This window comes from Streptomyces sp. MGP-BFMKR1 (assembly GCF_057766585.1).
Genome location: NZ_CM173408.1, coordinates 230,687 through 597,500, shown reverse-complemented (window position 1 = coordinate 597,500; position 366,814 = coordinate 230,687). Strand labels below are relative to the sequence as shown.

Sequence of the window (366,814 nt, the reverse complement as noted above, 5' to 3'; positions counted from 1 at the left end):
GCGCCAGTAAACGGCGGTGGTAACTATAACCATCCTAAGGTAGCGAAATTCCTTGTCGGGTAAGTTCCGACCTGCACGAATGGCGTAACGACTTCTCGACTGTCTCAACCATAGGCCCGGTGAAATTGCATTACGAGTAAAGATGCTCGTTTCGCGCAGCAGGACGGAAAGACCCCGGGACCTTTACTATAGCTTGATATTGGTGTTCGGTTCGGCTTGTGTAGGATAGGTGGGAGACTGTGAAGCATGCACGCCAGTGTGTGTGGAGTCGTTGTTGAAATACCACTCTGGTCGTGCTGGATGTCTAACCTGGGTCCGTGATCCGGATCAGGGACAGTGTCTGGTGGGTAGTTTAACTGGGGCGGTTGCCTCCTAAAGGGTAACGGAGGCGCCCAAAGGTTCCCTCAGCCTGGTTGGCAATCAGGTGTTGAGTGTAAGTGCACAAGGGAGCTTGACTGTGAGACTGACGGGTCGAGCAGGGACGAAAGTCGGGACTAGTGATCCGGCGGTGGCTTGTGGAAGCGCCGTCGCTCAACGGATAAAAGGTACCCCGGGGATAACAGGCTGATCTTCCCCAAGAGTCCATATCGACGGGATGGTTTGGCACCTCGATGTCGGCTCGTCGCATCCTGGGGCTGGAGTCGGTCCCAAGGGTTGGGCTGTTCGCCCATTAAAGCGGTACGCGAGCTGGGTTTAGAACGTCGTGAGACAGTTCGGTCCCTATCCGCTGTGCGCGTAGGAGTCTTGAGAAGGGCTGTCCCTAGTACGAGAGGACCGGGACGGACGAACCTCTGGTGTGCCAGTTGTCCTGCCAAGGGCATGGCTGGTTGGCTACGTTCGGGAGGGATAACCGCTGAAAGCATCTAAGCGGGAAGCCTGCTTCGAGATGAGGGCTCCCACCCACTTGATGGGGTAAGGCTCCCAGTAGACGACTGGGTTGATAGGCCAGATATGGAAGCCTCGTAAGGGGTGGAGTTGACTGGTACTAATAGGCCGAGGGCTTGTCCTCAGTTGCTCGCGTTCACTGTGTTGGTTCTGAAATAACGACTGTGTCATTGTCCGGTTGTTTGTTTCATAGTGTTTCGGTGGTTATTGCGTTAGGGAAACGCCCGGTTACATTCCGAACCCGGAAGCTAAGCCTTTCAGCGCCGATGGTACTGCAGGGGGGACCCTGTGGGAGAGTAGGACGCCGCCGAACTCCTTTTGAGAAGAGCCTTGTGACGGATTTCGATCCGTGACAAGGCTCTTCTGCGTTTCAGCATCTATTTCGCGTATGCCTCGCCCGTGTCACCGGAACAGCCCTGCCGCCTGAGGGAAACGCCCCAGGAGTAGGAGACGCCGGCCGGTGTGGGAAGGCGTCGCGCAGACCCCTGTGCGTGTGGTGCCTGCTGGGGCGGGTAAAGTCGGGGGGCATCATTGGCACGTATCCACAGGAGGCCCCCGGGTGGAGGTCCAGGAGACGCGCGTCCAAACCGACCGCGTGCTCACCATCCCGAACATCCTCAGCATGGCACGCCTCGTTGGCGTTCCGCTGTTCCTGTGGCTCATCCTGTTGCCCGAGTTCGGCGGCCCCAAGGCTGATGGCTGGGCGCTGCTGGTTCTCGCGTTCAGCGGCGTCAGCGACTACCTCGACGGCAAGCTCGCTCGCCGCTGGAACCAGATCAGCAGCCTCGGCCGGCTTCTCGACCCCGCCGCCGACCGGCTCTATATCCTCTCGACCCTCGTCGGCCTCACCTGGCGGGAAATCCTGCCGTTGTGGTTGACCGTCGTACTTCTGGCTCGTGAACTCGTGCTCCTGGTGATGGTCGGCATCCTGCGCCGGCACGGCTATCCGCCGCCCCAGGTGAACTTCCTCGGCAAGGCCGCCACCTTCAACCTCATGTACGCATTCCCGCTCCTCCTTCTGAGCGATGGAAGTGGCTGGCTGGCGACGTTCGCTGCTATTTTCGGATGGGCGTTCGCAGGATGGGGTACGACCCTCTACTGGTGGGCAGGAGTCCTCTATGTGGTTCAGGTCCGCCGTCTTGTCAGGGCGGACGCCGCGGCCGGCTGAGCCCGCTGATGCGCCAGCCCTGTAGGGCCGAGTTGCCCTGACGTGAACTCCAGTGGCCCCATCTGGACGGGCGAGGTCGGCCTGACCGTCGTCTCTTCAAGGAGGACGCTTCCGACATGAAGGCCGTCGTGATGGCCGGTGGCGAGGGAACTCGCCTTCGGCCGATGACTTCTAGCATGCCCAAGCCATTGCTGCCGGTGGCCAATCGGCCGATCATGGAGCATGTGCTGCGTTTGCTCAAGCGGCATGGTCTTAATGAGACCGTCGTGACCGTCCAGTTCCTCGCCTCGCTGGTGCGGAACTACTTCGGTGACGGCGAAGAACTCGGCATGGAACTCACCTATGCCAACGAAGAGAAGCCGCTCGGTACCGCGGGAAGCGTGAAGAACGCGGAAGAGGCGCTGAAGGACGATGCGTTTCTCGTCATCTCAGGCGACGCGCTCACCGATTTCGACCTGACCGAGCTGATCAACTTCCACAAGGAAAAGGGCGCACTCGTCACGGTCTGCCTCACGCGGGTCCCCAACCCGCTGGAGTTCGGCATCACCATCGTCGACGAGGACGGCCGAGTCGAACGGTTCCTGGAAAAGCCCACCTGGGGCCAGGTCTTTTCCGACACGGTGAACACCGGCATCTACGTCATGGAGCCCGAGGTCTTCGACTACGTCGAGGCCGACACCTCCGTCGACTGGTCCGGAGACGTCTTCCCGCAGCTCATGAAGGAAGGCAAGCCCATCTACGGCTACGTCGCCGAGGGCTACTGGGAGGACGTGGGCACGCACGAGAGCTATGTGAAGGCTCAGGCCGACGTTCTGGAGGGCAAGGTCGACGTCGAGGTCGACGGCTTCGAGATCTCGCCCGGCGTATGGGTCGCCGAGGGCGCCGACGTCCACCCCGACGCCGTCCTGCGCGGGCCCCTCTACATCGGCGACTACGCCAAGGTCGAGGCCGGCGCGGAGATCAGAGAACACACCGTCGTCGGGTCCAACGTCGTCGTCAAGAGCGGCGCCTTCCTGCACAAGACCGTCGTGCACGACAACGTGTACGTGGGGCAGCAGTGCAATCTGCGGGGCTGCGTCATCGGCAAGAACACCGACATCATGCGGGCCGCCCGCATAGAGGACGGGGCGGTGATCGGTGATGAGTGCCTGATCGGTGAGGAATCGATTGTCCAGGGGAACGTACGCGTCTACCCGTTCAAGACGATCGAGGCCGGCGCGTTCGTCAACACCTCGGTGATCTGGGAATCCCGCGGGCAGGCGCATCTGTTTGGTGCGCGCGGCGTCTCGGGGATCCTCAACGTGGAGATCACCCCGGAGCTGGCCGTACGGCTGGCGGGGGCGTACGCGACGACGCTCAAGAAGGGCTCCACCGTCACCACCGCGCGCGACCACTCCCGTGGCGCGCGGGCCCTCAAGCGCGCGGTCATCTCCGCGCTCCAGGCCAGCGCCATCGACGTACGCGACCTGGAGAACGTGCCGCTTCCCGTGGCACGCCAACAGACCGCCCGCGGCAGTGCCGGCGGGATCATGATCCGTACGACGCCGGGCGTGCCCGACTCGGTGGACATCATGTTCATCGACGAGCGGGGCGCGGACCTGTCGCAGGCCGCCCAGCGGAAGCTGGACCGGGTGTACGCCCGCCAGGAATACCGGCGCGCCTTCCCCGGCGAGATCGGTGACCTGCGCTTTCCCGCGAGCGTCTTCGACTCGTACACCGGATCGCTGCTGCGCGCGGTGGACACCACCGGTGTGGCCGAGGCCGGTCTGAAGGTCGTGGTCGACGCGTCCAACGGCAGCGCCGGGCTGGTCCTGCCCAGCCTCCTCGGCAAGCTCGGGGTGGACGCGCTCACCATCAACCCGGGCCTCGACGAGTCGCGCCCCACCGAGACCGCTGACGCCCGCCGGGCGGGGCTGGTACGCCTCGGCGAGATCGTCGCCTCGGCGCGCGCGGCCTTCGGTGTCCGCTTCGATCCCGTCGGTGAGCGGCTCTCGCTGGTGGACGAGCGCGGTCGCATCATCGAGGACGACCGGGCGCTCCTGGTCATGCTCGACCTGGTCGCGGCCGAGCGGCGGAGCGGCCGGGTCGCGATGCCCGTGACCACGACGCGGATCGCGGAGCAGGTCGCCGCGTACCACGGCACGCAGGTGGACTGGACGACCACCTCGCCCGACGACCTCACCCGGGTGGGGCGCGCCGAGACCACCATTTTCGGTGGTGACGGGCGTGGCGGGTACATCATTCCCGAGTTCAGCAGCGTCTTCGACGGAACGGCCGCGTTCGTGCGGCTCATCGGTCTGGTGGCACGCACTCAGTTGACGCTGAGCCAGATCGACGCCCGCATCCCGCGGGCCCATGTGCTCCGGCGTGATCTGGCCACGCCGTGGGCCGTCAAGGGGCTGGTGATGCGTACGGTCGTGGAAGCCGCCGGAGATCGTTCGGTGGACACCACGGACGGGGTGCGGGTCGTGGAGGCCGACGGGCGCTGGGTCATGGTGCTGCCCGACCCGGCCGAGGCCGTCACCCATCTGTGGGCGGAAGGCCCGGACGACGCGTCCGCCGAGGCCCTCCTCGACGAGTGGGCGCACGTCGTGGACACCGCGGGTCGCTGATCCGAGGGGCCCGCCGGGTCCGGTACGTGGCGCTCGCGCGGCGCCCGACCGGACCCGCGCGGGTCTCCTACGGCTTGCTCACGGCGGGCCGTTGGCGCCCGCGCCGCTGTCCGGCACGCCGGTGGGGCCATTGGGTGGCGGCGCTCCCGACGTGCGACGATGTGCGGCATGCCGCAGCCGCCCCCCATTCGGAGCACCGCGTCCCAGCGCCCGCGTCCCGACGCCTCCATGTCGCTGCTGACCAACGTGATGGAGCACAGCCTCGACGACGGGTACGCCGAGGCGGCGGCCCGGCGCGAGGCCGAGGGGAAGCAGGGGCTGCCGCGTACGGCGAGCGCCAAGGCGTGGCTGGCGGTCGGGCTGATCCTCACCACTGTCGTGGTGACCATCGGCGCGGCCGAGACGCGGATAGCGGCGCCCACCGTGGCCAAGGAGCGCCAGGAGCTGATCGACCGGATCGAGTCGGAGACCTCGGCCGCCGACGCCCTGGAGGACGACGTCGACGCGCTGCGCGACGACGTCGGCGAGCGGCAGCGCGAGGCGCTGAAGGAACACGGCGGGGACAGGGGCGAACTGGTGGCCCTGCTCGCCGGCGCGACCGAGGTGCGGGGCCCCGCGGTCAAGTTGGTCATCGACGACGCGAAGGGTGCCGGCGGCGGGGGTGGCGGACCGCGCGAGGGCAGCGGCTTCTCCGACACCGGACGGGTGCGGGACCGGGACATGCAGCGCGTCATCAACGGGCTGTGGCAGTCCGGGGCGGAAGCCATAGCGGTCAACGGCCAGCGGCTGACGGCCCTTTCGGCGATCAGGGCCGCGGGGGACGCCATACTGGTGGACAACAGGCCACTCGTGCCGCCGTATACGGTGCTCGCGGTGGGCGACGGAGAGCGGCTGCGCACGGCCTTCGAGGACAGCGCGGACGGCCAGTACCTCACGGTGCTGCAGGAGAACTACGACATTCGCGTGCGGACCTCCGTCCAGGACGAGGCGCGTCTTCCGGTCGCTCCGAGCCTGATCGTGCGCAGCGCGCAACCACATGCCGGTGCCGCGAACACGAACGACACCGACACAGGAAAGGGCACATCTTGATCGCCGTACTGGGCCTCGTCGTGGGAGTCGTGGTCGGACTTGTGGTCCGCCCCGTGGTACCCAACGCGGTTGAGCCCTACCTGCCGATCGCCGTCGTCGCCGCACTGGACGCGGTCTTCGGTGGCTTTCGCGCCATGCTCGACGGAATCTTCGACGACAAGGTCTTCGTCGTCTCGTTCCTGTCCAACGTCGTGGTGGCCGCCCTGATCGTCTTCCTGGGCGACAAGCTGGGCGTCGGCGCGCAGCTCTCCACCGGTGTCGTGGTGGTGCTCGGTATCCGCATCTTCTCCAACGCGGCCGCGATCCGGCGGCACATCTTCAGGGCGTGAGCGCGATGTCCAACGACGAGACCCCCGACCGGCCCGAGCCACCGCGCTCCGGCCCGGCGGACCAGGAGCCCGCGCGGCCGGCCGCCCCGAGGGGTGACGGGGCCGCGGAGCAGCCGCCGGAGAAGGCGGACCCGGGCGACGGCACGGGACACGGCTACCGCTTCGGCGGGCTGCGTCGCGAGCTGCCCGCCGAGCGCCCCGTACCCCGGGTGTCGGCGCACCGCCAGCCGCTTCCCGAACCTCCCGTGCCCGACGGATCGATGACGGGCCGTAGGCGGCTGCTGGCGAGTCTGTGGCCGCCGCGCGTGACCCGCCCGCAGCTCACCGTGGCCCTGCTGCTGTGCGTGCTCGGGCTCGGCCTGGCCATTCAGGTGCGCTCGACCAACGAGAGCAGTGTGCTGCGCGGGGCACGCCAGGAGGATCTGGTGCGCATCCTGGATGAACTCGACGACCGCACCCAACGTCTTGAGGACGAGAAGCAGCGCCTCGTCGGCCAGCGCACCGAGCTGGAGAACAGCTCGGACCAGGCCGAGGAGGCGCGTAAGCAGACCAAGGCGAAGGAGCAGCAACTGGGTGTGCTCGCGGGTACGGTTGCGGCGCAGGGTCCCGGTATCACGCTGCGCATAGACGACACGCGTGGCGCGGTGGAGGCCGACATGCTGCTCGACGCGATCCAGGAGCTGCGCGCGGCCGGCGCGGAGGCCATCCAGATCAACGAGGTGCGGGTGGTGGCCAACACGTACTTCGCCGACGGGGGCAAGGGCGTCGAGATCGACGGCCACGAGGTGAGCCAGCCCTACGAGTTCACCGTCATCGGCAAGCCCGAGGATCTTGAGCCCGCGCTCAACATTCCTGGTGGGGTGGTACAGACTCTGGAGAAGGAGCGCGCGAACGTGTCAATCAAGCGGCACGAGAAGATCGTCGTGGACGCCTTGCGATCGGCGAAGCGGCCTGACTACGCTCGGTCGTCATCGTGAGGAGCGGGGGACATATGGGGGCCCCGTGCCGCGGGCGGAAGCCAGCGGGGGGTCGGCGCACCAGATACGGGGTGCGTAAGGGAAACTGTCTGATGGTCACGGACGTTGTGAGGGTGTCCGGGTCAGCCGGTGTGTGCATCGAGGGTTTGTCCTGCCCCACGGGCGGGTCTGTTTCAGTCAAGGGGAATCGCCCGTGAAGTTGTTTGCGAAGTTGTTCGGCAAGAGTGCACGCCCGGAGGGTGGCACCGCTCGCCATCGAGGGCGCGCTGCCGAAGGAGGCGGGGCTCAGGAGGAGCGCCCGCTGTTCCGGGACCAGGTCGGTGGCCAGCCCGGTGGCCACGGCGCGTCGTCTGTTGACCCTGCCGGAGCAGGCCCCATAGGTTTCGGGGAACGATCAAGCTCGAGTACGGGCGGAGGGTCCGGGGTGCCTGTTTGCCCCAGGTGCGGGCACCAGGCCAGCGCCACGAGCAAGTTCTGCTCCAACTGCGGCACGCCGCTGCGGGCCGGAGCGACGCCCGAGCGCGCCTCGGAGACGACGTCCACCATCTCGATCTCGGGCCTTGAGGCGTACGACTCCGAGACGACCGGCCAGACGCCGCTGCCGTCGCTGACGCCGGAGGCCCAGGCCGCGGTGGACGCGCTGCCGGCGGGGTCGGCGCTGCTGGTCGTCCGGCGCGGCCCGAACTCGGGGAGCCGCTTCCTGCTGGACAGCGAGCTGACGACGGCCGGTCGTCACCCGAACAGCGACATCTTCCTCGACGACGTCACCGTCTCGCGCCGGCACGTGGAGTTCCGCCGAGGCCCGGACGGCGGCTTCTCGGTCGCCGACGTCGGCAGCCTCAACGGCACCTACGTCAACCGTGAGCGGATCGACGCCCTGGTGCTCAACAACGGCGACGAGGTGCAGATCGGTAAGTACCGGCTGGTCTTCTACGCCAGCCAGCGAGGATTCGGCATCTGAGCGACCAGGGGAGCCGAGGGAGGTTCATGCGTCACTCACCGTCGGGCGGTGCCGGACACGGCACCGCCCCCGCGGACGGCCGGCTGCTGAGCATCGGGGCCGTGCTGAACCTGCTTCGGGACGAGTTCCCCGAGGTCACGATCTCGAAGATCCGCTTTCTCGAGGCCGAGGGGCTGGTCGAGCCCCAGCGCACTCCCTCGGGCTACCGGAAGTTCTCCCGGGCGGACGTGGAGCGGCTCGCGTACGTGCTGCGCACGCAGCGCGACCACTACCTGCCGCTCAAGGTCATCCGGGAGCACCTGGACGCCCTGGAGCGCGGCGAACAGGTGCCGCTGCCCGCCCCCGCCCAGCCCCGCGACCTGCTCGACGGGGAGCCGCCGGCGGTGGACGAGCCGACGGCGACCAGGGTGGGCCGTGCGGAGCTGCTGGCCGCCGCCGAGGTGGGTGAGGCGGAACTGGCCGAGTGGGAGTCCTACGGGCTGCTCAGCCCCGCCTCGGACGGCGGATACGACGTTGGCGCGGTTGCCGTGGCCAAGCTCATCGCCGATCTCGGCAGGGCTGGTCTCGAACCGCGCCATCTTCGGGCGATCAAGGCCGCCGCCGATCGGGAGGCCGGCCTCGTCGAGCAGCTCGTCGCACCCCTGCGTCGGCATCGAAACCCGCAGACCAGAGCCCATGCGGAGGCCACCGCCCGGGAGCTCGCCGGGCTGTCCGTACGGCTGCACGCGGCGCTCGTGGAAGCCGCGCTGCGGGTCAGGTTGCACTGAGTGCCGCGGTGCCCGACTACCCAAACCGGTCGACCAGGTCCTAGGGTTGCTGTGTGAATGAGCTCGACGTCGTGGGTGTCCGGGTGGAAATGCCTTCCAACCAGCCGATCGTGCTTCTCCGTGAAGTGGGAGGCGACCGGTACCTGCCCATCTGGATTGGGCCGGGAGAGGCGACGGCCATCGCCTTCGCGCAGCAGGGCATGGCCCCCGCGCGACCGCTGACCCATGACCTTTTCAAGGACGTGCTGGAGGCGGTGGGGCAGGAACTCACCGAGGTCCGGATCACCGACCTGCGGGAGGGCGTCTTCTACGCGGAGCTGGTGTTCGCCAGCGGGGTAGAGGTCAGCGCTCGGCCGTCGGACGCCATAGCGCTGGCGCTGCGCACCGGAACGCCGATCTACGGCAGCGACGGTGTGTTGGACGACGCGGGCATCGCCATCCCGGACGAGCAGGAGGACGAGGTGGAGAAGTTCCGCGAGTTCCTCGACCAGATCTCTCCGGAAGACTTCGACACCAACAGCCAGTGAGTCGCTGACGGTGGTCGCGGTGGGCATTCGGCCAGCCGTTCCCGGCGAAGCGTCGTGGTAAACCACTCCCAGGGTGATTATCACTCGGCGTGCCGAGTGTGGCGATCGTTGACGCACCCCGAGTGACTGCCTACCGTCGAGAAGGCAGGTCAAGGACGGAGGTCGGCGTGAGAAGCACCGGCGAGGGCACGGCGGCAGGCGGTCCGTATCCGCTTCCTGGAGGCGGGGCCGGGTCGGCGCCCGGGCAGCCGGTCGCGACACGCGCCACGGCTCCCGAGGAGCCCGCGTCCGACGACGTCGGCTACCGCGGACCCACGGCGTGCGCCGCCGCGGGCATCACCTACCGACAGCTCGACTACTGGGCGCGCACCGGACTCGTGGAGCCGAGCGTGCGGCCGGCTCACGGCTCCGGCAACCAGCGCCTCTACAGCTTCCGGGACGTGGTCGTCCTCAAGATCGTCAAGCGGCTCCTCGACACCGGAGTCTCGCTCCAGAACATCCGTACCGCGGTGCGTCACCTGGGGCTGCGTGAGGTCGCCGACCTGGCGCAGATGACCCTGATGAGCGACGGGGCGACGGTGTACGAGTGCACGTCGCCGGACGAGGTCGTGGACCTGCTCCAGGGCGGCCAGGGCGTCTTCGGCATCGCCGTCGGCGTGGTGTGGCGGGACGTGGAGGCGGCGCTGTCCCAGTTGCACGGGGAGCGCGTGGACACCGGCGAGACGCTGACCCGCCACCACCCCGGGGACGAGCTGGCCAGGCGGCGCAACCGCGCGGTCTGAGCCCGATTGTCAGTGGCGTACGGCACTATCGTGGTGTGAGGGGTGCGCCAACAATCCTGCATCTGGACATGGATGCCTTCTACGCTGCGGCGGAGCAGGCAGCCAAGCCCAGCTTGCGTGGGAAACCGGTGATCGTCGGGGGGCTTGGGCCGCGCGGCGTCGTCTCCACGGCCTCGTACGAGGCGCGGGTCTTCGGGGTGCACTCGGCCATGGCCATGGCGCAGGCCCGCCGGCTGTGCCCCAACGCCGCCTACCTCACGCCGCGCTTCTCGCTGTACCGGCAGGTCAGCGACGTGGTGATGGGTCTGTTGGCAAGACTGTCGCCGCTGGTGGAGCCGCTCAGTCTGGACGAGGCGTTCGTCGATCTCGAGGCCGGCGGCGTGGAGCCCCGCTTGGAGGCGGCCCGCGCGGTGGGGGAGCGGCTGCGCCGCGACATCGCCGCCGCGACCGGGCTCTCCGGATCGGTCGGGCTCGCCGGCTCCAAGATGCTCGCCAAGATCGCCTCCGAGCAGGCCAAGCCCGACGGCCTGGTGGTGATCGAGCCGGGCACCGAGATGGCGCTGCTCGGGCCGATGTCGGTGCGGGCCATTCCCGGGGTCGGGCCGGCGACGGCCGAGGCGCTGCGGCGCGCCGGCATCCACACCGTGGCGGAGTCGGCGGAGGCCGGGGAGGCCGAGCTGGTGCGGCTGCTCGGCAAGGCCCACGGCGCCTCGCTGTTCGCGCTGGCCAGCGGGCGGGACGAGCGTCCGGTCGTCGCCGACCGGGACACCAAGTCGGTGTCCGTGGAGGACACGTTCGACGAGGACCTCACCGATCGCTCGCGGGTGCAGTTCGAGGTGGCCCGGCTCGCGGACCGGTGCGTGGAGCGGCTGCGGGAGGCGGGCAGGTCGGGGCGCACGGTCGTGGTGAAGGTCCGGCGCTACGACTTCTCGACGCTGACCCGCTCCGAGACGCTGCGCGGGCCCACGGACGACCCCTCGGTGGTGCGGGAGGCCGCGCGGCGGCTCATCGACGGCGTGGAGACGAGCGAGGGCGTGCGACTCCTCGGCGTCGGCGTCACCGGCCTGGCCGACTACACGCAGGAGGACCTCTTCGCCCAGGCCGCCATGGAGCGCGAGGCGCTGGAAGAGGCCCAGCGGGCCCAGGAGGAGGCTGCGGAAGCGCCAGACCACGGGCCGGCGCCGGGAGCGGAGAGCGCCCCACTGAGCCCCATATCCGAGCCGTCGGCCGAGCTTCCCCGACACTGGCTGCCGGGACACGACGTGGTGCACGCGGAGTACGGCCCGGGCTGGGTGCAGGGCAGCGGCGTGGGGCGGGTGACCGTGCGGTTCGAGCAGCCCTGGTCGGCGCCGGGCCGCGTGCGGACGTTCGCCGTCGACGATCCGGCCCTCACCCCTGCCGAGCCCCTGCCGTTGGTACGCCCGGAGACACCGTCCGGGGCGCCGACGGCCGGCCTCCCTGCCATGGACGTCGGGGCCGGTGGCGAGGTGGCGGCCGGCGCCGGCGGGTCAGCCGTCGTGGGCTGAGCCGCGCGGCCTCTCCTCGGCGCCGGCGATGCGTCCGAACCCGGTGTCCGGGGGAGGGGTGGGGCCGTCGCGCCGCGAGGTGTCGAGCCCGTAGTGCCGGTAGAGCTGGACCTCCTGCTCGGGCGAGAGGTGCCGGCCGACACCGAGGTCGGGGGCGCCCTTGATCAACGCGCGGTCGAACGGGATGCGCAGCGTCTCGTCGACCACCTCGCTCGGCTCCAGCGGGACGAAGACATCGCGCCCGAACAAGCCGGTGCGCACGGCTGCCCACTCGGGTTCGCCCGTCGCGTCATCGAGATAGACCTCGTCCACCGTGCCGATCTTCGTGCCGTTGCGGTCGAACGCCTTGCGGCCTATCAACTGCCGCGGGTCGGTGTCCGTGTGCACCGTCCATCACCTCCAACAAGGTCATGCCTGCCCCCATGACACCTACGTAAGGCCAGATCCCGCACATCGGCCACTTGAGGGGCTGGCCGACATCGCCGCTGGTAGGCTGGCAGACGGCTGTTGACCCCGTGCGGGAGAGCTCTCCGTCGCAAGCTGGCGGGGGCGCCGAAGGAGCAAATCCTCCCCGGAATCTCTCAGGCACACGTACCGTACGGACGAGGTCACTCTGGAAAGCAGGGCGGGTCACGGGCAACATGCCGGAGCCCTTCCTCACCGACGGTGAAAGCCGGATCGCTGCGCGAGCCGGTGAAGCTCTCAGGTTGAGATGACAGAGGGGGAGGCCGTACGGGCACCAGCGCCTTGGTGCCCCCCAAGGTCGCTTGACCAGGAGGCCCCCGTAGATGACCGCACACCGCATCTCCCTGACCGAGTTGGAACGCGGCACGCCCTTCGACGAGCGCCACATCGGGCCCGACCGCGAGGCGCAGGCCAAGATGCTCGCCCAGGTCGGCTTCGGCTCGCTCGACGAGCTGACCGAGGCAGCCGTGCCCGACGTGATCAGGAGCGCCGAGTCGTTGCGGTTGCCCGACGCCAGGACCGAGGCGGAGGTGCTCGCCGAGTTGCGCGAGCTGGCCGACCGCAACGAGGTCGTCACGCCCATGATCGGCCTCGGGTACCACGGCACGTTCACCCCGCCGGTGATCCTGCGCAACGTGATGGAGAACCCGTCCTGGTACACCGCGTACACGCCGTACCAGCCCGAGATCTCGCAGGGCCGCCTCGAGGCGCTGCTGAACTTCCAGACCGTGGTGTCCGACCTGTCCGGGCTGCCCACGGCGAGCGCCTCCCTGCTGGACGAGGGCACCGCCGCCGCCGAGGCCATGGCGCTCGCCCGCCGGGTCGGCAAGGTCAAGCAGGGCGTCTTCCTCGTTGACGCGGACTGCCTGCCGCAGACCATCGCCGTCATCCAGACCCGGGCCGAACCGACCGGCGTCGAGGTCGTCGTCGCCGACCTCTCGGACGGCATCCCGGACGAGATCGCCGAGCGCGGCGTCTTCGGCGTCCTCCTCCAGTACCCCGGAGCCTCCGGCGCCCTGCGCGACCCGCGCGCCGTCATCGAGCGGGCCCACGAGCTCGGCGCCGTCGTCACGGTCGCCGCCGACCTGCTCGCCCTCACGCTGCTGACCTCGCCCGGCGAGCTCGGCGCCGACATCGCTGTCGGCAGCACGCAGCGCTTCGGCGTGCCGCTGGGCTTCGGTGGCCCGCACGCCGGGTTCATGGCCGTCGACGACAAGTTCGCCCGTAGCCTGCCGGGCCGACTGGTCGGCGTCTCCGTGGACGCGGACGGCAACAAGGCGTACCGGCTGGCGCTGCAGACCCGTGAGCAGCACATCCGGCGCGAGAAGGCCACCAGCAACATCTGCACCGCGCAGGTCCTGCTCGCCGTGATGGCCGGCATGTACGCCGTCTACCACGGCCCCCAGGGCCTGGCCGCCATCGCGCGCCGTACGCACCGCTACGCCACCGTGCTCGCCGAGGGGCTGCGGGCCGGCGGGGTGGAGGTCGTACACGAGACGTACTTCGACACGCTGACCGCGCGGGTTCCGGGTCGGGCCGGCGAGGTCGTGGCCGCCGCGCGCGAGGCCGGCGTCAACCTGCGGCTCGTCGACGCCGACCTGGTCGGCATCGCCTGTGACGAGACCACAGGTCGCGCGCAGCTCGCCGCCGTGTGGGGCGCGTTCGGCGTCAACGCCGACGTGGAGGCGCTGGACGCCGCCGTGGCCGACGCGCTGCCGCAGTCGCTGCTGCGGACCAGCGACTACCTCACCCACCCCGTCTTCCACCAGCACCGCTCCGAGACCGCGATGCTGCGCTACCTGCGCAGGCTCGCCGACCGCGACTACGCGCTGGACCGCGGCATGATCCCGCTCGGCTCCTGCACCATGAAGCTGAACGCGACCACCGAGATGGAGCCGGTGACCTGGCCGGAGTTCGGCGGACTGCACCCGTTCGCGCCCATCGAGCAGGCGCAGGGCTACCTCACGCTGATCAGGGAGCTGGAGGACCGGCTCGCCGAGGTCACCGGCTACGACAAGGTCTCGCTCCAGCCCAACGCCGGATCACAGGGCGAGCTGGCCGGCCTGCTGGCCGTGCGCGCCTACCACCGGGCCAACGGCGACGAGCAGCGCACCGTGTGCCTCATCCCCTCCTCCGCGCACGGCACCAACGCCGCGAGCGCCGTGATGGCCGGCATGAAGGTCGTCGTCGTCAAGACCGGCGACGACGGCGAGGTCGACGCGGCGGACCTGCGCGCCAAGATCGAGAAGCACGGCGACGAGTTGGCCGTGCTCATGGTCACCTACCCGTCCACGCACGGCGTGTTCGAGGAGCACATCAGCGACATCTGCGCCGCGGTGCACGACGCCGGCGGCCAGGTGTACGTGGACGGCGCCAACCTCAACGCGCTGGTCGGCCTGGCCAAGCCGGGCCGCTTCGGCGGCGACGTCTCGCACCTGAACCTGCACAAGACGTTCTGCATCCCGCACGGCGGCGGCGGCCCCGGCGTGGGCCCGATCGGCGTGCGGGCGCACCTGGCGCCGTTCCTGCCCAACCACCCGCTCCAGCCCGAGGCCGGTCCCGAGACCGGCGTGGGCCCGGTCTCCGCCGCGCCCTGGGGTTCGGCCGGCATCCTGCCCATCTCCTGGGCGTACGTGCGCCTGATGGGTGGCGAGGGGCTGCGCCGCGCCACCCAGGTCGCGGTGCTCAGCGCCAACTACATCGCCAAGCGGCTCGAACCGCACTACCCGGTGCTGTACACCGGCCCGGCCGGGCTGGTGGCGCACGAGTGCATCATCGACCTGCGCGGGCTCACCAAGGAGACGGGCGTCACCGTGGACGACGTCGCCAAGCGGCTGATCGACTACGGCTTCCACGCGCCGACGATGTCGTTCCCGGTCGCCGGCACGCTCATGATCGAGCCGACGGAGAGCGAGGACCTGCCCGAGCTCGACCGCTTCTGTGAGGCGATGATCGCCATCCGTGCGGAGATCGCCAAGGTGGGCTCCGGCGAGTGGTCGGCCGAGGACAACCCGCTGCGCAACGCCCCGCACACGGCGGCCACGGTCGGTGGCGACTGGGACCACCCGTACAGCAGGGACGAGGCCGTGTTCCCGGCTGGCGTGGCGGCCTCGGACAAGTACTGGCCGCCGGTGCGCCGGGTGGACGGCGCGTTCGGTGACCGCAACCTGGTCTGCTCGTGCCCGCCCCCGGAGAGCTACGAGAGCTAGGCGGCCCGGCGTGGTGCGTCCGCACGACTGACGCACGACGGACATGCGAGGGGGCCGGTTCGGCGGTGACGCCGGGCCGGCCCCTGGTGTTTCGTGCTGCGTGCTTGGTGCTGTGCTCGTTCGTGCCGCGTGTGCGGTGCTCGTGCCCGCGTGGTGCTGGAGTGCGCCGCCGTACGGTCCACCGCGCGTTCGCGGCTCCTGCCGTACGGCGACGGTGTGCTCGCCTGTCGGTGCCCGCGGGGCGCGGGCGGGGTCAGGCGGCGGTGACGACGTGCTCGGTGCTCAGCGGCCGGTGCGGGTCGATGACCTGGCCGTCCGGCAGCAGCTCCCCGGTGTCCTCGAAGAGCAGGACCCCGTTGCACAGCAGGCTCCAGCCCTGTTCGGGATGGTGGGCCACGAGGTGGGCCGCCTCCCGGTCAGCGGATTCGGCTGTCGGGCACGGTGGTTGGTGCTGGCACATGGAAGGAATCTTTCGCTGTGACGTGGTAGCTGTCCTGCGGCTCGGTGCGGTATCCATTGCCGCCCCCCGTAACTGTTGGTTGGTCTCAGTCTTGTCCTGCGGGCGTGATTTCGCAGGCATTTAGCGGCAGCGCTTCTCTCTGGTGGAAGACGCGTCACCCGTCGGGATGGTTGTCGTGCGGCGCATCATCCCGACGGGTGGTTCCTGGTAGTCGGCATGCACTAGTCCTTTGGGGGGAACGCGCGTTGGCGAGCAGGATGCCGCGCGCCCCGCGACCTGGGGCGTCGCGGGGCGCAACGGGCTCGTTCCGTAGCGTCAGGCGGGCGATCCCAGCAGGGGGCCGGGGGTGATGCGGAGTGTCAGCATGGGCAACAGGTCGGAGACCCGGTGCGGCAGGTTGGGCGCGATGCCGGGCGGCGCGGGGGCGAGCGGCACCAGCAGGTCGGTCGGCTCCGGGTTGCCGGCGTCGACCGCGGCGGTCGTGTCGCGGTGCAGCCACAGGGTGAGCATGTACAACTCGGGTACGGACAGCAGTCTGGGCTGGTACGCGGCGGGCAGCGCCTCCGCGCGCCGCAGGGCGTTCTCGGTCGAGGCCACGTACGGGCCCTCGCAGAAGTGCGAGAAGGCCCAGCCGTCGGGCGTGAGCATCGCCTCGGCGGCGGCGACGGCGTGGTCCTCGCCGACGATCAGAAAACGCCAGCCGGCGAGCCGAGTGGTCGGCGCCGCCGCCCGTCCACCGCGCGGCGACACGCGGTCCAGGACGTGGAGGGGGAGCGGGTGCTCGGCGGTCAGCGGACCCGGTGCGGAGCGCAGGGCCGGGGTACGGGCCTCACGGACGGCGGTGGGGGAACCGAGGGCCGCGAGGACGCTGCGTAACGCGGGCGCCGGGGCTGGGGAGACATGCAGCGGCATAGTCGCCTCTCACTTCGAGACAGGTGCTACGGGGGGTGCGGACGGCACTGTCTGTGCGCGGGGTCGGAGGTGGGCCGGAACCGATTGCCGGGTCGCCACTCTCCGCCTCATTGGCGAGTTTATACGACAGGTGTTCCCTTTACCTTTGCCGACGCTCTCGCGGTCAACTCGGCAAGGTCATATCCGGACCTTACATTGTGGTGATTGATCCGTTTCTGTGCCGTCTATTGAGAGGCTGACCGTGGCTTTTATCCCGGAGCCGGAAGGCTGAAAGTCACCTGTCTTTTCTGCTTCGAAAAGAGGCCCGAGCTGCTAGGCCGACGTATGCCGTCCAGAGGGGTCAGCGGTATCGCTACCCGGAGCTTAGTCGTCCCAGAGCCTGGACGGGGCGTTATGGATCACACTGCCTGGGCATCATCGACCGTGACTCATCCCGGCTCCGCACCCCGAGCCGGGTTCGGGCGGCTGGCGTGGCCGTGATCCGTCGAGGAGGGACGCTTCTATGGGTGAGAAGATCGTGGCAGGCGGGTTTGACCTGTCCGATCGGCAACGGCATCGCGAAAAGCTGAGCCAATGCCTGGACGCTTTCGCCCGGCTGTTGAAAGAGAAGCGATTCGAGCGCCCAAAGAACCTCATGGGCCTGGAGATCGAGCTGAATCTCGCCGGCTCCGACGGCATGCCGCGGATGCTGAACGCCGAGGTGCTTGAGCGCATCGGGAGCGGGGATTTCCAGACGGAACTTGGCCAGTGCAACCTTGAGGTGAACATCGTCCCTCACCGCATGCACGGACGGGTCTTCGACCAGTTGTCGGAGGAGTTGCGTACCGGCCTTGCATATGCCGACAGAAAGGCCGGCGAAGTCTCCGCCGGCATCGTCATGATCGGTATTCTGCCGACCCTGGCCGCGCACGACCTGGTCTCCGCGAACCTCTCGCGAGGCGATCGGTACCGGCTGCTCAACGACGAGATGCTGGCCGCCAGGGGCGAGGACTTCACCATCGACATCGCCGGCGTCGAGCGGCTGACCTGTACGTCCGCGTCGATAGCGCCGGAGGCGGCCTGTACGTCGGTGCAACTGCACCTCCAGGTGACGCCCAACAGGTTCGCGGACGTGTGGAACGCGGCGCAGGCCGTCGCGGCGGCGCAGATAGCGGTGGGGGCGAACGCGCCGTTCCTCTTCGGGCGGGAGCTGTGGCGCGAGTCGCGACCACCGCTGTTCGTGCAGTCCACCGACACCAGGCCGCCCGAGTTCATCGAGCAGGGCGTACGGCCCCGCACGTGGTTCGGAGAGCGCTGGATCGATTCTGCACAGGATCTCTTCGAGGAGAACCTCCGCTACTTTCCGCCCCTGCTGCCCATCAGCGGGGACGAGGACCCGCTGAAGGTGCTCGACGACGGCGGCGTCCCCGAACTCGCCGAGCTGGCGCTGCACAACGGCACCATCTACCGCTGGAACCGGCCGGTGTACCAGGTGACCGACGGCGTGCCGCACCTTCGGGTGGAGAACCGGGTGCTCCCCGCGGGCCCCACGGTCACCGACGTCATAGCCAACACGGCGTTCTACTACGGCCTGGTCAGGGCGTTGGCGGACCAGCCGCGCCCGGTTTGGCGGCGGATGCCGTTCGCGGTGGCCGCGGAGAACTTCGACACGGCCTGCCGCGACGGCATCGACGCGGTGTTGCGCTGGCCCCGCCCGGGCCGGTCCGGGGCGCTGACCCGGGTGTCCGCCGTACGGCTCGTCCAGGAGGAGCTGCTGCCGTTGGCGGCGGCCGGCCTCGACGCGTGGGGCGTGGAGCCGACGGACCGGGACCGCTACCTGGGAGTGATCGCCGAACGCTGTCGCCGACGGGTCAACGGGGCGTCCTGGCAGACGGCCACCTACCACCGGGCCCTGGACGCCGGCCTGGCCAGACAGGACGCGCTGGCCGCCATGACCCGCCGCTACTGCACGCTGATGCGTACGGGGGAGCCGGTGCACACCTGGCCCGTGGGGGTGGACGACTGACGGGGCCGCGCCTACCGCATCGACCGGGTGAGCCGCATCGACCGTGTGGGCCGCGCCCGACGGCCTGAGGCCCGGCCTCCGGGCCCCTGTGTCGTCCTCCACGCGAACGTCAGGCAAGCTATGACCTTCCAGGTGAGGTGGCCCGCGAGGAGCGTGTGGCCCATCGCGCCCATCCGGTAGGTCGAGGTCTTGGAGGCAGGGCAGTGGTGCGGTCGCAGGCGCGTGAGGTGACCGGCCCCGCACCGGGCGGCGGGCTGTCGCGGCGGACGCTCGGCACGGAGACGCTGTTGGTGCTGGCGGTGTCGCTGGGGGCCAGCGGGGTGTCCGCGCTGATCGACTTTATCGGCTCGGCGACCGAACCCGGCGGGCTCAGCGACCAGACCGCCAACCTCAACACCTCGGCGGCCCCCGGGCGACCCTGGCTCGACCTCGCCTGGCAACTCTTCGGGATCACGACCGCGTTGGTGCCGGTGGCGCTGGTGGCCCACCTGCTGCTGCGCGAGGGTTCGGGGCTCCGCGCGATCGGCTTCGACCTGCGGGCCCGCCGCTTCGACCTGGGTTGGGGAGCCCTGGTCGCGGCGTGCATCGGGGGCTCGGGGCTGCTGCTGTACATCGGGGCGCGCGCCGCGGGCGCCAACCTGACCGTGGTGCCCGAGTCGCTGCCGGACGTGTGGTGGAAGTACCCGGTGCTCGTCGCCTCCGCCGTGCAGAACGCGGTGCTTGAAGAGGTGATCGTGGTGGGATACCTGCTGCGGCGGCTCGGGCAGTTGGGGTGGGGGCCGATGGCGGCGCTGGCCGCGAGCGCGGTGCTGCGCGGCTCGTACCACCTCTACCAGGGCATCGGCGGCTTCTTCGGCAACATGGTGATGGGCGTGATCTTCGTGCTGCTGTACCGGCGGTGGGGGCGGGTGGGGCCGCTCGTCGCCGCCCACGCGCTCATCGACATCGTGGCGTTCGGCGGGTACGGGCTCCTTGAGGGCAAGGTCAGTTGGCTTCCGGAGCAGTGAGCAGCTCCCCGTCGATGACGGTGACGGCCTGGCCCGTGAGGAGCGTACGGTCGCCGCGCAGGTGGACGTGGACGCGACCGCCGCGCGCCGAGACCTGGAGCCCGGTGAGTTCGGTGCGGCCGAGTCGGGGTGACCACAGCGGCGCCAGGGCGGTGTGGGCGCTGCCGGTCACCGGGTCCTCGTCGATGCCGGACGCGGGGCCGAAGAAGCGCGAGACGAAGTCGTAGTCGCCGGGCGTCCGGGCGGGGGCGGTCACGATCACTCCCCGGTGCGGGAGCCGGGCCACCGCTGCCAGGTCGGGGTTCAGCCCACGCACGGTGGCCTCGTCGGCGAGTTCCACCAGCAGGTCCCCCACCTGCGGTCCGGTGTCGTAGCAGGCCAAGGGGGTGGCGCCGAGCGCCGCGCCGGTGCCGTGGGGGGTCTCCAGCGGGGTGAGCGGCGCGGTGGGGAAGTCCAGCGTGATGGCGGTGGCACCGGAGAGTTGAGTGGTGCTGGTGGTTGGTGTGGGTGTGGGGGCGGGGGTGGCCGGGGTCGCGGTGAGGACCCCGCTGCGGGTGGCGAAGCGGATCGTGCCCGTAGCGGCCCCCGTCGCGTGCAGGACGTGGGCGGTGGCCAGTGTCGCGTGCCCGCACATCGCGACCTCGGTCGTCGGCGTGAACCAGCGCAGCGCCCAGTCCGCGTCAGGCGCATCCGGGAGCGGGTGGGCGAACGCCGTCTCCGAGAGGTTGACCTCGGCGGCGACCTGCCCGAGCCACCGGTCGCCGGGGAACGGGCCCGAGGGGAGGAGGACGACCGCGGCCGGGTTGCCGGCGAAGGGGCGGTCGGTGAAGGCGTCGACGATCCGGAGGCGCATGGGTCCGACCCTAGGCGGCTACCCGCGACGTCCGCCAAGGCCAATGCGGCGCGCGTGGCCTGTTCGAGGCCGGCCGACTCGCGCCTCGTCGGCCCGCTGGCTGCGCCGCCCCGAGGACACGCGCCCGGACGGGCGCGCGATCCGGGCGCCCTACAGTGGCGCTCGGTCCTGCTCGGGCTTCGCGGCCAGGAACGTGGCGACCGTCCGCTTCGCCCCCTGGCCGGGCTCCTGCACGAGTCGCGCGCTGACGACGAGGCCGGCCCGTGCCAGCAGATCGGCTATCCGGTCCGGCGGCACGAGGTGGGACTCGTAGGACACCGGATGTCCGCCGTACCCCTGCGTCGGACGTATGCGCTCGTCGTTTCCCACGTAGCCGGCCAGCATCAGTTGGCCGCCGGGGGCCAGCGTGCGCTGGAACTCGGAGAACACGGTCGGCAGCACGGCCGGCGGTGTGTGGTGGGCGGAGTAGTACGCCAGGGCGCCGCCGAGTTCGGCGTCCGCGATCGGCAGCGCGGTCATCGAGCCCACCGCGAAACGCACCCGGGGGTACGCCCGCTGGGCCAGGGCGACCATCCTGGGCGACAGGTCGACGCCGAACGTGGGCACACCCAACTCGGCCAGGTACGCCGTGACCTTGCCCGGCCCGCACCCCAGATCCGCGACCGGCCCGCGGTCGGCCGCCCGTACGGTCTCGGCGAAGGCCACCAGCATGGCCCGGGACAGCGGGTCCAGCTCCGCCGGGGACTTGACGCGTTCCGCGTAGTCGGCGGCGACGGTGTCGTACGACTCCCGGACCGCGGCCAGGTAGGAGGGTTCGGCCATGCGAGCGACTCTAGGGGAGGGCACTGACAATCAGGCGGGACGGGCTTCGGGGCCGCCGTTCGGCTCGCGCGGGCTGGCGCGGGTTAGTGCTTGCTGGTTCGTACGGGTTGGGGGCACGCCCTCGGAGTCGGTCCGGCTACCGGCTGTGCAGCCAGATCCGCAGCGGGCCGACCGGCTCGAAGCCATGGCGGACGGCGACCGCCAGGTCCTCACCCTGCTCGTAGCCGACCACCGGCAGAGTGGGGAACAGCTCGTGCGCGGCGTCCAGCACGCCGGGCCAGGCCGCGTCCGGGCCGCCGTCCAGCCCGAAGACGTTGGAAACCCCGACCACCTGGTCACCGCGGCTCACCACCGCGCCGGCGAGCACCCGGCCATCGGCGGACTGTCCCGCGAGCACGAAGGTGGCCGGGTCGTCGAGGAGTTCGGGGCGGAAGAGGTTCGCGTTGCCGTCCCCGCCGTCCCAGGCGAGCGCCCAGGCGCGCAGCGCGGCCGGATCGCGCACCACCTCCCAGGAGAGATCCGGCGCGCGGGCGGGCCCGCTCGCCGGACGGTGCAACCACTGCGCGCCGAACAGCACGTGGAAGCCGGCCTGCGTCAGGTCGAGGTCGGCGAAGCTGTCCTTGACGGTGGCGCCGGGGGCCGCGGTGTCGATCCGGGACACCAGCGCGGCCCGGTCGGCGCGCGGCGCAAGCGTCACCGCGTCGGGGTAGTACAGCGGTGTGCGGGCCGGAGCCGCCCAGGCGTCCGCCCCGAACTCGCCCGTCAGGCCGTGCGATCGGCTCATCGCCGCACACCATTCGGCGTTGTTGCGAGCGGCGGCCTGGACCAGGTGGTGCTGGGAAGACGTCACGAGTGCGGATCATGACGGGTCCGGCTCGGCCCGTCGAACGGTTTTCCGTTGGTCACTGCGAGAATGCTTCCCTCGAAGGCCCGGCAGTCGGCCGTTGCGCGGTGCCGGGCTCGTCGGCGCGGGCGGCTCGTCGGGGCCGGGTACGCGACGCCGCGCCGCCGGGCCTACGACCCGCGCCGGTCGCGGGTGCCTCGGGACCGCGCCGCTCCTCGACGGAGCGAGGGCGGCGGCTGCCCTGGCGGCTCGCTCGGTCTTCGCGTACCGCGCTCACCAGGTCCGTCAGGCGAAAGGTGGGCCGCGCCCGTGGGTTGCCATTCTGGAAGGAGCGCGGCGCGACCCCGCCTCGATCACGGCCGGCACGACGGGGAACGCCGACGTGGCCGCCAAGAGCACTGCGCCCCGCTGGCCGACCCGTTGGACCACGACATCGGACCGGTCCCAGGCGCACGCACCGCGGCAGCGGACGCCAGCGCGTGCCCGTCACCGGTACGCCGCACCGGGTGACGGCGACCCGACGCGAACCCTTCTTCCTCGGCGCCAGCTACCTCACCTCATCCAGGACCACGGCATCGACCCGTACTCCCTCGCTGGCCTGGGCCAGATGGCCAGATCACCTGAGACAGGGGCCAGGTGGACTTCGACGGGATGTGGCCCGTTGAGAGAAGGGGTCTTGTCGACCGATCGGTTCCGATATATCGTTGAAGCATCGCGACCGATTGGCGATGTGGCTCTGGCTTCGGCCGCGACAGGGAAGTGAACGTCAGACGCGAACAGAAGGATCAAGATCATGGGACACGAATTCGGATTCGGACACGGCCATGGGCACGGGCGCGGGCAGCGGGGGTCCGGGCACGGCTGGAGTGAGGGCGAGGAGCGGCGGGCCGCCTTCGGGGCGTTCGGGCCGCCCTTCGGGGGGCCGCCGTTCGGTGGTCGGGGGCGCGGTGGGCCGCGGGGGAGGGCACGGCGCGGCGACGTGCGGGCGTCTATCCTGGCGCTGTTGCGCGACCGGCCGATGCACGGCTACGAGATGATCCAGGAGATCGGCGAGCGCAGCGGCGGCGCCTGGCGCCCCAGCCCCGGCTCGGTCTACCCCACCCTCCAACTCCTGGAGGACGAGGGGTTGATCAGCAGCGTCAGCGAAGGCGGCAAGAAGCTGTTCACGCTGACCGAGGAGGGGCGTACCGAGGCCGAGGCCGGGCCGCGGGCTCCGTGGGAGGAAGCGGGGCGCGGCGTGGACTGGGAGGCGGCGCAGGAGATCCGGCAGGCCGGCGTCGGCGTGATGGAGGCGCTGGCCCAGGTCTGGAAGACCGGTACCAAGGAGCAGCGGGCCAAGGCGCTCGCCGTCGTCGGCGACGCGCGGAAGAAGCTGTACCTGATCCTCGCGGACGAGGACTGAGCCGCCGCCGAGCGGGGGTGGTGGGACGGCCGGCGCCGTGGCGTCATCGGTCGGTGGTGTCGTGCGGATGAGGTTCCACCGCCCGAGCCCGCGCCGGGGGAGTGCGTGGGGTGGGGCTGGCGTGCGCCGGCTCGCGGCATGGCCGCGTGGGCGTACGGATCTCATCCGCAAGGAGGAGGCCGATGGGCCGGGTGCCCACCCAGCGTGGGATGGCTAAATGATCCCCTGCGTGGATGCTTCGGGCTACCAGGGCTGATGTGGTGAGAGGGTGCAAAATCGTACTCCCCTTCCTGGCCAGGCCCGACCGGTTGCCTCGGGCGGCCTCCGTGGGGCCTTTGGTGCCGTCGGCCCGGCCGGCGCGGGCGGTGTCGATGCTGCTGCCGCGGACGTCGACGGCCTCGCCGTCGCCCTCAGCGACGAGCTCACGGCGGTGGTCGCCGCGGCCCGTCGACGTGCCTCTCGCGACGGCGACCGACACATCGACACCGCGCACCTGCTGCACACCGTGCTGGAAACCGTCCCACGCGCCGCGGCGACCTTCGAGGGCGGACCGCCGCAGGTGGCGCGGGTGCTGAGCTACCTGGCGCAGCGCACCATCGGCTACGGACTGAACTGGCACGGCACCGTGGAGGACTCCGGTGCCGTGCCAGTGGTCCACGCGGGGCGCGCCGCGTGGTCGCCGGCCGTCGCGGCGGCCGTGGCCCGGGCGGACGAGCGGGCCGCGGCGCGTGGCGCCGCGCAGGCCCAGGGGTTCGACCTCTTCGTGGCGCTTATCGACGACCGCGCGTGCCGCGCGGTGGAGGTGCTGCTCGGGGCCGGCGTGGACCTGGACACGCTGGCGCTGCGGGTGGCCGAGGAATCAGCCCGGCTGGCCAGCGAAGCTGCCAGTAGCGAACCGCGTGACGCTCCTGACTCGGGCTGACATGATGTGCCGATGCACGTGTCTCAGGGTCGGAGCGCAGGGCTCGGGCTCGCACTGGCGTCGGCGCTCACCTTCGGCAGTTCCGGCGTTGCCGCGAAGCCGCTCATCGAGGCGGGGCTCGACCCGCTCCAGGTGACCTGGCTGCGCGCGGCGGGCGCGGCCCTGTTGCTCCTGCCGGTGGCCTGGCACCACCGCTCCCTGCTGGTGCGGCGCCCGGCGCTGCTCGTCGGCTTCGGCCTGCTCGCGGTCGCGGGGGTGCAGGCGTGTTACTTCGCGGCGATCTCCCGCATCCCGGTGGGGGTCGCCCTGCTCATCGAGTACCTCGGGCCCGCCCTGTTGCTCGGCTGGGTGCGCTTCGTCCAGCGCCGCCCGGTCAGCCGTGCCGCCGCCGTCGGCGTCGCGCTGGCCGTCGGCGGGCTGGCCTGCGTGGTCGAACTCTGGGCCGGGCTCAGCTTCGACGCCCTCGGGCTGCTCCTGGGCCTGGGCGCCGCCTGTTGCCAGGTCGGCTACTTCCTGCTCTCCGACCACGGCGGCGACGACGCGGAGCCGGTCGACCCGCTGGGCGTGGTCGCGTACGGGCTGCTGATCGGGACACTCGTGCTCACCGTGATCGCCCGGCCCTGGGGGATGGACTGGTCGGTGCTCGGCGGGCGGGCGGACCTGAACGGCACGGGTGTTCCGGCCGCGCTTCTCCTGTTCTGGGTCGTGGTGGTGAGCACGGTCGTCGCCTACCTGACCGGCGTGCTGGCCGTACGACACCTCTCGCCTCCGGTGGCGGGCGTCGTCGCCTGCCTCGAAGCCGTGGTCGCGACCGTACTGGCCTGGGTGCTGCTGGGCGAACGGCTTTCGGCGCCGCAGGTGCTCGGCGGTCTGGTGGTGCTCAGTGGCGCCTTCATCGCGCAGACCTCGGCGCCCCGGCGCGCTCCCGCGGCGCCGGTCGCGGGCTCGCCACCCGCCGCTGCCGACGGTGCGCAGGAACCGGCATCGCCCGCGTGCCGGCTCGCGACTGGTGACGGTGGGCGGGCGGGCGCGGGGGCGGTCCCGGAGGGCGATACGGAGTTGTCCGAGGGCTCGCAGACCACTTAGGGTCCCGATCGTGCCCATGACTGTTCTGCCGCCTCCTGCCCGCTAGGGCGGGCGGCTCTCACCGAAGACCGAGTCCGAGGCGTGGCCCCGGACGAGTTGACGCTGCCCGCAGACGGGACGACGCGACCAACACCAGCCCGATCGGGCTGTCTTCCGTGGGAGAAACCTCGTGCTCACTCCTGTGCGCTCCGCCCTGCCCGTGGGGCGCGGGCTCGCCTACATCACCTTCGCCGCCACCACCTGGGGCACCGCCGGCGCGGCGGCCTCGCTGCTGTACGACACCAGTGGCCTCGGCCCCCTCGCCCTCACCTTCTGGCGCACGCTGGGCGGCCTCGCCCTCATGCTCCCCGTGGTGCTGCTCCGCGCCCGCCGTACGCGGACGCTCGCGCCGCGCGCCTACGCCCGCCCCTCGCGCCGCGACCGTACGACCCGGATCGTGGTCACGGGGCTGGGGCTGACCGTCTTCCAAACCGCCTACTTTCAGGCGGTCGACTCCACCGGCCTGGCCGTCGCCACCGTCGTCACGCTCGGCGCCGCGCCGGTCATGGTGGCGCTGGTCGGCCGGGTCGCCGTCGGCGAGCGCCTGGGGATCGGCGGCGCGTGCGCCGTCGCCGGAGCGGTGGTCGGCCTGTCGGTCCTGGTGCTCGGCAGCGAGGGCACCGGCGCGGTCCGCCCGGCGGGCGTCGGGCTCGCGTTGCTGTCGGGGGCCGGGTACGCCACGATCACCGTCTACACCCGCTACCTGAGCCGCGACGGCGGCGGCACGGACCCGTACGTCACCACGGTGACGTCGTTCGCCGTGTGCACCGGCTGCCTGTTGCCCTTCGCGTTGGCGGAGGGGCCGTTGCCGCAGGCGCAGCACCTGGGGCAGACGGTGGGCCTGCTGGTCTACGTCGCCGCCGTGCCGACGGCACTGGCCTACGGCCTGTACTTCACCGGCCTGGCCGTGGTGCGGGCCACCACGGTCTCCGTGATCACGTTGATCGAGCCGGTCACGGCCGCGGTCATCGCCGTCGCGCTGCTCGACGAGCGGCTGACGGTCGCGACGGTGCTGGGCACCGCCGTGTTGCTGTGCGCCGTGGTCGCCCTGGCGCTCGCCGAGGCGCGCAGCGCTCCGGCGGCGAGCGTCGACGCGGCGTCGACGGGCTGATCACCGCGCCGGAGGGACAGCGGCGGGCCGGCCGCGCGGGGTGAGCCCCCCGCGGCCGGCCCACCCGGGTCGGCCGGGCCCACCCGAGCGGGTGGCGTGGGTGGGCCCGGCCGAAGGCCGCCGGTGGCCGGCGTGGTGGCTGGCGCGGCGTGGGTGCTCAGCCCGCCGCCGCGGTCCAGGCGCCGCGGCGCACCTGGTGGGCCCGCGCCGCCGCGTCCCGGGGCGCGCCACGGGAGGCCAACGCGTCCGCCGTCCGCTGCCGGACCCGCTCCGACCGCTGGTTGGCGTACTTGAACTTGGCCCGCACGCCCACCACGTCAAGCCGCAGGCCGCGGATGCCGGCCAGCGAGCGGCCGTACGGCTCCTGGTCGGCGGCCACGGGCGCGGAGCCGCCCTCCGGCTGGAAGTGCGCGAGCTGCCTGGTGAGCAGGGCCGCCTTGGCCGCCGGATCGTCGACTATGTGTGCCGTACAACTGAGCTGCACGGCCGCGTAGAAGGTGGTGGGAACGCCGTGCTCGGGCGGTACGTCCGCGTCGGCCAGCCAGGGGCCCGGCACGAAGACGTAGTCGTCCGCGACGCTCAGCAACACCTCCGGACACGCCTCGATCGCCGACCAGATCGGGTTGGGTCGGGCCAGGTGCAGCAGGGCCTCCCGGCGCTCCTCGTCGTAGGCGAAGTGCGTGGGCTGCACGAGCGGCGGCGCGCCGGGCGGGCCGTTCGCCGCGAGGTGGCCGAAGTCGTGACGGGCCAGCCAGGACTGCCATTCGGCGTCGTCCTGGGCGGCGTCCCAGGGGTGGATCAACATCCGTGCGCTGCCTTTCGTGCGGTGCCTTGCCGTGGTGCTGTCGTGCCGTACCGCCCCGCTCCGGTCAGCGCTCGGCGAGGTAGTCGGGGAGCGGGATGGCCGGGTCGAGGTCGTCGGAGGGGATGGGTGTGCCGTAGCGCGGCGCGACGGGGAGCACCCCGGCCCAGTGCGGCAGCCCGAGGTCCTCCGGCTCGTCGTTGGGGCCGCCGTCGCGCCACTTCGCCGACACCTCCTTGAGGTCGAGGCGGAGCACGGCGGTGGCGGCCAACTCCTTGGCGTTCCCCGGCCGGCAGTCGGCGGCGCGGCCCGGCACGACGTGGTTGACCAGGGCGTCGAGGGCCACGGTGCGCTCGTGTGGGTCGGTGACCTGGTGTGCCACGCCGTGCACCACGACCGAGCGGTAGTTGATGGAGTGGTGGAAGGCGGAGCGCGCGAGGACCACGCCGTCCAGGTGGGTCACGGTCAGGCACACCGCGAGGCCGGGCCGCGACTGCCCGGCGTCCGCGGCATCGTCCGAGGCCGCCGCGCCCGGATCGGCCGCGTCGGCGCCGGCACCGTCGGTGGCCGTCGCGCCGTCGTCGCCGGCCGCCGACGGGTTGGCCGCCGCCATGCGCAGCGGGCGCGAGCCGGTGGAGCCGTGCACGTACAGCCGCTCCCCCACGCGCGCGTAGAGCGTCGGCAGGACGACCGGGGCGCCGTCCCTGACGAACCCGAGGTGGCAGACGTAGGACTGGTCGAGCAGTGAATGGACCAGTTCGCGGTCGTAGGAGGCGCGGTCGCGGTCGCGCGAGGTCACGGTGCGACTGGTCGGGCCGTACGCGGCGGGGGGTGTGCCATCGGCGGTCTTGTCAGCCTCCGGCGCAGGGGTGAGGGTGGAGGCGGATTCGACGGCGGCCATTGCCTTCTCCTTTGTATTAGTGCATACTCGTTATTGTGCTAGGAGAGTATCGGATCGAGGGGCGGCGCGCTGCTGATATTGCCGCCAGTGTGGAGCGGGCCGTCGGAGCGGGCGGTCTCGCCCCCGGCGAACTGCTGCCGCCCATGCGGGAGTTGGCGGTCTCGCTGGGTGTCAATCCCAACACCGTGGCCGCTGCCTATCGTTCGCTGCGCGATCGCGGAGTGATCGAGACGGCCGGGCGTCGGGGCAGCCGGGTGCGCTCGCGCCCCTCGACCACGGCCCGGGAGTTGATGGGCGTCGACGTCCCCGAAGGCGTTCGGGACCTGGCGATGGGAAATCCGGACCCGGCCCTGCTGCCCTCGCTCGGTGACGCCCTGGCGTCGGCCGCCGCGCGGTACGCGGAGCAGCCGGTGCTCTACGGGGCGCCGCTGGTCTCGGCCGAGCTCGCGCGGCTGGCGCGGGCGGCCCTGCGCGCCGACGGGGTGCCGGACGGGCCGATCACCGTCGTCTCGGGCGCCCTCGACGGCATAGAGCGGGTGCTCGCGGCCCATCTGCGGCCGGGCGACGTGGTGGCCGTCGAAGACCCGGGGTGGGGCAGCCTGCTCGACCTCATTCCGGCGCTCGGCCTGAGACCCGAGCCGGTGGCGCTCGACGACGACGGCCCGCTCCCCGAGCACGTCGAGCGGGCGGTGCAGCGGGGTGTCAGGGCGCTGGTGGTGACCAGCCGCGCGCAGAACCCGACGGGCGCGGCCGTCAGCGCCGAGCGCTCGCGCGAGCTGCGCGGGATACTGGCCGACCATCCGGGCCTGCTGCTGATCGAGGACGACCACGGGCACGGCATCGTCGACCTGCCCCTGCACTCACTGGCCGGGATCACCGACCACTGGGTGCTGGTCCGCTCGACGGCCAAGGCGCTCGGCCCAGACCTGCGACTGGCCACGCTCGCCGGCGACCCGGTCACGGTGGACCGCGTCGGGGGCCGCGCGCGGCTCGGCCCGGGCTGGGTCAGCCACCTGCTCCAGGACGTGGTCATACGGCTGTGGGAGACGGAGGCCGTCCAGCCGGACCGGGTCGCGCACTCCTACGGCGAGCGCCGCGACGCCCTCATCGCGGCGCTGGCTGAGCGGGGGATCGAGGCGTACGGGCGCAGCGGGATGAACGTGTGGGTGCCGGTGCCCGACGAGACCGGCGCGGTCTCCCGCATGCTGCACGCCGGTTGGGCCGTCGCCCCCGGAGCCCGCTTCCGGATGGCCTCCCCGCAGGGAATCCGGCTGACCATATCCGCGATCGGCGTCGATGACGTCGAGGAGCTCGCGGACACCGTCGCGGCGGCGGTCCGCCCGACGCTCGTGGGGCGCTACGGCTGACGTGGCGACGCGCTGGGCCGGCGTCCGGCGGCGGCGCGTCGGGGCCCGCGCTGGGTCAGGGCCGCGCCGGCGAGGACGATGACCGCTCCGACCGGGGTGTTCCACGTCAGCGCCTCGCCGAGGAGCAGCACGCCCGCCGCCGTGGCGATCACCGGGATGAAGTAGGTCACCAGCGTCGCCGTCGTCGGCCCGACCTCGGCGACCAGCCCGTACTGGAGCAGGAACGCCAGGCCCGTGCCCAGCGCGCCCAGGGCCAGCACGGACAGCAGGGGGAGCACCGGCAGGGAGTCGGGGGCGGTGGCGAAGAAGGGGGTGACCAGGCCGAGTTGCACCGTGCCCAGCAGGAGCTGACCGCCCGCCATGGAGAGGTTGGAGTGCGATGTGTGGGCCAGCGTGCGGCGCACGTAGATCCAGCCGACCGCGTAGCTGAGCGAGGCCGTCAGGGCCATCGCGGTGCCCGCCGGGTCCTGGCCGGAGAAGCCCTGCCAGGCGCCGAGCACGGTCAGTACGCCGACGAACCCGAGGCCCAGGCCGGCGATGCGGCGACGGGTGGGGCGGTCCTCGGACAGGGCGACGAGCGAGAGCAGCATGCCCCACAGCGGAGTGGTGGCGTTGCAGATCCCGGCCAGCGTGGAGGAGATGTGCAACTCCGCGTAGGCGAACAACGAGAACGGGAAGGCGTTGAGCAGGAAGGCCGCCACGGCGAGGTGGCCCCAGGTGCGGACGCCGCGCGGTAGCCGCTCCCGCTTGACGATCAGCACCGCGAGCAGGACGAGCGTGCCGAACAGCAGCCGCCCGAGCGTCACGTACAGCGGGGCGAAGCCGTCGGTGCCGACCTTGATGAGGAGGAAGCTGAAGCCCCAGATGAGGCACAGTACGGCGAACCGCAGCCGCCACCCCGGCCGGCCACGGGTGCGCTCGCGCGCGGCGGGGTGCCCAGCCGTCACGGGCGCCTCGGTCCGCGTGGTGGTGGCCGGAACCGAGGCGGGAGCGGCGGCTGGCGGGGGAGGGGCGGTGGTCGCGTGCGGGGTGTTCGCGGCTGTGCGAGGAGCGGGGGGCGTGCGCATGGGTATCACGATGGCGGTCGAATCGGATTAGAACAATCGAAATTTTGTGGCCCCCTTCACGTAGCATCGCTTACATGTTGAACCTAGACCGTCTGCGTACGCTCTACGCCGTCGCTCGCCACGGCTCCGTCAGCGCCGCGGCCGACGGGCTGCACGTCACCACCTCCGCCGTCTCCCAGCAACTGGCCAAGCTGGAGCGCGAGACGGGACAGCAACTGCTGGCCAAGAACGGCAGGGGAGTGCGGCTGACCGATGCCGGGCGGCTGCTGGCCGATCACGCGTCGCGCATCCTGTCCCAGGTCGAGCTGGCCCAGGCGGATCTGGAGGCGCAGCGCGGGCAGGCCGTCGGCGAGCTGGTGCTGGGCGCCTTCCCGACCGCGGCGCGCGGACTGTTCCCCACGGCGCTGGCCCGGCTCCGCGAGGAGCATCCCCAACTCCGTGCCCACCTACGGGAGATGGAACCCGACGAGTCGATCCCGGCGGTGGTGCGCGGGGACGTGGACCTCGCCGTGGTGCTCGACTGGTACAACAAGCCCCTCCCGGTGCCCGACGGGCTGGTCAAGGCCCCCCTGTTGGACGACGTCGCCGACGTGGCGATGCCGGCCTCGCATCCGCTCGCCGACCGGAGCGTGGTGGACCTGGAGGAGTTCGCGGGCGACGAGTGGGTCTCCTGGCCCAAGGGCGAGTTCTGCCACGACTGGCTGATGCTCACGCTGCGCGGCGCGGGCATCGAGCCCCGGATCTGTCACATGGCGGAGGAGCACCACACCCAGCTCGCCCTGATCGCCGCCGGGCTCGGCGTCGCCGTCGCCCCGCGCCTCGGCCGAGGGCCGATTCCGAGCGGGGTGCGCGTGGTGCCGGTCCGGCACACCATGCGGCGGCACATCTACGCCGCCTGGCGCGCGGACGCCGACCGCCGCCCGTCGATACGGGCGGCGGTGGAGGTGCTGCGGGCGACCGCGGTGGAACTCGGCGCGGCGGACGAAGGCGAGCCGGGCCCGTCCTGAGCGGCGCCCGCCCGCCGCGCTGACCAGCCGTGACGACCGGCCGCGCCGACCAGCCGTGACGACCGGACGCGCGAGCGGGTCAGCGCAGGGTGAGGGTGTCGCCCGAGACGGTGACCTTCGCCGCCTTGAGGGGGCGCCGGGCCGGGCCGGCCTTGACGCTGCCGTCGGCGATGGCGAACCTGCTGCCGTGGCAGTCGCAGTTGATGGTGCCGCCGGACACGCTGGCGACCGGACAGCCCTGGTGCGTGCAGATGGCGGAGAACGCCTTGTAGTCGCCGGCCGTGGGCTGGACCACGACCACCTTGTGCTTCTTGTAGACGACGCCGCCGCCCTTGGGGATGTCGGACGTCCTGCCCAGCTCGCGGGCGCCCGACGACTCCCCGTCGCCACCCCCGTCATCGCCGCACGCGGCGAGCACGGCGGACAGGCCGGCCACCCCGACGGCCGTGACCACGGTGCGGCGGCTCGCGTTCGGACTGGTCCTCGTCGGCTCCTGGGTCATGGTGTTGCCTCCCGGCTGGAGATCGCTGCGGAGGTTCCACGCGGACGTGCTGGGCCCGGCGCCGAGGAGTTGAGGGACCGGTGGAGGAAGTCGACCTGGAACCGCAGAAGGTTTTCGGTGACCGCATTGTCCACGGGGAGGTGGGTGGCGCCCGGGAGCGGCAGCACCGTGTGTGGCCGTCCGGAGGACAGCAGTTCCGCCGAGAAGCGCAGCGTGTGCGCCGCCAGCACGTTGTCGTCCGCGAGCCCGTGGACCAGCAGCAGCGGCCGACGCAGCAGGTGGCCGTGGCCGAGCAGCGACGTGTCGTCGTACGCGGCCGGCTGCTCGTCGGGGTGCCCCAGGAACCGTTCCTTCCAGTGCGTGTCGTACAGCCGCTGGTCGGCGGGGGCCGCGCCGGCGATGGCGGCGTGGAAGACGTGCGGCCGGTGCAGCACGGCCGCGGCGGCCAGGTAGCCGCCGAACGACCAGCCACGGATCGCCACCCGCCCCAGGTCCAGGCTGGGGTGCTCGGCCGCCGCCGCGTGCAGCGCCTCGACCTGGTCGTCCAGGACCGGCGTCAGCACGTCGCCGTGGACGGCCTTCTCCCAGGCCGGACCGCGCCCCGGGGTGCCCCGGCCGTCGGTGACCAGCACGGCGAACCCCTGCTCGGCCAGCCACTGCGAGACGCACGTCCACCAGCCGCGGCAGCGCCTTACGACCCGGAGCGCGGGCCCGGCGTACGGGTCGAGCAGCACGGGCAGCTTGCCGTCCCCGGGGGTGTGCCACGACGGCAGGTAGAGCGCGCTGCGTAGCGCGCGCTCACCCAGCCGCAGCAGGGTGGGGCGTGGCGTGAGGACCGGCCGCTCGGCGCGCGAGCCGATCAGCCCCACCGGCACCCCGTCCCGTACGACCGTGACCGTGTCCCCCTCGGGCGTGCGGCTGTCGATGACGACGGTGCCCCCGCCGCAGACCGCGTCGTGCACTCCCGGGCCCTGGCTCAGTTGGCGCAGGCCATCTCCCGGCGCGTACGACCACACGTGGCGTTCGGTGGGCTCCGCGCTGGCGGCGAAGAGCACCCGCTCGCCGTCGACGCCGAGCACTGCGTCCAGTTGGAGGCCCGCGGGGGTTTCGAACACCGGCCCGCCCGCGCCCGCCTCGGCCGGCCCGTCGTTCCCGTGGCCCACCGCGCCACCAGTCGTCCCGGAGCCGGCCGGGACGACGCGCAGCCCCCGCGTGTCGGCGCTCTCCCACGGCCAGACCCGTGCGCCGGAGGCGGTGCGGGCCGGGACGCCGGGCACGATCTGCACCCAGGCCGGGTCCCGCCGCTCGTGCAGGACGTGGGTCTCGCCGGTGTCCGGATCGGCGGTGAGGACCCGCAGGGTGCGCTGGTCGCGGCTCTGCACGGACAGGACGGGCCGTGGCCGTGCGCCGGCGCCCGACGCCGTGACGTGCGCCGGGGCGCCCGAGCCCATGTCCGTGTCCGTGTCCGTGTTCGCGTCCGCGCCCGTGTCCGCGCCCGCCAGGGCGTTTCCGTCCTCCCAGCCCGCGGTGACCAGGTACTCGAACGCGGCCCGGTCCCAGCGCACCTCGGTGCGCTGGCCGTCGAGGCCGACGACGTGCAGGGACACGTCCGCGTTGGCGGTGCCGGCCGACGGGTAGCGCACCGCGCGTGGCCGCCGCTCCGGATGCGCCGCGTCGCCGATGAACACGTGCCGTACGGGACTGACGTCCACCCGCGCCACGAGCAGTGACCTCCCGTCGGGAGCCCACCAGAAGCCGCGGTCGCGGCCCATCGACTCGGCGGCGACGTACTCGGGCAGCCCGTAACTGACCTCGGGGCCCTCCGGCGCGAGCAGCCGCCGGTCCGTGCCATCGCCGTGCCCGCGCCAGGCAGCGGCGGCCGGGCCCGCCGCGCCGGTTGTCCCGCCCGTCGCCGTGCCGTCCGGTGCCGTCAGCTCCACGACGTGCAACGCGCCCCCGGTGATGTAGCCGATCCGCCGCCCGTCGGGGGACAGGCGCGGGTCCACCACCGGGCCGGCGGCCGACACCGGGAACGGCGCGCCGTCGACGCGTACCGCCCACAGGGCGCCCCCGAGCGGAAAGGCGGCTATCCGCCCGCCGCGGTCTATGCTGAAGGAGACCACGCCCTCCGAGGACTCCCGGGCGCGTTCGCGGCGCAGCCTCTCCGCGGCGGGCAGCGCCCGGGGCTCGCCGGTGAGGTGCCGTGGGTCGGCGAGCACGCGTTCCTCGCCGTCCTCCCACACCCACAGCGAACTCGTCGGGTCACTGCCGCTGGCGGAACGGACGAAGAAGACGCGGCTGCCGTCGTCGGCGACGGCGAAGTGCCGGGGGACGCCGAGCGCGAAGCGGCGGGTCCTGGCGTACTGGGCGGGAAAGTTCGTCACGTCGTTCATCCCGACACTCTGACAGGACGTGAACCCGCGGCGCGTACCCCTTCAGCCCGCCGGACCCGCCCGCACCACCGAACCCGCCCGCGCCCCCCACCGGACCCATCCCGCCTCGCGGACAAGAGCGGTCGCCAGCCGCAAGCACCATCGCCCGCCGCACTCGCCGCTCCCGTCGCCCACCGCTCCCCGCGCACACCGCCGTCCGTCACGAACCAGGCTTCTCCCAGACCGAGACGTGCTGCTCGCTCTCGCTGGTGAACGGCGCCCGTGACCAGTCCTCCCAGCGATCCCGCAGCCGTAGGCCGGCGAGCTGCGCCATCAGGTCGAGTTCGGCCGGCCACACATAGCGGAACGGGATGGACCGGTGCTGGGCCCGCCCGTCCGTCACGGTGACGTGGTGCGAACTCATGGCCTGCGTGGCGACGTCGTAGGTGTCGAAGCCCCACCGGGACGTACCGATGTGGAAGGGCACCGCGTCCTGGCCCGGGGGCAGTCGGCGCAGTTCCGGCACGCCGACCTCGATCACGAAGCAGCCGCCGGGCGCGAGGTGGGCGGCGGCGTTACGGAAGCAGGCCACTTGGGCTTCCTGCGTCGTCAGGTTGTTGATGGTGTTGAAGACGAGGTAGACCACCGCGAAGCTGCCTGGCACGCGGGTGCTGGCGAAGTCGCCGATGCGCACGTCGACGGCGTCGCCACCGGGCTTGGCAGCGAGCCGGGACGCCATGGCGCGGGACATGTCGATGCCCTGTACCGGCACCCCGCGTCGGGCGAGCGGCAGTGCGATCCGACCGGTCCCCACGCCGAATTCGAGCGCCCGGCCGCCACCGGCGAGCCCGGCCAGCACGTCGACCGCGGGGTCCACCACCTCCGGCTGGAATCGCTCCGCGGTCGATGCGTCATAGGTGGCCGCCACGTCTTCACCGAAGTATCCGTCCGCTTCCCTCATGGGCGGAACGCTAGCCCTCGTGGCCCCGCCGACGCGCGCCAATTTCCGTGCGCTGTCCGTGCGTTGACCGGTCGGATGTCCGCCGCGTCGCGTCCTACCCATCCCGAACACGGCCGCGGCACGGTCTTCGTACCATCGCGGCCGTTGCGCGGGGTCGGGTGTGGTCACCGGTGCTACCGGACGTCCCAGGCGTCCCAGTCGTCGATGGCCGCCAGGCAGCGTTCGACGATCGGGAGCCGGGCGGGCCATTCGCGGCCCCGCTGCTGGATGGCCATGACGTGCAGGGCCAGGGGGGTGGCGAGGTTCCACGGCAGCGCGGCGCGCACGTCGTGCCGGCAGTGGTCGAGGTCGTAGCCGGTGACGCCGCGCGCGAGGAGTGCCCGGTGGTACTCCCGCACGAGGTCGGCCTCGATCGTTCGCCGCAGTCGCGGGGTCAGGCTGGTGGCCAGGAAGCGGGCCACGTCCAGCGGGCCGCAGCCGTGCTGGGCGAACTGGAAGTCGATGAACCGGACGTCCCGGGGCCGGTCAGCCGCGCCGAACGCGATGTTCTGGCTGTGGAAGTCGCCGTGTACGAGGGTGCGGGGCGCCGCGGCCAGCCGGGTGGCCAACCGGTCGAAGCCGGCCAGCAGCCGCTGCGGCGCGTCGCCCAGCACCGGGGGCCAGGCGGCCGGTGTGGGAGCCCAGCCAGCGCGCGCAGAACGCGGTGACCGCGGCGTCCCGGGGCACGGTGATCTCCCGGGCGCCGGCCGGCAGGTCGCGGCCCCACCACGGGGCGTGCAGCGCGGCCAGCTTGCGCACCGCGGCCAGGGCCTGCTCGGCCGAGCAGCCGTCGATCTGTCGGACGAAGCCCTGGTCGCCCAGGTCCTCAAGGAGCAGCCAGCACGGTCCGCCGCCCGCCTCGCCTCCGCTGCCCAGCACCTGGGGAACGACCGGTTCGGGCAGTCGGGGAGCGAGGTGACGGTAGAACTCCGCTTCCACCTCGGCGAGTCGCGGGCCCTCGGCGAAGGCGGCGGAGGCGGTCTTCAGCACCAGCGACGGCGGCCCCGGCGGCCCGTCCGGCGCATATGCGAGCCGCAGCCGTACGACCGCTCCCACCAGGCCGGAGCCACCCACCGGCGTCGCCCGCGCCGCCACGACCCGGCCGCCGTCGGGCAACCTGCCCGCGCGCCGCAGGAGTTCGGTCAGGCCGGCCACGTCGTCGGCGAGGGAACTGGCGGGCGACTCGGACAGGAAGCGGACGTCATGCGTCACGGAACTGCTCACCTCCACGTTCGTAAGCGACAGAGTTCGTACGAGACCGAAGCGGACCCGCGCCGAGTGGCGCGCGCGGCTCGCGGAGGTGGGTGGCGGGAGGGGCCGCGCGCGGGCGGGCTGGCGCGGACGGGAGGGGCGGCGACCGGTCGTGGTGCGCGGCGGGGAGCGGCCGGCGGGGTACGTCGCCGATGGCGGTGTCGCCGCGAGGGGCCCGTGCGTACGGGACGCTCAGGTCAGGACGACGCATCCGCGGTGCTCCAGCGCGGCCAGCAGCGGGTGGGCCGGGTCCACCTCGTTCCACCGCAGGTCCAGCTTCTCCAGCGCGGGCATCCGGGAGAGCCAGTCCGGCAGGTGGCGCAGGCGGTTGCTCCGCAGGTCGAGCTGGCGGAGCCGGGGCAGGGCGGCCAGGGCCGAGGGCAGCGCGGACAGGGCGTTCTCGCGCAGCTCCAGGTGGCGCAGCTCGTGCAGGTCGGCGACGGACGGGGGCAGGTGCGTGATCGCGTTGCCGCGGAGCCAGAGCTCGCGCAGGGCGCGGAGGCCGCCGATCTCCTCGGGCAGCGTGCTGAGCCGGTTGTGCTGGGCGCGGAGTTCGACCAGACCGGCCATGCGTCCGAGGGTCGCCGGCAGGGCGGTGAGGGCGTTCTCGCCGACGTTCAGGTAGCGCAGCCGCGTCAGGTTGCCGAGCGCGTCCGGGAGCCGGGCGAGCCGGTTGTCGTGTAGGTACAGGCAGCCGCTGAGCCCGGTGAGCTGTCCCAGCGCGTCGGGCACCGAGGCGAGCGCGTTGTGCCCGAGGTCCAGGGTGGTCAACCGGCGCAGCGCGCCGATCGCCGCCGGAAGGTCCGTGAGCCCGTTGTCCGCGAGGATCAGCACGTTCAGCTCGGCCCGCCGCCAGACGTCATCGGGCACCGTGCCGAGCCCGTGCCGCCACAGGTTCAGGGTGTTCACCACGGTCGGCCCCCTTCGCGCGTGCGTAGCGCCTCGATCGTGTGTAGCGCCTCGATTCTCGCCCGTGGGGCGCGCCCCGGCGACCACGTTTCGCGGTCCACCGTGGTCGGCCCGCGACCCGCGCCCCGGTCGGTGCGTCGCCGGGGCGCCCACGCGGGGCGCACCCCTGGGGCGCGCCCGGCGTGGGGCGGTCGCCCGGGCGGGGTCAGCCCGCCGCGTCGGGGTGGGGCGCGCCGGCCCGGCGGGCGGTGGGCAGGTCGTGCGGTCGCGTGGGCGGGTGCCCGTACTGGGCTGCCTGGCGTTGGAACATCCGCTGGTACAGGCCCCCGGGCCGGGCCATGAGCTGGTCGTGGGTGCCGTCCTCGGCGACGAGCCCGGCGTCGAGGACGTAGATGTGGTCGGCGGTGGTGGTCGCGGCGAGCCGGTGGGTGATCAGCACCACGGCCGTGCCGTCGTCGGCGAGCTGACGCAGCCGTTCGAAGGCTTCGATCTCGGCGTGTGGATCGAGCGCCGAGGTCGGCTCGTCGACCAGCAGGAACGGCGCGTCGCGGTAGCGGCTGCGAGCCGTGGCGAGCTTCTGCCACTGACCGCCCGAGAGCTGTACGCCGCGCTCGTAACCCTTGAAGACGATCGAGTCCCACCCGTGTGCCAGGCCCTCGACCAGCGAGTCCACGTCGGCCGCCCGGGCCGCGGACCTGACCTCCGCCATGTCGCGGGCCCGGTCGCCGGCGCCGACGGCGACGTTCGCCGCAGCGGTCATCTGCCACTGCGGGAAGTCCTGCGCCAACAGGCCGACGGAGCGGAAGACCTGCGCCCGGTCGGCGTCGCGTAGCTCGACCCGTTCCCCGTCGGCGCCCTCCCACCACACGGCACCCTCCGTGGGCAACACGAGCCCCGCGAGGATCTTGGCCAGCGTGGACTTGCCCGAGCCGTTCATCCCCACCAACGCGGTCACCTCTCCCGGCCGCACCCGCAGGCTCACGTCCGTGAGCGCGGGCTCGGCGGCGCCCGGGTAGGTGAACGACACCTTCTCCACCCGTACCGCCCGCACCGGCGACGGCAGCGGCGCGCCCGTGCGCGGGATGGCGTGCTCGGCCGCCAACCGCGTGGCCTCCTCGGTGTCGCTGAACTGCAACATCTCCTCGTACATGCGGTTGACCTGGCGCACCAGCGAGGTGAGCCCGGCGGTCGAGTTGCGGATGGCGACCACCGCGGTGCCTCCCACGGCAAGCGGCAGGCCGCCGCTGGTCAGCAGCCACCACAACATCCCGTAGCAGCCCAGCGACGCCAGGCCGGAGAAGGCCCCCGCGACCAACTCGGTGTGAGCCTGGGCCCGGGCAAGCCGCCGCTGCTCGGTCTCCATCAGCCGCGACATCTCCTCGTAGCCGCGCAGCAGGAGCGTGCCGGCCTCGTGCGCCCTGATCTCACCCGCGGCGTGCGGCATCGTCAGGTACTGCAACAGCGTCGCCACCGCGCGCCGGTGATCGACCCAGTGCCGTCGCGAGAGGTACTCGCGGCGCGCCGTACGGACCGCCCCCCAGCCCCTGGGCACGGCGATCGCCAGCAGCATCGGCAGCAGCGTCCAGTGCAGCGAGGCCAGCACGGCGGCCGAGGCCACCATGCTGATCAGGACGCCCGTGATGCCCACCGACAGACCGAGCATGCGGCGCGCCGAGTCCGTGCCGAACTTGCCCGCCTCCAGGTGCCGCTGGATCTCCGGTTGCTCGGTCGCCGCCACCTCCACGCGCGTGACGGCCCGGTAGTACTGGGTGGACACGGCCCGCTCGATCTGTGGTTCGAGGCGTCCGGACATGGCGGTCGACCAGGCCGCCAGCAGCGCCGTGCCGACCGACACCACCGCCAACACGATGAGCGCGGGCAACGACTGCCGCAGCTTGTCGGGGGTGGGGCCGTCCGCGAAGAGGTGGGTGAGGACCCCGTTGACCGCCACCAACCCCGTGGCGCCCGTGACGCCCTGCCCCACCTGGGCCACCACGAGCCCGACCAACGCCCGCCGGTCCGCGGCCCAGCCGGCCCGCAGCACCACGGCCATCATGCGCGGCAGCGCCGAGGCCATCTGGCCGAACCCGGTGCGCGCGAGCGCGCCTTCGTGCTCGACGTACGCGTCGTTCCAACGCAGTCGGCCGCCGAACAACTCCTGTTCCGCCGCCGAGACCCCGCCCGCGGACTCCCGCTTCCGCTTCAACCCCGCCACCCCCGGCCCCCGTCGGCCCCGGCGCTCGGGGCGTGTCCGGCCGCACGACCGCGCCTTCGTGCGCCGACCGCCGTGTCCCGGTTCCGATCCCGATCGGCGCGGAGTGCGGCGGCGCACGCGGGCCAGGGTGGCGGGGTGGTCGGTCGGAGGCGCGCGCCGGCGACGGCGGCGGCTGGCACGAGGGACGGTGCGGCGTACACGGTGGCCTCCGGATGAGGGTTCGAGGAGTACGGGCGCTCTGGCAACGTCGGCCGACGCGGGTGCGTAACGGGCCGGCCACAGGCTGGCCGCCCGCGAGCGCTTCCCGCAAGGCGGCCGAGGCCGCGTGCGCCGCGTGGGTGGGAGAGGGGCCCTGTCTTACGCAACTAGCTCGAAGTCAGCGGTAGTTGGCCTGTGTGGGAGGTCGGCGCGTGCGCGGGCGGTGGTGTGGCGGTCACCGACTTCGCCGCGGGGGTGGGCTGCCGGGGGGCGGCGCACGGGGGCGACCCGTGGGGGCGGACGTTCCATTGACAGCGTTTTGGTCTGGACCAATTATGTGGAGCATGTCGAGAATCCGTGGAACGCTCGCCGCGCTCGCGGCCCTGCTGTTGCCCCTGGGGATGGCCGCTCCGGCGGCCGACGCCGCCGGGGGCGCGGTGGCCGCGCCCGTACCCGCGCCCGTGTACACCCACGTCGACACCGAGGACCCGGTCCTCTTCATCACGATCGACGACGGCTGGGGCACGGTATCCGCGGCCGGCGCCCGGAAGTTGCTGATCGACCGGCGGGTCCCCGCCTCGCTCTTCCTGCTGCCCGGCGCCTACCAGCGGGACATGGACTACTACGGCACCCTGCTCGCCCACAGTCCGGCCCGCGTCGAGAACCACACCGTCAGCCACCGCGACATGACCACGCTGACCGCGGCCGAGCAGCGGGCGGAGATCTGTGGCGCCCGCGACGAGCAGTTGTCCGCCTTCGGCGACAGCCCACAGTTGTTCCGCCCGGCCGGCGGTCAGGACCACCAGTGGCCGTACTACAACGACGACACCCGCACCGCCGCCACCGCCTGCGGGGCCAAGGCCGTGGTGACCTGGACCCACGACCTCACGACCTGGGGCTCGTGGACGCCACCCACACCCGAGCTGAACCGTGGGGACATCGTGCTGCTGCACATGGGCCCGCAACTGGAAGGCGACCTCAAGCGGGTACTCGCGGCGGCGGACGCGGCCGGCCTCAGGCCGGCGAAGCTGCGCGAGTACGCGCACGCCGCGCGCTGAGCCGCGCGGACGCGCTCACCGGGTAGCCGGCCATAGCACCGGGCAGTCAGCCGTAGCACCGGGCGGCCGGCCCGGGGCGGCGAGACCGACCCGACCCGGCGAGACCGACCCGGCCAAGCACGGGCCGCGGGCGGCATCACGCCCGTGGTGGGTTGTGGGTTGTGGCCATCCGGTGACGGGTGACAGGGTCCGTGGCATGCCCACCTTCCCCGCACCCGACGGAGTCCCACTCGCCTACCGCGCGATCGGGGACGGCGAGCCGCTCGTGTGCCTGCCCGGAGGTCCCACAGCCGCGCGCTACCTCGGCGATCTGGGTGGCCTCTCCCAGCACCGCCAGCTCATCATGGTGGACCCGCGCGGCACCGGCGAGTCCGCGCTGCCCGAGGACGTCTCGTCCTACCGTTGCGACCGCCTGGTCGACGACGTCGAGGCGCTACGCGAACACCTCGGACTCCCGCGCTTCGACCTGCTGAGCCACTCCGCCGGCACGAACATCGCGACGCGGTACGTGGCTCGGTATCCCAAGCACGTCAACAGGCTCGTGTTGGTCGGCCCCAGCCCGCGCGCCGTGGGGCTGGCGATCACGGCGGAGACGCGACGCGAGGTGGCGCGGCTTCGCGCGCACGAACAGTGGTTTCCGCCAGCGTTCGCCGCCCTGGAGGCGATCACCGACGGTACGGGCGGCGACTGGGAGGCGATCGCTCCCTTCTTCTGGGGTCGCTGGGACGCCGCAGCGCGGCGACACCACGCCGCCAGCCAGCCCACGAACGAGGAAGCCGTCGCCCTCTTCGCCGCCGACGGCGCCTTCCAACCGGAGTCCACCCGCGCGGCGCTCGCCGACTGTCCGGTCCCGGTTCTGCTGGTCGCCGGGGAGTTCGACCTGAACAGCCCGCCGCGCTCGGCGGCCGAGTTCGCGGCGCTGTTTCCCGACGCCAGGCTCGTGGTGCAGCCGGGCGCTGGCCACTACCCCTGGCTCGACGACGCCGACCGGTTCGTGTCGAGGACCGCGGCGTTCCTGAAGGAGTAACGACATGGCCAGCACGCGGCCCCGCACGGGGACGACCGGTACGAGCGCCACCGACCTGATCATCGTCGGTGGCGGGCCGGCCGGTTGTGCCGCCGCGCGGATGGCGGCCAGCGTGGGGCTGTGCTCGGTTCTCGTCGAACCGGCCGCCGTGTGCGGCGCCCTCCACCGCATTGCCGTGCTGAACAACGTCCCCGGCGGTCACACCAGCGGCCCAGCGCTGGCTGACTCGCTGGCCGCGGAGTTGCACGCCACCGCCTCCTGCCGCGTCGAGCTCGGCCGACGGGTCACCCATCTGCGTGCCGACGACGACCAGGCCACCGTGGTGTTGGACTCCGGCGCCCGGCTATCGGCCCCGCACGCCGTCGTCGCCACCGGCGTCGGCCCGCAGCAGCCGCGCGACGTCGCCTGGCTCACGGCACCCGCTGACCTGCGGCTGCCACCGCTGTGGACGGCCGACACCGCCGACGCCGAGGGGCGCACCCTGCTCGTCCTGGGCGGCGACCGCCCCATCGGCACGTTCCTGCGGGCCCACCCGAGGGTGGGCACCCGCCTGCTCGTGGCGTACCCGGCGGGCGACGACTACAAGGTCGAGGAGATCGGCGACGACCCCCGCGTCACCCTCCTGCCGGTACGTCACCTCACCCTGCCACCTGTCGCGGGGGACGCGCCGGTGGCCCAGGTGGTGGATCGCGATGGCCGGCACCACACGGTCCCGGCGGACGCCGCCTTCCTCAGCATCGGCAGCACCCCCACCGCGCCCCTCGGCGACCTGGTGCGCGACGCGAGTGGCTACTGCCCGCCCGACGCCCAACACCCCCGCGTCAGCATCGCCGGCGACCTGCGCTCGGCTCGCTACCAGCGCGTCGCCACCGCCATCGGCTCCGGCAGTGAGGCGGCCCTGCGCGCCTACTACGCGGCGCGAGACCTGTCGGCCTAGTACCGCGTGGCCCTGCGGCGCTCCGGTTCGTCAGCGCCTGCCGCCGCACTGCCACGCGTGGACCTCGATGTGGTCGTGGTGGTCCGGGGCGAGGGTGGCGCGCGCGGTGTCCGGGTCCGGCGCCTGGACCAGCGCCGCCGTACCCAGCCAGGTGGTGCCGTCGTCGGAGAGCAGTGGCCCGTAGGCGATCAGCTCGTCGGTGTTCGGGAGAGGGGCGGCCTCGGTGGTCTGTCCGGTGCCGAGGCCGAGGACCAGGTACCGGTCGCCTCCGACCAGGCCGCCGGGGAAGTCCCACATGGTGCGTCCCAGCAGGTTCCGCCAGCGGCGCAGCAGTACGTACTGGTACACGCCGGCCTGGTAGCCGGGCTCGTCGAAGGCGAACGCGCGCGCGGCGGCCGGATTCGGCAGGTCGACTATGTGCACGCTGCCGGTGGGCGTGTCACCGTCGTCGGCGAAGGTCGGGCCGCGCGCGATCATCTCCTTCGCGTACCGGTCCATGTACGACCAGTGCTCTTCCAGCAGTTCCTCGCGCAGTGGCAGCGAGCCGGGCCGGTCACGGTGGTAGCAGAAGAACTCCATGCCGCAGTCTCTCCCGTACGGTTCCCCCTGTCAGGCGCCCATCGCCGCGGTTGTCGGACAGGCGGATGGCCGCGATGTCCTCCTCACGTGGCACGGTGTCCGGGGCGCCCGGGGTGGCATCGTGCCCCTACGGCGGACCAACGGGGCGGCGAACAGGCAGGGTTGAGCGCGCCGGCGCGTCACGGCACGGACAGCAGGCGGAGCACCGCCGTGACGGCCGCGGCGGCGATCACCACCACCAGGAACGGTGCCTTCCGACAGGCCAGCACGCCGCCCACCAGCACGCCCATCGGCCGGGCGACCCCACCGACGTGCTGGCCGGTCGTCAGCGCGGCGGTCGCCACGAGCGAGCCCAGCAACACCATCGCCGACGTGTTCAGCAGGTGCTCGGCCCGTGGCGGGAAGGTCAGGCGGGAGCGCAGCACCGGACCGGTGAAGCGGAAGACGAACGTGCCGGCGGCCAGGGCCAACAGCGCCACCAGCACCGTGGGGGAGTAGGGCACTACAGCGCCTCCTGGGGCCCCTTGGGGGCGGGGTTGAGGAACACGGCGAACAGGGCCAGCAGCACGGGCAGGCCAGCCGGCAGGAAGGGCGTCGTGGCCAGCGCGATCGCCGCCCCGGCCAGCACCGCCCTACGCATCGCGCGCTCGCGCAGGGCCGGCAACATCAGGGCCAGGATGATCGCGGGGAACATCGCGTCGAGCCCGAGCGCCTCGGTGTCGTGGATGACGTTCCCGGCCAGCGCCCCGAGCATCGCCCCGGCCGGCCAACAGATCAGCGTGCCGAGACCGCACACCCAGTAGGCGCCGCGCTGGCGCGGAACGTCGGGCTGGGCCAGGGCCAGCACCACGCTCTCGTCGTTCATCAGGTGCGAGGCCACGATCCGCCGCCACCCGGGCTGGATCACCTGGGGCGGGATCGCCAACCCGTACGGCAGGTGTCTGGCGTTGGCCAGCAACGCCACCAGGGTCGCGGCCACGGGGCTACCGCCCGCCGCGATCATCCCGACGAACAGGAACTCCGACGACGTGGCGAGCACCAGAACGGCGGCGACGGCCGGGAACCACAGCGGGAAGCCCTCGGTGACGCAGATCGCGCCGTAGGAGACGCCGATGGCGCCCACCGCGAGGCAGGCCAACACGATGCCGCGCAGGAGGTCCCGATCGAGGGTTCGCCAAATCGATCGCATGTTGAATATGATGAACACTCGGAATCGTACGGTCAACCACGACGGATGCCCATGTCGCCAGCAGATCCCCCCGCCCCGCCGCCGCAGGACGACCCGCCGCCCGGCTCGGGCCCCGTGCCCCTGATGGCGACCATCGCCCCGGCCCTGCGTCAGGAGCGTCGCCGCGCCGGCCTCTCGCTCAGTGAGGTGGCCCGCCGCGCCGGGCTGTCCAAGTCCACGCTCTCCCTGTTGGAGTCCGGGACCGGCAACCCCAGCCTGGAGACGCTGTGGTCCATCTGCGTCACGCTCGGCATCCCCTTCTCCCGGCTGCTCGACCTGCCCACGCCCCGGGTGCGGGTGGTCCGCGCCGGCCAGGGCCCGGTCTTCGCCGCCGAACACGCCGACTACCGGGCCACGTTGCTGGCGGTCGGCCCGCCGGGAGCCCGCCGCGACATCTACACCATCACCGCCGAACCCGGCAGCCAGCGCACCTCCAGCCCGCACACGCCCGGCGTGGTCGAGCACGTGGTGCTCAGCACCGGCCGGGCGCTCGTCGGCGTGGCCGCGGAGCCCGTCGAACTCCACCCCGGCGACTACATCGCGTACCCCGCCGACGTGCCGCACATCTTCCGCGCGCTGGAGCCCGGCACCACGGCGGTGCTGGTCTCCGAGACCGTCTGAGGCCCGACCCGCCGCGCCCCCGCCCGGCCCGCCGCGCCTCCGCCCGGCCCGGCGGCGCCGGCCGCGTCGCCCCGGCCGCCCGGCGCACGGCGATCAGGCCGTGCGGGCCCACGTACCCGCGAACGCACCTGCCCACGGTCTCGCGCCCCCGTCGACTCGCGCACCCCACACCGCCGCCGCGCGGGCCGCCTCACGGTCAGCCGAGGGTGACGTGGGCTGTCAGGTAGGTCTCGCCGGGGGCCGGTGGCCGGTTCCACGGCTGGGTGCGCACGGTGTGCAGACGCCCGCCGGTGAGGGCGGCTCGCGGCAGCCGCACGCCGAACTCGGCCGCGAGCGCCGCCAGAGCGCGGCGCTCGCCCAGCCGCCCGGCGTGCGGGTCGTCCGACGGGAAGAGCCGATCGGGGTGGAACGCCTCTGGCACGGGCCCACGGGTGCTGACCTCGCCGTCCCGCACGGTGAACGCGTACCGCTCCGCTCCGTCCTCCGCCACGGAGAGGTGGAACAGGCCGCGGCGGCGTCCCCGGGCCGGCTCGCTCCACACCGTCACCGCGCGGGTGCCCCGGGACGCGGCGGTGCCGGGGGAGGCGAACCGGTGCTCCGCGAACTCGCTGAGGGGCCGCGCCTCCCACGCGAAGCTCCAGTCGGGGCCGGCCGAGCCGACGGCGGCCACGGCCTCATCCCGCCACGTCACGTCGGTCCGGCGCCGGCGTCGCGCGTGCTCCAGGGGCATCGGCTCGCTCAGTTCGCTGGCGTCGGTGGCGCCGATACGGCCCGGAAGGTCGGCCGGCCGCACCGACTCCACGAGCACGAAGCGGTACGAGGCCAGCAGCCCACCCGGGTCCTCGTCCGCCAGCCAGGCCAGGCCCGGCGGGTCCGGGTCCGCCGCCGGGGCCGGAGCCTCGCCCGCCTGGCCAGCCCGCGGGGTGGCCAGCAACTCACGGCCCCGGTCCGAGGTGAGGAGGGGACCGAGGAGCGGATCGGCGCAGAGGCCGACCGGCGCGAGGTGGTCGGGCCCCAGCGGACGCCACGCCGGCAGCGCGGCGCGCAGCGTCCGCCACGCCGCCTCCGTCTCACCCCAGCGCGCCTGTTCCCGCGCCTGCTCGACGGCGCGCCCGAAGTCGCCCGTGGCGGTGTACCGGTAGGTGCCTTCCCGCGTGCGCCGCAGGATCTCGTCAGCCAGCTCGCGCACCGCCTCCGAAGCGCCGTGCAGGCGGTAGCCCCACACGGCGTCGACGTGGCCACGATCCACGTGCTCGGCCGCCAGCAACGGGAAGACCTCCGGCGCGTACACCGGATCGCGGGCGAGCGTGCCGAAGCCGACCATGGAGGTCTCCCCGAGCAGCCGGCGTATCTGGTCGCGCAGCTCCGTCGCCCGTGGCCTGCCGTACGACGCGGCCTCCGCCAGCGCCGCCTCGGCCCGCTCGTACCGACCGGCCAACGCGTCCAGCCGGGCCGCCTCGACGGACCCGTCGAGCTTCCGCGTCGTCGGGTTGACGAACTCCGCTCCGGCGCGGTCCGCCGAGCTCGCCCGCAGGTGGTGGAACTCGCGGTACATGTCCTCCATGAGCGCGCGGAACGACGCGTACCGCTCCGGTGGACTGGCACGCCACGAGGCGTAGCAGTACACGGCCCACTCGCCGTCGTCGCCCACGTCCCCCGGGTCCAGCAGGACGTACACGGCGTCCGACTCCACGTCCAGTTGCAGGGCCCGCTCCCACATCCCGGCCAGCAACACGTCCTCGGGCGTCGGGTCGTCCTCCAACTCGCCGGGGAAGAACTCGGACAGTTGCGACTCGTCCCGGTGCCACCGCACGTCGTCGGTGCCGGCGAGCAGGTAGACGAACCCACCCGCGTGCCGCCAGCCGTCGCTCACCGTCAGGAACGTCCGGTAGGAGAGTGGCAGCCGATGGCCCAGCCGCTCCTCCAGGGCGCGGACGCGCTCCTCGGAGGCGGGCGGGAACCCCAGCCAGCGCGCCCGCAGGGCCTCCTGGTCCCCGGCCGAAAGCTCTTCGCCCGCCGTGTCGTGCGCCGTGGCCCCCGCCCACTCCCGGCTCCAGCGCTCCAGGAACGGCCGCCAGTCCTCTGTCTCCGTCATGCCACCGATCCTGCCAGCCACCACTGACAACGCCGTTGGGCCGCCGAGGGGTTCGGGTGCCGCAGGCGCGGTGGCGTGGCTTCCCGAGCGGTGTGGGCGTGGCCGGATTGTGGGGGCGTGCGGGAGTGCGCTGGAGGGCGTGGGCGGTGGGGGGCGGTGCTTTCTTTGGTCTTCGCGCGCCCTGCCGGTGGAGCGGAATCATGAGAAGGATGCGCGGTGCGCCTGTGTCGTACATGGCCTTGCTCGCCCACTTTTGGTGGGTGGGCCTGTGTGGAGGGGGTTCAGGTTGTTACTTCTCATTTCGCCGGACAGTGTCGAGGAAGCCCAGGACTGTGCGGAGGCGGCGGAACACCTCGACATCGTCGACGTGAAGAAGCCCGACGAGGGCTCGCTCGGGGCGAACTTCCCCTGGGTCATCAGGGCGATCCGCGACGTGGTCCCGGCGGGCAAGCCCGTGTCGGCCACCGTGGGTGACGTGCCGTACAAGCCCGGCACGGTGGCTCAGGCGGCGCTCGGCGCCGTGGTCTCCGGAGCCACGTACATCAAGGTCGGCCTCTACGGATGCACCACGCCCGAGCAGGCCATCGAGGTCATGCGGGGGGTCGTCCGGGCCGTCAAGGACCACCGGCCCGACGCGTTGGTCGTCGCCTCGGGCTATGCCGACGCCCACCGGGTCGGCTGCGTCAACCCGCTCGCGCTGCCCGACATCGCCCGCCGCTCGGGCGCCGACGCGGCCATGCTCGACACCGCGGTGAAGGACGGGACGGGGCTGTTCGACCACGTCACGCCCGACGGCTGCGCGCACTTCGTCCGACTGGCCCACGAGGCCCGCCTGCTCGCGGCCCTGGCCGGCAGCGTCAAGGTGGGCGACATCGGCCCCCTCACCCGCATGGGCACGGACATCGTGGGGGTGCGCGGGGCGGTGTGCGAGGGGGGTGACCGGAACGCCGGCCGGATTCGACCGCACCTGGTGGCCGCCTTCCGGGCCGAGATGCGCCGGCACGCCCTGGAGCACGCGGCTGCCACCGCGGCCACGAGCTGACGGTGGGTACGCCGAGAACCGCGGCCCACCGCGGTCCCCGATCCCGGGGCGAGCACTTCGCCGTCCTCGACCCGGCGACGGGCGAAGCCTTCGCCGAGGCGCCCGACCAGCGGCCGGAGGAGTTGGACGCCGTGGTGGCCCGCGCCCACGAGGCGTGGCGTGGCTGGCGGACCGACGCCGCCGCCCGTACCGCCGCGCTGCGTGCGGCGGCCGACGCCGTGCAGCGCGCCGGTGACGACCTCGCGCCGCTGCTCACCCGCGAACAGGGAAAGCCCCTGGCGGAGTCGTACGCGGAGGTCGCCCGGGTGGCGGCCCGGCTCCGGTACTTCGCGGAGCTGGTCCCCGAGCCCCAACCGATCACCGACGGGCGGCCGGTGCGCAGCGAGGTGCGCTGGCGGTCGCTCGGGCCCGTCGCGGGGATCGTGCCGTGGAACTTCCCGCTGCAACTCGCCTCGGCGAAGTTCGCGCCCGCGCTCGCGGCCGGCAACACGGTGGTGCTCAAGCCGTCTCCGTACACCCCACTGGCCACCCGGGCACTGGGGTCCGTGCTGGCCGGCGCGCTCCCGCGCGACGTGTTGACCGTGGTCACCGGCCGCGAACCGCTCGGTGCCCGCCTCGCGGCCCACCCGGGGATCACCCACGTCACGTTCACCGGCTCGGTCGCCACCGGGCGGGCCGTGGCACGGGGCGCCGCGGCCTCGCTCGCCCGGGTCACCCTGGAGCTGGGCGGCAACGACGCCGCCATCCTGCTGGACGACGTGGAGGTGGAGCGCGTCGCGGACCGGCTGTTCTGGGCCGCGTTCCGCAACTGTGGGCAGGTCTGCATGGCGGTCAAGCGCGTCTACGCCCCGGCCCGGCTCTACTCCCAGGTGGTCGAGGCCCTCGCGCACCGGGCGCGGAACACGGTCGTCGGCGCCGGCCTCGACCCCGACACGCGCATGGGCCCGGTCAACAACGCCACCCAACTGGACCGCGTCGAGCGCTACACGACCACGGCCCTGACCGCCGGCGCCCGAGCCGCGGCCGGCGGCCGGCGGTTGGCGCGACCCGGACACTTCTTCGCCCCGACGATCCTGGCCGACGTCCCACCGGACAGCCCGGTGGCGACCGAGGAACAGTTCGGCCCGGTCCTCCCGGTGCTGCCGTACACCAGCCTTGACGAGGCCGTCGCGGCGGCCAACGGCACCGACTACGGGTTGGGTGGCTCCGTGTGGGGGACCGATCTGGACCGGGCCGAGGCGGTGGCCGACCGGTTGGAGTGCGGGACGGCCTGGGTCAACCACCACGGCGAACTCTCCCTGGCCCAACCCTTCGCGGGCACCAAGGAGAGTGGCGTGGGTGTCCCGGGCGGGCCGTGGGGGCTGTACGGGAACCTCAGACCCTTCGTCATCCACCGCCCGACGGAGGCGACGGGTTGAGGTTCGACGCCGCGGTACTGCGCTCGTACGAAAGTCCGTTCGCCGTCGAGGAGGTGGTCCTGAACGCGGGCCCGGCCAGGGACGAGGTCCTGGTCGAGATCGCGGGATGTGGGATGTGCCGGACCGATCTGGCGGTCCGGCGTTCGGCCGGCCGCTCGCCGCTGCCGGCGGTGCTCGGCCACGAAGGGGCCGGGACCGTGGTGGAGACGGGCGGCGCGGAGACGGGCCTCAGCGTCGGCGACCACGTGGTGCTGAGCTTCGACTCCTGCGGGCAGTGCCGAAGTTGCCGGGCGGCGGCCCCCGCCTACTGCGACTCCTTCGCCTCGCTCAACCTCTTCGGCGGGCGCACGGAGCACGCCACGCGGTTCACCGACACGGCCGGAACCGTGCTGGCCCCTCGCTGGTTCGGCCAGTCCTCGTTCGCGCGGTACGCGGTGGTCGCGGCCCGCAACGCCGTCCGGGTGGACCCCTCGCTGCCCATCGAACTGCTCGGCCCGCTCGGCTGCGGCTTCCTGACCGGCGCCGGAGCGGTCTTCCACTCCTTCGGCCTCTCGCCCGGCGACGCCCTCGCGGTCTTCGGCGCGGGAGCGGTGGGCCTGGCGGCGGTGATGGCGGCCACCGCCGCCGGGGCGGTCTCCGTAGCCGTGGACCGACACCCCGAACGGCTGGCGCTCGCCGAGCGACTCGGCGCGCTCCCGCTACACGCCGCGTCGGCGGACCTGCCCGCCCACATCCGGCGGTCAACCGGGGGCGGCACGCAGTACGCACTGGACACCACGGGCGACGCCCGACTGATCAACGACGCGCTGCGCGCCCTGCGGCCGACCGGCCACCTCGGCCTGGTGGCGCGGCTCCACGGCACGCTGCCGCTGGAGCCCGGGACGCTGGACCGAGGCCGGAGGATCTCCCACATCTGCGAGGGGGACGCGGTACCGGCGCTGCTGATCCCGCGACTGACCGCGCTCTGGCAGGCCGGCCGGTTCCCCTTCGACCAGCTCATCCGGACCTACCCGCTGGCCGACGTCAACGACGCCGAGGCGGACTGCGACGCGGGCCGCGTGGTCAAGCCCGTCCTGATCCCGAACAGGGGGAAGCGGTGAGCGGGGGAGACCTCCCCCACCTCCGCGACCACCCACCGCCGGGCGGCCGTCGGCCGGCCCGCTGCTGTTCCTGGTCTCTATCCGCGCCAAGGGAGGACACATGGTGGACACGGCACAACGAAACGCGGACGTGGAAGGCGTGGACGGGGGCGTCGGGCTGACCGCCCTGCTGGTCGCCGCCGCACGGGCCATCGAGACACACCGCCCCGACAGCCTGGCGCGGGACGTGTACGCCGAACACTTCGTGCTCGCCGCGCCGGCCTCCGCCCGCTGGCCGGTGCGCATGGAGCAGGTCCCGGCCGGGGACAAGGACCCGCTGTGGGGGCGGTTCGCGCGCTACTTCGGCCTGCGGACGCGCGTCCTGGACGACTTCCTCCTCCGCTCGGCGCACGCGGGGGGCGCCCGCCAGGTGGTGCTGCTCGGGGCCGGGTTGGACACGCGGGCGTTCCGACTCGGTTGGCCGGCGGGGTGCGTGGTCTTCGAGGTCGACCGGGAAGGGGTCCTGGAGTTCAAGCACCGGGTACTGGGAGGGCTGTCGGCCACGCCGAAGGCGAGACGCGTGCCGATCCCCCTCGACCTGCGCGCCGACTGGGTCGGCGCGCTCATCGACGCCGGCTTCGACCCGGCCACACCCACCGTCTGGCTGGCCGAGGGGCTGCTCTTCTACCTGCCGAGCGAGGTGGAGACCTCTCTGATCGAGGCGATGGACCGGCTGAGCCCGGCGGGAAGCGCGCTGGCCTTCGAGGCGAAGCTGGAGCGGGACCTGTGGGTGTACCGCGACAGCCCGCTCTACGCGTCGACACGGCAGCAGATCGGCATCGACCTCCTCACGTTGTTCGACGACCAGCCGCGCCCCGACTCCGTGGGCGATCTGGCGGGCAGGGGGTGGTCCACCACCGTGCGCACCCCCTTCGACTTCACCCGCGAACACGGACGCGGCCCACTGCCCGAGCCGAACGACGCGCTGGAGGGCAACCGCTGGGTGTTCGCGCGCAAGCCCGCACCCTGACGCCACCGAGGCGGCGACTCCCGGGCGAGCCCGAGCGATGGGCTCGCCGAGACCTCCCACCAGATCCAACCCGCCGTTCGTCGCCCCGCTCGCCGTGGTGCGGGGGCGGCGTTCGGTGCCCTGGCCCCTGACGTTCGCGACCAGCGACGCGTTGCCGCAGTCGTCGCGGACCCGTCCGGGGGCCAGGTACTCGGGTGCGCCGATGAGGGTGCCGGTGTGCCGGTCAGCGCGGTCATCTCGGTCAGCGCCGCGAGCCCGAAGTCCGTGAGGACCGGGCTACGACCCTCGCGCCTCGCCACGTTGGCCGGCTTGAGGCCGTGGTGCGCGATGCCCGCCGTGTGCGCGGCGGCCATCCCCGAGAGCAGACCCCGGCCCAACCGTGCGGCCTCAACGGGGGGAGTGGGGAGCGGCCAAGCCGGTCCGCGAGTGAGTCCACCCAGTACCCACCCAGTGCCCACCCCGTGACCAGTCACGGGAAGCCGCCCTCCCGACGGGTGACGACGCGGAGGACGGTCACCACGTGCGGATGCCGTAACCGCGCCCGGGCCCTGGCCTCGCGCACCACGCGCTCTCGCGGGACCGCCGCGCCGCGGCTCGCGTCCTCGACGTACCGGGGATCGGGCGGACGCACTTCCTTGAGCGCCGCCTCCCGGCGCTGCTCCGTGTCCCGCGCTCGCCAGACGAGCCCCGCCCCCGCCCCCGCCCCCGCTGCCGAGCCGTTCCAGCAGCTCGAACCGACCGTCGATGATTCGCGTCGCCGTGTCCTCGGTCGTCGTGGCGTCGGCGTACTGAGCCGCGGCCAACCGGTCCCGGGCTCGTGTCCGAGCGCGCGAGGGCCGAGTCCCGCACCGAGCCGTTCGGGAGCCGTGTCGCAGGCTGTGACGGAAGTGAATTCTGGTAATTCCCTGGGCGCTTCTTCGCGACACTTCACGCGCGGACGCTCCGACTCACTTTTGCATTCGGGTTATTGACTCCTTGCATACGGGAAAGAACTAGGAGGCCATATGCAAAGGGGTCGGATCTCCGCGTGCGAGATCCGGTCATGCGAGAGGGGTCGGGCATGGAATTCCGCAACGGCGTGGGCGCGGACGAGATCGCGGGCGTCGACTGGTTCAAGAGCAGCGCGAGCGAGGGCGTGGGCAACTGCGTCGAAGTTGCCGGACTCCCCGGCGGGGGCGTGGCGATGCGCAATTCGCGCGACGCGTCCGGGCCGGCGCTGATTTTCACCGCCGCTGAGATCCGGGCCTTCCTGGCCGGCGCGAAGGAGGGTGAGTTCGACGGCCTCTGTGGCTGAAGTCAACTAGCTGGAGAGGTAGTTCGGCGGACGTCTGGGCGGGATGCTGTAATACTGGCTCATCCCTGCTCATGACACCTGTTTGGGTCCTTGTGAGGAGCCTCCGTGTCCGCCGAATCACCTCGTGATCCGCAGCCCATAGCCCCCGTCACGCCCTTGCGGCACTCCGCCGCGGCCGAGGGCCCGGACCGGCTGCTCGGCGCCGCGCTGCGGCAGCTACGGCAGGAGCGGGGGATGACGCTGGAGGAGGTCGCGGACGCCCAGGAGATCAGCGCGTCCGTGGCCAAACTCAGCAGGTTGGAACGGGGCCAGTCACCGGTCAAGGAACGAGACCTGCGGGACCTGTTGCGGCACTATCGCGCTTCCACCGAACAGCAGGAGCGCGTCGCCGGGTTGTTCCGGGACATCCGCGAGGCACACGGCCAGGCCACCATCAGCGACCTCACCCCGAAGTGGCTGGAGCGGCTCATCCTGGTGGAGGAGAACGCCCGCTCCATCACGACCTTCGAGCGCAACGTCGTGCCCGGCTTGCTCCAGACCCCCGCGTACGCGCGGGTCCTGGTCCGCAGCGAGCTGGAGGCGGAGAAGGCCGCCCACGACGAGGTGACCGTCAACTGGCATGTCCGGCAACGACTCTGGCGCTGGGAAGCCTTCGAGCAGCGCACCGAAGGCGACCTCGAGGTCATCATCGGCGAGACGGCACTGTGTCAGGTCGTCGGCGACCACGCGGTCATGCACGAGCAGATGAAGCGCCTGCGGGAGGTGGCCGGCGGCCCCCGGGTCATCCTCCGCGTCCACCCGTTCGTCGGGGGCAGCCTGCTGGCGCCTCGCCAGCCGGTGACGCACCTGGTGTACGACGACGGCGGCCCCAGGGAACTGGTCTACTTCGAGACCATCGACAAGGCCGTGTACCTCACCTCGCAGGCACACGTCGAGGGGACGCGGGAGCGGCTGCTGCACGCCCGAGGCGGTGCGCTCACCCGCCGACAGAGCCAGAAGATGCTGGACGACTACGTCGAGAAGTACGCGATGCTGAGTGACGGGAGCGGCGCGGCCGAGGCGTAGCCGCCCACCGTTCCTCCGCGGGTCGGGGACCGTGCGCCAGGAGGGTCAGCGCACGATGCCGACGCCGCCCCACTCCTCCCAGTCCTGCGTGCGCTGGCGGGGCACGACGTCGGACACCGCGCGCCACCCGGTGACGTTCATCAGGCCGGGCTCCACGATCTCCAAGCCGAGGTGCTCGAAGTAGGAGACGACCTCCTCCTTGGTGCGTACCCGACCCCAGGTGTCGTGGGTGGCCTCCCTCATCAGGTCGGTGACCCGGTCGCGGACGTCGGCGCGGTCGCTCACCAACTGGCAGATGACGAAGAGGGAACCCGGCACCAGTCGCTGCTTGACCTGGTCGAGCAGGGGCAGCACCTCGTGGTCCTTGATGCAGTGCAGCACCGACACGAACAGGGCCGCCGTCGGCTCGTCGGGCCGGATCAGCCGCTTGACGTCGGGGTGGGCGAAGGTGGACTCGACGTCCCGCATGTCGGCGCTGAGGACGGCCGTCCGGTCGTTGCGGTCGAGCTTGGACCTGCCGTGCGCGAGCACGATGGGGTCGCTGTCGATGTAGACGACCCGGCAGCTCGGGTCGACGCGCTGGGCGACCTCGTGGACGTTGTCCATGGTGGGCAGCCCGGACCCGTGGTCGATGAACTGCCGCATGCCGTGCTCCTCGGCGAGGTACCTCACCACGCGCCGGAGGAAGTCCCGGTTGTTGAGCGCCAGCGCCTGTGAGTCGGGAACGATCTCCAACAGGTCCGCGCAGGCCACCCGGTCAGCCTCGTAGTGGTCGATGCCGCCGAGCAACCAGTCGTACATCCGCGCCACGCTGGGGGTGGCCGTGTCGATGGTGCGGAAATCGGCTTTCGCCCCGTCGCGCATACGTCCTCCGATAGCCAGTCGGCAGTGTCGCCGCGCCGCAAGTGGCCATGATACAAGCCGAGTTGGAGTCCCGCCGGAGATCACGGGGGAGCGAGGGGAGGTGCGGGGGGAAACCGGCGCGAAGCGGGGGCTATTCCGTGCGCCCGGCGCTCAGCGGACGCGCCCGGCGGATTCCCGGTCGGCTCGGGCCAGGAGCACCCGGACGCAGGCGACGGAGACCCCCATGACACTGGCTATGTCCTCCACCGGCATGCCCGCGTGCCGGTGGAGGAGGGCCGCGTCCTCGCACGCCCCCGCGAGCCATGGCTGGGACGCGGCCTCGTGGCCCGGGTAGCGGGTGACCGCGTGGCGCAGGTGGCGCCACGCGGCCTGTGGGGCGGAGGCGCTGCTCAGGGCCTGGGGCCAACAGCGGCGAATGTCGGCGAACGCCGCGTCCACCGCCGCCTGGGCCAGGGCCGGTGCGTCGAGGCGGGCCCGCGCGTAACGCAGGTAGGCGCGCGAGACCAGTTCCCGAAAGGCGAGGAAGTCCAGCGGGTCCCGCGCCGCGCGGGTCGGCCGCGCGGTCACGGCCTGGTCCAGGGGGTGGGACGCGTCCGGCGGGCCGGCAGCCCGGCGGCGGGGAAGGCGTCCCGCGTGTTGAGGAACTGGTAGTGCACCCGCTCCCAGGCCGGCCGGACCAGGCCCGGGTGGGCGTCCAGGGCGCGCGCCAGCGAGGCGGTCGCCTCCCAGGCGGGCGCCCAACTTCCGGCCAGGGCGGCGCGTATGGCGTGGGCCGGCAGGCCGGTGGCGTCCGCCAGCGCGCCTGCCGTGGGTTCCCCGGCGGACCGGTGCAGGGTGGCGAGTACCCTGCCCAGGTTCTCGACGGCGTCCTCGACGGCCAAGCTCCCGGACTCGGCCGCCGGCCTGCCGGGCCTGCCGTCGTGCGCGGTGGTTAACCGGGCCGCCTCGATGACGAGCCTGCCCGCGATCGACACCAGGCGTTCCGACCCGGCGTCCGCCTCCGCCGCGTCGGCGAGTTCCGCCACGAGCAACCGGAGCCGCTCCATCACGCTGGGCGGCGCGTCCAGATCGTGCAGCAGGGCGCGCTGCTTCGCACGGCGCCGCTGGCTCCGTCGCTGACAGGTGGTGCCGCAGTACGAGGAGGGGCGCCCGGGGCCGGTGTGCTGTGTGAACTCCGCGCCGCAGTAGGCACAACGGGGCGCCGAGGGCGACGGGGTGGACGGGGACACGCCGGGGGCTCCTTCGTCGTCGCGATGTCGTCAGGTGAGGGCTGGGATGGAGACGGAAGTGGGCGGCGGGGGAATTGAGTGGGACGGAACGGGCGCGCGTGGCGAACGCCGTGTTCCCAGGGGTTTTCCGCATCGGTCCGCGAGTCGAACGGTTGGTGACCCTAGCGCTCGGCATCACGCCCGGGGCGCCACCGCATCCCAGGCCCCGGCCTCGCGTCATGCAAGCGAACTCGCCCGTTCCGGCATGGCGTCCGATGTCAACGCGGCGCCTCGCGGGGAGCGGTGTCGCGCGGTTGACCACATGACAGAATGCGATCGTCTCGGTGCCCGCAATGACTCAGGAGAGATTGCGAACGACCGATTTGCAGAACGTCCCCGGAACTTTTGCCGTATGAAAGCCCGTCTGCCGGACGACGTCGACCTCATGTCGGACGGACAGATCATCCAAACGGGTGAATTCGGCGGCCAGAGCGGCCGATATCGGCGCGGCTCGAAGGAGCGCCGGAGGCCGCGAACGCCGTCCCGATCCGCCGTCCACGGCCACCACCGGACGAGCGGAGCCCCGGCACGTACCGCCCTTCGGCTGGCTCACCCCGCTCCGTACCCCGGGCGCGCCGACAGGGATCGACCAACGGCGCGGGCGGGGACGGTCCCCTCGCCTCGGCCCGCGGGAGATCCGTCAACGACCCGCTGCCGCGCCGCGTTCCTCGGCCTGGCGAACCTCGCGCTCGCCCACCCGGTGCCTCCGGGCCGGCCTGTGACCGTCAGAAGTCGTTGGCGCTCTTGGCCGTGAGGCCGCCGTCGCACACCAGGTGGCTGCCCGTGACGTACGAGGCGTCGTCGGAGAGCAGCCAGGTGGCGGCGCGGGCGATCTCGGCGGGGTCGGCCATCCGTCCGAGCGGGATCTGGCGCGCCGCGGCGTCGCTCAGGCGCGCGCGTTCGGCCGCCAACTCGGCGCCGTCGAGGCCGAAGTAGAGCATGGGCGTGTCGGTGGCGCCGGGGACGACGGCGTTGACGCGGATGCCGTGCGGGGCCAGGTCGATGGCGGCGGCCCGTACGAACGCGGAGACCCCGCCCTTGGACGCTCCGTACGCGCTGTTCGAGCCGCCCGCGAAGCCGACGAAGGCGGCCGGGGACGACATGCACACCAGCGAGCCCGGCCGTCCGGCGTCCCGGAGGATCTGGGCGGCCGCGCGTACGGTCAGGAAGGTGCCGGTGAGGTTCACGTCGAGCACGCGGCGCCAGGTGTCCAGGGACATCCGGGGCAGGGGCTCGTTGATCTCGATGCCGGCGCTCGCGATCACCCCGTCCACCGGGCCCAGCGCGGTGCCCGCCGCGTCGAACGCGTCGGCCAGGCTCCGTTCGTCGGTGACGTCCGACGCGGCCGACCAGGTCTCGGGGGCGCCGACGCGCCTGGCCTCGGCCGCCGCCCGCGCGGCGCGCCCGCCGTCCTGGTCGAGGACGCCGACGGTCCAGCCCCGACGGGCCGCCTCAAGGGCGGTGGCGCGACCGATGCCGCTGCCGCCGCCGGTGATCAGGATCGTCCTGGTCATTCCGCGGGGTCCTTGGTGGCTCCGAGGTGGGTGTTGATGTGCGCGGTGACGGCGCGGTCCAGTGCCTGTTCGTCGCCCGCGCGCAGGGCGTCGACGAGTTCGCGGTGTTGCTCGGCGACCACGGTGGCGTCCGCGTAGTGGCTCGCGTCGCGCCGGAAGTAGGAGCGCACGCGCGGCTGGATCGAGCGCCAGATCTGGAGGCAGTGCTGCTGCCCGGACAGGGTCACGACCGCCTCGTGGAAGCGGATGTCCTCGTCGGCGAGCGACGCGGCGTCCGCCGCCTCGGCCGCCGCCGCCATGTTGCGGACGAGCGACTCGAGGTGGGCGTAGTCGGCGTCGGTCAGCCGGGGCATCGCCTTGCGGAAGGCGAACTTCTCCAGGGAGACGCGGACCGGTACGAGGACGTTCTCGGTCTCCTCCTGGGAGACGCCCAGCACCTCCGTGCCGCGGTACGGGTAGGAGATCACCAGCCCCTCCTGCTCCAACTGGCGCAGCGCCTCGCGGACCGGCGCCCTGCTGGTGCCCAACTGCGCGGCGACCCCCGCCTCGGTGAGCTTCTGGCCCGCGGGGAGCTGGCCCACGGTGATCGCCTCGCGCAGCACGTCGGCGACGGTTTCGCGGCGGGAGGCGAGGGACGCGGAGGAGAGCGCGGGCAGCGCGGAGAGACCGGACATGGCCGGAGCGTAACAGGGGTCGTATTTTGTCGACAATCGAGCGCCCTTTTTCGGGGTCGGTGAGGGGTCGGGGCCGCTGGGTGAGGCGGTGGGGAGGTGCTTCTGGCGATCGGCGGGGTCGTGGAGTCGTTTGCTTTGTGGGCTCGTGGGCTCGTGGGCTCGTCGGCGGGGATGGTCTCGCGCAGCCCGGGTGTAGCCGGTCCCGCCAATGACGGGCGTCTCGGCAGACTGTAACCTAATGGTCGATTGTCGACAATCTCCTGCCGGGTCGGGTACGGTCCCGAAATCGGCCCCCGCCTCGTTGGCGTCCGGGGCGGCGAGCACCCACCACGAGAGGCACTCATGAGAATCACCAGGGTCGAGACATGCGGTCTGCGCGGGGCGACCCCCGAGGGCGGTTGGTCCAACGAACTGCGCCCGGACGACGTCGTGCACACGCTCGTCGCCGTGCACACCGACGCGGGCATCACCGGCGTCGGAAGCGCCTTCACCACCGAGGACCTCGTGCGGGGCGCCCTCGACCTGTTGCTTCCGCACCTCGTCGGCCAGCACCCGATCGAGGTCGAGCGCATCACCGAAACGCTGCACCAGACCGCGTTCTGGATGGGTCGGGGCGGCTCGCTCACGCACGCGACGAGCGCGATCGACATCGCGCTGTGGGACATCGCCGGCCAGGCGCTCGGCCAGCCGGTCGGCCGGCTGCTCGGCGGACGCCACCGCACCCGGGTGCGCCCCTACGCCTCGGTGCTGATGGACGAGGCCGGGCCGATGACGGACACCCTCACCGCCCTTGTCGAGCAGGGGTTCACCGCCTTCAAGATCGGCTGGTGGAGGTTCGGCCGGGTGGACGCCGCCACCGACGAGCGCACCGTCGCCGCCGCCCGCGCCGCGGTCGGCGACCGCCTCCTCGCGGTCGACGCCGGCGGCTCCGAGGCTTTCTTCCCCGGCGGCCTGGCCTGGGCGAAGCGCACCGCGCGGATGCTCGCCGACCACGACGTCGCCTGGTTCGAGGAGCCTCTCGCGCCGGACGACCTCGACGGCTTCGCCGAGCTGCGGGCCGGTTCGCCCGTGCCGATCAGCGGCGGCGAGGTCCTCACCCGCAGGCAGGGCTTCGCCCCCTACCTGCGGCGGCGCGCCTTCGACATCGTCCAGCCCGACACCACGAAGGGGGGCGGGTTGAGCGAGTCACGCCGGATCGGCTGGCAGGCCCAGGACCTCGGTATCCGACTGATCCCGCACGGCTGGAACACGGCCATCGGCCTCGCCGCTGATCTGCACCTCTCCGCCGCGCTCGCGTCCACGGACCTCGTCGAGTACAAGACCGGGTCGGCTTACGTGGACGATCTCGTCGCGGGCGGTTGGCGACTCGACGCCGACGGCTACCTCGACATCCCCGCCGGCCCCGGCCTCGGCGTGACCCTCGACCCCGAGGCGGTCGCGACGTACGGCACGCGGCCCGCGTTCGCCGACCCAACGGCGTGAGCCCGCCGGCCACACCCACCCGGCGGGCCACGCGGCCCGCCCCGTACTCCCTCGGCTGACCGGCACCGCCCCGCACTGCGGACACGCTGGGACGGAAATATCCGCTCCCCTTCAACACCGCGCGGCGGCGCCGCGTATCCCCTGGTGAACGCGGCCGACGAGCCGACAGACAGCGCGAACGTGCGGACGCGGCACGGCACTTCGCCGCGCGAACGATCAACTCAGCAGCGCTCCGAACCCACCGGGCGAGCGCCACCGTGGCCATCGCGCACGCCCGGTGGGCCGCCCGGCCCGGAACTGGAGGGCGGCGGATGCCTGACGAGTGAGACCGCGACCGACACAGGTGCCGCCATCGTGCACAGCCACGCGTGCCCACCCCACGTGGACACCGCGAACAAGGGAGACAGCCCGCATGGAGACAGCCCGCCCGAAGACAGTCCGTACGAGGAACACCAGGACCACCCTGCGCCGCACGCTGCTCGCCACCACCGCTCTCGCCGCCCTGGCGGTGCCGGTCACGCTGACCCCGGCGAGCGCGGACGGGGCGGGGGCGAGGCCCGGCGCCGTACCGGAATTCGGTGCGTACGACGGTCTCGTCGACGGGAAGCGGATGCCGTTCGACGGCACGATCAACAACAACACCATGGCGATCAGCCCCGACGAGAGGACCGCCGTGGTCACGGCCTCCGGCTTCGACCACGTGCGCGTCGTCGACCTGGCGGACGGGCACACGATCAAGCGGATCAACGGCTACGTCACCCCGCGCAACGTCCTGTTCGCCCCGGACGGCGGGAGCTTCACCGTCTCGGACAGCACGCTCGGCGTCGTGGACCGGATCGCCGTGGGCACCTTCCGGGTGACGCACCGCCTGCCGCTCGGCGCCGGCGTGTTCGGCACCGCGCAGTCCAGGGACGGCAGGCGGCTGTTCGCCAACAACCAGGCCGCGGGCACCGTCACCGAGGTCGACCAGACCACCCGCAGGGCGGTCTCGAACGGCGTCATCGGCGGGTTCGACCACCCGCGCCAGGGCGTGAAGCTGGCGCCGGCCGAGGACAGGCTGTTCGTCACCAACTACGGCGACGGCAGGACGGGCAGGATCTCGATCGTGGACGTCACGACCACCACGGACCGGCCCAAGCCGGTCGACATCACCGGTTTCGTGGGCGTGCGCGGGCTGTCCGTCAGTAAGGACGGCAAGCGGCTGTACGCGGCCAACAGCGCCGACGACTCGATCTCCTTCGTCACCCTCGGCCAGCACATCGAGCACGTGAAGCACCCGGTGGGGGAGGGGAAGACGCCCTACGGCGCCGTGCTCTCACCCGACGAGTCGGTCCTGTTCGTGGGAAACCTCCGGGACAGTACGGTGACTGCCATGGACCCGAAGACCGGCAGGGGGACGGACCTCAAGGACGAGCGGCGCCTGTTGAAGGGGCCCCGCCAGGCGATCACCTTCAGCTCCGACTCCCGGACCGCGTGGGTGCTCAACGAGGACCTGACCATCGCCGTCGTGGACGTGGCCAGCCGCACGGTGACCCACACCCTCGGCACGCCGCACGAGCCGCCCCCGTCTCCCCGCCGATGACCACCGGCCGGGGCCGGCCGCCCGGCGCCCGAACCCGTCCCCGGTCCGGTCAACACACCCGCCGCCCGCCGCGTATCCCCTTGGTGGACACGGAGTCTCCGGGAGGGCGGGCACGATGACGCCAGGGCGCGGACCGGGTGCGGGTGTGCAGGGGGATGGCAGTGTCGGTGAGCGGTAGCCCCGCACGGTGGCTGCGCGAGCGCTTCGCGTCACGCGACGCGCAGCCCGCCGGCCTGCGGACCGAGACCGAGGTGCGGGCCGCCTACGACCGCTACGGCGGCGAACTCCTCGGCTTCGCCTTCAGGGCGCTGGGCGACCGGCAACTCGCCGAGGACGTCGTACAGGAGACCTTCGTCCGGGCCTGGCGCTCCCCCCGGGGCTTCGACCCGGGCCAGGGCTCCCTGCGCACCTGGCTCTTCGCCATCGCCAGAAACGGAGTGGTGGACGCCATGCGACGGCGCCACACGCGGGAGGGCGCCGGGCACTCCTCGTGGGACGCCGTACCCGAATCCGAACGACCATCGGAGGCCGACGCCGTCGATCAGCTACTGGAACGTATCCAACTCGGTGAGGCGTTGCGGCGACTGAGCCCAGAACACCGGGAGGCGGTGGTCGAGGTGTACTTCGGCGGTCGTACCTGCGCCGAGTTGGGTGCGGAGCTGGGCGTACCGGCGTCCACCATGCGCAGCCGGCTGTACTACGGCGTACGCGCGCTCAGGCTCATCCTGGAGGAGAACGGGTGGCTGGCACCATGAACGAACCATGCCTGCCCTTCCGCCACGCGCTGACCGAGCACCTGCTCCTCGGCACACCCCTGCCGACGGACCTGGCCCGACACCTCGACCGGTGCCCGGAGTGCGCCCGTGAGCAGGCCGAAACCGACGACGTGGTCCGGACGCTGCGCCGGGCGGACCCGCGCGCGGGCTGGTCGGACGACCGGGCCCGCGCGCGGCAGGATCGGCCCGCGCGTGAACTCGGCGACCGCGTCAGCCAAGCCGTGGCGGACACCGCGCCCGCCCGGCCCGCGCGCCGCCGGCGCGTCGCGCTGGGCGTGGCCACCGCCCTGATCGCGGCGGCCGGAGCCCTCGTCCCGCTGATCGGCTTCGGGGACGAGGACCCGCCACCCACGGCGTCCGTGGCGCTGGTACGCGAGGGCAGGATGGTCAGCCACCCGTGGGGCACCGAGGTACCCGTGGCCCTGTCCGGGCTGAAGTCGGGTGAGAGCTACCGGCTGATGGCCGTCAACGCCGACGGGGCGCGCGCCTCCGGCGGCAGCGTCAACGCCACCTCGGGCGCGCGCGTGTCCACCCGCATGACGACGGCTCTGCGCAAGGAGACCATCACCGCCCTGGTCGTGGAGGACGAGGAGGGGCGCGTCGTGGCGCACGTCCCGGTGGTGCCGTACCCGACACCGTCCTCGGCCCCGTCCTCCCCGGCTTGAGGCCGGGGCCGGCCGCGTCGCGCGGGGCGTCAGCCCGCCGGCCACGGGCGGCGCGGCGCCGACCGGCACGGGAGGGCGACCACCCGGCGGCTGCGGCTGCGACTGTGGCTGCCGCGACGGGGCGTGACGGATCGGCCCGGGCCCGGCGGCTGCTAACGGGGTTGACGGCCATCGGCGTCACGACTGTCGACGGTCTGCTCCCGCAGGATGTCGTTGTGGCCGGCATGGCGAGCGAACTCCTGGATCATGAGCAGGTAGATCCAGCGCAGGCTCACGGTGCCGCAGGACGGGTGGTGTCGGGTGGCGTCCAGGTCGATGTCCGCGGCGATGGCCCGCGCGCGGTCGCTGGCGCGCTCGAACTCGGCGATGACGTCGGCGAGGGTTTCGCCGTCGCCGGCCACGAAGCTCTCCTCACCCACCATCGCCCCGTCGCACGCGGCTTCCGGCAGGCCACCGAGAATGTGTTGGAACCACTTCCGCTCCGCGAACGCGGCGTGCTTGATCAGTCCGATCGGCGTGGTCAGGGACGAGACGCGGCGCTGGCGCGCCTCCGCCTCGGAGAGGCCGCGGACCGTGTCGATCAGTTCGGCCCGTGTGTGGTCGAGGATGTACGCGAGCATCTGACGCTCGGGGCAGTCGGTGAGGCGGGTGGGCACGTTCATGCCGGGTGTTTCCCTTCGTGGTGGGTGTGCGCGTGTTGGTGGGACGCGCTCGATGGGGGCCTGTCGATGTGTCCGGCGATCGGCCCCGGTGCGACGATGACGCCGTGACCCACGGGCCAACTCGGCGGCGGCGACGCCGGCTTGCCTGTCAACGGGTGAGGCAGTGGGGCGGTTCGCTCGGCTCGTCGTCGAGGACGCACCGAGCCCGGATCGGACAGGCTGGGGCCGGAACGGACCGGGTCGGACCGGTACGGACGGGACCGGTAGGGGCCGGATGCCGACCGGGTTTCCTGGCCGAGAGTGGTGCCGTCGGCGACCATCATCCGGGTCACCGAGGCGGCGAGACCGGCAACCCCGCTGACTGCGCGTCCCGGGGTGCCGCAGAGGTCACGCTCGGCGCGACCCTACCCCACCAACGTGCTGACCGCAGCAGTGACGAAGGCCCCCACACGCACCCGCGCACCTGCCCACCCGCCCCCACCCACCCCCACGCACGCGGTCGCAGCGCGCCGCCACCGACGGACGAAGGGCGGCGCACGGCCGCCTCACGGAGCGGGGGCGTCCGGGTCGGGGATGGCGGTGTGGGGCGTGGTCGGGCCTGCCGTGCAGTCCAGGATCAGCAGGTGTGGGCGGGCGAGGTAGTCGCGCCAGTACGTGTCACCGAACCGCTGTCGCCCCTCGTCGGAGACGCGTGGCCGGACCCGTTCGACCGTGTCGAACCCGGCGCGACGCAGGGCCCGTTCGATGGTCGGCGCCGACCACCGGCGTACGTCGAGCGGGATGACGGTGTCCGCCCACCGGAGCGTCAGCCGGATCGGCGCCCCGTCGGCCGCCGCGCTGTCGGCGTCCGCGAGCGCGGAGACCTCGAACCCGTACGCGTCGTAGTACCCGGGCTCCGCGGAGATGTCCGGATCGAGCGTGGCGGCGACGAGGCGTCCGCCGGAGGGGCCGAGCGCCCGGCGTGCCGTGCGGCACATGGTGGTCAACTCCTCCTCCGTGGCCGCGTACGGCAGCGCGTACACGCTGACGACCAGCTCGAAGGCGCCGTCGAGCGCGCTGTCGACCGGGTCGTCCGCCCTGGTGGCGTCCCGCCGGAGGTAGCGCACGCCGAGTCCGTCCGCGCGCTCGCGGCGGCGGGCGATCTCCAGCATGCCCTCGGACACGTCGGTGCCGGTGACGTCCACGGCCCCGCGCTCGCGCAGCAGCCGGGTGTACACGCCAGCGCCGCAGCCCAGGTCGAGGGCCCGGGTGCCGTGTACGTCGCCGAGCGTCTCCAGCAGGGTGTGTCGTTCGACGTACGCGCGCACCGGATGCTCGGGCGCCATGCGCGCGTAGTCGGCGGCCAGACCGTCGAACTGGCTGGTCATGCGCGCTCCCTCCGGTCTTGGGCGCGGTCGTGGCGGTGCGTCCTGGACTCGTGTGCCCTCGCGGACAAGGGCATTGTGGCGCCTCGCGCCCGGGTGCGGAACCCGTCGGGCGCGGTGGTCGGCCGGGTTCGGCCGTCGGGGTTTGGTGCGTTCGAGGAGTGCCGGGACGTGGACCCGGCCGGGGGCCCGGCGACGGGTCAACGCCCGTCGCACAGGGCGGCGTCCACCGCGCCCTGGAGGTGGGCGAGCCTGGCGCCCTGGGCCGCCACGGTGGTGGTGTAGACGGTGACGGTGCCGCGGCCGTCGGTGGCGCGACCGCCGCCCACCGAGACGCCGGGAAGATCGCCGCCGTGCCCCCGGTACGTGCCGCCGCAGGAGAGCGGGATGCTCGCCACGCCGTACCCGTACCGGCTGCCCTCCGGGTACACGTCGCACCCGCCGACGTCTGTCGTGTCCTGCGTCATCTGTCACAGCGCCCAGCGCGGCAGCAGCTTGCCGCCGAACAGGCCGTCCCAGAACGCGTTCAGGTCCTTCGGCGTCGTCACCAGGTCGCCGGACGCGCCGAAGAACTCGTACGCCGGCAGCTCCGTCACGTCCGTCAGGCCCTGCTCCGGGTGGAGCGGGTGGACGCCGTGGTTGCGGGCATCCGGGCCGTGCGGGGTGAATTCGCCCGGGCCGGGCCCGCACGTGGAATCCAGGGGCCGATGCGCGAGCGGGTCGCGGCACCCCGGCCCGCACGGCGCGACCTGGCACTTCTCTCGCGCGGGCGGCCCCTGCCGCCATCACCCGTCCACCCGTGGGGAGTTCGCGGTCGGGAGGTGAGGCACCCCGGGTGAATTCACAAGCGCGCAATCTCGTAGGCTCGACAGAGCACGAGGGAGCCCGAGTGCAGCCATCCGGCGACCAACCTGCGGCTGTGGGGCTCCCTCGCGCGGAACCACCGTCGAATCGTGTGTTCACGAAAGGGGCTCCACGTGCAGTCTATGAGGCAGCGTCCAGCAGTTCGATGGCGGCGCTACGGCCGACTCGTCGCCACCAACTTCCTGCGCGGCGCGTCGTACGCGTGCGGTACCGCCGTCATCGGCCTCGCGACGTGGTGGGCGCGGGTCCGGTAGGCGAGCGGCCGGTTGGCGGGCGCGTCGACGGCTTCTCGGGGCTGTCCGAGAGGCCGTTGACCTCCTCGGGTCGGCCGGACCGCGCTCTGGCCGACCCACCCGCGCCGCCTGCCCTGCCCTGTGCCTCCCCGCTCGCCGAGGCTGACCGAGGTCAGGTGGTGGGCAGGGCGATGCTCGCGTACACGGGGTAGTGGTCGGACTGTCCGGCGTCGGGTGTGACCGTGCGGAGGTGATGCGTGCGGTGGCGGATGTGCGCGCGGTTCCTGACAGCTCCGGGGCCTGCCGGCCTCCGGCCGTACCGCCCCGGCCCGGACGCCGCCACACCCCCAAGTGCATACCGGAAAAGACGAGTTGCACCCGCCAGTCGACCTCGTCGCATACTTGTACGGCACCACCCGTCGACCGTGCCGCGAGCACGTGGGGACGGCTCGGTGGGTAGGTGTGGAGTGCGAGCATCGGATGGGCTCACATCACGGGGGCAAGGCATGAACATCCAGCTTCGGGTGCACAACCCGAGCAACGACAACGACCCTCACTCGCTGTACCAGTGGCTCGGCGACGCCGCACCGCGGTTGCGGGCCGACGGCGTTCACCTACGACGACTCGGCGCGGCGCCGAGGCCCGGCGAGATGGGTGGGGCCTTCGACGTCATCCAGTTCGTCTTCGACTCCTCGGTGCAGCTCGGGGCGCTCGCCGTGGCCATCGCCACCTGGCGTGCCGCGCACGCCACCCGTGGCGAGTCCTCTTTGACCGTCGAGCGGGACGGCAGGCGCGTCACGCTCACCGGCGTCGACGTGAGCGACCCGGACGCCGTTCGCCGGGCGTTGGACGAGCTGTTGCGCGAGGACCCGGCATGAGGGGACCGGATGCCGCGGTGGCATCGGGCGCGCAGCCGGCGCGGGACGGGCTCGCCCAGCGCATCGACCCCGCGAGATCGGCCTGCGTCCTCATCGGCGTCAGCACGTACAACGAGCGGGAACTGCCGCGGCTCGCCTCCGTGGCGCGCAACGTCGAGGCCCTGGCACGGGAGTTGCGCGACCCCGACGTGTGGGGCATCCCGCCGGAGCGGATGAAGGTGGTCTCGGACCCGGCGACCGTCGAGGACGTGACCCTGCCCATCCGCAAGGCCGCCGAACTGGCCACCGACACGCTGCTGATCTACTACGCGGGCCACGGCGTCCTGCACGGCAACAGCGAACTCCACCTCACCCACCGGGCCACCCACCGGCACTACAGCGAGACCGCGGTGCGGTACGCGACGCTCCGCGGCATCCTGCTGGAACACCGTGCGACCATCGGGCGCCGCGTCGTGATCCTCGACTGCTGCTACAGCGGCAACGCGGTCGAGGGCCTGTCCTCCCACGAGGTGGACGACCTGGTGGCCATCGAGGGTTCGTACGTCATGACCGCGACGCCGCGCAACGCCCTGGCGATGGCGCCGAGCGGGGAGCCCTACACGGCCTTCACCGGGGAGTTGCTCAACGTCATTCGGCAGGGCGTGCCGGACCGCGCCGAGCAACAACACCTCTCCCTCGACGACGTCTACGCCGCGATCAGGCGGTCGCTGGGCAAGCGCAACATGCCGCTGCCCGGCAAGCAGGACTCCCACGACGTCGGCAAGCTCCCCTTCATCCGCAACCGGCTGAGCCCGGCGGAGCCGGTGCCGCCCCACGTTCCGTACTGGAACAGGGTGCGGCTCGCCGCGGCCGGGGCGGTGCTGGCCGGTGTCGCGGCGGCCGGCGGCCTCACCGGCCACGAACTGGCCGACGACGGCCGACCGGCCCGCGCGCCCGAGGCCAAGCCCGCGCCGGTGCTGACCGGGCCCTGTGGCAAGGGCAGCAAAGCCTCGCTCCTCAGCGTCTCCGACGCGCTGAACGAGCACGACGAGTGGCAGGGCACCAAGGTGGAGGGCCTGTCGGCGCTGGCCCTCACCGGGGGCGCCGAGGCCGGGGCGATCGCGCTGCGCGACGAGGAGCCGGGGCAGTTGTTCCGTCTCCAGCTCGGCTCCCCGGAGTCGCTGCGACCGGAGGTCACGGGAGTGCTCGGGCTCTACCGGGCGGACGGGGGGAAGTTCACCGAGTTCGACGGCGAGGGCCTGGTCATCGAGAAGGGCGGGCGTACCGTGCTGGCCACCGCCGAGCGGGGGCCCGCGCTGCGCCGGTTCGACCTGGCCACCGGGCGGCAGATCGGCAGGGACTTCGCGTTGCCCGACGCGTTCTACCCGCCGCCCCGCGGCGAGGCCCCACGCTCGCGCAGCCTCGAATCCCTGACCGTCACGGAGAGCGGCACGTACCTGTACACCGGCGCCGAGGGGCCGCTGATCCGCGACGCGGACGTGCACGGGCGGCACCAGGTTCGTATCCAGCGCCTCAGGGGCAAGCCGGGCGGCGACTACGTGCCCGACAAGCAGTTCGCCTACCAGACCGAGGAGGGGCACTACCTCAGCGACCTGATCGCCGTGGACGACACGCGGCTGCTGGCGCTTGAGCGCGGCTACCTGCGCGGCCTGGGCAACGGCATCCGCGTCTACGTGGTGGACGTGGCCGACGCCGTGGACGTCGCGGACATCGACGCGTTGGACGAGGGCACGGCCGACGCCCTGCTCCACAAGCGGTCGGAACCGCTGCTCGACCTGCGGAAGTGCCCGGACGGCGGGGTGACGTCGGACGAGCCGCAGAGCAACCCGATCCTGCAGAACGTGGAGGGCATGGCCCTCGGTCCCGAGTGGACGGAAGGGAAGCACAAGGGCGCGCGCCCGCTGTACCTGGTCGCCGACAACAACGGCCGCAAGAGCCAGTCGACCCGGCTCTACTCGCTCGCGGTGGACCTGCGGCGCTGAGGAGCGGCGAGCGCCGCGCGGTGAGCGGCGACCGTCGGTCGCGCCGGAGGGCGGGGTGCCGGTCGCGACAGCAGGGCTCCAGTGATGGTGCGTGAGTCCGGTGCCGGCCCGGGGGCCGTTCCGCCACGGTCGCTGGGGAGGCGGAACGGCACACCGGCGCGGCGGTGCTACGACTCGCCGGTGATCCTGGCCGACCCGATCGTCGCCGCGGCGATCTCCCTGGCGGCGGTCCGGGTCGACGAGTTGGCGTTCAGGTTGGTCAGCGATGCCTGGTCGAGCGCGTGGACGACGAAGTCGTACGTGTTCACCGTCGAGGGTGAGCACGGTCCCTGGTAGCCGTAGAGGCTCGCGCTGCCCCGGTAGTAGACCTGCCTGGCCCCCGCCGGCGTCGAGGGCCGGTACGCGTGGTCGACGTTCTGGGGGAGCGTGGTCGTGCTCGCCGGGATGTCGTAGATGACCCAGTGAATGAGGTGGGAGTTGTCCACATCGCGCATGACGATCGCGTAGCTCTTGGCGGCGCTCGGAGCGCCCGACCAGGTCAGGGGAGGGGACTCGTTCCTCTTGCTCGGGTCGCTTCCCCCGCCACTGGTGCACTCGTGGACCTTGGGGATGACGCCGCCGTCGGCGAACGCGGCGCTGGTCAGGGTGAACGCGCTGCGGGGTGCCGAGGTCGACGAGGCGGTGGCGGGCGAGAGGCCGACAGTCCCGGTGGCGAGCAGAGCACAGAGCGCGATTCTTGCACTTTTCACTGGAGGCTCCCGAGATACCTGTGATCGCTTGGGTGTCCGTGGCGTGAGAGCGGTACGCGCGTGGTGGAGCCAGCGTAGGCATCGCGAGTTCTGACGTCATGTCACTTGTCGGGCCGGTGGCGGTACTTTTCGCCTTCGGCTCCGTCGTCTCGGACGAGGCTGTCAACCCGGCAGCCGGGACGGGGCCGGACCGCCGGCGACGAACGTCGCCCGCACCCGGGCCCCCGTTCCGCGTCGAGGCCGCGGGGCGGCGCGGCGCCGACTGGCTCGGTACGGCGTCGGTGAGCGCCCGCACCGACGCCCCCTCCAGGACGACGGCCGGGGCCGCGCCGCGCCGGAGGCTGCGGCCCCGTCGGCGGGTGCCGCGCGATGGCACCGCCGCCCGGTCCGCGCGGGCGCGGGCGTGCGCGAGCCGTACGCCGCGTACGCGCGCCCCCGCCCGCCCCGGCGCGGCATCTCCGCCGCCCTCGCGCCACGGCGTGGTGGCGCGTCGCGGCTTACGGCGGCCGGTTCCGGGTCGCGCTCAGGACTGCGGGCCCGGCGGCAGCGCCGTTTCGCGCCCCGGCGCCCCCTTGGCCGGGTCCGTGACCGGGTCCGTGGCCTCCTTCGGGGCGGCCTCGTTCGGGGCCTGGCTCGGGGCGGTCTCGCTCGGGGCGGCCCCGGTCGGCACGACCAGCATCTTCGTCACCGAGCCGTCGTCGCCCACCACGTCGCGGACGAACGTGAAGCCCAGCCGCGCGCACAGCGCCAGGCTCGCCGAGTTCTCCGCGCCCACCATGCCGTAGACCCGGTCAACCCCAAGCGTCCGCGCGGCGTAGCGGATCAGCTCTCTGACCAGTTCCGAGCCGAGCCCCTTGCCCCAACTGTCGCGGACGAAGGCGGCGATCATCTCGTAGCCGTCGACGTTGCCGGTCTTCTTGATCTCCGCGTGGCCCACGTACGCGCCGTCCAGCCACACGGCCCACAGGTCGAACCGGTGCTGCGGGTAGATCTCGTCCATGATCACCTTGAACACGGCCCGGAGGTCCGCCTCGGGAGCGCGTTCCTGGCCCATCCAGCGGCACACCTCCTCATCGCGCAGCAGTCCGACGAAGGCGTCCTCGTCCTCGGGCCGGTAGGGGGTGAGCGTCATGCGCGCGGTGCGCAGTGTCGGAGTCATATCGGGTCCTTTCCTGGATGGCGCCCGCCCTGGCGCCCGGCGGCCACCGGGCCGGAGGAGCGGAATGAGAGAGGGGAGGGGCGGGGCGCCTGGTGCCACCACGGCGCCTCGTGGCGGGCCGCGCTGACGCCGGGGCGCGGCGCGCGGCCCCGCCCCGGCGTCAGCGCGGCCGGCCGCCGCCTCCGGCCCGCCGCCGGGGGCGGCGGCCGGGAGCGGCGGAGCCGTCAGGACTCGACGCGGTCCATGCGCTCGCGCAGGCTGCGCGGGCGCATGTCCGTCCAGACCTCGTCCACGTACGCGGAGCACTCGTCCTGCGTGCCCTCCTTGCCCACGGCCTGCCAGCCGTCCGGGACCTCCAGGTCGGCCAGCCACAGCGAGTACTGGTCCTCGTCGTTGCGCAGGACCTGGTAGCGGGCGTTCTCGTCCATGTGTGTTCTCCCATCGTGGAGTCGGGGTGCGAAAGAAGCGGATCGGATGTCGGATCGGGTGGGGCGCCGCCGGGGCCCGGCCCCGGCGGCGCCCCACGGGGGGCGTGGGGCCGGGCCGGGCGGCGCTCGGACACCGGCGCCGGCGCGCGGCGCCGGGGCGGCGAGGACGCGCCCGCTCACGCGCCGGCCCTGGCGTGCCCGGCGATGTGGCGCAGCGCCTCGGTGAAGTCCGCGGCCACGGCGCGGATGGTCGCCTCGTCGTGCACGGCGGGCCGGTACCGCCAGGTGAAGGCCAGCCTGCCGGCCTGCACGGCGCCGACCACCTCCAGCAGGTGGGCGCCCGCGTCGCGGGGGTCGTGGTCCTGGCCGAAGGAGCCGTGCTCGGCGCGCACCAGCGCGCCCGCCACCTCGTCGGACCTGGCGTCCCACTGCCCCAGGTAGTTGAAGGCGAGCTGCCCCGCGCCGGGGCGCTCCAACGCGGCGCGCACCTCGTCCGGGCCGTACGTGCGCAGGGCGCCGAACCCGATGCCGTTGCCGGGCACGGCCCGCAACTGCCGCCGCACCGACTTCACCAGCGCCCGCCAGTCGCGGTCCGGCGCGAGGTGGGCGGCGTCCGGCACCCGGAGGCGGACCGGGTGGATGGTGGTGAACCAGCCGACGGTGCGGGAGAGGTCCACGTCCGCCAGCACCTCCTCCCTGCCGTGCCCCTCCAGGTCCACGCTGACCTCGTCGTCCCCGGTCCAGCGCGCCAGGGCCAGCGCGAGCGCGGCCAGCAGCACGTCGTTGATACGGGTGCGGTACGCGGCGGGCGCCGCCCGCAGCAGCGCCTCCGTGTCCTCCTCGCCCAGCGTCGCGACCACCGCGCCGGGCGTGCCGTCCGTGGCGTCCCCGTCGTGGTCCACGGGCAGCGGGGCGGGGGCCACCGCCTGCCGCCAGTAGGGCAGTTCCTCGTCCAGCGCGCCCGCCGCGACATGGGCGGCCAGCCCCCGGGCCCAGTCCCGGTAGGCGGTGGTCCGCCTGCCGAGCGCGATGCTCTCGCCCGCCACGGCCTGCCGGTAGCCGCTCTCCAGGTCGTCCAGCAGGATGCGCCAGGACACCGCGTCGACGACCAGGTGGTGCGCCACGAGCAGCAGGAAGTCCGGCCGCCCGGCGCCCCCGGTGAACAGGGCCGCGCGCAGCAGTGGGCCCCGGCCGATGTCGAAGCCGCCGTGCAGGGCGTCGGCCGCCCGCTCCATGGCCGCGTCGGCCTCCTTCTCCGACAGCCCCGCCAGGTCGTGCCGTACGAGGAGGTCCGGAACGGGGGAGGGGGCCGGGTTGTGCTGCCGCCACTGGCCGCCTTCCTCGGTGAAGCGCATGCGCAGCGCGTCGTGGTGTGCGAGCAGGGCGTCCAGCGCCGCCCGCAGCGCGACGGGGTCGGGGCGGCCCTCCAGTTCGAGCAGCGCGGACTGGTTGAAGTGGTCGCGTGCGGCACGCGGCGTGGCGAAGAACCACGCCTGGATCGGCGTCAACGGCAGGTCGCCGGTGACCGGGCCGCCGTCGTCGTCGGTGGATTCGGTCGTCACCACGGTGGCCAGCGCGGCCACCGTCTGATGGGTGAACAGGTCCTTCGTGGCCAGCCGGAGCCCGTCCCGGCGCAGCCGGGAGACGACCTGCATGCTGAGGATCGAGTCGCCGCCGAGGTCGAAGAAGTTGTCGTCGGCGCCGACGGTGTCCAGGCCCAGCACGTCGGCCCAGATCCGCGCGATCCGCCGCTCGGTCTCCGTGGCCGGCTCCCGGTGCGCGCCGGCGGACCCGGCCACGCCGGCGGCGGGGTCGGGGTCGGGCAGGGCGCGCCGGTCGAGCTTGCCGTTGGCCGTCAGCGGCAGCCGTTCCAGGGGGACGTACAGGGACGGCACCATGTGCGGGGGCAGCGCGCGGGCCAGGTGGTCGCGCAGCTCCGCGACGGGCAGCCCGTCCGGCGCCCCGTCGGCCGGTACGACGTAGGCCACCAGCCGCCCCGGGCCCGCGGAGCGCTGCCCGGCCGGGTCGGCGGACCGTACGGCGACGACCGCGTCGCGCACCAGCGGGACGCGGCGCAGGGCGCTCTCGATCTCGCCCGGCTCGATGCGGAAGCCGCGCAGCTTCACCTGCTCGTCAACCCGTCCCGCGTACCGCAGTTGGCCGTCCGCGCCCCACCGTGCCAGGTCGCCGGTGCGGTACATCCGCTCGCCGGGCTCCCCGTCGGGGCAGGCGACGAACCGGCTCGCGGTCAGCCCCGGGCGCCCCAGGTACCCGCGGGCCAGGTGCGGGCCCGCGACGTACAACTCGCCGATCACGCCGACCGGCACCGGACGCAACGCCGCGTCCAGCACCCGGGCGCGGGTGCCCGCCACCGGGCGGCCGATGGGCGGGGCGCCGCCGTCCGGTGCCAGCGCGTCCGTCCAGGTGGCCACCACGGTCGCCTCGGTCGGCCCGTAGGAGTTGACCATGCGGCGGCCGGGCGCCCAGCGCTCCACCAGGTCGGCCGGGCACGCCTCGGCGCCGACGATCAGGGTGCGCAGGCGCGGCAGGTCACCGGCGGCCTCGGGGGGCACGGTGGCCAGCGCGGCGGGCGGGATCAGCGCGTGCGTGACGCGCCGGTCGGCGAGCACCCGGGCGAGCCGGTCGCCGAGCAGCGGCCCCTCCTCGCCCGCGACGAGCGCGGCGCCGGACAGCAGCGAGACGCACAGCTCCAGGACGGAGGCGTCGAAGCTGGGCGACGCGAACTGCAGCACCCGATCGCCCGGTCGGACCTCGTAGCGCGCCGCGGCGGCCGTGGCGAAGCCGGCGATCCCGGCGTGCGTGACCACCACCGCCTTGGGGGTGCCCGTCGAGCCGGAGGTGTAGATGACGTACGCCGGGTGCCCGGTGGCCAGCGGCGCGCGGCGGTCGGCGTCGGTGGGGGCGGTGTCCGGGCCGTCCGCGCGCCACACGTGCGCCGGGTCGTCGATGACGAGGACGGCGCCGGAGTCGCGCAGCATGAACTCCCGCCGCTCGGCCGGGTACGCGGGGTCCACCGGCAGGAACGCGGCACCCGCCTTCGCCACGGCGAGCTGCGCCACCACCGTCTCCGCCGAGCGGGGCAGCGCGAGCGCCACCACGTCCTCCGGGCCCACGCCCCGGCCGGCGAGGTGGTGCGCCAACCGGTTGGCGGCGCGCTCCACCTCGGCGTACGTCCACTCGCGCGCCCCGGCGACGAGCGCCACCGCGTCGGGTGCCTGGGCCGCCCGCCGCTCGAACAACTCGGCGATCGTGGCCGGGGACACCGCGTCGCCGGCGACCTCGCCGTGCGCGGGCAGCCGCTCCAGCTCCTCGCGGGAGGCCAACGGCAGGGCGGCGACGGGGCGGTGCGGGTCCTCGGCGACGGCGGCCAGCAAGGCGACGAGCTGGCCGGCCATCCGGTCGGCGGTGGCGGCCTCGAACAGGTCGGTGCTGTACGTCAGCAGCCCGCGCAGTTCCCCGGTGTCGGTTTCGGCGAACTCCCAGGTGAGGTCGAACCCGGCGTGGTGGGTGTCCGGCTCGATGTCGCTCACCTCAAGGCCCGGCAGGTCCAGGTCCGCCCCCGGCGCGTTCTGCAGCACGACCATCGCCTGGAACAGCGGGGTGCGGCTGGTGTCGCGTACCGGCTGGACCGCGTCCACCACCTGTTCGAAGGGCACGTCCTGGTGCGCGAAGGCGTCCAGCACCGTGCGCCGCACCCCGTCCAGGACGTCGGGGAAGGACGCGTCCGGGGCGATGGCCGAGCGCAGGGTCAACGTGTTGACGAAGAAGCCGACGAGGCCCTGGGTCTCCGGGCGCTCGCGGCCGGAGGTGACCGTGCCGACGGCGATGTCCCGCTGCCCCGACAGCCGCGCGAGGTACGTCTGCACGGCCGCCACCAGCGTGGTGAACAGCGTGGTCCGCCGCTCCCTGGCGAGAGCGGTGAGCCCGCGGGCCGTGGCGGGCGGCAGCACCAGCGGGGTCGTCGCCCCGGCCCGGCCCCGCTCGGCCGGTCGCGGCCGGTCGGTGGGCAGGTCCAGCGGCTCCACGCCCGCCAGGGTCTGCCGCCAGTACCTCAGGTGCTCCTCGGCCGCCTCCCGCCCGGCGGTCCGCTGCCAGTACGCGATGTCGGCGTACCCCACCGGCAGCGGCGGCAGCGGGCCGACGTCCTCGCCCAGCGCCGCCCGGTAGAGGTGGGCCAGGTCGCCGGTGAGCACGGAGGTGGACCAGCCGTCGGTGACGATGTGGTGCAGGGTCAGGGTCAACACGTGCTCGCTCGCGCCGAGCCGCAGGAGACCGGCGCGCAGCAGCGGCCCTCGACGCAGGTCGAAGGGGCGCGTGCGCTCCGCGTCCAGCAGCTCCGCCAACCGCCGCGCGCGCTCGGCCGGGGCCAGCGGCGACAGGTCGCGCACCGGCAGCGGCACCTCGCCCGGCCCGTGCACGATCTGCACGCCCTGGTCGTCCACGGTGTCGAAGGTGGTGCGCAGCGACTCGTGCCGGGCGACCAGCCCAGCCAGCGCGGTACGCAGCGCGGCGGCGTCCAAGTGGCCGCGCAGGCGCAGCGCCAGCGGGGTGATGTACTCGGTGCCGCCGGGCGCGAACGCGTCCAGGAACCACAGGCGTTGCTGCGCGTACGACAGCGGCAGCCGGTCCCGGGCCACCGGGGCGGGCGCGATCGGGGTCCGCCCCGTGGCACGCCGCCCGGTGAGCAGCGCCGCGACGCCGGCCGGCGTCGAGTGGGTGAACACCGTCCGCGGGGTGACCTCGGTGTCGAACTCCGCCGCGAGGCGGGAGGCGAGCCGGATGCTGAGGATCGAGTCGCCGCCCAGCGCGAAGAAGTCGTCCTCCACGCCCACCGCCTCCACCCGCAGCACCTCGGCCCACACCCGCGCGGCGCGAGCCTCGGCCTCGGTGCGCGGGGCTACCGCGCCGGGCCCCGCGACGGCGGGCGCCGGCGCGGGCAGGGCCGCCCGGTCCACCTTGCCGTTGGCGCTCAGCGGCAGCGCCGCCAGCCGTACGAACGCCGAGGGCACCAGGTAGTCGGGCAGGGCGCGTTCGGCGTGGGCGCGCACGTCATCGGTGTCCAACCCCTCGTCGCCCACCAGGTAGGCGACGAGCCGCTTGGCGCCGTGGTGCTCCTCGCGGGCCACCACCGCCGCGTCCCGTACCTCGGGGTGGCTGGCGAGGACGCCCTCGACCTCGCCCGGCTCGACCCGGAAACCACGGACCTTCACCTGGTCGTCGGCCCGACCCCGGAACTCCACCGTGCCGTCGACGCGGCGGCGGGCCAGGTCGCCGGTGCGGTACATCCGCTCGCCGGGCGGGCCGAACGGGTCGGCGACGAACCGCCCCGCCGTCGCCCCCGGCCGGTCGAGGTAGCCGCGGGCCACGCCCTCCCCGGCCAGGTACAGCTCGCCGACCGTGCCAGGGGGCACCGGCCGCAGCCGCGCGTCGAGCACGTGGACGCGCAGGTCGTCCAGCGGATGCCCGATGGGCACCGGGTCCGGCACGGCGGCCGGGTCGGACATCGCGAAGGACGTGGCGAAGGTCGTGGCCTCGGTCGGCCCGTACCCGTCGACCACCACCAGACCGGGGCAGGCGGCCAGCACGCGGCGCACGGCCGCGGCCGGGACGACGTCGCCGCCGGTCCACACCTGCCGCAGCCCCGCCAGGGCGTCGGGCGCGTCCTGCGCCAGCAGCCGGAACAGGCCGGCCGTCAGCCACACCGCCGTCAGACCCCGGTCGGCGACCAGCCGTCGCAGTACGGCGGCGTCCAGCGGCCCCGGGGGAGCGACGACGACCTGGCCGCCGCCCAGGAGCGGCGCCCACACCTCGAAGGTGGTCGCGTCGAAGGCGACCGGCGAGTGCAGCAGGACCCGCTCGCACACCCCGTCAGCGAACCGGCCGTCGGTGGCCAGCGAGGCCACGTCCCGGTGCCGCACCCCCACCGGCTTGGGCAGCCCCGTGGAGCCCGAGGTGAACATCACGTACGCCAACCGGTCCGGGTCCGCGGGCGGCAGCGCCGCCGGGCCGGGAAGGGGCGCCGTCCGGGCGGCGGCCACCTCGTCGGCGGTCAGCCGGACGGACGCCCGCGCCTGCTCACGCAGGACCGCGCGGCGCCCGGCGGGCGCGCGGCCGTCCACGGGCACGTACGCGCCGCCCGCCCTGACCACCGCGAGCTGGGCCACGACGAGTTCGACCGAGCGGTCCATGAGCAGCGCGACCCGGTCCTCCACGGCCAGCCCGCCGGTCACCAGGCGTGCCGCCAGCCGGTCGGACCAGTCGGCGAGTTCGCGGTAGGTGAGCCGCCGGCCGCCGTCCTCGACCAGCGCGACCGCGTCCGGGGCGCTGCGCACCCGGGCGGCGAACAGGTCCACCGGCGAGCCGGGCCGGGTCGGGCGCGCGGTGGTGTTCCAGCCGCGCAGCACCGCGCGGTCGTCGTCGGTGAGCGGCTCCAGGTCCCCGGGCGAGCGTGTCCCGCCGCTCGCCAGTGCCTCGGCGGTGGCCGACAGCAGCGCCGCCAGGTGCGCCGTGGCCCGTTCCACCGTCGCCCGCTCGAAGAGCGCCTCGTCGTAGTCGAGGTCGAAGCCGATGCGGTCGCCGACGTAGGCCCGCAGGCACAGCGGGAAGGTGGTGGCGGTCTCGGCGCGTACGTCCACGATCGCGATGCCCGCGTCGGCCGCGGCCCGCTCGTCGAAGGGGTAGTTCTCGAAGACGACCATGCTGTCGAAGAGCGCGGTGCCCGCGGGTACGTCGCTGAGCGCCTGGATGCGCGGCAGGGCGACGAAGTCGAAGCGCCGGGCGTCGCTCTGCTCTTCCTGGAGGGCGCGCAGCCAGGACAGCACGCCGCCGGGTTCGTCGGCGCGGACCCGGGTGGGCACCGTGTTGATGAACAGACCCACCATGTCCTCCACGCCCGGCAGTTCGGCGGGCCGGCCGGAGACCGTGGTGCCGAACACCACCTCCCGGCGCCCGCCGAAGCGGGCCAGCAGCAGCGCCCAGGCGCCCTGCACCACGGTGTTGACGGTCAGCGCGCCCCGGCCGGCCGCCTCCCGCAGCCTGCCCGAGACCTCCTCGCTCAGCTCCAGGTGGACCGAGGCGGCCGACCTGGCGCGGTGCGCCTCCACCGGCGGCCGGTCGTAGGGCAGTGGCGTGGGTTCGGTGAACCCGGCCAGGGCGTCGGCCCAGTACCGCTCGGCCTCCGCCTGGTCGCGCTCGCCCAGCCAGTGCAGGAAGTCGCGGAAGGGGCGGCGGGCGGGCGGGTGCGCGGCGGACCCGGCGACGGCCGCCGCGTACCGCGCGCACACCTCCGTGAAGAGCTGCCCGGTGCTCCAGCCGTCCAGCATCAGGTGGTGCGACGACCAGACCAGCATCACCTCGTCAGCGGGGAGCGCGGCGAGCGCCAGCCGGCACAGCGGGGCCACCGTGACGTCCATGCCGGCCGCCCGGTCCTCGGCCAGCAGCCGGTCGAGCGCCGCCTCCCGGTCGGCGGGGGACAGCGACCGCCAGTCGTGACGGGTGACGGGCAGCGCGGCACGCCGCCGCACGACCTGCACCGGGTGCGGCAGGTCCCGCCAGTGGACGGCGGAGCGCAGCGCGGGGGTGCGGTCGGCCACCTCCCGCCAGGCGTCCGCGAACGCCTCCGGGTCGGCGACGCCCGCGACACGGACGACCAACTGGTCCACGTAGGCGTCCGCCGTGTCGACCAGGCCGTGGAAGAGCATGCCCGCCTGGAGCGCCGTCAGCGGCAGGACGTCCTCCACCTCGCCGCCGTTGCCCGCGACCAGGTCCACCTGCCGCTGGTCGAGCCCGGCGAGCGGGAAGTCGGAGGGGCTGCGGCCCCCCGCGCCTGGGGTCGCGCAGTGCGCGACGATCTCGCCCAGCGCCGCGACCGTCTCCTCGGCGAGCCGGCGCACCAGCGACTCGTCGTACACCGCGGGCGGGTAGGTCCAGCCCAGCTCCAGCACGCCACCCTGGACGACACCCGTCACCTCCAGCGCGTACGGGCGGGTCTCCTTGGGCGCGGTGTCCTGCCCGGCCGGCGGCAGCGCGGCCCGCAACAGGCCGTCGGCGGCCGGCTGTTCACCGGTGGCCACGTCCCACTGGCCGTGGTAGTTGAAGCCGACGCGCGGCGCGGGCGCGGCGGGCAGCGGGCTCGGTCGCCGCAGGTGACGCAGCGCGCCGTAGCTCAGGCCCCGCAGCGGCACGCCGCGCACCTGCTCCTTCACCGACAACAGGGTCCGCCGCCAGTCCGCGTCCGGCGCGACGGTCAGGGCCAGCGGGAACTCGGCGGTGAACCAGCCGACCGTGCGGGAGGTGTCCAGATCGTCGAACAGCTCCTCCCGGCCGTGGCCCTCCACGCCGATGAGCACCGTCTCCCGGCCGCACCAGCGGGCCAGCGTCCGGCCCAGGGCACTCAGCAGCACGTCGGCCACCTGGGTGCGGTACACCTCCGGCACCCGCCGCAACAGGGCCTCGGTCTCGGCCTGGCCCAGGTGGACGGTGACCGTGCGCGCCGCGCCCTGCGGGTCGGGCCCGCCGCGACCGGCGGGCAGCTCGGCCGGCGCGGCGCACACGGCGCTCCAGTACGCCGCGTCGCCGTCGAAGGCGCCGGAGTCCGCGTACCGCGCCAGGCGGTGCGCCCACTGCCCGAACCCGGTCTCCACCGGGGCGAGTTCGGCCGGCCGCCCGGCCGCCGCGTCGCGGTAGGCGCTCTCCAGGTCGCCCAGCAGGACGCGCCAGGACACCCCGTCCACCACCAGGTGGTGGACGGTGAGCACCAACTGCGGCGGTGCGTCGGCGCCCCGGTCGAAGAACAGGGCCCGCGCCACGTGGCCCACGGTCGGGTCGAGCGAGTCCCGCGCCTCGTCGGTCGCGGCGCGCACCGCCGCCTCCAGGGCGGCGCCGTCCAGCCCGCGCACGTCGTGCCGGGTGAACACCGCCTCGGGCGCGGCGGGCAGCGCCTCCTGCGACCAGGCGCCGTCGGCGTGCCGGAACCGGGTGCGCAGCCCCTCGTGCCGGGCCACCAGCGCGGCCACGGCCGCCTCCAGCGCGAAGGCGTCGGTGCCGGGGGCCAGCTCCACCCGGTTGGTCATGGTGAAGCGCAACCGGTCGCCGGGCCGGCGACCCGCCAGGTACCAGTGCTGGATCGGGGTGAGTGGCGCCGGGCCGCTCGGCGCCTTCGGCGCGCCGCCCGCCCGCAGGTCCGCCTGCCCGGCGCGCAGCGCCAGTTCGGCGACGGTCTGGTGGCGGAAGACGTCCTTGGAGGTGAGGGCCAACCCGGCGCGCCGGGCCCGGGAGACGATCTGGATGCTGAGGATGGAGTCCCCGCCCAGGGTGAAGAAGTTGTCCTCCACGCCGACCCGGGGGACGCCGAGCACCTCCGCCCAGATGCCGGCGAGCAGCGTCTCGGCATCGGTGCGTGGTGCCACGTGCGTGCCCGCCCCGTCCGGCTGGGCGGGCGGCTCGGGCAGGGCGCCGCGGTCCGTCTTGCCGCTGCTGGTCCGCGGAATCCGCGCCAGGGTGACGAACACCGAGGGCACCATGTAGTCCGGCAGGCTCCGCCGCAGCCGTACCCGCAGCTCCTCCGCGGCCGGTGGCCGTGGCCCGTCGGGCACCAGGTAGGCCACGAGCCGTGCCCGGCCCGCGTGCTCCCGGGCCACCACCACCGCGTCCCGTACCCCTCCGGCGGCCAGCAGCGCCGCCTCCACCTCGCCGGGCTCGATGCGGAACCCGCGCACCTTCACCTGCTCGTCGGCGCGCCCGAGGAACTCCAGCAGCCCCCGGTCATCCCAGCGGGCCAGGTCGCCGGTGCGGTACATGCGCGTCCCCGGCGGCCCGAACGGGTCGGCCACGAACCGGCCGGCGGTCAGGCCCGGCCGCCCCAGATAGCCGCGGGCGACCTGGGCCCCCGCCAGGTACAGCTCACCCGGCAGGCCGACCGGCACCGGCCGCAGCGCCGCGTCGAGCACATAGGCCCGCATGCCCCGGCCAGGGCGGCCGATGAGCGGGCGCCGCGGCTGCTCGGCGAACGGCCCGTACACGGCGTCGACGGTGCACTCGGTGGGCCCGTACACGTTGTACGCCGCCACGCCCTCCAGGGCGCGCAGCTCCCGCCACAGCGGGGCGCCGACCGCCTCGCCGCCCACCAGGACCAACCGGGGGCGGTGGCCGCCGGTGAACAGCCCGGCGGCCACCAGCTCCTGGAGGAAGGACGGGGTGGTGTTCACGCAGTCGATCCGGTGCTCCGCCACCAGGGCCACGAACGCCGCCGGATCGTGCCGCACGTCCTCGTCCACCAGGTGCACCCGCTGGCCTAGGGCCAGCAGCAGCGGGCCCTCCCAGGAGGTGTCGAAGGAGAACGCGGCGCTCAGCGCGAACCGCAGCCGCCCGCCGTCCCCGGTGTGCGGGGCCACCAGGCCCGCCAGGTGGTCGCGGCACAGGCTGAGCAGGTGCCGGTGCTCGACCAGCACGCCCTTGGGCCGGCCGGTGGAGCCCGAGGTGTAGTTCAGGTAGGCCGCGTGGGCGGCGCGCAGCGGCGCGATCCGGTCGGCGTCGGTGGGGTCATGGTCGGGGAGTCCCGCGAGCGGCGCCTCGCGCAGCGTGTCGGGCTCCAGCACCACGTGCGGCGCGGCGTCCTCGTACAGCAGCGCCACGCGCTCCTCGGGCAGCTCCGGGTCCACCGACAGATGGGTGCCCCCGGCCTTGAGCACGGCCAGCAGCGCCACCAGCATGTCCGAGGTGCGCGGCAGCCGCACGGCCACCAGCCGCTCGGGTCCGACGCCCCGCGCGATGAGGTGGTGGGCCAGCCGGTTGGCGCGGGCGTTGAGGGTGGCGAAGTCCAGCGTCGCGTCCCGGGCCACCAGGGCGGTGGCGCGCGGGGTGCGGGCCGCCGACTCCTGGAAGAGGTCCACCAGCGTCGCGTCCGGCGCGGGCGCGGGCAGCGGCTCGCCCTGCCACCGGGTGAGCGTGCGCCGCCGCTCGGCGTCGGTCATCAGCGGCAGCGCCCCCACCGGGCGGTCCGGGTCGTCCGCGACCGCCTCCAGGAGCAGCCGCAGCCGCTCCACCGCCCGCTCCACCGTGGCCTCGTCGAACAGGGCCGTGTCGTACTCCACGTAGCCGCTCAGCCCGTCGTCGCCCGCCACGAAGTCGAAGCTCAGGTCGAAGGTGGCGTGCCGCACGGGCGGCGTGAGCGCCTCGACGGACAGGCCCGGCAACTCCGGTTCCCGGCCGCCCAGGTTGTGCAGGGCGACCATGACCTGGAACAGCGGGGTGCGGCTGGTGTCCCGCTCCGGCCGCACCGCCTCCACCAGGCGTTCGAAGGGCACGTCCTGGTGCGCGAAGGCGTCCAGGACCGTCGCGCGCACCTCGCCCAGGAGCCGGCTGAACGGCGCGTCGGGCCGCACCCGGTTCCGCAGCACCAGGGTGTTCACGAACATGCCCACCAGGTGCTCCAGTTCGGGGCGGTCGCGCCCCGCGGTCACCGTGCCGACCGCGATGTCCTCCTGGCCCGACCAGCGGGCGAGCAGCACCTCACAGGCCGCGAGCAACGTCATGTACAAGGTGGCGTCGGCCCGGCGCCCGGCCTCCCGGAGCCGGTCGGTCAGCGCGGCGGGCAGCGAGAACTCCAGCAGTGCCCCGTCGCCCGCGCGCACGGCCGGCCGCGGCCGGTCCGTCGGCAGCTCCAGCGGGGCCACCCCGGCCAGCCGCTCCCGCCAGTGGGCGAGGGCGGCCTCGTCGGCGGCGGCGGCCCGCGCGTCCTGCCAGGCCGCGAAGTCCACGTACGCCAGGGGCAGTTCGGGAAGGCGCGGCGGGCGGCCGGTCAGGGCCGCCGCGTACAGCTCGGCCAGGTCCCGGCCGAGCACGGTCGCCGACCAGCCGTCGGTGGCGATGTGGTGCACGGCCAGCGTCACCACGTGCTCGTCGGCGGCCAGGTGGACGAGCCCGGCCCGCAGCAGCGGCCCGCGCGCCAGGTCGAAGGGGGTGCCGGCCTCGCGGGCCAGCAGCGCGTCGAGCGCGGCGGCGCGCTCGTCCGGCGGCGTGGCCGACAGGTCGGCGCGCGCCACCTCCACCGGGTGCGGCGGTCGCACGCGCTGGCGGGCCCGGCCGTCCTCGTCGGCGAACGTGGTGCGCAGCGGCTCGTGCCGGGCCACCAGCCCGTCGAGGGCCGCGCGCAGGGCGCGGACGTCGAGCGCGCCGCGCAGCCGCAGCGCCGACAGCGTCACGTACGTGGTGCCGCCGGGCTCGAAGCGGTCCAGGAACCACAGCCGCCGCTGGGCCGGTGACAGCGGCAGCGGGCCGGTGCGGTCGGCCGCCGGGATCGGGTCGGCCGCCGCGCCGGCCGACCTCGGGGCCGGCAGGGCCGCGGCCAGTTCCGCGACGGTGGGGTGGGTGAACAGCAGCCGTGGGGAGACCTCCGCGCCGAGGGCGGCGTGCAGCCGGGAGGCGACGCGGACGGCGAGGATCGAGTCACCGCCAAGCGCGAAGAAGCCGTCGTCGGCGCCGACCTCGCCCGTGCCGAGCACCTGCGACCACGCGCTGGCCACCAGCCGCTCGGCCTCGGTGCGCGGCGCGACGCGCTCGCCGGCCGCCGCGTAGCCGTCCCGGTCGGGGGCGGGCAGGGCGCGCCGGTCGAGCTTGCCGTTGACGGTCAGCGGCAGCGCCGTGAGGGCCACGTACGCGGCGGGCACCATGTGCGCGGGCAGCCGCTCCCGCAGGTGCGCGCGCAGGGTGGCGGCCGACGGCGGCGCGGCCGGGTCCACGCCCACGACGTGGGCGACCAGCCGCCGCACGCCCGGGGTGTCCTCGCGCACGCCGACCGCGGCGTCGGCGACGGCGGGGTGCGCGGTCAGCGCGGCCTCGATCTCGCCCGGTTCGATACGGAACCCGCGGATCTTCACCTGCTGGTCGGCCCGGCCCAGGTAGTCCAGGGTGCCGTCCGCCCGCCACCGCGCGCGGTCGCCGGTGCGGTACATGCGCGTCCCCGCCGGGCCGAACGGGTCGGCCACGAAGCGCGCGGCGGTGAGGCCGGGGCGGTTCAGGTAGCCGCGGGCCAGGCCCTCGCCCGCGACGTACATCTCGCCCACCGCGCCGGGCGGCACCGGCGCGAGGTCGCCGTCGAGCACGTACACCCGCAGGTCCCCGATGCCGCGGCCGATGCCGCTCGACGTGGCCCCGGTGACGGTGGCGCGATCCAGCGGCGCGTACGTGACGTGCACCGTGGTCTCGGTGATGCCGTACATGTTGACCAGCACCGGCGCGGTGTCGGGGTGCCGGTCGTACCAGTCGGTCAGCCGCCCCGGCTCCAGGGCCTCGCCGCCGAAGACCACCCGGCGCAGCGCCAGCCGGTCGCCCAGCTCCGGGTGCTCGGCGTCCGCGCGTACCAGCGGCTGGAACGCCGACGGCGTCTGGTTGAGGACCGTCACCCGCTCGTCCACCAGCAGGCGCAGGAAGTCCTTCGGCGACCTGGCCACGTCGTGCGGGACGACGACCAGCCGCCCGCCGTGCGCCAGCGCGCCCCAGATCTCCCAGACGGAGAAGTCGAACGCGTACGAGTGGAACAGCGTCCACACGTCGTGCTCGTCGAAGCCGAACCAGTCCCGGGTGCGCTCCAGCAGCCGCACCACGTTGGAGTGCGGCACCACCACGCCCTTGGGCAGCCCGGTGGAGCCCGAGGTGTAGATCACGTACGCGGGGTGACCGGGCCGCGGGCGGTGGGCGGGGCCGGGCCCGGCGGCGGGCCGGCGGGCCAGGTCGGCCCGGACGTCGGGGTCGTCCAGGAGCAGCCGGGGGCAGCCGGCGTCCCGTACCCGCTCCGCGACGGCGCCCGTCGTCACCAGCAGCGCCGGCGCCGCGTCGCCCAGCAGGTGGGCGATGCGACCGGCGGGCAGCTCCGGGTCGATCGGCACGTAGGCCGCCCCGCTCTTGACCACCGCCAGCAGCGCCACCAGCAGCTCCGTCGAGCGGGGCAGGGCGAGCGCCACGAACCGCTCGGGGCGGGCCCCGCACTCGGCGAGCCGGTGCGCCAACCGGCTGGCCGCGGCGTCGAGTTCGGCGTACGTCAGGGCGGCGTCCGGGCCGCTCACCGCCACGGCGTCCGGGGTGCGGGACGCCCGCGCCTCGAACAGGTCCACCAGGGTCCGCCCCGAGTGCCCCCGTTCGATGCCGTTCCAGTCGACCAGCACGCGGCGGCGCTCGTCGGCGGTCGTCCAGGCCAGCTCCCGCAGGGGCCGGTCGGGGCCGGCCGCCAGCTCGCCGAGCAGCAGGCACAGCCGGTCGGTGACGGTGCGCGCCGTGGCCGGGTCGAACAGCTCGGGGTCGTAGGCGAGGTCGAACCCGAGACGGTCGCTCTGGTAGGCGCGCAGCACCAGGGGGAAGTTGGTGGCGTCGCGCGAGGCCACCTCCCGGACCCGGACCCCGGCGTCGGCGGTGCGGGCGTCGTCGAACGGGTAGTTCTCGAAGGCGACCATGCTGTCGAACAGCGCGGTGCCCGTCGGCACGTCGCTGAGGGCGGTCACCCGCGCCAGCGACACGGCCTCGAAGCGGCGCGCCTCCGCCTGCGCGTCCTGCACCTGGCGCAGCCACGCCGCGGCCGGCCGGTCCCCGTCCACCCGGACCCGGGTGGGCAGCGTGTTGATGAACATGCCCACCATCGACTCCACGCCGTCCAACTCCGCCGGGCGGCCCGAGACGGTGCTGCCGAACACCACCTCGCGCTCGGCGGCGTAGCGGGACAGCAGCAGCGCCCACGCGCCCTGCACCACGGTGTTCAGGGTGAGCCCGCGGCGCTGCGCGGCCCGCGCCAGCTCCCGCGACACCTCGACGGGCAGGGCGGCGGCCACCACCTCCGCCGAGCGGGAGCGGTGGGCCTCGCGGGGCGGTCGGTCATAGGGCAGCGGCGTCGGTGTCGCGAACCCGGCCAGAGCCGTCCGCCAGAACTCCTCGGTCTCCCGCGTCCGGCCCTGCCTCCCGGCCAGCCAGCGCACGTAGTCGCCGAACGGGCGGCGGCGCGGCGGCGCGTACGAGCGGCCCGCGACGAGCGCCGCGTACTCCTCGCACACCTCGGTCAGCACCTGCGCCAGGCTCCAGCCGTCCAGGATCAGGTGGTGTGAGGTCCACACCAGGTGCAGGCCGTCGCCGGGCAGCCGGGCCAGCGACAGGCGCAGCAGCGGCGCGGTGCCCAGGTCCATGCCGCGCGCCAGGTCGCGCTCCTTCAACCGGGCGAGCGCCCGCGCGCGACCGGCCTCGTCCAACTCCCGCCAGTCGTGGTGCTCCACGGGCACCTCGGCCCGGCGGTCGACGATCTGCACCGGTTGGGGCACGTCCTCCCAGACGACGCGGCTGCGCAGCGCCGGCGTCCGGTCCACCACCCGCTGCCAGGCGCGGGCGAAGCCCTCCGGGTCCGCCACCCCGTCCAGCAGCAGGGCGGCCTGGTCGAGGTAGACGTCGTCGTCCGCGCCGTCCAGCAGGCGGTGGAAGACCATGCCCTCCTGCAACGGCGTCAGCGGCAGGATGTCCTCCACCGCGCGCCCGTCACCGGCCAGCCGGTCCACCCGCGCCTGGTCCAGGCCGGCCAGCGGGAAGTCGGACGGGGTGCGCCCGCCGGCCCCCGGCAGCGCGCAGTGGTCCACGATGGCGGCCAGCGCCCGCACCGTGGCCTCGGCCAGGTCGCGCACCGTGCCCTCGTCGTGCACCTGGTCGCTGTAGTGCCAGGTGGTCTCCAGCACGCCGTCGGCCACGACCGCCGAGACGTCGAGCAGGTGGTCGAGCCGTTCACCGGCCGCCATCTCGCCGCCCGGCACCTCGCCCGCCGGAGCGAAGTCGCCGCCCGGCGCCGCGTCCCACTGGCCGTGGTAGTTGAAGCACACCTGCGGCAGCGGCACCTCGCGCAGGGCGCGCGCCGCCCGGTGTGGCGAGTCCAGGCGAGCCAGCGCCTCGTAGCCGAAGCCGCGCCGGGGCACGGCCCGCAGCCGCTCCTTCACCGACTTCAGCACCGCGCCCCAGTCGGGCTCGGTCCCGCCCGTCCCGTCCAACGTGAAGGTCACCGGGTACTGGGCGGTGAACCAGCCGACGGAACGGGACAGGTCCACGGCGGGCGCGGCGCCCGCTTCCTCCGCCCCGTCCTCGCCCCGTCCGGTCGCCGGCCCGTCCTCGATCTCCTCCCGGCCGTGCCCCTCCAGGGCCACGGTCACCCGGTCGGAGCCGGTCCAGTCGGCGAGCGTCCGGCATACGGCGCTGAGCAGGACGTCGTCGACGCGGGTGCGGTACGCGGCGGGCACCCGGCGCAGCAGCGCCTCGGTGGCCTCGCGCGACAGCTCGGCGCGCACGGTGCGCACCGATCCGGCGAGCGGCACCCCGGGCCGGTCCACGGGCAGCGGCACGCGGGGCTGCTCGCTCTCCCGCGTCCAGTACGGCAGGTCCGCGTCGAGCCCGCCCGTGGCCACCCAGCGGGCCAGCCGCTCGGTCCAGGTGGTGTACGGCGTGGTCGCCGGCTCCAGTCGGACCTCCGCGCCGGCGGCGGCCTGGCGGTAGCCGCTCTCCAGGTCGGCCAGCAGGATGCGCCAGGAGACGCTGTCGACGGCCAGGTGGTGGGCGGTCAGCAGCAACTGCGGGCGCTCGCCGGCCTCCGGGCGCAGCAGGGCGGCGCGCAGCAGCGTGCCGTCGGCCGGGTCGAGACCGGCGCGCAACTCGTCGGCCACCGCGCGCAGGGCCGCCTCCCTGCCGGGGCCCTCGGCCCGTGGCACGTCGCGGTGGACCAGCGGGCCGGGTGCCTTCGCGCCGCCGTCGGCCATCGGGTACTGGCGCCAGGAGCCGTTCTCGCGGGCGAACCGGGTGCGCAGCGCCGGATGGTGGGCGCTCACGGCGCGCAGCGCGCGCTCCAGGGCCTCCGGGTCGGTCTCGGGTGGCAGGTCGAGCAGCATCGACATGGTGAAGTGCCGCAGCGGCCCGTGCGTGGCGAGGAACCACTCCTGGATCGGGGCCAGCGGGCCGGGCCCGGCCTCCTGCCGCGGCGCGGTGGTGACCGGCGGGGCGGCGCGCCGTTCGGCGGCGGCGGCGAGTTCGGCGACGGTCTGGTGCCGGAAGACGTCCCGCGAGGTCACGTGCAGCCCGGCGGCCCGGGCCCGGGACACCGTCTGGATGCCGAGGATCGAGTCGCCGCCCAGCTCGAAGAAGTTGTCGTCGACGCCCACGTGGGCCACGCCCAGCACGGCCGACCAGATCCCGGCCAGCTCCCGCTCCGCCGTGGTGCGCGGGGCGGTGAACTCCCGCTCGCCCGCCGCGGCGTCCGGGTCGGGGGCGGGCAGCGCGCGCCGGTCCAGCTTGCCGCTGACGGTCAGCGGCAGCGCGTCCAGCACGACGAACGCGGCGGGCACCAGGTGGCGCGGCAGGGTCAGCGACAGCGCCTGCCGCAACGCGGCGGGCACCGGCCGCCCCGCGCCGACCGCGGGCACCACGTAGCCGGCGAGCCGGGCGTGGCCGCGCTCGTCGGAGACCGCCACGACGGCGGCCTCGGCCACCTCGGGCAGCGCCGTCAGCGCCGCCTCCACTTCGCCCGGCTCCACCCGGTGGCCGCGGATCTTTACCTGGTCGTCGGCGCGGCCGAGGTAGTCCAGCCGCCCGTCCGAGGTCCACCGGGCCAGGTCGCCGGTGCGGTACATCCTGCCGCCGGGCGGGCCGAAGGGGTCGGGCACGAACCGCGCGGCGGTCAGCCCCGGCCGGCGCAGGTAGCCGCGCGCCACCTGGTCGCCCGCCAGGTACAGCTCACCGCCGACGCCGACGGGCACCGGCTGCCCCCGGCCGTCCAGTACGTAGGCGCGCACGTTGTCCAGCGGCCGGCCCACCACCGGCCGCACCGCGCCGTCCACGCGGCAGGCCAGCGCGTCGACCGTGCACTCGGTGGGCCCGTAGAAGTTGTACGCGGCCACGTCCGGCAGTCCGGCCAGCTCGCGCCACAGCGCGGGGCCGATGGCCTCGCCGCCGAGCATCAGCACCCGCGGGTGGTGGCGGGGGTCGGTGAGCAGCCCGGCGGGCAGTAACTGCCGCAGGTAGGAGGGGGTCACGTCGAGGAAGTCGACGCGGTGCTCGACGACGTACTCCACCAGGGCGGCCGGGTCGAGCCGGGTGGCCTCGTCCACCAGGTGCAGCCGGTGGCCGTCGGCCATCAACAACACGCCCTCCAGCGAGGTGTCGAAGGAGAACGACGCGGTCAGGGCCACCCGCAGCGGGCCGCCGCCGGCGTCGGCGACGAAGCCCTCGCGGTGCGCGGCGAGCAGGTTCACCAGCGAGCGGTGCTCGACGGACACGCCCTTGGGGCGGCCGGTGGAACCGGAGGTGTAGATCACGTACGCCGTGTTGTCGGGGCGCAGCGGTCCGAGCCGGTCGGCGTCGGTGGGGTCGTCCTCCCGGCCCGTGGCGGGGAGTGCGCGCAGCGTCTCCTCGTCGACCAGCAGCGCGGGTTCGGCGTCCGCCAGCAGCAGCCGGGTCCGCTCCTCGGGCAGTTCCGGGTCCACCGGCAGGTAGCCGGCGCCGGACTTCCACACGGCCAGGATCGCGACGACCATGTCGGCGGCGCGCGGCAGCCGCACCGCCACCAGCCGTTCGGGCCCGGCGCCACGGGCTATGAGGTGGTGGGCGAGGAGGTTGGCGCGGGCGTTGAGCGTGGCGTAGTCCAGCGTGGCGTCGCGGGCCACCAGCGCCGTCGCGCGGGGGGTACGGGCGGCCCGGGCCTGGAACAGCTCCGGGTAGGTGGCCGGCGGCACCGGCCGGGCCGTGGCGTTCCACTCCACCAGCAACAGCCGCCGCTCCGCCTCCGACAGCAGGTCCAACTCGCCCAGCGCCCGGTCGGGTTCGGTCGTGACCCCGTCGAGCAGGGCGACCAGTTGCCCGGCCATGCGGGCGGCGGTCGCCGCGTCGAACAGGTCGGTGCGGTACTCCAGCAGACCGGCCAGCCCGTCCCCGTCGGGTACGAACTCGACGCTGAGGTCGAAGGTGGCCGACCGGCGCGGCACGGCGACCGGCTCGGCCACCAGGCCGCGCGGGGCGGGTACGGCGGGCGGGGCGGGGTGGAGCAGGACCATGGCGTCGAACAGCGGGTTGCGCCCCGCCTCGCGGGCCGCGCCCACCGCGTCCACCAGCCGCTCGAAGGGGACGTCGTCGTGGGCGAAGGCGTCGAGCACCGTGGTGGAGGAGGCGGCGAGGAGTTCCCGGTAGGAGCGGGCGGTGTCCACCGGCGTCCTGAGCACCACCGTGTTGACGAACAGGCCCACCGCGCGCTCCAGTTCGGTGCGCCCACGGCCGGGCGTCAGCGAGCCCACGGCGATGTCGTCCTGCCCCGACCAGCGGGCGAACAGCGCCTGGCAGGCGGCGACCAGCGCGGCGAACAGCGTGGTGTGCTGCCCCGCCGCCAGCTCCCGCAGCCGGGCCGTGGTGGCCGCCGGGACGGCGAAGGGGTGCACGGCGCCGTCCCCGGCCTCCCGGCCCTCGCGCGGGCGGTCCAGCGGCAGCTCCAGCGGCTCCAGGCCGTCCAACTGCTTGGTCCAGTAGGCGAGGTGCTCCTCCAGCGCCGCGCCGGTCAGCCGCTCGCGCTGCCAGAGCGCGAAGTCCGGGTACTGGGTGGCGACCGGGGGCAGCGTCGGCTCCTCGCCGCGCGCCAGCGATTCGTACGCGGCGCACACCTCCTCCACCAGCACGCCCATCGACCAGCCGTCGGTGACGGTGTGGTGCGCGGTGACCAGCAGGACGTGCTCGGTGCCCGAGGCGCGCAGCAACACGGCCCGCAGCAGCGGACCGCCGCGCAGGTCGAACGGGCGCGCGTACTCCGCGAGCAGCGCCGCCTCCAGCACCGCCCCCGGATCCGCGTCTGGGCCCGCCGCCTCCGAGTCCGCCGCGTCCGGTCCCGCCGTCAGGTCGCGTACGGGCAGCTCCACCGGGCCCGCGGGGCGCACCCGCTGCACCGGCCGGCCGTCGTCGGTGTCGAAGGTGGTGCGCAGCGCCTCGTGGCGGGCCACGACGGTCCGCAGCGCCCCGGCGAGCGCCTCCCGGTCCAGCTCGCCGGTCAGCCGCAGCGCGACCGCGCTGTTGTAGCGGGCGTCGCCCGGTTCGAGCTGGTCGAGCAGCCACAGCCGCTGCTGGGCGAAGGACGGCGGCAGCGGCCGGGAGCGGTCCGCGCGCGGAATGCCGTCCCCGCCTCCGGCGGCCTGGCCGGCCTTGCCCGCCAGGCGCCGGCGCAGCGCCTCCTGGAGATCGCGCGGCAGGGCCGCGGCACGGTTCTGCTTCGAGTTCGAAGACGTCATGTCGTCGGCCCTCATCGTTCGTCGTGGTCGCTGTCGCCGCTCGCGGCGTCTTCCAGTTCCCGCAGCACCCGCTCCTCCACCAGCTCGGCCAAGGCGGCGACCGTGCGGGTGGTGAGCACGTCCCGTGGGGTGAGGGACAGGGCGAACGCCTCGCCGGCGCGCGCGGCGATGGCCAGCGCCCGCATCGAGTCGCCGCCCAGGGCGAAGAAGTCGTCCGTGGCGCCCACGGAGGCGTCCAGCACCTCGGCCCACACGCTGGCGACGACCTCCTCGGTGGGTGTGCGGGGCGCCACCCGCGCGGCGGCCGGTGCCGACCGCGCCCCGGGCGCGGGCAGGGCGGCGCGGTCGACCTTGCCGTTCTCGGTGAGCGGGAAGCGCTCCAGGACGGCGAAGGCGGTCGGCACCATGTGCCCGGGCAGCGTGCGCGCGGCGAACGCGCGCAGCTCCGCGTCGGGCGGCACCTGCGCCCCGGGCGCGGCGAGCAGGTGCGCCACCAGCACCGGCTCGCCGGGCTCGTCCTGCCGCACGGTCACCACGGCCTGCCGCACCGACGGGTGGGCGGCCAGGGCGGCCTCCACCTCGCCGGCCTCGATCCGGTGGCCGCGCAGCGCGATCTGGTGGTCGGCGCGGCCCAGGTAGTGCAGCTCGCCCGAGGCGTCCCGGCGCACCAGGTCGCCGGTGCGGTACATCCGCGAGCCGGGCGGGCCGAACGGGTCGGCGGTGAACCGGGAGGCGGTCAGGCCCGGCCTGCCCAGGTAGCCCCGGGCCAGCGACGGCCCGTGGACCCACAGCTCGCCGGGCACGTTGTCGGCGACCGGGCGCAGCCGGGCGTCGAGCACGTACCCACCGCTGCCCGGCCGTGGCCGGCCGATGGGCGGCGCGGCGCTGGTGGGCGTGAGCGGGCCTGACCAGGTCGCCACGACCGTGGCCTCGGTCGGCCCGTACGAGTTGATCATCCGGTGGTGGGGCGCCCAGCGGGCGACGAGGTCGGGGCCGCAGGCGTCCGCGCCGACGATGAGCGTTCGCAGGTCGCTGAGCGTGCCCGCGGCCTCCGCCGGCACGGTGGCGAGCGCCGCGGGCGGCAGCAGGGTGTGGGTGACGCGCTCGGAACGCAGCACGTCGGCCAGCTCCGCGCCGAGCAGCGGGCCCGGCGGCGGCAGCACCAGGGCCGCCCCGGCGGGCAGCGCCATGCACAGCTCCAGCACCGAGGCGTCGAAGCTGGGCCGGGCGAAGGCCAACACCCGGTCGCCCGGCCGCACCTGGTAGTGGTCGGCCTCCGCCGCGGCGAACTCCGCCAGCCCGCGGTGGGTGACGACCACGCCCTTGGGGGTGCCGGTGGAGCCCGAGGTGTAGAGCACGTACGCCGGGTCGTCCAGGTGCGTCGGGCGGAGCCGGTCGGCGTCGGTGGGCCGGTGCCCGGGCGCCTCGCCGCCGCCCTCGGCGAGCAGTTCGCGCGCCTCGTCCTCCGCCAGCGTGACCACCGGGGCGGCGTCGTGCAGCATCAGCGCGATCCGCTCGGCCGGATAGTCCGGGTCGACCGGCAGGTACGCGGCGCCCGCCTTGGCGGTCGCGAGTTGGGCGGTGACCATGTCGACCCCGCGCGGCAGCGCCAGCGCCACCAGGTCGCCGGGGCCCGCGCCGCGCGCGATGAGCCGGTGCGCGAGCCGGTTGGCCCGCGCCTCCAACTCCGCGAAGGTCAGCCGCAGTCCGGGCGCGGTCAGCGCGGTGGCGTCCGGCCACCGGTCGACGGCGGCCTCCACCAGCGCCGCCAGGCCCACCGCGGGCACCGGGCGGCCGTCCGCCGGCGCCGCGACCGGCCCGGTCAGCCGCGCGGCCTCCGCCGGCGGCAGGGTGGCGACGGCGTCGACGGTGGTGCCCTCGCCGGCGGTGGCCAGGGAGCCCAGGGCGTGGGCGAACTGGGCGGCCAGCGACCGCGCCGTGGACGCCTCGAAGTACCGCGGGTCGTAGCCGAGTTCGACGCTGAGTCGGTCGCCGGGCGAGACCACCGCGGTCAGCGGGTAGTTGGTGGCCTCCAAAGCGTGCAGGTCCCGCACCCGCAACCCGTGTGCGGTGGCGGCGCCGTCGTTGATCGGGTAGTTCTCGAACACCACCAGGCTCTCGAACAGCGACACCCCCGGGGGCAGGTCGCTCAGGGCGCGCAGGTCGGACAGCGGCAGGTGGTCGTGGCCCCGGGCGTCGGCCTGCGCGGTCTGCAACGCGCCCAGCCAACCGGCCGGGGACGCGGCGCCGTCGACCACGCAGCGCACCGGCAGGGTGTTGATGAACAGCCCGGTGATCTCCTCCGCGCCGGGCAGGTCGGACGGCCGTCCGGAGACGGTCGTGCCGAAGCACACGTCACGCTCGCCGCTCCAGCGCGACAGCAGCAGGGCCCACACGCCCTGCACGACGGTGTTCAGCGTCAGGTGGTGGGCCCGCGCGAAGTCCCGCAGCGCGGCGCTCTCCCGCTCGCCCAGCCGCTGTGACAGCCAGGTGCCCGACCTGGTCGCCGCTCCCCGCGCCGGGCGGCGGTCGTAGGGCAGCGGGGTCGGCGCGGCCAGCCCCGCCAGGGCGCGACGCCAGTGCTCCTCGGCCCGGTCGCCGTCACGGGTGGCCAGCCAGGCGACGTAGTCGGCGAACGGGCGCCGCTCCGGCGGCCGTGGGTCGGCGCCGCGGGCCAGGGCCGCGTGGCAGGCGAACACGTCCGACAGCACGTGGAAGACGCTCCACCCGTCCAGCAGGACGTGGTGGAAGGTCCACACCACGCGGACCTCGGTGGGCGAGAGCCGGGCGAGCGCCAGCCGCAGCAGTGGCGGCCGGTCCAGGGCGAGCCCGCGTTCCCGGTCCTCGGCCAGCAGCCGCTCAAGCGCCGTCGCGCGCCCGGCCTCGTCGAGGCCGCTCCAGTCCAGCTCGGTGACCGGCAGTTCGGCGTGACGGTGCACCACCTGCAACGGGGTGGGCACGTCGCGCAGCGCGACCGCGCTGCGCAGCACCGGGGTGTGGTCCACGACGTGCTGCCAGGCCGCGGCCAGTACGGCGCTGTCCGGCACGCCGTCCAGCACGAAGGTGGCCTGCTCCACGTACAGCCCCTCGCCGGGCTGGTCGAGCCCGTGGAAGACCAGGCCCGCCTGGGTGGGGGTGAGCGGATACAGGTCGACGACGTCCCGCCCGGTGCCCACCAGGCGGTCCACCGTCGCCTGGTCGAGCGGCGCCAGCGGGAAGTCCGACGGCGTGCGGCCCCCGGCGTCCGGTCGCGCGCAGTGCCGCACGATCTCCCGCAGCTCGGCCGCCGTCTCCTCGGCCAGCCGCCGCACGGTCTCGTGCTCGTGCAGGTTGGCCGAGTACGACCAGGTGAACTCCAGTTGCTTGTCGGCCACGGCCCCCACGACGTCGATCAGGTGCGGCCGGTCGGCGCCCCGGTCCATGTCGCCGCCCAGCGCGCCGTACGGGGCGTGCAGCAGGCCGCCGTCCGCGCGGGCGCTCCAGTCCCGCCGGCCGAGGTAGTTGAAGGAGATCCGCGGCTGCTCGGGGAACGCGCCCGGAGCCCGCCGCAGATGGCGCAGCGCGCCGTACCCCAGGCCGTTGCGGGGCACCGACCGCAGGCCCTCCTTGGCGGACTTCAGCGCCGTGCCCAGGTCCGCGTCCGGCGGCAGGTCGAGGGCGACGGGGAACATGGTGGTGAACCAGCCGACGGTGCGCGAGAGGTCGACGTCGTCGAACAACTCCTCCCGGCCGTGGCCCTCCAGGGCGATCGGCAACCGGGCCCGCCCGGTCCAGCGGGCCAGCACCCGGCCCAGGGCGCACAGCAGCACGTCCGCGACCCGGGTGCGGTAGACCTCCGGCACGTCCTGGAGCAGCCGGCGGGTCTCCTCCGTCTCCAGCCGCACGGTCACCGTCTCCTCGGAGTCCGCGGAGTTCCGGCCGGCGCGGTCGGTGGGCAGGTCGGCGGGGGCGCCGGCGGTGGCCCAGTAGGGGAGTTCGTCGTCGAAGCCGCCGGCGGCGGCGTGGTCGGCCAGCTTCCGGGCCCAGGCGCGGAAGGAGGTCGTCTTCGGCCCGAGGTCGGCCTCCCGCCCGGCGCGCAGCCGGCGGTAGGCGCTGTCCAGGTCCTCCGCGATGATCCGCCACGAGACCGCGTCCACCACCAGGTGGTGGGCGGCCAGCAGCAGGATCGGCGGCGACTGGTCGCCCGGCCGGCACAGCACGGCCCGCAGCAGCGGCCCGCGCGCCAGGTCGAAGTCCGCGCACGCCTCGTCGGCGCGCGCGCGCACCCCGGCCGCGACCTCCTCCGGGGCCCCGCCCGGCAGCTCGCGGATCCGCAGGTCGACGGCCGCGCCGGGCGCGGTGCCGTACTGGCGCGGCGGCCCTTCGCCGGTGTCCTCGTACCGCATGCGCAGCGCGTCGTGGTGTTCCAGCACGGCGGCCAGCGCGGCGCGCAGCGCCTCCACGTCGGTGTCCTCGGCCAACCGGAAGGCCAGCGACTGGGCGAAACGGCCCGGGTCGCCGGGGGCGTCGTCGAACAGCCAGTGCTGGATGGGCGTCAGCGCCACCTCGCCCACCACGGGGCCCTGTTCGGCGCCCGCGGGCCCGGCCGTCACCGCGTCGGCCGCCGCCGCGAGGGTGGCCACCGTCTGGTGCGAGAACAGATGGCGCGGGGTGAGCGCGATCCCGGCTCGCCGGGCCGCCGAGACGACCTGGATGCTGAGGATGGAGTCCCCGCCCAGCGCGAAGTAGTTGTCGTGCACGCCCACCCGCCGCACGCCCAGCACCTCGGCCCAGATGCGGGCCAACTCCCGCTCGGCGGCCGTACGCGGCGCCACGTGGCCGTCCGCCGACGCGGGCGCCGACCAGTCGGGCGCCGGCAGGGCGCGCCGGTCGAGCTTGCCCGTCGCGCCCAGCGGCAGCCGCTCCAGCGGCACGATCGCGGCGGGCACCAGGTGGTCGGGCAGCCCCCGCGCGAGGAAGGCGCGCAGCGTGGCGGGGTCGACGGGCGCGCCGTCGCGGCCCACCACGTACCCCACCAGGCGCTTGTGTCCGCCGCCGTCCAGCACCCGCGCGGCGGCCTCGGCCACCTCCGGGTGCCGGGCCAGCGCGGCCTCCACCTCGCCCAGTTCGACGCGGAAGCCCCGCACCTTGACCTGGTCGTCCGAGCGCCCCAGGTACTCCAGTTGGCCGTCGGCGCCCCAGCGCACCAGGTCGCCGGTGCGGTACATCCGCCCGCCCGCCGGGCCGAACGGGTCGGGCAGGAAGCGGCGCGCGGTCAGGCCGGGCCGCCGCAGGTAGCCGCGGGCCACGCCGGTCCCCGCCAGGTACAGCTCGCCCGGCGCCCCCACGGGCACCGGCCGCAGCCACGGGTCCAGCACATGGGCCCGGGCGCCGGTCACCGGCCGGCCGATCGGCGGGGTGCGGTCCGGGTCGGCCGGGTCGCAGTCGTACGCGGTCGCGTAGACGGTGGCCTCGGTCGGGCCGTAGATGTTGGCGACCCGGCAGCCGGGGATGGCCGCACGGACCTCGGCCACGGTGCGTGCCGCGAGCCCCTCACCGGCCAGCACCACCGTGTCCGCCGAGACCCGCACCGCCTTCTGGGCCAGCAACTGGCCCAGCGCCGAGGGCACCGCGCTGAGCAGGCTCGCCGTCCACGTGGTGCCGCCCTCGGCCAGCGCCAGCAGGTCGTCCACCAGCTCGATGCCGCCACCGCACAGCAGCGGGCCGTAGATCTCGAAGACGGACACGTCGAAGTTGAGCGAGGTGGCGGCCACGACGTGGGACAGTCCGGCGGCGCCGAAGGTGGCGCGCGCCCAGTCGGCCAGCGCCACCACCGCACCGTGGGTGGCCACCACGCCCTTGGGCACGCCCGTCGAGCCCGAGGTGTGGATGACGTACGCCGGGTGGGCGGGCAACAGCGGGCCGTCCCGCTCCGCGTCGGTGACGTCGCCGGCGGGCAGCGCCGCCAGGCGCTCGTCCAGGGCCGGCCCGAACTCGATCCGCCGGGCGCCCCCCTCGGGCAGCCGCTCACCCGCCGCGGGCGTGGTCAGCACGAGCGTGGGGCGCACGTCATCGAAGAGGAACGCGACACGCTCGGCCGGGTAGGAGGGGTCGACCGGCAGGTAGCCGGCGCCGCTCTTGGCCACCGCGAGCAGCGCCACGGCCAGGTCGGTCGTGCGCGGCAGGGCCAGGGCCACGAAGCGCTCGGGGCCCGCGCCCCCCGCGATCAGTACCCGGGCCAGCCGGTTGGCGCGCTCGTTCAGCTCCCGGTAGCTCAGCCGCCCGTCGGACGCCGTGACGGCCGGGGCGTGCGGGGTACGGGCGGCCTGCTCCTCGAACACCTCGGGCAGCACGCGCCCGGGCACCGGGACGACCGCGCCTCCCCACTCCTCGACGACGCGCCGCCGTTCGCGGTCGTCCAGCAGCGGCAACTCCCGCAGCCGGCGCTCCGGCCCGGCCGCCATGGCCGTCAGCAGCACCCGCAGGCAGCCGCCCAACCGCTCCACGGTCGCGGCGTCGAAGGCCGCCGGGTCGTAGTCCAGGGCCATGGTCAGCCGCTCGCCCGGGGCGACGATCATGCTGAGCGGGTAGTTGGTGGGCTCCAGGTCCCGCTCCGCCTCCAGGCTCAGCCCGTGCCGGGCCAGGGCGCCGCCGTCGAAGGGGTAGTTCTCGAACACCACCAGGCTCTCGAACAGGTGCGTGCCGCCCGGCACGTCGCTCCAGGACTGGATCTGCGCCAGCGACACGAAGTCGTGCCGCCGCGCCTCCGACTGGGCCTCCTGCACATCGCGCAGCCACTCCGGCAGCGTCCGGTCACCCGCCACGCGGACCCGGGTGGGCAGCGTGTTGATGAACAGGCCGACCATGGTCTCCACGCCCGGCAGGTCCGCCGGGCGCCCGGAGACGGTGGTGCCGAACACCACGTCAGAGCTGTCGCCGAAGCGCGCGAGGAGCAGCGCCCAGGCGCCCTGCAGCACGGTGTTCACGGTCAGGCCGTACCGCCGTGCCATCGCCCGCAGCGCCGCCGAGTCCGCCGCGCTCAGCCGGACGCGCACCGAACCCGACGAGGAGGCGCGGTGGGCCTCGGCCGGTCGCCGGTCGCGCGGCAGCTCCGTCGGCGCGGTGAAGCCGGACAGCACCGTGCGCCAGTGCCGCTCCGCCTCCGAGGTGTCCCGCCCGGCCAGCCAGCCCAGGTAGTCGCCGAACGGCGCCCGGGACGGCACCTCGGGCGCGCGGCCCGAGGTGAGCGCCGCGTACCGCTCGCAGACCTCGTCGAAGACCTGGGCCGCGCTCCAGCCGTCGAGCAGGATGTGGTGGAAGGTCCACACCAGCCGCACCCGGTCGGCCGACAACCGGACCAGGGTCAGCCGCATCAGCGGGGCGACGGCCAGGTCCAGGCCCTTCTTCCGGTCGGCGGCGAGCAGTTCCTCCAACGCCCGCTCGCCGTCCTCGCCGTCCGCGCCCTCACGCCCCGACCAGTCGAGGACGGTGATGGGCACGGTCGCCCGCTCGTGCACGACCTGCAGTGGCTCGGCGGTCTCCTCCCACACCAGGCGGGTGCGCAGCATCGGGTTGGCGTCGGCCGTCCGCTGCCAGGCCGTGGCCAGCGCGCCGGGGTCGGTGACCCCGCGCAGCACGAGGTGCACCTGGTTGAAGTAGGTGTCCGAGCCGGGGTCCATCAGGGTGTGGAAGAGCATGCCCGCCTGCATCGGCGTCAGCGGCAGGACGTCCCGTACCGCGCGCCCGTCGCCCACGACCCGGTCGACGGCCCGCTGGTCCAGCCGGGCCAGCGGGAAGTCGGACGGCGTACGACCGCCGGCCTCCGGCCGGGCGCAGTGCGCGGCGATCTCCGCCAGCGCCCGCGCCATGCCGTCGGTCAGCGCCCGCACCGTCTCCTCTCGGTGCACCGCCCTGCTGTGGTACCAGGTCAGCTCCAGCCTGCCGTCCTCCACCCGGGCGACGACGTCCAGCAGGTGCGGGCGCTCCGACTCCGGTGACTCCGAGCCGTCGAGGCCGCCGCGCACCGCCCGCACCAGGCCGTCGCCGCTCGGCCAGTCGAACCGCCCCAGGTAGTTGAAGCTGATCCGCGGCGGGGGAGCGGCGGTCGGCCCCGCGGCCCCCGCCAGGTGGCGCAGCGCGCCGTACCCGAGCCCGTGGCCGGGCACCGCCCGCAGCCCCTCCTTGACCGCCTTCAGCGCCGCGCCCCAGTCCCCGCCGGGCACGTCGAGGGCGACGGGGTACAGGCTGGTGAACCAGCCGACCGTACGGGAGAGGTCCACGCCGTCGAAGAGGTGGTCCGCACGGCCGTGCCCCTCCAGGGCCACCGCGACGGTGCGCCGCCCCGTCCACTCGGCCAACACCCGGCCGAGCGCGGTGAGCAGCACGTCGTCGATCCGCGTGCGGTAGACGCCGGGCACCTTGTACAGCAGGTCGCCGGTCAGTTCCCGGTCCAGGCGCACCGTCACCTGGCCCAGGTCGGCGATGGTGTTGCCGCCCGCCGCGTCGACGGGCAGCGGGGCCGCGCAGTGCCGGGCCACCTCGCCCCAGTGGGCGAGTTCGGCGTCGAACCCCCCGGCCGCGGTGTGGGCCCGCAGCAGCCGCGCCCACTCCCGTACGGAGGTGGTGCGGGCGAGCGGATCCCCGCCGCCGGCGCGCTCCCGCTCGTAGGCGCTCACCAGGTCCTCCAGGAGCACCCGCCACGAGACGCCGTCCACGACCAGGTGGTGCACGGCCAGCACCAGCCGCGGCGGCCTGCCGTCCGAGCCGGTGAACAGGTCGGCCGCGAGCAACGGCCCCTTCGCCAGCGGGAAGACGGCGCGCGCCCCACCCGTGGCCGCCGCCACCGCCGCCGCGTACTCCGCGTCGGACAGCCCGCTCACGTCGTGCTCCCGCAGCAGGTCGGCGCCGGCCGCGCCGGGGGCCGGGCAGTGCTGGCGCCACGTGCCGTCCGCGCGCCGCTCGAAGCGGGAGCGCAGGGCGTCGTGGTGGTCCCACAGCACGCCCAACGCCCGGCGCAGGGCCTCCGGTTCGACGTCGTCGGCGAGGTCGACGGTGATCCGCTGGTCGAAGTGGCCCGGGTGGCGCGGCTCGGAATCGAGGAACCAGTGCTGGATCGGGGTGAGCGGCACCTCGCCGCTCACCGGTTCGGCGCCGGCGATCGGCGCGGCCTCGGCCGAGGCCGCGGCGAGGGCGGCGATCGTGGGGTGCCGGAAGACCTCCCGGGGCGTCAGGGACAGCCCCGCCCGCCTGGCCCGGGAGACGACCTGGATGCTGAGGATCGAATCCCCGCCCAGGTGGAAGAAGTTGTCCTCCACGCCCACCCGTTCCACGCCCAGCAGCGCGCCCCAGATCTCCGCCAGCACCCGCTCCGCGTCGGTGCGCGGCGCGCGGTACGTCCCCTCGGCGCCGGCCGCCGGCTCGGGCGCGGGCAGGCGCCGCCGGTCCACCTTGCCGTTGTCGGTCAGGGGCAGCGCGTCCAGCGCCACGAAGGCCGAGGGCACCATGTAGTCGGGCAGTTCGGCGGCCAGGTGCGCGCGCAGCGCGGTCGCGTCCGGCGGCGTGGCCCCCGGCGCGGCGACCAGGTAGCCCACCAGCCGGGCCGGTCCGGTCTCGGCGCGCGCCACGACCACCGCCTCGGCGACCGCCGGGTGCCGGGCCAGCACCGCCTCGATCTCGGCGGGTTCGACCCGGAACCCCCGGACCTTGATCTGGTCGTCGGCGCGGCCCGCGAAGAGCAGTTCGCCCTCGCCGCTCCAGCGCACCAGGTCGCCGGTGCGGTACATGCGGCTGCCGGGCGGCCCGAACGGGTCCGCCACGTACCGCAGCGCCGTCGCCCCGGCCCGGCCGGCGTAGCCGCGAGCCAGCCCCGCGCCGGCGATGTACAACTCGCCGGGGACGCCGGGCGGCAGCGGCTCAAGGGCCTCGTCCAGGACGTACACGCGCGTGTTGTCCAACGGCCGGCCGATGGGCAGTGCGGCGGGCAGTCGGTCGCCGCCGCGGAAGATCCGCCGGGTGGCGAACGTGGTGGTCTCGGTCGGGCCGTAGCCGTCGACCACGGTGATGCCGGGGCACGCGTCGAGCACCGCGCGCACCGCGCCGGAGGGCACCACGTCGCCCCCGGTCCACACCTCCCGCGCGCCCCGCAGGCAGTCCGGCTCCTCCTGCGCCAGCAGCCGGAAGAGACCCGCCGTCAGCCACAGGCAGCCCACGCCCCGCTCGGATATCGCCCGGCGCACCGTCGCGGCCTCCACCTCACCGGGGGGCGCCAGCACGGCGCAGCCGCCGCGCAGCAGCGGCACCCACAGCTCGTACGTGGCCGCGTCGAACGCCTGCGGGGAGTGCACCAGCACCCGGTCGTGCCCGGCGAAGGCCCGGTCCGACGCGAGGGCCACCACGTCCCGGTGGCGGACCGCGACCCCCTTGGGGCGGCCCGTGGAGCCCGAGGTGAACATCAGGCAGAACACGTTGTCCGGGTGCGCCACGGGCAGCGGGGCCGCGTCGGGCCCACCCGGCGGCGCCTCGCCGTCCACCGCGAGCACCCGCCCGTCCGGGGCCACCGCCTCGGCGGTCTCCCGCCAGACGGCGTCGGTGAGCACCAGCGCCACGGCGGCGTCGTCCAGCATCCGCCGCAGCCGCTCGCGCGGCGCCCGGCCGTCCAGCGGCACGTACGCGCCGCCCGCCCCGGCGACCGCCAACTGGGCGGCCACCGCGTCGGCGGAGCGCTCCATCAGCACCCCGACCGCCCGCTCCGGGCCCACCCCGAGCGTGACCAGGTGGCGCGCCAGCGCGTCGGCGCGCTCGGCGAGTTCGCGGTGGGTCACCACCGCGTCGCCGGTGTCGAGGGCGGCGGCGTCCGGGGTGCGCCGAGCCCGCGCCGCGAACAGGTCGGTGACCGTGGTCTCGGGCACGGGGGCGCGGGTGTCGTTCCACTCCTCGACGACCTGACGGCGGCGCCCCGCGCCGAGCGGCGACAGCCGGGCCGGCGGGCGCCCCGCGCCCTCGGCCATGCCGTCCAACAGCACGGTCAGGTACTCGCCGATCCGCTCGGCGGTACCGGCGTCGAACAACCGCGCGTCATAGCCCACGCGCAGGGCGAGCCGGGCGCCGGGATAGGCCACCAGACTCAGCGGGTAGTTGGTGGTCTCGATGCCCTCAAGGCCGCTCAGCCGCAGCCCGTGCGCGGCGGCCAGGGCGTCGTCCACCGGGTAGTTCTCGAACACGACGATGCTGTCGAACAGCGCGGCCCGCTCCGGGAGCCCGGTCAGCGCGCGCAGCCGGGGCAGCGGGAGGAAGTCGAACCGCCGGTCCTCGCTCTGCGCCTCCTGCACCCGGCGCAGCCAGTCCGTCAGGGTGCCCTCGCGGGGGACCGCCAACCGGGTCGGCAGCGTCGTGATGAACAGGCCGTTCATCGCCTCCACACCGGGCAGCTCCGGCGGTCGCCCGGAGACCGTGGTGCCGAAGACGACCTCGTCGCGGCCCGTGAGGCGGGCCAGCAGCAGCGCCCAGGCGGCCTGCACCACGGTGCTCGCCGTCACCCCGGCGTCCCTGGCCAGGCGCTCCAGCCGGCGGGTGGCCCCGTCGGTCAGCGCCACCCGCACGGCCGCGCCGGACTCGGCCCGGTGCGCCTCTCTCGGCTCGCGGTCGTACGGCAGCGCCGTGGGCTCGGTCAGCCCCGCCAACCGCTCCCGCCAGTGCCGCTCGGCCTCCGCCGCGTCGCGTTGCCGCAGCCAAGCGACGTAGTCCCGGAAGGGCCGGCGCTCGGGCACCGCGGCGGCCGGCTCGGCGCCGTCGCGCAGCGCGGCGTGGCAGGCGAAGACGTCGGAAAGCACCTGGAACAGGCTCCAGCCGTCCAGGATCAGGTGGTGGAAGGACCACACCACCCGCACCTCGGTCCCCGACAGCCGCACGAGCGTCAGCCGCAGCAGCGGCGCGGTCCGCGGGTCGACCCCGCGCCGCCGGTCCTCGTCGAGCAACGCCCGCAACCGCTTGGTGCGTTCGGCCTCCGACAGCTCGCTCCAGTCGAGCCGGGCGACCGGCACCGCGGCCCGGCGCTCGACCACCAGCAGCGGCTCCGGCACGTCCTCCCACACCACGCGCGAGCGCAGCACCGGGGTGCGGTCCGCGACCCGCTGCCAGGCGGCGGCCAGCACGTCCGGGTCGGGCACCCCGTCCAGCACGAAGGTCAACTGCTGGAAGTAGGCGCCCCCCGCGTCCTGCGACAGCCGGTGGAAGAGCATCCCGGCCTGGGTGGGGGTGAGCGGGTGGATGTCCTCCACGCCCGCGCCGTCACCGACGGCCCGGTCCACCGCCGGCTGGTCCAGCCCCGCCAGCGGGAAGTCGGACGGGGTGCGGCCCCCGGCGCCGGGCCGCTCGCCGTGCTCGGCGATGCCGCGCAGCGCCTCGGCGTAGGCGTCGGCCAGCCGCGCCACGGTGTCCTCGCGGTGCAGCTCGGCCGAGTAGAACCAGGTGAACTCCAGCGCGTCCCCGTCCAGCCGGCCGACGACCTCCAGGGCGTGCGGTCGCGGCGCCGCCGGGTCGGCGTCCAGCGCCAGCTCCCGGTACGGGCCGCGGAACAGGCCGTCCTCGCCGCTGGGCAGCGCCAACCGGCCCAGGTAGTTGAAGCTGATGCCGGCGGCGGGACCGCTGGGCAGCTCCGGCGCCCGGGTCAGGTAGCGGTGCACGCCGTGGCCGACACCGCGCCCGGGCACGGCGCGCAACTGCTCCTTCACCGACTTCACGACGGTGCCCCAGTCCGCGTCCGCCGGCGCGCTCAGCGCCACCGGGTAGCGGGTGGTGAACCAGCCCACCGTGCGGCTGAGATCCGCGTCGGCGAACAGCTCCTCCCGCCCGTGGCCCTCCAGGTCCACCGGCACCCGGTCGCGCCCGGTCCACTCGCCCAGCACCCGGGCCAGCGCGCTCAGCAGCACGTCGTTGACCTGGGTGCGGTACGCGGCGGGCAGGGTGTGCAGCAGCGTGGCGGTCTCCCGCGCGCCCAGTCGCACGGTCACCGAGCGGGCCGACGCGTAGGTGTCGGCCCCGGCCAGGTCGGTGGGCAGCGCCGGATCGCCACCGGCCGCCGACGCCGCCCAGTACGCCCGCTCCTCGTCGAAGCCCCCGGCCGTGGCGTGGCCGGTCAGCCGCAGCGCCCAGTGCCGTACCGAGGAGGACTTCGCCGGCAGCGCGGGGCGGGCGCCGGCGCGTCGCGCGCGGTAGGCCCGGTCCAGGTCCTCGAGCAGCACGCTCCAGGAGACCCCGTCGACCACCAGGTGGTGCACGCTCAGGTGCAGCACGGCCGGCCGGTTCCGGCCCCGGTCGTGCAGCACGGCCCGCAGCAACGGCCCCCGGGCGAGGTCGAACGGGCCCAGGTGGGGCGCGTCGTCGTCGGGCCCGGCGTGCCGCCCCAGCACGACCGGGGGCGCGTCCCGGCCGATGTGCTGGTGCCAGGCGCCGTCGTCGCCCCGGGTGAACCGGGAGCGCAGCGCGTCGTGGTGGGCGCACACGTCGCCCAGGGCGGCCTGGAGCGCGTCGGCGTCCACCGGGTCACCCAGCTCCATGGAGAGCGTCTGCGCGAACCGGCCAGCCCACGCCTCGCCCGCCTCGAACAGCCAGTGCTGGATGGGCGTCAGCGGCGCCTCGCCGACGGCGTCGGCCACCGACTGCGCGCGGGCCGCGGGCGGCTCCGCCGCGTCCGCGCGGCGCGCCAGGGCGCCCACTGTCTGGTGCTGGTAGATGTCGCGCGAGGTGACGGTCAGCCCGGCCTGCCGGGCCTGGGCCACCACGTGGATGCTGAGGATCGAGTCGCCGCCCAGCAGGAAGAAGTTGTCGTTCAGTCCCACCCGCTCCACGCGCAGGACGTTCGCCCACACGGCGGCCAGCGCCTTCTCGGTGGCGGTGCGCGGAGCCTCGTAGTCCGCCCCGGCCGCCGACGTCCAGTCCGGCGCGGGCAGCCGGTCGCGGTCGAGCTTGCCGTTGGGGTTCAGCGGCAGCTCCGGCAGGACGACCACGGCCTGCGGCACCATGTAGTGCGGCATGGCGCGCTCCAGCTCGCGCAGGACGGCGCCGGGCACCAGCTCCGCACCCGGCTCGGGCACCACGTAGCCGACCAGCCGCTTGTGGCCGTCGCCCTCCTGGGTGGTGGCGGCTGCCCGGGCCACTCCGACGCAGCCCCGTAGCGCCTCCTCGACCTCGCCCAGCTCGACGCGGAAGCCTCGCACCTTCACCTGCCGGTCGGTCCGGCCCAGGTACTCCAGCTCGCCGTCGGCCGTCCACCGCGCCAGGTCCCCGGTGCGGTACATGCGGTCGCCGGGAGCGGCGAACGGGTCCGGGACGAACCGGGCCGCGGTCAGCCCGGGTCGGTTCAGGTAGCCGCGCGCGACGCCGCCCCCGCCGATGTACAACTCGCCCGCCACGCCGACCGGTTGCGGTCGCATGCCGCCGTCCAGGACGTACACCCGCGTCCGGGCGACGGGCCGGCCGATCGGAGGGGCCTGCCGGGGCGGCTCGTCGCCGGCGAACCACGCGGTGGCGTACACCGTCGCCTCCGTCGGCCCGTAGATGTTGGCTATCCGGGCCCCCGGCATGGCCTGCCGGATCTGCCGCACCGTCCGGGCCGGCAGCGCCTCGCCCGCGAGCACCACCGTGCCGGCGTCGACCCCCGCGCCTCGGTCCAACGCCCGCGCGAGCGCCGACGGCACGCCGCTGAGCAGCCCGGCGCGCTCCGGCACCGCGCCCTCCGCGAGCGCGGTGAGGTCGGCCACCAGCACGACGCTCCCGCCGCACAGCAGCGGGCAGAGCAGTTCGAAGACGGACACGTCGAAGTTGAGCGAGGTGGAGGCCACCACGTCGGTCAACCCCTGGACACCGAACCGGTCCCTGGCCCAGGCCGCGAGGTCCACCACACCGCGGTGGGCCACCAGCACGCCCTTCGGGCGCCCGGTCGAGCCGGAGGTGTAGATGGCGTACGCGGGGTGCAGCGAGTCCAGCGGGCGTACGCGCTCGGCGTCGGTGAGGCCCGACGGGGACCGCCCGGCCAGCTCCGCCTCGACCGCCGGCTCGTCGAGAACCAGGCACTCCGTGCCCTCCGGCAGGCGGCCCGCGGTCTCCCGGACGGCCACCACCAGGGCCGGCCGGGCGTCGGCGAGCATGTAGCGGATGCGCTCACCCGGGTAGCCCGGGTCCACCGGCAGATAGCCCGCGCCGGCCTTCAACACCGCCCACAACGCGGGCACCAGATCGGCCGAGCGCGGCAGGGCCAGGCCCACCAGCGTCTCCGGCCCCACGCCCCGCTCGACCAGCAGCCGGGCGAGGCGGTTGGCCCGCTCGTCGACCTGCGCGTAGGTCAGCCGGGCCGTGCCACACACGACGGCGACCCGCTCCGGGGTCCGCCGGACCTGGGCCTCAAGCAGCGCGGGCAGCGTCGCGTCCGGGCCGCCGCGGTGCGGGGTGTTCCAGTCGTCGAGCATCGTGCGCCGCTCGCGCTCGCTCAGCAGCGGCAACTCGGCCAGCCTGCGGCGCGGGTCCTCGGCCATGCGGTCCAGCAGCAGGTGCAGTTGGCGGCCGAGCCGCTCCACGGTCCGCGCGTCGAACAGGTCGGTGTTGTACTCCACCGTCAGCTCGACGGAGCCGTCGGCACGCGGCGTGAACTCCAGCACCAGGTCGAACCGCGCCGCCGGACGCGGCAGCGGGTACTCCTCGATCCGCACCCCCGCGGCCCGCGGCGGGTGGTCCAGGGCCGTCTGCTGCACCACCAGGGCCTGCACCAGCGGGGTACGGCTGGCGTCCCGTCGCGGCGCCAGTTCCTCCACCACCCGGTCGAACGGCACCGCGTCGTGCCCGAAGGCGTCCAGCAGCGTCGCGCGGACCGTGTCCAGGTACTGGTTGACGGAGGCCGAGCCGTCCACGTCCGTGCGCAGCACCAGCGTGTTGACGAAGAAGCCCGCCATCTCCTCCAGCTCGCGCCGGGTGCGCCCGCTGGTGACGGTGCCGATCGCGATGTCGCGCTGTCCGCTCCAGCGGGAGAACAGCACCGAGGCCGCGCCGGCGAAGACCGTGAACACGGTCGCGCCCCGGGCGCGGGCCAGCCCGGTCAGCCGGTCCGCCAACTCCGCGGGCAGCACGTGGCGGTGCGCCGCGCCGGCCGTGGTGCGCACCGCGGGGCGCGGCCGGTCGGTCGGCAGGTCCAGCGGCTGCGAGCCGGCCAGATGGGCCCGCCAGTACGCGAGGGCGCCGGCGTGCTCGTCGGCATCGGCGTGCTCCCGCTCCCACACCGCGAAGTCCGGGTACTGGAGGGTCGGTTCGGGCAGCCCGGCGTCGGCGCCGGCCGCCTCTGCCGCGTACAGCGCGGCCAGCTCCCGCACCAGCACCCCCACCGACCAGCCGTCGGTGACGATGTGGTGCTGGGCGAGCAGCAGCACCCGCGCCTCCGCGTCCAGCCGCACCAGCAGCGCGCGCGTCAGCGGCCCGTTCACCAGGTCGTACGGGCGGCTCAACTCCTCGGCCAGCAGCCGCTCGGCCTCCGCCTCGCGCCGCCCGGCCGGAAGCCCGCCGAGGTCGGTGGTACGCAACGGCAGCGTCGCCGGCCCGTCCACCCGTTGCACGGCCCGCCCCTCCACCAGGGCGAACGTGGTGCGCAGCGCGTCGTGCCGGGCGGCGAGCCGGTCCAGCGCCCGGCTCAGCGCATCGGTGTCCAACTCGCCCGTCAGGCGCACGGCGACACCGGTGTTGTACTCGGAGCCGCCGGCCGTCAGGTCGTTCAGGAACCACAGCCGCCGCTGCGCCCCGGACAGCGGGAGTTCCCGGTCGCGGCGGGCCGGCGTGACCGGGGCCCGCGTCCCCTCCTCGGACGGCCGGTCCAGCCGGGGCGCCAGCGCGGCGATCGTCCGGGCCCCGAACAACTCCCGCATGGTCGTCGCGGTGCCGAAGGTCTCCCGTACCCGGGACAGGACGCGGGCGGCGAGCACCGAGTCACCGCCGAGATCGAAGAAGTCGTCCGCGACACCCACCCCGCGCACCCGCAGCACCTCGGACCAGATGTCCGCCAGGGCCCGTTCGGTGGCGGTCCTGGGCGCGACGCCGTCCGTGCCGGTGCCCTGGGACGGGCCGGGCGCGGGCAGCGCCCCGGTGTCGATCTTGTGGTGGGCCGTCAGCGGGAAGACGTCGAGGACGACGACGGCCGACGGCACCATGTGCGCGGGCAGGCTGCGGGCCGCCGCCGTGCGCACCTCCGCGGCCGACGGCGGGCGGCCCGGGTCGCCCGGGGTGACGTAACCGACCAGACGCCGCAGCCCCGGCTCGTCCTCGCGCACGGTGACCACCGCGGCGCCGACCCGGGGGTGCCGGGCCAACACCGCCTCGATCTCGCCCGGCTCGACGCGGAACCCGCGCAGCTTGACCTGGCGGTCCGTCCGCCCGGCGAACTCCAACTCGCCGTCGGCGTTCCAGCGGGCCAGGTCGCCGGTGCGGTACAGGCGCGCGCCAGGCGGCCCGTAGGGGTCGGCGACGAAGCGCGCCGCGGTCAGACCGGGGCGCCCCAGGTAGCCGCGCGCCACCCCGGCGCCGCCCACGTACAACTCGCCCTCGGTGCCGGGCGGCACCGGCCGCATGGCCGCGTCCAGGACGTGCGCCTCGGCGTACGGCAACGGCTGGCCGATCGAGGGAACGCCGCCGCCGGGCACCAACGGGCCGGTCCAGGAGGCCACGACGGTGGCCTCGGTGGGACCGTAGGAGTTGATCATCCGGCGGCCGACGGCCCAGCGGTCCACCAGCTCGGCCGGGCACGCCTCGGCCCCCACGATCAGCGTCCGCAGGTCGGGCAGGCCCTCCGCGCCGACGGGGGCGGGCAGGGTGGCGAGCGCGGCCGGCGGTATCAGGGCGTGGGTCACGCGGTGCTCGCGCAGCACGGCGGCTAACTCCTCGCCCAGCCACGGCCCGCCCGGCGGCACCACCAGGGTCGCGCCCGCCAGGAGCGAGGAGCACAGCTCCAGTACGGAGGCGTCGAAGCTGGGGGAGGAGAACTGCAGCACCCGGTCGCCCGGCCGCACCTCGTACCGCGCGGCAGCCGCCGCCGCGAACCCGGCGAGACCGGCGTGCGGCACCACGACGCCCTTCGGCGCGCCGGTGGACCCCGAGGTGAAGATGACGTACGCGGGATGCCGGGGGTCCGGCGGCGCGGACGGACCCGCGCCGCCCCGGGACCGTCCGCCCCTCTCGGCCGGCCGCACCAGCGCCGGGTCGTCGATGACCACGACCGGGCGCGCGTCGGACAGCATCAGCGCGCGCCGCTCGGCCGGATAGGCGGGGTCGACCGGCAGGAACGCGCCCCCCGCCTTCGCCACCGCCAGCTCCGCGACGACGAGTTCGACGCAACGGGGCAACACCAGCGCCACCACCCGCTCCGGGCGCACCCCGCGCCCGGCGAGGTCGTGGGCCAGGTTGTCGGACCACGCGTCGATCTCGGCGTAGGACCAGTCGCGCCGCCCGTCCGTCACCGCGGGCGCGTCCGGCGCGCGCTCCACCCACGCGGCGAACAACGCCGCCAGCGGGGTACCGGGCGCTGGGGCCGGGTGGGTCACCGTGGGACGGGGCGACGGGGCGGCGGGTGCTGACATGTCGTGCAGGTGCGTCATGGCGGTGATCCTTCTCGGCGGGGACGAAAGGTACGGCGTGGCGCCGGGGCACCCCGCGGCAGCCGTCGCGGACGGCGGGGGGCTCGGCGAAGGGGCCGGCTCGGGGCGGGACGGTGTCCGGGGATCGTCCCGAGCGCGGCGGGGAGCGGGCGTCAGACGTCGGTGGTTCGGCGCGCGGTGCGACCGGAGATCTGCACCCGGTCGACGGCGCCGCTGTGGGGATCGCGCAGGAAGCGACCGCCGGGCAGGTGCCGGCCGGAATCCGGCTCGACCAGGTCACAGGTCAGGTCCGGGTAGCAGACCAGCGGCGCCGGGGTGTCGCCGCCCACGGACAGCGCGAGCGCGCCCTCGGCGTCCGCCGTGACGCGGTACTCCAGGGCGCCGTTGCGGTACGTCCCGGCGCACTGGGGGAGAGGTACGGCGCGGCCCCGCTCGGGGACCCTGGCGGCGGTGGGGACCCGCAGCCCGGTGATGTCGGCCAGTCCGTCGGCCAACGCGTGCCACAACTCGGTGCCGTTCCCGCCGTTGCAGGTGAAGGCCACCACCGCGCCCAGTTCCGGCTCGGCCCTCACGTGACAGGAGGTGCCCTGCGCGTTCCCGTCGTGGCCGCACCACAGCGTGGTGCCCTCCCGGAAGAGCGCGAGCCCCGAGCCCCAGCCGTCGGCCAGGACGCCGGGGTCGGCACCCGCCACGGGGCGGCGCATCTCCGCGGCGACCTCGGGCGCCAGCACCGAGGCGGGCCCGTGCCCGGCCACCGCGCGGCCCAGGGCGAGCAGGTCCAGCGCGCTCGCCAGCAGGGCACCCGCCGGAGCCTCCACCGGCGCCAGCGTCTGCCGTACGGGAAGCGCCCGGCCGGTCGACGGGTGGACGGAGTGCCCGCCCGCGACCGGCCGGCGCGGTGACCGGTCGCCCACGAACGCGGGGACCGTCCCCAGGGGTTCGAGGACCAACGTCCGCACGGCCTGTTCCCACGGCATCCCGGTCACCGCCTCGACGACCCGTCCCGCGGCGACGTACCCGGCGTTGGAGTAGGAGAAGCCGGAGCCGGGCGCGCCCACCGCGTCCGCGGCGGCGCAGTGCGCGGACAGGTAGCGCGTCGTACTCAGCGCCGCCGCCTCGTCCGAGTCGGGGCCGGTCGGCAACCCGGCCGTGTGGCCAAGCAGTTGGCGCACGGTGAACCGCGGCGCGTGCCGCACTTCCGCCACGTGGTCCGCCACCGGGTCGTCCAGGTCGATGTCCCCGTCGGCGACCAGGATCATCAGGGCCGTGGCCGTGTAGGTCTTGGTGACGCTGCCGATCGGGACCGCCGTCTCGGCGGTGAACGGCTCGCCTGTCGCGGCGTTAGCGTGCCCGGCGTGCGCGGCGTGCGTCACCGAGTCGACGTGGACGGCGAGTTGGGCCCCGGGCACCCGATGGGCGTGCGCGAGGTGGGTCAGTAACTCCGTCAGGGGGCCGGATGCCGGGCGCGGTCGCCGGCTGGCGCTCGGGATGGTGGGGACGTGGGACATGGGACGAAACTCCTGGTACTCGATACTCAGGGGAGCGGCGCGTCCGCCTGGCGCGGCAGCGGCCCCGGTGGGGCGCGGCGCGCACGCCACTCCCGGCCCGGCCACCGCCGGGTGGCCGGCCTTCCTCGGGCGGGCCCGGCCGAGGACCGCGGACCCGCCTATCCGGCGGTACGACGCGGGGCCCGCCGCACGCGCAGCGGCAGGTGGCGGGCGCCGACGATGACGGCCGAGTTCTGCGTCACGACGGCATCGCGGTCGGCTACGGCGAGGTCGGAGAACCGGTCGAACAGCAGCCGCAGGGCGATCCGGGCCTCCAGCCTGGCCAGCGGGGCACCGAAACAGAAGTGGATGCCGTGGCCGAAGGTCAGGTGGGGGTTGGGGTCGCGGGCCGGGTCGAAGGTCCCGGCGTCGGCGAACCGGGCCCGGTCGCGGTTGGCGGCGCCCAGGTGGGCCGTCACGAGGGCGTCGGCCGGGATGACCGCGCCGCTCAGCTCGACCTCACGGGTGGTGCGGCGGCCCAACTCGGGGAACGGCGGCAGGAAGCGCAGCACCTCCTCGGCGGTCCTGGGCAGCAGGTCGGGGTCGGCCCGCAGCGGCGCGACCGTGTCGGGGTGCCGGTCGAAGCAGAGCAGGGCGTTGCCCAGCAGGGCGGTGGTGGTGATGTGCCCGGCGACCAGCAGCAGGGCCACGAAGCCGACGATCTCCTGGTCGCTCAGCCGCGTGCCCTCCGCCTCGGCCCCGATCAGCTTGCTGGTCAGGTCGTCGCCGGGGTTCTTGCGGTGGTGGCGAATGTGGTCCAGGAAGTAGCCGTTCATCTCGCGCACGGTGGGCGCGATGGCCTTCAGCGCCCGCTCGATGTCAGCCATGTCCAGCATGTCGCCGAGGTCGTCCCCGCCGAACAGCGTGGTCGCCCACTCCTGGAACAGCGGCCGGTCGCTGACGGGTATGCCCAGTAACTCGGCGATGACGATGATGGGCAGCGGATAGGCCAGGGCGTCCACGGCGTCGAACTGGTCCTGGCCGTCGACGGCGTCGAGCAGTTCCTCGGTGATCGCGTGAATTCTCGGTTCGAGGTCGGTCACCACGCGGGGCGTGAAGCCCTGGCTGACGAGGGCACGCAGGGTGCGGTGACGGGGCGGGTCCATGCCCACGAAGTTGCCCTGCCGGAAAACCTCGAAGTCCTCCTGGGTGGGGGTCAGCCCGGAGAAGTCGGAGGAGAAAGCCTTCGGGTCGGAGAGCACCTGGGCGACGTTCTCGTGATCGGTCACCAACCACGTTTTCCGCTGCTCGTCATAGCGCACCGGCGCGCCCTCCCGCAGCCCCTCCCACCGGCCGACCAGTTCCTCGTACACGAACGGCGCCTCACTCGTCCTGCTGCCGGTCACCGGTCCCCCTTCAGTGTGGACTTCCGGAGAGGCTGATGCCTCGCCGGTTGGACGCATGCGGCAGTCGTCGACGCCGATGGACCTCGAAAGATGTGAACGCCATGCTCCACCACAGACTTTTATCACAGGCCGTTCACATATCTGCCCGACTTCTGCTTAATTCCTCGGGAGCGGACATCGGAATGGAACGGCAGGGCCGGCCGTTCCGATCAGGTGCGGTCACGCCCACGAACGCGGCGGTGTTCCCGCATATCCGTCGCGTGGTACGCGAAAGAGCGGCGCGACGGAAAAGCGAATACGGGCAGGCGGAAATCTTCGCCCGGCAAAAAGACGCGTCGAATAGGCGGCTGGAACGGGAGACACCGAACCCTTATCGCACCGCGCGCCCGCGTGGCACGCGGCGCTGGAGTACGCCGGCGGCACTGGAGTACGCCGGTGTCGGCGATTCTCCACCGGTGCCACGCCGTGACGCTCGACGAAGCCGCCGCACTGCCCCGGCGCCGGTGTCGCGGGTGCGCGGTCAGCGCGGCCGGCGCCGCCGGCACCCGTTCGCCGGCGGTCGCGGCATACGGACCCGCCTGCCGCTCACCCCTCGGGTGGGGGCGCGGTCTGCCATGCCACGCCCCCTTCCTCTTCCCTGAGTCGAACCCCTTGCCGCCCCGTGGCGCATGCCATTGGGACCATCCCCTCCGAACCCCTGATCATGGACCGCGCAAGCCGTCGAAGCCCCCTCCTTCGGCCTGCCCTTACCGCGGGCACGCGGTGGTCACGCCACCGCGGCTCGCCTCCTCCCCGCACACACCCCGCCAGAAGCCCCCTTCTGCGAAACGTGTCTGCGGTGTCCTCTCCCGTCGATCAATCGGCACGTGCTCAATCCGTCGGACGCTGAGCGCACAACGCACTGGCAAAGAGTGCCCGAAAAAGACCGACGAAAACGCCTGGGTTGGAACGCGGGTGTGTCTGATGGTGCCAACGATGAGCGTTCCGACGCTTTCACGCCACCCAAGCCCGGCCGACAGTCTTCACGCCTCGCCGCGAGATCGCAACACTGCCTGGTGACGTGGGGGTTGATTTCGTGCCCCATTTCCTTACCCGGCAGTAGGGATCGGAACCTCTGTTGCGGGCGATGCGGATGGTTTCCCGCTAGTCGTTACTCGTAAGTATTTGACCGTCGACGGTTCTCGAAAGGATGTGCGGTGGTCGACGTGCACCCCGCTGACCAGTGCTCTTGAAGGGAAGAAGATTATTCGGTCAAGAGTGATCTCGCTCGAAAGTCGCACGTCAACAGGAGATGAGCTGGCCGCATTCGCCGTCTTGCGCCGGGTAGTGCGCTGCGGTATTGCCATGCGCCCCCTCCCGAGAGGGGCTGTCGCATTTTCGATGCCGCCCAGGAGAAAAGCGAAAGGATAACGTTGTCGGCTGGCAGGGTCCCCTACGATTTGCTCGGTTGCGGGCCAAAACTGCCGGCCGGCTCTCCGGCCCACGCGGACGCGTTCTCCCTGCACCCGCCCGGCCCGCGCCCCCGGCGGCGCGGCTCCCGGCCCCGCTCGCACCGACTGCCCCACCACTTCACACGCCTGAGCGCTCCGATATCCGAACCCGGACCCGGGCCCGCGCGGCGGGCGTACGCCGGAGCGTCGCGGGCCGACGCGATCTCGCCCGAGGTGGGTGGTGCGGGCGTACGCGCCGGCTCCCGGTCGCCGGAGCGCGTCGGCCGGGTGCGGCACGAGCGGCGGCAGCCCCTCGATACCCCCTCGAATCCACAACTCACGACGCACCGATCGACGGGCACGCACGGCGCCCACCTTGCGTACGGCACGCACGGCACCCACGGTGCGCGGGTGTGCCTCAGCGGACACCACCTCGGCTTCGCCGAGAGGGTCAACGCACCCCTCGCCGGGGGCGGAAGCCCCGTGCCAGCGCTGACCGGGCGGCACACGGGTCCAGCAGAGAAGACGACGCGCCGGCTGACGCGGAGATCGTGAACAACGTGAGTCACACGTGCCTGGGGCGGACGCGGGAGAACAGCGTCAACGTCACTGACCGCACTCGCGGCCCCTCCCAGCGTTGGCGGATCACGCCGTGGATCCGACTGGGCCGCCTGGCACCACACCCGGCCCTCCGGCCCCGTCCATGTGGTCCATCGTCACCTGGAACACTTCGGCCCCGGCCGAAACAACCGAATCCTAGGCTGCTCGCCATGAACACCGCACCCCCCAGCACCCTGCCCGCGCCGACAGCCGCCACCCACCTGGAGATCGAGCCGAGCATCCTGTACTTCGGGACGCCAGTGGTACTCCTGTCGACAGAGAATGAGAACGGCTCCTTCAACCTCGCCCCGATATCCTCCGCCTGGGCCCTCGGGCGGACGGTGGTGATCGGGCTGGGCCGTGAGGGGCAGACCGCGTACAACCTCGGCAGTCGCCCCGACCTGGTCATCAACCTGCCGGCCCCCGCCCAGTGGCCGGCGGTGGAGCGACTGGCGCCGCTGACCGGCCGGAACCCGGTGCCCACGACCAAGCCCAGGGGCTGCCGCTTCGAGCCGGACAAGTTCGCCGCGGCCGGCATGACCAGCGAGCCGTCCCATCTGGTTCGGCCGCCTCGCGTCGCCGGATGCCCGATCCAACTGGAGGCCAGCGCCAAGCGGGTGCAGCCGGATGCCTCCGGGGACTTCGTCATTGTCGAGGCCGTCGTGTGCACGGTGCACGCCGACTCCCGCATCGTCGTTCCGGGCACCGACCACATCGACCCCGCCGCCTGGAGCCCGCTCATCTACAGTTTCCGCCACTACTTCGGGCTCGGCCCGGAACTCGGCCACTCCTACCGCACCCAGACACCCCGCGACGTCGAGGGTCCTGCCGCAGAGCCGGCACTGGCCGATGCGGCGCGCAACTGAGATCAGGCGGCCTTGCCGAAGCGGACGGCGGCCAGGTTCTGGCCGCCTGCTCGACGGGGTCGTTGCCGGCGACAGGCGGGGCTGAACGCGCTGATCGCCGAGGCCGAGAGCCTCTCCCTCGCCATGCTGGCCGGTCTGATTCGGAACGAAGAACCCGAGGCTCCGGCACTTCACGACCACAGAACGTGCGACGTAGCAGCACCGTCCGCACAGAGCGGTCAATCGCTTCGCCGGTGCCGACAAGCAGCGGGCCTGCTCAACAGCCCTCTCGTGGAGCGGCCAACAGTGGGCGCCTCGCTATCCTCTGCTGCTGTGACTGGCTCTGTGCGGCTTCCGTTGCTGTTCCTCGACGTCGACGGACCGCTGATTCCGTTCGGGGCGGAGCCGCAGCAGTACCCGACCTATGAGCTCGGTCCCGCTCGGCGGGGGGACGGTGCGAACCCACTACTGACCAGGATCGATCCGCAGCACGGGGCCAAGCTGGCCGCGCTTCCCTGTGAGGTGGTCTGGGCCACCACGTGGATGGGTGAAGCAAACGAGTGCATTGCTCCGCTGCTCGGTCTTCAGCAGCTTGCCGTGGTGGTCTGGCCAGAGCCGTCCGACATCGATGATCAGGACGAACGCGACGGGTTGCACTGGAAGACCCGCGCCCTTGTCGACTGGGCGGCGGGGCGGCCGTTCGTATGGGTCGATGACGAGGTCACGGAGACGGATCGCGCCTGGATCGCCTCCCATCATGCGGGACGCGCTTTGGCCCATCGGGTTGATGCCCGCGTTGGCCTCACCGATGACGACTATGTGCTTCTCGCCGAGTGGCTGGGTTGACCGTTCGAGGCGGGGCCCGACAGCGCCCCCTGCCGACCGCCTCGACCCATGCCCCACCCCGCCCGCGAGGCCACCCAACTGCCACCTCCCGCGACACGAGCACGCGGGGAGGACCCGGCACGCTCGCGCACCTGGAGAGTGCTTCTTTCCGTGCAGCCAACCGGACCCTGGACTGGCCCAATCGGCGCAGGTCGGAAGCACTCTCCGGGTGTTTGATCAAGAGGCGGAGTGTCGGGTTGGGTGGTGGGGAACGGTTAGCTGGCGCTGCCGATCAGCTTCCAGGGCTCGTGGTCGGCGTCGGCCCCGGTGCCCGGGGCGCTGCCCTTCGTCTCCCACTTGGCCTTCCAGACCTTGCCGTTGTACTTGACCGTGGTCTGCTCGATCGGCTGGCTGGCCGGGGAGTAGATCTTGGTCGCGTCCCAGTTCGCGGCAGGGCAGCCACCGGCCGGCGGGGTCGCCGCACCGAGTCCCTTGAGGTGGTCGGTCACCGGCGCGTACGCCGTGCCTCCGACCGACAGGCTCGTGTTCACCGGACCGGTGATCGGGAGGAAGTAGATGATCGGCAGGTCGAGTGACTTGCCGGCCGGGATGATCTGGCAGTAGTCCAGCGTCGTACTGACCCGGTGGAACGTCGTACCGGGTGCCAGCTTCCACTGGCCACCTTGGGCGTCGGTCTGCCAGTTGGCGTCCTTGACCAGCGGTGACGTCGAGGCCGGAATGTCGAACGCCAGCTTCGTGTCCTTGCCACCGCCCAGCGTGCGCCCGGTGTTGTTGGTGATCCGGACGGTCGGCTGCAACGGCCACAGGTTCGCCGTGGCGGTCGGGTAGTTGACCATCTCGACACTCAGGTTGGCGGTCACCTTCGGCGCGACACCGACGCTGCCGGTGCGCAGGTTGTTGTCGTAGGCGCCGGTGTTGCCGAGCTTCTCGTTCAGCCGGGTGGTCAGCGTGTACCCCATCCCGCAGGGGGTGTCCGGCTGGATCTCCGCCGGGCAGTCGTAGTCGCCGCCGAGCTCCCACATCATCACGCCGCCCGCCCCGGTCGACTTGACCAACTCGGCGATCGCGTCGATGCCCTGCTCGTCCTCGGTGGACAGGAACACCTTCTTCTCGGCGTTCCACAGCCACGACGTCTTCGTGGTGTCGTCCCAGTGCCGGGTGTACTGGCCCGTGCGTCGGTCGGTGCTGTCGGTCTCCGGCTTCAGCCCGACGCTGGGTGCGTAGAGCGGCGTGATGTTCTTCTCCAGGTTCTTGGTGTGCCACAGCGGGTTGGTCCCGGAGCCGAGTTCGCTGCCGTTGTTGGTCTCGTCGTGCCAGATGTTGTCGATGCCGAAGGCACCGTCACCACACGGCCGCTTGACACCCGTACCCGGCTCGCAACCGTTCGGCTTCCGCGACGTGCCCCACAGACCGTTCGTACCGCCGGTGACGTTCTTCCAGCCGCGCGTGTAGTAGGGCACACCGATGTTGACACGCCCGGCCTGCATCGCGCCGCGCATGTACTTCATCGCCCAGTCGGTGTTGAAGTAGCCGATCTTCCCGTACTCCGGAGTGGCGTACTGATCGGCCAGTTCCGGGTCCTTGCCGTCGTCGAACAGTGCCGCGTTCGGACCCACGACGTCGTTCCAGGTGCCGTGGTAGTCGTAGGCCATCAGGTTGGTGAAGTCCTGGTAGTCCAGCGAGGTCTGGTTCGCCATCCCGCGGGCCAGGTAGCCGGAGGCCGACGACGCCGAGGTGAGCAGGTAGTACTTGTTGTCCGCGACCGAAGCCCGGTTCAGCGAGTCCCGCAGCGTCTTCATCAACGCGGCGTACGCCGTGGGCAGACCCTTGCGACGCGGGTTCGCCACCGCCCAGTCGGTCGGGTTGCCGGTGTCCTCCAGGACCGTGGGGTACTCGAAGTCGATGTCGGCACCGTCGAACCCGTAGGTCCGCAGGAACTCCACGACCGAGTTCGCGAACGTGTCGATCCCGCCCTGGTTGACCGAGCCGTCGGCGTTGGTGGTCATCGTGTAGAAGCCACCGGAACCGGCCCAGCCACCGACCGAGATCAGCGTCTTGACCCGCGGGTGCAGGCGCTTGTACTTCGTCAGCAGGTTGAAGTGCCCCTTGTAGGGCAGCGACGGGTCCATCTCGGCGCCGGCCTCGCCGGGCCACTCCTTCTGGGTGGCGTTCGCGTCGACCTTGATCTTGTTGTCCTCCACCGACGCGAACGCGTAGTTGAGGTGGGTCACCTTCGACCACGGGATGTTCTTCACCAGGTAGTGCGGCGTGCCGTCGGCACCCGTACGGCCACTGTTGAAGTAGCCCACGACCCGGCGGTCCCGGCCCTGACCGAGCCATTCCCGGCCGTCGCTCTGGTAGACCTTGCAGTAGGGCGTCGCCACGCCCGGCGTGGCCGCCAGGCCCTCCGGCCGGCAGTCGCCGGACGCGTCCGGCCGCGGGCCGCCGTCGTCGCCACCGGGGTGCGACTCCATCGGGTCACCGACACCACCGTTGACACTGAGGTCGCCGGCACCGCCGTCGGTGCGGTCGCCATCGCCGTAACTCGGCACCAGCCAGCCCTCGACGTCACCGTCACCACTGGCCGCTCCCGCCTTGGCGGTGGTCTTCGCCGTCGTACCGGAGCGGGGCAGGACGAAGTCCTTGATCCCGTCGCCGTCCAGGTCGGCGAAGGCTCCGACGGTGCCCGGGAACGGGTCGTCGGCGCGGATCGTGCCCAGCGACTTCCAGCCGGAGGTGACGGTCCACGGGGCGCCGGTGTTCTCCCAGGCCCGGACCTCACCGGTCATGTACTCGACCCGGACCGTGTCGGCCTTGCCGTCACCGGTGATGTCGGCGAAGGCGACCTGCGCGGCGGGTGACTCGCCCGGACTACCGAAGCCCTCGACGTCCTCCCAACCGCCCGGTGTCGGCATGCCCTTGCCTTTGTTGAGCCAGGCGCTCGGGAAGCTCATCCGGTTCAGCGTGATCAGGTCGTCGCGTTTGTCACCGTCGAGGTCGGAGAAGTACATTTCCGGCTCGTAGCCGAGGTTGTTCGCGATGATCGTCGCGCTGTCCCAGCTCACCTTGCCGCCACTGCTGGTGTTCCGCGACATCCGCATCTGGGGGACGCCCGTCGGCGAGTCAGCCTTCGGCAGGATGCGGAGGTAGTCGTCCTTACCGTCACCGTCCATGTCGGCGAAGTAGACCTTGTCCGGGTTGTCCCCGCGGTCGGCCGGGCTGATGTCGCCCAACGAGACCGCGGGCTTACGCGGGTCGTCGTTGCGCCAGCCGGTGACCTTGCCGTCCGTGCCGACCACCGCGTAGTCAGCCTTGCCATCACCGTTCAGGTCGGGGAAGGCGATCTTCGAGCCGGCCGGCGCGGCGTCCCGGATCTTGCCGAGCGGCTCCCAGTCGTACGAGCGGCTGCTGAGCATGCGCTGCAGGACCGCGATCTTCAGGCCCTGGGCGAAGGCGTGCGCGATCTTCTGGTGGCCGGTGTCGGTCGGGTAGATCTCGTGGGTGATGTCCTGCGGGGTCACCTCGCCCAGCTCTACCAGCACCAGCCGTGCGCCGCTTTTCACCTTGGCGTAGGCGATCGTGCGAAGCGCGCTGTTGTAGTCGTCGATCCGGGCCTGGTACGTCGGGTTCGTCGACGGCGGCAGGGTCCCGAGCAGGACCGTGGTCGTCGGTGCGACCCGGTGGATCGCCTCCAAGAAGCCCTGCATCTTCCGGGCCGTCGCCGCACCGTCGGCACCGCCGGCCAGGTCGACCGTGCCCGCGATCAGGGTCATCACGTTCGGCCGCAGCCTACGGAGCGCGGGGATCGTCTCGGCCTTGATGTCGTCGATGCCCTTGCCGTCAAACCCCATGTGGTCGGGGTCGCCGCCCTCGCCGCTTTTCAGCTCACCGACGAGATCCGTGCGCTTGAAGAGCGTGGTAAGCGCGCCACCGATCACCGCGAACGCGGTCATAGCCACTGCTTCGCCATTCAGGTGGTCCCGGAAGCCACTGCCGTTGGTGCTGTGCCGGCCGGCCGTGATTCCATCGCCGGTCGCCATCAGGCCGAGGGGGTGGGCCGTGGGGGTGGGGCCGTCCACGTTGAGCTGGCCATACAGGACCGGCCAGTGGTCGGAACCGCGCCCGGTCTGGACCGTGACCGGCCGCTCATGGTCGATGTGGGTGGTGACGAAGTAGTCCAGCTCACCACCACCTTGGTGGGTCGCCCCACCCGAGTTGCGGATCCGCATGCCCAGCGGGATGCCCCGTGTGGCGAGGGCGCGCGGATCGACGTTGAAGTCGCCGCCGACCGTCACGTGATAGAGGACGTCACGTCGGTCCTCGAGCTCATCGATCTGGTTGTGAATGGCTTCCAGCAGCGCTGCGGAGTCACCGCCACCGCCGGACAGGCCGTGCACGGTGAAGTACCACTCGTCTCCGAACCGCGCACCGAGCGCGTTCCGGCCGGCGTCGACCGGGTTACCGACGACGATCAGCTCGTCGGGCGCCTCGCGCAGGACGAGGGCGATGTTGACCCGGCCGCCGATCAGGCGCGGGTTGGTCGCATCGTCGGTGGTCGGCAGGAAGTAGACCTCACGGGTCGGAACGGGGTTGCGGGAACCGGCGCCGACGGTCCAGGTGTGGTGCAGCACGGTGTGCTGATGCGCCGCGCCCTGGCTATCGACCGTGGTGAAGGTTTGGCTGGGCTGCGCGGTGCTGTTCGACGGCGGGTGCGGGCCAGCCTCCTGGAGCATCACGATCGGCGCCTGCATCGCCAGCAGCCGGACCCCGTTGTTCCACTTGCCGCCGTCCGAAGCGTTGTTACTGCCCCCCTGCATGTTCCAGGACATCAGGGGCGTGCTGGCCGCGGGGAAATTGGTGGCATGGGCGGTGGCCGGAACGACAAGTGTCGCTGCCAGCCCGGCCACCGCCACCACTGCGGCAACTAATCGACGGAACAAGAGCTCCTCATTTCTCCCACAGATCGGGAACAAACGAATCGTTGGACTCCAGATAGCTTCGGCACTGTAGCCCTCGATCGTTCACGAAATCCGGTCAGCTTGCTGACCCCTTTGCGGTGCATATTGATGGTGATTTCTGGGCAAGGAGAGCGCCCGGCTGCCGCGTCGGGTGGGCGCCGCATACCACGGTCCGATGGGCTCGGTCTGCTCGCAGGGAGGGGAACGGGCTAATCAGTCGAGGTCCGGGAGGGCGCAAAGCCGCTCCAGGGCGCCGGCGATCGCGTCGGCAACGGGCCAGTGGCGGCGAGGCGGGCGCCGCGCTCACCCCATCGGCGTCACGCCGTCAGACGTTCAGTGGCCGGCGCACGGACCCGCCGACGTCTTGGTCCGCGTCGCGGGCGATGAAGAGCCCAGGACCATCCGGTGTGGACAGGTAGAGGCCCCCACACCTACCAGCGCGCCCGGTGATCTGCCAGGTCTCACTCAACAGGGGGCGCAGCGCCGATCCGCTGGTCGGCGGGAAGGCGGGCGCCCGGCGCGGTCGCTGTCCAGTACATCACCCGTGCCCTGGCCCAGATCTGGATACGGGGGAGGGGGCGGCGTGCTGGTGTGGCGGACGCCGCCCGGCGTGGGGCGGGGCGAGGTGCGCCGGCGTCAGCGGCGGTCGCGGCTTCCGCGCGCGGGCCGCCTGTCCGCCAGCGCGAGGGCGCCGATGCCGATCAGGGCCCAACTCCCGGTGACGGGGAAGGAGATGGTGGCCGTCGGGACACCGACGAGGAGCAGATACCAGCCGAGCTGCGCCGGAACCCGCCCGGTGATGCGCACGACGTGCCGCGTCAGGGTGCCCAGCGCGAGCAGCGTGACGCCCGCCGCCATGAACCACACGGACGCCTCACGCGGCCAGTACCCGTCCGCTTCCGTGTCCACGACGGTGCCGACGAATCCGTCCCGCACGATGTCCATCCAGGCGTTCGGTTGGGCGAAGGCCCAACCGAAGTGCAGTACCGCCGTCGCGATCAGCAGCCTCGGCACCCAGCGGCCCACCGCGCCGATCGGCCGCGCGCCGCCGGGGCTGCCGGGGCCATCGGGGCCACGATCGCGGGCCTCGCGAGCGTCGGACCCGCGACCATGCCCCTCGGAAGCGCCGGGGCTAACACGGTCAACGGAGTTGCCAGACGGGGAGGCGGCAGTCTGGGAACCACCGCCGTCGTCGCGGTCGGCCTCGACGGGCCCGGCGCCCGCCGGTTCGGAAGTGGCGGGGGCGTGGCCGCCCGGCCGGGAGTCAGTGGACCCGTCGCCAACCGGCTGGGGGACGGCGGGTTCGTCACCCCGCGGTCGCGGGTCGACCGGACCGGAGCCGTCCGCCGTGGAGCCGGTGGCGGGCCGGTCGGAGAAGTGGTGGCTGTGCTTGTCGATGGTCACGCTTCCTCCCAGGGCCCGCCGGGCGCGAGCCGGGAGGCGAGCCGGTAGATGTCGCGGAGCTCGCCGGCGGGAAGCGGCGGTACGAGGTGGCCTCCGCCGACCAGCACCAGATAGAGCAGCCGGGCCAGGGGCAACCAGTCGCGCGCCCCGTCGTCCTCGCCGGTGCGGGCGTCACCCGCCTCGGACGGGACGGCCGCCGCGCCGGAGGCGGTGGCACGGCTCGGAGCACCCGAGGGCGGGGGCGGCGTGGGGCACGCGTCGGTCGCGGCGTCCGGGGCCGCGCTCTCGGTCAGCAACTCGTGCAGGTAGGCGATACGCCGCTCGTCGATGCGCCGCTGTGCCGCGCGGGCCTCGGCGTCCCCCAGCGCCCAGGCGCGGACGGCGACTTCGAGCCCCGGACGGTCGCCCTCGTCGGCGAGCGCCAGGTCGAGGAGCCGGGCGAACTTGGCCCCGGCCGGGCCGGAGACACCCTCCACCGCCTCGATGAAGCGGGTCGTGGACTCGGCCTCGAAGTGGGCGAGCAGCTCGGTCCTGAACCCGGTGATGCCCTTGAAGTGGTGGTAGAACGAGCCCTTCGTCAGCCCCAGATCGCCACACAACCGGTCGATCGTCACGGCCCCCGCCCCGTCGGCGGCCAGCGCCGCGAGCCCCGCCTCCAGCCAGTCGCGCTTCCCCGCCATGAGCGCACCACTCCACCCGTCGAACGGCGGACCCCGAGGCTCGTCCACGCGGTCTCTATCCGTACCATACTGTATGGTACGGCGCCCGCCACCGTCCCTGTGGCGATGGCGCCGCCCCCAGCGGGCGAGCGAGGCGAGGTTGACTCCTGCTGTGTAGCGTGCGGCGAGTTCGTCGAAGCGGGTGGCGATCGCGCGCAACTGCTTGAGGCGGTTGCAGCAGCGTTCGACCACGTCGCGGGCCCTGTGACCTCGCAGTCGCAGCAGCGCTTGGTAGAGGCCGAGCTGGAGCTCTGCCCACGCCTCGCGGCGGGAGTCGTCCTCATCGGTCCCTGCTGAAGTGAGGCAGGTGAATGCTGTGCGAGAAGCTGGACGGCTCGACAGGCGTGTCGGCTTGTCCGACCAGCAAGGTCCACCAGCGGGGTAGGTGCCGCCGTGCCTTGCGGGGAAGACGGTCTTCCTCGTGTGGCGCGGGTCAGTGCTGCGTTCCGGATTCGGCCGCGGACAGCCTCTCCGGTGCCGTGCCCTCCGTGACGTTCAGCTCTTGGGTCCCTATGACGGACAGAAGTTCCAACTGTTCGGCTCCACGGCTTCCGGGCGGGGCGGTGAACCACAGCAGTCGTTGCCGTCCGTCCTCGCTGAAGAGGTTGTAGCAGTCGAGTTCGATGACGCCGAGCAGGGGGTGGACGATCCGCTTGTGGTCCATGCGGCGCACCGCGACGTCGTGGGTGTCCCAGAGGGCCGTGAACTCCTGGCTGCGGTGGCGTAGTACGGCGATCATCTTCGTGACCTCCGCGTCCCGGCCGCGCCGTGCGGCTGCTGCCTGGAGGTCGGCCACGAACATCTTGGAGTGGTGCGGGTGGTCCTCGGGCGGGTACATCTCACGCGCCTGCGGGTTGGTGAACCAGCGGTACACGAAGCTCGCCGCCGGGCCGCGGTGTGCCGGGGACCTGCCGAGCAGGGCCAGCGCCAGGTCGTTTTCCACCAGGGTTTCGTGCAGGTCGGTGATGACGCGTGCGGGGGTGTTGGAGAGCCGGTCCAGGAGTCCGAGGAGCGCGGGCTGCACGTGTGCTGATGCTCCGTGTGCGGACGGCGGGATCGGCCGTTCGGCCAGGTGATACAGGTGGTCGCGCTCGTCGCCGTTCAGGCGCAGGGCTCGGGCGAGGGCGGCCAGGGTCTGGGCCGAGGGCTGCACGCCATTCTTGGCGCTGCCGCGTTCCAACTCGGTGTAGTAGTCGACTGACAGCCCTGCCAGCTGTGCGACTTCCTCGCGGCGCAGCCCGGGGACGCGTCGGCGCGGGCCTTGGGGGAGACCGACCTCGCCGGGGCGTATTCGGTCGCGGCGGGTCCTGAGGAAGGCACCGAGTTCTGGAAGGTTCACTCCTCCATGGTCGCTCGTACGACAGAGTGCAGCCAGGGGATGGCAACCCCTGGGTAGGCACAGCCCTGGCTAGAGGCCGGGGACCGGCCGATCGTGGAGGCCACGGCAGGGCGACGGCAAGGCCACGGCCCGCCCCCATCCACCACAGGAGTCAGCTATGCCCCTCCCCACGTCCCTCGATGGGACCGCTGCCCCGGCCCAACCCTCCGCCTCCCCCCGTGTCGCGATCGTCGTCGGCGGCTCGCGAGGCATCGGCCGCCGGACCGTCGGCCGGCTGGTCGCCGACGGGTACGCCGTCGTGGTCGGCTATGCGGGCAACCGGGACGAGGCCGAAGCCGCCGCCAAGGAGGCTGTCGCCGATGGTGGCCGGGCGATCGCAGTGCGCGCGGACGTCGCCGACGAACGCGCGGTCGCGGCCCTGTTCGACGCGGCCGAAGCGGAGTTCGGCGGGGTCGACGTCGTCGTCCACGCGGCCGGGCGGATGCGCCTGGCGCCGATAGCCGAGCTGGACCTGGCCGTCCTGGACGACCTGCACCGCACCAACATCCGCGGCACGTTCGTCGTCGTCCAGCAGGCCGCCCGACGGGTGCGTCCCGGTGGCGCGATCGTGACGTTCTCCACGTCCGTGGTGGGGCTGGCCTTCCCGGGCTACGGCGCGTACGCCGCCAGCAAGGGGGCGGTCGAGGCACTGACGTTGATCCTGGCCCGGGAGTTGCGGGGCCGGGACGTCACCGCCAACACCGTCGCGCCCGGCCCCACGGCCACCCACCTGTTCCTGGACGGTAAGGACGAGGAGACCATCGCCCGCCTGACCGCCCAGCCCCCGCTGGAGCGCCTCGGCACCCCGGCCGACATCGCCGAGGTCGTCGCGTTCCTGGCCTCCCCGGCCGGCCACTGGATCAACGGACAGGTCATCCGCGCCAACGGCGGAATCATCTGAACCGATCGCGGCCCCTCCCACCGAGCGATCAAGGAAAGGCCCTGTCTCGACAAGGCAGGCGTCCTCACCGACATCGACCGTGCGGAAACCCACGACCGGCGTCGCCGGCCCCTGGTAGGCGATCGGGGACCCCAGCCGGATTCATCGCTCCGGACGCCGATACGACCGAGGCCGCCAACTCCCTCCGCGCCGACTTCTTCCGCCGCATCAGACGGAACAGCCTGCCCACCGCAGGCAGCTCTCTGTAACGCCCCACTTCTCTGTAACGCCCCACTGAGAAAAGGAACCAACAGCCATGCCTTTCGCGAACTTCAAGGTCCCCGAGAAGACCCTCACCCCGCAGCAGAAGGAGGAGATCGTCACCCGCACCACCGAGCTGTACGTCGAGATCTACGGTGAGCGCGCCCGCAACAACACCATGGTTCTGGTCGAAGAGGTCGCCGACGGCGGCTGGGGCATCTCCGGCAACGTGCTGACCCTCGCCATGCTCAGCGAGGCGACACCGACCGACACCAGCAACACCTGACCAACCGTCACATTCGCGCGGCCCTCCCCGCGCCGGCCGCGACCGAGGGTCCATCGCCACGTGCGCGGGGAGCAGCGCATCCCGGAGAAGGGGCAGCGTTACGCACCGTTGACCCACGGGTATTCCGCGGGTCGTCCGTGATCCTCATGGGTTGCTGTCGACTGCGCCAGCCCGTGCCAGTTCGACTCGCAGTGGATGATCTCGCCGTGGGAGTCGGCGCGGCAGGCCCGTGAGGAGACGTTGCGTATCTGGTATGTGGAGACGAACTCCCCGACGAAAGTACCGTCGGTTGGCCCTCCGGTTGTGCAGTCGTGGCCCGGCGGCACCTTGCGGTAGTGCCAGCCTGGCGGGTGCGGCCGGTGGCGGCGTCCAGCGGATAGGGGCGCTGGACGCGGATGTCATCCGTCGGGTGTTCCTACGTCATCACGGCGTCCGGACCGGCGGTGGAGAGTCTGAGCCCCGAGCGGGGTGAGCTCCATATGTCCTTGCCGTCGGCCGCGCTCAGCCCCACGACCTGGTTGTCACCCGCCGGCTTGTCGTGCGGCGCGACCCCGCGATCGCCGACGACGGCCGCGCCCTTCTTGTACGTCCCCCTCGGCTGTCCGTACCCGCTGATGGCTCTTGACGTTCACACCGAACAGCCGGCCGCGTCCGAAGACGACGACGAGGTCTCCGGCTCAACCGACCACGTTGGCCCCCCGCCCCTGCCCCCATACCCGCCGAACGCGCCGCGCGTGCGCTGGTGGTCCGCGGCCACGACGGCCTGGACGAGTTCGCCACCGCCGCCCCCACGCACATGTGGACCACCATGGCGAGGGGGGATGGTGCACACATCGTCCGACACTCTGCTTCGGCCTGGGCCGGCCGACCCCGGAAGCTCCGCGCGGCGACCGGGGAGGAGCGTCGTTTCGCGTGGTGCGAGGGTGTGGGCCTTCGCCTGTCTCAGCTTGTCGGAGCGGAGGTTTGCTCGGTGCCCGTGCGGTGTGTCTGGTGCGGGATGGCGGTGTCGGGTTCGGAGGTGTCAGGCTCGGTGGTGCCAGATTCGGTTGTCTCCGTGGGGCGCAGGCCGAGCCGCAGGTACAGCGTCTGGGCGATGTCGGTGAGGGATCCGGTGCTGCCGCGCAACAGTTCCATGGGCGGGATGTCGACGTTGAAGCGTTGGTTGAGGGTGACCAGGAGTTCCGTCGCCATCAGCGAATCGAGCCCGTAGGAGTCCAGCCGACCGTGCGGGTCGATGCCCTCGGGGTCCATCTGCAGGACGCCTGCCAGGATCTCGGTGAGCCGTTCGGTCAGGTGGGTGAGCGCCTCGTCCCCCGACATGCGGGCCAGTGTGCCCAGCAGTTCCTCGTGGTCGAGGCCGTCACCCGCGGTGTTCTGGGGCAGCAGCGGCGACAGCCGGGGACTGCCGAGGGAGGGCATCAGCCGCATTCCCCGCCCCCAGTCACTGCGGATGACACCGGCCACCTCGGCGTCCGAGCCCAGCAGCGTGCCGGCGGCGGCGAGCGCCTCGGATGCGGGCAGCAGGCCGAGCCCGATGTGTTCCATGGCCGGGCCCAGCCCGTTGCGGGCCACGTATCCCACGTCAGCGATGGCTCCCCAGGCGATGGCCAGGCCGGGCCGGCCTTCCTGGCGGCGGCGGCGGACGAGCGCCTCGAGGTAGAGGTTGCCGGCCGCGTACGGTGTCTGCTTGACGTTCCCCAGCGTGGCCGACTCCGAGGAGTACATCAGGAACAGGTCGCACTCCCGGTCGCGCAGGAGGAGGTCGAGGACGGCCGCTCCGGTGATCTTGGGGGCCATGACGGCGGCGATCCGGTCTTCGGCCAACTCGGTGAGCAGGGCGTCGTCCAGGTGCATGGCGCAGTGCACCACGCCGCGCACCGGATGGCGTGAGGCGTCGATGGTGGCCACGACGTCGCGCATGGCTTCCAGGTCGGTGACGTCCGCCGCGTACACGGTGGCCGTCACTCCTCGCGCGGTGAGCGCGGCCCGCACCCGGCTGGCCTCCGGGGCCTGGTCGCCGCGCCGGCTGACCAGGGCGATGTGGCGGGCACCCAGGTCGGCGAGCCACTGAGCGGTGGCCGCGCCGAAGCCGCCGGTGCCACCGGTGACGAGGTAGGTGGCCGACTCGTCCAGTTGGGGGGCGGCCCAACGCCGTTCCACCAGCGGCGGCTCGTCCAGGGGGTCGAAGGAGACGACGACCTTTCCGATGTGGCGCGAGTGCTGCATGAGCTTGAACGCCTCGTCGACCCGCGCGGCGGGATACACGGTGTGCGGCAGTGGTTCGTACGTACCCAGCCGGACCCCCTCACCGAGGCCGGCGACAAGGGCCGCGGACTCCCGCTCGTCGTCCAGCACCTTGGTGAGGTCCACGCCGAAGAAGGCGATGTTGTTGCGGAAGGGCCGCAGGGAGAGCGGCTTGTTCTCGTAGATGTCGCGCTTGCCGAGCTCGACGAAACGGCCTCCGGGCCGCAGGAGTTCCAGGCTGTGGGCCATGGCCTCGCCCGCGAGCGAGTTGACGACGACGTCGACGCCCCGCCCCTCGGTGAGCTGCCTGACCTGGACGGCGAAGTCGAGGGAGCGGGAGTCCAGTACGTGTCGCACGCCCAGGGAGCGCAGCAGGTCGCGCTTCAGGTCGCTGCCGGCCGTGGCGATCACCTGGGCCCCGTGCGCGCGGGCGTACTGGATGGCCGCCAGGCCGACGCCGCCGGCCGCACCGTGTACCAGGACTGTCTCGCCCGCGCGCAGTCGGGCGAGGCGGTCGAGGCTGTAGTGGACCGTGGCGTAGGCGACGGGCATGGTGGCCGCGTCGGTGAAGCCCATCTGGTCGGGCAGCTTCCACACCGCGCAGGAGTCGGTGACGGTGTGCGAGGCCAGCGAGGCGGGTGCGAGACCCGCCACGCGGTCGCCCGGTGCCAGGTCGGTGACCGCTTCGCCGCAGGCGATGACGACGCCCGCGCACTCCATCCCGCACCCCTTCGCCGAGTCGGTGCCCTCGATGGCCTCCTGGGGCAGCCAGCCGACGCTCTGCATGATGTCGCGGTAGTTGAGGGACGTGGCGCGCACCTCGACCAGGACCTCGCCGGGTCCGGGCACGAGCGGGTCCCGCTCCTGCCAGGCCAGCCGGTAGGACAGGCCCGGGTTGTCCACCCGGAGGGTGAAGGGCACGGGCGTGTCACACACCACGGCGGCCGGCCGGGGCAGTTCGCGGGGAACGAAACGGTCGGTCGCGGTCAGCAGGATCTCGTCCTCCTCACTGGGACGCAGGAGTTCCCGTGCGAGCCGCGGGGCCGCGCCGGTGGTGTCCGCGGTGCGCTCCAGGCTGATGCGGCGGCTGGTCAGCCCGGGGATCTCGTTGACCAGGCTGCGGGACATGCCCCACAGGGCCGCGTCCGCCTCATGGGTGACGGCGAGGGACGGGGCGGTTCCGCAGGGCCGGGTCACGAGCCACAGCTCGGGCGGCGTGCTCGCTCCCATGGCCCCGATGGCCGCCGCCAGTGCCCGCAGGGCCTCGGCCCGCTGACAGGCGCGGGCCGTGCGGGAGCCGGGCGCGACGTCCGCCGTCGCGTCGGCGAGGAGCAGGACGACCGCGGTACGTGTGGTGCCCGGCTCCCGGTGGGCCTGCCGCAGGACGTCCGCCCACGTCTCCTCGTCGCTGGTCATGGGCACGGTGCGGACCGTACCGGCGCCCTCCGTGAGAAGGGCGCCCAGATCCGTCGCCATCCCCGACTCGTCGGCGGACTCCGCGGCCAGGACGAAGGAGGTGGCCTCGTCCTGGGCCAGGGAGGGCGCGGGGCGCACGGGGGACTCGGCGACGGCGTCGGACGGGACGGCGGCGAGCAGGACCGAGTGGTCGTCTGCCACGGGGGCCGTGTCGTGGCCGGTGTGCAGTACGTCGGCGAAGCCGCAATCGCGCAGCAGGCTCGGCCACTTGGCGCGCGGCAGCAGCGGTGAGTGGGGCCGCAGCCCGGCGTCGGTGTGGTCGGGGAAGCCGTCCGGGAACCCGAGGTAGGGCAGGAGGGCGAGCGGGTTGTGCGCCTCGATGGCCAGGAGGTGCCCGCCGGGCGCCAGGAGCCCGGCCACGTTTCTCAGGGCGTCGGCGAGGTCGGGTGCCGCGTGCAGGGCGTGGCCGGCCACGACGAGGTCGAAGCTGTGGGGGGCGAGGCCCTGGTCGACGGGGTCCCGCGCGAGGTCGAAGGCGCGGTAGTCGACGAAGTCGAAGGAGGCGAAGCGGCTCTTCACACGAGGGAAGTAGGACGTGGACACGTCACTGACGCAGTAGCGCGTGCGATCGGGCGGCAGCAGGGGCAACAGCGCCGCCGTGGTGGCGCCGGTCCCGGCACCCACCTCCAGCACGCGCAGGGCCCGCCCCCGTGGCCACCTGACCACCATCTCGCGCACGAGGGCCTGCGCGACGCGGTGGTGGAACCGGGCGAGGGGCAGAAGGTCGTGGAAGTGCTCCACCGCTTGCGCGCAGTGGTCGTCGACCGGCGGTTCCGACGGCTCCGCCGCGCCCCGCAGCAGGGCCTCGGCCATGGCGCACTGCCGGGCGACGAGGCCGAGGCCGGCGCCGTGGCCGGGGGCGAGGGAGGCGAGTTCGCGCATCAGGTCATCGGTGGGGCGCCTCGGCGCGGTGAGCCGCCACCGGTCCGGGCCGGCCGGGGTGAGCAGACCGAACTCCTCCATCCGCGGGAAGAGAAGTGCGAACAGCCGCTGGCGCCTCTCCGGCGCCCCCGCGGCCACCAGGTCGTCCGCTGAGAAGGGGAGCGCGGGGTCGGGCAGCAGACTGGCGACGGCCGTCGCCAACTGGTGTGCCCACACCTCCTGCGCCAGTGCCTCGGCGTCCGCGCTGGTGGCCGGCAGCTGTTCGCGCAGCGCGGCGATGCGTCCCGTGGCCGCCTCCCCGACGCGCCGGGGGGAGGGCAACGGGGAGGGGACGGCCGGATCGTCGGCGCGCGGAGCCGCTCGCAAGCGCGTCTCGTGGATGGTCACCGGCGTGCGGCGGGTTCCGGCCACCCGCCGGAGCCGACAGCCGTCGAGCTGCGCGACGGGACGTCCGTCGTCATCGGTGAGCATGATGTCCCAGCACACCTCGTGCGCGGCGCGGCTGCGTTCACGTACCCACACTGCCCCGGTGGACGGGGGCTCCTCCCAGACGCGGATGGCACCGATGAACGCGGGGAGGAACGCGGCTCCGTCGTCAGTGAGGTCTTCCAGCAGGGGGGCACCGGCCTGTAGGGCGCCGTCGAGCAGGGCTGGGTGAACGGCGTACGGCCGGCCCGGGGCGTCGTGGTGGAAGCGCGCCAGCACCTCGCGGTCGCCGACGCGCACCGCGGTCAGCACCTGGAACGCCGGCCCGTACTCCAGACCGCTGGAGGCACAAACGGCGTAGTGGGCCTCACCGGTGAGGTGCCGCGGACAACGGCCGGCCAGCGCCTTGAGGTCCAGGTCGGTGGGGCGGGGGTGCAGCAGGGTCCGCACCTGGGCACGGACGTGGAGGCGTGGCTCCCGGGTCTGGGCGGTGGTGCTGGTGATGGCCAGGACGCCGTCGTCGGGGTTCAGGGCCGTCTGGACGCTGGTGGCGGGGGCCTCGGCCCAGGGCACGACCAGGGCCGACTGGATGTCCAGGTGACTCACCTCGGCGGGGCCACCGAGCATCTCGCGCCCGGCGGCCAGGGCCATCTCGGCGTAGCCGGTGGCCGGCATGAGGACCGAACCTGCGACGCGGTGGTCGTTGAGCCAGGGCACCAGACCCGGTTCGATGCTGCCGGCCCACACGGGGTGCGGTGCGGTGACACGTCCGCCGAGCAACGGGTGCACCAGCGCGCCGTAGCGCTCCCACACGTGCTCGTCGCCGGCCCAGTGGCGCTCGCGCTGCCAGGGATATGCGGGCAGCGTCGCGACCTGCCCGGGGTGGGGGAAGTAGCGGTCCCAGGCGGTGTCGGCTCCCGCGGCGAGCAGCGCGGCGGGCACGGCCGCCAGCGCGCGACGGCCGTCGGTGTCCCTGCGCAGGGTGGGTACCGCAGCCGCCTTCGCCCCGGGGCGGGCGCTGGTGACGCGCCGCAGGTAGGTGCGCAGCACGGGGTGCGGGCCGATCTCGACGAAGACGCCCGCGCCGTCCTGGGCGGCCTGTTCGACGGCCGAGGCGAAGAGCACCGGCCGGCGCACGTTGTGCCACCAGTAACCGGCGTCGAGGGCACTGCCCGGCAGACGGTCGCCGGTCACGGTGGAGTACAGCGCGATCTCGCCCTCACCCGGCGTCAGGCCGTCCAGCGCCGCGCGGAGCGGTTCGGACTGCGGGTCCATGGCGCGGCTGTGGAAGGCGTAGTCCAGGGCCAGGTCGCGGAAGAAGACGCCGCGACCGGTGAGCCGTTCGCCCAACGCGGCCAGGGCGTCGGCCTGGCCGGCGACGGTGACGTCCTTGGGGCTGTTGACGGCGGCGATCTCCAGCGCCTGGCCCCAGGGGGCGATCTCCGCGGACGCCTCATCGGGCGTGAGGCCGACGGCCGCCATACGCCCCAGGCCCGCGGTCGCCGCCTGGACCCGGCTGCGCTCGGCGATCACCTGGGCAGCCTGGGTGAGGGTCAGTGCGCCGGCGGTGTGGGCGGCGGCCACTTCGCCCACGCTGTGGCCCAGCACCATGGCCGGTGTGATCCCGCGGTGGCGGAGCATGGCCACGACACCCAGTTGCACGGCGAACAGCAGCGGTTGTGCGATGTCGGTGGCCTCAAGGCGCCAGTCGTCGGCGGGCAGTTCGAGTTCCTTGGTGACCGACCAGCCCAGGTGGGGGGCGAGTGCGGTGTCCGCCTCCGCCACGGCCGCGCGGAAGACCGGGTCGTCGAGCAACTCGGTGCCCATGCCGGCCCACTGCGAGCCGTTGCCGGAGAAGACGAAGGCGACCTGCCCGCCACGGGCGGCCTCGCCGACGGCCGCGGACACCGAGTCCGGGAGGGGGGCCTCTCGGGCGGCGTCCGTCGAGCCGGTGTGCGCCTGGGCGGCCAGGGCCGCGAAACCGCGGGCGGCCTCCCTGGGCGAGGGGGCGACGACGGCCGCCCGGTGCTCGTGTTGGCCGCGTCGGAGGCAGGAGGTGTAGGCCAGGTCGTAGAACTCCTCGTCACTCGCGTGTGCGAGGCGCTCGGCCATGGCCGAGGCCGCGGCCGACAGCGCGTCCGGCGTGCGGGCACTGGCCAGCAGGGGCAGCCCCTCCGGTGGCGGCACGGGCGCGGCCGGGCGGACCGGGGACGGTGGCGGGGCGGTGAGGGCGACGTGGGCGTTGGAGCCGCCGAAGCCGAAGGAGTTCACGCCCACGACGGGCCGTGCGGCATCGGTCAGATGCTGCCGCTCGCTCGTCAACCTCAGTCCGAGCCCGGTGAAGTCGATGTCCGGGTTGGGGGGTTCGGCGTGCAGTGAGGCGGGGGCGACACCGTGCCGCAGCACCAGCAGCGCCTTGCAGAGCCCGGCCATCCCCGAAGCGGGTTCGAGGTGACCGACGTTGGTCTTGACCGAGCCCACGGGCAGCGCGCCGGTGATGCGGCGCACGCCCAAGGCCCGGCCGATCGCCTGGGCTTCCAGCGGGTCCCCGGCGGGGGTCCCGGTCCCGTGTGCCTCGAAGTAGACCAACTCGTCCGGGTCGATGCCGGCCTCCGCGTAGACCCGGCGCAGCAGTTCCTCCTGCGCCCGAGCGCTGGGCAACGCGATCCCCGTGGTGCGTCCGTCGCTGTTGCTGCCACTGCCGAGGATGACCCCGAGCACCCGGTCCCCGTCGGCCAGGGCGTCCGTCAGACGCTTGAGGACCACCAGGCCGCCGCCCTCCGCGCGCACGAAGCCGTCGGCCCGCGCGGAGAACGCCGCGCAGTGCCCGCGCTTGGACAACATGCCCGCCTGGGAGAACCCCACATAGTGGAAAGGGCTGAGCACCAGGTTGGCACCACCGCACAGGGCCGCCCGGCTGGTGCCCTCCCACAGGGTGTGACAGGCACGGTCCAGGGCCACGAGTGAGGACGAGCAGGCGGTGTCCACCGTCATGCTCGGGCCGCGCAGGTCGAACGCGTGGGACAGGCGGTTGGCGGCCATGGACGAGGCCGCGCCCACCATCGTGTACGGGTTGATCTGCTGTGCCGACACCATCACCTGGGTGCCGTAGGAGGTGTCGCAGATGCCCACGTAGACGGCCGTGTCCGTGCCGGCGAGTCGGTCGGGGGCGATGGCCGCGTCGTCCAGGGCTTCCGTGGCCAGTTCCAGCAGCAGCCGGTGCTGCGGGTCCATCTGCGCGGCTTCCTTGGGGGACATCCCGAAGTACCCGGCGTCGAACCCCGCGATGTCGTCCAGGAAACCGCCGGCCGCGGTGTAACTCCGGTTGGTGCGGGCCATGTCGTGGGTGACGAACCGACGCGCGTCGAACCGGTCCGGCGGCACCTCGCCCACCAGGTCACGGCCCTCGCTCAGGGCAGCCCACAACGCGTCGAGGTCGTGGATGCCGCCTGGCAGGCGACACGATGCGCCGACGATGGCGATCGCCCGCTCCGGGGCTTCACAGGCCAGGTGCTGGGACATGGGGGGCCTTTCACTGTGCCGACACGACAGCAACTCACCGTAGCCGATGGCCGCTTGTGGGAGTACGCACAGTCACCGCGCTGGCCGGCTTTTCCGCGAACCACGCGGACGAGTGTTGCCCCCTCGTCCCACGGCCCGCCGCTCGTGCGGGTGATTGTGCGCGGCCATCCCCTGCGCCGCCCTCCGCGGCGAGCCGCGACCGCGTAGCGTCCGGGCTCTTCCCGCCGTCCCGCTCCCCAAGGAGACCCCGTTGTCCGTGCTGCTCACCGGTGCGACCGGATTTCTCGGCTGCCGCCTCCTGCGCGAACTGCTGGCTCGCGGCCAGGACAACGTCACCGTCCTGGGGCGTGGCACGCCGCGGGACCTGCGCACCCGCGTCGAGGCCGCGGTGACGTGGTTGGACACTCCGCCGCTGGCTCCCGACGCCCTCGCCACCGTCCGCTACGTCAGCGGCGACCTGCTGCGGCCGGATCTGGGCCTGGACCGTGAGGAGCGGGCCCGTGTCACCGACGGACTCACCGCGCTGTGGCACTGCGCGGCCCTGCTCTCACTCGAAGGCGACCCGGCACCGCTGCACCATGCCAACGTCGTCGGCACCCGCCGCCTGCTGGAACTGGCCGAGGAGGCCCCCGACGCGCGCCTGCTGCACGTCAGCACCGCCTACGTCGCCGGGCGGCGCGGCACGGGCCACGTCATGGAGGACGACCTGCGTGACGCCGACGGCTTCCACATCCCCTACGAGGAGTCGAAGTACACCGCCGAACGCATGCTCCACGCCTGGGCGCGCGAGGGGCGACGCGATGTGACGGTCTTCCGGCCCAGCCTGCTCGTCACCGACCGGCCCGTCCCCCGCGAACTGCCCAACCAGCCGACCGATCTCCTGCTACGCCTCGTGGAGCAGATCGTGGGCAGCCGAACGGACAAGGCCGGCGTACTGCCCGGGCCGTCGCACGGTCCACGCGGCGAGCCCGAACTGCCGGCCGCGACGGTGCGGTACCGCGTGCAGGGGGACCCGAGCGGTAGCCTCAACCTGCTCCAGGCCGACTACGCCGCCCACGCCATGGTGCTGGCCGCCTCCCGGGCCCGACCGGCCACGGGCGTGCGCACGCTGCACGTGACGCACCCCCGTAACGTGTCGTTCGCGACCGTCACCGCGGCCATCGAGGCCCGCTTCCCGGGCCTGCGGGTGAGCATGACGCCGACGCTGGACGATCCGACGGCGTCGGAGAGCCTCGCCGCCAACTTCGCCGCGAACCCGCTGGTCTACAGCACACACCACCGCACGTACGACAGGACCAACCTGCTCGCCGCCACCGGCGGGCTACCGGACCCCGCACCCGTCGACCTGGCCTACCTGACCCGGGCGTTCGGCCGCGCACCGGCCACGGTGGCGAGCTGAACCGCCGGTCGGGCCGAGGCCGCCGCCCTCGTCGACCGCGAGCGGGGAGCAGCCGGTTCTCGGCCCGCCGGCCGGTGGTCATGAGGGATCATCCCCGCGCGCGGGGAGGCAGCCCCTCCCCGTCGTACACGGGCGTGCTCCGAGCCGGCGCGGTGGGGGCCGCGTCCGCCCACCGTGCGGTCAGCGTAAGGGCCGGGCCGGCGGGGCCCAACCTCGCTCCCCTCGGTGAGCGGCGCGGTCGGGACGGTCAGGACGCGGCGGGGACCACCGCGTCGAGACCTCGGGCGGCGACGAGTTGTGCGCTGCCGTCGGCCAGGCGGTAGGACAGGCCCACCACCGCCAGGCGGCCGTCGGCCACCGCATCGGCCAGGACGCGGGAGCGTTCGAGCAGCAGGTCCACGGTGTGCTCGATGTGCTCGGCCAGGATCTCCTCGGCCGTCTCGCGTCCGGCGGCGCGGGCTGCCAGCACGCTCGGGGTCACCCGTTCGACGACGTCCCGGACGAAGCCGCCCGGCGTCTGGCCGTCCTGCAGGGCGGAGCAGGCCGCGGCGACGGCACCGCACGAGTCATGGCCGAGGACGACGACCAGGGGCGCCTTGAGGACGCTCACGCCGAACTCGATGGAGCCGAGAACCTCCGTGCCGGCCACGTGCCCGGCGGTGCGGACGACGAACAGGTCGCCCAGGCCACGGTCGAAGATGATCTCGGCGGCCAGCCGGGAGTCGGAGCACCCGAACAGCACGGCGAAAGGCTGCTGGGACGGCGCCGTCTGGGTGCGGCGGGCAGCGTCCTGGTTCGGGTGCTCGGGGGTGCCGGAGACGAAGCGCTGGTTACCGGCCATGAGCAGCTCGAAGGCGTCGCGGGGCGTCTGGTTCGCAGTCATGGCCACAGCCTACGAGGCAGCACCAGCCCGCACTGTGACCGGTCCCGCCGGAGGGTGCCGTCTCGGGTGATGACGCCGGACCCAGCGTGCCCCCAGGCGCCGGGCGAGGGCACCTCGCGGCAGATCCTCAGCCCGCGGCGCGGTTGCCCGGCCCCGTACAGGTCCTCAGCTCCGCCTTCGTCCCGCACAACCGCACGACGAGTCGGGAACTGCTCGTGCTCACGGGCCCGTGCTTGCCCCCACTGCGACGCCGGCGGGGGAGCAGGTCAGGGCTGAAGCGGTGTCGTGGCGACCGAGGGCTCGGGCAGGTCGGCCCGGCAGCCGGGGCGGTCACGCCAGCCGGCGCACAAGCCGAGCACGTCGTTCCACGCCTACCGTGGGGCGTCCGGGTTCCCGTCGGGCCATTCGAACTCCGCCGAGGCGTTCGCCGACCACGACAGCGACATGAAGGTCGTCATCGACCAGGGCTGAGCGGCCGAGCCCCACCGTGGGTGGTCCGGTGCGCGCTCGACAGGCGGAGGGAGGCGCCGAGGAGCTTGCGCAGCGCGATCACGGCGGCTGCCAGGATGATGCTGTCCCACGACGGCTCGCTGGCGAGCCGGAGCAGGCCGGCGGCGGTCAGGAAGTCCAGCAGCACGGCCAGCCCCCCTCGCACGGCGCGCGTCAGGTGCCAGGCCGCTGTCGCGGCGACGAGGCCCAGCCCGGTGATCAGCACAGCCCCCGCCTGCAGCCACGCGTTCACGTCGGCAGGCCCTTGGCACCAGGCGGGGGCGTCGTCTCGCTCCGTTCGATCTCGGCTCGTTCCTGGGCGATCTCCCGGCCGAGGAAGTAGTTCAGCGCGGTCCGGATGGCCGCGATGGCCGCCAACTGCCCGATCTCGGCGAAGCTCGGCGCGACGGCCGTGCGCAGCACGTCCCCGGCGAGCTGGAATTCCAGGCCCAGCACCAGGAACCGCCCCAGGCTCAGCCTGATCCGGTTGAACCCTGCCACCTTGCCGCGCCCGCGCATGCCCGCGCGTACGAACTGCACGAACGCCCACACGGCGCCGATGAAGATGATCAGCGCGCCCGCGGACTCGATCAGTCTGACGAGCAGGCCGATCGCATCGCGCAGGGTCGACTCGGGAAGCACTTCCACCGACAGGGTCATGCGGGTGCCGGTACCCCCTCACGGAGCCGACGACGCGCTGTGGCGCGACGATGCCACTGGGGAGTGATCCCGCAAGACCGCGAGGTCACGCGTGTCCGTGTCGAGCCGGCGATGGGGAACTCGTCGCCACACGAGTCGTTCGGTACGTGGTCGAGCATGGGCATGAAGGAGTCGCCGCGAGAGTGGATCGGCCGCCGCTGGCCCGGCCACGACGACCTCGTGCGGTGGCCACATACCGGCAGGGCCGATGACCGGGAGGCACGGGAAACCACGGGCCCGGTAGTCCGGCCGGAGCGCGGGCGCGGCTGAGGGGCGAGCGTTGACCGTGACGTCGGTCGAGGGGGGCCGGTCCGCCCGACCGAGGCGGGTTGGCGTGTTCACAGGCCACCACGTGGAGCCGCCGGTGTCCTCGTGAGGTGTTGTCGTACGACCGTGCTTGGTCGTGGCGCCTGAGTGTCGGCCGGCGAGCGTGGTCCGCTGGCCTGGCGGTCGTGGCCGCGTCGCTCGGCGACGGTCCCGCCCACACGCCGTGACGGGCCTGTATCGGCCTGATCAGGGTACTGGCCAACGCGTGGCCGAGTGGCCGGCCCGGCCTTCCGGGTGCCGCGTGCGGCGTTGACTGAGGAGGAGCATGACCACCGAGGATCGCCGGGTGGCGGACGTGGTCGTCGTCGGGGCGGGCCTGGCTGGCCTGGCGTGTGCGCTGGACGCCTGCCGCGCCGGATGGCGGGTGACCCTGCTGGAGGCGTCCGACGGCGTGGGGGGCCGGATGCGGACGGACCGGCGGGAAGGGTTCTTGCTGGATCGCGGCTTTCAGGTGTTCAACACCTCGTACCCGCAGGTGAAGCAGCGGGTGAACCTCCGGAGCCTCCAACTGTGCCCCTTCACCGCGGGAGTTGTCGCGCACACCCCGAAGGGGCCGGTTCGCCTCGTCGATCCGACCAGGGAGCCCCGCGCGGCGGGTGCCCTGCTGCCCGGACGGTTCCTCTCCGCGCGCGACCTGGCCGCGCTCGCCGTCCTCAGTGCGCGGGACGCGGTCCTGCCCGTGTCCGCCATCAGGCGGGGCCGGGACCGGCCCACCTCGACGGCCCTCTCGCGGGCGGGGCTGTCGGACGCCGTGGTCGCCGACGTCCTGCGGCCGTTCCTGGCGGGGGTGTTCCTGGAGGACCGGCTGGAGACCTCCGCACGCTTCTTCCACCTGGTCTGGCGGAGTATGGCCCGAGGGACCCTGTGTCTGCCGGCGGGTGGCATCGGCGCTGTTCCCGGCCAGCTCGCCGACGGCCTGCCTGATGGTGTTCTGCGCCGTGACACACCCGTCGTGCGGCTCACCGACGCCGGAGTGCTGCTCGGTGACGGAAGCGAGGTGCCGGCGAGGGCCGTCGTGGTGGCGGTGGACCCGGCGACAGCCGCCCGCCTGGTGCCGACCCTGACCGTGCCGGACACCCGCACCGTCACCACCTACTACCACGCCACCGACGCCGTTCGGGCGGCCGGGCGAACCCTGATGGTGGACAGCTCCGGGGCGATCCTGAACACCTGCGTCCTCAGCGCGGTCGCTCCCGGCTACGCGCCCCCCGGCACCGCACTGGTCTCCACCTCCGTGCTGGGAACGGACCACCCGGGCAGAGCGGAGGCGGTGCTCCGGCGGCTGGCCGAGCTGTACGACACCGACACGGGCGGCTGGCGGCGGGTCGCCACCTACACCGTCGAGGGGGCCCTGCCGGCGATGCTTCCGCCCTGGCCGCTGAGCCGCACCACTCGCCTCGGCCCAGGCAGGTACGTGTGCGGCGACTACCGGGCGACCGGTTCGGTGCAGGGTGCCCTGGCCTCGGGGGCGCGCGCCGCGCGCGAGGTGCCCGCCGACCTCGGGAGGCGGAGATGACGCGCTACGGGTGGGCCGTGGTCCGTGGCGCGGCGGACGTCGCCGATGGAGAGCGCGTGGCGGGTCTGATGGTGGCCACCCACCCGGCGCCACGGCGAGTCCGGTGACGCCCCCCGCCACCGAGGCGTCCGACGTCGTCATCATCGGGGGAGGCGCTGCCGGTCTCAGCCTCGCGCACCACCTGACCGGCATCGCCCCCGTGACGGTCATCGAGCCGCCGCACGGTCCGCCGCGCCCGGCGGAGCGTACCTGGTGCTACTGGCACGCGGGCGACGACGGCCTGGGCGAGGCCGTGAGCGCGTCCTGGTCCGTGCTGCGGGTGCACGGCGTCGACGGCTGCCCGGTCACCGTCGAACCGGCGCCGCTCACCTACCGCATGGTGCGCTCCACCGACCTCGAACGGTTGGTCCACGGCCGGCTGGCCCGCTCGGGCGGCGGGCGTGTGCTGCGCGCGACGGCGGAGTCGGTGCGCGGCGTTCCCGGCGGCGCCGAGGTCCGGTGCACGTTGCCGGACGGCCGGTGCCTGACGCTGCGCGCCCGCCGGGTGTTCGACTCACGGCCGCTGCGTGCGCTGCCCCCGGCCCGCACGCACCTGCTGCAACACTTCCGCGGCTGGTTCGTGCGCACCGCCACCCACCAGTTCGACCCCGCGGTCGCCGATCTGATGGACTTCCGGGTCCCCCAGCCGGCGCGCGGTCTGGCCTTCGGCTACGTCCTGCCGCTGGCGCCCGACCGGGCGCTCGTGGAGTACACCGAGTTCTCCCGCGACGCGCTGACCACCGAGGCGTACGAGTCGGCACTCGGCCACTACTGCCGCGACGTCCTCGGGCTTGGCGCGTTCACCGTGGAACGGGCGGAGCAGGGGGTCATTCCCATGACCGACGCCCGCTTCCCGCGCCGGGCCGGGACCGCCGTCGCCCGCATCGGAACGGCGGGCGGCGCCACCCGGCCAGCCACCGGCTACACCTTCGCCGCGGTGCAGCGGCAGAGCCGGGCCATCGCCGCCGCGCTGCGAGACGGGCGGGAAACCCTCCCCGCCCCGCACGGGCGGCGGGCGCTGGCCATGGACGCGATGCTGCTGCGCGCCCTGGACACCGGGCGGGTCAACGGCCCGGCCTTCTTCACCGACCTGTTCCGCCAGGTCCCGACGGAGCGCCTGTTGCGCTTCCTCGACGGCGCCACCTCGCTGCGTGAGGAGTGGAGCATCGGACTGCGCACCCCCGTCCGGGCGATGCTCCGCACGGCGACCGAACTGCCCTTCGTACCCCGTCGCCCCGCACCCGACGCGAGAACCGGAGACCACCACCGATGAACCCGCCGCACCGCCACGACCTGGTCCGCGCTGTCGACCACGCCGCCCACGCCGAGGACGGCCGCGCCCCCGGCAGTGGATCGACCATGGGACGTCCGACCACCACCGGGGAGGGCGCCCAGTGACGGCCCGCCACACCAGTGCCGCCCGACGAGGCCGCGACCGCAAGGCCGAGATCCTGGCGTCCCCGCCCGGGAGGGATCGTTTCGCTCGCGGGGACGAGCCGTCCGTCGCGGTGGTCGGCGGTGGCATCGCCGGTCTCGCGGCGGCCACGCTGCTGGCCGAACGCGGCACCCGCGTGACCTTGTACGAGAAGGACAGCGCACTCGGCGGCCGGCTTTCCGGCTGGCCCACCAGGCTGTCGGACGGGTCGCGGGTGACCATGACCCGCGGGTTCCACGCCTTCTTCCGTCAGTACTACAACCTTCGCGGCCTGCTCCGCCGTACCGACCCCGCCCTCGCGCGGCTGACCCCGCTGCCCGACTACCCCCTGCGGCACAGCGCCGGCCTGACCGACAGCTTCGCCCGCGTACCGAGGACGCCGCCGTTCAGCGCGCTCGGGTTCGTCGCGTTGAGTCCCACCTTCGGCTGGCGGGACCTGGTCGCCATGGACGCGCGGGCTGCTCTGCCCCTCCTCGACGTGCGGGTGCCCGAGGTGTACGAGCGGTTCGACGAGACCTCCGCCACCGACTTCCTGCGCGGCGTGCGCTTCCCGGAAGCCGCGCACCACCTGGCGTTCGAGGTGTTCTCGCGCAGCTTCTTCGCCGACCCCCGCGAACTGTCCGCGGCCGAACTGCTCCTGATGTTCCACATCTACTTCCTCGGGTCGGCCGAGGGCCTCCTCTTCGACGTGCCGACCGAGCCGTTCCCGCAGGCCCTCTGGGACCCGATCGGCGACTACCTGCACCGCCTGGGGGCCGCCGTGCGGACCGGCACCGCCGTCCACGAAGTGCGCCCCCGCGACGGCGGTGGCGCGGAAGTGCGTACCGCCGCTGGTACCAGCGTCCACCAGGCCGTGGTGCTCGCCCTCGACACCGGAGGGCTACGGCAGACCGTCGCCGCGTCGGACGGCCTGGGTACCCCCGCCTGGCGCGAGGACGTCGCCGCCCTGCGTACCGCTCCGCCGTTCCTCGTCTCCCGGCTGTGGCTCGACCGACCGGTCCGCGCCGACCGCCCCGGGTTCCTCGGCACCAGCGGCTACGGCGGCCTGGACAACGTCAGCGTCCTGGAACGGTACGAGGGCGAAGCCGCCCGCTGGGCGGCACGCACCGGGGGGTCGGTGGTGGAACTGCACGGTTACGCCGTCGATCCCGCGTCGGACCCTCAGCGGGTACAGGGCCTGCTCGTCGACCAACTGCACCAGGTGTATCCGGAAACCCGTGGGGCACGCGTCGTCGGTGCCCGGCACGAGTGGCGCTCCGACTGCCCGCTCTTCGCGGTCGGCTCCCACCGACGGCGCCCCACCGTCCGCACCCCCCACACCTGGCTGACCCTGGCCGGCGACGCGATCCGCTGCGATCTGCCGGTCGCCCTCATGGAACGAGCCGCCACCACCGGCTTCCTGGCGGCCAACGCCCTGCTCGCCGGCTGGGGTGTCCGGGGGCAGACGCTGTGGACCGTCCCGCGGTCGGGCCGCTCCCGCGTACTGCGGGCGCTCGGGGCGGCCGTGGCACCCCAACCCTCCCCCTGACCGTCGTCCCGCGCCCGCCAGGGGAAGGCCGCAACCGCCCGCTCACCCGGGGAAGCGACCGGTGCCGCGCAGCGTCCAGCGGCGTTCGGCGTAAGCCAGGTCGTCGCGCCACAGCCGCCCGGCCGTACGCCGCATCAGCGGGCGCAGCACGGGAGCGGCGGCCCGGGCGAGGGCGAAGCCCGGCCGGTCGGAGGCGGCGACGACCGCCTCCACCACCGCGGTGCGCGGGTGTGCGTGGTCCGGTGCGGTGAGCGGAGTCGCGTGCGTCTCCACCACGGACGTGGCCCCCTCGCCCTCGGTGATGCGCATGAGGACCGTGCGCGGGCCGGGCGCGGTGAACTCGGCCCGCACCGGGACCACCAGGCGCCCGGCGACCCGGAAGGAGACGTCGACGACGAAGGCGTCGTCCCCCTCACCGGACGGCTCCCGCACCACCGACAGGTCGACGAACGAGTACGGGTGGAACCACGAGCCGTGCCACGGGTCGAGACGGTTGGCCACCACGTCTTCCGGTTCGCACCGCCCCACCGCCGTGAACACCGCGTCCACCCCCGCGCCCGACGCTGGTCGCGGGGGCACCGAAGGCCGCTCGGTGGGCTCCTCGCCGCCCACCTCGTCCAGCCGTACCCAGATGAGCACGCCGTCGTCGTACACGGGAAACGGCTGCCAGCCGGCGAACGGGGAACCGTCCAGGGTGAGGCCGTGCCAGTGGCACACCAACCGCCCGCACACCACCCGGCTGTCGCGCAACGGGGCGCCGAGGTGCGGGCAGACGCCCGAGCCGGCGTGCGGCACGCCGCTGTCCGAGCGCCACAGCACGACCTCCACACCCCCGACCGTCCTGCCGTACGGGCGACCACCCGCGCGCACCTCCCGAGAGGCGCCGACGACGAACCAGTTGCCGGACGGGCGGGCCTGTGCCCGCTTGAGGGCGTCGGCGATGAGCGCCGGCCGCGCCTGGCGCCAGGTCGGCGTCTGCGCCGCCCAACCCACGCCAGCCCCTCGCCACCGCAACGGGATCGACCAGCGCTTGCCGTCCCCTCGCCCGCTCACCGCAGCGACCCCTTCCGCTCGACCACCGAAGTGCCCGTCGCCGCCCGGTGGCGCGGGGCGCGAGCGCGCCACCGGGCCCCGGCCACTCGCAGCGCACCGACCGCGGCGATGGCCGCGCGACGCCGACGGGGGACCACCGCGCGACGCCGCAACACGGTGTAGTCCTGTTCGGCGATGGTGTCCAGGATCTCGCTGTAGAGGGTGAACGCGGCGTGGATGCAGGGACGCACGCGTGGGTCGAGCAGGGCGAGCCCCGGCACCGCCGTCCGGTAGACCTCCCGCGTCACGGCCTCCATGGCGACCAGGGCAGCGCGGACCCGCGCGTCGGTGCGTCCGGTACGCCGGCACCACTCCAGCAGCGGCCTGTCCACGCCGTGGGCGGCGAGCAGGTCGCCGGGCAGATAGACGCGGCCCCGGTCGAGGTCCTCGCCCACGTCCCGCAGGAAGTTGGTGAGCTGGAACGCCACACCGAGCGCCGCGGCGTGCGGGGCCGCCTCCTCCAGGGGCGCGACCGTGCCCAGAACCGGCAGCATCTGCAGACCGATCACCTCCGCCGAACCGCGCATGTAACCCCGTAGGTCGGCGTAGGTCGGATAGTCCGTCACGGACAGGTCGGCACGCATCGAGGACAGGAAGTCGGCGAAGAGCAGGTGCCCGATGCCGTACCGCTCGGCGGTGTCGGCGACGGCCCACACCACCGGCTGGGCGCTGACGCCGGTACGCAGGGAGCTGGCGAGGTCGCTCTCCAGGCGGCGCAGTTCCCGGTCGCGCTGCACGGGCGTCCGGCGCTGGTCGAGGTCGTCGACGATGTCGTCCGCCCAGCGGGCGAAGCCGTAGAGGGCGTGGACGGCGGACCGGCGTTCGGGAGGCAGCAGTCGGGTGGCCAGGAAGTAGGTCCTGCCGTGGCGGGCGTTGAGCTGCCGGCACCGGGTGTAGGCGGCGCGCAACGCGGGATCGGTGATGCCGGCCGCGTCCAGTTCACGCCGGGTCATCGGCGCCTGCCGGGGTCGGGACGCGGGGTCCGTCGGCCGCTACCGCGGGCGGACGCGCTCGGACGGGCCGGGGAGCGACGCCTCCGGTGACGCGCGCGGCGGCGAGCTTCCCGCTGACGAACACCGTCGGTACGCCGACACCCGGTGTGGTCCCGCAGCCCGCCAGCACCACGTTCTCCACCTCTCGTACGAGGTTGCGCGGGCGGAACGGTCCGGTCTGGGCGAACGTGTGCGCGACCGAGAAGGGGCTGCCGGCAGCGTGGCCCTGCTCGGTCCAGTCGAGCGGCGTGACCAGGAGCTCCTCCTCGACGCTGGCCGCGAACCCGTCCAGGCCCCGGAGCTCCAGTTCGCCGACCAACTGGTCGCGGTAGCGCGGGCCGAGGTCCTGCCAGGAGGCGGCCGAGGGGCCGACGGTGGTGTTCGGGCAGGGAGCGAGGACGTAGTGGAGATGGCGCCCCGGCGGTGCCAACGCGGGGTCGTGCGTGGTGGGGCGGGTGATCAGCAGGGACGGGTCGCTCATCAGCTCGCCCGTGCGGGTCAGCTCGCGGAATGTGCGCTTCCACGCGGAGCCGAAGGAGATCGTGTGGTGGGCGAGGTGGGGCCAGGTGCGGTCGGTGCCCGCGTGCAGGATGACGGCCGAGGGCGAGTGACGTAGTCGCACCGGGCGCCGGGGCGCGCGCCCCAGCAGCTCGTACGCGGCGGGCAGGTCACACGTCAGCACCACCGCGTCGCACGGGATGCGCTCACCGGAAGCCAGGCGGACGGCGCGTACCCGGCCCGCCGACCGCTCCAGCGCGCTCACCTCGGCCGACCAGCGCAGGTCGGCGCCGGCCCGCGCCGCCGCCTCGGCCATGGCGCGGGGGAGCGCGTGCATGCCGCCCTTGGGGAACCAGACGCCGGCCACGGTGTCCATGTACGCGATCACCGCGTAGGCCGCGAGGGCCCGGGCCGGCGCCACGCCGGCGTACAGCGCCTGGAAGGAGAAGACGCGGCGCAGGCGCTCGTCGGACAGGAAACGACCGATCCGGCCATCCAGCCGCCCGAAGCCGCCGAGCGCCGCCAGCCGAGCCAGGTCCGGGTGCAGCAGTTGGAAGGGGGAGTCGAAGTTCGTGTCGATGAACCGGCGCATCTGCGCCCGGTACAACTTCTCCAGCCACTGCCGCAGGTCGCGGTAGCCCGCCGCCTCAGCGGGCCCGGCGAAGCGCCTGACCTCCGCCTCCATGGCCGCGCCATCGGTGTGCACGTCGAGCGAGGACCCGTCCGCGAAACACGCCCGGTAGGCCGGGTGCAGGGCCGTCAGCTCCACGTGTCGGTGGAGGCTGTCACCGACGGCGGCGAACGCCTCGTCGGCCAGGTGCGGCATGGTCAGCACCGTGGGACCGGTGTCCACCTGGTACCCACCCAGCCGCGCACGGCCCGCCCGGCCGCCCGGGCCGGTGTCCCGTTCGACGAGGGTGACCCGGCGGCCAGCGCCCAGCAGGTGCAGCGCGCAGGCGAGCCCCGACAGGCCGGCACCCACCACGACGACGTGGTCGGTGGGCCCGGGCACCCGCTTCACGCGACCTCCTCGGCGTGGCGCGGGTCCAGGCCCGTGGCGCGTCGCACCAGTGCCTCGAACTCGCACCGCGCGGCCGGGGGCGCGCCGGTGCGCTCGAAGTGCCGAAGGCTCAGGCCCGCCAGCTCCTCGATCTTCGCCTCCACCAGGTCCCGAGCGCCGGTGCGCCGCAGCGCCGCCCGCATCCGCTCCACCGCGTGGGCGGACCCCGAATCCGCGTCCGGCGCCAGCGCCGCGGCGGCGTCGCCGTCCCCCGCGGCGTCGGCGAGTCGGAGCGCGACGGCCAGCAGATAGGTGAGTTTGCGCGACCGCAGGTCGTCGTCGGCGGGCTTGCCGGTCCGCGCCGGCACGCCGAAGGCTCCGACGAGGTCGTCACGGAGTTGGAAGGCCAGGCCGGCGCACCGGCCGGCCGTCCGCAGCGCGTCCAGCACGTCGTCATCGGCTCCGGCCAGCGTCGCGCCGAGAGCGAGGGGCCGGGCGACGGTGTACTGGGCACTCTTGAGGACGGCGATCTCCAGCGCCTCGTCGACGCCGGAGGAACGCGCGGCCTGGGCGTACAGATCGCGGTACTGTCCGGCGACCATCTCCGTGCGCATCGCCCGCCACTCCGCGTGCAGCCGCGCGCCGTGCGGCGTGCTCAACGCCGTCTCCGTCAGCACGTCGTCCGCCCAGGCCAGCGCCAGGTCTCCGGCGAGTACGGCGGCGGACGTCCCGAACGACCGCGCGGAGCCGTGCATGCCCGCGGCCCAGTGCTGGCGGGCGAGTTCGACATGCATGGACGGGGCACCTCTGCGGTGCGAGGACTCGTCCATCACGTCGTCGTGCACCAGGGCACATGCCTGGAGCAGTTCGAGGGCGGCCCCCGTGTGCAGCACCGCCGTGGGATCACCCGAGCCGCCCGCTGCCTGCCACCCACAGTGAGCGAACGCCGTACGCAACCGCTTGCCGCCGTGCTCGATCAGGGCGGCCAGCCGGGCGGCCAGGTCCTGGGCGAAGAGGGGATCAACGGTGTGGGACTGACGGAGTCGCACGTCGAGGGCGCGTTCGAGGACGATGTCAGCGGCGTGGGCGACCTCGGACGGGGAGAAAGCATCGTCGACGGGTTCAGCCGCCCTCGCTGGCATTCCAAGCATGCGCAACTCCTTCTCACTCTCGGTGATCGCACATCAGTGCTCTCGCCGAGTGCCCCGGCATGTATGCGCTCATTCCTGCCCGAACTGGCGCCGAGGCCGGGCAAGGTCATCCCAGCGGCCCAACGGCGCGGGTTCACGGCGGCGTGTCGTCCCGTCCGCGCTCCCGCGCGCGTGCCCCCACGAGGTCGTCGAGCCGGTCGAGTTGACGCGGGGGCTGGGCGACGCGCTGGTCGCCCGCCAGCGGATCCCGGTGCCGGGCAGGGAACGCCCAGTAGCCGGTGGTGTACGGGCACGCGTGCTGGCCGGTCAGGCCGGTCTCCGGGGGCTCACGGCCGCTCCTTCGCCAACTGGTGGTCGCTCGGCTCCCGCTCGGCGCGCCGGGCCCGGAGCAGCCGCAGCCGGTCGAGGCGGGAGATGACGGGAGAGGCGGTCACCCCGTGCAGGACGACGGAGCAGAGCACCGTGAAGATCACCACCGCCCACAGCTCCTCGGCCGGAACATGGAAGTCCTCCTCTCCGAGCGCGTACGCGAGGTAGAACAGCGAGCCGACGCCACGGATGCCGAAGAACGCGGTGACCACGCGCTCGCGCGGTCCCGCGACCGTGCCGAGCTGGGCCGCCCAGCCGGTGAGCGGGCGTACCACGAGCAGGAGGAGCAGGCCGACGGCCGCCCCGCGCCACGTCAGGGAGGCCAGGGCGCCCTGCGCGACGTACGCGCCGAGCAGGAAGAGCAGGACGACGGTCAGCAGCCGCTCGATCTGTTCGACGAAATCGTGCAGCACGGCGTGGTACCCGTGGGCGCGCTCGGCGGCGCGGATCTGGCAGGCGGTGACGAACACGGCGAGGAAGCCGTAGCCGTGGACGAGTTCGGTGAGGCCGTAGGCGAGGAACGTGGCGCTCAGGGCGACGAAGCCCTCCTGGTGCTCGGACAGCCGCATCGCCTGCCAGCCGGCGCGGAAGAAGGTCCAGCCGAGCAGCTTGCCCACGGCGATCCCGGCGAGCACGCCGACCACGCACCGGTACCCGGCGTCCACCAGCAGCCAGTGCCCGATCCAGCCGCCGGACATACCCGTGCCCGAGGCGGCGACCAGGCCGATGGCCGCCATCACCACGGGGAAGGCGAGACCGTCGTTGAGCCCGGCCTCGCTCGTCAGCGCGAAGCGCACCTCGTCCTCGTCGTGCTCGGACTCGGTGGGGGCGCCGACGCGCACCTCGGAGGCGAGCACCGGGTCGGTGGGCGCGAGGACGGCCGCGATCAGCAGCGCGGCGGCCGGAGGCCAGTCCAGCAGCCACCAGGCGAGCACGGCCACCGCCGCGATGGTCAGCGGCATGGTGACGCCCAGCAGCCGCCAGGTGGTACGCCATCGGCGGCGGCCCATGGGGCGGTTGAGGGCGAGCCCGGCACCCATCAGGGAGACGATGACGCAGACCTCGGTGAGGTGCTCCACCCACGTGCGGTCCGCCACCGGGTCCACGTCCGGGAGGGGCGTCGGCAGCAGGTAGAGGCCGATGCCCAGGAGCAGGAAGATCAGCGGCATCGAGAGCGGACGCCCGGCCACCAGGCGCGGCAGCGCGGCCGCTGCCAGCGTGCCCGCCCCGAAGACGGCGAACAGGAAATCAACTGAGGTCACCGGACACGGGTGCCCCTGTCGCACGTGCGTACGCCGGCCAGTGATCGGAAGACCAGCTTCCGTCCGGGCGACGGCCCGGTGCGGCGCGGCTCAGAGCGGCGGCGCCCCACCTCGATGGTCCGCCGCCAGCCCCGGGCTCGCCGTCGCACGGACGGTCACCGCGCGCGACCGCGTACGACCGCACCCCGCGAGATTCAGTACCACTCCGAACTCAGCCCCGCGCACCGCGCCGCAACCGGCCTCACCCTCACGACACGCGCCCACAGCCTCAGTAAGCCCGGGCGGCGGGCAGAAGTACCGAGACGTCCGGCTCCGACCGGGTGGCGAAGCCGCCGGTGACGGCCAGGCGGTCGAGGTCGACGACGGCGATCCGGTCGCGGTCGAGCAGGGACACGTACGCCACCGCCTCGTCGGGGTGGAGCGAGACGGCGGCCGGGATTCCGTCGAGCCGCAGGGTGCGCAGGGGCCGCAGGTCCGCGGTGGCGCACACCGTGAGGGTGTTGCCGACGATGTCCGTCACGAGCAGCCGGTCCTCGTCGAGGGTGTAGACCCGCAGCGGGTCGCCGCCCACCTTCCGGCTGCGCCGCACCCGCATGGTGCGGGCGTCGACGGCGACCAGGGTGGAACTCCTGCGGGCGCCGACGAACAGCGTCTTCTCGTCCGTGCTCAGGCAACTGCTCTCCGGTAGCTGTCCCGGGGTCACGAGGACCGGGGGTACCGCAGCGTCGTACGGTCTGACCAGGCTCACCGTGTGCGACAGCAGGCCGGTGACATAGGCCCTTTCGCCGTCGCGGGTGAGGGAGAAGAGGTGGGTCTTCACCCCGTGTGTCGGCACTGCCCGGGTGGGCGCCCGGTCGGTGGCCGGGTCGTCGAAACCGAGCAGCACCGCCTTCTCCTCGCTGAGCGCGTACAACCGGTCCCGGTCGTCGATGCCCATGCCGTGGACGCGGTTGTAGGGGCGGATGTCGATGGTCCGGGACAGGGTCCGCTCGTGGAGGTCGACCACGAAGACGGCGGCGCCACCCTCGCCGATGGTGGAGGCCATGCGAACGCCGTAGTGCCCGACGTAGGCGTAGCGCCGCCGCGAGTCGACGACCATCTCATGGGGGTAGTCGGGCAGTTGGACGGAGCCCAGGCGCCGGCCCGACGTGACGTCGTAGAAGCTGACCGCGTGGCTGCTCTTCTCCACCACCAGCAGCACGTCACCCCGGGTGGCGGTCCCGGAGGCGCCCGCGGCGGACACCGCGAGACCACTGGCGAGCGCGCCGCCGCCCGCCGCCTTGACCACCGTACGACGTGCCACCACGGCCCCACCTCGTTTCCTCGACTCCGAACACTGTGGCCCCGTGAGCCTCTGCGATGACCCCGCCCTCATGGCGTGTGAGGCATGTCATATGCGCGTCCGCTGCGGTGGGGGCGAAAGCCCGGCAGTGGGCGGCGGCCCCGAAGGGAGGTTTCCACTTGCTTGGGCGTACCTAAGCCTCGCTCATGCTCGAAGCCGGAGAGCCTGTCGTGACCTTGGCGTGGTGGCTCGGGTGCTCCTCGTCCACGGTCACCCTCGGTTACGATGCTCACTTCATGCCGGAGGCCGGCAGTAGGGGGCGCGCCACTGTCGACGGTCTGCTGGGGGAGCGGGGAGGCCGGACCGCCGGTGGAAGCTCCCCGGATTCTCCCCAGCGCCGTTGACCGGTGATTCCTGCCTCTACGCCCTGGAGAAGTCGTCCGTGGATTGTAAGGCTGAAGAGATGGGTGGCCTGGGAAAGTGCTGGAAGAGGTCGTAGCGACTCGCTATGTCACGCCTTTGCGTGAGGGCGGGTCGCTCCCGGGGATCGTCGAGGCTGACGATCTCGGCACGTACGTCATGAAGTTCACCGGTGCCGGACAGGGGCGCAAGACGTTGATCGCCGAGGTCATCTGCGGCCAACTCGGCAGGCGGCTCGGGCTGCGGGTGCCGGATCTGGTGCGGATGCAGCTCGATCCGGTCATCGGGCTGGCCGAGCCGGACGAGGAGGTGCAGGAACTCCTCAAGGCCAGTGGTGGGCTGAACCTGGGCATGGACTACCTGCCCGGCTCGATCGGCTTCGACCCGCTCGCCTTCGCGGTCGATCCGCTGGACGCCGGGCGCGTGGTGTGGTTCGACGCGCTGATCAACAACGTCGACCGCTCCTGGCGCAACCCCAACCTGCTGGTCTGGCACGGCGAGCTGTGGCTCATCGACCACGGCGCGACCATGATCTGGCATCACAACTGGCCTACCGCCGCCCAGGCCGCGACCAGGCCGTACGACGCGTCCGACCATGTGCTCGCACCGTTCGACCCGGACATCGCGGCGGCGGCCAAGACGCTCGCCCCCAAGGTCACCCGGGAGCTGCTGACCGAGGTCGCCGCGGACGTACCCGACGAGTGGCTGGTCGACGAGCCGGGCTTCGAGGGTCCGGACGGGCCCGATCGACTGCGCGCCGCGTACGTGGAGCGACTGCTCGACCGGGTGGCGACCATCCACGAGCGGATCAAGCTCGGTCCGCCCACGACGCAGCGCCCCACCCAGGCGCCCGCGTGGCTCCGGGTCTGGGCCGAGGGGAAGGCGGCGAAGTGAGCGGTCTGCACAACGGACGTGATGTCTTCGAGTACGCCGTGCTGCGCGTGGTGCCCAGGATGGAGCGCGGCGAGCTGATCAACGCGGGGGTGGTCCTGTACTGCCACGCGCGGTCGCTGGTCGCCGCGCGGACCCATCTCGACGAGGGCCGGCTGCGGGCGCTCGACCCCACGGCGGACGTGGCGGGCGTGCGGGCCGCGCTCAACGCCGTCGAGGGGGTCTGCCACGGCGGCCCCGAGGCCGGTCAGGCGGCGGGCGACGCGGCCGGGCGCCGGTTCCGGTGGCTGGTGGCCCCGCGCAGCACGGTCGTGCAGCCGGGACCCGTGCACACCGGGCTGACCACGGACGCGGAGGCGGAGGTCGAGCGGCTGCTCGACCTGCTGGTGCGTTGATCGAGGGTCCCGTTGACAGGTGGTGGCCTGGCTTCTAGCGTCTCGTCTGCTGAAGCTACTAAGCGGTTGCTCAGTCCTTGGGTCGGGGTGCCGGCGCCGGACACGGGCGACGCTTCCGAAGGCGAGGAGAACCCGCATGTCCACCACCGAACAGCGCGTTGCCATCGTGACCGGCGCGGCTCGCGGCATCGGCGCGGCCACGGCCGTGCGGCTGGCCGCCGAGGGCCGCGCCGTCGCCGTGCTCGACCTGGACGAGGCGGCCTGTCAGGGCACCGTCGACGCCATCACGGCGGCCGGCGGCACGGCGCTCGCCGTGAGCTGTGACGTCGCCGACGCCGAGCAGGTGCGGACCGCGGTCGCGCGGGTGGCCACGGAACTCGGCGCTCCGGTGATCCTGGTGAACAACGCGGGCGTGCTCCGGGACAACCTGTTGTTCAAGATGAGCGAGTCCGACTGGGACACGGTCATGGGCGTTCACCTGCGGGGAGCGTTCCTGATGTCGCGGGAGTGCCAGAAGCACATGGTGGACGCGGCGTTCGGGCGCATCGTCAACCTCTCCAGCAGCTCCGCGCTCGGCAACCGTGGCCAGGCCAACTACGCGGCGGTCAAGGCCGGCCTGCAGGGCTTCACCAAGACCCTCGCCATCGAGCTGGGCAAGTTCGGCGTCACCGCCAACGCCGTCGCCCCCGGCTTCATCGCCACCGACATGACCGCCGCGACGGCCGAGCGCGTGGGCATGGGCTTCGAGGACTTCAAGGCCGCGGCGGCCTCGCAGATCCCGGTGCAGCGAGTGGGCGAGCCGGACGACATCGCCAACGCCATCGCCTTCTTCACCGGCGAGCAGGCCGGGTTCGTCTCGGGCCAGGTCCTGTACGTGGCCGGCGGCCCGCTCAACTGACGCTCAGGTGGCACGAGAACGCGAGGGAGGACAGCTCATGACGACAGCGGACAGCGACAAGGTAGCCCTGATCACGGGCGGCAGCCGAGGCATCGGCTACGGCGTGGCCGAGGCGCTGGTGGCCCGAGGCCACCGGGTGTGCGTCACCGGGCGGGGCGAGGACGCGCTCACGGCGGCCGTGGAGGCGCTGAGCGCCGCGGCCCCCGACGGCGCGGGCCGAGTGATCGGCGTCGCCGGCAAGGCGCACGACGAGGCCCACCAGGCGGTGGCCGTGGAGCGCGTGATGGAGACGTTCGGCCGCGTCGACTTCCTGGTCAACAACGCCGGTACGAACCCGGTGTTCGGCCCCATCGCCGAACTCGACCTCGGGGTCGCGCGCAAGGTCTTCGAGACCAACGTGGTCTCCGCCCTCGGCTTCGCCCAGCGCACCTACCGGGCGTGGCAGAAGGAGAACGGCGGCGCGATCGTGAACATCGCCTCCATCGCCGGCGTCGCCCCCTCGCCCTTCATCGGCGCCTACGGCATGAGCAAGGCCGCGATGATCAACCTCACGGTGCAACTCGCGCACGAGATGGCCCCACTGGTGCGGGTGAACTCGATCGCCCCCGCGGTCGTCAAGACGAAGTTCGCCGCGAGTCTGTACGAGGGCCGCGAGGAGGAGGCCGCTGCCGCCTACCCGCTGGGCCGGCTCGGCGTGCCCCGGGACATCGGGGGCGCCGCCGCCTTCCTGTTGTCGGAGGAATCGGCCTGGATCACCGGCCAGAACCTGATCGTGGACGGCGGCCTGTTCCTGAACGCCGGCGTCTGACGCCCACGGCGCCCTGGGCGCGCGACCCGCGTGCCCAGGGCGGCGGGGAGTGGCGCCGTGGGGCGGCCCCACCTGCGCCGACGACTTGGTGTGGGGGCCGCCGGGGGCGCGACGGCTCCGGGGCGGGCGCGGGGGCGTGCGGTGTGCGGCGGCCGTTGTCAGTGGTCGGGGGTACGTTCGTATGCGTCAAGCACGAACGGACCGGAGGAACACCCAAGTGACCGACATGCTGCCCGAGTCCTGGCAGGACGCTCTGGGCGACGAACTGCACAAGCCGTACTTCGCGCGGCTCACCGAGTTCGTCGAGGAGGAGCGGGCCCGGGGCCCGGTGTACCCGCCGCGCGAGGAGGTCTTCGCGGCGCTGGACGCCACACCGTACGACCAGGTGAAGGTGTTGATACTCGGTCAGGACCCGTACCACGGCGAGGGCCAGGGACACGGGCTGTGCTTCTCGGTGCGGCCGGGCGTGAAGACCCCGCCCTCGCTGCGGAACATCTACAAGGAGATGCAGGCCGAGTTGGGCCACCCCATCCCGGACAACGGCTATCTGATGCCCTGGGCCCGGCAGGGCGTGCTGCTGCTGAACGCGGTGTTGACGGTGCGCTCCGGCGAGGCCAACTCCCACAAGGGCCAGGGCTGGGAGACCTTCACGGACGCGGTGATCCGGGCCGTGGACGCCCGGCCGGACCCGGCCGTGTTCGTGCTGTGGGGGAACTACGCCAAGAAGAAGCTGCCGCTGATCGACACCGAGCGGCACGCGGTGGTCCAGGGCGCCCACCCGTCGCCGCTGTCGGCCCGGAAGTTCCTCGGCTCCCGACCGTTCACGCAGATCAACGACGCCGTCGCGGCGCAGGGTCACGAGCCGATCGACTGGCGGATACCCGACCTCGGCGCCTAGTCACGCCGGACGGGCGCGCCGGCGGGCGTACCCGGGGGCGCGACCGTCCGGGCGAGGCGGAGGGGCTAGGCGGGGCGCGCTGACTCCGCGTCGGCCTGCCGCCACCTCGGCCAGGTCGCCGCGCCCGGGTTCCGCTCGGCGGTTCGGGGCGGCGGCCTGGCCCGCTCCCGGCGGGTCGAGCCGCCGGCTCCTCATCGCCTGCCGCCTGCCGCCTGCCCCATGCCGCGTGCCGCGTGCCGTCGCGCGCCGCCCGCCGCGCGTCGTACGTCCGGGGCCGTGCCCGGGGCGTACGCCGCCCGGGTCGTATCCGGGCCGGCCCCGTCCGCCCGCTGGCGCCTGAGCGGTATTCCCGGTGGCTGCGGCTAGCGTCGGGGCCGACCAGGGGGACGCCGGAAGGACTGATGGGAGGCGGGCCATGGTGGCCAAGCGGCAGGAGGAGGCGTCGCCGGACGCCGTGCTCACCCGGATCGGACAGGCGGTCATGCTGCACCGGGGCGGAGACCGCGAGGAGGCGCGGAACCGGCTCGGGGAGCTGTGGCAGGAGCTGGGCGTGGAGGACGACACGCTGCACCACTGCACGCTGGCGCACTACCTGGCCGACACCCAGGACGACCCGGCCGACGAGCTGGCCTGGGACCTGCGGGCCCTGGCCGTCGCCGACCGGCTGATGCGGGAGCACGACGCACGGGCCGAGCACGACGGCGCGGCGGTCGAGCCGGTCGCGGAGGGTACGGAGCACGCGGCGCGACCCCCGAGGCCACCGCTACGGGAACGGCCGTGTGCACTGGGGGAGGAGAACGGGGAGGCGGGGGAGCCGAGCGATGGTGAGGTCGCGGAGGTCAACCGGCGACGGGCGGTGGCGGCGGTGCGCGGCCTGTATCCGTCACTCCACCTCAACCTCGCGGCGGACTACGTCAAGCTCGGCCGCCCGGACGCGGCTCGCGCCCAGCTCGACCTGGCCAAGGCGGCGTCCGGGGCGCTGAGCGACGACTCCTACGGCAAGGGGGTGCGCGCGGCGATCGGGCGCCTGGCGCTGCGGCTGACGGACACCACGGGCACATCGGGCGAGCCCGCGCCGCCGCCCGGTCAGCACCCCTGGGCATAGGGCACGGGCGACGAGAGGGAGGCGGCAGGCCGGCGCTATTCGCCGGTGGCGCCGTCGATGCGCTCGCGGATGAGGTCCGCGTGGCCGTTGTGCCGGGCGTACTCCTCGATCATGTGGACGTAGATCCAGCGCAGGCTGTACAGCTCCTCCCGGCGCTCCCCGGTGTCATCGAGGGTGCGACCCGCGGCCACCTCCCGGGCCACCTCTATCTCGGCGCGCCAGGTGGCGATGTCGGTCGCGAAGTCGGCCTCGGTCAGGTCGAAGTCGCCGTCGTAGTTCTTGTCGGTCCAGTACAGCGGGGGCGCGTCCGACCCGCCCAGCACGCAGCGGAACCACGTGCGCTCGACGTCGGTCATGTGCCGCACGAGGCCGAGCAGCGAGAGGGGCGACGGCGGCGTGGACGCCTCGCGCACCTGGGCCTCGGTCAGGCCCTCGCACTTCATGGCCAGCGTCTCGCGGTGGTAGTCGAGCCACGCTTCGAGCATGCGCCGCTCCTCCGCGATCAACGGGGGTTCGCGGCGGTTCGCTGGAGTGACTGGCGTGACTGGAGCGGCGGTGGAGGTGTTCTCAGGCAGGGTCATGGCGGACATCATGGTCCGCCATGATGTCCGCGGGCCACGCATTATCCGGCTGCCACGGTGCCCAGCCAAAGCCGCGCGGGGCGGCTGGGTGCGCCGTCGCCCTCGCCGGGCCGGACGTGGTCCGCGCGCCTGGACCGTGATCTGGTTGGCGAGCCAAGCCGCTGGTCAGCGACGCGGCGCCGACACGTATGCTGCCCGCGCAGAGCACGGACAGCACAGACACCACAAGCACCATAAGCACCACGAGAACCGCAGACAGCAAGCACCGCACAGAGAACCGCACGAGCACCGCGCCGTCGCCGCGGCACGTAGCCCCGGCACACGGGCGCTACGAGGCGCGCGGCGGGCGCGCCAACGAGGAGGACCCGTGAAGGTCGGCTGCATTGGCCTGGGAGACATCGCGCGTAAGGCGTACCTGCCGGTCATCGCCGCCCAACCGGGCGTCGAACCGCACCTCTCGACGCGTACCCCGGCCACCCTGCACAGCGTCGGGGACGCGCTGCGCATCCCCGAGTCGCAGCGCCACGCGGACCTCGACTCCCTGTTGGCCGCCGGACTCGACGCGGCGTTCGTGCACGCGCCGACCGCCGCGCACGCCGAGATCGTCACGCGCCTCATCGACGCCGGCGTGCCCACGTACGTGGACAAGCCGATCGCCTACGACCTGGCCGACTGCCAGCGCGTGGTCGAGCTGGCGGCGGAGCGCGAGGTGAGCCTGATGGTGGGCTTCAACCGGCGGTACGCGCCCGGGTACGCGCAGTGCGCCGACCACCCGCGCGATCTGATCCTGATGCAGAAGAACCGGGTCGGCCTCGCCGAGGACCCGCGCACGCTGGTGTTCGACGACTTCGTACACGTCGTCGACACCCTGCGGTTCCTGGCCCCCGGACCCATCGAGCACGTCGACGTCCGCGCGAAGATCCGCGACGGGCTGATGCACCACGTGCTGCTCCAGCTCTCCGGGGACGGCTTCTCGGCCGTCGGCACGATGAACCGGATGAGCGGCTCGACCGAGGAGATCCTGGAGGTCTCCGGTCAGGGCGCCAAGCGTCAGGTGCTCAACCTGGCGGAGGTGATCGACCACAAGGGGCAGCCCAGCGTGCGCCGGCGGGGTGACTGGGTGCCGGTGGCCCAGCAGCGGGGGATCGAGCAGATCACGCTGGCCTTCCTGGACGCCGTGCGCGAAGGGCGGCTGCTCGACGGGCAGGACGCCCTGCGCACGCACGAGTTGTGCGAGCGCGTGGTCACGGCGGCGCTCACCGCCTGACCCACGCGCCGGTCCAGCTCCGCCGACTTACCGCCACCGGCTCTCCGCCACCGGCTCTCCGCCACCGGCTCTTCTCCGCCAGCTCCGCCGCCGGGGCCGGCGCCCCGCCCACGCTCAGGAGCCCACCGGGCTGCCCGTGTCCCGGCGCTCGGGCACCGGGTCCACGGGGCGCTCGGCGCGGGTGCGCTGGCGGTGCGCCCGGCCGCCCGCCGCCACCGCGGCCACCAGCAGCGCCGCGACCGCCCCGTACGCCGGCCAGTCGCCGTACCGCACGTACGGACTGGTGCCCGCGGCCAGGGGGACGTCGTAGACCGCCGCCGCGCTGCGCTGGGTGCCGAGCCGGCCGCCGACGGGCGTGCCGCGCGGCCCGAAGACGGCGCTGACGCCGGTCAGCGTGGCGTGCGCGGTGGGGCGCCACGTCTCGGCGGCGCGCAGCGCGGCGAGCGCGGCGTGCTGTTCGGGGGCCCAACTGTGCTGGAAGGAGGACGTGGCGGACTGCGCGACCAGGAGTTGCGCCCCGTTGCGGACCAGCCGCCGGCTCATGTCGGGGAAGGCCGACTCGAAGCACACCAGCGGCCCGAGCCGCAGTCCGGCGGCGCTCGGGGGAGCGGGCGTCGCGCCGGTGCCCGCGCCCGCGTGGCGGGCCGACGGGCGCCCGGCGCTCACGCCCGGCACGCGCATCACGACCGAGCGCGCCCCGCGCCTGCGGTCCTCGCTCGCCGCCTGGCCGATCGAGGTGGCCCAGCCGAGGACGGAGCGGGCCGGGATGTACTCGCCGAAGGGGACCAGCCGCATCTTGTCGTAGCGGTCGCCGGTCGGCCCCCGCGGGCCCACCAGGACCGAACTCTTGTAGATGCCGGGCTGGCCGGCCTGCCTGGCGTCCACGTTGACCAGCAGCTCAGCGCCCACGTCGCGGGACAGGACCGCCAGCCGTCGCCGCAGGTCGGGCCGCTCGCGCAGGTCGCTGCCGACGCTCGACTCCCCCCATACGACCAGGCGCACGCCGCGCCCGGCCAGCCCCCGGGTCAGCTCCTCCTGGCGGTCGAAGCGACGGTTGCTGCCGTCGATCATGCCGGGCTGGACGACGGCGACGCGCACCGTGCCCGCGGGTTGCGGCGCCGGCGACCAGGCCCACACGCCGGCGACGCCCGTGGCGCAGCCGGCCAGCCCCGCGACGGCGACCCTGCGGGCCCCGGGCAGCGCCACGAGGACGACCAGCGCGGTGTTGACCGCGACGACGAGCAGGCTGGCCAGCCAGACGCCGCCGACCGACACCAGCCGCAGCGCCGCTTCGACCTCCCACTGGCTCGCCCCCAGCAGCCCCCACGGCCCCCCGAGGTACTGCCAGGACCTGATCAGCTCGACCAGCAGCCAGCCGGCGGGCAGCAGCACCAGCGCACCGGCCGCCCGCCGCCCACCCGCCGCCCCCGGGCCGAGCAACCGGCGCACCAGCCACCCCCACGGCGCCCAGAGCAACCCCAGCCCCACCGCCACCACCACGATGAACACGTGCAGGAGCGGCAGCAGCCAGTGGTGCACCGCCAGCAGGAAGCCGGCGCCGCCCAGCCAGCCCTCGCACGCCGCCCGGCGCCCGGTCGGCGCCGAACGGATGAGCAGCAGCCAGGGCACCAGGGCGCCGTAGGCCAGCCACCACAGCCCGGGGGCGGGGAACGCGAGCGCGGGCAGCGCCCCGGCCGCCGGGGCCGCGACCGTACGGCCCCAACGCGAGGCGAGGAAGGAGTGTGCGCGGGCCCGTGGCATCAACACCTCGCGGGTCTCTCGTCCGGCCGGGGCACCAGTGTGCGCGCGGAGCCGGTCGCGCACCCGGCGAACGCCGCGCCCCCACCCGGCCCGGGGGCGCGGAACCCGTACGGCGTCGGATGGGCCCGGGCCCCGTCGGCGGCGAAGGCCCCGGTGCCGGCGAGGGGGGTGACGCCGCACGATGGCGGTACGGACCGGGACCGGTGCGCGGACGGGCGTCCGGGCGCCACGCAGGAGGGAGTTGACCGCATGTTGCCTCTGGAGGGCATCACCGTAGTCTCGCTCGAACAGGCCGTGGCCGCCCCGTACGCCACCCGCCAGTTGGCCGATCTGGGCGCCCGGGTGATCAAGGTGGAGCGGCCGGGCGGCGGGGACTTCGCGCGCGACTACGACCGCGAGGTCATGGGCCAGTCGGCGTACTTCGTGTGGTGCAACCGGGGCAAGGAGAGCGTCGTGCTCGACCTCAAGGACGCCGCCGACCGGGCCCTGTTCGACCGGTTGCTGGACGCCGCCGACGTCTTCGTGCAGAACCTCGCGCCCGGCGCCGCCGACCGGCTCGGCCTCGGCGCCGACGCGCTCCGCGAGCGCTGGCCACGACTGATCGTCTGCGGCATCTCCGGCTACGGGGAGCGCGGCCCCTACCGCGACCGCAAGGCGTTCGACCTGCTGGTGCAGTGCGAGACCGGTTTGGTGGCGGCGACCGGAACGCAGGAGGCGCCCGCCCGCGCCGGGATCTCCATCGCTGACATCGCGGCGGCCATGTACGCGTACACCGGCGTCCTCACGGCGCTGTACGAACGCGAGCGCACCGGCCACGGCAGCGCCTTCGACGTCGCGATGCTCGACGCCCTCGGCGAGTGGATGGGGCAGCCGCTGTTCCACGGGATGTACGGGGCGGGCCCGCTGCCGCGCAGCGGCGCCCGGCACCCCTCGATCGCCCCGTACGGCCCCTACCGGGCGGGCGACGGCGGCGAGGTGTTCCTGTGCGTGCAGAGCGACCGGGACTGGGTTCAGCTGTGCGCGCGGGTCCTGGGCCGGCCTGACCTGACGCGCGACCCCAGGTTCGCGGACAACCCGCTGCGCCGGGCGCACGACGCGGAGCTGACCCAGGTCCTGCACGCGGCCTTCGCCGACCTGACCGCCGACGAACTGCTGGCCCGGCTCGACGCGGCGGGCATCGCCAACGCGCGGCTGCGCGGCGTGTCCGAGTTCGCCGAGCACCCGCAGTTGGCCGCCCGCGACCGGTGGCGCGCCTTCGACACGCCGGCGGGGCCGCTGCGCGGACTGCTGCCGCCGGTCACGGTGCGCGGGCGGGAGGCGCGCATGGGCGCGGTGCCGGAGCTCGGCGCGCACACGGAGGCCATCCGGGCGGAGTTCGGGCAGCGGTGAGCGCGGGTCCGAGCGGTGGGCCGTGCGCGGGTGGCGGGGTGCGAGCGGGCGGGCGGCGGGGCGGCCTCGGTGCGCTGTTCGGCGCCCGGGACGCGTCTCTTACCCTCGGTAGTACGCCAGGTAGTACCCCGACGCGTCGAGGGAGAGCCGCATCATGACCGAGCGCAAGCCACCCGGTGTCGACTTCGAGAGCTTTGTCGACAAACAGATTCGGGAGGCCGCCGAACGGGGCGAGTTCGAGCGGCTGCCCGGCTTCGGCAAGCCCCTCGACCGTCCGAACGCGCCCTACGACGAGTCCTGGTGGATCAAGGAGAAGATGGCCCGCGAGCAGCTCTCGTTCCTGCCGCCGAGCCTGGCCCTGCGCAAGGAGGCCGAGGACGCGAGGGAGGCGGCGACCAGGGCACCGTCGGAGCGGATGGCCCGACGCATCGTCGAGGAGATCAACGAGAAGATCCGCGCGGCGCTGGCCCGCCCGCCGGAGGGCCCGCCGCTCAACCTTGTGCCGTACGACGTCGAGGACGTGGTGGCGAGCTGGCGCGCCGGGCGCGAGCGCCGCACCTCCTGATCGTCCGCGCCCCCTGATCGCCCGCGCCCTCGTGCGGGGCGCCGCGCGGCCACGGGCGCCACGCACCACGCCCCGCCCGCGGCCTGACGGCGCGGGCGGGGCGTGGGTGGAGCGGGAGGGTGGAGCGGGGCCTCGGCGTGGGCGGCGGCCCCAGCTCCCCACCGCCGGTCGCGGCCGGCTACGGCGACTAGTCGCCCGACTCGCCCGCGTGGGGGCTCAGGACGTCGAAGCCGACGAGGGCGAAGAGGACCAGGCCGAGCAGCACGCGGTAGTACACGAACGGCATGAAGCTCTTCGTGGAAATGAAGCGCATGAACCAGGCGATGACCGCGTACCCCACGACGAACGCGATGACCGTCGCGAAGATCGTCGGCCCCCACGACACGTGGCCCTGGCCGGCGTCCTTGAGTTCGAACGCGCCCGAGGCCAGCACCGCGGGGATGGCCAGCAGGAACGAGTAGCGGGCCGCGGCCTCGCGGGTGTAGCCGAGGAAGAGGCCGCCGCTGATGGTAGCGCCGGACCGGGAGACGCCGGGCACCAGCGCCATGGCCTGGCAGATGCCGTACAGCAGGCCGTCCCGCGTGGTCAGTTCGTCCAGGCCCTTGCGGTGCTTGACCGCCCGGTGCCGGCCGCCCGTCTCGTCACGGGCCGCCAGCCGGTCCGCTATGGCGAGGACGATGCCGAGCACCACCAGCGTCGTCGCGATCAGCCGCAGATCGCGGAACGGGCCGTCGATCGCGTCCTGGAGCGTCAGGCCGAGCACGCCGATCGGGATCGACCCGACGATGACCAGCCAGCCCATCTTGGCGTCGTGGTCGCCGCGTAGCTGCTTGTTGAACAGCGACCGGCACCAGGCGGAGACGATCCGCGCGATGTCCTTGCGGAAGTAGATGATCACCGCGGCCTCGGTGCCGATCTGGGTGATCGCGGTGAAGGCCGGCCCGGGGTCGTTCCATCCGGCGAACGCCGCCGTCAGCCGCAGATGGGCACTGGAGGAGATCGGCAGAAACTCGGTCAAGCCCTGGACGAGTCCGAGGATGAAGGATTCAAACCAAGACATCGATATCTATGCCATCCAAATGCTGATCACGTTCTGACCAGCAAGGATGCGGGTCAAGGGCGGTTTCTGGGCAGGCGTGCGACGCGCGGGCGCGGGCGCGGTCATGCGGGAAGTGGTCTGGCCGGACTCATGCTGGCTTTCGCTGAGTGAGCTGACGGGACACCGGTGGGGTGCGCGGCCGGCAGGGTCACGGCCCGACCACGATCATCCACCAGTCAGGGGGCAGCGTAGCGTCCGTTCATGAAGCCGCGGACAGAGCCCTCGGCTCCCCGCCCCCGCGAGCTGTCACGCGCCCGGCGCCGCGGCGGCCCTCGGCGCGTCTTCCCGCACCTCGGGGGCCTCCTCCCGCGCCGTGGACGCCTCGGGCATCGGCGCGGGGCGGTCGCGCAGCTTCGCGCGCTTGCGCCAGGCGACCAGCACGGCGGCCAGCCCGGTGACGGCGATGAAGGCCATCGAGATGAGGAAGGCGGGCGAGGTGGGCGTCGAGGCGCGGCTGCCCGCGATGACGTAGGCGGCCGTGTTCGGCACGCTGCCGAGCCCCGTCGCCAGCAGGAACGGCAGCCAGCCCATCCGGGAGATCGCCGCGCAGTAGTTCGCGGCGGCGAAAGGGATGCCCGGGAAGAGGCGCAGTGCCAGCATCGAGCGGAAGCCGTGGTCGCTCAGTTGCCGGTCGGCCATCGCCAGCGGGCGGGCCCGCAACAGCGGTCGTAGCGCGTCCTGCCCGAGGAGTCGGCCCAGGCCGAAGGCGATGCCCGCGCCGAGCACGGTCCCGGCCACCGCCGCCGGCAGCCCCGCCTGGCTGCCGAACAGGGCCCCGGCCGCGAGGTTGAGCAGCGGTCTGGGCACCAGGGCCGAGGTGCAGAGCCCGTACGCGGCAGCGAACACCACCACGGCGGCTGCCCCCGACATCTGGGGTGGCCAGCCGTCGCGTATCAGTTGCTGTGGTTCGAGGATGAGCACCGCCGTGCCCGCGCTGACCAGCAGCAGGATGAGCAGGCCGAGCCGGGCGCGCGGGGACAGCAACGCCCGGGCGCACCACGCGAGGCGGCGGGGAGACTGCGCGGCAGGTTCGAACACCGCTGGAGCGTAACCGACGTCGGTGTGCCCCGGGTGTCCCGCGAACGCCACCGAAGGAAACCCGAAGGGCCGGGACGACCCCACGGCCCGGCCCGCCACGGGGCACCTGGGGCGCCGGAGCCGACAGGGACCAGTGGGGCCACCGGGGTGATGGAGGAACGGGGCAGCAGGCGGGGTCAGCGGCGCACGGGGGCGGGGCGCCCGGGGGCGGCGGGGCGGCCTGGGCCCACGGGGCGGCGGGAGCGCGGGGCGCTCCTCGGTCGCGCGGCCGAGCTGGGAAAACCGCTCGACCGGACCCGGGGCGAGGGACATGATCAGGCCATGGTCCGGTATGCCCCGCACGCGCTCGTGGCCGCAGCCGCGGATGCCGTCGGAGCTGCCCTCACCCCTCTCCCAGCCGCCCCGCCCATCCCGACGGGCGGCGTACGAAGCTGACCCTCCCCGACGATCTCGGTGGGCCCCGCAGCGGGAGGGTCGGTCCGGCACAGGGGCCCGCGCCAGCCGACTGATCCGTTCGCCCCATCGTCAGCCCGCTCCCCGCGCCACGCCCGTCCCCGTCCGCCGCGCCCGGCACACCGCCTCTGGGCACGCCCCTGGCACGGGTGCGCCGGCCCCACGAACCGGCCGCGGGCCGCTCGCGACGTACCGCACCGCTCCCTCCACCGGGCCCGACACCTCGGGCCCCCCTCCGTTCCCCGAAAGGAACCCATGTCCGCGCAGACGCCCGTACTCGCCAAGCCGCACCTCAACATCGCCACCCTGGGTCACGCCCGCCACGGCAAGACCACGCTCACCGCGGCCATCACGCGCCTGCTCGGCGCGCGGACCGCCGTCGACGTCGCGCCGCCCGCGCGCAGCGACCGGGCGCTGGACGCCGCGGCGCGCGGCGCGCTGAAGAGCACGCGCGTCGAGTACGAGACCGGTACCCGGCACTACGCCCACCGGGACATGCCCGGCGAGGCCGCCGCCATCGAGCACGTGATCAGCGGGGCGGCGCAGCTCGACGGGGCGATCCTCGTCGTCTCGGCCCTCGCCGGCGTCCAGGCCCAGACCGTCGAGCACGTGCTCATCGCCCGACAACTCGGCGTCGAGCACCTCGTCGTCGCCCTCAGTCAGGTGGACGCCGGCGAGGCGACGGCGATGGAGCGCGCCGAGCGGGAGATCTGCGCGCTGCTGGACGCGCACGGCTACCCGGGCGGCACCACGCCCGTCATCCGGGTCTCGGCGCTCCGGGCGCTGGAGGGCGTCCCGCGGTGGATCGGCACCATCGAGGCCCTGCTGGACGCGGTGGACACCGTCGTGCCCACGCCGGAACGCCAGCCGGGCGAGCCGTTCCTGCTGCCGGTGGACCACGCGCTGCCGCGCGCCGGCGAGGGCTCGGTGATCTCCGGGACCATCGAGCGCGGCACGGTACGCAACGGGGACCGGGTGCAGGTCGTCGGCCCCGACGTCGAGATGGCGGTGGCCGGCCTGGAGGTCTTCGGCAGACCGCTGACCCGAGCCGAGGCGGGCGATCCCGTCGCGCTGTTGCTACGCGGGGTCCCGCACGCCGTGCTGCGCCGCGGCGACCTGGCCGCCGCCCCCGGCAGCCTGACGCCGCGACGCCGGTTCACGGCGCACGTCCACGTGCTGCCGGGGGCGCGCGGCGGGCGGGCCGAGCCGTTCGCCACCGGATACCGCCCGGAGTTCTTCCTGCGGACGACCCACGTCTTCGGCGCGATCAACCCGCCGGGAGCGCGCGCGGCCCGCCCCGGCGACACCCTGACGCTGGGCGTCGAGCTGAGCCGCGCCACCCCCGTCCAGCCCGACCTGCGCTTCGTCATCCGGGACGGCGGTCGGACGGTGGGCGCGGGCACCGTGCTCACGATCGAGGGCTGAGCGCCGGCGCGCGGGCCGCCCGCGCGGCCGGCGCCCGGCTGTCGCGCGGCGGCGCCCTCGGCCCCGCTCCGTGGTCCCGCGGGCCCACGGAGCGGGGCGCGCTGGTGCGGGGCGGCGGGCGCTCGGCCGCACAATGGGGGAGTGGACGACCGGATACCCGTGAGCCGTGCCGTGGACTTCGGCGCCGCCAAGCTACTGCCCGACGTGGACCGCCCGCACGGCTGGCTGCTGACCGTGGACGGCGCCCCGCAGTCGTACGTGGACCTCGCCGACCCGCTGCACCTGGAGTTCGAGTATGCGCGCCGGCTCGGCCACGTGCTGGACACGGCCGGCCAGGATGACGCGGAACCGGCCGCTCCGCTGGACGTCCTGCACCTCGGCGGCGGGGCGCTGACCCTGCCGCGCTACGTCGCCGCCACCCGGCCCGGCTCGCGCCAGCGGGTGGTCGAGGCCGACCGGGCGCTGATCGGCCTCGTCGCCGAGGTACTGCCGCTGGGCCCGGACCACGCGGTCGAGGTCGCGGCGGTCGATGCCCGCGACGCGCTCACGCTGGCCGACGACGCGTCGGCCGACGTGATCGTCGCCGACGTCTTCGGCGGCTCGCGGGTGCCCGCGCACCTGACCTCCGTCGAGTACGCCCGGCAGGCCGCCCGCGTCCTGCGCCCCACCGGCCGGTACGCGGCCAACGTGGCGGACGGGGCCCCGTTCGCCTTCCTGCGCTCCCAGGTGGCGACGCTGGCCGCCGTCTTCGCCCACGTGTGCCTGATCGCCGAGCCCGGGGTGCTGCGGGGCCGCCGGTTCGGCAACGCGATCCTGGTGGCCGGCCAGCAGCCGCTGCCGCACGCCGCGTTCGCCCGCCGCGCCGCCGCCGACCCCTTCCCCGCGCGGGTGGCCGACGGCGCCGCCCTGGAGCGCCTGGTGGCCGGGGCCGAACCGGTGTGGGACGCGGCGGCGACGCCCTCACCCGTGCCGCCGAGCGGCGCGTTCAGCATCAGTTGAGCCCCGGGCGCGCGCCCGGAGCCCGGCCGCGCCCGGCGCCCGGCCGCGCCCGGCGCCCGGCCGCGCCCGGAGCCCGGCCGCGCCCGGAGCCCGGCCGCGCCCGCCACCCGCGCCGCCACCCGCGCGGCTCCTGTCCCCGCGCCGCCGCCCGGCGCACACGCCGTACCCTCGGCGGCCCGGCGCCCAGGCCGCGCCCCCGGGGTGCGCCCGGCGCCTCCCGGCCCGCCCGCCGGCGCCCAGGCCGACCTCAGCCGCCCTGCCCCAGGCCCGGGTCCCCGCCCGTTGGCTGGGACCCGCGTGCGGTGACCTGGCCACCGCTCGGGCCCCCGGCCGGGCCGGTGACCGGGGTGGCGCTCACAGGCGTGGAACCCGCCGGGGTGGCGGCGGCCGGCCGGGGAGCGTCGGTGCGGCGCCGGAGCCGGCGTACGTCCGGGACGAGGAGCACCACGGCCGTCAGCAGCAGGACCAGGGCCGAGCAACCCCACAGCGCGGTCGAGCGGCCGACCAGGCGCTCGGTCGGCCCGGCGAGCGCCGTGGCCACCGGGAGCATGGCCACCGACCCGAACCAGTCGTACGCCGAGACCCGCGAGAACTTGTCCTCCGGGATCTCCTGATGCAGCGTCATCATCCAGCAGACCCCGAAGACCTCCACGGTGACCCCGCACAGGAACATGACCGAGGCCAGGCCCGTCATCGGCAGCGGCACGGCCAGCGCGGCCGACGGCAGGGCCAGTGGAAAGACGCACACGGTGCCGACCAGCAGCATGCGGCGCGGACGCCAACGGGTCATCAGCAACCCGCCACCCAGCGTGCCGGCCCCGAACGCGGCCAGCGCGACGCCCCAGGGCCTGGCCCCACCCAGATGGTCCTCGGCGACCTGCGGGCCGTACACCGACTCCGCCGCCGCGACCACGGCGTTGACCACCGCGAACTGGCCCACGATGCTCCACAGCCACGGGCGCCCCGCGACCTCGCGCCAACCCTCGGCCAACTCGCGCAACAGCCCGCCCCCGGGTGCGCGGGCGGGCGTGTGGCTGACGTCGAGGAAGGCCCGCAGCGCGCCCGCGAAGGCGAACGCGGCGGCGTCGATGGCCAACACCCAGCCCGGTCCGACGGCGGCGATCAGCGCCCCGCCCAGCGCCGCGCCGCCGATGTTCGCGCCGTTGACGCCCATCCGGAAGAACGCGAACGCCCGGCTGGCCTGCTCCCCGGTGACCGAGCTGAGCACCATCCCCTCGGCGGCGGGGGCGAAGAACGCCTGGCCGGTGCCGCCCACTCCGGCGAGCACGGCCATCTGCCACAGCGCCGCGTCCCCGGACAGCACCAGGACCGCGAAGGTGGCCTGCGACAGGCAGTTCAGGGTGTTCGCGGCCACCATCACCCGGTGCCGGGGCAGCCGGTCCGCGACGGCCCCGCCGATCAGCAGGAACAGCGCGAGAGGAGCGGTACGGGCGGCGGCGACCAGGCCCACGTCGGTGCCGTCGCCACCCGCGTCCAGGACCGCGAACGCCGCCGCGATGAGGGCCCCGGAGTTCCCGAGGCCCGTCACCACGGCGGCGGTCGTGAGGAGCGTGTAGTTGCGTCCGGCCCAGGCCGGGCGGCGGTGCGGCGTAGCCGGGGGAGTGGTCACAGGCGGACTATTCCCGGGGGTGGGTCCCCCTGCCAAACCGTTTACCAACGGCCCGTGCGCGGGCGGGGTCAGCCGTTCGACTTGAGCGGGCGCAGGGTGCTCTTGATCTTCTCGATGGTCTCGTTCGGCAACTCGTCCTTGACGCCGGCGGCGGCGTGCAGGACCCACAGCGCGTAGTCGCCGTTGACGTCGGTGTAGGCGACCGTGAAGGACTTGCCGTCACTGGAGCACTTGTCGGTCTTCTTGACGCCGGTGACCGTCGCGGAGGCGGCGTAGCCCTTGAGCCCGTGGTCGCTCTGGAACGGCTTGGCCTTGGTGACCTTGCGCTGACCGGTCTGCTTCTGGTCGTAGCCGGCGAACACCCAGTTCTCGGCCTCGATCTCGGCCGCGCTCGCCTCGCTCTTGGCGCCCAGCGCGCCCTTGGTGCCGACGCCGCCGAGGTCGCTGGTGTCCGGCCGGGTGCTGCCCTCGACCTTGACCGAGCACGCGTCCTGCTTGTACTTGGCGGGGCTGGACATGATGACGAGTGGCTTGCCCTTGTCGCTCTCGAAGCCGACCGACAGGCCCGCCGACTCGACCTTCCAGTCCGCGGTGTCCGGGACGTCGAAGGCCACGTGGCGCTTGGCGCTGATGACCGTCTTCCAACCCGGGATCACGGGCTTGGCGGCGGGGTCGCCGCTGCGCGGGTTGTCCGAGCCGCTGCGCGGGTTGTCCGGGCCGCCGCTCGGCGCCTGCGAGCCGCCCGGCTGCTGGGACGGGGCGGAGGCCGACGGCTTGGGCGACTCCTTCGCGCTGTCCTTCTTGTCGTCCCCGTCATCGCCGGCGAAGATCACCACGCCGGCGACGGCCGCGGCGGCCACCACGGCCGACGCCGTGACGATCGCGATGGTCTTCTTCCGCTTGTCACCACCGCCCTGCGGGGGCTGCGGGGCGCCCGGCCCGGCCGGCGCGTTCCACGTCTGCGGCGGCGGGGTCTGCTGCGGATAGCCCGGCTGCTGGTAGGGGCCCGGCTGCGGGGCGCCCTGGTGCGGCGCTCCGGGCGGCCCGGGCGGGCCGGGTTGCGCGCCGGGCGGCGGCACCGGCTGCTGGTACGGGTTGGGTTGCCCCGGCGCCGGGGTCTGGTACGGACCCGGTTGCCCCGGCGGTCCGGTCTGCGGATATCCCGGCTGTTGGTACGGGTTCTGGTCCTGCGGGTTTTGCTCGCCCCCGGGCGGCTGCTGTCCTGGCCACATGGCGAGTAACCATAGAGGGGCCGTCTGTGGGCTGCTACGTCAACCCTTCCCACAAGTTCCTACCCGCTGGTAACTTTCGGGCATGTCAGAGACCATGCCGTCGATCGGCGAGATGCTCACGGCCAGCGTGCCGATGGTTCGTACGCTCAACCTCGAGTTCGTCGAGACGAGCCCCGAGCGCGCCGTCCTGCGCCTGCCGGACCAGCCCGACTACCACAACCACATCCAGGGGCCGCACGCCGGCGCGATGTTCACCCTGGCCGAGTCCGCGAGCGGGGCGATCGTGCTGTCCGCCTTCGGCGACCAGCTCGCGCGCGCGGTGCCGCTCGCCGTACGGGCCGAGATCGGGTACAGGAAGATCGCCAAGGGCGTCATCACCGCGACCGCGGAGCTCGAACGCCCGATAGCCGACGTGGTCGCCGAGCTGGACGCCGGCGGCCGGCCCGAGTTCTCGGTGCGCGTCGAGATCACCCGTGAAGACGGCGCCGTCAGCGGCGAGATGTCGATCACCTGGACGCTCCGCCCGAACGCCTGACGGGCGCCCGCGGCCGGGCCGCCGGCCGGCGGCCCGGCGCACCGGCTCACCGGCGCGCCGACACCGCGCGCCGTCCTCAGCGCTCGCCCCGGGGTGCGGTCGCTGACGCGCCCGGCGCGCGCGCCGTCGCCAGCGAGAACGCCAGGGCGACGACGGCGACCCCGCTGGCGATGGCGCACACGGTGCCCACGCCGGGGCAGGGTAGCGCCGCCGACCAGGGTGCCGAGGCCGATGCCGAGGTAGACGCAGGAGGAGTTGAGGGCGACCACCAGGGGCGCCACCGCCAGCGAACGGGCGCGGAGTTCGGGCCGCACCAGCGCGGCGCTGACCGCGCCGGCGCCCGGCGTGTAGACGGCGGCGCCCGCGGCGGCCAGGACGCGGGAGAGCGTCAGCGTCCGGAAGTCGGGGGTGAGCGCGGAGCCCGGATTGGCGAGGCCGAGCACGATCGGGGCGCCGACCAGCGGGGTTCGCCGTGACAGCGGTGCGGGCGCGGTTCCCGGAAACGGGCCTCGCGTTGGCGCGTACGGGGCCGGAGTGCGGGCCGGTCGCTGGCGGCCCGCACTCCGGTCGGGATCAGGGCTGCTGGAAGAGCTGGCCCAGGACGCGTCGTGCCAGGGCCTCGGGGTCGCCCTCCGTGGTGGCGGGCAGGGCGCCGCTGAGCCACAGGGCGGCGAAGCCGTGCGCGAGGGACCACGCGGCGAGTTGTGTCGCCTCCGCGTCCTCGTCGCGCGGGTGGCCCGGGCGGGTCGAGAGGGCGGCGGACAGCGAGCGGTCGGCCCGCTCGCGCGCGGCGGCCACCTCCGGGTCGTCGGGATGGTACAGGCCGGGCTGGAACATGACCTCGAAGTGCGCCCGGTGCTCGATGGCGAAGCGTACGTAGGCCACGCCGCTGTCCAGCAGATCCCCGCCGGCGGCGCTCAGCGCGTCGGCCAGCATGGCGTACCCCTCGGCGGCGAGTGCCGTGAGGAGCCCCGCCTTGTCGCCGAAGTGGTGCGCGGGCGCGGCGTGCGAGACGCCCGCGCGGCGCGCCAGGTCGCGCAGGCTCAGCGCCGTCGGGCCCTTGTCGGCGATCGCCGCGGCGGTGGCGGTGAGTAGGGCGCGGCGCAGATCTCCGTGGTGATACGACCGTTCCGTCATGGCCCCACCCTATCTTTCCATTGACAAGATGGGGTGTCGTGAGCGTATCTTGACAGTGGAAAGTTCGACCGAGGGAGGCCATCATGGAACCGTTCGTGGCCCTGGTCGTCGGGTTCTGCTCGGCGCGCCTGGCCGGTCTGCTCGGCGTGTCGGCGCTCGACGCCTGGCACCCCGCCCTGTGCGTGGGGCTGGCGGTGATGTTCCTGTTCACCGCGCTCGCCCACTTCCACCCGTCGCTCCGGGCCGACCTCATCGGCATGGTCCCGCCCCGGCTCCCGCGCCCCGACCTGCTGGTCACCCTGACGGGTGGGCTGGAGATCGCCGGCGCGATCGGGCTGCTGGTCCCGGCGCTGTCGCGGTGGGCGGCGGCCGGCCTCGCCCTGCTGATGATCGGCATGTTCCCGGCCAACGTCTCCGCGGCCCGCCGCCAGGTGGCCCAGGGCGACCCACTCGGCCGGCGCACCGTCTTCCAGGCCGTCTATGTCGGGGCCGCGACGCTCGTGGTGCTGTGAGGGACCCACGGGCGGGCGGCCCAGCCGACGGCGTACGCCCCCACGGGGCCCCACGGGAGGGGAGGGGCGTACGCCGTCCGTCGGCCGCGCCGCGACGGCCCGCGCGTGCGCGCGGAGCGGCGGGAGGCCGGGACTCCCGGGGTGCCGCCGTGGCGGTCGTCGCGCTATCGGGCGGCGTCGGTGCTGGTGTCAGTGTCGGTATCGGTGCCGGTGTCAGCGGGGGTGGGGCCGCCCAGGGTGGCGGCGTGCTGGCGCGCGAGGTCGACGTACACCTCGGAGTTGGCCCGCATGCCCGCGCGCTCATCGGCCGTCAGCGGGCGTCGGACCTTGGCCGGCACGCCGGCGACGAGCGAGCCGGGGGGCACTCGCATCCCCTGCGGGACCAGCGCCTGGGCCGCCACGAGCGAACCGGCGCCGACCACGGCCCCGTTCAGCACCGTGGCGCCCATGCCGATCAGGCAGTCGTCCTCGACGGTGCAGCCGTGCAGCACGGCGTTGTGGCCCACCGTCACGCGCTCGCCGACCGTCACCGGGAAGCCGGGGTCCACGTGCACGGTGCAGTTGTCCTGGATGTTGCTGCCCGCGCCCAGGGTGATGGGGCCGCAGTCGGCCCGCAGCACCGCGTTGTACCAGACGCTCGAACCGGCCCCCAGCGTCACCTCGCCCAGCACCACCGACGACGGTGCGACGAACACCTCCGCGCCCACCCGCGGTTCCTTGCCGCCGAACGCCGCGATCAGTGCCTGCTGTGCCATCGGGATCTCCTCCACGGGACTCGGTGCGCGAACACCGCACGGTATCCACGCGCCGATCGGGAGATCCACGGGGCCGGGGGCCCGCCGCGCGGCCGGCGGCGGAGCGCCGACCCGGGACGGGCGCCTTACGCGGGACGGGCGTCCGGTGCGACGGAGGTGGACTCCTTCGGTCGGCCGCGGACCGTGGTCACCGTGAACAGCCCGCCGTCCGGGTCCCGCAGGGTCGCCTCGTACCCGTGCGCGCCAGCCCGCGGCGGCTGGACGACCGAACCGCCGGCGGCGACCGCGGCCTTCATCGATGTGTCCACGTCCGAGCAGGGGAAGTACACGTGCCAGCGGGGCCGGATGCTCGGGTCGGGGGCCTCCTCGATGGCGCCGCCGCGCAGCCCGGCCACGGCGTGCGTCCCGTCGCTGACCAGCACCTGGCCCTGCGCGTAGTCCACCTCGCACCCCGCCTCGCCGGGCACGGCCCACCGCAGCACCTCGCCGTAGAAGATGGCGGCGGCGAACGCGTCGCGGGTGCGCAGTTCGAGCCAGGCCGGGGCGCTGCCACGCCCCACCGACCAGGGCAGGACCGTCCCCTCCCAGACCCCGAAGACCGCCCCGTCGAGGTCGGCGGCGAGCGCCGCGCGACCGTGGGCGAAGCGCAACGGGCCGACCGCGACCGTGGCCCCGCGCTCGCGGACGCGGGCCGTCACGTCGTCGGCGCTGGGGACCGCGAAGTACGGTGTCCAGGAGACGGGGACGTGCAGTGTGTGGGCGAGCGCGCCGAGCCCGGCGACCGGCCGGCCGTCGAACAGCGCGACCGAGAACTCGCCGCCCAGCATGCCGGGTTGGAACGTCCAGCCGAGTACGGCGCTGTAGAAGTCCTGGGCGGCTGCGAGGTCACGGGCCATCAGGCTCACCCAGCACGGGGCGCCCGGCACCGCGTGTCGGGCGGCCGGCTCGTGCGCGGAGACCGACATGAGATTCTCGCCTCACTCCCGTCCCCGATGGACCTGCCCCGGGGACCCGCTCGCTGTGACCATCGCCCACCCCGTCGGTCACCTTGCCAGTTCGGCCGAGAGGACGCATGTCGGCTCGCCCGTACGCCGCAGCGCCGTGCCGGCCCGCCGTCCGCCCCGCCCGCCGTGCTGGCGAGACCCGGGCGCGGCGGCGCTCGGCGGGGGAGGTGAGCGCGCCGCACCCGGACCGCACGAGTGCCCCGGGGCGCCGGGTTCAGTCCGACCGGCGGCCGGCGAAACGAGCCGGCGCCGTGGAGTGCGCGGGCGCGCTCCCCACGGCGCGGGCGAGGCGGGCCGTGGCGGCGCTGCGCGCCGGCGCTCGGCGGCCCGGTTCCGGGCCCGGCCGCCGCGTCGTGCAGCGTCGAGGGGGCCGATCTGGGCACCGTCGCTACTGGTGAGTACGGTAGGCGGGTGCCCCTCCATCGACACGTGTTCTCCTCGCTCGACGCCTGGCGGCGCCGCGTGGCCTCACGCGCGGTGCACCGCGGCTGGCGCTGGATGCAGCAGACCGGCGCGGTGACCGCCGAGCGCCCCGGGCCCTACCGGTTCCGGCGGATCGGCCCCGGCACCCGGCTGGCGTTCCCGCTGGGCACGGTGTTCGGCGAGGGCTGGATCGAACTGGGCGACCACTGCGTCATCGGCGAGGGCGTCACCCTGGCCGCCGGCATGCTGCCGGGGCTCGACCTGGGCCCGGACCCGGTGCTACGGGTGGGGCACGGCGTGGTGCTCGGCCGGGGCACGCACGTGGTGGCGTCGGTGCCGGTGGAGTTCGGACGGGACGTCTTCTGCGGCCCGTACGTCTACGTCACCAGCGACAACCACGCCTACGACGACCCCGCCCAACCCATCGGCAAGCAGTGGCCACGCAGCGCCCCGGTCAGCATCGGCGCCGGGAGTTGGCTCGGCGCCGGCGCGGTGATCCTGCCCGGCGCCCGACTCGGCCGCAACGTGGTGGTCGCGGCCGGCGCGGTGGTACGCGGCGAGGTGCCCGACCACGCGGTGGTGGCCGGTGCGCCGGCCAAGATCGTGCGCCGCTGGGACGCGGAGGCGGGCTGGCAGCCGCCGCTGCGCACGCCGGCCCCGATGCCGGTCCCCGAGGGGGTCACCCACGAGCAACTGTTGGCGCTCGGCGTCCTGCCGCCGCAGCCCGCGTCGCCCGACGCACGGGACGTGCCGGCCGACCGCTGAAGCGGTTCCGCGCGGCGCCGGCCGCCCGCTTCCCACGCCGGCGCGGGGCCAAGGGCTGGCCCACCGGGCGAGCGAGGCGGGGCAGGGGAGACCTCGCTGTACCGCCGTGCCGTGCACAGCGGAGCGCGGCGTGCGGTAGTCCGTGACACTGACCCCTTCCGGGCACGACAGTGGACCGCTCGGCATGGGTGATGGTGGCGGACCTCGATCAGCTCACGCGGGCGCTGGCACGCGACCTCAGGCGCTGGCCGGGGGAGCGCGGCTTCACCTTCGACACCCTGGCGGCCCGCGCCGGCGTCAGCCGCGGCATGGTCGTCCAGCGTGGCCATCCAGATCGAGCAGGCCCGTACCAACCCCAGCGTCGGCACCACGGTCAAGCTCGCGGACACGCTCGGCGTCAGCATCACCACGCTGCTCGACTACGACTACGGGCGGCGGGTGCGCGTCGTGCCCTCGGGCGAGGCGGTACACAGGTGCTCCACCGACGGCGGCAGCCACACCAGGCTGCTGGTGGGTACCGGGCAGCGCGGGCCGTTGGAGGTGTGGGGCTGGCGGCTGATGCCCGGCGAGCACAGCGCGTCCGCCCCGTACCCCGCGGGCACGGTGGGGCTGATCCACGTCAGCGCCGGCGAGCTGACGCTTGAGGTGGACGGCGCGTGGCATCCGGTGCCGGCCGGCGCCTGTGTGACCTTCGAGGCCGACGTGGCCCACGCGTACCGCGACGAGGGCGATGCGCCGATCGAGACGCTGATGACGGTGGCCGTTCCGCCGGTGGGCTGAGGTCGCCTGCTGGCCAGGTCGCCTGGTGGCGCGCGGCGGCCTGGGACGAGGGGCGGGCGCTCGGTGGTGGGTTCGCCGGGTCGCGGCCATCGGTCGGACGCGCGGGTGGGGCAGGGGCGGCCAGAACGGGTTCGGCTGCCATCTACCGCTGGCACAGGGGCTGTTAGCTTGATGCGCATGAGCATGCGCACGCCCCACGAGGCATTCACCGACGTCCGCCCCGCGACCGAGTGTCTGGATCTGCTGGTGCCGCCCGTCGCCGACGCGGTGCGCGGCTGGAGCGGCCCGGTCCCCGTCGACGAGGTGCAGTACGTGGACACCGATCCGGCCGTCGCCGACACGGCCACGCTCGTGGAGACCCACGGGCCCTGGCTGATTGAGTCCTCCGCGAACTGCGTCATCGTGGCGGGCAAGCGCGGCGGGGTGGTCACGCTCGCCGCCTGCGTGGTGCCCTCGGCCACCCGCGTCGACGTCAACGGCGTCGCGCGGCGGGAACTCGACGCGCGCAAGGCGTCCTTCGCCGCCCGGGAGACGGCGATCGGCGCGACGGGCATGGAGTTCGGCGGCATCACCCCGCTGGGCCTGCCCGCCGACTGGCCGCTCCTGGTGGACGCGGCCGTCGCCGACATCCCGTACGTGTTGCTGGGCAGCGGGAGCCGGCGCGGCAAGCTCATCGTGCCGGGCAAGGCGCTGCCCGGGCTGCCCGGCGCGCGGGTGCTGGAGGGGCTCGGCGGCTGAGCGCGCGGGACGCGGGTGCGCGGCGGCGCTCGTCCCGCGAGCCCACCGCCGTGGCGCGGGACGGGCTCGGCCGGTGGGCCTCGGCCGTCCCGTCCGCACGGACCCCGGCCCGCACGCCCGCCGCCGCCCTCGTGGTCAGCTCAGCCGTGAGATCTCGATGGCCGGGCAGCGGTCCATGACCATGGCCAGGCCCGCGGCGCGCGTGCGCGCGTACGCGTCCGGGTCGATGACGCCGAGTTGGAACCAGACCGCCTTGGCGCCGATGGCCACCGCCTCGTCCGCGACCGGGCCCGCGAGCCGGGAGTTGACGAAGACGTCGACGACGTCGACCGGGAAGGGGATGTCGGCCAGCGTCGCGTACCCCCGCTCGCCGTGCACCGTCTCCGCCTTGGGGTGGACCGGAACCACGCGCTTGCCGAACCGCTGCAACACCCGGGCCACGCCGAAGGCCGCCCGGTCCTCGTTGGCGGACAGGCCCACCACGGCCCAGGTGTCGCCGGACTCCCGCAAAATCTCGCGAATCGTCTCATCGTCTGCGTACATGTCCGCTCAACCACCCCCGCCCACCGGCCATTCCCGCCCGCGCCCGCGCGCCCCCGCGCCCGCGCCGTCGCGGGTTCGCCCCCCGTACCGAGGCGGCCCCCGCGCGCGTCCGTCCCGCCCCGGCGGGGGTGGACGGCGGGCGCGACATAGGCTGGCGAGATGGCTGAGCAGTACCGCACGGTGGCCCGCGAGGGCGTGCACGAGATCGAGATCAACAAGTCCCGCTTCCGCTGCGCGCTGGCGCCCGCGGCGACCGAGCGGGAGGCGCAGGAGTTCGTCGAGCGCGTCCGCCGCGAACACTCCACCGCCACCCACAACTGCTTCGCCTACGTCATCGGCGCCGACGGCGGCGTCCAGCGGGCCAGCGACGACGGGGAGCCGGGCGGCACCGCCGGCGTGCCGATGCTCCAGATGCTGGTGCGACGCGAGGTGCGGTACGTCGCCGCCGTCGTCACCCGCTACTACGGCGGGGTCAAGCTGGGTGCCGGCGGGCTGATCCGGGCCTACGGCGGCGTGGTGGGGGAGGCCCTGGACGCCCTCGGCACCGTGGTGCGCCAGCGGTTCCGGCTCGTCACCATCGTCACCGACCACCAGCGGGCCGGGAAGCTGGAGAACGACCTGCGCGCCATGGGGCGCGCGGTGCGCGAGGTGCGCTACGGCGAGGGAGTCACCATCGAGGTCGGACTGCCGGGCGCCGATCTCGAGGCGTTCCGCGCCTGGCTCGCGGACAGCACGGCGGGCACCGCGCGCCTGGAGATCGGCGACGAGGTGTACGGCACGGCCCCCGGCGCCTGAGCCGCCCGGGCCCCGGCCCGGCGGGCCGGCCGCGGCGCCCCGGCACACCGCGCTGGCGCGTCGACCGCCGCCGCCCCGCCGCTCCCGCGGCACTCGCCCGCCCCACGCCCGCCGTCAGGCCGTACGCTTGCGCCTGCCCTCCCGGCACGTACGCGCGGCGCGGATGAAAAGCTGAGCCGCGCAGCCGGTGGGAGACCGGTCGGGCGGCGTCGGTCGGGCGGTGGCGCGAAGCGTGGCCGCCGCCGGTCGTCGGAGCCGTACCGGACCCGGGGCGGGGCGGGGCGGACGAAGGGAACGAGATGCGGGGCGGGGCGAACACGTGAGAATGCTGCACACGTCGGACTGGCACCTGGGGCGCTCCTTCCACCGCGTGAGCATGCTCCAGGCCCAGCGCGACTTCATCCAGCACCTGGTGCGCACCGTCCACGAGCGGGAGGTGGAGGCGGTCCTCGTCGCGGGTGACGTCTACGACCGCGCGGTGCCGCCGCTCGCCGCGATCGAACTGTTCGACGACGCGCTGCACCAGCTCGCCCACTGCGGCGTCCCCACCATCCTCATCTCCGGCAACCACGACTCCGCGCGCCGCCTCGGCGTCGCCTCCGGCCTGATCCGGCAGGCCGGCGTCCACCTGCGCACCGACCCGGCGCAGTGCGGGACGCCGATCCTGCTGCCCGACGCGCACGGCGACGTCGCCTTCTACGGGCTGCCCTACCTGGAGCCCCACCTCGCGCGCGCCGCCGTGGGCGCCGACCGCGCCCGGCACACGGCCGTGCTCGGCGCGGCCATGGACCGGGTACGCGCCGACCTGGCCACGCGCCCCGTGGGCACCCGCTCCGTCGTGCTCGCCCACGCCTTCGTCGCCGGTGGCGCGGGCAGCGACAGCGAGCGCGACATCACCGTGGGCGGTGTCGCCGCCGTGCCCACGTCGATTTTCGACGGCGTGGACTACGTGGCCCTCGGCCACCTGCACGGCTGCCAGCGGATCACGGAGCGGGTGCGCTACTCGGGCTCCCCGCTGGCCTACTCGTTCTCCGAGGCCAACCACCGCAAGTCCATGTGGCTCATCGACCTCGACGCCGCCGGCGCCGTGCACGCCGAACGCCTCGACTGCCCGGTGCCGCGCTCGCTGGCCCGCATCGCCGGCCGCCTCGACGACCTGCTCACCGATCCCCGGTACGAGCCGCACGAGGACTCCTGGGTGGAGGCCACCCTCACCGACCCGGCCCGTCCCCGCGAGCCCATGGCCCGCCTCGTCCGCCGCTTCCCGCACATCCTCAGCCTCGCCTTCGCGCCCGAGCGCACCGAGGAGGCGGCGCACGCCTCGTACGCCCAGCGGCTGCGTGGCCGCACCGACCAGCAGATCGCGGAGGACTTCGTGACCCATGTGCGCGCCGGCCGGGCCGCGGACGCGGAGGAGCGCGTGGTGCTCAGCGACGTCTTCGACGAGGTGCGCGCGGCGGCCGGGCACGAGCACGCGGGCCCGGGCGCGGACGACGGCGCCCCCGACGACGGTGCCGGGGCCCCCGGCCGGCGCCCCCGGGTGCCCGGCATGCGCGCGGCCGGCGCCGGGCGGACCCGCCCGGGCGGCGACGGGGCCGCGGAGGTCGCCCGATGAGGCTGCACCGGCTCTCCGTCACCGCCTTCGGCCCCTTCGGTGACACCCACGAGGTCGACTTCGACGCCCTGTCGGCCGCCGGCCTGTTCCTGCTCCACGGGCCGACCGGCGCGGGCAAGACCTCGATCCTCGACGCCGTCTGCTACGCGCTGTACGGGGCCGTCCCCGGCGCCCGCCAGGGCAGCACGCTCAGCCTGCGCAGCCACCACGCCGACCCGCACACCCCCACCAGCGTGCTGCTGGAACTCACCGTCGCCGACCGGCGGTTGGAGATCACCCGGCGCCCGGAGCAACTCCGCCCGAAGAAGCGCGGCGACGGCATGACCCGGGACAAGGCGCAGACGCTGCTGCGCGAACAGGTCACCACCGGGCCCAACGGGCCGGAGTGGAAGGCGCTCAGCCGCTCCCACCAGGAGGTCGGCGAGGAGATCGGCCAGTTGCTCGGCATGAGCCGGGAACAGTTCTGCCAGGTGGTGCTGCTCCCGCAGGGCGACTTCGCGCGCTTCCTGCGCGCCGACGACCAGGCGCGCGGCCAACTCCTCGGCAGGCTCTTCGACACCGGCCGCTTCGCCGCCGTCGAGGACCGGCTCGCCGAACTGCGGCGCACCACCCAGCGGCGGGTCGCCAGCGGTGACGAGGACCTCCTGCGCCTCGCCCACCGGATCGCCCAGGAGGCCGGCGACAACCCCGACACCCGCGAGCGCCCGCTACCCGACCTCACCCCCGGCGAACCCGGCCTCGCGGCGGCCGTGTTGGAGTGGGCCGCCATCGCCCGCAGCGGCGCCCGCGAGCGGCGGGACGTGGCGCTCGCGGCCGTACGCGCCGCCGAGGCCGCGCACCACGCGGCGGGCCGGCGCGCCGAGGAGGCCGCCGAACTCGACCGACTCCAGCGCCGGTACGCGCAGGCCCGGGCCAGGGCCGCGGAGCTGGCCGAGCGGGCCCCCGAGCGCGGACAGACCCGCGAGCGACTGCGGCGCGCCCGCGACGCCGAGGTCGTGGCGCCCGCCCTCGACCTGTGCCAGACCGCCGCGCGCGACCTACGCGCGGCCCGCGACGCCGAGGAGCGCTGCCGCGCCCCGCTCCCACCCCACCTGGCCACCGCCGACCGCGACCAGCTCGCCGCCCTGGAGCGCGAACTGCGCCAGGAGCTGGGCCAGTTGGCGGCGGCGCGCCGCCTGGAGCGCCGGGCGTCGGACATCGACACCGAGCTGACCGCGCTCGATCGGGACGCCCGGGCCGACGAGGACGCCATCGCCGAGGCGGCGGACTGGCTCGCTGGCTGGAGCGAGCGCCGCCTGGCCCACCAGCGGCGCGTCGACGCCTGCCAGGAGGCCGCGGCCCGGGCCGACCAACTCGCCGCGCGTGTCGAGCCCGCCGTGCGCGCCCGCGACGCGGCCGAGCTGCGCGACCGGCTCACCGGGCGCGTCGAGGCGCTGCGCGCCGAACGGCTGCGCGCCGCCGAACGCTCCACCGCCGCCCGGGACCACTGGCTCGACCTCAAGGAGCGCCGGCTGCGCGGCATCGCCGCCGAACTCGCCGCCGAGCTGCGGCCAGGCCAGCCGTGCGCGGTCTGCGGCAGCGGCGCGCACCCGGCCCCGGCCCGGGCGGGCGAGGACCACGTGGACCGGGCGGCCGAGGAGGCGGCGCAGGCCGCCCACCAGGAGGCCGAGGCGCTGCGCGAGGAGGCCGAGAGCCAGCTCGGCGCGGCCCGCGCCGAGCTGGCCGCCGCCACCGCGAGCGCCGGCGACACGCCGGCCGCCGAACTCGCCCACGCCGTCAGCGAGCTGCGGCGCGAGCACGCCACGGCGCAGGCCACGGGGGCCGAGACGCACGCCGCGCGCGAGGAGTTGGCGCACGCGGAGCGCGAGTACGAGCGGCGCCGGGCCCAGCGCGAGGACGCCGAACGCCGGGTCGCGGCCCGCACCTCCCGCCGCGAGGCACTGGCCGGCGAACTCGCCTCGCTCACGGCCCAGTTGACCGAGGCCAGACGCGGGGCGACCTCCGTCGCCGCCCGCGCGGACCGGCTGGAGCGCCAGGTGACGCAGCTCGCCGACGCGGTGGAGGCGGCAGCCGCCAGCGAGTCGGCGGCGCGGCGGCTGCACGAGGCCCGGGAGCGCCTGGCGGACGCCGCCCAGCGCGCGGGCTTCCCGTCCCCGCGGGACGCGGCCGACGCCGTACTCGACACCTCCCGGCGCGAGGCGCTGCAACAGGCTCTCGACCAGTGGCAGGCCGAGGAGGCCGCGGTCGCCGCCGAGCTGGCCGACCCGGCGGCGCGGGCCGCGGCCGGGCGCCCGCCCGCCGACCTCGCGCGGGCCGAGGCCGCCGTGGAGGCGGCCACCCACGCCCTGCGCGGCGCGTCCGCGCGCGAGACCGCGGCCCGGGAGCGGTGCGACCAACTCGACCAGCTCTCCACCCAGGCGGCCCGCGCGGCCCGCGCCCTCGGGCCGCTGCGCGCCGAGTACGAGCGGGTGGCCGCGCTGGCCTCCCTCACCGCCGGCACCTCCGCGGAGAACGAGCGCAAGATGCGGCTTGAGTCCTACGTACTGGCCGCCCGGCTGGAGCAGGTCGCCGCCGCGGCGAGCGCGCGCCTGGACCACATGTCCGGTGGGCGCTACACGCTGGTGCACTCCGACGCCCGCACCAGCGGTCGCGGCCGGGCCGGGCTCGGCCTGCACGTCATCGACGCCTGGACGGGCCACGGCCGGGACACCGCGACCCTGTCGGGCGGCGAGACCTTCTTCGCCTCACTGGCCCTGGCCCTGGGCCTGGCCGACGTGGTCACCGACGAGGCGGGCGGGGTGCGCCTGGACACGCTCTTCATCGACGAGGGGTTCGGCAGCCTGGACGAGCAGACCCTGGACGAGGTGCTCGACGTGCTCGACTCGCTCCGCGAACGGGACCGCACGGTCGGCATCGTCAGCCACGTCGCCGACCTGCGCCAGCGCGTTCCGGCCCAACTGGAGGTCGTCAAGGGCCGCGCGGGCTCGGCCGTGCGGCACCGCCTCGGCGTCTAGGCGCCGTCACGCGCGGGCGGCCGGACGCCGTGGGGCGCCCGGCCGCCGCCGCGCGTCGATCGCTCACCGCGTGGTCCGTCGCTCACCGCACGTCGGGGTCTGCGGCGCCGGCGGCACGCGGCTCACAGCGCGGACAGCTCGGCCACCAGGTCGTCCAGGCCGAGCGAGCCCTGGGACAGGGCCGCCATGTGCCACTTCTTCGCGTCGAACGCGTCGCCGTGCGCCGCGCGGGCGGCGTCCCGGCCCTGGAGCCAGGCGCGCTCACCGAGCTTGTAGCCGATCGCCTGGCCCGGGATGCCGAGGTAGCGCACCAGCTCGCTCTCCACGAAGTCGGCCGGCCGGCCGCTGTGCAGCCCGAAGAACTCCTGGGCCAGCTCCGGCGTCCAGCGCTCACCCGGGTGGAACGGGGAGTGGTCCGGGATCTCCAGCTCCAGGTGCATGCCGATGTCCACGATCACCCGCGTCGAGCGCATCATCTGCGCGTCCAGGTAGCCCAGCCGGCGCTCGGCGTCGGTCAGGTAGCCCAGCTCGTCCATCAGCCGCTCCGCGTACAGGGCCCAGCCCTCGCAGTTGGCGCTGACCTGCCCCACCGTGGCCTGGTAGCGCGAGAGCTGGTCGGCCACGTGGACCCACTGGGCCAACTGGAGGTGATGGCCCGGCACGCCCTCGTGGTACCAGGTGGTGACCAGGTCGTAGAGGGGGAAGCGGGTCTCGCCCATGGTCGGAAGCCAGGTGCGCCCCGGGCGCGAGAAGTCCATGGAGGGCGCCGTGTAGTAGGGCGCGGCGGCGGAGCCGGGCGGCGCGAGCATCGACTCGACCCGCTTGATCCGGTCGGCCAGCTCGAAGTGGGTGCCGTCGAGGGCCGCGATGGTCTCGTCCATGAGTTCCTGGAGCCACGCCCGGGTCTCCTCAGGGCCCTCGATCGCGGCCCCGTGGGTGTCCAGGTGGCGCAGGACCTCCCAGGGGGTGGCCCCGGGCAGGATCCTGGCCGCCTCGGCGCGCATCTCCTCGTGGATGCGGTGGTACTCGGACCAGCCGTACGCGTACGCCTCGTCCAGATCCAGGTCCGTGCCGTTCCACTGGCGGGACCAGCGCTGGTAGCGCTCGCGGCCCACGACGTCGGGCGCCCCCGCGATGCCCGGCTGGTACACGTCCCGCAGCCAGTCGCGCAGCACGACCAGCGCGCCGGTGGCCGCCGCGGCCGACGCGTCCAGCTCCGCGCGCAGCGTGGCCGGACCCTTGCGGGTGAACTCGGCGAACCACCCGCCGTCGGTGCCGATCCACTCGTCCAACTGGCCGATGACGGTGGAGACCTGGCGCGGCCCGCCGGGCAACTGCCGTTCGAGCCCGGTGGCGAGGGAGGCGCGGTACCCCTCCAGGGCGTCCGGCACGGCCCGCAGCCGGGTCGCGATGTCGTTCCAGTGCGCCTCGGTGTCGGTGGGCATCAGGGTGAAGCACTCGCGGACCGAGTGCAGCGGCGAGGAGAGGTTGCTGACGGCGCGCAGGTGCTCCTGGGCCTCGTGGACGGCCAGGCCCGCCGTCAGGCGCTCGCGCAGCAGCCGGCCGCAGCGGCGCTCCGCGTCGCTGTCGGCGCCGGGCCGCCGCTCGGCCTCGGCGAGCTGGGCCAGCGTGTCGCGGGCCAGCTCCGCCAGCGCGTCGTGGCCGGCCGGGGAGAAGTCGGGGAGCCGCGGGGCGCTCTCCGGCACACCGAGGTAGGTGCCGGTGATCGGGTCGAGAGCGACGAGGGCGTCGACGTAGGCGTCGGCGACCTGGCGCGGCAACGGTGAAGTGAGGATCTCGGACATGGGCTCATCCTCGTATGCCGGACGCCGTCGCGTCACTAGCAATCCGGGGAACGTCCCTGACCGGAAGGGCACCCGCGCCGGCCCCCCGGGCCCGCCCGCCTGCCCGGGCGGGCGGCGTCGACCGGCGGGCCCGGCAGGCGGCGGGTGGGCAGGCGGCGGCGGGCAGGCGGCGGCCGGGCCGCGCCGGGAGCTAGCCGCCCTCGCCGCGCGGGCCCGCGGGCAGCGCCGCGGCGGCGAGCTGGGCCGTGATGACGAGCGTCCCCTCCTCGACCTGGTAGTCGAGCGGCAGCCCGAGGCCGCGCATGGCCGCGACCATGCCGGTGTTGGCCGCCTGGGTGACCGCGTAGACGTACGCGCAGTCGGTCTCGGCCGCCATCTCCACCAACTGCCGCAGCAGCCGGGCCCCGATGCCGCGGCGCTGCCAGGCGTCCTCCACGAGCAGCGCGACCTCGGTCTCCTCGCCGTCCCACAGCAGGTGGCCGAGGGCCACCAGGCGCCCGGAGGCGGTCTGCACGGCGAGGGTGCGGCCGTAGCGCGGGCTGAGCAGGTGCTCCAGGTAGCGGTCGGCGTCGGCGACCGGGCCGTGGTAGCGCATGGCCAGCGTCGCGGGCGAGCACCGGTCGTGCATCGCGCGGGCGGCCTCCAGGTCGCCGAGGTCGGCGCGGCGCACGATGATCTCGTTGCCCTCGGGCAGCGTGACCACGTCCTGGCTGGGCGGGACGCGCGGGCCGAGCCGGGAGTCCAGCTCGATCAGCGCCCGGGCGCGGGCGAACTCCGTCGGCGTGAACGGCAGGTGCGGGCGCTCGATGGTCACCGAGCCGCCCGACGGGTCGGGCAGCCGCATGAGGGTGTCCTCCAGCACGCCGTCGGCCGGCACCTCGTCCGCTGCCGAGCGCCGCCCGAACGGGGGGTCGGCCGGCTGCGAGCGGATGGTGCAGCGACCCAGCAACTGCCGCAGCGCCACCGGCAGCTCCGCGGCGTCCAGGGCGGTCCGGGTGGCCAGGCCGAGGACCCGGGTCGGGCCGTCCACCAGGTCGTGCGTGTCCGCCCGCTCCACCCACGTGTCCCGCCCGCCGCCGGCGCCGGCGGCGGCGCCGAGCACCTCGGCGCTCAGCCCGGCCGGCGCGCGCAGCAGCATCTCGTCCACGGTGCCGTCGGTGAGCGGGTGGGCCTGCAACGAGAGGATGTCCACCCGCTGCGCGGCCAGCGCCGCGCACAGCGCCGCGAGGCTGCCGGGGCGGTCCCGTACGGTCGTGCGCATCCGCCACAGCGCCGTGGCGTCCCCGCCGTCCGCCGCGGAGCGGGACGGGGTGCCCTCCGGCGCCGTGGCGTCGGTATCGCTCGCGGGACCCGCGGGCGGGGCGTGGCTATGCCGGGCGCTGCCCCAGGTCAGGTCGCGGCCGGCGACGCGCTCCGCCAGGCGCTGCCGCCATGTCCGCCGGGCCCGGGCACTCCTGGTCAAGGTCGTGTCACTCATAGCTCCACTCTGCGCGAGCGGTGTTGCGCGGTCACGAACGGTGTGTGACTGATGAGTTAAGGGCGGCTCTGGGCTGCTATCGCCCGATTCTGTCCATTGCTCAAACACCTGATGTCCCCGTCCGTCCCTCGTCGCCTTCTGCGCGCGTCGTCCCTGTGTCGTGCCGCCGCCGGCGGGCCCTACTGTCCGACCCGGCCCGGCTGCAACACCTTGGTGAAGAGGACGGCGCCGCCCTCTTCCCGCAGCCGGACGGTCAGTTCCGCACTGCCGCCGTCGATCTCCACCTCGCCGTAATACTGACCGCCTTCGGCCGGCGAGACGTTCGGCTTGGCCGGAGCTTTGACGAAGGCTTGCTCGGGGCCGAACGTGCCGTCCAGCCCGACGGCCGGGAATCCGCCCGCGTGCAGCGGCCCCGACACGAACTCCCAAAACGGCTCGAAGTCCGTGAACGCGGCCCGCGTTGGTACGTACCGCTGCGCCGATGTGTAGTGAACGTCAGCCGTGAGCCACACAGTTCCCGTGATGCGACGGTGTTTGATGTGGCGCAGCAACTCGGCTATCTGGAGCTCGCGGCCCAGCGGCGCGCCCGGGTCGCCCTGCGCGACCGCCTCGAAGTTCGTCCCGTCGGCGACCACGAGCCCCAGCGGCATGTCCGAGGCGATCACCTTCCAGACCGCGCGCGAGCGGGAGAGCTCGCGCTTGAGCCAGGCGAGCTGCTCGGCGCCCAGGATGCCCACGGCGTCGTCGGGCTGCCGGCCCGGCGAGTTGGCGTTGCGGTAGGTGCGCATGTCGAGGACGAACACGTCGAGCAGCGGGCCGTGCCGCAGCACCCGGTAGACCCGGCCGGCCCCGTCCGGGCGCAGCGCCCGGACGGGGAAGTACTCGCTCCAGGCCCGCCGGGCCCGCGCGGCCAGCACGTCCACGTTCTTCTCGGTGTACCGGTCGTCGTCCAGGATCTGCCCCGGGTACCAGTTGTTGCGCACCTCGTGGTCGTCCCACTGGGTGATGGAGGGCACCTGCGCGTTGAAGTCCCGCAGGTGCGCGTCGAGCAGGTTGTACCGGAAGTTGCCCCGGTACTCCTTCAGCGTCTCGGCGACCTTCGACTTCTCCTCGGTGGTGATGTTCCGCCACACGCGACCGTCGGGCAGCGTGACGGTGGGCGGGATCGGGTTGTCCGCGTAGATGCTGTCGCCGCTGCACAGGAAGAAGTCCGGGTCGAGCCGGCGCATCTCGGAGAAGATCGGGAAGCCGCCCCGGTCCGGGTTGATGCCCCAGCCCTGCCCGGCCAGGTCGCCCGACCACAGGAACCGCACGTCGCGGCGGCGGGCGGGGGCGGTGCGGAAGGTGCCGTAGATAGGCTCGCCGGTACGCCTCGGGTCGTGCGGGTCGGCGAGGGTGATCCGGTAGTGGATCTGCTCCCCGGGCGGCAGGCCGTGCAGCGCGGTGCGGCCGGTGAAGTCGGTGCCCGGGCCCACCAGCGGGCCGTGCCAGCGGCGCGTGCGCCGGAAGGAGTCGGTCGCCGAGGTCTCCACGATCATGCGGGCCCGGCGGTCCGAGCGCACCCACACCAGCCCCGACGACGGCGTGACATCCCCGACCTGGGCGCCCCAACGGGCCTGCGGGCGGCCGGACAGCGCCAGCGCCGGCGCCGCTGCCACCGCGGATGCCGGCAGGGCCAGCGCGGCGGAGGCGACCGCCGATCCCCGCAGCACGGTGCGCCGGCCGATCGCGTTCCCGGGGTCCCGACTCATGCGTAACCTCCTGCTATTCCCATTCCACACGTACTTCACGCCTGTCACCGCAGTATCGCCCCCGGATTCCTGGGCAATACGGACGGAGCCCCAACGCGAGGTGAACAACTGGTCAGTCCATGCGGCGACGGCCGGCCGCCGCCCCGCGGTGCGCTCGACCCATTGGACCGCCCCGAGGCGGTCCGTGGGGCGCTGTGACAGGACGCGGACGGATCGCGTACCGGACCCGTACGCGGCGGCGCGCGCGGCTCCCGCGCCACGGCGCGCGCGGGGCGGGCCGGGTGGCGCCGGGCGCTGGGGACGCGCGGCCCCGGCGGCGTCAGCGGTCGGGGTGACGCAACTGCCGTACGGCGGCGACGATCCGGCTCGGCGACAGGTGCGCGTAGCCGAGTACGAGGCGCACCCCGGGGCGGGCGTGCAGCTCCGGCGCGGTGCCGCACGCGTACGCGTCCAGCGGGGCGAGCGCCACCCCCGCGCGCTGGGCCCGCGCCAGGAACGACTCCCTGGGGCCGTATCGCTCCGGCAGGTGGGCGATGACGTGCAGCCCCGCCGCGATGCCGGTCACCCGGGTGCCGGGGAAGTGCTCGGCCAGCGCCGTCACCAGCGCGTCCCGCCGCTCCCGGTAGGCACGTTGGCAGCGGCGCAGTTGGCGGTCGTAGTCGCCCCGCCCGATCAGATCGGCGAACAGCGCCTGGTCGAGCACGGGGTGGCCGAGGTCCATCGTCCGCTTGCGCTCCACCACCTCGTCCACCAGCGCCCGCGGCACCACCATCCAGCCGAGCCGCAGCCCCGGCGCCAGGGACTTGCTGACCGAACCGGTGTACACGACCCGCCCGGGGTCGAGCCCCTGGAGCGCGCCCACCGGCGCCCTGTCGTACCTAAAGTCCCCGTCGTAGTCGTCCTCGACGAGCAACCCGTCGGCGGCCCGGGCCCAGTCGAGCAGGCCGGACCGGCGGCGGGCCGAGTAGGCGATCCCGGAGGGGAACTGGTGTGAGGGCGTCAGGACCGCGCCGCGCGCCCCCGTGGCCGCCAGCTCCGCCGGGTCGATGCCCTCGGCACCCACCGCCAACGGCACCACGTCGATCCCGACCGCGGCGAACAACCCCCGATAGGCGGCGGTGCCCGGGTCCTCCAGGGCCACCCGCGGACGGTCCTGACCCGGCGTGGAGGGCGCGGCGGTGCCCCGTGCGCTCCCCACGGCCTCGGTGGCAGCGGCCCCGGCCCACCGGTCGCCGCCGCCCGCACCGCCGTGGGCCGGGGCCGGCGCGGCGCCCGCCGCCAGCAGCGGCCCGCCGCCCCGCCCCGCGAGCACCGCGCCGACCAGGGTCAACGCCTGGGCCACGCCCGAACAGACGACGATCCGCTCCGGGTCGGCCACCACCCCGCGCCGCCGCGTGAGCAGGCCGGCCAGCGCCTCCCGCAGCTCGGGCAGGCCGCGCGGGTCGGGGTAGCCGAGCGCCTCGTGCGGCAGCCTCGCCAGCGCCCTGCGGTGCGCGGCCGTCCACGCCGCGCGCGGGAACAGCGACAGGTCGGGGGTGCCGGGCAGGAACCCGATCGCCGGCTCACGGTCGTCGTCCGCCCGCTCGGGCCCGGCGGGTACGGCGCAGCGCACGGCCCCGCTGACCCAGGTGCCCGCCCCCTGGCCGCTGCGCAGATAGCCCTCGGCGGTCAACTGCTCGTACGCGTCGGTGATCAGGCCGCGCGAGACCCCGAGGTCGGCGGCGAGTTCGCGGCTGGCCGGCAGCCGGGTGCCGCCCGCGATCCGCCCCGAGGTGATGGCGTCGCGCAGCGCGCGCTGTAGGGCCCGGCCGCGCTGTCGCGCCGGCAGCGCGACGCTGGGCAGCAACAACTCCCAGGCGGGCGTGGCCGCCCGGGCGGCCCGGGCGGCGTCGGGACCCGCGTCGCTCGCGGGCGCGGCGCGGTCGGTGGGCGCCCCGTGCGCGGTGGCAGGAGGCGAAGTGGTCTGCGAATCACTCATCGGATTGGACCCTAAGACGTACCGCCGCACTGCCTAGCGTCGCCCCCATGGATCACAGCGACTCCGCACACCAGCGGCGCGGCGCCCTGCTCGCCGCCCTCGCCTGCACGCTGGTCGGCGCCTCCTTCACCGCCAACAGCGTGCTCAGCGACTTCCCGCACGCCGGCGGCCAGGCCATCCGCTACGCCCTCGCCAGCCTCATGCTGTTCCCGCTCGTCGGGCGCCGCGGCCTCGCGCCGCTACGGACGCTGGGCTGGCGCGGGTGGGGGTGGCTGGCGGGGCTGGCCGGGGTCGGCATGGTCGGCTTCAACCTGGCGGTCCTCGCGGCCGAACGCACCTCCGAACCCGCCGTGCCCGGCGTCTTCGTCGGGTGCGCCCCGGTGGTGATCGCCGTCATCGTCCCGGCGCTGGACGGCCGCCGCCCCGCCCGCGCGGTGCTGTGCGGCGCCCTGTTGGTCGCGGCGGGCGCCTTCACGGTCCAGGGCTGGGGCCGGGCGGACCTGCCGGGCATCGCCTGGTCCGTGGCGGCGCTCGGCGGGGAGGTCGTCTTCGCGCTCGCCGCGCTGCCGGTGCTGCGCACCGTGGGCCCCGTCCTGCTGTCGGCCGCCGCCTCGGCCGTCGGGGCCGTGGAGGCGCTGGTGCTCGCGGTCCTCATGGACGGCCGGGGGTGGCTGCGGATGCCCGACGCGGGAGAGGGGGCCGCGCTGCTGTGGCAGACCCTGGTCGTCACGGTGATCGGCTTCGTCTGCTGGTACCGGGGGATGCAACGGATCGGCCCGGAGCGGGCCACGCTCTTCTCCGGCCTGATCCCGGTCGCCGCCGCGATCACGGCGCCGGCCGTGGGAGCCGGCGGCTACGGTCCGGCGCAGGCGGCGGGCAGCCTGCTCGTCGGCACCGGCGTCGCCGTCGGCTCCGGCGCCTTCGGCCAGCGGCTCCGTGGGCGGCGTCGGGAGCGGGTCGTCGCCTCCGGCGCGCCCGGTGTCGCGGCGGACGCCCCCGCGCCAGCGCCGGCGCGCCGCGGTACGGCGCGGGGCGCCGACGGTGCGGCGGCCGGCCCTGAGCCGGGCCCGACCGATTCCCCCGCGAAGGCGCCGCCAGCCGGACGAGCGCCCCGCGCCGCACGACCTGCCCCGGTCGACGGCGCGCCGTGCGGCGCCGGCCCGCGCGAGGGCTGACCGCCATCGGGCGCGGCGCGCGCCGGGCCGCCCCTCGGGGCGACGACGCGCGCCCCGACGCTAGGGCGCGGAACTCAACGCGCCGGCGCCGTCCGCCACCCGGCCGGTCGCGGTGGCCGGGCGGGGGCAGCGGATGTGGCGGTGGCCGTGGCGTCCAGGATGACCCGGGAGACCAGCGCCGGATCGTCGTTCATCGGCACGTGGCCGCAGCGCGGCAGCCGGATCAGCCGGGCCCCGGGGATGACGCGCTTGGCGCGCAGCCCCTGCTGGGGCAGCAGGACCCGGTCGGCGGTGCCCCAGGCGATGGTGACGGGGATGTCGGCCAGGTCGTCGGCGTAACGCACCGTACGCCCGGCGGCCAGCGAGGGCGCGAACCCCGCGCCCTCGCGCATCGCCCGGGCCTCGGCCACCACGCACTCCGGCGCGCGCTTGCCCGGCCGGGCGTAGACGGCGCCGACCAGCGCGGCCCGGCCGGCCGCCGTCTGCGCCACCCGGGCGACGAAGGGGTCGGACATGGCGCGGGCGCTGCGGTACATCACGCGGAGCACGCCGAAGCCGTAGCGCCGCTCGGCCTCGGTCCAGAACCCGGCCGGGGAGAGCGCGGTGACGGTGCGCGCGTGACCGGTGCGGCCCAGTTCGAGCGCCAGGAGCCCGCCCAGGGAGTTGCCCACCACATGCGGTCGCTCCACACCCAACTCGCGGAAGAGCTGTGCCAGCACGGGCACCACGCCGGCCAGGTCGTAGCCGACGCCGGCGGGCAGCGGCGCCGACGCGCCGAAGCCCGGCAGGTCGACGGCGATCACCTCGCGTTCCGTGGCGAGGATGCTGAGCACCGGCTCCCAGGCCTGCCAGTGGTGCGCGATCCCGTGCAGCAACACGACCGGCGGCCCCGCGCCCCGCCGCTCGTACGCGATGTCGAGGGGCACGGTGCCGGTGGCGGTGTCATGGGCGAAGGAGATCGTTTCGGCCATGGGGGCTCCGTTTCTTCCGCGGCGGGAGTTGCTGGACAGGATGTCAGCAAGGGTTACCGCTGGGTAGACCCCGTGCGGTCGGAATCGTCGCGGCACCCCTACGGGCGACCCCGACCCCGACCAGGGCCGCTGGGCCGCTGTGGAGGCTGGTACGGCCGGCCTCCACCGCCCGCGTGTCACGCGCGCCGTGCGGGGAACCCGAGCCGGACACGGGGGAAGACCCACTGCACGGCGCGACCCGGCCAGGCGCCCATCGGGCGGCCGGCCCCGAGGAAGCCTCATGAACGCTCACGAGAACAAGACCGGACCGCTCCACGACGACGAGCTCAAGAAGCGCATGCAGGGCGAGCTGAAGGGCGGCCACTCCACCCGCGCCCAGGAAGAGCTCGAACCCGAGCCGCCGGGCGAGGACCAGCCCGCCGCCAGCCGCTCGCCGTACACCGCGCGCTCCGGGTCGACGCCACCCGGCATGACCCCCGAGGACGTCGAACTCCGCACGGAGTTGGCCCAGCACCTGGAGCGGAGCGTCTACCCGGCCGACCGCGCGAAGGTGATCGACACGTTGCGCGAGCACCACGCGCCGGATCGACTCATCGACACGGCGGCCGAGCTGCCCGAGGGCAAGCGGTACGGCAACGTCCAGGACATCATGCGGACGCTCGGCCGCGCCGACGACTGACGGGCACCGCGACCCCGGCAGACCGCGAGGTCACAGGCCCCCGGCGACGCGCAGCACCGCGCCGCTGGTGTACGAGGCGTCGGCCGAGAGCAGCCACGCGATGGCGCCGGCGATCTCCTCCGGCTCACCGGGGCGGCCCATCGGCACCCGGTCCGCCGCGCGCCACGGCCGTTCGGGGTCGCCCATCGAGGCGTGGATGTCGGTGACGGTCATGCCCGGCTGTACGGAGTTGACCCGGATGCCCTCCGCGGCCAGTTCCTTGGACAGGCCCACCGTCATCGCGTCCACGGCGGCCTTGCTCGCCGCGTAGTGCACGTACTCGCCGGGGCTGCCCGTGGTGGCGCTGGACGAGGAGACGTTGACGATGGCCCCGCCCGCGCCGCCGTGCCGGGTGGACATCTCGCGGGCGGCCCGGCGTGCGCACAGGAGCGCGCCGGTCACGTTGACGTCGATGACCCGCCGCATGGCCTCCGGCGAGGTCTCCGTGAAGCGGCCGAGCAGGCCCGTGATCCCGGCGTTGTTCACCAGCCCGGTGACGGCGCCCAACTCCGAGCGCGCCGTGTCGAACAGCGCGTCGACCTGCTCGGCGTCGCTCGTGTCGGCCCGTACGGTCACGCACCGCACGCCCTCCGCGCGGACCTTGGCCGCCGTCGCGTCGGCGGCGTCCGCGGCGCGCTCGAAGCCGATGGCGATGTGGTGTCCCGCTCGCGCCAGCCGTACGGCGACGGCAGCGCCGATGCCCCTGCTGCCGCCCGTTACCACCGTGACCTGGTCCATTGCCCGCTCCTTGGCTCAACTCCGTGCGCGCACCACCCCGCGCGGTAGGCCACCGCGCACGAGGGCGCGCGCGGCCCGGCGACGGGACGATCCGGGTCCGACCGGGCCGTACGGTGCGATGATCCGACGCTACCCGAGGCCCGCCCCGGGTCCCGGCTCGGGGCGGCCGGGCCGCTCGGCGGCCGGGCCCGGGAGAGGCACGACGGTGAGCGCGTCCGTGGGTGACAGGGGCGAGGGTGTACGGTCGCGCCGCCGTTGGCTCCGAGAAGCTGCCGTTAGCTCTGAGAAAGCTCTGAAACGCGGCGATCGGCACCATGTCGCCCCGTCGTGCCGGCACGGTGCGGGCATGCGATCACTATGGAGACGACGGTGGCGACCGACCTGGGGCAGCGCGGCGGCGGCCGGCGCGGTGCTGGTCGGTGCGCTCTTGGCGCTGGTCTACAGCCCGGCGGGGCGGTGGCTGGTGCGGTGGACGTGTGGCCCGGAGTGGTCGCGCATGGACGGCGCCGCTCGATCGGCGGCGCTCGGGCAGTTCCGGCTGGCCGCCGTCCAGAGCGTGGGGGTGCTCGGCGCCGGGGCGGCGTTGGTCTTCACCGGCTTCACCTACCGGCTCTCCCGGCGCGGTCAGGTCACCGACCGCCTCACCAAGGCCGTCGAACGGCTCGGGGCGACCGAGGTCCACGTGCGCCTGGGCGGGGTGCTGGCGCTGGAGCGCTTCGTGCGGGACTCGCCGGCGGAGGCCGCCCACGCCGCGTCCATCCTCAACACCTTCATCCGCGAACGCGCCCCCCGGGTGCGGAGCCCCGGGGACGGCGCCGCGGCCCTCCGGGCCACCCTCGGCCGCCGTCCCCCGCGCGCCCTCGCCGCCCAACGGCCGCACGCTGCCCCGGAGGCCGACGTGCAGGCGGCCCTCACGGCGTTGACCCACCCCGCGTCCCGGCGCCACGTTCCGCCCGACACCGTGATCGACCTCAGCTACCTGAACCTCGCCTACGCCGACCTCCCGCACGCGGACCTCAGGGGCGCCCGTCTCGTGCACACCGACCTCACCGGCGTCCGGGCGCCCGGCGCGGACCTCAACGGCGCCTGGTTGGCGCACGCCAAGCTCGCGGAGGCCGAACTCGACGGCGCGCGCCTGGACTACGCCCAACTCGACCACGCCGACCTCAGCGACGCTCGGCTGAACCACGCCAACCTCGCGCACGCCTGGCTTATCAGGGCCGATCTCAGTGGCGCCCGACTCAACGACGCCGACCTCAGCCGTACCCAGTTGGTCAGAACCGACCTCACCGGCGCCGAGTTGAACGCGGCCGACCTGACGGGCGCCTATCTGCACGGGGCGCGGGTGGCGGGAGCGAGGTTGTGGGACGCGAACCTCACCGGGGCCCAGGTGATCGGCGACCTCACCCACGCCATGCTGGGCGGCGCCACCCTCACCGACGCCGTGCTGTCCCACGTGGACCTGCGGAACACGCTGGTGGGCGCCGAACAGATCGTGGCGGCCCGCCCGCTCGGCGTACGACTGTCGCCGGAGCTGGCCGCCGACCCGCGCGTCGCCGCTCGCCTGGCCACCGTGGCGACGTGGACCTACTCGTTCGCCCGCAGAAGTGTCACGGTCGACTGCCGCCCGGATCCGTCGCCCGGCACGGCGGGCGCCACGGTCGCCAGCGGGTTGGCGTTCGAGCGGTCCGTCCTCGGCGTCGCACTCTCCCCGTGACCCGCCGGAGGGCGGGCCGACCGTGAGGCGTGCCCCCGCCGTCGTCCCGCCCTCCGCTCGGTGGACCGCCCGGCTGGGCGCCGGGCGGTCCGCACGTGCTGCCGGTGGTCAGAAGATCTGCGCGTACTGGTTCCAGCCAGCGTTGCCGATCTTCGTCTTCTTCTGGTACGGGGCGGACGCCTTGCCCGTGCCCTTGTACAGCCACAGGGCGCCGGCCGTGTCGCGGGCGAGCAGGTCGGTGCGACCGTCACCGTTGACGTCCCCGGTGGAGACGAGGTGGTTGTAGGCGTTCCAGCCGGGGCCGATCTTGCTGCGGGTGGCGAACGGCTTGGCGACGTCCCCCGTGCCCTTGTAGAGCCAGAGCCCGCCGGAGCGGTCACGGGCCACGATGTCGGGGCGGCCGTCACCGGTCAGGTCGTGCTGGCCGGCGAGTTGGGTGTACTGGTTCCAGCCCGGGCCGACCTTCTTGCGGGCGGACAGGGTGCCGTCGGACTTGGCCGGATGCAGCCACAGCGTGCCGCCGCCGTCCCGGGTCAGGAGGTCCGACCGCGACGTCCCGCCGAGGTTGCCGGGCGAGAACAGGGCGTTGTACTTGTCCCAGCCCCGTCCGAGATCGCGGAAAACGTCGTTGCTGTCGGAGTACACGAGCCTGCCGTCGTAGCCCCGTGCGTACAGGCCGGCCGACGCGCCGTTGCTGTGCATGTCGACCTGGGACGCGGCGTTGATGCCCGCCCAGCTCTCCTCGAAGCGCTCGCGCGGGTCCAGGCCCCCGCGGCCGTTGGGCCAGTACCAGTACAGGACGCCGGACCGGGTGACGGCCGTCACCGGCAGCAGCGGGGCGGCCGAGCGGGCGGCGCGGGCGGACGGCTTGGCGTCCGGGGCGGCGGCGACGGACGAGGTCGCCTCCTGGACCGCGGCGGACACGGGCGCCGGGTCGTGGGTGGCCGCTGACGCGGTGGTACCGGTCAGGGCGGTGGCCGTCAGCACGGTCGCGAGGCCCGTCAGGGCCCGACCGGCGCGATGGCCGAAGCGGTAGGTCACGTGTGCTTCCCCCCAAGGAAGGTGACAAGAGCCGAGGGCGCGTTGGCACCCTCGGCGGTTGCGATATCGCCTTGATCTTCACACGAAACCCACATGAGTCAATTCCTTAACGCGCAAGGAGGTTTCAAAGTGGCCATGTCCCAGAAGGCGGGCTATATGGGCGGGTTGGGCGGCCGGAGCAGGCGGCAGGCGACCTCGTCGGCCTGGCGCACGACGTTGTTCAGGTGGTTGGCGAACGGGATGCGCAGGTGAGTGCCCACGCCCACGATCCAGACGCGCTCCGGCGCGGCGGTCGGGTCGGCGCGCACCCGGAGGTCGGCCGCGAGATGGTCAAGGGCGGTGGCCGTCGCGGGCGGCGCCTCCAGGTACAACGTCCTGGCGGCGGCGTCCCAGTACGGCTGCGGCGGGTGGAAGCCGGTGGCGTTGACGACGTGGTCGTACTCCCGCACGGCGGAGTCGGGCCACCGCACGCGCCAGCGCCCGTCGGCGTACGCGACGGCGCGCGGGTAGCCGGCGGCCACGCGCAGGAGCCCGGCGTCGCAGTGCGCCACCAGCCGGCGGGCGTTGACCAGCGCCAACGCGGTGACGTAGCGGTTGACGAACGGCGCGAAGCGGACCATGAGCGCGTGCCGCCGCTCGCCGGACAGCGTGCCGCCCAGCGCGATGGTGGCGTCTATCAGCGGGGCGCACACCCGAGCCCAGTGGCAGGCGCCGGCCTCGGCGAGCGCCGTCTCCTCGCGCAACCGCCGCACGGGGTCCGCGGCCGTGGACACCTGCCGTCGCCAGGGGAGCGGCGAGACCGACCGGACCGCCTCCACGGTGTGGCGCATTAGCCGATCGCCCAGGTGCGGGTCGGCGGGGTCGAGGTCGGCGACGCGGTCCAGCACCGGGAGGGCGCGCGGGGGAGCGGCCAGCGCGGTACGCACCGCGGGCAGTTGACCCGAGGGCGAGGTCAGCGTGGTCTGGTGACCGTCCCGGCACAGCAACAGCGCGGCGTCGACCGCGCTCTGGTGCGTGCCCAACACCAGCACCCGGCGCGGGCGCTGACCCAGCGCCTCGCGCAGCCGGGCGCTCGGGTACGGGCTGTCCAGATAACGGGGGTGCTCCTGCCAGTCGGCGAAGCCGTCCGGGACGCGGGGGCGGCGCACGCCCGTGCAGAGCACCACGTCGTCGGCGGCCAGTCGCCGGCCGTCGGACAGCAGCACCCGGTAGCCGTCGCCGCGTACCTCCACCGCGCGGGCCGTGGCCGAAAGTCGATCCACGTCGACGCCGTGCGCGGCGGCCCGCGCGCGGGCCTGAGCGGAGCGGGCGTGGCAGTACTCGGCCATCCACGACCTCGGCACGCACTCCTGGGCCCGCCCCGTCCAGCCGCGCTGCCGCAGGTGCTCCTCGAAGTCCCGTGGGTGCCGCGCGCGCACGGAGTTGAGGTCCACCGCGCTGTTGCACATCAGCAGCGGGTCGCTGTCCCCGAAGGCCAACCCCCAACCCATCGGACGGGGGTCCACCACGCGTACGGACCGCACGGCGCGCGCCCCGGCCCCACCGGCGCCCGAGAGCGCGTCGACCAACTGCACCAACACACTGGTCCCGGCCGCCCCGCCGCCGACGATCACCACGTCCCGGCCGGCGGACGAGTCCGCCCCGCGCCGGCCCGCACCGGCCGGCCCGACGTCAGGAACAACCGCGTCCACCGCTGGGCACTCCCTTCCACGCCGCTGACACCGCGAGCGGGGCATCGGGCCGGTCGCCCGCCGCCGGACAGGCCACGGATCGTTGTCCCGAGCCCCGTCCGACCCGCCACCATCCTGCCCGGGCGCCGTCTCGGGTGGGGCGCGACGGACGGGTGTGGCGTGGACTACGCGACCGGTTGGCCGGCGAACACCGGTGTTCCGGGGACGTTTGGGCCGGGCGGGCCGGGCGGGCCGGGCGGGCCGACACGGGTCGGGCGGCGGTGCGGGTGGCGTACCAACTGCCGTGGTGGACCGTGGTGCTGACCGGGCCATGCGCTCGGTTTCGCGGTGTCCCCGAGCGGGCCGGAGTTGCGAAGCGGTGGTGAAAGCCGTGTGGAGATCCTGTCCCCGACCTCGCCTATGCTGCGGTCGGATGATCACCGGATTCGGGGGGCGCGGCATGTTCGGCAAGCTGTTCGGCAGGAGTGCGGAGAGACCGGTGGGCCCGCATGTCCTTCCCGCCCCGCGCAGGCGGCGGAGCCAGGTGTACACCCTGCGCGCGCTCGGGGACGCGCGCGTGCTGGCCTTGGTGGAGGCGGCGGGGGCGGGGGACTGGCCGGCGCTGAAGGCGGCACTGCCCCTCGTCGATCTCGGCCGCGACCATCAGGTCCTCCTCGAACTGGCCGAGGTGGACGGCGTGCAGGACTGGATCGGCCAGGCCCTCGAGGACGAGGGGGAAGACCGCGCGTCGGCCCTGCTCATCGCCGGGGCGCGGTACGTCGCCTGGGGCTGGGAGGCACGCACCGCCGATGTCGCCGCGAACGTCACGCCGGAACAGCGGCGGACCTTCTTCCGGCGCCTGCGCATCGCCGAGGAATACCTCCTCGAAGCCGTCGAGTTACGACCGGACTGGGTCACCCCGTGGGGCCGTCTCCTCGCTCTGGGCCGGGGCATGTCGCTGGGCGCCGAGGTCAACGGGGCCCGACTGGCGGACGCCCTGCACCGCGATCCGCTGGACCTGGAGACCCACCTTGAGTGGCTGTTGCACCTGCAACCCCGCTGGGGCGGCGCCCCCGGCCAGGCGTTGGCCTTCGCCCGTGACGCGCTCGCCCGTGCTCCGCGCGGGCATCGCCTCGGTTGCGTGATCGCCATGGCGCACATCCACGACTGGATCGAGGCGGACGACGGGGACTGCCTCGAAACCCCCGAGACCCAGACCGAGTTGCGGCGCGCCGTCGACCACAGCATCCTCCACCCCGCCTACGCGTTCCGCCCGGGCTGGCAGTACGACTTCAACCTCTTCGCCATGGCCCTGGCGCTGGCCGACGAGCGGCATACCATCCGACGCGTCTTCCGTACGCTCGACGGCGCCTACACGGTCCGGCCCTGGCTGCATCTCGCCGAGCCCGAGAAGGAGTTCACCCGCCACCACCGCCGCGCCTGACCGCCCGCCGGGCCCCGGCCGCCGGGACCTGTGACCGAAACCGTGGCGACCAGCCGCCACCCGCGCTCGCCGGCGCGCGCCGCCGCCCGGTCGCGGGGCGGCCAGGCGCCCGCGACCCGGCACCGTCCACAGGGCGTGGCCGCGCACCCCACCGGCGCGGCAGGGCGTGGGAACGGCCCGTTCGGCGCGTCGAACAGCAGGCCATCGGCCGAGCCGAGGAAGGAGACGTGGAACATCAGGGCCATCCCCGGGGCCGACAACAGGCGCGGGTCGGCGAAGAAGCTCCGCGAAAACACCTCGAAGGCCAGGTGTCGGGCCGTCGCGGGAAGCGGATCGACTTCAGCAGGTCGTGGGCGCTGACGTGGTCGAGCCGCGCGTACCTCGCCGGTCGCGGGCGCCGCTGCCGGCGCGCGTGTCGCGCGGCTGACCACCGGCCCGCCGCGCAGTCCCCCGAACGGCGCAGCCAGGGAGGCGCCCCGCGCGGCATATGTCAGGGCGGAGGTATTTTCCCGACGGGCGAGAGGACTCCCCGATGCGCTCCCCCCAGGTGATCGGCCGGATGGCGGCGGACCTGCCGCGCGGGCCCCGCGCCGGGCCGCTCGGCGCCCCCGCGTCCGGCGCCCGCCCCGCCCCCGGCGGCGCGCCGCCGGAGCGGGACGGCGACGACGATCCGCACGCCGTCGACGACGACGTGGTCGGGGCCGTCAACCGGGAACTCGAGCGGCTGCTCGCGGCCGGCCTGACCCGCTGCCGCGACCTGGACCCGGTCTTCGCCGAGGACATCGCCGAGCGGATCGTCCGCTTCACCGTGCAGGGCGGGCGCCGCATCCGCTCCCGCCTCGTGTGGTGGGCCCTGCGCGCGTGCGGCGGCGGGGGAGCGGGGCGGGCGGGGGCGGGGCTGCGGATGGCCGCGGCGCTCGAACTCATCCAGACCTGCGCGCTCGTCCACGACGACCTGATGGACGCCGCCCCCCTGCGTCGCGGCGCTCCCTCGCTCCACGCCGACGTGACGCACCAGTACGCGGGCGCGGCGCCGGGGCCCGCGGCGCGGCAACTCGGCGCTTCGGCCGCCGTGCTCGCCGGCGACCTGGCCCTGGTCTGGGCGGACGACGCGGTCGCGGGCCTCCTGCTGGACGGCCGCCTCCCGCCGCACACCGCGCACGGGCTGCACGAGGTGTGGCGCGGCATGCGCACCGAGATGGTGGCCGGCCAGTACCTGGACGTACAGGGCCAGGCCACCGCCGCGCTCAGCCCGACCCGCGCGCTCCGCGCCGCCCGCCTCAAGAGCGCCCACTACACCGTCGAACGCCCGCTGCACTTCGGCGCGGTCCTGGCCGGCGCGGACACCGACACCACCCGGGCGCTGTGCCTCGCCGGGCGCCGCGCCGGACTGGCCTTCCAGCTCCGGGACGACCTGGACGACCTCTTCGCCGACCCGCGGACCACCGGAAAGCCGACCGGCGGCGACGTACGGCAGGGCAAGCCCACCTATCTGCTGGCCGTCGCACACGCTCTGGCCGCCAGGGCCGGGGACCGGGCCGCGCTCGACCTGCTGGAGCACGCGGTGGGCCGCACCGACCTGACCGGCGCCGAACTGGACGGCCTGCGGGCCCGACTCGTCGCCGTCGGCGCCCGCGACCTGGTCCAGGCGAAGATCGCGCGGCTCGCCCGGCAGTCCCTGCGCCACCTGGACGCGGCCGACCTGGAACCGGACGCGGCGACCCAGTTGCGCCACCTGCTCGCCGAGACCACCGGCACGCCACCCGACGCCCCCGCACCACCGGGCCGGCAGCCCGCGCCACCGCCCGCCGGGCCCGACCAGGCGCCGCCCACCGGGCCTAACCAGGCGCCGCCCACCGGCCCGGAACAGGAGGGAGCGCGGTGACCCGAACCCTCGCCGGACCCACCGACCACGTGGTGGTGGTCGACGCGTGGGGCAGGCCGTGCTGGCCACCTCCGGCCGGCCCGGCTTCGCGGTGGCCCGCCGGGCCGGCCCCCGCTGCCGCGTCCGATGCCCCGCCGCGTCGCGGGTCGCCTCTGGCGCGACGACCCGGCCTACGCCGAGCGGCACGCCGGGAGTTGAGGTCCACCGGACGCCTCCCCGGCTGAGCCGGCCGACACCGGTCGCTCGCGGCGGCGGTGGCAGTGGAAGCGCCAGCGGCGGCGCGCACGTGAGGCGGTCCGCCCCGTCCTGGCCGTGACGGGGCGGTGCTCGGGCACCGCCCGCGGACCACATCGTGGACGGCTCGGGGATTGGTCTTGACCAAGCCAGCCAGTCGTCCTATCGTCACACCCATACTGAAACAATCTTTAATAAAGAAGCGCGCATAACTTCAGCCCGCGAGACGGGCTGGCCGAGCCCGCAGCGCGGGGTGTCGGTTCGTGGGGCGGGGCGATCGCACCGCGGCGCGCTTGGCTCAGCGGGGACGCGCGGCCGGTGCGAGACCGGCCCGGACACGGCGAACGTGGAGGACAGGGTGGGGACCACGCAGCTTGAGACGGTGCCGGAGCCGAAGTACTGGCACTTGAAGACGGTGCTGAGCAACGCGCTCGATTCGGAGTTCGCGGTGGGCGAGATCCTGCCCAACGAGCGCGATCTGGCCGCGCGGTTCGGCGTCGCGCGCGCCACGCTCCGACAGGCCCTGGAACAACTGGAGTTGGAGGGCCGGCTCCAGCGCCGCCGAGGCGTCGGCACCACCGTCGCCCCGCCCCGCATGGGCGTGGCCGTCGGCGACAGCCGACAGGTCTGGCCCGGCGCGGTCGCCGACCCGTGGCAGACGCTGGGCAGCACCTCGGGCGACGTGCCCGCCGCTGTGGTGCGGCTGCTGGCGCCCGCGACGGGCGAGGCCGTGTACACGGTGCGGCGCGCGCTCACCACCGACGGCCAGCCCGTCGCCGCCGAACTGCTGTACGTGCCGGCCGGCTCCGTCCCCGAGCTGACGGGCGACGAGAACGCCGCGACCGCGCCCGGCGGCGCGACCGCCCTGCCCGCCGGGGGAGCGGCCCGGGCCCGCTCGGTCCTGCGCGAGCTGCACCGGCTGGAACTCGACGGCCAGGAGCGCACGGTGGAACTCGGCTCGGCCCGCGCGGACGACGCCAGGGCCCTGGACCGGCTGCCCGGCGCCCCGGTCCTCGTCGTGACCACCCGCTACCTGTCGGCGGGCCGGACGGCGGCCGTCAGCGTGGCGACCTACCGCGCCGACACCTGCCGCCTGACCTTCGGCGACGCGGCGCCCGACCTGCTGGCGAGCTGAACCCCACGCCCCCGGCCGCCACGACGGCGGAGCCCGAGCGCCGCGCGCGCCCCGACCGGCACCACGGTCGGGGCGCGCGCGGCGCTGACGTACCCGCGAGCGCTGACCCGTCGGCGGAGCTGACGCGCCGCACACCCGTCCCGTACGCGGGGCTGGCGCCGGAGCCGGCCCGCCGTTAGCGGCGGGCCGTGACCGTGCTCTCCACCGCGAACAGTTGCTCCTCCACGTGGTCGAGCGCCAGCCGGAGCGCGCCCGTCGCGATGGCCGCCTCGCCGAGAACGGACTGTTCCACCAGGGGCGGGCGCAGGCAGTAGCGGGCGAGTTCCGTACGCAGCGGGTCCAACACCCCGTCCAGCCCGGCGGCCCAACCGCCCACCACGACCAGCTCCGGGTCGAGCGCGAGCACCAGCGCCGTCACGTCGTGCACCAGGCGCCGGATGAACCGGGACACGGCCGCCCGCGCCCCGGCGTCGCCCGCCCTGGCCAGCGCGAACACGCGGGCTACCTGCTCCTCGTCCAGCGGGTGCAGCGGCTCCCCGGTGGTGGACAGGACCTGCTCCGGCGGCGCCTCGCCGCCCAACAGGTGCAGTGCCCCGATCTCGCCGGCCGCGCCGCCGAAACCACGGTGCAGCCGGCCGCCGATCAGCGCGCCGGCCCCGGGGCTCAGCCCGGCCAGCACGAACACGACGTCGTCGGAGCGGGTCGCGGCGCCCTGCCAGTGCTCGGCGACGGCCGCCGTGTTCGCGTCGTTCTCCACCAGCACCGGGCAGCGGAACGAGCGGCGCAGCCGGTCGCCCAGCGGCAGCCCGGTCCAGCCGGGCAGCGCGGTGCTCAGCGCCACGTTGCCCTCGGCGTCCACGATGCCGGGGCTGCCCACGCCGACCGCCCGCAGCGAACTGCGGGCCACGCCCGCGCGCTTCAGCAGGTCGGCCACGGCCCCGCGCAGCCGCTCCAGCCGCTCGTCGGCCGAGGCCGCCACGGTGACCTCCCGGGCCACCGAGCCGAGCAGCCGGCCGTCGAGGTCGGACAGGAGAGCCGAGACGCGGTGCGGGCCGATCTCGATGCCACACAGATGCCCCGCCTCCGCGCGGAAGCGGAACCTGCGCGCCGGGCGCCCCTGCCGGCGGGCCTCACCCTCCTCGGCGGGCGTCTCCACCACCAGACCGCTGTCCGTCAGCCCCTCGACCACTCCCTCGACCGTCGGGCGCGAAAGCCCGGTGACTCGAACCAGATCCGTGAGGGTCGCGGACTCCACGGTCCGCAGCGCGTGCAGCACCACGGCGGAGTTGATCCGCCGCAGCAGTGACGGGTCCCCGCCGGTGAGCCGCCCCAATCCGGCCTCCCTACCTGTGCGTGTTTGCCGGATCGTATCTGTTGCCGCCCCTCCCGGCGACCTTCCCGGTGGCGCCACAATCAGCCATCTCACCTGCCACTCGGCTCACTCGCGTGCCAGGCGGCGGCCGGGGCGGCTACCGCGGCGCGACGAACCCCGACTCGTACGCGGCGATCACCGCCTGGGTGCGGTCGCGGGCGCCGAGCTTGCCGAGCACCGCGCTGACGTGCGTCTTGACCGTCTCGGTGCCGACCACCAGGCGCCCGGCGATCTCCGCGTTGGACAGGCCGCGCGCCATCAGCCGCAGCACCTCCTCCTCACGGGCCGTCAGCGCGGCGCGCTCCATGGTCGCGCGGGCCCGCGCGTTGCCGTGCGCCGCCGCCAGCGACCGCACGGCGGCGGGGAACAGTAGCGAGTCGCCCGCGGCCACCAGCCGCACCGCGTGCACGATCTCGGCCGGCCGGGCGCGCTTGAGCAGGAAGCCGTCGGCGCCCGCGCGCAGCGCCTCGTAGACGTACTCGTCGTTCTCGAACGTCGTCACCACGAGGATCTTCGGCGGACTCGGCACCGCGCGCAGCACGGCTCGCGTCGCCTCGATGCCGTCGAGCAGCGGCATCCGCACGTCCATCGCGACCACGTCCGGGCGCAGCTCGCGCACCAGGGGCAGCACCGCGGCGCCGTCCGCGGCCTCACCGACCACCTCGATGTCCGGCTGCGCGCTGAGGATCGCGTGCAGCCCGGCCCGTACGAGTTGTTCGTCGTCGACGAGGAGGACGGTCACCGGCATGCGCACACCCTAGTCCGCGGGTCCGACGGTCCCCCGCGCGCGCCCGTCACGGGAGCCGGTCCAGATCCCTCACGGGAGCCGGTCCAGCGGCAGCCGTACGTGCACCCGCCACCGGCCGTCCGCGGGCCCGGCGTGGGCCTCGCCGCCGAGGAGCGCGGCCCTCTCCCGGATGCCGCGCAGCCCGCTGCCACCGCCCGAACCGCCCGAACCGCCCGTCCGGGCGGCGTCCGCCGCCGGCAGCGGGTTGCGGATGTCCAGTTCGAGCACCGCGTCCCGGGCCGCGACGCGCAACACGACCGGCACCGGACCGGCGTGCCGCAGGGCGTTGGTCAGCGCCTCCTGCACGATGCGGTAACCCTCCCGCGACAGCGGCCCCGGCACCCGGTCGAGAGGCCCGGTCACCTCGGCGTCCACCGGTGCGCCGGCCGCCCGGGCCGACTCGACGAGCCGCTCCACCTCGGTGAGCGCCGGGCGTCGGGGCACGTTCGCCGAGCCCGGGTCGTCCTGTCGCAGCAGCCGCAGCACCCGCTCCAGGTCTTCCAGGGCGCGCCGGCCGGTGTCCTCGATGGCCGCGAGCGCGCGCTCGGTGAACTGTGCCGAGCCCGCCGCGCGCGCCGCCCCCGCCTGCACCACGGCGACGGTGAGCGCGTGGCCGATCGAGTCGTGCAACTCCCTGGCCAGCCGGTTGTGTTCCAGCAGGCGCTCCGTACGCTCCTCGAGCACCGCCAGCCGCTCCTCACTCGACGGCGCCAGCAGCCAGCGCGCCGCCTGCGCCGCCGCTGCCCCCACGCCCACCACCAGCGCGGCCAGCGCGACCACCGGCAGCGGCGTCAACAGCGCCCACCAACCACCGGGCCCGGTGACCAGCCACACCGAAAGGCCCGGCAACCACACCGTCGCCACCAGCACCGCCGTCCCCGCCAGCACCCGCACCAACAGCCACAGCGCGGTATGGCCGCGCTCGGCCCAACCGCGCGCGGGCGCGACCGAGATGCCCGGGTCGGCCGGCCCCGTCGCGCGCCGCTCGTCCGACGAACCCCGCCGCCCCGCCCCGCTCCCGAAGCCGCCCTCACGGGACGTGGCCGACGACCGGCCGGGGGTGAGCAACAGCCGCGCCTGTACGCCCTCCGCCGACCGCACCGCCGGGATCAGGCTCAGCGCGAGCAGGATCGGCACGGGCAGCACCAGGAAGCCGGCCCAGCTCAGCGGGCCCGCCGCCGAGGTGCCGGGAAAGACGAACAGGCAGATGGACGCGAAGACCCCGCTGACGAGCAGATGCAGCCAGCGCGTGTACGTCTCGGCCCGCGCCAACGGCCTGAACAGGGCGTTTATCAGGTTCACCGGCACATCGTGCCAGCGCGACGCGCCCGCCGAATCCCCCGCCAGGGGGAGGAGCGACCCGCGCCCGGGGGAGGCCCCGGGCCCCACCCGGCCGGCAGCCTGGCGGCATGACCTCGATCGACGTACGGGACCTGCGCAAGGACTACGGCCCCATCCGCGCCGTGGACGACGTGACCTTCACCGTCCAACACGGCCGGGTCACCGGCTTCCTCGGGCCCAACGGCGCCGGCAAGTCCACCACCCTGCGCATGGCCCTCGGCCTGGACCGGCCCACCGCGGGCCGGGTGACCATCGGCGGCCGGCCCTACCGCTCGGCGCCCCAGCCGCTGCGGCTGGCCGGCGCGCTGCTGGACGCCGGGGCCGCGCTCGGCGCCCGTACCGCCCGCGACCACCTGCGCTGCCTGGCGTACAGCAACGACATCCCGCACCGGCGGATCGCCGAGGTGCTGGCCGAGACCGGGCTTGAGGCCGTCGCACGGCGCCGGGTGGGCACCTTCTCGCTCGGCATGCGGCAGCGGCTCGGGATCGCCGCCGCGCTGCTCGGCGACCCGCCCGTGCTGATGCTGGACGAGCCGAACAACGGCCTCGACCCCGAGGGCATCGTGTGGATACGGGAGTTGCTGCGCCGACTGGCCGCCGACGGCCGCACCGTGCTGGTCTCCAGCCACCTGATGGGGGAGACCGCGCGCACCGCCGACCACCTGGTCGTCCTGGGCCGCGGCCGGCTGCTCGCCGACACCCCGATGGCCGACTTCATCGCCGCGCACAGCAGCCCGCGCGCGTACCTGCGCACCACCGCACCCGAGCGGCTGCGCGACGTGCTGGCCACGGTGGGGCTGGCCGGCGCGCCGGACGGCGACGGGCGCTGGTGCCTGCCCGACATCACGGCGGCCCGCGTCGGCGAGCTGGCGGCGGCTGGCGGCGTGCCACTGCTCGAACTCACTGACGCTCCGGTCTCGTTGGAAGAGGCGTACCTGCGCCTGACGGCCGACGCCACGCAGTTCGCCGCCACCCACGACCCCGCGACGGGAGGCTGAGTCATGAACGTCACCGCGGTACTGCGCTCGGAATGGGCCAAGGTCCACACCGTGCGCGCCACTCTCGCCACGCTGGCCTGCGTCCCGTTGGCCACCGCCGGCTTCACGGCGCTGGCGTGCGCCACCCACGAACCGGGCGCCGGCGCGGCCGACTTCGACCCGGTCCACTCCTCCTACTTCGGCCTGGGCTTCGGGCAACTGGCCGCGCTCTGCTTCGGCGTGCTGGTCGTCACGGGCGAGTACCGGGGCGGCGCCCTGCGGATGTCGCTGGCGGCGGTGCCGCGCCGCGGGTTGTTCTACGGCTGCAAGCTCGCCGTCGTCGGCGGTCTCGGGCTCGCGGTGGGCACCGTGACCGGCCTCGTCTCGTTCCTGGTCGGACAGGCGCTGCTCGGCGAGGACGGAGTGGGCCTCGGCGCCCCGGGCGCGCTGCGCGCCGTCCTCGGCTGCGGGCTCTACCTCGGCCTGATCGCCGTGCTGGCCTCGGGCGTGGCCACCGTGCTCCGTGGCCCGGTGGCCGCCCTCGGCCTGCTGGTCCCGCTGCTCACCTTCGTCCAACCGATCCTGGGCACCGGCTCGCGGGCGTTCCGGGTGACCCGGTTCCTGCCGGACGCGGCCGGCCAGGGCGTCCTGCACACCACCCCCTGGGCGGGGCTCGGACCCTGGTCGGGCCTCGCGGTCCTGGCCGCCTGGACCCTGCTCCTGGCGGCGGCGGGTTGGCGGGCCCTGGAGCGGCGGGACGCCTGACCCCGCCCGGGGCGACGCGTAACGGCGCCGACCGCGCGCCCCCACGGACGGAGGGGCCGTGCGGGCGGCCGGGCTCAGTCGCTCGCGGCCTCGCGCAGCCGGCCGTACTCCTCGGCCATGGTCTCCAGGCTCCAGTGCGCGTTCAGGCCGCTCGGGTTGGGCAGCACCCACACCCGGGTGTCACCCAGCGAGGTGTCCTGCGGGCCAATGCGGGCCTTGCGGTCGTCGAAGGCCACCCGGTAGGCGGTGACGCCGACGACCGCGAGCCACGCCGGGCGCAGGCGGGCCACCTTCTCGCGCAGTATCCGCCCGCCCTCGCGGTACTCGTCGGCGCCCAGCTCGTCGGCGCGCGCACTGGCCCGCGCCACCACGTTGGTGATGCCGAGCCCGTACGTCAGCAACTCCCGCTCCTCGTCCGGGCGCAGCCGCCGCGGCGTGAACCCGGAGGCGTGCAGGACCGGCCAGAACCGGTTGCCCGGGCGGGCGAAGTGGTGGCCGGTCGCCGCCGACATCAGTCCCGGGTTGATGCCGCAGAACAGGACGCGCAGCCCCGGCGCGACCACGTCGGGCACGACGCGGTCGCGGGCGGCGGCCAACTCCTCGGGGCTCACGCGGCGGCCGTCGGGGCTCAGAGGATCGACCCCGGCGCGTACCCGGCGGCCTCCGGGTACTGCCTGGTGATCTCCTCGACGCGGGCCACCACGGAGGCGACCTGGTCCGCGGCGGCGCCGGTGAAGGAGAGCTTGTCGGCCATCAGGGCGTCCAGCGCCGCCCGGTCCAGCGGAAGGCGCTCGTCCGCCGCGAGGGTGTCCAACAGTTCGTTGCGCTCGGCGCCCCGCTCGCGCATGGCCAACGCCGCCGCCACCGCGTTCTCCTTGATGGCCTCGTGCGCCTCCTCGCGACCCACGCCGGCCCGCACGGCCCCCATCAGCACCTTGGTGGTGGCCAGGAACGGCAGGTAGCGGTCGAGCTCGCGGGCGACGACGGCCGGGAAGGCGCCGAACTCGTCCAGCACCGTCAGGAACGTCTCCAGCAGGCCGTCGAGTGCGAAGAAGGCGTCCGGCAGCGCGACGCGGCGCACCACCGAGCACGACACGTCGCCCTCGTTCCACTGGTCGCCCGCCAGTTCGCCGGCCATCGACGCGTAGCCGCGCAGGATGACCGTCAGGCCGTTCACCCGCTCGCAGGAGCGCGTGTTCATCTTGTGCGGCATCGCGGACGAGCCGACCTGGCCCGGCTTGAACCCCTCGGTGACCAGCTCGTGGCCGGCCATCAGCCGGATCGTCTTGGCGATCGAGGAGGGGGCGGCGGCCACCTGCACCAGGGCCGTGACCACCTCGTAGTCCAGGGAGCGCGGGTAGACCTGGCCGACGGAGGTGAAGGCGCTCCCGAAGCCGAGGTGCCCGGCGATGCGCTGCTCGAGGTCGGCCAGCTTCGACGCGTCGCCGCCGAACAGGTCGAGCATGTCCTGCGCGGTGCCGACCGGGCCCTTGATGCCGCGCAGCGGGTAGCGGTCGAGCAGCTCCGTGAGGCGCGCGAAGGCCACCAGGAGTTCGTCGGCGCCGGTGGCGAAGCGCTTGCCGAGCGTGGTGGCCTGCGCCGCGACGTTGTGCGAGCGTCCGGCCATGACCAGCTCCGCGTGCTCGGCCGCCAGCGCGGCGAGCCGGGCGAGCACCGCGACCACGCGGTCGCGCACCAGCTCGAGCGAGAGCCTGACCTGCAACTGCTCGACGTTCTCGGTCAGGTCCCGGGACGTCATGCCCTTGTGTACCTGCTCGTGCCCGGCCAGCGCGTTGAACTCCTCGATCCGCGCCTTGACGTCGTGCCGGGTGACCTTCTCGCGCTCGGCGATCGACTCCAGGTCCACCCGCTCAAGGACCCGCTCGTAGTCGGCGATGGCGGCGTCCGGCACCTCGATGCCCAGGTCCTTCTGGGCGCGCAGCACGGCCAGCCACAGCCGCCTCTCCAGCACCACCTTGTGTTCGGGGGACCACAGGAGGGCCAGCTCCGCCGAGGCGTAGCGGCTGGCCAGGACGTTCGGGATGCGCGGCTTAGCAGTCACGGACGCACAGTCTACTGGCGGTATCCGCAGGCCAGCGCCGCGCCCTCGGCGTCCGGCGGCCCGCCGGGGCCGGCCCACCGGCATCGTGCGGCATCCCGCGCCGGGCCGCCGCCGGGTCGCGGTGGGTCAGCCGCCCGGCGCCGAGCGGGCGTCGGTCGCGTCGTCGGCGTCCCGCACCGGCAGCGCGAGGGGCAGCAGCTCGGCCCGCTTGGGGGAGCGGCCGTCGCCCGACGAGCGGCCGGTCAGCCGCCTGCCGATCCAGGGCGCCAGGTGCTGCCTGGCGAACCGCAGGTCAGCTCCGCGCCGGGAGCGCCAGCCGGGCAGCACCGGCGGCGGCAGCGGCGCGCGCCAGTCGTACGTGGCCGGCAGGCCGATCGCCTGCCAGACGGCCTCCGCGACCCGCCGGTGCCCCTCGGTGTTCAGGTGCAGCCGGTCGTCGGCCCACATCCGCGGATCGCCCAGCACGGGCGCCCCGAACAGGTCCACGACCGCCGCCCCGTGCCGCGCGGCCAGGGCGTCGATGTGCGTGTACAGCCGCTCCATGCGCGGTCGGCCCCGCTCCAGGAGCGGCCCGTGCCGGCCGGGGCTGTGCATCAGGACGAGCTGGCGGCACCTCGGGGCCAGCAACTCGACGGCCTCCTCCAGGCGGGCGGCCACCAGCCCTATGTCGCATTTGGGGCGCAGCACGTCGTTCAGCCCGCCGACCAGCGTCACCAGGTCGGCGTCCATCGCCGCGGCCGGCCCGGCCTGGTCGTCGACGATCTGGCCGATCAGCTTGCCGCGCACGGCGAGGTTGGCGTAACGGAAGTCCGGAACGCGGGCCGCGAGCCGCGCCGCGAGGAGATCCGCCCAGCCGCGGTAGGTGCCGTCGGGCAGTTCGTCGGACATGCCCTCGGTGAAGGAGTCGCCGACCGCGACGAAACTGGAGTACGTGGCGTTCATCTGCATGGCGAGGGCGATCATATCGACAGGCCGGCAACGGTGACCGGGCCGGTCACAGGACCCGGCCGACCCGCCAGTCCGCCTTCCGTCCGCTTGCGGCCCGGCCGCGCCGTCGGCGCCCGGGTGCCCCACCGACACAGGAGACCACCGGATGTCCGAGCGCCTGACCGCCGACCAGATCCGCGCCGACCAGCTCGACGCCCTCCACGAGCGCGCGGCCCGCGCCACCCAGCCCGCCCACGGCGCGGCCGGGGCGGCCGATGCCGGGCCGGCCGACGGCGCGCTGTGGGAGGCGGCCCGCGCGGCGGTGGCCTGGCTCGACGCGGCCAACGCCACCCGCGACCGCGCCGAGGAGACCGCCCTGCGCCTGCTGAAGCTCACCGAGGAGACGGGCGAGGTGATGAACGCCTACACGGGACTGACCGGCCACAACCCGCGCAAGGGCGTCACCCACGAGCGCGCGGACGTCGCGGCGGAGCTGTGCGACGTGATCCTCACGGCCGCCGTGGTGCTGCACGAGTTCAGCGACGACCCGGCCGGCACGCTCGACGCGCACGTCCGCGGCGTCACCGAGCGCATTCGCGCGGGGACCGACGAGCGCCCCTGAGAGCCGCCGGCCGCCGTGCTCGCCACACGGGCCGGGCCGGTTCGGATTCCGAACCGGCCCGGCTGACGGTCACCGGCCCGGGCCTCGCCGAGGCCCGGGCCACTCCCGTACTACGCGCTCGGCGCCGGGCCCACCAGCTCCCGCAGCACGTCCTCCATGGTCACGAGCCCGGCCAGCCGGCTGTGCTCGTCGATGACGGCGGCCAGGTGCGTGCTCGTGCCCCGCATGGCCGTCAGCACGTCGTCGAGCGGCGTCGCGGCCCGCACGCGGGCGATGGGCCGCAACTGCTCCGTGCGGAAGGCCACGTCCCGTGGCCGGGCGTCCAGGGCGTCCTTCACGTGCAGGTAGCCCAGGATGCGCCCGCCCTCGTCGATGACGGGGAAGCGCGAGAACCCGGACTCGGCCGACAGGGTCTCCAACTGCTCCGGGGTGACCCCCAGCCGGGCCGTGACCACCCGGTCGACGGAGAGCACGACGTCCCGCACCGGCCGCCGGCCCAGCTCCAGCGCGTCGCGCAGCCGCTCGGTGGCCCGGTCGTCAAGGAGCCCGGCCTCACTGGAGTCCGCGACCATGCGCGCCAGGTCGGCGTCCGAGAACGAGGCCGCCACCTCGTCCTTGGGCTCCACGCGCAACAGCTTGAGCAGCGCGTTCGCGAACGCGTTCACCGTGAAGATCACCGGCCGCAGCGCCCGCGACATGGCCACCAGCGGCGGGCCGAGCAGCAGCGCCGAGCGCACCGGCTCGGCCAGCGCGACGTTCTTCGGCACCATCTCGCCGAAGAGCATGTGCACGTACGTCGCCACCGCCAACGCGATCACGAAGGCGATCGGGTGGGTCAGCCCGTCCGGCACGCCGACCGCGTGGAAGACCGGCTCCAGCAGGTGCGCGATGGCCGGCTCGGCGACGATGCCGAGCACCAGGGTGCACAGGGTGATGCCGAGCTGCGCCGCCGCCATCAGGGCCGACACGTGCTCAAGGCCCCACAGCACGCTGCGCGCCCGCCGGTCGCCCTGCTCGGCGTGCGGTTCGATCTGGCTGCGGCGCACCGAGATGAGGGCGAACTCGGCCCCCACGAAGTACGCGTTGACCACCAGCGTCAGCAGGCCGATCAAGAGTTGGACCGCGATCATCGACGGGTCTCCTTCCGCTGCCGCGTGGCGTCGAGGGACGCCGCCCCGTGCCCGGGGCGCGTCCGGCGGCCGGGGCCGTCAGCCACGGCCGGTTCCGCGGCCGTGTCCAGGGCGGTGGGCCGGTCGGCCCGGTCGGCGTGGTGCTCACGGTGCTGGCCGCCGGCGCGCCGCCAGCCGCGGTGCGGCCGGTCCCGGCCGCCGTCCCCGCCGCGCTGGCCGGAGCCGGCGTCGTCCGCGTCGGCCTCGTCCGTCGCGGAGGCCAGCGGCGCGCGCAGGCGCACGCTCGCGGCGCGGCGCCCGGAGGCGTCCGTCACCTCAAGCTCCCAGCCCGCCACGACCAGCTCGTCCCCCCGGGCCGGGATGCGCCCCAGCTCGGTGGCGACCAGGCCGGCCAGCGTCTCGTACGGGCCCTCCGGCGCGCGCAGCCCGATCGTCCGCAACTGGTCGGTGCGGGCCGCGCCGTCCGCGTCGTACAGGGCCCGGCCCTCGGGGTCGGTGCCGCGCGCGGCCAGGTCGGGGGTCTCCAGCGGGTCGTGCTCGTCCCGGACCTCGCCCACGACCTCCTCGACGATGTCCTCCAGCGTGACCACGCCGGCCGTGCCGCCGTACTCGTCGATGACGACGGCCATGGTGCGCTTGCCGGAGAGCCGGTCCAGGAGCCGGTCCACGGTCAGCGACTCGGGAACCAGCAGCGGGTCGCGCAGCAGGGCCGACACCGGGTGGCGCGGCCGGCGCTCGGCCGGGATGGCCAGGACGTCCTTGATGTGGGCGACCCCGACGACGGTGTCGAGGTTGCCGCGGTAGACGGGGAAGCGGGACAGGCCGGTGGCCCGGGTGGCGTTGGCGACGTCCTCGGCGGTGGCCTGCACGTCGAGCGCCATGACCTGGACCCGGGGCGTCATCACGTTCTCCGCCGAGAGCTCGGCCAGGTTCAGCGTGCGGACGAACAGTTCCGCGGTGTCCCGGTCGAGGGCGCCCTGGCGGGCGGAGTGCCGGGCGAGCGCGACCAGCTCCTGCGGGCCGCGCGCCGACGCCAGCTCCTCGGCCGGCTCCAGCCCCATCCGGCGCACCATGCGGTTGGCCGTGTTGTTCAGGTGCGAGATCAGCGGGCGGAAGGCCGCGCTGAAGACGCGCTGCGGGGTGGCGACCCGCTTGGCCACCGGCAGCGGCTTGGAGATCGCCCAGTTCTTGGGGACCAGCTCGCCGACCACCATCAGCACCAGCGTGGACAGCACGGTGCCCAGCACCAGGGCGAAGGAGTTCACGGCCGACGAGGGCACCCCCACGGCCTCCAGGGGACCGCCCAGGAGCGCCGCGATCGACGGCTTGGCCAACATGCCGACGATCAGGTTGGTGACGGTGATGCCGAGCTGGGCGCCCGAGAGCTGGAAGGTGAGGCTGCGCACGGCCTGGAGGGCGCTGTGCGCGCCGCGCTCGCCACGGTCCACGGCCCGTTCCAACTCGGCGCGCTCGACCGTGGTCAGCGAGAACTCCGCCGCGACGAAGGCTCCGCAGGCCAGTGACAGAAGCAGCGCCACGGCCAGGAGCAGCACTTCCATCATCGGGTCACCTCCGTCCCATGGTCGGACAGGAACAGAGGGATCGCGCGACAGCGGCTACTGGGAGGCTCGCCCATGGACGGACGCTCACACCTTTCGCAGGAGGTTTTACGGACAGAGGATCGAACACCCATCGTAAAGGATCGGCAAAGCGGCGGACGGGGACCGTGATCAGCACCACTGGAAACGCCCCGTCACTCGCCACGCACCGTTCTCCGACCGACCGACTCCGGGGCGCCGGCGTGCGGCCCCGAGCCGTCCGGGTACCCGCCCGACCCCGCACCATGCGACGGCCGGGCGGAGGCGGCCCGAACCCACCGAGGGCGCGGGCCCACCCGACGGCGTGGGCCCACCCGGGGCGTGGGCCCACCCGGGGCGGTGGGGGCCCGCGCCCCGCGGCACGGTGCTCGGGGGTGACGGGGGGCCGGGGCACCCGGGGACTCAGCCCTCGCGTAGCTCGGCGATGACCTTGCCGAACGCCTCCGCGTAGGGGTCGAGCACGGTGAAGTAGGTGAAGCCGAACCGCTCGCGGTGGGCCCGCACCTGGTCGGCGATCTCCGCGACCGTGCCGGCCAGCAGCGCCGGGTGCTCCAGCACCTGGTCCTCGGTCAGGCCGCCCGTGTGCGGGGCCAGTTCCGCCGCCGCGGCGCGGCGGTCGTCGGTGATCACCACCTGCTGGACCAGGTAGTTCAGCTCGGCGGGCGCCGCCCGGTCGGCGGCGAACGAGCGGTAGGCGGCCACCCGCTCCTCCAGCGCGTCGGCGCTGATCACCGACAGGGTGCCGGCGGGCGCGTCGGGCGCCTGGCTGGCACCGGTGAACGCCACGGTCTCGGCGTGCCGCGCGGCCAGCCGCAGCACGCGGTTGCCGTTGCCGCCGAGCAGCACCGGCGGCCGGGGCGACTGCGCGGGGCGCGGCTGCTGCTCGGTGTCGGTCAGGAGCCGGTCCAGTTCGGTCAGGGTCCGCTCCAGGCGGTCGACGCGCTCGCGCGGGGAGCCCCACGGCAGGCCGGCGGCGTCGTGCTCGGCCTTGACGTAACCGGTACCGAGGCCGAGTTCCAGCCGACCGCCGGTGAGCTGGTCGCAGGTGGCCACCTCGCGGGCGAGCAGCGCCGGGTTCCAGAACCCGGCGTTGAGCACGAAGGTGCCGACCCGCGGGCGCTCGGTGGCCTCGGCGGCGGCGATCAGGGCGGGGAAGGGGGCGGGCATGCCGAGGTGGTCGGGCACCAGCAGGACGTCGTAACCGAGCGCCTCGGCGCGCCGGCACTTGTCTCTCCACGCCTCGCCGGTCTCTATCGTGAGCATGTTGACGCCGAAGCGGAACGGGTGGGTCATGAACGGCCTCCTCGATCACGGGCAGTGGGTACGTTTCTACCCCCGGCCGACTCCGGCCGACGCCCCGCACCCACCTCCCCCCGTGCACGGTGGCGCACCGCGACCGCCGCCCCCGGCGCGGGCCGGTAGCCCGCACCCGCCGTACGTACCCGCCGCCGGCCGCGAGGGGCGCGTGGGGGGCGCTCAGTCCTGGTCCCGGGCGGGCGGCGGCCCGCCGTCGTCGTCCGTCGCGCCCGGCCGTTGGCCGTCGGCGGGCAGTGTCGGCCGTCGGGCCACGCCCAGCACGCACGAGCTGGTCGGCAGCGGCAGCCCGCGCTCGGGCACGCGCAGCCGCCGGTAGGTGTCGATCTCGAACCCGGCCCGGCGCACCTCGGCCACGATGTCGCGGCTCGTGTGGCAGCCGCCGCACAGGGCCGGCCACACCGTACGGTCCAGCGCCCGCTGGGTCAGCGCCATGGCACGCCCCCGGGCCCGGCCGTGCTCCAGGAAGCGCAGCTCACCGCCGGGGCGCAGCACGCGGCGCAACTCGCGCAACGACCGGCGCAGGTCCTGCACCGAGCAGAGCACCAGCGCCGTCACCACCGCGTCGAACGCCTCGCTCTTGACCGGCAGCGCCTCCGCCCGCGCGGGCACCACGTCCACCGGTACGTGTGCGCGTAGCGCGGCCGTGACCGCGAGCCTGCGCAGGTGGCTCTCCGGCTCGATCGCCACGACCTCGGCGACCTGGCGCGGGTACCGCGCGAAGTTCAGGCCGCTGCCCGCGCCGATCTCGATGACCCGCCCGGTGAGGCCGGCGAGCAGTTCGTCTCGTAGCGCCCCGAGCCCCGCGCGCTCGTCGGCCAACGGGGCGAGCCGCGCGTAGGAGCGGGCGAACAGCGGGTGGTGGACGGGTTGGTGACGGACGTCGCGGCTGCGTCCCCGCATGGCGGTGGTGCCCCTTCCTCTGTTTCCCGGGCAGGTGTTTCCCCGGGCAGGTCCACCGCCAGCGTGCCCCGGCAGCGCCGGCGCGCACCGCCGGGCGGCGAAGTGCACCCGCGCGGGCGCGGCTTGAGGGGCCCGAACGCGGCACGGTACGGGTGACGCGCGGGAGGACAGGGGTGGGCGCGGACGTGACGCGTGGGCGAGTGCGCCGTGCCGCGCGCCGACAAGCCCCGCACCGGCGGCGGAAACCGGCCGCGTTCCGACACGGGTGCGCTGGTCACACCGGTCGTGGGTGATTCTTCCAACACCGCGTCAAGGGCTGGGCCGAGCTGTCCCGTTGTGCCGATGCCTGATGAGATAGGGCGGTGCCCGTTGATCCGGAACTCGTGTCGGCGGGCGGCCACCATCAGGGATCGCAGCACGACCTAGGAACGAGGGTAGCTATGAGCACCACGGAATCCACGACCGACGACCTGTGGGTCCGGCGCTTCCATCCCGTAGCCGACAGTCCGCACCGCGTGGTGCTCCTGCCGCACGCAGGAGGGTCCGCTTCCTTCTTCTTCCCCTTCTCCAAAGCGCTCTCCGAGACCACCGACGTGCTGTCGGTGCAGTACCCGGGCCGCCAGGACCGGCGCGCCGAACCGCCGTTGGAGAACGTGGGCGACCTGGTCGACGCGATCTACGCGGCGCTCGCGCCCTGGGCGGACCGCCCGCTGGTGCTCTTCGGGCACAGCATGGGCGCGGTGCTCGGCTTCGAGCTGGCGCGCCGCTTCGAGCGGGACGGCAACGTCCACCTGCGCGGCCTGATCGCCTCCGGGCGGCGGGCACCGATCACCTTCCGGGACGAGAACGTCCACCAGCGGGGCGACGACGGGCTGATCGCCGAGATCCGCGCGCTCAGCGGGACCGACTCCGGGCTGCTGGCCGACGAGGAGTTGCTGCGGATGGTGCTGCCGGCCATCCGCGCCGACTACACGGCCATCGAGACCTACCGGTGCGACGTGGACGGCAGCGCGCCGGTGCTGCACTGCCCGATCAGCGTGCTCACCGGCGAGTCGGACCCGCGGGTCAACCTGGACGAGGCCAAGGCGTGGTCGAAGCTGACCGACGGCGGCTTCACCTTCCGTGCCTTCCCCGGTGGTCACTTCTTCATCACCCCGCAGCAGGAGCGGGTGGTGGCGGCCATCGCCGAGGACGTCGCGGCCTTCGCCAACCTGGCCGTTGGCTGACCCCGACCGACTCGCGAGGACAACACGGCCGCCCGGCCGGCTCGGACGGCGAAGCCGGGCGGCGGCGGGCGGCACCGGGCGGCGGCGGGGGCGACGCGCTCCCGCCGCCGCCCGGGCCCGTGGGTGGCCGGCGCGTTCCCGCCAGCCGAGGGAACGCTTCTCGCCAGCGGAAAGCGCGCATTACGGGCGTACCTGGACGGTGGGTCGAGGGGACTTCATCCAGGCGTTACACCGTCGAAGGCGTGGTGTCATAGTGATCGCAGAGGCTGACGTTACTGAACTGGCCCGGCCACGGCCGGGATAGGTGGCGGCACTCTGCGCCATCCGGTCCTCCCCCCACGATCCGACCAGGACGGGACCACACAGATGCGGAACAAACCGACGCGCGGTCGCGCGTCCCCGGCTCGCACCACCGCGCGCCTCGCCCTCGACGGCCAGGTCGCGCGCGAGAGACATACCTCGGCGCCGCCCCGTCGCGGGCCCCAGCACCGCGCGCCGGACGCCGCGCGCCCGTCGCGCGCCGATCGCCTCCGGCCGACCCGCGGCGACAGACCCTCCGCCCCCGCGGCCCCCAGACGCCGCCGGGGCTAGCTGCCCCGCGCCCACGCCGCGCAGTCCGTCCACGGCCGTACGCGGCGCCCACCGGGCTCCCGCCACAGCCCGCCGCACCCACGCGGCGGGCCGGGCCACGCGCGCCCGGGGGCCACCCCGCCGCGCCGTGCCCCCGGGTCAGTGCCGCCGCTCGCGCGGCGGCGCGGCGCCACCCCAGCCCGCCCTCGTCGTGCGGGACGAGAGCACCAGCGCGGCACCACGCCTCACGGGTCACGCCGTGGCGCGGTGCCGCGCGCCCCGCGCGGGGTGGCCGTCGGGCAGGGCGCGGTTCCGGCGTACGGCCCGTACGTGGCACGGCTCGTACGGCCCGTACGGCCCACCGTGCGCGCCGCTCGTCGCGGTACGCCCCCACCACCACACCGTCGCGATCGTCCACGGAGGCGCGCGGCGGACCCGTCCACGCCAGCCGCCGCGCGGCCCGGCGTTCGCGACGGGCCGCGCGCCCCCTGGCAGGAAGGACACCCTCAGGTGCTCACTTCGCACCACCCCCACGCACCGGACGCGCCACCGGCTCCGCACGGGACGCGGCAGGGCGTATCCCGCCCCGGCGGGCACGTGCTGGCCGTCGGGATACCCGGGCAGCGTCTGGAACGGCTCACCCAGACGCTGCTCTCCACCGGTCACGAGGTGAGCCACGCCGAACCGGGCCAGGTCAGCGCCCGCCTCCAACAGGCCCCGCCGGACGCCATCGTCGCGCTCGACGACGAACGCGCGGGGCTCGCCGTGGTCCGCGAGGTACGGGCCGCGCCCGCCGGCCGGGCGTTGCCGCTGCTCGTCGTCACCGCCCGGTCGGGACCCGCCGGCGTGGTGGACGTGCTGCGCCACGGGGCCGACGACTGCGTCGCCGAGACCTCCGACCCCGCGGAGCTGTCCGCGCGCATCGAGGCCAAGCTGCGTCGGGTGCCGGTGCCGGTCGAGAGCCTCCTGCTCGACCCGCGCACCGGCCTGTACTCAAGCCCGCACTTCCTCGACGAACTCGACCGGGAGCTGGGGCGCCCGGTGGCCGGGCGCCGCGCCGGGGTGCTGGCCGTGGTCGCCGTCGCCGAGATGCCCGCCCTGGAAGCGCGCCTGGGCCAGCGCGTGCGGCGCGAGGTCGCCGAGCGGCTGGCCGGCGTCGCCGAGCGCACCGGCGGCCCGAGCGGCCGGCTGGGCTGGGACGACGACGGCCACCTGCTGATGCTGCTGCCCGGCGTCGACGAGGACACGGCGCGCGCCACCCTCCAGGACTTCGCCCGCCAGGTCGCCGGGACCCGCTTCATCGTCGCCGACGAGAACGTGCGCCTGACCCCCGCCGTCGGCTGGGCCCCGCTGGCCGGCTGCGCGCGGCGCGAGCAGCCCGTCGAACGCGCCAAGGACGCGGTCGCCGAGGCCATCCGCCACCGCGACCTGCGGCCGGTGCTGTACGCGCCGTGGATGCGCGCCCAGCCGGACCGGCACCGCCGCCCACGCCGTTCGCTCGGCGCGGCAGTCAAGTTGTTGCTGAACACCCTGTCGCCGCTGCTCGTGCTGGCCCTCGGCGTCGGCGCGCCGTTCGTCTTCTACCAGCAGACCTACGCGCACGGCTGGGACGTGGGCTCCGTCGTGTACTGGGTCGTGGTCGCCGGCCTGCTGGTCTCCGCCGCGCTGATCGTCCTGGAGTGCCTGTACGCGCTGGACGCGACCCCGAGACCACAGCGGCCGGCCCAGCCCTACCCGCCGGCCAGCGCCGTCATCGCCGCCTACCTGCCCAATGAGGCGGCGACCATCGTGGACACCGTCGAATCCTTCCTCCAACTCGACTACCCCGGCGAGTTGGAGATCGTCCTCGCGTACAACACCCCGCACCCGCTGCCCGTCGAGGAGACGCTGCGCGAGATCGCCCGCCGCGACCCGCGCCTGGTGCTGCTGCCGGTGGTCGGCAGCACATCCAAGGCGCAGAACATCAACGCGGCCGTCACCCGGGTCCGCGGCGAGATGGTGGGCATCTTCGACGCCGACCACCACCCGGCCCGCGACGCCTTCCAACACGCCTGGCACTGGCTGTCCAACGGCTACGACGTGGTGCAGGGCCACTGCGTGATCCGCAACGGCGACAGCTCCTGGGTGGCCCGCCTGGTCGCCGTGGAGTTCGAGGCCATCTACGCCGTGAGCCACCCGGGGCGCACCCGCATGTACGGCTTCGGGGTCTTCGGCGGCTCCAACGGCTTCTGGCGCACCGATCTGCTGGCCCGTACCCGCATGCACGGCTCGATGCTCACCGAGGACATCGACTCCACGCTGCGCGCGCTCGGCGAGGGCGCCCGGTTCGCGATGGACCGCACTCTCATCTCCCGCGAGTTGGCCCCCACCCAACTCGGGCCGCTGTGGAACCAGCGCTCCCGCTGGGCGCAGGGTTGGCTCCAGGTCTCCCTCAAGCACCTGTGGCGCGCCCTGCGCTCGCCCGTCTTCACCGCGCGGCAGAAGCTCGGCCTGACCGTCCTGCTCGGCTGGCGCGAGGTCCAACCCTGGCTGACCCTGCAGATCCTGCCCATCCTGCTGTACTCGATCTGGCGCGCCGGCGGCCCGGGCGAACTCGACTGGGCGGTGCCGATCTGCGTCCTCGCCATGCTGTTCACACTGTCGGCCGGCGTGGTGCAGGCGTGCTTCGCCTGGCGGCTCGCGGTGCCCGAACTGCGCCGCCGGCGCGCCTGGTTCTGGCGCTACCTGTTCGTGTCGACCTTCTTCTACTCCCACTTCAAGAACATCGTGGCCCGACAGGCCCACCTCAAGGAGGCGTTGGGGGACCGGCAGTGGCGCGTCACGCCGCGGGCCGCCGCGAAGGCGGTGGCCAGGCCGTGACCGCAGCCCCGCCCCCGACCGACCTGTCAGCGCGCATCCCGGCCCCCCGGCGCGAGAAGGCCGCGCGTGGCGCGGACGCCGTCCGGGCCGAGGCCGCCGCCGCGCCCGCGCGCGCCGGCGCCACCGAGATCCAGAGCTTCCGTGGGATCGCCGCGCTCAGCACGGTCCTCTTCCACGTCTGGCAGCAGTACCACACCTACGACGCGCGCGGCTCCCACCCGCCGCTGGACAACCGGTTCCTCGGAGCCCTGATCTCCCTTGAGGTCATCGACTTCTTCTTCGTCCTGTCCGCGTACCTGCTCACGCTCTCCTACGCGCGCGCCGCGATCGACCGGGGCCCGGTGCGCCCGGCCCGGCTGTTCCTGTTCCGGCGCGCTATCCGCATCGTGCCGCTGTACTTCCTGGCCGTCCTGGTGGTGTGGGCCTCGCGCAACCCGTCCCTGCCGGGCGACTGGCGGGACCTGGTGGAGCACCTGACGTTCACGCACGTCTTCGACAGCGACCGGATCTTCTACACCCTCGGCCCCACCTGGTCGCTCTCGCTGGAGATCGTCTTCTACCTGACGCTGGTGGCCATCGGGCCGCTGGCGGTGCGCGCCTGCGGGAGGATCGGCACGCGCGGCGGGCGCGCGGCGCTGTGCGCCGCCGGCTGCGCCGTCCTGTTCGCCGTCCCCCTGGTATGGCTCGCCGTGGCCCGCTACGCGTGGGGCGTGCCGCACACCGACTGGGCGGCCTACTTCGGGCCGCAGGCCCGCTTCGGCGGCTTCGCGGCCGGCATGGGCCTGGCCGTGCTGATGGTGGCGCTCGACGGCCGGGGCAAGCTGCCGGGCTGGTGCTCGGCGGCCCTGTCGGCGGCCTCGGCGGTCGGCCTCTTCGCGCTCTCGCTGTACTCGGCGCCGGAGAACCTCGTGTTCGCCTTCTACCACCCCCTCGCCAGCCTGTTGTGGGTCGTACTGCTCTACAGCACCCTGCAGGCGGCGCAGCGGGTGCGCTGGCACCGGGTGCTGCACACCCGGTGGCTCACCGGCACCGGCCTGGTCAGCTACAGCCTCTTCATCTGGCACGAGCCGATCATGCTCCAGGCGCACAAGGTCGGCCTGCTGCCGCAGGGACCGGAGGGCTTTCCGCTCGCGCTGCTCATCGTGCTGGCGGTGTCGATCCCCGTGGCGGTGGCGAGCTACTGGTTCGTCGAGTACCCGTCGAGCCTCCTCGGCAGGTTGAAGGACTCGTCGGGCAAGCCGCGCGACTTCTACCCGGAGGTGGCCCGCTGACCGCCGGCCCGGCCGGCCGCCCCGGCCGGGCACCCGCCCGTTCGTTCCCACGACCCACCGACGGGCGGGGGCCCGCGGCCGTACGGAGGCTGGGCCGGCCCGGAGAGACCGCGCGGAACGCCGCCGACCCGGCGGGACTACTCAGGACGATCTAGGTAGCCGCGCCCACGTGGCGCCCGCCGCCCGCCGCCTAGCCTCTCGGAGCATGAGTTCCGTAGAGCGGACCGTCCGCGCGCGCGAGCACCAGGTGGCGGCGGCGCAGCCGACGGGCACGGCGTCGCTGCTCCTGGGCATCGCCGCCGTCACCCTGATGGGCTGTCCGCTGTTGCCGGCCGTGGCCTCGGCGTGGGTCCGCGTCGTACCGGCGTACTTCGTGCTGCCCACGGGAATCTGCGCGGTCGTCTCGGGCACCACAGCGCTGGCCCGGATGCGGGACCAGACAGCGGCCGACCGCCACCGGGCCCGGGCCGGGGTAGCGCTTGGCGTGCTGGCCATCGTGGTGCCGCTGGTCGCGATCGGCTGGGCGTTCTCGATGCTGGGTCAGGCGTAGGATCCGATCAACTGCCTGCCGCCGGGGCAGAGTTGGCGGCGCTCAGGGCGGGCGAGGCGGCCTGCGGCTCGGGCGTCGCGCTGGGAGCGGGGGGCGTCGGCCCGCCCCGCCGGATCCACAGCACGGCCCCGGTGAGCAGCACGGTGCCGCCGAGCAGCCAGCGCGGCGGGCCCGCCGGGAGGAAGCCGATGACCAAGCCGGTCAGAGCCGCCGTCAGTTGCAGCGCGAGGGACTGGACGGACAGTGCCGTGGCCCGGCCGGCGCTGGCCACACGGCGGTGAAGGAGGTCGTTCTCGCTCGGCCCCGCCGCGCCGAGGCCGAGGTAGACCAGGGCGTAGCCGACGGCCGCGAGGACCGTGGAGGCCACTGTCTGGAACGCGGCGGTGGCGCCGAGCAGCAGCACGCCGCTCGCGCCGCCGCCGAGGCTCACCAGGATCGCGCGTTCGGAACCGCCCGCGAGCCGGGCGGTCAGCGGGGCGAGGTGACTGCCCAGGGCGTGGCAGAGGTACCCGGCGCAGGCGAGGGTGGCGAAGAGCACCGCCCCCGACTCGGTCGTGCCCGTGAGGGCCGCGGCGCGGCCCGGCGTGAGCAACTCGACGGTGGCCAGCGCTCCGCCGGCGGCCCCCGCGCTGAGGAGCACGCGTCGGACCAGCCCGTCGCGGCTGCCCAGCCGCAGCCCGTCCAGCACCGTGGCAGGGACGCCTCGGAGTACGTCGTGCGCGGTGGCTGCCGGCCGGGGTGGCTCCCGCAGCGCGGTCAGGACGTACAGCACGAAGACGACCTCGACCGCCGCGCCCAACAACATCGGAACGGAGAGCGGCAGCACCGACCCGGAGGTCGCCGCGCTCAGTTGGGCGCCGAGGTCGGGGCCGAGCCCGAGCAGCCAGGGCAGGGCGCCGCCGACGAGGGTTCCGGTGGCGAGCGCGGCCGAGGTCGCGGCGGCGCCGCGGGCCAGACCGGTGCGCAACTCGGCGTCGGGCCCGCAGTGCGCCTGGACGGTGTCCACGTACCAGGCTTCGGCCGGCCCGCTGGACAGGGCACGTCCCGCGCCCACCAGGGCCATGCCCAGGCCGAGCAGCCAGGGAGCGGTGCCCAGGCCCACCAGGACCAGGGCCACCAGGTTGAGCAGGCCGGCGGTGGCCAGGACGGCACGCCGGCCGAGGACGTCGGACAGCCCGCCGGTGGGCAGCTCCAGCGCGGCGGCGGTCAGGGAGTGCGCGGCGAAGAACCCCGCGATGGCCGCCATGGTCATGCCGCGCTCGGTGAACAGCAGGACCTGGGGAGCGATGGCCAGCCCCAGCGGCAGCCAGAACAGCACGCAGACCGTGCTGTAGCGGCGCCGCGCGGCGCGTATGACCAGCGGCTCCGTCATGACGCGTCGTCGGCGTGTGGCGCGGTGGGGGAGGGCGCGTCCGGCTCCGTGCCGTGGTCGCGGGGGGCCAGGGGAAGCCCGGCGGTCAGGAGGACGACCTGGGTGGCGCGCGGGTCGTGCGCGTCACGGGCGGTCAGCTCCTCCAGTTTCCGGTCGAGCGCCTCCCAGAGTTCGGTGAGCGACTCGGGGGTCAGCCGGGGCACCAGATCACTGATCCCGGACGGCTCCACCCACTCCTGCCCCAGCCGCCCCTCGGCGACGTCGGCCTCGTGCCGGGCGAGCGATGCCTCCAGGTGCTCGACCTGGGCCCTGCGCGACACGCTGACGTAGGCACGGCTGCCTGGGGAGGCTTCCATGGCCGTGTTGCTCCAGGAGGTCACGGCGTGCACGGCCCGCCATCGGCGCTCCCGCCCGTCCCGGTGCTCGGCCTCGGCCACGAACGCGTACTTCGCCAGGACGCGCAGGTGGTAGCTGGTGGAAGCGGACGACTCGCCGGTCCTGACCGCCAGCTCACTCGCGGTGGCCGGACCGTCCTGGCGCAACAGGCCCAGGAGTCGGATGCGCAACGGGTGCGTCAGGACCTTCAGGGCCGCCGCGTCCCGCTCGGGGTCGAGTACGCGTCGTTGTTGTTCGTCGCTCGGCATGACGGGAGGCTAGAACGGTGCAGTGGGTTTGCAAAAGTATTTTTGCAGAATTTCTTTGGGGATCTGCCCTGGGCGAGCCGGGGCCTTGTTCGTGGGGTGGGCGCGGGGCCGGGGCGGCGGTGTCGGGCCGCGCCGGAGCCGGCGGGGCCGTGGTTCCCGGGTCGTACGCGCCCGTCGAAGGGCGGCGCCGACCGTCATCGACGCGACGTGAACTCCCGCCAATGAAGCCTCAGTTGGTCGAGGCGTGTCCGTCCGTGGCGTCCAACGCCGGGGCGATGACGGCGAAGGCGTCGTCGAGCAGCGCGATGGGGTCCTCGCGGCCGTCGCTGGCGCTCCAACGGTGCAGTACGGCGTCGAAGGCGGTGAGGGCCATGCCGGCGGCCAGGCGCGGGTACAGCTCCGCGTCGGCGTCGAGCCCGAGTCGGTCCGCCAGCTCCCGCGTCAACTCCTGGCGCCACTGCGCCTGTCGCTCCAGGAAGCGTCCGAGCAGGGCCGGGGTGCGCAGGATGAGTTGGACCACGCCCAGTGCCCGGTCCACGTGGTCGCCGCAGGCGGCGATGGGCACCCGCACGGCGGCCAGCAGCGCGGCCGAGGGGCGTTCGTCGGTGGGGCGGGCCGCCAGCTCGGTGCGCATGCCGGCGCCGAGGTCGGCCAGGAGCTGGACGACCACGTCCTCCTTCGACGCGAAGTAGCGGAAGAAGGTCCGCTTGGACACGCCAGCGGTGGTGGCGATCTCGTCGATGGTGACCGCGTCGAACCCCTCCCGCGCCAGCAGTTGCAGCGCCGCCTCGGTCAGCTCGTGCGCGACGAGCTGCCGCTTGCGCTCGGCCATGCTCACTTCGGGGCGGGAACTCACCCCGTCATCGTAACCCCATGCCCCGCATGTCACTCGGTGACTGCTTGACACCGAGTGACACAAAAGGCAATCTGTGCCGCATGAAACAGCAGTGGAGCGCCGAGCAGATGCCGGACCAGAGCGGGCGGGTGTGCGTGGTGACCGGGGCCAACAGCGGCCTCGGCCTGGCCACGACCCGGGCCCTCGCCCGCCACGGCGGGCACGTCGTACTCGCCGTACGGGACGAGGAGAAGGGGCGCCGGGCCGTCGCGCGGATCACCGCCGAGCAACCGAGCGCCAGCCTTGAGGTGCGCCCGCTCGACCTCGCCGACCTCGACTCGGTCCGCGCCTTCGCCGAGCGGTTGCGCGCCGACCACCCGCGGTTGGACCTGCTCGTCAACAACGCGGGCGTGATGGCGCCGCCCAGGTCGCTCAGCGCACAGGGCCACGAGGTGCAGTTCGCCTGCAACCACCTCGGCCACTTCGCGCTCACCGGGCTCCTGTTGGGCGCGCTGGCCGCGGGACGCGATCCACGCGTGGTGACGGTCAGTTCGATCAACCACCACAAGGCGCGCCTGCGCTTCGACGACATCCACGGCGAGCGGGGTTACGCGCCCATGGCGTTCTACAACCAGTCGAAGCTCGCCAACGCCGTCTTCGGGCGGGAGTTGCACCGCCGGTTGAGCGCGGCCCACAGCCCGGTGCGCAGCGTGCTCGCCCACCCCGGGTACACGGCCACCAACCTGCAGAGCAGCGCGCCGGTCGGCCGTTGGCGGCTCCTGCTCGGCATCGCCACGCCGATCTTCGCCCAGCGCGCGGAGCGCGGCGCGCTACCCCAGTTGTACGCGGCGACGGCCCCGGACGTGGCCGGCGGCGAGTTCATCGGGCCGGCCGGACCGGGCGAACTACGCGGCGCGCCGACCCGCGTCCGCCCGTCCGCCACGGCGGACGACGCGGCCGTCGGCCGCCGGCTGTGGGAGTTGTCGGAGGAGCTGACGGACGTGCGCTACGCCCTGGTGAACGCCGACTGAGCCGGCCGCGCCGGCGCGGGGCCGAGCCCCGCACGCCCAGCGCGGGCCGGCCCCGCCGAGCCCTGGGCGCCGGCGGGGCGGCGCGGTGAGAAACGGGTTACGCCCCGTGCAGCGAGGCCGCGAACGTGGTGGCGTTCCAGGTGCCGGACAGGGCCGGGGCCAGCCAGTCGGCCGCCGCCGCGCGGAAGTCCGCCGGTGGCAGGGCGCCGGCGCCCTCGGGCAGGGCGCCGATCAGCGGGGCGTCCGCCACCTCGGGCATGTCCGCGAGGTTGCAGCGGGTGGCGAGGTCGGGGGAGTGCGGGAAGCTGCCGAAGACGATGCCGAGACAGGTCAGGTCGCGCGAGCGCAGGGCCTCCGTGGTCAGCGCCGCGGCGTTGAGCGTGCCCAGGCCCGCGCGCGCCACCACGAGCACCGGCGCGGCCAGCAGTTGGGCCACGTCCGCCAGCGTGGAACCCGCGTCGTCGAGGCGTACGAGCAAGCCGCCAGCGCCCTCGATCAGCACCAGGTCGTGGCTCTCGGCCAGCTTCCGGGCCTCCCGTTCGACCTCGCGCGGGCGAACCGGCGCGCGCCCGGCGCGGCGGGCGGCCGTGGCCGGGGCCAGCGGGTCGGGGTAGCGGGCCAACTCGGCTCCGGTCACGGCCTCGCCGGCCAGCCGCCGCACCTCGGCCACGTCGCCCGGCTCGCCCGCTTCCATGCCGGTCTGCGCCGGCTTGAGCACGGCCACCGAGCGGCCGTGTGCCAGGGCGACGGCGGCCACGGCTGCCGTCGTCACGGTCTTGCCGATCTCCGTGTCCGTGCCGGTGACGATCACCGTGCTCATCGTGCGGTCCACGCCTTTCTGTCGTGCTCTGTCGTGCTCTCCCGTGGGGGCGCCGAGTGGTGGCGTCCCCACGGGAGGCGGTCAGTTCTCGCTCGCGTGCGCGGCGGCGAGCATGGCCGCCGTGATGCGGGCCAGGTCCGCGTCGTCGGTGACGTACGGCGGCATCGTGTAGATCAGGTCGCGGAAGGGGCGCAACCACACACCGCTCCGGATCGCCGCCCGGGAGGCCGCCGCCATCCGCGCCTCGTCCAACGGGCGCTCCAACTGGATGACGCCGATCGCGCCGAGCACCCGTACCGATGCCACGCCCGGCAGTTCGGCGGCCTCGGCCAGGCCCTCGCGGAGGCCGGCCTCGACGCGCTTCACGCCGGTCTGCCAGTCGCCGGACAGCAGCAGGTCGATGGAGGCGTTGGCGACCGCGGTGGCCAGCGGGTTGCCCATGAAGGTGGGCCCGTGCGCGAGCACCGGCACCTCGCCCTGGGATATGCCCTCGGCCACCCGCGGCGTGCACAGGGCAGCAGCCAGGGTGAGGTAGCCGCCGGTGAGCGCCTTGCCCACGCACATCACGTCCGGGGTGACCCCCGCGTGGTCGGCCGCGAAGAGCGCGCCGGTGCGGCCGAAGCCGGTGGCGATCTCGTCGAAGACCAGCAGCACCCCGTACTCGTCGCACGCCGCCCGCAGCGCGCGCAGGTAGCCGGGGGAGTGGAAGCGCATGCCCCCCGCGTTCTGCACCACCGGCTCGACGATGACCGCCGCCAACTCCTCGGCGTGTTGGGCTATCAGCGCGCGCAGCGAGTCGACGTAGCCGGCGTCGGGTTCGGCGTCGAAGCCGGCGGGCGGCTGGTCCGCGAAGACCTGCTGGGGCAGCACGCCCTGCCAGATCTGGTGCATGCCGCCGACCGGGTCGCACACCGACATCGGCTGCCAGGTGTCGCCGTGGTAGCCGCCGCGCCAGGTGAGCAGCCGCTGCTTGGCCGGCTTGCCGACCGAACGCCAGTACTGGAGGCACATCTTGATCGCGACCTCGACCGACACCGAGCCGGAGTCGGCCAGGAAGACGTGCTCAAGCCCCTCGGGCGTGATCTCCACCAGCTTGCTGGCCAGCCGGATGGCGGGCTCGTGGGTGAGCCCGCCGAACATCACGTGGCTCATCCGGCCCAACTGGTCCCGCGCGGCCTCGTCGAGCACCGGGTGGTTGTAGCCGTGGATGGCCGACCACCACGACGCCATCCCGTCGACCAGTTCGCCGACGCCCTCCACCGGCTCCGCCAGCCGCAGCCTGACCCCGGACGCGGACTCCACCAGCAGCGGGCGCTGCCGCCCGGGCATCGGCCCGTACGGGTGCCACACGTGCCGCTGGTCCAGGTCGAGGAGGTGCGCGGGGCTCATCGGCTCAGGCATTGGGCGGCAGGTCCGTTCCCGCTCCACGGCGGCGCACCGACACCAGGTCGGCGTGCGAGCCCTCGCCCGCCTTCGTGCCACCGGCCGTCGCGCCGACCGGCTCGGGCTCCCGCGCCGGGGCGCCGTCCGCGCCACACGGGCCACAGCCACCGCCGTGCCCGCCACCGCCGTGCCCGCCGCAACCGCCGGCCGTGCCGGCCTCGGTGGCCGCCGCGCCGTCGGCCTGGGAGGCGTGCGAGCCGCAGGGACCCGCGGCCAGCGCGTCGGCCCGGTGTCGCGGCAGCGTCGTCGTGCCCGCCTCCTCCACCTCGAACCCGGCATCGGCGATCATCGCCAGGTCGTCCTTGCCCGCCTGGCCCTCGCTCGTCAGGTAGTCGCCGAGGAAGATCGAGTTGACCAGGTGCAGCGCCAGCGGCTGCAACGTACGCAGGTGCAACTCGCGCCCGCCGGCCAGACGCACCTCCACGTCGGGGCAGACGAACCGCACCATCGCCAGGATGCGCAGGCAGCGCTGCGGCGTCAGGTGCCACTCCTTGGCCAGCGGCGTGCCCTCGAACGGGATCAGGAAGTTGACCGGCACCGAGTCCGGGTCGAGCTCACGGAGCGAGAAGACCACGTCCACCAGGTCGGCGTCGCTCTCGCCCATGCCCGCGATGAGACCCGAGCAGGCGGACATCCCCGCCGCCTGCGCCTGTTGGACGGTTTCGACCCGGTCCGCGTAGGTGTGGGTGCTCGTGATGGCGCCGTAGGTCGCCTCGGAGGTGTTGAGGTTGTGGTTGTACGCGTCGGCGCCGGCCGCGCGCAGCCGCTCCGCCTGCCCGTCGGACAGCAGGCCGAGGCACGCGCACACCTCCACGCCCTCGTTCTGTTCCTTGATGGCCGCGATCGTCTTCGAGACCCGGTCCACGTCGCGGTCGGTGGGCCCGCGCCCGCTGGCGACCAGGCAGACCCGCTTGGCGCCACCGGCCACACCGGCCGCGGCGGCCTTCGACGCCTCGTCAGCCCCCAGCCAGGTGTACTTGAGGATCTCGGCCTTCGACCCGAGCCGCTGCGAGCAGTACGAACAGTCCTCGGGGCACAACCCCGACTTGAGGTTCACCAGGTAGTTGAGCTTCACCCGGCGCCCGAACCACTCGCGGCGCACGCGACCGGCGGCGGCCACCACGTCCATCAGCTCGTCGTCGGACGTCGCCAACACGGCGAGTGCCTCGTCCCGGGTGGGCATCTCGCGCCGCAACCCCTTGTCCACCAGCGTCTTCAGCAGATCCATGGCGCTGATCCTGTCTCATGGCGCCGCCCGCGGCCAAGGAGAGATCGCACAACGACGCCGGTTGGACGTGTGTGCATCACCACACCCTGCCCGGACGCGTGGCCGGATACGTTCTATGCGAACCCCACAGAACCCGAGGGATGGCCGATGCCTGAGCACGTTCCGCCCGCAGCCCAGGCCGAGGGCGCGTTCGGCTGGCTCGACGCGCGGCGCGCCGAGCGCGAGCGCGCCGGGCTCGTGCGTACCCTGCGCCCCCGGCAGGCCACGTCGTCACTGCTCGACCTGGCCAGCAACGACTACCTCGGCCTTGCCAGGCACCCCGAGGTGACGGCCGCCGCCGCGGCGGCGGCCGAGCGCTGGGGCGCGGGCTCGACCGGTTCCCGCCTGGTCACCGGCACCACGGCGCTGCACGGGGAACTGGAGACGGAACTGGCCGCCTTCTGTGGCTTCGAGGCGGCCCTGGTCTTCTCCTCCGGGTACGCGGCCAACCTCGCCGCCGTCACCGCGCTCAGCTCCCGCGAGTCGCTGATCGTCTCCGACGCCGACAACCACGCCTCGCTCATCGACGGCTGCCGGCTCTCCCGCGCCCACACCCTGGTCGCCCCGCACGCCGACCCGGCCGCCGTGCGCAAGCTCCTCGACCAGCCGCCCGGGCGCTACGCGTCGGCGCTGGCCGTCACCGACGCCCTGTTCTCCGTGGACGGCGACGCCGCCCCGCTGCCCGACCTGGCCGCCGCCTGCCGCGAACACGGAGCGGGGCTGCTCATCGACGACGCCCACGGCCTGGGCGTGCTCGGCGCGCGGGGGCGCGGCGCGGCGCACACCGCGGGGCTCGCCGGGGCGCCCGACGTGGTCGCCACCGTCACCCTCTCCAAGTCGCTCGGCAGCCAGGGCGGTGCGGTGCTCGGCCCGGCGCGGGTCATCGAGCACCTGGTCAACGCGGCCCGCACCTTCATCTTCGACACCGGCCTCAACCCGGCCGCCACCGGAGCGGCCCTGGCCGCCCTACGGCTGTTGCGCCGCGAACCGGAGCGCGCCGAGCGGGTGCGTGCCGTGGCCGGCGCGCTCTACCGCCGGCTGTCGGACGCGGGGCTCGAAGCCGTGCGTCCGGACGCCGCCGTCGTCTCCGTCCGCGCCCCGTCCCCGGACGAGGCGCTCGCCTGGGCCGCGCGGTGCCGCGCGGCGGGCCTGGTGGTGGGCTGCTTCCGGCCCCCGTCGGTGCCGGACGGCATCTCCCGGCTGCGGCTCACCGCCCGCGCCGACCTGACGGACGAACAGGTGGCCACCGCCGTCGCCACGATCGCGGCGACGGCCTGACGCCGGCGGCTCCCACTTACCGGTTCGGCGGCCGAAAACCCGTCCTGGATAAGAGAGTTCACCGCTTCGAGGGACAGATTTCCGAGTATCCCCGGGGATGGCGGACCACCCCACCGCCGCGGGTGGCACCCTGACGCGCAGAGTCGTCGGAGGGCCGGTACGACTCCGCGTACGGCGCAGGCGCCGGGGCGGGTCGCGCGGTGCGAAAGGGACATCGTCGCCATGGCAGATCACCAGGAAGCATCCGTCACCCTGCCGAGCGCGCCCGCGTCGGTCACCGCCGCCCGAAGATACGTCAGCACGGTGCTCGCGGACTGGGGGCTGCCGGCCGACGCGGACACCGCCGACAAGGTGCGCCTGATCGTCTCCGAGCTGGCCACCAACGCCGTGCAGCACACCCGCGGCATGTCGCCCACCTTCACCGTCGAGGTGGTGCTCGACCGCGACGCGCGGTTACACATCGGCGTGACGGACAGCCACCCGCGCTTCCCGCGCCGGCTGCCGGCCGCGGTGCAGCAGGACAACGGCCGCGGCATGGTCATCATCCGCTGCCTGATGGCGGAGTCCGGCGGCCGACTGTCGTTCACGCGCACGCCCGAGGGCGGCAAGACGGTGTGGATCGCCCTGCCGTGGGCCACGCCGGTGTGCTGACGGGCTCGGGCCCGCGCTCTGGCCCTGGTCGCACCTCGGTGCGCCGCGCGCGGGCACGTCGCGTCGGCGCCGGCGAGGGGACGGAAAGGCGACGGAAAAGCGACGGAGCCGGGCGCTGTGCGGCGGTGGTGCGGTGCCGGCCGGCTAACCCACCCGCCCGTAGCTGACGTTCCTGCTCCAGATCCGTTCGAGGCGCACCACCGCACCGGTCTTGGGCGCGTGCCAGATCCGGCCGTGACCCGCATAGATGCCCACGTGGTAGACGGATTGACCGGACCGGAAGAAGACCAGGTCGCCCCGGGTGCGGGTGGTGGTGGGCACCTTCTGGGCCTTGTTGTACTGCCCGGCGGCGGTGCGCGGCAGCTTCTTGCCCGCCTGCTTGAACGCGTACTGGGTCAGCCCGGAGCAGTCGAAGCGGTGCGGCCCCGAGGCGCCCCACTTGTACGGGGCGCCCTTCTTGGAGGCCGCTACGCGCAGCGCGTCCATGCCCGGCGCCGCCGCCACGGCCTCCGGCGCCCACGGCGTCAGCAGGGACGTGCCGACGGCGGCGGCGGTGAGCGCCGACGCGGTGCCGAGCCGGGACAGAAGAGGAACCTTGGTCCGTTTGCGCGTGTACATGCGCGACCCTTCATCGGCCACCCGCGAAGGGGGCCGTTGGCCCGAGCCCCGGCCGTGCGGCCCGGGGCGCCTCCGCCCCCGCCGATGCCCAGGCGTCGACCAGACGCCCGGAACGGCGGCGGGTTCAGGCGTCCGCCCGGGCCGCCCCGTCGCTGTCGACGGGGGCTTGTCGTCCCAGGGATCGTCACGCACCCGGTCGGCGATTCCGAGCTGAAAAGGTGGTGTGTGATGTTCGTCACGTAAGGGCTGTTGGAGTGCTTCATGTGCTTTTCGACCGTCACGCTCCCGCCGCCGCACCGCGCGGACCAGGCACGCGGCGGACGGACGGCGACGCAGGGCGCGCAACTCGGGGCCGGTGCCCGTCGCGGGTCGCACTACGCCGTACGAAGGAGCCCAACCGGGGTGGGGTGTTGGAAACCCGGGCTCAGGGTGACCCTTCTGGCGGCACGGTCACCTGTGCCGCGCGCCGCTCCCCGTCCAGCACCCGCAGGGCGCGCGCCAGCGTCGCGGCGTGCAACTCGCCCTCGCCCCGGTCGTGCATGAGCGTCAGCGCGTCGCGCAGCGCGCCCGCCTTGGCCACCAGCGCCTGCGCCGCGCGCAGGCTGCCGTAGGTGTCCCGGCCGCGCGCCGGGTTGATCCGTCCGAGCAGGTCCACCGCCTCCAGGTAGCGGTCGACCAGTTCACCCTCCGCGTGCGTGAGGGCGGGCAGTGGGGGCAGCTCCGGTGGCAGCACGGTCGGTCACCGCAGGCCCAGCGGCACGCTGGTGCGCTTGCGGCTGGTGGTGAGGCGGTCCACGAGCCCGTACTCCATGGCGCTCTGGGCGTCGAAGATCTTGTCGCGCTCGATGTCGTCGCGTACCCGCTCGACGGGCTGCCCCGTGTGCTCGGCCAGCATCTGTTCCAACAGGTCCCGGGTGCGGAGCAGTTCGTTGGCGTGGATCTGGAGGTCCGAGGTCTCGCCCTGGATGGGCTGGCTCAGCGAGGGCTGGTGGATCAGCACCCGCGCGCCGGGCAGCGCGAGCCGCTTGCCGGGCGTGCCGGCGGCGAGCAGCACCGCGGCGGCCGACGCGGCCTGGCCCAGGCACACCGTCTCGATGTCGCACGTCACGAAGCGCATCGTGTCGTAGACGGCGGTCATCGCGGTGAAGGAGCCGCCGGGGGAGTTGATGTACAGCGAGATGTCCTGCTCGGGCGCCGCGTGCTCCAGGTACATGAACTGGGCCATGAGGTCGTTGGCCGAGGTGTCGTCGATCGGCGTGCCGAGGAAGATGATGCGCTGCTCAAGGAGCTTGGAGTACGGGTCCATGGTGCGCACCCCGGTGCTGGTGCGCTCGGTGAACTCGGGCAGGACATAGCGGGCGGTGGGGCGGTCCATCGCGGTACCTCTCGTCGTCTCGTCCAGCGGCCTCGACGGGGCGGCCCGTACGTAAAAAATGTACAGGACGTACATCCCGTTATGATGGGGAGCATGGCCTACGAGATTCCGGTGACGCAAGCCAGGGCAGAGCTCGCGGAGCTGATCAACCGCGTGGTGTACGGCGGTGAGCGCGTGGTCGTCACTCGGCACGGCAAGCCGCTCGTGGCCCTGGTATCCGCCGCTGACCTGCAACGACTCGAAGAATCCGAGGCGGGCGCGGACGATCAGGTGATCAGCACCGTCTCCACGCTGCGCCCGGGCACGTCCGCTGCGGGCGAACGGCGCCGCTTCGGCATCGCGGCCGAACACCGCGGTACGGAGGGCACCGGGCGACGACCGGGCACCGGGGACTGAGGGCGGCATCCGCCCACGTCCACAGTCAGCGAGCGCCGCGACCCCGCTACGGCAGGCGCCGCCGCCTCGCGCTCCCCAGGCCGTGCGCGCTCGCCGGGGCGTCCGCGCGCCTCAGCGCGAGCACACCGGCCGCTGCGGCTGACCCGGCAGGTACAGGCCCCGCTCCCGCGGGCTGATCTCGCGGCCGATGGAGCGGCAGATGACGTCGATGACGCGCGCCGGGCCGGGCAGCGTCACGTCCCACAGCCGCACCGCGCCGTCCTCGCTGCTGGTGGCCAGGGTGCGGCCGTCGGGGCTGTAGGCCAGCGACCGCAACGCCCTCGCGTCCCCGGCGAGGGTGGCCCGGGCGGTGCCCGTGGCCAGGTCCCACAGCCGTACCGTGCCGTCGGTGCCGCTGCCCGTGGCCAGCGTTTCACCACCCGGCCGCAGCGCCATCGCCCCCAGGAAGGACGTCCGGGTGGCGAACGTGAACCTGGCCCTGCCCCCGCGCGTGTCCCACCGGCGCACGGTGCCGTCACCGCCGCCGACGACCAGCTCCCGCCCGTCGGGGCGGAACGCCAGCGCCTCCACCGTCCGCGAGCGCGCGGGCAGCCAGCCCCGGGGCCGCCCGGAGGCCGTGTCCCACAACCGCACCCGCCCGTCGTCGCCGGCGCTGGCCAGCGTGCGCCCGTCCGGGCTGAACGCCACCGAGCGCACCCGCCGACCGTGCCCGGCCAGCGTGGCCCGTACGGTGCGGGTGGACACGTCCCACAGCCGCACGGTGCCGCGCGAGCCACCGGCGGCCAGCGTGCGCCCGTCGGGACTGAACGCCACCGACCACACGGCCCACCCCTCCGCGCCGGCGAACCGCGCCACCCGCCGCCCCGTCCGCGCGTCCCACACCGACACCGTCCCGTCATCGACGCCACCGGCCGCCAGCAACCGCCCGCCCGGGCCGTACGCGAGAGAGCCCACGCGGCCCGTGTGCCCGCGCAGGACCGAGTGCGGCCTGCCCACGTTGCGGTGCCACAGCCGCACCGTGCCGTCGTCGCCGGCGCTGGCCAGGTTCCGACCGCGCGGGTCGAAGGCCACCGCGCCCACCCCGCCGGTGTGGCCGCTGAGCGTGGTGCGCGAGTTGCCGCCGGCCACGTCCCACAGCCGCACCGTGCCGTCCGCGCTACCGCTGGCCAGCAGCCGCCCGCCCGGGGCGTACGCGACCGAGGTCACCTGCCCGGTGTGGCCGGGGAACGTGGCCCTGGCCCGCGCGCCGGCCACGTCCCACACCCGTACGGTCCCGTCGGTGGCGCCGCTGGCCAGGTTGCGCCCGCCGGGGCCCAGCGCCACCGAGGTCACCCGGCCGGTGTGGCCGCGCAGCGTCGCGCGGGCCGGACCGCCGGCCGGCGGCCAGAGGCGGACCGTACCGTCGTCGCTGCCGCTGGCCAGCGTGCGCCCGTCGGCGCTCGCGGCCACCGCGGCGACCGCGTCGGCGTGGCCGACCAGGCGCGCGCCGGGCGCGCCCCGCGCCACGTCCCACAGGCGGACGGCCCCGTGCCCGCCGGCGCCCACGAGCAGCCCGCCGTCCGCGCCGAACGCCACCGGCCCCACGGGCGCGCCCCGCCCCGCCGGCCCGACCATCGGCGCCCCGTCCGCCACCCGCCACAGCCTCGTCGCCGTCCGTGGCCCGCTGGTGGCCAGCGTGCGCCCGTCCGGGCTGAACGTCACCCACGCCGCGCCCGCGGTCGGGCCGGCCAGCCGGGGCCGCGGGCGCTGGCCGCGCACGTCCCACAGGCGCACCGCTCCACCGGCCCCGCAACCGGCGGCCAGCGTGCGCCCGTCGGGGCTGAAGGCCGCCGAGCGGGCGCCCGTGGCGGAGCCGGCGAGCGTGGCGCGGCGGCGCCCGCTGGCCACGTTCCACAGCGTGACGGTGCCGTCCCGGTCGCTGACGGCCAGGGTGCGCCCGTCGGGCGCGAACGCCACCGCGGCGACCGCGCGGCCCACCGGGAGCCGGCGTCGCAGCGGCAGGTCGGCGGCGGCGTAGAGGCTGGCCGTCGCCTCCTCGGTGGGGCTGGCCCGGTAGGCGTGCACGGCGAGCAGGGCGGCCAGGTCGGGGTTGTCCCCGAGCAGGGTGGCCGACTGGGCCGCGAGTTGTCGGGACAGGGCCAGCCGGCCGGCGCGCACGGCCCGCTCGCGCTCCCGTTCGCTGTCCCGGTACTGGTCCCAGGCGGTGAGCCCGGCCACCAGCGCGACGAGCAGCAGCACCGAGACGCTGGCGGCGAACTGGCCGAGCCTGCGCGCGGTGCACACCGCGGCGTGCTGCTCGCGGTCGCGGGTCGCGCGGCTGGCCGTGAGGAAGTCCCGCTCCAACGCGGTCAGGTCGGCCCGCGCGGCGGCGGACGCGAAGGCGTCCTCGGCGCCGCTCAGCCGCGCGCCCCGGTACAGCGCCCCCGCGTCGCGGCCGAGTTCCTCCCACGCCGCGGCGTCCTGGGTCAGCCGGCGGTGGGTGGCCAGCCGCTCGCGGTCCTCCTCGACCCACCGCCGCAGCCGGGGCCAGGAGTCGATGAGCGCCTCGTGCGCCAGGCTCACGCAGTCCTCGTCCACGGTGATCAGTCGGGCGCGCGCCAGTTCCTCCAGCGCCTCGGCCGCCGTGGCGCGGTCGCCGGTGTCCAACTCCCGGCGCGCGACCGGCCGCCGGGTGTCCGGGCCGCCGACGCCCGGCGCGATCAGGCGCAACAGGATGCGGCGGACCACGGCGGCCTGCCGGGCGGGCAGCCGCGCGTACGACTCCTCGGCGGTCTGGGTGAGCGCCCCCTGGATGCCGCCCGCGGCCTCGTACGCCTCCAGGGTCAGGGTGCGCCCACGGCGGCGGCGCCAGGTCTCCAGGAGGGCGTGTGAGAGCAGGGGCAGCGCGCCCACCTCGCCGGCCGCCTCCTTGACCAGTCGCGCCGTCAGGGCCCGCTCGACCACCAACCCCTCGGCCGTGGCCGGCCCCACGATCGCCTCGCGCAACTCCTCCGGGCCCATCGGCCCGATCGGCAGCCCGGCGTCGCGGGCCGCCGCGGCCAGCGGCCCGTGTTCGAGGAAGCGGCCGTAGAAGTCCGCGCGCACCGCGAGGACCACCCGCAGCCCACTGCCCGGCCGTCCGGCCGCCAGCAGCAGGTCGATGAACTCCGCCCGCTCCGCGGGGTCGGCGCACAGCGTGAAGACCTCCTCGAACTGGTCGACCACGACCACCGTGTCCGGCGCCCGCGCCGCCGGCCCCGCCGCCCGCGCGGTCAGCGCGCCGGCGTGGTCGCGCACCGGGTGCTCGCCGGGGGTCAGGACACGGATCGCGGCCGGCCGCCCGCCGTCCGGGGCCGCCTGCCGCAGACGCGGGATGAGGCCCGCGCGCAGCAGCGACGACTTGCCGCTGCCGGAGGGGCCGAAGACGGGGACCAGCCGGTGGTCCGCCACCCGCCGCAGCAACTCGGCGGTCAACCGGTCCCGCCCGAAGAACCGGGTGTGGTCACCGGGTTCGAAGCGGGCCAGGCCGCGGTAGGGCGAGCGGAGCGCGTCCGAGGCCGCCAGGTGCGCGCCCACCGCGGCCGACGCCGCGCGCCACCGCCGCTCCCACTGGCCGGCGTCGCCCCCGCAGGCCCGTACGTACGCCAGCGTCACCGGCAGCGAGGGGAACTGCTCGCCGCCGGCCGCCCGCGACATGGTCGACACCGAGAACCCGGCGCGCTCGGCCATGACCCGGTACGTCGGTTGGCCGGCCGAGGTGCGCAGCGCGCGCAGCGCCGCGGCGAACTGCTGGACCGGCCCCGCGTTCGGGTCCACCGGATTCTCACGACGGCCCACCCCCGTCGCCCCCCTGTGCTCGCGTGACGCGGCCACTCCAGCACGGCGCCCGGCGCGGGGTAAGGCGCGGACCGGCCAAGCGCGGGGCGGCGGCGCGCGGTGGCCGTCGTCGGGACGGGGAATGTCACCGGGACGCGAGGAGGGCAGACGACGGGAGGGCCGCCCGGTGGTGGGCGGCCCTCCCGCGCTGTGCTGATGTGCGCTCCTACGCCGCGCGTGCGACAAGGCGCCCGGCGGTGGGGGAGCGGGTCAGGCGCTCAGGTTCCAGAGCGCGTGCGCGATGGCGTCGCTGTTGTGGTCGAGTGCCGTGTCGTCCAGGTTCTTCGTGGTGTCGCAGGAGGAGTGGTAGCACGGGTCGAAGGACTCGCCCGGCGTCCCGCCCCACTTCTCGGCCTGCTCCGCGGTCTTGGCTGCCTCGGCGCCGCTGAACAGGCCGCCGACGCGCACCCCGCGCTCCTTGAACGGCGCGTGGTCGGACCGGCCGTCGCCCTCGGTCTCCTGCTCCGTGACGATGTCCTTGCCCGCGTACCAGTCCTTGAAGACCTTCTCCAACTCCGGGTCGTCGTCGTAGACGAAGTAGCCGGGGTTGGGCGAGCCGATCATGTCGAAGTTCAGATAGGAGTTGATCTTCGACAGATCGCCCGAGCTCAGCTCGTTGACGTAGTGCGTGGAGCCGACCATGCCGTACTCCTCGGCGCCCCACCAGGCGAAGCGGAGCTTCTTGGCGGGCTTGAGGTCGGCCTTGGCCACGTTGAGCGCGACCTCCAGGATGCCGGCGGAGCCCGACCCGTTGTCGTTGATGCCGGCGCCGCGGCCGACCGAGTCCAGGTGCGCGCCGGCCATGACGACCTGCTCCGCGTCGCCGGCGGGCCAGTCGGCGACGAGGTTGTAGCCGGTGGAGCCGTTGAAGTCGAACTCCTGGAGGGACGTGGTGAACCCGGCGGCGTCCAGCTTGCCCTTGATGTAGTCCACGGACGCCTTGTAGCCGGGCTGGCCGTGTGCCCGGTTTCCGCCGTTGCCGTCGGCTATGGACTGCAACTCGGTCAGATGCCCCTTGACGGCGGCGATGTCGATGTCGGGTGCGGCGGCCCGGGTGGGGGAGGGGGCCGCCTGGGCGCCGGAAGCCCCGCCGAGCAGGGCCGTGGCGAGAGCGGTGCAGGTGGCGGCGGCGATGGCGCCGCGGCGCGGCGATGCGTTTCGGTACACGAGGGCTCCGTTACAGATGTGGGGGGTGGTGCGGAGCGAATGACGCGGACATGAGGATTGATGCTTTCCCGTCCATCGTCAAGAGCGATTACCGGACGAGCATCTCCGGGGAGCGGTGTCATCGGCCCGCCCGCCCCGCTCGGCCACCGCGCTGACGTGCGCGAAGGCCACCGCACCGGCGCGGGCCACGGATGCCGGACGCCGGACGGAACCCCGCCGCGAGCTGCCCCGTCCCGGCCGCCGCCTGACGCGCCACCACCAGCCGCGCGCCGGGGCTGAGGCCGCCCTGCCGCCGCGCGCCCGCCCTTCCCTACGCCACCCGCCCCGCTCCCGTACGCCATCAGACCCGGGCCCGTACGCCGAACGCGTGGCCCGCCCGGGAGCGGTGGCCGGTCGTCGCGGGGTGGGGCGGGTCGGTCGGTGGAGGTCGCGTACGGGGCGGCGACGGGCGGGGCTCCGCAGCCCGGGACGGCCGGGGCCGGCGCGGTTGTCCGCCGGTCGGGGGGATCTGACGTCGCGACGGTAGGCCGTCTGCCCCAGCCCGCGATGCAGCTTACGTCTTGGTAAAGAACACTTGTGTGACCTGTTCCGGTGGGTGAAGGAGACGTAAAGATCCTCCTGACCACCACCGCCGTCCTTCGACGGCGACCCAAGTAGGGGGAGTGCCTACGTGAAGAGAACAGCGATATTCGGTGCGGCCGGCACCGTGCTGACCGGCGTCCTCATCGCCGGGACCCTGGCCAGCCCGGCGGCCAGCGCGGGCGAGCGGCAGAGCCACCGCCCCGGCCTGTCCACGGAACAGCGCGCCGCCATCGGCGTCAAGATAGCCGCCGCGCGGGCCGCGCACACCGGCATCGACTGGAAGGACTGTCCGGCCGACTGGGGCCTGGAGAAGCCGATCCAGTGTGGGTACGTCACCGTCCCGGTCGACTACACCAAGCCGAACGGCCGCACCATCAAGATCGCGGTTGACCGCGTGGGCAACACCGGCACCGCCGACGAGCGACAGGGCGCGCTGCTGTACAACCCCGGCGGCCCCGGCGGCTCCGGGCTGCGCTTCCCCAAGCGCGTGACGACCAAGGCCCCGCTGTGGCAGAAGACCGCCAAGGCGTACGACTTCGTCGGCTTCGACCCGCGCGGCGTCGGTCGCTCCGCACCCATCTCCTGCGTCGACCCCCAGGAGTTCGTCAAGGCCCCCAAGCTCGACCCGGTGCCCGACAGCGAGGCCGACAAGCGCGCCCAGCGCAAGCTGGCCCGCCAGTACGCCCAGGGCTGCGCCGAGCGCAGCGGCGACATGCTGCCGCACATGACGACCCCGAACACCGCCCGCGACCTGGACGTCATCCGCGCCGCGCTCGGTGAGAAGAAGCTGAACTTCATCGGCGTCTCCTACGGCACCTACCTCGGCGGCGTCTACGCGACGCTCTTCCCCCAGCACGTGCGCCGCATGCTCGTGGACAGCGTGGTCAACCCGTCGCAGGAGAAGATCTGGTACCAGGCCAACCTGGACCAGGACGTCGCCTTCGAGACCCGGTGGAACGACTGGAAGAAGTGGGTCGCCCGCTACGACTCCGCGTACCACATCGGCGACACGCCCGAGAAGGTCCAGCGGCAGTGGGACAAGCTGCGCGCCACCGCCAAGAAGAACCCCATCGGCGGCGTCGTCGGCCCGGCCGAACTGCTCGGCTTCTTCCAGAACGCCCCCTACTACGACTCGGCCTGGACCACCGTCGCCTCCGTGTGGAGCGCCTACCTCGCCGGTGACGCCAAGCCCCTGATCGAGGCCGCGGGCCCCGACCTGTCGGACGTCAAGGGCAACATCTCGTCGGAGAACGGCAACGCCGTGTACACGGCCGTCGAGTGCGCCGACGCCAAGTGGCCCACGAGCTGGCGCAAGTGGGACCGCGACAACACCCGGCTGCACCGCGACCACCCGTTCCTGACCTGGTCGAACGCGTGGATGAACCTGCCGTGCGCCACGTGGGAGGGCCCGCAGTACCAGCCCGTCAACGTCAAGTCCCACCGCGGCCTGCCGCCGGTGCTGATCGTGCAGAGCACCCGCGACGCCGCCACCCCGTACGAGGGCGCCGTCGAGCTGCACAAGCGGCTCAAGGGTTCGCGCCTGATCACCGAGCGGGACGCCGGCTCGCACGGTGTCACCACCGAGCTGAACCCGTGCATCAACCAGCGGGTGGACGCCTACCTGCTGCGCGGCACGGTGGACGCGAAGGACGTGGTCTGCGGTCCGCACGCCACGCCCAAGCCGGAGCAGGCGAGCAAGACCAAGGCCACGCTGGTCGCCGACCGCCTCACCCCCTGATGACCGGGCCGGGGCGGTGACCGACCGCCCCGGCGCGTGGGATCGGCTCACCACAGCGGAGGCCGCCGGGCCAGGCCCGGCGGCCTCCGCTGCCGTTTTCTCCCGGGTGACCCCAAGCCGTGCGGTGGCCGGTGATCGAGGGCCACTCGCCCCGCTGGCGGATCAGGCCGGGTCGGTGGCGTCGCCCGGGCGCGGGCCGAAGGCCGCGGCGAAGGCGGCCCGGGTGGGGGAGTCGGCGCGCCGGTCGAGCACCGCGAACACCACGTGGGCGAAGCGGCCGACGAAGCGCCCGTCGCCCGTCAGCAGGGCCCGGAAGGCGCCGGCGACCTGGGCCGGATCGTTGCGGAACACCCCGCAGCCCCAGGCCCCGAGCACCAGGTGACGGTGGCCGTGCGCCGCGGCCACCTCCAACACCCGCTCCGCCCGCGACGCCAGGGCCCGCGGAACGCGCGCCACCGCCGCCGGGTCGCGCTGGGCGATCACCCCGGCGTTGGGCGCGGCCGAGGTCAGGAACGCCACCCGGTACGGCTCGTCGAGCAGCGCGCCGCCATCGTCGCGGAACACCGCGACGCCGGGGGAGTAGATGACCCGGTCGCTGTAGAAGGGGCTGGGGTCGGCACGGTGTGCGGCGTAGAACTCCGGGACCCGCCGCAGGCTGGCGTAGAGCGCGCTGCCCCGGCACAGCGCCTCCTCCTGCGCCTGCGCCCCGTTCAGGTACCCGCCGCCCGGGTTGCGGGCCGAGGCGAAGTTGAGCACCGCGACGGTGCCGCCCGCCAGGGCCGGCCCGGCGCCCTCCGACCCCTGGGCGTCCGCGCCGTACGCCGCCCCGTCCCCGGTGCTCAGCCGACGGGCGGCGCCGAGGCTGCCCTCCGGCGTCACCTCGAACCGGGTACGCGGCTCGGACCGGTCGCCCGGAGCGGCCACGCCCCGCGCGACCTCCACCGGGCCCGGGCCGTACAGCCGCGTCCCCTCGGCCGCCTCGGCCAGCCACGGCGCCAGCCGCACCGGGTGGCCGCCCGGCGACGGGTAGCCGCCCGCCGCCACGATCTGTTCCGTCTCCTTGGCGACGCCCCGCAACCGCGCGCTCATGTCCCCGCTCACCGTCCCCCGCGTACCGGGCCGCCGCCACGCTCGCGGCGCGGCCCCTGATCGGGGACGAGGCTACGGAGTGCCGTCGCGCGGCGCCACGGGTTTGCCCGCCGCCAGCCAGGCGTCCTCGGCGGCGTAGTCGAAGAGGAACGCGTAGGGCCGGACCATGGCGGGGAAGGCCGTGCGCCAGTCCTCGTGCGCCAGCCTGCCCGCGATCCACTCCACCGTGACGGGCAACGCCTCCTGGTAGGTGACCACGGGGCGGTACCCCAACTCCCGCTCGGCCGCCGTCATGTCGTACACGACCGGGTGCGCCCCGCTCCACGGCGTCACCCCGACCCGCTCGGCCGCGGGCACCCCGTCCACCAGGAGCAGTTCGCTCTCCACGCCGAGCGCGGCGTCCACCGCGCGGGCGATCTCGGCGACGGTCGGCGCCCGCGGGTCGCCCGCGTTCAGCACCCGCGACCCCGGCTTCCGGGCGGCGAGCCGCACCAGCTCCGCGACGTTGTCCGCGTGGACGGGGTGGAAGCGGCTCTCGCCACGGTGCGCGAGCACCCGCACGGGCCGCCGATCCAGCGCCCGCTGCACGAAGTGCAGCTCACGCGGCATGCGGCTGTGTCGGCCGTGGACGGCGCCGGCGCGCACCAGCGTGCTGGGCAGCCGGTCGCCGGCCGCCAGCAGCGCCTGCTCCAGGGCCACCTTGCGGGTGGCGTAGCCGCTCTCGCCGGGCGCCACCGTACGGTGGGACTCGGGCACCGGGACGGGCAGCTCGGGGAAGCCGTCCGGCGTGTCCTGGGTGTCGAGGCTGCGTCCGCGCTCGTCCTCGTAGACGGCGCCGCTGGAGATGACGACGGCGGAGCCGATCCGGTCCGCGAGTGAGATCAACTGGTGCGCGTGCGATGCGCCGTAGGCGACGCAGTCGAGCAGCACGTCACAGCCCTCGCCGAGGGCCGCCGCCAGCGCGGCGTCGTCCTCCCGGTCCACGGCCAGCGGTGTCACCTCCGGCGGCCACTCCGGGTCCCCCGCCCCGCTGAGGGAGGCCGCCCGCACCCGCCAGCCGTCGGCGGCCAGCGCGCGCACCGCCGCCCGGCCGATCTGCCCGCGCGCCCCGAGGACGAACGCGGTCCCGCGCGCCCCGCCCGCAGCCGCTGTCCCGGTCTGCCCTGCCGCACCTTTGATCATGGTGGGACGCTAGGGCCCGGGCACGACGCCCCCAAGCCCCGTTCGCCGTGCGCTGATCCGCCGTCAGCGCAACGCCCCCGGCGTCCCGCTTCCGGGGCGGCAGCCGGGGCGGGGGCCGGCGGGTCACGCCAGCACGGCGAGGGCCGGGCCGGGGCGGTACGTGGCGGAGTCGGCCCGGGCTCACGCCACTGGCCGAGCCCGGTGCGGCCGATCGGGTGACCGCCCGGTGCGCCGCCTTGTCCCGGGCCGCCGGGTCGGGGTGCGCTGACGCTCGCGGCCCCGTCCGTCCGACAGCCATGACGGCCCTCGTGGTCGGCGTGGCCGGGCCGCGGCGCGCGGTGCCTCGCACGCCGCGTGCCGCCGCGCCGGGCGAGCCGGTGGCCGCGCCCGGGCCCCATCCGGCCCGGTCCCAAGCCCTGACCAGGAGGCCCCCATGCACCGCCGCGCCCGTACCGCCCGCATCCTCGCCGCCGCCGCGCTCGCGGCCTGCGCCCTCACCACCGCCCCCTCGGCGGACGCCGCCCCGCAGCCGCCGGCCGGCAGCCTCTTCCTCACCGTCTCGGGTGCCGACGGCGAGCTGACCCGGATGGCGCGGCTGGACTGCGAACCCGCCGGCGGGTCGCACCCGCTGGCGGCCGAAGCCTGTACGGCGCTGCGCGCGGCGGACGGCAACCCCGATCGGCTCGTCGCCCAGCGACTGGTGTGCACCGAGGAGCACGCGCCCGTCACCGCCCGCGTCACGGGCGCCTGGCGCGGCACCCCGGTCAACTGGAGCCGGACCTACCCCAACGCCTGCCACCTGCGGGCCGCCACCGGCGCGCTCTTCCAGTTCCCCGCCGCCACCGGGGCCTGAGCCGCGCCGCCGCGCCTCCTCACGTGCCCCGCGCGGCCATCACGCCCACGGTCAGCAGGCCGAGCACCACCCAGCCGAACCACAGCCAGCCGTTGCTGCCCAACGTCACGGTGTAGGCGGTCACCATCACCAGTCCGCCCACCGTGAAAATCGCCATCGCCTTCGCAGATCCGGGCATCCCCGCAACCTCCTCATGGCGGCCGGGGCGTGCGCCCCGACCACGGCCAGGGGGCCATCGTCTCCCGGGGCGGGGCGCCACCGCTAGCGCTCGGCGCCGCTACCTGCTCTTGGCCTGCAAGGACGCCAGGTAGTCGTTGTAGGCGTTCAGCTCCTTGTCGCCGTCGCGGTCGGCGACCCGGTCCGAGCGGCGCGCGGTGCGCTGCTCGGACCGGTACCACTGGAAGACCAGCGCGATCAGCACCACCACGGACGGGATCTCGCTGAACGCCCAGGCGATGCCGCCCGCCGCGTTCTGGTCCGAGAGCGCGTCGATGCCCAACGAGTCCGGCGGGTTCTTGTACGTGCCGATCATCGGCTCGGACGCCATCATCAGGGCGATGCCGAAGAAGGCGTGGAAGGGCATGCCGGCGAACAGCTCCAGCATCCGCATGACGTACCCGGGCCGGTGCGGGCCCGGGTCCACGCCCATGATCGGCCAGAAGAAGACCAGACCGACCGCGAGGAAGTGCACCATCATCGCGATGTGCCCCGGCTTGGACTCCATGAGGAAGTCGAACAGCGGCGTGAAGTAGAGCGCGTACAGGCTCGCGATGAACAGCGGGATCGTGAACGCCGGATGGGTGATGATCCGCACGTAGCGGCTGTGCAGCAGGGCCACGAGCAGTTCGCGGGGGCCGGGTCCGCCGCGCCCGGCGCGCGCCCGCCCGGCCGGCAGCGCCCGCAGCGCCAGCGTCACCGGCGCGCCGAGCAGCAGCAGGATGGGCGAGAGCATGCTGATCACCATGTGCTGCACCATGTGCACGCTGAACATGACCATGCCGTAGTCGTTGAGCTTGGTGCACATCACCAGCGCGACGGTCAGCACGCCCACGACGAAGGAGACGGTCCGCATCACGGGCCAGCCGTCGCCGCGCTGGTGCAACCGCAGCGCGCCCCACCCGTACAGCGCCAGCGCCAGCAAGCAGCCGATCAGGAAGAACGGCTCGCTGCTGTACTCCAACCCGCGAGCCAGGGTGAACGGCGGCAGATTCATGTCCATGCCGTGTCCGCCGTGATCCATCCGCTCTCTCCTCAAATCGCCGCAAACGCTCGCACCAGAGTAGAACCGCCCCCGGCCACGTCGTGGGCCGGGGGCGGTCGGCGCGCCAGGCGGGGTGGAGCCACAGCCGTGCGGGTGCGGGCGCCGGAGGCGGAGCGCTCAGCTCACAGCACGCACTCGGCCTCCGCGTACCGCTCCATGGGCACCGTCTTCAGGTGCTCCACCGCCTCGGCGAGCGGGGTCAGGACGATGTCGGTGCCGCGCAGCGCGGTCATCATGCCGAAGTCGCCCCGGTGCGCGGCCTCCACCGCGTGCCAGCCGAACCGGGTGGCCAGCACCCGGTCGTAGGCGGTGGGCGTGCCGCCGCGCTGCACGTGGCCCAGGATCACCGGCCGCGCCTCCTTGCCCAGACGCTCCTCCAGTTCGACGGAGAGCTGTCGGGCGACGCCGGCGAACCGCTCGTGGCCGTAGACGTCCTTGCCGCCGACGTCGAACTCCATGGAGCCCTCGCGCGGCTTGGCGCCCTCCGCGACGACCACGATGGCGAACTTCTTGCCGGCCTGGAAGCGCTGGCCCACCAGCTCGGCCAGTTCGCCGATGTCGAAGGGGCGCTCGGGCACGACGATGGCGTGCGCGCCGGCGGCCATGCCCGAGTGCAGCGCGATCCAACCGGTGTGCCGCCCCATGACCTCGACGATCAGCACCCGCTGGTGCGACTCGGCGGTGGTCTTGAGCCGGTCCAGGGCCTCGGTGGCCACGCCGACGGCGGTGTCGAAGCCGAACGTCACGTCGGTCGACGCGATGTCGTTGTCGATGGTCTTGGGTACGCCGACGATGGGCAGCCCCGCGTCGGACAGGAGGCGGGCCGCCTTGAGCGTGCCCTCGCCGCCGATCGGGATGATCGCGTCGAGACCGAGGTCCGCGACGTGGCCCCGGGCCCGCTCGACGCCGTCCCGCAGGTGCTCGGGACGGACCCGGGAGGAACCGAGGATGGTGCCGCCCAGGGCCAGGATGCCGCCGACGGCGTCGAGGTCGAGCTTGCGGTAGTCGGCTTCGAGAAGGCCACGCCAACCGTCGTGGAACCCCACGACCTCGTCGCCGTGGTCGGCGACCGCACGGTGTACGACCGACCGGATTACGGCGTTCAGACCGGGGCAGTCACCGCCGGAAGTGAGCACACCAATACGCATGGTTTGTGATACCTCTGCAACTCAACCGGACGACCGGACCCCGTCGTCCGGTTGGATCGCGGTCAGCCTACAAGCGCGTAGCACTCCCGCGGGGCGAGTGTCCGTCATGCGGTCTGCGTCGCCGCCGCCATCCGCTCGTTGCGCAGCGCCTCGTACCAGCGGTCGTCCACCGGCGGCAGCGCGTTCACGTCGAGCGCCAACTTCAGCAGCAGGTCGGCGATCTGCGGGTTACGGGCGAGCACAGGGCCGTGCATGTACGTGCCGAACACGGTGTCGTTCCACGCGCCCTCGGTGCCGTCGCCGGTGCCGTTGCCCTTGCCGAGCCGGACCCGGGCGAAGGGGCGGGCGGTGGGGCCCAGGTGCGTGACGCCCTGGTGGTTCTCGAAGCCCGTCAGCGGCGGCAGGCCGAGCCGGTCGTCGATGTCGCCGAGCACGTCGCCCACGCACCGCTCGCCCTCGCCACGGGTGCTGACCACGTCGAGGAGCCCGAGCCCGGGCTCGCGCTGCCCGAGGTCGTTGATGAACTCGTGGCCGAGGATCTGGTAGCCGGCGCAGACCGAGAAGACGATGGCGCCGTTCTCCACCGCGCGGTTGAGGCCGCCGTCGCGCCGCAGCCGCTCGGCCGCGAGCCGCTGCGGCCGGTCCTCGCCGCCGCCGATCAGGTAGATGTCACCGGAGGTGGGGATCTGCTGGTCGGAGCGTACGTCGACGCGGGAGACGTTCAGCCGGCGCTGGCGGGCGCGCCGCTCCACGACCAGCGCGTTGCCCTGGTCTCCGTACGTGCTCAGCAGGTCGGGGTAGACCCACACCAGGCGCAGGCTGTTCTGGCTCATCCTCGGCATCCTTCGTGCTTCAGCGATTCGGGGGGCGGTGGCCGCGTCGCGGGCCGGCCCGCCGCGGTGGGGCGGCCCCCGACGCGGGAGTCGACGTCGCGCGGGGGCCGGGGAATCCGTCGTGGCCGGCGGCTAGTTGCCGACGCGGCGGCGCAGGTCCTGGAAGGCGGTGTAGTTGGCGATGACCTCAATCCGGCCGGGCGGGGCCATCCGTACCGCCTCGTCCGCGTTCTCGCAGACCCGGAAGTCGAGCCCGGCGACCTCGAGGCGCACCGCGAGGTCCAGTTTGCGGTCGCCGATCACCATGATCGGGTGCCCGGCGAGCCGGGTGTAGTCCACGTCCCACAGCCACGAGGTGTCGGTGCCGTCCGCGCCGCGCGCGTTGACCGACAGGATCACCGGCGTGGGCGGCGGGTCGATCAGCGAGAACGTCTCCAGCCAGCCGGCCGGGTTCTTCGCGAGGAGCAGCCGGAGCTGGCGGTCCATGAAGGTGACGACGTCGTACCGGCCGGCGACCGCCTGCACCGCGTACATCCGCTCCAGCGCGACCTGCGGCGGCACCCCGAACGTCGCGGCGACGGCCGCGGAGGTGGCCGCGTTGGCCTTGTTGGCCCGGCCGGGGAGCTGGAGGTGGATCGGCCACGCCGAACCCTGCGGGTCGAGCACGTAGTCGCCGTTCAGGGCCCAGGTGGGGCGGGGGCGGCGGAAGCCGCAGTCGGCGCAGCCCCAGTCGTCGCCGGGGCGCTGGAGGACGCCACCGCAGGACGGGCAGGACCAGGCGTCGTCCTTCCACTCCTGGCCCGCGGCAACCCACACCACGTTCGGGCTGGACGAGGCCGCCCAGACGATGAGCGGGTCGTCCGCGTTGGCGATGACCGTGGCCTTGCTGCCGGCCAGGCCCTCGCGCCACTTCTCGGCCAGCATCCGGGTCTCGGCGGCGCGGTCGAGCTGGTCGCGGGAGAGGTTCAGCAGCGCGATGGCCTTGGGCGTGGTGTCCCGGGCCACGCCGGCCAGGTACTTCTCGTCCACCTCGATGACGCCGTACCGGGCGTCGGAGCCGCCGGCGAGGGCGGAGGTGATGCCGGCGGGCATGTTGGCGCCCAGGGCGTTGGAGACGACCGGTCCGCTGGCGCGCAGCGCCTCGGCGATCAGCCGGGTGGTGGTGGTCTTGCCGTTCGTCGCGGAGACGAGGATCACGTCGAGATGCCGCGCCAGCCGGGCCAGCAGGTCCGGGTCGAGCCGAAGGGAGACCTTCCCCCCGATCACTGACCCGCTGCCGCGACCAGCGACCCGCGACACCGCCGCTGCTGCCCTGCCCGCCGTCACGGCCAGCTTGGCGCGCGGCGGCAGCGGCTCCGTGTTGCCTGCCATCGTCCTTGTTCCTCCTTGCGTCCGGCGCAGTGCCCGCCCCCGGGGCTGCCGGTCAAACGCCCCCTTGATGCCGAATCGCCAGCCGGGAGGCTTCGGTCGGGGTTCAGCCTATCGAGATCCAGACCCTGGCCCGAACCCCGCCACCTGCGCCGGGCTTCCCGGTCCGGTCGCCACAGCCGTGCCGGCCCGGCCGGACCGTACCCTGTTCCGCATGCGAACTGGCGCGATCCCCGGCAGCTCGGGACGGGTGCGGCCCCTCCGGCTGCTCGGCGACCCCCACTTGGCGGCCCCGTGCGCGGAGGTGACGGAGTTCGGCTTCGAGCTCGCCCGCCTGGTGGAGGACATGTACGCGACGATGTACGCGTCGGGGGGCGTCGGCCTCGCGGCCAATCAGATCGGCGTCCCGCTACGGGTGTTCGTATACGACTGCCCCGACGACGAGGACCGCCGCCACCTGGGACACCTCGTCAACCCCCGCCTCGTGTACGCCGACGGGCTGATCTTCCGGGGCCCGGAGGGCTGCCTGTCGCTGCCCGGCATCGAGGCCGGCACGCCCCGCTTCGACCGCGCGGTGGTGGAGGGCGTGAGCGTGGACGGCAGCCCGCTGCGCGTCGAGGGCAGCGGCTTCTTCGCGCGCTGCCTGCTGCACGAGTGCGACCACCTGGACGGCAAGCTGTTCACCGACCGGCTTGAGGGCCGCCGCCAGCGCCGGGCGCTGCGCGCGGCGGCCCGCGCCCCGTGGGCGACCGAGCCCAGAGCCTGAGCGGCTGCGACGGGGGAGCGGACGGAGGAGTGGGGCCCGCCGGTCCCGCGTCGCGGAAGGCGTCCCGGGCGGCGGTGGCCTAGAAGGCCGGGCCGCCCTCGCGGTCGCCGGCGTCGGCCAGGCGTCCCCACAACAGGTCGGTGAGGTGGCTGACGAGCTGCTCGCGGGGGCAGGGCCGGTCGCGCAGCCACCAGTCGCCCGCGGCGTGCATCATGCCGACGATGCCGTGCCCCCACACCCGGGCCTTCTCCGCGCCGTCCGGGCCCAGGTCCACCCGCTCGGCCACCACCTGGGCCAGCTCCTCGCCGAGCCGGCGCAGCAGCGGCGCCGCGTGCCGCCCGACGTCGAAGCCCTGCTCGGGTTGGCCCTCGCTCTGGTCGTCGGCCGGGTGCATGAGGAAGCGGTAGACCTGCGGGCGGGCCTCGATCGCGGCGAGGTAGGTGTCCAACGTCGCCTCGACCCGGGCCCGGCGCTGGGCCGGGGCGTCCAGGGCCGCGCGCAGCGCGGCGAGCAGGGCGTCGGTGTGCCGGACGGCGAGCGCGCGGTAGAGGCCGCCCTTGTCGCCGAAGTGTCGGTAGAGGATGGGCTTGGTGATGCCCGCCTCGGCGGCGATGGCGTTCATCGAGGCGCCGGGGCCATCGCGGAGCACGACCCGGTCGGCGGCCTCCAGCAGCTCGCGTCTGCGCTCCTCGTGCGCGCGCTGCTGGCTGTCGCGCTGCGTGGTGTCCATGGTGTGCCTCCCACCCCGGTGTTCCGTGCGGCCCGCGCAACGTAACACCCCATGGCCTGCGGTCCTTCCGGCGACCAGGGAGTTGACAGCCTCTACTGGCGAGTAACAGACTCCTGTTACCGAAGGTAATGAGCGGCTGGAGGGGATCATGCCGGAGTTCTCTTTCGAACTCAACGAGGAGCAGAAGTCCGTACGGGACTGGATTCACGGATTCGCGCAGGACGTGATGCGCCCGGCCGCCGCGGAGTGGGACGAGCGGGAGGAGACCCCCTGGCCGATCATCCAGGAGGCGGCCAAGATCGGCCTGTACTCGCTGGACTTCTACGCCCAGCAGTTCTTCGACCCCACCGGGCTCGGCATCCCGATGACCATGGAGGAGCTCTTCTGGGGCGACGCGGGCATCGCGCTGTCCATCGTGGGCACCGGTCTCGCCGCCGTGGGCGTGCTGGCCAACGGCACCGAGGAGCAGGTCGGTACCTGGGTGCCGCAGATGTACGGCGACGCGAACGACGTGAAGGTCGCCGCCTTCTGCTCGTCCGAGCCCGACGCCGGCTCGGACGTGGCCTCCATGCGCACCCGCGCGGTCTACGACGAGGCCAAGGACGAGTGGGTGCTCAACGGCACCAAGACCTGGGCCACCAACGGCGGCATCGCGAGCGTCCACGTCGTGGTCGCCGTCGTGGACCCGGAACTCGGCTCCAAGGGGCACGCCTCCTTCATCATCCCGCCGGGCACGCCGGGCCTGTCCCAGGGCCAGAAGTTCCAGAAGCACGGCATCCGCGCCTCGCACACCGCCGAGGTGGTCCTGGAGGATGTCCGCGTCCCCGGTGACTGCCTGCTCGGCGGCAAGCCCAAGCTGGACGAGCGGCTGGCCCGCGCCCGCGAGCGCGACGCCCTGAGCGGGGCGGGGGCCGAGCGCGTGAAGAACGCGGCCATGGCCACCTTCGAGGCGTCCCGGCCGGCGGTCGGCGCGATGGCCGTCGGTACGGCGCGCGCCGCGTACGAGGAGGCGCTGGAGTACGCGAAGACGCGCACCCAGTTCGGCCGCCCGATCATCGACAACCAGGGCGTGGCCTTCCAACTCGCCGACATGCGCACCCAGATCGACGCGGCCCGGCTGCTGGTCTGGCGGGCGTCGTGGATGGCGGCGGCCGGTCGGCCGTTCACCGCCGCCGAGGGCTCGATGTCCAAGCTGTACGCGAGCGAGACGGCCAAGAAGGTCACGGCCCAGGCCATACAGATCCTCGGCGGCAACGGCTACACCCGCGAGTACCCGGTCGAGCGCATGCACCGGGACAGCGCCATCTACACCATCTTCGAGGGGACCAGCGAGATCCAGCGCCTGGTCATCGCCCGCACCCTGTCCGGGATGCCCATTCGCTGACCGCGCGCCCGACCGCGCGGTGGCCGCGCCAGGCCGCCGGGCGGCGCCCCACCACGGGGCGCCGCCCGGCGTCGTCGTGCCCGCCCCCGCCCCGACCTCCGCGCCGGCACGGGCGCACGCGGCCCTGCCCTCACCCGAATGGAGTACGTCCGCAATTCCCGGGTGAGGCCGGCAGAGCGCGCTCGTGCGGCCCCGGGACCGGTTCCGAGCCGGCTCCGCCGGCGACGACGAGGGGCGCCTGCGGTCGCCGTGTGCTTGCGGGGCGCGCGCAATGGAAGACGGAGCACGCCCAGCCGTGTCGGCGCGTGCTACGCGCGAAAGGAGACAGTGGCGATGACTGCACCCCAGGGCGACACCCCGCAGGAGCTGTCAGGCATGCACGTGGTCGACCCGGATGGCCAGAAAGTCGGGTCGGTGCAGCAGGTGTACAGCGACGACATCACTGGCGTACCGGAATGGATAACCGTTCGCACCGGGATGTTCGGCATGAAGGAGACCTTCGTCCCCCTCGCCGGCGCCCAGCACTCGGGTGGTGACCTGCGCGTTCCGTACAGCAAGGAGGAGATCAAGGACGCTCCGCGGATCGACGCCGCCGGACACCTCTCCCCGGAGGAGGAGACGGAGCTCTACCGGCACTACGGCCTGCGCCAGCCCGGTCGGCAGACGATGGGGCGCGGGCAGGGAACGGACGCGACGGCCGGCGGCGACGCGAACACCACGCGCGGGGGCATGGCGGGCGCGGCCGGCGGCGCGGCGGGCGGCGGAGCCGCGGGGTACGCCGCGGGCCGCGCGTCCGGTCAGCGCACCGAGGCCGGGGGACCCAAGCTGGTCGGCGCGGGCGCCGGGCGCGGCGCCGAGGCGGGCGACGCGTCGGCCAAGGAGACCCGCGAGATGGCGGCCGAGCGCACGACCAAGCAGGGCCGTGGGAAGCACGCCGACCGGGCGGCCAAGGAGGGCGTCCAGGAGATGATCCTCTCCGAGGAGCAGCTCCGGGTCGGCACCGAGGAACACGAGACGGGACGCGCCCGGCTGCGCAAGCACGTGGTCACCGAGGACGTGACCCGCACCGTGCCCGTCAGCCACGAGGAAGTGCACCTCACGCGCGAGCCGATCTCGGCGGACGACATGCGGCGACAGAGCCGCGACGCGCGGATCGAGGACGGCGAGGTGGAGGTCACGCTGCACGCGGAGCGCGCCGTCGTCCGCAAGGAGACCGTGCCGGTGGAGCGCGTACGGCTGGAGACCGAGCGGGTGACCGAGCAGGAGGAGGTCTCGGCGCAGGTCCGCAAGGAGCGCGTGGAGTACGAGGGCGCCGAGGGGGACGAGGGCGCCGCTGGCGAACGAGGTCGCCGCGGTGGCGCCGGCGGCAGGAAGGGTCCCGAGGACGTGCGCTGACCCCGCCGTCACACCACCCGTCACACCGCCCCGTCACACCGACCGCCGACGGAGCAGTCCGCCACGGAGCGCGACCAGACCAGACAAGCCAGACCCCACCAGGCCAGCCCAGGCCGTGCCAGACCGGAGCGGGTCACGCCGGGGCGAGCCGCCCAACCGGGACGACGTGGTCCCCGCCGCATCCGACAGCGGCGGGGACCACGTCGTACCCGCGCGCGGGCGCCCGCCCGCTACGTCTCGGGCAGCCGCCCGCGCCGCGCCGCGTCGCTCAGCGGCGCGAGCGGATCGTCGCCCCGCTCCTCGACGCGCGCCAGCGCCTCCTCCGGGCCGAAGGCCAGGTCGGCCGGGTGCGCGCACGCGGCGACCTCGTCCCAGTCGACCGGCGTCGCCACGCCGGGGCGCTCGCGGATACGCAGCGTGTACGGGGCGGCCGTGGTCTTCGCCGAGGCGTTCTGGGACCAGTCGATGAACACCTTGCCGTGCCGCGCGGCGCGCGACATCGTCGCCACCGCGAGGTCGGGCAGCTCCGCCCGCATCCGCACCGCCAACCGCTTGGCATAGGCCACCGCGGTCTCGGCGGGGGCGGGCTCCACCGCCACGTACAGGTGCAGGCCCTTGGAGCCGGAGGTGACCGCGCAGGCCGTCAGGCCGTCGGCGGCGAGCGCGGCGCGCAGCGGGAGCGCCACCCGGCAGCAGTCGGTGACGTCGGCGCCGGGCCCCGGGTCGAGGTCGAAGACGACCCGGTCGTGCACCGCCGGCCCGGCGCCGGCCCGCCACTGCGGCACGTGCACCTCGTACGCCCCGAGGTTGGCCATCGCCACCAGCGTCGCGGTCGAGTCGACGACGACGTGCGGGGCCGGTTCCCCCTTGCCGGGCACGGAGGTGAGGGTGACCCACTCGGGGCAGCCGGGCGGCGGGTTCTTGGCGTACCAGCGCTCGCCGTCCACGCCGTCCGGGGCGCGGACGAACGAGGCCGCCCGGTCGGTGGTGTGCGGCACCATCAGCGGGGCGATGCGCGCGTAGTAGTGCAGGAGTTCGGCCTTGGTGTGCTCCGACTCGGGGAAGAGCGTCTTGCGCAGGTGGGTCAGGGCCAGTTGGTGGCCGTCCACCCGCACGGCCTGTCGGTCGGGGGCTGCGGACATGCCACGGACGATGCCACGCGCCCGGCGTGCGCGCGCGGGCGGCGCGGCGGGCCGGGCCGAGCCCGGCGCGCGGTTCGCCCGGCTGCGCGGCCCGTGGTGACGGAGCGCCGCCGGCACCCCGCGCGCGGGGCCGGCCACACGTGGGCGCCGCGCCACGGCGGGCGCCCGTGACGGGCGCGCGCGGCGGGCGCGGAAGGGGCGCGTGGGGGAGTGGGGGCAGGGCGGAAGACGGGACGCTCGGGCGGGGCGAGGGGGCCGAACCAGGGCCGGAACCCAGCGTTCCTCCGGTAACCGTAGGTCATATAACGTTAAAGAAATCGCTCTGACCACGTGCGTCCCAGGAGGCAACCATGGGCACACGGCGCACCACGCTGCCCGGTGTCGGTACCCAGTACGACTTCACGACGCACGCCGGACAGCACCTGTCCGTCGTCGTCCACCACGACGGCCGTCGCTTCATCGGCTTCTACTCCCAGGACGACCCCGACTCCTGTCAGGTGTCCATCTGCCTCGCGCCCGAGGAGGCGACCGCCGTCGCCCACCTCATCGACCCGGCGCCCATCGCCGCCGTCCGCACCGACGGCATCGACCTGGTCACCGAGCACATACCGGTCGGCAGCAGGTCCCCGTACGCGGGACGGCTGCTCGGCGACACCGGCGCCAGGACCCGTACCGGGGCGTCCATCGTCGCGGTGTTGCGCCGCACCAGTGCGCACCCCTCGCCCGGCCCCGACTTCCGGTTCGCCATCGGCGACACGCTCGTCGCGGTCGGCACCCGAGAGGGCGTCGACGCGCTCTCCACCATCATCGCGGAGGGCTGAACCAGCGTGCATGACACCACAACACTCCTCATAGAGCTCGGGGCCGTCATCCTGGGCCTCGGGCTCATCGGGCGTCTGGCACTGCGCTTCGGCCTGTCACCGATACCGCTCTACCTGCTGGCCGGCCTCGCCTTCGGGCAGGGCGGGCTGCTCCCGCTCAAGGCCAGTGAGGAGTTCGTCGGCGTCGGCGCTGAGATTGGCGTGATACTGCTGCTGCTCCTGCTCGGTCTGGAGTACAGCGCGTCAGAACTCGTCACCAGCCTCAAGACCCAGTACCCGTCCGGAGTGGTGGACTTCGTCCTCAACGCCGTCCCGGGCGCCGTGGCTGCCCTGCTCCTCGGCTGGGGCCCGGTCGGCGCCGTCGCCCTCGCCGGGGTCACCTGGATCTCCTCGTCGGGCGTCATCGCCAAGGTCCTCACCGACCTCGGACGCCTGGGCAACCGCGAGACGCCGGTCATCCTGAGCGTCCTGGTCATCGAGGACCTGTCGATGGCCGTCTACCTGCCGCTGCTCACCGCGCTGGTCGCCGGCGCCGGGCTCGCGGGCGGCAGCCTGACCCTGCTCATCGCGCTCGGCACCGTCGGCATCGTGCTCTACCTCGCCCTGCGGCACGGCCGGTTGATCAGCCGGGCCGTCTCCTCGGACAACCCCGAGATGCTGCTGCTCGTCGTGCTGGGCCTGACCCTGCTGGTCGCCGGCGTCGCCCAGGAACTCCAGGTCTCCGCGGCGGTGGGGGCGTTCCTGGTGGGCATCGCGCTATCCGGCGAGGTGGCCGAGGGCGCGGAGCGGCTGCTGACGCCGCTGCGCGACCTGTTCGCGGCCGTCTTCTTCGTCTTCTTCGGCCTGTCCACCGACCCGACCGAGATCCCGCCGGTGCTGGTGCCCGCGCTGCTGCTCGCGGCGGTCACCACGGTGTCCAAGATCGGCACCGGCTGGTACGCGGCGCGCCGCGCCGGCATCGGGTCGCGCGGGCGGCTGCGCGCCGGTGGCACGCTCGTCGCGCGCGGCGAGTTCTCCATCGTCATCGCCGGGCTCGCGGTCGGTACGGAGCCCAGGATCGGGCCCATCGCCACGGCGTACGTGCTGATCCTGGTCATCGTCGGCCCGCTCGCCGCCCGTTACACCGAGCCCGTCGTACGCCGGCTGAACGAGCGCCGCACCGGCGGCTCCGCCGCCCGAGCGGCCCGCGCCGGCTCGCCGAGCGCGACCCCACCCCACTCCATCGAGCCCGAACCGGCGGGCGGGGCCGCTACCCCCACCGACGCTCCGGCGCCGCCTCCGGGCCCGGCCGAGGCCACGACGCCAGGGCCCGACGCGTCCGCGGCGCGGCTCCCCGAGGCCGAGCCGGGCGCCGGCACGGCCCCGGAGGACGAGCCGGGGCTGTCCACCCACCGCGGCGGCAAGCCGCTCCCGTAGGGCGTTCGGACGCGGGGGTCCCCGCCGCCCTGAGCCGTGACCGGCCGCGAAGGCCGTGCGGCCAGCCCCCGGTCGAGGGGCGGCGGGCGGCGGGTCAGCTTCGCGCCGCCGGCTTCCAGTCCTTGGCGAGGAGGCCGAGCAGCACCTCGTCCAGGAACTCGCCGAGGACCCAGGACGAGGAGCGCAGCACGCCCTCGCGGACGAAGCCGTTGCGTTCGGCGGAGCGCAGCATCGCCGTGTTGTCCGCCAGCGTCTCGATCTGGAGCCGGTGCAGGCCGCGGACGACGAAGCCGTAGTGGCACAGCACGGCGACCACGTCGGTGCCGTACCCCTTGCCGCGGGCGGCCGGCAGCAGGCCCAATCCGATGTGCGCGGAGCGGTTGTGGGTGTCAATGCCCCACAGGTTGGCCATGCCGACCAGCGTGCCGCTCGCCAGGTCCACCACGGAGAACGGGACGCGCCCCTCCTCCGTGTCGTCCACCACGAGTCGAGGGTCCTTCGTGCCCGGCGTCACCGGCCGCCACGGTCGGCCGTCGGCCCGCGAGCCGTTGACCACGTCGTCGAAGAGCTCGGCCCGCAGGACCGGGATGTCGTCCTCGTGGCGGGCGCGCAGCCCGACCGTGTTGCCTTTGAGCATGGGGGTCTTCCTATCCGGCCGGGCTGGCTGACGGCAACCCAATTAGAGATCGTCCGCAGGAAAGATCGTCCGCGCCGTCGTGCGAGGTGGGCGCGGTGCTCGGGCCGGAGGGCGCCGGCTGCGCGAGTGGCCGGGGCCAGGCCACGTACGTAGCCCCCGCCGGGCCCGGCGAGGGCTACGTACGCGAGGAACGCGCCGCGCGCGTGACGGTCCGACGGTCGTGCGCGCGACCGTGGCCGCCTCCCGTTCGCCGGGGGCGGGCCCGGGCGCGCGGCGGGTCAGACCTTGCGCCAGCCGGGGACCCAGGCGCCGTCCTCGACGGTGTAGTCGCCGAACAGCGCCGGCGCCTCCCGGGTCAGCAACTCGCCGACCTTGCCGAACAGCAGCCGGATCTCCTCCTCGGCGCCCGGCGCCGTCCGGCTCTCGATGACGTGCCGCAGGGTGCGCACATTGGCGGTCCACACCAGGCCGGTGGCCACCCCCTCCGGGGCGAACCGGCGCATGAACGAGGTCTTGGCCTTCTTCTCCGCGAACGGCACGCCCTCCTCGTCAAGCCCGAAGTGGCCGGCCATCCACTGCTGGAACTCCTCCATCCGCCCGAGCAGTTCCGTGGCCCGCTCCATCAGCTCCGGGTCGCCCTCGGCCCACCGCGGGAACCAGAACGGCAGGTCGTCCAGGCGCACGAAGCGCAGCGACTCCTGGGAGACGGCGGTGCCCGCGCGGTGGCGCACCAGCTCGTGCGTGGCCACCCGGCTCACATGGTGCAGCACCAGGGTGAAGCTCACGTGCTCAAGGACCGAGCCGTGCGCGCTGGCCAGGATGTTGCGCAGGTACTTCTCCTGGTCGGTGCGGATGCGGGTGACGTTGGGGTTCAGGCCCGGCTCCCAGGAGCGGTAGCAGACCCGGCCGGCGAACTCCGCCAGGTTCTGCGCGTCGTCCAACTCGCCCCGGTCGACGCGCTCCAGCCACTTCTCACCGCCCACCTCGGCGAGGTACGCGGCGACCTCGTCGTAGTCCAACTGGGGGCGGGCGATGAGGCGGACCTCGGGTTCCACGCGACGCAACGTGACCATCCTTCGTAGCTTCGAGCACATGCGCTGGCCGAGTCTGCCACGTCCGCCCACCCGCGCCGCCGCGCGGTCCCGCGGGCCCGGGCCAGCGGGCCGGGCGTCCTCACCGCCCGCGTCGCGCACCGCGTGGCCAGCGGCGCCGGCGCGCGAGCGCCCCCGGGCCGGCCCGCGCCAGGGGGCGTCAGATGCCGCGTTCGATCATGTCGATGACGTGCTGGCCCGCGTCGTGGGCCTGGGTGGGAGGGAGGCCGCGCAGGGGGCCGTCGATGAGGAGGACCGCGAGCCCGTGGACGGCGGACCAGGCGAGGAACTCGGCCCCCGGGCGCCGGTCCGCGGCCAGGAGCCCGGCGTCCACGAGGCCGTCGAGGGCCTCGCCGAGCAGTTCGAAGGGGGTCTTGCCGGTGGCGCCCGCGGCGGTGTCGTCGGCGGCGTGGGTCATGTCGCCGGGGACGTGGAAGGCCGTGCGGAACAGGCCGGGTTCCTCCCGGGCGTAGCGGAGGTAGCCGGTGCCGACGGCACGGAAGCGGGCCCGGGCGGCGGCCACCGGGTCCTCGGTGGGCGGCACGGCGGCCTGCTCGGCCTCCATGGTGCGGGCGACCTGGGCCATGGCCGCTTGGGAGACGGCGTGCAGCAGGGCGTCGCGGTCGGCGAAGTGGCGGTAGGCGGCGTTGGGGACGACCCCGGCCTGTCGGGTGGCGGCGCGCAGCACGACGGCCTCCGGGCCGCCCTGGCGGGCGAGTTCGAGGGCGGCCTCGGTCAGGGCGTTACGCAGGTCGCCGTGGCGGTAGGTGTCCCGCTTGGGCTTTCCGTTCCCGGCCGGGGACATGCCCGCCACCTCCAATGTGGACAGCATCCACTTAGGCCGTCTAGGCTCTCGCGTGATCACTCGGGGGGCGCGGACCGCTGTTCCCTCCGCATGTGGACATCGTACACAAGGGCGGTCGACGGCCGTCCGGACACCTGTCGCCAAGGGGGGACCGGGACGCATGGGCAAGATCACGCACTTCGTGCACCAGTCACTGGACGGCTTCATCGAGGGCCCGAACGGGGAGTTCGACTGGCCCCGTATGGACCGCGAACTGTCCGCCTACTCGCAGTCCCTCACCGACAGCGCCGACATCTTCCTGTACGGCCGCGTGGTGTGGGACATGATGTCGGGCTACTGGCCCCGCGCCGAGGAGTTCTCCACCCACGAGCACGACCTCGCGTTCGCGCCCGTCTGGCGCGAGGCGTCCAAGGTCGTCGTCTCCTCGACGCTGACCGAGGCCGACTGGAACACCCGCGTCATCCGCACCGACGTCGTCGAGCAGTTGACCGCACTCAAGGACGGCGGGGCGCACCTGGTGCTGTTCGGCGGCTCCACGCTCGCCGGCTTCCTCACCGAACACCAACTGATCGACGAGTACCAGATCTTCGTCCACCCCGTCCTGCTCGGCGGCGGCAAGCCCGTCTTCACCCCCCAGCGGCGCGTCGACCTGTCCCTGGTCGAGACCAGGATCTTCGACTCCCAGGTGGTCCTGCTGCGCCACGCGCGCACCGCCCAGACCGCCTGACTTCACCAGCACCCACCACCCCACACAACGGAGACCACCGTGGCCACACCCGTGAAGGGCCCCGCGAGCTACTTCCCCTCCATCGAGAAGAAGTACGGCCGCCCGATCGCCGAGTGGAAGGAACTCATCCACGCCTCGCCGCTGACCAAGCACATGGAGCTCGTGACGTGGCTCAAGACCGAACACGGCCTGGGCCACGGCCACGCCAACGCCCTGGTCGCCCACACCCTCGCCGAGGCGGACGGCGAGTGAACCCTCTCCCCGGGGGCCCGGGTGGCCCGGGCCCGTGGGGAGAAGTCCGCGGCGGTCAGCGCAGGGCGCCCGCCGCCACCGTGACCACCGCGCGCACCTGGTCCGTGATGGCCTGCCGGTCGCGCACGAACCGCGGGTCGGTGACGGTGCCGGTGGCCGGGTCGGTGTTGCCCGGGCCGAACGCCAGGACCGGGGTGTGCAGGTGGCCGCCCGGCGCGTCGAGGCCGACCGCGTCGCGCAGCAGCGTCGCCCGGTAGGCGATCTCGTTGGACAGGTAGTCACCGCCGCCGCCCGCGCGCGCCGCCGAGCCGGGCGTCGGCCCGTCGGGCCGCTCCACCGGCTCGTCGCCGCCGGCCGGGATCTCGGTCACCGCCGTGTTGTCCCGTACCGGGAACGGGCCGGTCCCGGCCTCGACGATCCGCTCGTACGGCAGCGAGGTCGTCGTCCACTGCGGCTGCTCGGGCGGCGTCGGCACACCCGAGGGTATGGGCACCAGGCCGGTGCGGGAGACGTTCGCGTTGTCGCCGTAGCCGCCGCGCCAGGCCCCGTTGGTGCGCTCCACGTCGAAGCGTCCTGGGCGGCCCTGGCTGATGGTGGTGAACAGGTCCACCTGGCGCGGGCCCGGCCTGAAGTGCGGCAGCAGCGCGCGCTCGACCACGCCGGACGCGAACTCGTCCCAGCGCACGGGGAAGACGGCCGTCTCGATCCGCGCGGGGCCCGAGGCGGTGCGGATCGTGGTGCCGTCCAACGCCAGGGCCGCCGCGCCGGACGGGTTGCTGCGCCGGGGGTCGGCGTCGAGCTGGAACGGGTCGAACCCGGTCACCACGATCCGCTTGACGCCCTTGCCCGCCGGTAGCCGCAGCGTGTCCTGCCCGCGCGAGGAGCGCTCCAGGTGCGCCCGCAGCGCGGCCCGTCGCGCGTCGGACAGCGGGAAGGCCGGCCGCCACTCGGTCAGGGCCCGCGTCATGCCAAGCCGCGCCCAGTACAGCGGGCGGTCGTCGTCCCGGCTGAGGTCGCCGCCCGCGGGCCCGCGCCCCTGCGCCCGGTCCACCGCCCGCTCCCACAGGCGCTGCCCGTGCTGGGCCACCACACGCTGGGCCGCGGCCGGCGAACGCGCGCCCGCCAGCGCGCGGGCGAAGCGCGGCGCCACGTCGTCGAACCCGCCGCGCCGCAGGATCTCGCGGGGCACCGGCAGGTCGAGCCGCCGTTCCTCGACGGTGGGCCCGTCGGCGCGGGTGCTGCCGGGCGCCGCCGGCGCGGTGGCGGACACCGGGGCGGCGACGGCCAACGGCGCGACGACGGCCACGGCGGTGGCGAGCCAGCCCAGACGGGTGCGGAGGGATCTCATGCGCGGTCCTTCGGTACGGGGGGTGGCGACAGCGCCCGGCAGGCGGGCCGACCCGTCTGCCTGACGCACCCCACGCGGTCGCGCTCGGCGAGCCGCGCGGCGTGCCCGCCATCGAACCCGACCGCCGCCCATCGCACCACCCCCCGCCGACCACGCGTTTCCGGCGGCGAGCACCGACCCGTGCCGGGGCCACCCACCGCCGTGCGGGAGACTGCCCGGGCAGGGCCGCCGGTCGTCTCCTAGCCGGCGGCGCCACCGACGACCGTACGGAGCCGACCGTGCCGACCGCGCCCGCATCCCCGTGGCTGCGCCGCCCAGCGCCCCGCCCCGCCGCCACCACGACCGTGTTGTGCCTGCCGCACGCGGGCGGCAACGCCGGGTTCTTCACGCCCTGGGCGCGCCTGCTGCCGCCGGAGCTCGAACTGCTCGCGGTGCAGTACCCGGGCCGTCAGGACCGCCTCCTGGAGAAGCCGTTGGTCGAGATGGCCGCGCTCGCCGACGCGCTGACCGCCGAGATCCTGCGCACCCCGCTGCTCGGCGAACGCCGCCTGGTGCTCTTCGGGCACAGCATGGGCGCCTCCGTCGCCTGGGAGGTGGCGCTGCGCCTGGAGCGGGGCCGCGGCCCGCGCCCGCGCCGGCTGTACGTCTCCGGCCGGCCGGGCCCGCGCCACCAGCACCCCGCCGACACCTACCGGCTGGGCGAGCGGGAGTTCACCGACGAGCTGCGCCGACTCGGCGGCACCAGCGAGGAACTCCTGGACGACCCGGAGATGCGCGAGCTGCTGCTGCCCGCGATCCGCGCCGACTACCAGATCGTCGGCACCTACGCCCCGGACCTCGACGCCCGGGTGAGCTGCCCCATCGAGGCGTTCACCGGCGACGCGGACCCGGAGGCCACGCCGGACACGGTCGCCGACTGGGCCTCGGCCACCAGCGGCGACTTCTCCCTGACGGTGTTCCCCGGCGACCACTTCTTCCTCTGGCCGCAAGGGGAGCGGATGGTCGCGGCGCTGGGCGCGTCGGCGCTGCCGGCCTCACCGCGCTGACGACGGCGGGCGGCCCGGTACGCGCTGCGCAGCGCGTACCGCACGCCGAGCCCGCACGCGGCGTACCCGCAGCCCAGGGCCAGGGCCAAGGGCGTGGAGCGGTGCTGAGCACGGGCCATGCCGCCAGCGTGGCACAGCCGATGAGAGGGGGCGGTTGCCGCGCGGTACGGCTCACCGACGGCGCCCCCTGTGCGCCCCCAGGGCCGAGTGCCGCGCCCCGACCCTTCCTCGACCTGGAAATCATTCCCACCTACCGTGGGGCGAGTTGGGGACTTCGACCGCGTTGACCACGTGAGCGACGCGGTGGCCGTCGTACCGGAGGGCGGGCGACCATGAACGGCGGACGGTCGAGAAGGGCGGCGCGGGCGGACGGCGTCGCGCCCGGGCGCCACACGCCGCAGCGGGCCGCCGTGCTACGGGCCATCGCCGAATCGGCGCGGTTCCTCTCGGCCCAGGAACTGCACGCCCGACTGGTCGCCGACGGCGTGTCCATCGGGCTGACCACGGTCTACCGCAGCGTGCAGGCCCTGGCCCGCGGCGGGTTGCTGGACGTCGTGCACGACGCGGCCGGGGGTCGCCGGTACCGCCACCGCCCCGCCGCCGGACACCGGCACTACGTGCTCTGCCGCCACTGCGGCCACAGCCAGCCGGTCGACGCCGACGTGGTGGAGGAGTGGGCGGACGGCGTGGCCGGGCGCACCGGGTTCTCGGCGGTGGAACACACCCTGGAACTCACCGGGCTGTGCCCCACCTGCGTGACCGCGGGCTGAGGCCACGCCCCGGCCGGGCGCCCGCGGTCGGGCGCCCGCGGTCGGGCGCCCGTCCACAACCTCCCCGGACGAAACAGCTAGTCCGCGCGCTGCCAGGTCAGGATCTCGCCACCCTCGCCCCGCATCAGCGTGCCCGGCATCACCCGCAGCCGCCACGGGGTCAGCTTGAGGGCCGTGAACCCGGGCGACTCGGGCGTCTGCCAGGCGGAGATGCCGATGCCGCCGGGGTCGTAACCCAGCGGTGCCGGGGCCGACTTGAGCAGGTTCCACACCCGGGTGCGGGTCTCCACGTCGTCGGCCCACTCGGCCGCGCACTCGGCGACGCAGGTGTCCTGGTCGGGCGACCAGTAGTTCACCGACGCGTACGGGCTGTGCGTCAGGTGGGCGCGCTTGACGGGCGTCGGGCTGGTGCCGATCCAGCCGGTCAGCGTGCCGTCCTCCCAGGTCCAGATCGGGTGCAGCACCCTGCTGCGCGGGCGGCCGGCGCCGTCCACGGTGGCCACGGAGGCCCAGACGACGCGGTGCGCCATCTCGACGAAGGCGGGGGCGGTGGTGGCGAGGTCGGACACGGGGCAACACGTCCTTCGGATCATGGAGCGGTTCGCCCGCACCCTACCCGCGCGCGGCCGGCCGCGGCCCGGCCTGTGGACGGCCGGGCCCGGCCCACGCCCCGGGCTCAACCCAGGTGTGCCAGCACCCGGTCCGGCGTCATCGGCAGCTCCCGCAGCCGCACCCCGGTCGCGTGGTGCAGCGCGTTGCCGATCGCCGCGGCCGTGCCGACGATGCCGATCTCGCCGATCCCCTTGCTGCCCATCGGGTTGAGGTGCCGGTCGTCCTCGTCGATCCAGTGCGCCTCGACGGCGGGCACGTCGGCGCAACTGGGCACGTGGTACGAGGCCAGGTCGCGCTCCGCGAAGTCGCCGAAGACCGGGTCCATGGTGCTGCCCTCCAGGAGCGCCATGCCCAGGCCCATCACCATCCCGCCGATGAACTGGCTGCGCCCCGTACGGGAGTTGAGGACGTGGCCGGCGGCGAAGACGCCGAGCAGCCGGCGCACCCGCGTCTCGCCGGTGTCCGCGTCGACGGCGACCTCGGCGAAGTGCGCGCCGAACGCGTGCCGGGCGTAGTCCGAGGCGGCGTCCGCCTCGCCCGCGGTGTCGGCGAAGGCGCGCAGCGTGGTGGAGGGCACCTCGTCGCCGCCCGCCTCCTCGACCAGCGCCCGCAGCCGCCGGCAGGCGCGGTGCACGGCCCAGCCCCAGGACGCGGTGCCCGACGAGCCGCCCGCGAGCGCCGCCGCCGGCAGGTCGCTGCACCCGATGTCGATCAGCACGTGGTCCACGGGCACGCCCAGCGCGTCCGCGGCGACCTGGGCGAGCACGGTACGGGCGCCGGTGCCGATGTCGGTCGCGTTGATCCGCACCCGGTAGCCGCCGCCGGGCTCGGTGGACGCCTCCGCGGTCGACGGCGAGACCAGGACCGGGTACGTGGCGGAGGCGACGCCCGTGCCGATCAACTGCCGGCCCTCGCGCCGGCTCCGGGGACGCGGATCGCGGTCCGCCCAGCCGAAGAGCCGCGCCCCCTCGCGCAGGCACTCCACCAGGTGCCGGCTGCTGAACGGCTTCCCGGTGTCCGGCTCGATGGCCGGATCGTTGCGTACCCGCAGCTCGATGGGGTCCATGTCGAGCGCCACCGCCAACTCGTCCATGGCCGACTCCAGCGCGTACATCCCCGGCGCCTCGCCCGGCGCGCGCATCCACGACGGGCTCGGCACGTCGAGCGCCGCCACGTGGTGCGTGGTGCGGCTGTTGGGCGAGGTGTACATCGTGCGCGAGGGGGTCGCGGCCTGTTCCACGAACTCCTTGACGGTGGAGGTGTGGGTGAGGATCTCGTGGGCCAGCGCGTCGATCCGGCCCTGGCGGTCCGCGCCGATCCGCAGCCGCTGGATGGTCGGCGCCCGGTGACCGACGACGCCGGCCAGTTGCGCGCGGGGCAGCGCCAGCCTGACCGGGCGGCCCACGTGGCGGGCGGCCATCGCGGCCAACACCGCCTGCGGGCGCGGCGTGCCCTTGGACCCGAAGCCGCCGCCCACGTGCTCGGCGACCACCGTCACCTGCTCCGGGCGCAGCCCGAACAGCGGCGCGAGAGCCTCCTTGACCTTGGTCGAGCCCTGGTTCGAGTCGTAGACCGTCAGCCCGCCGTCCACCCAGTGGGCCGTGCTGGCGTGCGGCTCCATGGGGTGGTTGTGCTCGGCCTCCATGGTGTACGTGGCGTCCACGCGCACCGCCGAGGCCGCGTACGCGCCGTCGAAGTCGCCGCTCTCGCGGCGTGCCGGATGCCCGCCGTTGGCCTGCTCCGGCTCGTACGACCTCGGGTGTCCGCTGACCAGGACGACATCGTGCGGCTCGGCCGCGTAGTCGATCTGGAGGGCGGCGGCCATGGCGCGGGCCACCTCCAGTGTCTCGGCGACGGCCAGCGCCACGTACCAGCCGCGGTGCGGCACGTGCGGGCGCTGGAGAACGCGGAGGATGGGGTCCTCGGCGGGGCCGAGGCGCGGCGCGTTCTCGTGGCTGAGCACCGCGAGCGCGCCGGGCATGGCGAGGGCGTCCGCGGCGTGCACGGCCCGCACCTCGCCGCGCGCGACGGTCGCCGGCACCGGCCAGGCGTACGCCGTCTCCGGCAGGGCGTACTCGACCGCGTACCGCGCGCTGCCGGTGACCTTGAGCTGGCCTTCGAGGCGGCGCAGCGGGGCCCCGGTCTCGGGTGGGCGCATGGACTGCTCCTCAACGTGCCGAAGGTGACTGGTGGTGGGCGTCGGCGAGCGAGGTGAGGACCTGGGTGGCCAGGTTCCGGGCGAGCGGCACCTTGAAGCCGTTGTCGCGCAGCGGCCTGGCGGCGGCCAACTCGGCCTCGGCGGCCCGGCGGAAGGAGTCCTCGGTCGCCGGCGCCCCGCGCAACGCCTGCTCGGCGACCCTGGCCCGCCACGGCTTGGCCGCCAGCCCCCCGAAGGCGAGCCGCGCCTCGCGCACCTCGCCCTCGCGCACGTCGAGCACGGCGGCGACGGAGGCCAGCGCGAAGGCGTACGAGGCGCGGTCGCGGGCCTTGCGGTAGGCCGAGTGGCCCGGCGGCGGCGCGGGCAGTTCGACGGCCGTCAGCAACTCGCCGTGGGCGATGACGGTGTCCCGCTCCGGCAGGTCGGCCGGCAGCCGGTGGAAGTCGGTCAGCGGGACCCGGCGCTCGCCGTCCGGCCCGCGCAGCACGACGCTGGCGTCGAGCGCGGCGAGCGCGACCGCCAGGTCGGACGGGTGGGTGGCCACGCAGTGCTCGGAGTGGCCGAGGATCGCCAGGTCCCGGTGGACGCCCTCGCGCGCGGGGCAGCCGCTGCCCGGGGAGCGCTTGTTGCACGGCTTGCTCACGTCCTGGAAGTACAGGCAGCGGGTGCGCTGGAGTAGGTTGCCGCCCGTGGTGGCGGCGTTGCGCAACTGTCCCGACGCGCCGGCCAGCAGCGCCTGCGAGAGCGCCGGGAACCGGGAGCGGATCACCGGGTGCGCGGCGAGGTCGCTGTTGCGGACGTTGGCCCCGATCCGCCACCGGCCGTCACGCAGCGGATCGATGCCGGTCAGCGGCAGCCGGCTGACGTCCACGAGGAGTTCCGGCCGCTCCACGCCCAGCTTCATCAGGTCCACCAGGTTGGTGCCGCCGCCCAGGAAGCGGGCGCCCGGCTCGGTGGCCACGGTGGCGATCGCCGTGTCGACGTCGTCGGCGCGCACGTAGCCGAACGGCTTCACGGCGCCACCTCCTCGATGGCGGCCACGATGTTCGGATAGGCGCCGCAGCGGCACAGGTTGCCGCTCATCCGCTCGCGGATCTCGGCCGGCGTCAGCGGCACCGGGGAGCCCGGCGGCGGCGCGCCGGAACCGGCCCCGGGCAGCGGCGTGACGTGCGAGGGATGTCCGTCGGCCGCCTCGGCGAGCACGCCGATGGCCGAGCACACCTGCCCCGGGGTGCAGTAACCGCACTGGAACCCGTCGTGGTCGAGGAACGCGCGTTGCACGGGGTGCGGCTGCTCGCCGTCGCTCAGCCCCTCCACGGTGGTGATCTCCTCGCCGTCGGCCGCGACGGCGAGGAGCAGACAACTGTTGGTGCGGCGACCGCCGACGAGCACCGTGCACGCCCCGCACTGGCCGTGGTCGCACCCCTTCTTCGGGCCCGTGTGGTCCAGGTGCTCGCGCAGCGCGTCGAGCACGGTGGTGCGGTGGTCGACGGTCAGCCGGTGGCTGACCCCGTTGACCCGCAGGGTGACCTCCGAGGAGGTCGGGCGGTGCTGGACGGTGGGTGTCGAGATCGTTGCCATGGCGTCACGGCCCTTCGCTGGTGTGCTGCGGCCCCGTGGTCGCGTCCCCTTCCCGCCCCGGGACAAACCAGAAAGTATCGGCCAGTCACCCGGGTGGCGCACGCCCGGCTGCCGCTCACCACCCGGTGGCCGCCACCACCTCCCGGGCGATGTCCAGCACCGTCCTGCCGTCGGTCGCCACCCGCACCGTCTCCGGTGGCGCGTGCCGGTCCAGGTGACGGGCCATGTGCGCGCTACGCCGTATGTGGGCCTGCGCCTGGGAGCCGATCTCGCGGCCCGTCAGGCGGGCGCGGGCGGTGGCGTCGTCCGCGGTCAGCAGCGCCGGTACGATCCGTACGTCCGCGCCCAGCATGCGGCGGAACATCGCGCCCTCCAGCACGCTGACCGTGTTGGTGTAGATCAGCCGCCGCTGGCCCAGCGCGGCGTAGTTGGCCCAGATCGCCGCCAGGTTCCGCTCGGTGATCGCCGAGCGGTCCGGGTCGTCGGGCGGCGCCGGGTGCACCTGGTCCATGAGGTCGCCCTCGACCAGGCAGTGGGCCGCGCCCGCCGCCCGCAACACGGCGGAGACCTCCCAGGCCACGGTCGACTTGCCGACGCCGGAGCGGCCGGCGATGAGCAGCGCTTCGTTGCGTTCCCCGGTGTTCACGCGCGGACCCTCGCAGACCACCCCGCCCCGGGGCATCCCGTTTTCGCGGGGGAGCCGGGCGGGCCCGGGCCGGCGCCCGCGAGATGGCCGGCGGCTGCGTCGGTTTCCCGCCACACCGGGTGGGGGGACACACGGGCCGTACGGGGGCAAGCCCGTCACATGTCCGGGGCGCGCCGGGCCCGGGCGCCGAGTGGCTCCGGCGGTCGGGGGTCGGAGCTGTTACCGTGCGGCCCGTCTCCCGCACCACCCGACGGGCCATCAGATGGCTACGAGAGGACGCGACATGAGCTTGGACCGGCGCGGCTTCCTGTTCGGCGCGGCGACCGTCACCGCGGGCGGGCTCCTGGGGTACGCGGGCGGGCATCCGGCCGCGGCGCGCGACGCGCCGCCGCGCTCGCCCCGGCCCACCGGGGGCTGGCTCGCCGACCTGGCCGACGACACCCCGGTGGCCCGCCTGAGCCTGCCGGGCACCCAGCACTCCGCGGTGCGCTTCGGCGGGGCCCAGGTCGCCCGGCAGCGCCGCACCATCGCCGAACAACTGGACCTGGGCATCCGGTTCCTGGACATCGGCTGCCGGTCGTCCCACTCGGCCTTCGCCGTCCACCACGGGGCGGTCTTCCAGCGGGTGCTGTTCGGCGAGGTGCTGCTGGCCTGTGAGGCGTTCCTGCGCGCGCGCCCCTCGGAGACCGTGCTGCTGCGGCTGCGGCAGGAGCACTCCACCGTGCCGGACGCCGAGTTCCGGCGCGTCTTCGACCTCTACCAGGCGGGCTTCCGCCGGCTGCTGCGGCTCGACGCGACGCTGCCCACGCTCGGCCAGGCGCGCGGCCGGGTGGTCCTGCTCGCCGACCACCCCAAGCTGCCCGGCGTCCCGTACGGCGACGCCGCGCTGTTCGACGTGCAGGACGACGCGACGGCGCCCCCGGCCGTGAAGTACCAGAAGGTCGAGCGCCACCTGCGCAAGGCCGCCGCCCGGCCCGGCAAGCTGTACGTCAACTACGTCGGCACCGCCGTCCAGGGCTCCCCGCGCGCGAACGCCCGGTACCTCAACCCCCGGGTGCACCGCTTCCTGACCGGCCCGCACGGCCGCCGGCTGACCGGCCTCGGCGTGGTGGCCATGGACTTCCCCGACGCCACGCCGGCGCTCGTGCACACCATCATCCGGCGCAACCAGCGGGCCGCCACGGCCGCCGGCGCCGCGTAGCGTCGCTTCCGGGGGCGGGGCGGGCGCCGGGGGCCACCCGCCCCGGCGCTTCCCCGCCCTCACGCGCACGGGTTGCCGGGCCTACGAGCCCCCGCCCCGCGCCCCGGGCCGTGGTGGCGGCCCTGCTGTCACATCCATACGCACGGCGCGCCATGAGGCGTCGGGCGTGGCCATCGCCGAACATTTGCGGAGCCGGTACGGTCACGGAGCGTACTCAACCGATGAACTGTGCGTCGCTCGGGGTCTCCCGCCGGCCTGCCGCGCTAACTTGCGGACATGGACGATGCCGCCCCCTCCGCGCCCTCCGTCCCCGCCCCGTCGCCGGGACCCATCGACCAGGACTGGCTGCCGCGACGGCCCTGGCCCCCGTGGCTGAGGATGTACCCCACCCGCCCGGGCGAGCCGCACCCGGCCGACCTCCCCGAGCGGCTCGGTGCCTACCTCACCGACCTCGTGCTCTTCGGCCTGCTGACGTGCCTCACGGCGCTGCCGAGCCTGCTGTTGGACGGGCCCGTCGCCCCCGTCGCCGCCCTGACCGCGGCCGGGCTGCTGTTCTGCTACTCGCCGCTCACCACCGCCCGCTGGGGCGGCTCCCCGGGAAAGCTGCTGTTCGGACTGCGCGTCGCGCACGCGCAGGACGGCGGCGCCCTGCCCTACCGGATCGCCCTCGGCCGGCACCTGACCCACCTCGGCATGATCGCGCTGTGCGGCGTCGACCAGCTCTGGTCCCTGCGGGACGAGCCGCTCCAGCAGTGCCTGCACGACCAGGCCGCCGGCACCGTCGTCGTCCGCCTGGAGGCGCCGGAGCCGTGGGTGCCGGGCGGCCTGTGACCCGGCACCGCGCCGCGCGCCCTCGGAACTGGTAGGCCCGCGGCAGCGCGCGTGGAGCCCCGGCCGCCTCGTGGCGACCGGGGCTCCACGCGTGTCCACCCGTTCCTCGGGGCGCGCCGAGCGGGCGGCGCCGACCGGGGCCGCGGTGCCGTCAGGCGCCGGCCAGCTCGTCGCGCACCTCGCGGAAGGCGGCCACCGCGCGACGTACGTCATCGGTGGAGTGCGCCGCCGAGAGCTGGACGCGGATGCGGGCCTTGCCCTTGGGCACGACCGGGTAGGAGAAGGCGATCACGTAGATGCCCCGCTCCAGCAGCGCGGCGGCCATCTTCGCGGCCAGCGCCGCGTCGCCGATCATCACCGGGGTGATGGCGTGCTCGCCGGGCAGCACGTCGAAGCCGGCCGCCGTCATCTCCGAACGGAACAGCGCGGTGTTCGCGCGCAACTGCTCGCGCAGGTCGCCCGACGCCGCCAGCAGGTCGAGCACCTTCAACGAGGCGCCGACGATGGAGGGGGCGAGGGAGTTGGAGAACAGGTACGGGCGCGAGCGCTGGCGCAGCAGCTCGACGATCTCCGCGCGGGCGGCCACGTAACCGCCGCTGGCGCCGCCGAGCGCCTTGCCGAGCGTGCCGGTGACGATGTCCACCCGGTCCCGCACGCCGTACAGCTCCGGCGTGCCGCCGCCGTTCTCGCCGACGAAGCCGACGGCGTGCGAGTCGTCCACCATGACCATGGCGCCGTACCGCTCGGCCAGGTCGCAGATCTCGTCCAGCGGGGCGATGTAGCCGTCCATGGAGAACACGCCGTCGGTGACCACCAGCGTGCGGCGCGCCCCGGCGGCCTCCTTCAGACAGCGCTCCAGGTCGGCGAGGTCGCGGTTGCGGTAGCGGTAGCGGGCGGCCTTGGACAGCCGGATGCCGTCGATGATGCTGGCGTGGTTGAGCTCGTCGGAGATGACCGCGTCACCGTCGGCGAGCAGCGTCTCGAAGACGCCGCCGTTGGCGTCGAAGCACGAGCTGTAGAGGATCGTGTCCTCGGTGCCGAGGAACTCCGAGATCCGCCGCTCCAGCTCCTTGTGCGGCGTCTGGGTGCCACAGATGAAGCGCACGGAGGCCATGCCGAAGCCCCAGTCGTCCAGGGCCTGCTTGGCCGCGGCGATCACCTCGGGGTGGTCGGCGAGGTCGAGGTAGTTGTTGGAGCAGAAGTTGACGACCGCGGCGTCGCCAACGCGGACGCTCGCGGACTGCGGGCTGGCGATCACGCGCTCGGACTTGTACAGGCCGGCGTCGCGGATCTCCTCCAACTCGGCACGCAGATCCTGGCGCACGCTGTCGAACACGGGGGCTCCTTCGGGACGGGTCGGTGGTTCGCGGTCGCGCTCGGGCCGGCTCTCCCGCGGCGCGGGCGGCCCGGACGCGTGGGTCAGGCGAGGGTGGGGCGGGTCCAGTCGATGATGACCTTGCCGCACGCGCCGGAGCGCGCGGTGGCGAACGCGTCCGCGTGCTGCTCGAAGCCGAACCGGTGGGTGATCACCGGCGAGATGTCCAGGCCGTTCTGGAGCAGCACCGACATGGCGTACCACGTCTCGTACATCTCCCGACCGTAGATGCCGCGCAGCGTCAGCATGCGGGTGACCACCGTGGCCATGTCCACGGGGACCTCCTCGGCGGGCAGGCCGAGCACCGCGATCCGGCCGCCGGGGCTCATGGTGGCGATCATGTCGCGCAGCGCGTCCGCGCGGCCCGACATCTCCAAACCGACGTCGAAGCCCTCGCTCATGTCGAGGTCGGGCATCACGCTGGCGATGGAACGGTCGCTGACGTCGAGGCTGACGCTGGCGCCCATCTTGCGGGCGAGGTCGAGCCGGTACGGGCTGACGTCGGTGATCACCACGTTCCGGGCGCCCGCGTGGTGGGCGACGGCCGCGGCCATCATGCCGATCGGGCCCGCGCCCGTGACGAGTACGTCCTCGCCGAGCACCGGGAAGGACAGCGCCGTGTGCACGGCGTTGCCGAACGGGTCGAAGATCGCCGCCACGTCGAGGTCCACGTCGTGCCGGTGCACCCACACGTTGGACGCGGGCAACACCACGTACTCGGCGAACGCGCCGTCGGTGTGCACGCCGAGGCCGATCGTACGGATGCACAGGTGGCGCCGGCCGGCCATGCAGTTGCGGCACTTGCCGCACACGAGGTGGCCCTCGCCGCTGACGGTGTCGCCCGGCGCGATGTCCCTGACGCCGGCGCCGACCTCCACGACCTCGCCCACGAACTCGTGCCCGATGATCAGCGGCGCGCACACCGAGCGGGCCGCCCAGTCGTCCCAGGCCGCGATGTGCAGGTCGGTGCCGCAGATCCCGGTGCGCAGCACCCGGATGAGCACCTGGCCGTCCCCGGCGCGCGGGGTCGGCACCTCGGTCAGTTCGATGCCGGGCCCGGCGGCGGTCTTCACCAATGCCTTCATGGGCGCCCACTGTGCTGCCCGCACGCTGTGAAGTCCATCGGCATTTTCCCAGGTCGCCTGTGAAGGTGAGCTTCACAGGCGTGCCATACTGCCCCGGTGATCGACCCCAGAAGACTGCGCGTCCTGCGCGCCCTCGCGGACCACGGCACCGTCACCGCCGCCGCGCAGGCGCTCTACCTCTCACCCTCCGCGGTCTCCCAGCAACTGGCCGCCCTGGAGGGCGAGGTGGGCCACGCGCTGTTGGAGCGGCGGGGGCGGGCCGTGCGGCTCACGGCGACCGGCACGGTGCTGGCCGGCCACGCCACCAAGATCGCCGCGCAGCTCGAACGCGCCGAGGCCGACGTGGCCGCCTGCGCCGCGGGCGTGACCGGGGAGGTCACCGTGGCCGCGTTCGCCACCGCGATCACCGAGGTGGTCGCCCCTACCCTGGTCGCGCTCCGGGAACTGGCCCCCGGCGTGCGGGTGCGGGTCAAGGACGCGGAGGGCCGGGAGTGCCACCGGCTGCTGATCGCGGGGGAAGCCGATGTGGCGGTGGCCGTGGAGGACCGCGAGACGCTGGGGCGCTGGGACGACCGCATGTTGCGCGAGCCGCTGTACGCCGAGCCGTTCGACGTCGTGCTGCCCCCCGACCACCCGCGGGCCGGGGCGGCTGACGTGGACCTGGCCGCCCTGGCGGGCGACCCGTGGATCACGCCGTGGCCCGGGAACCCGGTCCACGACGCCGTGGTCCTCGCCTGCCAGGAGGCCCGCTTCCAGCCCCGGGTGGCGTCCCTGTCCGACGACTTCCGGGCCGTGTGCGCGCTGGTCGCCGTCGGCGCGGGCGTCGCGCTCGTGCCCCGCTCCGCGCTGCCGGGGGCGGTCGCCGAAGGCGTCGTGGTACGTCCCGTACGCGGCCGGGGCCCCATCCGCAAGGTGTTCACGGCGGTACGCGCGGGCACCGAGCACCACCCGCTGCTGCGCCAGGCGCTGGCCGGCCTGCGGGAGACCGTGGCGGCGCTGCCCGTGTGAGCCGGCGCTGATCCCCCGGCGCGTGGCGTGGCGGGGCCCGCGCCCGTGGGGACGCCGAGCGCGTGCCGAGTCGGGGCGCGTGCTCGGCCCTGGGACGGGCCAGCCGCCGGGGCCGCCCTGGGGCGGCCCCGGCGGCTGGCCCGTTCCGGTGCGGTCAGCTCTGGGGGAGGAGGGAGCCGAGCGGGCCCAGGTCGAGGTTGAGGTCGGCCATGGTCAGCCCGTAGCGCTCGCACAGTTCGGCCATCCGCTCCTCCAGCGCCAGCAGCGTGCGGCCCACCTGCTCCTCCTGCTCCGGGCTGAGGTCGCCCTGGTCGGCGCGGTGCAGGGCGGTGCGCTCCATGAGCTGGCGCACCAACTCCACGATGGTGAGCACCAGGCGGATCAGGTCCCGTTCCACGGTCTGCGGATCGGTGGCCAGCCGCCGCGCGCCCGCCGTGCTCCCGGGCGCCTCGGGGGAGACGGGGGAGGCGAACGGCGCGGTGGCCGGGTCGGGCTCGGCGGCCGGGTCGGGCGCGGCCGTGGGGTGGCCGGGCCGCTCGGGTGGGCGCTGTGTGGTGGGGCGTGGCTGGGGCACGGTGTGACTCCCTTCTCGACCGCGCGCACGCCGGGGCGCGTCACGGCGCGCGGCGGCGTACGTCGCGGCTCTCGCGGGCGGCGCGTGGGCTCGGTGGGTCGGCGCGTCACCAGGGGGCCGGGCTCTGTTCGGTGATCGAGCGGATGACGGCCCGCAGGTTCACGTGCACCAGGTCCACGTCCGCCACGGAGATCACCAGATCGCCGGTGATGACGGCGCCCCCGGTCAGCAGCCGGTCCAGCAGGTCGATCAGCGCCACCTGCCGCCCGGCCAGGGCGTCGTCGCCGTCGGGCACGGTGCCGCCGGTGGGCGCGGTAACGCCAGGGGGCGCGGCGAGCCCGGTCGCGGGGGCCTCAGCGCTCATGGCCGGACCCCTCGCCGGCGGGCTCGGCCCCGGGTGGCGCGGCGAAGGAGTACGGGGCCCACGGGCCCGTCAGCTCCACCCGCACGCCGGCGGCGCCGGCCGCGGCGTGGCGCACCGCGGCCTGGAAGGCGTCGACGTGTTCGGCGGCCACCAGGTACGCGTCGTTGACCAGGTTCTCGCCGTTGGTGCTCGCCAACTCGCCGTGCTGCGGGCGGTGCGCGACCCGGTCGACCGCCCACTCGGCGGCCCCCGCCCGCACCCGCGCCACCACCTCGCGCGCCGTGCGGTCGGCGGCGCGTTGCGCCTCCCGCGCGGCCCGACGGCGCTGGAGGTAGGCGCGCCCCGGCGTGTCGGTGGTGTCGTCGGCGGCCGGCGGCGTCGGCGCGCCGGCGCCCGGTTCGGCGTACACCTTGACGCCCCACTCCGCGTGCCCCGCCAGCCGGTCGAGCGACTCGCGCAGCGCGGCGCCGTGCTCGCGCAGCATCTGGGCGACCCGCGAGGCGTCCTGGTAGATAGTGCCGAGCCGCAGCGGCAACACGGTCGTCGCCGCGCTGGCCGCGGCCACCACCTCGTGGTGTGACCTGGCGATCGTGGTCAGCCGCTCCAGGTCCTCCAACTGGGCACGCAGCCCGGCCGTGTCGAACGCGTCCGGCGCCACCGCGCACACCAGCGCACCGAGCCCGTCGGCACACACGGTCCGCACGCCGGCCCCGTCCAGCCCCGACACGCCGGCCACCGCGTCGGTGAGCTCCGGGGTGTCGCGGCCGATGGCGTACGCGTAGCACGGGCCGGTCTCGGGGTCCACGCCCGCGCCGCTGGCCGCCGGCAGGCGAGCGGGTGGAACGGGCGCCTGGGGGGTGGCCTGGTCACTCACGGGTTGCTCCCTTCGCCGGGTTCGTCGCGGTCGCCGTGGCCGTCGCGCGGGGACACCGGGCCGGGGGCGGCCGGCGCGCCGGCGCGCAACTGGGCCAGCTCGGCCCGCAACCGCGCGTTCTCCTCGACCAGTTCACGGCCCGTCGCCTCGTCGGCCGCGCCCGGTGCCCCGTCCGTGGACGCCACGGGCACGGCGGGCGCGGGGGACGCGTCGCGTACGGAGGGCGTCGCGGGCGGCGGGGCGGGGCGCTGGGCCAGCGAGGACAGCGAGGGGTCGCGTTCCCACCAGTCGATGCCCATCTCCTTCGCCTTGTCGACCGACGCGACGACGAGCCTGAGCTTGATCGTCAGCAGTTCGATGTCGAGCAGGTTGATCTGGATGTCGCCGGCGATGACCACGCCCTTGTCCAGGACGCGTTCCAGGATGTCGGCCAGGTTGGCGGACGACTCCGCGCCGCGGGGCGACAGGCCACTGGCGAGCCCCGGCCGGCTGGCGAGCGGATCGGACATGGCGGACACCTCCTTGGTTCGGCCTCGGTTCGGCTGGGGTCCGACCGTGGGTTGATCTCGGATCGGCCCCGGGCCGGGGGCCTCGGGACGACTCCGGCTGGTGGTGCGCGCCGGCGGTGCGCGGGCGCGGCCCGGGGCGCGGCGGCGCGTTACCGCTCCGCGGGCCCGAGCTGGCGTTGGCGGTACTCGTACTGCTCCAACAGGTCGAGCAGCTCGTCCTCCCGGCGGTCGAACTCCTCCTCGTCGATGTGGCCCGCCTCCCGCTCAGCCACCAGCGCGGCGAGCCGCTCACGCACCGGCTGCGGGTCGTACGCCTGCCGCTCGGCGGCGGTCACCACCTGGTCGATCACCCAGGCCGTGCCGCGCACGGGGGCGAAGGGCAGCGTCAGCAGCCCGGTCACCAGTCCCACGGTTCCTCCTCGACTGGGCTTCCTCGGACCCGTCCCGGCCGGCGCCCGCGCCGGCGGGTTCCTCACACGAAGCTGTACGGGGGCAGCGGCCCGTGCAGGCTGACCACGTACCCGGCGCCCTGGCGCTCGACCTCCTCGTCCACGGCCCGCGCGAACGCCGCCGCCTCGTCCCGCTTGACCAGGAACGACACGTTGAGGAAGTGGCTCGCGGTGGCCGAGCCCACGCGGTGGCCGAGCCCGACGGGCGCCAGGTGGGTCACCACGCTCTCGGCCACCGCGTCCTGGCGCGTGCGCACCTCGCGCGCGATGAGTTCGCCCAGCCGAAGCCGCTCGGTGTGGGCGTCCGGCCGCTCCCGGGTGACCTCGTTCAGCTCGCGGATCTCCGCCGAGTCGGCGACGATCTCGCGGAGCATGTCGGCCTCGTCCCGCGAGACCTTCACGTGGTACTCGACGCACCCGTCGATCTCCTTGAGCCGCTTGCCGTACTCGTCCCGCCGCTCGTCAAGCGCCGCGAGCACCTGGCCGTCGTCCGGCCCCACCAGCCCGAACCGCATGGGCAGCGCGGTGCCCTCGTCCAGCAGGCGGCTCAGCACGCTCTGATGGGCCATCAGGTCGCGCCGCTTGGCCCGCAGGTCGTCGGGGGCGTCGCTGACGACCGCGCCCAACGCGTCGGTCTTGAGCACGCGCAGCTCTCCGGCGGGTTCACCGACCCCGTGCAACCCTTCGAGGCGCAGCGGGTGGTCGGCGGGCGTGATGGCGTACACGTACGTCGACATGGGTCACTCCTCCCGGGCCGCGGAGCGACGGCTGGTCGTCTTCTTGCCGTCGGCGTCGGCGGTCTCCGGCTCGTCGTCACCCTTGCGCCCGCGTCCGAGGGTCTGGCCGACGGCCTCGACCGCGCCGGACAGGGCGCCCTTGGTCTTGCCCTTGGCACCGCTCTCGGTGGTCTCGCCGACGATGTCGGTGAGCTGGGTGGGGGCCTTGCGACCGGACTCCAGGTCCAGCCGGTTGCACGCCTCGGCGAACCGCAGGTAGGTGTCCACGCTGGCGACCACCACGCGCACGTCCACCTTGAGGATCTCGATGCCGACGAGCGACACCCGGACGAACGCGTCGATGACCAGACCGCGGTCCAGGATCAGCTCCAGCACGTCGTACAGCGTCCCCGAGTTGCCGCCCTGGCTCGGCGCGGTCGTGGGGGATTGCGCCATGACGGACATGGCGCCTCCTCTCTTCCTTCGTTGGTCGTTTCTCGCTTCTCGGTCTGTGGGACTTGTCGGTTATGAGGGCATGACTGATGGCCGGTGGGCCCGCCCGTGGGCGGGCAGGGCGGAGCGACGCGCTGGCGGGGGCGCCGCGTGTACGCCGGGTGCGCTGGTAGTGCGCACCGGGCGGGTGCGGGTCGGCCGGTGCCGCCGCGTCGTGCCGCGTGATGGGTCGCGCGCGGGGCGCTAGCGGTCGAGTTGTCCGCGGGCGTAGCGGCGGGTGCGCTCGTAGCCGAGGAGGCGACCGCCCTGGTCCAGGTCCACGCGGTAGGAGGCCAGGATGCTGGTGGTGTCGGGCACCCGGGCCACCTCGACCACCTCGACGTCGGCCGTCCAGCCGGCGTCCGTGGCCCGGAGCGCGGAGACCGCGCTCGGCTCGCTGCCCACCAGCTCGCCCAGTTGCCGGGCGGCGCTGCGCATCGCCTCGGGCGCGCTGAGACGGGTCTCCTGGTCGTCACCCCGCTGGTCGTGGTCCTGGTCGTCGGTCGCTCTCGCCATGTCCACTCCGTCCCCTTCCGCGCCGACGGGTCCGCCGACAGCCGCGTCTCTCGCTGCCGTGACCGGGTGCCCCGGCGCTGCCAACGTATGCACCGGGCTTGCGCGTTGTCGGCCGCCGAACCGGTCGGTCAGGGCCCCGCGTGCGCCCCGGGACCGCCGAGCGGGAGTTCGCGCGACCCCGTCGGCAGCCACACCCGTACGGAGTGCGGCGTGACGTGGGCCCTGGCCGTCGCGCGCAGCGCGGCCGGGTCGAGCCCGCCGCGCGCCAACCCGACGAGCGACACCAGCACGTGGCTGCCGCCCGGGTGCGCGCCCAGCCAGAGCGTGGGCGTCGCGGAGTGCGGGCCGTACGCGTTGGAGTGGGCCCCGCGCACCAGTTCCCCGGCGTCCTCGTCCCAGTGGAGCACGGCGACGAGGGCGCTGGTCAGCCCGTCGGCGGTGCGGGCCAGCGCCCAGCCGGGTCCCGTCTCGCCCGTCGGCGGCAGGTCGTCGGCGACCGCGTAACCACCCTCGCGCACCACCGTGCCGGCCGGCGCGTCGATCCGGTGCGCCCGGATCTCCCACGGCCCGTGCGGCGCGCTGACCGTCTCCACCCGCGCGCCGCGCGGCCCCGCGCCCGCCAGCGGAACGGCGTGCCAGGAGGCGGCCACGCCCGCCGCGCAGCGCACCGGGTGGACGCGCGACCGCCGCGACGGCGCGCCCGGCTCCGGTACGCCGCCCCGGCCCGCGTCCGCTCTCGGGGCGCCGCCCCGGTGCGCGGCCGGCGCGAAGAGGGCCACATGCTGGTCCACCCGGTCGTCCGCCGTGTGCCCGGCCGTCTCGGGCGCGGTGGCCGTGGCGTAACCGAACTTGGCGTAGTGCGGGTCGTCCCGCGACCCGGCGGCCTCGTCCGCCGCGCTCGCTCCGGCGGCGTCGGGTGACGCGTCCGCCGGGGCGGGCGGCTGGTGGTCGCTGCCGTGGTTGAGCAGGCGCACGATGCCGTCGCGCCGGGTGCCGTGCAGCAGCCAGCCCGGCGCGGGCAGAGCCGTGCGGAAGTCGGACTCCTCCACCGGCAGCGGGCGTTCGGTCCGCGTCCACGCCGGGTGCTCACGGGGCAGCAGCAGCCCGAGGAACGCCTTGCTGGCCCAGTACGGCGACGCGGGCCCGGAGTACGCCTGGGTGGCCGGCGGATACGTGCCGTACCAGCCGAGCGGCAGCAGCCCCCGGGCGTCGGGCGCTCCGCGCAGCGTGAAGTGCCGGACCGCGCCGGAGGCCAGACGGCGGGTGCCGCCGGGCGCGAGCGGCGTGCAGGCCATCAGCTCGCCGAGCCAGGCGGGGGCCGCCGCGGCGTACCGGTAGGTCAGCGAGCGCCCCTGGTGAACGGGGGCGCCGTCGGCGCCGAAGAAGCGCGGGTGGTCGGCCAGGAACCGGCGCAGCCGCGCCCGGTAGACCGCGCCCCGGCCGCCGTCGCGGCCCGGGCCCGCCATGCGCGACCACAGCAGCGGGTACAGGTGCAGGGCCCAGGCGTTGTAGTAGTCGAAGTTGCGCCCGTCACCGTCGCGGTACCAGCCGTCGCCCACGTACCAGTCCTCGACGCGGCCCAGCCCCTCGTCGATGGCGCGCTGCCGGTACGGGGCGCCGACCGAGGCCAGGAACTCCTCGGCCACCACCGGGAAGAGTCGCCAGTTGTTGTCCCAGGTGTGCCGGCCGGCGAAGCCGGAGAGCCAGGCCACCACCCGTTCCCGCACCCCGTCCGCGAGCAGGTCCCACAGCCAACGCCGGCTCTCCCACAGGCCGATGGCGATCGACGCCGCCTCCACCATCGGCTGCGAACGGTCCGCGAGCGGCGGCCACGCCTCGCCGCTCGCCGGGTCGGTGCCGGCGGCGAGCCCCGCCGCGTACCGCTCGATCAGCGCGGGGTCCACCGCGCCGCGCGCGCCCGCGATGCGGAAGGACGCCAGCAGGAACGAGCGCGCGAACCCTTCGAGACCGTCCGACGCAACCCCGGACGAGCTGGCGCGGCCCGGCAGTTGGTACCGGGCCCAGCCGGGCGTCGCGTACGGCACGAGCGCGTCCAGCAGGTGGTCGGCCAGGGCCTCCCAGTGCGCCCGGGTCCAGCCGGTGTACGGGGACCGGACGCGGTCGGCGGGCGGCAGCGACAGCGGGGGCACGGTCACGTCGGCTAACGCCCGCCGGCGCTGGCGGCCCCCGCGGGCGTCCCCGGCGAGGCTGGTGCGGTGGGCGCCGCGCGGGGTCCGGGGACGGCGGGGCCGAAGCGCTGGCGGTACGCGGCGGGGCTCAGCCCCGTGGCGCGGCGGAGCTGGGCGCGCAGGTTGGCGCCGGTGCCCAGGCCGCTGAGCTGGGCCACGCGGTCCAGGCTGGGCTCCCCGCGCTCGATCAACCGGCAGGCCAGGGCGGTGCGTTCGGCGGTGAGCCAGCTCAGCGGCGTGGTCCCGAGCTGCGCGCGGAACCAGCGGTGCAGCGTCGCCTGGCTGACGGCCGCGCGGGTGGCCAGGTCCACGATGGTCAGCGGCTGGTCGAGTCGCTCCCGCGCCCAGTCGAGCACCGGCGCGAGCCCGGTGTCCGGCGTCGCCGGCACCGGGACCCGTACGAACTGCCGCTGGCCGCCGTCGCGGTGGGCGGCGAACACCAGCCGCCGGCTGACCGCGTTGGCCACGTCGGCGCCGTGGTCCCGCCGGATCAGGTGCAGCCCGAGGTCGAGGGCCGCCGCGCTGCCGGCCGCCGTCAGCACGTCGCCGTCGTCCACGTAGAGCACGTCGGGCTGCCAGCGCACCGCCGGGTAGCGCAGGGCGAACGCGTCGGCCCAACGCCAGTGGGTGGCGGCCGGGCGCCCGTCGAGCACGCCGGCCGCGGCCAGCGTGGCGGCCCCGGTGCACAGGCTCACCAGCCGCGCCCCGCGCGCCGCCGCCCGCCGGACGGCGTCGAGCACGGCGGCGCTGGGCGGGACGTCAGGGTCGGGCCGGTTCGGCACCACCACGGTGTCCGCCGCGTCGGCCGCGCTCAGGTCGGCGACGCCCGACAGGGTGAAGAACCCGGCGTGCATCCGCACGGAGGGGGTGGCCGCGCACAGCGCGAACGCGTACCACGGCATGTCGAGTTCGGGCCGGCGCAGCCCGAACAGCTCGGTCATCACGCCCAGTTCGAAAGGGTTCGAGCCCTCGTCCACGACGACCACCACCCGGTGCGGCCGGTCCTCACCCCGCGGCCGGGGCCCGTCATCGCGCAGGCTGGCGTCCGACGGTCGATGCTCGTGTCCATGATCTTGCCCGTGCGAGAATCCTTGCGGCATACGCGATTTTTAGCACTCCCGTGGCGCGGTGTCATGGACGCAGGATGGCCGGGTGAACGACGACACCCACCTCCCCGACCAGCCCGAGCACGCCCCCGAGGCCGCCCCGGGCGCCCCGCCCCGTACGGCGGACGACCTCGCCGAACCGCTGGCGCTCCGGTCCGCGCTGGCCACCTTCGACGCGCTGTGGAGTCCGCGCATCGTCGCCCACGTCAACGACTACGACGTGCGGGTGGCCAAGATGAAGGGCGACTACATCTGGCACCTGCACACCGACACCGACGAGTTCTTCCTGGTCATCGACGGTGAGCTGGACCTCGGCCTGCGCGACGGCGCGCCGGACGCCCCCGGCGGTCCGCGCGGCGAACGCGTGGTCACGCTCACCGCGGGGTCGGTGTTCGTGGTGCCGCGCGGCGTCGAGCACCGGCCCTCGTCGGCCGCCGGCGCGTCCGTCCTCCTCTTCGAGCCCACCGGCACGCTGACCGTCGGCGACCGGCACGAGTCGGTGCCCGACCACGTGGACGTCACGACGGGGCACGCCCTGAGCTGACGGGTACGCCGCCCGCTGGCGCGGGCGGGGGCCGGCCGCCCGGCCGACCGGCGCGGCGCGCGACCGTCAGGGCGCGGCGGCTGGCGGGTCGTCCGCGGTGACACAGGCCGGGCGCCGGGGACGGTCGCCCATCACCTGGTCGCACAGGTCGGAGCAGGTGCGGTTGATCAGGCGCGAGACGTGCATCTGCGATATGCCGAGCTGCTCGGCGATGCGGCTTTGCGTCATGTCGCAGAAGAACCGCAGGTACAGAATGCGCCGCTCCCGCTCCGGCAGCTTGCTGAGCACGGGCCGGACCGCCTCCCGGTCGATGACCTGGTCGAAGCCCGGCTCCTGGTCGGCGAGCGTGTCGACCAGCGAGTAGCCGTCCTCCGTACCCGACAACTCGGCGTCCAGCGACAGCGCCGCGTAGCAGTCCAGCGCCTGCATGCCGAGCCGTACGTCGGCCTGGCTGAGTCCGGTGTGTTCGGCGATCTCCGGCACGCCCGGAATCCGGTCTTCCAGGGTGGGGGAGAGGTCCCGGCACGCTGCGCGCACCTGGTTGCGCAGCTCCTGGACCCGGCGCGGCACGTGCAGCTCCCACATGTGGTCGCGGAAGTGCCGCTTGACCTCGCCGACGACGGTCGGCACGGCGAAGCTCTCGAACGCGATCCCGCGCGTCGGGTCGTACCGGAGGACCGCCTTCACCAGGCCGAGGGCGGCCACCTGGCGCAGGTCCTCCAGGGCCTCGCCGCGGTTGCGGAACTGCCGGGCGAGCCGGTCGGCCATGGGAATCCAGGCCACGATGATGCGCGCCCGCAGGGCGTCCTTCTCGGGCCCGTCCTCCAGGACGGAGAGCCTGCGGAAGTCGGCGGCGGTGTCGGGCGCGTCATCGTGCGGATGTTTGGCGGAGCGTGTGGCGTGTACTCGTGCGGTCGTCATGGAAAACAGCTCCCGGAACGGCGGACGATTCTCCACCGGGGCGCACACGTCGGCCCGACACAGTGCGGGAAGCAGACGTGACCGCCCCCGTGGTGCGTGCCTTCGGTCCGAAGCACGGTGCTCACTCGCCCGCCGGACCCCGGAAACGCGCCCCGGGAGGCACGTACTTCCGTGAATCTGGACCAAGCGGGCATCTCCCACCGTAGCTACTTCCCTGCCCGCACGCATCAGACGGGTCGGGTGGTGGTAGTGGTACGGCCCGACCCGGGCCGCGCTTCTGGCCGAGCGGGCCCTGCTCGGGCCCCGGGCGAGCGCGCGGCGCGGGGCGGCCCGAGGGCGTGTCAGGGTGCGCCGGGGACGCGTCGGGGGCGCGTCAGAGGGCGCCGGGGTCGCGTCGGGGTGCGCCGGAGGCGCCCCGCAACACGCCGCTGACCCGCGTCAGGACACGCCGCGGGGGCGGAACTGCACGCTGATGCGCGGGCCCGTCGCCCGGGTCGACTTCGGGATGGCGTGGTCCCAGGTGCGTTGGCAACTCCCGCCCATGACGATCAGGTCGCCGTGCCCGAGCGGCCAGCGCAGCGTCGGGCCGCCGCCGGCGCGCGGGCGCAGCAGCAGCGGTCGCGGCTGGCCGACGGAGACGATCGCCACCATGGTGTCCTCGGTCGCGCCCCGCCCGAACCGGTCGCCGTGCCAGGCCACGCTGTCCCGCCCGTCCCGGTAGAAGCACAGCCCCGCGCTGACGAAGGGCTCGCCCAGCTCGGCCGCGTAGTGCGCGCTGAGCCGGGCGCGGGCCTCGTCGAGCGCGGGGTGCGGCAGGGGCTCGCCGGCCCGGTAGGTGGCCAGCAGGCGCGGTACGTCGACGGTGCGCTCGTACATCCGCCGCCGCTCCGCGTGCCAGGGCACGGTGCGCGCCAGGTGGGTGAAGAGCGCGTCGGCGCCGGTCAGCCAGCCGGGCAGCACGTCGACCCACGCGCCGTGCGCCAGCGGGGTGCGCCGGACCGCCGTCAGCGGACGCGGCGTGATCTCCTCCGTCGCGTCGAAGAGTGAGCCCTGTAGGGAAACCGCCATGCGTCCCAGCATACGCCCGAAATAGAACAGGCGATCGAACAGGGAGGGGGTGCGGAGAAGCGGGCAGCCGGCAAAATGCCGATTTCTCGGGGAATGCACCGGTCGCCCTGCCCCCGCATCGATGTCAGCATGTGGCTATGGGTCGTTCCCGGTTCCCGTCGGCCTCCACCGCCACCGGTCGACGCCCACCCCGCCGTGACGGCCCCCGCGCGCGCTCGCTGCTGAGCGCGCGCAGCATCGCCGGCCAGATCTTCCTGCTCCAGTTGCTCATCGTCCTGCTGATCGTGGCCGCCGGCATGGCGGCCCTCGTGCTTCAGGCCCGGCGCGACGACGAGGGCGAGGCGCGGCACCGCGCGCTGGCCGTCGCCGAGGCGTTCGCCGAGGCGCCCGGCGTCGCCGAGGCCCTGGGCGCGAGCGACCCCACGGCGGCCCTCCAGCCGCGCGCCGAGGCGGCCAGGGCGGGCGCGGACGTCGACTTCGTCGTCGTCATGCGCACCGACGGCACGCGCTACACCCACCCGGAGCCGGACCGCATCGGCCGAAAGTTCGTCGGCGACATCGGCCCCGCCCGCCGCGGCGAGTCCAGCACCGAGACCGTCGACGGCACCATCGGCGAGGTGGTCCAGGCGGTGGTGCCCGTCACCGACCGCGAGGGCGAGGTGGTGGGCCTCGTCTCCGCGGGCCTGCGCACCAGCCGGGTGAGCGAGTCGCTCTACGCCGAACTGCCCATCCTGCTCGGCGGCGGCGCGGCGGGCCTGGCCCTGGCGCTCGGCGGCAGCGCGCTCGCGGGCCGGCGGCTGCGCCGCCAGACGCGCGGCCTCGACCCCGCGAAGCTCGCCCGGATGTACGAGCACCACGACGCGGTGCTGCACGCGGTCCGCGAGGGAGTGCTCATCGTCAGCGGTGAGGGACGGCTGCTGCTCGCCAACGACGAGGCGCGCCGCCTGCTCGCGCTCCCCGCCGACGCGGAGGGCCGGCCCGTGACCGAGCTGGGCCTCGACGCCCCGCTCGCCGACGTACTGGCCACGGGCCGCGCCACCACCGACGAGGTGATCCGCGCCGGCGACCGGCTGCTGGCCGTGAACAACCGGCCCACCGACCGGCACGGCGGGCCGCCCGGCACCGTGGCCACCCTGCGCGACACCACCGAACTGCACACCCTCACGGGCCGCGCCGAGGCCGCGCGCACCCGCCTTCGGCTGCTGTACGACGCGGGCGTGGAGGTCGGCACCACCCTGGACGTGCGGCGCACGGCCGAGGAACTCGCCGAGGTCACGGCCGGCAGGCTCGCCGACTTCACCACCGTCGACGTGGTCGACGCGGTGGTGCTCGGCGAGGAGCCGCCGACGGCCGGCGCCTCCCAGATGCGCCGCGTCGCCGTGGCCGGCGTACGCGACGACCACCCGCTCTACCCCGTCGAGGAGATCATCGACTTCGTCCCCTCCACGCCCCAGGCGCGCTGCATCGAGGACCGGTGCGCTGTGCTGGTGCCCCGGCTGAGCGAGGCGCCCGGCTGGCGGGCCCAGGACCCGCGGCGGGCCGCGGGCATCATCGACTACGGGGTGCACTCGCTGATCACCGTCCCGCTGCGGGCGCGCGGCGGGGTGCTCGGGGTCGCCAACTTCTGGCGCGCGACCGGGTCGCCGCCCTTCGACGAGGACGACCTGGCCCTCGCCGAGGAACTCGTCGCGCACGCGGCCGTCTGCCTGGACAACGCCCGCCGCTACACCCGCGAGCACGCCATGGCCGTCACCCTCCAGCAGAGCCTGCTGCCGCGCGGGGTGCCCGACCAGCGCGCCCTCGACGTGGCCTACCGCTACCTGCTGGCCCGCTCCGGGGTCGGCGGGGACTGGTTCGACGTGATCCCGCTGCCCGGGGCGCGGGTCGCGCTGGTGGTGGGCGACGTCGTCGGGCACGGGCTGCACGCCGCGGCCACCATGGGCAGGCTCCGTACCGCGGTGCACAACTTCTCCTCGCTGGACCTGCCCCCGGACGAGCTGCTCAGCCACCTGGACGAGCTGGTGAGCAGCATCGACCAGGACGAGACCACCGCCACCGGCGCCGCCACCGTCACCGGCGCGACCTGCCTGTACGCGATCTACGACCCGGTCGAATGCCGCTGCGTCCTGGCCCGCGCCGGCCACCCGCCACCGGTCGTGGTGCACCCGGACGGCGCGGTGCACGTGCCCGACGTGCCGGCCGGGCTGCCGCTCGGCGTCACCGGCCTGCCGTTCGAGACCGCCGAGTTCGAGGTCCCCGAAGGCAGCCGCGTCGTGCTGTACACCAACGGGCTCATCGACCACGGCGGCCGAGACCTCGACGCCGGGCTCGACCAGCTCACCGACGTGCTCCGCGGCCCCGACCGCACGCCCGAGGAGACCTGCCAGCGGGTCCTCGACGCGCTGCTCGGCGACCACCCGGACGACGACGTGGCCCTCATCGTCGCCCGCACCCGCTCCGTGCCACGGGAGCGGATCGCCACCTGGGAGGTGCCGTCCGACCCTGCGGCGGTGGCCGACGTGCGCGCCAAGGTCAGCCGTCAGCTCGCCGCGTGGGACGTGGGCGAGGAGGCGTTCACCACCGAGCTGATCCTCAGTGAGCTGATCACCAACGCCATCCGCTACACCGCGGGACCGATCCGGGTCCGGCTCATCCGCGACGCCGGCCTGATCTGCGAGGTCGCCGACTCCAGCAGCACCGCCCCGCACCTGCGGTACGCCGCCACCACCGACGAGGGCGGGCGCGGCCTGTTCCTGGTCGCCCAGTTCGCCGAGCGCTGGGGCACCCGCTACACGCCCACCGGCAAGGTCATCTGGACCGAGCAGGCCCTGCCGCGACCACCGGACCACGCGCGCGACTAACCCCGCACGGCTAACCCGCGCGACACAGCCCCTCGCGAGCGCCCCCGCGACCGTCGCCCCGCACGGCACCGCCGGTACCGCCGATGCCCGCTCTGCCGGCCCCGTGCGTCGCCGCAGCCCTCAGTCCGCCCGCGACCGCGCCCGCTCCAGATAGCCGTGCACGAGCGCGTCGGCCCGCCGGAAGAAGTCGCCCAGCAGGGCCAGTTCGGCGGGGGAGTAGCCGGCGTACAGGGCGGCGAGGCGCGCGTTGAGCGGCTCGTACGCCGCGTACACGCGGGTCCGGGCGGCCGGTTCGGCCACGATGCGCACCCGCCGGCGATCCTCGGGGTCGGCCTGGCGCGCGACGAACCCCGCGCGTTCGAGCCGGTTGAGGATGCCCGTCACGGCGCCGCTCGTCACCTGGGCCCGCTCGGCGAGGTCACCGGCGGTCAGCGGGTCGGTCCCCGCCTCCAGGACGTACGTGAAGCAGGCCAGGTCGGCGGGGTTGAGCCCGAGCCGGCGCGCGATCTCCTGGTGGGCGAGGTGGCTCAGGCCGACGAAGTGGTCCATGGCCCGCCGCGCCTCCCGCGCGGTCGCAGCGGGGTACCTGTCTTCCAACCGCCAGCTCCTTAGCGTCCACACGTCGGTTCGCGGGGCGAAGCGCTTCCGTCGCCGACCCTACCGGCGCCGCGCGGCCCGGCCCGGAGGAGAAACGCGGGAGGACGCACGCTCGGTGCGCGAGGGGCGCCCGCGCCCGGTGGCTCAGGCGTCCTGCGGGTACCAGCGCAGCTCCACGGTGTTGCCGTCCGGGTCGGCCACGTACAGCGACTGGGCCACCCCGCGGGCGCCGAACCGCTCGCCCGGGCCGTCGAGGACCGTGAACCGGCCCGAGTCGACGACCTGCTGCCAGTCCAGCGGCTCGACGGTCAGGCAGATGTGGTCCACGTTGCTGCCGTGCGGGGCGTCCGCGGCACGCCGTACGAGGTCGATGATGGTCGTCGGGCTCACCCGGACCGAGGGGAAGGGCGCCTCGCCCGCGCGCCACTCGTCGACGCGCACCGGTTCGAGGCCGAGTGGCCCGCAGTAGAACGCGAGCGAGCGCTCGATGTCGGCGACGGTCAGGACGAGGTGGTCAAAGGCGATCACGCGCATGGCTGCTCCGGGCGGTTCGGTCGAGGGGGTGGGGCGGGGTCGCTGGGCGGGCGCCGGCGCGCGGGCGACCACGGGCCGCCGCGCGCCGGCGCACCACTCCCGCACCTCCGTACGGGATCACGACCGCTCCATCATGCCGTGCCCCGCCCCGGGCTGATCACGCGTCCCCGCTCGTCCGGCCGCGGGTTCGCACGTGCGACGCGGGATGGGGTGGCACGTCGCTCGTCGGCGGACGACGCGGCAGGTTCATGCGCTCACGGGCCCTCATTTTGGTCTAGACCTTGACAGGTTCAGGGCGATTCGATTTGGTTCCCTCACCCCCAGGTGCCACCGGACCCCCGTTGGCCGTGCGAAGGAGTAAGCCCCTTGAGACAGCGCCTGTTCGCCCTGCTCGCCGCGTTGGCCTCGGCCGTCGCGTTCGCTCTCTTCCTGCCAGGACCGACCGCTTCCGCCGCGACGACCTGCGCCGCGGGTTGGAACGCGTCCGCCGTCTACACCGGCGGCAACTCCGTCTCCTACAACGGCCACAACTGGTCGGCCAAGTGGTGGACCCAGAACGAGAAGCCCGGCTCGTCGGACGTCTGGGCTGACAAGGGTGCCTGTGGCGACAGCGGTGAGCCGCCGACCCAGGAGGGCTTCGTGGTCAGTGAGGCCCAGTTCCACCAGATGTTCCCGAACCGGAACTCCTTCTACACCTACCGTGGCCTGACCGACGCGCTGAGCGCCTACCCGGCGTTCGCGAACACCGGCAGCGAGACCGTCAAGCGCCGCGAGGCCGCCGCCTTCCTCGCCAACGTCAGCCACGAGACGGGCGGCCTGGTCCACATCGTCGAGCAGAACCAGGCGAACTACCCGCACTACTGCGACCGCAACCAGCCCTACGGCTGCCCCGCCGGTCAGGCCGCGTACTACGGCCGCGGCCCCATCCAGCTCAGCTGGAACTTCAACTACAAGGCGGCCGGTGACGCGCTCGGCATCGACCTGCTGCGCAACCCGTGGCTGGTGGAGCGGGACCCGGCCGTGGCGTGGAAGACCGCCCTGTGGTACTGGAACACCCAGTCCGGCCCCGGCACCATGACCCCGCACAACGCCATGGTCAACGGCGCGGGCTTCGGCGAGACGATCCGGGCCATCAACGGCACCCTGGAGTGCAACGGCGGCAACCCGAACCAGGTACAGAGCCGCATCAACAACTACCAGCGCTTCGTGCAGGTCCTGGGCACCACGCCCGGTGACAAGCTGAGCTGCTGACACTCCTCAAGCAGGGCCCCGGCCGACGCGTCACACCCGCGCCGGCCGGGGCCCGTGCCGTTCGGCTGGCCACCCGTCGGGGCCGGCTACGGCCGCCCGTCGGCGAGCCCGGTGACGCGCAGCGTGATGTTGAGCCGCCCGCCGCTCAGACCGGTGGCCGGGTCGGCCGTGCCCGGCCGGACCCTGGGCACGCCGTGATAGGCGAAGCGCGAGGGCCCGCCGAAGACGAACAGGTCCCCCGAGCACAGCTCCACATCGGTGTACGGCCGGGTACGGGTCTCGGTGTTGCCGAACCGGAAGACGCAGGCGTCGCCGATGCTGAGCGAGACGACGGGCGCGCTGGAACGCTCGTCCTTGTCCTGGTGCATGCCCATCCTGGCCGCCGCGTCGTAGAAGTTGATCAGCGCCGTGTCCGGGGTGTAGTCGGCCGCGGCCGACGGGTCCTCGTACGCGTCGGCCACCGCGCGCCGCCCCCACTCCACCAGCCACGCCGGTAGCGCCGCCACCCGCTGGCCGTTGACGTCGTCGGCGGTGCGCGTGTACGCGTACGGTCGCCAGTGCCACCCCAGACAGACCGTCTGAACTGACATGCTTCCGCCCCTCGGCAGTCGGGTGTGCCGCATCGGCACGGGGCCCACCGCCCACCGCCGGCAGGCGTCCACCAGCGCGCGCTGCTCGGCCACCGAGAGCCAGTCGGGCACGTGCACGGCTCCGGGCGCGAGGGTGGCGCGGGGCCGGGGGAGCAGGGCGTTCATGGCCGGACCTTCCTCACGGGTGGGACGGGAGCGGGTGGAAGGTGATCCAACCCCGACGGACCTCCCAGTGTCCGCCGTCGGCCGAGGCGCCGCGCAGCCCCTCCAGGGTCTCGGCCCCGGCCAGCGCGACGGTCTCGGGAGTGCCGAGCGAGGCGAGGGCGAAGGTGCGCCCGGCCGACCACGACGTGCTCTGCCGCAGCCGGCGCGCCATCCGCGCCCACCCGGCCGGCGCGCCGCACACCACCCAGGCGTCCGGTGCGCCGGCCGCGAGCCGGCGCGCCTGGCGCAGCCAGGAGGCAGCCTCCTCGGGCCAGTCGACGACGTCGAGCACGGTGCGCGCGGCGACGTCGGCCACCCGGTGCGGCCCGGCCTCCCGCAGGTGGCGGGCGCGCTCGGCGCGGTCGTCGCCGCACCACGCGGCGGCGACGGCCCGGGCCGCGGCGCGCGATGCCGCGTCCCGCCCGTGGCCGATGCTCAGGGACCGCACGGGCCGTCGTCCCGCCGCCAGCAGGTCCATCAGGGCCGAGACCTCCGCCGCCGTGTGCGGGGCGGGCCCGGTCACGCCCGTCACCCCGGCCGCGCCGCCTTCCTCCCGGGCCTTCCAGCGCGCGTAGCGCTCGGGCAGGCAGACGGCGCACGGCCGGTAGCCGGCCGCGCGCGCCGTCGCCGCGTCGGCGAAGAACACCCGCTGCGCGCGGTAGCCACCGCGGGCGAGCGCGCGCAGCGCGCTGGGGCAGTCGAGCCGCCCGTACAGCCTGCCGCCGCGATGCCCGCCGAACGCGCCCGGTACGGCACTCGGGTAGGGCCGCCCGTTCCCGTCCAGCAGTGTGAAGCGCTCCCGCTCCGACTCCGCGCGCGCCGGCCCCGCGCGTCCCGCGCGCCGCGCCCCGTCGGCGTGCGCCGGGGGAGCGGCGGCGCCGTCGCGGCCCGCGCCGCCGGGCTCAGTCACGGCGCGCCGGGAGCGCGCCCTCGTGCACCAGCAGCGCCTCCTTGCGGTCCAGCCCGCCCGCGTAGCCGGTCAGCGCGCCGCTGGCGCCGATGACCCGGTGGCACGGGCGCAGGATGAGCAGCGGATTGGCGCCGATGGCGGTGCCGACCGAGCGCACCGCGGAGCGCGGGGCGCCGATCCGCTCGGCGATCGCGCCGTAGGTCGTGGTGGTGCCGTGCGGAATGTCCTCCAGGGCTGCCCAGACCCGCCGCCGGAAGTCCGAGCCGCCGGCCGTGTACGTGAGGTCGAAGTCCGTCCGCTCGCCCGCGAAGTACGCCCTGACCTGCCGCGTCGCCTCGGCCAACGGCCGCGGGTCGGCCCGCCACCCGGGCTCGACCGGCGGCGCGTTGCGCTGCCCCGGCACGGACAGCGAGGTGACGGTGACGCCGCCGACGCCCCGCGGGTCCTCCTCGCCTGTCATCAGCAGCTCCCCCAGGGGGCTGTCGATGGTGGTGTAGACCGTCATCGGCCCGTCCTTCCCTCGTCCTGCGTGCGGTACGAGTACCAGCCTGTGCCACGTCAGAAGCCCTGTCTGGCGGGATTCGGACGGAGCGCTCAGGCCCGCAGCGGCCCTGCGGAAACCGGCTGTCCGGCCCGGCCGAGTCGTGGTCCAATCGGCCACCATGGAGACCACACCACCACCGCCGACGGTCGAACGTGACCTGCTGGCCCGCATGGAACGCAACCTGGCCGCACACGCCTGCTTCCCCCACCGCGATCTGCCCGGCGCCACCGTAACCGAGGCCCCCGACCTGCTGATCGCCGACAGCGGACTGCCCGACGACACCTTCAACATCGTCACCCTGGCCCGCTTCGCCCCCGACCGCGCCGCCGCGCGGATCGCCGAGACCACCGAGGCGCTGGCCCGCACCGGGCGCCCCTTCTCCTGGTGGGTCGGCCCGCTCGCCGAGCCCGACGACCTGTCCCGGCACCTGGCCGCCGCGGGTTGGCCGCCGTCGGAGCGGGAGACGGCGATGTGGGCCACCCTGGACGAGCGCCTGCCGCGCCCGGGCGCCGACGACCTCACCCTCGTGCGGGTCGGCACCCCGGCCCAGCTCGCCGACTACGCCACGGTGCTGGCCGCCCTGTGGGACCCGCCGGCCGCCACGGTCGAGCGCTTCTACGAGCGGGCCCGCCCCTGGGTGCTCGGCGCGCACAGCCCGGCGCGCTACCTGGTGGGCTACGTGGGGGGCCAGGCCGTCTGCTCGGCGGAGGTCTTCCTGCACGCGGGCGTGGCCGGGATCTACAACATCGCCACCCTGGCCACCCACCGCAAGCGGGGTTACGGACGCGCGAGCACGCTGGCCGCCCTGCACACGGCGCGCGAGGAGGGGCACGCCACGGTCGTACTCCAGGCGTCCGCCGAGGGCGAGTCGGTCTACCGGAACCTGGGTTTCCGCGCCTGCGGCCACTTCACGGAGCACGCCCTGACCCCGTAGGCCGAACCCGCCCGGGCGTACGGGGAAGAGCAGCCCGCACCCTCCGGCCCGATAGACACGCAACCAGATGGTTGCCTACCGTGCCGTCGGGGGTGACGATGGACGAGGTGTTCGACGAGGTGTTCAAGGCGCTCGCCGACGCGAACCGCAGGCGGCTGCTGGACCGACTCGACCAACGCGGCGGCCAGAGCCTGCGCGAGCTGGGCGAGGGCCTGGCGATGAGCCGGCAGGCCGTGAGCAAACACCTGGCGGTGTTGGAGGCCGCGCGCCTGGTCGACACCGTCCGGCACGGCCGGGAGAAGCTGCACTACCTCAACCCGGTGCCGATCCGGGAACTGGCCGACCACTGGATCGGCCGCTACGACCACGGACGGCCAGCGGCACTCTCCCACCCCCAGCAGACCCCGGAGGGACGCAGGATGAGCAAGCCCGCCTACGAGTACGTCATCTACATCCACAGCACGCCCGAGGAGATCTACCGCGCGCTGACCGACCCCGAACTCATCGCCGACTACATGGGTGACACCGGGCCGCGCTCCGACTGGCAGGTCGGCTCTCCGGTGGAGTGGAAGATGGACCCGAACGGGGAGTTCCGGGACTACGGGCAGCGCGTCCTGGCGGCGGAGCCCGGCAGGCGGCTGTCCTACACCTGGCACCGGCTCCAGCCGGAGCACCGCGAGATGGTGGGCATCACCTCCGACGAGGAGTTCGCCGAGGCCGCCAAGGAACGCTCCCGGGTCACCTTCACCCTGGAGCCGGCCGAGGAGCCGGCGGCGGGCACCAAGCTGACCATCGTGCACGACGCGTTCGACAGCCCCGACAGCGTCATGCTCGCGTCCGTCTCCGTCGGCTGGACGCTGATCCTGTCCGAGGTGAAGACCCTGCTGGAGGGCGGCCGACGGTTTGACCCCGCGTCCTCGCCCCCCGCGTAGACGCCGCCCGCGCGCCTCGCCCGTACGCCACGGCGCCGGGCGGGGCGGGCGACCGCCCACGACGGCGACCCGCCACCCGCCGCGGCGTCACCGGGCCTGGTGACGCCGCTCGTCGCGCAGCGCCAGAGCGCGTTCCCGCTCGCCGGTCCCGCCCCAGATGCCGTGCGTCTGCTCGGTGGCCATGGCCCAGTCCCGGCAGGCGCGGACGACCGGGCAGCGGGCGCACACGGCCTTGGCCTCCCGCTCCTGCTGGAGCGTGCGCGCGCTCGCGGCACCCACCGGGAAGAACAGCTCCGGGTCCTCGTACGCGCACGCTGCCCGCCGCCACCACTCCTCGCCCGGCTCCTGCGACCAGGCGGTGTGGGCCGAGCCCGCGATCGTCTCTCCGCGCGCTACGGCCATCAGTCCTCGCCCCGCACGATGTGCGACTCCGACGGGCCGTCGGCCAGGACGCGGCGCGCGTCGGCGCGCTCCCCGGCCGCCGGCACACCCCGCCCGGCGGCACGCTCCGGCCGGCCGTGCGGCATCGCCCGGTCCATGGCCGAGCGCCCCAGAAGCGACGGTGGCTGTCCGGCTCCCTCTCGCTGGTCGACCTCCCGGCTCACGCGATCGGTCACGGCACTGCCTCCTCATCTCTCGACGGCTCGCTTCGCCGTCCGGCGGCCGAGCGACGAAGCGGCTGTCGCCCCACGCCCCTGACCCCCGAACCCCGATCGGGTCCCCCGGCCGGCGACACGTAAACGGCGGGACCCCCAACGGGGCCGTCGCCCCGTGTACGTATGCCGCGAACCGGGCGCGCCTGGCGGGGCGTCACCCGCGAGGAGCGCACGGAGCGTTGCCACGGGCCGGCCGCCGAGCCGATGGCGCGGGCCACGGGCCGCGCCGTCAGGGCAGCGGAGGGCCGCTCACGCCGGACGGCATGTCCTGCTCCGCCCAGACCACCTTGCCCGTCTCGGTGCGGCACGAGCCCCAGCGCCGGCACAGCATGTTGATCAGTTGCAGACCCCGGCCCCCCTCGTCGCTCAGCGACGCGTGCTGGATCTGCGGGAGGTCGGGACCGGTGTCCGAGACCTCGACGAGGAGCCGGTCGTGACAGAGCAACCGCAGCCGACCCGGGCCGCCGCCGTAGCGCAGCGCGTTGCCCACGAGCTCGCTGACGACCAGTTCGGTGACGTCCGCGAGGTCGTCCAGGTGCCACAGGCCGAGCTGCTCGCGCACGTGCTTGCGGGCCGCGCCGGCCGCCGACCCGTCACCCGGCAGGTCCCACACCCGCAGCCCGCTCGCCCAGGTGGCCGGCCGGGCCGCCGCCACCAGCAGCACCGCCTCGTCGAAGCGCTCGGTACCGGCCGGCGCGAAGTCACTGAGCGCCGCCGCGTCGAACCGCGCGAACCGCAGCGCCGGCGCGGAGCGCAACAGCCGGTCCAACTGGACGTCGATGTCCCGCGTACGCGACTTGACCAGGCCGTCGGTGTACAGCACCAGCCGGCTGCCCGGCTCGACCGGGACCCGCAACGCGTCGTACGGGATGACGCCCGCGCCGATCGGGGCGCCGATCGGCACTTCCACGAACGACGCCGAGCCGTCCGGGCCGATCAGCATCGGCAGCGGGTGCCCGGCGCTGACCACCGTGAAGCTCGCGTCGGCCGGGTCGTAGACGGCGCACAGGCAGGTGGCGACCTGGTCCTCCTCCAGGTCCCGGGCGGCCAGGTCGAGGCGGGCCAGCACGCGGTCGGGGGCCATGTCCATCGCCATCAGGGTCCGCCCCACGGCGCGCAGCCGGCCCATCGTGGCAGCCGCCGACAGGCCGTGTCCCATCACGTCGCCGACCACGAGCGCCGTGCGCCCGCCCGGCAGCGACGCGATGTCGTACCAGTCGCCGCCGACGCCGCTCGGATCGGCCGTCGGCGCGTAGCAGTGGCTCACCGTCAGCCCCGGGGTGACCGGCGTGGCGCGCGGCAGCAGGCTGCGCTGCAGGGCGACCACGTGCTCGCGCTCGCGCTCGTAGAGCCGCGCATTGTCGACGAACAGGGCGGCCCTGGAGGCGAGTTGCGTGGCCAGTTCGAGGTCGGCCGCGGTGAAGGGGGCCCGGTCGCCGGCCCGGATGAAGTCGGCCGCACCGAGCAGCACGCCCCGCGCGATGAGCGGGACCACCAGGTAGCTGTGCACACCGGCGCGGCGCAGCAACTCCGCGGACCGGGGGTTGGGGGCGATCCGTACGTACTCGTCGGGCTCGATGCGACTGACCAGGACCGGCTTGCCGAGCGTCAGGCAGATGGTGGCGAACTGGTCGACGTTGGATGCGCTCAGCTCGCCCACCGGATCGGGTTCGAGCGTGGTGAGCGCGTCGATGGCCGCGACCGCCATCGCCCGGGTGGCCGGGCGCCCGGAACGGCCGGGGTGCGCGCCCTCCTCGCCGTGCAGCACCGATTCCAGCAGGTCGACGGCGGCCCCGTCGGCGAAGTGGGGGACGGTGAAGTCGGCGAGTTCCTGCGAGGTGGTGACCAGGTCGAGGGTGGACCCGATGCGCACGCTGGCCTCGTTCAGCCACCCGAGCTGACCGCTCGCCGTGTCCTCCTCGACGCCCTGCTCCACGTCCGTCTCCTCCTTGTCCACCGCGCCGTGAGCTACCCGCCACGCGCTGTTGGGTCGCCGACTCTAACCCCCAGCCGGCTCACCGCCCGGCACGACCTGGCATGTCGTCCGTTCCATGCCACCGTCGACGGCAAACGGCGCACCTCGCCACGGTCGGCGGGGGGAAGCGGCGCCGGCGGGCGACCGGGAGGCGCGGGGCACCGCGGTACGCACCGCACGCCAGGGGGAGGGGAACGGGGTCGGTGCGGCGCGCACCCCACACCGGCCGGGGGCCGTGTCGTGGCGATGTCCGCACCGTTTCCCGCACCTTCGTTCCACGCGCCGTGCTGGAGGGTCGGCGGCCGACCGCCCCCGGGCACCCCGCGGCGCCCAGGGCCATGCCATCGGCGGGACCCACCGCGCTCAGCCAGGTCCCCGCACGCCCTGGCGCTACCTTATGGGCGATCGGCCCGGCCGGCACCCGGGCGGCACCGGATGATTCCGCCGGTCACGCCGGTGCGCCGGCCCCGCGCGACCCGCCGCGCCGGCACCGCGGACGCCCCACGCGCCCAGTCGCCCGGCCCGCGCACCGCCCGCGCGCCCGGAACCACCCGCCCCGTACGCCCCGTGGCTCACGCCTGGTGCAGGGCTCCCGGGGCCGGGACGGCGGCCGTCGCGTCCGTGGCCGAGGAGAGCGCGCCGGCCACCACCGGCGGCAGCGGTGCCAGCCCGAGCAGGCCGCTGACCACCCGGGTGGTCAGCGAGTGCCAGGCCGCGGCCCGACGCACCATGGCGTGCTCGCCGTCCGGCAGTAGCAGCGTGCAGGCGTCGGCCCCCGCCTGCCGGGCACGTTCCGTCAGCCGCCGCGAGTCGCCCGGCGCCGTGATCCGGTCCCGCTCGCCGTGCAGCAGAACCACCCGCTTGCCGGCGAGGTGCGCCACCGGCTCGGCCTCCGGGCACCACGGCGCGAGCCCCACCACGGCCTGGACCTGGGGCGCGGCGGCGGCCCGCAGCGCCGCCCGGCCGCCCATGGAGTGCCCGACCAGCACCACGGGCACCGGCCCGTGCAGCGCCACCAGCTCGTCCAGGGCCCGCTGGGCGTCCTCGGCCGCGTCGTCGCGCTCGCCGTTCCAGCCACGGTGCCGGTAGCGCACGCTTCCCAACGCCACCCGGTGCTCGGCGGTCGCCCGCGCGATGGACCGGGCGAAGGGCAGCATGCGCGCGCCGGGCAGGTTCAACGCGGGCGGCGGCTCAAGGCCCTCCTCGCGCCCGCCGTGCAGCAGCACGACCGCCGCTCGCGGCGGCGTGGGCGAGGGGCGCAGCACCAGCGCCGCCCCGGCCTCGCGGGTGAAGAACGAACGCGCCCTCACGCCTTCCCCCGGCCCTCGCCGAGCAGCCCCGCCACGGAGAGCGCGCCCCAGCCCACCGAGACGGCCACGGCCGCCAGCCGCCGGTCGCGCTCCGGCAGGGTCAGGCCGAGCAGCGCGGCGTCACCGAAGTCGGCGGCGATGCGTACGGCGGTGGCCGCGCGCAGGGCGGGGCCCTCCGGGGCCACCACCATGGCCAGCCCGCTGACCGCGTCCCGCCACGCCAGGGGTCGCAGCGAGGTCCGGGTGGCGGGGGCCACCGTTCCGTCGGGCCCGGCCAGGCCGGAGGGCTTGGCCAACAGATCGGGCCGCGCCGTGACCGCGAGGCCGTAGAGCGCAGTGGCCGCGCCGACCGTCCGTAGCAGACCCACCCGCATCTCGCCCATCACCCTCTCTGCGCCCCAGCTCCGCCGGCCGCGGCGGCCGCCCGGCTGCGGCGCGCCATCGGCCGTCCTCCCACACCGTACGCGGCGCCGGGTGAGGCGGACGCGGGCGGCGTACGAACGCGGCGGCGAGGCCCCCGGCAGCCCTCTCACCGGAGCGCCGCGCCGGGGCGGAACGGGCGGCCGTCCGCCGTGGCGGGCCCGGCCGGCGGGTGGGGGAATAGGTCGGTGGGGCACCCGGTTGACGGGGATGGTTGAATATTGAACCAATGGCTTCGGGGGATGGCCCCGAGCAACGGAAGAGGTGGAGCGACATGCAGTTCGGGATCTTCACGGTCGGCGACGTCACCCCGGACCCGACGAACGGAACCACGCCGAGCGAGCACGAGCGGATCAAGGCGATGGTCGCCATCGCGCGCAAGGCCGAAGAGGTCGGCCTCGACGTCTTCGCGACCGGCGAGCACCACAACCCGCCCTTCGTCCCGTCCTCACCCACCACCATGCTCGGCTACATCGCCGCCCGGACCGAGCGGCTGATCCTGTCCACCTCCACCACGCTGATCACCACGAACGACCCGGTGAAGATCGCCGAGGACTTCGCGATGCTCCAGCACCTGGCGGACGGCCGGGTGGACCTCATGCTCGGCCGCGGCAACACCGGACCGGTCTACCCGTGGTTCGGCCAGGACATCCGGCAGGGCATCCCGCTGGCCATCGAGAACTACGCGCTGCTGCACCAGCTCTGGCGCGAGGACGTGGTGGACTGGGAGGGCAAGTTCCGCACCCCGTTGCAGGGCTTCACCTCCACCCCGCGCCCGCTGGACGGCGTCGCGCCGTTCGTCTGGCACGGCTCGATCCGCAGCCCGGAGATCGCCGAGCAGGCCGCGTACTACGGAGACGGCTTCTTCGCCAACAACATCTTCTGGCCCAAGGAGCACTTCATCCGGCTGATCGACCTCTATCGGCGGCGCTTCGCCCACTACGGTCACGGCACCCCGGAGCAGGCCGTCGTCGGACTCGGCGGGCAGGTGTTCATGCGGAAGAACTCGCAGGACGCCGTGCGCGAGTTCCGGCCCTACTTCGACAACGCGCCGGTGTACGGGCACGGCCCCTCGCTCGAGGAGTTCACCGAGCAGACGCCGCTGACGGTGGGCAGCCCGCAGGAGGTCATCGACAGGACGCTGACCTTCCGCGAGTCCTTCGGCGACTACCAGCGCCAGTTGTTCCTGATGGACCACGCCGGCCTGCCGCTCAAGACCGTCCTGGAACAGCTCGACCTGCTCGGCGAGGAAGTGGTCCCGGTGCTGCGCCGCGAGTTCGCCGCCGGCCGCCCCGCCGGGGTGCCGGCCGGCCCGACGCACGCGGCGCTGGTGGCCCGGGCCACGGCCGACGCCGACGGCGCGGCCCAGGCCGGCGAGCACACCGGCACGGACACCCCGGCCTGACCGCCACCGGACGCGGCGCCCACGGGCGGGCTCTCCCACGGCCCGCCCGCGCGGCGCCGCCCCCCGGCGCGCGCCGGGCCCCCGCCCGCCGCCTCCCCACCACCCCGCAACTCCACCCGAGGAGACCCCGCATGAAGCCCCTGCACCTGGTGGCCGTCACCGCCGGGCTGAGCCAGCCGTCCTCCACCCGGCTGCTGGCCGACCGACTGACCACGGCGGCCCAGCGACAACTCGCGGACGCCGGCCGCCCGGTCGAGGTCCAGGTGGTCGAGCTGCGCGAGCTGGCCACCGCCATCGCCCAGCACATGGTCACCGGCTTCCCGGGCACCGCGCTGCGCGCCGCCCTCGACGCGGTGACCCGCGCCGACGCGCTGATCGCGGTCACGCCCGTGTTCACCGCCTCCTACAGCGGCCTGTTCAAGTCGTTCTTCGACGTGCTGGACAACGAGGCGCTGGTCGACAAGCCCGTGCTGATCGCGGCGACCGGCGGCACGGCCCGCCACTCCCTGGTCCTCGACCACGCGCTGCGCCCGCTCTTCGGCTACCTGCGCGCCGTCACCGTCCCCACCGGCGTCTACGCCGCCGCCGAGGACTGGGGCGCGGCCGGGGACGACCGCACCGACGGGCTGAGCGAGCGGATCGACCGCGCGGCACGCCAACTCGCCGGCCTCCTGGCCGGCGCCCCGCCCGCGCCGCGCCAGGACGACGATGAGGTGGTCCCCTTCGCCCAGCAACTCGCCGCGGTGCGCGGCGCCTGACGGCGCGCACGCGCCGGGGTGCCGTACGCACGGATGCCGCTGACACGCCATGCGGCGTGTCAGCGGCATCCGTGGAGCGATCCGCCGGCCGTGCTTCACCTGCCGTGGGCCGGGGCGCTCCGCGCCCCGGAATCAGCCCTCGGTTCAGCGCAGCAGGTCGAGCAGATCACCGAGCGTGTCCGGGGCGAGCTTCGGCATGTCGGCGACCGCGTTGAGCGTGAAGAGGTGGCCGCCCTTGCGCACCGGCGACTTGCCGAACGTCTTCTTGAACAGCTTCTCGCCCTCAGGAGTCAGCACGGTCCGCACGTTGACCGCCTTGACCTGCTTCTGCGTGACCTTCGCGTTCTCCCGCTTGATGGTGTAGGTCAGGAACCGCACCGGCTGCGCCTTGGCCCGGTTGACCGAGGCGTGCGCCTGGGTCCGAGAGGACTTGTTCACGTAGTTGTAGATCTTGGTGAGGTCGAGGCGGTCGTCCTTGTCGCGGAACGTGACGCCGCCCTGCAACTTCGCGTAGTCCCTGGTGCCCTCGACCAGCGGGAGGGACACGCACTGGCGCTGCTTGCCGGTGATCCGAGCGGCCCCCGTGGCGGCCAGCGTGACCTTCGCCTTGGCAAGCTGCTTGGCGGCGGGCTTGCTCAGGCAGAACTCGGCCTTGCCGTTCTTGATGGGCTTGGCCGCCTCACCGGCCTGGGCCGGCGTCACCGTGCACGCCAGCGCCGCCGCGACGACGGCGACCCCCGTCATTCCTCGCATCATGACTCGTCCTCGTGGATCAGGCTGACCGTGATTCGGTCGGCACGTGAGGACAACGGGGATTGCTCCCTGCGGGTGACGTACTCGATGGCAACATCACTCGGCTTGGTGACAGCGACCCGGAACCGGCCCGTAGGGCGGCCCTTGCCCCCACGCCCCTCTCGTCCCGGGATCGTGGGCCGGGCCGGGGCGCGGCGCGGCATCGCCCGCCCGGCGCCCCGGCCCACCCGTCACGGTCAGCGGACGCGGCCGTACCAGACCTTGTTGGTCCAGATCTTCTCCAGCCGCACCGACTTGCCGGGCTTGGGCGCGTGCCAGATCTTGTTCTTCCCGGCGTAGATGCCCACGTGGTAGACGTTCCGCCCGGAGTGGAAGAAGACCAGGTCGCCCGCCTTGCGCGAGCTCTTGGACAGGTGGCGGGTCTTGTTGTACTGGGCCGCCGCCGTACGTGGCAGCTTCTTGCCCGCCTTCCGATACGAGTAGAGCGTCAGCCCCGAGCAGTCGAACCGGTTCGGGCCGACCGCCCCGTACTTGTAGGGTGCGCCCTTCTTGCCGGCGGCGATCTTGAGCGCCTTGCCGGAGGCCGTCGCCGCCTGGGCGTCGGTCGTCAGAGCGGGGACGAACGAGGAGCCGGCCAGCACCGTGGCGGTGAGGGCCGATGCGGTACCGATGCGCGTGGCGAGCGAGGGTATACGTGGCTGCGCGGACATACGAAAGCCCTTCGTCATCCGCCTGCGAAAGATGACCTGTCGGGTTCGGACTGGCGAAGTTGCCCGGCCACTCGCGTGGCTTCACCCCAAGGGCCACCGACTTCGTGGCCCGTCATGCCTGGGTCTCCCGCTCCTGCCGATTCGTGTTCCTCTCACTGGGCCCGTGCGGCGGCAGGACTCGGCGTCCGCCCGGACCGCCCCGCCGTGGTGACGGGGGCTTGGTGGTGTCGGATAGGGATACTGCGCCATCCACGGCCCGAAATCGCAGCCGAAAGGGTCGTATGTGAAGTTCTTCACCTTCGTTGGTGACCGAGAACCGCGGTCGGTCTCATCCCCCATACGAGTCGCGCAAACCCGCGCTGAACTGCGGAAACACGTAACCGGACGCGAGCATTCCATGGCGCGACCGGCCTGTGGGCCAGGCAGCCGCCCACCACCCCGGGATACGCGGCGTGCGCGGCGGCGCGCCGTGATGGGACGTCAAGCCGCGCGCGTGGCCGGCCGTCGGCGCCCCGGCGCCGAGCGACGTCGAAGGCGCGGCGGGAGCGGCCGGCGGTGGCGGCGACCGCGCGCCTCCGCCACCGCCGGCCGCTCCCGGCCCTTCGCGTGGGACTAGTCGTCGAAGGGGCTGGTGCCGGTGAAGGCCCGGAACTCCTCGCCGGGCACCAGGCGGCGGGAGCGCACCTGCGTGAAGCCGGCGTCCCGCATCTGCTCCGACAACTCGGCCGGGCGCGGCAGCGGGCCGGCGAAGTCGGCGTACACGCACCACAGGTTCAGCATCTCGATGCCCGGGCTGCCGCCCTGGCAACTCGTCGTCAGCAGCAGCCTGCCCCCGGGCGCCAGGAACGAGCGCGCCCGCTCCAGCACCTTGGTCCGCTCGCCGTGGGGGAAGTAGTAGATGTTGTTGTGCAGCGTGACCAGGTCGAACTTCTGCTCCGTGGAGTACGTCCGCAGGTCGCTGCGGACGACCTCCACCCGGTCGGACAGGTTCCACTTGTCCAGGTTCGCCTGCGCCTGCGCCACCACCTCGTCCTGCAGGTCGATCGCCACGGCCGTCAGCCGCGGGTTGAGCGAGGCGGCGTGCCGTACGTAGGTGCCGCTGCCGCAGCCCACCTCCAGGAGCCGGACCGGCGCGGTCCGGTCGACCTGCTGCTCCACCACGCCCTGCACGGCGGGTTCGAGCACGCGGGACGAGCGGGCGATGAGCGCGCCGTCCTGGTCGGCGATCGACACTCGGCGCCCCTCGCGCAGCATGCCGGGGGCGTCCAGGAGCAGCGGGGCGTGGAAGCGCATGAGCTGTTCGAGCAGCGCCACGTAGGCGTCCGCCTCCGGGCGCGCCAGCGACTTGGCCAGGCGCCCGCGCAGCCGGTAGCGCCCGCCACGCGAGCCGAGTTCCCCGATCCGCACCCCCATGTCGAGCCAGGCGCCGAGCAGTTGCTCCTCGCCGTGCATGCCGAGCTCGTCGGCGAGCGCGGGCGCGTCGAGCGGCTGCCGCGCGAGATGGCGCAGCACGCCACTGCTGGCAGCCGCGGCCAGGAACGAGGCGCGGTACGCGGGACCAGCCAGCTCCCGTGGCATCCGCAGGGCCAGTGAGAGGTGATTGCTGCGCACCAGCTTGGTGAACGTTCGGAATTTCACAGGGGGTTCCTCATCTGTGCTGGGTGGTGGGCGGCGTACGCGCGAGCGGCACTGGGCCGGCGCGGAACGGGCCGGGGGACACCCGCGCCCCGGTGTCCGGTGGCGCAGTGGCGGGTGGCACGCGGATCGGGCGGCTGTCGCAGGTGAAGAGGACGGCGGCGGGCGTGCGCTGGGGAACTGACTGCCCAACGCCCTACGCGTCCACACGTCGCGCGCCGATCCGGCGCAGGGGACAGGTGTATCAGGGAATTCGACGATCGCACGGCCCACCGCGCGCCCGCCCTTTCGCTCCGGCGCGCCCCGGCGCACCGAACTCCGAGGTGATTGGCCTGCACAAGGCGTGGGAGCGGCGTCGTGCGGCTGAACCCCTGGTCCACTCGTATGGGTGACATATAGTCCGGTCGCATCCGAGTGGGCCGACTGGGTCACGGCCCAGACGGCCCAAGGCGAAACGCGTCATCCGCTCACGTGGCCCCCGAACGCGTGTTGGTGAGATCACCCCTCCGTTTCAGCGAGCTACAAGGTTGCCCTAAGCCCGCTGCTGAACGGTGGTGGAGCCAGTGCATTGTTAAACCAACCGGCTCGCCGCTGGGGGAGAATATGACCACCGCACCACACACGGACGCCGCCATGGGCGTGGCTCTGGAACTCGACGTGCTGAACGCTCCGGACGAGGATCTCCTCGCGCTCAAGGAAAAGGTCTACCGACACAAGATCGTGGTCCTGAAGGAGCAGAACCTCTCGCCCGCCGAATTCGTCACCTTCGGGCGCCGGCTGGGCGAAGTCGAAACCTACTACCAGCCCATGTACCACCACCCGGAACACAAGGAAATCTTCGTTTCCTCGAATGTGCGGGAATCGGGCCAGCAGATCGGCGTGCCGCAGACGGGCAAGTTCTGGCACCACGACTACTCGTTCATGGCCCGGCCGTTCGGGCTGACGCTCATCTACCCCCAGGTGGTGCCCCGGGAAAACCGCGGCACCTACTTCATCGACATGGGCAAGGCGTACCAGAAGCTGCCCCGGGAGATGAAGAACGCCATCGCGGGAACGCGCAGTCGCAACAGCGTCCGGCGGTACTTCAAGATCCGCCCCGACGACGTGTACCGACCGATCACCGAGGTCCTCGCCGAGATCGAGGAGCAGACCCCGGCGGTCACCCACCCCACGGTCTTCCCGCACCCGGTGACCGGCGAGCCGCTGCTGTACATCAGCGAGGCGTTCACCTACGAACTCCAGCAGGCCGACGGCACGCCGCTGCCCGACGGCCTGCTGCGGGAACTGCTCGCCGCCGTCGGCCAGTCCGACCCGACGTTCCAGCACGAGAACATCCACCTACAGACCTTCGACAAGGGCGACCTCCTCGTCTGGGACAACCGCAGCCTCGTGCACTGCGCCCGTCACACGGTCAAGCCCGAGCCCACCGTCTCGCACCGGGTCACCGTGCACGACGCGTACGAGTTCTACGCCGGCATCGGCGCCCAGCAGACGGCCGACGGCCGCTGAGGGGACGCAGTGGATCTCATCACCCCCGCCGCGCCACGGTCCGTCGAGTACGGCAGCGACGGGCACCTCCTGGAGCGGGTCCTCACCCCGTACAAACCCCACTGCCGATACCTCAAGAGCGCCACCGTCACGCGCCAGGGCGAGCCCCGCGACGGTGGGCGGGTCAGCGCGCGCGGGGAGTTCGGCATTCCCGAGTCGTGCTACATCGACGACACCGGCCATTTCAACTCGGTCGAGTTCAACCTGTGCTTCAACCAGCTCGTCTACTACCTGCTGGCGAAGTCCGTGAAAGAACGCGCCATGTGGCCGTTCAGCACCTGGACGCTCGACGAGTTCTGGGCCAGGCAACTTCCCGACATCCTCATCGTCGACTTCCGCAGCACCTTTCGACGCGCCATGCGCGGGCGCGCTTTCTGGGGCGAGATCGATGTCGTCGGAATGGACGAACGCGACGGCGACGACGGGTCGATCGCCCTCGTCAGCACGCTGTGCCGCTACGGCGAAGAAGAAATGCCCGCCTGCCACGGCGGCGTGCGGCTCGCCGTGCGGATGACGCGAACTCGGGCCGCGTGAATGCCCGGCACGGACTGTGTGAACCTCAGAGCAGGAGCCATGTCACCTCACGACACCGAAACGCGGGACCGCACCACGAATTCCGGCCCCGCGCCCGGCACCGCACCCGAACCCATCGCCATCGTCGGCATCGGACTCCGCATCCCCGGCGGCAGCAACGCGCCGGACGAATTCGCCGAATTCCTGCGCACCGGCCAGTCCGGACTGCGTGAACTGCCCACCGACCGGTGGGACCCGGAGGGCCTCACCTCCGACGACCCGGAGGCCAAGGGCGTCATCCGCTGCGAGCGCGGCGGATTCCTGGACCGCATCGACCAGTTCGACGCGAAGTTCTACAACGTCTCGCCCAAGGAAGCCGACTACATCGACCCCCAGCAGCGGCTCACTCTGGAGACCGCCTGGGAGGCGCTGGAGGACGCCGGCATCGACCCCAGCCCGCTGCGCCACGGCCGGGGCGGGGTGTACGTCGCCGTCAGCAACACGGACTACGCGGGCGAGATGGGCGCGTACGCGCACGAGGAGCTGAACAGCTACATGCCCACCGGCGCGGCGCTCAGCGCCGTCTCCGGCCGGCTGTCGTACTTCCTCGGCTGGCGCGGGCCCTGCATGACCATCGACACCGCCTGCTCGGCCTCGCTGGTCGCGGTGCACCTCGCGGCCCAGGGCCTGCGTGAGGACGAGGCCGACGTGGCGCTGTGCGTCGGCGTCAACGCCATCGTGAACCCGCGCCCCTACATCCTGGCCAGCCAGTCGAACATGCTCGCCCCCGACGGCCGCTGCAAGACCTTCGACGAGTCGGCCAACGGCTACTGCCGCAGCGAGGGCGGCGGCGCGCTCGTCCTCAAGCGGCTCTCCGACGCGCAGCGCGCCGGCGACCGGATCTACGCCCTGGTCCGCGGCTCCGCCGTCGGCTCCGACGGCGAGAGCAGCTCCCTGATGGTGCCCAACGGCACCGCGCAGGAGGGGTTGATGCGCAGGGCCCTGAAGGCGGCCGGGGTACGCCCGCACGACATCTCGTACATCGAGGCCCACGGCACCGGCACCCCGCTCGGCGACCCGATCGAGATCGGCGCGATCACCTCGGTCTTCAGCGAGTCGCACAGCCCCAGCAACCCGGTCACCATCGGTTCGCTGAAGACCAACATCGGGCACATGGAATCGGCGGCGGGCATCGGGGGACTCGTCAAGACCGCGCTCCAGATGCGCGAATCCACCATCTTCCCGCACCTCAACTTCACCACGCCCTCCACCCGTATCCCCTGGGAGCGCGCGCCCGTCTCCGTCGCCACCAAGGCCCACCCGTGGACGGCCGAGACCAAGCGGGCCCTGGTCAACTCCTTCGGACTGACCGGCACCATCGCCTCCGTCGTCCTCGAAGAAGCGCCCGAGCCCGTGGAGCCCGAGGTCGCCGAGGACGACGGCGGCGGCCACATTCTGACCCTGTCCGCCAAGTCCGCGCCCGCGCTGACCGGCCAGATCCAGCGCTACCAGCGGATGCTGCGCAACCAGCCCGAGACCGACATCGGCGACCTGTGCTACACCAGCAACGTCGCCCGCGCGCACTTCCCGCTGCGAGTGGCCGGCGTCGTACGCGACCACGACGACGTCGCCCGGCTGCTCGACCGCGCCCTGGCCAAGGCCGGCCAGAGCGGCCCCGCCGCCGGCTCGGCGCAGGTGGCGTTCCTCTTCTCCGGGGGCGGCACGCAGTACGTGGGCATGGGACGGCCGCTCTACGAACGCTTCGCCGTCTTCCGTGACCACCTGGACGCGTGCGACCGACTGTTCGCCCCGCACCTGGGCCGCTCCATCCGCGCCATGATCCTCGGCGAGACCGAGGACGCGGAGCTGATCCACCAGGTCAGCTACATGCAGCCGGCCCTGTTCGCGCTGGAGTACGCGGTGGCCAAGCTGTGGCTGTCGTGGGGGGTTCGGCCCGCCGTACTCGCCGGACACAGCATCGGCGAGATCGTCGCGGCCACCGTCGCCGGCCTGTTCACCCTGGAGGACGCCGTCACCCTGATGGCCGCCCGGGCCCGCCTGATGGACGCCTCGCCGCCGGGCGCCATGGCCGCCGTCGAGGCATCCGTCGCCGAGGTCTCCGGCCTCCTCGAAGGACAGCCCGAGCTGTCGATCGCCGCCGTCAACGGAACCCGCCAACTCGTCCTGTCCGGCGACACGGAGTCGCTGGCCTTCGTGGAGCGCCAGCTCACCGAGCGGGGCATCAAGAACCGCCGACTCGCCGTCTCCTGCGCCTCGCACTCGCCCCTGATGGCCGACGCGGCCCGCGAACTGCGCGAGGTCGTGTCCCAACTGACCTTCCACGAGCCAGAGTTCACGCTGATCTCCAACCTGACGGGCACGGTGGCCAACCCCGCGGAGATCTCCACGCCCGACTACTGGGCCCGCCACCTGCGCGAGGGCGTCAGGTTCGCCGACGGCATGCGGGCCATCGCCGAACGCGGCCGGCACGTCTTCCTCGAATGCGGCCCGGCCACCGAGCTGATCGGCATGGGCAAGCAGTGCCTCGACGACGCGGCCGGCCACACCTGGCTCAACAGCCTGCACGCCGAGGACGCCGACGCCACCGTCACCCGCCAGGCGCTCGCCCAGCTCTACACCGCCGGCGCGCCCGTGGCCTGGGCCGAACACCACCGAGGACGCGAGCGCCGCCGGATCACCCTGCCCACCTACGCCTTCGACCGGCGCCGCCACTGGCTGCCCGCCCCCGCCGCGCTGCCCCAGGCGGGCGGTGGCTCGGGCGGTCACCCGCTGCTCGGCAGGGAGAGCTCCACGGCCGAGCAACGCGCCGCGGGCGTGCGCGAGTTCACCTCGCGCGTCAGCGGCGACCGGCCCGCCTACCTCGCCGACCACAAGGTGATGGGAAAGATCGTCTTCCCCGGCGCCGGCTACGTCGAGATGCTGATCGCCCTCCAGGACGCCGTGCTCGGCGAGAGCAACCTGCCCATCACCGGCGTCAGCCTGCACGAGGCGCTGCTCATCGCGGACGAGGGCAGCGTCGAGCTGCGAACCCGGTGGACCCCACGCCCCGACGGCACGGCCGACGTCGAGATCGTCAGCCTGCTGCCCGGCGAGGAGCCGAACACCGAGGCCATCGAGCGCCGCCACGTCACCGCCATCCTCGGCGCCGAGCCCACCCCCACCCTCGCCGGCACCGAACAGCACCTACGCGAGCTGGCCCGGCAGGACGGCGAGCCCCACACGCGACTCACCGCCGACGAGCTGTACGCCGACTTCGCCGAGATCGGCGTCGACTACGGGCCCCTCTTCCAGGGCCTCACCCAGGCCACCGCCCACGGCCCCGACCTGGCCATCGGCGAACTGCGCGGACAGGACGAGGCCGGCCCCGAGTACCTGCCGCCCGCCATCCTCGACTGCGCCTTCCAGACGCTGGCCGCCCTGCGCGGCGACAGCGACGTGGTCGCCATGCCGGTCGGGATCAGGAGCTGCCGACTGCTGAAGAAGCCACGCGGGACCACGCTGCGCAGCGTGCTGCGCCTGGTGACACCGGGCCCCGAAGCGACAGCGGCGACGGCCGCGGCGACGGACGGCGACGCGGCGCCCGAGCAGCCACCCGGGCCCGTGCTCGACCTGCTCGTCCTGGAGGGCGACCGCCCCGTCTTCGTCATGGAGCGGCTGACCCTGCGCCAGGTCGCGGGCGCCACGGCGGACCGCGACCGCATGTACTCCGAGGTGCGCTGGGTCAAGCGCTCGCTGCGCGCGGCGGACCCCGAGCCCCGGCACGCGCTGCTCATCGGCCCGGGCCCGGACGGCGTCGCCGAGCTGGCCGAGCCCGCCAAGGAGCGGGGCGTCACGCTCACGGTCGTGCCCAGTGCCGCCGAGGCCGGGACGCCTCTGCGCGAGGGGCACCCCACCGACGTGTGCTGGTTCTGGCAGCCGCGCCGGGACCCGGACGAGTCGCTGCGCTCCGAGTGCGAGCGCAACTACCGCGACCTGCTCACCCTGCGGGACGCCCTGGAAGAGGTCGGGTTCGGCCGCGACCAGCGGCTGTGGCTGGTCACCGAGGGCGGGCAGTGGGTGCCGGGGGACCGGCCGGAGCCGGGGCAGGAGCAGGAGACCTGGGCGTCGGCCACGCTCTGGGGCTTCGGCCACGTCATGTGGACCGAGTACCCCGCCCAGCGCGTCACCCTCATCGACCTGCCACCGCGCTCCGCCGGGGGCTACGCGGCGCTGCTGGACGAGTGGGCCGCCAAGGACTCCACCGAGTACCAGGTGGCCTACCGCTCCGGGCTGCGCCACGTGCGCCGCGTCTACACCGGCGTCGGCGGCCCGGCCAGCGACGACGTCGAGCTGGTCGTCAAGGAGTACGGCCAGTTCTCCGGCGTCGTCACCGCCCCGCTCCAGGAGGAGCCGCAGCCACGGGGCAGCGAGATCAGGGTCCGGGTGCGCGCGGCCGGACTCTCGCTCAAGGACGTGTTCAACGTGCTCGGGCTGCACCGGGTCTTCGCCGAGGAGGCGGGTACCGGGCCGCTGGAGCTGCCGCTCGGCCAGGAGTGCGCCGGCGAGGTCGTCGCGGCCGGGCCCGAGGCCACCTTCGAGGTCGGCGACGAGGTCATGGTGGCCCACCTCGGCAGCCTGCGGCGCCAGGTGACCGTCGAGTCGGCACAGGCCACCCGCAAGCCCGCCGGCCTTACCCACGCCCAGGCAGCCGCGCTGCCCACCGCTTTCCTCGTCGCCCACCACGTGCTGCACCGCCTGGCCGGCGTCAGGAAGGGCGACCGCGTCCTCATCCACGCCGCGGCCGGCGGCGTCGGACAGGCCGCGGTGCGGCTCGCGCGACTCGCCGGGGCCGAGGTGTACGCCACCGCGAGCCCGCACAAGTGGCCACTCCTGCGCGAGCAGGGCGTACGGCACGTGATGAACTCGCGCAGCCACGACTTCGCCGACCAGGTCCTCAGCGCCACCGGCGGCGAGGGCGTACACCTGCTGATCAACAACCTGGACAAGGACTTCGCCCAGGCGGGCCTGCGGGCCCTGGCGCCCGGCGGCCACTTCGTGGAGCTGGGCAAGGTCGGCCTGCTCAGCGCGGACGAGGTCGCGCGGGCCAGGCCCGACGTGACGTACACCGACTACACCGACGTCTCGGCCGAGCGCACCGCCCACCTGGCCAAGGAGGCGCTGGGCACCCTGGCCGAACTCGTGACCAGCGGGGAGTTCGCGCCGCTGCCCACCACCGTCTACACCCTCGACGAGATCGACGAGGCGCTGGGCGCCGTCAGCCGTGGCGCCCTCACCGGCAAGGCCGTCCTCGCCTTCGAGGACGAGCAACTCCCCGAAGCCCCACCGGCCGAGGTCGGCCCGGACCACACCTACCTGATCACCGGGGGCTTCGGTTCCCTGGGGCAGCTCGCGGCGGAGAAGCTCGTCGGCCTCGGCGCGCGCCACATCGCCCTGATGGGACGCCGCACGCCCGCCGAGGCCGAACTCGCCCAGTTCCAGCGGCGGCTCGGCCCCGACGTCGAGGTCATCGCCTACGCCGCCGACGTGAGCGTGGCCGACGACGTACGACGGGTCAGCGCGGCCCTGCGCGAGAGGCCCCAGCCGCTCGGCGGCATCGTGCACGCCGCCGGTGTGCTGGCCGACGCGCCGGTGACCGCGCAGACCTGGGAGAGCATCGACACGGTCTTCGGCGCCAAGGTCTACGGCACCCACCTGCTGCACCAGGAGGCGGCCTCACACCCCGAGCTGCGGTTCTTCATCGGCTACTCGTCGCTGACCTCCGTGCTCGGCTCGCGCGGGCAGGCCAACTACGCGGCGGGCAACGCCTACCTGGACACGCTGATGTGGCGGCGCCGCGCGGCGGGCCAGGTGGGCATGAGCGTCAACTGGGGCGCCTGGGGCGAGATCGGCCTCGCCGCCACCATGGACGAACAGCACATCGCCAACGTCGAACACCAGGGCTTCGGCTTCTTCAAGCCCACTGTCGGCATGCGCTCGCTGATCCGGCTGCTCGACCGGCCGCCGGCCCAGGTGACCATCGCCGAGGTCGACTGGGACCAGTGCGTGGCCACCAGGCCACTGCCCAACGCCCTCTACCACCAGGTCGGCCGCGCCAAGCAGAACGCGGTCAGCGTCGACCTCGACGCGCTGCTCCAACTCTCCAGGTCGGAGCGGCGCCAGGGGGTGTCCCTCGTGGTGCGCGGCGTCATCGCCGACCTGCTGCACTTCGACGGCGCCGACGACGTGCCACCCGACGCCCGGTTCTTCGAGGTCGGCCTCGACTCGCTGGCGGCCGTGGAGCTCAAGAACGCGCTGGAGCTGTGCTTCCGGCTGCCCCTCTCCGCCTCCAGCGTCTTCGACCACCCCTCGGTCTCGCTGCTCGGCGAGTTCATCGACGGCCAGCTCACCGCGGCCACGGAAGGAGAACGGTGATGAGCACAGCCGCCACCGGCGAGCGCCCACGGACCATCGCCGCGGCCTCGGCCCGACACGCCGAGACCAGGCCCGACCACCTCGCCATCGCCTGCGAGGGACGCACGGTCACCTACCGGGAGCTGCACCTGCGCAGCAACCGCACCGCACACGCGCTGCTCGCGGCCGGCGCCGTCCAGGGGACCCGGATCGGCTACCTCGGCCACGACGGCGAGCACCTGTACGACCTGCTGCTGGCCTGCGCGAAGACCGGCGTCGTTCTCGTACCCGCCGATCCACGGCTGACCGCGGGCGAGATCGAGCACGTGCTGCGGGACTCCCAGGCCGAGCTGCTGTTCACCGAGGAGCGGCACCTGCCGGCCATCGACAGCATCCGCTCCGGCCTGGACCGGCTGCGCCTCGTGGTCGCGCTGGAGGAGGGCGAGGCGGGCGACGGGTTCCTGGCCTGGACGGCCGCGCACCCCGACACCCAGCCGGACACCTCGGCCGGCCCGCGACACCCGCTGGCCCAGATGTACACCAGCGGCACCACGGGCGCGCCCAAGGGCGTCGTGCTCAGCCAGGCCAGCTTCTGGGCGATCAGCGACCTGCTGGCCCGCCACGAACTCGACTGGCTCGACTGGCGCGAGGACGACCGCAGCCTGAGCCTGCTGCCGGGCCACCACATCGGCGGGCCCTGGTGGTTCCTGCACGGCTACCGGGCCGGCTGCACCAACGTCCTCGTGCCCGGCTTCGACGCCAAGCGGACCATGGAGCTGATCCGCGACGGCGGGCTCACCACCGCGCTGATGGTGCCCTCGATGCTGCAGATCCTGCTCGCCGAGCCGGACGTGGAGCCGGCCGACTTCGCCGGGCTGCGCAAGGTCGTCTACGGCGGCTCGCCCATCCCCGAGTCGGTGCTCGCGCGCTGCATCGAGGTCATGGGCTGCGAGTTCGCGCAGATCTACGGGCTCACCGAAACCTGCGCCTCGGCCGTATGCCTGCCGCCGGCCGACCACTACCCGGGCAGCCCCCGGCTCGGCGCCGCCGGCCGCCCCTACCCGGGCGTCGCGGTGCAGGCCGTGGGCCCGGACGGGGCCGTCCTCGGGCCCGGCGAGATCGGCGAGCTGCGCATCGACACCCCGGCCGTGATGGAGGGCTACTGGCAGCGCCCCGAGGAGAGCCGGCGCACCCTGCGCGACGGGTGGCTCTACACCGGCGACGCGGGCTACGTCGACGCGGACGGCTACGTGCACGTCTGCGACCGGATCAAGGACGTGATCCTGGTCGCCGGCGAGAACGTGTACCCGGCCGAGGTCGAGAACGCCCTGAGCAAACACCCCGGGGTCGCCGACGTCGCCGTGACCAGCGTGCCGCACCAGGTACGGGGCGAGGCGGTGCACGCCTGCGTGGTGCCGCGCCAGGGGGAGCGGCCCAGCCCCCGGGAGCTGCTGCTGTTCCTCAAGGGGCGGCTGGCCGACTACAAGACGCCCACCAGTTACGAGTTCGTCGACGAGCTGCCCCGCAACGCCGGTGGCAAGGTCCTGCGGCGCGCGCTGCGCGCGAGGGCCTAGGGAGAGACCCATGGAGCAACGTACCGACGTCGTCGACCCGCAGGACCTGATGGACCTGCCACTACCCCGGCCCAGCGAGTGCCCCTTCGGGCCCTCGCCCGACTTCGCCCGGCTGCGCGTCGAGTCGCCCGTCGTCCAGGTCAGGTGCCCCACCGGCATGCGCGCCTGGCTGGTCAGCCGCTACGCGGACGTGCGCGAGGTGCTCGGTGACGCGGAGCGGTTCAGCAGCCGCACCGGGCAGGTGCCGCACATGATGGGACACGCCGACCCGGGCCGCCCCGTGCGCCCGGGCGAGTTCACCCGCATGGACGGGGCCGAGTACCAGCGCTTCCGCCGCCACATCGGCCCCGAGGTCGGCACCCCCAAGCGGCTGGCGGAGCTGCGCCCGCGGGTGGAGGCCATCGTCGACGAGCGGATCGACGCGCTGGCCGCGGGCGGATCGAAGGCCGACTTCTACGGCGACTTCACGGTCCCGGTCACGACCGCGGCGATCAGCGGCGTGGTCGGCGTGCCGTACGCCGATCGACACCTGTTCCACCACGCGGCAGCCGCGGTCTTCAGCGACGTCACGTCGGAGCCGGAGATGGCCGCGGCGATGCGACCACTGCACGCCTACCTCCACCAACTGGTGCGCTCGCGCCGCGAGGACCCGCAGGACGACGGGGTCAGCCGGATCATCGCCCGCAGCGAACAGGCCAACGAACCCTTCACCGAGGCGGAGTTGGTGTCGATGTGCGCGGTGATGCTGGTGGCGGGGTTCGACACCACCGCGACCGCCCTGGCCCACGGCATGTTCGCGCTCCTCGCCTACCGCGAGCAGTACGCCCGGTTGCGGGCCGATCCGTCGCTCATCCCCAGCGCGGTGGAGGAGATCGTCCGCTGCTTCGGGGGCGCGGCCGGCATCGCGCGCCAGGTCACGCGGGACACCGAGATCGGGGGCACGCCGGTGCGCGCGGGCGACTACGTGGTGGTGGCCATCCAGGCCGCCGACCGGGACCCCGCGGAGTTCGAGGATCCCGACACGATCGACGTGGGGCGCCGCATGAGCGGCCACCTCGGCTTCGGCTACGGCACGCACCAGTGCTTCGGGCAGCAGACCGCCCGCCTGGAGTTGTCGGTGGTGCTGGAGAAGCTCACCCGCCGCATCCCGTCCCTGCGGCTGGCCAGCGCCGTGGAAGAGGTGCCGTTCAAGGAGAACACGCCGGTGATCGGCCCCGCGGCCGTCCCGGTGACCTGGGACGAGATCCTGCCGCGGGAGAGGGGACAGCGCTGATGAAGGTCCGAGTCGACGAGGACGCGTGCGTGGCGTCGGGCATGTGCGCCTACCTGGCGCCCGCCGTGTTCGACCAGCGGGAGGACGACGGCGTCGTCGTCGTGTTGCACGAGGTGCCGGACGAGGGGCAGTACGAGGCGGTGCAGGACGCCGTCCGTAACTGCCCGGCACGGGTGATCTCGGTCGAGGACGCGGACGACCCGATGGAGGGATGACGACCGTGGGCGGCTGGCTCGTGCACCCGCGCGGGCCGGCCGCCCGCACGCCGAGCGCGTGGCTGGCCGGGCGGGCCAAGCCGCCGCTCGGCGACGTGCTCGGCGACGGCGGGAGGTACCGGGTCGGGCCGCACGGGCCGGCCCGTGCGGCCGGCCCCTGGTCGGAAACGGCTCGATGGGCGGCGACGGTCAGCTGGGCCGCCCGCTTAACTGGTCGTCGCCGGCGAGGATGGCCTGGTGGAGATCGCGCAGCGGTCGACAGGGTTCGAGCCCGAGCTCCTCGTTCAGCCGCCCGCAGGCGGCGCGGTAGACCATCAGGGCCTCCGCCTGGCGCTCGGAGCGGTACAGCGCCATCATCAGATAGCGGTAGAACGTCTCCCGTAGCGGATGGTCGCTGATCAACGCGTAGAGCTGGCCCACGATCTCGCGGTGGCGGCCCAGCGTGAGGTACTCCCCGATGAGCAGCTCCAGACACTGCAGCCGGGTCTCCTCCAGCCACGTCGCGCAGGCGTTGACGATCGGCCCGTCGCGGGCGTCGTCGAAGGCGGGCCCGCGCCACAGCGCGAGCGCGGACTCGAAGCAGCGCAGCGCCTGCTCGTGCCGCCCGAGGCGGACGCGCTCCCGGCCGTCGTCCACGAGCCGCTGGAAGTCGGCGCTGTCGAGTTCGTCGGAGCCGAGGCGCAGCAGGTAGCCCAGTGGCCGGGTGACGATGGACTGGCCGTCGTCCCCGGCGGCGCGCAGGAACTTGCGCACCTGGGAGACGTAGACGTGCAGCGCCGCGTGGGAGCGGCGGGGCGCGCGATCTCCCCAGAGCTCGTTGATGAGTTGCTCGGCGGTGACCACCTGGCCGGCCCTGGCGAGGAGCGTGGCCAGCAGAACCTCCGCCTTGTGCGCGGTGATGTACGACGTGTCCTCGGGGCCGATGACTCGGATAAGGCCCAGTAGTTCGTATCGCATCAGGACTCCCCGTATGCCCTCCGTCGCGGTCATCGGGGGCGCCGGCAACATGCCCCAGTGGCATAACCGCTGAGACGTCGCGGGGGTACCTCCCGTGGTGATCATCGTTGCCGGATCGATATGTTCCGGGCGGCGCGGCGAGTGGGCACGGGGCGGTTTCGCATGCCGCGACGGGCGCGCCGCGCCGGCGTGCGCCGGGGCTTGGGGGTGTGGGGCGCCAGGTGGGGCGCGGGCCGCGCCGCATGCTCCGGGATGGGTTGCGGGCGGGGGCGCGCGGGGGCGTGGCCACGCGGGCGGCGCGCTTACGGTAAACGTGAACTTCCCGTCGATTTCGGCTTGTTGGGACGACACGCTGTCCGCCGCGGCGGTGTGCGACGGGCTGGCGTGGGCGAGCGCCGGAGGGGCGTGCTTTCGGCCGGTCGGCGCGTGTGATCTGGGTGGGGTGCCAGGTGTTGGGTGACGCGATGCGACAGGGGCTGGGGCGTGACGCGGGTGGAGGGGTGGAGCAACCGGCCCAAGGTCCGACAACTGACGCGGCGTCACTTTGCCCTAGATAGCCGCTCGTTGGATGGGTGGTCAACGCGATGATGTCCGCTTTTAGGTCAGTGGAACGGGACGTAGCGACACGGAGAGACTAAGGTTTGGCTAACCTTAGTTGGGTGGTAAGTTCTCGGCGTTCCACGACGCCAACGACGGGCTGGCGGTGGTCTGTTCACCCGTCCGTCGGGAGCCGTCGTGCCTCGGTGCGCCCATGGGTGGCCGTGTCACGCCTGGGCCGCTTCCCATCCCTTCACCGGAACGGACGACCTTGCCCATGACTACGGGACCCGCCCCCGTTCGCCAGCTCGATGACTCCGCCGTCGCTGAACTCACCCAGGCCGCGGAGCGGATCCTCGCCGACTGCGGGACCTCCGCCACCTCGCCCGCACTGCTGCGCCGCGTCGCGGACGCCGCGGTCCACCTCGGCCAGGCCACCCGGGACCACTGCCGGCCGGTCGACACCGACCACGGGCTCTACATCCTGCGCGGGCTGCCCGTCGACGACGTCGAGGTCGGCGCGACCCCCGAGAGCTGGGCCAAGGCCGGCGACTCGGGCGCCCTCTGGGACCTGGTGCTGCTCCTGCTCGCCAGCGCGATGGGCAACCCCATCGCCTGGGAGGGGCAGCAGGAGGGCCGCTTCGTCCACAACATCGTGCCCGCGCCGGGCCACGAGCGGAAGCAGACCGGGGCCAGCAGCAACGTCCTGCTCAGCCCGCACACCGAGGACGCCTTCCACCCGGGGCGGGCCCACCTGCTGTTGCTCGGCTGCATGCGTAACCACGACCACATCGCTACCACCGCGGCCAGCGTCCGGCGCGTACGACTCGCCGAGGCGGACGTCGCGACCCTGTGCGAGGCCGAACTCCCCATCCTCCCCGACGACGCGTACACCCAGGCGCGCGACGTCTCCGGGAGTCAGCCCGCCGTACCCACGCTCTGGCGCGGCGAGTGCGGCCTCACCCTGCGCTTCGACCCCGCCTACACCCCGCTGGAACGCGCGGGGGCCGCCTACCGCGCCGCCTACGCGCGCCTTGAGGCCGAGTTGGAGCGGGTGTCGATGGCGGTGAGCCTGGACCCCGGCGAGGTGCTCGTGCTCGACAACGACCTCGTCGTGCACGGCCGGGTGCCGTTCCGGGCCCGCTACGACGGCACCGACCGCTGGCTCAAGCGGGCCTCGGTGCGCGTACCGGGGCGTCGTACGCGTCCGGTGGCCGAGAATCGCGAGGACGGGTACGGCCAGACCGTCATCGAGGCACATGCCGTCTAACATCCGGCGGCCCCCGTGGGGCTGCCTCTCCCGTATGTACGCGTCGAATGTCCGGGCCGCCCGACTTGTCGGGCGGCTCGTTTGGTGTGCGCCCGCGTGCGCGGCGCGTAAACGGCGACAAGGCGCACGCGACGGGCCGCCCTGCGCCCGGCGGGGTACGAACCCCCGTACGGATGCTTTCCGCCATCCCGGCGGAACGGACGGTAGACCAACAGACAGGGGACCCGATGACCGACTCCGCCACGACCTCCGCCACCACGGGCGGTTCCACCGGCGATGACACCACCCTGCGCGTGCTCAGCACCTCGGACCTCGCGGGCCTGGAGATATCCCTCGCCGACGTCATCGCCACCGTCGAGGGCGCCTACCGCACCCTGCACGCTGGCGCGTCGGACAACCCGCGCAAGCTCACCGTCACGCCGGAGGACGGGCACTCGGTCTCCTACGCCATGCTCGGGCGCGACGGCTCGCGCGACGTCGTGGCCGTCAAGACGTCGTACAAACACGGCCTGGACAAGGGCCGCGCGGAGCAGCACTACTACACCACGCTCACCCTCTACGACGACGTGAGCGGCCTGCCGGTGGCGATGATGGACTGCGCCCGCATCGGCTCGCTGCGCACCCCGGCCGTCTCCGCGCTGCTGGCCCGCGAGTGCGTCGCGCCCGGCGCGCGCAGCGCCCTGGTCATCGGCACCGGCACCCAGGGGCGGCTCGCGCTGCCGTTCCTGCTCACCGTGCTGCCCCAGCTCGACCGGCTGCTGCTCGCCGGCAGCCACCCGGCGGGCATCGCCGCCGTACGGCAGGAGCTGCGGGCGCACTTCCCGGACCGCGAGGTCGAGTTGGTCACCGACCTGCGGGCCGCCGCCGGCGACGCCGACGTCATCCTGGCCACCGCGGGCGGCCACACCCGGGCCGCCGTCGAGGCGGGCTGGTTGCGCCCCGGTGCCCTGACCATCCTCGTCGGCCACGGCCTCGCGCCCTCCACGCTGCACCGCGCCGACCGGATCGTCGCCACCAGCGAGGCACAGATGCGTGTCACCGGCACCGACATGGCCGACGCCGCGGGCCATCTGCCCGCCGTCGACACCGAGTTACCCGCGGTCATCGCCGGCATCACGGCCGGCCGCCGGTCGCCGCGCGAGCGGATCTTCGCGTACAACAGCGGCCTGGTCGTCACCGACATCGCGCTGGGGCACCGCTTCGCGCAGCTCGCGATAGCCGAGGGCCGCGGCGAGCGGGTGTCGCTGTGGCGGTGACCCCGATACGCCCGACGCCCGCCGCGTACGCGCCCGCCCTGCCCGTCCACGCCGACCCCGAGACCGACGCGCTGTGCGACAGCGGCCTGCTGCACGAGCTGGCGTACGCCTTCGGCGGCCCCTTCCACTTCCTGCTGCCGCACCGGTTCGACGCGAACGTCGCCGCGTTCCGCGCCGTGCTCGACGCGCTGGACGTGCGCGGCACGATCTACTACGCGAAGAAGGCCAACAAGGCCGCGGTCTGGGTCGAACGCTGCGCGGCCAACGGCGTCGGCGTCGACGTGGCCAGCGTCGGAGAGCTGCGCCAGGCGCTGGGCCACGGCGTGCGCGGCCCGGACCTCGTCGTCACCGGGCCCGCCAAGGCCGACGAGCTGCTCCGACTGGCCACCGCGCACCAGTGCCTGATCGCCGTGGACGCCCTGGACGAGCTCGACCGTCTGCTCGCCCTCGCGCGGGGCGGCACCGCCCCCCGTCTTCTGTTGCGCGTCCTGCCGTCGGGCGCCTCGGACAGCCGCTTCGGCATGACCGACACCGAACTCGACACCGCGCTCGTCCGCTGCGCCAGGGCGGGCGACGGGCCGCGGATGGAGGGGTTCAGCTTCCATCTGTCGGGCTACGCGTTCCACCCGCGCGCGGCCCTGGCCGCGCGGCTGGTCGGGCTGTGCCAACGCGCCCGGGGTCTGGGGCTGCCCGCCGACCGCGTCAGCGTCGGCGGCGGCTTCGCCGTCGACTACCTGCCGCACGCCGACTGGCAGGACTTCCTCGCCACCCAGCGACCCGAGCACTACCACGCCGGCCGGACCTTCGCCGCGGCCGACTTCTACCCGTACCACTCACCGATCGCCGGGGCGGACGCGCTGCGCGCCCTGCTGACCACCGTGCCGCCGGGGCACCCGAGCACGGTGGCGAGCCTGCTGCGGGAGGCGGGCATCACCGTACTCATGGAGCCCGGCCGGGCCCTGCTCGACCGGGCCGGCTGCACCGTCTTCCGGGTCCAGGGCGTCAAGGACCGAGGGTCAAGGGATGTTGACGCCGGACGACCGGATGGCACGCGGCCCGCGCCGCCCGGCGCACCCGGGGCGCCCGCGAGCGCCGGCGCGTACGGCATCCTCACGGTGGACGGCACCAGCCTCAGCCTGTCCGAGCAGTGGTTCAACAGCGAGTTCGCCCCCGATCCGACGCTGGTCACGCCCCGTGGGCGGGCCGGGCGGGGCCGGCCCTACCCGGCCTGCGTCGCGGGCGCGAGCTGCCTGGAGTCCGACGTACTGACCTGGCGGAAGATCGTCTTCCCCGCCCGGCCCGCCATCGGTGACCTGCTGGTCTACCGCAACACCGCCGGCTACCAGATGGACTCCAACGAGTCGCCGTTCCACGACCTGGCACTGCCCCCGAAGATCGTCATCGAGCCGGCCGACGGCCCACCGCGCTGGCGTCTCGATCGCCGCCCGGCCAGTTGACCCGCCCCGAACTCCTGGAGCCCCTCATGAACGAGGCACTCGACCGCCCCGCCGTGGTCTCCCGCGTCTCCGACCTCATCGGGAACACGCCGCTGTTCGAGCTGTGCCGCACCGCGTCCGGCAGCCGGCTGCTGCTCAAGCTGGAGATGTACAACCCGACCGGAACGGCCAAGATCCGCATGGCGCGGCAGATGGTGCTGGCCGCCGAGGAGAGCGGCCAACTGCGCCCCGGCGGCCGGATCGTCGAATCCACCTCGGGCAACACCGGACTCGGCCTCGCCGTGCTGGCCGCCGAGCGCGGCTACACCTTCACCGCGGTGGTCGACCGCCACGCCTGCGCCGACAAGCTACGCGGCATGCGGGCGCTGGGCGCCGAACTCGTCTACGTCATGGACGAGGAGAACGAGGAACTCGCCACCGCCGCCCGCGAGGAGTTGGCCGCGGAACTCGCGCGTGGCCAGGACAACACGGTCTTCACCGAACAGCACAACAACCCGGCCAACGGAGTGGGCTACCACCGGCTCGCCCACGAACTGCGCGCCGCGCTCGGCGACGGGATCGACGTACTGATTGGCGCCGTCGGCACCGGCGGCGCGCTCTGCGGCACCGCCCGCGAGCTGCGCGCGGCCGTGCCCGACTGCCGCACCGTCGGCGTGGAGCCCAAGGGCTCCATCGCCTTCGGCGGGCCCGCCCACGCCTACTACCAGTCGGGAACCGGTACGCCCGCGGGCGCCGAGGTCGGCGCGCTCGTCGACTACGCCCTGATCGACGAGGGGGTCAAGGTCGGCGATATCGAAGCCTTCGCCACCGCGCGCGTCATCGCCCGGTCGACCGGGCTGCTCGTCGGCGGCTCGGCCGGCGGCGTGGTGCACGTGGCACTGGGCCACCTGGCGAGCGCACCGCCCGGCACGACTATCGTCGCCCTGGTCAACGACGGCGGTGAGAAGTACCTGGACACCGTCTTCGACGACGACTGGATGCACGCCCGACGCCTCATCGACCCCGCCGTGGAGCACGAGATCGATGCCACCCTCACCAAACTCCGCGGGAACTGACGCGCGATGTCGCTGACCACCGCGCTCCGGGACGGCCGGGCCCTGGCCACGCTCGCCGTCCCGCTGGCCCTCACCCAACTCGCCCAGGTCGCCCTGACCACCACCGACACCGTCATGATGGGGCTGCTCGGCACGACCGACCTGGCCGCGGGCGGGCTGGCCATCGTGATCTTCAACCAGCTCCGCACCATGGGCGTCGGCCTGGTCACCTCCGTGGGCAACCAGGTCGCCGCCGCCGCGGCCCGCGCCGAGGCCGCCGAGGCGCCGGGGGACCAGAACGATCGGGCGGCCGAACCGCCGCGTACCGCCCGTACGGGAGCCTCGCGCGAAGCGGCCGAGGTGCGGCGCATCGTCCAGGCCAGCCTGGTCCTCGCCACGCTCACCGGCGTCGTCGGGGCCCTCCTGATGATCCTCATCGGGCAGGGCCTGACCTGGGTCGGCCAGGACGCGCGGGTCGCGGACCGGGCCCAGTCCATGCTGCTCGCCCTCGCGCCCGGGCTGCTGCCCTGTCTGTGGTTCCAGGCCATCCGCCAGTTCACGGTCGGCATGCGCAGGCCGCAGGCGCTGTTGCGGATCACCCTGGCCTCGGTGGCGGTCAACGCGGGACTCAACTGGGTGCTCATCCACGGCACCTGGGGCCTGCCCGAACTCGGCCTGACCGGCGTGGGCGTGGCCACCTCCCTCGTCCACCTGCTGTCCTGCCTCGCCCTGCTGGCCGCCGCCAAGCGGGACCCCGTACTGGCCCCACTGATCACCTGGCGGACGCGCGGCGCTGACCGCGCGACGCTGCGCACCCTGACCACGCTCGGAGTGCCGATCGCGGCGACCTACGGCTCCGAGGCGGGCTTCTTCTCCGTCACCACCCTCATGGCCGGCAGCTTCGGCAGCGCGGCCCTCGCCGCCCACACCGCGATCAACCAACTCGTCTACATCGTCTTCCAGATCGCCGTCGGCCTCTCGCACGCCGCGTCCATCAACGTCAGCCGGGAGCTGGCGCTCGGCCACACGCACGCCGCCCGCCGGCTCAGGAACACCGCCCTCGGCTGCGCGGGCGCGGTGATGACGGTGGTCGCGCTCGTCTACCTCGCCCTGCCCGACCTGGTGCTCAGCCCCTTCCTCGACGCCGGGTCGGCCGACGACGACGCGGCCCTGGACATCGCGCGCGACCTGCTGTTCGTGATCGCGGTACTGCAGTTCTTCGACTCCGCCCAGAACATCGGGGTCGGCCTGCTGCGCGGACTCGACGACACCAGGAGCGGCTTTCGGATCACCGTCGTCGGCTACTGGTTCGTGGGTCTGCCCGCGGCGGCGCTGCTCGGGTACGTCGCCGGCGCCGACACCCTCGGCATCTGGCTCGGGCTGCTCATCGGCCTGGCGACGACGGCCGTCCTACTGCTGGCCCGCTACCGCCGCGCCCTGGGCTCCCGCGAGCGAGCACTCCTGCCGGACAACCCGGCGGAAGTGACGTGAACCGCCGTCAACTTCGGGGACGCGCTCCCCGGGCAGCCCGCGTCACGCAGCCGCCGCCCGAGCCGCCCGCTCAGGCGGTGGCCGCGTGTCGCGGACGGGCGGCGCCGCCCCGTGGCGAGGCAGGCGAGTCACGCCAAAGGTCCCCATACGGAGCGGGCCGCCCGCAGGGCTCCACCGAACCGATTCACGGCGTTCACCTCTCCTGATCGAACGCGTGCCACGCTGCCTGCGGCCGAACGACAGTTCGCCTGGGCGGTGGCGGCGTGCGGGATTGACGCGGTGGCCGTCCCGGCTCCGGGGAGAGGACACCGACCATGCGCTACCGCCGAGTTACCCGCTGGCAGACGCTGCCCCTGCTGACCGGTGTGGCCCTCGCGGCTCTCGTCGCACAGAGCCCGGCACTCGCCGCGGGTTCTACGCGCGGTGACCACCAGTCCACGCAGGTCACGACGGCGTACGGAGCGTACGACGACACGTACTACGAGGACGCCATAGGCAAGACCGGCGCGTCCCTCAAGACGGCGCTGCACCAGATCATCAGCACCGACACCGAGAAGCTCTCCTACAGCCAGGTCTGGGACGCGCTCAAGGCCACCGACGAGGACCCGGCCAACCCCTCCAACGTCATCCTGCTCTACACCGGCCGCTCGCAGAGCAAGGACTCCAACGGCGGCGGCGCCGACCAGTGGAACCGCGAGCACGTGTGGGCCAAGTCGCACGGCGACTTCGGCACCGCAACCGGCCCTGGCACCGACATCCACCACCTGCGCCCGACCGACGTGTCGGTCAACAGCACCCGCGGCAACAAGGATTTCGACCTCGGCGGCAGCGAGGTCGAGGAGGCGCCGGGCAACCTGACCGACGGGGACTCCTTCGAGCCGCGCGACGAGGTCAAGGGCGACGTGGCCCGCATGATCTTCTACATGGCCGTGCGCTACGAGGGCGAGGACGGCTTCGCCGACCTGGAGGTCAACGACAAGGTGGGCAACGGCTCCAACCCGTTCCTGGGTCGGCTCTCCGTGCTCAAGAAGTGGAGCGCGGAGGACGCCCCGAGCGACTTCGAGAAGCGGCGCAACCAGGTCATATTCGACGAGTACCAGCACAACCGGAACCCGTTCATCGACCACCCCGAGTGGGTCGACGATATCTGGAAGTGACCGGACAACACCGGCGCACACTGCCGCGCGTGCGGGCGCCCCGGCCACCGGCCGGGGCGCCTCGCGCGTGGTGGCGCGGGTCAGCCGAGTTCGAGGCTGGTGACCGCGTACGTGGCGGCCATCGCGGTCTCCGGCGCCGGCCCGGTGTACATCCGGGCGGTCACCGAGTCCGGCCGCAGCCCGCGGGCGGTCACCAGCGCGCCGGCCTCCGGCTGCGGGTCCGGCACGTCCACGTAGACCTTCTCACCGGGATCGAGGTGGGAGGTGAGCGCGTCGAACAGCGCCTCGGCGCCCCGCCGGCTGTCGGCGAACAGCGGCCCGATGCGCCGACCGTCGCGGGCGGGCCGGATCACTCCGTAGCCGGCGACGTGCCCACGGTCCAGCCAGACGTACGCGGCGTGCCCGCCGGTCGTCAACCAGCGCTTAACGAAGGCGCCCCGCTCGGTGGGGAAGCACGCGCGGTCGTAGCCGGAGATGGCCGCGACGTGGTCCCGGCCGACCGGCACGACCTCGGCGTCGGACACCCGCGCGCGCTCGGGCACGCCCGCGTAGCGGGTCGTCCGGTACACGGCGGTGAACCCCGAGCGCCGGTAGGTGGCCTCCTGCGCGGGCACCGCGTCCAGGCCGACCAGCCGGTTCCCCGCGTGCGGCATCGCGGCCCGCCAGGTGGCCAGGCCGAGCCCGCGGCGCCGGTGGTCGGGGTGGACCAGGTAGAAGCCGAGGAAGGCGTAGGCGTCGGAGTAGTTGACGACCGAGACCGCCGAGACGGGCTCGCCGTCGAGGCGCCCGATGAAGAAGCCGGCCGGATCGGTGGCGTGGAAGCAGTCCGCGTCCCGATGCCCCGGGTTCCATCCCTCGGCCGCCGCCCACTCGGCCACCTGGTACCAGTCCGTCAACGAGGCGCTGGCCACGCTCAGTCGGGCGACGTCGTGCGGGGCCGGCGGCGTCCCGGCGCCCACCGGGTCCGGGCCCTGGGCGTCTTCGGGGCGTGCTGTGTCGAGCGGGTCCATCGTGCTGGGTGTCCCTTCCCGTGGAGAGTCGGCCGTGCTGGGCGGCCGGTGGTCACGCGGCTCAGATCAGGTCCATGGCGGCGACTTCGTCGGGGCGGCCGTAGCTGACCGGGCCCTGGAAGCGGCGGCGGGCACTGGCGAACCACCACACCGTAGCGATCAGGAGCACCACGGCGAGGGCGATGGGGGCGTAGTTGAAGGAAGTCGCCGTGATGGGGGAGGCGTGCGGCAGCATGAAGAGCACGCTGCTGATCACGATCCAGGTCACGGCGACCCGCCCGACCACCTTGCCCCACCGGCCCAGGTGCCAGGGCCCGGGCTGGAAGTCGTCGAGCCGCAGCCGCAGGAAGATCGGCACCGCGTAGGAGAGGAAGAGGCCGACCACGTTGACGCTGACGACCGCCGTGAAGGCCGTGTGCGACCACCAGCCGGGGATGACGAGGACCAACGAGCAGGCGGCGGCCAGCCACACGGCCTTGACGGGGGTGCGGGTGCGCGGCGAGACCGAGTGCCACCACCGGGAGCCGGGCATCGCGCCGTCCCGGGAGAACGCGAAGATCTGACGGGTGTTACTGGTCATGTTGGCCAGGCCACAGAAGAGCATCGCTCCGATCACGATGAGCAACAACACCTTGGCCGTGCCGGTGCCCAACGCGTCCACGAGAATCTGCACCGGCGGCGCCGCCGCCCCCGCCTCCTTGTCGTAGTCACGGATCGTGTACACCAGCGCGAGCATGAGGATCAGGCCGGTCACCGCGGAGTAGCCGATGGCCCGCATGATGCCCCGTGGCGCATTGACGGTCGCCCGCACCGTCTCCTCGGACATGTGGAAACTGCCGTCGAATCCGGTGAAGGTCCAACTGGTCACCAGGAGGCCCAGCATTCCGCCGTACAGCGCGTTGGTGAATCCCGTGTCGTTGACGAAATGCGTGACGAACGAGGCCGACTGGTGGTGCGAGGGCTCCACCGCGAGGACGACGACGATCACGACCATCCCGACCAGCAGCCACCACACCGAGATCCGGTTCATGACGGCCACCAGGTGCACCGTGTACGTGTTGGCCAGCGCCTGCACCAGCAGGATGACGGCGGTGATCAGCACCGTGCGCTGCTCCGTCACCTGGTACGAGGGCCACTGCATCGCCAGGAACGCCTGGATGAAGGTGGCCGCCGCGTAACCGGTCGCCGCGGTCCCGCCGACCTGGCCGACGAAGTTCAACCAGCCCGTGTACCAGGACCAGGCCCCGCGGTGGCGCTTGGCGAGCTTTCCCGCGGAGAAGTAGAGCGCGCCGCTCGTCGGATACGCGGAGGCGATCTCGGCCATCGAGGCACCCACGAAGAGCACCATGACGGAGACCGCGATCCAGCCGAACACGAGAACGCGCGGACCACCGGCGGCCATACCGAAACCGAATGACGAGAAGATGCCCGAGATGATGTTGATGATGGTGAACGATATCGCGAAGTTGTCGAAGGCCCGAAAGCGCCGGGTCAGTTTGCGCGGATATCCCATCGCATGCAGCGTCGCATCGTCGTCAAAGGGTTCCGGAGGTGCCGGGCGGCGCATTTTCGTACGAGCGAGAAATGCGGGTTCTGACACAACAGCGACCTTTCTGGGGGAGAGGGGAAATACCTCGCCGCAAGGTGAGTGGTGCGCCGCGCGGCGAATGCGCCGGGGTCGCTCAGGGCGCGCCGGGCACCGGCAGGCCACAGTGTCGCCGGGCCCGGGTGAGGTGTGTCTCCGGATCGCCGAACAGGCTCCACGGCATGCGCGAGGCGTAGGGCCCCATGGCGGTGAGGACGGCCCGGGCCTCGAACGCCCGCCCGGCCATGAAGAGCGCGTGGGCCAGGTAGGCCAGGTCGAGGACGGGCGTGAAGCGGTAGGTCGCCGCGTGCGGGAACCAGTACTGGTAGACGCTGAGGGCGGTGGTTCTCCACTGCGGCTCCTCCCAGACCCGGTCCGCCAGCGGGGAGGCCGGGTCGTGTCCCTCCGCCAGGGTGACCAGCGGCAACAGGCGCAGTGCCGACGAGGCGGGCGCGCGTTGCCCGAGGAAGGCCGCCACGTCCCAGGCGGCGTTGGCCGAGCCGCCGTTGCGGGTGAAGAAGAAGGCCAGGAACCGGTGGTGGGCCTCGCGGTGCCAGGGGTCGAGCCGCAGGATGCGGGCGAACAGGTACCAGGGGCCCGGGGGAGCGGTGAGCAGGCCGCGCGGCGCGGGGTCGCGCGCCTGGTGCAGGTGGGCGAGGCCCAGGAGGGCGGTCCAGGGCGTGGGGTCGTGCGGGGCCATCTCGGCGGCCCGTTCGCACGCGGCGGTGGCGATGCGGTCCAGCGCGATGGCCCTGCGGTCGTTGCCCTCGGCGGCCCGCGCGGCGCGTAACACCGCCACCCGGGCCCACAGTAACGCCACCTCGGGGCCGGGCTCCTCGGACAACCAGCGCTCCGTCAGGTCGGAGTCGGCCGCCTCGGAGGCCAGGACGAGCGAGCGGTGGGCGCGCAGCCCGAAGTCGTCGCGGGCGTCCCTGAGTACCTCGCGCGCGCTCCAGTAGCGCCCCGCCCGAACGTCCACGCAGGCGCTGGCGAGTTCGCGGTCGTCGGCCGCCGGATGCCACACGTACTGCCCCTCGAACGCGCCCGCGGACATGCTCCCCTGCCGTTCCTCATCGACGACGCCACCCACCCACTCCCCGCCGCTCGCGCCGAATTCGGACCCGAAATCGCACCGGTTCGACGGGCGGCAGAGGCCACACCTTACTCAGCATCACAACGGACGGAAACGGGTCACCGGAATGCGCTGGTTTCCCGCCAGTTACCGGCCGGCAAGGGGCAGTTGGTACGGGCCGATCCGGCTTGGCTGTCATAAGCTGACGCGAATTATGTGTTTGGCATATGCGACGCCGGGTGGCTTTTGTTGAAGGGCGAACGCCTTTCGCGCCCTTGACCGCCGCGGCCCCGTCATTCGCGCGGGGCCCCGCGCGCACGCGGCGTACGGCGGTCGAAAGCCTGGGCAGGCGCGGGCGGAAAGCGCGGCCCGACCCCGCCGTGCGAGGTCGGGCCCGGAGCGAGGCGTCGCACGCCGCCGCCCCTGGGGCCGGGCGCGGCTCCGGGAATCCGACCGCGCGGGGCCGCGTCCGGGCGGGGCGACGGCGGTGCGGTCGACAGCGGAACGGCCCGCCGGTGCGCGGGGCACCGACGGGCCGTGGCCAGGGGGTTGCGTCAGCTTCCGGTCAAGTCCTGGAAGCGGTCGAAGGTCTCGGTCGCCTCGCTGTCCCAGTCCACCGTGACCGTGTCGCCGTCGAGCGTGACATCGCCGCCGAGGCTCTTGTCCTGCTTGCCGCCGCGCTCACACAGCAGCGCGAGTCGCCAGGTCTTCCCCGGTGTGCGCTCCTCGCGCAACCCCTTGCACGACAGGTCGCCCTTGACCAGCGCGGCACCGCTCCTGTTCGCGCCGCTCTGGGTGCTCTTGGCCATGGCGAGCATCCGGCCGTCCTTGGACGAACGCCACACGCCCTCGATCCCCGTGCCCGTCGGGCCGAGGTCGGGGACGTCCGACGCGCTCGGGCTCGGGTAGGTATCGTCGCTGGGCCGCGCGTCGGTCGGGGTCCCGGACGGCTCCGTGCTGGGCGTCGCGGTCGCCGTGGCGTCCGTGCTGGGCCCCGCGACCGGCTTCTTCCCGTCGCCGTCGTCATCGCGGGTGGCGAAGTAGACGCCGCCGGATATCACCAGCAGCGCGGCGACGACCGCGCCGACGATCAGCGCCGTCCTGCGCTGGCCGCGCCCACCGCCCGGCGGCGCCGGATAGCCGCCGCCGTACGGCTGCTGCGGCTGCCCGTACGGAGTGGGCTGCTGCGCGCCGTAGGGGCCCGGCTGTTGGTAGGGGCCGGGGGCCTGCTGCGGCTGCCCGTACGGGCCCGGCTGCTGCGGCGCTCCGTAGGGCCCCGGCTGCGGCTGCCCGTACGGCGAGGCCGGGCCGCCCTGCGGCGGCTGTCCGTAGCCGGGCGGTTGGCCGTAGGCGGGGGCGGCCGGCGGCTGGCCGTACTCGTGGCCCGGCTGCGGCGGTCGCGCGGCGGGCTGTTGGGGGTTTTGCCGGGGGTCCGGCGGTGGGGGAGGGGGCGCGCCAAAGCCGCCGTGCGGAGGCTCGTTGGGAGGCTGGGTCATCGGCGTGCTCCTCTGTGTGTGGACCGGCCAAGAATACCGCCGCCGCCCCGACCGCCCACGGGTTCGCCCCCGCCCGCACACGCGGCGCGGGCGCCGGAGCCCGGCCCCGACGCCCGCGACCTTCGCGGCGGCCGTGTCACCCGCCGCGCGCCCGCTGAGGGGCCCTCACTCCTCGTCGCGGTTGAGCCAGAGCAACCCCCCGCACGTCACCACCGCCAACACCGCGCCCGTCAGCAGCAGCGTGGTCATCCCGAACGTGCCGGACAGCAGCGCGATCACGTACGGCGTGAACATCCCGACGTAGGCCGTGGTCCAGAAGTACGCCGTGAGCCGGGCCAGCCGGTCGGGCGGGGCCAGGGCCGCGACCTCCGTCAGGGCGTAGGTGAGCGCGAGCCCGTACCCGGCGCCGAGCAGCGCGCCCGAGACCAGCGCGAGCGCGGGTTGCTCCAGGGCGGCGGCCGGCGCCGCCAGCGCCAGCCCCACCGTCGTGACCAGCATCCCGATGGCGGCGGTGGCCAGCCGACTGCGGGCGGCCAACCGCCGGGCCAGCGGCTGCACGACGAGTCCGGCACCCGGCACGACGGCCGTCATGATGCCCGCGTACACCGTCTGCCAGCCGGACAGCCCGTCGTCCACCAGGCCGGGCAGCGTGGCGAAGCCGATGGCGGGCGCCGCGAACACCCAGGGCGCCAGCGGTACCACGGCGCGCAGGAACCGGCGCCCGTACGCGGACGTGGACGGCGCGGGGGCGCCCGGCCCGGTGGCGGCGGGCGCGGCGGGCGCGGTCGGTCGCGCGGTGGCCGTCGGGCGCGGCTGCCGTGACTCGGGGACGGGCAGCGCGGCGAGGCCGGCCGCGCTGGCCAGCACCAGGTGCGGCAGGTAGGCGGTCACCAGCGGGTGCGGCGCCCACTGCGCGATCATGGAGGCGACCAGGCCGCCGGAGGCGAAGCCCGCCGAGACGAACAGGCCCGCGCGCTTGGCCGCCGCGGCCGGCGCCGCCTCGGCGACGAACGGCGGGGACGACAACTCCTTGACCCACGCGCTGCCCGCCGCGAGGAGCGCCCCGGCCCCCACGCCGGTGAGGAACCGGCCCGGCAGCAACAGCCAGTGCGCGGTGCTGCCGACCATGAGGAAGACGGACGAGGCCAGGTTCACCCCCAGCGCGACCAGCGCCACCGGGCGGCGCCCGTGACGGTCGGCGAGCGGCCCGCCGACGAGCAGCCCCGGCACCAGGCCGACGACGTACACGGCGAACAGGCCCGTCACGGTGGACTCGGACAGGCCCAGGTGGGAGCGGTAGGCGCCGAGCAGCGCGGAGAACTGGTTGGCGCTCCAGCCCGAGGCCATCATGACCCAGGCCGTACGCAGCCCATAGCGCGACGCCGTGCCCGGCCGCGCGGGACGCGGCGACCGCCATCGGCCGCGCGTCTTGTCGTGATGTGTGGTGGCGCTCATGCGCTCAGTTGTACGGGTGCGCGTGCGTGCCGTGCCGCCCGCCTTCACGAATGGTGAAGGCGGGTCGTCGCGCGCACCGGGACCTCTCTATGGTTGCCGGTATGGACCTTCGCCTGCTGTCGTCGTTCCTGGCGGTTGTCGAGGAGGGACATTTCGGACGGGCCGCGGCCCGGCTCTTCCTCTCCCCGCCCGCCGTCACCCAGCACGTGCGGCGGCTGGAGAGCGAGGTGGGCACCCGGCTGCTGCACCGCAACCCGGTCTCCCTGACCCCGGCCGGCGCCCGGCTGGTCGGCCACGCCCGCGGGCTGCTCGCCGCGGCGAACGCCGCCATGGACGACATGGCCGAACTGGTCCAGGACAAGGAGGCCGACGTCGTCCGCCCGCTCCGGGTGGGGATCATGGGGCACGGCTCGGCGGAGCTGACGCCGGCCGCGATCAACGCCTACCGGCGCGCCCGCCCCGAAGTCCCCGTCGAACTGCGGCAACTCGACTTCACCGAGCACGTCACGGCGCTGATCGAGGACAGCGTGGACGTGGCCTTCGTACGCCCCATGCCGGACGACGAGCGGGTCACGGCCGACGTCCTGACCACCGAGCAGCGGATCGTGGTCGTCCCCGAGGCGTCACCGCTGGCGGACGCCCGCGCGAGCGGCGTGCGCGTCGCGGACATCGCGGACCTGCCCTTCTTCCGACTGCCGTCGCACACCCCGCGCCCCTTCGCCGACTACCTCTACTTCAACGACGAGGCGCAGCGCCGCAGCAGGGACTTCGCGCTCACCCCGCAGGAGGTGCTGACCGGAGTCATCACCGGGCGCGCGGCCGGCTCGGGGCTCAAGTCGTTCGCGCGGTACTACGGATGGCCGGGCGCCGTGTACGTGCCGGTGCTCGACGCGCCGTGGGAGAGCAGTTGCCTCGCCGTCCGGGCCAACGACGCCAACCCGGAGGTACGCGTCTTCCGCGCCCTCACCATCGCCCTGGCCCAGGAACTGGGACCGCTGGTCAACCGGTGAGCGACTCGAGGACGCGGACGCTAGCGGTAGCCGAGCTCGCCGCAGCCGGCGGTGCGCTGCGGCGGAACCGGCCCCCGTGGCACGTAGGCGCGGGGGGCGGTGTGCACCAGCGGGCGCGCGGCGCGCTGTCGGGCGCGGGCCTGCGCGACGGCCAGGCGCAGCACGCGCACGTCGGCCAGCCGCCCACTGCCGTCGGGCAGCGAGAGCCACAGGGCGCGGTGCCCGGCCGGTGGGTGGCGCGGGTGGGGCATCACCAGCCAGTCGTCGTGGCTGAGCACCGTGACGGCCGGGTCTCCCCAGCGGTCCGCGCTGCCGAGGGCCACGGGGATGTAGACGAGCTGGCAGTCCAGATCGCACAGCAGCGGTACGCCCTCCAGGTCGGCGCGCTGCTCGGCGGTCAGCTCGTCGGCCGCCGCCGCGGCCAGCGTGCAGGGCACGGCGACGGCGTCCCAGCCGCAGCCGGCGGGCACCAGCGCGGTGTTCCGCGGCGGGCGCTGCCATTCTGCCGCGAGCCGTTCGGGGCGTGGATGCGAAGCGCTGATCCACCGTTCGGCTGCGTCGGCCCGTTCGGGGGTCAGCGCTGGTCGGCGCGGGTGGCCGCCCTGCGAGAACCAATGCGCCAGCCGCTCTCGGGCGGGATAGCGGGCCATGTGTCCTCCGGGAGCCTTCCCGTAGGCGGGTGGTCACTGCCGCTGGGGGAAGGCGCGTGAGTGGGTGAGCCCGTCCGGAACGGCGGGCGCGGGGCCTGGCGGGTGCGTGCGTCTCCATCTCATGTGCTCCAGACCACCACCCACTATGGTGAGGGAAAAAGTCAGAATGCAAGTCCAGTTTGCAAATTGCAGTTCAGCGAGGAGGGACGGATTGGCCGCCGGCGATCCCCCAGAGGTGCTTCGGCAGATCCTGGGAGCCCAGCTCAAGGAGCTCCGCGAGAGCGCGGGCAGGTCGTACCTGGAAGCGGCCAGGGCGGTGGGAGTCAGCGAGGCGACGATCCGGCGCATGGAGGCCGGCCAGGCCACGCGCTACCTGCGCGCCTCCCTGATGGCGCTCCTCGACTGCTACGGCGTGACCGCGCGCGAGAAGGCCGAGGCCGTCCAGCGCCTCGCGGACGAGGCCAGCCAGCCGAGCTGGTGGCACCCCTACCGGGACGTGGCCCCCGAGTGGCTGCGCACGCGCATCGGGCTCGACGAGGCCGCCCAGCTCATACGCGGCTACGCTCCGCAACACGTGCCCGACCTGCTCCAGACCGAGGAGTACGCCCGGGCCCTGCTGCACGCCGACGACCCGCTGACCGCGCCCGACCCGGAGCGCACCGAGCGCCGGGTGGAGCTGCGGATGCGACGGCAGGCGCTGCTGCGCCGCGAGGAGCCCCCGCGGCTGTGGATCGTGCTCGACGAGACCGTGCTGCGCTGGCCGGTCGGCGGCCCCAAGGTCATGGGCGACCAGGTCGCGCGCCTCCTGGAACTGTCCGCGCTGCCGCACGTGACCCTGCAGCTCATGCCGTACGAACTCGGCCCGCACGTCGCCGCCGGGGCCGGGGCCTTCACCGTCTTCCGGGTCCGCGCGCGGGAGCTGCCCGACATCGTCTCCAGCGAGAACGGGCTCACCGCACCGAGCATCGACACCAAGCGCGAGCACGTCGCGCGCTACCAGGCGGCCTTGGACCACCTGTGTGCCCAGGCACTGCAGGCGAGTGCCTCGCGCGACCGGCTGGGGGAGCTTCACGCACACTGGAGCGACGCCCCCCACGGCACTGGAGGATGACGGTGACGCACGAGCCGCCGCAGACCACCGCGCAGGACACCCCGCCCGCACCCGCCCCACCCGGCCAGCAGGCCACGCCGGTCGTCGCGGCGGAGTCGGCGCTCGCCACCGACCCGGCGCCGCTGCCACCCCCGACGGCCCCCGCGCCGCAGGAACCCGGCGCCACCTACGGGCGGGCGCACGCGGCGCGGATGTACGACTACTTCCTCGGCGGCAAGGACAACTACCCGGCCGACTGGGAGGCGGCCGAGCGCGTCCTCGAGGTCCTGCCGACGGCTCGTACGATCGCCCGCACCAACCGGGCGTTCCTGCACCGGGCCGTCGAATACCTCACCCGGACGGCCGGCGTCACCCAGTTCCTCGACATCGGCACCGGCATCCCCACCGAGCCCAACCTGCACCAGGTCGCCCAGGGCGCGGCGCCCGAGGCGCGGGTGGTCTACGTGGACAACGACCCCATCGTGCTGGCCCACGCGCACGCCCTGCTGCGCAGCACCCCGCAGGGCCGCACCAGCTACCTCCACGGCGACCTGCGCGACCCCGCGGCCATCATGGCCTCCCAGGAGGTGCGCGAGACGCTCGACCTGACGCGGCCGGTGGCGCTGACGCTGATCTCCGTGCTGCACTTCCTGCCGCCGGGGCACGACCCGTACGCGATCGTGCGCGAGCTGCTGCGGCCCCTGCCCGCCGGTTCGTACCTGGCACTGTCCTACGCGACGACGGACTTCGCTCCCGCGCGGATGGCCCGCGCGGCCGAGGTCTACCGGCAGTCGGGCGTCGCCCTGCGGCAGGGCACCAGGGCCGACGCCGAACGCTTCTTCGACGGGCTCGACCTGGTCGAGCCGGGGGTGGCGCCGATCCACCGCTGGCGCCCCGACCCGGGCGCCGGCGCACGCGTCCCGGACGCCGACGTCTCGATGTACGGCGCGGTGGCCCGCAAGCCCTGACGGTGCGGTGGCCGGCAAGCCCTGACGGCGTGGGGGCGGCTGGCGCGCTCGTGCGGGCCGTGGCCTCGCGGGTGAGCCGTCAGCGGTCCTCGGCGGCGCTCAGGTAGACCCAGTGCCCGTCCTCGCGGACGAAGTGGCTCAGTTCGTGCTGGCTGTGCGCGTGGCCGCGCACCGTGAAGTGTGCCCGGAACTCGACGGTGCCGTCGGTGTGGAAGGCGGTGCCGCCCGTGGTGCGCAGGACCTCCAGGCCGGTCCACCGCTGGGCCGGCTCGAAGCTGATGCCGCCGGGGCGGGTGCTGGAGTGCCAGCTCCGCAGCAGGTACGCGGCGTCGCGGACGACGAACGCGCTGTAGCGCGAGCGCATCAGCCGCTCCGCGGTGGCGGCCGTGGTGTGCCCGGTGTGCAGGCTGCCGCAGCACGCGCGGTAGGAGGCGGCCAGCCCGCAGGGGCACGGGGATGCGGGCCCCACCTGGGGCTCGGTCGTCGGTCCGGTCGCCGGTCGCCGGCGCGCGCTCTTCTTCGCCATCCCCCCATTGTCGCCACCCCGTCGCCCCGCCCGGGCCCGGCCCGGCGCGGGTCCGTGCGGGCCGGCGTCAGGGGTACCTCGGCGATCCGGGCGTGGTGAAGGCGCTCGCCGGTCTCGCGCCAGGTCCTGAGGCCGGAGAGGATCATCGGCCAGCCGCCGTGGAGCTGTTCGTCGGCGTCCTCGCGGAGCTCGTCGTGCGGGACGAGCAGCCGACAGGAGTCGGTGATCGGCTCGGTATTCCAGGTGACGCGAGGCCCCCGCGCCCGCACGCCCGCGCCCCGCACGCCCGTGCGGCGTCCGCGCGTCGCGCGCCTGGCCAGCGGCGTGGGCGGGGTCGGGGCGCGGGTGGCGCGAGGGGTGTCGGCCGGGCCCGGAGCACGTCGTTTATGCGTCAACATGAGGCGACCGCTGGTCACCTCACGAACGATCAGTCGCCGGCCTGACGCTGGCCCCGGAGGCCGGCGGTAGCCCGGTAAGTGCCGGTTGGCGTGCGGAAATCCCCGCGAAGTCGGTGTGGTGAGCACGGTCTTCGCGTCGGCCGCGAAACGAGCGCAAAGATCCAGCCGCCGGAGGACCCTTCCGGATTGCCATGTGCACGACTCTTGTGGATGGTCTAGGCCAATGCGACCCTGCCTCTGAATGACCTCCGGGAAGCCGTGACGTGCTGCGTCCCAGCGCGCTACGCCCCTGGGGGCTGTGCGATGTCCCCTGCCTGTAGATCGTTTTTCACTTGTGTTCCCCCCCCAAGTTGGAGAATGGAGCCCCCGATGTCCGTTCGACGCAAGGCCGCCTCCCTGGGCGCGGTCGGCGCCGCGTCCGCGCTGCTCGTGACCTTCACGCCCGGTCAGGCCAGCGCCCACGGCACGATGTTCGGCCCGGTCAGTCGCGTCGCCACCTGCTACGCCGAGGGCCCGGAGAACCCCAAGACGCAGGTGTGCAAGGACCTCGTCGCGACGAGCGGCACCCAGCCGCTCTACGACTGGAACGAGGTGAACATCGCCAACGCCAACGGCCAGCACCAGAGGCTGATCCCGGATGGCAAGTTGTGCTCGGCCAACCGTGAGAAGTACAAGGCGCTCGACTGGGCCCGTACCGACTGGCCCGCGACCAAGGTCTCCTCCGGGGCGATCAACTTCCGCTACCGCGTCACCGCCGCCCACCCCGGCACCATGACCGTGTACATCACCAAGCCGGGCTACGACCCCACCAAGCCCCTCAAGTGGTCCGACCTGGAGACCGCTCCGGTCGCCAAGGCCGGCACCGCCCGCACCGCGCCCAGCGGCTGGTACGAGTTCTCCGGCACCCTGCCCGAGCGCAGCGGCCGGCACATGCTCTACAAGGTCTGGCAGCGCAACGACAGCGCCGAGGCCTTCTACAGCTGCTCCGACGTCGTCTTCGGCCAGGCCGCCCAGGTCGCCGCCAAGGCCCCGACGCAGCAGGAGATCGACGCGGGTGCCGACAAGTCGACCGTGACCCACCACGGCCACGGCGGTGACCTGCCCGGTGAGCAGGCCGCGTCCAACAAGCTCGCCGCCCAGGACGGCAAGGTCGCCCTGAACGCCGAGAACACCGCCGCCGCGGCGGGCGACGGCAGCACGGTCCCGCAGACCATCGCGGGCGCGGCGGCCGTCGGCATCACGGCGGCCTGCTTCATCATGTTCCGCCGCCGCAAGACGGCCTGATCCCACCGGCCCATCGGGCCCGGGGTCGGCGCGTCACCTCCTGCGCGCCGGCCCCACCCGGGCGCGTCCAGCGCCCACCAGCCGCTGGCCGGACCGACAGCCGGCCAGCGGCGCGCGGCGTGAGCCAAGCCGCGGGCTCCGCCAGGGGGCGGGCGCCCGGCGCCGCGGCCAGGCCCGCCTGTGTGGCGGCCTCCACGGCCGCTCCCCGGGCCTCGCCGACGCGCCGGCCCTCGCCCCCTCCCGCGCGACGCGCGCTGCCCGACCCCACGGCCGGGCAACGGCGCGCTCGCGCCCGGCCGCCCCCGCACCGGCGCCAGCCGCGATCACGCGCCGGGCGCGGGGGCGGTCGGCCTCGCGGGCGGCTCAGGCGCTCTCGCTCGCCGGCTGCTCGTGCGCGTGCTTGAGCGCCATGCGCCCGGCCGGCACCCGCGGGCCGCTGAGCGTGGCCCAGAACGGGTGCTGGCTCACCGTCGTGGCCAGGGCGAGCTCGCGCTCGCGCAACTCGGCCACCTCGGTACGCTCCTGCTCGGACCAGCCCGGGGAGTCCGGCCGTTCGCGGGGGCGCCACAGGTCCTGGTCCCTGAAGCCGGGCGCCGGCTCCACGGACCAGGGCAACCGCTCGTAGAGCGCCAGCAACCGGGCACGGACCTGATGCAGCTCCTCCTGGGCTGCCAGAAGATCGCGAGGAAACTCAAACGTTTCGGCCATGCCGAGAATGATACGACTGTTCGAATGCGTGCGACGCGAACCACGCCGAGCAGGGGCGACGATCCCGCCAAAGGGGTGCCAGGAACCGCGCGCCGACCCTTTCCGGCCACCCGTCGCCGCGCGGCCCGGGGCGCCCAGCGCGACGGCCCTCGCGGGCGACCGCGCACGCGCACCGGGCCCGGCCGCCCGCCGGGATGCGTGTGCTGGCGCGGCATCGCAGGCTGGAGGCATGAACGAGACGAATGGGCGCGGGGCGCCGCGCGTGGTCGTGGACGCGCCGCTGGACGGGCGGCGCCGGGTGACGATCGACGGGCGCGACGTGGGGGTGGCGGTCGAGCCGGACGAGGTGCTGCGGATGATGCGACGCGCCGGCGTGCCCGAGGACCGCATCGCCCTGGACGACCCCGAGGTGGTCGAGTGGCACGGCGGCGGCCCCGACGCGTGGCTGGACGCGCCCCCGCGCTGAGGCCGGCGCCCCCCGCCGGGCACGCCGGGCGCGCGGTGGCGGTTGGATCACGTGACCGCTCGGCCGGCCGCCGGTGTGGGGGAGGGGCGGTCGCCGACGCCCTCCGGTCCGGCCCCGTGGGGCGGGCTGGTCGCGAGGCCCGCTCGTCGGTGTGCGCGAGGGGCGAAGAGGCGGCACCGTGGAGACATGACCGAACGTGATAGCCCGCACATCTCGGCCCCTCGTTTCGTCGTGCTGCCCGTGCAGCCGGGCAGCCCACCGTTTCGGTTGGTGGAGGTCGGCGGGGAGGTGGCGGGAACGGCCAGGTCGGTGGTGGACGTGATCGAGATCGCCCAGCAACTGGGCGTACGCCATCTCGACCTGGAGGACCCCGACGTCATCCGGTGGGTCGGCGGCGACCAGTTCACCTGGACCCTTCAGCACCTGCTCTGACCCGGGAGCGACGGGCGGGCCCGCCGCTGCCCCCCCGGGCGGCCGTGGCCGCCGCACCGGGGGCGACCCCGTGGGCGGGTGGCTACCCCGTCCGCGCGGTCAGCTCCGATGCCACACGGAGCGTGGCCCGCGCCGTCGCCGCGAGCCACGCCTCGTCCGCACGGGACTTGGGGGCCGTGGCCACCAGGGCGGCGATGGCCCGGCCGGCCCGGTCACGAATGGCCGCGCCCACCGCGCTCACGTCGTCCTCGCTCTCGGCGTGGTTGACCGCGTACCCACACCCGCGCACCGCGTCGAGGTGATCGCGCAGCGCCGTCCGCGTGGCCGGGGCGCGCTCGGTGGGGGCGTCGAGCTGCTCGCACGGGTAGAGCGCGACCAACTGCTCCTCGCTCAGCTCGGCCAGCATCACCTTGCCCGCCGCCGTGGCGTGCGCGGGCAGGCTCCAGCCGATCCGGCTGCTGACCCGCACGGTCTGCTCGCTCTCGACGCTGTCGATGTACAGCATCCGCGTGCCACGCCGCGTCGCCAGGTGCACCGTCTCGTCCGTCTCGTCCCGTAGCCGCACGAGCGAGCTGCGCGCCATCGAGCGGATGTCCATATTCCGCACCACGGACAGGCCGATGTCCACCAGTGCGGGCCCCGGGCGGTACGCGCGCGAGTGCGTGTCCTGCTCGACGAACTCGTGGTAGCCGAGCGTCGAGAGCAGGCGGTGCACGGTGGAGCGGGAGAGGCCCATGTCGCGGCTGATCTGGTTGACGCGGATCACCTGGTGCTCCTCGAACAGGCGCAGCAGGCGCAGCACGTTGTCGACGGCCCCGATCAACCCCGCCGGGCGGCTCGCCGCCGACTCCGACTCCCGCTCGCCGGCCGGCTCCAGGGTCTCCGCCTCCTCCGCGTTCATGGACTGCACCGTAGCGCAGGGGACCCCGGGTTCCGTAGGGCTGTGGACGGCCGAGGGTGCTCTTGCGACTCCCGTCAACATGTAGCAGTATCCGGGTCGGTGTTCCTCATCGTGACACGTAACGCGCCGATCTACACGAGCAGTTGAGCCCTCATCGCCTCCTCGGACACCGGTCGGCGGCCATCGGGTCGGCCGGGGCGGGGGTGACGAACCGGCGCTGGTCGGCGCCGGTCGCGATGCGGACCGCCAGGAGCGGTGGTGCGCCACGGCGTCCGACACGGGGCGGACGGCGGCAGCGCCGCCCACGTGCCGGGTGCGCGCCCACGCGGGGGATGGACGTGCGCCCGGCCACACGCCGGCTCGTAGCTCCACGCGAACCCCGGGGGAGCGGCGCCGGTCGGTGTCCCGGAGGGCCAACGGGAGGTAGGAGTGGGCGTACGCGTTCCCTTTCTCATCATCGGCGGCGGCATCGGCGGCATGACCGCCGGCCTCTGCCTGGCCCGGGCGGGGTTCGACGTCCACGTCGTGGAACAGGCCCCGGATTTCGGCGAGTTGGGCGCCGGCATCCAACTCGCCCCGAACGCCCTGCGCGTGCTCTCCGCGCTGGACCTCGGCCCCGACCTCGCCGCCGTGGCCGTCTACCCCCGCAACCTGGTCTTCCTCCACGCCGACACCGGCCGCCGGCTGACCACCGTCGACCTCGGCGACGCCTTCCGGGCACGCTACGGCCAGCCGTACACCGTGCTGCACCGCGGCGACCTCCTCGACATCCTGCTCGCCGCCTGCCGCGCGCACGAACGCGTCACCCTGGAGTCGGGGCGCGAGGTCGTCGAGGTGCGCGACGCCGAGGGCGAGTCGGCGACCGTGCGGTTCGCCGACGGCGAGACGTACGCGTGCGAGGCGGTGGTCGGCGCCGACGGCCTGTGGTCGCGCACCCGCGCGTTGGTGGCCGACGACGCGCCGCTGTGCGCGGGGTACGTCGCCTACCGCGGCACCGTCCCGGCCGGCGACCTGCCCGACAGCGTGCGGCCCGACGACGAGCTCATCTGGATCGGACCAGGCAAGCACCTGGTGCGGTACCCCATACGACGCGGCGAGTTGCACAACCAGGTGGCGGTCTTCCGCAGCCGCCGCTACCGGCCCGAGATCGCGGCCAGCGACGACTGGGGCACCGCCGACGAACTGCGGGAACACTTCGCCGACGGCGCCGAGCAGGTGCGCGCGGCGGTCGCCCTGCTCGGCACCCATCGCCGCTGGCCGATGTACGACCGGGCCCCGATCGACAACTGGACCACGGGCCGCGTCACCCTGCTCGGCGACGCGGCCCACCCCATGCTCCAGTACCTCGCCCAGGGTGCCTGCCAGGCCATCGAGGACGCCGAGTGTCTGGCCCGCCACCTGGCGGCGCACGACGGGAAGGCCCCCGCCGCGTTCGCCGCCTACCAGGCCGAGCGCATCCCCAGAACCGCGACCGTGCAACGCCTGGCCCGCGCCTGGGGCGAGGTGTGGCACGACGACGGCCCGGTCATCCCGGCCCTACGGGACCGCCTCTTCGCCCGCCGCGCCCCCGACGACTACACCGACCTGGACTGGCTCTACCAACGTCCCACCCGCTGAGCGCCCGCCCACACCACCGCACCACGCGAGCGACCGAGCGGCCCTGCCGTGTCCGTCGCCGGCGCCGACAGCGTGCCACCCCACGCCGGTCGCCGCGCGCCGCTCCCGCCCACCGAGCGCAGGAGGCCCCATGACCCCCGAGGAGCAACGCCTCTACCAGGACTTCGAACGGGCCGGCCTGGTCCCGCTGTGGACGGTCCGCGAGGGGCTGATGCCGCCGACGCCCACCCCGCGCGCCGTCCCGCACCTGTGGCACTGGGCCCGGCTGCACCCCCTCGCGGCGCGCGCCGGCGACCTGGTCCCGGTCGGCCGAGGCGGCGAACGCCGCGCCATCGCGCTGGCCAACCCCGGCCTGGCCGGGCAACCCTTCGCCACGCCGACCCTGTGGGCGGCCATCCAGTACCTGGGGCCGCGCGAGGTGGCACCGCCGCACCGACACAGCCAGAGCGCGTTCCGCTTCGTCCTGGAGGGCGAGGGCGTGTGGACCGTCGTGGACGGCGACCCGGTCGCCATGCGCAGGGGCGACCTGCTGCTGACACCCGGCATGTGCTTCCACGCCCACCACAACCCCCGCTCCACCCCCATGACCTGGCTGGACGGACTCGACATCCCCTTCGTGCACCACGTGGACGCCGGGTTCTTCGAGTACGGGCCGGACGGCCTGGACGACCGCTCCACGCCCGAGCGCTCCCGGGCCGAGCGGCTGTGGGCACACCCCGGACTGCGCCCCCTGGGCGTGCCGGAACCCGCGCACTCGCCGCTGATCGCCTACCGCTGGGAGCACACCGACGCCGCGTTCACCGCCCAACTCGACCTGGCCGCCGGCGTCGAGCCGGGCCACGCCGCGGTCCGCTTCACCAACCCCGCCACCGGCGGCGACGCCCTGACCACCATCCGGCTGGAGGCCCACCGGTTCGCCGCGGGAGCGCGCGGCGCGCCCACCCGCGAGGCGGGCTCCAGCGTCTGGCAGGTCTTCGCGGGTTCCGGCACCCTCACCTTGGACGGTCGGCGCCACCCCGTCGGGCGCGGCGACCTGGTGGCCGTCCCCTCCTGGACCGAGCTGGCGATCGAGGCGGCCGACTCCCGCGAGCCCGAGGCGGCGGGAGCGAGCCTGGACCTCTTCCGCTTCAGCGACGCGCCCGTCCTCGAACGCCTCGGCCTCGCCCGCGCCGCGCCACCCCCGCCACGCCCCGGCGCACGCCGGTGAACCGAACTCCGGCCGGCGCGCGGGGCTTTCGCCGCCTCACGGCACATCGCGGCACATCGCGGCACATCACAGGGCATCACGGGGCGTCGCCCGTCGCGTCGTATGGGTCGCCGCGTGGCGACGATCCCGGCACGCTCATCCCTGAGCTACCTCCTGTGGGTGATCAACTGGTCGGCGTGTTGGTCAACTTGACGTAGATATCCGGCCAGGGAGGCGATTTTTTCCCTACCTCCGTGTGAGCATCTGAAGGCAGAGAGTGATCACCCTGAAGGGTGGGGTGATGCGCGGAGAGCTGGCAGCCGACCCCCAGGAACCATCCGGCGCGCTGCGGCGCGTGTGCCACGGGCCCCGGCCCGTCAGCCTCCACTCACGGCACGGCGGGGGAGGGACGTTCAGTGACGGGCGGAGCGCAGGAAGAACCGGTCGCCGTCGTCGGACTGGCCTGTAGGTTGCCCGGGGCACCCGGGCCCGCGGCCTTCTGGCGACTGCTCACCGAGGGGCGACACGCGATCGGCGAGCCCCCCGCACAGCGACGGCCCAGCCTCGCCGTCGCCCCCGGCCAGCGCGGGCCACTCGGCGGCTACCTGGACCAGGTGGACGCCTTCGACCCGGCCTTCTTCGGCATCTCGCCCCGCGAGGCCGTGGCCATGGACCCCCAACAGCGCCTCGTCCTCGAACTGGCCTGGGAGGCCCTGGAGGACGCCGCGATCGTGGCCGACACGCTCCGCGACAGCCCGACCGGGGTGTACGTCGGCGCCATGTGGAGCGACTACGCCAGCGTGCTGCACCACGGCGACCCCGAGGCCGTCTCCCGCCACTCCATGACCGGCACCCACCGCAGCCTCCTCGCCAACCGTGTGTCCTACCTCCTCGGCCTGCGCGGCCCGAGCCTCACCCTCGACGCGGGCCAGTCCTCCTCCCTGGTCGCCGCCCACCTGGCCGCCACCAGCCTGCGCACCGGCGAGTCGGAACTCGCCCTCGTCGGCGGCGTCAACCTCATCCTCACCAGCGACAGCACGGCGACCTCCGAGCGACTCGGCGCCCTCTCACCCGACGGCCGCTGCTACGTCTTCGACGCCCGGGCCAACGGCTACGTGCGCGGCGAGGGCGGCTGCGTCGCGGTCCTCAAGCCGCTGCGCCGCGCCGTAGCCGACGGCGACCGCGTCTACGGCGTCATCCGCGGCAGCGCCGTCAACAACGACGGCACCTCCACCGGCCTGACCGTGCCGAGCCGGGCCGCCCAGGAACAGGTGCTCCGCCTGGCCTACGCCCGCGCGGGGCTGACCCCCGCCGACGCCCAGTACGTCGAGTTGCACGGCACGGGCACGCCCGTCGGCGACCCGATCGAGGCCGCGGCCCTCGGGGCCGCCCGCGCCGACGGGCCCCCCGCGCGGGCACCGCTGCGCGTCGGCTCGGCCAAGACCAACGTGGGCCACCTGGAAGGCTCCGCGGGGCTCGTCGGGCTGGTCAAGACGCTGCTCAGCCTCCACCACCGGCGCCTCGCGCCCAGCCTCAACTTCCGCACCCCGCACCCGGACATCCCACTGGCCGAACTCGGCCTCGCCGTCCAACGCGAGGCGGAACCCTGGCCCGCGCAGGACGGCCCGCTGGTGGCCGGCGTGAGCGCCTTCGGCATGGGCGGCACCAACTGCCACGTGGTGCTCGGCGAGGCCCCGCCCGCCCGCGCCCACACCACGGCGCCGCCACCCGCGTCCGCCCACCCGGTAGCAGCGTCAGCCGCCCGCCCCCGCGCCGCCCGCCAGACGGACACGGCGCCGGCGGCCCCGACCTGGCTGCCCTGGGCGCTCTCCGGCCGCGACCCGCGCGCGCTGCGCGCACAGGCCCGGCGGCTGGCCGACCGCGTCGCGGACGATCCGGCGCCGCGGCCGTGCGACGTCGGCTGGTCCCTCGCCGCCGGGCGCACCCCCTTCGAGCACCGGGCGGTCATCGTCGCCGCCGACCCCGCGCGCCGCGCCGCGGCCCTCGCCGCACTGGCGCGCGGCGAGTCGGCGCCGGACCTGGTCGAACCCCCGGTGGGCGGAGCCGGGCCGGCCGGCCAGCGGGTGGTCTTCGTCTTTCCCGGCCAGGGCTCGCAGTGGGCCGGCATGGCCACCGAACTGTGGGACCACGCACCGATCTTCGCCCGCCGGATGGCCGAGTGCGCCGAGGCCCTCTCCGAGTTCGTGGACTGGGATTTGGAAGCCGTGCTGCGCCAGGCGCCCGGCGCGCCCCCGCTGGCGCGCGTGGACGTCGTACAGCCCGCGCTGTTCGCCGTGATGGTCTCCCTGGCCGCCCTGTGGCAGGACCACGGCGTGGTGCCGTCGGCCGTCATCGGCGCCTCCCAGGGCGAGACGGCCGCCGCCTGCGTGGCCGGCGCCCTGTCGCTGCGCGACGCGGCCCGCGTGGTGGCGCTGCGCTCCCAGGTCATCGGCGCCATCGCCGGCGGCGGCGCCATGGTCTCGCTGGCGCTGGGCCCCGACGCGGCCACCGAGCTGATCGCGGCCTGGGACGGCCGACTGTCGCTGGCCGCCGTCAACGGCCCCGCGTCCGTCGTCGTCTCCGGCGAGGCCGACGCCGCCACCGAACTCGTGGCCCGGTGCGTCGCCGACGGCGTGCGCGCCCGCTGCATCCCGGTGGACTACGCGTCCCACTCGGCCCAGGTCGAACCGGTACGCCCACGGCTGGTGCGAGCGCTGGCCGACATCGCGCCACGCCCGGCGACGATCCCGCTCTACTCCACGGTCACGGCACAGCCCCTGCGCGGCACCGAACTCGACCCCGGGTACTGGTACGAGAACCTGCGCGGGACCGTCCGCTTCGCGCAGACCGTCGACGCGGTGCTCGACGCGGGCGACGCCGTGTTCATCGAACTGTCCCCGCACCCCGTGCTCGTGCACGGCATCGAGCAGAGCGCCGAGGCGCGCGGCGCCGAACACACGGCGGCCATCGGCTCCCTGCGCCGGGGCGAGAGCGGCCCGCACCGCTTCCTGACCTCGCTGGCCGAGGCGTACGTGCACGGTGTCACCGTCGACTGGACCGTCCCCTTCCGCGACACCGACGCCACCCGCACCGACCTGCCCACCTACCCCTTCCAGCGGCAGCGCTACTGGCCCGGCGGGCACAGCCACGAGGCGTACGAGACGCCCGAACCAGAAGACGCCGACGGCCCGCGGCGCGCCCAGCTCACCGCGCCAGCCGGGGACGACCGACGCCGGGCCGTGGCCGCCCTCATCCGCGCCCAGGTCGCCCAGGTCCTGGCGTACGAACCGGACGACGTCGACGCCCGGCGGACCTTCAAGGACCTGGGCTTCGACTCGCTGGGCGCCATCGACCTGCGCAACCGGCTCGGCCGGGCCACCGGGCTCCGGCTGCCCTCCTCGCTGCTCTTCGACCACCCCACCATCGAGCACCTGGAGCGCCACCTCAGCACCGCCCTGGCCCCCGCCGCGCGCGACGCCCCCAGCCCTCTGGCCGTGCCCCGCAGCCGCCCCGCCCCGGCCGAGGTGGCCCGCGACGACATCGCCATCGTCGGCATGGCCTGCCGCTACCCCGGCGAGGTCGCCTCGCCCGCCGACCTGTGGCGGCTGGTCGCCGAGGGACGGGACGCGATCACCGGCTTCCCCACCGGGCGCGGCTGGGACGAGGAGCTGTACGACCCGGACCCGGAGCGGCCGGGTAAGAGCTACGCCAGGCAAGGCGGGTTCCTGCACGACGCCGGCGGCTTCGACGCGGCCTTCTTCGGCATCTCGCCGCGCGAGGCCCGCGGCATGGACCCCCAACAACGGCTGCTGCTCGAAGTGGCCTGGGAGGCGGCCGAACGTACCGGCATCGACCCCACCGCGCTGCGCTCCAGCGCCACCGGCGTCTTCGTCGGCGGCACCGCACTCGACTACGGCCCGCGCATGCACGACGCCCCGCGGGGTGTCGAGGGGCACCTGCTCACCGGCGGCCACACCAGCGTCCTGTCCGGGCGCATCGCCTACCACCTGGGCCTGACCGGCCCCGCCGTCACCGTGGACACCGCCTGTTCCTCCTCGCTGGTCGCCCTCCACCTGGCGGTGCGCTCCCTGCGCCAGGGCGAGACGGAACTCGCCCTGGCCGGCGGCGTGACCGTGATGGCGACGCCGGGCATGTTCCTCGAGTTCTCCCGGCAACGCGGCCTGTCGCCCGACGGGCGCTGCAAACCCTTCGGCGCGGGCGCCGACGGCACCGGATGGGCCGAGGGCGTCGGGCTCCTCATGCTCGAACGCGTACGGGACGCGCACCGCAACGGCCACCGCGTGCTCGCCGTCGTACGCGGCACCGCGGTCAACCAGGACGGGGCGTCCAACGGCCTCACCGCGCCCCACGGTCCGGCCCAGCAGCGCGTCATCCACCAGGCACTCGCCGACGCCGGCCTGGGCACCGGCGACGTCGACGTGGTCGAGGCCCACGGCACCGGCACCGCGCTGGGTGACCCCATCGAGGCCGAGGCCGTACTCGCCACCTACGGCCGCGACCGGCGCGAGGCGGAGCCCGTCTACCTGGGCTCCCTCAAGTCCAACCTCGGCCACACCCAGTCAGCCGCCGGCGTCGGCGGCATCATCAAGATGGTCGAGGCCATGCGGCACGGCCTGCTGCCCCGCACCCTGCACGCCCGCGAGCCCACACCCCACGTCGACTGGGACACCGGAAGCGTGGCCCTGCTCACCGAGGCGCGCGCGTGGCCACACACCGACCGGCCGCGCCGGGCTGCCGTCTCGTCGTTCGGCATCAGCGGCACCAACGCCCACGTGGTGCTCGAAGAACCGCCGCCCGCCACCCCCGAAACCGAGGCCAGTGCGGCGCCGCCCACCCCGGCTGACGCCCCCGTGCGCGAGGCAGCCCCGCTGCCCTGGCTGATCTCGGCCCGCAACGACCGCGCCCTGCGGGAACAGGCGGCGCGCCTGCGGGAGTTCCACGCCCACCACCCCACCGCGGCCCCGGCCGACGTGGGCTACTCGCTCGCCACGACCCGTACCGCCTTCGAACGGCGCGCGATCGTGTTCGGCGCGACGTCCGAGGAGTTCCACACCGGCCTCGACGCCTTGGCCCGCGGCGGGAACGTGCCCCACCTGGTGCGCGGCGACGCCTCCCACGCCGGCGCCACCGCCTTCCTGTTCACCGGCCAGGGCGCCCAGCATCCGGGCATGGGACGGGAGTTGGCAGCGGCGTACCCGGTGTTCGCGCGGTCCCTGGAGACGGTGTGCGGCGCGTTCGACGAGCACCTGGACCGCCCACTGCGCGAGGTCATGTTCGCCCGCGACCACCCACCCGGGGCGACGCCCGGCGCTGCGCCGGAAGCCGAGCTGCACCAGACGGCGTACGCCCAGCCGGCGCTCTTCGCCCACGAGGTGGCCCTGTTCCACCTCCTTGAGCAGTACGGGCTCACGCCCGACGCGCTCGCCGGGCACTCCGTCGGCGAACTCGCCGCCGCCCACCTCGCCGGCGTGCTCTCGCTCGCCGACGCCGCGACGCTGGTCGCCGCCCGGGGCCGACTCATGCAGGCGGCCCGCCCGGGGGGCGCGATGATCGCCGTGCAGGCAACCGAGGCCGAGGTGGTGCGGTCGCTGGCCGAGCACACCGACCGGGTGACCGTCGCCGCCGTCAACGGGCCCACCGCCGTGGTGATCTCCGGAGACGAGGAGGCCGCCACCGAGGTCGCCGACCGCTGGCGCGCGCGAGGCCGCAAGACCCGCCGCCTGCGCGTCAGTCACGCCTTCCACTCCCCGCACATGGACGCGGCGCTCGCCCCGTTCCGTGACGTCCTGGCCCGCCTCGACCTCCGGGCACCGAGCCGCCCCCTCGTCTCCACGCTCACCGGGCGACTCGCGACGGCGGCGGAGCTGACCTCGCCCGACTACTGGGTGCGCCAGGTGCGCGAGCCCGTACGGTTCCTCGACGCCATCCGCACCCTCGAAGAGCGCGGCACCACCGTCTTCGTCGAGGTCGGCCCCGACGCCGTCCTCACGGCCATGGCGGCCGAATCGTTCCACAGTCAGTCGTCCACCGCCCACGCGCTGCTGCGCGCCGGGCGCCCGGAGGCCGAAACGCTCGTCGCCGGCCTCGGACGCGCGCACGCACACGGCGCGCCGCTGGACCTGACCAGGTTCTTCCCCGGCGCGCGGCGGGCGGAGTTGCCCACGTACGCGTTCCAGCGCGACCACTACTGGCTCGCCCAGCAGCCCCGCACGGACCCGCGCGGCCTCGGGTTGGAGAGCGCGGAGCACCTCTGGTTGTCGGCCGCGGTGTCGCTCGCCGACCGGGACGAAGCCGTGCTCACCGGCCGCCTCTCGGTCGCCGGCCACCCCTGGCTGGCCGACCACACCATCGGCGAGCGCGCCATCGTCCCCGGCACCGCCTTCCTGGAGCTGGCCCAGGCCGCGGCCCGGCACGTCGGTGCCGCGCGGGTCGTCGACCTCACCCTGGAGACCCCGCTGCCGCTGCCGGCCAGCGGCGGGCTCCAGATCCAGGTCACCGTCGGCGCCCCCGACGCCTCCGGCCAGCGCCCGCTGGCCCTGTACGCCCGCGCGGACGCGCCCGACGGCGAGCCGGGCCCCTGGACGCGCCACGCCTCGGGCGCGCTCGGCCCCCAGGCGCCGGACACCTGGGAGGAGAAGTCCGCCGACCAACCCGCCGCCTGGCCACCTGCCGAGGCCACGCCCGTCGCGGTGGTCGACGTGTACGCCCGACTGACCGACCGGGGGTACGACTACGGCCCGGCCTTCCGCAACCTCACGGCCTGCTGGCGACACGGCCGGGACCACTACGTCGAGGTGCGGCTCCCCACGGACCAGTCCGCGGTCGCCGAACGGTGCGCGATCCACCCCGCCCTGTTGGACGCCGTGCTCCACCCACTGGTCGCGGACGCCACGCGCGCGGGCGATCCCGACGAGGTCTGGCTCCCGTTCGCCTGGGCCGGCGTCACCGCGCACGCCACCGGCGCGACCGAGCTTCGCGCCCGCCTCCACCCCACCGGCCCGGACACCGTGGCCCTGACGGTCACGGACCTGACCGGGGCGCCCGTGGCCTCCGTACGGTCCCTCACCCTGCGGCCCGTACGCACCGCCAAGCTCGCCGCCGCCGGGCGCGGCCAGGGGAGCGGCCCGCTGCCGCTGTACACCGTCGCCTGGGAGCCGCTGCCCGCCCCCACCGCCGACACACCCGCACCCGCGATGGTGCGGCTCACCGTCTCGGCCGACGCGCACGGCCCCGGAGCCGACGGTGTGGTGCGTCCGGAGACGACGGTCGGCCAGACCGGGCCTGAGACGCCGACCAACCCCCCACGGGAGGCCGCGGCCTCCACGCGGCCTCCCGTACGGACAGCGCCCCAGCAGCCATGCGCGCAAGCACGGGCGGGCGGGGCACTGGCTCTGGACGTCACGCCGGACGCCGAGGTGGTTCTCGCCAGGGTGTGGGCCGAGCCCGGCGAAGCCGACCCGGTGCCGGCCGCGCACCGCATGGCGGAGCGCGTGTTGGCACTCGTCCAGCGGTTCCTGAGCGACGACCGCTTCGCGAAGGCGCGGTTGGTGGTCGCCACCCGTGGGGCTATCGCGACCCGCCCGGGCGAGGACGTGACGGCACTCGCCGCCGCCCCGTTGTGGGGACTCCTCCGTAGCGCGCAGACCGAACATCCGGGCCGTGTCACCCTGCTCGACCTCGAACCGACCGGCGACGACGCCCTCCTGTCCGCGGCCCTCGCCAGCGGCGAACCGCAGCTCGCGGTGCGAGCCGGCCGCCTCCTCGTACCGCGCCTGGCGCACCTGCCGAGGGCGGCGGTCGCGGCGGAACCGCCGGTCGCCGGGTCCCCGCCACCGCGCGGTGCCACCCGCGACATCGCCGACCCCCGAGCGTGCGACGAGGCGGCGGCGGGCAGCGCGGCCCGGGACGCCGGGACGGCCCGGACGGGGGAGGCCGCTGAGGGTGTCGCGGTCGCGTTCGACCCGCACGGGACCGTCCTCGTCACGGGCGGGACCGGCGGGTTGGGCTCGCTGGTGGCCCGCCACCTGGTGACCGCGCACGGGGTGCGGCACCTGTTGTTGCTCAGCCGTCGCGGCCCGGAGGCGCCCGGCGCGCGCCGGCTCACGGCCGAACTCGCCGAGCGGGGCGCGCGGGTGACCGTGTCGGCCGTGGACGCCGCGGACGAGGGGGCGCTCGCCCGGCTGCTGGCCACCGTTCCCAGCGCCCACCCGCTGACCGCGGTGGTGCACGCGGCCGGCGTCGTCGACGACGGCACCCTCGACACGCTCACCCCCGAGCGGCTCGCGGTGGTGCTGCGGCCCAAGGCGGACGCCGCCTGGAACCTGCATCGGTCGACCGAGGGCCGTCCGCTGGCCGCGTTCGTGCTCTTCTCCTCGTTGGCGGGCCTGACCGGGGCCGCGGGGCAGGCCAACTACGCGGCGGGCAACACCTTCCTCGACGCGCTGGCCGCACACCGCGCGGCCCGTGGACTGCCCGCGACATCCCTGGCCTGGGGCCTGTGGGACGCCCCGCAGGGCATGGTCGGCGCGCTCACCAACGCCGACCGCACGCGGTGGGCCCGCGCCGGGGTCGCCCCGCTCGCGGTGGAGCGCGGCCTCGCCCTGCTCGACGCGGCGCTCGCCAACCCGCACGCGCTCCTCGTGCCGGCGGCGTTCCACCTGGCCAGGTTCCGGGCCCACCCCGAGCAGGCGCCCGTCATGCTGCGCGGCCTGGTCGGCACCCCGGCGCGACGGCCCAGCCCGGGCGGCGCGCGCACGGACCCCGCGCCGGACGCCTGGGCCGACCGGTTCGCCGCCCTGCCGGAGGGGCAACGGGCGGAGGCCGCCCGCGCGTTGGTGCGCGACGTGACCGCCGCCGTGCTCGGCCACACCGACTCGACCGCTATCGATCCCGAGCACGGCTTCAAGGAGATCGGCTTCGACTCGCTGGCCGGGGTGGAGTTGCGTAACCAACTGCACGTCGCCACCGGAGTGCGGCTGCCCGCCACGGCCACCTTCGAGCACCCCACGCCGGCGGCGCTCGCCTCCCACCTCCTGCGCGCGCTCAGCACCCATGCCGAGGGCGCCGCGTCACCGGACCCCGTCGCGGAGCGGCTGGCCGCGCTGCGGCCGGCGGTCGCGGCGGCGGCCTCGGAGCCGGAGGGGTACGAGCGGGTCACGGCCCAGCTCCGGGCGCTGCTGTCCGCGGCCCATACGGCGGGGATGGACACGGCAGCCGCCTGGTCGAGGAGCGAAGCCGTGACGGACGAGGAGTTGTTCGCGCTGTTCGACCAGCGCGAATGAGCGACAGTCGGTCGAGGCCGCCCTGCCTCCGCGACACCGCGCTGCGGAGGCCCGGCCCGCACGCGCCCCGGCGGGCACACCCCGGCAGCGTGGGACACGGGCCCGGACGCCGGAGGGCCGGCGGCCACCGGTGGGGTCGGTGGCCGCCGGCCGGGGAGGGGCGGCGACGCGCTGGGTGCGGACGTGGCGTCGTCGGGCCTGCCGCGCTCGCCGGGTACCGCGCCGCGGCGTCGGGCGTCGGACCCGCGCCGACGGTGGCGTGCGCGTCGGCGGTGGCGTGCGCGTCGGCGGGCGAACGAGAGAGGCGAGCAGGCGGTCAGTCGCTCATAGGGGCAGACGAGAGTCAGGCAGTCAGGTGGGCAGATGGTCAGGCGGGCAGTGGCATCGGGAGTTCCAGGCGATCGTCCGAGGTGAGGATGGCCTGTTGGAGTGCCTGGAGGTCGCGGCACGGTTCGAGGCCCAGCTCCTCGTTGAGCGTCTTACGGGCCGACTGGTAGACGTGCAGCGCGTCGGCGCGGCGACCGGAACGGTAGAGCGCCAGCATGAGTTGGCGGTGCAGCGCCTCCCTGAGCGGGTGCTCCGTCGCCAACTGGTAGAGGTCGCTGACCAGTTCGCGGTGCCGGCCCAGCATGAGCCGGGCGTCCATCAGCATCTCGACGCACTCCAACCGGGCCTCGTACAGCCAGGTCTGGAAGCCCTCCAGGATGGGGCCGCAACACACGTCGTCGAGCAGTGGCCCGCGCCACAGGGCGAGGGCGCTCTCGAAGCTGTGGGCCGCCTGTCCGTAGCGGTGGGCTCGGGAGTGGTGGCGCCCGTCGTTCACCAGGCGCTCGAAGTGTCGGATGTCCAACTCGTCGGAGCCCAGGCGCAGGACGTAGCCGGGCGGGCGCGTGAGCACCGGGCTCTCGTCGCGGTCGGGGCGGTTGAGGAACTTGCGGATCTGCGAGATGTACACGTGGAGCCCGGCGATGACGCGGCGCGGGGGCTCCTCGCCCCAGATCTCCGTGATGAGATGGTCGACGGGGACCACCTGGTCCGAGCGGACGAGGAGAACGGTGAGTAACACCTCTATCTTCCGCGCCCTGATGGAAGACTTCTCCTCCCCGTCGACCACGCGGAGAGGCCCCATGATTTCATATCGCACGGCGTGTCCCAGTCGCTGAAAGCGGTGAATTGTCGTATTCCGATGACGGACTCTTGGCGGTGTGCGAGCGAGCGTCGACCCAGGTCGACGTACGGATCGTGGGACCGCAGCGGACACCTGCCTGTGGGCCGGTCCCTCTGGCCTCGCAGGGCCGTTTCCGTTGGTTTACGTCATGCAACACCGAAGCCACATATCCCCCGTCTCTATGGCGGTTTCCTCGACGGCCGGGTGGCAAAGCGAACCGGCTCTTCGCGGGTGACTGAAACGCCTTTGCGAGTTGTTCCGTTCGCTTGCCGGGAATCGGGAAACCGCACCCATCGGGCGCTGTCTCCAGGAATGACGATACGCCGCTCGTCAACGCCGGACAGATTAATGCACCCCTGTCCGGCAGACCCCGGCCCCAGTTGCCTACTCCGCACCCCCCTAGGGGTGAAACGGAGTCATCGCGGGAGCGCCGCGCACGCTGGGGGAGTGACGGGTGAACCGGGCCGCTGGGCTGGTGGGAGTGGTGGGCGACCGGGAGTGCGGGGGGTGCTGGGGGTGCTGACGCTACGCGTGTGGCGCCGCGGGTGATGCCTGGTCAGCCAGGACGCGGGCCGGCTGTCGGGGGCGCTAGGGGGGTGGCCTTCGGCGCCGGCACGCCGCGTGCCGGCGCCGAAGGCTCAGGCCCCGGCCGCGCCGCACTCGGGGTCGGTGGGGCGGTGGCGCGGTCCGGTAGGGGTGTCTCAGGGCTTGTGCGCGACCACGATCACGCATCCGGCGCTCGGCACCGTCGGCAGCGCCTCCTTGGCCGCGTCGAACACCTCCTGGACCGAGATCCCGTGCGTGGCCTCGAAGTCCTTGCGGCAGCGCAGGATGCCGTCGATCATCCGGTTGGCCGTGTCCTTGGTGTTCTCGGTGACGTCCTTGACCTCGTCGAGGACCAGCCCGGCCGCGCTGATCAGCTCAGGCCAGTCCTCCAGCCTGACCAGCGAGGACACGACGGACGGATCGGTGGGCTCCTGGTAGCTGCCGTCCTCGGGCGGGGTCACGTCGGTCAGCACAACCCGGCCGCCCGGCACCAGCACCCGCGTCATCTCGCGCAGCGCCGTCAGCCGTTCCATGTGGTTGATCGACTCGAAGGCCAGGATGGCCTCGAAGGACTCCGCGTCGAAGGGCATCGCCATGGCGTCCGCGAACTGGAACCTCACCTGGTCCGACCTGCCCGCCGCTGCCGCCCGCTCAAGGCCCTGCTTGACCTGCTGCTCGCTGATGGTGATGCCCAGTACGTCGGCCCCGGTCGAGGTCGCCACGCGCATCGCCGGCTTGCCGATGCCGCAGCCCACGTCCAGCACCCGGTCGCCGGGCCCCACGCGGAGCCGCTCGATGAGCAGGTCGGTGAACCGGTCGGTGGCCTCCTCGACGGTGGCCGTGTCCTCGGCGTTCTCCCAGTACCCGAAGTGGAAGTTGTCGTCCCACGCCATCTGGAGCAGCGGACCCAGCGAGCTGTAGTAGTCGGACACCTGGCCGCTCGGCGGAACGGACGCTTGGGACATGACTCTCCTCCTGTGTGCTCGGCGACCCGGCTGGCCGTCAAGGGGCCGCCACGGGGCCCACTCGTGAGCTGATGGTCCAGTGGCGCGATAACACCGGGCTAAAGTCACCGGCCGCGACCTGTTTGGCGTGCCTTTAGAGAGGCAGACCACGCTGGCGACGTGCTCGCACCGATCACTCAAGTCCGGAGCGGAGTGCCGCCAATGACCCATGACGACCGGAAGTCTTTTCCTGCTGAGCTCCGTACGAGGCGTGATGGCTAGCACCGATCCCACCCGGTCACCCCGGTCCGTAACTCCCATCGCCGTCGTGGGCCTCGCCTGCCGATTTCCACGGGCGGCGAGCCCCCGGGAATTCTGGCGACTGTTACGCAATGGTGAAAGCGCGATTTCCGCGATGCCGGACGACCGCCGGTACGCGGAAAGCGTCGACGCGGCGAACGGCGCGACCGAGCGGGCCCGTTCCATTCGCTGGGGCGGATTCCTGGACCGCGTGGACACATTCGATGCCGAATTCTTCGGCATCGCGCCGCGCGAGGCGCTCGCCATGGACCCCCAGCAGCGACTGATGCTGGAGCTGGCCTGGGAGGCGCTGGAGGACGCGGGCACCCTCCCCGAGACCCTCGCGGGCAGCCGCACCGGCGTCTTCGTGGGCGCCATGTGGGACGAGTACGCCGCCCTGCTGCGCCGGCACGGCGCACTCGCGGACAACCGCTACCCGATGACCGGCCTGCACCGCAGCGCCATCGCCAACCGCGTCTCCTACGGACTCGGGCTCCGCGGCCCCAGCCTGGCCGTCGACACGGCCCAGTCCTCCGCGCTGGTGGCCGTGCACCTGGCCTGCGAGAGCCTGCGCCGCGGCGAGTGCACCCGAGCGCTGGCCGCCGGCGTCAACCTGATCCTCAGCGAGGACAGCATGGACGCGGCCACCGCCCAGTTCGGCGGACTCTCCCCGGACGGCAGGTGCCACACCTTCGACGCCCGGGCGAACGGGTTCGTACGGGGCGAGGGCGGCGGCGCGGTGCTGCTGCGCCCCCTGGAGGCGGCGCTGCGCGACGGCGACCCGGTCTACTGCGTCATCCGGGCCAGCGCACTCAACAACGACGGCGCCACCGACGGGCTCACCGCACCCAGCCAGGGCGCCCAGGAAGACGTGCTGCGCCGCGCCTACGAACAGGCGGAGACGGCCACCGCCGACGTCCAGTACGTGGAGCTGCACGGCACCGGCACGCCCGTCGGCGACCCGATCGAGGCCGCGGCCCTCGGCGCCGCGCTGGGCCGGGACCGGTCGGCCACGGCGCCGTTGCGCGTAGGCTCCGCGAAGACGAACGTCGGCCACCTGGAGTCCGCCGCCGGAATGGTCGGGCTGCTCAAGGTGGCGCTCGCCCTCACGCACCGCGCGCTGCCGCCGAGCCTGAACTACGCCACACCCAATCCGCGCATCCCGCTGGCCACCCTGGGACTTGAGGTACAGCGGGAGCTCGGCCCGTGGCCACGGGCCGACCAGCCCCTGGTCGCCGGCGTCAGCGCCTTCGGCATGGGCGGCACCAACGCCCACCTGGTGCTCACCGAGGCACCCGAGCCCGAGCCGACCCCGTCGCCGCTCACCGCCGCGCCCACCCCGACGCGCCGCGCCCACCGGAGCCCCGCCCCCGTCGCCTGGACGCTGTCGGGCAGGACCGAGCAGGCGCTGCGCGCCCAGGCCGCGCGGCTGCGCGCGCACCTGGCCGACGAGCCCGACGCGGACCCGGCGGCCGTCGGGCACGCGCTCGCCACCCGCCGTACGGCCTTCGCCCACCGCGCCGTGCTGCACGGACACGAGCGGGACGAACTGCTGGCCCTGTTGGACGCGGCCGAGCGCGGCGCGGACGCCCCCGGCCTGGCTCGCGGCCGGACCACCGGCGGCAAGGTCGCGCTGCTCTTCAGCGGCCAGGGCAGCCAGCGGCTGAACATGGGCCGCGAGCTGTACGACACCTACCCGGCCTTCGCCACCGCCCTGGACGCGGCCCTCGACTGCCTCGACGGCCACCTGGACCGACCGCTGCGCGAGATCCTGTTCACCGCGCCGGACGCACTCGACGCGTCGGACGCGCCCGATGCCCCCGACGCGCCGGACGCGGCACCCAGCGCGCTCGACCAGACCGCGTACACCCAGGCGGCCCTGTTCGCGATCGAGGTCGCCCTCTACCGGCTCGTCGAGTCCTGGGGCCTGACGCCGGACTACGTGCTGGGCCACTCGGTGGGCGAGATCGCCGCCGCCCACGTCGCCGGGGTGTTCTCGCTCGCCGACGCCGCAGCGCTGGTCGCGGCCCGGGGGCGGCTGATGCAGGCCGTCACGGAACCGGGCGCGATGGCCGCCTGGCAGGCCAGCGAGGACGAGGCGGCCGAACTCCTCGCGCGGTACGCGGGCCGGCTCGGCGTCGCCGCCGTCAACGGGCCCGCGTCGCTCGTGGTCTCCGGCGACGCGGACGCCGTGGACGAGGCGACCGCCGCCTGGCGCGCCCGTGGACGCAAGGCGTCCCGGCTGCGCGTCAGCCACGCCTTCCACTCCCACCACATGGACGGCATGCTCGACGCGCTGCGGACCGTCGCCGCCGGCCTGACGTTCGCCCCGCCGACCATCGACGTCGTCTCGAACGTGACCGGCGAGGTGGCCACCGCGCGACAACTCGGCTCGCCCGACTACTGGGCCGAACACGCCCGTAGCGCCGTGCGGTTCATGACCGGCGTGCACACCCTGCACGCGGCCGGCGTCGACACGTTCCTCGAGATCGGCCCCGACGCGCCGCTGACCGTCATGGCCCGCGAGTGCTTCACCGCCCTGCCCGAGACCGGACGAGGCGGCGTCGACCGACCGCGGCCGGCCGCCCTGGCCACCCTCCGCCGCCAACGCCCCGAGGTCACCACCCTCGCCTCCGCCGTGGCCCAGGCGTACGTACGGGGCGTGCCGCTGCGCTGGGAGCGCACCTTCGACGGCGCCAGCCACCCTCGGGTGACCCTGCCGACCTACGCCTTCCAGCGGCAGCGCTTCTGGCCACGGCCGACGGCCGAGCCCGAGCCGGCGGGCGCGCGGCGAACCGGGCACGGCAGCACCCACATCCCGGCCCGCGTCAACGGCACCGCCCTGCCCGGACCCGCCCCCGACGCGCCCACACCGCCCGAGCCCGCCGCCTCACCCCTGCGGAGCAGGCTGGGCGGGCTCACCGACGCCGAGCGCGACCAGGTACTGCTCGACCTCGTACGGGCCAAGGCGGCGCTGGTCCTCGGCCACGCGACGGGTAGCGCCGTCGACCCGCACCTGACGTTCAAGGAACTCGGCTTCGACTCGATGGCCGCGGCCGAGCTGAGCGAACAGCTCAGCGCCGCGGCCGGGCTGCCGCTGCCCGCCACGCTGACGTTCGACCACCCCACGCCCACCGCCGTGGCGGCCGAGCTGCGCGCCCAGACCGGCGACGGCCCCACCGCCTCACCCGAGCCGCACCGGTCGGCGCCCGCCGTGGCCGGCGCCGACGACCCCGTCGCCATCGTCGCCATGAGCTGCCGCTACCCGGGAGGCGCCAGCACCCCCGAGGAGCTGTGGCGCCTGGTGGCCGGCCAGGTCGACGCCGTGGGCCCGTTCCCCACCGACCGGGGCTGGGACCTGGCGGGCCTCTACCACCCCGACGCCGACCACCCCGGCACCAGCTACGCCCGCGAGGGCGGCTTCCTCTACGACGCGGCCGAGTTCGACGCCGCCTTCTTCGGGATCAGCCCGCGCGAGGCGCTGGCGATCGAGCCGCAGCAGCGACTGCTCCTGGAGGCCGCCTGGGAGGCGTTCGAGCGCGCTGGCATCGACGGCCCGGCGCTGCGCGGCAGCGACACCGGCGTGTTCGTGGGCGCCACCGCGCAGGACTACGGCCCGCGACTGCACCAGGCCGCCGGCGGCATCGACGCCCACCTGCTCACCGGCGTCACACCCAGCGTGGCCTCCGGCCGGGTGGCCTTCACCTTCGGCCTGGAGGGGCCCGCCGTCACCGTCGACACGGCCTGCTCCTCGTCCCTGGTGGCCCTGCACCTGGCGGCCCAGTCGCTGCGGCAGGGCGAGTGCGCGCTGGCGCTGGCCGGTGGCGTCACGCTGATGGCCTCGCCCGGCATGTTCACCGGCTTCTCGCGCCAGCGCGGGCTGGCCCCCGACGGCCGGTGCAAGCCGTTCGCCGCCGCGGCCGACGGGACCGGCTGGGCCGAGGGCGTGGGGCTGGTCCTGCTGGAGCGGCTCTCGGACGCCCGGCGCAACGGCCACGAGGTGCTCGCCGTCATCCGTGGCTCGGCCATCAACCAGGACGGCGCGAGCAACGGCCTGGCCGCGCCCAACGGCCCCGCCCAGCAACGCGTCATCCGACAGGCGCTGGTCAACGCGGGGCTCGCCGGGACCGAGGTGGACGCCGTCGAGGCACACGGCACCGGCACCACCCTCGGCGACCCGATCGAGGCACAGGCCCTGCTGGCCACGTACGGCCAGGGCCGTGCCGACGACCAACCCCTGTGGTTGGGTTCCGTCAAGTCCAACATCGGTCACACCCAGGCCGCCGCCGGCGTCGCCGGCGTGATCAAGATGGTGATGGCGCTGCGCCACGCGGAGCTGCCGCCGTCGCTGCACGCGAACGAGCCCAGCCCGCACGTGAACTGGGCCGCCGGCGGCGTCCGCCTGCTGACCGAGCCCGTGCCGTGGCGCACCGGCGAGCGCCCACGTCGGGCCGCCGTCTCCTCGTTCGGCATCAGCGGCACCAACGCCCACCTCATCGTGGAGCAGGCACCCATCACGGAGCACACGGAGTGCGCGGACCAGACCGGACAGGACGCGCCGACGCGGGCCGTCGCCGGCGGCGGCGTCGTGCCCTGGGTGTTGTCGGCCCGAGGCCCGCAGGCGCTGCGTGGCCAGGCCAAGGCGCTGGTCGAGCGGCTGCCGGCCGCCCTGGACGCCGGCGCCTCGCTCGCCGACGTGGGCTTCTCGCTGGCGACCCGACGGACGGTGTTCGAGCACCGGGCCGTGGTGCTCGGCCAGGACCGGGACGAACTGCTGGTCGGCCTGGAGGCGCTCGCGGCCGGCGAAACCTACCCCGGTGTGGTGGGCCCCGCCGCACCCCCGACCGGCAACACCGCGCGCGGCCCGGTGCTGGTCTTCCCGGGGCAGGGTTCGCAGTGGGTGGGGATGGGCGCGGGACTGCTGGAGTCGTCTCCGGTGTTCGCTGCCCGCGTGGCCGAGTGCGAGCGGGCGCTCGGGCCGTACGTGGACTGGTCGCTGGCCGAGGTGTTGCGCGGTGGGGTGGACGCCGCCGATCTGGGTCGGGTTGATGTGGTGCAGCCGGTGTTGTGGGCGGTGATGGTGTCCCTTGCAGCGGTGTGGGTTGATCAGGGTGTGACGCCTGCCGCCGTGGTGGGTCACAGTCAGGGTGAGATCGCGGCTGCTGTCGTCGCGGGTGCGTTGTCCCTGGAGGACGGGGCGAAGGTGGTGGCGTTGCGGAGCAAGGCGCTGCGCCGCCTCGCCGGTGGCGGTGCCATGGCCTCGCTCGGCATGAGCCAGGCTGAGGCGACGCCGTGGCTGGCCGAGTTGGGTGCGGCGGCGTCGGCCGTCGTCGTGGCGGCCGTCAACGGCCCGGGTTCCGTGGTCGTCTCCGGCCCGCCCGAGCAGGTGCGACACGCGGTGGAACGCTGGCAGCGGACCGGCGGCCGGGCACGCCTGATCGACGTGGACTACGCCTCGCACAGCCCCCAAGTGGACGTGATCGCCGACGAGTTGACCGACCTCCTCGCGGGCGTCGAGCCGACCGGTTCCGACGTCGCCTTCTACTCGACCGTCACCGCCGAGCGCCTCGACACGACGGAGCTGACCACCGCGTACTGGGTGACCAACCTCCGCGAACAGGTCCGCTTCGCCGACGCCGTACAACGACTGCTCGAAGCGGGCCACCGGGTGTTCATCGAGGCCAGCACCCACCCCGTCCTCACCGTGGGGTTGCAGGAGTCCTTCGACGAGGCCGGCGTGGCGGCCGTCACCGTGCCCACGCTCCGGCGCGAGCAGGGCGGCCCGGCGCAGTTGGCCCAGTCGGTGGCGCAGGCGTTCGCCGCCGGCGTCGCGGTGGACTGGTCCCGGTGGTTCGCCGCCGACCCAGCGCCACGCGTCGTGGACCTGCCGACGTACGCCTTCCAGCGCGAGCGGTACTGGCTGGCCCCGGCCAGCGGCGGTGCCGGCAACCCGGCCGACCTCGGGCTCACCACCTCCGGGCACCCGCTGCTCGGCGCCGCCGTCGAGGTCGCCGACGGCAGCACACACGTGCTCACCGGGCGGCTGTCGACGCGGACCCACGCCTGGCTCGCGGAGCACGAGGTGGCCGGCGTCACCCTGGTGCCCGGCACGGTGCTGCTGGAGTGGGCGCTGCGCGCCGCCGACGAGGTGGGCGGTGCGGGCGTGGACGAACTGGCCCTCCAGGTGCCCCTGGTCCTCCCCGCCGCTGGCGCGCTGCGCGTCCAGGTCGTGGTGGGCGACGCCACGCCGGACGGCCGCCGCGACGTACGGATCTACTCGCGCGCCGACGAGCCCCAACCGTCCAGCCTGCCCTGGCTGTGTCACGCGGAGGGCGTGCTGGGCCCGCCGCGGACCGAGGCCGCCGAGCCCGACCAGCCGGTCGGCGCCTGGCCGCCACCCGCCGCCGAGCCCGTGGACCTGGCCGAGTTCACCGCTGACAGCGCCGCCGACGGATACGGCTACGGGCCCGCCTTCCAGGGCCTGCGCGCCCTGTGGCGGCACGGGGACGAGGTGCTGGCCGAGGTCGCGCTGCCCAAGGCGGCGGGCGACCACGAGGGTTACGGCATCCACCCGGCACTGCTGGACGCGGCGCTCCAACCCGCGCGCCTGGTCCCCGCCCCCATGGCGGACGAGGACATCGACGGGCGGGTGTGGATGCCGTTCAGTTGGAGCGGAGTGACGCTGTGGGCCGGCGAGGCACGCAGCGTCCGGGTACGCCTCAGCCCACGCCAGGACGCGGCGGAAGGGGAGCGGGCGCTGCGCGTCACGGTCACCGACGGGACCGGCGCGCCCGTCCTGACCGCCGACGCGCTGGTGACCCGACCCGCCGACAGGAGCCACCTGCGCGCCGCGGCCAGCCGTGGCGTGGAGGGCCTGTTCACCCTGGACTGGGCCCCACTCGGCACGGCGCGCGCGGCCGACGCGTCCGCCGACGGGGACTGGGCGCTGCTCGGCGACGACCGGCTCGGCCTGACCGGGCCCGGCATCGACGGCCCGCGCGGCACCAGCTACCCCGACGTGGCGGCACTGGCGGCCTCGGCCGCCGACGGCACGCCCGTACCCGCGACCGTGCTGACCCAGGCACTCGGCGGTGACGCGCCGACCGACACCCGAGCCGACACACCCACCGACGCGCTGCGCCTGGCCGAGAACCTGTCGCGCCTGGTGCGCGACTGGCTGGCCCACCCCGCCCTGGCCGAGCGCCGGCTCGTCGTCGTCACCCGTGGCGCGGTGGCCACCGACGACGGCGAACCCGTCCAGGACCTGGCCGGCGCCACCGCCTGGGGGCTGGTCAGCGCCCTACAGGTCGCGCACCCCGGGCGCCTGCTGCTGCTGGACGCCGACGAGGACACCGCCGGGCTGCCCTCGGTGGCGCTGCGGGCCGGCGAGTTCGACGAGCCCCGGCTCGCGCTGCGGGCCGGCCGGGTGCTGGCACCGCGCCTCACCCGCGCCACCGCACCCGCCGAACCAGCGGCGGACGCGTCCGACGGGCTCGACGCGGACGGCACGGTCCTGGTCACCGGCGGCGACGGGCCGCTGGGCGAGCTGATCGCCGAGCACCTGGCGCGTACGGGGCAGGCCAAGCACCTCCTGCTCGTCAGCCCACCCGGCACGGACGACGCTGAGACGGGCGAACTCGCGGACCGGCTGGGCGCGTTGGGCGCCACGCCGCGGTTCGCGTCGGCCGACCTCGCCGACCCCGAGGCGGTGGCCGCGCTCGTCGCCGCCGTCGACCCCAAACACCCGCTCACCGCCGTCATCCACACCGCGGGCAGCCCCCCGGCGGCGCGGCCAGCCACGGACGGGAACACCACCACCGGCGAGGCCACCGCGGACGCCACCGAACACCTGGCCCGGTCGTGGGCCACCCGGGCCGGCGCCGCCACGCACCTGCACGCGGCCACCGCCGGGCTGCCCCTCACCCTGTTCGCGACGTTCTCATCGGCCGCCGGCACCCTCGGCGTCACCGGGCGGCCCGAGGACGCGGCGGCGGACGCGTACGGCGCCGCCCTGGCGGCCCACCGGCGCACGCTCGGCCTGCCCGGCCTCGCGGTGGCCTGGGGACCCTGGGCCGCCAGCGGGCCCACGCCAGCGCCGCGTTCCGGCATCGAGGCGCTCCCCACCGATCAGGCGCTCACCCTCTGGGACGCCTCCCGCCGACACGGCGGCGCCCATCTGGTGGCCGCGGGCATCGACCCCCGGGCGCTGGCGGCGCTGCCCACCGACGCGGTGCCGGCCACCCTGCGCGGCCTGCTCGCGGCGGGCGCACGCGGACGCCGCAGCGCGGCCGAGGTCGGTGCGGGACGGCCGGTGGACTGGGCGGCGCGACTCGCCGGGCTCTCCGCCGACGATCGCCACCGCACCCTGCTGGGCCTGGTCCGGGAGCACGCGGCCACGGTGCTCGGGCACGCCGACGCCGACGCGGTCCAGGTGGACGCGAGCTTCAAGGATCTCGGCTTCGACTCGTTCACGGCCGTGGAACTGCGCAACCGGCTCGCCGCCGCCACCGGGCTGCGTCTGCCGGCCGCCCTCATCTTCCGCCACCCCACACCGGAGGGCATCGCCACGCACCTGCTCCAGCGGCTCGTGCCCGACGAGGCACAGCCCCCGGCGCACGGCACCGCCGAACCGGCGCTCACCGACCTCACCCGACTGGAGAACACCCTGACCAACGCGGTGTTGGCGGACAACGACGCCGGCGCCGTGCTGTCCCGACTGGAAAGCCTGCTGTCCCGGCTCAAGGCCGAACGCAAGCCGGCGAACGAGAGCAGCGCCGCGGAACGACTGGAATCCGCGTCCGCGGATCAGGTTCTCGACTTTATCCACAACGAACTCGGGGTGTCCTGAATGCGCTGGACGCCACCATCGCCGAAGGCCGGGTGACTCCCATGGTGAACGAAGAGAAGCTGGTCGAGTACCTCAAGCGCGTCTCCGCCGAACTGCACGACACGCGACAGCGGTTGCGCGAGGTCGAGGAGCGAGCTCAGGAACCGATCGCCGTGGTGGGCATGGCCTGCCAGTTCCCCGGCGGGGCCCGCACACCCGAGGAGTACTGGGAACTCATCGTCTCCGGCGTGGACGCGATCGGCGACTTCCCGACCGACCGCGGCTGGGACCTGGAGAACCTCTACCACCCGGACCCGGGCCACTACGGAACCAGCTCGGTCAACCAAGGCGGGTTCCTCTACGACATGGACACGTTCGACGCCGCATTCTTCGGCATCAGCCCGCGCGAGGCGCTGGCCATGGACCCGCAACAACGCCTCCTCCTGCACACCGCGTGGGAAGCGCTGGAGCGGTCCGGAATCGACCCGTTCACGCTCAAGGGAACGCGGACGGGCGTCTACGCCGGCATATCCGGCCAGGACTACCTGTCCCGCACCATGCGCATCCCCGAGGGCTTCGAGGGGTACGCCACCACCGGCGTGCTGCCCAGCCTGCTGACCGGCCGCGTCGCGTACACCCTGGGCCTGGAGGGCCCGGCCGTCACCGTCGACACCGCCTGCTCCGCCTCCCTGGTCGCCATGCACCTGGCCTGCCAGGCGCTGCGCCAGGGCGAGTGCACCCTCGCCCTGGCCGGCGGCGTCAACGCCATGGCCACACCGCTGATGTTCACCGAGTTCTCCCGCCAGCGCGCCCTTGCCCCCGACGGGCGCTGCAAGTCCTTCGACGCGTCCGCCGACGGCACCGGCTTCTCCGAGGGCGTCGGGCTGGTCGTCCTGGAACGGCTCTCCGAGGCGCGGCGCAACGGCCATCGCGTGCTCGCCGTCATCCGTGGCTCGGCCATCAACCAGGACGGCGCCAGCAACGGCCTCACCGCGCCCAGCGACGTCGCCCAAGAGCGCGTCATCGGCCAGGCGCTGGCCAACGCCCGGCTGGGCCCGGCCGACGTGGACGCCGTCGAGGCGCACGGCACCGGCACGGCCCTCGGCGACCCCATCGAAGCCGAAGCGCTCATGGCCACCTACGGGCGGGAACGGGAGCCCGACCGCCCGCTCTGGCTGGGCTCCGTCAAGACACACATCGGCCACACCCACGCGGCAGCCGGCGTCGCCGGAGTCATCAAGATGGTGATGGCCCTGCGCCACGGCCTGCTGCCGGGCAACCTCCACCTCCACCAACCCACCCCGCACGTCGACTGGGACGACGCGTCGGTCCGGCTGCTGACCGAACACGTCCCGTGGGAGCAGCACGGCCGCCCGCGCCGGGCCGGCGTCTCCTCGTTCGGCATCTCCGGTACGAACGCCCACCTCATCCTGGAACAGGCACCCGAGCCGACACCCGCGACCGACCCGACAACCGAGCCGGCGACGCCCGCGGCCCCCGACGCCCCGCTGCCCTGGGTGCTCTCGGCCCGCACCGCCGACGCCCTCCGCGACCAGGCGGCGGCGCTCCTGCGCAGGGTGACCGCCGCCCCCGACCTCTCCCCGCGCGACGTGGGGTGGTCCCTGGTCACCACTCGCTCGGCCTTCGAACACCGGGCCACCGCCGTGGCCCCCGACCGCGAAACCCTCCTCACGGCCCTGACCGCCCTGGCCTCCGGCGACACCCACCCCCAACTCGTCCACCCCGCCCACCCCACCGTCGGCGGTGTCGGCCCGGTGCTGGTGTTCCCGGGTCAGGGTTCGCAGTGGGTGGGGATGGGTGCGGGGTTGTTGGAAGCCTCGCCGGTGTTCGCCACGCGGGTGGGTGAGTGCGAGCGGGCGTTGGCTCCGTATGTGGACTGGTCGCTTGCTGAGGTGTTGCGCGGTGGAGTGGACGCCGCCGACCTGGGTCGGGTTGATGTGGTGCAGCCGGTGTTGTGGGCGGTGATGGTCTCCCTGGCCGCGGTGTGGGCTGATCAGGGTGTGACGCCTGCCGCCGTGGTGGGTCACAGTCAGGGTGAGATCGCGGCTGCCGTTGTCGCGGGTGCGCTGTCCTTGGAGGATGGTGCGAAGGTGGTGGCGTTGCGGAGCAAGGCGCTGCGCCGCCTCGCCGGTGGCGGGGCGATGGCTTCGCTGGCGTTGAGTCAGGACAAGGCCGAAGAGTTCCTGGCCGGGCTCGGCGACAGCGCGGCGGGTGTGGGCATCGCAGCGGTCAACGGGCCGGGGTCCGCCGTGGTTTCCGGGCCGCCCGAGCAGGTTCAGCACGCGGTCTCCGCTCTGGAGGAATCAGGTGGCAGGGCTCGCCTGATCGATGTGGACTACGCCTCCCACAGCTCACAGGTTGATGAGATCGCCGACGAGTTGCACGAGGTGTTGGCCGGTATCAGTCCGACCCAGGGTGAGGTGGCGTTCTACTCCACCGTCACCGCCGAACGTATCGACACCAGCACCCTGGACACCGCGTACTGGGTGACCAACCTGCGCGAACAGGTCCGTTTCGCCGACGCCGTACGCCAGCTCCTGGCTGATGGCCACCGCGTCTTCATCGAGGCCAGTACCCACCCCGTCCTGACCGTCGGTCTCCAGGAAGCCTTCGACGAAGCCGGGATCGACGCTGTCGCGGTGCCAACCCTTCGCCGCGAGCATGGCGGGTTGGAGCAGTTGGCGCGGTCCGTGGCGCACGCGTACGCCGCCGGCGTCGCGGTGGACTGGACCCGCTGGTTCTCGGGAGAGCCCGCGCCGAGCGTGGTGGATCTGCCGACGTACGCGTTTCAGCGGGAGCGGTTCTGGTTGGACGGGCACAGCGGGGAGACCGGGCGCGGGGGTGACCCGGCCGACCTGGGGTTGACCTCGGCC

The 366,814-nt window shown here is 74.1% G+C and carries 269 protein-coding genes, 2 rRNA genes, 4 pseudogenes and 2 riboswitches (2 of these 277 cut by a window edge); of the genes and pseudogenes, 128 read left to right on the top strand and 147 right to left on the bottom strand.

All coding sequences use genetic code 11. The annotated features are described in order from the left end of the window. From AC3CHW_RS02090 to AC3CHW_RS02035, 12 genes are all read left to right on the top strand, one after another. Window positions 1–1,009, top strand: a 23S ribosomal RNA gene (locus AC3CHW_RS02090); it begins 2,114 nt to the left of the window's first position. Between the two features lie 72 nt (window positions 1,010–1,081). Beyond that, a 5S ribosomal RNA gene (gene rrf, locus AC3CHW_RS02085) occupies window positions 1,082–1,198 on the top strand. Between the two features lie 246 nt (window positions 1,199–1,444). Continuing rightward, window positions 1,445–2,053, top strand: a complete 609-nt coding sequence (gene clsA, locus AC3CHW_RS02080) for a cardiolipin synthase ClsA (protein WP_176165415.1) — start codon at window positions 1,445–1,447, stop codon at window positions 2,051–2,053. A 116-nt stretch (window positions 2,054–2,169) separates the two neighbouring features. Beyond that, window positions 2,170–4,665 carry a mannose-1-phosphate guanyltransferase gene (locus AC3CHW_RS02075; RefSeq protein ID WP_187064352.1) on the top strand — a complete coding sequence of 832 codons (2,496 nt, stop codon included), beginning with the start codon at window positions 2,170–2,172 and terminating at the stop codon, window positions 4,663–4,665. A gap of 168 nt (window positions 4,666–4,833) precedes the next feature. Continuing rightward, window positions 4,834–5,754 carry a DUF881 domain-containing protein gene (locus tag AC3CHW_RS02070; protein ID WP_488469348.1) on the top strand — a complete coding sequence of 307 codons (921 nt, stop codon included), beginning with the start codon at window positions 4,834–4,836 and terminating at the stop codon, window positions 5,752–5,754. Beyond that, complete coding sequence (locus AC3CHW_RS02065; RefSeq protein ID WP_176165418.1) at window positions 5,751–6,083, top strand: small basic family protein; 333 nt, start codon at window positions 5,751–5,753, stop codon at window positions 6,081–6,083. The genes AC3CHW_RS02070 and AC3CHW_RS02065 overlap by 4 nt, the downstream gene beginning before the upstream one ends. Window positions 6,084–6,088: 5 nt before the next feature. Further along, entirely contained in the window at window positions 6,089–7,060 is a 972-nt protein-coding gene (locus AC3CHW_RS02060; RefSeq protein WP_488470938.1) for a DUF881 domain-containing protein, read from the top strand. A gap of 133 nt (window positions 7,061–7,193) precedes the next feature. Continuing rightward, window positions 7,194–8,021: an FHA domain-containing protein gene (locus AC3CHW_RS02055; protein ID WP_398612321.1), complete on the top strand. Its 828-nt coding sequence runs from the start codon at window positions 7,194–7,196 to the stop codon at window positions 8,019–8,021. 26 nt (window positions 8,022–8,047) lie between these two features. Continuing rightward, on the top strand, window positions 8,048–8,788 hold the full coding sequence (gene ftsR / locus AC3CHW_RS02050) for a transcriptional regulator FtsR (protein ID WP_176165419.1): 741 nt from the start codon (window positions 8,048–8,050) through the stop codon (window positions 8,786–8,788). A 53-nt stretch (window positions 8,789–8,841) separates the two neighbouring features. After that, entirely contained in the window at window positions 8,842–9,315 is a 474-nt protein-coding gene (locus AC3CHW_RS02045; RefSeq protein WP_014044725.1) for a bifunctional nuclease family protein, read from the top strand. 167 nt (window positions 9,316–9,482) lie between these two features. Then, on the top strand, window positions 9,483–10,097 hold the full coding sequence (locus AC3CHW_RS02040; protein WP_176165420.1) for a MerR family transcriptional regulator: 615 nt from the start codon (window positions 9,483–9,485) through the stop codon (window positions 10,095–10,097). Window positions 10,098–10,132: 35 nt separating this feature from the next. Next, window positions 10,133–11,623, top strand: a complete 1,491-nt coding sequence (locus AC3CHW_RS02035) for a DNA polymerase IV (protein WP_488469347.1) — start codon at window positions 10,133–10,135, stop codon at window positions 11,621–11,623. On the opposite strand, the gene AC3CHW_RS02030 is transcribed toward AC3CHW_RS02035, so the two are convergent. Continuing rightward, window positions 11,606–12,010 (bottom strand): PRC-barrel domain-containing protein, encoded by a 405-nt coding sequence (locus AC3CHW_RS02030; protein ID WP_459246250.1) that lies wholly within the window; start codon window positions 12,008–12,010, stop codon window positions 11,606–11,608. The two genes, AC3CHW_RS02035 and AC3CHW_RS02030, sit on opposite strands and share 18 nt — an antisense overlap. A gap of 121 nt (window positions 12,011–12,131) precedes the next feature. Beyond that, window positions 12,132–12,230: riboswitch (glycine riboswitch) on the top strand. Window positions 12,231–12,411: 181 nt separating this feature from the next. Here AC3CHW_RS02030 and gcvP point away from each other — a divergent pair. After that, window positions 12,412–15,297, top strand: coding sequence for an aminomethyl-transferring glycine dehydrogenase (gcvP, locus tag AC3CHW_RS02025; protein ID WP_488469346.1), 2,886 nt, complete (start codon window positions 12,412–12,414; stop codon window positions 15,295–15,297). A gap of 253 nt (window positions 15,298–15,550) precedes the next feature. Here gcvP and AC3CHW_RS02020 read toward each other — a convergent pair whose 3' ends face one another. Both AC3CHW_RS02020 and AC3CHW_RS02015 read right to left on the bottom strand, forming a co-directional pair. Further along, window positions 15,551–15,757, bottom strand: coding sequence for a DUF5999 family protein (locus tag AC3CHW_RS02020; protein ID WP_222624040.1), 207 nt, complete (start codon window positions 15,755–15,757; stop codon window positions 15,551–15,553). A 315-nt stretch (window positions 15,758–16,072) separates the two neighbouring features. After that, window positions 16,073–16,669 carry a hypothetical protein gene (locus AC3CHW_RS02015; protein WP_398610718.1) on the bottom strand — a complete coding sequence of 199 codons (597 nt, stop codon included), beginning with the start codon at window positions 16,667–16,669 and terminating at the stop codon, window positions 16,073–16,075. Between the two features lie 502 nt (window positions 16,670–17,171). Here AC3CHW_RS02015 and AC3CHW_RS02010 point away from each other — a divergent pair. After that, on the top strand, window positions 17,172–18,674 hold the full coding sequence (locus AC3CHW_RS02010; protein ID WP_187087455.1) for a glutamate-cysteine ligase family protein: 1,503 nt from the start codon (window positions 17,172–17,174) through the stop codon (window positions 18,672–18,674). A 227-nt stretch (window positions 18,675–18,901) separates the two neighbouring features. Further along, entirely contained in the window at window positions 18,902–19,681 is a 780-nt protein-coding gene (locus AC3CHW_RS02005; protein ID WP_398610717.1) for a CPBP family intramembrane glutamic endopeptidase, read from the top strand. Here the strand turns inward: AC3CHW_RS02005 and AC3CHW_RS02000 are convergent. The 3 genes from AC3CHW_RS02000 to AC3CHW_RS01990 form a co-directional block, all read right to left on the bottom strand. After that, on the bottom strand, window positions 19,659–20,534 hold the full coding sequence (locus AC3CHW_RS02000; protein ID WP_488469345.1) for a PhzF family phenazine biosynthesis protein: 876 nt from the start codon (window positions 20,532–20,534) through the stop codon (window positions 19,659–19,661). The genes AC3CHW_RS02005 and AC3CHW_RS02000 overlap by 23 nt on opposite strands. A gap of 150 nt (window positions 20,535–20,684) precedes the next feature. Next, entirely contained in the window at window positions 20,685–21,356 is a 672-nt protein-coding gene (locus AC3CHW_RS01995) for a class I SAM-dependent methyltransferase (RefSeq protein ID WP_488469344.1), read from the bottom strand. 136 nt (window positions 21,357–21,492) lie between these two features. Continuing rightward, window positions 21,493–22,140 carry a hypothetical protein gene (locus AC3CHW_RS01990; protein WP_488470937.1) on the bottom strand — a complete coding sequence of 216 codons (648 nt, stop codon included), beginning with the start codon at window positions 22,138–22,140 and terminating at the stop codon, window positions 21,493–21,495. An 853-nt stretch (window positions 22,141–22,993) separates the two neighbouring features. Between AC3CHW_RS01990 and AC3CHW_RS01985 the strand changes: the two genes are divergently transcribed. The 4 genes from AC3CHW_RS01985 (at window position 22,994) to AC3CHW_RS01970 (ending at window position 26,760) form a co-directional block, all read left to right on the top strand. Continuing rightward, a complete protein-coding gene (locus tag AC3CHW_RS01985) occupies window positions 22,994–23,602 on the top strand; it encodes a PadR family transcriptional regulator (RefSeq protein ID WP_488469343.1) in 609 nt (202 codons plus the stop codon). Between the two features lie 268 nt (window positions 23,603–23,870). Further along, window positions 23,871–24,524 (top strand): hypothetical protein, encoded by a 654-nt coding sequence (locus tag AC3CHW_RS01980; RefSeq protein ID WP_488469342.1) that lies wholly within the window; start codon window positions 23,871–23,873, stop codon window positions 24,522–24,524. Window positions 24,525–24,536: 12 nt separating this feature from the next. Further along, window positions 24,537–25,610, top strand: coding sequence for an EamA family transporter (locus tag AC3CHW_RS01975; protein WP_488469341.1), 1,074 nt, complete (start codon window positions 24,537–24,539; stop codon window positions 25,608–25,610). A gap of 169 nt (window positions 25,611–25,779) precedes the next feature. Beyond that, entirely contained in the window at window positions 25,780–26,760 is a 981-nt protein-coding gene (locus tag AC3CHW_RS01970; RefSeq protein ID WP_488469340.1) for a DMT family transporter, read from the top strand. Between the two features lie 157 nt (window positions 26,761–26,917). Here AC3CHW_RS01970 and AC3CHW_RS01965 read toward each other — a convergent pair whose 3' ends face one another. Both AC3CHW_RS01965 and AC3CHW_RS01960 read right to left on the bottom strand, forming a co-directional pair. Next, window positions 26,918–27,565: an FMN-binding negative transcriptional regulator gene (locus AC3CHW_RS01965; protein ID WP_488469339.1), complete on the bottom strand. Its 648-nt coding sequence runs from the start codon at window positions 27,563–27,565 to the stop codon at window positions 26,918–26,920. Between the two features lie 64 nt (window positions 27,566–27,629). Beyond that, entirely contained in the window at window positions 27,630–28,463 is an 834-nt protein-coding gene (locus tag AC3CHW_RS01960) for a pyridoxamine 5'-phosphate oxidase family protein (RefSeq protein WP_488469338.1), read from the bottom strand. 35 nt (window positions 28,464–28,498) lie between these two features. Here AC3CHW_RS01960 and AC3CHW_RS01955 point away from each other — a divergent pair, with 35 nt between their 5' ends. Then, window positions 28,499–29,830: an aminotransferase class I/II-fold pyridoxal phosphate-dependent enzyme gene (locus AC3CHW_RS01955; RefSeq protein WP_488469337.1), complete on the top strand. Its 1,332-nt coding sequence runs from the start codon at window positions 28,499–28,501 to the stop codon at window positions 29,828–29,830. On the opposite strand, the gene AC3CHW_RS01950 is transcribed toward AC3CHW_RS01955, so the two are convergent. After that, a complete protein-coding gene (locus AC3CHW_RS01950; RefSeq protein WP_488469336.1) occupies window positions 29,821–30,897 on the bottom strand; it encodes a DMT family transporter in 1,077 nt (358 codons plus the stop codon). The genes AC3CHW_RS01955 and AC3CHW_RS01950 overlap by 10 nt on opposite strands. A 74-nt stretch (window positions 30,898–30,971) precedes the next feature. Between AC3CHW_RS01950 and AC3CHW_RS01945 the strand changes: the two genes are divergently transcribed. Next, the gene (locus tag AC3CHW_RS01945) at window positions 30,972–31,904 is read left to right on the top strand and encodes a LysR family transcriptional regulator (protein ID WP_488469335.1); all 933 of its coding nucleotides are present in this window, start codon (window positions 30,972–30,974) and stop codon (window positions 31,902–31,904) included. 79 nt (window positions 31,905–31,983) lie between these two features. On the opposite strand, the gene AC3CHW_RS01940 is transcribed toward AC3CHW_RS01945, so the two are convergent. The 6 genes from AC3CHW_RS01940 to AC3CHW_RS01915 all read right to left on the bottom strand — a co-directional run bounded on the left by AC3CHW_RS01940 (window position 31,984) and on the right by AC3CHW_RS01915 (window position 40,153). Then, window positions 31,984–32,406: a Rieske (2Fe-2S) protein gene (locus tag AC3CHW_RS01940; protein WP_488469334.1), complete on the bottom strand. Its 423-nt coding sequence runs from the start codon at window positions 32,404–32,406 to the stop codon at window positions 31,984–31,986. Beyond that, window positions 32,403–34,799, bottom strand: coding sequence for a S9 family peptidase (locus AC3CHW_RS01935; RefSeq protein WP_488469333.1), 2,397 nt, complete (start codon window positions 34,797–34,799; stop codon window positions 32,403–32,405). Before AC3CHW_RS01935 ends, AC3CHW_RS01940 begins: the two co-directional genes overlap by 4 nt. Before the next feature lie 199 nt (window positions 34,800–34,998). Next, a complete protein-coding gene (locus tag AC3CHW_RS01930) occupies window positions 34,999–35,739 on the bottom strand; it encodes a class I SAM-dependent DNA methyltransferase (RefSeq protein WP_488469332.1) in 741 nt (246 codons plus the stop codon). Between the two features lie 173 nt (window positions 35,740–35,912). Beyond that, entirely contained in the window at window positions 35,913–36,392 is a 480-nt protein-coding gene (locus AC3CHW_RS01925) for a phosphotransferase (protein ID WP_488469331.1), read from the bottom strand. 829 nt (window positions 36,393–37,221) lie between these two features. Next, the gene (locus tag AC3CHW_RS01920) at window positions 37,222–37,941 is read right to left on the bottom strand and encodes a leucine-rich repeat domain-containing protein (RefSeq protein WP_488469330.1); all 720 of its coding nucleotides are present in this window, start codon (window positions 37,939–37,941) and stop codon (window positions 37,222–37,224) included. A gap of 202 nt (window positions 37,942–38,143) precedes the next feature. Further along, window positions 38,144–40,153: an ABC transporter ATP-binding protein gene (locus AC3CHW_RS01915; RefSeq protein WP_488469329.1), complete on the bottom strand. Its 2,010-nt coding sequence runs from the start codon at window positions 40,151–40,153 to the stop codon at window positions 38,144–38,146. Window positions 40,154–40,695: 542 nt separating this feature from the next. Here AC3CHW_RS01915 and AC3CHW_RS01910 point away from each other — a divergent pair. The 3 genes from AC3CHW_RS01910 (at window position 40,696) to AC3CHW_RS01900 (ending at window position 43,373) form a co-directional block, all read left to right on the top strand. Then, on the top strand, window positions 40,696–41,409 hold the full coding sequence (locus AC3CHW_RS01910; RefSeq protein WP_488469328.1) for a polysaccharide deacetylase family protein: 714 nt from the start codon (window positions 40,696–40,698) through the stop codon (window positions 41,407–41,409). A gap of 196 nt (window positions 41,410–41,605) precedes the next feature. After that, window positions 41,606–42,436, top strand: a complete 831-nt coding sequence (locus AC3CHW_RS01905) for an alpha/beta fold hydrolase (RefSeq protein ID WP_488469327.1) — start codon at window positions 41,606–41,608, stop codon at window positions 42,434–42,436. Between the two features lie 4 nt (window positions 42,437–42,440). Beyond that, window positions 42,441–43,373 (top strand): FAD-dependent oxidoreductase, encoded by a 933-nt coding sequence (locus tag AC3CHW_RS01900; protein ID WP_488469326.1) that lies wholly within the window; start codon window positions 42,441–42,443, stop codon window positions 43,371–43,373. A gap of 30 nt (window positions 43,374–43,403) precedes the next feature. Here the strand turns inward: AC3CHW_RS01900 and AC3CHW_RS01895 are convergent, their stop codons facing one another. From AC3CHW_RS01895 to AC3CHW_RS01885, 3 genes are all read right to left on the bottom strand, one after another. Continuing rightward, window positions 43,404–43,952 (bottom strand): YciI family protein, encoded by a 549-nt coding sequence (locus AC3CHW_RS01895; RefSeq protein WP_488469325.1) that lies wholly within the window; start codon window positions 43,950–43,952, stop codon window positions 43,404–43,406. Between the two features lie 179 nt (window positions 43,953–44,131). Beyond that, window positions 44,132–44,455 carry an AzlD domain-containing protein gene (locus AC3CHW_RS01890; protein WP_488469324.1) on the bottom strand — a complete coding sequence of 108 codons (324 nt, stop codon included), beginning with the start codon at window positions 44,453–44,455 and terminating at the stop codon, window positions 44,132–44,134. Then, complete coding sequence (locus AC3CHW_RS01885; RefSeq protein ID WP_488469323.1) at window positions 44,455–45,141, bottom strand: AzlC family ABC transporter permease; 687 nt, start codon at window positions 45,139–45,141, stop codon at window positions 44,455–44,457. Before AC3CHW_RS01885 ends, AC3CHW_RS01890 begins: the two co-directional genes overlap by 1 nt. A 51-nt stretch (window positions 45,142–45,192) precedes the next feature. On the opposite strand from AC3CHW_RS01885, the gene AC3CHW_RS01880 reads away from it, so the two are divergent. Next, window positions 45,193–45,801, top strand: a complete 609-nt coding sequence (locus tag AC3CHW_RS01880) for a helix-turn-helix domain-containing protein (protein ID WP_488469322.1) — start codon at window positions 45,193–45,195, stop codon at window positions 45,799–45,801. Between the two features lie 196 nt (window positions 45,802–45,997). Here AC3CHW_RS01880 and AC3CHW_RS01875 read toward each other — a convergent pair whose 3' ends face one another. Beyond that, on the bottom strand, window positions 45,998–47,896 hold the full coding sequence (locus AC3CHW_RS01875) for an SMI1/KNR4 family protein (RefSeq protein ID WP_488469321.1): 1,899 nt from the start codon (window positions 47,894–47,896) through the stop codon (window positions 45,998–46,000). Window positions 47,897–48,182: 286 nt separating this feature from the next. Between AC3CHW_RS01875 and AC3CHW_RS01870 the strand changes: the two genes are divergently transcribed. The 6 genes from AC3CHW_RS01870 (at window position 48,183) to AC3CHW_RS01845 (ending at window position 54,824) form a co-directional block, all read left to right on the top strand. Continuing rightward, window positions 48,183–48,938, top strand: coding sequence for a (5-formylfuran-3-yl)methyl phosphate synthase (locus AC3CHW_RS01870; RefSeq protein ID WP_488469320.1), 756 nt, complete (start codon window positions 48,183–48,185; stop codon window positions 48,936–48,938). Window positions 48,939–48,940: 2 nt separating this feature from the next. Continuing rightward, window positions 48,941–50,356 (top strand): aldehyde dehydrogenase family protein, encoded by a 1,416-nt coding sequence (locus AC3CHW_RS01865; RefSeq protein ID WP_488469319.1) that lies wholly within the window; start codon window positions 48,941–48,943, stop codon window positions 50,354–50,356. Next, on the top strand, window positions 50,353–51,456 hold the full coding sequence (locus AC3CHW_RS01860) for an NAD(P)-dependent alcohol dehydrogenase (RefSeq protein ID WP_488469318.1): 1,104 nt from the start codon (window positions 50,353–50,355) through the stop codon (window positions 51,454–51,456). The genes AC3CHW_RS01865 and AC3CHW_RS01860 overlap by 4 nt, the downstream gene beginning before the upstream one ends. Window positions 51,457–51,556: 100 nt before the next feature. Continuing rightward, window positions 51,557–52,465: a class I SAM-dependent methyltransferase gene (locus tag AC3CHW_RS01855; RefSeq protein ID WP_488469317.1), complete on the top strand. Its 909-nt coding sequence runs from the start codon at window positions 51,557–51,559 to the stop codon at window positions 52,463–52,465. Window positions 52,466–53,525: 1,060 nt separating this feature from the next. Next, a complete protein-coding gene (locus AC3CHW_RS01850) occupies window positions 53,526–53,759 on the top strand; it encodes a DUF397 domain-containing protein (protein ID WP_488469316.1) in 234 nt (77 codons plus the stop codon). Window positions 53,760–53,864: 105 nt separating this feature from the next. After that, the gene (locus tag AC3CHW_RS01845; RefSeq protein WP_488469315.1) at window positions 53,865–54,824 is read left to right on the top strand and encodes a helix-turn-helix domain-containing protein; all 960 of its coding nucleotides are present in this window, start codon (window positions 53,865–53,867) and stop codon (window positions 54,822–54,824) included. A gap of 45 nt (window positions 54,825–54,869) precedes the next feature. On the opposite strand, the gene AC3CHW_RS01840 is transcribed toward AC3CHW_RS01845, so the two are convergent. The 5 genes from AC3CHW_RS01840 to AC3CHW_RS01820 all read right to left on the bottom strand — a co-directional run bounded on the left by AC3CHW_RS01840 (window position 54,870) and on the right by AC3CHW_RS01820 (window position 59,144). Then, the gene (locus tag AC3CHW_RS01840) at window positions 54,870–55,688 is read right to left on the bottom strand and encodes an SAM-dependent methyltransferase (protein WP_488469314.1); all 819 of its coding nucleotides are present in this window, start codon (window positions 55,686–55,688) and stop codon (window positions 54,870–54,872) included. 150 nt (window positions 55,689–55,838) lie between these two features. Next, the gene (locus AC3CHW_RS01835; RefSeq protein ID WP_488469313.1) at window positions 55,839–56,255 is read right to left on the bottom strand and encodes an RNA polymerase sigma factor sigma-70 region 4 domain-containing protein; all 417 of its coding nucleotides are present in this window, start codon (window positions 56,253–56,255) and stop codon (window positions 55,839–55,841) included. Next, a complete protein-coding gene (locus AC3CHW_RS01830) occupies window positions 56,252–56,917 on the bottom strand; it encodes a hypothetical protein (protein ID WP_488469312.1) in 666 nt (221 codons plus the stop codon). Before AC3CHW_RS01830 ends, AC3CHW_RS01835 begins: the two co-directional genes overlap by 4 nt. 764 nt (window positions 56,918–57,681) lie before the next feature. Then, entirely contained in the window at window positions 57,682–58,470 is a 789-nt protein-coding gene (locus AC3CHW_RS01825) for an SDR family NAD(P)-dependent oxidoreductase (protein ID WP_488469311.1), read from the bottom strand. Continuing rightward, window positions 58,467–59,144 carry a GntR family transcriptional regulator gene (locus tag AC3CHW_RS01820; RefSeq protein WP_488469310.1) on the bottom strand — a complete coding sequence of 226 codons (678 nt, stop codon included), beginning with the start codon at window positions 59,142–59,144 and terminating at the stop codon, window positions 58,467–58,469. Before AC3CHW_RS01820 ends, AC3CHW_RS01825 begins: the two co-directional genes overlap by 4 nt. A gap of 342 nt (window positions 59,145–59,486) precedes the next feature. Between AC3CHW_RS01820 and AC3CHW_RS01815 the strand changes: the two genes are divergently transcribed. From AC3CHW_RS01815 to AC3CHW_RS01800, 4 genes are all read left to right on the top strand, one after another. Continuing rightward, window positions 59,487–60,626 (top strand): mandelate racemase/muconate lactonizing enzyme family protein, encoded by a 1,140-nt coding sequence (locus AC3CHW_RS01815; protein ID WP_488469309.1) that lies wholly within the window; start codon window positions 59,487–59,489, stop codon window positions 60,624–60,626. 412 nt (window positions 60,627–61,038) lie between these two features. Beyond that, window positions 61,039–62,208 carry a YncE family protein gene (locus AC3CHW_RS01810; protein ID WP_488469308.1) on the top strand — a complete coding sequence of 390 codons (1,170 nt, stop codon included), beginning with the start codon at window positions 61,039–61,041 and terminating at the stop codon, window positions 62,206–62,208. A 167-nt stretch (window positions 62,209–62,375) separates the two neighbouring features. Beyond that, window positions 62,376–62,963 (top strand): sigma-70 family RNA polymerase sigma factor, encoded by a 588-nt coding sequence (locus AC3CHW_RS01805; protein ID WP_398610678.1) that lies wholly within the window; start codon window positions 62,376–62,378, stop codon window positions 62,961–62,963. After that, a complete protein-coding gene (locus AC3CHW_RS01800) occupies window positions 62,960–63,649 on the top strand; it encodes a hypothetical protein (protein ID WP_488469307.1) in 690 nt (229 codons plus the stop codon). Before AC3CHW_RS01805 ends, AC3CHW_RS01800 begins: the two co-directional genes overlap by 4 nt. 152 nt (window positions 63,650–63,801) lie before the next feature. Here the strand turns inward: AC3CHW_RS01800 and AC3CHW_RS01795 are convergent, their stop codons facing one another. The 4 genes from AC3CHW_RS01795 to AC3CHW_RS01780 all read right to left on the bottom strand — a co-directional run bounded on the left by AC3CHW_RS01795 (window position 63,802) and on the right by AC3CHW_RS01780 (window position 66,271). After that, window positions 63,802–64,311 carry a DinB family protein gene (locus AC3CHW_RS01795; protein ID WP_488469306.1) on the bottom strand — a complete coding sequence of 170 codons (510 nt, stop codon included), beginning with the start codon at window positions 64,309–64,311 and terminating at the stop codon, window positions 63,802–63,804. Between the two features lie 545 nt (window positions 64,312–64,856). Continuing rightward, complete coding sequence (locus AC3CHW_RS01790) at window positions 64,857–65,678, bottom strand: class I SAM-dependent methyltransferase (RefSeq protein WP_488469305.1); 822 nt, start codon at window positions 65,676–65,678, stop codon at window positions 64,857–64,859. Window positions 65,679–65,875: 197 nt separating this feature from the next. Beyond that, window positions 65,876–66,142: a hypothetical protein gene (locus AC3CHW_RS01785; protein WP_488469304.1), complete on the bottom strand. Its 267-nt coding sequence runs from the start codon at window positions 66,140–66,142 to the stop codon at window positions 65,876–65,878. Window positions 66,143–66,145: 3 nt separating this feature from the next. Continuing rightward, window positions 66,146–66,271: a hypothetical protein gene (locus AC3CHW_RS01780; protein WP_488469303.1), complete on the bottom strand. Its 126-nt coding sequence runs from the start codon at window positions 66,269–66,271 to the stop codon at window positions 66,146–66,148. A gap of 1,007 nt (window positions 66,272–67,278) precedes the next feature. Here AC3CHW_RS01780 and AC3CHW_RS01775 point away from each other — a divergent pair. Further along, entirely contained in the window at window positions 67,279–67,650 is a 372-nt protein-coding gene (locus AC3CHW_RS01775; RefSeq protein WP_381166389.1) for an effector-associated constant component EACC1, read from the top strand. Then, window positions 67,647–69,632, top strand: coding sequence for a caspase, EACC1-associated type (locus AC3CHW_RS01770; protein WP_488469302.1), 1,986 nt, complete (start codon window positions 67,647–67,649; stop codon window positions 69,630–69,632). The genes AC3CHW_RS01775 and AC3CHW_RS01770 overlap by 4 nt, the downstream gene beginning before the upstream one ends. A 167-nt stretch (window positions 69,633–69,799) precedes the next feature. Here AC3CHW_RS01770 and AC3CHW_RS01765 read toward each other — a convergent pair whose 3' ends face one another. From AC3CHW_RS01765 to AC3CHW_RS01735, 7 genes are all read right to left on the bottom strand, one after another. Next, window positions 69,800–70,381, bottom strand: a complete 582-nt coding sequence (locus AC3CHW_RS01765; protein WP_488469301.1) for a YbhB/YbcL family Raf kinase inhibitor-like protein — start codon at window positions 70,379–70,381, stop codon at window positions 69,800–69,802. A 523-nt stretch (window positions 70,382–70,904) separates the two neighbouring features. Further along, complete coding sequence (locus tag AC3CHW_RS01760; RefSeq protein ID WP_488469300.1) at window positions 70,905–71,540, bottom strand: GNAT family N-acetyltransferase; 636 nt, start codon at window positions 71,538–71,540, stop codon at window positions 70,905–70,907. Between the two features lie 224 nt (window positions 71,541–71,764). Further along, a complete protein-coding gene (locus tag AC3CHW_RS01755) occupies window positions 71,765–71,968 on the bottom strand; it encodes an MbtH family protein (protein ID WP_176165474.1) in 204 nt (67 codons plus the stop codon). 176 nt (window positions 71,969–72,144) lie between these two features. Continuing rightward, entirely contained in the window at window positions 72,145–92,256 is a 20,112-nt protein-coding gene (locus tag AC3CHW_RS01750) for a non-ribosomal peptide synthase/polyketide synthase (protein ID WP_488469299.1), read from the bottom strand. 11 nt (window positions 92,257–92,267) lie between these two features. Further along, complete coding sequence (locus tag AC3CHW_RS01745; protein ID WP_488469298.1) at window positions 92,268–110,858, bottom strand: non-ribosomal peptide synthetase; 18,591 nt, start codon at window positions 110,856–110,858, stop codon at window positions 92,268–92,270. 152 nt (window positions 110,859–111,010) lie between these two features. Further along, complete coding sequence (locus tag AC3CHW_RS01740; RefSeq protein WP_488469297.1) at window positions 111,011–112,366, bottom strand: serine hydrolase domain-containing protein; 1,356 nt, start codon at window positions 112,364–112,366, stop codon at window positions 111,011–111,013. Window positions 112,367–112,524: 158 nt separating this feature from the next. Further along, window positions 112,525–113,751 (bottom strand): cytochrome P450, encoded by a 1,227-nt coding sequence (locus AC3CHW_RS01735; RefSeq protein WP_488469296.1) that lies wholly within the window; start codon window positions 113,749–113,751, stop codon window positions 112,525–112,527. A gap of 2,200 nt (window positions 113,752–115,951) precedes the next feature. Here AC3CHW_RS01735 and AC3CHW_RS01730 point away from each other — a divergent pair. Both AC3CHW_RS01730 and AC3CHW_RS01725 read left to right on the top strand, forming a co-directional pair. After that, window positions 115,952–116,647, top strand: a complete 696-nt coding sequence (locus AC3CHW_RS01730) for a flavin reductase family protein (RefSeq protein WP_488469295.1) — start codon at window positions 115,952–115,954, stop codon at window positions 116,645–116,647. A 312-nt stretch (window positions 116,648–116,959) separates the two neighbouring features. Further along, a complete protein-coding gene (locus AC3CHW_RS01725) occupies window positions 116,960–117,472 on the top strand; it encodes an HAD domain-containing protein (protein WP_488469294.1) in 513 nt (170 codons plus the stop codon). Between the two features lie 254 nt (window positions 117,473–117,726). Here AC3CHW_RS01725 and AC3CHW_RS01720 read toward each other — a convergent pair whose 3' ends face one another. The 5 genes and pseudogenes from AC3CHW_RS01720 to AC3CHW_RS01700 form a co-directional block, all read right to left on the bottom strand. Further along, the gene (locus tag AC3CHW_RS01720; protein ID WP_488469293.1) at window positions 117,727–122,301 is read right to left on the bottom strand and encodes a glycosyl hydrolase family 18 protein; all 4,575 of its coding nucleotides are present in this window, start codon (window positions 122,299–122,301) and stop codon (window positions 117,727–117,729) included. A 765-nt stretch (window positions 122,302–123,066) separates the two neighbouring features. Then, window positions 123,067–123,834, bottom strand: a complete 768-nt coding sequence (locus AC3CHW_RS01715; RefSeq protein ID WP_488469292.1) for a DUF6463 family protein — start codon at window positions 123,832–123,834, stop codon at window positions 123,067–123,069. After that, window positions 123,831–124,514 carry a TetR/AcrR family transcriptional regulator gene (locus AC3CHW_RS01710; protein ID WP_488469291.1) on the bottom strand — a complete coding sequence of 228 codons (684 nt, stop codon included), beginning with the start codon at window positions 124,512–124,514 and terminating at the stop codon, window positions 123,831–123,833. Before AC3CHW_RS01710 ends, AC3CHW_RS01715 begins: the two co-directional genes overlap by 4 nt. 111 nt (window positions 124,515–124,625) lie before the next feature. After that, window positions 124,626–124,760: pseudogene (locus tag AC3CHW_RS01705) on the bottom strand (IS5/IS1182 family transposase); the annotation flags it as partial. Between the two features lie 226 nt (window positions 124,761–124,986). After that, window positions 124,987–125,892 carry an MmyB family transcriptional regulator gene (locus tag AC3CHW_RS01700; protein WP_488469290.1) on the bottom strand — a complete coding sequence of 302 codons (906 nt, stop codon included), beginning with the start codon at window positions 125,890–125,892 and terminating at the stop codon, window positions 124,987–124,989. 157 nt (window positions 125,893–126,049) lie between these two features. Between AC3CHW_RS01700 and AC3CHW_RS01695 the strand changes: the two genes are divergently transcribed. Together AC3CHW_RS01695 and AC3CHW_RS01690 are read left to right on the top strand one after the other, a co-directional pair. Continuing rightward, entirely contained in the window at window positions 126,050–126,832 is a 783-nt protein-coding gene (locus tag AC3CHW_RS01695; RefSeq protein WP_488469289.1) for an SDR family oxidoreductase, read from the top strand. Between the two features lie 295 nt (window positions 126,833–127,127). Further along, the gene (locus AC3CHW_RS01690; protein WP_187064144.1) at window positions 127,128–127,358 is read left to right on the top strand and encodes a tautomerase family protein; all 231 of its coding nucleotides are present in this window, start codon (window positions 127,128–127,130) and stop codon (window positions 127,356–127,358) included. 942 nt (window positions 127,359–128,300) lie between these two features. Here the strand turns inward: AC3CHW_RS01690 and AC3CHW_RS01685 are convergent. Beyond that, window positions 128,301–135,908: an SDR family NAD(P)-dependent oxidoreductase gene (locus AC3CHW_RS01685; protein ID WP_488469288.1), complete on the bottom strand. Its 7,608-nt coding sequence runs from the start codon at window positions 135,906–135,908 to the stop codon at window positions 128,301–128,303. A 256-nt stretch (window positions 135,909–136,164) separates the two neighbouring features. On the opposite strand from AC3CHW_RS01685, the gene AC3CHW_RS01680 reads away from it, so the two are divergent. Beyond that, complete coding sequence (locus AC3CHW_RS01680) at window positions 136,165–137,307, top strand: SDR family oxidoreductase (protein ID WP_488470936.1); 1,143 nt, start codon at window positions 136,165–136,167, stop codon at window positions 137,305–137,307. Window positions 137,308–137,554: 247 nt separating this feature from the next. Here AC3CHW_RS01680 and AC3CHW_RS01675 read toward each other — a convergent pair whose 3' ends face one another. Continuing rightward, on the bottom strand, window positions 137,555–138,190 hold the full coding sequence (locus AC3CHW_RS01675; RefSeq protein ID WP_187064139.1) for a carbonic anhydrase: 636 nt from the start codon (window positions 138,188–138,190) through the stop codon (window positions 137,555–137,557). Between the two features lie 285 nt (window positions 138,191–138,475). On the opposite strand from AC3CHW_RS01675, the gene AC3CHW_RS01670 reads away from it, so the two are divergent. Next, a complete protein-coding gene (locus tag AC3CHW_RS01670) occupies window positions 138,476–138,661 on the top strand; it encodes a hypothetical protein (RefSeq protein WP_488469287.1) in 186 nt (61 codons plus the stop codon). On the opposite strand, the gene AC3CHW_RS01665 is transcribed toward AC3CHW_RS01670, so the two are convergent. Beyond that, window positions 138,645–138,932 (bottom strand): hypothetical protein, encoded by a 288-nt coding sequence (locus tag AC3CHW_RS01665; protein ID WP_488469286.1) that lies wholly within the window; start codon window positions 138,930–138,932, stop codon window positions 138,645–138,647. The genes AC3CHW_RS01670 and AC3CHW_RS01665 overlap by 17 nt on opposite strands. Beyond that, window positions 138,929–139,339 carry a DUF1622 domain-containing protein gene (locus tag AC3CHW_RS01660; RefSeq protein ID WP_488469285.1) on the bottom strand — a complete coding sequence of 137 codons (411 nt, stop codon included), beginning with the start codon at window positions 139,337–139,339 and terminating at the stop codon, window positions 138,929–138,931. Before AC3CHW_RS01660 ends, AC3CHW_RS01665 begins: the two co-directional genes overlap by 4 nt. Before the next feature lie 631 nt (window positions 139,340–139,970). Between AC3CHW_RS01660 and AC3CHW_RS01655 the strand changes: the two genes are divergently transcribed. From AC3CHW_RS01655 to AC3CHW_RS01640, 4 genes are all read left to right on the top strand, one after another. Beyond that, window positions 139,971–141,221: an NAD(P)/FAD-dependent oxidoreductase gene (locus tag AC3CHW_RS01655; RefSeq protein WP_488469284.1), complete on the top strand. Its 1,251-nt coding sequence runs from the start codon at window positions 139,971–139,973 to the stop codon at window positions 141,219–141,221. Window positions 141,222–141,324: 103 nt separating this feature from the next. Next, window positions 141,325–142,533: a lycopene cyclase family protein gene (locus AC3CHW_RS01650; protein WP_488469283.1), complete on the top strand. Its 1,209-nt coding sequence runs from the start codon at window positions 141,325–141,327 to the stop codon at window positions 142,531–142,533. Further along, entirely contained in the window at window positions 142,530–142,658 is a 129-nt protein-coding gene (locus tag AC3CHW_RS01645; protein WP_261905853.1) for a hypothetical protein, read from the top strand. Before AC3CHW_RS01650 ends, AC3CHW_RS01645 begins: the two co-directional genes overlap by 4 nt. Beyond that, complete coding sequence (locus AC3CHW_RS01640; protein ID WP_488469282.1) at window positions 142,655–144,223, top strand: FAD-dependent oxidoreductase; 1,569 nt, start codon at window positions 142,655–142,657, stop codon at window positions 144,221–144,223. The genes AC3CHW_RS01645 and AC3CHW_RS01640 overlap by 4 nt, the downstream gene beginning before the upstream one ends. Window positions 144,224–144,265: 42 nt before the next feature. Here the strand turns inward: AC3CHW_RS01640 and AC3CHW_RS01635 are convergent, their stop codons facing one another. From AC3CHW_RS01635 to AC3CHW_RS01610, 6 genes are all read right to left on the bottom strand, one after another. Then, complete coding sequence (locus AC3CHW_RS01635; RefSeq protein ID WP_488469281.1) at window positions 144,266–145,276, bottom strand: DUF5914 domain-containing protein; 1,011 nt, start codon at window positions 145,274–145,276, stop codon at window positions 144,266–144,268. Further along, window positions 145,273–146,268 (bottom strand): phytoene/squalene synthase family protein, encoded by a 996-nt coding sequence (locus AC3CHW_RS01630; RefSeq protein ID WP_488469280.1) that lies wholly within the window; start codon window positions 146,266–146,268, stop codon window positions 145,273–145,275. Before AC3CHW_RS01630 ends, AC3CHW_RS01635 begins: the two co-directional genes overlap by 4 nt. Further along, complete coding sequence (locus AC3CHW_RS01625; protein WP_488469279.1) at window positions 146,255–147,826, bottom strand: phytoene desaturase; 1,572 nt, start codon at window positions 147,824–147,826, stop codon at window positions 146,255–146,257. The genes AC3CHW_RS01630 and AC3CHW_RS01625 overlap by 14 nt, the downstream gene beginning before the upstream one ends. Continuing rightward, entirely contained in the window at window positions 147,823–148,956 is a 1,134-nt protein-coding gene (locus AC3CHW_RS01620) for a polyprenyl synthetase family protein (RefSeq protein ID WP_488469278.1), read from the bottom strand. The genes AC3CHW_RS01625 and AC3CHW_RS01620 overlap by 4 nt, the downstream gene beginning before the upstream one ends. Before the next feature lie 326 nt (window positions 148,957–149,282). Then, entirely contained in the window at window positions 149,283–150,587 is a 1,305-nt protein-coding gene (locus tag AC3CHW_RS01615) for a cation:proton antiporter (RefSeq protein WP_488469277.1), read from the bottom strand. 268 nt (window positions 150,588–150,855) lie between these two features. Continuing rightward, the gene (locus AC3CHW_RS01610) at window positions 150,856–151,890 is read right to left on the bottom strand and encodes a YncE family protein (protein WP_488469276.1); all 1,035 of its coding nucleotides are present in this window, start codon (window positions 151,888–151,890) and stop codon (window positions 150,856–150,858) included. A gap of 459 nt (window positions 151,891–152,349) precedes the next feature. Between AC3CHW_RS01610 and AC3CHW_RS01605 the strand changes: the two genes are divergently transcribed. The 6 genes from AC3CHW_RS01605 to AC3CHW_RS01580 all read left to right on the top strand — a co-directional run bounded on the left by AC3CHW_RS01605 (window position 152,350) and on the right by AC3CHW_RS01580 (window position 157,284). Then, the gene (locus AC3CHW_RS01605) at window positions 152,350–153,183 is read left to right on the top strand and encodes a HipA family kinase (protein WP_488469275.1); all 834 of its coding nucleotides are present in this window, start codon (window positions 152,350–152,352) and stop codon (window positions 153,181–153,183) included. Next, window positions 153,180–153,575, top strand: coding sequence for a DUF3037 domain-containing protein (locus AC3CHW_RS01600; protein WP_176165502.1), 396 nt, complete (start codon window positions 153,180–153,182; stop codon window positions 153,573–153,575). The genes AC3CHW_RS01605 and AC3CHW_RS01600 overlap by 4 nt, the downstream gene beginning before the upstream one ends. Window positions 153,576–153,711: 136 nt before the next feature. Next, window positions 153,712–154,473, top strand: coding sequence for a 3-oxoacyl-ACP reductase FabG (fabG, locus tag AC3CHW_RS01595; RefSeq protein ID WP_398610642.1), 762 nt, complete (start codon window positions 153,712–153,714; stop codon window positions 154,471–154,473). 37 nt (window positions 154,474–154,510) lie between these two features. Continuing rightward, window positions 154,511–155,281 (top strand): SDR family oxidoreductase, encoded by a 771-nt coding sequence (locus AC3CHW_RS01590; RefSeq protein ID WP_176165504.1) that lies wholly within the window; start codon window positions 154,511–154,513, stop codon window positions 155,279–155,281. Window positions 155,282–155,462: 181 nt separating this feature from the next. After that, on the top strand, window positions 155,463–156,179 hold the full coding sequence (gene ung / locus AC3CHW_RS01585; RefSeq protein ID WP_398610641.1) for a uracil-DNA glycosylase: 717 nt from the start codon (window positions 155,463–155,465) through the stop codon (window positions 156,177–156,179). A 415-nt stretch (window positions 156,180–156,594) separates the two neighbouring features. After that, on the top strand, window positions 156,595–157,284 hold the full coding sequence (locus tag AC3CHW_RS01580; RefSeq protein ID WP_488469274.1) for a hypothetical protein: 690 nt from the start codon (window positions 156,595–156,597) through the stop codon (window positions 157,282–157,284). Window positions 157,285–157,319: 35 nt separating this feature from the next. On the opposite strand, the gene AC3CHW_RS01575 is transcribed toward AC3CHW_RS01580, so the two are convergent. Further along, the gene (locus tag AC3CHW_RS01575) at window positions 157,320–157,865 is read right to left on the bottom strand and encodes a DinB family protein (protein WP_488469273.1); all 546 of its coding nucleotides are present in this window, start codon (window positions 157,863–157,865) and stop codon (window positions 157,320–157,322) included. A 367-nt stretch (window positions 157,866–158,232) separates the two neighbouring features. On the opposite strand from AC3CHW_RS01575, the gene AC3CHW_RS01570 reads away from it, so the two are divergent. Then, on the top strand, window positions 158,233–159,132 hold the full coding sequence (locus AC3CHW_RS01570; RefSeq protein ID WP_488469272.1) for a Gfo/Idh/MocA family protein: 900 nt from the start codon (window positions 158,233–158,235) through the stop codon (window positions 159,130–159,132). A gap of 114 nt (window positions 159,133–159,246) precedes the next feature. Here AC3CHW_RS01570 and lnt read toward each other — a convergent pair whose 3' ends face one another. Next, window positions 159,247–160,893, bottom strand: a complete 1,647-nt coding sequence (gene lnt / locus AC3CHW_RS01565; RefSeq protein WP_488469271.1) for an apolipoprotein N-acyltransferase — start codon at window positions 160,891–160,893, stop codon at window positions 159,247–159,249. A gap of 249 nt (window positions 160,894–161,142) precedes the next feature. Here lnt and AC3CHW_RS01560 point away from each other — a divergent pair, with 249 nt between their 5' ends. Further along, the gene (locus tag AC3CHW_RS01560; protein ID WP_488469270.1) at window positions 161,143–162,282 is read left to right on the top strand and encodes a CaiB/BaiF CoA transferase family protein; all 1,140 of its coding nucleotides are present in this window, start codon (window positions 161,143–161,145) and stop codon (window positions 162,280–162,282) included. Between the two features lie 154 nt (window positions 162,283–162,436). Beyond that, a complete protein-coding gene (locus AC3CHW_RS01555; protein ID WP_398610636.1) occupies window positions 162,437–162,847 on the top strand; it encodes a DnaJ family domain-containing protein in 411 nt (136 codons plus the stop codon). Between the two features lie 187 nt (window positions 162,848–163,034). Here the strand turns inward: AC3CHW_RS01555 and AC3CHW_RS01550 are convergent, their stop codons facing one another. Next, complete coding sequence (locus AC3CHW_RS01550) at window positions 163,035–163,907, bottom strand: undecaprenyl-diphosphate phosphatase (RefSeq protein WP_187059834.1); 873 nt, start codon at window positions 163,905–163,907, stop codon at window positions 163,035–163,037. Between the two features lie 285 nt (window positions 163,908–164,192). Continuing rightward, a complete protein-coding gene (locus tag AC3CHW_RS01545; protein WP_488469269.1) occupies window positions 164,193–164,984 on the bottom strand; it encodes a TVP38/TMEM64 family protein in 792 nt (263 codons plus the stop codon). Window positions 164,985–165,692: 708 nt separating this feature from the next. On the opposite strand from AC3CHW_RS01545, the gene AC3CHW_RS01540 reads away from it, so the two are divergent. Next, window positions 165,693–166,862, top strand: a complete 1,170-nt coding sequence (locus AC3CHW_RS01540) for a GTP-binding protein (RefSeq protein WP_488469268.1) — start codon at window positions 165,693–165,695, stop codon at window positions 166,860–166,862. Window positions 166,863–167,003: 141 nt separating this feature from the next. Then, a complete protein-coding gene (locus tag AC3CHW_RS01535) occupies window positions 167,004–167,861 on the top strand; it encodes a spermidine synthase (protein ID WP_488469267.1) in 858 nt (285 codons plus the stop codon). A gap of 247 nt (window positions 167,862–168,108) precedes the next feature. On the opposite strand, the gene AC3CHW_RS01530 is transcribed toward AC3CHW_RS01535, so the two are convergent. Together AC3CHW_RS01530 and AC3CHW_RS01525 are read right to left on the bottom strand one after the other, a co-directional pair. Next, the gene (locus AC3CHW_RS01530) at window positions 168,109–169,491 is read right to left on the bottom strand and encodes an MFS transporter (protein WP_488469266.1); all 1,383 of its coding nucleotides are present in this window, start codon (window positions 169,489–169,491) and stop codon (window positions 168,109–168,111) included. 68 nt (window positions 169,492–169,559) lie between these two features. Then, the gene (locus AC3CHW_RS01525) at window positions 169,560–170,723 is read right to left on the bottom strand and encodes a DUF8017 domain-containing protein (RefSeq protein WP_488469265.1); all 1,164 of its coding nucleotides are present in this window, start codon (window positions 170,721–170,723) and stop codon (window positions 169,560–169,562) included. Window positions 170,724–170,805: 82 nt separating this feature from the next. Between AC3CHW_RS01525 and AC3CHW_RS01520 the strand changes: the two genes are divergently transcribed. Then, window positions 170,806–171,258, top strand: coding sequence for a DUF4442 domain-containing protein (locus AC3CHW_RS01520; protein WP_488469264.1), 453 nt, complete (start codon window positions 170,806–170,808; stop codon window positions 171,256–171,258). A gap of 573 nt (window positions 171,259–171,831) precedes the next feature. On the opposite strand, the gene AC3CHW_RS01515 is transcribed toward AC3CHW_RS01520, so the two are convergent. Continuing rightward, window positions 171,832–172,395, bottom strand: coding sequence for a TetR/AcrR family transcriptional regulator (locus AC3CHW_RS01515; protein ID WP_488469263.1), 564 nt, complete (start codon window positions 172,393–172,395; stop codon window positions 171,832–171,834). 83 nt (window positions 172,396–172,478) lie between these two features. Here AC3CHW_RS01515 and AC3CHW_RS01510 point away from each other — a divergent pair, with 83 nt between their 5' ends. Then, a complete protein-coding gene (locus AC3CHW_RS01510; RefSeq protein ID WP_488469262.1) occupies window positions 172,479–172,907 on the top strand; it encodes a DoxX family protein in 429 nt (142 codons plus the stop codon). Window positions 172,908–173,071: 164 nt separating this feature from the next. On the opposite strand, the gene AC3CHW_RS01505 is transcribed toward AC3CHW_RS01510, so the two are convergent. Together AC3CHW_RS01505 and AC3CHW_RS01500 are read right to left on the bottom strand one after the other, a co-directional pair. Beyond that, window positions 173,072–173,662 (bottom strand): gamma carbonic anhydrase family protein, encoded by a 591-nt coding sequence (locus tag AC3CHW_RS01505; RefSeq protein WP_488469261.1) that lies wholly within the window; start codon window positions 173,660–173,662, stop codon window positions 173,072–173,074. Window positions 173,663–173,787: 125 nt separating this feature from the next. Beyond that, window positions 173,788–174,627, bottom strand: coding sequence for a VOC family protein (locus AC3CHW_RS01500; RefSeq protein ID WP_398610626.1), 840 nt, complete (start codon window positions 174,625–174,627; stop codon window positions 173,788–173,790). Window positions 174,628–175,077: 450 nt separating this feature from the next. On the opposite strand from AC3CHW_RS01500, the gene AC3CHW_RS01495 reads away from it, so the two are divergent. The 3 genes and pseudogenes from AC3CHW_RS01495 (at window position 175,078) to AC3CHW_RS01485 (ending at window position 177,372) form a co-directional block, all read left to right on the top strand. Beyond that, window positions 175,078–175,854 (top strand): acyltransferase, encoded by a 777-nt coding sequence (locus AC3CHW_RS01495; protein WP_398610625.1) that lies wholly within the window; start codon window positions 175,078–175,080, stop codon window positions 175,852–175,854. A 194-nt stretch (window positions 175,855–176,048) separates the two neighbouring features. Further along, a pseudogene (locus AC3CHW_RS01490) lies at window positions 176,049–176,634 on the top strand (helix-turn-helix domain-containing protein). Window positions 176,635–176,817: 183 nt separating this feature from the next. Then, on the top strand, window positions 176,818–177,372 hold the full coding sequence (locus AC3CHW_RS01485) for a YbaK/EbsC family protein (RefSeq protein WP_488470935.1): 555 nt from the start codon (window positions 176,818–176,820) through the stop codon (window positions 177,370–177,372). Window positions 177,373–177,507: 135 nt separating this feature from the next. On the opposite strand, the gene AC3CHW_RS01480 is transcribed toward AC3CHW_RS01485, so the two are convergent. Further along, window positions 177,508–177,915 (bottom strand): CoA-binding protein, encoded by a 408-nt coding sequence (locus AC3CHW_RS01480; protein WP_488469260.1) that lies wholly within the window; start codon window positions 177,913–177,915, stop codon window positions 177,508–177,510. A gap of 159 nt (window positions 177,916–178,074) precedes the next feature. On the opposite strand from AC3CHW_RS01480, the gene AC3CHW_RS01475 reads away from it, so the two are divergent. From AC3CHW_RS01475 to AC3CHW_RS01465, 3 genes are all read left to right on the top strand, one after another. Next, the gene (locus tag AC3CHW_RS01475) at window positions 178,075–178,710 is read left to right on the top strand and encodes a YigZ family protein (RefSeq protein WP_217198331.1); all 636 of its coding nucleotides are present in this window, start codon (window positions 178,075–178,077) and stop codon (window positions 178,708–178,710) included. Between the two features lie 319 nt (window positions 178,711–179,029). After that, a complete protein-coding gene (locus tag AC3CHW_RS01470) occupies window positions 179,030–180,325 on the top strand; it encodes an exonuclease SbcCD subunit D (RefSeq protein ID WP_488469259.1) in 1,296 nt (431 codons plus the stop codon). Continuing rightward, window positions 180,322–183,339 carry an AAA family ATPase gene (locus AC3CHW_RS01465; protein WP_488469258.1) on the top strand — a complete coding sequence of 1,006 codons (3,018 nt, stop codon included), beginning with the start codon at window positions 180,322–180,324 and terminating at the stop codon, window positions 183,337–183,339. The genes AC3CHW_RS01470 and AC3CHW_RS01465 overlap by 4 nt, the downstream gene beginning before the upstream one ends. Before the next feature lie 122 nt (window positions 183,340–183,461). Here the strand turns inward: AC3CHW_RS01465 and AC3CHW_RS01460 are convergent, their stop codons facing one another. The 4 genes from AC3CHW_RS01460 to AC3CHW_RS01445 all read right to left on the bottom strand — a co-directional run bounded on the left by AC3CHW_RS01460 (window position 183,462) and on the right by AC3CHW_RS01445 (window position 190,350). Further along, on the bottom strand, window positions 183,462–185,144 hold the full coding sequence (locus AC3CHW_RS01460) for a DUF885 domain-containing protein (protein ID WP_398610621.1): 1,683 nt from the start codon (window positions 185,142–185,144) through the stop codon (window positions 183,462–183,464). 190 nt (window positions 185,145–185,334) lie between these two features. Further along, the gene (locus tag AC3CHW_RS01455; RefSeq protein WP_488469257.1) at window positions 185,335–186,621 is read right to left on the bottom strand and encodes a GNAT family N-acetyltransferase; all 1,287 of its coding nucleotides are present in this window, start codon (window positions 186,619–186,621) and stop codon (window positions 185,335–185,337) included. A gap of 179 nt (window positions 186,622–186,800) precedes the next feature. Further along, window positions 186,801–188,372 (bottom strand): alkaline phosphatase D family protein, encoded by a 1,572-nt coding sequence (locus AC3CHW_RS01450; RefSeq protein WP_488469256.1) that lies wholly within the window; start codon window positions 188,370–188,372, stop codon window positions 186,801–186,803. A gap of 319 nt (window positions 188,373–188,691) precedes the next feature. After that, entirely contained in the window at window positions 188,692–190,350 is a 1,659-nt protein-coding gene (locus AC3CHW_RS01445; RefSeq protein ID WP_488469255.1) for an aminotransferase-like domain-containing protein, read from the bottom strand. A 47-nt stretch (window positions 190,351–190,397) separates the two neighbouring features. On the opposite strand from AC3CHW_RS01445, the gene AC3CHW_RS01440 reads away from it, so the two are divergent. Next, window positions 190,398–191,525 carry a DMT family transporter gene (locus AC3CHW_RS01440; protein WP_488469254.1) on the top strand — a complete coding sequence of 376 codons (1,128 nt, stop codon included), beginning with the start codon at window positions 190,398–190,400 and terminating at the stop codon, window positions 191,523–191,525. Between the two features lie 74 nt (window positions 191,526–191,599). Here AC3CHW_RS01440 and AC3CHW_RS01435 read toward each other — a convergent pair whose 3' ends face one another. Further along, window positions 191,600–192,496: an alpha/beta fold hydrolase gene (locus AC3CHW_RS01435; RefSeq protein WP_488469253.1), complete on the bottom strand. Its 897-nt coding sequence runs from the start codon at window positions 192,494–192,496 to the stop codon at window positions 191,600–191,602. Window positions 192,497–192,776: 280 nt separating this feature from the next. Between AC3CHW_RS01435 and AC3CHW_RS01430 the strand changes: the two genes are divergently transcribed. Continuing rightward, window positions 192,777–193,175, top strand: coding sequence for a DUF2795 domain-containing protein (locus AC3CHW_RS01430; RefSeq protein WP_488469252.1), 399 nt, complete (start codon window positions 192,777–192,779; stop codon window positions 193,173–193,175). 30 nt (window positions 193,176–193,205) lie between these two features. Here AC3CHW_RS01430 and AC3CHW_RS01425 read toward each other — a convergent pair whose 3' ends face one another. Continuing rightward, the gene (locus AC3CHW_RS01425; protein ID WP_187089454.1) at window positions 193,206–193,952 is read right to left on the bottom strand and encodes an SDR family oxidoreductase; all 747 of its coding nucleotides are present in this window, start codon (window positions 193,950–193,952) and stop codon (window positions 193,206–193,208) included. A gap of 346 nt (window positions 193,953–194,298) precedes the next feature. Between AC3CHW_RS01425 and AC3CHW_RS01420 the strand changes: the two genes are divergently transcribed. After that, on the top strand, window positions 194,299–195,669 hold the full coding sequence (locus tag AC3CHW_RS01420) for a pentapeptide repeat-containing protein (protein ID WP_488469251.1): 1,371 nt from the start codon (window positions 194,299–194,301) through the stop codon (window positions 195,667–195,669). A gap of 108 nt (window positions 195,670–195,777) precedes the next feature. Here AC3CHW_RS01420 and AC3CHW_RS01415 read toward each other — a convergent pair whose 3' ends face one another. Together AC3CHW_RS01415 and AC3CHW_RS01410 are read right to left on the bottom strand one after the other, a co-directional pair. Next, complete coding sequence (locus AC3CHW_RS01415; RefSeq protein ID WP_488469250.1) at window positions 195,778–196,710, bottom strand: FG-GAP repeat domain-containing protein; 933 nt, start codon at window positions 196,708–196,710, stop codon at window positions 195,778–195,780. Between the two features lie 152 nt (window positions 196,711–196,862). Beyond that, complete coding sequence (locus AC3CHW_RS01410) at window positions 196,863–198,401, bottom strand: FAD/NAD(P)-binding protein (protein WP_488469249.1); 1,539 nt, start codon at window positions 198,399–198,401, stop codon at window positions 196,863–196,865. Window positions 198,402–198,840: 439 nt separating this feature from the next. Between AC3CHW_RS01410 and AC3CHW_RS01405 the strand changes: the two genes are divergently transcribed. Then, a complete protein-coding gene (locus AC3CHW_RS01405; RefSeq protein ID WP_488470934.1) occupies window positions 198,841–199,824 on the top strand; it encodes a hypothetical protein in 984 nt (327 codons plus the stop codon). A gap of 167 nt (window positions 199,825–199,991) precedes the next feature. Here the strand turns inward: AC3CHW_RS01405 and AC3CHW_RS01400 are convergent. Continuing rightward, window positions 199,992–200,212 (bottom strand): annotated as a pseudogene (locus AC3CHW_RS01400) (isorenieratene synthase); the annotation flags it as partial. Between the two features lie 144 nt (window positions 200,213–200,356). Between AC3CHW_RS01400 and AC3CHW_RS01395 the strand changes: the two are divergent. From AC3CHW_RS01395 to AC3CHW_RS01385, 3 genes and pseudogenes are all read left to right on the top strand, one after another. Further along, window positions 200,357–201,709, top strand: coding sequence for a polyprenyl synthetase family protein (locus tag AC3CHW_RS01395; protein WP_488469248.1), 1,353 nt, complete (start codon window positions 200,357–200,359; stop codon window positions 201,707–201,709). Between the two features lie 22 nt (window positions 201,710–201,731). After that, window positions 201,732–201,933: pseudogene (locus AC3CHW_RS01390) on the top strand (DUF5914 domain-containing protein); the annotation flags it as partial. A 368-nt stretch (window positions 201,934–202,301) separates the two neighbouring features. Beyond that, window positions 202,302–203,078, top strand: a complete 777-nt coding sequence (locus AC3CHW_RS01385) for a GntR family transcriptional regulator (RefSeq protein WP_398611699.1) — start codon at window positions 202,302–202,304, stop codon at window positions 203,076–203,078. 175 nt (window positions 203,079–203,253) lie between these two features. Here AC3CHW_RS01385 and AC3CHW_RS01380 read toward each other — a convergent pair whose 3' ends face one another. From AC3CHW_RS01380 to AC3CHW_RS01370, 3 genes are all read right to left on the bottom strand, one after another. Next, window positions 203,254–204,411 carry an ROK family transcriptional regulator gene (locus AC3CHW_RS01380; protein ID WP_176165538.1) on the bottom strand — a complete coding sequence of 386 codons (1,158 nt, stop codon included), beginning with the start codon at window positions 204,409–204,411 and terminating at the stop codon, window positions 203,254–203,256. A 136-nt stretch (window positions 204,412–204,547) separates the two neighbouring features. Next, complete coding sequence (locus tag AC3CHW_RS01375; protein WP_176165539.1) at window positions 204,548–205,198, bottom strand: response regulator; 651 nt, start codon at window positions 205,196–205,198, stop codon at window positions 204,548–204,550. A gap of 69 nt (window positions 205,199–205,267) precedes the next feature. After that, the gene (locus AC3CHW_RS01370; protein WP_488470933.1) at window positions 205,268–206,530 is read right to left on the bottom strand and encodes a sensor histidine kinase; all 1,263 of its coding nucleotides are present in this window, start codon (window positions 206,528–206,530) and stop codon (window positions 205,268–205,270) included. Between the two features lie 116 nt (window positions 206,531–206,646). Between AC3CHW_RS01370 and AC3CHW_RS01365 the strand changes: the two genes are divergently transcribed. Then, entirely contained in the window at window positions 206,647–207,576 is a 930-nt protein-coding gene (locus AC3CHW_RS01365) for an ABC transporter ATP-binding protein (RefSeq protein ID WP_488469247.1), read from the top strand. Window positions 207,577–207,579: 3 nt separating this feature from the next. Further along, complete coding sequence (locus AC3CHW_RS01360; RefSeq protein WP_488469246.1) at window positions 207,580–208,320, top strand: ABC transporter permease; 741 nt, start codon at window positions 207,580–207,582, stop codon at window positions 208,318–208,320. A 74-nt stretch (window positions 208,321–208,394) separates the two neighbouring features. Here AC3CHW_RS01360 and mug read toward each other — a convergent pair whose 3' ends face one another. From mug to AC3CHW_RS01345, 3 genes are all read right to left on the bottom strand, one after another. Next, window positions 208,395–208,931, bottom strand: a complete 537-nt coding sequence (mug, locus tag AC3CHW_RS01355; protein ID WP_398611702.1) for a G/U mismatch-specific DNA glycosylase — start codon at window positions 208,929–208,931, stop codon at window positions 208,395–208,397. A 17-nt stretch (window positions 208,932–208,948) separates the two neighbouring features. Beyond that, complete coding sequence (gene purB / locus AC3CHW_RS01350) at window positions 208,949–210,382, bottom strand: adenylosuccinate lyase (RefSeq protein WP_176165544.1); 1,434 nt, start codon at window positions 210,380–210,382, stop codon at window positions 208,949–208,951. Between the two features lie 126 nt (window positions 210,383–210,508). Then, window positions 210,509–211,330, bottom strand: a complete 822-nt coding sequence (locus tag AC3CHW_RS01345) for an SGNH/GDSL hydrolase family protein (protein ID WP_488470932.1) — start codon at window positions 211,328–211,330, stop codon at window positions 210,509–210,511. Window positions 211,331–211,475: 145 nt separating this feature from the next. Here AC3CHW_RS01345 and AC3CHW_RS01340 point away from each other — a divergent pair, with 145 nt between their 5' ends. Further along, window positions 211,476–211,931: a MazG-like family protein gene (locus AC3CHW_RS01340; protein WP_488469245.1), complete on the top strand. Its 456-nt coding sequence runs from the start codon at window positions 211,476–211,478 to the stop codon at window positions 211,929–211,931. 110 nt (window positions 211,932–212,041) lie between these two features. Here the strand turns inward: AC3CHW_RS01340 and AC3CHW_RS01335 are convergent, their stop codons facing one another. From AC3CHW_RS01335 to AC3CHW_RS01320, 4 genes are all read right to left on the bottom strand, one after another. After that, window positions 212,042–213,061 carry a hemolysin family protein gene (locus AC3CHW_RS01335; protein WP_176165546.1) on the bottom strand — a complete coding sequence of 340 codons (1,020 nt, stop codon included), beginning with the start codon at window positions 213,059–213,061 and terminating at the stop codon, window positions 212,042–212,044. Continuing rightward, window positions 213,058–214,623, bottom strand: coding sequence for a hemolysin family protein (locus tag AC3CHW_RS01330; protein WP_398611706.1), 1,566 nt, complete (start codon window positions 214,621–214,623; stop codon window positions 213,058–213,060). The genes AC3CHW_RS01335 and AC3CHW_RS01330 overlap by 4 nt, the downstream gene beginning before the upstream one ends. A 438-nt stretch (window positions 214,624–215,061) precedes the next feature. Beyond that, window positions 215,062–215,952 (bottom strand): LLM class F420-dependent oxidoreductase, encoded by an 891-nt coding sequence (locus AC3CHW_RS01325; protein ID WP_488469244.1) that lies wholly within the window; start codon window positions 215,950–215,952, stop codon window positions 215,062–215,064. Window positions 215,953–216,135: 183 nt separating this feature from the next. Continuing rightward, on the bottom strand, window positions 216,136–216,876 hold the full coding sequence (locus AC3CHW_RS01320; RefSeq protein ID WP_488469243.1) for a class I SAM-dependent methyltransferase: 741 nt from the start codon (window positions 216,874–216,876) through the stop codon (window positions 216,136–216,138). 440 nt (window positions 216,877–217,316) lie between these two features. Here AC3CHW_RS01320 and AC3CHW_RS01315 point away from each other — a divergent pair, with 440 nt between their 5' ends. The 4 genes from AC3CHW_RS01315 to AC3CHW_RS01300 all read left to right on the top strand — a co-directional run bounded on the left by AC3CHW_RS01315 (window position 217,317) and on the right by AC3CHW_RS01300 (window position 223,352). Then, on the top strand, window positions 217,317–218,102 hold the full coding sequence (locus tag AC3CHW_RS01315; RefSeq protein WP_459246153.1) for a thioesterase II family protein: 786 nt from the start codon (window positions 217,317–217,319) through the stop codon (window positions 218,100–218,102). A 1,080-nt stretch (window positions 218,103–219,182) separates the two neighbouring features. Beyond that, a complete protein-coding gene (locus tag AC3CHW_RS01310; RefSeq protein ID WP_488469242.1) occupies window positions 219,183–221,531 on the top strand; it encodes a glycosyltransferase in 2,349 nt (782 codons plus the stop codon). After that, window positions 221,528–222,802: an acyltransferase family protein gene (locus AC3CHW_RS01305; RefSeq protein WP_488469241.1), complete on the top strand. Its 1,275-nt coding sequence runs from the start codon at window positions 221,528–221,530 to the stop codon at window positions 222,800–222,802. Before AC3CHW_RS01310 ends, AC3CHW_RS01305 begins: the two co-directional genes overlap by 4 nt. 205 nt (window positions 222,803–223,007) lie before the next feature. After that, window positions 223,008–223,352 carry a hypothetical protein gene (locus AC3CHW_RS01300; protein ID WP_488469240.1) on the top strand — a complete coding sequence of 115 codons (345 nt, stop codon included), beginning with the start codon at window positions 223,008–223,010 and terminating at the stop codon, window positions 223,350–223,352. A 7-nt stretch (window positions 223,353–223,359) separates the two neighbouring features. On the opposite strand, the gene AC3CHW_RS01295 is transcribed toward AC3CHW_RS01300, so the two are convergent. The 3 genes from AC3CHW_RS01295 to AC3CHW_RS01285 all read right to left on the bottom strand — a co-directional run bounded on the left by AC3CHW_RS01295 (window position 223,360) and on the right by AC3CHW_RS01285 (window position 226,200). Next, on the bottom strand, window positions 223,360–224,724 hold the full coding sequence (locus tag AC3CHW_RS01295) for an MFS transporter (protein WP_488469239.1): 1,365 nt from the start codon (window positions 224,722–224,724) through the stop codon (window positions 223,360–223,362). Beyond that, a complete protein-coding gene (locus AC3CHW_RS01290; protein WP_488469238.1) occupies window positions 224,721–225,368 on the bottom strand; it encodes a helix-turn-helix domain-containing protein in 648 nt (215 codons plus the stop codon). The genes AC3CHW_RS01295 and AC3CHW_RS01290 overlap by 4 nt, the downstream gene beginning before the upstream one ends. A gap of 229 nt (window positions 225,369–225,597) precedes the next feature. Next, complete coding sequence (locus AC3CHW_RS01285; protein WP_488470931.1) at window positions 225,598–226,200, bottom strand: TetR family transcriptional regulator; 603 nt, start codon at window positions 226,198–226,200, stop codon at window positions 225,598–225,600. Between the two features lie 104 nt (window positions 226,201–226,304). Between AC3CHW_RS01285 and AC3CHW_RS01280 the strand changes: the two genes are divergently transcribed. Continuing rightward, complete coding sequence (locus AC3CHW_RS01280) at window positions 226,305–227,234, top strand: oxidoreductase (protein WP_488469237.1); 930 nt, start codon at window positions 226,305–226,307, stop codon at window positions 227,232–227,234. Between the two features lie 97 nt (window positions 227,235–227,331). Here AC3CHW_RS01280 and bioD read toward each other — a convergent pair whose 3' ends face one another. The 3 genes from bioD to bioB form a co-directional block, all read right to left on the bottom strand. Next, the gene (gene bioD, locus AC3CHW_RS01275; protein ID WP_488469236.1) at window positions 227,332–228,054 is read right to left on the bottom strand and encodes a dethiobiotin synthase; all 723 of its coding nucleotides are present in this window, start codon (window positions 228,052–228,054) and stop codon (window positions 227,332–227,334) included. Between the two features lie 81 nt (window positions 228,055–228,135). Further along, complete coding sequence (locus AC3CHW_RS01270; protein WP_488469235.1) at window positions 228,136–229,455, bottom strand: adenosylmethionine--8-amino-7-oxononanoate transaminase; 1,320 nt, start codon at window positions 229,453–229,455, stop codon at window positions 228,136–228,138. Next, window positions 229,448–230,725 carry a biotin synthase BioB gene (gene bioB / locus AC3CHW_RS01265; protein ID WP_488469234.1) on the bottom strand — a complete coding sequence of 426 codons (1,278 nt, stop codon included), beginning with the start codon at window positions 230,723–230,725 and terminating at the stop codon, window positions 229,448–229,450. The genes AC3CHW_RS01270 and bioB overlap by 8 nt, the downstream gene beginning before the upstream one ends. 147 nt (window positions 230,726–230,872) lie before the next feature. Here bioB and AC3CHW_RS01260 point away from each other — a divergent pair, with 147 nt between their 5' ends. Further along, window positions 230,873–232,042: an 8-amino-7-oxononanoate synthase gene (locus AC3CHW_RS01260; RefSeq protein ID WP_488469233.1), complete on the top strand. Its 1,170-nt coding sequence runs from the start codon at window positions 230,873–230,875 to the stop codon at window positions 232,040–232,042. 222 nt (window positions 232,043–232,264) lie between these two features. After that, entirely contained in the window at window positions 232,265–232,693 is a 429-nt protein-coding gene (locus AC3CHW_RS01255; RefSeq protein WP_398611720.1) for an ATP-binding protein, read from the top strand. A gap of 144 nt (window positions 232,694–232,837) precedes the next feature. Here AC3CHW_RS01255 and AC3CHW_RS01250 read toward each other — a convergent pair whose 3' ends face one another. From AC3CHW_RS01250 to AC3CHW_RS01240, 3 genes are all read right to left on the bottom strand, one after another. Then, window positions 232,838–233,311, bottom strand: a complete 474-nt coding sequence (locus AC3CHW_RS01250; RefSeq protein WP_398611721.1) for a C40 family peptidase — start codon at window positions 233,309–233,311, stop codon at window positions 232,838–232,840. 424 nt (window positions 233,312–233,735) lie between these two features. Further along, a complete protein-coding gene (locus AC3CHW_RS01245) occupies window positions 233,736–234,044 on the bottom strand; it encodes a hypothetical protein (RefSeq protein WP_176165559.1) in 309 nt (102 codons plus the stop codon). A 6-nt stretch (window positions 234,045–234,050) separates the two neighbouring features. Further along, window positions 234,051–234,686, bottom strand: a complete 636-nt coding sequence (locus tag AC3CHW_RS01240; RefSeq protein ID WP_398611722.1) for an ATP-dependent Clp protease proteolytic subunit — start codon at window positions 234,684–234,686, stop codon at window positions 234,051–234,053. A gap of 93 nt (window positions 234,687–234,779) precedes the next feature. Here AC3CHW_RS01240 and AC3CHW_RS01235 point away from each other — a divergent pair, with 93 nt between their 5' ends. After that, window positions 234,780–235,082 (top strand): type II toxin-antitoxin system Phd/YefM family antitoxin, encoded by a 303-nt coding sequence (locus AC3CHW_RS01235; RefSeq protein ID WP_176165560.1) that lies wholly within the window; start codon window positions 234,780–234,782, stop codon window positions 235,080–235,082. Between the two features lie 111 nt (window positions 235,083–235,193). Here the strand turns inward: AC3CHW_RS01235 and AC3CHW_RS01230 are convergent, their stop codons facing one another. Together AC3CHW_RS01230 and AC3CHW_RS01225 are read right to left on the bottom strand one after the other, a co-directional pair. After that, window positions 235,194–238,877, bottom strand: a complete 3,684-nt coding sequence (locus tag AC3CHW_RS01230; protein ID WP_488469232.1) for an nSTAND1 domain-containing NTPase — start codon at window positions 238,875–238,877, stop codon at window positions 235,194–235,196. A 270-nt stretch (window positions 238,878–239,147) separates the two neighbouring features. Then, on the bottom strand, window positions 239,148–240,104 hold the full coding sequence (locus tag AC3CHW_RS01225; protein WP_398611725.1) for a M28 family metallopeptidase: 957 nt from the start codon (window positions 240,102–240,104) through the stop codon (window positions 239,148–239,150). Between the two features lie 670 nt (window positions 240,105–240,774). Here AC3CHW_RS01225 and AC3CHW_RS01220 point away from each other — a divergent pair. Further along, window positions 240,775–242,424, top strand: a complete 1,650-nt coding sequence (locus tag AC3CHW_RS01220; RefSeq protein ID WP_488469231.1) for an alpha/beta hydrolase — start codon at window positions 240,775–240,777, stop codon at window positions 242,422–242,424. Between the two features lie 162 nt (window positions 242,425–242,586). Here AC3CHW_RS01220 and AC3CHW_RS01215 read toward each other — a convergent pair whose 3' ends face one another. Next, window positions 242,587–243,513: a TIGR02452 family protein gene (locus tag AC3CHW_RS01215; RefSeq protein WP_488469230.1), complete on the bottom strand. Its 927-nt coding sequence runs from the start codon at window positions 243,511–243,513 to the stop codon at window positions 242,587–242,589. Between the two features lie 72 nt (window positions 243,514–243,585). Continuing rightward, the gene (locus AC3CHW_RS01210) at window positions 243,586–244,695 is read right to left on the bottom strand and encodes an NAD-dependent epimerase/dehydratase family protein (protein ID WP_488469229.1); all 1,110 of its coding nucleotides are present in this window, start codon (window positions 244,693–244,695) and stop codon (window positions 243,586–243,588) included. Window positions 244,696–245,128: 433 nt separating this feature from the next. On the opposite strand from AC3CHW_RS01210, the gene AC3CHW_RS01205 reads away from it, so the two are divergent. Further along, window positions 245,129–245,548, top strand: coding sequence for an SSI family serine proteinase inhibitor (locus AC3CHW_RS01205; RefSeq protein WP_488469228.1), 420 nt, complete (start codon window positions 245,129–245,131; stop codon window positions 245,546–245,548). 19 nt (window positions 245,549–245,567) lie between these two features. On the opposite strand, the gene AC3CHW_RS01200 is transcribed toward AC3CHW_RS01205, so the two are convergent. The 5 genes from AC3CHW_RS01200 to AC3CHW_RS01180 form a co-directional block, all read right to left on the bottom strand. Further along, window positions 245,568–245,726 (bottom strand): hypothetical protein, encoded by a 159-nt coding sequence (locus AC3CHW_RS01200; protein ID WP_176165566.1) that lies wholly within the window; start codon window positions 245,724–245,726, stop codon window positions 245,568–245,570. 99 nt (window positions 245,727–245,825) lie between these two features. After that, on the bottom strand, window positions 245,826–246,788 hold the full coding sequence (locus AC3CHW_RS01195) for a cytochrome c oxidase assembly protein (RefSeq protein WP_176165567.1): 963 nt from the start codon (window positions 246,786–246,788) through the stop codon (window positions 245,826–245,828). A gap of 143 nt (window positions 246,789–246,931) precedes the next feature. After that, window positions 246,932–247,957 carry a 6-phosphofructokinase gene (locus AC3CHW_RS01190; protein WP_176165568.1) on the bottom strand — a complete coding sequence of 342 codons (1,026 nt, stop codon included), beginning with the start codon at window positions 247,955–247,957 and terminating at the stop codon, window positions 246,932–246,934. Between the two features lie 104 nt (window positions 247,958–248,061). Next, complete coding sequence (locus tag AC3CHW_RS01185) at window positions 248,062–248,790, bottom strand: type 1 glutamine amidotransferase (protein ID WP_398611731.1); 729 nt, start codon at window positions 248,788–248,790, stop codon at window positions 248,062–248,064. Window positions 248,791–248,922: 132 nt separating this feature from the next. Next, window positions 248,923–250,161, bottom strand: coding sequence for a Mur ligase family protein (locus AC3CHW_RS01180; RefSeq protein WP_176165570.1), 1,239 nt, complete (start codon window positions 250,159–250,161; stop codon window positions 248,923–248,925). Between the two features lie 211 nt (window positions 250,162–250,372). On the opposite strand from AC3CHW_RS01180, the gene def reads away from it, so the two are divergent. Then, on the top strand, window positions 250,373–250,924 hold the full coding sequence (gene def / locus AC3CHW_RS01175; protein WP_488469227.1) for a peptide deformylase: 552 nt from the start codon (window positions 250,373–250,375) through the stop codon (window positions 250,922–250,924). 79 nt (window positions 250,925–251,003) lie between these two features. Here the strand turns inward: def and AC3CHW_RS01170 are convergent, their stop codons facing one another. After that, the gene (locus AC3CHW_RS01170) at window positions 251,004–251,654 is read right to left on the bottom strand and encodes a TetR/AcrR family transcriptional regulator (protein ID WP_187061664.1); all 651 of its coding nucleotides are present in this window, start codon (window positions 251,652–251,654) and stop codon (window positions 251,004–251,006) included. A gap of 148 nt (window positions 251,655–251,802) precedes the next feature. Here AC3CHW_RS01170 and AC3CHW_RS01165 point away from each other — a divergent pair, with 148 nt between their 5' ends. Both AC3CHW_RS01165 and AC3CHW_RS01160 read left to right on the top strand, forming a co-directional pair. Continuing rightward, on the top strand, window positions 251,803–253,038 hold the full coding sequence (locus tag AC3CHW_RS01165) for an acyl-CoA dehydrogenase family protein (RefSeq protein WP_488469226.1): 1,236 nt from the start codon (window positions 251,803–251,805) through the stop codon (window positions 253,036–253,038). A gap of 333 nt (window positions 253,039–253,371) precedes the next feature. Beyond that, window positions 253,372–254,433: a PRC and DUF2382 domain-containing protein gene (locus AC3CHW_RS01160; protein WP_398611734.1), complete on the top strand. Its 1,062-nt coding sequence runs from the start codon at window positions 253,372–253,374 to the stop codon at window positions 254,431–254,433. Window positions 254,434–254,663: 230 nt separating this feature from the next. Here the strand turns inward: AC3CHW_RS01160 and ligD are convergent, their stop codons facing one another. Beyond that, a complete protein-coding gene (gene ligD / locus AC3CHW_RS01155; protein ID WP_187061661.1) occupies window positions 254,664–255,575 on the bottom strand; it encodes a non-homologous end-joining DNA ligase in 912 nt (303 codons plus the stop codon). 350 nt (window positions 255,576–255,925) lie between these two features. Here ligD and AC3CHW_RS01150 point away from each other — a divergent pair, with 350 nt between their 5' ends. Continuing rightward, window positions 255,926–256,396 (top strand): cation:proton antiporter regulatory subunit, encoded by a 471-nt coding sequence (locus AC3CHW_RS01150; protein ID WP_187065177.1) that lies wholly within the window; start codon window positions 255,926–255,928, stop codon window positions 256,394–256,396. Window positions 256,397–256,402: 6 nt separating this feature from the next. Further along, window positions 256,403–257,812 carry a cation:proton antiporter gene (locus AC3CHW_RS01145; protein ID WP_488469225.1) on the top strand — a complete coding sequence of 470 codons (1,410 nt, stop codon included), beginning with the start codon at window positions 256,403–256,405 and terminating at the stop codon, window positions 257,810–257,812. Between the two features lie 94 nt (window positions 257,813–257,906). Here AC3CHW_RS01145 and AC3CHW_RS01140 read toward each other — a convergent pair whose 3' ends face one another. From AC3CHW_RS01140 to AC3CHW_RS01130, 3 genes are all read right to left on the bottom strand, one after another. Further along, entirely contained in the window at window positions 257,907–258,449 is a 543-nt protein-coding gene (locus tag AC3CHW_RS01140) for a GNAT family N-acetyltransferase (protein ID WP_488469224.1), read from the bottom strand. 278 nt (window positions 258,450–258,727) lie between these two features. Next, complete coding sequence (thyX, locus tag AC3CHW_RS01135; protein WP_232109627.1) at window positions 258,728–259,504, bottom strand: FAD-dependent thymidylate synthase; 777 nt, start codon at window positions 259,502–259,504, stop codon at window positions 258,728–258,730. 196 nt (window positions 259,505–259,700) lie between these two features. Continuing rightward, window positions 259,701–260,372 carry a TetR/AcrR family transcriptional regulator gene (locus AC3CHW_RS01130; RefSeq protein WP_398611739.1) on the bottom strand — a complete coding sequence of 224 codons (672 nt, stop codon included), beginning with the start codon at window positions 260,370–260,372 and terminating at the stop codon, window positions 259,701–259,703. A 133-nt stretch (window positions 260,373–260,505) separates the two neighbouring features. Here AC3CHW_RS01130 and AC3CHW_RS01125 point away from each other — a divergent pair, with 133 nt between their 5' ends. After that, entirely contained in the window at window positions 260,506–261,072 is a 567-nt protein-coding gene (locus tag AC3CHW_RS01125; RefSeq protein ID WP_488469223.1) for a dihydrofolate reductase family protein, read from the top strand. A gap of 39 nt (window positions 261,073–261,111) precedes the next feature. Continuing rightward, window positions 261,112–261,324: a DUF4287 domain-containing protein gene (locus AC3CHW_RS01120; protein WP_488469222.1), complete on the top strand. Its 213-nt coding sequence runs from the start codon at window positions 261,112–261,114 to the stop codon at window positions 261,322–261,324. Window positions 261,325–261,379: 55 nt separating this feature from the next. Here AC3CHW_RS01120 and AC3CHW_RS01115 read toward each other — a convergent pair whose 3' ends face one another. Beyond that, window positions 261,380–262,672, bottom strand: a complete 1,293-nt coding sequence (locus AC3CHW_RS01115; protein WP_488469221.1) for a pyroglutamyl-peptidase I — start codon at window positions 262,670–262,672, stop codon at window positions 261,380–261,382. 278 nt (window positions 262,673–262,950) lie between these two features. Here AC3CHW_RS01115 and AC3CHW_RS01110 point away from each other — a divergent pair, with 278 nt between their 5' ends. Both AC3CHW_RS01110 and AC3CHW_RS01105 read left to right on the top strand, forming a co-directional pair. Beyond that, window positions 262,951–263,718 (top strand): thioesterase II family protein, encoded by a 768-nt coding sequence (locus AC3CHW_RS01110; RefSeq protein WP_488469220.1) that lies wholly within the window; start codon window positions 262,951–262,953, stop codon window positions 263,716–263,718. Between the two features lie 332 nt (window positions 263,719–264,050). Next, window positions 264,051–264,488, top strand: a complete 438-nt coding sequence (locus AC3CHW_RS01105) for a Fur family transcriptional regulator (RefSeq protein WP_488469219.1) — start codon at window positions 264,051–264,053, stop codon at window positions 264,486–264,488. Window positions 264,489–264,565: 77 nt separating this feature from the next. Here the strand turns inward: AC3CHW_RS01105 and AC3CHW_RS01100 are convergent, their stop codons facing one another. The 5 genes from AC3CHW_RS01100 to AC3CHW_RS01080 form a co-directional block, all read right to left on the bottom strand. Beyond that, complete coding sequence (locus tag AC3CHW_RS01100; protein WP_488469218.1) at window positions 264,566–265,057, bottom strand: pyridoxamine 5'-phosphate oxidase family protein; 492 nt, start codon at window positions 265,055–265,057, stop codon at window positions 264,566–264,568. Between the two features lie 107 nt (window positions 265,058–265,164). After that, complete coding sequence (locus tag AC3CHW_RS01095) at window positions 265,165–267,258, bottom strand: xanthine dehydrogenase family protein molybdopterin-binding subunit (RefSeq protein WP_488469217.1); 2,094 nt, start codon at window positions 267,256–267,258, stop codon at window positions 265,165–265,167. Between the two features lie 10 nt (window positions 267,259–267,268). Further along, on the bottom strand, window positions 267,269–268,273 hold the full coding sequence (locus tag AC3CHW_RS01090; RefSeq protein WP_488469216.1) for an FAD binding domain-containing protein: 1,005 nt from the start codon (window positions 268,271–268,273) through the stop codon (window positions 267,269–267,271). Continuing rightward, window positions 268,270–268,839 carry a 2Fe-2S iron-sulfur cluster-binding protein gene (locus AC3CHW_RS01085; protein WP_398611746.1) on the bottom strand — a complete coding sequence of 190 codons (570 nt, stop codon included), beginning with the start codon at window positions 268,837–268,839 and terminating at the stop codon, window positions 268,270–268,272. Before AC3CHW_RS01085 ends, AC3CHW_RS01090 begins: the two co-directional genes overlap by 4 nt. A 115-nt stretch (window positions 268,840–268,954) precedes the next feature. Continuing rightward, complete coding sequence (locus AC3CHW_RS01080; RefSeq protein WP_488469215.1) at window positions 268,955–269,485, bottom strand: AAA family ATPase; 531 nt, start codon at window positions 269,483–269,485, stop codon at window positions 268,955–268,957. A 283-nt stretch (window positions 269,486–269,768) separates the two neighbouring features. On the opposite strand from AC3CHW_RS01080, the gene AC3CHW_RS01075 reads away from it, so the two are divergent. After that, the gene (locus AC3CHW_RS01075) at window positions 269,769–270,686 is read left to right on the top strand and encodes a phosphatidylinositol-specific phospholipase C (RefSeq protein ID WP_398611748.1); all 918 of its coding nucleotides are present in this window, start codon (window positions 269,769–269,771) and stop codon (window positions 270,684–270,686) included. Window positions 270,687–270,962: 276 nt separating this feature from the next. Then, the gene (locus tag AC3CHW_RS01070; RefSeq protein ID WP_488469214.1) at window positions 270,963–271,517 is read left to right on the top strand and encodes an RDD family protein; all 555 of its coding nucleotides are present in this window, start codon (window positions 270,963–270,965) and stop codon (window positions 271,515–271,517) included. A gap of 151 nt (window positions 271,518–271,668) precedes the next feature. On the opposite strand, the gene AC3CHW_RS01065 is transcribed toward AC3CHW_RS01070, so the two are convergent. Together AC3CHW_RS01065 and tdh are read right to left on the bottom strand one after the other, a co-directional pair. Then, window positions 271,669–272,853, bottom strand: coding sequence for a glycine C-acetyltransferase (locus AC3CHW_RS01065; protein WP_187065165.1), 1,185 nt, complete (start codon window positions 272,851–272,853; stop codon window positions 271,669–271,671). An 83-nt stretch (window positions 272,854–272,936) separates the two neighbouring features. After that, entirely contained in the window at window positions 272,937–273,977 is a 1,041-nt protein-coding gene (tdh, locus tag AC3CHW_RS01060; RefSeq protein WP_488469213.1) for an L-threonine 3-dehydrogenase, read from the bottom strand. A 96-nt stretch (window positions 273,978–274,073) separates the two neighbouring features. Between tdh and AC3CHW_RS01055 the strand changes: the two genes are divergently transcribed. Then, window positions 274,074–274,985: a LysR family transcriptional regulator gene (locus AC3CHW_RS01055; RefSeq protein WP_359322295.1), complete on the top strand. Its 912-nt coding sequence runs from the start codon at window positions 274,074–274,076 to the stop codon at window positions 274,983–274,985. 154 nt (window positions 274,986–275,139) lie between these two features. On the opposite strand, the gene AC3CHW_RS01050 is transcribed toward AC3CHW_RS01055, so the two are convergent. From AC3CHW_RS01050 to AC3CHW_RS01005, 10 genes are all read right to left on the bottom strand, one after another. Further along, window positions 275,140–275,559, bottom strand: coding sequence for a gas vesicle protein K (locus AC3CHW_RS01050; RefSeq protein ID WP_187065162.1), 420 nt, complete (start codon window positions 275,557–275,559; stop codon window positions 275,140–275,142). 106 nt (window positions 275,560–275,665) lie between these two features. After that, complete coding sequence (locus AC3CHW_RS01045; RefSeq protein ID WP_488469212.1) at window positions 275,666–275,923, bottom strand: gas vesicle protein; 258 nt, start codon at window positions 275,921–275,923, stop codon at window positions 275,666–275,668. Further along, window positions 275,913–276,797, bottom strand: a complete 885-nt coding sequence (locus tag AC3CHW_RS01040; protein ID WP_488469211.1) for a GvpL/GvpF family gas vesicle protein — start codon at window positions 276,795–276,797, stop codon at window positions 275,913–275,915. The genes AC3CHW_RS01045 and AC3CHW_RS01040 overlap by 11 nt, the downstream gene beginning before the upstream one ends. Beyond that, complete coding sequence (locus AC3CHW_RS01035; RefSeq protein ID WP_488469210.1) at window positions 276,794–277,306, bottom strand: gas vesicle protein; 513 nt, start codon at window positions 277,304–277,306, stop codon at window positions 276,794–276,796. The genes AC3CHW_RS01040 and AC3CHW_RS01035 overlap by 4 nt, the downstream gene beginning before the upstream one ends. Window positions 277,307–277,455: 149 nt before the next feature. Next, window positions 277,456–277,716 carry a gas vesicle protein GvpG gene (locus AC3CHW_RS01030; protein ID WP_398611756.1) on the bottom strand — a complete coding sequence of 87 codons (261 nt, stop codon included), beginning with the start codon at window positions 277,714–277,716 and terminating at the stop codon, window positions 277,456–277,458. Window positions 277,717–277,778: 62 nt separating this feature from the next. Further along, window positions 277,779–278,492, bottom strand: a complete 714-nt coding sequence (locus AC3CHW_RS01025) for a GvpL/GvpF family gas vesicle protein (protein ID WP_459246115.1) — start codon at window positions 278,490–278,492, stop codon at window positions 277,779–277,781. 3 nt (window positions 278,493–278,495) lie between these two features. Continuing rightward, window positions 278,496–278,936 carry a gas vesicle protein GvpJ gene (gene gvpJ / locus AC3CHW_RS01020; protein WP_398611758.1) on the bottom strand — a complete coding sequence of 147 codons (441 nt, stop codon included), beginning with the start codon at window positions 278,934–278,936 and terminating at the stop codon, window positions 278,496–278,498. Window positions 278,937–279,167: 231 nt separating this feature from the next. Continuing rightward, on the bottom strand, window positions 279,168–279,479 hold the full coding sequence (locus tag AC3CHW_RS01015; protein WP_488469209.1) for a gas vesicle protein GvpO: 312 nt from the start codon (window positions 279,477–279,479) through the stop codon (window positions 279,168–279,170). A gap of 128 nt (window positions 279,480–279,607) precedes the next feature. After that, window positions 279,608–281,635 carry a DUF2264 domain-containing protein gene (locus AC3CHW_RS01010; protein ID WP_488469208.1) on the bottom strand — a complete coding sequence of 676 codons (2,028 nt, stop codon included), beginning with the start codon at window positions 281,633–281,635 and terminating at the stop codon, window positions 279,608–279,610. Between the two features lie 5 nt (window positions 281,636–281,640). Continuing rightward, a complete protein-coding gene (locus tag AC3CHW_RS01005; protein WP_488469207.1) occupies window positions 281,641–282,768 on the bottom strand; it encodes a helix-turn-helix domain-containing protein in 1,128 nt (375 codons plus the stop codon). A gap of 148 nt (window positions 282,769–282,916) precedes the next feature. Between AC3CHW_RS01005 and AC3CHW_RS01000 the strand changes: the two genes are divergently transcribed. Then, window positions 282,917–283,318: a cupin domain-containing protein gene (locus AC3CHW_RS01000; protein ID WP_222624062.1), complete on the top strand. Its 402-nt coding sequence runs from the start codon at window positions 282,917–282,919 to the stop codon at window positions 283,316–283,318. Between the two features lie 66 nt (window positions 283,319–283,384). Here the strand turns inward: AC3CHW_RS01000 and AC3CHW_RS00995 are convergent, their stop codons facing one another. Both AC3CHW_RS00995 and AC3CHW_RS00990 read right to left on the bottom strand, forming a co-directional pair. After that, complete coding sequence (locus tag AC3CHW_RS00995; RefSeq protein ID WP_187065152.1) at window positions 283,385–284,239, bottom strand: SigB/SigF/SigG family RNA polymerase sigma factor; 855 nt, start codon at window positions 284,237–284,239, stop codon at window positions 283,385–283,387. Between the two features lie 438 nt (window positions 284,240–284,677). Next, window positions 284,678–285,307: an alpha-ketoglutarate-dependent dioxygenase AlkB gene (locus AC3CHW_RS00990; protein ID WP_488469206.1), complete on the bottom strand. Its 630-nt coding sequence runs from the start codon at window positions 285,305–285,307 to the stop codon at window positions 284,678–284,680. A gap of 137 nt (window positions 285,308–285,444) precedes the next feature. Between AC3CHW_RS00990 and AC3CHW_RS00985 the strand changes: the two genes are divergently transcribed. Beyond that, on the top strand, window positions 285,445–288,168 hold the full coding sequence (locus AC3CHW_RS00985; protein WP_488469205.1) for a SpoIIE family protein phosphatase: 2,724 nt from the start codon (window positions 285,445–285,447) through the stop codon (window positions 288,166–288,168). Between the two features lie 120 nt (window positions 288,169–288,288). Here the strand turns inward: AC3CHW_RS00985 and AC3CHW_RS00980 are convergent, their stop codons facing one another. Together AC3CHW_RS00980 and AC3CHW_RS00975 are read right to left on the bottom strand one after the other, a co-directional pair. Continuing rightward, a complete protein-coding gene (locus AC3CHW_RS00980; RefSeq protein WP_488470930.1) occupies window positions 288,289–288,717 on the bottom strand; it encodes a MarR family transcriptional regulator in 429 nt (142 codons plus the stop codon). A 192-nt stretch (window positions 288,718–288,909) separates the two neighbouring features. After that, the gene (locus tag AC3CHW_RS00975; RefSeq protein WP_176166628.1) at window positions 288,910–289,299 is read right to left on the bottom strand and encodes a VOC family protein; all 390 of its coding nucleotides are present in this window, start codon (window positions 289,297–289,299) and stop codon (window positions 288,910–288,912) included. A 366-nt stretch (window positions 289,300–289,665) separates the two neighbouring features. Between AC3CHW_RS00975 and AC3CHW_RS00970 the strand changes: the two genes are divergently transcribed. Then, entirely contained in the window at window positions 289,666–290,550 is an 885-nt protein-coding gene (locus AC3CHW_RS00970) for a glycoside hydrolase family 19 protein (RefSeq protein WP_488469204.1), read from the top strand. A gap of 86 nt (window positions 290,551–290,636) precedes the next feature. Here the strand turns inward: AC3CHW_RS00970 and AC3CHW_RS00965 are convergent, their stop codons facing one another. From AC3CHW_RS00965 to AC3CHW_RS00955, 3 genes are read right to left on the bottom strand one after another with little or no spacing between them, the layout of a single operon-like run. Beyond that, window positions 290,637–291,305: an alpha-ketoglutarate-dependent dioxygenase AlkB family protein gene (locus tag AC3CHW_RS00965; RefSeq protein WP_488469203.1), complete on the bottom strand. Its 669-nt coding sequence runs from the start codon at window positions 291,303–291,305 to the stop codon at window positions 290,637–290,639. A gap of 13 nt (window positions 291,306–291,318) precedes the next feature. Continuing rightward, entirely contained in the window at window positions 291,319–292,254 is a 936-nt protein-coding gene (locus AC3CHW_RS00960; RefSeq protein ID WP_488469202.1) for an Ada metal-binding domain-containing protein, read from the bottom strand. Continuing rightward, window positions 292,247–292,759 (bottom strand): methylated-DNA--[protein]-cysteine S-methyltransferase, encoded by a 513-nt coding sequence (locus tag AC3CHW_RS00955; RefSeq protein ID WP_488469201.1) that lies wholly within the window; start codon window positions 292,757–292,759, stop codon window positions 292,247–292,249. The genes AC3CHW_RS00960 and AC3CHW_RS00955 overlap by 8 nt, the downstream gene beginning before the upstream one ends. Before the next feature lie 208 nt (window positions 292,760–292,967). Between AC3CHW_RS00955 and AC3CHW_RS00950 the strand changes: the two genes are divergently transcribed. Both AC3CHW_RS00950 and AC3CHW_RS00945 read left to right on the top strand, forming a co-directional pair. Then, window positions 292,968–293,732 (top strand): GNAT family N-acetyltransferase, encoded by a 765-nt coding sequence (locus tag AC3CHW_RS00950; RefSeq protein ID WP_398611071.1) that lies wholly within the window; start codon window positions 292,968–292,970, stop codon window positions 293,730–293,732. A 98-nt stretch (window positions 293,733–293,830) separates the two neighbouring features. After that, a complete protein-coding gene (locus AC3CHW_RS00945; protein WP_459246254.1) occupies window positions 293,831–294,664 on the top strand; it encodes an ArsR/SmtB family transcription factor in 834 nt (277 codons plus the stop codon). Window positions 294,665–294,751: 87 nt separating this feature from the next. Here AC3CHW_RS00945 and AC3CHW_RS00940 read toward each other — a convergent pair whose 3' ends face one another. From AC3CHW_RS00940 to AC3CHW_RS00920, 5 genes are all read right to left on the bottom strand, one after another. After that, the gene (locus AC3CHW_RS00940) at window positions 294,752–295,066 is read right to left on the bottom strand and encodes a WhiB family transcriptional regulator (RefSeq protein ID WP_187065145.1); all 315 of its coding nucleotides are present in this window, start codon (window positions 295,064–295,066) and stop codon (window positions 294,752–294,754) included. Next, window positions 295,066–295,281 (bottom strand): hypothetical protein, encoded by a 216-nt coding sequence (locus tag AC3CHW_RS00935; protein WP_398611022.1) that lies wholly within the window; start codon window positions 295,279–295,281, stop codon window positions 295,066–295,068. Before AC3CHW_RS00935 ends, AC3CHW_RS00940 begins: the two co-directional genes overlap by 1 nt. Window positions 295,282–295,549: 268 nt before the next feature. Continuing rightward, the gene (locus tag AC3CHW_RS00930) at window positions 295,550–297,277 is read right to left on the bottom strand and encodes an ATP-binding SpoIIE family protein phosphatase (protein WP_488469200.1); all 1,728 of its coding nucleotides are present in this window, start codon (window positions 297,275–297,277) and stop codon (window positions 295,550–295,552) included. Window positions 297,278–297,867: 590 nt separating this feature from the next. Then, window positions 297,868–298,605 carry an alpha/beta hydrolase family protein gene (locus tag AC3CHW_RS00925; protein ID WP_488469199.1) on the bottom strand — a complete coding sequence of 246 codons (738 nt, stop codon included), beginning with the start codon at window positions 298,603–298,605 and terminating at the stop codon, window positions 297,868–297,870. Then, a complete protein-coding gene (locus AC3CHW_RS00920) occupies window positions 298,602–298,979 on the bottom strand; it encodes a hypothetical protein (RefSeq protein WP_488470929.1) in 378 nt (125 codons plus the stop codon). The genes AC3CHW_RS00925 and AC3CHW_RS00920 overlap by 4 nt, the downstream gene beginning before the upstream one ends. A gap of 320 nt (window positions 298,980–299,299) precedes the next feature. Here AC3CHW_RS00920 and AC3CHW_RS00915 point away from each other — a divergent pair, with 320 nt between their 5' ends. Next, on the top strand, window positions 299,300–300,430 hold the full coding sequence (locus AC3CHW_RS00915) for an LLM class flavin-dependent oxidoreductase (RefSeq protein ID WP_488469198.1): 1,131 nt from the start codon (window positions 299,300–299,302) through the stop codon (window positions 300,428–300,430). A 131-nt stretch (window positions 300,431–300,561) separates the two neighbouring features. Next, window positions 300,562–301,188 (top strand): FMN reductase, encoded by a 627-nt coding sequence (locus AC3CHW_RS00910; protein WP_488469197.1) that lies wholly within the window; start codon window positions 300,562–300,564, stop codon window positions 301,186–301,188. A gap of 144 nt (window positions 301,189–301,332) precedes the next feature. On the opposite strand, the gene AC3CHW_RS00905 is transcribed toward AC3CHW_RS00910, so the two are convergent. From AC3CHW_RS00905 to AC3CHW_RS00895, 3 genes are all read right to left on the bottom strand, one after another. Beyond that, complete coding sequence (locus tag AC3CHW_RS00905; protein WP_459246101.1) at window positions 301,333–301,932, bottom strand: hypothetical protein; 600 nt, start codon at window positions 301,930–301,932, stop codon at window positions 301,333–301,335. Window positions 301,933–302,177: 245 nt separating this feature from the next. Then, window positions 302,178–302,651 (bottom strand): C40 family peptidase, encoded by a 474-nt coding sequence (locus AC3CHW_RS00900; RefSeq protein WP_176165617.1) that lies wholly within the window; start codon window positions 302,649–302,651, stop codon window positions 302,178–302,180. Window positions 302,652–302,654: 3 nt separating this feature from the next. Next, window positions 302,655–302,823, bottom strand: a riboswitch (cyclic di-AMP (ydaO/yuaA leader). A gap of 440 nt (window positions 302,824–303,263) precedes the next feature. Next, window positions 303,264–304,289: an SAM-dependent methyltransferase gene (locus tag AC3CHW_RS00895; RefSeq protein ID WP_488469196.1), complete on the bottom strand. Its 1,026-nt coding sequence runs from the start codon at window positions 304,287–304,289 to the stop codon at window positions 303,264–303,266. A 600-nt stretch (window positions 304,290–304,889) separates the two neighbouring features. Here AC3CHW_RS00895 and scoE point away from each other — a divergent pair. Genes scoE through AC3CHW_RS00865 form a run of 6 tightly spaced genes read left to right on the top strand, consistent with a single transcriptional unit; the run spans window position 304,890 to window position 315,820 of the window. Further along, window positions 304,890–305,795, top strand: coding sequence for a (3R)-3-[(carboxymethyl)amino]fatty acid oxygenase/decarboxylase (scoE, locus tag AC3CHW_RS00890; protein ID WP_398611028.1), 906 nt, complete (start codon window positions 304,890–304,892; stop codon window positions 305,793–305,795). Window positions 305,796–305,804: 9 nt separating this feature from the next. Next, window positions 305,805–306,368: an FcoT family thioesterase gene (locus AC3CHW_RS00885; protein WP_398611029.1), complete on the top strand. Its 564-nt coding sequence runs from the start codon at window positions 305,805–305,807 to the stop codon at window positions 306,366–306,368. 39 nt (window positions 306,369–306,407) lie between these two features. After that, window positions 306,408–312,779, top strand: coding sequence for a type I polyketide synthase (locus AC3CHW_RS00880; RefSeq protein WP_488469195.1), 6,372 nt, complete (start codon window positions 306,408–306,410; stop codon window positions 312,777–312,779). Continuing rightward, window positions 312,779–314,332, top strand: coding sequence for a long-chain-fatty-acid--CoA ligase (locus AC3CHW_RS00875; RefSeq protein WP_398611031.1), 1,554 nt, complete (start codon window positions 312,779–312,781; stop codon window positions 314,330–314,332). Before AC3CHW_RS00880 ends, AC3CHW_RS00875 begins: the two co-directional genes overlap by 1 nt. A gap of 10 nt (window positions 314,333–314,342) precedes the next feature. After that, the gene (locus AC3CHW_RS00870) at window positions 314,343–315,605 is read left to right on the top strand and encodes a cytochrome P450 (RefSeq protein WP_398611032.1); all 1,263 of its coding nucleotides are present in this window, start codon (window positions 314,343–314,345) and stop codon (window positions 315,603–315,605) included. After that, the gene (locus AC3CHW_RS00865) at window positions 315,605–315,820 is read left to right on the top strand and encodes a ferredoxin (protein ID WP_488469194.1); all 216 of its coding nucleotides are present in this window, start codon (window positions 315,605–315,607) and stop codon (window positions 315,818–315,820) included. The genes AC3CHW_RS00870 and AC3CHW_RS00865 overlap by 1 nt, the downstream gene beginning before the upstream one ends. Window positions 315,821–316,009: 189 nt before the next feature. Here AC3CHW_RS00865 and AC3CHW_RS00860 read toward each other — a convergent pair whose 3' ends face one another. Continuing rightward, a complete protein-coding gene (locus tag AC3CHW_RS00860) occupies window positions 316,010–316,777 on the bottom strand; it encodes an AfsR/SARP family transcriptional regulator (protein ID WP_488469193.1) in 768 nt (255 codons plus the stop codon). An 814-nt stretch (window positions 316,778–317,591) separates the two neighbouring features. Between AC3CHW_RS00860 and AC3CHW_RS00855 the strand changes: the two genes are divergently transcribed. The 6 genes from AC3CHW_RS00855 (at window position 317,592) to AC3CHW_RS00830 (ending at window position 324,979) form a co-directional block, all read left to right on the top strand. Then, a complete protein-coding gene (locus AC3CHW_RS00855; protein WP_488469192.1) occupies window positions 317,592–318,584 on the top strand; it encodes a TauD/TfdA family dioxygenase in 993 nt (330 codons plus the stop codon). A 227-nt stretch (window positions 318,585–318,811) separates the two neighbouring features. Continuing rightward, on the top strand, window positions 318,812–319,840 hold the full coding sequence (locus tag AC3CHW_RS00850) for an ornithine cyclodeaminase family protein (protein WP_488469191.1): 1,029 nt from the start codon (window positions 318,812–318,814) through the stop codon (window positions 319,838–319,840). Next, the gene (locus AC3CHW_RS00845; RefSeq protein ID WP_488469190.1) at window positions 319,837–321,297 is read left to right on the top strand and encodes a Y4yA family PLP-dependent enzyme; all 1,461 of its coding nucleotides are present in this window, start codon (window positions 319,837–319,839) and stop codon (window positions 321,295–321,297) included. Before AC3CHW_RS00850 ends, AC3CHW_RS00845 begins: the two co-directional genes overlap by 4 nt. A 26-nt stretch (window positions 321,298–321,323) precedes the next feature. Then, a complete protein-coding gene (locus tag AC3CHW_RS00840; protein WP_488469189.1) occupies window positions 321,324–322,352 on the top strand; it encodes a cysteine synthase family protein in 1,029 nt (342 codons plus the stop codon). A gap of 6 nt (window positions 322,353–322,358) precedes the next feature. Beyond that, window positions 322,359–323,822: an MATE family efflux transporter gene (locus tag AC3CHW_RS00835; RefSeq protein ID WP_488469188.1), complete on the top strand. Its 1,464-nt coding sequence runs from the start codon at window positions 322,359–322,361 to the stop codon at window positions 323,820–323,822. Window positions 323,823–324,136: 314 nt separating this feature from the next. Continuing rightward, on the top strand, window positions 324,137–324,979 hold the full coding sequence (locus AC3CHW_RS00830) for an endonuclease I family protein (protein WP_488469187.1): 843 nt from the start codon (window positions 324,137–324,139) through the stop codon (window positions 324,977–324,979). A gap of 80 nt (window positions 324,980–325,059) precedes the next feature. Here AC3CHW_RS00830 and AC3CHW_RS00825 read toward each other — a convergent pair whose 3' ends face one another. From AC3CHW_RS00825 to AC3CHW_RS00805, 5 genes are all read right to left on the bottom strand, one after another. After that, a complete protein-coding gene (locus AC3CHW_RS00825; protein ID WP_488469186.1) occupies window positions 325,060–325,989 on the bottom strand; it encodes a GNAT family N-acetyltransferase in 930 nt (309 codons plus the stop codon). 61 nt (window positions 325,990–326,050) lie between these two features. Then, window positions 326,051–327,502 carry an amino acid permease gene (locus tag AC3CHW_RS00820; protein ID WP_488469185.1) on the bottom strand — a complete coding sequence of 484 codons (1,452 nt, stop codon included), beginning with the start codon at window positions 327,500–327,502 and terminating at the stop codon, window positions 326,051–326,053. 169 nt (window positions 327,503–327,671) lie between these two features. Next, window positions 327,672–328,628, bottom strand: coding sequence for a hypothetical protein (locus AC3CHW_RS00815; protein WP_488469184.1), 957 nt, complete (start codon window positions 328,626–328,628; stop codon window positions 327,672–327,674). 572 nt (window positions 328,629–329,200) lie between these two features. Then, on the bottom strand, window positions 329,201–330,142 hold the full coding sequence (locus tag AC3CHW_RS00810) for a hypothetical protein (RefSeq protein ID WP_488469183.1): 942 nt from the start codon (window positions 330,140–330,142) through the stop codon (window positions 329,201–329,203). 165 nt (window positions 330,143–330,307) lie between these two features. Then, window positions 330,308–331,597 (bottom strand): MFS transporter, encoded by a 1,290-nt coding sequence (locus AC3CHW_RS00805; RefSeq protein ID WP_488469182.1) that lies wholly within the window; start codon window positions 331,595–331,597, stop codon window positions 330,308–330,310. A gap of 101 nt (window positions 331,598–331,698) precedes the next feature. On the opposite strand from AC3CHW_RS00805, the gene AC3CHW_RS00800 reads away from it, so the two are divergent. Beyond that, the gene (locus tag AC3CHW_RS00800; RefSeq protein WP_187063908.1) at window positions 331,699–332,607 is read left to right on the top strand and encodes a LysR family transcriptional regulator; all 909 of its coding nucleotides are present in this window, start codon (window positions 331,699–331,701) and stop codon (window positions 332,605–332,607) included. 20 nt (window positions 332,608–332,627) lie between these two features. Here the strand turns inward: AC3CHW_RS00800 and AC3CHW_RS00795 are convergent, their stop codons facing one another. Beyond that, window positions 332,628–333,257 carry a hypothetical protein gene (locus AC3CHW_RS00795; RefSeq protein WP_176165632.1) on the bottom strand — a complete coding sequence of 210 codons (630 nt, stop codon included), beginning with the start codon at window positions 333,255–333,257 and terminating at the stop codon, window positions 332,628–332,630. A 166-nt stretch (window positions 333,258–333,423) separates the two neighbouring features. Here AC3CHW_RS00795 and AC3CHW_RS00790 point away from each other — a divergent pair, with 166 nt between their 5' ends. After that, complete coding sequence (locus AC3CHW_RS00790; RefSeq protein WP_387595094.1) at window positions 333,424–334,368, top strand: helix-turn-helix domain-containing protein; 945 nt, start codon at window positions 333,424–333,426, stop codon at window positions 334,366–334,368. A gap of 2 nt (window positions 334,369–334,370) precedes the next feature. After that, window positions 334,371–335,315: an SAM-dependent methyltransferase gene (locus AC3CHW_RS00785; RefSeq protein ID WP_488469181.1), complete on the top strand. Its 945-nt coding sequence runs from the start codon at window positions 334,371–334,373 to the stop codon at window positions 335,313–335,315. A gap of 79 nt (window positions 335,316–335,394) precedes the next feature. Here AC3CHW_RS00785 and AC3CHW_RS00780 read toward each other — a convergent pair whose 3' ends face one another. Beyond that, a complete protein-coding gene (locus AC3CHW_RS00780; RefSeq protein WP_176165635.1) occupies window positions 335,395–335,841 on the bottom strand; it encodes a YchJ family protein in 447 nt (148 codons plus the stop codon). Between the two features lie 767 nt (window positions 335,842–336,608). Here AC3CHW_RS00780 and AC3CHW_RS00775 point away from each other — a divergent pair. Beyond that, window positions 336,609–337,523: a lytic polysaccharide monooxygenase auxiliary activity family 9 protein gene (locus tag AC3CHW_RS00775; protein WP_187063902.1), complete on the top strand. Its 915-nt coding sequence runs from the start codon at window positions 336,609–336,611 to the stop codon at window positions 337,521–337,523. Between the two features lie 363 nt (window positions 337,524–337,886). Here the strand turns inward: AC3CHW_RS00775 and AC3CHW_RS00770 are convergent, their stop codons facing one another. Beyond that, window positions 337,887–338,231 carry a hypothetical protein gene (locus AC3CHW_RS00770; protein WP_398611047.1) on the bottom strand — a complete coding sequence of 115 codons (345 nt, stop codon included), beginning with the start codon at window positions 338,229–338,231 and terminating at the stop codon, window positions 337,887–337,889. Between the two features lie 229 nt (window positions 338,232–338,460). Between AC3CHW_RS00770 and AC3CHW_RS00765 the strand changes: the two genes are divergently transcribed. Together AC3CHW_RS00765 and AC3CHW_RS00760 are read left to right on the top strand one after the other, a co-directional pair. Next, window positions 338,461–338,697 carry a hypothetical protein gene (locus AC3CHW_RS00765; RefSeq protein WP_176165638.1) on the top strand — a complete coding sequence of 79 codons (237 nt, stop codon included), beginning with the start codon at window positions 338,461–338,463 and terminating at the stop codon, window positions 338,695–338,697. Window positions 338,698–338,883: 186 nt separating this feature from the next. Beyond that, on the top strand, window positions 338,884–339,129 hold the full coding sequence (locus AC3CHW_RS00760; RefSeq protein ID WP_176165639.1) for a hypothetical protein: 246 nt from the start codon (window positions 338,884–338,886) through the stop codon (window positions 339,127–339,129). Window positions 339,130–339,211: 82 nt separating this feature from the next. Here the strand turns inward: AC3CHW_RS00760 and AC3CHW_RS00755 are convergent, their stop codons facing one another. Further along, window positions 339,212–340,030, bottom strand: a complete 819-nt coding sequence (locus AC3CHW_RS00755; protein WP_488469180.1) for an IclR family transcriptional regulator — start codon at window positions 340,028–340,030, stop codon at window positions 339,212–339,214. A gap of 429 nt (window positions 340,031–340,459) precedes the next feature. Here AC3CHW_RS00755 and AC3CHW_RS00750 point away from each other — a divergent pair, with 429 nt between their 5' ends. The 3 genes from AC3CHW_RS00750 (at window position 340,460) to AC3CHW_RS00740 (ending at window position 352,135) form a co-directional block, all read left to right on the top strand. Continuing rightward, window positions 340,460–341,647, top strand: coding sequence for an FAD-dependent monooxygenase (locus tag AC3CHW_RS00750; protein ID WP_488469179.1), 1,188 nt, complete (start codon window positions 340,460–340,462; stop codon window positions 341,645–341,647). Between the two features lie 130 nt (window positions 341,648–341,777). Beyond that, the gene (locus AC3CHW_RS00745; RefSeq protein WP_488469178.1) at window positions 341,778–342,854 is read left to right on the top strand and encodes a cupin domain-containing protein; all 1,077 of its coding nucleotides are present in this window, start codon (window positions 341,778–341,780) and stop codon (window positions 342,852–342,854) included. Between the two features lie 395 nt (window positions 342,855–343,249). Continuing rightward, window positions 343,250–352,135 carry a type I polyketide synthase gene (locus AC3CHW_RS00740; RefSeq protein WP_488469177.1) on the top strand — a complete coding sequence of 2,962 codons (8,886 nt, stop codon included), beginning with the start codon at window positions 343,250–343,252 and terminating at the stop codon, window positions 352,133–352,135. Window positions 352,136–352,502: 367 nt separating this feature from the next. Here the strand turns inward: AC3CHW_RS00740 and AC3CHW_RS00735 are convergent, their stop codons facing one another. Then, complete coding sequence (locus AC3CHW_RS00735; RefSeq protein WP_466296481.1) at window positions 352,503–353,264, bottom strand: AfsR/SARP family transcriptional regulator; 762 nt, start codon at window positions 353,262–353,264, stop codon at window positions 352,503–352,505. Between the two features lie 740 nt (window positions 353,265–354,004). Beyond that, window positions 354,005–354,814 carry an SAM-dependent methyltransferase gene (locus AC3CHW_RS00730; protein ID WP_187062074.1) on the bottom strand — a complete coding sequence of 270 codons (810 nt, stop codon included), beginning with the start codon at window positions 354,812–354,814 and terminating at the stop codon, window positions 354,005–354,007. A 253-nt stretch (window positions 354,815–355,067) separates the two neighbouring features. Between AC3CHW_RS00730 and AC3CHW_RS00725 the strand changes: the two genes are divergently transcribed. Both AC3CHW_RS00725 and AC3CHW_RS00720 read left to right on the top strand, forming a co-directional pair. Continuing rightward, complete coding sequence (locus AC3CHW_RS00725) at window positions 355,068–363,941, top strand: type I polyketide synthase (RefSeq protein ID WP_488469176.1); 8,874 nt, start codon at window positions 355,068–355,070, stop codon at window positions 363,939–363,941. 41 nt (window positions 363,942–363,982) lie between these two features. Continuing rightward, window positions 363,983–366,814 carry the beginning of an SDR family NAD(P)-dependent oxidoreductase gene (locus AC3CHW_RS00720; RefSeq protein ID WP_488469175.1) on the top strand. Its footprint extends 3,888 nt past the window's final position, so 2,832 of the gene's 6,720 nt are visible here — the first part of the coding sequence; its start codon is at window positions 363,983–363,985; the stop codon falls past the right edge of the window.

Excerpts from the sequence above, each read along its gene's own strand:
- AC3CHW_RS01575 (WP_488469273.1), bottom strand. The coding sequence starts at position 157,865 with ATGACCCTGCCTGAGAACACCTCCACCGCCGCTCCAGTCACGCCAGTC.
- AC3CHW_RS01620 (WP_488469278.1), bottom strand. The coding sequence starts at position 148,956 with ATGCTTGGAATGCCAGCGAGGGCGGCTGAACCCGTCGACGATGCTTTC.
- AC3CHW_RS01775 (WP_381166389.1), top strand. The coding sequence starts at position 67,279 with ATGAACATCCAGCTTCGGGTGCACAACCCGAGCAACGACAACGACCCT.
- AC3CHW_RS00865 (WP_488469194.1), top strand. The coding sequence starts at position 315,605 with ATGAAGGTCCGAGTCGACGAGGACGCGTGCGTGGCGTCGGGCATGTGC.
- AC3CHW_RS01675 (WP_187064139.1), bottom strand. The coding sequence starts at position 138,190 with ATGACTGCGAACCAGACGCCCCGCGACGCCTTCGAGCTGCTCATGGCC.
- AC3CHW_RS01995 (WP_488469344.1), bottom strand. The coding sequence starts at position 21,356 with ATGGCCGAACCCTCCTACCTGGCCGCGGTCCGGGAGTCGTACGACACC.
- AC3CHW_RS01945 (WP_488469335.1), top strand. The coding sequence starts at position 30,972 with ATGTTGAACCTAGACCGTCTGCGTACGCTCTACGCCGTCGCTCGCCAC.
- AC3CHW_RS01760 (WP_488469300.1), bottom strand. The coding sequence starts at position 71,540 with ATGACTCCGACACTGCGCACCGCGCGCATGACGCTCACCCCCTACCGG.
- gvpJ (WP_398611758.1), bottom strand. The coding sequence starts at position 278,936 with ATGTCCGTCATGGCGCAATCCCCCACGACCGCGCCGAGCCAGGGCGGC.
- AC3CHW_RS01985 (WP_488469343.1), top strand. The coding sequence starts at position 22,994 with ATGGGACACGAATTCGGATTCGGACACGGCCATGGGCACGGGCGCGGG.
- AC3CHW_RS00790 (WP_387595094.1), top strand. The coding sequence starts at position 333,424 with ATGCAAGTCCAGTTTGCAAATTGCAGTTCAGCGAGGAGGGACGGATTG.
- AC3CHW_RS01940 (WP_488469334.1), bottom strand. The coding sequence starts at position 32,406 with ATGACCCAGGAGCCGACGAGGACCAGTCCGAACGCGAGCCGCCGCACC.
- AC3CHW_RS01515 (WP_488469263.1), bottom strand. The coding sequence starts at position 172,395 with ATGACGGAACGGTCGTATCACCACGGAGATCTGCGCCGCGCCCTACTC.
- AC3CHW_RS00795 (WP_176165632.1), bottom strand. The coding sequence starts at position 333,257 with ATGGCCCGCTATCCCGCCCGAGAGCGGCTGGCGCATTGGTTCTCGCAG.
- AC3CHW_RS00725 (WP_488469176.1), top strand. The coding sequence starts at position 355,068 with ATGGCTAGCACCGATCCCACCCGGTCACCCCGGTCCGTAACTCCCATC.
- AC3CHW_RS01895 (WP_488469325.1), bottom strand. The coding sequence starts at position 43,952 with ATGGAGTTCTTCTGCTACCACCGTGACCGGCCCGGCTCGCTGCCACTG.
- AC3CHW_RS01045 (WP_488469212.1), bottom strand. The coding sequence starts at position 275,923 with ATGAGCGCTGAGGCCCCCGCGACCGGGCTCGCCGCGCCCCCTGGCGTT.
- scoE (WP_398611028.1), top strand. The coding sequence starts at position 304,890 with ATGACCACCGCACCACACACGGACGCCGCCATGGGCGTGGCTCTGGAA.
- AC3CHW_RS01250 (WP_398611721.1), bottom strand. The coding sequence starts at position 233,311 with ATGTACACGCGCAAACGGACCAAGGTTCCTCTTCTGTCCCGGCTCGGC.
- AC3CHW_RS01695 (WP_488469289.1), top strand. The coding sequence starts at position 126,050 with ATGCCCCTCCCCACGTCCCTCGATGGGACCGCTGCCCCGGCCCAACCC.
- AC3CHW_RS01165 (WP_488469226.1), top strand. The coding sequence starts at position 251,803 with ATGCCGGAGTTCTCTTTCGAACTCAACGAGGAGCAGAAGTCCGTACGG.
- AC3CHW_RS01630 (WP_488469280.1), bottom strand. The coding sequence starts at position 146,268 with ATGACCCGGCGTGAACTGGACGCGGCCGGCATCACCGATCCCGCGTTG.
- AC3CHW_RS00940 (WP_187065145.1), bottom strand. The coding sequence starts at position 295,066 with ATGGCCGTAGCGCGCGGAGAGACGATCGCGGGCTCGGCCCACACCGCC.
- AC3CHW_RS00870 (WP_398611032.1), top strand. The coding sequence starts at position 314,343 with ATGGAGCAACGTACCGACGTCGTCGACCCGCAGGACCTGATGGACCTG.
- AC3CHW_RS01420 (WP_488469251.1), top strand. The coding sequence starts at position 194,299 with ATGCGATCACTATGGAGACGACGGTGGCGACCGACCTGGGGCAGCGCG.
- AC3CHW_RS01150 (WP_187065177.1), top strand. The coding sequence starts at position 255,926 with ATGGGCACACGGCGCACCACGCTGCCCGGTGTCGGTACCCAGTACGAC.
- def (WP_488469227.1), top strand. The coding sequence starts at position 250,373 with ATGCGAACTGGCGCGATCCCCGGCAGCTCGGGACGGGTGCGGCCCCTC.
- AC3CHW_RS01210 (WP_488469229.1), bottom strand. The coding sequence starts at position 244,695 with ATGATCAAAGGTGCGGCAGGGCAGACCGGGACAGCGGCTGCGGGCGGG.
- AC3CHW_RS00905 (WP_459246101.1), bottom strand. The coding sequence starts at position 301,932 with ATGACGGGGGTCGCCGTCGTCGCGGCGGCGCTGGCGTGCACGGTGACG.
- AC3CHW_RS00820 (WP_488469185.1), bottom strand. The coding sequence starts at position 327,502 with ATGGGATATCCGCGCAAACTGACCCGGCGCTTTCGGGCCTTCGACAAC.
- AC3CHW_RS00765 (WP_176165638.1), top strand. The coding sequence starts at position 338,461 with ATGAACGAGACGAATGGGCGCGGGGCGCCGCGCGTGGTCGTGGACGCG.
- AC3CHW_RS00875 (WP_398611031.1), top strand. The coding sequence starts at position 312,779 with ATGAGCACAGCCGCCACCGGCGAGCGCCCACGGACCATCGCCGCGGCC.
- ftsR (WP_176165419.1), top strand. The coding sequence starts at position 8,048 with ATGCGTCACTCACCGTCGGGCGGTGCCGGACACGGCACCGCCCCCGCG.
- AC3CHW_RS01525 (WP_488469265.1), bottom strand. The coding sequence starts at position 170,723 with ATGTGGCCAGGACAGCAGCCGCCCGGGGGCGAGCAAAACCCGCAGGAC.
- AC3CHW_RS00860 (WP_488469193.1), bottom strand. The coding sequence starts at position 316,777 with ATGCGATACGAACTACTGGGCCTTATCCGAGTCATCGGCCCCGAGGAC.
- AC3CHW_RS01240 (WP_398611722.1), bottom strand. The coding sequence starts at position 234,686 with ATGGACCGCCCCACCGCCCGCTATGTCCTGCCCGAGTTCACCGAGCGC.
- AC3CHW_RS01510 (WP_488469262.1), top strand. The coding sequence starts at position 172,479 with ATGGAACCGTTCGTGGCCCTGGTCGTCGGGTTCTGCTCGGCGCGCCTG.
- AC3CHW_RS01365 (WP_488469247.1), top strand. The coding sequence starts at position 206,647 with ATGACCTCGATCGACGTACGGGACCTGCGCAAGGACTACGGCCCCATC.
- AC3CHW_RS01180 (WP_176165570.1), bottom strand. The coding sequence starts at position 250,161 with ATGGCAGGCAACACGGAGCCGCTGCCGCCGCGCGCCAAGCTGGCCGTG.
- AC3CHW_RS01465 (WP_488469258.1), top strand. The coding sequence starts at position 180,322 with ATGAGGCTGCACCGGCTCTCCGTCACCGCCTTCGGCCCCTTCGGTGAC.
- AC3CHW_RS01475 (WP_217198331.1), top strand. The coding sequence starts at position 178,075 with ATGGCTGAGCAGTACCGCACGGTGGCCCGCGAGGGCGTGCACGAGATC.
- AC3CHW_RS00825 (WP_488469186.1), bottom strand. The coding sequence starts at position 325,989 with ATGGACCCGCTCGACACAGCACGCCCCGAAGACGCCCAGGGCCCGGAC.
- AC3CHW_RS00920 (WP_488470929.1), bottom strand. The coding sequence starts at position 298,979 with ATGCGGGTGGGTCTGCTACGGACGGTCGGCGCGGCCACTGCGCTCTAC.
- AC3CHW_RS01260 (WP_488469233.1), top strand. The coding sequence starts at position 230,873 with ATGCCTGAGCACGTTCCGCCCGCAGCCCAGGCCGAGGGCGCGTTCGGC.
- AC3CHW_RS00955 (WP_488469201.1), bottom strand. The coding sequence starts at position 292,759 with ATGACGGTCTACACCACCATCGACAGCCCCCTGGGGGAGCTGCTGATG.
- AC3CHW_RS01195 (WP_176165567.1), bottom strand. The coding sequence starts at position 246,788 with ATGGATCACGGCGGACACGGCATGGACATGAATCTGCCGCCGTTCACC.
- AC3CHW_RS01190 (WP_176165568.1), bottom strand. The coding sequence starts at position 247,957 with ATGCGTATTGGTGTGCTCACTTCCGGCGGTGACTGCCCCGGTCTGAAC.
- AC3CHW_RS00730 (WP_187062074.1), bottom strand. The coding sequence starts at position 354,814 with ATGTCCCAAGCGTCCGTTCCGCCGAGCGGCCAGGTGTCCGACTACTAC.
- AC3CHW_RS01815 (WP_488469309.1), top strand. The coding sequence starts at position 59,487 with ATGAGAATCACCAGGGTCGAGACATGCGGTCTGCGCGGGGCGACCCCC.
- AC3CHW_RS01840 (WP_488469314.1), bottom strand. The coding sequence starts at position 55,688 with ATGCGCGACGGGGCGAAAGCCGATTTCCGCACCATCGACACGGCCACC.
- AC3CHW_RS01825 (WP_488469311.1), bottom strand. The coding sequence starts at position 58,470 with ATGACCAGGACGATCCTGATCACCGGCGGCGGCAGCGGCATCGGTCGC.
- AC3CHW_RS01300 (WP_488469240.1), top strand. The coding sequence starts at position 223,008 with ATGAGTTCCGTAGAGCGGACCGTCCGCGCGCGCGAGCACCAGGTGGCG.
- AC3CHW_RS01435 (WP_488469253.1), bottom strand. The coding sequence starts at position 192,496 with ATGGCCGAAACGATCTCCTTCGCCCATGACACCGCCACCGGCACCGTG.
- gcvP (WP_488469346.1), top strand. The coding sequence starts at position 12,412 with ATGACCGCACACCGCATCTCCCTGACCGAGTTGGAACGCGGCACGCCC.
- AC3CHW_RS01425 (WP_187089454.1), bottom strand. The coding sequence starts at position 193,952 with ATGGACCAGGTCACGGTGGTAACGGGCGGCAGCAGGGGCATCGGCGCT.
- AC3CHW_RS00910 (WP_488469197.1), top strand. The coding sequence starts at position 300,562 with ATGAAGCCCCTGCACCTGGTGGCCGTCACCGCCGGGCTGAGCCAGCCG.
- ligD (WP_187061661.1), bottom strand. The coding sequence starts at position 255,575 with ATGTCCGCAGCCCCCGACCGACAGGCCGTGCGGGTGGACGGCCACCAA.
- AC3CHW_RS01685 (WP_488469288.1), bottom strand. The coding sequence starts at position 135,908 with ATGTCCCAGCACCTGGCCTGTGAAGCCCCGGAGCGGGCGATCGCCATC.
- AC3CHW_RS00835 (WP_488469188.1), top strand. The coding sequence starts at position 322,359 with ATGTCGCTGACCACCGCGCTCCGGGACGGCCGGGCCCTGGCCACGCTC.
- AC3CHW_RS00880 (WP_488469195.1), top strand. The coding sequence starts at position 306,408 with ATGTCACCTCACGACACCGAAACGCGGGACCGCACCACGAATTCCGGC.
- AC3CHW_RS01025 (WP_459246115.1), bottom strand. The coding sequence starts at position 278,492 with ATGTCGACGTACGTGTACGCCATCACGCCCGCCGACCACCCGCTGCGC.
- AC3CHW_RS01590 (WP_176165504.1), top strand. The coding sequence starts at position 154,511 with ATGACGACAGCGGACAGCGACAAGGTAGCCCTGATCACGGGCGGCAGC.
- AC3CHW_RS00735 (WP_466296481.1), bottom strand. The coding sequence starts at position 353,264 with ATGGGGCCTCTCCGCGTGGTCGACGGGGAGGAGAAGTCTTCCATCAGG.
- AC3CHW_RS01975 (WP_488469341.1), top strand. The coding sequence starts at position 24,537 with ATGCACGTGTCTCAGGGTCGGAGCGCAGGGCTCGGGCTCGCACTGGCG.
- AC3CHW_RS01755 (WP_176165474.1), bottom strand. The coding sequence starts at position 71,968 with ATGGACGAGAACGCCCGCTACCAGGTCCTGCGCAACGACGAGGACCAG.
- AC3CHW_RS02020 (WP_222624040.1), bottom strand. The coding sequence starts at position 15,757 with ATGTGCCAGCACCAACCACCGTGCCCGACAGCCGAATCCGCTGACCGG.
- AC3CHW_RS01800 (WP_488469307.1), top strand. The coding sequence starts at position 62,960 with ATGAACGAACCATGCCTGCCCTTCCGCCACGCGCTGACCGAGCACCTG.
- AC3CHW_RS00965 (WP_488469203.1), bottom strand. The coding sequence starts at position 291,305 with ATGAACGCCCTGCTCCCCCGGCCCCGCGCCACCCTCGCGCCCGGAGCC.
- AC3CHW_RS01205 (WP_488469228.1), top strand. The coding sequence starts at position 245,129 with ATGCACCGCCGCGCCCGTACCGCCCGCATCCTCGCCGCCGCCGCGCTC.
- AC3CHW_RS01360 (WP_488469246.1), top strand. The coding sequence starts at position 207,580 with ATGAACGTCACCGCGGTACTGCGCTCGGAATGGGCCAAGGTCCACACC.
- AC3CHW_RS01965 (WP_488469339.1), bottom strand. The coding sequence starts at position 27,565 with ATGTTGATCCACCCCTGGGACGCCGCCCAGGACGACGCCGAATGGCAG.
- AC3CHW_RS01345 (WP_488470932.1), bottom strand. The coding sequence starts at position 211,330 with ATGCAGATGAACGCCACGTACTCCAGTTTCGTCGCGGTCGGCGACTCC.
- AC3CHW_RS01875 (WP_488469321.1), bottom strand. The coding sequence starts at position 47,896 with ATGACGGAGACAGAGGACTGGCGGCCGTTCCTGGAGCGCTGGAGCCGG.
- AC3CHW_RS02010 (WP_187087455.1), top strand. The coding sequence starts at position 17,172 with ATGGGTGAGAAGATCGTGGCAGGCGGGTTTGACCTGTCCGATCGGCAA.
- AC3CHW_RS01935 (WP_488469333.1), bottom strand. The coding sequence starts at position 34,799 with ATGAACGACGTGACGAACTTTCCCGCCCAGTACGCCAGGACCCGCCGC.
- AC3CHW_RS01255 (WP_398611720.1), top strand. The coding sequence starts at position 232,265 with ATGGCAGATCACCAGGAAGCATCCGTCACCCTGCCGAGCGCGCCCGCG.
- AC3CHW_RS02070 (WP_488469348.1), top strand. The coding sequence starts at position 4,834 with ATGCCGCAGCCGCCCCCCATTCGGAGCACCGCGTCCCAGCGCCCGCGT.
- AC3CHW_RS01930 (WP_488469332.1), bottom strand. The coding sequence starts at position 35,739 with ATGAGGGAAGCGGACGGATACTTCGGTGAAGACGTGGCGGCCACCTAT.
- AC3CHW_RS01750 (WP_488469299.1), bottom strand. The coding sequence starts at position 92,256 with ATGACGTCTTCGAACTCGAAGCAGAACCGTGCCGCGGCCCTGCCGCGC.
- AC3CHW_RS01990 (WP_488470937.1), bottom strand. The coding sequence starts at position 22,140 with ATGAGCCGATCGCACGGCCTGACGGGCGAGTTCGGGGCGGACGCCTGG.
- AC3CHW_RS01580 (WP_488469274.1), top strand. The coding sequence starts at position 156,595 with ATGGTGGCCAAGCGGCAGGAGGAGGCGTCGCCGGACGCCGTGCTCACC.
- ung (WP_398610641.1), top strand. The coding sequence starts at position 155,463 with ATGCGTCAAGCACGAACGGACCGGAGGAACACCCAAGTGACCGACATG.
- AC3CHW_RS01905 (WP_488469327.1), top strand. The coding sequence starts at position 41,606 with ATGCCCACCTTCCCCGCACCCGACGGAGTCCCACTCGCCTACCGCGCG.
- AC3CHW_RS00815 (WP_488469184.1), bottom strand. The coding sequence starts at position 328,628 with ATGTCCGCGGGCGCGTTCGAGGGGCAGTACGTGTGGCATCCGGCGGCC.
- AC3CHW_RS01070 (WP_488469214.1), top strand. The coding sequence starts at position 270,963 with ATGGACGATGCCGCCCCCTCCGCGCCCTCCGTCCCCGCCCCGTCGCCG.
- AC3CHW_RS00945 (WP_459246254.1), top strand. The coding sequence starts at position 293,831 with ATGGACGAGGTGTTCGACGAGGTGTTCAAGGCGCTCGCCGACGCGAAC.
- AC3CHW_RS01340 (WP_488469245.1), top strand. The coding sequence starts at position 211,476 with ATGTCCGAGCGCCTGACCGCCGACCAGATCCGCGCCGACCAGCTCGAC.
- AC3CHW_RS01125 (WP_488469223.1), top strand. The coding sequence starts at position 260,506 with ATGGGCAAGATCACGCACTTCGTGCACCAGTCACTGGACGGCTTCATC.
- AC3CHW_RS01095 (WP_488469217.1), bottom strand. The coding sequence starts at position 267,258 with ATGCGCCCACCCGAGACCGGGGCCCCGCTGCGCCGCCTCGAAGGCCAG.
- AC3CHW_RS01200 (WP_176165566.1), bottom strand. The coding sequence starts at position 245,726 with ATGCCCGGATCTGCGAAGGCGATGGCGATTTTCACGGTGGGCGGACTG.
- AC3CHW_RS00805 (WP_488469182.1), bottom strand. The coding sequence starts at position 331,597 with ATGAGCGCCACCACACATCACGACAAGACGCGCGGCCGATGGCGGTCG.
- AC3CHW_RS01505 (WP_488469261.1), bottom strand. The coding sequence starts at position 173,662 with ATGGCACAGCAGGCACTGATCGCGGCGTTCGGCGGCAAGGAACCGCGG.
- AC3CHW_RS01315 (WP_459246153.1), top strand. The coding sequence starts at position 217,317 with ATGAGCACCACGGAATCCACGACCGACGACCTGTGGGTCCGGCGCTTC.
- AC3CHW_RS01950 (WP_488469336.1), bottom strand. The coding sequence starts at position 30,897 with ATGCGCACGCCCCCCGCTCCTCGCACAGCCGCGAACACCCCGCACGCG.
- tdh (WP_488469213.1), bottom strand. The coding sequence starts at position 273,977 with ATGAAGGCATTGGTGAAGACCGCCGCCGGGCCCGGCATCGAACTGACC.
- AC3CHW_RS00975 (WP_176166628.1), bottom strand. The coding sequence starts at position 289,299 with ATGCGCGTGATCGCCTTTGACCACCTCGTCCTGACCGTCGCCGACATC.
- AC3CHW_RS02060 (WP_488470938.1), top strand. The coding sequence starts at position 6,089 with ATGTCCAACGACGAGACCCCCGACCGGCCCGAGCCACCGCGCTCCGGC.
- AC3CHW_RS01720 (WP_488469293.1), bottom strand. The coding sequence starts at position 122,301 with ATGTCCTGGAACATGCAGGGGGGCAGTAACAACGCTTCGGACGGCGGC.
- AC3CHW_RS01485 (WP_488470935.1), top strand. The coding sequence starts at position 176,818 with ATGCGCACGCCCCACGAGGCATTCACCGACGTCCGCCCCGCGACCGAG.
- AC3CHW_RS02015 (WP_398610718.1), bottom strand. The coding sequence starts at position 16,669 with ATGCCGCTGCATGTCTCCCCAGCCCCGGCGCCCGCGTTACGCAGCGTC.
- AC3CHW_RS01460 (WP_398610621.1), bottom strand. The coding sequence starts at position 185,144 with ATGTCCGAGATCCTCACTTCACCGTTGCCGCGCCAGGTCGCCGACGCC.
- AC3CHW_RS01395 (WP_488469248.1), top strand. The coding sequence starts at position 200,357 with ATGCGCTCCCCCCAGGTGATCGGCCGGATGGCGGCGGACCTGCCGCGC.
- AC3CHW_RS01740 (WP_488469297.1), bottom strand. The coding sequence starts at position 112,366 with ATGTCCCACGTCCCCACCATCCCGAGCGCCAGCCGGCGACCGCGCCCG.
- AC3CHW_RS01555 (WP_398610636.1), top strand. The coding sequence starts at position 162,437 with ATGACCGAGCGCAAGCCACCCGGTGTCGACTTCGAGAGCTTTGTCGAC.
- AC3CHW_RS01690 (WP_187064144.1), top strand. The coding sequence starts at position 127,128 with ATGCCTTTCGCGAACTTCAAGGTCCCCGAGAAGACCCTCACCCCGCAG.
- AC3CHW_RS01285 (WP_488470931.1), bottom strand. The coding sequence starts at position 226,200 with ATGGCCGAGCGCAAGCGGCAGCTCGTCGCGCACGAGCTGACCGAGGCG.
- AC3CHW_RS00780 (WP_176165635.1), bottom strand. The coding sequence starts at position 335,841 with ATGGCGAAGAAGAGCGCGCGCCGGCGACCGGCGACCGGACCGACGACC.
- AC3CHW_RS01015 (WP_488469209.1), bottom strand. The coding sequence starts at position 279,479 with ATGGCGAGAGCGACCGACGACCAGGACCACGACCAGCGGGGTGACGAC.
- AC3CHW_RS01855 (WP_488469317.1), top strand. The coding sequence starts at position 51,557 with ATGGTGGACACGGCACAACGAAACGCGGACGTGGAAGGCGTGGACGGG.
- AC3CHW_RS01075 (WP_398611748.1), top strand. The coding sequence starts at position 269,769 with ATGAGCTTGGACCGGCGCGGCTTCCTGTTCGGCGCGGCGACCGTCACC.
- AC3CHW_RS01730 (WP_488469295.1), top strand. The coding sequence starts at position 115,952 with ATGAACACCGCACCCCCCAGCACCCTGCCCGCGCCGACAGCCGCCACC.
- AC3CHW_RS00980 (WP_488470930.1), bottom strand. The coding sequence starts at position 288,717 with ATGGACCACTTCGTCGGCCTGAGCCACCTCGCCCACCAGGAGATCGCG.
- AC3CHW_RS01295 (WP_488469239.1), bottom strand. The coding sequence starts at position 224,724 with ATGACGGAGCCGCTGGTCATACGCGCCGCGCGGCGCCGCTACAGCACG.
- AC3CHW_RS01035 (WP_488469210.1), bottom strand. The coding sequence starts at position 277,306 with ATGTCCGATCCGCTCGCCAGCCGGCCGGGGCTCGCCAGTGGCCTGTCG.
- AC3CHW_RS01520 (WP_488469264.1), top strand. The coding sequence starts at position 170,806 with ATGTCAGAGACCATGCCGTCGATCGGCGAGATGCTCACGGCCAGCGTG.
- AC3CHW_RS00985 (WP_488469205.1), top strand. The coding sequence starts at position 285,445 with ATGGGTCGTTCCCGGTTCCCGTCGGCCTCCACCGCCACCGGTCGACGC.
- AC3CHW_RS00755 (WP_488469180.1), bottom strand. The coding sequence starts at position 340,030 with ATGAACGCGGAGGAGGCGGAGACCCTGGAGCCGGCCGGCGAGCGGGAG.
- AC3CHW_RS01085 (WP_398611746.1), bottom strand. The coding sequence starts at position 268,839 with ATGGCAACGATCTCGACACCCACCGTCCAGCACCGCCCGACCTCCTCG.
- AC3CHW_RS00770 (WP_398611047.1), bottom strand. The coding sequence starts at position 338,231 with ATGGCCGAAACGTTTGAGTTTCCTCGCGATCTTCTGGCAGCCCAGGAG.
- AC3CHW_RS01105 (WP_488469219.1), top strand. The coding sequence starts at position 264,051 with ATGAACGGCGGACGGTCGAGAAGGGCGGCGCGGGCGGACGGCGTCGCG.
- AC3CHW_RS01450 (WP_488469256.1), bottom strand. The coding sequence starts at position 188,372 with ATGAGTCGGGACCCCGGGAACGCGATCGGCCGGCGCACCGTGCTGCGG.
- AC3CHW_RS01810 (WP_488469308.1), top strand. The coding sequence starts at position 61,039 with ATGGAGACAGCCCGCCCGAAGACAGTCCGTACGAGGAACACCAGGACC.
- AC3CHW_RS01320 (WP_488469243.1), bottom strand. The coding sequence starts at position 216,876 with ATGCGGGGACGCAGCCGCGACGTCCGTCACCAACCCGTCCACCACCCG.
- fabG (WP_398610642.1), top strand. The coding sequence starts at position 153,712 with ATGTCCACCACCGAACAGCGCGTTGCCATCGTGACCGGCGCGGCTCGC.
- AC3CHW_RS00830 (WP_488469187.1), top strand. The coding sequence starts at position 324,137 with ATGCGCTACCGCCGAGTTACCCGCTGGCAGACGCTGCCCCTGCTGACC.
- AC3CHW_RS01710 (WP_488469291.1), bottom strand. The coding sequence starts at position 124,514 with ATGGCGGGGAAGCGCGACTGGCTGGAGGCGGGGCTCGCGGCGCTGGCC.
- AC3CHW_RS01235 (WP_176165560.1), top strand. The coding sequence starts at position 234,780 with ATGGCCTACGAGATTCCGGTGACGCAAGCCAGGGCAGAGCTCGCGGAG.
- AC3CHW_RS01850 (WP_488469316.1), top strand. The coding sequence starts at position 53,526 with ATGGAATTCCGCAACGGCGTGGGCGCGGACGAGATCGCGGGCGTCGAC.
- AC3CHW_RS01215 (WP_488469230.1), bottom strand. The coding sequence starts at position 243,513 with ATGAGCGCGCGGTTGCGGGGCGTCGCCAAGGAGACGGAACAGATCGTG.
- AC3CHW_RS01405 (WP_488470934.1), top strand. The coding sequence starts at position 198,841 with ATGTTCGGCAAGCTGTTCGGCAGGAGTGCGGAGAGACCGGTGGGCCCG.
- AC3CHW_RS01335 (WP_176165546.1), bottom strand. The coding sequence starts at position 213,061 with ATGATCGCGGTCCAACTCTTGATCGGCCTGCTGACGCTGGTGGTCAAC.
- AC3CHW_RS01645 (WP_261905853.1), top strand. The coding sequence starts at position 142,530 with ATGAACCCGCCGCACCGCCACGACCTGGTCCGCGCTGTCGACCACGCC.
- AC3CHW_RS01440 (WP_488469254.1), top strand. The coding sequence starts at position 190,398 with ATGGATCACAGCGACTCCGCACACCAGCGGCGCGGCGCCCTGCTCGCC.
- AC3CHW_RS00745 (WP_488469178.1), top strand. The coding sequence starts at position 341,778 with ATGACCCCCGAGGAGCAACGCCTCTACCAGGACTTCGAACGGGCCGGC.
- AC3CHW_RS01115 (WP_488469221.1), bottom strand. The coding sequence starts at position 262,672 with ATGAGATCCCTCCGCACCCGTCTGGGCTGGCTCGCCACCGCCGTGGCC.
- AC3CHW_RS01430 (WP_488469252.1), top strand. The coding sequence starts at position 192,777 with ATGAACGCTCACGAGAACAAGACCGGACCGCTCCACGACGACGAGCTC.
- AC3CHW_RS00810 (WP_488469183.1), bottom strand. The coding sequence starts at position 330,142 with ATGACCCAGCCTCCCAACGAGCCTCCGCACGGCGGCTTTGGCGCGCCC.
- AC3CHW_RS01540 (WP_488469268.1), top strand. The coding sequence starts at position 165,693 with ATGTCCGCGCAGACGCCCGTACTCGCCAAGCCGCACCTCAACATCGCC.
- AC3CHW_RS01785 (WP_488469304.1), bottom strand. The coding sequence starts at position 66,142 with ATGACGCAGGACACGACAGACGTCGGCGGGTGCGACGTGTACCCGGAG.
- AC3CHW_RS01960 (WP_488469338.1), bottom strand. The coding sequence starts at position 28,463 with ATGGCCGCCGTCGAATCCGCCTCCACCCTCACCCCTGCGCCGGAGGCT.
- AC3CHW_RS00900 (WP_176165617.1), bottom strand. The coding sequence starts at position 302,651 with ATGTCCGCGCAGCCACGTATACCCTCGCTCGCCACGCGCATCGGTACC.
- AC3CHW_RS00850 (WP_488469191.1), top strand. The coding sequence starts at position 318,812 with ATGACCGACTCCGCCACGACCTCCGCCACCACGGGCGGTTCCACCGGC.
- AC3CHW_RS01270 (WP_488469235.1), bottom strand. The coding sequence starts at position 229,455 with ATGCCTGAGCCGATGAGCCCCGCGCACCTCCTCGACCTGGACCAGCGG.
- AC3CHW_RS01170 (WP_187061664.1), bottom strand. The coding sequence starts at position 251,654 with ATGGACACCACGCAGCGCGACAGCCAGCAGCGCGCGCACGAGGAGCGC.
- AC3CHW_RS00995 (WP_187065152.1), bottom strand. The coding sequence starts at position 284,239 with ATGACGACCGCACGAGTACACGCCACACGCTCCGCCAAACATCCGCAC.
- AC3CHW_RS01770 (WP_488469302.1), top strand. The coding sequence starts at position 67,647 with ATGAGGGGACCGGATGCCGCGGTGGCATCGGGCGCGCAGCCGGCGCGG.
- AC3CHW_RS02000 (WP_488469345.1), bottom strand. The coding sequence starts at position 20,534 with ATGCGCCTCCGGATCGTCGACGCCTTCACCGACCGCCCCTTCGCCGGC.
- AC3CHW_RS01820 (WP_488469310.1), bottom strand. The coding sequence starts at position 59,144 with ATGTCCGGTCTCTCCGCGCTGCCCGCGCTCTCCTCCGCGTCCCTCGCC.
- lnt (WP_488469271.1), bottom strand. The coding sequence starts at position 160,893 with ATGCCACGGGCCCGCGCACACTCCTTCCTCGCCTCGCGTTGGGGCCGT.
- AC3CHW_RS01005 (WP_488469207.1), bottom strand. The coding sequence starts at position 282,768 with ATGCCGCAAGGATTCTCGCACGGGCAAGATCATGGACACGAGCATCGA.
- AC3CHW_RS00855 (WP_488469192.1), top strand. The coding sequence starts at position 317,592 with ATGACTACGGGACCCGCCCCCGTTCGCCAGCTCGATGACTCCGCCGTC.
- AC3CHW_RS01795 (WP_488469306.1), bottom strand. The coding sequence starts at position 64,311 with ATGAACGTGCCCACCCGCCTCACCGACTGCCCCGAGCGTCAGATGCTC.
- AC3CHW_RS01455 (WP_488469257.1), bottom strand. The coding sequence starts at position 186,621 with ATGAGTGACACGACCTTGACCAGGAGTGCCCGGGCCCGGCGGACATGG.
- AC3CHW_RS01290 (WP_488469238.1), bottom strand. The coding sequence starts at position 225,368 with ATGCCGAGCGACGAACAACAACGACGCGTACTCGACCCCGAGCGGGAC.
- AC3CHW_RS01330 (WP_398611706.1), bottom strand. The coding sequence starts at position 214,623 with ATGATGGAAGTGCTGCTCCTGGCCGTGGCGCTGCTTCTGTCACTGGCC.
- AC3CHW_RS01885 (WP_488469323.1), bottom strand. The coding sequence starts at position 45,141 with ATGCGATCGATTTGGCGAACCCTCGATCGGGACCTCCTGCGCGGCATC.
- AC3CHW_RS01375 (WP_176165539.1), bottom strand. The coding sequence starts at position 205,198 with ATGCCGGTGACCGTCCTCCTCGTCGACGACGAACAACTCGTACGGGCC.
- AC3CHW_RS01500 (WP_398610626.1), bottom strand. The coding sequence starts at position 174,627 with ATGTCGGTCTCCGCGCACGAGCCGGCCGCCCGACACGCGGTGCCGGGC.
- AC3CHW_RS01185 (WP_398611731.1), bottom strand. The coding sequence starts at position 248,790 with ATGAGCCAGAACAGCCTGCGCCTGGTGTGGGTCTACCCCGACCTGCTG.
- AC3CHW_RS01445 (WP_488469255.1), bottom strand. The coding sequence starts at position 190,350 with ATGAGTGATTCGCAGACCACTTCGCCTCCTGCCACCGCGCACGGGGCG.
- AC3CHW_RS01550 (WP_187059834.1), bottom strand. The coding sequence starts at position 163,907 with ATGTCTTGGTTTGAATCCTTCATCCTCGGACTCGTCCAGGGCTTGACC.
- AC3CHW_RS01660 (WP_488469285.1), bottom strand. The coding sequence starts at position 139,339 with ATGACCCTGTCGGTGGAAGTGCTTCCCGAGTCGACCCTGCGCGATGCG.
- AC3CHW_RS01560 (WP_488469270.1), top strand. The coding sequence starts at position 161,143 with ATGTTGCCTCTGGAGGGCATCACCGTAGTCTCGCTCGAACAGGCCGTG.
- AC3CHW_RS01910 (WP_488469328.1), top strand. The coding sequence starts at position 40,696 with ATGTCGAGAATCCGTGGAACGCTCGCCGCGCTCGCGGCCCTGCTGTTG.
- AC3CHW_RS01280 (WP_488469237.1), top strand. The coding sequence starts at position 226,305 with ATGAAACAGCAGTGGAGCGCCGAGCAGATGCCGGACCAGAGCGGGCGG.
- AC3CHW_RS02075 (WP_187064352.1), top strand. The coding sequence starts at position 2,170 with ATGAAGGCCGTCGTGATGGCCGGTGGCGAGGGAACTCGCCTTCGGCCG.
- bioB (WP_488469234.1), bottom strand. The coding sequence starts at position 230,725 with ATGGATCTGCTGAAGACGCTGGTGGACAAGGGGTTGCGGCGCGAGATG.
- AC3CHW_RS01130 (WP_398611739.1), bottom strand. The coding sequence starts at position 260,372 with ATGCTGTCCACATTGGAGGTGGCGGGCATGTCCCCGGCCGGGAACGGA.
- AC3CHW_RS00800 (WP_187063908.1), top strand. The coding sequence starts at position 331,699 with ATGGACCTTCGCCTGCTGTCGTCGTTCCTGGCGGTTGTCGAGGAGGGA.
- AC3CHW_RS01160 (WP_398611734.1), top strand. The coding sequence starts at position 253,372 with ATGACTGCACCCCAGGGCGACACCCCGCAGGAGCTGTCAGGCATGCAC.
- bioD (WP_488469236.1), bottom strand. The coding sequence starts at position 228,054 with ATGAGCACGGTGATCGTCACCGGCACGGACACGGAGATCGGCAAGACC.
- AC3CHW_RS01655 (WP_488469284.1), top strand. The coding sequence starts at position 139,971 with ATGACCACCGAGGATCGCCGGGTGGCGGACGTGGTCGTCGTCGGGGCG.
- AC3CHW_RS00915 (WP_488469198.1), top strand. The coding sequence starts at position 299,300 with ATGCAGTTCGGGATCTTCACGGTCGGCGACGTCACCCCGGACCCGACG.
- AC3CHW_RS01140 (WP_488469224.1), bottom strand. The coding sequence starts at position 258,449 with ATGCTCAAAGGCAACACGGTCGGGCTGCGCGCCCGCCACGAGGACGAC.
- AC3CHW_RS01325 (WP_488469244.1), bottom strand. The coding sequence starts at position 215,952 with ATGACCCACCCGTTCCGCTTCGGCGTCAACATGCTCACGATAGAGACC.
- AC3CHW_RS00840 (WP_488469189.1), top strand. The coding sequence starts at position 321,324 with ATGAACGAGGCACTCGACCGCCCCGCCGTGGTCTCCCGCGTCTCCGAC.
- AC3CHW_RS01880 (WP_488469322.1), top strand. The coding sequence starts at position 45,193 with ATGTCGCCAGCAGATCCCCCCGCCCCGCCGCCGCAGGACGACCCGCCG.
- AC3CHW_RS01745 (WP_488469298.1), bottom strand. The coding sequence starts at position 110,858 with ATGACGCACCTGCACGACATGTCAGCACCCGCCGCCCCGTCGCCCCGT.
- AC3CHW_RS01900 (WP_488469326.1), top strand. The coding sequence starts at position 42,441 with ATGGCCAGCACGCGGCCCCGCACGGGGACGACCGGTACGAGCGCCACC.
- AC3CHW_RS01790 (WP_488469305.1), bottom strand. The coding sequence starts at position 65,678 with ATGACCAGCCAGTTCGACGGTCTGGCCGCCGACTACGCGCGCATGGCG.
- AC3CHW_RS01480 (WP_488469260.1), bottom strand. The coding sequence starts at position 177,915 with ATGTACGCAGACGATGAGACGATTCGCGAGATTTTGCGGGAGTCCGGC.
- AC3CHW_RS00775 (WP_187063902.1), top strand. The coding sequence starts at position 336,609 with ATGTCCGTTCGACGCAAGGCCGCCTCCCTGGGCGCGGTCGGCGCCGCG.
- AC3CHW_RS00760 (WP_176165639.1), top strand. The coding sequence starts at position 338,884 with ATGACCGAACGTGATAGCCCGCACATCTCGGCCCCTCGTTTCGTCGTG.
- AC3CHW_RS00990 (WP_488469206.1), bottom strand. The coding sequence starts at position 285,307 with ATGGCGGTTTCCCTACAGGGCTCACTCTTCGACGCGACGGAGGAGATC.
- AC3CHW_RS00950 (WP_398611071.1), top strand. The coding sequence starts at position 292,968 with ATGGAACGCAACCTGGCCGCACACGCCTGCTTCCCCCACCGCGATCTG.